The 452,497-nt window shown below is 64.6% G+C and carries 421 protein-coding genes, 2 tRNA genes and 2 pseudogenes (1 of these 425 cut by a window edge); 214 read left to right on the forward strand and 211 right to left on the reverse strand.

From position 1 onward, the window contains the following. The 6 genes from AC1DMA_RS11940 to AC1DMA_RS11965 all read right to left on the reverse strand — a co-directional run. On the reverse strand, nt 1-571 hold a 571-nt coding region (locus tag AC1DMA_RS11940), incomplete at its 3' end, for a UxaA family hydrolase (protein WP_478144315.1). 13 nt (nt 572-584) lie between these two features. After that, the gene (locus tag AC1DMA_RS11945) at nt 585-1,595 is read right to left on the reverse strand and encodes a lactonase family protein (RefSeq protein ID WP_478144316.1); all 1,011 of its coding nucleotides are present in this window, start codon (nt 1,593-1,595) and stop codon (nt 585-587) included. Nucleotides 1,596-1,619: 24 nt separating this feature from the next. Then, nucleotides 1,620-2,972: a TRAP transporter large permease gene (locus AC1DMA_RS11950; RefSeq protein WP_478123951.1), complete on the reverse strand. Its 1,353-nt coding sequence runs from the start codon at nt 2,970-2,972 to the stop codon at nt 1,620-1,622. After that, nucleotides 2,963-3,457, reverse strand: a complete 495-nt coding sequence (locus tag AC1DMA_RS11955; protein WP_478144317.1) for a TRAP transporter small permease — start codon at nt 3,455-3,457, stop codon at nt 2,963-2,965. Before AC1DMA_RS11955 ends, AC1DMA_RS11950 begins: the two co-directional genes overlap by 10 nt. Nucleotides 3,458-3,467: 10 nt before the next feature. Beyond that, nucleotides 3,468-4,454 carry a TRAP transporter substrate-binding protein gene (locus AC1DMA_RS11960; protein WP_478144318.1) on the reverse strand — a complete coding sequence of 329 codons (987 nt, stop codon included), beginning with the start codon at nt 4,452-4,454 and terminating at the stop codon, nt 3,468-3,470. Nucleotides 4,455-4,505: 51 nt separating this feature from the next. Further along, a complete protein-coding gene (locus AC1DMA_RS11965; protein ID WP_478144319.1) occupies nt 4,506-5,339 on the reverse strand; it encodes an NAD-dependent epimerase/dehydratase family protein in 834 nt (277 codons plus the stop codon). 164 nt (nt 5,340-5,503) lie between these two features. Here AC1DMA_RS11965 and AC1DMA_RS11970 point away from each other — a divergent pair, with 164 nt between their 5' ends. After that, entirely contained in the window at nt 5,504-6,355 is an 852-nt protein-coding gene (locus AC1DMA_RS11970; protein WP_478144320.1) for a FadR/GntR family transcriptional regulator, read from the forward strand. A gap of 102 nt (nt 6,356-6,457) precedes the next feature. Here the strand turns inward: AC1DMA_RS11970 and AC1DMA_RS11975 are convergent, their stop codons facing one another. Further along, nucleotides 6,458-8,695 carry a glycoside hydrolase family 28 protein gene (locus AC1DMA_RS11975; protein WP_478144321.1) on the reverse strand — a complete coding sequence of 746 codons (2,238 nt, stop codon included), beginning with the start codon at nt 8,693-8,695 and terminating at the stop codon, nt 6,458-6,460. A gap of 104 nt (nt 8,696-8,799) precedes the next feature. Next, the gene (locus AC1DMA_RS11980) at nt 8,800-10,860 is read right to left on the reverse strand and encodes a glycoside hydrolase family 28 protein (RefSeq protein WP_478144322.1); all 2,061 of its coding nucleotides are present in this window, start codon (nt 10,858-10,860) and stop codon (nt 8,800-8,802) included. A 454-nt stretch (nt 10,861-11,314) separates the two neighbouring features. On the opposite strand from AC1DMA_RS11980, the gene AC1DMA_RS11985 reads away from it, so the two are divergent. Genes AC1DMA_RS11985 through AC1DMA_RS11995 form a run of 3 tightly spaced genes read left to right on the forward strand, consistent with a single transcriptional unit; the run spans nt 11,315 to nt 14,716 of the window. Further along, entirely contained in the window at nt 11,315-12,286 is a 972-nt protein-coding gene (locus AC1DMA_RS11985; protein ID WP_478123944.1) for a Bug family tripartite tricarboxylate transporter substrate binding protein, read from the forward strand. A gap of 33 nt (nt 12,287-12,319) precedes the next feature. Continuing rightward, a complete protein-coding gene (gene kdgD, locus AC1DMA_RS11990) occupies nt 12,320-13,231 on the forward strand; it encodes a 5-dehydro-4-deoxyglucarate dehydratase (RefSeq protein ID WP_478144323.1) in 912 nt (303 codons plus the stop codon). Between the two features lie 48 nt (nt 13,232-13,279). After that, nucleotides 13,280-14,716: an aldehyde dehydrogenase family protein gene (locus AC1DMA_RS11995; protein ID WP_478144324.1), complete on the forward strand. Its 1,437-nt coding sequence runs from the start codon at nt 13,280-13,282 to the stop codon at nt 14,714-14,716. On the opposite strand, the gene mog is transcribed toward AC1DMA_RS11995, so the two are convergent. Together mog and yjgA are read right to left on the reverse strand one after the other, a co-directional pair. Beyond that, nucleotides 14,701-15,324, reverse strand: a complete 624-nt coding sequence (mog, locus tag AC1DMA_RS12000) for a molybdopterin adenylyltransferase (RefSeq protein WP_478144325.1) — start codon at nt 15,322-15,324, stop codon at nt 14,701-14,703. The genes AC1DMA_RS11995 and mog overlap by 16 nt on opposite strands. Next, nucleotides 15,321-15,977: a ribosome biogenesis factor YjgA gene (yjgA, locus tag AC1DMA_RS12005; protein ID WP_478144326.1), complete on the reverse strand. Its 657-nt coding sequence runs from the start codon at nt 15,975-15,977 to the stop codon at nt 15,321-15,323. Before yjgA ends, mog begins: the two co-directional genes overlap by 4 nt. A gap of 58 nt (nt 15,978-16,035) precedes the next feature. Here yjgA and pmbA point away from each other — a divergent pair, with 58 nt between their 5' ends. From pmbA to AC1DMA_RS12025, 4 genes are read left to right on the forward strand one after another with little or no spacing between them, the layout of a single operon-like run. Beyond that, nucleotides 16,036-17,406, forward strand: coding sequence for a metalloprotease PmbA (gene pmbA, locus AC1DMA_RS12010; protein WP_478144327.1), 1,371 nt, complete (start codon nt 16,036-16,038; stop codon nt 17,404-17,406). Between the two features lie 26 nt (nt 17,407-17,432). Then, on the forward strand, nt 17,433-18,158 hold the full coding sequence (locus tag AC1DMA_RS12015) for an energy-coupling factor ABC transporter ATP-binding protein (RefSeq protein ID WP_478144642.1): 726 nt from the start codon (nt 17,433-17,435) through the stop codon (nt 18,156-18,158). Further along, on the forward strand, nt 18,151-18,744 hold the full coding sequence (locus AC1DMA_RS12020) for an energy-coupling factor transporter transmembrane component T family protein (RefSeq protein WP_478144328.1): 594 nt from the start codon (nt 18,151-18,153) through the stop codon (nt 18,742-18,744). The genes AC1DMA_RS12015 and AC1DMA_RS12020 overlap by 8 nt, the downstream gene beginning before the upstream one ends. A gap of 25 nt (nt 18,745-18,769) precedes the next feature. Beyond that, entirely contained in the window at nt 18,770-19,363 is a 594-nt protein-coding gene (locus AC1DMA_RS12025) for a biotin transporter BioY (protein WP_478123937.1), read from the forward strand. Between the two features lie 11 nt (nt 19,364-19,374). Here the strand turns inward: AC1DMA_RS12025 and AC1DMA_RS12030 are convergent, their stop codons facing one another. From AC1DMA_RS12030 to nirB, 10 genes are all read right to left on the reverse strand, one after another. After that, nucleotides 19,375-19,824, reverse strand: a complete 450-nt coding sequence (locus AC1DMA_RS12030) for a DUF6314 family protein (protein WP_478144329.1) — start codon at nt 19,822-19,824, stop codon at nt 19,375-19,377. Beyond that, nucleotides 19,821-20,285, reverse strand: a complete 465-nt coding sequence (locus AC1DMA_RS12035) for an NUDIX domain-containing protein (protein WP_478144330.1) — start codon at nt 20,283-20,285, stop codon at nt 19,821-19,823. Before AC1DMA_RS12035 ends, AC1DMA_RS12030 begins: the two co-directional genes overlap by 4 nt. Nucleotides 20,286-20,287: 2 nt before the next feature. After that, a complete protein-coding gene (locus tag AC1DMA_RS12040) occupies nt 20,288-20,737 on the reverse strand; it encodes a GatB/YqeY domain-containing protein (RefSeq protein WP_478123934.1) in 450 nt (149 codons plus the stop codon). Between the two features lie 109 nt (nt 20,738-20,846). Next, on the reverse strand, nt 20,847-21,059 hold the full coding sequence (gene rpsU / locus AC1DMA_RS12045) for a 30S ribosomal protein S21 (protein ID WP_007833691.1): 213 nt from the start codon (nt 21,057-21,059) through the stop codon (nt 20,847-20,849). 100 nt (nt 21,060-21,159) lie between these two features. Continuing rightward, nucleotides 21,160-22,398, reverse strand: a complete 1,239-nt coding sequence (locus tag AC1DMA_RS12050; protein WP_478144331.1) for a BaiN/RdsA family NAD(P)/FAD-dependent oxidoreductase — start codon at nt 22,396-22,398, stop codon at nt 21,160-21,162. A gap of 37 nt (nt 22,399-22,435) precedes the next feature. Continuing rightward, nucleotides 22,436-23,224 carry a uroporphyrinogen-III C-methyltransferase gene (gene cobA, locus AC1DMA_RS12055; protein WP_478144332.1) on the reverse strand — a complete coding sequence of 263 codons (789 nt, stop codon included), beginning with the start codon at nt 23,222-23,224 and terminating at the stop codon, nt 22,436-22,438. Beyond that, nucleotides 23,221-24,174 carry a DNA-binding protein YbiB gene (gene ybiB, locus AC1DMA_RS12060; RefSeq protein WP_478144333.1) on the reverse strand — a complete coding sequence of 318 codons (954 nt, stop codon included), beginning with the start codon at nt 24,172-24,174 and terminating at the stop codon, nt 23,221-23,223. The genes cobA and ybiB overlap by 4 nt, the downstream gene beginning before the upstream one ends. Nucleotides 24,175-24,269: 95 nt before the next feature. Continuing rightward, on the reverse strand, nt 24,270-27,068 hold the full coding sequence (locus tag AC1DMA_RS12065; RefSeq protein ID WP_478144334.1) for a nitrate reductase: 2,799 nt from the start codon (nt 27,066-27,068) through the stop codon (nt 24,270-24,272). A 23-nt stretch (nt 27,069-27,091) separates the two neighbouring features. Then, entirely contained in the window at nt 27,092-27,472 is a 381-nt protein-coding gene (gene nirD, locus AC1DMA_RS12070; RefSeq protein ID WP_478144335.1) for a nitrite reductase small subunit NirD, read from the reverse strand. Nucleotides 27,473-27,485: 13 nt separating this feature from the next. Beyond that, the gene (gene nirB, locus AC1DMA_RS12075; RefSeq protein ID WP_478144336.1) at nt 27,486-29,951 is read right to left on the reverse strand and encodes a nitrite reductase large subunit NirB; all 2,466 of its coding nucleotides are present in this window, start codon (nt 29,949-29,951) and stop codon (nt 27,486-27,488) included. A 64-nt stretch (nt 29,952-30,015) separates the two neighbouring features. Between nirB and AC1DMA_RS12080 the strand changes: the two genes are divergently transcribed. Further along, on the forward strand, nt 30,016-31,728 hold the full coding sequence (locus AC1DMA_RS12080) for a bifunctional protein-serine/threonine kinase/phosphatase (RefSeq protein ID WP_478144643.1): 1,713 nt from the start codon (nt 30,016-30,018) through the stop codon (nt 31,726-31,728). A 122-nt stretch (nt 31,729-31,850) separates the two neighbouring features. Here the strand turns inward: AC1DMA_RS12080 and AC1DMA_RS12085 are convergent, their stop codons facing one another. Beyond that, nucleotides 31,851-33,128, reverse strand: coding sequence for an MFS transporter (locus tag AC1DMA_RS12085; RefSeq protein ID WP_478123927.1), 1,278 nt, complete (start codon nt 33,126-33,128; stop codon nt 31,851-31,853). Between the two features lie 254 nt (nt 33,129-33,382). Between AC1DMA_RS12085 and AC1DMA_RS12090 the strand changes: the two genes are divergently transcribed. Continuing rightward, nucleotides 33,383-34,636: an ANTAR domain-containing response regulator gene (locus tag AC1DMA_RS12090; protein ID WP_478144337.1), complete on the forward strand. Its 1,254-nt coding sequence runs from the start codon at nt 33,383-33,385 to the stop codon at nt 34,634-34,636. Between the two features lie 32 nt (nt 34,637-34,668). Here AC1DMA_RS12090 and AC1DMA_RS12095 read toward each other — a convergent pair whose 3' ends face one another. The 4 genes from AC1DMA_RS12095 to AC1DMA_RS12110 all read right to left on the reverse strand — a co-directional run bounded on the left by AC1DMA_RS12095 (nt 34,669) and on the right by AC1DMA_RS12110 (nt 39,254). Further along, nucleotides 34,669-35,478: an ABC transporter ATP-binding protein gene (locus tag AC1DMA_RS12095; RefSeq protein ID WP_478144338.1), complete on the reverse strand. Its 810-nt coding sequence runs from the start codon at nt 35,476-35,478 to the stop codon at nt 34,669-34,671. Continuing rightward, nucleotides 35,475-36,386: a nitrate ABC transporter permease gene (gene ntrB, locus AC1DMA_RS12100; protein WP_478144339.1), complete on the reverse strand. Its 912-nt coding sequence runs from the start codon at nt 36,384-36,386 to the stop codon at nt 35,475-35,477. The genes AC1DMA_RS12095 and ntrB overlap by 4 nt, the downstream gene beginning before the upstream one ends. Nucleotides 36,387-36,396: 10 nt before the next feature. Beyond that, entirely contained in the window at nt 36,397-37,641 is a 1,245-nt protein-coding gene (locus AC1DMA_RS12105; protein WP_478144340.1) for a CmpA/NrtA family ABC transporter substrate-binding protein, read from the reverse strand. Between the two features lie 344 nt (nt 37,642-37,985). Beyond that, the gene (locus tag AC1DMA_RS12110) at nt 37,986-39,254 is read right to left on the reverse strand and encodes a nitrate- and nitrite sensing domain-containing protein (protein ID WP_478144341.1); all 1,269 of its coding nucleotides are present in this window, start codon (nt 39,252-39,254) and stop codon (nt 37,986-37,988) included. 66 nt (nt 39,255-39,320) lie between these two features. Here AC1DMA_RS12110 and tsaD point away from each other — a divergent pair, with 66 nt between their 5' ends. Continuing rightward, on the forward strand, nt 39,321-40,370 hold the full coding sequence (gene tsaD, locus AC1DMA_RS12115) for a tRNA (adenosine(37)-N6)-threonylcarbamoyltransferase complex transferase subunit TsaD (RefSeq protein WP_478144342.1): 1,050 nt from the start codon (nt 39,321-39,323) through the stop codon (nt 40,368-40,370). On the opposite strand, the gene AC1DMA_RS12120 is transcribed toward tsaD, so the two are convergent. Next, nucleotides 40,318-41,055 carry an alpha/beta hydrolase gene (locus tag AC1DMA_RS12120; protein WP_478144343.1) on the reverse strand — a complete coding sequence of 246 codons (738 nt, stop codon included), beginning with the start codon at nt 41,053-41,055 and terminating at the stop codon, nt 40,318-40,320. The two genes, tsaD and AC1DMA_RS12120, sit on opposite strands and share 53 nt — an antisense overlap. Nucleotides 41,056-41,320: 265 nt before the next feature. Then, nucleotides 41,321-41,692, reverse strand: coding sequence for an Hsp20/alpha crystallin family protein (locus AC1DMA_RS12125; protein ID WP_478123919.1), 372 nt, complete (start codon nt 41,690-41,692; stop codon nt 41,321-41,323). Nucleotides 41,693-41,815: 123 nt separating this feature from the next. Here AC1DMA_RS12125 and AC1DMA_RS12130 point away from each other — a divergent pair, with 123 nt between their 5' ends. The 25 genes from AC1DMA_RS12130 (at nt 41,816) to AC1DMA_RS12250 (ending at nt 65,640) form a co-directional block, all read left to right on the forward strand. Beyond that, on the forward strand, nt 41,816-43,096 hold the full coding sequence (locus AC1DMA_RS12130; RefSeq protein ID WP_478144344.1) for a branched-chain amino acid ABC transporter substrate-binding protein: 1,281 nt from the start codon (nt 41,816-41,818) through the stop codon (nt 43,094-43,096). After that, on the forward strand, nt 43,093-44,280 hold the full coding sequence (locus AC1DMA_RS12135) for a pyridoxal phosphate-dependent aminotransferase (RefSeq protein ID WP_478144644.1): 1,188 nt from the start codon (nt 43,093-43,095) through the stop codon (nt 44,278-44,280). Before AC1DMA_RS12130 ends, AC1DMA_RS12135 begins: the two co-directional genes overlap by 4 nt. Nucleotides 44,281-44,463: 183 nt before the next feature. After that, nucleotides 44,464-44,730 (forward strand): 30S ribosomal protein S15, encoded by a 267-nt coding sequence (rpsO, locus tag AC1DMA_RS12140; RefSeq protein ID WP_056579564.1) that lies wholly within the window; start codon nt 44,464-44,466, stop codon nt 44,728-44,730. A 219-nt stretch (nt 44,731-44,949) separates the two neighbouring features. After that, complete coding sequence (gene pnp / locus AC1DMA_RS12145; protein ID WP_478123917.1) at nt 44,950-47,259, forward strand: polyribonucleotide nucleotidyltransferase; 2,310 nt, start codon at nt 44,950-44,952, stop codon at nt 47,257-47,259. A gap of 83 nt (nt 47,260-47,342) precedes the next feature. Then, complete coding sequence (locus AC1DMA_RS12150) at nt 47,343-48,341, forward strand: NAD(P)H-quinone oxidoreductase (RefSeq protein ID WP_478144345.1); 999 nt, start codon at nt 47,343-47,345, stop codon at nt 48,339-48,341. Between the two features lie 11 nt (nt 48,342-48,352). Beyond that, the gene (gene tpiA, locus AC1DMA_RS12155; RefSeq protein ID WP_478123915.1) at nt 48,353-49,099 is read left to right on the forward strand and encodes a triose-phosphate isomerase; all 747 of its coding nucleotides are present in this window, start codon (nt 48,353-48,355) and stop codon (nt 49,097-49,099) included. A 35-nt stretch (nt 49,100-49,134) separates the two neighbouring features. Beyond that, nucleotides 49,135-49,560: a preprotein translocase subunit SecG gene (gene secG / locus AC1DMA_RS12160; RefSeq protein WP_478123914.1), complete on the forward strand. Its 426-nt coding sequence runs from the start codon at nt 49,135-49,137 to the stop codon at nt 49,558-49,560. 117 nt (nt 49,561-49,677) lie between these two features. Further along, nucleotides 49,678-49,762 (forward strand) — tRNA-Leu (locus AC1DMA_RS12165). A 58-nt stretch (nt 49,763-49,820) separates the two neighbouring features. Beyond that, entirely contained in the window at nt 49,821-50,180 is a 360-nt protein-coding gene (locus tag AC1DMA_RS12170) for an NADH-quinone oxidoreductase subunit A (protein ID WP_478103536.1), read from the forward strand. 15 nt (nt 50,181-50,195) lie between these two features. Continuing rightward, on the forward strand, nt 50,196-50,675 hold the full coding sequence (locus tag AC1DMA_RS12175; protein ID WP_012748606.1) for a NuoB/complex I 20 kDa subunit family protein: 480 nt from the start codon (nt 50,196-50,198) through the stop codon (nt 50,673-50,675). 11 nt (nt 50,676-50,686) lie between these two features. After that, nucleotides 50,687-51,295 (forward strand): NADH-quinone oxidoreductase subunit C, encoded by a 609-nt coding sequence (locus AC1DMA_RS12180; RefSeq protein WP_478123998.1) that lies wholly within the window; start codon nt 50,687-50,689, stop codon nt 51,293-51,295. Continuing rightward, the gene (locus AC1DMA_RS12185) at nt 51,295-52,548 is read left to right on the forward strand and encodes an NADH-quinone oxidoreductase subunit D (RefSeq protein ID WP_478123912.1); all 1,254 of its coding nucleotides are present in this window, start codon (nt 51,295-51,297) and stop codon (nt 52,546-52,548) included. The genes AC1DMA_RS12180 and AC1DMA_RS12185 overlap by 1 nt, the downstream gene beginning before the upstream one ends. Before the next feature lie 8 nt (nt 52,549-52,556). Then, the gene (locus tag AC1DMA_RS12190; protein WP_478123911.1) at nt 52,557-53,087 is read left to right on the forward strand and encodes an NADH-quinone oxidoreductase subunit NuoE family protein; all 531 of its coding nucleotides are present in this window, start codon (nt 52,557-52,559) and stop codon (nt 53,085-53,087) included. Beyond that, entirely contained in the window at nt 53,087-54,427 is a 1,341-nt protein-coding gene (gene nuoF / locus AC1DMA_RS12195) for an NADH-quinone oxidoreductase subunit NuoF (RefSeq protein ID WP_478123910.1), read from the forward strand. Before AC1DMA_RS12190 ends, nuoF begins: the two co-directional genes overlap by 1 nt. Before the next feature lie 22 nt (nt 54,428-54,449). Continuing rightward, nucleotides 54,450-56,603, forward strand: a complete 2,154-nt coding sequence (nuoG, locus tag AC1DMA_RS12200) for an NADH-quinone oxidoreductase subunit NuoG (RefSeq protein WP_478144346.1) — start codon at nt 54,450-54,452, stop codon at nt 56,601-56,603. Further along, nucleotides 56,600-57,676 carry an NADH-quinone oxidoreductase subunit NuoH gene (nuoH, locus tag AC1DMA_RS12205; RefSeq protein WP_478123908.1) on the forward strand — a complete coding sequence of 359 codons (1,077 nt, stop codon included), beginning with the start codon at nt 56,600-56,602 and terminating at the stop codon, nt 57,674-57,676. The genes nuoG and nuoH overlap by 4 nt, the downstream gene beginning before the upstream one ends. 5 nt (nt 57,677-57,681) lie before the next feature. Continuing rightward, entirely contained in the window at nt 57,682-58,224 is a 543-nt protein-coding gene (gene nuoI / locus AC1DMA_RS12210) for an NADH-quinone oxidoreductase subunit NuoI (RefSeq protein WP_478123907.1), read from the forward strand. 35 nt (nt 58,225-58,259) lie between these two features. Further along, nucleotides 58,260-58,907, forward strand: coding sequence for an NADH-quinone oxidoreductase subunit J (locus AC1DMA_RS12215; protein ID WP_478123906.1), 648 nt, complete (start codon nt 58,260-58,262; stop codon nt 58,905-58,907). After that, nucleotides 58,904-59,212: an NADH-quinone oxidoreductase subunit NuoK gene (nuoK, locus tag AC1DMA_RS12220; RefSeq protein ID WP_028248920.1), complete on the forward strand. Its 309-nt coding sequence runs from the start codon at nt 58,904-58,906 to the stop codon at nt 59,210-59,212. The genes AC1DMA_RS12215 and nuoK overlap by 4 nt, the downstream gene beginning before the upstream one ends. 10 nt (nt 59,213-59,222) lie before the next feature. Next, a complete protein-coding gene (gene nuoL, locus AC1DMA_RS12225; RefSeq protein ID WP_478144347.1) occupies nt 59,223-61,241 on the forward strand; it encodes an NADH-quinone oxidoreductase subunit L in 2,019 nt (672 codons plus the stop codon). 26 nt (nt 61,242-61,267) lie between these two features. Then, nucleotides 61,268-62,743 (forward strand): NADH-quinone oxidoreductase subunit M, encoded by a 1,476-nt coding sequence (locus tag AC1DMA_RS12230; RefSeq protein ID WP_478123904.1) that lies wholly within the window; start codon nt 61,268-61,270, stop codon nt 62,741-62,743. A gap of 24 nt (nt 62,744-62,767) precedes the next feature. Next, nucleotides 62,768-64,255: an NADH-quinone oxidoreductase subunit NuoN gene (gene nuoN, locus AC1DMA_RS12235; RefSeq protein WP_478144348.1), complete on the forward strand. Its 1,488-nt coding sequence runs from the start codon at nt 62,768-62,770 to the stop codon at nt 64,253-64,255. Between the two features lie 9 nt (nt 64,256-64,264). Continuing rightward, complete coding sequence (locus AC1DMA_RS12240; protein ID WP_478123902.1) at nt 64,265-64,567, forward strand: DUF2818 family protein; 303 nt, start codon at nt 64,265-64,267, stop codon at nt 64,565-64,567. Nucleotides 64,568-64,577: 10 nt separating this feature from the next. Further along, nucleotides 64,578-65,192, forward strand: a complete 615-nt coding sequence (locus tag AC1DMA_RS12245) for an NUDIX domain-containing protein (RefSeq protein WP_478144349.1) — start codon at nt 64,578-64,580, stop codon at nt 65,190-65,192. Between the two features lie 7 nt (nt 65,193-65,199). After that, a complete protein-coding gene (locus tag AC1DMA_RS12250) occupies nt 65,200-65,640 on the forward strand; it encodes a DUF1178 family protein (RefSeq protein WP_478123900.1) in 441 nt (146 codons plus the stop codon). Between the two features lie 20 nt (nt 65,641-65,660). Here the strand turns inward: AC1DMA_RS12250 and AC1DMA_RS12255 are convergent, their stop codons facing one another. After that, nucleotides 65,661-67,448 (reverse strand): ABC transporter transmembrane domain-containing protein, encoded by a 1,788-nt coding sequence (locus tag AC1DMA_RS12255; RefSeq protein ID WP_478144350.1) that lies wholly within the window; start codon nt 67,446-67,448, stop codon nt 65,661-65,663. A gap of 74 nt (nt 67,449-67,522) precedes the next feature. Here AC1DMA_RS12255 and AC1DMA_RS12260 point away from each other — a divergent pair, with 74 nt between their 5' ends. The 10 genes from AC1DMA_RS12260 to AC1DMA_RS12305 all read left to right on the forward strand — a co-directional run bounded on the left by AC1DMA_RS12260 (nt 67,523) and on the right by AC1DMA_RS12305 (nt 78,876). Then, on the forward strand, nt 67,523-68,077 hold the full coding sequence (locus AC1DMA_RS12260; RefSeq protein WP_478123898.1) for a MarR family winged helix-turn-helix transcriptional regulator: 555 nt from the start codon (nt 67,523-67,525) through the stop codon (nt 68,075-68,077). Next, nucleotides 68,058-69,557 carry an efflux transporter outer membrane subunit gene (locus AC1DMA_RS12265; RefSeq protein WP_478144351.1) on the forward strand — a complete coding sequence of 500 codons (1,500 nt, stop codon included), beginning with the start codon at nt 68,058-68,060 and terminating at the stop codon, nt 69,555-69,557. Before AC1DMA_RS12260 ends, AC1DMA_RS12265 begins: the two co-directional genes overlap by 20 nt. 28 nt (nt 69,558-69,585) lie before the next feature. Next, on the forward strand, nt 69,586-70,899 hold the full coding sequence (locus tag AC1DMA_RS12270) for an EmrA/EmrK family multidrug efflux transporter periplasmic adaptor subunit (RefSeq protein WP_478144352.1): 1,314 nt from the start codon (nt 69,586-69,588) through the stop codon (nt 70,897-70,899). After that, nucleotides 70,899-72,476, forward strand: coding sequence for a DHA2 family efflux MFS transporter permease subunit (locus AC1DMA_RS12275; protein ID WP_478144645.1), 1,578 nt, complete (start codon nt 70,899-70,901; stop codon nt 72,474-72,476). The genes AC1DMA_RS12270 and AC1DMA_RS12275 overlap by 1 nt, the downstream gene beginning before the upstream one ends. A gap of 397 nt (nt 72,477-72,873) precedes the next feature. Then, complete coding sequence (locus AC1DMA_RS12280; protein WP_478123895.1) at nt 72,874-73,644, forward strand: ABC transporter ATP-binding protein; 771 nt, start codon at nt 72,874-72,876, stop codon at nt 73,642-73,644. Then, nucleotides 73,644-74,354 (forward strand): ABC transporter ATP-binding protein, encoded by a 711-nt coding sequence (locus tag AC1DMA_RS12285; RefSeq protein ID WP_478123894.1) that lies wholly within the window; start codon nt 73,644-73,646, stop codon nt 74,352-74,354. Before AC1DMA_RS12280 ends, AC1DMA_RS12285 begins: the two co-directional genes overlap by 1 nt. Nucleotides 74,355-74,389: 35 nt before the next feature. Beyond that, complete coding sequence (locus AC1DMA_RS12290) at nt 74,390-75,586, forward strand: ABC transporter substrate-binding protein (RefSeq protein WP_478123893.1); 1,197 nt, start codon at nt 74,390-74,392, stop codon at nt 75,584-75,586. A 176-nt stretch (nt 75,587-75,762) separates the two neighbouring features. After that, nucleotides 75,763-76,956, forward strand: a complete 1,194-nt coding sequence (locus AC1DMA_RS12295) for an ABC transporter substrate-binding protein (RefSeq protein WP_478144353.1) — start codon at nt 75,763-75,765, stop codon at nt 76,954-76,956. Nucleotides 76,957-76,998: 42 nt separating this feature from the next. After that, entirely contained in the window at nt 76,999-77,874 is an 876-nt protein-coding gene (locus tag AC1DMA_RS12300; RefSeq protein WP_478123891.1) for a branched-chain amino acid ABC transporter permease, read from the forward strand. Between the two features lie 12 nt (nt 77,875-77,886). Continuing rightward, a complete protein-coding gene (locus AC1DMA_RS12305; RefSeq protein WP_478123890.1) occupies nt 77,887-78,876 on the forward strand; it encodes a branched-chain amino acid ABC transporter permease in 990 nt (329 codons plus the stop codon). A 16-nt stretch (nt 78,877-78,892) separates the two neighbouring features. On the opposite strand, the gene AC1DMA_RS12310 is transcribed toward AC1DMA_RS12305, so the two are convergent. The 5 genes from AC1DMA_RS12310 to AC1DMA_RS12330 are packed head-to-tail and all read right to left on the reverse strand — an operon-like array spanning nt 78,893 to nt 85,209. Continuing rightward, complete coding sequence (locus AC1DMA_RS12310) at nt 78,893-79,954, reverse strand: lipocalin-like domain-containing protein (RefSeq protein ID WP_478144354.1); 1,062 nt, start codon at nt 79,952-79,954, stop codon at nt 78,893-78,895. A 2-nt stretch (nt 79,955-79,956) separates the two neighbouring features. Then, nucleotides 79,957-81,024, reverse strand: a complete 1,068-nt coding sequence (locus AC1DMA_RS12315) for a PLP-dependent cysteine synthase family protein (protein ID WP_478144355.1) — start codon at nt 81,022-81,024, stop codon at nt 79,957-79,959. A gap of 25 nt (nt 81,025-81,049) precedes the next feature. Beyond that, nucleotides 81,050-83,602 carry an FtsX-like permease family protein gene (locus AC1DMA_RS12320; RefSeq protein ID WP_478144356.1) on the reverse strand — a complete coding sequence of 851 codons (2,553 nt, stop codon included), beginning with the start codon at nt 83,600-83,602 and terminating at the stop codon, nt 81,050-81,052. Between the two features lie 9 nt (nt 83,603-83,611). After that, complete coding sequence (locus AC1DMA_RS12325; RefSeq protein WP_478144357.1) at nt 83,612-84,853, reverse strand: RNA polymerase sigma factor; 1,242 nt, start codon at nt 84,851-84,853, stop codon at nt 83,612-83,614. Next, entirely contained in the window at nt 84,850-85,209 is a 360-nt protein-coding gene (locus AC1DMA_RS12330) for a YciI family protein (protein ID WP_478144358.1), read from the reverse strand. The genes AC1DMA_RS12325 and AC1DMA_RS12330 overlap by 4 nt, the downstream gene beginning before the upstream one ends. Before the next feature lie 437 nt (nt 85,210-85,646). On the opposite strand from AC1DMA_RS12330, the gene AC1DMA_RS12335 reads away from it, so the two are divergent. Further along, nucleotides 85,647-86,426 (forward strand): hypothetical protein, encoded by a 780-nt coding sequence (locus tag AC1DMA_RS12335; RefSeq protein ID WP_478144359.1) that lies wholly within the window; start codon nt 85,647-85,649, stop codon nt 86,424-86,426. Nucleotides 86,427-86,451: 25 nt separating this feature from the next. Then, complete coding sequence (locus tag AC1DMA_RS12340; protein ID WP_478144360.1) at nt 86,452-87,435, forward strand: threo-3-hydroxy-L-aspartate ammonia-lyase; 984 nt, start codon at nt 86,452-86,454, stop codon at nt 87,433-87,435. On the opposite strand, the gene AC1DMA_RS12345 is transcribed toward AC1DMA_RS12340, so the two are convergent. Both AC1DMA_RS12345 and miaA read right to left on the reverse strand, forming a co-directional pair. Next, complete coding sequence (locus AC1DMA_RS12345) at nt 87,432-88,085, reverse strand: ABC transporter ATP-binding protein (RefSeq protein WP_478123882.1); 654 nt, start codon at nt 88,083-88,085, stop codon at nt 87,432-87,434. The genes AC1DMA_RS12340 and AC1DMA_RS12345 overlap by 4 nt on opposite strands. Continuing rightward, nucleotides 88,082-89,044 (reverse strand): tRNA (adenosine(37)-N6)-dimethylallyltransferase MiaA, encoded by a 963-nt coding sequence (gene miaA, locus AC1DMA_RS12350; RefSeq protein WP_478144361.1) that lies wholly within the window; start codon nt 89,042-89,044, stop codon nt 88,082-88,084. Before miaA ends, AC1DMA_RS12345 begins: the two co-directional genes overlap by 4 nt. A gap of 172 nt (nt 89,045-89,216) precedes the next feature. On the opposite strand from miaA, the gene AC1DMA_RS12355 reads away from it, so the two are divergent. Beyond that, nucleotides 89,217-90,623 (forward strand): alkaline phosphatase family protein, encoded by a 1,407-nt coding sequence (locus AC1DMA_RS12355; RefSeq protein WP_478144362.1) that lies wholly within the window; start codon nt 89,217-89,219, stop codon nt 90,621-90,623. A gap of 2 nt (nt 90,624-90,625) precedes the next feature. Next, nucleotides 90,626-91,864: a cytochrome-c peroxidase gene (locus AC1DMA_RS12360; protein WP_478144363.1), complete on the forward strand. Its 1,239-nt coding sequence runs from the start codon at nt 90,626-90,628 to the stop codon at nt 91,862-91,864. A gap of 12 nt (nt 91,865-91,876) precedes the next feature. Here the strand turns inward: AC1DMA_RS12360 and AC1DMA_RS12365 are convergent, their stop codons facing one another. Together AC1DMA_RS12365 and mutL are read right to left on the reverse strand one after the other, a co-directional pair. Then, entirely contained in the window at nt 91,877-92,854 is a 978-nt protein-coding gene (locus AC1DMA_RS12365) for an alpha/beta hydrolase (RefSeq protein WP_478144364.1), read from the reverse strand. A 95-nt stretch (nt 92,855-92,949) separates the two neighbouring features. Then, nucleotides 92,950-94,821, reverse strand: coding sequence for a DNA mismatch repair endonuclease MutL (mutL, locus tag AC1DMA_RS12370; protein ID WP_478144365.1), 1,872 nt, complete (start codon nt 94,819-94,821; stop codon nt 92,950-92,952). A 47-nt stretch (nt 94,822-94,868) separates the two neighbouring features. Between mutL and AC1DMA_RS12375 the strand changes: the two genes are divergently transcribed. Then, nucleotides 94,869-95,516: a DedA family protein gene (locus tag AC1DMA_RS12375; protein WP_478123876.1), complete on the forward strand. Its 648-nt coding sequence runs from the start codon at nt 94,869-94,871 to the stop codon at nt 95,514-95,516. A gap of 12 nt (nt 95,517-95,528) precedes the next feature. Here the strand turns inward: AC1DMA_RS12375 and AC1DMA_RS12380 are convergent, their stop codons facing one another. Beyond that, nucleotides 95,529-96,716, reverse strand: coding sequence for an alpha/beta hydrolase (locus tag AC1DMA_RS12380; RefSeq protein WP_478144366.1), 1,188 nt, complete (start codon nt 96,714-96,716; stop codon nt 95,529-95,531). Nucleotides 96,717-96,837: 121 nt separating this feature from the next. Between AC1DMA_RS12380 and AC1DMA_RS12385 the strand changes: the two genes are divergently transcribed. Continuing rightward, the gene (locus AC1DMA_RS12385) at nt 96,838-97,002 is read left to right on the forward strand and encodes a hypothetical protein (RefSeq protein WP_478123874.1); all 165 of its coding nucleotides are present in this window, start codon (nt 96,838-96,840) and stop codon (nt 97,000-97,002) included. On the opposite strand, the gene AC1DMA_RS12390 is transcribed toward AC1DMA_RS12385, so the two are convergent. Together AC1DMA_RS12390 and AC1DMA_RS12395 are read right to left on the reverse strand one after the other, a co-directional pair. Continuing rightward, complete coding sequence (locus tag AC1DMA_RS12390) at nt 96,999-97,286, reverse strand: glycine zipper 2TM domain-containing protein (RefSeq protein ID WP_478123873.1); 288 nt, start codon at nt 97,284-97,286, stop codon at nt 96,999-97,001. The genes AC1DMA_RS12385 and AC1DMA_RS12390 overlap by 4 nt on opposite strands. Nucleotides 97,287-97,426: 140 nt before the next feature. Next, nucleotides 97,427-98,476 carry an ornithine cyclodeaminase gene (locus AC1DMA_RS12395; protein WP_478123872.1) on the reverse strand — a complete coding sequence of 350 codons (1,050 nt, stop codon included), beginning with the start codon at nt 98,474-98,476 and terminating at the stop codon, nt 97,427-97,429. A gap of 154 nt (nt 98,477-98,630) precedes the next feature. On the opposite strand from AC1DMA_RS12395, the gene AC1DMA_RS12400 reads away from it, so the two are divergent. After that, nucleotides 98,631-99,053: an Lrp/AsnC family transcriptional regulator gene (locus AC1DMA_RS12400; RefSeq protein ID WP_478123871.1), complete on the forward strand. Its 423-nt coding sequence runs from the start codon at nt 98,631-98,633 to the stop codon at nt 99,051-99,053. Here AC1DMA_RS12400 and AC1DMA_RS12405 read toward each other — a convergent pair. The 8 genes from AC1DMA_RS12405 to AC1DMA_RS12440 form a co-directional block, all read right to left on the reverse strand. Beyond that, entirely contained in the window at nt 99,041-99,829 is a 789-nt protein-coding gene (locus AC1DMA_RS12405; protein WP_478144367.1) for a metal ABC transporter permease, read from the reverse strand. The two genes, AC1DMA_RS12400 and AC1DMA_RS12405, sit on opposite strands and share 13 nt — an antisense overlap. Continuing rightward, complete coding sequence (locus tag AC1DMA_RS12410) at nt 99,826-100,761, reverse strand: metal ABC transporter substrate-binding protein (protein ID WP_478144368.1); 936 nt, start codon at nt 100,759-100,761, stop codon at nt 99,826-99,828. The genes AC1DMA_RS12405 and AC1DMA_RS12410 overlap by 4 nt, the downstream gene beginning before the upstream one ends. A 148-nt stretch (nt 100,762-100,909) precedes the next feature. Then, entirely contained in the window at nt 100,910-102,319 is a 1,410-nt protein-coding gene (locus tag AC1DMA_RS12415) for a hypothetical protein (RefSeq protein ID WP_478144369.1), read from the reverse strand. A 70-nt stretch (nt 102,320-102,389) separates the two neighbouring features. After that, nucleotides 102,390-102,782 (reverse strand): DUF2946 family protein, encoded by a 393-nt coding sequence (locus AC1DMA_RS12420; RefSeq protein WP_478144370.1) that lies wholly within the window; start codon nt 102,780-102,782, stop codon nt 102,390-102,392. A 46-nt stretch (nt 102,783-102,828) separates the two neighbouring features. After that, entirely contained in the window at nt 102,829-104,613 is a 1,785-nt protein-coding gene (locus tag AC1DMA_RS12425) for a chloride channel protein (RefSeq protein ID WP_478144371.1), read from the reverse strand. Continuing rightward, on the reverse strand, nt 104,610-105,035 hold the full coding sequence (locus AC1DMA_RS12430) for a MarR family winged helix-turn-helix transcriptional regulator (RefSeq protein ID WP_478123865.1): 426 nt from the start codon (nt 105,033-105,035) through the stop codon (nt 104,610-104,612). Before AC1DMA_RS12430 ends, AC1DMA_RS12425 begins: the two co-directional genes overlap by 4 nt. A gap of 67 nt (nt 105,036-105,102) precedes the next feature. Beyond that, a complete protein-coding gene (locus AC1DMA_RS12435) occupies nt 105,103-105,672 on the reverse strand; it encodes a ferritin-like domain-containing protein (protein ID WP_478123996.1) in 570 nt (189 codons plus the stop codon). Between the two features lie 54 nt (nt 105,673-105,726). Then, nucleotides 105,727-106,428 carry an RNA polymerase sigma factor gene (locus tag AC1DMA_RS12440; RefSeq protein WP_478123864.1) on the reverse strand — a complete coding sequence of 234 codons (702 nt, stop codon included), beginning with the start codon at nt 106,426-106,428 and terminating at the stop codon, nt 105,727-105,729. Nucleotides 106,429-106,576: 148 nt separating this feature from the next. Here AC1DMA_RS12440 and AC1DMA_RS12445 point away from each other — a divergent pair, with 148 nt between their 5' ends. Then, complete coding sequence (locus AC1DMA_RS12445) at nt 106,577-107,044, forward strand: hypothetical protein (protein ID WP_478144372.1); 468 nt, start codon at nt 106,577-106,579, stop codon at nt 107,042-107,044. A gap of 50 nt (nt 107,045-107,094) precedes the next feature. On the opposite strand, the gene AC1DMA_RS12450 is transcribed toward AC1DMA_RS12445, so the two are convergent. Beyond that, nucleotides 107,095-108,528 (reverse strand): N-acetylmuramoyl-L-alanine amidase, encoded by a 1,434-nt coding sequence (locus tag AC1DMA_RS12450; RefSeq protein WP_478144373.1) that lies wholly within the window; start codon nt 108,526-108,528, stop codon nt 107,095-107,097. Then, on the reverse strand, nt 108,525-109,022 hold the full coding sequence (gene tsaE, locus AC1DMA_RS12455) for a tRNA (adenosine(37)-N6)-threonylcarbamoyltransferase complex ATPase subunit type 1 TsaE (RefSeq protein ID WP_478144374.1): 498 nt from the start codon (nt 109,020-109,022) through the stop codon (nt 108,525-108,527). The genes AC1DMA_RS12450 and tsaE overlap by 4 nt, the downstream gene beginning before the upstream one ends. Here tsaE and queG point away from each other — a divergent pair. Next, a complete protein-coding gene (gene queG, locus AC1DMA_RS12460) occupies nt 109,008-110,078 on the forward strand; it encodes a tRNA epoxyqueuosine(34) reductase QueG (protein ID WP_478144375.1) in 1,071 nt (356 codons plus the stop codon). The two genes, tsaE and queG, sit on opposite strands and share 15 nt — an antisense overlap. Here the strand turns inward: queG and AC1DMA_RS12465 are convergent. Both AC1DMA_RS12465 and AC1DMA_RS12470 read right to left on the reverse strand, forming a co-directional pair. Continuing rightward, the gene (locus AC1DMA_RS12465; RefSeq protein ID WP_478144376.1) at nt 110,065-110,493 is read right to left on the reverse strand and encodes a hypothetical protein; all 429 of its coding nucleotides are present in this window, start codon (nt 110,491-110,493) and stop codon (nt 110,065-110,067) included. The genes queG and AC1DMA_RS12465 overlap by 14 nt on opposite strands. A 37-nt stretch (nt 110,494-110,530) precedes the next feature. After that, on the reverse strand, nt 110,531-111,439 hold the full coding sequence (locus AC1DMA_RS12470) for an AEC family transporter (protein WP_478123858.1): 909 nt from the start codon (nt 111,437-111,439) through the stop codon (nt 110,531-110,533). 106 nt (nt 111,440-111,545) lie between these two features. Here AC1DMA_RS12470 and AC1DMA_RS12475 point away from each other — a divergent pair, with 106 nt between their 5' ends. The 6 genes from AC1DMA_RS12475 to AC1DMA_RS12500 all read left to right on the forward strand — a co-directional run bounded on the left by AC1DMA_RS12475 (nt 111,546) and on the right by AC1DMA_RS12500 (nt 116,260). Continuing rightward, complete coding sequence (locus AC1DMA_RS12475; protein ID WP_478123857.1) at nt 111,546-112,520, forward strand: tripartite tricarboxylate transporter substrate binding protein BugE; 975 nt, start codon at nt 111,546-111,548, stop codon at nt 112,518-112,520. A 146-nt stretch (nt 112,521-112,666) separates the two neighbouring features. After that, nucleotides 112,667-112,990 (forward strand): hypothetical protein, encoded by a 324-nt coding sequence (locus AC1DMA_RS12480; protein WP_478123856.1) that lies wholly within the window; start codon nt 112,667-112,669, stop codon nt 112,988-112,990. A 196-nt stretch (nt 112,991-113,186) separates the two neighbouring features. Then, nucleotides 113,187-113,591: an RNA recognition motif domain-containing protein gene (locus tag AC1DMA_RS12485; protein WP_478144377.1), complete on the forward strand. Its 405-nt coding sequence runs from the start codon at nt 113,187-113,189 to the stop codon at nt 113,589-113,591. 102 nt (nt 113,592-113,693) lie between these two features. Then, nucleotides 113,694-114,596 carry a site-specific tyrosine recombinase XerD gene (gene xerD / locus AC1DMA_RS12490; RefSeq protein WP_478144378.1) on the forward strand — a complete coding sequence of 301 codons (903 nt, stop codon included), beginning with the start codon at nt 113,694-113,696 and terminating at the stop codon, nt 114,594-114,596. 48 nt (nt 114,597-114,644) lie between these two features. Next, nucleotides 114,645-115,619, forward strand: a complete 975-nt coding sequence (locus AC1DMA_RS12495) for a Bug family tripartite tricarboxylate transporter substrate binding protein (protein ID WP_478144379.1) — start codon at nt 114,645-114,647, stop codon at nt 115,617-115,619. A 173-nt stretch (nt 115,620-115,792) separates the two neighbouring features. Then, a complete protein-coding gene (locus AC1DMA_RS12500; protein ID WP_478144380.1) occupies nt 115,793-116,260 on the forward strand; it encodes a MaoC family dehydratase in 468 nt (155 codons plus the stop codon). A gap of 27 nt (nt 116,261-116,287) precedes the next feature. Here AC1DMA_RS12500 and AC1DMA_RS12505 read toward each other — a convergent pair whose 3' ends face one another. The 15 genes and pseudogenes from AC1DMA_RS12505 to AC1DMA_RS12575 all read right to left on the reverse strand — a co-directional run bounded on the left by AC1DMA_RS12505 (nt 116,288) and on the right by AC1DMA_RS12575 (nt 131,926). Next, complete coding sequence (locus tag AC1DMA_RS12505) at nt 116,288-116,653, reverse strand: VOC family protein (protein ID WP_478123851.1); 366 nt, start codon at nt 116,651-116,653, stop codon at nt 116,288-116,290. Nucleotides 116,654-116,695: 42 nt separating this feature from the next. After that, on the reverse strand, nt 116,696-118,171 hold the full coding sequence (locus AC1DMA_RS12510; RefSeq protein ID WP_478123850.1) for an SRPBCC family protein: 1,476 nt from the start codon (nt 118,169-118,171) through the stop codon (nt 116,696-116,698). Between the two features lies 1 nt (nt 118,172). Then, a complete protein-coding gene (locus AC1DMA_RS12515; RefSeq protein ID WP_478123849.1) occupies nt 118,173-118,616 on the reverse strand; it encodes an SRPBCC family protein in 444 nt (147 codons plus the stop codon). Between the two features lie 3 nt (nt 118,617-118,619). Next, a complete protein-coding gene (locus AC1DMA_RS12520) occupies nt 118,620-120,314 on the reverse strand; it encodes a flotillin family protein (RefSeq protein WP_478123848.1) in 1,695 nt (564 codons plus the stop codon). A gap of 15 nt (nt 120,315-120,329) precedes the next feature. Next, the gene (locus AC1DMA_RS12525; RefSeq protein ID WP_478144381.1) at nt 120,330-121,169 is read right to left on the reverse strand and encodes a phosphoenolpyruvate hydrolase family protein; all 840 of its coding nucleotides are present in this window, start codon (nt 121,167-121,169) and stop codon (nt 120,330-120,332) included. Between the two features lie 21 nt (nt 121,170-121,190). Beyond that, complete coding sequence (locus tag AC1DMA_RS12530; RefSeq protein WP_478144646.1) at nt 121,191-122,408, reverse strand: Tm-1-like ATP-binding domain-containing protein; 1,218 nt, start codon at nt 122,406-122,408, stop codon at nt 121,191-121,193. A 501-nt stretch (nt 122,409-122,909) separates the two neighbouring features. Continuing rightward, a pseudogene (locus tag AC1DMA_RS12535) lies at nt 122,910-123,419 on the reverse strand (ABC transporter ATP-binding protein); the annotation flags it as partial. Next, nucleotides 123,419-124,237 (reverse strand): ABC transporter ATP-binding protein, encoded by an 819-nt coding sequence (locus AC1DMA_RS12540; RefSeq protein ID WP_478144382.1) that lies wholly within the window; start codon nt 124,235-124,237, stop codon nt 123,419-123,421. The gene AC1DMA_RS12540 and the pseudogene AC1DMA_RS12535, both read right to left, overlap by 1 nt. 6 nt (nt 124,238-124,243) lie before the next feature. Beyond that, nucleotides 124,244-125,497 (reverse strand): ABC transporter substrate-binding protein, encoded by a 1,254-nt coding sequence (locus AC1DMA_RS12545; RefSeq protein WP_478123845.1) that lies wholly within the window; start codon nt 125,495-125,497, stop codon nt 124,244-124,246. Between the two features lie 16 nt (nt 125,498-125,513). Then, nucleotides 125,514-126,638, reverse strand: coding sequence for a branched-chain amino acid ABC transporter permease (locus AC1DMA_RS12550; protein WP_478144383.1), 1,125 nt, complete (start codon nt 126,636-126,638; stop codon nt 125,514-125,516). 88 nt (nt 126,639-126,726) lie between these two features. Beyond that, the gene (locus AC1DMA_RS12555; RefSeq protein ID WP_478144384.1) at nt 126,727-127,668 is read right to left on the reverse strand and encodes a branched-chain amino acid ABC transporter permease; all 942 of its coding nucleotides are present in this window, start codon (nt 127,666-127,668) and stop codon (nt 126,727-126,729) included. Beyond that, the gene (locus AC1DMA_RS12560; RefSeq protein WP_478144385.1) at nt 127,665-128,948 is read right to left on the reverse strand and encodes a metal-dependent hydrolase family protein; all 1,284 of its coding nucleotides are present in this window, start codon (nt 128,946-128,948) and stop codon (nt 127,665-127,667) included. The genes AC1DMA_RS12555 and AC1DMA_RS12560 overlap by 4 nt, the downstream gene beginning before the upstream one ends. Nucleotides 128,949-128,963: 15 nt before the next feature. Continuing rightward, nucleotides 128,964-130,256: a metal-dependent hydrolase family protein gene (locus AC1DMA_RS12565; RefSeq protein WP_478123841.1), complete on the reverse strand. Its 1,293-nt coding sequence runs from the start codon at nt 130,254-130,256 to the stop codon at nt 128,964-128,966. Between the two features lie 2 nt (nt 130,257-130,258). Continuing rightward, on the reverse strand, nt 130,259-131,056 hold the full coding sequence (locus AC1DMA_RS12570; protein WP_478123840.1) for an alpha/beta fold hydrolase: 798 nt from the start codon (nt 131,054-131,056) through the stop codon (nt 130,259-130,261). A gap of 3 nt (nt 131,057-131,059) precedes the next feature. After that, nucleotides 131,060-131,926 carry a fumarylacetoacetate hydrolase family protein gene (locus AC1DMA_RS12575; RefSeq protein WP_478144647.1) on the reverse strand — a complete coding sequence of 289 codons (867 nt, stop codon included), beginning with the start codon at nt 131,924-131,926 and terminating at the stop codon, nt 131,060-131,062. A gap of 171 nt (nt 131,927-132,097) precedes the next feature. Between AC1DMA_RS12575 and AC1DMA_RS12580 the strand changes: the two genes are divergently transcribed. Continuing rightward, nucleotides 132,098-132,892 (forward strand): TetR/AcrR family transcriptional regulator, encoded by a 795-nt coding sequence (locus AC1DMA_RS12580; RefSeq protein ID WP_478144386.1) that lies wholly within the window; start codon nt 132,098-132,100, stop codon nt 132,890-132,892. 3 nt (nt 132,893-132,895) lie between these two features. Here AC1DMA_RS12580 and AC1DMA_RS12585 read toward each other — a convergent pair whose 3' ends face one another. Beyond that, on the reverse strand, nt 132,896-133,705 hold the full coding sequence (locus tag AC1DMA_RS12585) for a ferritin-like domain-containing protein (protein WP_478144387.1): 810 nt from the start codon (nt 133,703-133,705) through the stop codon (nt 132,896-132,898). A gap of 37 nt (nt 133,706-133,742) precedes the next feature. Between AC1DMA_RS12585 and AC1DMA_RS12590 the strand changes: the two genes are divergently transcribed. Together AC1DMA_RS12590 and hslO are read left to right on the forward strand one after the other, a co-directional pair. Next, a complete protein-coding gene (locus tag AC1DMA_RS12590; RefSeq protein ID WP_478144388.1) occupies nt 133,743-134,267 on the forward strand; it encodes a gamma carbonic anhydrase family protein in 525 nt (174 codons plus the stop codon). Nucleotides 134,268-134,290: 23 nt separating this feature from the next. Continuing rightward, a complete protein-coding gene (gene hslO / locus AC1DMA_RS12595) occupies nt 134,291-135,289 on the forward strand; it encodes an Hsp33 family molecular chaperone HslO (RefSeq protein ID WP_478144389.1) in 999 nt (332 codons plus the stop codon). 1 nt (nt 135,290) lies between these two features. Here hslO and AC1DMA_RS12600 read toward each other — a convergent pair whose 3' ends face one another. From AC1DMA_RS12600 to AC1DMA_RS12630, 7 genes are all read right to left on the reverse strand, one after another. Then, nucleotides 135,291-136,283 (reverse strand): hypothetical protein, encoded by a 993-nt coding sequence (locus AC1DMA_RS12600; RefSeq protein ID WP_478144390.1) that lies wholly within the window; start codon nt 136,281-136,283, stop codon nt 135,291-135,293. Nucleotides 136,284-136,332: 49 nt separating this feature from the next. Further along, entirely contained in the window at nt 136,333-137,016 is a 684-nt protein-coding gene (locus AC1DMA_RS12605; RefSeq protein WP_478144391.1) for an AAA family ATPase, read from the reverse strand. 23 nt (nt 137,017-137,039) lie between these two features. After that, nucleotides 137,040-137,315 carry a cell division protein FtsB gene (gene ftsB, locus AC1DMA_RS12610; RefSeq protein WP_478123833.1) on the reverse strand — a complete coding sequence of 92 codons (276 nt, stop codon included), beginning with the start codon at nt 137,313-137,315 and terminating at the stop codon, nt 137,040-137,042. Between the two features lie 75 nt (nt 137,316-137,390). Next, the gene (gene eno / locus AC1DMA_RS12615) at nt 137,391-138,674 is read right to left on the reverse strand and encodes a phosphopyruvate hydratase (protein ID WP_478123832.1); all 1,284 of its coding nucleotides are present in this window, start codon (nt 138,672-138,674) and stop codon (nt 137,391-137,393) included. A gap of 178 nt (nt 138,675-138,852) precedes the next feature. Further along, nucleotides 138,853-139,140, reverse strand: coding sequence for a DUF1330 domain-containing protein (locus tag AC1DMA_RS12620; RefSeq protein ID WP_478144392.1), 288 nt, complete (start codon nt 139,138-139,140; stop codon nt 138,853-138,855). Beyond that, nucleotides 139,137-139,994 carry a 3-deoxy-8-phosphooctulonate synthase gene (gene kdsA / locus AC1DMA_RS12625; RefSeq protein ID WP_478144393.1) on the reverse strand — a complete coding sequence of 286 codons (858 nt, stop codon included), beginning with the start codon at nt 139,992-139,994 and terminating at the stop codon, nt 139,137-139,139. Before kdsA ends, AC1DMA_RS12620 begins: the two co-directional genes overlap by 4 nt. Further along, entirely contained in the window at nt 139,991-141,661 is a 1,671-nt protein-coding gene (locus AC1DMA_RS12630) for a CTP synthase (protein WP_478123829.1), read from the reverse strand. Before AC1DMA_RS12630 ends, kdsA begins: the two co-directional genes overlap by 4 nt. A 190-nt stretch (nt 141,662-141,851) precedes the next feature. Between AC1DMA_RS12630 and coaBC the strand changes: the two genes are divergently transcribed. The 3 genes from coaBC to AC1DMA_RS12645 all read left to right on the forward strand — a co-directional run bounded on the left by coaBC (nt 141,852) and on the right by AC1DMA_RS12645 (nt 144,261). Further along, nucleotides 141,852-143,093, forward strand: coding sequence for a bifunctional phosphopantothenoylcysteine decarboxylase/phosphopantothenate--cysteine ligase CoaBC (gene coaBC / locus AC1DMA_RS12635; RefSeq protein WP_478144394.1), 1,242 nt, complete (start codon nt 141,852-141,854; stop codon nt 143,091-143,093). A gap of 45 nt (nt 143,094-143,138) precedes the next feature. Continuing rightward, the gene (gene dut / locus AC1DMA_RS12640) at nt 143,139-143,585 is read left to right on the forward strand and encodes a dUTP diphosphatase (protein ID WP_478144395.1); all 447 of its coding nucleotides are present in this window, start codon (nt 143,139-143,141) and stop codon (nt 143,583-143,585) included. Nucleotides 143,586-143,769: 184 nt separating this feature from the next. Then, the gene (locus AC1DMA_RS12645; protein WP_478123826.1) at nt 143,770-144,261 is read left to right on the forward strand and encodes an outer membrane lipoprotein; all 492 of its coding nucleotides are present in this window, start codon (nt 143,770-143,772) and stop codon (nt 144,259-144,261) included. Nucleotides 144,262-144,362: 101 nt separating this feature from the next. Here the strand turns inward: AC1DMA_RS12645 and AC1DMA_RS12650 are convergent, their stop codons facing one another. After that, nucleotides 144,363-144,887, reverse strand: coding sequence for an FKBP-type peptidyl-prolyl cis-trans isomerase (locus AC1DMA_RS12650; protein ID WP_478123825.1), 525 nt, complete (start codon nt 144,885-144,887; stop codon nt 144,363-144,365). Nucleotides 144,888-144,901: 14 nt separating this feature from the next. Between AC1DMA_RS12650 and AC1DMA_RS12655 the strand changes: the two genes are divergently transcribed. The 3 genes from AC1DMA_RS12655 (at nt 144,902) to AC1DMA_RS12665 (ending at nt 146,901) form a co-directional block, all read left to right on the forward strand. Beyond that, nucleotides 144,902-146,041, forward strand: coding sequence for a JmjC domain-containing protein (locus AC1DMA_RS12655; protein WP_478144396.1), 1,140 nt, complete (start codon nt 144,902-144,904; stop codon nt 146,039-146,041). Next, nucleotides 146,031-146,543: a hypothetical protein gene (locus tag AC1DMA_RS12660; RefSeq protein WP_478144397.1), complete on the forward strand. Its 513-nt coding sequence runs from the start codon at nt 146,031-146,033 to the stop codon at nt 146,541-146,543. The genes AC1DMA_RS12655 and AC1DMA_RS12660 overlap by 11 nt, the downstream gene beginning before the upstream one ends. 88 nt (nt 146,544-146,631) lie before the next feature. Beyond that, nucleotides 146,632-146,901 carry a hypothetical protein gene (locus tag AC1DMA_RS12665; protein WP_478123822.1) on the forward strand — a complete coding sequence of 90 codons (270 nt, stop codon included), beginning with the start codon at nt 146,632-146,634 and terminating at the stop codon, nt 146,899-146,901. A gap of 87 nt (nt 146,902-146,988) precedes the next feature. On the opposite strand, the gene AC1DMA_RS12670 is transcribed toward AC1DMA_RS12665, so the two are convergent. From AC1DMA_RS12670 to AC1DMA_RS12695, 6 genes are all read right to left on the reverse strand, one after another. After that, the gene (locus AC1DMA_RS12670; protein WP_478144398.1) at nt 146,989-147,765 is read right to left on the reverse strand and encodes an MBL fold metallo-hydrolase; all 777 of its coding nucleotides are present in this window, start codon (nt 147,763-147,765) and stop codon (nt 146,989-146,991) included. 12 nt (nt 147,766-147,777) lie between these two features. Beyond that, nucleotides 147,778-148,860: an outer membrane protein assembly factor BamC gene (gene bamC / locus AC1DMA_RS12675; protein WP_478144399.1), complete on the reverse strand. Its 1,083-nt coding sequence runs from the start codon at nt 148,858-148,860 to the stop codon at nt 147,778-147,780. Between the two features lie 115 nt (nt 148,861-148,975). Next, the gene (dapA, locus tag AC1DMA_RS12680; protein ID WP_478123819.1) at nt 148,976-149,902 is read right to left on the reverse strand and encodes a 4-hydroxy-tetrahydrodipicolinate synthase; all 927 of its coding nucleotides are present in this window, start codon (nt 149,900-149,902) and stop codon (nt 148,976-148,978) included. 60 nt (nt 149,903-149,962) lie between these two features. Then, complete coding sequence (locus AC1DMA_RS12685; protein WP_478144400.1) at nt 149,963-150,523, reverse strand: class I SAM-dependent methyltransferase; 561 nt, start codon at nt 150,521-150,523, stop codon at nt 149,963-149,965. Further along, complete coding sequence (locus AC1DMA_RS12690; protein WP_478123817.1) at nt 150,523-150,663, reverse strand: hypothetical protein; 141 nt, start codon at nt 150,661-150,663, stop codon at nt 150,523-150,525. Before AC1DMA_RS12690 ends, AC1DMA_RS12685 begins: the two co-directional genes overlap by 1 nt. 7 nt (nt 150,664-150,670) lie before the next feature. Next, nucleotides 150,671-151,888, reverse strand: coding sequence for an MFS transporter (locus AC1DMA_RS12695; RefSeq protein WP_478144401.1), 1,218 nt, complete (start codon nt 151,886-151,888; stop codon nt 150,671-150,673). A gap of 123 nt (nt 151,889-152,011) precedes the next feature. Between AC1DMA_RS12695 and AC1DMA_RS12700 the strand changes: the two genes are divergently transcribed. From AC1DMA_RS12700 to AC1DMA_RS12715, 4 genes are all read left to right on the forward strand, one after another. Continuing rightward, entirely contained in the window at nt 152,012-154,009 is a 1,998-nt protein-coding gene (locus AC1DMA_RS12700; protein ID WP_478144402.1) for a DNA topoisomerase IV subunit B, read from the forward strand. Between the two features lie 76 nt (nt 154,010-154,085). After that, nucleotides 154,086-154,940, forward strand: coding sequence for a lytic transglycosylase domain-containing protein (locus tag AC1DMA_RS12705; RefSeq protein ID WP_478123814.1), 855 nt, complete (start codon nt 154,086-154,088; stop codon nt 154,938-154,940). Between the two features lie 93 nt (nt 154,941-155,033). Next, entirely contained in the window at nt 155,034-157,418 is a 2,385-nt protein-coding gene (gene parC / locus AC1DMA_RS12710; protein WP_478144403.1) for a DNA topoisomerase IV subunit A, read from the forward strand. Nucleotides 157,419-157,439: 21 nt separating this feature from the next. Beyond that, entirely contained in the window at nt 157,440-157,616 is a 177-nt protein-coding gene (locus AC1DMA_RS12715; protein ID WP_478123812.1) for a hypothetical protein, read from the forward strand. Between the two features lie 16 nt (nt 157,617-157,632). Here the strand turns inward: AC1DMA_RS12715 and AC1DMA_RS12720 are convergent, their stop codons facing one another. Beyond that, on the reverse strand, nt 157,633-158,742 hold the full coding sequence (locus AC1DMA_RS12720; protein ID WP_478144404.1) for an MBL fold metallo-hydrolase: 1,110 nt from the start codon (nt 158,740-158,742) through the stop codon (nt 157,633-157,635). 118 nt (nt 158,743-158,860) lie between these two features. Between AC1DMA_RS12720 and AC1DMA_RS12725 the strand changes: the two genes are divergently transcribed. Beyond that, complete coding sequence (locus AC1DMA_RS12725; RefSeq protein ID WP_478144405.1) at nt 158,861-162,409, forward strand: patatin-like phospholipase family protein; 3,549 nt, start codon at nt 158,861-158,863, stop codon at nt 162,407-162,409. 9 nt (nt 162,410-162,418) lie between these two features. On the opposite strand, the gene AC1DMA_RS12730 is transcribed toward AC1DMA_RS12725, so the two are convergent. Then, nucleotides 162,419-164,125 carry a hypothetical protein gene (locus AC1DMA_RS12730; RefSeq protein WP_478144406.1) on the reverse strand — a complete coding sequence of 569 codons (1,707 nt, stop codon included), beginning with the start codon at nt 164,123-164,125 and terminating at the stop codon, nt 162,419-162,421. A 146-nt stretch (nt 164,126-164,271) separates the two neighbouring features. Between AC1DMA_RS12730 and AC1DMA_RS12735 the strand changes: the two genes are divergently transcribed. From AC1DMA_RS12735 to AC1DMA_RS12770, 8 genes and pseudogenes are all read left to right on the forward strand, one after another. After that, complete coding sequence (locus AC1DMA_RS12735) at nt 164,272-164,943, forward strand: amino acid ABC transporter permease (RefSeq protein ID WP_478123808.1); 672 nt, start codon at nt 164,272-164,274, stop codon at nt 164,941-164,943. 5 nt (nt 164,944-164,948) lie between these two features. After that, entirely contained in the window at nt 164,949-165,602 is a 654-nt protein-coding gene (locus AC1DMA_RS12740) for an amino acid ABC transporter permease (protein WP_478144407.1), read from the forward strand. A 141-nt stretch (nt 165,603-165,743) separates the two neighbouring features. Further along, nucleotides 165,744-166,541, forward strand: coding sequence for a transporter substrate-binding domain-containing protein (locus AC1DMA_RS12745; RefSeq protein WP_478144408.1), 798 nt, complete (start codon nt 165,744-165,746; stop codon nt 166,539-166,541). 26 nt (nt 166,542-166,567) lie between these two features. After that, the gene (locus tag AC1DMA_RS12750; protein ID WP_478144409.1) at nt 166,568-167,347 is read left to right on the forward strand and encodes an amino acid ABC transporter ATP-binding protein; all 780 of its coding nucleotides are present in this window, start codon (nt 166,568-166,570) and stop codon (nt 167,345-167,347) included. Between the two features lie 19 nt (nt 167,348-167,366). After that, a complete protein-coding gene (locus AC1DMA_RS12755) occupies nt 167,367-168,113 on the forward strand; it encodes a sugar phosphate isomerase/epimerase family protein (protein WP_478144410.1) in 747 nt (248 codons plus the stop codon). A 4-nt stretch (nt 168,114-168,117) separates the two neighbouring features. Further along, nucleotides 168,118-169,065: pseudogene (locus AC1DMA_RS12760) on the forward strand (sugar kinase); the annotation flags it as partial. 27 nt (nt 169,066-169,092) lie between these two features. Then, nucleotides 169,093-170,100, forward strand: coding sequence for a 2-hydroxyacid dehydrogenase (locus AC1DMA_RS12765; protein WP_478123993.1), 1,008 nt, complete (start codon nt 169,093-169,095; stop codon nt 170,098-170,100). 14 nt (nt 170,101-170,114) lie between these two features. Then, entirely contained in the window at nt 170,115-171,140 is a 1,026-nt protein-coding gene (locus AC1DMA_RS12770) for a LacI family DNA-binding transcriptional regulator (protein ID WP_478144648.1), read from the forward strand. Here the strand turns inward: AC1DMA_RS12770 and AC1DMA_RS12775 are convergent. The 5 genes from AC1DMA_RS12775 to AC1DMA_RS12795 form a co-directional block, all read right to left on the reverse strand. Beyond that, nucleotides 171,137-171,916, reverse strand: coding sequence for a cyclase family protein (locus AC1DMA_RS12775; protein ID WP_478144411.1), 780 nt, complete (start codon nt 171,914-171,916; stop codon nt 171,137-171,139). The genes AC1DMA_RS12770 and AC1DMA_RS12775 overlap by 4 nt on opposite strands. A gap of 26 nt (nt 171,917-171,942) precedes the next feature. Beyond that, nucleotides 171,943-172,326: a RidA family protein gene (locus tag AC1DMA_RS12780; protein ID WP_478144412.1), complete on the reverse strand. Its 384-nt coding sequence runs from the start codon at nt 172,324-172,326 to the stop codon at nt 171,943-171,945. Nucleotides 172,327-172,340: 14 nt separating this feature from the next. Beyond that, nucleotides 172,341-173,324, reverse strand: coding sequence for a Bug family tripartite tricarboxylate transporter substrate binding protein (locus tag AC1DMA_RS12785; RefSeq protein ID WP_478144413.1), 984 nt, complete (start codon nt 173,322-173,324; stop codon nt 172,341-172,343). Nucleotides 173,325-173,371: 47 nt separating this feature from the next. Continuing rightward, the gene (locus AC1DMA_RS12790; RefSeq protein WP_478144414.1) at nt 173,372-173,752 is read right to left on the reverse strand and encodes a hypothetical protein; all 381 of its coding nucleotides are present in this window, start codon (nt 173,750-173,752) and stop codon (nt 173,372-173,374) included. 65 nt (nt 173,753-173,817) lie between these two features. Then, on the reverse strand, nt 173,818-174,954 hold the full coding sequence (locus tag AC1DMA_RS12795; protein WP_478144415.1) for an aminotransferase class V-fold PLP-dependent enzyme: 1,137 nt from the start codon (nt 174,952-174,954) through the stop codon (nt 173,818-173,820). A gap of 35 nt (nt 174,955-174,989) precedes the next feature. Here AC1DMA_RS12795 and AC1DMA_RS12800 point away from each other — a divergent pair, with 35 nt between their 5' ends. From AC1DMA_RS12800 to amaB, 3 genes are all read left to right on the forward strand, one after another. Continuing rightward, nucleotides 174,990-175,682, forward strand: coding sequence for a Crp/Fnr family transcriptional regulator (locus AC1DMA_RS12800; RefSeq protein WP_478144416.1), 693 nt, complete (start codon nt 174,990-174,992; stop codon nt 175,680-175,682). A gap of 227 nt (nt 175,683-175,909) precedes the next feature. Next, nucleotides 175,910-177,112 (forward strand): saccharopine dehydrogenase family protein, encoded by a 1,203-nt coding sequence (locus AC1DMA_RS12805; protein WP_478144417.1) that lies wholly within the window; start codon nt 175,910-175,912, stop codon nt 177,110-177,112. Then, a complete protein-coding gene (gene amaB, locus AC1DMA_RS12810) occupies nt 177,109-178,614 on the forward strand; it encodes an L-piperidine-6-carboxylate dehydrogenase (protein WP_478123796.1) in 1,506 nt (501 codons plus the stop codon). Before AC1DMA_RS12805 ends, amaB begins: the two co-directional genes overlap by 4 nt. A gap of 9 nt (nt 178,615-178,623) precedes the next feature. On the opposite strand, the gene AC1DMA_RS12815 is transcribed toward amaB, so the two are convergent. The 5 genes from AC1DMA_RS12815 to AC1DMA_RS12835 all read right to left on the reverse strand — a co-directional run bounded on the left by AC1DMA_RS12815 (nt 178,624) and on the right by AC1DMA_RS12835 (nt 186,861). Next, complete coding sequence (locus tag AC1DMA_RS12815) at nt 178,624-179,073, reverse strand: Lrp/AsnC family transcriptional regulator (protein WP_478123795.1); 450 nt, start codon at nt 179,071-179,073, stop codon at nt 178,624-178,626. Nucleotides 179,074-179,096: 23 nt separating this feature from the next. Further along, on the reverse strand, nt 179,097-179,555 hold the full coding sequence (locus AC1DMA_RS12820) for a RidA family protein (protein ID WP_478123794.1): 459 nt from the start codon (nt 179,553-179,555) through the stop codon (nt 179,097-179,099). Next, nucleotides 179,555-180,550: a transglutaminase family protein gene (locus AC1DMA_RS12825; RefSeq protein ID WP_478123793.1), complete on the reverse strand. Its 996-nt coding sequence runs from the start codon at nt 180,548-180,550 to the stop codon at nt 179,555-179,557. Before AC1DMA_RS12825 ends, AC1DMA_RS12820 begins: the two co-directional genes overlap by 1 nt. A 2-nt stretch (nt 180,551-180,552) precedes the next feature. After that, nucleotides 180,553-183,258, reverse strand: a complete 2,706-nt coding sequence (locus tag AC1DMA_RS12830) for a circularly permuted type 2 ATP-grasp protein (protein ID WP_478123792.1) — start codon at nt 183,256-183,258, stop codon at nt 180,553-180,555. Nucleotides 183,259-183,369: 111 nt separating this feature from the next. Next, nucleotides 183,370-186,861, reverse strand: a complete 3,492-nt coding sequence (locus AC1DMA_RS12835) for a transglutaminase family protein (RefSeq protein ID WP_478144418.1) — start codon at nt 186,859-186,861, stop codon at nt 183,370-183,372. 163 nt (nt 186,862-187,024) lie between these two features. Here AC1DMA_RS12835 and AC1DMA_RS12840 point away from each other — a divergent pair, with 163 nt between their 5' ends. From AC1DMA_RS12840 to AC1DMA_RS12850, 3 genes are read left to right on the forward strand one after another with little or no spacing between them, the layout of a single operon-like run. Then, nucleotides 187,025-189,412, forward strand: coding sequence for a DNA internalization-related competence protein ComEC/Rec2 (locus AC1DMA_RS12840; RefSeq protein ID WP_478144649.1), 2,388 nt, complete (start codon nt 187,025-187,027; stop codon nt 189,410-189,412). Between the two features lie 35 nt (nt 189,413-189,447). Then, complete coding sequence (locus AC1DMA_RS12845; protein ID WP_478123790.1) at nt 189,448-190,965, forward strand: circularly permuted type 2 ATP-grasp protein; 1,518 nt, start codon at nt 189,448-189,450, stop codon at nt 190,963-190,965. A gap of 20 nt (nt 190,966-190,985) precedes the next feature. Beyond that, nucleotides 190,986-191,942, forward strand: coding sequence for an alpha-E domain-containing protein (locus tag AC1DMA_RS12850; RefSeq protein WP_478144419.1), 957 nt, complete (start codon nt 190,986-190,988; stop codon nt 191,940-191,942). 3 nt (nt 191,943-191,945) lie between these two features. Here AC1DMA_RS12850 and treY read toward each other — a convergent pair whose 3' ends face one another. The 7 genes from treY to glgB are packed head-to-tail and all read right to left on the reverse strand — an operon-like array spanning nt 191,946 to nt 209,119. Next, nucleotides 191,946-197,045 (reverse strand): malto-oligosyltrehalose synthase, encoded by a 5,100-nt coding sequence (gene treY / locus AC1DMA_RS12855; RefSeq protein ID WP_478144420.1) that lies wholly within the window; start codon nt 197,043-197,045, stop codon nt 191,946-191,948. Beyond that, the gene (gene treZ / locus AC1DMA_RS12860; protein WP_478144421.1) at nt 197,038-198,897 is read right to left on the reverse strand and encodes a malto-oligosyltrehalose trehalohydrolase; all 1,860 of its coding nucleotides are present in this window, start codon (nt 198,895-198,897) and stop codon (nt 197,038-197,040) included. Before treZ ends, treY begins: the two co-directional genes overlap by 8 nt. Then, nucleotides 198,894-201,026, reverse strand: coding sequence for a glycogen debranching protein GlgX (gene glgX, locus AC1DMA_RS12865; protein ID WP_478144422.1), 2,133 nt, complete (start codon nt 201,024-201,026; stop codon nt 198,894-198,896). Before glgX ends, treZ begins: the two co-directional genes overlap by 4 nt. Continuing rightward, nucleotides 201,023-201,799, reverse strand: coding sequence for a mechanosensitive ion channel family protein (locus AC1DMA_RS12870; protein WP_478123785.1), 777 nt, complete (start codon nt 201,797-201,799; stop codon nt 201,023-201,025). Before AC1DMA_RS12870 ends, glgX begins: the two co-directional genes overlap by 4 nt. 32 nt (nt 201,800-201,831) lie before the next feature. Then, nucleotides 201,832-205,158, reverse strand: a complete 3,327-nt coding sequence (gene treS / locus AC1DMA_RS12875) for a maltose alpha-D-glucosyltransferase (RefSeq protein WP_478144423.1) — start codon at nt 205,156-205,158, stop codon at nt 201,832-201,834. A 6-nt stretch (nt 205,159-205,164) separates the two neighbouring features. After that, nucleotides 205,165-207,210 (reverse strand): alpha-1,4-glucan--maltose-1-phosphate maltosyltransferase, encoded by a 2,046-nt coding sequence (locus AC1DMA_RS12880; RefSeq protein WP_478144424.1) that lies wholly within the window; start codon nt 207,208-207,210, stop codon nt 205,165-205,167. Further along, nucleotides 207,203-209,119 carry a 1,4-alpha-glucan branching protein GlgB gene (gene glgB, locus AC1DMA_RS12885; protein WP_478144425.1) on the reverse strand — a complete coding sequence of 639 codons (1,917 nt, stop codon included), beginning with the start codon at nt 209,117-209,119 and terminating at the stop codon, nt 207,203-207,205. Before glgB ends, AC1DMA_RS12880 begins: the two co-directional genes overlap by 8 nt. A gap of 219 nt (nt 209,120-209,338) precedes the next feature. Here glgB and AC1DMA_RS12890 point away from each other — a divergent pair, with 219 nt between their 5' ends. Continuing rightward, nucleotides 209,339-209,689: a PRC-barrel domain-containing protein gene (locus AC1DMA_RS12890; protein ID WP_478123781.1), complete on the forward strand. Its 351-nt coding sequence runs from the start codon at nt 209,339-209,341 to the stop codon at nt 209,687-209,689. A 57-nt stretch (nt 209,690-209,746) separates the two neighbouring features. Here the strand turns inward: AC1DMA_RS12890 and dhaK are convergent, their stop codons facing one another. Genes dhaK through AC1DMA_RS12935 form a run of 9 tightly spaced genes read right to left on the reverse strand, consistent with a single transcriptional unit; the run spans nt 209,747 to nt 218,174 of the window. Next, the gene (dhaK, locus tag AC1DMA_RS12895) at nt 209,747-210,736 is read right to left on the reverse strand and encodes a dihydroxyacetone kinase subunit DhaK (protein WP_478123780.1); all 990 of its coding nucleotides are present in this window, start codon (nt 210,734-210,736) and stop codon (nt 209,747-209,749) included. Beyond that, nucleotides 210,733-211,377 carry a dihydroxyacetone kinase subunit DhaL gene (gene dhaL / locus AC1DMA_RS12900; RefSeq protein ID WP_478144426.1) on the reverse strand — a complete coding sequence of 215 codons (645 nt, stop codon included), beginning with the start codon at nt 211,375-211,377 and terminating at the stop codon, nt 210,733-210,735. The genes dhaK and dhaL overlap by 4 nt, the downstream gene beginning before the upstream one ends. A 26-nt stretch (nt 211,378-211,403) precedes the next feature. After that, on the reverse strand, nt 211,404-212,441 hold the full coding sequence (locus tag AC1DMA_RS12905; RefSeq protein WP_478144427.1) for an ABC transporter ATP-binding protein: 1,038 nt from the start codon (nt 212,439-212,441) through the stop codon (nt 211,404-211,406). Next, the gene (locus AC1DMA_RS12910) at nt 212,434-213,555 is read right to left on the reverse strand and encodes an ABC transporter ATP-binding protein (protein ID WP_478123777.1); all 1,122 of its coding nucleotides are present in this window, start codon (nt 213,553-213,555) and stop codon (nt 212,434-212,436) included. Before AC1DMA_RS12910 ends, AC1DMA_RS12905 begins: the two co-directional genes overlap by 8 nt. A gap of 3 nt (nt 213,556-213,558) precedes the next feature. Continuing rightward, on the reverse strand, nt 213,559-213,786 hold the full coding sequence (locus tag AC1DMA_RS12915; RefSeq protein ID WP_478123776.1) for a hypothetical protein: 228 nt from the start codon (nt 213,784-213,786) through the stop codon (nt 213,559-213,561). Nucleotides 213,787-213,796: 10 nt separating this feature from the next. Next, nucleotides 213,797-214,765 (reverse strand): carbohydrate ABC transporter permease, encoded by a 969-nt coding sequence (locus AC1DMA_RS12920; RefSeq protein ID WP_478123775.1) that lies wholly within the window; start codon nt 214,763-214,765, stop codon nt 213,797-213,799. Nucleotides 214,766-214,774: 9 nt separating this feature from the next. Beyond that, nucleotides 214,775-215,728, reverse strand: a complete 954-nt coding sequence (locus AC1DMA_RS12925; protein WP_478123774.1) for a carbohydrate ABC transporter permease — start codon at nt 215,726-215,728, stop codon at nt 214,775-214,777. Nucleotides 215,729-215,753: 25 nt separating this feature from the next. Next, nucleotides 215,754-217,085, reverse strand: a complete 1,332-nt coding sequence (locus AC1DMA_RS12930) for an ABC transporter substrate-binding protein (protein WP_478123990.1) — start codon at nt 217,083-217,085, stop codon at nt 215,754-215,756. 57 nt (nt 217,086-217,142) lie between these two features. Next, the gene (locus tag AC1DMA_RS12935) at nt 217,143-218,174 is read right to left on the reverse strand and encodes a LacI family DNA-binding transcriptional regulator (protein ID WP_478123773.1); all 1,032 of its coding nucleotides are present in this window, start codon (nt 218,172-218,174) and stop codon (nt 217,143-217,145) included. Between the two features lie 226 nt (nt 218,175-218,400). Here AC1DMA_RS12935 and AC1DMA_RS12940 point away from each other — a divergent pair, with 226 nt between their 5' ends. The 7 genes from AC1DMA_RS12940 (at nt 218,401) to AC1DMA_RS12970 (ending at nt 229,055) form a co-directional block, all read left to right on the forward strand. After that, nucleotides 218,401-219,279 carry a GDSL-type esterase/lipase family protein gene (locus tag AC1DMA_RS12940; RefSeq protein ID WP_478144428.1) on the forward strand — a complete coding sequence of 293 codons (879 nt, stop codon included), beginning with the start codon at nt 218,401-218,403 and terminating at the stop codon, nt 219,277-219,279. 68 nt (nt 219,280-219,347) lie between these two features. Then, entirely contained in the window at nt 219,348-221,246 is a 1,899-nt protein-coding gene (locus AC1DMA_RS12945) for a propionate--CoA ligase (protein ID WP_478144429.1), read from the forward strand. A 253-nt stretch (nt 221,247-221,499) separates the two neighbouring features. After that, a complete protein-coding gene (locus AC1DMA_RS12950) occupies nt 221,500-224,382 on the forward strand; it encodes a 2-oxoglutarate dehydrogenase E1 component (protein WP_478144430.1) in 2,883 nt (960 codons plus the stop codon). Nucleotides 224,383-224,431: 49 nt separating this feature from the next. Then, nucleotides 224,432-225,694, forward strand: coding sequence for a 2-oxoglutarate dehydrogenase complex dihydrolipoyllysine-residue succinyltransferase (gene odhB / locus AC1DMA_RS12955; protein WP_478144431.1), 1,263 nt, complete (start codon nt 224,432-224,434; stop codon nt 225,692-225,694). A gap of 143 nt (nt 225,695-225,837) precedes the next feature. Beyond that, nucleotides 225,838-227,265: a dihydrolipoyl dehydrogenase gene (lpdA, locus tag AC1DMA_RS12960; RefSeq protein WP_478123768.1), complete on the forward strand. Its 1,428-nt coding sequence runs from the start codon at nt 225,838-225,840 to the stop codon at nt 227,263-227,265. A gap of 3 nt (nt 227,266-227,268) precedes the next feature. After that, nucleotides 227,269-228,369: a cell division protein ZapE gene (gene zapE / locus AC1DMA_RS12965; RefSeq protein ID WP_478123767.1), complete on the forward strand. Its 1,101-nt coding sequence runs from the start codon at nt 227,269-227,271 to the stop codon at nt 228,367-228,369. After that, nucleotides 228,366-229,055 carry a hypothetical protein gene (locus tag AC1DMA_RS12970; RefSeq protein WP_478144432.1) on the forward strand — a complete coding sequence of 230 codons (690 nt, stop codon included), beginning with the start codon at nt 228,366-228,368 and terminating at the stop codon, nt 229,053-229,055. Before zapE ends, AC1DMA_RS12970 begins: the two co-directional genes overlap by 4 nt. Before the next feature lie 34 nt (nt 229,056-229,089). On the opposite strand, the gene AC1DMA_RS12975 is transcribed toward AC1DMA_RS12970, so the two are convergent. Continuing rightward, a complete protein-coding gene (locus AC1DMA_RS12975; RefSeq protein WP_478123765.1) occupies nt 229,090-229,860 on the reverse strand; it encodes a PP2C family protein-serine/threonine phosphatase in 771 nt (256 codons plus the stop codon). A gap of 125 nt (nt 229,861-229,985) precedes the next feature. Here AC1DMA_RS12975 and AC1DMA_RS12980 point away from each other — a divergent pair, with 125 nt between their 5' ends. Both AC1DMA_RS12980 and AC1DMA_RS12985 read left to right on the forward strand, forming a co-directional pair. Further along, entirely contained in the window at nt 229,986-230,189 is a 204-nt protein-coding gene (locus AC1DMA_RS12980) for a DUF465 domain-containing protein (protein ID WP_478123764.1), read from the forward strand. Beyond that, nucleotides 230,189-232,201 (forward strand): ATP-dependent DNA helicase, encoded by a 2,013-nt coding sequence (locus tag AC1DMA_RS12985; RefSeq protein WP_478144433.1) that lies wholly within the window; start codon nt 230,189-230,191, stop codon nt 232,199-232,201. Before AC1DMA_RS12980 ends, AC1DMA_RS12985 begins: the two co-directional genes overlap by 1 nt. Before the next feature lie 196 nt (nt 232,202-232,397). Here the strand turns inward: AC1DMA_RS12985 and AC1DMA_RS12990 are convergent, their stop codons facing one another. Next, complete coding sequence (locus AC1DMA_RS12990) at nt 232,398-233,207, reverse strand: outer membrane protein assembly factor BamD (RefSeq protein WP_478123762.1); 810 nt, start codon at nt 233,205-233,207, stop codon at nt 232,398-232,400. Nucleotides 233,208-233,221: 14 nt separating this feature from the next. On the opposite strand from AC1DMA_RS12990, the gene AC1DMA_RS12995 reads away from it, so the two are divergent. The 20 genes from AC1DMA_RS12995 to AC1DMA_RS13090 all read left to right on the forward strand — a co-directional run bounded on the left by AC1DMA_RS12995 (nt 233,222) and on the right by AC1DMA_RS13090 (nt 253,528). Then, nucleotides 233,222-234,247 (forward strand): RluA family pseudouridine synthase, encoded by a 1,026-nt coding sequence (locus AC1DMA_RS12995; protein ID WP_478123761.1) that lies wholly within the window; start codon nt 233,222-233,224, stop codon nt 234,245-234,247. A 127-nt stretch (nt 234,248-234,374) separates the two neighbouring features. After that, nucleotides 234,375-235,217, forward strand: a complete 843-nt coding sequence (gene scpB, locus AC1DMA_RS13000) for an SMC-Scp complex subunit ScpB (RefSeq protein WP_478123760.1) — start codon at nt 234,375-234,377, stop codon at nt 235,215-235,217. Further along, entirely contained in the window at nt 235,214-236,956 is a 1,743-nt protein-coding gene (locus tag AC1DMA_RS13005; RefSeq protein WP_478144434.1) for a pseudouridine synthase, read from the forward strand. Before scpB ends, AC1DMA_RS13005 begins: the two co-directional genes overlap by 4 nt. 149 nt (nt 236,957-237,105) lie before the next feature. Beyond that, on the forward strand, nt 237,106-237,531 hold the full coding sequence (gene ndk, locus AC1DMA_RS13010; RefSeq protein WP_286568383.1) for a nucleoside-diphosphate kinase: 426 nt from the start codon (nt 237,106-237,108) through the stop codon (nt 237,529-237,531). 23 nt (nt 237,532-237,554) lie between these two features. Continuing rightward, on the forward strand, nt 237,555-238,703 hold the full coding sequence (rlmN, locus tag AC1DMA_RS13015; RefSeq protein ID WP_478144435.1) for a dual-specificity RNA methyltransferase RlmN: 1,149 nt from the start codon (nt 237,555-237,557) through the stop codon (nt 238,701-238,703). Nucleotides 238,704-238,707: 4 nt separating this feature from the next. Next, a complete protein-coding gene (gene pilW, locus AC1DMA_RS13020) occupies nt 238,708-239,544 on the forward strand; it encodes a type IV pilus biogenesis/stability protein PilW (protein ID WP_478123757.1) in 837 nt (278 codons plus the stop codon). Further along, the gene (locus AC1DMA_RS13025; RefSeq protein ID WP_478123756.1) at nt 239,537-240,439 is read left to right on the forward strand and encodes a helix-turn-helix domain-containing protein; all 903 of its coding nucleotides are present in this window, start codon (nt 239,537-239,539) and stop codon (nt 240,437-240,439) included. The genes pilW and AC1DMA_RS13025 overlap by 8 nt, the downstream gene beginning before the upstream one ends. Nucleotides 240,440-240,449: 10 nt before the next feature. Then, on the forward strand, nt 240,450-241,742 hold the full coding sequence (gene ispG / locus AC1DMA_RS13030) for a flavodoxin-dependent (E)-4-hydroxy-3-methylbut-2-enyl-diphosphate synthase (RefSeq protein WP_478144436.1): 1,293 nt from the start codon (nt 240,450-240,452) through the stop codon (nt 241,740-241,742). A gap of 8 nt (nt 241,743-241,750) precedes the next feature. Continuing rightward, complete coding sequence (hisS, locus tag AC1DMA_RS13035; RefSeq protein ID WP_478123754.1) at nt 241,751-243,061, forward strand: histidine--tRNA ligase; 1,311 nt, start codon at nt 241,751-241,753, stop codon at nt 243,059-243,061. A gap of 6 nt (nt 243,062-243,067) precedes the next feature. After that, entirely contained in the window at nt 243,068-243,760 is a 693-nt protein-coding gene (locus tag AC1DMA_RS13040) for a YfgM family protein (RefSeq protein WP_478123753.1), read from the forward strand. Further along, the gene (gene bamB, locus AC1DMA_RS13045; RefSeq protein WP_478144437.1) at nt 243,757-244,902 is read left to right on the forward strand and encodes an outer membrane protein assembly factor BamB; all 1,146 of its coding nucleotides are present in this window, start codon (nt 243,757-243,759) and stop codon (nt 244,900-244,902) included. The genes AC1DMA_RS13040 and bamB overlap by 4 nt, the downstream gene beginning before the upstream one ends. A 21-nt stretch (nt 244,903-244,923) precedes the next feature. Continuing rightward, entirely contained in the window at nt 244,924-246,264 is a 1,341-nt protein-coding gene (gene der, locus AC1DMA_RS13050; protein ID WP_478123751.1) for a ribosome biogenesis GTPase Der, read from the forward strand. A gap of 123 nt (nt 246,265-246,387) precedes the next feature. Further along, nucleotides 246,388-246,633: an RNA chaperone Hfq gene (gene hfq, locus AC1DMA_RS13055; RefSeq protein WP_055796495.1), complete on the forward strand. Its 246-nt coding sequence runs from the start codon at nt 246,388-246,390 to the stop codon at nt 246,631-246,633. 53 nt (nt 246,634-246,686) lie between these two features. Continuing rightward, nucleotides 246,687-247,856 (forward strand): GTPase HflX, encoded by a 1,170-nt coding sequence (gene hflX / locus AC1DMA_RS13060; protein WP_478144438.1) that lies wholly within the window; start codon nt 246,687-246,689, stop codon nt 247,854-247,856. 77 nt (nt 247,857-247,933) lie between these two features. Next, complete coding sequence (gene hflK, locus AC1DMA_RS13065) at nt 247,934-249,271, forward strand: FtsH protease activity modulator HflK (protein ID WP_478123749.1); 1,338 nt, start codon at nt 247,934-247,936, stop codon at nt 249,269-249,271. Nucleotides 249,272-249,282: 11 nt separating this feature from the next. Further along, a complete protein-coding gene (gene hflC, locus AC1DMA_RS13070) occupies nt 249,283-250,182 on the forward strand; it encodes a protease modulator HflC (RefSeq protein ID WP_478123748.1) in 900 nt (299 codons plus the stop codon). A 40-nt stretch (nt 250,183-250,222) separates the two neighbouring features. Further along, a complete protein-coding gene (locus tag AC1DMA_RS13075; protein ID WP_478123747.1) occupies nt 250,223-250,411 on the forward strand; it encodes a DUF2065 domain-containing protein in 189 nt (62 codons plus the stop codon). A gap of 44 nt (nt 250,412-250,455) precedes the next feature. Then, nucleotides 250,456-251,628, forward strand: a complete 1,173-nt coding sequence (locus AC1DMA_RS13080) for an ATP phosphoribosyltransferase regulatory subunit (RefSeq protein WP_478123746.1) — start codon at nt 250,456-250,458, stop codon at nt 251,626-251,628. A gap of 20 nt (nt 251,629-251,648) precedes the next feature. Continuing rightward, complete coding sequence (locus tag AC1DMA_RS13085; RefSeq protein ID WP_478123745.1) at nt 251,649-252,980, forward strand: adenylosuccinate synthase; 1,332 nt, start codon at nt 251,649-251,651, stop codon at nt 252,978-252,980. A 23-nt stretch (nt 252,981-253,003) separates the two neighbouring features. Continuing rightward, on the forward strand, nt 253,004-253,528 hold the full coding sequence (locus AC1DMA_RS13090; RefSeq protein WP_478123744.1) for a phosphoribosyltransferase: 525 nt from the start codon (nt 253,004-253,006) through the stop codon (nt 253,526-253,528). Between the two features lie 21 nt (nt 253,529-253,549). Here the strand turns inward: AC1DMA_RS13090 and AC1DMA_RS13095 are convergent, their stop codons facing one another. Beyond that, on the reverse strand, nt 253,550-255,283 hold the full coding sequence (locus tag AC1DMA_RS13095; protein ID WP_478144439.1) for a ClcB-like voltage-gated chloride channel protein: 1,734 nt from the start codon (nt 255,281-255,283) through the stop codon (nt 253,550-253,552). A gap of 92 nt (nt 255,284-255,375) precedes the next feature. On the opposite strand from AC1DMA_RS13095, the gene AC1DMA_RS13100 reads away from it, so the two are divergent. Further along, nucleotides 255,376-256,569 carry a PLP-dependent transferase gene (locus tag AC1DMA_RS13100; RefSeq protein WP_478144440.1) on the forward strand — a complete coding sequence of 398 codons (1,194 nt, stop codon included), beginning with the start codon at nt 255,376-255,378 and terminating at the stop codon, nt 256,567-256,569. 70 nt (nt 256,570-256,639) lie between these two features. Beyond that, complete coding sequence (locus tag AC1DMA_RS13105; RefSeq protein WP_478123742.1) at nt 256,640-256,843, forward strand: hypothetical protein; 204 nt, start codon at nt 256,640-256,642, stop codon at nt 256,841-256,843. Between the two features lie 69 nt (nt 256,844-256,912). Here the strand turns inward: AC1DMA_RS13105 and AC1DMA_RS13110 are convergent, their stop codons facing one another. Continuing rightward, on the reverse strand, nt 256,913-257,563 hold the full coding sequence (locus tag AC1DMA_RS13110; RefSeq protein ID WP_478123741.1) for an arylesterase: 651 nt from the start codon (nt 257,561-257,563) through the stop codon (nt 256,913-256,915). 17 nt (nt 257,564-257,580) lie between these two features. Between AC1DMA_RS13110 and AC1DMA_RS13115 the strand changes: the two genes are divergently transcribed. Genes AC1DMA_RS13115 through AC1DMA_RS13125 form a run of 3 tightly spaced genes read left to right on the forward strand, consistent with a single transcriptional unit; the run spans nt 257,581 to nt 259,962 of the window. After that, nucleotides 257,581-258,315 carry an ABC transporter ATP-binding protein gene (locus AC1DMA_RS13115; RefSeq protein ID WP_478144441.1) on the forward strand — a complete coding sequence of 245 codons (735 nt, stop codon included), beginning with the start codon at nt 257,581-257,583 and terminating at the stop codon, nt 258,313-258,315. Nucleotides 258,316-258,322: 7 nt separating this feature from the next. Next, the gene (rlmB, locus tag AC1DMA_RS13120; protein WP_478144442.1) at nt 258,323-259,069 is read left to right on the forward strand and encodes a 23S rRNA (guanosine(2251)-2'-O)-methyltransferase RlmB; all 747 of its coding nucleotides are present in this window, start codon (nt 258,323-258,325) and stop codon (nt 259,067-259,069) included. A gap of 20 nt (nt 259,070-259,089) precedes the next feature. Next, complete coding sequence (locus AC1DMA_RS13125) at nt 259,090-259,962, forward strand: amidohydrolase family protein (RefSeq protein ID WP_478123738.1); 873 nt, start codon at nt 259,090-259,092, stop codon at nt 259,960-259,962. 14 nt (nt 259,963-259,976) lie between these two features. Here AC1DMA_RS13125 and AC1DMA_RS13130 read toward each other — a convergent pair whose 3' ends face one another. Together AC1DMA_RS13130 and AC1DMA_RS13135 are read right to left on the reverse strand one after the other, a co-directional pair. Beyond that, nucleotides 259,977-260,771: an OBAP family protein gene (locus tag AC1DMA_RS13130; RefSeq protein ID WP_478144443.1), complete on the reverse strand. Its 795-nt coding sequence runs from the start codon at nt 260,769-260,771 to the stop codon at nt 259,977-259,979. A gap of 9 nt (nt 260,772-260,780) precedes the next feature. Further along, nucleotides 260,781-261,098: a hypothetical protein gene (locus AC1DMA_RS13135; RefSeq protein ID WP_478123736.1), complete on the reverse strand. Its 318-nt coding sequence runs from the start codon at nt 261,096-261,098 to the stop codon at nt 260,781-260,783. 177 nt (nt 261,099-261,275) lie between these two features. On the opposite strand from AC1DMA_RS13135, the gene AC1DMA_RS13140 reads away from it, so the two are divergent. Then, nucleotides 261,276-262,595, forward strand: coding sequence for a patatin-like phospholipase family protein (locus tag AC1DMA_RS13140; protein WP_478123735.1), 1,320 nt, complete (start codon nt 261,276-261,278; stop codon nt 262,593-262,595). A gap of 66 nt (nt 262,596-262,661) precedes the next feature. Here AC1DMA_RS13140 and AC1DMA_RS13145 read toward each other — a convergent pair whose 3' ends face one another. The 6 genes from AC1DMA_RS13145 to AC1DMA_RS13170 all read right to left on the reverse strand — a co-directional run bounded on the left by AC1DMA_RS13145 (nt 262,662) and on the right by AC1DMA_RS13170 (nt 266,293). After that, nucleotides 262,662-263,024, reverse strand: coding sequence for an Hsp20/alpha crystallin family protein (locus AC1DMA_RS13145; protein ID WP_478123988.1), 363 nt, complete (start codon nt 263,022-263,024; stop codon nt 262,662-262,664). 59 nt (nt 263,025-263,083) lie between these two features. Further along, a complete protein-coding gene (locus tag AC1DMA_RS13150) occupies nt 263,084-263,518 on the reverse strand; it encodes an Hsp20/alpha crystallin family protein (protein WP_478123734.1) in 435 nt (144 codons plus the stop codon). 127 nt (nt 263,519-263,645) lie between these two features. Continuing rightward, nucleotides 263,646-264,122 carry a DUF3237 domain-containing protein gene (locus AC1DMA_RS13155; RefSeq protein WP_478144444.1) on the reverse strand — a complete coding sequence of 159 codons (477 nt, stop codon included), beginning with the start codon at nt 264,120-264,122 and terminating at the stop codon, nt 263,646-263,648. A gap of 2 nt (nt 264,123-264,124) precedes the next feature. Beyond that, complete coding sequence (locus tag AC1DMA_RS13160; RefSeq protein WP_478144445.1) at nt 264,125-265,081, reverse strand: aldo/keto reductase; 957 nt, start codon at nt 265,079-265,081, stop codon at nt 264,125-264,127. Nucleotides 265,082-265,106: 25 nt separating this feature from the next. Next, on the reverse strand, nt 265,107-265,706 hold the full coding sequence (locus AC1DMA_RS13165; protein WP_478123731.1) for a chromate transporter: 600 nt from the start codon (nt 265,704-265,706) through the stop codon (nt 265,107-265,109). Beyond that, on the reverse strand, nt 265,703-266,293 hold the full coding sequence (locus tag AC1DMA_RS13170; protein WP_478144446.1) for a chromate transporter: 591 nt from the start codon (nt 266,291-266,293) through the stop codon (nt 265,703-265,705). The genes AC1DMA_RS13165 and AC1DMA_RS13170 overlap by 4 nt, the downstream gene beginning before the upstream one ends. Nucleotides 266,294-266,379: 86 nt before the next feature. On the opposite strand from AC1DMA_RS13170, the gene AC1DMA_RS13175 reads away from it, so the two are divergent. Next, the gene (locus tag AC1DMA_RS13175) at nt 266,380-267,303 is read left to right on the forward strand and encodes a YihY/virulence factor BrkB family protein (protein WP_478123729.1); all 924 of its coding nucleotides are present in this window, start codon (nt 266,380-266,382) and stop codon (nt 267,301-267,303) included. Here the strand turns inward: AC1DMA_RS13175 and AC1DMA_RS13180 are convergent. Further along, nucleotides 267,293-267,838: a DUF924 family protein gene (locus AC1DMA_RS13180; RefSeq protein ID WP_478144447.1), complete on the reverse strand. Its 546-nt coding sequence runs from the start codon at nt 267,836-267,838 to the stop codon at nt 267,293-267,295. The two genes, AC1DMA_RS13175 and AC1DMA_RS13180, sit on opposite strands and share 11 nt — an antisense overlap. 104 nt (nt 267,839-267,942) lie before the next feature. Between AC1DMA_RS13180 and AC1DMA_RS13185 the strand changes: the two genes are divergently transcribed. From AC1DMA_RS13185 to AC1DMA_RS13195, 3 genes are all read left to right on the forward strand, one after another. After that, on the forward strand, nt 267,943-268,392 hold the full coding sequence (locus AC1DMA_RS13185) for a CHRD domain-containing protein (protein ID WP_478123727.1): 450 nt from the start codon (nt 267,943-267,945) through the stop codon (nt 268,390-268,392). Nucleotides 268,393-268,428: 36 nt separating this feature from the next. Next, nucleotides 268,429-269,637: a patatin-like phospholipase family protein gene (locus tag AC1DMA_RS13190; protein ID WP_478123726.1), complete on the forward strand. Its 1,209-nt coding sequence runs from the start codon at nt 268,429-268,431 to the stop codon at nt 269,635-269,637. A gap of 85 nt (nt 269,638-269,722) precedes the next feature. Further along, nucleotides 269,723-270,505: a 3-hydroxybutyrate dehydrogenase gene (locus tag AC1DMA_RS13195; RefSeq protein ID WP_478123725.1), complete on the forward strand. Its 783-nt coding sequence runs from the start codon at nt 269,723-269,725 to the stop codon at nt 270,503-270,505. On the opposite strand, the gene AC1DMA_RS13200 is transcribed toward AC1DMA_RS13195, so the two are convergent. Continuing rightward, nucleotides 270,495-271,481, reverse strand: a complete 987-nt coding sequence (locus AC1DMA_RS13200; RefSeq protein WP_478144448.1) for a bifunctional helix-turn-helix transcriptional regulator/GNAT family N-acetyltransferase — start codon at nt 271,479-271,481, stop codon at nt 270,495-270,497. The two genes, AC1DMA_RS13195 and AC1DMA_RS13200, sit on opposite strands and share 11 nt — an antisense overlap. Before the next feature lie 186 nt (nt 271,482-271,667). Between AC1DMA_RS13200 and AC1DMA_RS13205 the strand changes: the two genes are divergently transcribed. Both AC1DMA_RS13205 and AC1DMA_RS13210 read left to right on the forward strand, forming a co-directional pair. Next, the gene (locus AC1DMA_RS13205) at nt 271,668-274,028 is read left to right on the forward strand and encodes a YgiQ family radical SAM protein (RefSeq protein WP_478144449.1); all 2,361 of its coding nucleotides are present in this window, start codon (nt 271,668-271,670) and stop codon (nt 274,026-274,028) included. Nucleotides 274,029-274,077: 49 nt separating this feature from the next. Next, nucleotides 274,078-274,980 (forward strand): hypothetical protein, encoded by a 903-nt coding sequence (locus tag AC1DMA_RS13210; RefSeq protein WP_478144450.1) that lies wholly within the window; start codon nt 274,078-274,080, stop codon nt 274,978-274,980. Here the strand turns inward: AC1DMA_RS13210 and AC1DMA_RS13215 are convergent. Further along, entirely contained in the window at nt 274,977-275,426 is a 450-nt protein-coding gene (locus AC1DMA_RS13215) for a universal stress protein (protein WP_478144451.1), read from the reverse strand. The genes AC1DMA_RS13210 and AC1DMA_RS13215 overlap by 4 nt on opposite strands. 293 nt (nt 275,427-275,719) lie before the next feature. Between AC1DMA_RS13215 and AC1DMA_RS13220 the strand changes: the two genes are divergently transcribed. The 3 genes from AC1DMA_RS13220 to AC1DMA_RS13230 all read left to right on the forward strand — a co-directional run bounded on the left by AC1DMA_RS13220 (nt 275,720) and on the right by AC1DMA_RS13230 (nt 279,062). Next, on the forward strand, nt 275,720-276,739 hold the full coding sequence (locus AC1DMA_RS13220; protein WP_478144452.1) for an aromatic ring-hydroxylating dioxygenase subunit alpha: 1,020 nt from the start codon (nt 275,720-275,722) through the stop codon (nt 276,737-276,739). A 65-nt stretch (nt 276,740-276,804) separates the two neighbouring features. Next, nucleotides 276,805-278,010, forward strand: coding sequence for an ABC transporter substrate-binding protein (locus AC1DMA_RS13225; protein WP_478144453.1), 1,206 nt, complete (start codon nt 276,805-276,807; stop codon nt 278,008-278,010). After that, complete coding sequence (locus AC1DMA_RS13230) at nt 278,007-279,062, forward strand: sugar phosphate isomerase/epimerase family protein (RefSeq protein ID WP_478144454.1); 1,056 nt, start codon at nt 278,007-278,009, stop codon at nt 279,060-279,062. The genes AC1DMA_RS13225 and AC1DMA_RS13230 overlap by 4 nt, the downstream gene beginning before the upstream one ends. On the opposite strand, the gene AC1DMA_RS13235 is transcribed toward AC1DMA_RS13230, so the two are convergent. Then, on the reverse strand, nt 279,063-279,872 hold the full coding sequence (locus tag AC1DMA_RS13235) for a TetR/AcrR family transcriptional regulator (RefSeq protein ID WP_478144455.1): 810 nt from the start codon (nt 279,870-279,872) through the stop codon (nt 279,063-279,065). 220 nt (nt 279,873-280,092) lie between these two features. Between AC1DMA_RS13235 and AC1DMA_RS13240 the strand changes: the two genes are divergently transcribed. Then, nucleotides 280,093-280,806: a hemerythrin domain-containing protein gene (locus tag AC1DMA_RS13240; protein ID WP_478123716.1), complete on the forward strand. Its 714-nt coding sequence runs from the start codon at nt 280,093-280,095 to the stop codon at nt 280,804-280,806. A 3-nt stretch (nt 280,807-280,809) separates the two neighbouring features. On the opposite strand, the gene AC1DMA_RS13245 is transcribed toward AC1DMA_RS13240, so the two are convergent. After that, nucleotides 280,810-282,171: a GAF domain-containing protein gene (locus AC1DMA_RS13245; protein ID WP_478144456.1), complete on the reverse strand. Its 1,362-nt coding sequence runs from the start codon at nt 282,169-282,171 to the stop codon at nt 280,810-280,812. Next, nucleotides 282,168-282,674, reverse strand: coding sequence for a hypothetical protein (locus AC1DMA_RS13250; RefSeq protein ID WP_478123714.1), 507 nt, complete (start codon nt 282,672-282,674; stop codon nt 282,168-282,170). Before AC1DMA_RS13250 ends, AC1DMA_RS13245 begins: the two co-directional genes overlap by 4 nt. 103 nt (nt 282,675-282,777) lie before the next feature. Between AC1DMA_RS13250 and AC1DMA_RS13255 the strand changes: the two genes are divergently transcribed. From AC1DMA_RS13255 to AC1DMA_RS13270, 4 genes are all read left to right on the forward strand, one after another. Beyond that, a complete protein-coding gene (locus AC1DMA_RS13255; protein ID WP_478144457.1) occupies nt 282,778-283,521 on the forward strand; it encodes an NADPH-dependent F420 reductase in 744 nt (247 codons plus the stop codon). Further along, nucleotides 283,518-284,810, forward strand: coding sequence for an NTP/NDP exchange transporter (locus AC1DMA_RS13260; protein ID WP_478144458.1), 1,293 nt, complete (start codon nt 283,518-283,520; stop codon nt 284,808-284,810). The genes AC1DMA_RS13255 and AC1DMA_RS13260 overlap by 4 nt, the downstream gene beginning before the upstream one ends. Next, nucleotides 284,807-285,706, forward strand: a complete 900-nt coding sequence (locus AC1DMA_RS13265) for an aldo/keto reductase (RefSeq protein ID WP_478144459.1) — start codon at nt 284,807-284,809, stop codon at nt 285,704-285,706. Before AC1DMA_RS13260 ends, AC1DMA_RS13265 begins: the two co-directional genes overlap by 4 nt. Before the next feature lie 65 nt (nt 285,707-285,771). Next, a complete protein-coding gene (locus tag AC1DMA_RS13270; RefSeq protein WP_478144460.1) occupies nt 285,772-286,251 on the forward strand; it encodes a hypothetical protein in 480 nt (159 codons plus the stop codon). On the opposite strand, the gene AC1DMA_RS13275 is transcribed toward AC1DMA_RS13270, so the two are convergent. From AC1DMA_RS13275 to AC1DMA_RS13295, 5 genes are all read right to left on the reverse strand, one after another. Continuing rightward, nucleotides 286,252-286,845 carry a DUF2894 domain-containing protein gene (locus AC1DMA_RS13275; RefSeq protein WP_478144650.1) on the reverse strand — a complete coding sequence of 198 codons (594 nt, stop codon included), beginning with the start codon at nt 286,843-286,845 and terminating at the stop codon, nt 286,252-286,254. 14 nt (nt 286,846-286,859) lie between these two features. Then, nucleotides 286,860-287,510 carry an OmpA family protein gene (locus tag AC1DMA_RS13280; RefSeq protein ID WP_478123986.1) on the reverse strand — a complete coding sequence of 217 codons (651 nt, stop codon included), beginning with the start codon at nt 287,508-287,510 and terminating at the stop codon, nt 286,860-286,862. Further along, nucleotides 287,510-289,600, reverse strand: a complete 2,091-nt coding sequence (locus tag AC1DMA_RS13285) for a DUF802 domain-containing protein (RefSeq protein ID WP_478144461.1) — start codon at nt 289,598-289,600, stop codon at nt 287,510-287,512. Before AC1DMA_RS13285 ends, AC1DMA_RS13280 begins: the two co-directional genes overlap by 1 nt. Nucleotides 289,601-289,610: 10 nt before the next feature. Further along, nucleotides 289,611-290,291 (reverse strand): DUF3348 domain-containing protein, encoded by a 681-nt coding sequence (locus AC1DMA_RS13290; RefSeq protein ID WP_478144462.1) that lies wholly within the window; start codon nt 290,289-290,291, stop codon nt 289,611-289,613. Between the two features lie 103 nt (nt 290,292-290,394). After that, entirely contained in the window at nt 290,395-291,294 is a 900-nt protein-coding gene (locus tag AC1DMA_RS13295; RefSeq protein ID WP_478144463.1) for a CoA transferase, read from the reverse strand. Nucleotides 291,295-291,420: 126 nt separating this feature from the next. Here AC1DMA_RS13295 and AC1DMA_RS13300 point away from each other — a divergent pair, with 126 nt between their 5' ends. After that, on the forward strand, nt 291,421-292,323 hold the full coding sequence (locus tag AC1DMA_RS13300) for an SDR family oxidoreductase (protein ID WP_478144464.1): 903 nt from the start codon (nt 291,421-291,423) through the stop codon (nt 292,321-292,323). A 21-nt stretch (nt 292,324-292,344) separates the two neighbouring features. Here the strand turns inward: AC1DMA_RS13300 and AC1DMA_RS13305 are convergent, their stop codons facing one another. The 4 genes from AC1DMA_RS13305 to AC1DMA_RS13320 are packed head-to-tail and all read right to left on the reverse strand — an operon-like array spanning nt 292,345 to nt 296,546. Further along, nucleotides 292,345-293,274, reverse strand: a complete 930-nt coding sequence (locus AC1DMA_RS13305; protein WP_478144465.1) for an EamA family transporter — start codon at nt 293,272-293,274, stop codon at nt 292,345-292,347. After that, nucleotides 293,271-294,275 carry an SDR family oxidoreductase gene (locus AC1DMA_RS13310; protein ID WP_478144466.1) on the reverse strand — a complete coding sequence of 335 codons (1,005 nt, stop codon included), beginning with the start codon at nt 294,273-294,275 and terminating at the stop codon, nt 293,271-293,273. The genes AC1DMA_RS13305 and AC1DMA_RS13310 overlap by 4 nt, the downstream gene beginning before the upstream one ends. A 14-nt stretch (nt 294,276-294,289) precedes the next feature. After that, entirely contained in the window at nt 294,290-295,210 is a 921-nt protein-coding gene (locus AC1DMA_RS13315) for a bile acid:sodium symporter family protein (protein WP_478144467.1), read from the reverse strand. Nucleotides 295,211-295,226: 16 nt separating this feature from the next. Next, nucleotides 295,227-296,546 carry a flavin-containing monooxygenase gene (locus AC1DMA_RS13320; protein WP_478144468.1) on the reverse strand — a complete coding sequence of 440 codons (1,320 nt, stop codon included), beginning with the start codon at nt 296,544-296,546 and terminating at the stop codon, nt 295,227-295,229. A 171-nt stretch (nt 296,547-296,717) separates the two neighbouring features. Between AC1DMA_RS13320 and AC1DMA_RS13325 the strand changes: the two genes are divergently transcribed. Next, nucleotides 296,718-297,506, forward strand: coding sequence for an IclR family transcriptional regulator (locus AC1DMA_RS13325; protein WP_478144469.1), 789 nt, complete (start codon nt 296,718-296,720; stop codon nt 297,504-297,506). Between the two features lie 23 nt (nt 297,507-297,529). Here the strand turns inward: AC1DMA_RS13325 and AC1DMA_RS13330 are convergent, their stop codons facing one another. Both AC1DMA_RS13330 and AC1DMA_RS13335 read right to left on the reverse strand, forming a co-directional pair. Further along, complete coding sequence (locus AC1DMA_RS13330) at nt 297,530-297,928, reverse strand: DUF488 domain-containing protein (protein ID WP_478144470.1); 399 nt, start codon at nt 297,926-297,928, stop codon at nt 297,530-297,532. Nucleotides 297,929-297,938: 10 nt separating this feature from the next. Beyond that, a complete protein-coding gene (locus AC1DMA_RS13335; protein WP_478144471.1) occupies nt 297,939-299,783 on the reverse strand; it encodes a PhoX family protein in 1,845 nt (614 codons plus the stop codon). An 89-nt stretch (nt 299,784-299,872) separates the two neighbouring features. Here AC1DMA_RS13335 and AC1DMA_RS13340 point away from each other — a divergent pair, with 89 nt between their 5' ends. The 18 genes from AC1DMA_RS13340 (at nt 299,873) to AC1DMA_RS13425 (ending at nt 318,219) form a co-directional block, all read left to right on the forward strand. After that, on the forward strand, nt 299,873-300,703 hold the full coding sequence (locus AC1DMA_RS13340; protein WP_478144472.1) for a crotonase/enoyl-CoA hydratase family protein: 831 nt from the start codon (nt 299,873-299,875) through the stop codon (nt 300,701-300,703). A gap of 40 nt (nt 300,704-300,743) precedes the next feature. Continuing rightward, complete coding sequence (locus tag AC1DMA_RS13345) at nt 300,744-300,968, forward strand: hypothetical protein (RefSeq protein WP_478123697.1); 225 nt, start codon at nt 300,744-300,746, stop codon at nt 300,966-300,968. 112 nt (nt 300,969-301,080) lie between these two features. Beyond that, on the forward strand, nt 301,081-301,869 hold the full coding sequence (locus tag AC1DMA_RS13350) for a GntR family transcriptional regulator (RefSeq protein ID WP_478144651.1): 789 nt from the start codon (nt 301,081-301,083) through the stop codon (nt 301,867-301,869). Between the two features lie 16 nt (nt 301,870-301,885). Further along, complete coding sequence (locus tag AC1DMA_RS13355) at nt 301,886-303,091, forward strand: ABC transporter substrate-binding protein (RefSeq protein ID WP_478144473.1); 1,206 nt, start codon at nt 301,886-301,888, stop codon at nt 303,089-303,091. A gap of 15 nt (nt 303,092-303,106) precedes the next feature. After that, nucleotides 303,107-303,979, forward strand: coding sequence for a branched-chain amino acid ABC transporter permease (locus tag AC1DMA_RS13360; protein WP_478144474.1), 873 nt, complete (start codon nt 303,107-303,109; stop codon nt 303,977-303,979). Further along, on the forward strand, nt 303,976-304,974 hold the full coding sequence (locus AC1DMA_RS13365) for a branched-chain amino acid ABC transporter permease (RefSeq protein ID WP_478144475.1): 999 nt from the start codon (nt 303,976-303,978) through the stop codon (nt 304,972-304,974). The genes AC1DMA_RS13360 and AC1DMA_RS13365 overlap by 4 nt, the downstream gene beginning before the upstream one ends. Next, complete coding sequence (locus tag AC1DMA_RS13370) at nt 304,967-305,743, forward strand: ABC transporter ATP-binding protein (protein WP_478144476.1); 777 nt, start codon at nt 304,967-304,969, stop codon at nt 305,741-305,743. Before AC1DMA_RS13365 ends, AC1DMA_RS13370 begins: the two co-directional genes overlap by 8 nt. Then, the gene (locus AC1DMA_RS13375; RefSeq protein ID WP_478123692.1) at nt 305,740-306,450 is read left to right on the forward strand and encodes an ABC transporter ATP-binding protein; all 711 of its coding nucleotides are present in this window, start codon (nt 305,740-305,742) and stop codon (nt 306,448-306,450) included. Before AC1DMA_RS13370 ends, AC1DMA_RS13375 begins: the two co-directional genes overlap by 4 nt. Before the next feature lie 47 nt (nt 306,451-306,497). Beyond that, a complete protein-coding gene (locus AC1DMA_RS13380) occupies nt 306,498-307,454 on the forward strand; it encodes a tripartite tricarboxylate transporter substrate binding protein (RefSeq protein WP_478144477.1) in 957 nt (318 codons plus the stop codon). Nucleotides 307,455-307,459: 5 nt separating this feature from the next. Then, nucleotides 307,460-308,737, forward strand: coding sequence for a 3-isopropylmalate dehydratase large subunit (locus AC1DMA_RS13385; protein ID WP_478144478.1), 1,278 nt, complete (start codon nt 307,460-307,462; stop codon nt 308,735-308,737). Further along, nucleotides 308,734-309,246, forward strand: a complete 513-nt coding sequence (locus AC1DMA_RS13390) for a LeuD/DmdB family oxidoreductase small subunit (protein WP_478144479.1) — start codon at nt 308,734-308,736, stop codon at nt 309,244-309,246. The genes AC1DMA_RS13385 and AC1DMA_RS13390 overlap by 4 nt, the downstream gene beginning before the upstream one ends. Then, nucleotides 309,236-310,570, forward strand: coding sequence for an MmgE/PrpD family protein (locus AC1DMA_RS13395; protein WP_478144480.1), 1,335 nt, complete (start codon nt 309,236-309,238; stop codon nt 310,568-310,570). The genes AC1DMA_RS13390 and AC1DMA_RS13395 overlap by 11 nt, the downstream gene beginning before the upstream one ends. A gap of 27 nt (nt 310,571-310,597) precedes the next feature. Further along, complete coding sequence (locus AC1DMA_RS13400; protein WP_478144481.1) at nt 310,598-311,566, forward strand: Bug family tripartite tricarboxylate transporter substrate binding protein; 969 nt, start codon at nt 310,598-310,600, stop codon at nt 311,564-311,566. A 3-nt stretch (nt 311,567-311,569) separates the two neighbouring features. Further along, entirely contained in the window at nt 311,570-313,273 is a 1,704-nt protein-coding gene (locus AC1DMA_RS13405) for a hydantoinase B/oxoprolinase family protein (protein ID WP_478144482.1), read from the forward strand. Beyond that, complete coding sequence (locus tag AC1DMA_RS13410) at nt 313,270-315,333, forward strand: hydantoinase/oxoprolinase family protein (RefSeq protein ID WP_478144483.1); 2,064 nt, start codon at nt 313,270-313,272, stop codon at nt 315,331-315,333. The genes AC1DMA_RS13405 and AC1DMA_RS13410 overlap by 4 nt, the downstream gene beginning before the upstream one ends. After that, on the forward strand, nt 315,330-315,944 hold the full coding sequence (locus AC1DMA_RS13415) for a cysteine hydrolase family protein (RefSeq protein ID WP_478144485.1): 615 nt from the start codon (nt 315,330-315,332) through the stop codon (nt 315,942-315,944). The genes AC1DMA_RS13410 and AC1DMA_RS13415 overlap by 4 nt, the downstream gene beginning before the upstream one ends. 2 nt (nt 315,945-315,946) lie before the next feature. Further along, complete coding sequence (locus tag AC1DMA_RS13420) at nt 315,947-317,359, forward strand: FAD-dependent oxidoreductase (RefSeq protein WP_478144486.1); 1,413 nt, start codon at nt 315,947-315,949, stop codon at nt 317,357-317,359. Continuing rightward, on the forward strand, nt 317,356-318,219 hold the full coding sequence (locus AC1DMA_RS13425) for an isocitrate lyase/PEP mutase family protein (RefSeq protein WP_478144487.1): 864 nt from the start codon (nt 317,356-317,358) through the stop codon (nt 318,217-318,219). Before AC1DMA_RS13420 ends, AC1DMA_RS13425 begins: the two co-directional genes overlap by 4 nt. Nucleotides 318,220-318,241: 22 nt before the next feature. Here AC1DMA_RS13425 and AC1DMA_RS13430 read toward each other — a convergent pair whose 3' ends face one another. Together AC1DMA_RS13430 and AC1DMA_RS13435 are read right to left on the reverse strand one after the other, a co-directional pair. Continuing rightward, the gene (locus AC1DMA_RS13430; RefSeq protein WP_478123681.1) at nt 318,242-318,598 is read right to left on the reverse strand and encodes a hypothetical protein; all 357 of its coding nucleotides are present in this window, start codon (nt 318,596-318,598) and stop codon (nt 318,242-318,244) included. 82 nt (nt 318,599-318,680) lie between these two features. After that, nucleotides 318,681-319,445, reverse strand: coding sequence for a sulfite exporter TauE/SafE family protein (locus AC1DMA_RS13435; RefSeq protein WP_478144488.1), 765 nt, complete (start codon nt 319,443-319,445; stop codon nt 318,681-318,683). 115 nt (nt 319,446-319,560) lie between these two features. On the opposite strand from AC1DMA_RS13435, the gene AC1DMA_RS13440 reads away from it, so the two are divergent. Beyond that, nucleotides 319,561-320,463 (forward strand): LysR substrate-binding domain-containing protein, encoded by a 903-nt coding sequence (locus AC1DMA_RS13440; protein WP_478144652.1) that lies wholly within the window; start codon nt 319,561-319,563, stop codon nt 320,461-320,463. On the opposite strand, the gene AC1DMA_RS13445 is transcribed toward AC1DMA_RS13440, so the two are convergent. The 4 genes from AC1DMA_RS13445 to AC1DMA_RS13460 form a co-directional block, all read right to left on the reverse strand. After that, the gene (locus AC1DMA_RS13445) at nt 320,448-320,870 is read right to left on the reverse strand and encodes a GFA family protein (RefSeq protein ID WP_478144489.1); all 423 of its coding nucleotides are present in this window, start codon (nt 320,868-320,870) and stop codon (nt 320,448-320,450) included. The genes AC1DMA_RS13440 and AC1DMA_RS13445 overlap by 16 nt on opposite strands. 17 nt (nt 320,871-320,887) lie before the next feature. Further along, complete coding sequence (locus AC1DMA_RS13450; protein WP_478144490.1) at nt 320,888-321,520, reverse strand: glutathione S-transferase family protein; 633 nt, start codon at nt 321,518-321,520, stop codon at nt 320,888-320,890. Beyond that, the gene (gene yghU, locus AC1DMA_RS13455) at nt 321,517-322,416 is read right to left on the reverse strand and encodes a glutathione-dependent disulfide-bond oxidoreductase (RefSeq protein WP_478123678.1); all 900 of its coding nucleotides are present in this window, start codon (nt 322,414-322,416) and stop codon (nt 321,517-321,519) included. Before yghU ends, AC1DMA_RS13450 begins: the two co-directional genes overlap by 4 nt. Before the next feature lie 107 nt (nt 322,417-322,523). Beyond that, complete coding sequence (locus AC1DMA_RS13460) at nt 322,524-324,272, reverse strand: hypothetical protein (protein ID WP_478144491.1); 1,749 nt, start codon at nt 324,270-324,272, stop codon at nt 322,524-322,526. 110 nt (nt 324,273-324,382) lie between these two features. Between AC1DMA_RS13460 and AC1DMA_RS13465 the strand changes: the two genes are divergently transcribed. Together AC1DMA_RS13465 and AC1DMA_RS13470 are read left to right on the forward strand one after the other, a co-directional pair. After that, the gene (locus AC1DMA_RS13465; protein ID WP_478144492.1) at nt 324,383-324,712 is read left to right on the forward strand and encodes a hypothetical protein; all 330 of its coding nucleotides are present in this window, start codon (nt 324,383-324,385) and stop codon (nt 324,710-324,712) included. Nucleotides 324,713-325,100: 388 nt separating this feature from the next. Next, the gene (locus AC1DMA_RS13470) at nt 325,101-325,637 is read left to right on the forward strand and encodes a BON domain-containing protein (RefSeq protein ID WP_478144493.1); all 537 of its coding nucleotides are present in this window, start codon (nt 325,101-325,103) and stop codon (nt 325,635-325,637) included. On the opposite strand, the gene yccS is transcribed toward AC1DMA_RS13470, so the two are convergent. Both yccS and AC1DMA_RS13480 read right to left on the reverse strand, forming a co-directional pair. Continuing rightward, the gene (yccS, locus tag AC1DMA_RS13475; protein WP_478144494.1) at nt 325,624-327,864 is read right to left on the reverse strand and encodes a YccS family putative transporter; all 2,241 of its coding nucleotides are present in this window, start codon (nt 327,862-327,864) and stop codon (nt 325,624-325,626) included. The two genes, AC1DMA_RS13470 and yccS, sit on opposite strands and share 14 nt — an antisense overlap. 94 nt (nt 327,865-327,958) lie before the next feature. Next, nucleotides 327,959-328,156 (reverse strand): hypothetical protein, encoded by a 198-nt coding sequence (locus AC1DMA_RS13480; RefSeq protein ID WP_478144495.1) that lies wholly within the window; start codon nt 328,154-328,156, stop codon nt 327,959-327,961. Between the two features lie 121 nt (nt 328,157-328,277). On the opposite strand from AC1DMA_RS13480, the gene AC1DMA_RS13485 reads away from it, so the two are divergent. Both AC1DMA_RS13485 and AC1DMA_RS13490 read left to right on the forward strand, forming a co-directional pair. After that, the gene (locus tag AC1DMA_RS13485; RefSeq protein WP_478144496.1) at nt 328,278-329,579 is read left to right on the forward strand and encodes an NUDIX hydrolase; all 1,302 of its coding nucleotides are present in this window, start codon (nt 328,278-328,280) and stop codon (nt 329,577-329,579) included. 320 nt (nt 329,580-329,899) lie between these two features. After that, nucleotides 329,900-330,847, forward strand: a complete 948-nt coding sequence (locus tag AC1DMA_RS13490) for a DUF5996 family protein (RefSeq protein WP_478123671.1) — start codon at nt 329,900-329,902, stop codon at nt 330,845-330,847. On the opposite strand, the gene AC1DMA_RS13495 is transcribed toward AC1DMA_RS13490, so the two are convergent. After that, the gene (locus AC1DMA_RS13495) at nt 330,840-331,799 is read right to left on the reverse strand and encodes a chitosanase (RefSeq protein WP_478144497.1); all 960 of its coding nucleotides are present in this window, start codon (nt 331,797-331,799) and stop codon (nt 330,840-330,842) included. The two genes, AC1DMA_RS13490 and AC1DMA_RS13495, sit on opposite strands and share 8 nt — an antisense overlap. Nucleotides 331,800-331,944: 145 nt before the next feature. Here AC1DMA_RS13495 and AC1DMA_RS13500 point away from each other — a divergent pair, with 145 nt between their 5' ends. Beyond that, nucleotides 331,945-333,114, forward strand: a complete 1,170-nt coding sequence (locus AC1DMA_RS13500; protein ID WP_478144498.1) for a hypothetical protein — start codon at nt 331,945-331,947, stop codon at nt 333,112-333,114. A gap of 94 nt (nt 333,115-333,208) precedes the next feature. After that, nucleotides 333,209-336,355, forward strand: a complete 3,147-nt coding sequence (locus AC1DMA_RS13505) for an AAA family ATPase (protein WP_478144499.1) — start codon at nt 333,209-333,211, stop codon at nt 336,353-336,355. On the opposite strand, the gene qhpG is transcribed toward AC1DMA_RS13505, so the two are convergent. From qhpG to AC1DMA_RS13530, 5 genes are read right to left on the reverse strand one after another with little or no spacing between them, the layout of a single operon-like run. Further along, nucleotides 336,329-337,768 (reverse strand): flavin-dependent monooxygenase QhpG, encoded by a 1,440-nt coding sequence (gene qhpG / locus AC1DMA_RS13510; RefSeq protein ID WP_478144500.1) that lies wholly within the window; start codon nt 337,766-337,768, stop codon nt 336,329-336,331. The two genes, AC1DMA_RS13505 and qhpG, sit on opposite strands and share 27 nt — an antisense overlap. Beyond that, nucleotides 337,728-339,098: a radical SAM protein gene (locus tag AC1DMA_RS13515; protein ID WP_478144501.1), complete on the reverse strand. Its 1,371-nt coding sequence runs from the start codon at nt 339,096-339,098 to the stop codon at nt 337,728-337,730. The genes qhpG and AC1DMA_RS13515 overlap by 41 nt, the downstream gene beginning before the upstream one ends. Next, a complete protein-coding gene (locus AC1DMA_RS13520; protein ID WP_478144502.1) occupies nt 339,095-340,837 on the reverse strand; it encodes a ferritin-like domain-containing protein in 1,743 nt (580 codons plus the stop codon). Before AC1DMA_RS13520 ends, AC1DMA_RS13515 begins: the two co-directional genes overlap by 4 nt. Continuing rightward, nucleotides 340,834-342,474, reverse strand: coding sequence for a hypothetical protein (locus tag AC1DMA_RS13525; RefSeq protein ID WP_478144503.1), 1,641 nt, complete (start codon nt 342,472-342,474; stop codon nt 340,834-340,836). The genes AC1DMA_RS13520 and AC1DMA_RS13525 overlap by 4 nt, the downstream gene beginning before the upstream one ends. 18 nt (nt 342,475-342,492) lie before the next feature. Continuing rightward, a complete protein-coding gene (locus AC1DMA_RS13530) occupies nt 342,493-344,028 on the reverse strand; it encodes an FAD-binding oxidoreductase (RefSeq protein ID WP_478144504.1) in 1,536 nt (511 codons plus the stop codon). Nucleotides 344,029-344,214: 186 nt separating this feature from the next. Between AC1DMA_RS13530 and AC1DMA_RS13535 the strand changes: the two genes are divergently transcribed. Further along, nucleotides 344,215-344,847, forward strand: a complete 633-nt coding sequence (locus AC1DMA_RS13535; RefSeq protein WP_478123662.1) for a Crp/Fnr family transcriptional regulator — start codon at nt 344,215-344,217, stop codon at nt 344,845-344,847. 6 nt (nt 344,848-344,853) lie between these two features. Then, nucleotides 344,854-345,429: an NnrU family protein gene (locus AC1DMA_RS13540; protein WP_478123661.1), complete on the forward strand. Its 576-nt coding sequence runs from the start codon at nt 344,854-344,856 to the stop codon at nt 345,427-345,429. Between the two features lie 21 nt (nt 345,430-345,450). On the opposite strand, the gene AC1DMA_RS13545 is transcribed toward AC1DMA_RS13540, so the two are convergent. Next, nucleotides 345,451-346,749, reverse strand: coding sequence for an MFS transporter (locus AC1DMA_RS13545; RefSeq protein WP_478144505.1), 1,299 nt, complete (start codon nt 346,747-346,749; stop codon nt 345,451-345,453). A 375-nt stretch (nt 346,750-347,124) separates the two neighbouring features. On the opposite strand from AC1DMA_RS13545, the gene AC1DMA_RS13550 reads away from it, so the two are divergent. The 3 genes from AC1DMA_RS13550 to AC1DMA_RS13560 all read left to right on the forward strand — a co-directional run bounded on the left by AC1DMA_RS13550 (nt 347,125) and on the right by AC1DMA_RS13560 (nt 348,909). After that, complete coding sequence (locus AC1DMA_RS13550; RefSeq protein WP_478144506.1) at nt 347,125-347,892, forward strand: hypothetical protein; 768 nt, start codon at nt 347,125-347,127, stop codon at nt 347,890-347,892. Nucleotides 347,893-347,936: 44 nt separating this feature from the next. Further along, nucleotides 347,937-348,305, forward strand: a complete 369-nt coding sequence (locus tag AC1DMA_RS13555) for a hypothetical protein (RefSeq protein ID WP_478123657.1) — start codon at nt 347,937-347,939, stop codon at nt 348,303-348,305. Nucleotides 348,306-348,681: 376 nt separating this feature from the next. After that, complete coding sequence (locus tag AC1DMA_RS13560; RefSeq protein ID WP_478123656.1) at nt 348,682-348,909, forward strand: hypothetical protein; 228 nt, start codon at nt 348,682-348,684, stop codon at nt 348,907-348,909. Nucleotides 348,910-349,006: 97 nt separating this feature from the next. On the opposite strand, the gene AC1DMA_RS13565 is transcribed toward AC1DMA_RS13560, so the two are convergent. Genes AC1DMA_RS13565 through AC1DMA_RS13575 form a run of 3 tightly spaced genes read right to left on the reverse strand, consistent with a single transcriptional unit; the run spans nt 349,007 to nt 351,808 of the window. Further along, nucleotides 349,007-349,294: a hypothetical protein gene (locus AC1DMA_RS13565; protein WP_478144507.1), complete on the reverse strand. Its 288-nt coding sequence runs from the start codon at nt 349,292-349,294 to the stop codon at nt 349,007-349,009. Between the two features lie 16 nt (nt 349,295-349,310). Next, entirely contained in the window at nt 349,311-350,063 is a 753-nt protein-coding gene (locus AC1DMA_RS13570) for an extensin-like domain-containing protein (RefSeq protein WP_478144508.1), read from the reverse strand. Beyond that, nucleotides 350,060-351,808, reverse strand: coding sequence for a RecQ family ATP-dependent DNA helicase (locus AC1DMA_RS13575; RefSeq protein ID WP_478144509.1), 1,749 nt, complete (start codon nt 351,806-351,808; stop codon nt 350,060-350,062). Before AC1DMA_RS13575 ends, AC1DMA_RS13570 begins: the two co-directional genes overlap by 4 nt. A 200-nt stretch (nt 351,809-352,008) precedes the next feature. Here AC1DMA_RS13575 and AC1DMA_RS13580 point away from each other — a divergent pair, with 200 nt between their 5' ends. Next, nucleotides 352,009-352,920: a ZIP family metal transporter gene (locus AC1DMA_RS13580; protein WP_478144510.1), complete on the forward strand. Its 912-nt coding sequence runs from the start codon at nt 352,009-352,011 to the stop codon at nt 352,918-352,920. 317 nt (nt 352,921-353,237) lie between these two features. After that, nucleotides 353,238-353,618, forward strand: coding sequence for a response regulator (locus AC1DMA_RS13585; RefSeq protein ID WP_478123653.1), 381 nt, complete (start codon nt 353,238-353,240; stop codon nt 353,616-353,618). Nucleotide 353,619: 1 nt separating this feature from the next. Here the strand turns inward: AC1DMA_RS13585 and AC1DMA_RS13590 are convergent, their stop codons facing one another. Continuing rightward, nucleotides 353,620-354,762: a PAS domain-containing sensor histidine kinase gene (locus AC1DMA_RS13590; RefSeq protein WP_478123652.1), complete on the reverse strand. Its 1,143-nt coding sequence runs from the start codon at nt 354,760-354,762 to the stop codon at nt 353,620-353,622. Between the two features lie 297 nt (nt 354,763-355,059). On the opposite strand from AC1DMA_RS13590, the gene AC1DMA_RS13595 reads away from it, so the two are divergent. Continuing rightward, a complete protein-coding gene (locus AC1DMA_RS13595; protein WP_478144511.1) occupies nt 355,060-355,782 on the forward strand; it encodes a hypothetical protein in 723 nt (240 codons plus the stop codon). Between the two features lie 20 nt (nt 355,783-355,802). Here AC1DMA_RS13595 and AC1DMA_RS13600 read toward each other — a convergent pair whose 3' ends face one another. Beyond that, nucleotides 355,803-356,306 carry an Lrp/AsnC family transcriptional regulator gene (locus tag AC1DMA_RS13600; RefSeq protein WP_478123650.1) on the reverse strand — a complete coding sequence of 168 codons (504 nt, stop codon included), beginning with the start codon at nt 356,304-356,306 and terminating at the stop codon, nt 355,803-355,805. Between the two features lie 91 nt (nt 356,307-356,397). On the opposite strand from AC1DMA_RS13600, the gene AC1DMA_RS13605 reads away from it, so the two are divergent. Next, on the forward strand, nt 356,398-360,000 hold the full coding sequence (locus AC1DMA_RS13605; RefSeq protein ID WP_478144512.1) for an indolepyruvate ferredoxin oxidoreductase family protein: 3,603 nt from the start codon (nt 356,398-356,400) through the stop codon (nt 359,998-360,000). A 32-nt stretch (nt 360,001-360,032) separates the two neighbouring features. Here AC1DMA_RS13605 and AC1DMA_RS13610 read toward each other — a convergent pair whose 3' ends face one another. Both AC1DMA_RS13610 and AC1DMA_RS13615 read right to left on the reverse strand, forming a co-directional pair. Beyond that, entirely contained in the window at nt 360,033-360,470 is a 438-nt protein-coding gene (locus AC1DMA_RS13610; protein WP_478144513.1) for an NUDIX domain-containing protein, read from the reverse strand. Further along, the gene (locus AC1DMA_RS13615; RefSeq protein ID WP_478144514.1) at nt 360,467-362,083 is read right to left on the reverse strand and encodes an alpha-amylase family glycosyl hydrolase; all 1,617 of its coding nucleotides are present in this window, start codon (nt 362,081-362,083) and stop codon (nt 360,467-360,469) included. The genes AC1DMA_RS13610 and AC1DMA_RS13615 overlap by 4 nt, the downstream gene beginning before the upstream one ends. 56 nt (nt 362,084-362,139) lie before the next feature. Between AC1DMA_RS13615 and AC1DMA_RS13620 the strand changes: the two genes are divergently transcribed. After that, complete coding sequence (locus AC1DMA_RS13620) at nt 362,140-363,804, forward strand: alpha-amylase family protein (RefSeq protein WP_478123646.1); 1,665 nt, start codon at nt 362,140-362,142, stop codon at nt 363,802-363,804. Nucleotides 363,805-363,847: 43 nt separating this feature from the next. On the opposite strand, the gene map is transcribed toward AC1DMA_RS13620, so the two are convergent. Beyond that, on the reverse strand, nt 363,848-364,639 hold the full coding sequence (map, locus tag AC1DMA_RS13625) for a type I methionyl aminopeptidase (protein ID WP_478144515.1): 792 nt from the start codon (nt 364,637-364,639) through the stop codon (nt 363,848-363,850). Then, nucleotides 364,639-364,893 (reverse strand): ParD-like family protein, encoded by a 255-nt coding sequence (locus tag AC1DMA_RS13630; protein WP_478123644.1) that lies wholly within the window; start codon nt 364,891-364,893, stop codon nt 364,639-364,641. Before AC1DMA_RS13630 ends, map begins: the two co-directional genes overlap by 1 nt. A 431-nt stretch (nt 364,894-365,324) precedes the next feature. On the opposite strand from AC1DMA_RS13630, the gene AC1DMA_RS13635 reads away from it, so the two are divergent. After that, nucleotides 365,325-366,182, forward strand: a complete 858-nt coding sequence (locus AC1DMA_RS13635) for a helix-turn-helix transcriptional regulator (protein ID WP_478144516.1) — start codon at nt 365,325-365,327, stop codon at nt 366,180-366,182. A gap of 132 nt (nt 366,183-366,314) precedes the next feature. Next, nucleotides 366,315-367,349: an MBL fold metallo-hydrolase gene (locus AC1DMA_RS13640; RefSeq protein ID WP_478144517.1), complete on the forward strand. Its 1,035-nt coding sequence runs from the start codon at nt 366,315-366,317 to the stop codon at nt 367,347-367,349. A gap of 66 nt (nt 367,350-367,415) precedes the next feature. Here AC1DMA_RS13640 and AC1DMA_RS13645 read toward each other — a convergent pair whose 3' ends face one another. The 8 genes from AC1DMA_RS13645 to AC1DMA_RS13680 all read right to left on the reverse strand — a co-directional run bounded on the left by AC1DMA_RS13645 (nt 367,416) and on the right by AC1DMA_RS13680 (nt 376,082). After that, a complete protein-coding gene (locus tag AC1DMA_RS13645; RefSeq protein WP_478144518.1) occupies nt 367,416-368,387 on the reverse strand; it encodes a Bug family tripartite tricarboxylate transporter substrate binding protein in 972 nt (323 codons plus the stop codon). A 37-nt stretch (nt 368,388-368,424) separates the two neighbouring features. Beyond that, nucleotides 368,425-369,852, reverse strand: coding sequence for an MmgE/PrpD family protein (locus AC1DMA_RS13650; RefSeq protein WP_478144519.1), 1,428 nt, complete (start codon nt 369,850-369,852; stop codon nt 368,425-368,427). 27 nt (nt 369,853-369,879) lie between these two features. Continuing rightward, nucleotides 369,880-370,827: a Bug family tripartite tricarboxylate transporter substrate binding protein gene (locus AC1DMA_RS13655; RefSeq protein ID WP_478123638.1), complete on the reverse strand. Its 948-nt coding sequence runs from the start codon at nt 370,825-370,827 to the stop codon at nt 369,880-369,882. Between the two features lie 74 nt (nt 370,828-370,901). Further along, a complete protein-coding gene (locus AC1DMA_RS13660) occupies nt 370,902-372,098 on the reverse strand; it encodes a PrpF domain-containing protein (RefSeq protein ID WP_478144520.1) in 1,197 nt (398 codons plus the stop codon). A gap of 13 nt (nt 372,099-372,111) precedes the next feature. Next, a complete protein-coding gene (locus AC1DMA_RS13665) occupies nt 372,112-373,107 on the reverse strand; it encodes a Bug family tripartite tricarboxylate transporter substrate binding protein (RefSeq protein ID WP_478123636.1) in 996 nt (331 codons plus the stop codon). Between the two features lie 64 nt (nt 373,108-373,171). After that, entirely contained in the window at nt 373,172-373,795 is a 624-nt protein-coding gene (leuD, locus tag AC1DMA_RS13670; RefSeq protein WP_478123982.1) for a 3-isopropylmalate dehydratase small subunit, read from the reverse strand. Nucleotides 373,796-373,797: 2 nt separating this feature from the next. Then, complete coding sequence (leuC, locus tag AC1DMA_RS13675; RefSeq protein WP_478144521.1) at nt 373,798-375,207, reverse strand: 3-isopropylmalate dehydratase large subunit; 1,410 nt, start codon at nt 375,205-375,207, stop codon at nt 373,798-373,800. Further along, entirely contained in the window at nt 375,204-376,082 is an 879-nt protein-coding gene (locus AC1DMA_RS13680; RefSeq protein ID WP_478144522.1) for an isocitrate lyase/PEP mutase family protein, read from the reverse strand. Before AC1DMA_RS13680 ends, leuC begins: the two co-directional genes overlap by 4 nt. Before the next feature lie 77 nt (nt 376,083-376,159). Between AC1DMA_RS13680 and AC1DMA_RS13685 the strand changes: the two genes are divergently transcribed. After that, nucleotides 376,160-376,975 (forward strand): GntR family transcriptional regulator, encoded by an 816-nt coding sequence (locus AC1DMA_RS13685; RefSeq protein WP_478144523.1) that lies wholly within the window; start codon nt 376,160-376,162, stop codon nt 376,973-376,975. A 182-nt stretch (nt 376,976-377,157) separates the two neighbouring features. After that, on the forward strand, nt 377,158-377,895 hold the full coding sequence (locus AC1DMA_RS13690; RefSeq protein ID WP_478144524.1) for a TIR domain-containing protein: 738 nt from the start codon (nt 377,158-377,160) through the stop codon (nt 377,893-377,895). 23 nt (nt 377,896-377,918) lie between these two features. Here the strand turns inward: AC1DMA_RS13690 and AC1DMA_RS13695 are convergent. From AC1DMA_RS13695 to AC1DMA_RS13725, 7 genes are all read right to left on the reverse strand, one after another. Continuing rightward, nucleotides 377,919-377,992, reverse strand: a tRNA-Gly gene (locus tag AC1DMA_RS13695). A 64-nt stretch (nt 377,993-378,056) separates the two neighbouring features. Continuing rightward, nucleotides 378,057-378,569, reverse strand: coding sequence for a 2'-5' RNA ligase family protein (locus tag AC1DMA_RS13700; RefSeq protein WP_478144525.1), 513 nt, complete (start codon nt 378,567-378,569; stop codon nt 378,057-378,059). Then, complete coding sequence (locus AC1DMA_RS13705; protein WP_478144526.1) at nt 378,566-379,501, reverse strand: SMP-30/gluconolactonase/LRE family protein; 936 nt, start codon at nt 379,499-379,501, stop codon at nt 378,566-378,568. Before AC1DMA_RS13705 ends, AC1DMA_RS13700 begins: the two co-directional genes overlap by 4 nt. Nucleotides 379,502-379,532: 31 nt before the next feature. Next, a complete protein-coding gene (locus AC1DMA_RS13710; RefSeq protein WP_478144527.1) occupies nt 379,533-380,501 on the reverse strand; it encodes an ABC transporter permease in 969 nt (322 codons plus the stop codon). 109 nt (nt 380,502-380,610) lie between these two features. Continuing rightward, nucleotides 380,611-381,597, reverse strand: a complete 987-nt coding sequence (locus AC1DMA_RS13715) for an ABC transporter permease (protein ID WP_478144528.1) — start codon at nt 381,595-381,597, stop codon at nt 380,611-380,613. Next, entirely contained in the window at nt 381,594-383,114 is a 1,521-nt protein-coding gene (locus tag AC1DMA_RS13720) for a sugar ABC transporter ATP-binding protein (RefSeq protein ID WP_478144529.1), read from the reverse strand. Before AC1DMA_RS13720 ends, AC1DMA_RS13715 begins: the two co-directional genes overlap by 4 nt. A 7-nt stretch (nt 383,115-383,121) precedes the next feature. Next, nucleotides 383,122-384,243, reverse strand: a complete 1,122-nt coding sequence (locus tag AC1DMA_RS13725; protein ID WP_478144530.1) for a sugar ABC transporter substrate-binding protein — start codon at nt 384,241-384,243, stop codon at nt 383,122-383,124. A 200-nt stretch (nt 384,244-384,443) separates the two neighbouring features. Here AC1DMA_RS13725 and AC1DMA_RS13730 point away from each other — a divergent pair, with 200 nt between their 5' ends. From AC1DMA_RS13730 to AC1DMA_RS13745, 4 genes are read left to right on the forward strand one after another with little or no spacing between them, the layout of a single operon-like run. Beyond that, entirely contained in the window at nt 384,444-385,415 is a 972-nt protein-coding gene (locus AC1DMA_RS13730) for a diguanylate cyclase domain-containing protein (protein WP_478144531.1), read from the forward strand. An 8-nt stretch (nt 385,416-385,423) separates the two neighbouring features. After that, nucleotides 385,424-389,596 carry a CHASE domain-containing hybrid sensor histidine kinase/response regulator gene (locus tag AC1DMA_RS13735; protein WP_478144532.1) on the forward strand — a complete coding sequence of 1,391 codons (4,173 nt, stop codon included), beginning with the start codon at nt 385,424-385,426 and terminating at the stop codon, nt 389,594-389,596. A gap of 59 nt (nt 389,597-389,655) precedes the next feature. Beyond that, entirely contained in the window at nt 389,656-392,292 is a 2,637-nt protein-coding gene (alaS, locus tag AC1DMA_RS13740) for an alanine--tRNA ligase (protein ID WP_478144533.1), read from the forward strand. Further along, nucleotides 392,289-393,308 carry a 2-dehydropantoate 2-reductase gene (locus AC1DMA_RS13745; RefSeq protein ID WP_478144534.1) on the forward strand — a complete coding sequence of 340 codons (1,020 nt, stop codon included), beginning with the start codon at nt 392,289-392,291 and terminating at the stop codon, nt 393,306-393,308. The genes alaS and AC1DMA_RS13745 overlap by 4 nt, the downstream gene beginning before the upstream one ends. Nucleotides 393,309-393,325: 17 nt before the next feature. Here the strand turns inward: AC1DMA_RS13745 and AC1DMA_RS13750 are convergent, their stop codons facing one another. After that, nucleotides 393,326-394,075, reverse strand: a complete 750-nt coding sequence (locus AC1DMA_RS13750) for a transporter substrate-binding domain-containing protein (RefSeq protein WP_478144535.1) — start codon at nt 394,073-394,075, stop codon at nt 393,326-393,328. Between the two features lie 116 nt (nt 394,076-394,191). Here AC1DMA_RS13750 and AC1DMA_RS13755 point away from each other — a divergent pair, with 116 nt between their 5' ends. The 3 genes from AC1DMA_RS13755 to AC1DMA_RS13765 all read left to right on the forward strand — a co-directional run bounded on the left by AC1DMA_RS13755 (nt 394,192) and on the right by AC1DMA_RS13765 (nt 396,242). Beyond that, the gene (locus tag AC1DMA_RS13755; RefSeq protein WP_478123620.1) at nt 394,192-394,386 is read left to right on the forward strand and encodes a hypothetical protein; all 195 of its coding nucleotides are present in this window, start codon (nt 394,192-394,194) and stop codon (nt 394,384-394,386) included. Between the two features lie 88 nt (nt 394,387-394,474). Further along, entirely contained in the window at nt 394,475-395,239 is a 765-nt protein-coding gene (locus AC1DMA_RS13760) for an SDR family NAD(P)-dependent oxidoreductase (RefSeq protein ID WP_478123619.1), read from the forward strand. 49 nt (nt 395,240-395,288) lie between these two features. Continuing rightward, nucleotides 395,289-396,242, forward strand: a complete 954-nt coding sequence (locus tag AC1DMA_RS13765) for a dihydrodipicolinate synthase family protein (RefSeq protein ID WP_478144536.1) — start codon at nt 395,289-395,291, stop codon at nt 396,240-396,242. A 6-nt stretch (nt 396,243-396,248) separates the two neighbouring features. On the opposite strand, the gene tcuC is transcribed toward AC1DMA_RS13765, so the two are convergent. Further along, entirely contained in the window at nt 396,249-397,556 is a 1,308-nt protein-coding gene (tcuC, locus tag AC1DMA_RS13770; RefSeq protein ID WP_478144537.1) for a tricarballylate/proton symporter TcuC, read from the reverse strand. A 345-nt stretch (nt 397,557-397,901) separates the two neighbouring features. On the opposite strand from tcuC, the gene AC1DMA_RS13775 reads away from it, so the two are divergent. The 19 genes from AC1DMA_RS13775 (at nt 397,902) to AC1DMA_RS13865 (ending at nt 416,023) form a co-directional block, all read left to right on the forward strand. Beyond that, complete coding sequence (locus AC1DMA_RS13775; protein ID WP_478144653.1) at nt 397,902-398,882, forward strand: Bug family tripartite tricarboxylate transporter substrate binding protein; 981 nt, start codon at nt 397,902-397,904, stop codon at nt 398,880-398,882. A gap of 16 nt (nt 398,883-398,898) precedes the next feature. After that, on the forward strand, nt 398,899-399,714 hold the full coding sequence (locus tag AC1DMA_RS13780; protein ID WP_478144538.1) for an SDR family oxidoreductase: 816 nt from the start codon (nt 398,899-398,901) through the stop codon (nt 399,712-399,714). A 35-nt stretch (nt 399,715-399,749) separates the two neighbouring features. Continuing rightward, nucleotides 399,750-400,292, forward strand: a complete 543-nt coding sequence (locus tag AC1DMA_RS13785; RefSeq protein WP_478123614.1) for a cupin domain-containing protein — start codon at nt 399,750-399,752, stop codon at nt 400,290-400,292. 113 nt (nt 400,293-400,405) lie between these two features. Beyond that, complete coding sequence (locus tag AC1DMA_RS13790; RefSeq protein ID WP_478144539.1) at nt 400,406-401,275, forward strand: alpha/beta fold hydrolase; 870 nt, start codon at nt 400,406-400,408, stop codon at nt 401,273-401,275. Between the two features lie 64 nt (nt 401,276-401,339). Then, on the forward strand, nt 401,340-402,179 hold the full coding sequence (locus tag AC1DMA_RS13795; protein ID WP_478123612.1) for an IclR family transcriptional regulator: 840 nt from the start codon (nt 401,340-401,342) through the stop codon (nt 402,177-402,179). A 19-nt stretch (nt 402,180-402,198) separates the two neighbouring features. Then, the gene (locus tag AC1DMA_RS13800; RefSeq protein ID WP_478144654.1) at nt 402,199-403,038 is read left to right on the forward strand and encodes an SDR family oxidoreductase; all 840 of its coding nucleotides are present in this window, start codon (nt 402,199-402,201) and stop codon (nt 403,036-403,038) included. Then, the gene (locus tag AC1DMA_RS13805; protein ID WP_478144540.1) at nt 403,031-404,731 is read left to right on the forward strand and encodes a thiamine pyrophosphate-binding protein; all 1,701 of its coding nucleotides are present in this window, start codon (nt 403,031-403,033) and stop codon (nt 404,729-404,731) included. The genes AC1DMA_RS13800 and AC1DMA_RS13805 overlap by 8 nt, the downstream gene beginning before the upstream one ends. 14 nt (nt 404,732-404,745) lie before the next feature. After that, a complete protein-coding gene (locus AC1DMA_RS13810) occupies nt 404,746-405,552 on the forward strand; it encodes an aspartate dehydrogenase (protein ID WP_478144655.1) in 807 nt (268 codons plus the stop codon). A 12-nt stretch (nt 405,553-405,564) separates the two neighbouring features. Further along, nucleotides 405,565-407,043 (forward strand): aldehyde dehydrogenase, encoded by a 1,479-nt coding sequence (locus tag AC1DMA_RS13815; protein WP_478144541.1) that lies wholly within the window; start codon nt 405,565-405,567, stop codon nt 407,041-407,043. Nucleotides 407,044-407,248: 205 nt separating this feature from the next. Then, entirely contained in the window at nt 407,249-408,220 is a 972-nt protein-coding gene (locus AC1DMA_RS13820; protein ID WP_478144656.1) for a VOC family protein, read from the forward strand. Further along, nucleotides 408,217-409,227, forward strand: coding sequence for a Bug family tripartite tricarboxylate transporter substrate binding protein (locus AC1DMA_RS13825; protein ID WP_478144542.1), 1,011 nt, complete (start codon nt 408,217-408,219; stop codon nt 409,225-409,227). The genes AC1DMA_RS13820 and AC1DMA_RS13825 overlap by 4 nt, the downstream gene beginning before the upstream one ends. Nucleotides 409,228-409,251: 24 nt before the next feature. After that, complete coding sequence (locus AC1DMA_RS13830; protein ID WP_478144543.1) at nt 409,252-410,433, forward strand: FAD-dependent monooxygenase; 1,182 nt, start codon at nt 409,252-409,254, stop codon at nt 410,431-410,433. Then, complete coding sequence (locus AC1DMA_RS13835) at nt 410,430-410,765, forward strand: hypothetical protein (protein WP_478144544.1); 336 nt, start codon at nt 410,430-410,432, stop codon at nt 410,763-410,765. The genes AC1DMA_RS13830 and AC1DMA_RS13835 overlap by 4 nt, the downstream gene beginning before the upstream one ends. 60 nt (nt 410,766-410,825) lie before the next feature. Then, complete coding sequence (locus AC1DMA_RS13840; RefSeq protein WP_478123604.1) at nt 410,826-411,044, forward strand: recombinase-like helix-turn-helix domain-containing protein; 219 nt, start codon at nt 410,826-410,828, stop codon at nt 411,042-411,044. A 41-nt stretch (nt 411,045-411,085) separates the two neighbouring features. Then, nucleotides 411,086-412,114, forward strand: a complete 1,029-nt coding sequence (locus AC1DMA_RS13845; RefSeq protein ID WP_478144545.1) for a Rieske 2Fe-2S domain-containing protein — start codon at nt 411,086-411,088, stop codon at nt 412,112-412,114. Beyond that, a complete protein-coding gene (locus tag AC1DMA_RS13850) occupies nt 412,111-412,560 on the forward strand; it encodes a RidA family protein (protein ID WP_478144546.1) in 450 nt (149 codons plus the stop codon). The genes AC1DMA_RS13845 and AC1DMA_RS13850 overlap by 4 nt, the downstream gene beginning before the upstream one ends. A gap of 29 nt (nt 412,561-412,589) precedes the next feature. Beyond that, the gene (locus tag AC1DMA_RS13855) at nt 412,590-413,558 is read left to right on the forward strand and encodes a PDR/VanB family oxidoreductase (RefSeq protein ID WP_478144547.1); all 969 of its coding nucleotides are present in this window, start codon (nt 412,590-412,592) and stop codon (nt 413,556-413,558) included. Between the two features lie 38 nt (nt 413,559-413,596). Then, nucleotides 413,597-414,703: a porin gene (locus AC1DMA_RS13860; RefSeq protein ID WP_478144548.1), complete on the forward strand. Its 1,107-nt coding sequence runs from the start codon at nt 413,597-413,599 to the stop codon at nt 414,701-414,703. 24 nt (nt 414,704-414,727) lie between these two features. After that, a complete protein-coding gene (locus AC1DMA_RS13865) occupies nt 414,728-416,023 on the forward strand; it encodes an MFS transporter (protein WP_478123599.1) in 1,296 nt (431 codons plus the stop codon). A gap of 4 nt (nt 416,024-416,027) precedes the next feature. On the opposite strand, the gene AC1DMA_RS13870 is transcribed toward AC1DMA_RS13865, so the two are convergent. The 9 genes from AC1DMA_RS13870 to AC1DMA_RS13910 all read right to left on the reverse strand — a co-directional run bounded on the left by AC1DMA_RS13870 (nt 416,028) and on the right by AC1DMA_RS13910 (nt 425,171). Next, the gene (locus AC1DMA_RS13870) at nt 416,028-416,759 is read right to left on the reverse strand and encodes an ABC transporter ATP-binding protein (RefSeq protein ID WP_478144549.1); all 732 of its coding nucleotides are present in this window, start codon (nt 416,757-416,759) and stop codon (nt 416,028-416,030) included. After that, on the reverse strand, nt 416,746-417,483 hold the full coding sequence (locus tag AC1DMA_RS13875) for an ABC transporter ATP-binding protein (RefSeq protein WP_478144550.1): 738 nt from the start codon (nt 417,481-417,483) through the stop codon (nt 416,746-416,748). Before AC1DMA_RS13875 ends, AC1DMA_RS13870 begins: the two co-directional genes overlap by 14 nt. After that, nucleotides 417,480-418,523 (reverse strand): branched-chain amino acid ABC transporter permease, encoded by a 1,044-nt coding sequence (locus tag AC1DMA_RS13880; RefSeq protein WP_478144551.1) that lies wholly within the window; start codon nt 418,521-418,523, stop codon nt 417,480-417,482. The genes AC1DMA_RS13875 and AC1DMA_RS13880 overlap by 4 nt, the downstream gene beginning before the upstream one ends. Further along, a complete protein-coding gene (locus tag AC1DMA_RS13885; protein ID WP_478144552.1) occupies nt 418,520-419,389 on the reverse strand; it encodes a branched-chain amino acid ABC transporter permease in 870 nt (289 codons plus the stop codon). Before AC1DMA_RS13885 ends, AC1DMA_RS13880 begins: the two co-directional genes overlap by 4 nt. Before the next feature lie 16 nt (nt 419,390-419,405). Beyond that, on the reverse strand, nt 419,406-420,629 hold the full coding sequence (locus AC1DMA_RS13890; RefSeq protein WP_478144553.1) for an ABC transporter substrate-binding protein: 1,224 nt from the start codon (nt 420,627-420,629) through the stop codon (nt 419,406-419,408). A 77-nt stretch (nt 420,630-420,706) separates the two neighbouring features. Beyond that, on the reverse strand, nt 420,707-421,474 hold the full coding sequence (locus AC1DMA_RS13895; RefSeq protein WP_478144554.1) for a CoxG family protein: 768 nt from the start codon (nt 421,472-421,474) through the stop codon (nt 420,707-420,709). Further along, on the reverse strand, nt 421,464-421,967 hold the full coding sequence (locus AC1DMA_RS13900) for a (2Fe-2S)-binding protein (RefSeq protein ID WP_478144555.1): 504 nt from the start codon (nt 421,965-421,967) through the stop codon (nt 421,464-421,466). Before AC1DMA_RS13900 ends, AC1DMA_RS13895 begins: the two co-directional genes overlap by 11 nt. Beyond that, nucleotides 421,964-422,857, reverse strand: coding sequence for an FAD binding domain-containing protein (locus AC1DMA_RS13905; RefSeq protein WP_478144556.1), 894 nt, complete (start codon nt 422,855-422,857; stop codon nt 421,964-421,966). The genes AC1DMA_RS13900 and AC1DMA_RS13905 overlap by 4 nt, the downstream gene beginning before the upstream one ends. Continuing rightward, nucleotides 422,850-425,171 (reverse strand): xanthine dehydrogenase family protein molybdopterin-binding subunit, encoded by a 2,322-nt coding sequence (locus AC1DMA_RS13910; RefSeq protein ID WP_478144557.1) that lies wholly within the window; start codon nt 425,169-425,171, stop codon nt 422,850-422,852. Before AC1DMA_RS13910 ends, AC1DMA_RS13905 begins: the two co-directional genes overlap by 8 nt. Before the next feature lie 217 nt (nt 425,172-425,388). On the opposite strand from AC1DMA_RS13910, the gene AC1DMA_RS13915 reads away from it, so the two are divergent. Further along, complete coding sequence (locus AC1DMA_RS13915) at nt 425,389-425,982, forward strand: MarR family winged helix-turn-helix transcriptional regulator (protein ID WP_478144558.1); 594 nt, start codon at nt 425,389-425,391, stop codon at nt 425,980-425,982. 121 nt (nt 425,983-426,103) lie between these two features. On the opposite strand, the gene AC1DMA_RS13920 is transcribed toward AC1DMA_RS13915, so the two are convergent. Continuing rightward, nucleotides 426,104-426,871, reverse strand: a complete 768-nt coding sequence (locus AC1DMA_RS13920) for a class II aldolase/adducin family protein (RefSeq protein WP_478144559.1) — start codon at nt 426,869-426,871, stop codon at nt 426,104-426,106. A gap of 62 nt (nt 426,872-426,933) precedes the next feature. Continuing rightward, on the reverse strand, nt 426,934-427,527 hold the full coding sequence (locus AC1DMA_RS13925; protein ID WP_478144560.1) for an HD domain-containing protein: 594 nt from the start codon (nt 427,525-427,527) through the stop codon (nt 426,934-426,936). Between the two features lie 144 nt (nt 427,528-427,671). Between AC1DMA_RS13925 and AC1DMA_RS13930 the strand changes: the two genes are divergently transcribed. Further along, nucleotides 427,672-428,394, forward strand: a complete 723-nt coding sequence (locus tag AC1DMA_RS13930; RefSeq protein WP_478144561.1) for a Crp/Fnr family transcriptional regulator — start codon at nt 427,672-427,674, stop codon at nt 428,392-428,394. Between the two features lie 21 nt (nt 428,395-428,415). Here AC1DMA_RS13930 and AC1DMA_RS13935 read toward each other — a convergent pair whose 3' ends face one another. Continuing rightward, a complete protein-coding gene (locus AC1DMA_RS13935) occupies nt 428,416-429,597 on the reverse strand; it encodes an ABC transporter substrate-binding protein (RefSeq protein ID WP_478123585.1) in 1,182 nt (393 codons plus the stop codon). Nucleotides 429,598-429,835: 238 nt separating this feature from the next. Between AC1DMA_RS13935 and AC1DMA_RS13940 the strand changes: the two genes are divergently transcribed. Further along, nucleotides 429,836-430,261 (forward strand): hypothetical protein, encoded by a 426-nt coding sequence (locus tag AC1DMA_RS13940; protein WP_478144562.1) that lies wholly within the window; start codon nt 429,836-429,838, stop codon nt 430,259-430,261. 10 nt (nt 430,262-430,271) lie between these two features. Here the strand turns inward: AC1DMA_RS13940 and trmB are convergent, their stop codons facing one another. The 4 genes from trmB to AC1DMA_RS13960 all read right to left on the reverse strand — a co-directional run bounded on the left by trmB (nt 430,272) and on the right by AC1DMA_RS13960 (nt 434,036). Then, the gene (gene trmB / locus AC1DMA_RS13945; RefSeq protein WP_478144563.1) at nt 430,272-431,018 is read right to left on the reverse strand and encodes a tRNA (guanosine(46)-N7)-methyltransferase TrmB; all 747 of its coding nucleotides are present in this window, start codon (nt 431,016-431,018) and stop codon (nt 430,272-430,274) included. Next, nucleotides 431,015-431,929 carry a tRNA glutamyl-Q(34) synthetase GluQRS gene (gene gluQRS, locus AC1DMA_RS13950; RefSeq protein ID WP_478144564.1) on the reverse strand — a complete coding sequence of 305 codons (915 nt, stop codon included), beginning with the start codon at nt 431,927-431,929 and terminating at the stop codon, nt 431,015-431,017. Before gluQRS ends, trmB begins: the two co-directional genes overlap by 4 nt. A gap of 16 nt (nt 431,930-431,945) precedes the next feature. Continuing rightward, on the reverse strand, nt 431,946-433,013 hold the full coding sequence (locus tag AC1DMA_RS13955; RefSeq protein ID WP_478144565.1) for an NAD(P)/FAD-dependent oxidoreductase: 1,068 nt from the start codon (nt 433,011-433,013) through the stop codon (nt 431,946-431,948). A gap of 69 nt (nt 433,014-433,082) precedes the next feature. Beyond that, nucleotides 433,083-434,036, reverse strand: coding sequence for a LysR family transcriptional regulator (locus AC1DMA_RS13960; RefSeq protein ID WP_478123580.1), 954 nt, complete (start codon nt 434,034-434,036; stop codon nt 433,083-433,085). Between the two features lie 143 nt (nt 434,037-434,179). Here AC1DMA_RS13960 and AC1DMA_RS13965 point away from each other — a divergent pair, with 143 nt between their 5' ends. Genes AC1DMA_RS13965 through AC1DMA_RS13980 form a run of 4 tightly spaced genes read left to right on the forward strand, consistent with a single transcriptional unit; the run spans nt 434,180 to nt 436,890 of the window. Beyond that, nucleotides 434,180-434,881 carry a pirin family protein gene (locus AC1DMA_RS13965; protein ID WP_478144566.1) on the forward strand — a complete coding sequence of 234 codons (702 nt, stop codon included), beginning with the start codon at nt 434,180-434,182 and terminating at the stop codon, nt 434,879-434,881. A gap of 59 nt (nt 434,882-434,940) precedes the next feature. Then, entirely contained in the window at nt 434,941-435,381 is a 441-nt protein-coding gene (locus AC1DMA_RS13970) for a DoxX family protein (protein ID WP_478123578.1), read from the forward strand. Between the two features lie 14 nt (nt 435,382-435,395). Then, nucleotides 435,396-435,947 (forward strand): flavodoxin family protein, encoded by a 552-nt coding sequence (locus tag AC1DMA_RS13975; RefSeq protein ID WP_478123577.1) that lies wholly within the window; start codon nt 435,396-435,398, stop codon nt 435,945-435,947. A 28-nt stretch (nt 435,948-435,975) separates the two neighbouring features. Then, nucleotides 435,976-436,890 (forward strand): pirin family protein, encoded by a 915-nt coding sequence (locus tag AC1DMA_RS13980; protein WP_478144567.1) that lies wholly within the window; start codon nt 435,976-435,978, stop codon nt 436,888-436,890. A gap of 6 nt (nt 436,891-436,896) precedes the next feature. Here the strand turns inward: AC1DMA_RS13980 and AC1DMA_RS13985 are convergent, their stop codons facing one another. Continuing rightward, nucleotides 436,897-437,682: a sulfurtransferase gene (locus tag AC1DMA_RS13985; protein WP_478144568.1), complete on the reverse strand. Its 786-nt coding sequence runs from the start codon at nt 437,680-437,682 to the stop codon at nt 436,897-436,899. 42 nt (nt 437,683-437,724) lie between these two features. Between AC1DMA_RS13985 and dnaE the strand changes: the two genes are divergently transcribed. Further along, nucleotides 437,725-441,225 carry a DNA polymerase III subunit alpha gene (gene dnaE / locus AC1DMA_RS13990; protein WP_478144569.1) on the forward strand — a complete coding sequence of 1,167 codons (3,501 nt, stop codon included), beginning with the start codon at nt 437,725-437,727 and terminating at the stop codon, nt 441,223-441,225. A 15-nt stretch (nt 441,226-441,240) separates the two neighbouring features. Here the strand turns inward: dnaE and AC1DMA_RS13995 are convergent, their stop codons facing one another. From AC1DMA_RS13995 to ribD, 14 genes are all read right to left on the reverse strand, one after another. Further along, nucleotides 441,241-442,662, reverse strand: a complete 1,422-nt coding sequence (locus tag AC1DMA_RS13995; RefSeq protein WP_478144570.1) for a multicopper oxidase family protein — start codon at nt 442,660-442,662, stop codon at nt 441,241-441,243. Between the two features lie 11 nt (nt 442,663-442,673). After that, nucleotides 442,674-444,041 carry a TolC family protein gene (locus AC1DMA_RS14000; protein ID WP_478144571.1) on the reverse strand — a complete coding sequence of 456 codons (1,368 nt, stop codon included), beginning with the start codon at nt 444,039-444,041 and terminating at the stop codon, nt 442,674-442,676. Nucleotides 444,042-444,146: 105 nt separating this feature from the next. Then, nucleotides 444,147-444,467, reverse strand: coding sequence for a hypothetical protein (locus tag AC1DMA_RS14005; RefSeq protein ID WP_478144657.1), 321 nt, complete (start codon nt 444,465-444,467; stop codon nt 444,147-444,149). Between the two features lie 132 nt (nt 444,468-444,599). Continuing rightward, nucleotides 444,600-445,586: a CDF family Co(II)/Ni(II) efflux transporter DmeF gene (gene dmeF / locus AC1DMA_RS14010; protein ID WP_478144572.1), complete on the reverse strand. Its 987-nt coding sequence runs from the start codon at nt 445,584-445,586 to the stop codon at nt 444,600-444,602. 10 nt (nt 445,587-445,596) lie between these two features. Continuing rightward, entirely contained in the window at nt 445,597-446,565 is a 969-nt protein-coding gene (tolA, locus tag AC1DMA_RS14015; protein ID WP_478144573.1) for a cell envelope integrity protein TolA, read from the reverse strand. A gap of 3 nt (nt 446,566-446,568) precedes the next feature. Further along, on the reverse strand, nt 446,569-447,006 hold the full coding sequence (locus AC1DMA_RS14020) for an ExbD/TolR family protein (protein ID WP_478123569.1): 438 nt from the start codon (nt 447,004-447,006) through the stop codon (nt 446,569-446,571). A gap of 16 nt (nt 447,007-447,022) precedes the next feature. Continuing rightward, nucleotides 447,023-447,736 carry a protein TolQ gene (tolQ, locus tag AC1DMA_RS14025; RefSeq protein WP_478123568.1) on the reverse strand — a complete coding sequence of 238 codons (714 nt, stop codon included), beginning with the start codon at nt 447,734-447,736 and terminating at the stop codon, nt 447,023-447,025. Next, nucleotides 447,733-448,197, reverse strand: a complete 465-nt coding sequence (locus tag AC1DMA_RS14030) for a tol-pal system-associated acyl-CoA thioesterase (protein ID WP_478144574.1) — start codon at nt 448,195-448,197, stop codon at nt 447,733-447,735. Before AC1DMA_RS14030 ends, tolQ begins: the two co-directional genes overlap by 4 nt. Then, nucleotides 448,194-449,393 (reverse strand): pyridoxal phosphate-dependent aminotransferase, encoded by a 1,200-nt coding sequence (locus AC1DMA_RS14035; protein ID WP_478144575.1) that lies wholly within the window; start codon nt 449,391-449,393, stop codon nt 448,194-448,196. Before AC1DMA_RS14035 ends, AC1DMA_RS14030 begins: the two co-directional genes overlap by 4 nt. Continuing rightward, nucleotides 449,390-449,923, reverse strand: coding sequence for a transcription antitermination factor NusB (gene nusB, locus AC1DMA_RS14040; RefSeq protein ID WP_478123565.1), 534 nt, complete (start codon nt 449,921-449,923; stop codon nt 449,390-449,392). Before nusB ends, AC1DMA_RS14035 begins: the two co-directional genes overlap by 4 nt. Then, complete coding sequence (gene ribH, locus AC1DMA_RS14045) at nt 449,920-450,384, reverse strand: 6,7-dimethyl-8-ribityllumazine synthase (protein ID WP_478144576.1); 465 nt, start codon at nt 450,382-450,384, stop codon at nt 449,920-449,922. Before ribH ends, nusB begins: the two co-directional genes overlap by 4 nt. A gap of 28 nt (nt 450,385-450,412) precedes the next feature. Continuing rightward, entirely contained in the window at nt 450,413-451,576 is a 1,164-nt protein-coding gene (ribBA, locus tag AC1DMA_RS14050) for a bifunctional 3,4-dihydroxy-2-butanone-4-phosphate synthase/GTP cyclohydrolase II (RefSeq protein ID WP_478144577.1), read from the reverse strand. Further along, nucleotides 451,573-452,226 carry a riboflavin synthase gene (locus AC1DMA_RS14055; protein ID WP_478144578.1) on the reverse strand — a complete coding sequence of 218 codons (654 nt, stop codon included), beginning with the start codon at nt 452,224-452,226 and terminating at the stop codon, nt 451,573-451,575. Before AC1DMA_RS14055 ends, ribBA begins: the two co-directional genes overlap by 4 nt. 44 nt (nt 452,227-452,270) lie before the next feature. Further along, on the reverse strand, nt 452,271-452,497 hold the 3' portion of the coding sequence (gene ribD / locus AC1DMA_RS14060) for a bifunctional diaminohydroxyphosphoribosylaminopyrimidine deaminase/5-amino-6-(5-phosphoribosylamino)uracil reductase RibD (protein WP_478144658.1). Its footprint extends 916 nt past the window's final position; only the last 227 of its 1,143 coding nucleotides appear in the window; its start codon lies beyond the right edge, outside the window; it ends in the stop codon at nt 452,271-452,273.

The raw sequence follows: 452,497 nt of genomic DNA on the forward strand, positions 1-452,497 counted from the left end.
GCGTGCGGATCGGCACGATGGCGTCCGGCGCATCGATGGCCACACCGCAGCCGTAGGTGTGCTCCAGCGCCACCACGTCATCGACGTTGGGGTATTTCGGCAGCAGCTCAGCCTTGATGCGCTGCACCGCGAAGTCCGTCACCCCCGCCACGCACTGCACGGTCTGCGTGATCGCCAGGATGTTGCGGGTGCCGACGGAGCCGTCCGGATTGCGATAGCCCTCGAAGGTGTAGCCCTCCAGCGGAGGCATCTCGGGGGGCTTGACCGTCGCGATGGGCAGGCCCGTGAGTTCTCGCGCGGCTGGCATCCTGAGCAGCCGCTCGTGCACCCAGCTGCCTGCGGGGATGTCCTTGAGCGCATAGCCGATGGTGACGTTGTAGCGGCGCACTTCGCCGCCTTCGGGGATGTCCACCAGGGCGACCTTGTGCGCCTGCGGGACCTTGTCCACCAGCGTCAGGCCCGAGGGAAACACGGTGCCGGCGGGCAGGCCGCCATCGTTGGCCACGATCGCGACGTTGTCACGATCGTGCATGGTGATGTAGAGCGGTGAACGGTCGAGCGTGGATGACATGGAGGTACTTCGATCAACTGTCGAGCATGATGCTCTCGATCCAGTTGGGACCTTGGCCGGCGGGGCATTCGGCGAGGGCTTTCAACGAGCCGGTCTGCGCGTCGATTTCGTACAGGCGCAGCCGATGCGAACGCTGCCCGGCCGCGATCAGGAAGCGGCCATCGGGCGTGATGTTGAAGCCGCGCGGCTGCGATTCGGTGGGCACATGGCCGATGAGCGCGAGCGCACCGCTCGCCGCGTCGACACGGAAGCCGGCAATCGTGTCCGAACGCCGTTCGCTGCTGTAGAGAAAGCGACCGTCCGGCGTGAGGTGCAGGTCGGAAGCCCATGGCTCACCGCTAAACACGGGCGGCAACGTGCTGATGGTCTGCAGCGGGCGCAGCGTGCCGGCAGCTGGATCGAACGCCAGCACGTCGATGGCCGCATCGAGCTCGTTGAGCAGGTAGACGAAGCGCGAATCCTTGCTGAAGACGAAGTGCCGGGGGCTCGCGGACGCATGCGGTTGCAGCGTCGGCGGTGTGTTGGGCGTCAGCTCTCCCGTCTCCGCATTGAAGCGGAACTGAACCACGACACCGGCGCCCAGCGTGCTGGCGAACACAAACCGGTTCGACGGATCGGCCTGGATCGCGTGCGCATTCGGGCCGGTCGGCAGCACCTGCTGCGTCGCCTGCACCACGCCGTTCGCGTCGATGGCATTGACTGCAATCTGGTTGCCGCCGTATGAGGCGCTGAAAAGATAGCCGCCGCCGCGATCGGTCGCTATGTACGCCATGCTGTGCGGCAACGCCGCGGCGCCGAGCGCGGCGAGTTCGCCCGTCTTGGGATCGATCGCGAAGCTCAGTGTCTCTCGCGGCTCCGAGCGCCGCGCCGCATACAGGCGCCGGCGATCGGGGCTCAATGCGAGCGGCATCACTTCGCCGCCGACCGGTACGGTCTGCACCGGAACCAGCGCCGGTTGGCCCGGATCCAGGTGCAGCACGCTGATGTCGCCGCTTTCGGCATTGGAAACGTAGACGCAGAACATCGTCAGGACACCATCCAAGCGAGGTCAGAAGACCGGATGGCCGTTGATGATCGACGGCAGCCAGGTCGAGAACGAGGGCACATACGTGACCAGCGTGATCGCAATGAAGATCGCCAGGTAGTAGGGCCACGCAGTCTTGGTGGCCTCTCCGATGGAGATCTTGCCGATCGCGCAGCCAATGAACTGCACGGTGCCCACCGGCGGATGCACGAGCCCCAGCGCGCAGTTGAGCAGCAGCATCATCCCGAACTGCACCGGACCGACACCCATCTGGATGGCCAGCGGCAGGAACAACGGCGTCGTGATCAGGATGTGCGCCGCCATGTCCAGAAAGACGCCCAGGAAGATCTGGATGATGTTGATGTACAGCAGCATCAGCCACGGCGTCGTGGTCGCGGCCAGCAGGGCGGTTTCGATCGTGTCGGGAATTTCCAGGTACGCCATCTGATAGCGCAGCATGTTCGACACGCCGATGAGAAGCAGGATCACGCCGGTCGTCTTCGACGCCTTGGCCAGCGACTTGAGCAGCTTCTGCCTGGTCATCGTCCGATAGACGATGACGGTCAGGATCAGCGAGTAGGTCACCGCGATAGCCGCCGCTTCGGTCGCCGTCGTGATGCCCTCCATCACGCAGAACAAGATGATCGCGATCACCATCAGTCCGGGAATGGCGGCGATGAAGGTGCGCAACACCGTGCCCCAGCCGGGAAAGCGCTCGACCATCGTGGTGCCGTCCGCGCGCCTTGGGTAGCCGTACTTGGCGGCTTGCCAATAGGCTGCGACCAGCATGCAGACCATGATCCAGAAGACCGGGATCAGGCCGGCGAACATCAGGTCGCCGATCGACACGCCCTTGATGACGTGACCGGCGATCTCGCCCACCGCCGCTTGCGCTGCGAAGGCATAGATGATCATGTTGTGCGAAGTCGGCATCAACGCGCCCGAGAGCGATGCGTGCGTGGTGACGTTGACCGCGTAAGCGGCGCTATAGCCTTCCTTTTTCATGATCGGGATCAGCACCCCGCCCATGGCCGAAGTGTCGGCCACCGGCGAGCCCGAGACGCCGCCGAACATGGTGGAGGCCACCACGTTGGCAAGGCCGAGACCGCCCTTCCAATGCCCGACCAGGCTGCGCGCGAAGGCGACGATCTTGTCCGCGATGCCCCCGTGCAGCATCAGTTCGCCCGAGAAGATGAAAAAGGGAATGGCAAGGAACGAGAACACGTTCATGCCCGAGACCATCATCTGGATTGCTGTCTCGAAGGGCAGCCCTTCATAGGCGAAGGTCAGGAGACAGCTCAGCCCGATCGCGAAAGCGACCGGCATTCCGAGAACCAGGAAGACCAGGAAACTGATGGACAGCAGTGTCAATGCCATGATGGAACGACCTCGTGGCCGGAAAATTGGGAAACGAGGTGCTCGATGGAAAACAGCGTGATCAGCACGCCTGCGGCGAGAACCGGCAGATAGCGAATGGCTTCGGAAAGTCCGAGCGTCGGGATGGTGGTGTCACGCGTGGACACCGCCATTTCCACGCCGCCGAAGAACAGGGCCACCGAAAAGGCGATGGTGAGCAGGTACACGATGAACTTGCACCAGAACTTCCCCTTGGGCGGCAGCGCCTTCACCAGTGAATCCAGGCCGATGTGTCCGGCGTCCCGTACTCCGGCGGAAGCGCCGAACATGGCGACCGAAACCACCAGCAAGAGCGCGACCTGTTCTACATAGGCGGGTGCGTCGTTGAAGGCGTAGCGAAGCACCACGCCATAGACGACCACGCTCAGCAGGCCCACCAGGCAGATGCACGCGAAGTACATCGCCCAGCGCGACAGCTTCGCGTTGAGTTGGGTTAGCAAGGTCATCGCGCCGATGTCATTGGGTGTCGACGATTTCCTGCACCAGCGCCTTCAGCTCGGGCGTGGTCGCGAACTTGTTCCACACCGGCTTCTCGATTTCGACAAAAGCCTTGCGGTCGATATCGGCTGCGGGAACGATCTTGGCGCCGCCCTTGATGACAGCTGCCTTCGCGTCCTTTTCACGCGGCTCCCAGAGCTTCACGTAGTAGGGGATGGAGTCCTTGGCGGCCTTGCGGATCTGCGCTTGTTCTTCCTTGGGCAGCGTGTCCCAGATTTTCTTGGAGAACACCAGCACTTCGGGCGTCATGACGTGCATGGTTTCCGAATACACGGGAGCGGCTTCGTAGTGCTTGGCTTCTTCGTACGACGGGTAGTTGTTCTCGGCGGCATCCACCAGCCCGGTCTTGAGGCCGGTGTAGACCTCGGCGATCGGCATCGGTGTCGGCGACGCGCCGGCGGCACTCACCAGGCTCACCATCAGGTCGGAAGGCTGCACGCGGATCTTCAGGCCCTTCATGTCGGCCACGTTCTTGATCGGCTTCTTGGCATAGACCGAGCGCGCACCGCTTTCGTAGAAGGCCAGGCCGACGAACCCGGCCTTGTCGAAGGCCGCGAGGATCTTGTCGCCGGTCGGGCCGTACATCACCTTGCGGAAATGGTCGATGTCGCGGAAGAGGAAGGGCAGCGACGGAATGACCGACTCCGGCACGATACCGTGGAACGAGGCGCTGCTGACGCGCACCATGTCGAGCGCGCCGATCTTCACCTGTTCGACCGTGTCCTTCTCGGAGCCCAGCGAGCTGTCGGCAAAGATCTTGATCTTGTCCTTGCCGCCGGTTGCGGCCGACAACTGCTCGCTCATGTAGTTGACCGCCTTGTTGGTCGGGAAATCCTTCGCGTGGACTTCCGCGGAACGGAAGTCGCGTGCCTGCGCATGCATGGCGGCGAGCGAAAGAACGGCGGTGGCCATGACGCTGAGAAGCTTGCGGTTTGGAGTCTTCATGTCTCTTCCTCTGTTGTCGAAATTAAGGTCTTGAAAAAGGCGAACGGGAAATCAAAAGGGGCCTTGGGCGGTGAATGCGCCGCCCTGGTAGATGGCGTTCGGATCGGTGGGCGCGACGGGAGGCTGAGCCTCGACCTTGGCGCGGAACACCTCGGAGCTGTCCTTCGGCACAAAGCCCAGCTTTGCCGCTGCAACGCTGTTGTCCCACCACACATCGCGGTTGGCCGACACGCCATAGACGACGAGATGCCCCACGTCCGGCGTGAACAGCGACCGCTCGATGAGGTCGGTGAGGTCGGCATAGCTGAGCCAGGTGCTCATCATTCGGCGATTGGCCGGCTCCGGGAAGGACGATCCGATGCGGATGCTCACGGTCTCGATGTCCCAGCGATCGAAGTAGAACTGCGCTACGTCTTCTCCGAAGGATTTCGAGAGGCCGTAGTAGCCGTCGGGCCGGCGCATTGCGTGTGTATCGAGGTGCTCGGTCTGTTTGTAGAAGCCGATGACGTGATTCGAACTGGCGAAGATGACGCGCTTCACGCCGTGCTTCCGTGCCGCTTCGTAGATGTGAAAGACGCCCTTGATGTTGGCTTCGAGGACTTCCTCGAACGGGCGCTCGACCGAAACGCCACCCAGATGGACGATGGCATCGCAGCCGGCCACCAGTGCATCGACCGCGGACTTGTCGGCGAGGTTGCAAGGCACCGTCTCCTCGAAGCTTCCTTGCGCCGGCGCGAGCGTGGCGACGTCGGACAGGCGCAGGACGTCGGCGTACGGACGAAGGCGCTCGCGCAGTACTTTGCCCAGGCCGCCCGCAGCGCCGGTCAGCAGCAGGCGACCGAGTTTGTTGGAAGGCCTGGATTCAGGTCCGGTATTCGTTTGCATGGAAATCGTCCTCAGCGGCTTTGCGTGGATTGAAAACGGGAACCTGCGCGAGGTGAACGCTGCCGATGCGAGTGGCGCAGGCAGTCGAATTGCGCAATCATCATGGGTTTGAGGAGATGTAACTTATATGTTGTCGTACAACGCTGTCGGATTATGATCGTGCCATGCAACCGTTGACTCCGGGTAATCCCTTGGTTCAGGCTTCGCCTGTCACATCGGTCGGCGGCGCGGCCAGCGCCTTGCCCGGCGATGCCTTCGTAGGTCGGCCACGACAGAGAGCACGTGGTCTGGCGCATACGCTCGTGGAAGACCTCACCGTGAAGATTCGCGACGGCGCGCTGCGTCCGGGCGACAAGCTTCCGACCGAGTCCGAAATCATGCAGGCCTTCGGCGTCAGCCGCACCGTGGTTCGCGAGGCGCTGTCGAAGTTGCAGGCTGCCGGGCTGGTGGAGACCCACCACGGTGTCGGTACCTTCGTGTTGCAGCCGCGGGCGGGCGGGGTGTTTCGTCTCGAGCCTGGCGACGTTGCCACATCGGTCGATGTGCTCGCGGTGCTCGAATTCCGCATCAGCCTCGAGACGGAATCCGCAGGCTTGGCAGCGACGCGGCGCACCGACGAGCAACTGCTCGCCATGCGCGAGGCGCTCGACGAGTTTCAGACCAACATGGCGCAGGCGGGCAATACCGTCCCGGCAGACTTCCGCTTCCATCTGCAGATTGCGCAGGCCACGGGCAATCCGTACTTCGCGGACATCATGGCCCACCTGGGCACCGCGATCATTCCGCGCACGCGCATCAATGCGATCCGCAAGCACGAGCAGGGTGGCGAATACCTGAGCCGCGTGAATCGGGAGCATGAAGAGATCTACGCGGCCATTGCACGGCAGGACCCCGACTCCGCGCGCGCCGCCATGCGCATTCACCTGACCAACAGCCGCGAACGACTGCGCATCGCTCAAGAGGCAGCCAAGAGCGGTTCCGAAAGCGCGCAGGCGCAGAGTCCGGCGCCGCGCTGAGCTCCGGCGCGGGGGCAATTCCCGCAAGTTGTATGACAACACGATGCAAATGGCCGACCGGCGCGCCGGTCGGCCATTGTCATGAGCCGTTCACCTTCGCCTTCAAGGAGCCCAGTGCGTTCCGAACGGGTTCGATGCGCCGATGGCGGGGAAGTCCACGAAAGCCTGGCTGCAGTCGAGGATCTGATCCGGCTTGACCTTTTCAGTGGCTTCGCCGTTGAGCACGATGCGGTTGGCCGTCGACGCAAAGATCGGCAGGTTGACGCCGTCGAGCGTCAGGTTGGCGTCCGAAGCAATCACCGAGATTTGAGTCGGGTTGTCGGCGACCACATCCTTCAGCGACATGACCAGCGGATAGCCGGGCAGGTAGCCCGTCGGGTAAGCAGCCGTCGGAGTGAAGTAGCCGCCCGTGTTTGCCGCAAAACCTTGCAGCTTGACGTTGCCTTCGCCGAGGATGCGCACATTGCTCAACTGGATGTCGTGGAAGTTCGGCACCTTGGGGCCACCGCTCGGAAGAGCCTTGGTGCTGTAGTAGGGCGTGAACAGCAAGGCGTTCTGCGCATTCTGGATGCAGATGTTCTTGTACGAGATGTTGCTCACCTCGCCGCCGCGTGCGTAGTCCGACTTGATGCGCAGCCCTTCTTCCGAATTCACGAAAGAGTTGTCGTAGACCTGCACGTTGGTGACGCCCGCGTTGGTTTCGCTGCCGATCGAGATGCCATGGCCCCAGTAGATGTGGTTGTGCGCGATCACGATGCCGTAGGCGCGATCGCCGCGCTTGCCGCGGTTGCCGTCGATGCCGAAGCCCACTGCGTTGGGGTTGTTGCTGCCCTTCAATGCGATGTCGTCGTCGCCGGTGCTGACGTAGTTGTAGGCAAAGACGAAGTTCTTCAGATAGCCGTCGAAGGACATCTTGCTGGCGGACGTGGTCTTGCTGCCGGTCGTCATGGCGCTCGACTTGGCGCTCGACGACGAGCCCGGATCGAAAGCATCGGTGTTCTTCACGTTGTCCGCGTTGAAGGTCTGGCCCGTGTACAGCGGGTTGCCGTTGCCCGCCGGGTTGGCAAAGGCTGCCAGCGTCGGCGTCTGCACCTTCACTCCCCAGATCGTCAGGCCGTCGACCCCGCTCGGCACTACGTGGAAGTTGGCGCTGTTGTTCAGGCTCACCTTGTAAAGCGTCAGGTTCTTCGCGTAGTTGAACACCATCATCCGGAAGTTCGATTGCGAGCCGGAGCCCGTGGTGCCGTTCTGAACCATGTTGCCGAGATAGGCCAGGTCCCACCAGGTCATGTTGCGGGTCGACGACTTCGAGTCGACAAAGGTGCCGCCGTTGTCGCAAGGCGTGCCGTCGGGCGCCTGGGTGCCTGCAGCAAAGGCAACGTAGGTGTTGGAGCAACTCAGGTCCACCTTGGTCAATGGGTAGCGCGCATTGGTGGTGACGATCTCCGCATAAGCGCGGCTGTCGATGCTGCCTTCGCCGACGACGGCCGAATTGACGGTGTAGTCGCCGCCGATCAGCGGCAGGCAATTGCCGGAACTGCCTGCCTTGGTGGCGCTGACTGCCGTATTCGCGCAATAGGTGGTGGGCAAGCCGGTCGTCGCGTTCTTCGGCATGTAGGCCATGACGTCACGCGTGGCGTACAGGGTCGCGCCCTTGTCGATCCACAACGTCACTCCCGACGGCAATGTCAGCGGACCTGAGATGAAGCCGTTGCCCGGGCCGCTCTTGTTGGCCACCAGGCGCACTGCGAACTGCGGCGCCTTGTACTGTGGCTTCGCCAGCTCTTCGCCGGATGCGCCTGCGATATTGATGTTGGGCAACGCCGCCTCCTTCTGGCTGGCCGTCGCCGCCGCGTCTGCGCTTGCAATGGCGGCGCCAACCGCGCTGTCGACAGCGGCGCCGCAAGCGTCCAGAGCGGCCTGGATGCGCACCTGATCCGGATTGGCCGTGGCGGCGCTCACCGCCACACCCACGCCAGGAAGGGACGGATCAGCTTCGGGGGGCAGGGCACCGTCAGGACGACGAACGAGCGTGTTGCTCGCCTCGAGGGTCGCGCAGACCTGAGCATCGGTCGGAAGGGTGGGTTCGGCGGGGAGGTCGGGGTCGAAGGTCGTGGTGCCGACCTGGAAGACGTTGGCCTTGGCCGAATTTGCCGACGCTGTATCCGCCGGTTGCACGGCCGTGGCTGTTGCCGCGGCCGTCGGGCTGCTTGCCGTTGCCGAGAACGCGCCGCCGCTGCTGCCTCCGCCGCAAGCTGCGAGCATGGCTGCCGCCGCAAGCGGCAACATCCAACGCGCGATCGACTGGACGCCGATCGTCTCTGATTTCTGCAATGTCATTGGGGCTACCTTTTTGAAGAAGGCTGGCTTGAGCGCGTTCGATGCCGCGTCGCTTGCGACACGGCACTTCCCGGCACGACCAGCGGGGACTGAACGCTTTGTTCTCAGCGCGGGTCGCTGACGGTCGTGTTGTAGGTCTTGCCTGCGATTGACGTGTTGACGAGCGTGATGTCGTGCACGTTGTAGGCGTAGATCGGACCGGCAACCGTGGCGCTTGCGGGTCCGGTCGCCGTGGGGCTGCCGAAATCGCAGTTGACGATGTTCACGCCCTCGATGGCTGGCACGGCAGGCGCCGGTGCGGGGCCGTTGTAGTCGAAGGCGACCGGTCCCTGCGCCACGATGGCCTGGAAGCACGAACCCGTGCTGCCGCCGAGCGTCACGTTCTTTGCGACGACATTGGATATGTTGATGTTCTTCAGCAATGCCGGACGCGTGCGGATGGCATCCTTCGACGGCTGGTAGTCGCAGTCGAAAGTGATGATCCCGCCTTGCGAGGCCGAAGGATTGCTGCTGGCCGCCGTGCTCACGCCAATGGGGACGTTGCCGTTGATGGGGCTGCCCGGCAGCAGGCTGCTGCCATAGCCCGCGCCCGTCAGGCTGACGCCGTTGGGCAGCGTCACGCCATCCACGTAGAAGTCCTTCACGAAGCCGCCGCGGTTCATGTTGGTCTTGATCCGGATCGCGATGTTCAGCGAGTTCGTGTCCCAGAACTTGTTGAGCATGGCGAGGTTGCGGCAATAGATCTTCTCGACGCCACCACCCATTTCGCTGCCCAGCGTGATGCCGCCGTGGCCGCTGTTCATGGTGCAGTTCTGGATCACGTGGTTGTTGGCCGAGCCGTACTCGTTGTCGAGGTTCTTGCCGGACTTGATCGCGATGCAGTCGTCGCCGGTGTTGAACACCACGTCCTCGCAGAGCACGTTGTTGCAGGCGTCCGGGTCGAAGCCGTCGTTGTTCGGGCCGATGCTGTTGACGGTGACGTTGCGGATCACCACGTTCGAGCAGTCGGTGGGGTGGTGTTGCCAGAAAGGCGTGTTCTGGGTCTGGTAGCCCTCCATCAGCACGTTGGTGCAGCCCAGGAATTCGACCATGCAGGGCCGCAGGTAGTGGCCCTTGCCGAAGATCCGTTTGTCGATCGGCACGCCCGCCTCTGACAGTGCCGGCAGATAGTTCTGGTCTTGCTGCCAAGGCGTGATCGGGTTGGTCAGCAGCGCATAGAGCGCATCGGAGATGCCCGGCGCGGCGGTGCGGAGGTCGACGTTGAGCGCGTTGTTGCTCGCCTGCGATGGCGTTGCGCTGGCGCTCACGAATCCATAGGCGCCGCTGTTGCCCTTGAAGGTCCACCAACACGTGCTGGTGTTGCCGGTTCCCGCGAATGGCGTCATGGCCTGACCGTTGAAGACCGACGTATCGCCTTCACCGGTGACGGCGATGTTTTTCTCGTTGCGGGCGTAGATGGGTGCGCCGAAGTTCAGGCAATCATTCGCTTGCCAGCGGCCATAGAACAACTGTCCGTTGGCGCCGCAATCGACCGGGCCGTCCTTGGCATAGTCATTCGGATTCGGACTGAAGTAGATGGTGCAGTTCTGGCTCAGGTGGAAATTGACATTGCTCTTCAGCACGATCGGTCCGGCGCAATACCACGTACCCGATGGAACCACGACACGGCCACCGCCGGCGCTGTTGCACGCGGCAATCGCAGCGAGGAATGCCGGGCGCGAATCGAAGGAGTTCGGCGCATTCGTCGTGTCGGCGCCGACGCTGAGCGGCGACTTCGCCGGGTCGATGTACGGGTTGGTGGCAGGCACGGTGCTGCACACCTGCGCGCCGAAGTCCGTGACCACGAAGTCGCGGCTCGGGAACATCGAGCGATCGATGCTCTTCAGCGAATCGATGATCTTCGTGCCCAAGCCCGCTGGGCCCCAGATTGGATCGGCCGGTGGTTCGACCGGCGCGACGGTCGTCGGAGGGGTGCCTGTCGCGGGAGGCGATGCCGGCGAGATGAACGCCCCGCCGTTACCGCCGCCGCCGCACGCGCTCAGCAACGTGGCGCCTGCCGATGCGCTGGCCAAGGCGATGAACGATCGCCGTCCCGGTGATTGCACGCCGTGTGGGGCCGCCGCCAGGAAGGTTGGTTCCGTCGACTCTGTGCGAGGTTTTTTCATGGTGCTGTCTTTTCGATGTGGAGCGAAAGGGAGGAGGGGAGAGGGAGGGGAGAGAGGGGGAACGGAGACGTGCGGCCGGCCAGTCTTGCGACGGGGTGGCGAGAGGAAGCAACAGCCCGAGGACTGGGCGGTGCGAACTTGCGAGATGGATTCGTCCCATCGATGTCTCCGACCGTAGTTATTAGTTATCGGTTGTCCTACAAGACGCGACGATTATTTGCAGCGCGCAAGAGCCTGTCAACGGAATTGACGACGAGCGGTCTGAGGGCAAACCCGGGGATTCTTCGGGGGACGAAGGGAGTATTCAGCGCCGGTGAGGCGAATTCATGGGCTCGCCGAGGGCTGGACATCCTTGCTGACAAGTTATACGATAACCGATGACGCGCCCGATGAGGCGCATTTGGCGCGGAGCGCGGTGTGGCTCTGCTCGCTCATCCCAACTGGAGACATACAAGTGGCCTTGACTCGACGTGATCTGATACTCGGTGCCCTCGGCAGCGGCTTGGCGGCCGCAGGTGCGCAAGCTGCCGACGCCTGGCCCGCAAAGCCCATTCGAATCGTTGTTCCGTATCCGCCCGGAGGCTCGTCGGACATCATCGCGCGCCTGCTCAGCCAACCATTGGCCGAGGCGCTCAAGCAAACCGTCATCGTCGAGAACAGAGCCGGGGCCAACGGCAATCTCGGCGCCGACCTGGTGGCGAAAGCCCCTGGCGATGGCTACACGCTGTTGTTGTGCGACGTCGGCGCGCTGGCGATCAGCCCTTCTGTCTACACGAAGCTGTCCTTCGATCCGTCGAAGGACTTGCGCGGCGTGACCATGCTGGCCTATTCGCCGCACCTGCTCGTCGTGCATCCGTCGGTGCCGGCCAACAACTTCAAGGAACTGGTCGCCCTCTCGAAGAAGACCGACCTGAATTTCGCCGTGACCGCAACCGGCAGTGCGCCGCACCTCGCCGGTGTCGCGCTCGAACGCGCAAGCGGCGCCCGCTGGCAGTACGTTCCCTACAAGGGTGGCGTGCAGGCTGTGCAGGACACGGTTGGCGGACAGACGCAGGTGCTCATGAACGGCATGCTCGCGACACTGCCTCATGTGCAAAGCGGCAAGCTGAAGGTGCTGGGCGTCTCGAAGGCAACGCGCATGCCGCTGATCGGCGATGTGCCGACCATCGCCGAGCAAGGCGTTCCCGGCTTCGAGTCAGGTACCTGGCAGGGCGTGCTCGCCCCGCGCGGCACGCCCGACGCGATCGTGCAGCGCCTCAACAAGGAACTGATCGCGATCATCCGGTCAGCCGACACCCGTTCACGCCTGGCCGGCCAGGGCGCCGAGGTTGTAACGATGACACCTGCCGAGCAGGAGCAGTTCTTCGACAAAGAGCGCTCGCGCTGGGCCAAGGTCGTTTCTGCAGCCCAGATCAAGCTCGATTGATCCGGCTATTTTTTTCCCTCCACTTTCACTCACATGAACCCGCAAGAACTCAAATCCATCATGGGCTCCGGCCTGCTGTCGTTTCCGCTGACCGATTTCGACGCGAACGGCGACTTCGACAAGAAGGGCTACATCAAGCGGCTCGAATGGCTGGCGCCCTACGGTGCCAGTGCCTTGTTCGCCGCCGGCGGCACGGGCGAGTTCTTCTCGCTGACGGGTGACGAGTTCCCGGAAATCATCAAGACCGCCGTGGACACCTGCCGCGGCAAGGTGCCGATCATCGCCGGCGCCGGCGGCCCGACGCGCTTTGCCATCCAGTGCGCGCAGGCGGCCGAGAAGGCTGGTGCCCATGGCGTGCTGCTGCTGCCGCACTACCTGACCGAAGCGGGCCAGGAAGGCTTGGCAGCGCACGTCGAAGCCGTCTGCAAGAGCGTGAAGTTCGGCGTGATCGTCTACAACCGCGGCCAGAGCAGGCTGTACCCGGACACCCTCGAAAAGCTGGCCGAGCGCTGCCCCAATCTGGTCGGCTTCAAGGACGGCATCGGCGACATCGAACTCATGAGCTCGATCCACTTGCGCATGGGCGATCGCTTTGCCTATCTCGGTGGACTGCCGACCGCAGAGGTCTATGCGGCTGCCTACAAGGCGCTGGGCACCCCGGTGTATTCGTCGGCCGTCTTCAACTTCATCCCGAAGACGGCGATGCAGTTCTATGAGGCAGTTGCAAAGGACGACATGGCGACGCAACATCGCCTGCTCAAGGAGTTCTTCATGCCTTATCTGGATATCCGCAACAAGGGGCAGGGCTACGCAGTGAGCATCGTCAAGGCCGGCGCGAAGATCGCCGGTCATGACGCCGGCCCGGTGCGCCTGCCGCTGACGGACCTGAAGGCTGACGAATACCATGCGCTTGCCGCGTTGATCGACAAGCTCGGCCCACAGTAAGCGTCCAAGCATCCCGACATCCAGCACCAAGCATCGAGGTACCACCGCATGCAGAATTTCGACAATCTCATCAACGGCGAATGGCTGGCAGGCGCCAGCTACAGCGCCAACACCAACCCGAGCAATCTGGCCGACGTGCTGGGCCAGTACGCACAGGGCGACGCGACCCATGTCGATGCTGCGGTGGCGGCCGCTACCGCCGCTTTCCCCGCCTGGTCCACAGGGGGAGTGCAGGCGCGCTCCGAGGCGCTTGACAAGATCGGCAACGAAATCATCGCGCGCAAGGAAGAGCTTGGCACGCTGCTCGCCCGTGAGGAAGGCAAGACCAAGGCAGAAGGCATCGGCGAAGCAACACGTGCCGGCCAGATCTTCAAGTTCTTCGCCGGCGAGTGCCTGCGCCTGTCGGGCGAGATCATTCCGTCGGTGCGTCCCGGCATCGGCATCGAAATCACGCGCGAGCCTGTGGGCGTGGTCGGGCTCATCACGCCCTGGAACTTCCCCATCGCGATCCCCGCGTGGAAGATCGCGCCCGCCTTGGCCTTCGGAAATTGCGTCGTGCTCAAGCCGGCCGACCTCGTGCCCGGCTGCGCCTGGGCGCTGGCTGAAATCATCAGCCGCTCGGGTATTCCAGCCGGCGTGTTCAACCTCGTGATGGGCCGCGGCAGCGTCATCGGCAACGCCTTGGTCGACCATCCGGGCATCCATGCGATCAGCTTTACCGGCTCGGTCGGCGTCGGCCGCGGCATCGCCGTGCAATGCGCGACGAAGCATAAGAAGGTTCAGCTCGAAATGGGCGGCAAGAATCCGCAAGTCGTGCTGGACGACGCCGATCTGAACCAGGCGGTAGAGCTCAGCGTGCAGAGCGCCTTCTATTCGACGGGCCAGCGCTGCACGGCGTCCAGCCGGCTGATCGTCACCGAAGGCATCTATCCCAAGTTCATCGAGGCGATGAAGGCCCGCATGGCGAAGATCAAGGTGGGCGACGCGCTGGCGCAAGGCACCGACGTCGGTCCGGTCTCGAGCGAAAGCCAGCTCCGCCAGGATCTGGACTACATCGAAATCGGTCAATCCGAAGGCGCCACCCTTGCCGCAGGCGGTCAGCGGCTGAAACTCGACACTGACGGCTTCTACATGAGTCCGGCGTTGTTCAGCGAATCGATTGCATCGATGCGCATCAACAAGGAAGAGATCTTCGGGCCGGTGGCGAGTGTGATCCGCGTGAAGAACTACGAAGAGGCTCTGGCGACGGCGAACGATACGGAGTTCGGGCTGTCGGCAGGCATTGCGACCACCAGCCTGAAATACGCGACACACTTCAAGCGCCATAGTCAGGCCGGCATGGTGATGGTGAACCTGCCGACGGCGGGCGTGGACTATCACGTGCCGTTTGGCGGCCGCAAGGGCTCGAGCTACGGCCCGCGCGAGCAGGGCCGCTACGCTCAGGAGTTCTTCACGACCGTGAAGACCTCCTACACACTGCCCTGAGAGGGCGGACGCGAGAACGGACGGATCGCGGTCTTGGGGCGGAACGCCTTGCAGACCGCGTCGTTCGTTTCAAGATAGGGGCCGCCGATCAGGTCGATGCAATAGGGCACGGCCGCGAAGATTCCCGGCACGGCCTGCGATCCGTCGGCGTTCTTCAGGCCTTCGAGCGTCTCGGCAATCGACTTCGGCTGGCCGGGCAGGTTGATGATCAGGCTCTGGTCGCGAACCACGGCGACCTGGCGCGAAAGAATCGCCGTGGGCACGAAGCGAAGGCTGATCTGCCGCATCTGCTCGCCAAAACCCGGCATTTCCTTGTGCGCCACCGCGAGCGTCGCTTCCGGCGTGACGTCGCGCAAGGCCGGACCCGTGCCGCCGGTCGTCAGGACCAGCGAACAGCCCGCATCGACCAGTTCGATCAGCGCTGCGCTGATGCCGGCCTGATCGTCGGGAATCAAGCGTGACTCGAACGTGATCGGGTTGCGCAGCGCACGCTCGAGCCAATCCTTCAGCGCAGGAAGCCCCTTGTCTTCGTAGGCGCCGCTCGATGCGCGATCGCTGACCGAGACGATCCCGATACGCACTTGGTCGAGGGCGGTGAGCTCGGTCATGCGTCCTCTTCGCGCGCTTGCTCGGCGGCTTCGGCGGCGTGGTCGGCGGTGCCGTGCACGCGCAATTGGTCGCGAACGATCTGGAAGATTTCTCGGTACGCCTTGCCTTGGCGGGGCGCTTCGCCAAGCGGACCTGCCTTGATGTCCTTGCGTGCCTGACGCACGAGCGCGCGCAACTGCTGCGCATCGGTGCCCGGATGGGTTTCAATCCAGCCGCCCAGCGCGTCGTCATCGGCGATGAGGCGATCTCGCCAGCGTTCGGCCTCGTGCAGTGCGGCGGTTTCCTGGGCGGGCGCGCGGTTCTGTTCGTCGAGCGCTGCGCGGATCGCGTCGATCGCGGTCGGATCCAGCCCGCGCATCAGCTTGCCGATGAACTGCATCTGGCGACGCTTGCCTTCGAAATTCGTGATGCGCTTGGCATCCTCGACCGCGTCCTTGAGCTTGTCGCTCAGGTCCAGCTTGTCGAACAGGCCGGCGCGCAGCGACAGCAGTTCTTCGCCCAGCGCCTGGAGTTCGGAGCTCTCGCGTTTGAGTTCGGTCTTGCTCGCCGCGTCGGTGCCTTTGAGCTCGCGCTTGAGCTCGAGGTCGAGTTCGCTGCCTTCGGCCACGAACTGGCCGCGGACGAAGTAGCCTTTTTTGGGTTTGCGGGACATAGAAGCAATCGTTGGCCGCTCCATGGAGAACGGAGGGCGCAAGTATCATAGCCAACACATGACCACACCAATCTCGCGCGCCGATTCCGGCTTCGCCTACAGCCGTTCATTCTTCGAAAACCTGGTCGACTCGGCCTTGGCGCACGCCAAGAAGCTCGGGGCCACCGACGCTGGCGCGGAGGCGTCCGAGGGCTGCGGCCTGAGCGTTTCGGTGCGCAAGGGCGAGCTCGAAAACGTGGAGCGCAACCGCGACAAATCGCTGGGCGTCACTGTCTACGTCGGCCATCGCCGCGGAAACGCCAGCACGTCTGATTTTTCCGACGCCGCCGTCGCGCAGACCGTGCAGGCGGCCTACGACATTGCCCGCTTCACGGCGGAAGACCCTGTCAGCGGACTGCCTGATGAAGCCGACATCGCCAAGGAATACCCTGATCTTGACCTGTTCCACCCCTGGGATGTCACCAGCGAGCAGGCGGCGGCGCTTGCGCTCGAATGCGAAGCCGCCGCAATGACGACGGACAAGCGCATCACCAACAGCGAAGGGGCGGGCGTCTCGGCGCAGCAGAGCCACTTCTTCAGTGCCCATACGCGGGGCTTTCGCGGCGGCTATGCCAGTTCGCGCCATTCGATCTCGGTGGCACCGATCGCCGGCAAGGGCGACGAGATGCAGCGCGACGCTTGGTACAGCTCGATGCGTTCGGCCGACGAACTCGCGAGCCCGCAGGCCGTTGGCCGCTATGCCGCCGAGCGCGCATTGAGCCGACTCAAGTCGCGCAAGATCAAGACGACCCAATGCCCGGTGTTGTTCGAGTCGCCACTCGCCGCCGGATTGCTGGGTGGCCTCGTGCAGGCGACCAGCGGCGGCGCGCTGTACCGCAAAAGCACGTTCCTGCTCGACTCGTTGGGCAAGACCGTGTTGCCGTCGCACATCGACGTGCTTGAAGATCCTTACGTCCTCCGCGGCAAGGGAAGCTCGCCGTTCGACGACGAAGGCGTGGTCACGCACAAGCGCAAGCTGGTGGACGCCGGCCGCCTGGAGGGCTATTTCCTGAGCACCTACTCGGCTCGGAAGCTCGGCATGAAGACCACCGGCAATGCGGGTGGCTCACACAACCTGACATTGACCTCGCGCCTCACGAAAGAGGGCGACGATCTCGATGCGATGCTTGCCAAACTCGGCACGGGGCTGTTCGTGATCGAGCTCATGGGCCAGGGCGTGAACTACGTGACGGGCGACTACTCGCGTGGAGCGAGCGGCTTCTGGGTCGAGAAGGGCAAGATCGCATTCCCGGTGCAGGAAATCACCATCGCGGGCAACCTGAAGGACATGTTGCTGGGCATCGAGGCGGTCGGCGCGGATGCCTACAACTATGGCGCCAAGACAACCGGATCGCTGCTCGTCAACCGCATGAAGGTGGCGGGGAGCTGAGCTTGGCGGCTGGCGATGGTTGCCCGGTGGGGCAGCCGATCCGGTCTGAGGGGCGCGCGAGCGTCGGCATCCGCATCGAGGATGTCACGCTGGTGCGCGGCCATCAGCGGGTGTTCGAAGGGCTGACGCTCCATCTTCAGGAGTCAAGGATTGGGCTGATCGGTGACAACGGCGCGGGGAAGAGCAGTCTTTTTCGCCTCATCTGCGGGCTGGACCAGCCACAGCGAGGCCGCGTCTTCGTCCCCGAGCGCACGTCGCCTGGGTGTGTCGGGCTCATGTTTCAGAACCCTGACGATCAGATCATCTTTCCAACGGTGGCCGAGGAGTTGGCCTTCAGTCTGACCGCGCTTGGCGAAACGCGACAGGTGGCCCGGCGGCGGGTGCTGGACTTCCTGGCCAGCCGAGGGTTGTCCGCCTGGGCGGGACGGGCCGTGGGCGAACTGAGCCAGGGGCAGCGTCAGCAGGTATGCCTTCTGGCGCTGCAGATCAGCGAGCCCGCGACGCTGCTCCTGGACGAGCCTTTCGCCAGCCTCGATCTGCCGAGCCAGGCGAGGCTGGCCGCGCAGCTGGAAGCCTCTCCCCAGCAGATCATCGTGTCGACCCATCTCCTGGAGCACGTGCACGGGTTCGAGCGCGTGCTGTGGCTGGAGGAGGGACGCGTGCGCGCCGATGGGCCGGGGCGCGAGATCTGCCAGGCGTATGCCAGCTACGTGCGCGAGCGCGCCGGGACAGGCGAGGGCGGCCATGCGTAGCCTTTACTCGGCTCAGCTCACATGGATGCATGCGGTGCCTGCGTGGATCAAGCTTGCGGTGCTGTCGGTCTGCGGCACGGCGCTCGTGTGGGTCGGCCGGCCTTCGTTTCTGCTGGCGGGCTGCGCATTGACGCTGCTCGTCTTTGCCTCCTTGGGCGCGCCTGCATGGCGCCGAGTGCGCATGCTGGGGGGCATTGCCGTTGCCTGCGCACTGATCGTCATCTTTCACTGGGCGCTGGGCACGACCGGCCAAGGGCTGGCGAGCGCCTTGCGGCTCGCGAGTGCGGCAACGCTCGCGCTGATGCTGACGCTGACCACGCGCTTCGAAGACTTGCTGGCGGTGCTGGAGGCAGTCATCCGCCCTTTGCGGCATGTCGGCGTTCCGACTGAGCGCGTCGCCCTCGCGCTGGGCCTGATGCTTCGGTTTGCCGAGAACTTCTATGTCCAGTGGCGTCGGCTCGACGACGCGCACCGCGCCCGCACGGGCCGCGGCGGCGGTCTGCGACTGCTGGCGCCGTTGACGATCCGCACGCTCCAAACCGCGGACCGCGTCGCTGATGCCTTGGCTGCACGGCAGGGCAAATGACCTTTCATCCATCCTTCCTAATTTCATGACCTCAAACGCTCCTGCCAACTCGTCCTCTCGTTCAATTGCCTACATCGCCCTGTTCGCGGCACTAATGGCCGTGCTGGGCATGATCCCGAAGATCGATCTGCCTTTCGGGGTGCCCATCACGCTGCAGTCACTTGGCGTCATGCTGGCGGGCTGCCTCCTTGGGCCACGGCGCGCATTTCTGGCCATTGCCCTGTTCCTGCTCGCCGTTGCGTTGGGCCTGCCTCTGCTGCCAGGCGGGCGAGGCGGATTCAGCGTGTTCGTCGGAGCGACCTCTGGCTTCTTGTTCGGCTGGATGTTCGGCGCTTTCGCCTGTGGTCTGCTGATGCGCCTGCTGGTGCCTCGACTGGGCACTACCACGGGCAAGGGTGTGCTCGCCGCCAGCTTCGCTTCTTCTGTGGTCGGCGGCATTGCCGTGGTCTACGCGTTCGGGATCCTCGGGCTGTCGCTGGTCGCCCATATGTCGCTGACGCAGGCGGCCCTGGCCATGCTGATCTTCATTCCCGGTGACCTGGTCAAGGCCGGAATCTGCGCCGTGGTCGTGCAGACGGTGATGCGCGGCATGCCAAGCTGGCAACTCGGCGGCGACTGACGCGAGCCGGCTTATGGCGTGGTGGGGCGTCGGAAGACGGTGACTGAAACGTAGTTCTTGCGCGGCCCGCGCACCGAGTGGCGGATGACGAAGGTCCCGTCGGCCATGAAGCGGTAGTCACTGTCGTAGACGTCCGGAGCGCACAGGTGGGTGGCCGAGCCTGCGAGCACGTCGCCTTCGCGCGCGAGTTGGATCTGGTGGAAGAGTCGGGGCGGCACTTCGGCAAAGAACACCAGAAAGCCAAGTCGCGAGCGCTCGAAACGGTATTCGCGATGCGCGTCGAACGCTTGCCCGCCTGCCAAAGTGACCCTGCCTTCTTCGCGGTAGCCGAGGGCATCGTGGCCCAGTTGGCTGAACCAGGCGATGCCGGTCATCGCTGCCTGGTTCTCGATGGTCCGGGCGAGGTCCCAGGTGCCTTCCAGCCGATCGAAGACGCCATCCGCGTCGGCCCAGCAGGTCATGCCGGCAATGTTCCGGCGAGGCGCTGCCGGACCTTGGTGATGACCCGCACGTAGGGCTCTGCGAAAGCGCCGAGAGGCGCGTCGTGCGTCAGCCAGCTGAAGCTGAAGACGAGGCCGTCTTCCTCGGGGCTCCCCGAGGCCACGTGATCGAAGGTCTCCGGCAGCAGCTCCTTTGAACACATCAGGAACACGTGCCAGAGCTGCGGATGCCGGCGCGTGTTGCCTTCGACACCGGCCTCGCAATGCCGGTCGATGGTGCCCAGCGAAAGCAGATCGCCCGTGTAGTGGATCCCGGACTCTTCCAGCAATTCGCGGCGGACGGCCGCTTCGGGCGCCTCGCCAGGCTCGATGGTGCCCTTGGGCAACTGCATGCTCCGGTCCTCGGGATGGTGAAAGACCAGCAGACGGCCCCGATCGTCCACCAGACAGGCACAGGCCTTGAGAACGGGATGCGCCGTCACGTTCAGGCGCCTGAGAGAGCGGCCTTCACCGCTGCGCTGACTTGTCCCATATCGGCCTTGCCCGCGAGACGGGTCTTGACTGCGCCCATGACCTTCCCCATGTCGCCCGGCCCCTTGGCGCCGAGTTCGGCAACGATGGCTTTCACTTCGACGGCCACCTCTTCGGCGCTCATGCGCTGGGGTAGATAGACCTCCAGCACCTTGATCTCGGCGGCTTCCTTGTCGGCCAGATCGGGGCGGTTGCCTTGCGTGAACGCCGCGACCGAATCCTTGCGCTGCTTCACCAGCTTGTCGACGATGGCCACCACTGCGGCATCGTCCAGTTCGATGCGTTCGTCGACCTCTTTCTGCTTCATCGCTGCGAGCAGCAGGCGAATGGTGCCCAGGCGTTCCGAGTCCTTGGCGCGCATCGCGGTCTTCATGTCTTCGGTGATCTGTTCCTTGAGGCTCATGGCTGGCTTTCTATGACGGTCGAAAAACAAAAAAGCCGCGGCAGGTAGTCCTGGCGCGGCTTGGAAGCGGCTGAACCGGGCGTTGGCGTCGCGCCAGCGCCTCGGGTGATCAGTACAGCTTCTTGGGGAGTTGCATGCTCCGCACGCGCTTGTAGTGGCGCTTGACGGCGGCTGCCTTCTTGCGCTTGCGCTCGGCGGTCGGCTTTTCGTAGAACTCGCGGGCACGCAGATCGGTCAGCAGGCCGAGCTTTTCGATAGTGCGCTTGAAGCGGCGCAGCGCGACGTCGAACGGCTCGTTTTCTTTTACGCGGATGGTGGTCATTTAAAAAATTGGGTCTGTTGAATTTGGCCTGGGGAAGATCGGGCCCCGGGCCGGGGTTCCTCAACTGAAAAGGGATTAGGCCGTTGAGGGAAGGCCAAAGTTAGCCGGGCATTATAGCGTCAGCTTTGCCGTCCAACGCCAGTGCCCGCGCGCATGCATGGGCGCTGGCCCAGGCCCATTGAAAGTTGTAACCGCCGAGCCAGCCGGTCACGTCGACCACCTCGCCGATGAAGTACAGCCCGGGCTGTTTCGACTCCAAGGTTTGCGACGAGAGATCGCGCGTGTCGACGCCGCCTGCCGTGACTTCCGCTTTTTTGTAACCCTCCGTGCCGCTGGGCGTGATCTGCCAGCGCGCGATCCGGTCGGCCAGCGCCGAAATCGCCCGATCGCCCGCTTCATTGATCGGGCGCTGCAAGGATGAGTCCTGGTCGACCCATGCGTCGGCGAGGCGCGAGGGCACCAGGGCGGCCAGTTCGTTGTTGATGCGTTTGCGCGAGCGCTGCTTGGCTTCGGCGAGCGCGGTGGCGACATCGATGCCGGGTGCAAAGTCGATCGTGAGCGGCGCGCCTGGTCGCCAATAGCTTGAAATCTGCAGTACCGCGGGGCCCGACAGCCCGCGATGTGTGAACAGCAAGTCTTCGAGGAAGCTCATGCGTTCCTTCTTGCTACCGGTTTCGATTCGAACAGGCAGCGCGAGGCCCGCCAGTGTCGAATAGGGCTCCCATCCCTCGCCGCCGAAAGTGAGCGGAACCAGAGCCGGCCGCGGCGGGACAACGCGCAAGCCGAACTGCGTTGCAAGCCGATAGCCGAAGTCGCTGGCGCCGATCTGCGGGATGGAAAGACCGCCCGTGGCAACCACGAGGCGCGGTGCGCGCACCGCGCCGCGGCTTGTTTCGACCTGATAGCCGCCGCCGTTCGTGTGGGCTATGGCGCCCACCCTGCAGGGTTGCCAATGCGAGACGCCGCCGGCGCTGCACTCGGCGAGCAGCATGTCGATGATCTGCTGCGAAGGACCGTCGCAAAAGAGTTGGCCCTTGTGCTTTTCGTGGAACGCGATTCCGTGCTTCTGGACGAGCTCAATGAATTGCTGCGGCGCATAGCGCGACAGAGCAGAGCGACAGAAATTGGGGTTTTCGCCGATGAAATGCCGTTGCGGCGCGCGCACGTCCAGGTCGCGGTTGGTGAAGTTGGCGCGCCCGCCGCCTGAAATGCGGATCTTCTCGGCAATGCGTTCGCTATGGTCGAGAAGGAGCACGCGCAGCCCCTGCTGGCCGGCCAAGGCGGCGCAGTGCAACCCGGCAGCGCCCGCGCCGATGACGATGGTGTCGTAGGAACTCAACGCTCGCCGCCCGCAGCCTTGAAGGGTTCGCCGCTCATCAGGTGCCGAATCGAGAGGCGGCCGTTCCGACTGCGGCCATTCCGCGCAAGACGTCGCCGACGACGATGATCGAGGGGCYGGCGAGGCCCGCGTCAGCCAAGTCCGCGCGAAGCTTGGCAAGCGTGGTTGCGATATGCCTTTGCTGCGGCAGGCTCGCGTGCTGGATCACCGCCACCGGCGTGTCGGCCGAAAGACCATGAAGCAGTTCGTTCTGGATGTGCGCCACGCCGGTGACGCCCATGTAGATCACCAGCGTCAGGCGTGCATCGCGTGCAGTGGCGGCGAGCTGGCGCCAATCCATCGGGTGCTCATCGGCAGCGTGCCCCGTCTTGGCATGTCCTGTGACGAACACCACTCCTTGGGCGTGATCGCGATGGGTGAGCGGCACGCCGAGCGCGGTGACTGCGGCCAGCCCTGCCGTGATGCCGTTGACGACCTGCGCCTCGATGCCGGCTTCGCGCAGGTGTTCGACTTCCTCGCCGCCACGGCCGAAGATGAAAGGATCGCCACCCTTGAGGCGCACGACGGTCTCTCCTTCATGGGCGGCGGTGATCATGAGCCGCTCGATGAACGCTTGGGGCGTGCTTCGGCAGCCGCCTCGCTTCCCGACATGAACGATGCGCGCACCGGGTCTCGCATAAGCCAGGATTTCTTCGCTGACGAGGTCGTCGACCAAGAGCACCGTCGCGGCCTGGATGGCCTTGACGGCTTTGATTGTGAGCAGTTCGGGGTCGCCGGGGCCGGCGCCGACCAGCGTGCAACTGCCGTGGTGGGATGACTTGCTCATGGAGTTTCCGTGGTCTCTTTCGCTTTCCGCACCGCTGGGGTTACCTGCGCCAGCTTCGCCAATTGGACGATGTGCCCCACCTGTTGCGCGATGGCGTTTGGCACCGACGCTTCGCCCGCCAAGACGCGACGGGTGTAGGCCGCTGTCGTCGCGATGTCGATTTCGGTGGGCAGGCCAGGCACTTCACTTTGCGTGCCCGGCTGCTGCGCCTGCAATGCAACGTGGCGCCCGTGAACGAACCCGTCGATTTGCGCGGTGCGGCGCGGGTCGGCGGCGCTTTCGCCTTCCAGGCCGCGCGAGAGCAGGGCGGTCATCCCCATCAATTCGAAAGTCGCCGCCATCGACTGCGCATATTCGGGGTGCGTATAGCTGCCGACGACCAGGCATTCACCTTCGCTCGGCTGCATCAGCTTGACCACGCTGTGTCCAGGATTGCGCAGGCCCACGACACGTCGCACATCGAGCAGGCGCTTCAGGCCCGGGGACAGCAGTTCGGTGGGCGCGAAGACGATCTCGCCATCGGCAATGGGACGAATGCTTTGCAGCGTCGGCACGTCCAGCGCCGAGAGCACGCTGGATGCCAGGACGCGCGTCGATTCCGTGGCGGCACCATGCACCAGCACAGGCAGGCCTTCGCGCGCCAGCAGCAGGGCGAGCAGCGGTGTCAGAACCGGAAGGCGTCGCGCGCCGTTGTAGCTCGGCAGCACCACGAGTGGGCGTTCCGTCGCTGGAAAGCGATGGAGCCGGACATGCGTCGCATCGAGGAAGCCTGCCAGTTCTTCTGGCGTCTCGCCCTTGATGCGCATCGCGAGGCAGAAAGCGCCGATTTCCAGATCTGTCACCGTGCCGTCGAGCACCTGGCCGAAGAGATCGCGCGCTTGCTCGCGGTCCAGCGGCTTTGCACCGCGCGCGCCGCGACCGATTTCCTTGATGTATTGGCTGATTCCCATGGGTGCCCGGATTGTCCCGCATGACTTATGCCGCAAATGGGGCGCGCTTATGCCCCGTCGCCCAGGCGGGTTTATCGCGGTCGCCCCGTCAAGGCTCATGGCGACTCCGCCAGAACCGGCCCGGAGGACAAGCGCACCATCCGTTTCAGCTCGGTGATGCAAGACCCGCAATTGGTGCCGCATTTCAGCGCGCCCTGCAATGCGGCGAGTCGCTCCACGTCCGAGCCCGCGGAGGACGCGAGATGCTCGCCGATGGCGGTTTGCGTGACACCGAAGCAACTGCAGACGATTTTGCGTGCCGCGACACCGATGGGCGCCACCGAGGCGGGCCGCAGCAGTTGCCGGCCAAAGGCCTGCGCCGGCAGCCGGTCTTGCAGCAACGCCTTGATCCAGACTTCCGAGCGAGTGTCTCCGCCCAGCAGGAAGCCTTCGAGGTACGCGTTCGCGCCATTGCGTGTCAAACGGACCGCGCGACGCTGCCCGCGTTTTGCATCCGCGTAGCGCAGTGTGTCGGTGCCTGCGAGCGCAAGCAAGCCTTCTATCTGCGAGAGGACGGCGTCGGGTGGTGCCTCATGCGCGGCAGCCCGGAACAGCACGCCGGTGCGATCGGGACTCGCATCTTCGAGTGCAGCGCCTGCGGCAAAGGGCACGCAGCTGGCGAACGGAAACGCCGACATCAGGTTTCGCAACTCGCCGGCGACAGTCAGCGCGGCCTCCTGCGGGAGCCATGCGGCGGCGAGGAGTGTCCAGGGCATCTCGGCCTTGAGGACTTTCACTGCTGCGTGCTTGAGCTCGGGTTGCTTCGAATCGGGGCAGAAGCTGGAGGTCGTGAGGGCATTCACGCCCGCAAGCCGCGTGCCGGTGCTGGACGAGCCGCTCAGGTATTCGCCACCCCAATGCATTGCAATGAAGACTTGGCTCAAGCCGACATCGGCGCTGCCCGCGACGGGCACCACGATCGAGCCTCGGCGCGAGGTGACGTGCACGAGATCGCCCTCGGCCAATTGGCGCCTGGCCATGTCCTGCGGATGCATCTGAGCCACAGGCTCGGCGGCGTGGCCGAAGAGCCTGCCCAGTGTGCCGGTGCGGCTCATGCCGTGCCACTGGTCGCGCAGCCGGCCAGTGTTGAGAGAGAAGGGATAGCGCGCGTCACGGGGCTCGGTTACCGGCTTGTAGGGCGTATCGACGAACTGCGCGCGGCCATCGGGCGTTGGGAAGATGCCGTCCTCATAGAGCCGAGCGCGGCCTTCTGTCTCGCCTTCACGCAGTGGCCATTGCTGCGGCGCCGATTCGAGCATCGCGTAGCTCATTCCAGTGATGTCGAGATCGCGCCCGCGCGTGGATTCGCGGTGTTCATTCCAGACCGACTCGGCATCCACGTAGGGAAAGAGCGTGGCTGTGCGGCCCAGGCGCTCCTCGAGCCGCCGCGCGAAACCCACGCCGATAGACCAGTCATTGCGAGCCTCGCCAGGCGGCGGCACAGCTCGCCGCACTCGAGAGATGCGGCGTTCGCTGTTGGTGACGGTGCCTTCCTTCTCGCCCCATGTGGTGGCTGGCAGCAGCAGGTCGGCGAACTCGCAGGTTGCCGTTTTCGCGAATGCCTCCTGCACCACGACGAACTCGCAGCGCTCGAGCGCGCGGCGCACCGTCGCCTGGTCGGGCATCGATTGCGCTGGGTTGGTGCAGGCGATCCAGAGCGCGCGGATTTCGCCGTCCGCCGCGGCCTGGAACATTTCGACCGCAGTCTTGCCCGGTCGAGCCGGCACATCGTCGATGCCCCACAGCGCCGCCACTTCGGCGCGATGCCGCGGATTGGCGAGATCGCGATGAGCGGAAAGAAGATTGGCCAACCCACCCACTTCGCGGCCGCCCATGGCGTTGGGCTGACCGGTGAGCGAGAAGGGCCCCGCGCCGGGTTTGCCGATCTGCGCCGTCGCCAGATGGAGGTTGATCAGGGCCGCGTTCTTCGCCGTTCCGGAAGAGGATTGGTTCAGGCCTTGGCAATACAGGCTCAGCGTCGCTGCAGAAGTCGCAAAGAGGCGCGCCGCCTCCAGGAGGTCGTCCTTGGAGATGCCGCAGACCTGTGCGACGCGGTCGGGTGTGCAGTCGCGCACCGTCGCTTTCAAGGCGTCGAAGCCGTTGGTGTGCTCGGCGATGTAGCGCGAATCCGCCCAGCCTTCCCACAGCATCAGGTGCAGCATGCCGTTGAAGAGCATCACGTCGGTACCCGGCTGGATCGGCAAGAACAGGTCAGCAATCTCGGCGGTGTCCGTGCGGCGAGGATCCGCCACGACGATCTTCATGGTTGGATTGGCCGCCTTCGCATCCTCGATGCGCCGGAACAAAATGGGATGCGCCCACGCAGTGTTGCTGCCGACGATGAAAAGGCACTGTGCGTGCTTCAGGTCGTCGTAGCAGGCTGGTGGTGCATCGGCGCCCAGCGTCTTCTTGTAGCCGGCCACCGCGCTGCTCATGCAAAGGCGCGAATTGGTGTCGATGTTGTTGGTGCCGACGAGCCCTTTGGCCAGCTTGTTGAAGACGTAATAGTCCTCTGTCAGCAGTTGTCCGGATACGTAGAAGCCGACGGCATCGGGGCCGCTTTCCTCGATGACCTGCGCGAATCGTTCCGCCGCGACCCCCAGTGCGCCGTCCCATGTGATGGGCTCGGGGACGGAGCCACGAGTGGCACGCTGCAATGGCTGCAAAAGACGAGTCTGCATGGTGACGGCAGCGCTGGCGGTCAGGTGCAGCGTAGACCCTTTCGTGCACAGCCGACCGAAGTTGGCGGGGTGCGCCGGGTCCCCGCGCACGCCGGTGATCTGCGCGCCGTCGGACTCGATGATGACGCCACAGCCCACGCCGCAGTAGGGGCAGGTGGAGCGTGTTTCGTTCATGGTGCTGGCTCGGGTGAAGATAGTCAGTCTGCGACGACTGGCTGAGGCCCCGCCACAGGCCGCGAGAGATCGGTGGCGTGCAATTGGAGCTCGCCCGCATCGAGGTGCACCACACCGTTGGCGACTTTCACTGCAAAGCGCGGTGTGCAGCCTTCGTCGGGCGATTTCGCGCAACCATCGTCGAGTCCGATCGCCCAGTTGTGCAGCGGACAGGCCACGCTGGTGCCGAAGACGATGCCCTGGCTCAACGGTCCGCCCTTGTGCGGGCAGCGGTCGAGCAATGCAAAAACCTCGTCCTCTGAATTGCGGAACACCGCAACATCGATGCCCTGGGYGCGCGCCACTCGACGGGCACCAAGCACGGGAATGTCTTCGACCCGGCAGATCACTTTCCATTCGCTCATGATTCGCTCTCCTTCAGACCGTCTGCGCATCAGCAGGGATGCTCTCGACTACGGCAATCGGCTTGAACTGCCGCACGTCGACAGAAGCCTGGCTGGACTCGAACCACGGATCGGGTTCGCCATCGAGTGCGAACTGGAGCCGCTCCCACAGCGTCTTGCGGCCTTCCGCGTCCTCGAGGACCTTCTTCTTCACGTAGTCGAGGCCGACACGTCCGATGTAGTGCACGGTGCGCTCCAGATACCAGCCTTCCTCACGGTAGAGCTGAAGAAACGCGCCCGCGTACTCCATCACTTCATCGGATGTCTTCACCTTGACCAGGAACTGTGCGACTTCGGTCTTGATGCCGCCGTTGCCGCCCACGTAGATTTCCCAGCCCGAATCGACGCCGATCACGCCCACGTCCTTGATGCCCGACTCGGCGCAGTTTCGCGGGCAGCCCGAGACTGCGAGCTTGACCTTGTGCGGCGAATACATCGCCCAAAGCGCGCGCTCCAGGTCCTTGCCCATCTGCGTCGAGTCCTGGGTGCCGAAGCGGCACCATTCGCTGCCTACGCACGTCTTCACCGTGCGCAGCGACTTGGCGTAGGCAAAGCCCGAGGGCATGCCGATGTCCTTCCAGACGTTCTCCAGGTCTTCCTTCTTCACGCCGAGCAGGTCGATGCGCTGGCCGCCCGTGACCTTGACGGTCGGGATCTTGTATTTGTCCGCCGCGTCGGCGATGCGGCGCAATTCGTCGGGCGTCGTGTGGCCGCCCCACATGCGCGGTATCACCGAATAGGTGCCGTCCCGCTGGATGTTGGCGTGGCTGCGCTCGTTGACGAAGCGACTCTGCGGATCGTCCTTTGCCTCTTTCGGCCAGGTCGAGATCAGGTAGTAGTTGATTGCAGGCCGGCAGGTCGCGCATCCGTTTGGCGTCCGCCAGCCGAGATTGCGATACACCTCGTCGTGTGTGAGGTAGTGCCCTTTTCGGATCGCCTCACGCACGTCCTGGTGGCTGACATCGGTGCAGGCGCACACAGCCTTCTTCTTCGGCGTGGCGGAGTAGTCGCCGCCGGCCGTGAACATCAGGATCTGCTCGACCAGCCCGGTGCACGAGCCACACGATGCACTGGCCTTGGTGTGCTTCTTGACCTCTTCGAGAGTGAAGAGTCCCTTGTCCTTGATCGCCTTGCAGATGGTGCCCTTGTTGACGCCATTGCAGCCGCAGACCTCGGCGTCGTCCGGCATCGAAGCAGCCTTGCTGTGGCCTTCGTGGCCGGTGTCGCCGATGTTGGATTCGCCGAACATCAGCTTGTCGCGAATGTCGTGCACGCTGCGTCCGTCACGCAGCAGCTTGAAGTACCAGCTGCCATCCACCGTGTCGCCGTAGAGGCAGGCGCCGACGAGCTTGTCGTCCTTGATCACCAGCTTCTTGTAGACGCCGCCGAAGGGGTCGCTCATCACGATTTCCTCCGTGCCTTCGCCGCCCATGAATTCGCCGGCGGAGAAGAGGTCGATGCCTGTGACCTTGAGCTTCGTCGACGTCAGCGAGCCCATGTAGCGGCCGATGCCGAATTGCGCCAGGTGATTCGCCGCGACCTTGGCCTGCTCGAACAGCGGTGCGACCAGGCCGTAGGCGATGCCCCGATGCGCAGCGCATTCGCCGACCGAGTAGATGCGCGCATCGGTCACGGTCTGCATGGTGTCGGTGACGACGATGCCGCGGTTGATGTGCAGCCGCATCTTCTCTGCCAGCTCCGTGTTAGGACGAATGCCGACGGCCATGACCACCAGGTCGGCGGCGACTTCGGTGCCGTCCTTGAAGCGGATGGCCGAGACCCTTCCTTGTTCGTTGCCCACGAGTTCCTGGGTTTGCGCACCAATGAGGAACTTCAGGCCGCGGTCTTCGAGCGACTTCTGCAGCAGCTTGCCGGCCACGTCGTCCAGTTGCCGCTCCATCAGCCACGGCATGACGTGCACCACGGTGACGTTCATGCCGCGGAGCATCAGGCCATTGGCCGCTTCGAGGCCCAGCAGTCCACCGCCGATGACGACCGCGTTCTTGTGCGTGCGTGCGGTCTCGATCATGTAGTCGGTGTCGGCGATGTCGCGATAGGCGATCACGCCCTTCAGGTCTTTGCCGGGAACAGGCAGCATGAAGGGGTTGGAGCCGGTGCACATCAGCAGCCGGTCATAGACCGCCTCGGTGCCGTCTTCGGCGCGAACGATGYGGTTGACGCGGTCGACTTCCGCGACCTTCTTGCCGGCGTGCAGTGTGATGTTGTTCTCGGCGTACCACTCCCAGCTGTTGAGGACGATCTCGTCGACCGTCTGCTCGCCCGCCAGCACCGGCGACAACAGGATGCGGTTGTAGTTTGGATGCGGCTCGGCACCGAACACGGTGATGTCGTAGAGATCGGGCTCGATCTTGAGCAGCTCCTCGATCGTGCGCACGCCGGCCATGCCGTTGCCGACCATCACGAGTTTCATTTTCTTCATGGCGTTGGACCTTTCCTGGATTCAATCAAGCGAGGTGCCCGGGGCGCGCGTGGAGAATCGCGCCATGAGCTTTGAAGTGGACATCGGCTACAGCAGCCTGCGCGGGCCCCGCGAGGTCAACGAGGATTTCGCCGGCGCGGTGCATGCGCCGCAGGGCGAGGAAGCGCGCGGACTGATTGCGGCCATCGCCGACGGCGTGTCCGCCGGGGGACGCGGTCTGGAGGCCGCGCAGACCACCGTGATGGGCCTGCTTGGCGATTACTTCGCCACGCCCGACACCTGGGAGCCGACGGCGGCGCTGGACCGGCTGATCGGCGCGCAGAACGCATGGCTTGCCGATCACAACCGCCGCCGCCAGGGTGGCGGCACCGCGCTCACCACGTTGACGGCGCTGGTGCTGCATGGACAGAGCTACACGCTCGCGCACGTCGGCGACACGCGCGCGTGGCGAGTGCGCCAGGGTGGCGAGCCTGCCATGCAGCTGACCCATGACCATGCCTTCGAGCACCCCGATCTGCGAAGCCGGCTGACGCGCGCAATCGGTCTCGACGATCAGGTGCGGGTCGACTATGTGCAGGGCGACGTGCGGGTCGGCGACTGCTTCGTGCTCAGCTCCGACGGCGTTCACGGTGTGCTCAAGGCACAGCATTTGGCGGCCCTTGCGCTGCAGGGCAACGCGGGCGAGGCCAGCGATGCACTGGTGCAGGCCGCGCTGGCGGCAGGATCCCGCGACAACGCCACCGCGCTGGTGATCCGCGTCATGGGACTGGATGCCCGCCAACTGGACGATGAGATGGGCGACGTGCGCCGGCTGGCTCCGCCGCCGCAGCTGAAGGTCGGCGATGTGCTCGACGGCTACGTCATCACCGCGCGGGTGGCCGACACCGGCGTGCATGTGCTCTACCAGGCACGTCGACCCGAGACGCGAGCACTGGTGACCCTCAAGACCTTGCATCCGTCCCGGGCCGGCGATCCGCAGGAGCGCGCGATGCTCGCTCACGAAGCCTGGCTGGGCCTGCGCGTCAGCGCTCGCGCCGACAGCGGCTTCGTGCGCGTTCACGAACGCGCGGAGGATGCCAGCGCGCTCTACACCGTGTTCGATTGGCACGGCGGACGAACGCTCGAGCAGATGCAGAAGGACGGTCGGCGTGGTGCGGTGGCGGAGGTCGTGGCCGCGGCCATCGAAGTGACCCGCGCGCTGGGAAGGCTGCACCGCCACGGCGTGGTGCATCGCGACATCAAGCCGGGCAACCTGCACCTTGGCGACGATGGGCGCTGGCGCATCCTCGACCTGGGTGTCGCGCTGTCCGGGCGCGAGGGCGCGGCGCAGCGCGAGCTGCACGCCGGCACGCCCAGCTACATCAACCCCGAACAGTGGGAAGGCGAGGGCGCCGACGCAGGCAGCGATCTGTTCGCGCTGGGGGTCACGCTCTACCAGTGGCTCGCCGGGCGCCTGCCCTATGGCGAGATCGAGCCCTACCAGGCAGCGCGCTACCGGCGCGATCCGGCCGCGTTGTCGCGCATCCGGCCCGATGTGCCCGTATGGCTCGACCACCTGGTGCGCAAGGCCGTGGCGCGCGATCCCCGGCAACGTTTCGAGACGGCCGAGGAACTTCTGCTCGCGCTGGAGCGCGGTGCGTCCCGTCCCGTCGGCGCGCCGAGCGCCACGCCGCTGGCCCGCCGCGATCCGGCGGCGCTCTACAAGATCGCGCTCGCTGTGTCGCTGCTGTTCAATGTGCTGCTGGTGGTGTGGCTGCTCTTCCTGCCCCGGACTTGAGAGGCGTGCTGCTCGCCCCCAGGTTGGCTCACTTCGCGTAGCCGCCCACCCCCATCCGGGGGCAATACCGGCGACCCGGTGAAGCCGGTTCCGCGGTATTTTTGGAATGAGGGTGTGCGGGGTCATGCGTTGCGCGCCTTGGGGGCCTTGGAGCTCTTGGGGCGGTGGGTCGTGACTGGTGGCTGTGCGGCTTCGCGGGCGCGGCCGCCTTTTTCGGCCCAGGTGCGGGTCCAGCGGATTTGCATCACGCGCATGACGGCCAGCATGACGAGCGACAGTGCGGCGAAGAAGACGAAGCCCCAGGCGTAGCTGCCGAGGTATTGCTTGGACAAGCCCATCGCGTTGGGCACCAGGCCTCCGCCGAGCGCACCGATCTCGCCGATCATGGAGCCGGCCACCGCTGTGCTTGCGGGCCAGCGCAGCGGCACGAGCTGGAAGAGTGCGCCGTTGCCCGCACCCAGTGCGGCGAAACAGGCGATCAGCAGCAGCGTGGTGAGCGTCAACGATGCCGACGATGCGCCGACAAGGACCAGGCTGATCGCCACCACGAGCAGGACCAATGTCAGCGTGTTGACGCCGCCCCAGCGGTCGGAGATCCAGCCGCCGATCACGCGCACGGCCGCACCCATGAAGGCGGCCAACATAGTCAGCTGGCCGGCCTGCACCTTGCTGACGCCGAATTGGTCGTAGTAGTAGGAGGGCAGGAAGGTCGTGAGGCCGATGAAGCCGCCGAAGGTCACGCCGTAGATGAGGCTGAACACCCATCCGTCCTTCTCGAACAGGCAGGCGATGTGCTCGCGGAAGCTGGCGTGGCTGTCGATGTCGGGTGGCTCCTTGGCGAGCATGATCATCACGATCATCGGCACCAGGATCGCGACAGCCGCCACGCCGTACACACTTTGCCAGCCCAGCCATTGGGCGAGCGGCGGAGCCACCAGCACCGACACCGCGGTACCGACGTTGCCCGCACCCACCAACCCCATGGCGAGGCCCTTGTGCTGCGGCGGGAACCAGCCCGAACCCAGCGAAAGCGCGACCCCGAAGCTTGCGCCCGCGATGCCCAGGAGCACGCCCATCGCGAGCAGATCGTTGAAGCTGTGCACCATGAAGAAGCCGAACAGCATCGCCACGGCAATCAGGCCCATCTCGACCAGCGTCGCACTCTTGCGGCCGATGTATTGCGACAGGATGCCCAGCGGAAAACGCATCAGCGCACCGGCGATGATCGGCACCGACAGCATCAGGCCTTTCTGCGCCGGCGAGAGGTTGAAGGTCTCGCCGATGAACGGTGCCATTGCACCGTTGAGCACCCAGATGCAGCACGAGAAGGCGAAGTACAGGAAGGCCGCGAACAACGTCGGGCCGTGGCCTGAGCGAAGGAAGGACTTGAAGCTGGACATGGCTTTCAATGCGAAATGCCGCGGCGCGGCCGTTGGCGGGCCGTGTCGTCGGACGGGGTTGGGGCGGTGTGCCGGCAGCGGACGCTGACGGCGTGAGGGGTGTGCCCGATGGTTGCGCTACCGGGCGGCATGCAGGTGTCTGCCGCTTCACCAAAGCGGTGCTTCGTTACACCGCGAGCCATATCACGCAAAACATGTGCCAACGCATCGCGGCGCATCTGCCCTATGCTTTCGGTCACAGCTTGAAACGCGCCGTGAACCCTCTTTTTGTTGTCTTTCCCTCCGAAGCCACCGACCTTGTCCAGGGTCTCGACGCTTCGGCGTTCGTGCGTGCGACTTGCCGCACGATGGTGTCGCAGGCCCAGTCGCTTGCGCCCCGAGAAATCCTGATCTGCATGCCCACGCTGACGCAGGATCTTCTCGATGCATTGCAAGCCTGGTCGGGCACGCCGCCATGTGCAGTGAGCCTCGCCTGTGCCCCGCTGGATCGTGAGTCGCACGAGAAGTTGGCGGCGCTCGGCGTGCACGCGTGGGAATCGATCGAGGCGCTGAACGCGCAATCCCTCGAGGCCTTGCTGGGCCGCGCGCAGGCGCGCTGGCAGCGGGAGAACGGGCTGCGCACCGAACTCGTCGCGCTGCGCACCCGCCTGGACGAGCGCAAGTGGATCGATCGCGCCAAGGGCCTGCTGATGTCCGCACGCGGCATCGAGGAGGACGAGGCCTTTGGCCTGCTGCGCGGCGCGGCCATGCATGCCAACCTGCGCCTCGGCGAAGTCTCGCGGTCCGTGGTCGAGGCTTCGCGATGGGCCGATGCGATCAATCGCGCGGGGCAGTTGCGCATGCTGTCCCAGCGGCTGGTCCGCGTAGCGGCGCAGGCGCTGGCCGGTGTCGATGCGCGACGCGCGCGCGTCCTGCGAACGCAGTCGGCTGAGCGCGTGCAGGACAACCTCGATCATCTGGCTGCCCTCGAACTGAATGAGGCCGGTGGGCGGGCCCTATCGGATGTGCGCGTGGCCTGGCAAGGGCTGGAGGCGGCACTTGACGCGCGCCTCGCACCGGGAGCGTTGATAGATATCGATGCGCGTGCCGATGCGCTGCTGTCTGCCGCCGAGACTCTGACGGGTGCACTGGAGGCACACGGCGCGCGACGGGCGCTGCGTATCGTCAACATCTGCGGGCGCGAGCGCATGCGCGCACAGCGGCTTGCAAAGGACGCGCTGCTGGCGTCGATCTTGTCGCAAGATGCCATGCGCGACCGCTTGGCGCCGACCATGGAGGCGTTCGAGTCCGCGCTGCTCGAGCTCGAGCGCGCACCCTTGAGCTCACCCGAAATCCGGACCGCGCTGGCGGCCGCGCGCGACGAGTGGCTGCAACTGGTGCACGGCGTGCGCGACGTCGCGAGCGCAGAAGGGCGCGCTGCGCTGGTGCGTTCCAGCGATGCGCTGGTCGACACCTTCGACCAACTCACCGCCTCGTACGAGCACAGCTTGCAGGTCATCATGTCCTGACTCCCGCGTGAGTGGTCCGCCGCCGTGGCGACTCAGGCGGCGACCTTCTCCACGTGCGCCTGGCGCGTGTAGAGAAAGTCGATGACGGCCTTGCGCGCATGTACGTAGACCGGGTCTTCCGCCAGCTCGACGCGATTGCGCGGACGTGGGATGTCGACTGCCAGCACTTCGCCGATGGTCGCCGCGGGCCCGTTGGTCAACATCACGATGCGGTCGGACAGCAGCACAGCCTCGTCCACGTCGTGCGTGACCATGACGACCGTGCTGTGCGTCTTCTGCACGATGGCGAGCAACTCGTCCTGCAGCTTGGCGCGCGTGAGCGCGTCGAGTGCACCGAAGGGCTCGTCCATGAGCAGTACCTTGGGTTCCATCGAGAGCGCGCGGGCGATGCCCACGCGTTGCTTCATGCCGCCGGAGATCTCACCGGGGCGCTTCTGCGCCGCCGCGCTCAGACCGACCAGCGCGAGCGCCGCTTCGGTGCGCGCCTTGAGTTGCGCCTTCGCTTCGGTCGACGCGAACACGCGCTCGACACCGAGGTACACGTTCTCGTAGCAGGTCAGCCAGGGCAGCAGCGAGTGGTTCTGGAACACCACCGCGCGCTCTGGCCCCGGGCCCTTGATCTCGCGATTGGCGCAGAGCAGCACGCCTTGCGTGGGCGTGGTGAGACCGGCGATGAGGTTCAGCAGCGTCGACTTGCCGCAGCCCGAGTGCCCGATCAGTGTGATGAACTCACCCTTGGCCACGCACAGGTTGATGTCGCGCAATGCGAGGAAGCTGCCCTTGGCCGTCTTGAACCGCTGCTCGACGCCCTGGATCTCGATGTACTTCTTGTCATCATTCATGACTTCACCTCTTCGAACGTGAATGCCGTGGCGATCTTGATGAGCGCGAACTCGAGCACGAGGCCGACGATGCCGATGACGAAGATCGCGATGATGATGTTGGCGACGTTGAGGTTGTTCCACTCGTCCCACACCCAGAAGCCGATGCCGACACCGCCAGTGAGCATCTCTGCCGCGACGATCACGAGCCACGCGGTCCCGACGGCGAGCCGCACGCCGGTCAACATGTAGGGCAGCACCGCTGGAAAGAGGATCTTGGTGAAGATCTTCCATTCGCTGAGGTTCAGCACTTTCGCGACGTTCATGTAGTCGCTCGGCACGCGCTGCACGCCCACCGCGGTGTTGATGATCATCGGCCAGATCGAGCAGATGAAGATCGTCCAGATCGCCGCCGGATTGGCGCCCTTGAATACCAGCAGCCCGATCGGCAACCAGGCCAGCGGAGAGACCGGGCGCAGCAGGCTGATCAGGGGATTGAACATGCGCGAGAGGAAATCGAAGCGGCCGATCGCGAAGCCCGCAGGGATACCCACCGCGGCCGCGAGACCGAAGCCAAGCGCGACGCGCTGCAGCGACGAGAGCACGTTCCAGCCCACGCCTTGGTCGTTGGGGCCCTTGCTGTAGAACGGATCGCTGAACACCGTCAGGGCCTGCTGCCAGGTCGCGAGCGGCGAGGGAAAGCCGGTGGTGCTCTTCATCGCGACCAGTTCCCAGATCAGGATCAGCAGCGCGACGCCGAGCACCGGCGGCAGCACGCGCAGCCACAGCGCGCTGAAGTCGCGCGGCGTTCGCGGCTCGGGTTCGGGCCGGCGGGCCAGGGCCACGGGCTTGGTCGCGACAAAGCTCTTTGCAGCGGCCGGCAGAGCGGGACGGGTATCGAGAGGGGAATGAAAGACAGCGCTCACCATGACGGGCTCCTCAGGCATGGACCTTGAACGAATCGGCGTACTGCTTGGGGTTCTTGCCGTCCCAAACGACGCCGTCGAACAGCTTGCTGGTGCGCATCGTTTCCTTGGGAAGCGGCGTGTTCGTAGCTGCCGCGGCCTGCTTGTAGACGTCGATGCGGTTGATCTGCGTGGCGACCTGCAGATAGTCGGGATGCTCCTTGAGGAGGCCCCAGCGCTTGTGCTGCGTGAGGAACCACATGCCGTCCGACAGGTACGGGAAGTTCACCGATCCGTCGTTGAAGAACTTCATGTAGTTCGGGTCGTCCCAACTCTTGCCGAGCCCGTTGGAGTAGCGGCCCAGGATCCGCTGGTTGATGGCGTCGACGTTGGTGTTGACGTAGCTCTTGTCGGCAATGGTTTCGGCCATCTTGTTCTTGTTCTGCAGACCGGTGTCGATCCACTTGCTGGCCTCCAGGATGGCCGCGGTCACTGCGCGCGCGGTATTGGGGTACTTCTTGACGAAGTCACCCGTCGTGCCGAGCACCTTTTCGGGGTGGTCCTTCCAGATGTCCTGCGTGGTCACAGCCGTGATGCCGATGCCGTCCATGATGGCGCGCTGACCCCACGGCTCGCCGACGCAATAGCCGTCCATGTTGCCCACGCGCATGTTCGCAACCATCTGCGGCGGAGGCACGGTGATGACCTTGGCGTCCTTCAGCGGATCGATGCCGTTGGCGGCCATCCAGTAATAGAGCCACATCGCGTGGGTGCCCGTGGGAAAGGTCTGCGCAAAGGTGTAGTCGACCTTGTTGGCCGCCATCACCTTGGCCAGCGAGGCGCCATCGACGGCACCCTTGTCGGCGAGCTTTTTCGACAGCGTGATCGCCTGGCCGTTGTTGTTGAGCGTCATCAGAACGGCCATGTCTTTCTTCGGCCCACCAATGCCTACGTGCACGCCATAAACCAGCCCATAGAGCACATGGGCAAAGTCCAATTCGCCGTTGACCAACTTGTCGCGCACGCCGGCCCAACTGGCTTCCTTGCTGGGCACGATCTTCACGCCGTACTTCTTGTCGATGCCCAGCACCGAGGCCATCACCACGCTGGCGCAGTCGGTCAGCGGAATGAAGCCGATCCTGACTTCTTCCTTCTCCGGCTTGTCGGATCCTTGGGCCCACACGGCCGCTCGCAACGCGGGGTCCAGCCCGACGACACCGGCAGCGGCGGCCTGCAGCACGCGTCTGCGACTCAGTTTGGAGGCAAGCGAATCGGTCATGGGGCGAACTCCGAAGGAAAGGGAAAAGGCAAAAACACAAAAAGCAAAAGCAAAAAAGGCGTCCTCACCGCGCAGGGGCTGCTCGAAAACGAGCCCTTGCGGGTGGGGACGCCTTTGTCCAGTTCGGTAGACCGTATCCGCCGTTGGATGCTGTCTATCTGTAGACCTTCATCGATCTGTGTTCTACGTATTGCAAACCCCGTGCCAATCTTTGCGGATGTGGTGCTGCTATCAAGAACATAGCAAACAATCCAATGATGGCGCAGTCCACCGACTGCTTTGGCGCGGACCTGCCCGGCGGCACGATCGTTGTGCGTCGCACCATTTCAGATCAGCTGCCGCTTTCAGGAAGCCACATCCCGGGGCAGAAATTCCGCCAGCGAGAGCACGGATTCGGCCACTTCGATCAGGCGCCGGCTTTGGTTCATCGCGGTGTGGCGCAGCATCTTGTGCGCTTCCTGTTCGCTGATGCCGCGGCGGGCCATCAGGAGGCCCTTGGCGCGTTCGACAAGCTTTCGTTCGTTGAGGGCAGCGCGCACGGTTTCCAACTCGTCGCTCATGGCCTGCAGACGGTGTGATTGCTCCTGGACCATGTCCAGAATGGAGCGCTCGAGTTGCCTGCCGTAGAGCGGTGCGCTGCCGGGCGACTGTGACCATACGGGCTCCTCGAAAAACGCCGCGGCCATCGGGTCAGCCGATTCGGTCACTCTTGGCAGCAGCGCTTCATGGGCCCGCAGTTCCGAATGTGCCTTCGCTGTTTTGTCCTTGCAGATTCGCTGCAGATCGGCGGCGAGCCGCTCTTCGACCCAGTGCATCGCGTCGATGCGTCGTGTGCAGCAGTCGAACCACGTCCGGCTCAGGTCCGGGTCGAGCATCACGCCCGGGGGTGCGGCGCAGGCGATTCGGCGCAGGCGTTCCTGTTCGGCGATTTGCTCCGGCGATTGGGTCGTGCGCCAGAGGTCGGCCACCGTCTCCGCAGAGAACTCGATGAAGAGCTGAAAACAACGCTCCTGCGAGTCGATCAGGTGCAGCCATTGCTGCTGCCGGCTGCTGTCGTTGCGCCCTGAAGCGAATGCAGCCGCGCCGCAGGCACGTTCCTGCCCGGCAAATTCCTTGCCCTGCATGAAATTGAAGAGCGCAACCAAGACGCGCGAGACCTCGGGGTCGGTGGCGCCGTCCGCTGCCTCGAATACCACCGCGAGCAGTCCGGACAGCAGCTTGGTATACGCAGTTGTCGATGCCGCCGCATCCAGTTCCAGGCATCCGATACGGCGGCGCAGTTCAGGAAGCCCGTCCAAGCCGGGCAGGACCCATGCGATGCGACTGAAGAGCCGCGCGCCGTTGCCGATGCGGGCGCTGTCGGTCTGCAGCAGGTCGAAGCTTTCGCGCGCTGCCGTCTCCATGTTCATGCTCTCGGCAATCTGCTCACTGCGCTGCGCAGCGAAGCGCTGTCCGCCAGAGGCCAGCCATACGTTGGAAATGCCGCGTTCGCGCTGCAATGCATGCACCAGTCTTCCGATGCTTCCGACCAGTTGGCCGGTGCGAGTCAGTTGCTCCAACCCTTCGATTTCGCAACGGAGGGCGGCGATCAGGAAACTCAGGCCGGATTTCATCAAAGGACTTGCAGCAACATCCGTGCCCCGCGATCGGGCGGCACCTACACTCGCCGCATGTCTGGCATGTTTGTATTGGGAATCGAGTCGTCCTGCGACGAAACCGGGGTGGCCTTGGTCGAGAGCGGCGCGAGCGGGCTGCCCCGCCTCGCAGCGCATGCGCTGCACAGCCAGATCGCGATGCACCAGGCCTATGGCGGTGTCGTGCCCGAACTCGCGAGCCGCGATCACATCCGGCGGGTGCTTCCTTTGGCCGAAACCGTCTTCGAGGATGCCGGCCGGCAACTGGCAAATGTCGACGTGGTGGCCTATACGCGAGGGCCTGGCTTGGCCGGCGCGCTCCTCGTGGGCGCTGGAGTGGCGTGCGCCCTCGGCGCGGCACTGGGCAAACCCGTCCTGGGCGTCCATCACCTCGAAGGGCATCTGCTTTCGCCTTTCCTCAGTGCCGATCCGCCGGAATTTCCCTTCGTCGCGCTTCTTGTGTCGGGCGGTCACACGCAGCTGATGCGGGTCGACGGGGTGGGCCGCTACGGACTACTGGGCGAGACGATCGATGACGCGGCGGGGGAGGCATTTGACAAGAGCGCCAAGCTGATGGGCTTGCCCTATCCGGGTGGTCCATGGCTTGCCAAGCTGGCGGAGCAGGGCCAAGCCACTGCTTTCAAGCTTCCGCGCCCATTGCTGCACAGCGGGGACCTGGACTTCTCGTTTGCGGGGCTGAAGACCGCGGTGCTCACCCAAGCCAAAAAGCTCGGCGACGAGCTTGAATCACGAAAGGCCGACCTCGCAGCGTCCACGCAAGCGGCCATCGTCGAAGTTCTCCTGAAAAAGTCGATCGCCGCTATCGAGCAAACGGGGCTCGATCGCTTGGTGGTGGCAGGCGGAGTTGGCGCGAACCGGGTGCTGCGCGAGCAACTGAATGCCGCATGCGCCAAGCGCGGGGTGCGGGTTCACTACCCCGAGTTGCACTTGTGCACCGACAACGGCGCAATGATCGCAATGGCCGCCGCGATGCGCCTCCAGGCCGGCATCCAGAGGCCGACCGAACGGTATGCCTTCGATGTCAAGCCGCGATGGCCGCTGGCGTCGCTGGATGCAGGGACGGAACCAGCCTAGGCGCTTTCCTGGACTGCTGCGGCAGGGGCAGCACGTCGAGCATCTTTCGCCACAGTTGAGACCACTGTGGCCAGTCATGGCCGCCTTCGGTGGTGAAGACGTGGTCGGTGGGGAGTGCATCAGCCAGCAGCCGATGATTGGCCGCAAACCGGTCGCTGAGGCCGAATCCGAGATAGAGCGGCGGGAGCTTCGCCGGCTGAGCGGGCGAAGCGTACTGCTGGAGCCACGGCCAGAGCTTGCGGTCCACCTCTTCGTCCGGCGCCGGGCCTTCGGGGGCCTTCCACGCGCGCAGGCCTCCTGCCTTTTGGATCTCCGCACCGACCGGTCGGCGACCGAGATAAGGGGCCAAGGTCACGATGCCATCGACGGTGCCCGGCTTTGCCAATTCATGAATCAGGGCACCAAAGCCGCCGATGGAGATTCCGACCAGCCAGATCTTCCGGTAGCCCGCCGCGCGTTGCGGCTCTATCACGTCCTGCTGCAGCCGCTCGATGAAAGTCTGGTCGTAGTAGTACGACACGTCGGCGTCCACCAGCAAGGAATCGGCARCGAGATCACGTTCCTGGATGGCGCTCACGAAGCCCTCGCGCTCGAACTCTTCGGGCTTCAGGAATGCGCCCGGAAGAAAGACCAGGAGGGTGTCCGATCGAGCATCGATTTCTGCAAGCTTCAGGTGCGTTTTCATGGTGCTTCTGTGAGCGACTTGCGCGGGATCTAGGGCAAACCCCACGTCTTAAGGGCGCGAATTAATACAAAGGCCTTGAAAAATACGTCACAGAACGTGACGTACTGCGCACGGATTGTGGTTCATAAATGCGTCAGGCCGGCAACCAAAAGTTACCGGCCCGTGCATTCAGGCTTTGTGAGCTTGCCCGCCCCGAGCCCGGGGCCACTTGGTGGTTCCAGAGCGCGGGCTGTGAAGCGACGCCGAAGGGGCGCGCTCGAGGGGCTCAGTTGATCGCCAATTGGGCGACGTTGCTGACCGGAATCAGCTTGCCCAGCTTGAGGCTCAGGACGCCATTTTCGAGCTTCGCTTCGCTCGCAGCAACGTCGATGTCCTGCGGCAGCTCGTAGGCGGCCTTGATCTGGCGCTTGGCTTCGGGCTTGCTTTCGATGCGAACCACAGCGCCTTCGATTCCGATCGTGAGGTCGTCGCGCGACAGGCCGGGGACATCGAGTGTCAAGGTCCAGGTCTTCTCGTCTTGCTCGACATTGAGCGAGCGTTGAGCGCCAGAGAAGGCGTCGTTGACGAACCGCTCCAGACTGCGGTCGTACGAACGCGGCACAAAGCGGGCGGTGCGGATAGCGGGTGCGAAAAACATGAGGAAGACTCCTGAGCAAAACGACAAGGACAAGAATGTGTGTCCCTTACACTGCGCGGCGTTTCAACAAGACAAGTGCCGCATGCCACCTCATCTAGGCATCGTGATGAGGCTTTCAAGACAATGAACTCAAGCTTTATTTGGCGTCGCAGGGCCTTGAAATTCGTCGCGGCGGCGCTAGGCGCGAGCGCGCTTTCGTCGCTCCATGCAAAGACGCAGGAGCCCATCCGGCTGGCGTTGATCGAGAGCATGAGCGGGCCTTTCGCCAACACAGGCGAGGCTGTGTTTCGCAATTTGCTGTGGGCTGTCGAGCGCGTCAATGCGCGTGGTGGCGTCAAGCTTCCCGGTGGCGCACGGCTCCTGCAGCTGGATCGCTATGACAGCAAAGGACAAAACGAAGAAGCGCTGTCCGCGTTGCGCGCTGCGATGGACGACGGCGCCCGCATCGTGCTGCAGGGCAACTCGTCCGCGACCGCCGCTGCGCTCATCGATGCCATCGACAAGAACAACGAGCGCAACCCTTCGAAGCGCGTGCTCTTCCTCAACTACTCGGCAGTCGATCCGATCCTCACCAACGAGCGCTGCAGCTTCTGGCATTTCCGATTCGACGCACACGCGGACATGCGTGTCACCGCGTTGATGCAGGTGCTCAGGGAGGACAAAGGGCTGCAGCGTGTGTACCTGATCGGGCAGGACTACAGCTTCGGCCAGTCGGTGCTCCGCGAATCGCGGCGCCAGCTTGCTCAGCTGCGGCCGGATGTGCAGATCGTCGGCGACGAATTGCATCCGATGGGGCGCGTGAAGGACTTCGCGCCCTATGCGGCCAAGATCCTTGCCAGCGGCGCGCAAGCCGTCATCACTGGCAATTGGGGAAACGACCTCACATTGCTGGTGAAAGCCGCGCGGGAGGCGGGTTTCAACGGCACCTTCTATACCTTCTATGGCAACGCGCTTGGCGCTCCCGCGGCAATAGGCGACGCGGGCGTCGGCCGTGTCGTTGCGGTCGCGGATTGGCTGCCGAACGTGCAGACACCTCAGTCGGAAGCCTTCTATAAGTCCTTCCGTGAGCGCTTTCCCAGCCCCTCCGACGACTACGTGCACATGCGCATGCAGCTGATGATCGAAGCTTTGGCGCAGGCGATGGAGCGTGCCGGAACCACGGACACCGTGGCAGTCGCCCGTGCACTCGAAAAGACCCACGTCACTTTCGCGGGCCAGAGCGGGCACATGCGCGCCGAGGACCACCAGTTCCAGCAGACACTGGTCGTCGGCATGATGGACAGGCAGGGCGCGCCCGGCGTCAAGTTCGACGTGGAAGGGTCTGGTTATGGTTTCCGCGTCGTCAAGACAATTTCGGCCAGCAACGCCGAGATGCCCACCAGCTGCAAGATGCAACGCCCCTGAATTCAAGGAAAAAGCCAGTGCGCCAAGCCATCCACAACCTCGAAGCCTCCAAGATCCGCGAAGTCGCGAATGCGGGCCTGGGCCGCAGCGACGTGCTCGCATTCTGGTTCGGCGAAAGCGACGAAGTCACTCCCGATGTGATTCGTCAGGCAGCCATCGAATCGCTGCAGCGCGGCGAGACTTTCTATGCTCACAACCTCGGCCTGCCTGAGCTGCGCGAGGCGGTAGCTCACTACATGAGCGGTCTGCATCCCAGGATCGAGTCGTCGCGAATCGCCATCACCTCGGGCGGGGTCAATGCACTGATGCTTGCGGTGCAGGCGCTCATCGATGCGGGCGACGAGGTGGTGGCCATCACCCCCGTCTGGCCGAATCTCACGGCGCAGCCCGCGATCCTCGGGGCGCGCGTCCGATGCGTTTCGTTGGTGCCCAAGGGAGGGCAATGGACCCTCGACTTGGACGCGCTACGCGCCGCGATCACGCCGGCCACCAAGCTTCTCATCGTCAACGCGCCGAACAATCCGACCGGATGGACTCTCAGCCGCCCGGAACAGGAGGCAATCCTCAAGCATTGCCGCTCGACGGGGACGTGGATCCTCTCGGATGAGGTCTACGAGCGCCTCTACTACGAAGAGGCCCCAAATCGGTGCGCGCCCAGCTTTCTCGACGTCGCCGCGCCCGACGACCGCCTGATCGTCGCCCACAGCTTCTCCAAGAGCTTCCTGATGACCGGCTGGAGGCTYGGCTGGTTGGTCTTGCCGCCCGTGCTCATGGAGGGGATGGGCAAGTTAATCGAATTCAACACCTCGTGCGCCAGCGTCTTCACGCAGCGTGCAGCGATCGCGGCGTTGGCCCACACCGACGAAATCACTCCACGAGTTGTCGCGCACCTGAAATCCTGCCGAGACACCCTGGTGCCATTGCTGGCCGCATTGCCGGGCGTCGAGGTCGCCCCCGCGCGCGGCGGCATGTACGCGTTCTTCAAGCTGGAAGGCTTCGACGACTCCCTGGCAGTCGCCAAGCGCCTTGTCGCCGAGGCCGGCCTTGGCCWTGCCCCCGGCAACGCCTTCGCCCCCGAAGCCCAAGGCTGGCTCCGCTGGTGCTTCGCCTCCAAGGACAAGCACCGCCTGGTCGAGGGCGTAGACCGCCTGAAAAGTTGGCTGGCTAACCAACGAAAGTCGTGAAATAACGCGGAACCGGCTTGGCCGGGCCGCTGGTATTGCCCCCGGGTAGGGGGTGGAGAGCGACACGAAGTGCGCGAGCCTGGGGGCGAGCTATAATCCCCCCGCTTTGCATACCGCAAGGCGCACGGTATGGGCAGTTCCAGCGCGTACCGCAAGTCAAACATCCCGGAACAGGAAAATCAAATGATCGCAGCCTCCATCAAGGCCGAAGTTGTCAAGGACAATGCCCGCGCCGCCAACGACACCGGTAGCCCGGAAGTGCAAGTCGCACTGCTGACCGCCCGTATCAACGAACTCACCCCACACTTCAAGACGCACGCCAAGGACCACCATGGTCGTCGCGGCCTTCTGCGCATGGTGAGCCGCCGTCGCAAGTTGTTGGACTATCTGAAGTCCAAGGACGCCGAACGTTACACCGCGCTGATCGCCAAGCTGGGTCTGCGCAAGTAAAACCGAATCGCATGAAAGAACGCCTGGGTTAGTCCGCTAGCTCAGGCGTTTTTTACTTCGCGAATCGTTTCTGGAGTGCCGAACAGAGCGAAGCTGTGTCATTCCAACGAAGTTCCGCCGAGCTTCTCTGGAATGGCATCGTGTTCTGAAAAGCGCTCCGTCCCTGCGGCGACCCGTGACCATCACCCGTCGATCCGCCGATAAAAACAGGAGCTAAACATGAGCCTCTTCAACAAAGTCACCAAGTCCTTCCAGTGGGGCGGCAAGACCGTCGTCATGGAAACTGGCGAGATCGCTCGCCAGGCTACCGGCGCCGTCACTGTAGACATCGAAGGCACCGTCGTTCTCGCAACTGTGGTTGCATCGAAATCGGCCAAGCCTGGCCAGGACTTCTTCCCCCTGACCGTCGATTACATCGAGAAAACCTACGCAGCCGGCAAGATCCCCGGCAGCTTCTTCAAGCGGGAAGCCAAGCCCAGCGAGCACGAAACGCTCACTTCGCGCCTGATCGATCGCCCCATTCGTCCGCTGTTTCCCGAAGGGTTCCTGAACGAAGTGCACGTGGTGATCCACACGCTCTCGCTCAACCCCGAAGTCGACGCCGACATCGCTGCCATGGTCGCTGTGAGCGCCGCTCTGTCGGTCTCCGGTATCCCTTTCAGCGGCCCCATCGGCGCCGCACGTGTGGGCTATATCAATGGCCAGTACGTGCTCAACCCCGGCCAGACCGCGCGCAAGGATTCGCAGATGGATCTGGTCGTCGCCGGAACTGAAGCGGCCGTGCTCATGGTCGAATCCGAAGCCCTGCAACTGAGCGAAGAAGTGATGCTCGGCGGTGTGGTGTTCGGCCACGAACAAGCCAACATCGCGATCAACGCGATCCATGAGCTCGTGCGCGACGCCGGTAAGCCCGTGTGGGACTGGCAGCCGCCTGCTGAAGACGAAGGCTTCGTCGCCAAGGTCAAGGGCCTGGCTGAAGAAAAACTCCGCGCCGTCTACCAGATCCGCAGCAAGCAAGCCCGCACGCAAGCACTGCGCGAGGCCAACGCCAGTGTCATGGACGCACTCAAGCAAAGCGGTGAGCCTTTCGATGCCGGCAAGGTCAACGACCTGCTGTTCAGCATCGAATCGAAGATCGTGCGCGGCCAGATCCTCGCTGGCGAACCCCGCATCGACGGTCGCGATACGCGAACCGTGCGCCCGATCGAGATCCGCAACAGCGTGCTGCCGCGCACGCACGGTTCTGCGCTGTTCACCCGTGGCGAGACCCAGGCGCTGGTCGTGACCACTCTTGGAACCGAGCGTGACGCGCAGCGCATCGACGCCCTGGCTGGCGAATACGAAGACCGCTTCCTGTTCCACTACAACATGCCTCCCTTCGCAACTGGCGAAGTTGGTCGCATGGGCTCGACAAAGCGCCGCGAAATCGGCCATGGCCGACTTGCGAAGCGCGCACTGGTTGCGTGCCTCCCCAGCAAGGAAGAGTTCCCCTACACGGTTCGGGTCGTTTCGGAGATTACCGAGTCCAACGGTTCTTCATCGATGGCTTCAGTCTGCGGCGGCTGCCTCTCGATGATGGATGCAGGCGTGCCCATGAAGGCGCACGTGGCCGGCATTGCCATGGGCCTGATCAAGGAAGACAACCGATTTGCCGTGCTGACCGATATCCTGGGCGATGAAGATCACCTGGGTGACATGGACTTCAAGGTTGCCGGCACGACCAACGGCATCACCGCACTTCAGATGGACATCAAGATCCAGGGCATCACCAAGGAAATCATGCAGGTCGCTTTGGCGCAAGCCAAGGAAGCCCGCATGCACATCCTCGGCAAGATGCAGGAAGCGATGGGCGAGGCCAAGGCGGAGGTGTCCAGCTTTGCGCCGCGCCTCTTCACGATGAAGATTAATCCCGAAAAGATCCGCGACGTGATCGGCAAGGGCGGCTCCGTGATCCGCGCGCTGACCGAAGAGACCGGCACCCAAATCAATATCGACGAAGACGGCACGATCACCATCGCGTCGACGGATCCGGCGAAGGCCGAAGAGGCCAAGAAGCGCATCGAGCAGATCACTGCCGAGGTCGAAATCGGCAAGGTCTACGAAGGACCGGTCACGAAGATCCTGGACTTCGGCGCGTTGATCAACCTCCTGCCCGGCAAGGACGGCCTGCTGCACATCAGCCAGATCGCGCACGAGCGCGTGGAGAAGGTGACCGACTATTTGAGCGAAGGCCAGATCGTGAAGGTCAAGGTTCTCGAGACCGACGAAAAGGGCCGGGTCAAGCTGTCAATGAAGGCGCTGGCCGAGCGTCCGGCCGGCATGGAGTTCAGCGAGCGTCCCCCGCGTGAAGACCGTGGTGATCGCGGCGACCGCGGTGACCGCCGCGAGCGTTCGGATCGTGGCGATCGTCCGCCACGTGCAGATCGCGCGCCGCGCTTCGAGAACAACGAGCGTGCTGGCGAACAGGCTGAGCCAGTGGCCGAACAGGCCCCCGTGCAAGAGGCGAATCGCGGCGACAACCAAGCCTGATGAGGTGCGATGGCGGCACGAGCCGCTGTCGTGCTTCCTGATCATGCGCAGCCGGACGTTGGCTCGCACTCGTCGGAAAGACCATGAAAGCCATTGAGATCACATCGTTCGGAACCCCAGAGGTGCTTCGCATGGTGGAGCGTCCGGCGCCCGTAGCGGGCGAGGGCGAACTACTCATTCGCGTGGCCGCAAGCGGCGTGAATCGTCCGGACGTGCTGCAGCGAATGGGCCACTATCCGGTGCCTCCAGGTGCATCGGATCTGCCCGGGCTTGAAGTCGCCGGCGAAATCGTGGCCGGCGACCCAAGCGCTCTCGCAGACGCAGGCTTGAAGGTCGGCGATCACGTTTGCGCGCTGATCRCTGGCGGTGGCTATGCCGAGCTGTGCGTCGCTCCCGTGGCGCAATGCCTGCCCGTTCCCCGGGGCTGGACCGACATCGAAGCCGCCACCCTGCCGGAGACATTCTTCACCGTCTGGAGCAATGTGTTCGAGCGCGGCCGTCTGCAGAAGGGCGAAACCTTGCTGATTCAAGGCGGCTCGAGCGGCATTGGCGTCACGGCGATTCAACTTGGCAAGGCGCTGGGCGCCACGGTGATCGTGACGGCAGGCAGCGATGAGAAGTGCGATGCTTGCAGAAAGCTCGGCGCTGATCACGCGATCAACTACAAGACTGCAGACTTCGTCGAAGAGGCTAAGCGTCTCACGGGCGGCAAGGGCGTCGACGTGGTTCTCGATATGGTTGCCGGCAACTATGTGACGCGAGAAATCGAATGCCTGGCCGAAGACGGTCGCTTGGTCATCATTGCGGTGCAGGGGGGTGTAAATAGCGAGTTCAACGCCGGCCTGGTTTTGCGCAAGCGCCTCACCATCACTGGCTCGACTCTTCGTCCCCGGCCAATCGCATTCAAGGGAGCGATTGCCAAAGCGCTGCGAGAGAAGGTGTGGCCTCTGCTTGAGGATGGCGCGGTCAAGCCGGTGATCCACAGTAGCTTCGCCGCCGATGGCGAGCCAAGCGGTGCCGCACAGGCGCACACTCTGATGGAATCCAACCAGCACATCGGCAAGATCGTGCTGACCTGGTGAGCAAGAGAGAAATGAAAAAGAGAAAGCTGATCGCGGGCAACTGGAAGATGAACGGCAGCCTTGCGGCCAACGAGGCGCTCGTGAAGGCATTGGTGCAGGGTCTCCATGCACCTGCATGCGATGTTGCAGTATGTGTGCCGGCGCCGTATCTGGCACAGGTTCAGTCGCTCGTTACCGGTTCGCCCTTGGCGTTGGGTGCGCAGGATGTGTCGGCGCAACCGCAGGGAGCCTTCACCGGCGAACAGTCGGTTGCGATGTTGAAGGAATTCGGCGTCCGCTACGTCATCGTTGGACACTCGGAACGTCGTCAATATCACAGCGAGACGGATGAGTTGGTTGCTGCAAAAACGGCCATCGCGCTGGCGAATGGAGTCACTCCCGTCGTCTGCGTCGGTGAAACGCTTGCACAGCGCGAAGCAGGAGAGACCGAAGAAGTCGTCAAGCGTCAATTGGCCGCGGTGATTCATGTGAATGGCCATTGCATCAGCGAAATCGTGGTGGCTTACGAGCCCGTCTGGGCCATTGGCACAGGCAAGACAGCCACGCCGGAGCAGGCGCAGGCAGTGCATGCGCTGCTGCGCGCGCAACTCCACCATGCGGCGAGCGAACACGCGAGCGATATCCGGATCCTCTACGGAGGAAGCATGAACGCGGGCAACGCAGCCGAGTTGCTCGCGCAGCCCGACATCGACGGCGGCTTGATCGGCGGCGCGTCGCTCAAAGCCCCCGATTTTCTGCAGATCATCGCCGCCGCGTGATCGACGTGCGCCCAAACAATTAGGAGTTAAAACGAATGAATGTGGTCCTTAATATCTTGGTAGGCGTGCAGATGCTTACGGCCTTGGCGATGATTGGCCTGATCCTGGTCCAGCACGGCAAGGGCGCGGACATGGGCGCCGCGTTTGGCAGCGGAAGCGCTGGCAGCTTGTTCGGTGCGAGCGGCAGCGCGAACTTCCTGTCTCGGACGACCGCGGTGCTGGCGGTCGTATTCTTTGCATGCACGTTGCTGCTCGCGTATTTCGGTCATGCGCGCCCGGCGGGCGGCGGCAGCCTGCTCGAGCGCGCTGCGGTCGCACCCGCGCCAGCACCGGCTCCGGCTGCTCCCGCGTCGCCTGCGGAGATCCCGTCGGGCAGCGCGCCTGCTGCACCAGCGACCGGCGCCCCCCCAACGGCGCCAGCTGCACCTGCTTCAGGCGCCGCTCAGATCCCGAGCAAATAAAGCTGTTGTGATCTCTGTGCCGTTGGCTGAAAACGGTACTTTTTCAGGGTAAACTCTAAAGCTGTTCCGGAAAGCCAAAGCCTTTGGGTTCCTCATGCCATTCGGACAGACAAAACCGCGGTCGTGGTGAAATTGGTAGACACGCTATCTTGAGGGGGTAGTGGCGAAAGCTGTGCGAGTTCGAGTCTCGCCGACCGCACCAAATCTCACTGGCAAGGATCCTGCTCCTTGCCAGTGGCAAGCGGTGATAGAGCCCCCTGATGAACCTCGATTCCTACCTCCCCGTCCTGTTGTTCATTCTGGTCGGTGTCGGTGTCGGCGTCGCACCTCAGGTTCTGGGCTACATCCTCGGCCCGAACCGGCCTGATGCTCAAAAAAATTCCCCCTACGAATGCGGCTTTGAAGCTTTCGAAGACGCCCGGATGAAGTTCGACGTACGGTACTACCTCGTCGCCATTCTCTTCATCCTTTTTGATCTCGAAATTGCATTTCTCTTTCCATGGGCTATTGCGCTCAAGGAGATTGGTGCGGTCGGCTTCTGGGCGATGATGATATTTCTCGCCATCCTCGTCGTAGGGTTCGCCTACGAGTGGAAAAAGGGTGCGCTCGACTGGGAATGACAAGGAATCCCGAAAATGGCCATTGAAGGCGTCATGAAGGAAGGCTTCGTCACCACGACATACGATTCCGTGGTGAACTGGGCCAAGACTGGATCTCTATGGCCCATGACCTTTGGTCTGGCCTGCTGTGCTGTTGAGATGATGCATGCGGGAGCTGCCCGCTATGACATCGACCGCTTTGGCATGTTGTTTCGCCCCAGCCCGCGCCAGTCCGACCTGATGATCGTGGCTGGTACGCTGTGCAACAAGATGGCGCCTGCGTTGCGGAAGGTCTACGACCAGATGCCGGAGCCGCGTTGGGTTCTCTCGATGGGTTCGTGCGCCAATGGCGGCGGCTACTACCACTACAGCTATTCGGTTGTGCGTGGATGTGACCGCATCGTGCCGGTAGATGTCTATGTTCCTGGTTGCCCGCCGACTGCCGAGGCTCTCTTGTACGGGGTGATTCAACTCCAGCAAAAGATTCGTCGTACCAACACCATTGCGCGCGCCTGAAGCGAAAGACGATGACTGATTTCGCCATCTCTCCCGAAGCGCTTCGCACCCAGATTTCCGAAACCCTTGGCTCCAAAGCAAAGAGCGTCACGCTCGCGCTTGGCGAGGTGACGGCCGTTGTGGATGCTGCTGATTACCTGGCTGTTGCGACTCTGCTTCGCGATGCACCCGGCTGTCGGTTCGAGCAACTCATGGATCTTTGCGGCATGGACTATTCCGGCTATCGCGATGGCGAATGGCAGGGCGAGCGTTTCTGCGTGGTATCCCATTTGCTTTCGGTCAGTCTCAATCAACGCGTCCGCCTCAAAGTGTTCGTGCCGAATGAAGACTTGCCTGTGGTCGATTCCCTGACGAGCGTCTGGAATGCTGCGGGTTGGTTCGAGCGCGAAGCCTTTGATCTTTACGGAATCGTCTTTGAAGGTCACGACGACCTGCGTCGACTTCTGACTGACTACGGTTTCATCGGGCATCCTTTCCGCAAGGATTTCCCTGTCTCCGGTCACGTCGAGATGCGCTACGACCCCGAGCAGAAGCGCGTGATCTATCAGCCGGTTTCGATCGAGCCGCGCGAAATCACGCCCAGGGTTATTCGCGAAGACAACTACGGCGGATTGCACTGATGGCCGAAATCAAAAACTACACGCTCAACTTCGGGCCCCAGCACCCCGCAGCGCACGGGGTATTGCGACTCGTGCTGGAGTTGGATGGCGAAGTCATTCAGCGCGCAGATCCGCATATCGGGCTTCTTCATCGCGCCACCGAAAAGCTCGCGGAGTCGCGCACGTTCATCCAGTCGTTGCCCTATATGGATCGTCTCGACTACGTGTCGATGATGAGCAACGAGCATGCGTACTGCCTTGCCATCGAGCGCCTGATGGGCCTCGAGGTGCCCATCCGCGCGCAATACATCCGCGTCATGTTCGCCGAGATCACGCGCCTGCTGAATCACTTGCTGTGGTTGGGCGCGCACGGGCTCGACTGCGGCGCGATGAACATGCTCATCTACTGCTTTCGCGAGCGGGAAGATTTGTTCGATTTGTACGAAGCTGTGTCGGGTGCACGCATGCATGCGGCTTACTTTCGTCCAGGCGGCGTCTATCGCGATTTGCCAGACTCGATGCCGCAGTACAAGGCGAGCAAGATCAAAAACGCGAAGGCCATCGAGCGGCTCAACGAAAACCGCCGCGGTTCGATGCTGGACTTCGTTGACGACTTCTGCAAGCGTTTTCCGAAGATGGTCGACGAGTACGAGACGCTGCTCACCGACAACCGGATCTGGAAGCAGCGCACCGTCGGTATCGGCGTGGTGTCGCCTGAGCGGGCTCTGAACCTCGGCTTTACGGGCCCGATGCTGCGCGGCTCCGGCATCGAATGGGACCTGCGCAAAAAGCAGCCCTACGACGTCTATGACCGAATGGAATTCGACGTGCCGGTCGGCAAGACCGGTGACTGCTACGACCGCTATCTTGTGCGGGTCGAAGAGATGCGCCAAGCCAACCGCATCATTCAGCAATGCTCGGCATGGCTGCGTGCGAACCCGGGCCCGGTGATCACCGACAACCACAAGGTTGCCGCGCCAGCGCGCGAATCGATGAAGGCGAACATGGAGGAGTTGATCCACCATTTCAAACTCTTCACCGAAGGCTTCCACGTTCCCGAAGGTGAGGCGTATGCCGCCGTCGAGCACCCGAAGGGCGAGTTCGGGATCTATCTCGTCAGTGACGGCGCGAACAAGCCGTATCGCCTCAAGATCCGTGCGCCGGGCTTCCCCCACCTCGCGGCTCTGGACGAAATGTCTCGTGGACACATGATTGCCGACGCGGTCGCCGTGATAGGCACGATGGACATCGTGTTCGGCGAAATCGACAGGTGAGTGCATTCATGACTTCCGACACCACTCAGATTCACCAGGCCCCGCTGTCCGCCGCGACGCTGGATCGCTTTGCGCGCGAGGTTGCCAAATACCCGCCCGCAGGCAAGCAGTCTGCCGTGATGGCCTGTCTTGCGATCGTGCAAGAGGATGAGGGCTACATCAGCGAAGCGCGCGAACGTGAGATCGCTGCCTATCTCGGCATGGCGCCCATCGCCGTGCACGAAGTGACGACGTTCTACAACATGTACAACCACCGGCCGGTGGGCAAGTTCAAGCTCAACGTCTGCACCAATCTCCCGTGCCAGTTGCGTGACGGCGCCGTCGCGCTTGCGCATCTCGAGAAGAAGCTCGGCATCCAGATGGGCGAGACAACCGCCGATGGCATGTTCACCCTGCAGCAAAGCGAATGCCTGGGGGCATGCGCAGATTCGCCGGTCATGCTCGTCAACGATCGCACCATGTGCAGCTTCATGAGCAACGAAAAGCTGGATCAACTGATCGACGGCCTGCGCAGCTCCACCACAAAGGGAACGCAATGATGTCGCCCGAACAAGTGCTGTCGCAGTTTCAGGCGACAGGCGTTCAGACCTGCTTTCATGATCGTCACATCGAGCCGCAGATCTACGCGGGCCTGAACGGCACCAACTGGCGGCTGGCGGACTACGAGGCGCGAGGCGGCTACAAGGCGCTGCGCAAAATCCTGAGCGAAGGCATGACGCCCGATCAGGTGATTGCCGAGGTGAAGGCGTCAGGTTTGCGCGGCCGCGGTGGTGCCGGTTTTCCGACGGGACTCAAGTGGAGCTTCATGCCCCGGCAGTTCCCGGGGCAGAAATATTTGGTCTGCAATTCCGATGAGGGTGAGCCAGGTACGTGCAAGGACCGCGACATCCTTCAGTACAACCCGCACATCGTCATCGAAGGCATGGCCATTGCCGCCTACGCGATGGGCATCAGCGTGGGTTACAACTACATCCACGGCGAGATCTTCCAGACCTATGAACGGTTCGAGGAGGCCCTCGAAGAAGCGCGTGCCGCCGGCTATCTCGGCGATGGCATCATGGGCAGCAGCTACAACTTCCAGCTCCATGCCGCTCACGGTTTTGGCGCCTATATCTGTGGTGAGGAAACCGCGCTCCTCGAGTCACTCGAAGGCAAGAAGGGGCAGCCGCGCTTCAAGCCGCCGTTCCCGGCGAGCTTCGGACTCTATGGCAAGCCGACGACGATCAACAACACCGAAACCTTCGCGGCGGTGCCCTGGATCATCAACAACGGCGGCCCCGCGTATCTGGAATGCGGCAAGCCCAACAATGGTGGCACCAAGATCTATTCAGTCAGCGGCGACGTCGAACTGCCCGGTAACTACGAAGTGCCGATGGGTACGCCGTTCGCAAAGTTGCTCGAATTGGCCGGCGGTGTGCGCAAGGGGCGTCAGCTCAAGGCGGTGATTCCTGGCGGTTCGTCGGCACCGGTGCTGCCTGCTTCGATCATGATGGAGTGCACGATGGACTACGACTCCATCGCGAAGGCAGGGTCGATGCTGGGCTCCGGTGCGGTCATCGTGATGGACGACAGCCGTTCGATGGTGGAATCCCTCAAGCGCCTGTCTTACTTCTATATGCATGAGTCCTGTGGGCAGTGCACGCCGTGTCGCGAGGGCACTGGCTGGCTCTGGCGCGTGGTCGACCGGATTCACAACGGCCACGGCAAGGCTTCGGACATGGACCTGCTGAATTCTGTCGCCGACAACATCCAGGGCCGCACAATTTGCGCGCTGGGCGATGCCGCCGCAATGCCCGTGCGGGCCATGATCAAGCACTTTCGCCATGAGTTCGAGGCCCTGATCCCGGGGTATGTCCCGAAGGCGCCTGTCAAGGCCTGAGCGCAAGAAGAACGCAACATATATGGTTGAAATCGAACTGGACGGCAAGAAGGTCGAAGTGACCGAAGGCAGCATGGTGATGCATGCGGCCGACAAGGCGGGCACATACATCCCGCACTTCTGCTATCACAAGAAGCTCAGCATTGCGGCCAACTGCCGGATGTGCCTAGTCGACGTCGAAAAGGCGCCGAAGCCGATGCCGGCCTGCGCCACGCCCGTGACGCAGGGGATGATCGTCCGCACAAAGAGCGACAAGGCCATCAAGGCTCAGCAGTCGGTGATGGAGTTCCTCCTCATCAACCACCCGCTGGATTGCCCGATCTGCGACCAGGGCGGCGAGTGTCAGCTCCAGGATCTGGCGGTGGGCTATGGTGGTTCTTCCTCGCGCTACGAGGAAGAAAAGCGCGTCGTGTTCCACAAGGATGTTGGTCCGCTCATCAGCATGGAAGAGATGACCCGCTGCATCCATTGCACGCGCTGCGTCCGCTTCGGCCAGGAAGTCGCCGGCGTGATGGAACTCGGCATGTCGAACCGCGGCGAACACGCGGAGATCGAGACCTTCCTTGGTGACTCGGTGGATTCTGAACTCTCGGGCAACATGATCGACATCTGCCCGGTTGGCGCGCTCACGAGCAAGCCCTTCCGGTACAGCGCACGTACATGGGAGCTCTCGCGCCGCAAATCCGTGAGCCCGCACGATTCCACCGGCGCCAACCTGATCGTTCAGGTCAAGAACAACCGGGTGATGCGCGTTGTCCCGCTCGAAAACGAGGACGTGAACGAATGCTGGATCGCCGACCGCGATCGGTTCTCGTATGAAGCGCTGAACGGCTCCGAGCGGCTCACGCAGCCCATGCTCAAGCAAGGCGGCCAATGGCAACAGGTTGACTGGCAGACTGCGCTGGAATACGTGGCCAATGGGTTGAAGCAGATCAAGGCCGATCATGGTGCGCAGAGCATCGGAACCCTGGTCAGCCCGCACAGCACACTCGAAGAGTTGCACCTGGCCAAGTTGCTGACGCAGGGGCTGGGCAGCGATAACATCGACTATCGCCTGCGCAATGCCGACTTCACGGCATTTGAAGGCGTACGCTGGCTCGGAACCTCGATCGCCTCGTTGTCGCTGCTGCAAAGCGTACTGGTGGTCGGCTCCAACCTGCGCAAGGACCACCCTCTGTTTGCACAGCGCATTCGACAGGCCGTGCGCAAAGGCGGTGCACTGAGTGCGGTCACGTCGTCGGACCTGTTCGCAGACGCCGACGCGTGGGCCATGCCCGTCGCCAACGTCATTCGCGTTGCCGCCAGCGGTTGGGTAGATGCGCTGACAGGAATTGCTGCCGCGATCGCCGAAAGCACGGGCGCAGCCGCGCCGGCCGGTACGAGCGGCGCCGCCAGCGATGCCGCCAAGTCCATTGCCGCCTCGTTGCTCAGTGGCGAGCGCAAGGCCATTCTTCTTGGCAATGCAGTGGCACACCACGCGCAGGCAAGCACGTTGCTCGCGTTGGCGAACTGGATCGGCTCTCAGACTGGCGCAAGCGTCGGTTTCCTGACGGAGGCAGCCAACACAGTGGGCGCGCAACTGATTGGCGCCATGCCCAAGGCGGGAGGCCTGAATGCAGGCCAGATGCTGGCCGGTGGACTCAAGGCTGCGTTGTTGCTGAACACCGAGCCGGTATTCGACTCGGCCGCAGGTGCTGCAGCCGACGAGGGGCTTGCGCGCGCACAAATGGTTGTGACGCTGAGCCCCTTCAAGGCCAACCTCGAATTCAGCGACGTCCTTCTGCCGATCGCGCCGTTTACAGAAACGCCTGGTACTTTCGTGAATGCCGAGGGCCGGATTCAGAGCTTCCACGCAGTCGTGAAGCCATTGGGCGAAGCACGGCCGGCCTGGAAGGTGTTGCGCGTGCTGGCCAACCTTCTGGGCCTTCCGGGTTTCGCATTCGAATCCACAAACGAGGTGATGGCCGACATCGGTTTGTCGGGCCAGGTGCCCGCGGACAAGCTGAGCAACGCGACCTCCGCGCCAACGACGACGCCGGGCGAAGCGGCTGAGGCAGCCCCTGTCGTTGCAAGCATCTACCAGCTCGACTCCATTGTTCGCCGCGCGCCATCGCTGCAACTCACCGCCGATGCGCGCCTTGCGAAAGCGTCGACCGCTGAGGAGGCGCTCGCATGATCGACACGCTTCACGGTTTTGGCCTTGGGCTCGTGTCCGCAGGATGGTGGACGGGCCTTGCCTGGCCCGTGGTCTGGACTCTGATCAAGATCATCGTCGTCGTGGTGCCGCTCATGGGGGCGGTTGCCTATCTGACGCTGTGGGAGCGAAAGGCCATCGGCTTTACGCAAATCCGCATCGGCCCGAACCGTACGGGTCCGCTGGGCCTGCTGCAGCCGATTGCCGATGCGCTCAAGCTGCTCACGAAGGAAATCATTCTCCCGACGGTGGCAAACAAGGGCCTGTTCCTGCTCGGCCCGATCATGACGATCATGCCGGCGCTGGCGGCCTGGGCGGTCATTCCCTTCGGCCCCGAGGTTGCTCTTGCCAACATCAATGCCGGACTTCTGTTCGTCATGGCGATCACCTCGCTGGAAGTCTACGGCGTAATCATTGCGGGTTGGGCCTCGAATTCGAAGTACGCCTTTTTGGGTGCGCTCCGCGCGTCGGCGCAAATGGTTAGCTACGAAATCGCGATGGGCTTCTGCTTCGTGGTCGTGCTCATGGTGTCTGCGAGCCTCAACATGACCGACATCGTGACGGGGCAGGGCAGGGGGCATTTTGCTTCCATGGGCATCGGGTTCTTGTCGTGGAACTGGCTGTCCTTGCTCCCGATTTTTGTTGTGTACTTCATTTCGGGTTTGGCAGAGACCAATCGCCATCCTTTCGACGTCGTTGAAGGCGAATCCGAAATCGTTGCCGGTCACATGATCGAGTACTCGGGCATGAGCTTTGCCATGTTCTTCCTGGCCGAATACGCCAACATGTGGCTCGTCTCGATCCTGTGCGCGGTCCTGTTCCTGGGCGGCTGGCTGCCTCCGTTCGACTTCCTGTCGTTTATTCCAGGCTGGATCTGGCTGGGCATCAAGACCTTCTGCGTGGTCACCATGTTCCTGTGGGTTCGTTCGACGTTCCCGCGCTTCCGCTATGACCAGATCATGCGGCTCGGTTGGAAAATTTTCATTCCTGTCACCCTGGTGTGGCTGGTGGTGGTCGGCGCGTGGATGCAGACCCCATTCAACATCTGGAAGTAATCGCCATGTCTGCGCAAAATACCAGCGCGCTTGCGCGCTCATCATCGAATGCGGCCCAGCCGTTCTCGCTCAAGGACTTCTTGCGCAGCTTCATGCTGTTCGAGTTGTTCAAGGGCCTTGCGATCACTGGCAAGTACGCTTTCAGCCGCAAGATCACGGTGCAGTTCCCGGAAGAAAAGACGCCCCTGTCTCCGCGTTTCCGTGGGCTGCATGCGCTTCGTCGCTATGAAAACGGCGAAGAACGCTGCATTGCCTGCAAGCTTTGCGAAGCGGTTTGCCCCGCATTGGCGATCACCATCGAATCCGACGTACGCGACGATGGCTCCCGCCGCACGACGCGTTACGACATCGACCTGACGAAGTGCATCTTCTGTGGCTTCTGCGAAGAAAGCTGCCCTGTCGACTCGATCGTCGAGACCCACATCCTCGAATACCACGGCGAAAAGCGCGGCGACCTGTACTTCACCAAGGACATGTTGTTGGCTGTGGGCGACCGCTACGAAAAAGAAATTGCTGCCAACAAGGCAGCCGACGCCAAATACCGCTAAGCGGTCTGGCCCGAACCTCGCAACGAATTCGATCCATGGACGTCAAGACCGGTCTGTTCTATCTATTTGCCGCGGTGCTGCTGTTTGCATCGTTCCGCGTCATCACCGCACGCAATCCCGTGTATGCCGCGCTGTACCTGGTGCTGGCCTTTTTCCAGGCATCGGCGATCTGGCTCCTGCTGCGAGCCGAGTTCCTTGCGATCACGCTCGTGCTTGTCTATGTGGGGGCGGTGATGGTGCTGTTCCTGTTCGTGGTCATGATGCTGGACATCAACGTCGACGGTCTTCGCGAGGGATTCTGGAAGCATTTCCCGCTTGCTGCGGGCGCGGGGGCGCTCATTGCGCTGGAGATGGCGGCGGTGCTGATGGGCGGTTTCCGCCTGAGTGCCCCAAAAAGCCCGATGGCCACGGGGCCCGACACTTCCAACACGCTCGAGCTTGGCAAACTTCTGTATAGCAGCTACCTCTATCCGCTGGAGATCGCTGCCGTGATCCTGCTTGTCGCCATCGTTGCGGCCATCGCGCTCACGCTGCGAGCCCGCAAGGACAGCAAGTATGTGAACCCCGCCGACCAGGTCCGAGTGAAGGCACGTGATCGGGTTCGCATCGTCCAGATGCCGGTCACTCGCGCGGCGCAACCTGTTGCCGAAGAACCTGCGGCCGCAGCGGAGACCAAGGCATGACCCTCACGCTCGGACATTTCCTCTCGCTGGGCGCAATGCTATTTGCGCTTTCCGTGATCGGCATCTTCCTGAATCGGAAGAACCTGATCGTTCTCTTGATGTGCATCGAGCTCATGCTGCTTGCCGTCAACATGAACTTCGTCGCCTTCTCGTATTTCCTCGGCGACATGCACGGTCAGATCTTCGTGTTCTTCATCCTGACGGTTGCCGCGGCGGAATCGGCAATCGGGCTGGCGCTGCTGGTTTTGTTGTTCCGCAACAAGTCGAACATCAACGTCGACGAGCTCAACGCGCTCAAGGGTTAAGGGTCTTCTCATGAGCGCAACACTTTCTGCATCCACTCTCCTTGTCGTTCCGCTGGCGCCTCTGGTGGGCGCCCTCGTGGCCGGCCTGTTCGGTACCCAATTCGGTGGCAATCACATCGGTCGCCGCGTCACGCACTCCTTGACGATTCTCGGCGTGCTGGTCTCCTTCATCATTTCGGCCATGACGCTCAACAGCGTGGTGTCCGACGGCGCGCATTTCAACGCGACGATCTATGAATGGATGACGGTCGGCGGCCTGAAGATGGAGATTGGCTTCCTCGTGGACGGCCTCACCGCCATGATGATGTGCGTCGTGACGTTCGTGTCGCTGATGGTGCACGTCTACACGATCGGCTACATGCAGGATGACGACGGCTACAACCGTTTCTTCTCCTACATCTCGCTTTTCACGTTTTCGATGCTGATGCTCGTGATGAGCAACAACATGCTGCAGCTGTTCTTCGGCTGGGAGGCCGTGGGCTTGGTGTCCTACCTGCTGATCGGCTTCTGGTTCAACAGACCGACGGCGATCTTCGCGAACATGAAGGCCTTCCTCGTCAATCGGGTCGGCGACTTCGGCTTTATTCTCGGGATCGGCCTTATCGCTGCGTATACCGGCTCCTTGAACTACGGAGACGCGTTTGCGCAAGCGGACCAGCTGGCCAAGATTACCTTCCCCGGCACCGAGTGGATGCTGATCACGGTGATCTGCATCTGCCTGTTCATTGGTGCCATGGGCAAGAGCGCGCAGTTTCCGTTGCACGTCTGGTTGCCCGATTCGATGGAAGGTCCGACACCCATCTCGGCGCTGATCCACGCCGCAACCATGGTGACGGCCGGTATCTTCATGGTGGCGCGGATGTCGCCCCTGTTCGAGCTGAGCGACACGGCCCTGAGCTTCGTGCTCGTGATCGGGGGAATCACCGCGCTTTTCATGGGCTTCCTCGGCGTCATCCAGAACGACATCAAACGGGTCGTGGCTTATTCGACGCTGTCGCAGCTCGGCTACATGACCGTCGCGCTCGGTGCGTCCGCCTATTCTGCGGCCGTGTTCCACCTGATGACGCACGCGTTCTTCAAGGCGCTGTTGTTCCTCGGCGCGGGCTCCGTGATCATCGGCATGCACCATAACCAGGACATCCGCTGGATGGGTGGTGTGCGCAAGTACATGCCCATCACCTGGATTACCTCACTGGTGGGTTCTCTCGCTTTGATCGGAACGCCGTTCTTTGCGGGCTTCTATTCGAAGGACACGATCATCGAAGCGGTCCACGAAAGCCATCTCTGGGGCTCGGGCTTCGCGTACTTCTCGGTGCTGGCCGGCGTGTTCATCACGGCGTTCTATTCATTCCGCATGTACTTCCTCGTCTTCCACGGCAAGGAACGTTTCGACCAGAACCCTGACGCGCATCACGACGATGGACATGGTCACCATGACGATCACCACGAGCCACACGAGTCGCCATGGGTCGTCTGGGTTCCGCTGGTGCTGCTGGCGATCCCTTCCGTCGTGATTGGATTCATGACGATTCAGCCGATGCTTTTCGGCGACTTCTTCAAGGGCGCGATCTTCATTGACGAAGGCAAGCACCAGGCCATGAAGGAACTGGCCGAGGCGTTCCATGGCCCCACGGAGATGGGCCTGCACGGGTTCACCGCCTTGCCGTTCTGGCTCGCGCTCTCAGCCGTGGTGCTGACCTGGTACATGTACCTGATCAATCCGGCCGTGCCTGCTGCGATCAAACGTTCGTTCGGACCCATTTACCGGTTGCTCGAGAACAAGTACTACATGGACTGGTTCAACGAGAACGTCATCGCCCGCGGGACGCGCGCATTGGGCGTCGGCCTCTGGAAGGGCGGCGACCAGGGGATCATCGATGGGGCCATCGTGAACGGTTCCTGGAAGCTGGTGGGTCGCGTCGCAGGCGCAGTGCGCTGGATCCAGTCGGGCTACATCTATCACTATGCATTCGGAATGCTGCTGGGCATCTTTGTCCTCATGTCGTATTTCGTCTGGTTCAAACGGTAACCGGCTCACGCTGGAGAAAAACAAAAATGGGTCTGTTGAGCCTTGCCATCTGGATGCCGATTGCCTTCGGCGTAGTGTTGCTGGCTTTCGGTCGGGACAGTCAGGCGACTGTCGTGCGCTGGATTGCGCTGGTCGGTTCGGTTGCGAGTTTCCTTGTCACTCTGCCGCTCTATTCCAATTTCAAGACCGGAACTGCGGAGATGCAGTTCGTGGAGAAGGCAAGTTGGATCGAGCGCTTCAACGTCAACTATCACGTCGGCCTCGACGGCATTTCGTTCTGGCTCGTGCTGTTGACGGCGTTCATCACGGTCATCGTGGTGATTTCAGCCTGGGAAGTGATCACTGAACGCGTGAACCAGTACATGGGTGCGTTCCTGATCCTGTCCGGTCTCATGATCGGCACCTTTTCCGCGCTCGACGGCATCCTGTTCTACGTCTTCTTCGAAGCTACGCTGATCCCGATGTATCTGATCATCGGCATCTGGGGAGGTCCGAACAAGATCTATGCGGCTTTCAAGTTCTTCATCTACACGCTGCTCGGCTCGCTGTTGATGCTGGTCGCGTTGATCTATCTGTACAACACGTCGGGCGGGAGCTTCGACATCCTGACCTGGCACAAGCTGCCACTCGGCGCGAGCGCCCAGACATTCCTGTTCTTTGCGTTCTTTGCTGCGTTCGCGGTCAAGGTTCCAATGTGGCCAGTCCATACGTGGTTGCCTGACGTACACGTCGAAGCGCCTACCGGCGGCTCCGCGGTGCTGGCTGCGATCATGCTGAAACTGGGTGCCTACGGCTTCCTTCGTTTTTCGATGCCCATCGCACCGGACGCTTCGCACGAATGGGCCTGGTTGATGATCGCGCTGTCCTTGATTGCCGTGATCTATGTGGGCCTGGTTGCGCTGGTCCAGCAGGACATGAAGAAGCTGGTCGCGTACTCGTCGGTGGCTCATATGGGTTTCGTGACATTGGGCTTCTTCATCTTCAACGAGATCGGCGTGGCCGGCGGCATCGTGCAGATGATCTCGCACGGGTTTGTTTCGGGTGCGATGTTCCTTTGCATCGGCGTGCTCTATGACCGCGTTCATTCGCGCCAGATTGCCGACTACGGCGGCGTGGTGAACACGATGCCCAAGTTCGCCGCCTTTGCACTTCTTTTTGCGATGGCCAACTGCGGGCTTCCGGGTACGGCTGGATTCGTTGGCGAATGGATGGTGATCCTCGGCGCCGTCAAGGCGAACTTCTGGCTCGGCCTGGGCGCGGCAACGGCCCTGATCTTTGGCGCGGCCTACACGCTCTGGATGTACAAGCGCGTTTACCTGGGCGTCCCTGGCAACGACCACGTCAAGGAACTCAGCGATATTGGCGCGCGAGAATTTCTCATGCTGGCGCTGCTCGCTATCGCAGTGCTGTGGATGGGTATCTATCCGAAGCCTTTCACCGATGTCATGGACTCGTCAGTGACCGAATTGCTCCGGCACGTGGCCATTTCAAAGCTGCCCTAATTCCACGCTGAACAAGAGAACGAGATGATTGACAAACTCAGCTGGATGACGATCTACCCCGAGGTGGTGCTGCTGATCATGGCGTGCGTCATCGCGCTGCTGGATCTGTCAACCACCAGCCCGCGGCGTACCGCGACTYATATCTTGACGCTGCTCACGCTGGCAGTGGTCGCCGTGCTCACTGGCTTCAACGCGGCCGAAGGCAAGACGATCTATGGCTTTGCCGGCATGGTTGTCAGTGATCCGATGGGTAACTGGCTCAAGTGTTTCTCGACCTTGGCATTGATGGTCACACTCGTATACGGCCGGCCTTATTCAGCCGACCGCGGCATGCTCCGCGGCGGCGAGTTGTTCACCATCAGCATGTTCGCGTTGCTGGGCATGTTCGTGATGATTTCCGGCAGCAATTTTCTGTTGCTCTATCTCGGCCTCGAACTGTTGACGCTATCGAGCTACGCCCTGGTGGCCTTGCGCCGCGACAACGCGATCGCAAGCGAAGCGGCCATGAAATATTTCGTGCTTGGCGCGATGGCAAGTGGCTTCTTGCTCTACGGCCTGTCGATGATGTACGGYGCGACCGGTTCGCTCGACATCAACGAAGTGTTCAAGGCCATCGCGAGCCGGAAGGTGAACCATCAGGTGCTGGTCTTCGGCTTGGTCTTCATCGTCGCCGGGCTTGCCTTCAAGATCGGTGCGGCCCCTTTCCACATGTGGGTGCCCGACGTCTACCAGGGCGCTCCGACTTCCGTCACTCTGTTGATCGGCGCCGCTCCGGAGCTTGCCGCTTTTGCGATCATCATGCGTTTGCTGGTGGAAGGACTGCTTCCGCTCGCGATCGATTGGCAGCAGATGCTCGCATTGCTCTCGATTGCGTCACTGTTGGTCGGCAACCTCGCTGCGATCGCGCAGACGAATCTCAAGCGAATGCTTGCCTATTCGACCATCGGACAGATGGGCTTCATGCTGCTCGGCCTGGTCGCGGGTGTTGTCAACGGAAATACGTACAACGCGCAATTCGCATACAGCGCGTCGATGTTCTACATGATCACCTACGTGCTCACGACGCTCGCGAGCTTCGGCATCATCCTGCTGCTGGCGCGTGAGGGGTTCGAGAGCGAAGAGATCACGGACTTGGCGGGCTTGAACCAGCGCAGCCCCCTGTACGCAGGCGTGATGGCGGTCGCGATGTTCTCCCTGGCGGGGGTGCCTCCGCTGGTTGGCTTCTATGCCAAGCTTGCTGTATTGCAGGCGCTGATCGCTTCGGGTCAGGCGATGTACATCGCGCTCGCTGTGTTCGCCGTGGTGATGTCCTTGATTGGAGCCTTCTACTATCTGCGCGTGGTCAAGGTGATGTACTTCGACGCACCTTTGACGGCGACCACGGTTTCCGCACCCTTCGACGTACGTACGGTGCTAACGCTCAACGGCGCCTTGATCCTGCTGCTCGGCATCTTGCCCGGTGGGCTCATGACGCTGTGCGCACGCGCGATCGTGGCCACGCTGGCGACCTGATCGAGCGCTGTGTCGCAAAGCGCGTCGGTCTGGCTGGTCTTGCTGGTGGCGTTGTCGGCGGCCAACCTCCCGTTCCTCACTGAGCGCGTGCTCGGGTTGGTGCCACTGACCCGCCGCGTGAAGTCGCTGGCCATCAGGCTCGGCGAGCTGGTGGTACTCTATTTCGTCGCAGGCGGGGTCGGACTCCTGTTCGAGCGTCGCGTGGGCCAGATTGCGCCGCAAGGCTGGGAGTTCTATGCCGTTACCGGCGCACTCTTCATCGTGCTGGCATTTCCAGGCTTCACGTGGCGCTATCTCATGAAGCACCGCTGAAGGATCTCGCATGACCAAGACGACCTCGACGCAAGCCGACGCACATCTTCGGGAAGAATGCACGGCAAGCGAGCTGCTCTTTCAAGGCAACTTCCTGCGCGCCAAGCGCGACACGGTTCGGCTTCCGGACGGTCACACGGCAACACGCGAATATGTGGTGCATCCTGGCGCGGTCGTGGTGGTTCCGCTTTTGGACGACGGGCGATTGGTCCTCGAGCGGCAATACCGCTATCCCGTGGCTCACGTGATGACCGAGTTTCCTGCCGGCAAGCTCGATGCAGGGGAGGATCCGCTTGTTTGCGGGCAGCGTGAGCTGCTGGAGGAAACCGGTTATACCGCGCGTGAATGGGCCCGAGCCGGGGTCATGCACCTTGCGGTCGCCTACTCCACCGAGATCATCCATATCTACTTTGCCCGCGGGCTGTCGCTCGGAAAGAGACAACTCGACCACGGCGAATTTCTCGACGTGATCACCGCCACCCCAGAAGAGGTGCTGAAATGGTGCCGCGATGGCACCGTGACGGACGCCAAATCGCAGACCTGTGCGCTTTGGATGGAAAACGTCCTCTCCGGCGCATGGTCGCTCGACTGGCAAAGCTTTGCTCCCGCGGACGCCGGCGGATAATCTGCCGATGAAGGTCCTTAACCTCCAATGCACGCACGGACATGGCTTCGAAGGGTGGTTCGCCTCGCAGGAAGCCTTTGACGCGCAGCTCGCGGCTGGTCTCGTCGAATGCCCCGTTTGCGGCAGCACGGCAATCACCAAGCTGCTGACTGCGCCTCGGCTGAACCTGGGTAGCTCCAAGCCGCCTGCCGAGGTGCAAGCTGCGCAGCCCGCGACCGGAGAATCTCCGGAAGGGCGATTGTTGCGGGCAATGCGTGAGGTCATCGCGCAGACCGAGGACGTCGGCGATCGGTTTGCGGAGGAGGCTCGCAAGATGCACTACGGCGAGGTCGAAGAGCGCGGCATTCGCGGCCAGACCACGCGCGAGCAGGCCCAAACTCTCGTTGAAGAGGGGATTCCCGTCTTTTCATTGCCGCTGCCGCCGGCACTCAAGGAAACACTGCAGTAACGCTGCGTGCCGGCGCGGGATTACGCTGCGAACTGAAGTGCCGCCAAGCGCGCATAGACGCCGTTCTGCGCAACGAGCGCCGAATGCGTTCCCTGTTCGATGATGCCGCCGTGGTCCAGCACGACGATTCGATCTGCCTTTTGCACCGTTGCCAGCCGATGCGCGATCACGATCGTGGTGCGGCCCGTCATTGCGGATTCAAGTGCGGCCTGGACCATGCGTTCGCTCTCGGCGTCAAGCGCACTCGTCGCCTCATCGAGCAGGAGCAACGGCGGGTTCTTGAGCATGGCGCGCGCGATGGCGATGCGCTGGCGCTGGCCGCCCGACAGGCGCACGCCGCGTTCGCCCAGGAAGGTGTCATACCCCTCTGGCAGTGCACGAAGAAAGCCGTCGGCGAATGCAGCCTTTGCTGCAGCGTGGACCTCTTCGACGCTTGCTTCGGGCCGGCCGTAGCGGATGTTTTCGAGTGCGCTGGTCGAGAAGATCACCGCGTCCTGTGGTACCAGGCCGATGCGATTGCGTAGCTCGCCAAGCGAAAGGGCCGAAAGCGATGCACCGTCCAACACGATGCGCCCCGCCTGCGGATCGTAATAACGCAGCAGGAGCTGGAAGACTGTGCTCTTGCCCGCGCCGCTCGAGCCGACGAGCGCCACAGTTTCGCCGGGGGCCACACTCAGGCTGAAGTCGCGCAAGGCAGGGGCGTCGGGCCGGGAGGGGTAGTGAAAGCTCACGCTCTCGAAGCTGACGGCGCTGCCGGCGACCGGAACGATTGCCTGAGCGGGATGGGCAGGCGAGAGGATCACCGGCTTCGCGTGGAGCAGTTCCATGAGGCGTTCCGTCGCGCCGGCTGCACGCAGCAAGTCACCGTAGACCTCCCCGAGCACGGCAGCGGCACTCGCGAGGATGATCACGTACACCACAGTCTGCCCGAGGTGGCCTGCCGTGATCTCCCCGTGAAGGACCGCTTGCGTGCCCTCGTACAGACCCCACAGCAAAGCGGCCGAGGTGGCGATGATGATGAAAGCCACGAGGACGGAGCGCGCCTTGGTACGGCGCACCGCGGTGTGGAAGGCGCTGTCGGTCGATGCGTCGAAACGAGCGGCTTCGCGCGCTTCCGCCGTGTAGCTCTGGACGACAGGAATGGCATTGAGCACTTCGGCGGCGATCGCGCTCGAGTCCGCGACGCGATCCTGGCTAGCGCGCGACAGCTTGCGAACGCGCCGCCCGAACCACATGCTGGGCAGCACCACCAGCACCAGGATGCCTAGCACCTGCACCATGACGTAAGGATTGGTCCAGACCAAGATGGCGAGAGCGCCGATCCCCATCACCGCATTGCGCAGTCCCATGCTCAGCGAAGAGCCCACCACGGTCTGCACGAGGGTGGTGTCGGCGGTCAGCCGCGAAAGCACTTCGCCGGTCTGGGTGGTTTCGAAAAAGGCCGGGCTTTGCCGGAGCACGTGCGAATAGACCGCATTGCGCAGGTCCGCGGTCACGCGTTCGCCGAGCCAACTGACGGTATAGAAACGCGCTGCGGAAAAGAGGCCGAGGGCAACGGCGACGGCGAAAAGCGCAACGAAGTGGTTGCGCAGGGCCATCGTCTGGGCACCCTTGTCGCTGGAAACCAGGCCGCCATCGATGAGGCTTCGCAAGGCCAGGGGAAAGACCAGGGTGGTCGCCGCCGCGAGGACGAGAAAAACGCCGGCGAAGCCGATCTGGACGCGATACGGGCGGAGGAACGGAGCCAGCCCGGACAGCGATTTGGGAGAGCCTTTGGCTGCTGGCGCGGGGGAAGCGGATGAGGCCATCTCGCGATTCTATCTAACGCTGCCCCTGCAAAGGTCGCCTTGACAGTAATTGTCGCGGCAACTAATATTCAGACATGTCCGATTCCAAGAGTCACGAAACCAAGTCCCAGGTTTCCCCGGCTGGCAAACCGCTACCGGTCAAAGCCTTTTATAAGGCCGAGAACTACCGGTCGGAAGAGAGCATTGGCTACCTCATGCGCCGCATCATGACGGCGGTCGGCCAAGCTGTCGAAGTCCGCATGTGTGAGCCCGGCAGCCCGACCTATCCGCAGTGGGTGCCGTTGCACAAGCTGCATATGGGGCACGCAACGACGGTGGCTGAGTTGGCGCGCGAGTGCGAGCTCGACACGGGCGCCATGACCCGGCTGCTCGACCGCCTCGAAGCAAAGGGTCTTTGCCGACGCGTACGCTCGATCGCCGACCGGCGTGTGGTCAACATCGAACTCACTGATGAAGGCCGTGCCGCCGCCGAACAAGTACCTCATTTGCTGAGCCGCGTGCAGAACGAGCACCTTGCCGGCTTCACGAATGAGGAATGGGAACAGCTCAAGAGCTATTTGCGCCGCATCCTTGATAACGCACAGGCCCTGTCGGCCCGTGGAGAAAAAAATGATTCATCTTCTTCCTGAGGGCGCTCTGCGTCGTACGACCGCGGTGGCGGCAGCCGTGACCGCAGTCGCCGCAGTCGCGCTTGCAGGCTGTGCCGACATGGGCAGCATGTCGCCGCCCGCCAAGATGCGCGATGCGGATTCCCTCGGCCTGACGGCGCCGGCTTCGACGCAGACGGCCGCCGCAGTCGCTTCGCCCAAGATCGACAGTCAGTGGTGGCTCGCCTTCGGTGACCCGCAACTGAACGCGCTGGTCGACCAGGCACTCGAGGGCAATCCCAACCTGCAAGTGGCTCGTTCGCGTCTCGCGCGCGCACAGGCCGCAGTCTCGGTCGCCGAATCGACGGACAAGCCGCACGTAGACGGCGCGCTGGACCTCACCCGGCAGAAGTTCTCGGGCAACTACATCTATCCGGCGCCGCTGGGCGGCTCAGTGCAGCCCTCCGGCAACTTGCAGCTCAACGCAGGCTGGGAAATTGACTTCTTCGGCAAGAACCGTACGGCGCTCGAAAGCGCGATCGGCTCTGCCAACGCCGCCGCTGCAGACGCGGATGCCGCGCGCGTGCTGCTTGCCAGCAACGTTGCGCGTGGCTACATCCAATGGGCCCGCCTGCATGATCGCCTGGCGGTAGCCGAGCGTACGCTTGCCCAGCGCGAAGAGCTCTTCAAGCTGGTTCGCGACCGAGTATCGGCCGGGCTCGATACGCGGCTCCAGTTGAAGCAGAGTGAAGCCAGCATCCCCGAGGCACGCCAGGAGATTGAGGCGCTGAACGAGCAGATTGCGATTTCCCAGCATGCGCTGGACGCGCTCGTCGCCAAGCCGAGCGCGACACAGGCGCTCGCTGCGCCCAGCCTCGAAGGTTTGAAGCCAATTGCGCTGCAGTCGGCCATCCCCGCCGATCTGCTCGGCCTGCGCGCCGACATTGCCGCCGCACGCTTCCGCGTGGAATCGGCGAGCAGCGACGTGAAGAATGCCAAGACCCAGTTCTATCCCAACGTCAACCTCGTGGCGTTCGCGGGTTTCCAGAGCATCGGCTTCGGCAATCTGCTCAAGGCGGACAGCCAACAGTGGGGCGTCGGGCCCGCGATTCGCCTGCCGATCTTCGAAGGTGGCCGGTTGCGCGCGAACCTGCGAGGGAAGGCGGCCGACCTGGACAGCGCGATCGACACCTACAACTCGGCCGTCCTTGACGCCGTCCGCGACGTCGCCGACCAGATCACCAGCGTGCAATCCGTCGCGCGCCAGCGGGTGCAGCAGCGCGAAGGCCAGGATGCTGCGGAAGCGGCCTACGACATCGCCGTGCAGCGCTACAGCGCGGGCCTCGGCAACTATCTCGATGTGCTGTCCGCCGAAGTCACCGTGCTGGGGCAGCGCCGCGAAAACGTTGACCTCGCCGCTCGCGCATATGACACCCAGGTCGGACTGATCCGCGCACTCGGCGGCGGTTGGCAGCCGGACGCCCGGACTGCCGTCGCCGACTCCAAAACCGCACACCCCTGAACACGTTCTGAACCCGAAAGACATCGCCATGGAAAACAACAATGCCGCCAATCCCGCAGCACCGGCCGAGTCCGCTGCTGACGCGCCGGCTCCGAACAACAAGCGCCGCCGCGCATTGACCGCGCTCGCAACCGTCGTCGTGCTTGCAGGCGCTGGATGGGGTGTGTACGAGTGGTTGGTCGCCAGCCACTACGAGTCCACCGACAACGCTTATGTGCAGGGCAACGTGATCCAGATCACACCGCAGATCGCCGGCACGGTGATGGCGATCAATGCCGACGACACCGACTTCGTCAAGGCCGGGCAGCCGTTGGTTCAGCTCGATCCGTCCGACGCAAAGGTGGCGCTTGACCAGGCGGAAGCCGCGCTTGCCCAAGCGGTGCGGCAGGCGCGCACGCTGTATGTCAACAACGCATCGCTGGCCGCGCAAGTCTCGCTTCGCCAGGCCGATATCGTCAGGGCGCAGAGCGATATCGCACGCGCGCAGGACGACCTGAAGCGTCGCCAGGCGCTGGCCGGCAACGGCGCAGTGTCGAAAGAAGAGCTGAACCACTCCGAAACCGCGCTCGCCAATGCGAAGAGCGCGCTGGCGGCTGCACAAGCCAATCTGCTCGCGGCGCGCGAACAGCTGGCGAGCAACCAGTCGCTGACCGAAGGTACGAAGGTCGAGCAGCATCCCAGCGTGCAGGCCGCCGCTGCCAAGGTGCGCGAAGCCTATCTCGCGACCCAGCGCGTCGGCATGCCGGCGCCGGTGGATGGCTACGTCGCCAAGCGGACGGTGCAACTCGGCCAGCGCGTGACGGCCGGCACGCCCATGATGTCGATCGTCCCGCTCAACCAGCTCTGGGTCGATGCCAACTTCAAGGAAGTGCAGTTGCGCAACATCCGTATCGGCCAGCCCGTCAAGCTGACGGCTGACCTCTACGGAAAGAAGGTCGAGTACGACGGGCACGTGGCCGGTCTCGGCGTCGGCACCGGTGCGGCCTTTGCGCTGCTGCCGGCGCAGAATGCCACGGGCAACTGGATCAAGGTCGTGCAGCGCGTGCCCGTTCGCATTGGGCTCGATGCCGAGCAGCTCAAGGCCAACCCCCTGCGCGTGGGGCTTTCGATGGACGCCGAAATCGACGTGAGGGACAAGAACGGCAAGATGCTGGCCGATGCACCTCGCGAAGCCGCGGCGAGCCAGACGGAGGTCTACAGCAAGCTCGAACACGGCGCTGACGCCGAAGTGCAGCGCATCATCGCCGCGAACCTCGGCCGCGAGTTGCCCAGCAAGACGCCGACGCAGAGCGGCGGCGCCAACTCCAGCATCCCGGCGGGCGCGCAGGGACAGCCCGGCTGATCGATCGGGCTCGCGCGATGTCCAACGCCCCCGCTTCCCAGCCCTTGCCCCCACTCGAGGGCTCTGCCCGCCTGTGGGGCACCATCGCGCTGTCTGCCGCGACCTTCATGAACGTGCTGGACACGTCGATCGCGAACGTTTCGCTGCCCGCGATCGCTGGCGACCTGGGTGTCAGTTCGACGCAAGGTACCTGGGTCATCACGAGCTTCGCGGTGGCCAACGCCATCGCGGTTCCGCTCACCGGCTGGCTGACGCAGCGCTTTGGCCAAGTGCGCCTGTTCATGGCGAGCGTGCTGCTTTTCATCATCAGCTCATGGCTGTGCGGCCTCGCGCCCAACATGACCATGCTGATCGCGTTCCGCGCCATTCAAGGCTTTGTCGCGGGGCCGATGATTCCCCTGTCGCAGACCTTGCTCCTGTCGAGCTATCCACGCGCCAAGGCCGGCCTCGCGATGGCAATGTGGTCAATGACCACGCTGGTCGCGCCCGTCATGGGTCCCCTGCTCGGCGGATGGATCACTGACAACATCTCGTGGCCATGGATCTTCTACATCAACATCCCCGTGGGCCTGCTGGCTGCGGGCATCACGTGGACCATCTATCGCAAGCGCGAAAGTGGCACGCGCAAGGTGCCCATCGACAGCATTGGGCTTGCACTGCTGGTTCTATGGGTCGGGTCGCTCCAGCTCATGCTGGACAAGGGCAAGGAACTGGACTGGTTCCATTCGGGCCAGATCGTGGCGCTCGCCATCGTGGCGACGGTCGGCTTCGCGTTCTTCCTCGTGTGGGAACTCACCGACAAACATCCCGTGGTCGACCTGTCACTGTTCAAGCGGCGCAACTTCTGGTCAGGGGCGTTCGCGACGGCCGTGGCGTACGGATTGTTCTTCGGCAACGTGGTGCTCCTGCCGCTGTGGCTGCAGCAGTTCATGGGTTATACGGCTACGCAGGCCGGGATGATCATGGCGCCTGTGGGGATGCTGGCGATCTTCTTCTCGCCAATCGTCGGCCTCACCGTCGCGAAGGTCGATCCGCGCCGCTACGCGACCTTCTCGTTCCTCGTGTTCGCGCTGGTGTTGTGGATGCGTTCGAACTTCAACACCCAGGCCGACTTCTGGACGATCATGATCCCGACGATCATCCAGGGCGTTGCGATGGCGTTCTTCTTCATTCCGCTGGTCACGATCACCTTGTCAGGCCTGACACCCGACCGAATCCCCGCAGCCTCGGGCCTGTCGAACTTCCTCCGGATCACCGCCGGCGCCATTGGCACTTCGACCGCGACCACGCTGTGGGAGAACCGCGCGGCCTTGCATCACGCGCAACTGGTTGAATCCGTCACTCAAGGCAACTCGGCCGCAAGCAGCGCAATCGCGGGTCTCGGCAGCAGCGGCTTCAGCCCCGAACAGGTCCTCGGCCAAATCAACCGCCTCGTCGACCAGCAAGCCTTCATGCTCGCGTCCTCCGACGTCTTCTACGGCTCAGCCATCCTCTTCCTCCTGCTGATCCCGCTGGTCTGGCTAGCCAAGCCCGCCCGAGGCCCCGGCGCCTCCGACGCCGCCGCTGGAGCGCACTAGCCTGTTGCTCGCCCCCAGGCTACGCGCACTTTGTGTCGCTTCGCCTACCCCCTACCGGGGGCAACACCAGCGGCCTGGCAAAGCCAGTTCCGCGGTGTTCACCAACAACGGGCCACGCTCCGCTGGCCGCGGTTCACCAGATGGCGTGGTTGTGGTTCAGGCGCGACGCTATTCCAGAGCCGCCGCGGAACCGGCTTCGCCGGGCCGCTGGCGGCGCCCCCGGTAGGGGGTAGGCGAAGCGACACAAAGTGCGCGAAGCCTGGGGGGAGCCGGGGTTACCCCGGTAGGCAAGTTTCGTTACGGCTGCAAACAATGCGGTCGGCGCGGCTCATGGTGAGAACGCGCGGACTGATCGCATGAACGAAACTTTTTTTGAGTACGAGGGTGAACGCGCGAGATGACGGACATCATTCTCGAAACGCGCCAGCTCACCAAGGAATTCAAGGGCTTTACCGCGGTCAGCAAGGTTGACCTGTCGGTGGTGCGCGGTTCCATCCACGCGCTAATTGGGCCCAATGGCGCAGGCAAGACGACCTGCTTCAATCTGCTGACGAAGTTCCTGGAGCCGACTTCCGGAACGATCCTGTTCAACGGACAGGACATCACCAGCGAACGCCCCGCCGAAATTGCGCGGCGCGGCATCATTCGCTCGTTTCAGATCTCTGCGGTGTTTCCGCACCTGACCTTGCTCGAGAACGTGCGCCTGGGGCTGCAACGGGCGCTGGGCACTTCGTACCACTTCTGGAAGAGCGAAAAATCCCTGACGCCGCTCAACGCGCGGGCGCGGCAGCTCCTGGCCGAAGTGGGTCTCGAGGACCTGGCCGACGAACTGACGGTGAACCTTCCCTACGGCCGCAAACGCGCGCTCGAAATCGCGACCACGCTCGCCATGGAGCCGGAACTGATGCTGCTGGACGAGCCGACCCAGGGCATGGGCCACGAAGATGTGCATCGCGTGGCCGAACTCATCAAGCGCGTCTCCGCCGGCCGCACGATCCTGATGGTGGAGCACAACATGAGCGTGGTGTCGACCATCGCCGACACGATCACGGTCCTGCAGCGCGGCGCTGTGCTGGCCGAAGGGCCGTACGCCGAGGTTTCGCGCAACCCACAGGTGATGGAAGCCTACATGGGCACCACCGACGGTCAACTGCAGGGAGCCCACTGATGGCAGCCCCCGCACTCGAAATCAGTGGTCTGCAGGCTTGGTATGGCGAATCGCACGTGCTGCATGGCGTCGACATGACCGTGCAGCAGGGAGAAGTGGTCACGCTGCTCGGACGCAATGGGGCAGGGCGCACCACGACGATGCGCGCCATCCTGGGGCTCACCGGTGCGCGCAAGGGCAGCATCAAGGTGAACGGCACCGAGACCATCGACATGGCGACGCACAAGATCGCGCACTATGGCATCGGCTACTGCCCGGAGGAACGCGGCATCTTCGCGAGCCTCTCGTGCGAGGAAAACCTGCTGCTGCCTCCGGTGCTGAAAGGTGCCGGACCAGGCATGTCGGTGGACGAGATCTACGCCATGTTCCCCAATCTTGCCGAGCGCCGAAACAGCCAGGGCACGCGGCTTTCGGGTGGTGAACAGCAGATGCTGGCAGTCGGGCGCATTTTGCGCACGGGCGCCAAGCTGCTGCTGCTCGACGAAATCTCCGAGGGGCTCGCCCCGGTCATCGTGCAGGCGCTCGCCCGCATGATCCATACCTTGCGCGGCAAGGGCTACACGGTGGTCATGGTCGAGCAGAACTTCCGCTTTGCAGCGCCGCTTGCGGACCGGTTCTACGTCATGGAACACGGTCGCATCGTGGAGAAATTCGGCGCGTCCGAACTCGAAGCAAAGATGCCGGTGCTCAACGAGCTGCTCGGCGTCTGATCCCTATCAACCTTTCAATTCGATTGGAGTCCTGTATGAAGAACGCACTCTCTGCTCTCTCGCTGGCCGTTGCTGCGCTGGCAATGGCTTCCGGTCCCGCGCACGCGCAGGAGAAGGTGAAGATCGGCTTCGTCACCGACATGTCGAGCCTGTATGCGGACATCGAAGGAAAGAACGGTGCGCTGGCGATCCAGATGGCGATCGATGACTTCGGCGGCAAGGCGCTCGGGCAGCCAATCGAGCTGCTCACGGCGGACCACCAGAACAAGGCCGACATCGCAGCCTCGAAGGCGCGCGAATGGATCGACACCGACGGCGTGACCATGGTCTTCGGCGGCACCAACTCTGGCACGGCGCTCGCGACGGCCAAGGTGGCGGAGGAAAAGAAGCGCGTGTACTTCAACAACGGCGCCGCTGCCTCCGCACTCACGAACGAGCAGTGCAGCCCCTACACGGTGCACTACGCGTATGACACGGCGGCGCTCGCCAAGGGCACCGGCGGCGCAGTGGTCGATCGCGGCGGCAAGACCTGGTTCTTCCTGACCGCCGACTACGCTTTCGGCCACGCACTTGAAGCCGACACGACCGCCGTCATCAAGGCCAAAGGCGGCTCGGTGCTGGGTTCGGTGCGGCATCCGCTCAATGCCTCGGACTTCTCTTCCTTCCTGCTGCAGGCGCAGAACTCCAAGGCGCAGATCCTGGGTCTTGCCAATGCGGGCGGCGACACCATCAACTCGATCAAGGCAGCCAAGGAATTCGGCATCACGAAGTCGATGAAGCTCGCGGGCTTGCTGATCTTTTTGAGTGACATCCACAGCTTGGGTCTGAAGAACACCGAAGGCCTGCTGAATACCACCAGTTGGTATTGGGACCTCAACGACGACACGCGCAAGTTTGCGAAGCGCTTCTTCGACAAGACCAAGCGCATGCCGACGGACGTGCAGGCTGCGGACTACTCCGCCACGATGACCTACCTCAAGGCCGTTGAGGCCGCGAAGACGACCAATTCGGACAAGGTCATGGCGCAGCTCAAGAGCATGAAGATCGATGATTTCTACGGCAAGGGCCAGATCCGCGCCGATGGCCGCTATGTACACGACATGTACCTGGTCGAAGTCAAATCGCCCGCCGAATCGAAGCAACCCTGGGACTACCTCAAGGTTGTTGCCAAGCTGCCGGGTGATCAGGTCTTCACGACCAAGGCGGATTCCAAATGCGCGTTGTGGAAATAGAGCTCGCCCCCAGGCTGCGCGCACTGCGTGTCGCTTCGCCTACCCCCTGCCGGGGGCAACACCAGCGGCCTGGCGAAGCCAGTTCCGCGGTGTTTCTGGTGTTCGGGCGGTAGGCTTCGGGCGGCCAGGCGCGGCGGCCCTCACGACATTCCGTTTTCTCTCAATCATCTGCAACCATGAATAAAACCATTGCGCTTTCTACTGTTTCCATTGCCGTCGCTCTCGCAGCTGGCGCAGCCCACGCCGAGGACAAGGTCAAGATCGGGTTCATTACCGACATGTCCAGTCTCTATGCAGACGTCGAAGGCAAGGGCGGTGCGACGGCGATCCAGATGGCGATCGACGATTTCGGTGGCAAGGTCAACGGCTTGCCGATCGAACTGGTGACGGCCGACCACCAGAACAAGGCGGACATTGCAGCGTCGAAGGCGCGCGAGTGGATCGACACCGACAACCTCACGATGCTGTTCGGTGGAACGAATTCAGGCACCGGGCTCGCGATGGCGAAGGTGGCTCAGGAGAAGAAGCGCGTCTTCGTGGTCAACGGCGCCGGCGCATCGCAGCTCACCAATGAGCAATGCAGCCCCTACACCGTGCATTACGCTTATGACACCGTGGCGCTCGCCAAGGGCACCGGCGGTGCGGTGGTGGCGAACGGCGGCAAGAGCTGGTTCTTCCTGACCGCCGACTACGCGTTCGGTGCGGCGCTCGAAGCGGACACCGCCAAGGTCGTCAAGGAGAAGGGCGGCACGGTGGTCGGCAGCGTCAGGCATCCGCTCAACGCGTCGGACTTCTCGTCGTTCCTGCTGCAGGCGCAAAACTCAAAGGCGCAGATTCTTGGCCTGGCGAACGCGGGCGGCGACACCATCAACGCGATCAAGGCCGCCAAGGAATTCGGCGTCACCAAGACCATGAAGATGGCGGGCCTGCTGGTGTTCATCAACGACATTCACAGCCTGGGCCTGAAGAACACCGAAGGGCTGCTGCTCACCACGAGCTGGGACTGGAACCTGAACGAGCAGACCCGCGCCTTCGGCAAGCGGTTCTTCGACAAGACCAAGCGCATGCCGAACGATATCCAGGCCGCCGACTACTCGGCCACCATGACTTACCTGAAGGCCGTGCAGAACGCCAAGAGCACCGATGCCGACAAGGTCATGGCCGAACTCAAGAAGATGCCGATCAACGACTTCTACGCCAAGGGCCAGATCCGCGCCGACGGCCGCTTCGTGCACGACATGTACCTGATGCAGGTGAAGGCGCCGGCTGAATCCACGCAGCCGTGGGACTACTACAAGGTGGTCGCCAAGCTCCCGGGCGAAGAGGTCTTTACGACCAAGGCCGAGAGCAAGTGCAATCTCTGGAAGTAACCAGCCCCTGGCATTGACCCCTGTGCGACTGTTGAACCGTTCATGACCATTTCGCTTCCCGGCTTGCTGAGCCAACTCCTCCTGGGGCTGGTCAACGGGTCGTTCTATGCCATCCTGAGCCTCGGGCTCGCGGTGATCTTCGGCCTGCTCAACGTGATCAACTTCGCCCATGGCGCGCTGTTCATGATGGGCGCAGTGTCGACGTGGATGGCGATGAACTACTTCAACGTCAACTACTGGGTCATGCTGGTGCTGGCGCCGTTGATCGTCGGCGTCTTCGGCGTGCTCATCGAGCGGCTTCTGCTGCGCTGGATCTACAAGCTCGACCATCTGTACGGCCTGCTGCTTACGCTTGGGTTGACGCTGCTGATCGAAGGCGTGTTCCGCTCGATCTACGGTGTTTCTGGGCTTGCCTACGACACGCCCGATGCCCTGGCGAGCGCGACCGATCTCGGCTTCATGATCCTGCCCAACTACCGCGCATGGGTGGTGCTGGCGTCGCTGGTCGTGTGTTTCTCGACCTGGTTTGTGATCGAGAAGACTCGCCTCGGTGCGTACCTGCGCGCCGGCACCGAGAATCCCCGCCTGGTCGAAGCGTTCGGCGTCAATGTGCCGCTGATGATCACGCTGACCTACGCATTCGGCGCTGCGCTGGCTGCGTTTGCGGGTGTGCTCGCCGCGCCGGTGATTCAGGTCACGCCGCTGATGGGGCAAAACCTGATCATCGTGGTGTTCGCGGTGGTCGTGATCGGCGGCATGGGCTCCATCATGGGCGCCATCCTGACCGGGCTGGGCCTCGGCGTCATCGAAGGTCTGACCAAGGTCTTCTATCCCGAGGCTTCGTCCACAGTCGTCTTCGTCATCATGGTCATCGTGCTGTTGATTCGCCCCGCCGGCCTGTTCGGCAAAGAAAAATAAGACGGCAGCCGAATGAAGAAACTCTCAACTGTCATCTATCTGCTGCTGCTCGTCGCGCTGATCGTGGCGCCCTTCGTCGGGGCGTATCCCGTGTTCGTGATGAAGCTCATGTGCTTCGCGCTGTTCGCTTCGGCGTTCAATCTGCTGCTTGGCTATACGGGCTTGCTGTCCTTCGGCCATGCAGCTTTTCTGGGCGGCTCGGCGTATGTCGCGGGCCATGCCATGAAGGTCTGGGGACTGACGCCGGAACTCGGCCTCATCGCGGGCACGGCTACCGGCGCACTGCTGGGTTGGCTCTTCGGGGTGCTGGCGATTCGCAGGCAGGGCATCTATTTCGCGATGATCACCCTGGCGCTCGCGCAGATGGTGTTCTTCGTCGCGCTGCAGGCCAGGTTCACCGGAGGCGAAGACGGCCTCCAGGGCGTTCCACGTGGCAAGCTCTTCGGCGTGCTCGACCTGCAGAGCGATCTCACCATGTACTACGTGACGCTGGTGATCGTCGTCGCTGCTTTCCTGCTGATCGTTCGCACCATCCATTCGCCCTTCGGCCAGGTGCTCAAGGGCATCAAGGAAAACGAGCCTCGCGCACTGTCGCTGGGCTATGACGTGAGCCGCTTCAAGCTGCTGGCTTTCGTGATCTCGGCTGCGTTGTCGGGACTTGCGGGTTCGCTCAAGACACTGGTGCTGGGTTTTGCGACGCTGTCGGACGTGCACTGGAGCGCTTCAGGGCAGGTCATTTTGATGACGCTGGTCGGCGGCCTGGGCACGCTGTCTGGCCCGCTGGTCGGTTCGGCCGTGGTGGTGCTGCTCGAAAACAAGATCGGCGAATTCGGGCATCTGCTCGCGCGCATCACTTCTGTGGATTGGTTCAACACGCTCGGTGAATCCGTCACCATCGTGACCGGCTTGATCTTCGTGATTTGCGTGCTGGCATTCAGGCGCGGGATCATGGGCGAGATCATTGCGCTCATCGACCGCCGGCGCGGAGTCCGAAAGGCTTGAGGCGAGTCCGGGGGCCTCAGAACTTCAGCGCTTGCGCGTAGCCTGTCAGTTCGAGGTAGCCGCGGCCGACTGCGCGGCCTTGCGAGTCTCGCAGTTCGCTCAGGCCTTCCCAGTACACGGCGCCGGTCGAACCACGGCTGTCGAGTTCCTGGTCTTCGAGCAGCGGATGCACGCTGAAGGTGCCTGCAGGCGTCTGGATACGCCAGCCGATCGGATAGTCCGCGCGCGTCCTCGGGCTGACCCAACGGCTCGTCGCCTCGAAGTGCAAATCATCGGGTCCGAACACGCGCATGCGGCCGTCAGGGCTGCGCATCGAGCCTCCGGCCCATAGCGCGGAGCCGTCGCGGCGCCGAATGCGAAATGCCATCAACGCGCTGCCATCGAAGAGATTCATGCCGATCCAGTCCCAGCCTGCGGCATCCGGATGCAGATAGGCGTTGCTCCATTCGTGGTCGAGCCACGCGGTGCCCTGCACGTCGAAGCTTCGACCCTGAAGCGTGAGGCGCCCCTGCGCGGCGAGTTGCGGTTCGCTGTAGTAGTAGCTTGCTTGTTCGACGTCCGGGCCTTTGCGCGAGAGTCCGGCATCGCCTTGCAGCATCACCGGCTGGGTAGGCGCGAAGCGAAGGTCGAGTACGAATCCCTCGGCTGGCAACCGTGCGACATAGGCTTTGCCGTCGCGCTGGAGTGTCCAGTTGCGCAGCCGCACATCCGTGTCCTCTTCCGAAGCCGATGCGATGCCGAAGCCCGCCCGGGCGATGCGCTGGTCGTGCCACAGCTTGCGGCCTTGAAGATCGGTCACAGCCGCGTGCGCAAAGATCACCTGCCGTGCTGCGAAATCGGACCGCATCGACTGCGTCTCGGCAATTCTTGACCGAAAAAAAGTCACCTGAAATCCGAACTCGCGAGAGCCCTCATGGGCCTTGGCTTGGCCGGTGATGTACCACCACTCGGTGTTCAGATCGGGATGGCTGCCGAAGTCGCGCGGGAACAGCATCGGCCGTGGCGGCAGCGCCCATGCGGCCGGGACTGCGACCATGCCCAGCAGCAACATGCGTCGGGACAAGCCTCGCGCGGACATGCTCAAGCCATGGCTACGGCATCGATGCGCCGCTGCGCTTCGCTGAGGTCGCCGAACGACTCTCGCACCCATTGCGCGTCGTGGTAGCTCGGCAGATAACGCTCGCCTGCATCGCACAACAGCGAGAGGACGGAACCCTGCTGCCCGGCAGTGCGCATCTCTTGCGCCACTGCCAGCATGCCGATGAAGTTGGTGCCAGTCGACGGACCGACCTTGCGGCCTAGCAGCGCCGAGAGCGCGCGCATGGCGGCGATCGAATCGACGTTCGGCACCTCAATGATCCGATCGACGAGCGTGCGAACGAAACTGGCCTCCACGCGCGGCCGGCCGATGCCTTCGATGCGCGAACCTGGGGCCGTCAATGTGGCATCACCTGTCGCGTGATAGGCCGTGAATACCGAACCTTCCGGGTCGGCCACGCAGAGCAGGGTGTCGTGCCCTCGATAGCGCACGTAGCGGCCAATGGTCGCGCTTGTGCCGCCGGTTCCGGCGCCGACCACGATCCAGGCCGGTATCGGATGCCTTTCGCGCTTCATCTGCTCAAAGATGCTTTCCGCGATGTTGTTGTTGCCGCGCCAGTCGGTCGCGCGCTCGGCATACGTGAATTGGTCCATGTAGTGCCCGCCTGTTCGCCCCGCCAGCGTGCGCGCCTCGTCATAGACCTGGCCCGCATGCTCGACGAAGTGGCAACTGCCGCCGTAGAAGGCGATCTGCGCGATCTTTTCCGGAGACGTGCTGCGCGGCATCACCGCAATGAAGGGCAGCCCGAGCAGCCGCGCGAAGTAGGCTTCGCTCACGGCGGTCGATCCGCTGGAAGCTTCGACAATCGTCGTGCCTTCCGCGATCCAGCCGTTGCACAGCGCATACAGAAAAAGCGATCTTGCAAGCCGATGCTTGAGGCTGCCGGTCGGGTGCGTCGACTCGTCCTTCAGGTAGAGGTCGATGCCCGCCGACGCGAAAGCGGGAAGCGGCAGGGGAATGAGGTGCGTATCGGCGCTGCGCTGGTAGTCGGCCTCGATGCGGAGGATCGCGGTGCCGAGCCAGCTGTGGCCGGAAGAGGGAGCGTTCATTCGCGCATTCTGAGCCATCGGCCGGTCACCAGTCTTCCTTCACCGCCATCACGGCATCGTGCCCCGCCGCCGCACGGCCAGCGAGCCATGCGGTGATCGTCCCGGCCGCCAGCACGGCCGCGCACAGTGCGATGAGCCGGCCCCACGGCACCAGGAGGTCCATGGTCCAGTGGAAGCTCTGCGGGTTGACCACGTGCACCAGCACCACCGACACGGCCAAGCCGAGCAGAAGGCCGGCGACCGCGCCGATCGCTGTCCATGCGGCACCTTCGCCCGCGACCACCGCGAGCACCTGTGGGCGTGTGAATCCCAGGTGCGCCAGCAATCCGAACTCCTTGCGGCGCGCGAGCACCTGTGCGCTGAAGCTCGCCGCGATCCCGAACAGGCCAATGCCGATCGCGACGGCCTGCAGCCAATAGGTCACGGCAAAGCTGCGGTCGAAGATGCGCAGCGAAGTCGCGCGAATCTGGCTCACCGAAGCGATCTCGATTGGCTCACTGGCACCGAGTTCACGTGCTGCCAAGTCGCGCACCGACTGCTCGACGCTGCTCGACACTGCGCCGGGCGCAAGCCAGAGCGCGACATCGCTGACGCTCCGGTCGCCCGTCAGCCGTTCGAAGTCGCGCGCATCCATGGTGATCGCACCGAACTGGCGCACGTAGTCGCGCCATACGCCCGCGACGAAGAACACCGGCGGGCGAAGTCCCTCGGCCATGGGAGGCCACGCACGGGCGAGCGGCTCGAACACTGCGCCAGGCTTGGCGCCGTAGAGCTCGACCATCGCCTCGCTCACGTAGATGCCGATCTGGCCGGGCGGCACATCGAGGGCAGGGCCCTGCAGCGGGAGGCTCCGGGAGGCGTCGTCTTCCAGGCTCCGCGAGATCAGCGTGACTGGCGGCCGCGCCGCATCGAGCAGCAACGCCCGCGTCCGCAGCGTGCCGCTGCGCGCCACGCCAGGCAGTTGCGCCATCGCTTGCACCAATGCGGGCGAAAACGAAGCCTGCTCGCTGGTCGAACTTCCGCCGCTGGCGCTCCGCACGTAAAGATCGGCGGGCAGAACGACGTCCAACCAGCGGGTGACCGAATCGCGAAAGCTCGCGACCATCACGGTCAGCGCCACGGCCAGACTCAGGCTCGCCACCACGCCGCTCACGGCCACTGCTGCCGTGCCTCGCATGCGTCGCGCGCGCTCGATCGCGAGCAGCGGCAGCAGTCGCTGCGCGAAGAATGGAGCAATGCGGTCATAGAGCAGCGCGATCAGCCAAGGCAATGCGGTGATGCCGCCGACGAGCAGAAAGCCGACTGACAGATAGGCAGCGATGGGGATGCCGAAAATCGCCGGTGCCATCGCCAGAGCGGCGCCGGCCACGATCAACAACAGTGCGACAAGATGCGCGCCATTCCGCGCTGGCGCGGCGCCGAGGCCCTTCAATGTCTGCGCCTCGGGAAGCGCCTGCGCTGCACGCGCGGGCCACCAGCCGCCCACCAGGGCAGCCAGCACGCCCAAGCCGCCATAGAGCAGTGCCGAAGCCCAACTCCAGCGCAGGGTTGGCGCGACACCCTCGAAATAGCCGCCGCCCAGATCGCCGCCCAAGACCTGCAATGCGAACTCGGCCAACGACGTGCCGAGCGCGATACCGGCCACACTGCCGATCAGCCCGAGAACGAGCGATTCGGCCAGCACCAGTCGAAGCCGCTCGCGGGGCGTGAGGCCGAGCACGCCGAGCAACGCAAACTGCTGCGCCCGTTTGGCGACGCTGAGCGCGAGGACGGAGAACACGAGGAACGCGCCCGTAAACAGTGCCACCAGCGCAAGCACCGTGAGATTGACGCGGTAGGCCCGCGACAGGTTGCTCACCCGCTCCGCCGCATCGCCCGGCTCTGCAGGCTCGATGCTCGACGGCCATCCAGGCAACGCTCGCAGCGATCGGATGAACGCCGCGTGGTCAGTGCCGGGCGCGAGCCGCAGGTCGATGCGGCTGAGTTGTCCGCCGCGAGCGAACTGGTCCTGCGCCGCGCCAATATCCATGACCGCGATCGCGGCACCGCTGGCAGCGACTTGTCCGGCAATGCGGAGCGTGTGCGTGTGCGCGCCCACGCGCAATTGAAGCGTTGTGGCGCTATCGCCCACCGCCTTGCGGGCGGCTGCATTGAGGAAGACGTTGCCCGGCGTGAGCACCGCCATGCGGTCGGCGCCCTCGTTCGGCCGAGGCATCAGCCCCGGCGCGATCGTGGGCAGCACGAGCGCATCGATGCCGATCACGCGCATCGCCACCCGCTGATCGCCGGCGATCGCAATGCCTTGAAGCTCCAGCACCGGGCTTGCGAGTGTCACCTGCGGCTGCTGCGCCACCTGCGCGAAGACCGCTTCATCGAAGCTGCCCTGCATGGCGCGCAGTTCGAGGTCGGGCTGGCCGTTGACGGACCGGACCGCACTCGAGAACTCGTCGAGTGCCGAAGCGTTGATCAACTGCACCGAGAACGCCAGCGCCACCCCGAGCATCACCGCCACGATGGCTGCCGCGTTGCGCCAGGGATGATGGCGAAGTTCCTGCCATGAGAAGGTGCGGAGAAGCATGGGTGACGATCAGAGGCGCGCGGCTGCGCTCGCCAGATAGGCACGAACGGCGCCACTGGTGCTGAGGCCGGCTGCGCGCGCGTAGGCCTGTCTTGCTTCGGCCGCGTTGCCGGTCTGCCCGAGAAGATAGGCTCGGGCCGCCCAATAGGGCTGGTAGTTGGCGACATCACCTTGCGCGAAAGCATCGAGTGCGCGCAGGCCGTCCGCAGGCCCCGCCGCATTGGCGACCGCGCAGGCGTGGCTGACATGCGCGCCGATGCTCGGACGCAATGCGAGGAGGCCTTCGTACAGCGCCACGAGCGCCTCAGGGGGCACCTGCGCACCCAGGCGGCGTGCGCAGTGCGCGGACTGGATGGCGGCCTCCATCTGGAATGCACCCGGCGCGTTCATGGATGCCGCAGCGCGGAGCGCTTGCTCCGCCTGTTTGCGCAGCGCGTGATTCCAGCGTGTCGTATCTTGCTCATCCAGCGGCACGTAGTCGCCTGCAATGCTGCGACGTGCCGCGGCACGGCTTTCGCAGAAAAGCATCAGCGCGAGCAAGCCCAGAGGCTCGGGCTCACGCGGCATCAAGCCGCACAGGATGCGGCAGAGATCGATGGCCTCCGCCGTGAGGCCACGCTGCGTGGCTTCTGCGCCATCGATATCGTCCCAGCCGGTGCCGTAGGTGGCGTAAATGCCGTCGAGCACATCCTGCAGGCGCTGCGGCAAGTCGTCCGCACGCGGATATTCGAAGGGAATGCCGGCTGCCCTGATCCGCGCCTTGGCACGCACCAGCCGCTGGCCGAGCGTGGCAGGCGCCGTCAGAAAGGCGCCGGCAATGCGCGCCGCTTCGAGCCCGAGCACCGTCTGCAGCATCAAGGGCGCGCGTGCCGCTGCGTCGATGGCCGGATGCGCGCACACGAARAGCAGACGCAGCCGCTCGTCCGGCACGGCGTCGCTGCCCGGTGTGTCGAGCCCGACTTCATCGGCCAGCAGCGCCAGTGTCTGGGAAGCGTCGTCATGCACGCGAGTGTGCCGCCAGGCGTCCAAGGTGCGGTTGCGCGCGACCGTCAACAGCCACGCTTCGGGCTGCGCGGGTACGCCGTCGACAGGCCAGCGTTCGAGCGCGCGCGCGAAGGCGTCGGCCAATGCGTCTTCGGAGGCGGCGATGTCCCGCGTGCGCGCCGAGAGAATCGCCACCAGTCGCCCATACGACTGGCGCGCGGCCTTTTCTGCGGCCGCGCGCGCTTCGTGGACGGCGAGCTCCGTCACGCCGCGTTCGGCTGACTGAACACGGGCCTCACCTCGACACCGGCGGTAGCGGCGCAGGGTGCGCGCGCCGCCCATTCGAGCGCCGTATCGAGGTCGGCGACGTCGATGATGAAGTAGCCGCCCAGTTGCTCCTTGGTGTCGGCAAAGGGGCCGTCCTGCACCTGGCGCTTGTCGCCGCGGATACGCAGCGTGGTGCCGGTCATCGGCGGGTGCAGGCCATGGCCGTGCAGCGCCACGCCGGACTCGCGGATGGCGCCCACATAGTCCATCCAGCCTGCGCGATAAGCCTGGGCCGCCTCTTCGCTGCGCTGGTCGAAATCGGACTCGGGTTGATAGAACATCAGCATGTATTGCATGGAAACCTCGCGTGAAGACTACATCGAGCAGGATCGCTCGTGTAATGACGGCGCGCAAGGTGCCATTTCGACACGGCGCGGTCAAGCCGTGCGCTTTGTTCGGGTCTTATCTTCTGCTGCCAGGCGTGGAATAGTCGTATCGCGGCCCTGGACCCACTGCGATGGGCGGCCCCGGATCACCGCTTGGCACCGACGAGGGGGCGCTCGCTTCCGAGCGCACCTCATAGCCGTATCGCGGACCCGGACCGATGGCCACGGGCGGCCCCGGATCGTCGGCGACCCGCTGCGAAGGCCGCACCCAGCTGTACTGCGGGCCAGGTCCTGGGGCGATAGGCGGACCGGGATCGGGATAAGTCCTCGGCTGCGGCGAGGGCAGCTGATAGGCAAGAGAGTCGTCCGGCTCCTCGTCCCGCTGGGCCCGCCTGGAGCGCTGGGACGTGCGCTTCTCCGGGCTTGCGCTCTTGCTCGACGGATTGATCACGGACGCGGTCTGGGTCTTCGGCGGCAATCCCGATCCCAATCCCAGACCCAAGGCTGTCGCCGGGGATGCCAGTGCTGCGGTGCTCGAGGCGGCAGATGGCGCAGCCACTGTCGCGGTCGAGGATGCGGGTGCGGGTGCGGGTGTAGGTACAGGTGCAGCAGGCGCAACAGGAGCCACTGTCGAGGCAGGTGCAACCGTCTTCGCGATGGGCTCCGCCTGCCTTGCCGCCGGCGTGGAAGCAAACATGCGCTCGATCTGGGCCCATGGCGCCGTGCCGTGGTGCAGCACGTACACGCACCACGCAACGAAGGCGATGATCATCGTCAGGCTCACCAGCCCCAGGTTCAGCCAGAACGACGTGATGGCGCCCTCCGCAGACGGCGCCTCCGATGGCACGCCCCGTCGCGTTTCGGGTGCCCGCGTGCCCGCCGCAAAGCTGGGCTCCAGGACGGGGGGCAGAACGGCTTGCGAAGCAGTCCGACCCGGCCGATTCACTTCCTGCTGCAGCGCGGCGGCTCCGGATGGCGCGAAGCCGGGCAGGCGGCCCGCGCAGCCGATGCAGAACTTTGCATTGGACCGGTTCTCGCTTCCGCAATTTCCGCAGACGATCGGCATGGGCTTTCAGCCTCCCCTGAATGGACACATCCTGGTACTTTGCCAGTGTGCGAGCGGCTGTCTGTCAGTGTGGTCCGACAGCGTTGTCTCTGACGATCCACAGGCGCCCGCCAATCTTTGATTTGGGGTCGGATTAAGCTCCGGGTATGCACACACTTCCCGATTACGACGATGTCGTCGCTGCCGCCGCGCGGCTCGAAGGCCATGCCCACCGCACGCCGGTGATGCGCTCTCGCACCGCGGACGCGCGTTGGGGCGCTCAGTTCTTCTTCAAATGCGAGAACTTCCAGCGCATGGGAGCCTTCAAGTTTCGCGGCGCATTCAATGCGCTGTCGAAGTTCGACGCTGTGCAGCGCAAGGCCGGCGTGATCGCCTTTTCATCGGGAAATCATGCGCAGGCCATCGCGCTCGCTGCACGGATTCTCGGCATGCCTTCGGTGATCGTCATGCCGACGGACGCGCCCGCAGCCAAGCTCGTGGCCACCCGAGGCTACGGCGCCGAAGTGGTGCTTTACGACCGCTTCGCGGAAGACCGCGAGGCGCTCACACGGCGGCTTGCTGAAGAACGCGGCATGACGTTGATTCCGCCCTATGACCATCCTGACGTGATCGCGGGGCAGGGCACGGCTGTCAAGGAACTGATCGAGGATGCGGGTCCGCTCGACATTCTTTACGTGTGCCTCGGCGGCGGCGGATTGACCAGCGGATCGGCGCTCTCCGCGCGCGCGCTCGCGCCGGCCTGCAAGATCTACGGCGTCGAGCCTGAAGCAGGCAACGATGGCCAGCAATCGCTGCGCGCCGGGCGCATCGTGCACATCGACACGCCCAAGACCATCGCCGATGGTGCACAAACGCAGCACCTGGGCGAATACACCTTCGGCATCATCCGTCGCGACGTGGACGACATCGTCACAGTGAGCGATGCGCAACTGGTCGAAGGCATGCGGTTCTTCGCCGAGCGCATGAAGATGGTGGTCGAGCCGACCGGCTGCCTTGCATTCGCGGGCGCGTGTGCCGCGGGGGAAGCGATCCGTGGTGCGCGGGTCGGCGTCGTCATCAGCGGCGGCAACGTCGATCTTGGGCGCTTTGCGGCCCTGCTGGCGGACCAAGGCGAGCACGCCTGCGGCTAGCGGATTCCGGTCGCGCTCAGGTGCAGCACCCGATCGGCGCGCGCAGCCGCCGCTTCAGAATGCGTGACCAGCACCAATGATGCGCCGTGCTCCCGCGTCTGCGCCAGCAGCACGTCCATTACGCGCGCCGCGGTTGCGGGGTCGAGGTTGCCTGTCGGCTCATCGGCCAGCAGCAGGGCAGGGCGATGCACCAGCGCCCGCGCGATGGCCACGCGCTGCAACTGCCCACCGCTGAGCTGCTGCGGAAGGCGCTCGCCGAGTCCGGCCAACCCGACGGCTTCCAGAATTTTCGAGACGCGCACGTTCATGCCTGCGCCGCGCTCGCCGAGCAGCATCAGCGGCAGCGCGACGTTTTGCGCCACGTCCAGATGCGGCAAGACGTGGAAAGCCTGGAACACGAAGCCCACGTGACTGCGCCGCCAGAGCGCGCGCCCCTGCGCATCGAGCGCTCCGATGTCGATGCCGTCATGCACGATGGTCCCGGCATCCCAGGTGTCGAGCCCGGCCATGCAGTTGAGCAGCGTCGATTTGCCAACGCCCGATTCGCCGACGATCGCCACGAACTCGCCGGCAGGGATATCGAGCGACACGTTCTCGAAGACGGGCACTTCGCCGTAGTGCTTGCCGAGATCCGTGATGCGCAGCGTCATGCGATGTCCGCGACCTGCCGGACCACTTGGGCGATGGCGTCGGACGCCTCGGCAGCAATCACGCGGCGTTGCGGCATGCTGCGCAGCCAGGTGATCTGACGCTTGGCGAGCTGTCGCGTGGCCGCGATGCCGCGTTCGCGCAATTCAACGATTGGCCAGGCGCCATCCAGCGCCTCCCACGCCTGCCGATAGCCTACGCAGCGCATCGAGGGCAGGTCGGCATCCAGATCACCGCGCGCGCGCAGTGCCTGCACTTCGGCGATGAATCCCGCCGCCAGCATCGCATCGAAACGCGCCGCAATGCGCTCGTGCAGCCAAGCGCGCTCCGTGGGCTCCAGCGAGAACATCGCAGCGGCAGCCCATCCACCGCCGGCCGCGCCTGCATTGCCGCCGCCATGAAAACTCGACAGAGGCTGCCCGCTGGTATGCCAGACCTCCAGGGCGCGCTGAATGCGCTGGCTGTCGTTGGGCGCGAGGCGCCCAGCCGTGACGGCATCGACCTGCGCGAGTCGCGCATGCATGGCGGGCCAGCCGATCGCGGCGGCATCGGCTTCGAGCCGCTTGCGAATCTCCGGGTCGGCCGCGGGCATTGCATCGATGCCCTCGGCCAGCGCCTTGAAATAAAGCATCGTGCCGCCCACCAGAAGCGGGAGCTTGTCCCGCGCCGATATCTCCGCGATGAGCCGACGCGCGTCTTGCACGAAAGCGGCTGCGCTGTAGGGGTCGCGCGGATCGCGGATGTCGATCAGGTGATGCGGCACCTCGGCGCGTTCGGCAAGCGTCGGCTTGGCGGTGCCGATGTCCATGCCGCGATAGACCAACGCTGAATCGACGCTGACGATCTCGACGGGTCGAACGCGCGCAATCGCCAAGGCCGCCGCGGTCTTGCCCGATGCAGTGGGGCCCGCCAAGGCCACATAGCGGGGCGCAGTGCGCGATGAATCCAGCTCCGAAGGCATGCGCCCAAGGGTAACAAAGCTGACCGGGAGGCGAGACCGCCGCTTGGAATGTCATGGGACGGACACATCGGCTGCCTATGCTTCAAAACGAAACCAAAACCGGGCCTCGGGCCCAACTACTACAGAGGTCCGAGCCAGCAGGCGACGACCGTTTCAAAGGGAAAGCTCCTTCATGTTCGAGATCTTCTCCAGCCATGGCTGGACGGCGCGTCGGGTTGCGTGCACGCTTGCCTCCATCGCCGCCGTCGCGGCGGTCGTCACCATCAGCGCATGCGGCGGCGGCGGCAGCAACAACGACGCTTTGGCCGCTCTTGCTCTCCAGCAGGCAGCAGCCGGAAACCAGCAGCAGCCCACGGCGCCTGCGACCCAACAGCCGACGGTGCCGCCGGTGACCCAGCAGTCCATCAAGCACGTGTTCGTGCTCACCATGGAAAACAAGAACTTCACCGATACCTTCGGCGCGAGCACGCAGGACCCATACCTCAAGGATCTCGCGACCAAGGGCGCATTGCTGAACCAGTATTTCGGCACGGGACACGTCAGCCTGGACAACTACATCGCGATGATGAGCGGTCAGCCGTCGACCAAGGAAACCGAGAGCGATTGCTTTCAGGGCTTCAACGACGCGGTCGCCGACGGTTGGGATTTCGCAAACCCCAAGGTGCTCAAGACCAAGGACGGCAAGGGCTGCGTCTATCCCAAGGAAGTGAAGACGCTCCCGAACCAGCTCGACACGATCGGCGTGAGCTGGAGAGGCTACATGGGCGACATGGGCAACGACCCGACGCGTGAATCCGCCACCTGCGGGCATCCGAAGATCGGCGCGATCGACAACACGCAATCGGCGCAGGCACCTACTGCCGATGTGCCGACGGGCGACCAGTACGCCGCTCGCCACAACCCCTTCGTCTACTTCCATTCCATCATCGACGACCAAGCCTATTGCGACAAGCACGTGGTCAACCTCGAAAACAATCTGGAAAGCGACCTCAAGTCGATCGACACCACGCCCAACTTCGTGTTCATCACGCCCAACTTGTGCGACGACGGCCATGACGGCGACGGCACCGGCACTGCGGGCAAGGGTTGCGTGAACGGCGCCGCGGGTGGATTGACCTCGATCGATGCGTTCCTGAAGAAGTGGGTGCCAATCATCCAGGCTTCGCCTGCCTACCAGAAGGACGGGCTCATCGTCATCAACTTCGACGAGTCGGCCGATACGCAACTGGCCGGACAAACCGTCGCGAACGGCGTGACGACGTACATCGCAAATCTGCCGGGTGCCGCGTGCTGCGGCCAGCAGACGGGGCCGAACGTGACGCGTCCGGATGACCAGTTCATTCCGCTATCAGCGACCACGCGCTATCAGCTGCACTACATCGGCGTCGGCGGCGATCRCACGGGTGCGGTGGTCCTGTCGAAGTGGATCAAGCCGGGCACTGTGAGCGACGTGCAGTACAACCACTACTCGCTGCTCAAGAGCCTGGAGGACATCTTCCAGACCAAGGAATACCTGGGCTACGCAGACGACAAGAACCTCGTGCCTTTCGGCAGCGACATCTTCACGAATCTGCAGTGAGGATGCCTGGGAGCAAGGCGACGCTGGCCGCCGTTCTCGTGGCGATCATGCTTGGCGTTGTCGCCTGCAGCCGCGGCCCCGAACCAGGGGCCGTTGCAATTGCGCCATCCAGCAAGGACATGGCCGAGATCGGCAAGGTTGCCTTTTTCGATCCTTCGCTGTCGGCCTCGGGGCGCATGTCGTGCGCGACCTGCCACAGCCCCGACCACGCCTACGCACCGCCCAATTCGCTCGCGGTGCAATTGGGCGGCGTCGACATGAAGGATGCGGGCACACGGGCGGTTCCGTCGCTGCGCTATCTGCGACGAACACCGATGTGGAGCCATAGCTACATCGGCAACCCGCGCGAACGCATGACCGAGACCGACCACGTGCCGGTCGGCGGATTCACCTGGGACGGACGCTTCGACACGATGGCTGCGCAAGCTGCCTTTCCGCTGCTGGCCTCCAATGAAATGGCCAATGCAGACGCCGCCGCGGTTGCCGAACGCATCGCCAGGAGCAGCTTTGCAAAGCGCTTTCGCCAGGTGTTCGGCGACGACATTTTTTCGCGCCCAGATACAGCGCTTGCGGCGCTCGGCCAAGCCCTGCAGCGCTTTCAGCTCGACGACGCGAGCTTTCAGCCTTACGACAGCAAATTCGATCTGTATCTGGATGGCAAGGTCGATCTGAGCGAACAGGAAACGCGAGGGCTGAAGCTGTTCAAGGACCGCGAGGGCGGCAACTGCGTGGCCTGCCACCTGATCGAGCCCGGCGCCAATGGGGCACATCCGCTGCTCACCGACTTCAGCTTCGAGGCGCTCGGTGTGCCGCGCAATCCGGAAATCCCGGCGAACGCCAACGTCGAGTATTACGACCTCGGCCTGTGCGGACCGGTGCGCACCAACCAGGGCGCGGAAAAGAAGTACTGCGGGTTGTTCAAGACGCCCACGCTGCGCAATGTGGCCACTCGCGGCGCGTTCTTTCATAACGGGCGTTTTCATAGCCTGGAAGAGGCCGTGCGCTTCTATGTCGAGCGCGACGCCGAACCGCAGAAGTGGTATCCCCACCCCGGTGGCAATCAGCAATTCGACGACATGCCCCTCGCGCTGCAGGACAACGTGGATCACATCGACCCGCCACTCACGCAGAAGAAGGGTGACAAGCCGGTCTGGTCGGACGACGACATTCAGGACGTCGTCGTGTTCCTGAAGACGCTGAACGACGGCTACGTGTTGCCGTCGGATCCAAAAACGCCCTGACCAAGCGGCCGATCAGATCGATGGCGCGGCGGCCAGGTTGTGATGGTGAACCACCGTCCGCGGCGGCGACACGGGCGTCGGCGTCGGCGTCGGCGCCAGCACGGTCGGGGCAGTGTCTTCGTCCGAAGCCAGATCCGACGGCGGCTCTTTCATGCGAAACAACTGCGTAAGGGCCGACCGGTATTGCGCCTGTCCGATCGAATTCGCGTTGTGATGCGATCCGCCTTCGACCAGCACAAACATCTTGGAGCCGGTCGCCGCGTCATAAAGTTTGCGGCCGAGCGTGGGGTTGATGAGGCTGTCGGCCGCGCCGTGCACGACCAGCAGCGGCGCACCAATGTTCTTGACTTTGCTGATGGCCTCGAAGCGCTGCGTGATGAAAGGTCCGAACGGCAACCATCCCCACTTGAAGCTGCTCACGACGTCGGCGATGGATGTAAAGGTGCTTTCGACGATCACGCCTTTTTCATCTTTCACGCGGGAGGCGAGGTCGATGCCGATGGCGCCGCCGAGTGAGTGGCCGAAGATGTAGCGTGGTTGCTTGGCATGATGCGCCGCGAGCCATTGCCATGCTTCCAGCGCGTCTTCGCGGGCGGAGTCTTCCGAAGGCAACGCCTTCGAGCTCTTGCCGAAGCCGCGATAGTCGATGGCGAGCACCGAGAAACCCAAATCGTGCATCCGGCGCATCCGTGGTGCGGAGCCCGCCACGTTGTAGCGCGCGCCGTGCAGGTAAAGCATGACGGGTTTGTCGGGCGATTCAGGCGGATTGCCCAGCCAGAGCCCATGCAGACGCACAGGTTCGCCGGTGAGTGTGGACTTGAAATCGATCCAGACGTCGTCCATGCCCTGGCTCATGGCTTCCGAGTCACCCCAACTGCGGTCGCTCGGCTGGAAAATCCATTCGCGCTGATGTTCGTCAAGGGACGAACAGCCCGCCGCCAGCAGGGCGACCACGGTGGTGGCGGATGCAAACAGGGACCAGGATTTCATGAATGCTGAAAGACAGGCAGTCGACCAGAAAGTTCAACGAAAGACCTCATGCAACGCGCGTGCCCGGTCGTCGGCTGACACTGGTAAACCCTAGCTCAGCGCCCGCGCATGAAGAGAGCGTCCAGTTCCCGCACCGACAACTGCCGCCACGTCGGCCGGCCGTGATTGCACTGGTCCGAACGCTCGGTCGCTTCCATTTGCCGGAGCAGTCCGTTCATTTCGTCAATCGTCAGCTTGCGATTGGCGCGCACAGCGCCATGGCAGGCCATGGTGGACAACAGCTCGTTCTGGGCACGCTGCACGACTGTGCTTGCGTCGTGATTGGACAGTTCGGCCAATACGCTGCGGGCCAGTTCGACCGGATCGCCATCGGCCAGCGTGCTCGGCACGGCGCGCACGGCGAGCGTGCGGGGCGAAAAAGGTGTGATTTCGAGGCCTAGCGAGGGCAGCACTTCGGCGCAGGCCTCGGCAGTGGCCACTTCCTGCGGTGTGGCGGCGAAGCTGGCCGGAATCAGCAGCGGCTGACTGGCGATGGCGGCGCCGTCGAGCTGCGTCTTCAGGCGCTCATAGACGATGCGTTCGTGCGCTGCATGCATGTCCACGATCACGAGGCCCTGGCTGTTTTCGGCAAGGATGTAAATGCCCTGCAATTGGGCCAATGCTCGGCCGAGTGGCCAGGTTTGCACTTCGGCCGGTTTTTCAAGGCCGGTGGGTGACCCGAAGTCGCGCACTTGCGGGGGCGCAACGTCCATCAGCGATGGCGACTGCGACTGCGACTGCGGTTGCGGTTGCGGTTGCGGTTGTTGTCGTTGCATCGGCCACATCGCGGCGGCATCGCCCAGTCCCCGCTCTGAGGCGAACGGGATTCCGGGTTGCACCCACGACGCGGAGGCCGGCACTGCGCGCGGCTTGAAGAAAGGCTCTGCAGAAGCAACTGTGGCGTCGCCCGCCCGCGGTGCGGCGAGGGCATCTTCGATCGCGTGGCGCACCGCCTGGTGTACCTCGCGCCCATCGCGAAAGCGCACTTCGATCTTCGTCGGATGCACATTGACGTCGACCCGCGCCGGGTCGATCTCAAGATAAAGCGCATACACCGGCTGACGCTGGCCGTGCAGCACGTCTTCATACGCACTGCGCACGGCATGGCCGAGCACCTTGTCGCGCACGAAGCGGCCGTTGACATAGAAGAACTGCTGATCCGCGCGCGAGCGAGCGGCATCGGGGATGCCAGCGCGGCCGGTGACCCGCACGGCGCCCGCAATGCGGTCCACTGCGACGCTCTGCGCGACGAAATCATCGCTGAGCGTGTCCGCCAGCCGCTGGTCGCGCGAAGCGGCCGCGCGCCATTGCTCGACCAGCCGGCCTTCATGCCAGATGGAGAAGCCGACGTCGGGCCGCGCGAGCGCATGGCGTCTCACCGCCTCGATGCAATGCGCCAGTTCGGTAGCGTCCGTCTTCAGGAACTTGCGGCGCGCGGGTGTCGCGAAAAAGAGCTCGCGCACTTCGACAGTCGTGCCGTCCGCGCGTGCGACAGGGCGCAGCTCGCCAGTGCGCCCATCGAGCGCGAAGGCGCCATCTGCACCGGCGAAGCGGGAAAGGATGGTGAGCTCGGCAATCGCGTTGATGGCGGCCAGCGCTTCGCCACGAAAGCCCATGGTGCCGACGGTTTCGAGATCGCCGAGGCTCGCGATCTTGCTGGTGGCATGGCGGCGCAAAGCCAGCGGCAATTCATCGCGCGGCAAGCCCAGACCGTCGTCCTCGATCGAAATGAGCCGAACGCCGCCGGCCGAGAGTCGCACCGTGATCTGGCGCGCACCCGCGTCGAGCGCGTTGTCGAGCAGCTCGCGCACCACGGAGGCGGGACGCTCGACCACTTCGCCAGCCGCAATCTGGCTGATGAGCTCGTCGGGAAGCTCTCGGATCGGTCGGCGCGCGGGCGCGGCGGTGGACGTGGGGAGTGCACTCACGGGGACATTCTAGAAGGGCGTCGCGCGGGCTCGTGATAATGCGGGCCATGGAAATCATCACCTTTCTCGTCGATTTCATCCTGCATATCGACAGACACCTCCAGGACTTCGTCATCGCCTACGGCCCTTGGGTGTATGGGCTTTTGTTCCTCATCGTTTTCGTCGAGACAGGCCTCGTGGTGATGCCATTTCTTCCGGGCGATTCGCTGCTTTTCATCGTGGGCGCGCTCGCCGGTGCCGGGCTCATGAGCTATGGCGTGGCGGTGCCAATTCTGCTGGCCGCGGCCATCCTGGGCGATCAGTGCAACTTCAGCATCGGACGCTATTTCGGGCCGAAGGTATTCAAGTGGGAGAGTTCGCGCTTCTTCAACCGAAGAGCCTTCGATCAGGCCCATGCCTTCTACGAGCGCTATGGCGGCGTGACCATCATCCTCGCGCGCTTCATGCCTTTCATTCGCACCTTCGCGCCTTTCGTGGCGGGCGTGGCCGACATGACGCGCGGCAAATTCACGCTCTTCAACATCATCGGTGCGCTGCTGTGGGTGCTTGGCATCTGCACTGCGGGTTACTTCTTCGGAAACATTCCGGTGGTGAAGGAAAACCTCGAGAAGATCATCTGGGCGCTGATCTTGATCCCAGGCCTCGTCGCAATCTTTGGCGCCTGGCGAGCGCGAGGCGCGTCCGCGGCGCGCTGAAGCTCAAGCGTTCTATGGCCGTTCGCGCGGCGGCACGCGAGCGGACAAAGGCTTTGGCGCATACGCCGGATCGAAATGGCAGCCTTGGCCGAATCGCGCTTCATAGTCCTTGCAGCGCATCGCGATTTCAGCGGGCGTGGGCTTGTGCCCGTTGTCGATCCAGTCGAGCAGCGCCGCGAGCAGCGTCGGGTATTCGGCATCGCTCAGGTAGCTGTGCTCCGATTCGCGGCTGAATGTCTGGACCAGCAAATCCGCAGTGCCGGCGCGCTCGCGGATTTGGCGATAGCTCGATTCCAGCTCGACAAAGGCTGTCGGATCATTGATGGCGTGCAGGCCGAGCGTGGGCACATTGACCTGCCCTGTCGGATCGCTGTCGGCAGCGAGCTTTGCCACAGCCGCTGGATCGGCGCGATAGCGCATCACGCCAGCGCTGAGTGCAGCGTCGTCCGACGAACCTGCATAGACGACGCCGATGTTGCCGAACGGGTTCTTTCCGTCGAGCCGTTCTTGCACGAGATCGCGGAAGAGGAAGGTCGCCCAGTTCATGTTGCCGACCAGCGATCGCTCGGGGATGTGAATCACGTTCAAGATGTTTGCGAGGTTTTGGCGCTGCTGCGGTGTCCGTTCCGCAGCCGGCTTGCGAATGCCGGTGCAGTCATCGACGCGCCGCGCCAGTTGGGCTGCGGTGAGCTTCGATTCGCGCGGAAGGCCTTGCCAGAGCGGATAGGGCGTTTCACTCGGCGGCGGATGGTTGCGGCAAAAATACTGGTAGACCACGCGAAGGTCCAGGCGATAGTCGTAAGCCTGCGTGCCGCCGCCGAGCACACCGCTGGTCAGGAGAACGCCGTCGTACGGTCCCTTTCGACCATCGTCTGTCGCGTACAGCTCTGCGGTTTTTGCTGCCACGCCCGCGCCGTAGCTCTGTCCGTGCAGGATGGTGCGCCGCGGCAAGCCGAAGTTCTGCACGAACCAGGCGCGCAGGCGTTCGGTGTCCTCGGCGGCCATCGTCACGCCGTAGCCGCCGCGCCGGTAGGTCGAGCCGGCCCATGCATATCCCGCTTTTACGGTGACTTTCCATCGCCCTAGGTCCTCGGTGGCGCGCGCCAAAGACGGTGCTCCGATTTCGGGGCCGCCGTGCGCGTGCATCACGAGTACATGGTTCCAGTCGGCCGGAATGGCGACCCAGAAAAAGGCGCCCATGCTGTCTTGCCCGGTGTAGCAACGCGTGCCGGCGGGAAGGTCTTTCGGGCACTGAGAGGTGAGGGGCGTTGTTGCTGTCGCTGTTGCTGTTGCTGTAGGGGTTTTGCTTGAAGGTGTCGAAGTGCAGGCGCCCAACAGCAATAGCCCTGCGGCGGCAATCATCGTCGTGATCGTGATCAGCAAGCGTTGTCTCATGGCGTCTTTATACGTGCAGCCGCAGATCAAAAAGCCAAAAAAAAGCGCGCTCAATCCGGCGCGCCTTCGATCGAATGCCCTGCCTGCTTAGTAGCGAGGCCCGTTGTTAGGGTAGTAGGTGTTGCCAGGGTAGTAGGGTTGCTGGTTGTTGTAGTTGCGCTGGTCGGAACTTCGTCCAACCTGGTTGCCGATCAGCCCTCCAACGGCCGCGCCGCCAACAGTTGCTGCGGTGTTGTGACCAATGGCCTGGCCGACCAATGCGCCGCCGACCGCACCGCCCGCCGTCCCCAATTGCTCATTGGGTCCCGCGGCACATCCGGCCAGTGCCATGATCGACGTCGCAGCCGCAGCGGTGATCCAGAGTCTTGTGTTCATGATGTCCACCTTTCATTTTTTGGTGAAATCATTCTGAAGATGCCTGCAACCAGATGTGTAGGAGACGGCCCCGGCGTGTTGACCGAATGCACTATCTTGGCGCGCGCGCCGTTGGCTCGCAATCAAGTCCCCTCTCCGGTTCACGCCACGCGCCGCATCACGGCGCGTGGATTCCCCTTGCGTGTGTAGCGAAACAGGTCCTTCGGATCGTCGGCCCACGGCACGAGTTCGACCTCGGTGCCGAGATTGCGCTTCGTCGCCTGTTCGAGCACGTAGCGCAATGTCGAATAGTCTTCGAGCGCAAAGCCGACGGAATCGAAAACCGTAACCTGCGAGGCGCTTTGTCTGCCCTGCTCGATGCCTGCAAGAACACGCCAAAGGTCGACCACCGGAAAGTCCTTCGGCAACTGCTGGATGTCGCCCTCGATGCGCGTCTGCGGTTCGTATTCGACGAACACGCGAGCGACGCGCAAGACGTCGGCATGCAGTTCGGTCTTGCCGGGGCAATCGCCGCCGATGGCGTTGATGTGCATGCCGGGCTCGATCATGTCGGGCGTGAGGATGGTGGCGTAGGCCTTGTCCGCAGTGACCGTGGTCACGATGTCTGCACCGCGCACGGCTTCGGCGGTTGAAGCGGCGCGAACGATCTTCAGCGCCGGGAAGATCGAGAGGTTGCGAATCAGCTTCTCAGTGGCGCGCGGGTCCACGTCGTAGACCGCGATTTCCTCGATGCCGAGATGCGCATGAAACGCCACAGCCTGGAACTCACTTTGCGCGCCATTGCCGATGAGCGCCATGCGGCGAGCGTCGGGCCGCGCCAGCGCGCGTGCCGCCATCAGCGACGTTGCGCACGTGCGCAGTGCGGTCGCCACCGTGAGCTCCGACAGCAGCACCGGATAGCCGGTGTCGACTTCCGCCAGCACGCCGAACGCCATGACCGTGTAGAGGCCCTTTGCCGTATTGCGCGGATGACCATTGACGTACTTGAAGGCATAGGTCTTGGCGCTCGATACTGGCATCAGTTCGATGACGCCGATGTCCGAATGGCTTGCCAGGCGCGCTGTCTTCTCGAAGTCCGCCCAGCTCACGAAATCCTGCTCGACGAATTCCGCCAACCGGCCGACGAGCGGAATCACGCCGACATCCTGAATGAGGCGGGACATGGCCGGAACATCGATGAAACGCGTCATGGGTATCTCCGCTGCGGAGGGAGCCGCAGTGATCTCTCATGCGTCCATTGTTCCTCTCAAGGGTGCCAGATTGAACCCTTCAACTTGTCAAATCCGGCTTGGAAGCTTGCATGTTGCTCATCTCACATAGCACAATGCCAGCAACACGCCAGGTATGGACGACATCGACCGCCAACTCATCGCCCTCATGCGGGACAACGCCCGGATGTCCGTGGTGGCGCTCGCGCAGAAGCTGCGCGTCGCGCGCGCCACGGTGCAGAACCGCATCAGCAAGCTGGAAGACGACGGAACCATCGTGGGCTACACCGTGCGGCTGCGGCCTGATGCGGAATCGCATCGAATCAGGGCCATGATGAGCATCGAGGTCGTCGGCTCCCAGGGCGACGCCGTGCGGCGTTCGCTCAGGGGTCATCCCAACGTCATGGCCCTGCATTCGACCAACGGGCGATGGGACCTCCTGGCCGAACTGCGCGCCGACACGCTGGAGGCTTTCGATAAGGTGCTCACCGACATCCGCTCGATCCCGGGGATCTCGAACAGCGAGACGAGCATCCTGCTGTCGACCTACAAGTTGTAGTCGGCCCGAGGCTGCGCAGCATCGGGGCGCAACGCCAGAGCGCCAGCCAACGCGCACGCGGCCAGCGTCCACACGATGACTGCGCCCGAGGGAAGGTCGAACACCGCCGAAAGCGCGAGCCCCAGCGCATAGCCCGCCACACCCATCGCATAGGCCACCTTGAGGCGCCGCGCTCCGCGCAAGCCGCGCGTGCCGAGCGCCGGGATGATCAGGCTCGAGAACACCAGGTACACGCCAACGAGCTGCACCGACGCAGTCACCGCAAGCGCGAACGCGGCGTAGAAGCCGAACCGGCCCAGCCGCCCGATCCACCCCATCGACAGTGCAAGCAGCAGCGCGGCCGAGATGCCGCCCAGCCACAGCAATTGCGTCGTGTTGACCCACAGGATCTGGCCGACAAGCAGGTCCTTCAGGTGCTCGCCGCCGTGCGGATTGCTCGACAGCAGCAGGATGCCGGCGCATGCGGCGAGGATGAACATCACCCCGATCAATGCCTCCTGCTGTTGGGGGGCGCGGCGTTCGGTCCACGTGAGCAGCCATGCGCCGAGCAATGCGGCGGACACGGCGGCGAACTGCACGGCCACGCCGCCTTCAGGCATGCCGAGCGCATCGGCTGCAATCACACCAAGACCTGCGATCTGCGCGATGGCCAGGTCGATGAACACGATTCCGCGGTCGAGCACCTGCATGCCCAGCGGCACGTGCGTCGCGAGCACCAGCAGGCCGGCGATCAGCGCTGGGCCGAGGATGCCCCAGTCGAGCGCGCTCCAGTTCACGACTTGCCTCCCGCACTGAGCAGTCGCGTCAGTGTGTCGTCGAAGAGCCCGAAGAGATCCTTCGCGCCGTCGGTGCCGCCCACGGTGAACGGGAGCTTCACTGCAGGCGTGCCCGCGTTCTTGCTGAGCCAATCCGAAGGCCGCGAATCTTGATACGCCGCATAGATCACCATCTTTGCCGGCGACCCTTTGAGCGTGGCCTGCACCTCCTGCAGATGCGAGGCGGTCGGCTCGACGCCCGGCTTGGGCTCGAGCACGGCGACCTCCTTCATCCCAAGCCAGTCATAGAGATAGACGAAGGCGTTGTGCTGCGACACCACGGGCGCGCCCTTGAGCGGCGCTGCCTGCGCTGACCAGCGCGTCATCGCCTGTTGCCAGCGCTGCGTGAAGTCGGCCTGGCGCTTGGCGTATTCGGCTGCGTTCGACGGGTCGACTTCCTGCAGGCGCTTGCCGAGCGCCGCGGCGACGAGCGCGATGTTGCGCGGGTCGGTCTGGATGTGCGGATTGCCGGCCGCATGCACATCGCCTTGCGAGCGATCGACCTGCGTCGGCACTTCGAGCTTGCGCACGAAATCAGCCGCCGCGAAATTGCCGGGCTGACCTTGCTGAACCTTCGCATTGCCCGATTGCTGCAGCAGCACGGGCAGCCATCCGATCTCCAGCTCGGCACCGGTGCAGACAACGAGGTCGGCACTGCGCGCGCGGGAGATCAGGCTCGGCTTGGCCTGGATCTGGTGCGGATCCTGCAGCGCATTGGTCGCCACGGAGACATCGACCAGACTACCGCCGAGCTCCTGTGTCAGCGCGCCCCATTCGGGCTCGCAGGCGAAGACGCGTAGCGCCGCGTGAGAGGGCAGCGCCAGCAGCATCAGTGGCACGGCGAGCAGCGCGAAAAGAGAAGAGTGAGAAGCGCGAGAAGAGTGGATCTTCATGATGTGTTCCTTTGATGCCTTTACATGGAAAGCGGCACGGCCGAGGCCAGAAACCCCGCGGAACCGGCTTTGCCGGGCCGCAGGGGTTGCCCCCGGAGAGGGGGGTGGTGGCCACACGAAGTGGGCAAGCCTGGGGGAGAGCCTCATTTCAGTAGCTGTGCGCACCATGCGCGCCGAGGCTCATCTGGTATTGCAGGAAGATCTGGTTGTCGGTGCGACCCTGCGCCGCGCGGTCTTGCGCAAATTGCAATCGGATGCGCGAGAACTCGCTCGGGTTGAAGTCCAGCATTACCGAGTTCTTGCGCGGCTTGTAGCTGCTGAAGAGCAACGGCGACGCGAACCCGAAGTCCGGCGTGCCGGGGTCCAATGCCTCCGTGCGAACGCCGATGCGCCAGCGCGGCATGAACTGGTACACGCCCTGCACATACCAGCCTGATTGCGCAACCCGGTAGTTGCCGAAGGCGTCGAGGTTGCCCACGTCGTAAAGCAGGTTGCCGCTGCGCGTGCTGTGCAGGTATTCGCCTTGCAGCTTGAAGTTGGTGCGCGTGGCGTTTCCGTTGGGCGCCCACTTCCAGACGCCGTCGAGCACCCAGACGCGCGTATTGCCGTTGAAGATGTCGTTCACCGAGGCGCCGGCTGCGTCGGTTGCGACGAGCGCCTGGTCGCTCGCCTTCGCGTTCAACACTGACGCGCCCGCGCGCCAACTGCTGCTGTTGCCGATGTCGCCGCCCGTGTGCAGACTCAGTGCCGTCATGCCCGCGCCGTTGATGCTCGAATTGCTGCCCGGATAGGTGAGGCCGCGCCCGACTTCGGCGTTGATTTCCAGGTACTGGTCGATGGGCGCGATCCAGCTCAGCTGCATGCCGTCGTCGCCGTACTGGTTCCCCAGCATGGCCTGGTAGGCCAGCGGGCTGTCGACGAAGTCCCAGGTGTGCGAATGCTGCGGATTGAGATAGCCGATGCTGGAGAAGAAGCGGCCGCCCTTGAGCGACAACCCATTGCCGAGCGAAGTCGTCTGCACGTAGGCTTCTTCGATGGACACCGAGTTGTCCGCCTCCAGCGCGATGTTCGCGGCGCCGCGCAGCCAAGGGTCGATGCTTGCCGAGAACCCCAGTTCTGTTTCGGCCAGGCTGAAGCCGCGCGTACCAGGTCCGATTTCGGCGTTGGGCGGCAGCGGAAAGCCGCTGATCGTGTATTTCGCGGGGTCTTGCGATGTGTTGGTGTAGCCGCCCGAAAGGATCAGCGACATCGCAGGGTTGAAGGCATTCGCACCGCCGCCGCCGGTGGACGCCACTGCCGACGCCGCCGGCGGGGCAGCAGGCGGTGCACCAGCAACGGTCGCCGGCGGCGCGCTCGTCGCCGCGGCCGTCGCACTCGCAGCGGTCGCTTCAGCCGCCTTGACGCGCTGTTCGAGTGCCTCCATGCGCGTCTCGTAATCCGCGCGCATGGATTTGATCTCCTGTCGAAGTGCTTCGACGTCAGAGGAAGATGAGTCGGCCATCGCGCCGAATGGCGTGGCCAGGGCCAGCGCAAGGCTGACCCGGGAAAGGGTATGCATGAAAAGAAAACTCCTCGCAAGGACGTTGGATGGCACCCGCCCGCTCTGTGAGCGGACCGGGGGCCGGCGATCAACGGTCGAAGCGAGGTGTCGGGGGTGCGCGGCTTTCGTAGATGCGCGGGGGCAATCCTGGCCATACGCTTGCGACGGCTACAGCCGGCGCTTCGTGCGGCGCGGAATACGGTGCAAAGACAACCGGCGTGCTGGGCAGCGCGCCCCCGTGAATGGCCGCGGCGGCCAGGCAGAGGTCGCAATGTGCGGCGTCCGGTGTCTGCTTGCCCTTGAGGTCGCCACTCTCGGAATTGCCCTCGGAAACGGCCTCGGAACTGGCTTGGGCCGTGTGCGAGACCGTATGCCACGTCGTGGCCGCCTGCGCGATCGGAAGCAGCAGCACGAGCCACAGCAGCCATGCGAGATGGCGCGGGGGGCGGGTGCGGAAGCGAAGGGCGCGAAGGGCGGACATGGCGAAGACCCGCATCTTAGCGACTGCGGGAGCCTCGCCCGCCGGACTACGGCTGTGATCGCCAGGGCATGCTGCGCATCCGTTCGCGGTTTTCTTCTTCGTCGAAATGCACGATCGATGGCTTGATCAGATCGCTGCGCGCCACGATGCCGACGAGCGCCATCGAGACTGGATCGGCGACGACGGGAAGGCGTTCTATCCGATGCCTCGCCATCCGCGTGGCGACCGTGCGGCAGCTCTCGCTCGGCAGCGCGTAGTGTGGCACCGAGCCTTCGCAGGCGCTGCCCACCGTGGCGCCGGGCGTGCGAAGTGCATGCGCCAGCATCCCGCGATCCACGATGCCGCGCAGTGCACCGCCGCTGAGCACCGGGAACGCCCGGTGCGCCTGCCCTTGGCCGAAGTGGGTCGCCATTGCATGGTCGATGGTCGATGCGGCATCGATCGCCACGACGTCGCGCGTCATTACTTCCTCGACGAAATGACGCTCCAACGGATCGATGCCGTATTCGCGGTAGATGTGATAGCCGCGCCGCGCGATCTTTTCGGTGAGGATCGAGCGCCGCATCGTCAGCACGGTGAACCCATACGCAACGGCTGAAGTCGTGAGCAGTGGCAGCAGCGCATTGCTGTCGTGCGTGAGGCCAAAGGCGAAGATGGTTGCCGTGAGAGGCGCACGCATCACGCCACCCAGCGTCGCGGCCATGCACACCAGCGGCCACAGCATCGGGTCGTTGCCAGGCAGCACCTGGGCCAGGCCAACACCGAGGCCCGCTCCCATCATCAGCAGCGGCGCCAGCACGCCGCCCGATGTCCCGGAGCCAAGCGCGATCACCCAGATCACCGCCTTGACCGCAAGCAGCGCCAGGACGACGCCAATCGCAAGATGGTTGTGCAGAAGATCGCCGATGACGTCGTAGCCCACGCCGAGTGCGCGGGGCTGGAGATAGCCCCCGATGCCGACCGCCAGCCCGCCAATGGCCGGCCACCACATCCAATGGACAGGCAGCTTGCCGAAAAGATCTTCGACCTTGTAGAGCGAGGCGGACAGCGCCGCCGCCAGCAAGCCGCACATCAGCCCGGCAATGATGCAGGACATCATCGCCACCGGACCGGGCACGGCCGTCTGCAGCGGAAAGAGCGGCCCGGGATCCATGAGCAGCGGGCGGGTGAAGCCGGCTACCGCACAAGCGACAGCGACTGGCAGCAGGCTGCGCGGGCGCAACTCGAACAGCAATAACTCCACTGCGAGCAGCACCGCCGCGACCGGCGTGCCGAAGACAGCCGTCATGCCGGCGGTGGCGCCCGCCACGAGCAGCGCCTTGCGTTCGGCAGAGGAGAGGTGAAAGTACTGAGCGATCAGGGAGCCGATGGCGCCGCCCGTCATGATGATCGGCCCTTCGGCCCCGAACGGGCCGCCGCTGCCGATCACGATGCCCGACGAAAGCGGCTTGAGCACTGCGACCTTTGCCGACATCTTGCTTTTGCCGAACAGGATGGCTTCGATCGCCTCGGGGATGCCGTGGCCGCGGATCTTGTCCGAGCCATAGCGTGCCATCAAGCCGACGATGAGGCCGCCGATCACCGGCACCGCGATGACCCACGCGCCCAGTGTGTTCGTGGCCGGCGATCGCTCGGCGATGGACAGCGTCTGAAAGAAAAAGAGATTGGTAAAGAAGCGGATGAGGTCCAGCAGCACGAAGGCCGCGACCGTACCGAGCGCGCCGATGACGGCGGCCATGGCCGTGATCTGCAAAAGCCGCGCATTGAGCGCGAAATCGCCGCGATGGCCGTGATGGCTGTTGTGGCCGCTATCGCTATGGGATTTGCTCATGGTGCGTCCGGGTGATCGATATGGGGAACCTGGAACACGCCCTTCAGGGACTTGAGCTCCGCCCGGTGAACGGCTGCGAGGCGCTGCAGCAGTTGTTCGCCGCGCTCCAGAAGGTGTACCTCGACCTGGCGGCGATCCGTCTCGCTCGGCCTGCGCTCGACGAGATGCAATGCCTCGCAGCGGGTGACCAGGGCCACCGCGCCATGCGCCTGCGATTGAAGCCGTTGGGCGATTTCGCCCACTGTCGCCCAGGTACGAGCCGGAAAGCCCTTGATGTGCAGCAGCATCAAATACTGCTGCGGCGTGATGCCTTCGGCTTGCGCCGCGCGCTCGGAGAAGCGCTCGAAACGGCGCATCTGGTAGCGAAATTCGGAAAGGGCTTCGAAGTCTTTCTTGATGAGTGCGCGTGCGGGAGGCGACATCGGGTGGCGGCGTGGAAAGCCGCATTTATATCACGACGTGATATATCTGAGCCGCCTCCAGGGCTCTTCAGGTCATGAACGCCGCAGGCACCGGCGCTTCGCCGACGGCTTGGCGCAGAACCGCCCAGTGCATGGCTTCGTCGCCGAGGATGCTGGCCGCCGCCTTCGCCAGATCGCGCTCGCTGAACAGTGGCACTGCGCCCAGATAAGCACTGACGGCGCCTTGTTCGAGCTTGGCTGCGAACTTCAGTACGTCGGCCTGTGATTTCAGCTGATCGGCCGGGAAGTCGTACTTCGCCTTGGCCGAGACGGGTTGGCCGCCGAGCTTCGCGACGGTGGCGGCAAGCAACGCCGCGTGCGCCTTGTGATGGCCTTGGAAGGTCACGGCGAGGTCGAGCACCGGCTTCTCCAGCAGTTTGCTGTCGGCGCCGAGCTGGTAGGCCGCAATGGCTTCGAGTTCAGCACCGAGCGCGGTGTTGAGGATCTGCACGTCGTTGCCCTCGGAACCGCCCGTTTTCGCTGCGAGCGCATCGTTTCCGGCCAGCAGCGCGACTGCGGCGCCCGACAACATCAACCCCGACTTGCCCAGGAACAGGCGCCGTGCGGCGACGGGTGTGGGCATTTGAAGAAAAGACAGGGACAGCATGATGATCTTCCTTTCGAGTGGTGAGTGGGGGGTGGTGGGTGGTGATCAGCGGTTCGGGAGCCTGGTGAGCACGCCGGCGACGATGCGATCGCATCGCACGCCATCGAACGAGAAGGCGTCATCGACCGCAATATCGATGTCGCGCGAAAGCGATTCGCGCAACATGCTGCGGGCCCGCAGAAAGCGCGTTCGCACCGTTGCTTCGGTGAGCTCGAGCACCATGGCTGTTTCGGCCACGCTCATTTCTTCGACCGCGCGCAGCACGAATACCGTGCGATATGCATCGGGCAGGCGGTCGATGCGCCGTTCCATGAGTCGACGAATTTCCTCACGCATGGCGACGCGCTCCGGCTGGTGGTCCGGGTCGTCGGGCGCCTGCGATTCCACCGTTTCTCCGGAGGCGGACACCGCCGGATCCAGGGGAATGACCAATGCGCTGCGGCGGCGCAGGCGACCCAATGACTCGTTGATGACGATGCGCGCGAGCCAGGTCGAAAGCCGGGCGTCTTCCCGAAAGCTCCCGATCGCCCGCCAGGCGCGAAGGTAGGCCTCCTGCAAGGCGTCTTCCGTTTCTTCGTCGCTCTTGAGGATGCTTCGCGCCGTGCGGAACAGCAGCTGGTTGTGGCGCCGCATGATGCATTCGAATGCGAGGGGATCGCCGCGCGAGGCGCGTGTCGCGAGTTCGCCATCGGACGCCTCCCCAGGCGGGGGCGGTGCGGCGTCGAGGTTGGGGTGGGTGGAGGGCATGGCTTGTTTGCTTCCTTCGCCCATTAGATGGCTTGGCGGCGCGGCACGTTTCAAGTTTCTGGCTGGAGCGCCTCCTGCGGGCTTCGCGGGGCAGAAACTGCGGCAATATCGCTGCTTCGCCCGGAGAATCGGTGCAACAGGAGAAGTTATGGATCGGGTTCAGCGCATGGCGCGCGCGATCATGGTTCTGGTGCTTGCGTCGGCATTCGGCGGGCAAGGCAGCGCCGCGACGAAAGAAGACATGGAGCGAGAGATCCAGCGCTTCAGCGTCGCCTGCGCCAAGAACGAGATCTACCCCGAGCTATACGACTGCCAGTGCCTGACCGAGGGGTACCGGAAGGGCGTGCAGGCGGCGGATTCGACGCATCAACGCAAGGCGATCGTGCGCGACCTGAAACTGCTGGAGTCATGCCCCGCTCCGAAGCCGAAGATCTTCGGATGGTTCAAGCGAGACTGCCTCACGAGCTTTCGCAAGCAGGCTGATCGTGTCGAGCGCTGCGACTGCGGCGCGGAGCGTTTCACGACGGCTTTTCATGGCAGCCCGCCGACTTCGCGCCGTGAGATGGATGCGATGAAGAAAAGCTCGCTGCAGGCCTGCGGGCTGCCGGGTAAATAGCTGCGCAAACAGCTGCGCAAACAGCGGCAGTGGCCGCCTGTACGCCGCCGCTACAACTGCCGGCTGCGCGCCAGGGGCGGGTTCTGCGCAAAGTAGCGCTGGATGCCGCGCATGAGCGCGTCCGCAAGGTCTTCCTGGTAGGCGGTGCTGCGCAGCTTGGCTTCCTCTTCGGGATTGCTGATGAAAGCTGTTTCGACCAGCACGCTCGGAATGTCCGGTGCCTTGAGAACGGCAAAGCCGGCTTGCTCGACCTGGCCCTTGTGAAGACGGGCGCCGATGCTGCGGATCTCCCCTAGCATCGCGCCGCCGAGCTTGATGCTGTCGTTGATCTGCGCGGTGGTGCTCATGTCGAGCAAGGCGCGTTGGACCTGCACTTCATGGCTCCCGACGTTCACGCCGCCGACGCTGTCGGCCTGGTTTTCCTTGTTGGCGAGCCAGCGTGCGGCGCTGCTCGACGCGCCGCTCTGGCTGAGAGCGAACACGCTCGCCCCGCGTGCATCGGGCGTGGTGAACGCGTCGGCGTGGATGCTCACGAAGAGGTCGGCCTGTACGCGACGCGCCTTCTGCACGCGCACGCCGAGCGGCACGAAGAAGTCGGAGTCGCGCGTGAGAAAGGCGCGCATCGGATTGCCGTTGACGCTGCTGGCGTTGATGCGTTGACGCAGCCGGTGCGCGATCTGCAGCACGATGTCTTTTTCACGCGTGCCGTTGGACCCAGTCGCGCCGGGGTCTTCACCGCCATGGCCGGGGTCGAGCGCGACGATGATGATCCGATCGGTCTGGCTGGCGGTCGCGCCTCCGCGTGCAACGGCTGGCGGCGCTGCGGGTGGCGGCGCGCTCCCGGCGGGAGGCACTTGCAGCGGCAGGCCGGTGCCCGCGGGCGCCCGATTGCCAGGCCCCAATGAGGAAGGCTGCGGCGGGCGTGCCGATTGCTGGGCCATCAACTCACCCAGAGGATCGGCCGCCTCCGGGCTGGGACGGGCCGCTTGACTTGCAGCCTGCGGGGCCTTCTGGGCATCACGCATGCGCTCCGTGATGAGTGCTTCGAGCGGGTCAATGGCTTGCTGCGGATAGAGATCGAGCACAAGCCGATCGCGGTAGGCCGCCACCGGCGCGAGCGAAAAGACCTGCGGCGCGACCGCCTGCTTCAGATCGAAGACGATGCGCACGACGCTGGGCGCGAACTGCCCGACGCGCAATCCGTTGATGTAGGGGTCGTCGGGCTTGATCTTGCCGACGAGCTCGCGCAGGGCCGGATTGAGGTCGATGCCTTCGACGTCCACTGCCAGGCGGGGTGGGTTGCCGACCACCAGTTGCTGCGACTTGAGCCGGCCATCCGATTCGATGGTGACGCGTGTGTAGTCTTCAGCGGGCCAGACGCGGACTGCCACGATGGTGGCGCCACGGGCGATTTCCTGCACCCCGAGCAACAGGGCCAGGCTACCGCCTTGCAGCAGCGCGCGTCGCTTCAGTCCGGCGCTCATGCAGCGTCGGCCAGCAACCGGGTGCCGCGCGGCGTATTGGCACGAAGGGTCACGGTGCGAGTGTCGTCGGTCATTGCTTCGATTTTAATAGCGAGGTCCGCAAGTGGAATGCGCCCCGCGGCGTTTTCTGGCCACTCAGCCAACTTGAGGCCGGGGCCGGCGAAGATGTCGCGGAAGCCTGCGTCTTCCCATTCGCGCGGATCGCTGAATCGGTAGAAGTCGAAATGGAAAATGGCGAGCCCGTCCGGCGCCTCGTGCGGTTCGACCACCGCATAGGTTGGGCTCTTGATGCGACCGGTGATGCCCAAGGCGCGCAGAAGGTGACGAACAAAGGTCGTCTTCCCGGCGCCGAGGTCGCCTTGCAGCGCGATGAAGGCGTCGCGCAGGGCGGGCGATCGAGCCAGCGCGAGTGCCAGTGCATCCGTGTCGTCCTCGGTGCGCCACACGTGCGGGGCGCTGTGCGTTTCTACAATCGGCAGGTGATCGGCAGCCATCAACTCGTCATTCGGATTCAGGCCTTGGCCCGGGAGCTCGGATTCTCCCAAATCGGGGTCGCAGGTGTCGACCTGTCGAGTGCGGAAGAGGGCCTGATGCAGTGGCTCGCCGAGGGATTTCATGGCGACATGCACTACATGGCCGCGCATGGGACCCGGCGCGCAAGGCCGGCAGAGCTGGTCCCGGGCACGGTTTCGGTGATCACCGCGCGCATGGACTACTTGCCGCGGGACACGCCTGACGGGTGGCAAGCCATCGAGTTCGCGCGGTTGCAGCGGCCCAGCGAGGCCATCGTGTCGATGTATGCGCGAGGCCGCGACTATCACAAGGTGCTGCGGTCCCGCCTGTCGAAGCTGGCCGAGCGCATCGCAGAAGAAGTCGGCCCCTTCGGCCATCGTGCGTTCACCGATTCAGCCCCCGTGCTCGAAGCCGAACTGGCGTCGCGCAGCGGCCAGGGCTGGCGCGGCAAGCACACGCTGGTGCTCGACCGCGAGGCGGGCTCGATGTTTTTCCTCGGCGAAATCTACGTGGACATGGCGCTGCCGCCCAGTGAGCCTGTCACGCCGCACTGCGGGAGCTGCAGCGCCTGCATCGACGTGTGTCCGACGCGCGCCATCATCGCGCCTCATCGGCTCGACGCGCGTCGCTGCATCTCCTACCTGACGATCGAACATGCAGGTTCCATTCCGCTCGAACTGCGGCCGCTGATGGCCAACCGCATCTACGGCTGCGACGACTGCCAACTGATCTGTCCGTGGAACAAGTTTGCAAAGAAGAGTGCGCTTGCCGATTTCGATGCGAGAGAGGGCCTCACGGGCCGGCAGCTCGGCGAACTCTTTGCATGGACCGAGGAAGAGTTTCTCCGCTACACCGAAGGCAGCCCGATCCGCCGCATCGGCCATGAACGCTGGCTGCGCAACGTGGCCGTGGCGCTCGGCAATGCGCTGCGGGCCGGCGACGAAAGCGCTCGTGCCGCATTGGCCGCGCGCCTCGCGCACCCCAGCGCGCTCGTTCGCGAGCATGTCGAATGGGCGTTGGATGTCAGTGTCGGATGATGGCCGAAATCTGCGCCGTGCCTGCGTCCATCGAGCGAATCGAACTCAATCGGAGCGATGCGTACTTCAACGTCGGGTTGTTGAGCAGCTTGCCGTTGTAGTGACCGTTGAAGCGCGTGTCCCTGCAGCCGCTCACATCGAGGTCGATCGATGCATTGATGGGCGAGACATAGTCGGTGCTGGACCCTTTCATCATGCAGGCCGCATCCGGCACGCTGCCACCGACTGCGCCGTCGGCCTCGATCTGGAGCGTGCCGGGATAGACCTCCGGCGGACCCAGCGCGCCGGTGTCCTGCTGCGCCACATAGAACAAGAAGGAACCATTCCAGGCGCCCTGATAGTGCGCGTAGTCCTGTGCCTGTGCCGCGCCTGCAAAAGACGCTGCGGCGACAACGACCAGAAGGGAAGGGCGCATCGCCGAATGGTAGCCGTGGACAACGGTCAACGGGGCGCTACTTGCTGATCAGTGCCAACCCGAAAGGCAGGCTCGCCACGCCCAGCACGGTCGAGAGCGTCACCAGTCCCGCGACGTAGGGGCCGTTGTAGCCCATGCGAGCGGCCAATACATAGGCGCTCGAGGCGGTCGGCACGGCCGAGAAGGTCATCAGCACTGCGGCCTGCGCAGGATCGAGCTTCAACACCACGGCGAGGCTCCATCCGATCAGCGGCAGCGCCAGGTGCCGGATGGCGAGCACCGAAAAGGCAAGCACCTTGCCACGCGCGAGCGTCGCGAACTGCATGCCGGCGCCCGCAGCCATCAATCCCAATGCGAGCGATGCGGCACCGATGCGCGACAACGTCGGCGTCAACCAAGTCGGCACGCCCAGACCGAGCAAATTCGCGATGAGCCCTGTAACGGTGGCGATGATCAGCGGATTGCGCGCCAATTGCCGCAGGAACCCGCTTTGCGCGTGTCTCGCCATCGGCCACACCGCCGCGATATTGAAGAGCGGCACGCAGACGCCGATCAGCACCGCGATCATGAGCAGTCCTTCAGGGCCCGCCAAGCGTTCAGACAATGCCAGACAGATGAAAGAGTTGAAGCGAAAGGACACCTGCGCACTCGCCGCGTGATCGCGTCGGTCGATGTGCGGCCCGATCACCGGCAGAAATGGCAATGCATAGGCCAGGGCGATGCCGGAAAGCCCGACTCCGACACCCGCCGTAATCAGGTTCGACGTGGCACCGAAATCGAGCGGGCTGCGGATGATCGAATGAAACAGCAGCACCGGAAAAAGAAAGTAGTACACCAGGCTTTCAACGTGGTCCCAGACACGGCGATCGAGCGCCGTGTAGCGACACAGCAACCAGCCGCATGCGATGAGTGAGAAGTCGGGGAAGAGCAGTTGCGCATAGTTCACCCGGTCGAGGATAAACGGCGGCTGCCTGTGGGTTATCCACGAAGCGGCGGGAGGACCGAGCCGGTAGCATGGCGGCTTTCGTTTACTGGCTCAAGGAGGCCAATCAATGAACCGTCGTCAATGGAATGCGATCGCCGGCGCCGCCGCGCTTGCCGCGTTCGCAACATCCAGCTGGGCGCAAAGCTATCCGAACAAGCCGATCGAACTGCAGGTCCCGTTTGCACCCGGAGGCACGACCGACATCGTGGCGCGCGTGATTTCGGAACCGCTGAGCAAGGCGCTTGGCCAGAGCGTGGTCGTCATCAACCGCGCGGGCGGCGGCGGCATCGTAGGCGCGGCCGAAACCGCGCGGTCCGCGCCTGATGGGTACAAGCTCGGCGTGGCAACGGTGTCGAGCACGGCGGCCAATCCGGCCATCAATCCGAAGACGCCCTACGACCCGATCAACGACTTCACGCCGATCGTCAACATCGCGGCCACGCCGAACATCATCGCGGTGAACCCGAGCTTCCCTGCGAAGAACTACGCAGAGTTTGTCGCCGAACTGAAGAAGAACCCGGGCAAGTATTCGTACGCCTCGTCAGGCACCGGCGGCATCGGGCATCTGCTGATGGAGCTCTACAAGAGCCTCACCAACACCTACGTCACGCACATTCCCTATCGCGGCGCGGGGCCGGCGCTGAACGATGTCGTGGCCGGACAGGTGGCGATCATGTTCGACAACATCCCGTCGACGCTGCCCTTCATCAAGGCCGGCAGGCTGGTGCCGATCGTGGTGTCGGCACCGCAGCGGCTGAAGGAACTCCCGAATGTGCCCACCTTCAAGGAAGTGGGCCTGGAGCCCGTGAACCGCATGGCCTATTACGGCATCCTCGGTCCGAAGGGCCTGCCAAAGGACGTGGTCGACAAGGTCAACGCGGGCGTCAAGAAGTCGGTCGAAGATCCGGCTGTTCGCAAGCGCATCGAAGACACCGGCTCGCTCGTCGTGGCCAACACGCCCGAGCAGTTCGCCGAGCAGATCAAGGCGGAGTTCGCCGTCTACAAGGACGTGGTCGTCAAGCAGAAGCTGCAGCTCGACTGAGGAGGAGCCGCGGAGGCAGGGCGGCGACACGACGCCCTGACGACGCGGCGACCTACAGCCGACCGCTTGAGATTCACCAGAGAATGACAAGGGCCCTCTCAAGAATCATCGAAGGATGAAGCGCCGCCAGCCAAAGGAGATGGATCGTGCATGAGTTGACCTTTCGCACTCTCGTGTATCGCTACTTCTTCTTCGAGTGGCTTTTCGTCGACGTTACGCTGGGCAATGTCTTCGAACGATCCGCAGCCATGCGGCACAACCGGTCGCAGGCGCACTGGCTTCTCATCTATATGCGGCGGTGGCTGTGGTGCGCCGTGTTGTTTTTCGGCTTGGGTGGAATCGTCGAGATCCTGTTGGGCGCCCCCGCGATATCGGCACTGTTTTATGTGCCCAGCGCCTTGAGTGTGTCGGTCAATGCGGTCATCGCGGCTGCCTGGCTGGGACTCAAAACCCTTGCCGAGCCGGCTTGATGTTCAAACTGTTGCAATTAAACAAGACATTTCCCCCAAAAGGTCCGGAGTCGACGACAATAGCCGCGCGTCGCGAGCTTTACAGCCCGCACGTGAACCGGTGATCGGTCAGTTTCGCGCCACAGCGCCTGTTTAGTTTGTTGTGATATAGGGACTCCATCGCTTTGTGTTTTTGGTTTGATTTAGGAGTCCCTCCATGGGCAAGAAACTTTACGTAGGCAATCTCGCTTACTCCATCCGTGACAACGACCTCGAGCAGGCTTTCAGCCAATACGGCACTGTCGCCAGCGCCAAGGTCATGATGGAGCGCGACACCGGCCGTTCCAAGGGCTTCGGCTTCGTCGAAATGGGTTCGGACGCCGAGGCGCTCGCAGCCATCGAAGGCCTCCACGAGCAAGCGCTCGGCGGTCGCAACCTCACCGTCAATGAAGCCCGTCCGATGGAGCCACGCTCGCCCGGCGGCTTCGGCGGCGGCGGTCGCAGCGGTGGCGGCGGCGGCTACGGTGGCGGCGGCGGCGGTGGTTACGGCGGTGGTGGTGGTGGTGGCAACCGCAGCGGCGGTGGCGGCGGCTACGGCGGCGGTGGTCGCGGCGGCTACTAAGCACACACTGCTGCAGCACCCTGCAGCACACCGGCAACGGTAAAAAGGCTCCTTCGGAGCCTTTTTTGTTTTGGGCGCCCGTCTTTTGTTATCTTGCACCGCATGACCACGGCCACCGAAACGCCTGAAATCGACGACTTCATCGACGCCTTGTGGCTCGAAGACGGACTCTCCAAGAACACGCTCGCGGCTTATCGCCTCGATCTCGAACTCTTTGCGAACTGGTTGGAGGTCGAGCGCGGCAAGCCACTGGGTGCCGCACTGGAGAACGACCTACAGGCCTACATGGGCGCGCGCCTTTCGGACAACGGCAAGGCGACCTCGGCCAACCGGCGCCTCACGGTGTTCAAGCGCTATTACCGGTGGGCGCTGCGCGAGCAACGCATCGCGGCGGATCCCACCTTGCGCCTCGCACCGGCCCGGCAGATGCCGCGCGCCATCAAGACCTTGTCTGAAAAGCAAGTCGACGACCTGCTGGCCACGCCGGACGTCGACACACCCCTTGGTCTGCGCGACCGCGCCATGCTGGAACTGATGTACGCAAGCGGGCTACGCGTGAGCGAACTCGTAGCGCTCAAGGTGTTTGAGATGAGCCTGAACGACGGCGTGCTGCGCGTGCTGGGCAAGGGCAGCAAGGAGCGCCTGGTGCCTTTCGGCGGCGAGGCCAGGCGCTGGATCGAGCGTTATTTGCAGGAGTCGCGTCCCGTCATCCTCGATGGCCAGCAGACTTCCGATCTTTTCGTGACCCACCGAGGGGCTGGCATGACGCGGATGATGTTCTGGGTCATCGTGAAGAAGACAGCCTTGGCGGCGGACATCCACGTGCCGTTGTCTCCGCATACCCTGCGCCATGCCTTTGCGACGCACTTGCTCAACCATGGTGCGGATCTGCGTGCGGTGCAGATGCTGCTCGGCCACGCCGACATCTCCACCACCACGATCTATACGCACGTCGCGCGGGAACGCTTGAAGCAACTGCATGCCAAACACCATCCGCGCGGCTGAATCGCTTCGCCGATTGCCGGAAAATCGCATGACCGAGGAGTTGAATCGATGCTTTTGAGTTCTTGCCGGCGCGCCGTTGTGGCCGCGCTGGGTCTTTCGTTGATTGCCGTGGCGGCGCAGGCCCAGGTCGTGCCGAAGACGGTGCGGATGGTGGTCGCTTATCCGGCGGGCGGGGTCAGCGATGTCGTCGCGCGCGCCTTGGCCGACAAGCTTGCAGCGCAGCTTGGCGTGACCTTCGTCGTCGAGAACAAGGCCGGCGCGAGTGGCACGATCGGCATGGATGCGGTTGCGAAAGCGCCACCCGACGGCRCAACGTTGGGCTTTTCGGCAATCAGTCCGTTGGTGCTCAACCCGCACCTGGGCAAGTCGCCTTTCGACCCGATGAAGGACATCGCCCCCGTCGCGAGCGTGATGTATTCACCCGTGCTGCTCCTCGCGACGACGGCCACCGGCACGCGCGACTTTCGCACCTTGCTGGATGACGCGCGTGCCCGGCCGGGCGCGATTCGATGGGCCACATCGGGGCAAGCTTCGCTGGGGCACGTCGTGCTTGAACAACTTCGTTCGGCGGCCAGGATCGACGTCACGCACATTCCGTACAAAGGCGGCGGGCAACAGCTCAACGATGCGATCGGCGGGCAGTTCGAGATCCTGTCGACCAATGCGGGCGCAACCGTTTCCGCGCAGATCCAGGCGGGCAGGCTGCGTCCGCTGGCCGTCGCTGCGCCAGCGCGCCTGGACAAACTACCCAAGGTGCCGACGCTGGCCGAGCTGGGCTATCCCGCTGCCAACATGTCGTCGCTCTTTGGCGTGTTTGCGCCGGGCGGCACGCCCTCGATCCTCATTGAAAAATACAACGTCGAGATCAACAAGGCGCTGAACAACCCCGATCTGCGCGCGAAGCTGCTTGCGACAGACAACGTGCCGACCGGCGGCCGGGTGGAAGATTTCGAGAACGAGATCGCGAGCGAGTACGAGAGCAATGGGCGCATCGTGCGGTCGGCTGGGATCAAATCAGATTAGCCTGTTGCTCGCCCCCAGGATGCGCGCACTTCGTGTCGCTTCTCCTTCCCCCTGACCGGGGGCAACACCGGTGGCCCGGCGAAGCCGGTTCCACGGTGTTCCACTGAGGGGGCTGGCTGCGCAGGCCGGGGGACGAGTGGACAATGCGCGGGTCCACGATGGAGGAACACACCATGGCTCAATTGACGCCTGCTACGCGGAATCTTTATCTCGAAGACTTGAAGGTGGGGGATCGCTTTGTCAGCGACGAGCATGCGCTGGATGAGGCGCAGATCATTGAATTTGCTGCGCGGTTTGATCCGCAGCCTTTTCATCTGGATGCTGAGGCTGCCAAGAACACTTTTTTTCAGGGACTGGCGGCGAGTGGGTGGCACACGGCGGCGATCACGATGCGGTTGCTGGTCACGAGCGGGATTCCGCTGGCCGATGGCGTGATCGGGTCGGGGGGCGAGCTTCAGTGGCCGAAGCCGACGCGGCCCGGTGACGTGCTGCGGGTCGAGAGCGAAGTGATGGAAGTGATTCCGTCGCGCTCGCGGCCCGAGCGGGGGATGGTGCTGATGCGCTGCGAAACGAAGAACCAGCACGGCGACGTGCTGCAGCGCTTCTCGCCGAAGATGGTTGTCTCGCGGCGGCCGACCTGACGGCTTAGGGCCCAAGGGCTTGAGGCGCTAGAGCGACTCGGACGGCGCGAAATCCAGCTCGACCTTTGCGCCGTTGGGATCGTGGCAGAACAACTGCCAGGTGCCCGCGCCGGGTATTTGGCGCAGTTCGTACTTGGTGCCGCTCTGGTCGAAGCGGGCTTTGACTTCCTTGAGGCCGCGCGCGGTGAAGGCCATGTGGTCGATCACGCCTGCGCGCTGTTCCGGCGGCTTGCGATCGAAGTACAGGTGCAGCACCGCTTGGGGCGCTTCGCCGTACAGCCATGCGCCGTCAAAGCCGAGATCGGGCCGTTGGCCAACCTTGAGGCCCAGCAGGCCGGTGTAGAAATCCAAGGTGGCTTTGGGGTCTTCCGCGATGACGGTGAAGTGGTTCATTCCGACGATCATTGCTTTCTCCTGGCAGAGTGGATTCGAGTTTCAAGGCAGCAGCACGAGGGCACCGATGGTGCCGCGCGATTCAAGGCGCGCATGGGCATCGGCCGCAGCATCGAGGCCGAAGCGTTGGATGGGCGGCAGTTTGATCGTGCCGTCTGCCAGCGCGCTCCAGACGCGCTGCGCGCGCACCGCAAGTTGGTCGTTGGTGGCCACGTAGTCGAACACCACCGGACGTGAAAAGCTCAGCGATTTGGCGACGAGCGCGTCGGGCGGCAGGGGAGACAGCGGTCCGCTCGCCTGGCCGAGGCTGATCCAGTGGCCGCGCCTTGCGAGGGCGGCGAGATTTTCTTCGCGCGCGGCATCGCCCAGACCGTCGATCACGACGTCGGCGCCACCGCAGGCGCGTTGCACGGCATCGGCGAAGCGGTAGTAGCGCGTCACGATGACGTGTTCGCAGCCGTACTCGCGTGCGATGCGGGCTTTTTCTTCGGTGGACACGGTGCCCAATACAGTGGCGCCAAGACGGCGCGCCCATGCGCACACGAGCAATCCGACGCCGCCGGCAGCCGCATGTACCAGCAGACGTGTGCCGCGTTGCACGTGGCCGAGGTCGTGAAGCAGGTAGTCTGCCGTGATGCCTTTCAGAAGCAAGGCGGCGGCGGTCTCGTCTTCCACGGCTGCGGGCAACCGCACCACCCAATCGGCAGGCACGCAGCGCACGCCGCAATACGCGCCGGGCATCGGGCCGAGGTAGGCGACGCGATCGCCAGGGAGAAAGCCTGTCACCTGAGGACCGACGTCGAGCACACTGCCCGCGGCCTCCATACCCGGCACGCCGGGCGCTTGCGGCGAAACCGGCATCAGTCCCGGCACCCAGCCCCGACGCAGATACACATCGAGATAGTTCACGCCGACAGCGCGCTGCTGAATGCGAATCTCGCCCGCGCGAGGCGCTTCCACTTCGCTGGTTTGCGTGTGCATCACTTCGGGTCCGCCATAGCGCTCGACGGCGACGCGGCGCGTGGGGAGGGGCAGGGCGGTCGGCATCGCCGCGCTGCCGCCAGGTCGCAAATCGCCGCCGCGCCGCAGATGCCGACGCAGGTTCTCGAAGCCTGCTTCGTACACGTCCTGCGCAACCATGTCGCGCAATTCGCGCTCTCTGCCCGGTGGCGTCGAGAAGGTCGACGTCCAGTGCCAGAAGGTGCGGTTGCCGTCCGTCACGCGCTTGAGGGTGAGTGTGGAAACGTAGCGCTGCAGCGGCACGGTTGCTTCGACGATGCAGTAGGTGCTCCTGTGCTCGGTGTCCGACAGCGTCAGCAATTGTTCGCGGATTCGATGGCCGTCGCGCAACGTGAAGCTGCGCACACAGCCGACCTGATCGCCGCGCTCCTGCGCTTCGATGCGGCTCGCTTCGACGACGTCGTGCCATTGCGCATGGCTGTTGAAGTCGCGCAGCACGGCCCACACGCGCTCGATGGGCGCATCGATGACGGTCGATCGAACCACGCGCTGGAGCATGTCAGCGGCTCGATCCGAAGTGGCGCTTGAGCGCGTCGAAGCCACCCTGGAACACGCCGCCGCCGATGGTCTCGGTCAGGTCGCGCTCGCGGCCTTCGTCGCAATCGAATTCGACGCTCCATTCGGCAAAGCAGCGCGCACCGTCAGTCACCGGCGTGAGCTTGAGCGTCGAGATGTAGTTCGACACGCCCATCGGGCTTTCGAGGATTTCGTAGGTGCAGCTGTACTCGTAATCGGACAGCGCCAGCAATCGCTCGCGGATCGCACCGCCATCGCGGGTGTGAATGTGGCGGATGCAGCCGACTCGATCGGCCGGCTGGCTGTTCTCGATGCGGCTGTCGGCAATGCCGGGGTGCCAGAGCGGCAGGCCGTTGAAATCGCGGATGCGGGACCACACATTGTCCGCGCTGGCGTCGATGACGCTCGAGACGTAGACCTGCACCATGCGCTATTCCCTTTCCTGGGGAGCCCCCGATGGCAGCGCCGTCTGTGCGCCGCTGACCTCGCCGACGAGACGCTGGATGTCGCCGCCTTGAATGCCGATTTCGCGCAGCAACTGATCGACCAGTGGCGCCTGTGCCCGGAATCGCAATGCCGAATTGACCAGCCCGTCCGCGAAGCCGCCGCCGTCGCCGTTGCGCTCGCCGCCGCCCGACGAGCCGCCGAGGCCGTCCACGTGCAGGATCTTGATGCCCTCGATGCGCTCCATCGGCTTCACCGACTCGCGAATGATGGCCTCGGCCTTCTCCACCAGCTTCATGCGCAGTGCCGACATGCGTGCTTCGGGCGACAGCATGTTGTGGGCTTCGTTCATCATGCGCATCGCCTCCGCTTCGATCTCTGCGCGGACACGCATCGCCATCGACTTGATTTTCTCGGCGTCGGCATCGGCTTCGGCTTGCGCGCGCACTGCCGCACCCCGATCGGCGCTTGCATCCTTCTCGGCCTGCGCGGCAGTGGTGAGGCGCAGGGCGTCGCGCTGGGCAACCTGTGCGGCGCCGATCAGGTCGATCGCCTTCTTGCGTTCGGCCATCTCGACCTCGCGTGCGGTAAACACCTTTTCTTCGGCAGAGACGGCCTGGGCGCGCGCAGTTTCGGCCTCGGCCTGGGCCTCGCTCTGCGCCTTGCTCTCGCGGGCGATGGCGATCGCACGCTGTTGCTCGGCGAGTTCAAGCGACAAGCGACGCTCGATCTCGGCACTCTGGATCGCGCGCTCCTTGCCGATGCGTTCCTGCTCGATGGTCTGTTCGGAGCGGATGCGCGCCGTATCAATGCTCTGCTTGGCGGTGATCTGTGCGCTTTCCGCATCCTGCTCGCGATGGGCGCGCTCGGCGGTCAACTCCGCACGCTGCCGTGCGCGGGCGATTTCCACTTCTCGCTGCTGGGCCAGGCGGGCATGCTCGCCTTCGCGATCGATCTCCAGCGAGAGCTTCTCGGCTTCGAGGTTCTTGTTGCGGATCGCGATGAGCGTGTCCTGCTCAACGTCGTTGCGTTGCTTCTTGCGGTGCTCGATCTGTTCTGTCAGCCGTGTCAAACCTTCGGCGTCGAAGGCATTGCTTGGGTTGAAGAATTCCATGCCGGTCTGATCGAGTTGCGTGAGCGATGCGGCTTCGAGTTCGAGTCCGTTCTTGGTCAGGTCCTCGGCCACCGATTCGCGCACCCGCTTCACATAAGCGCCGCGCTTTTCGTGCAGTTCTTCCATCGTCATCTCTGCCGCCGCAGTGCGCAGCGCATCGACGAACTTGCCTTCCACCAGTTCCTTGAGCTGATCCGGCTCCATGGTACGCAGGCCGAGCGTCTGCGCAGCGGCGGCGACGGCTTCAGCCTTCGCTGCCACGCGCACGTAGAACTCGGCGATCACGTCGACGCGCATGCGGTCCTTGGTGATGAGCGCCTTGTCGCGCCCCCGGCTGACTTCGAGCCGCAGCGTGTTCATGTTGACGGGGATCACGTCATGCACGATGGGCAGCACGAAGGCGCCGCCGTCGAGCACCACCTTCTGGCCGCCAAGGCCCGTGCGCACGAAGGCCCGTTCCTTCGAACTGCGCAGGTAGAGCCAGTGCAGCAGCCAGACCGCGAGCGCGACGATGATCGCGACCACGATGAGACCAAGGATGAAGTTGCCGAATTGAGCACCTGACATGGACGTCGTCTCCTCTTATTGCGTGTCGCGTGTGATCTGGACGAAGCGGCGCGTCGTCTCGGTGAGCGCCGTTTCCGCAGGCAGCCGCTCCATCGAGCTGGCGCCGTAGAAGCCGTGGCATTCGGGACAGCGCGAGAGCACATAGCGCGCGTCGTTCGGGGTGGCGATCGGGCCGCCGTGACACAGCACGATGGCATCGGGCTTGATCTTCTTCGCCGCAGCCGCCCATTGGTTGATGTGCTCCACGCAGCCGTCGAGCGTCAGCGCCGTCTCGGCGCCGATCGCGCCGCCGGTGGTCAGTCCCATGTGGCAGACCACGATGTCGGCGCCGGCCCGTGCCATGGCGCGCGCATCGTTCTCGCTGAAGACATAGGGCGTCGTCAAGAGATCGAGCTTGCGGGCGCGTTCGACCAGTTCGACTTCCAATCCGTAGCCCATGCCGGTCTCTTCGAGATTCGCGCGAAAGGTGCCGTCGATGAGGCCCACCGTTGGAAAGTTCTGGATGCCGGAGAACCCGAGCGCGATCAACCGCCGCAGGAACTCGTCGGGAATCATGAACGGATCGGTGCCGTTGACACCCGCAAGCACCGGCGTGTGCTTCACGACGGGGAGCACTTCGCGCGCCATCTCGCAGACGATCTCGTTGGCATTGCCATAAGCGAGCAGGCCAGCGAGCGAGCCGCGCCCCGCCATGCGGTAGCGACCCGAGTTGTAGATCACGATCAGGTCGATGCCGCCGGCTTCCTCGCACTTGGCCGAAAGGCCCGTGCCGGCGCCGCCGCCGATGATGGGCCGGCCGGCCGCCATCTTGGCGCGCAGGCGTTGCAGGAGCGTGGAGCGATCGATGCGTGGCATAGGGCTGGGCTGCTCCAGGGTTCAGGCGCGAAGGGCGCTGGTGGTCGGGCGCGATACCTCGTGCCACGCGGCAGCCAGCGCATCCGCAAAGGCTTCGTCGTTGATGTGCAGCGGCAGCCGCATGAGCTTGCGGTTCCCGCCTGGCCGGAACCCCTGCTCGATGGCAGCGAACAGCGCGCGGTCTGCTTCGGGATCATGAAACGGCTGGCCGGGCCGGTCGATGGCGGACACGCCGCCCTCCGGAATGAGAAAGCGCACCGGCCCGCGCATCGCGTTGAGCTTGGCGGCGATGAATTCGCCCATGGCGCGGCATTCGTCGGGTGTGGTGCGCATCAGGGTCACCGTGGTGTTGTGCCGATAGAGCTTGCGGGCGCGAAAGCGCTCGGGCACGCTGTCCCAGGCGCCGAAGTTCACCATATCGAGCGCGCCGCACGAGCCCACGTAGGGGAGGGCATGGCGCGCGAACACGTCCATGCGCATGGGGCCGGCGGAGAGCACGCCTCCCGCAATCTCGTCGGCGATCTCGGTGGTGGTGACATCGATGACGCCGGCCAGCAAACCGGAGTCGGCGAGCTTCTCCATCGACTGGCCTCCCACCCCTGTCGCATGGAAGACGAGGCAGTCGTGGCTGTCTTCCAGCCGCTTCGTCAGCATCTGAACGCAAGGCGTGGTGACGCCGAACATGGTGAGTCCGACCGCCGGCTTTCCGTCATTGGAGACAACGGGCGGGTGGGCGATCATGCCGGCCAGCGCGTTCGCGGCGTTGGCAAGAACGCGTTCGCTGATCCGGTTGATTCCCTGTACATCGGTGACCGAATACATCATGCAGATGTCGCTCGGGCCGACATAGGGGCGCGTGTCGCCGCTCGCCATGGTCGAGACCATCATCTTCGGCACGCCGATGGGCAGCGCGCGCATGCCTTGCGTTGCCATCGAAGTGCCGCCGGAGCCGCCTGCTGAGATGATTCCACCCAGATCGCGCCGCCCTTGCAAGAAGGCTTCGAAGGCGAGCGCCATTGCAGCGGTCGCGTTGCCGCGGTCGCCGCTGAAGACGGCCGATTCGCCATTGGGATGGTGGCGCGCCACTTCGCGCGGATGCACGTTGGCAGGCGAGGTCTTGCCCGAGGTCGACAGATCGACGGTGACGACCCGCAGGCCGAGCCGCTCCAGGCATTGCCGCAGGAAGAGCAGCTCTCGACCCTTGGTGTCGAAGGTTCCGGCGACGTACGCGGCGCGCACGCTGCTGGCAGCGACGGGAAAGTCGAAGATCTGCGGTGCGGCGGTTTTCGGTGGCGCGGCCGGCTGGCGCTCGATATCGGCCACCGGCGCTGCAGTGCCGCCCGCGTTCCAGCGATTGAAGCCTCTTACCGTGCGCGGCGCGAGGTCGTCGAGGGTGGGCGCGCCATCGCCATGCGTGCGGCGCACCGTGAAGACCTGCGTCGGCTCCGGGGCGTCCTGAGTCGCCAAGCCGGCACTTTCGGCAGCTTCCTCGTCGTGCCCGTTGGAACGCACGCCGAGCAGCCGCTCCTGCAAGTCGAGATCGGCCGCCAGTTCGGCTGCGGGCATCTGCTGCGCGATGCGGCCATTGACCATCACGCCGATGCGATCGGCCACCGAGATGGCGACCCCCAGGTTCTGCTCGATCAGCAGCACGGCGATGCGGCCCTCGGCAGCGAGGTCGCGCAGCGATTGCGCCACCTGCTCGACGATGATCGGCGCGAGGCCTTCGGTGGGCTCGTCCATCACCAGCAGCTTGGGATTGAGCAGCAGCGCGCGCCCGATGGCGAGCATCTGCTGTTCGCCACCCGAAAGTTGCGCGCCGCCGTGCCCGCGCCGTTCAGCAAGGCGGGGGAACATCGCGTAGATGCGGTCGACCTCCCGGCGCCGGCTCGCGACCAGCCGCAATGTTTCGTCGACTGACAACGACGGCCATACGCGGCGACCCTGCGGCACGTAGGCGATGCCGCGCCGCGTGATTTCGTTGGGGGCGAGGCCAAGGATCTCTTCGCCCGCCAGACGGATGCTGCCCCTGGCCGGGACCATGCCCGTGATCGCGTTGCACAGCGTGGTCTTGCCCATGCCGTTTCGGCCGACGATACCCAGCACGCCGCGCTCGACCGTGAGGCTCACGCCTTGCAATGCATGGGCGTGGCCGTAGTACACGTCGAGGCTGTCGATGGCGAGCACGGGCGTGTTGCCGGCGCCGACGTTGTCGCCGCCGCTCTCGCGCTTGTTGCCGAACCAGGCCATCAGTGACGGCTCCCCATGTAGATCGCCTGCACCTGGGCATCGCCCTCGATTTCTTCAGGGCTGCCAGTGCGCAGCGTGCGGCCGTTGTGCATCACGGTCACCCGGTCGACCACGCGCAGGGCGATCTCCAGGTCGTGCTCGATCAGCACGAAGCTCATGTGTGACGGCAGCGAGCGCAGCAGCGCGACGAGTTCGCGGCGCTCTGCCGGCGACAAGCCTGCCGCCGGTTCGTCCAGCAGGATCAGCCGGGGCGCGCCGGCCAGCGCCATGCCGATTTCGAGTTGGCGTTGCTGCCCATGCGCGAGGTTGGCGACCCTCTCTTCCGCGATGTGGGTCAGCCGCGTGCGTTCGAGCAGGTCCTGCGTGGCCCGGGTCGACGCATGCCCTTCGCGTGCCCGCAGAAAGCTGAAGCGCCCATTGGCGACGCCGCGCACGGCGAGGAAAAGGTTGTCGCGCACCGTCAGCTCCCGGAACAGAAGCGACGATTGATAAGTACGGCGCAACCCTTTGCGGATGCGCTCATACGGCGGCAAGTCCGTGATGTCCTCGCCAAAAAAATGGATGCGACCCGCCGTCGGCGGAAAGTCGCCGGTGATCGCGTTGAACAGCGTCGTCTTGCCGGCGCCGTTGGAGCCGAGGATGGCGTACTTCTCGCCGGCTGCGACGGTGAGCGAAACATCGTCCACCGCACGCAGCGCCCCGAAGGCACGCGTCACCCCCGTGAGCCGCAAGGCATCGCCCGTCAGCAGCTGCGTGCTGCCGCCGGCATTCACGGCACCGCGTGACGCGGCCGATCGCAGGGGGGTGATCGTGGCCATTCGGGCTCAGGTCCTGCAGTCGGGTACGTCGCGCGTGCCGAGGCCCATCTTCTTGAATTCGGCTTCAGGCAGTCCCAAGGTCTGCGAGATGTCGGGCACTGTCTTCACGACTTTGTTGTAGAAGGAGCCGTCCGGTGCCTTCGTCACTTCGGTGATGTAGGTCGTCCCGACGCCGTTGCGGTTGCCGTCGATCTTCACCACGCCCGCCGGCCCCTGGAAGTTGGTCTTCTGAAGCGCTTCGCGATAGGCCTTCTGGCCATTCGAGAGATCGCCCTTGACTGCATCCAGCGCATCGAGCGTCGCCTTGGTGTTGATGTAGTAGAGGTAGGCAAAGAGCGAGGGGCTCGGGAAGCCGTCCTTGAAGTTCGCCTTGTAGTCGGCCACGAACTTCTTCCACTCCGGCGTGTCGATCGAATCGGCCATCGGGCCTGCCGATGCGGTGCCCAGCAGCGATTCGCGGCGCTTGCCCTTGAAGTTGAGGACCGTCTGGTCGACCGTGATGGAGCCGCCGATCATCGGCTTGTCGCCGCCGGCTTGCTCATACTGCGTGAGGAAGTTCACCGCGTCGGAGCCGCCCAGCACCACCAGCAGCGCATCCGCCTCTTTGGGAATTTTCGCGATCACCGATGCGTAGTCCTTGGTGCCCAGCGGCACCCACGCCTTGTCGATCACCTTGCCGCCCTTGGCGCAGTAGCTGGCCATGAAGCCCTGCACCTGCGAATACGGAAAGCCGTAGTCCTCCGCAATCAGGAAGGTCTTCTTGTAGCCCTTGGAGAGCGCATGCTCGCCCAGGCCCACCATCCATTGAGCGCCTTCGGTGTTGAAGCGATAGAAGTTAGGAGCAGGGTCTGCAAGCGTCGCGCCCTGCGCACCTGAGGAGCCGTTGATGAAGGTGATGTTGGGCTGCGTCTTCGCGTAGTTCTTGACCGCGATGCCTTCGTCGCCCGACAGCGGGCCGATCATGATCTGCACCTTGTCCTGCTCCACGGCCTTGCGGGTGGAGTTCACGGCCTTGTCCGGCGTGGCGTCGGATGAGACCTTGACGAACTCGATCTTCTTGCCGCCCGCCATGCCGTTCTTCTGCTTGAGCGCGAGGTCCGCGCCACGCATGCCGTCCTGCCCGGGCGCTGCGAACGGGCCCTCCAGCGATGCGAGGAGCCCGATTTTCACGGTCTCCTGCGCGTATGAAATTCCGGTCACTGCAATCAGCGCCGCCGCGGCGACGATGCTGCGCCCGAACATTCTTCTGCCTTTGCTCATGTCTCGCTCCTGGTTGTCATTGATGAATGCGGCTCCGGCCGCGCTGGGTGAAAAGGCGGGCCAGGCGTGTGCGGCTCTGCCACAAGCCCAGAAGCCCGTCGGGGGAAAACAGGACGATCGCGAGGAAGACGCCGCCGATCACGAGATTGAAGCGTTCGCGATCGACGAGGTCGATGGCGAAGTTCTGCAGCAGCACGAAGACAATCGCACCGACGAAGGCACCGATCGGGTGCTTCATGCCGCCGAGCACGGCAATGATGAGGATGTTGATCATCGCGCCGGTACCGATGGTGCCGGGCGAGATGCGGCCGTTGTACCAGACCATCAGCACCCCGCCGACCGCAGCCAGGAGCCCCGCGACGGCATACGCGGCGACTCGGTGCGCGGTGACGTTGTAGCCCAGCGCCGCCATGCGGCGCGGGTTGTCTCGAATACCTTGCAGCGCAATGCCGAAGGGCGCGCGAATCAGATACTTGACCCAGAAGTAGCCCGCGAGCGTGCAGGCCAGCACCAGGAAGTAGAAGGGGACCGGCTCGTGCAGGTCCAGCCCGAACACGGTCGGCGGCCCGAGCTTGCTGAAGCCCTGGAAGCCGTTGAACATCGTGTAGTTCTGCTGCGCGAGATAGAAGAAGGCGACGCCGACCGCGAGCGTGATCATGATCGTGTAGATGCCTTCGGTGCGCACCGAAAGCCACCCGATACCGGCGGCGAAGATCGTGGCCAGTGCAACGGCAATCATGAGTGCCAGCCACCATGGCCAGCCGAGGCTGATCGCGATGTTGCTGCTGCTGCCGAAGATCGCAAGCATGTAGGCCGCGAAGCCCGCGATCGTCATCTGCGCGAGCGAAACCATTCCGCCATAGCCGCCCAGGAAGGTGAGCGACAGTGCGATGAGCCCGAGTGCGAGCGATTGCGCGCCGATCTGGAAGGTGAAGAAAGGCGAAGCAACGAAGGGATAGACGAGCACAAAGGCCAGCACCACCACGTGATACCAGTGCACCGCCCGCCACGCGGAACGCCAGCGCTGAGATGGCGCGCTTGTGGCCAGGCCCGTGGCGGTCGGCGCCGTTGCAACCGGATGAAGCCTGCCCGTCTCACCACCGCGCCGCGCGACGCCAGCCGCCGCAGCCGATGAGTTCATGGCCCGTCGCCATTGCGCTGCGCTCATTACGTAACCTCCGTGCTGCGCACTGCGGTGCGAGCTTGCTTGGGACCGCCCGGCGCGGCGCTCATGCGTTTCTCCCCATCAGCCCGCGCGGCTTGAAGGCCAGGGCGACGACCATGATCACGAAGGTGAACACCACGCTGTACGTCGGCGCGTACGCCAGCCCGAATTGCTCTGCCAAGCCAATGAGCAGTGCGCCAATCGCCGCACCGACCACGCTGCCCATGCCGCCGACGATCACCACCACCAGGGATGCGAGCAGGTAACGCGTGTCCTCTCCTGGCGAGATTGAAAGCGCGGTGCCGCCGACCACGCCGGCGAGCCCGGCCAGCCCCGCACCGATGGCAAAGGTCAGCGCAAACACGCGTTGGACGTTCACGCCCGATGCCGCGAGCATCCCGCGGTCATCCACACCGGCGCGGATCATCATGCCGATGCGCGTGCGTGCGAGCAGCAGCCACAGGCCGACGCCGATCACGATGGAAGCCAGCAGCACCATCAGACGATAGGTCGGGAACTTGTTCACCAGCGGCAGCGTGGTCGAACCGTAGATCCACGCCGGAGGATCGAAGGTGTAGATCTCCGCGCCCCAGATCCAGAGCGCGACGTCGGCCATCACGATCGAAAGGCCGATGGTCACCAGCGTCTGCCGCAAGTCCTGGCCCTGCATGTGCCGGAAGATCAGCACCTGCATCAGCAGCCCCAGCACCGCTGCCGAGAGAAAGCCGGCAACGACCGCGAGCACCCAGGAGCCCGTGTGTTCGCCGACGACCCATCCGACGTAGGCACCGATCAGATAGAGCGAGCCATGCGCCAGATTGACGTTGCGCATCAGCCCGAACACGAGCGTGAAGCCGCTCGCGACCAGAAAGTAGAGTGAAGCCAGCGTGAGCCCGTTGAGCAATGTCTTGAAGAAGAGCGATGCGTTGTCCGTGACCGCCCAGATTGCGAACACGGCGACCGGGATGCCGAACACGAGCAACGGCACCCACTGGCTGCGTTTCATGCGGCGCGCTCCCACAGGCGCTGCGCGCTGAACTCCGGCGCCTTGGCGAACTCCCCGTCCTTCATCACGGCCAGGATGCGCTTTGGGTCACGCAGGATCGAGAGATTGGCGAGCGGATCGCCATCCACCAGCAGCATGTCGGCGAGGTAGCCGTCCTGGATTGTGCCGAGTTCGTTGGCGCGCATCATGATCTGCCCGCCGTAGAGTGTGGCCGAGCGGATTGCCTCCATCGGCGTGAAGCCGAGATACTTGACGAAGAACTCCATGTCGCGCGCGTTCTGGCAATGGGGCGTGAAGGCAAATCCGTAGTCGCCGCCCGGGAGGATGCGCACGCCGCGCCGGTGCATGGCCTTGAGCGACTCGATGGCGGCATCCCATTCGATCTGGTAGCCCATTGCGCAGGCCTTCTCGTAGGTGATGCCGTAGGCCTCGGCTTCGTGCAGCATCGCGTAGATGATGGCAATGCCAGGTGCGACGAAGACGCGGTCCTTCGCGGCTTCGAGCATGTCGAGCGTTTCCTCGTCCGTGAAGCTTGCGTGATAGATCACGTCGATGCCGTGCCGCAGCGCCTGCTTGACCGATGCGGCTGAGCGCGCGTGCGCCGTGCCGCGCTTTCCGCGCACGCGCACTTCGGTCATGGCCGCATCGACCTCGGCGTCGCTCATCCAGGTGGTCTCGGCCGGCGAATCCGGCGTGAAGTTGTCGCCCGAGAGATTGAGCTTGATCGAGTCGACACCGTACTTGAGGAACATCCGCACCACCTTGCGCATCTCGTCCGCGGAGTTGACGTTGACACCGAAACTGAACTCAGGAAAGGGCAGATGCGGCAAGGTCTCGTCGCCGAGTCCGCCGGGCACCGTGATCTCCTGGCTGGCCGCAAGATAGCGCGGCCCCGGAATCTGGCCGGCAGCGATGGCGTTGCGGATCACCACATCCAAGCGAGGCTTGGCGCAGGCGGCGCCGACGCAGGACGTGAAACCCGCCTGCAGATACCGGCTTGCCACCTTGGCGCACCAGAGCACGTGCTCTTCGAGCGGCATGCGCTGGATGGCGGAGAGGGTGGCCGCGTCATTCCACGAAAAGTGCGTGTGCGCCTCGCACATGCCCGGCATCAGCGTGGCGCCCGCGGCGTCGACGACCATCGCACCACTGGGTGCGATCGGTGCCGTGCTGCGCCCCACCTGGCGGATGCGATTTCCACGCACCAGCACGCTGCCGTTGAAGGGGGTCTGCCCCGTGCCGTCGATGATTCGAACGTTAGTGAAGACGACGTCAGCCATGATCTTCTCCTGTGTTCAAGCAGTTGCCCAGCGCGTGGTGTGCGAGCGTCGCACGGGCGGAGCGCGATGAAACTCACCATCTTTCATCACGGCCAGGATGCGCGCCTTGTCCTGCAGCACCGTGATGTCCGCAAGCGGGTCGCCGTCGATGAGGAGGATGTCCGCGAGATAGCCTTCGCGGATGTAGCCGAGCACTTTGCCCATGCGCATCATCGGACCGCCCCATGCGGTGGCTGACAGCAGCGCTTCCATGGTGCTCATGCCCACATACTTGACGAAGTACTCCAGGTCCTTCGCGTTGGTGCCGTGCGGTGTCCACGCAAAGCCATAGTCGCCGCCCGGCAGGATGCGGATGCCGCGCTTGCGCATCGCGCGCATGCTTTCGACCGCTGCTTCGAGTTCCCGGTGATAGCCCATCTTGCGGGTGACTTCGGGCGTGAGGCCCCATTCGCTCGCGTGATGGCAGGTGTTGATGAGCCATGCCAATCCTGGCGCGATGAAGTGCTCGAACTTGTGCGCTTCAAGCATGTCGAGCGCTTCCTCGTCGGTGAAGCTCGCGTGGTAGATGACTTCAATGCCCTGCTTGACGCACTGCTTGATCGACCATGTGGAGCGCGCATGCGCCGCGACGCGCCGACCCCATGCCTTGGCCTCCTGCACGCAGACGGCGATCTCCTCTTCGGTGAACTGGCTCATCTCGCTGGGCATGCCGGTGATCGATTCGCCCGACAAATTGATCTTGAGCGAATCGACGCCGTACTTGACGAACATGCGCACGCAGCGCCGCATCTCCTCGACCCCACTGACCACTGCGCCGAATGCGAATTCGGGCTGCGGCAGGTGCGGCTGCGTGGTGTCGCCCAAGCCACCAGGGACGGTGATCTCCTGGCTCGCGGCCAGGTAGCGCGGGCCGATGATGGTGCCGTCGGCAATTGCGTTGCGGATCACGACATCCAGGCGCGGCTTGGCGGTCGCTGCGCCGACGCAACTGGTCCAGCCCATGTCGAGATAGCGCTTGGCGACTTCGGCGCACCACAGGATGTGTTCCTCAGGCGGCATGCGCTGGATTGCATCCAGGCTAGGCTGGTCGTTCCATGAGAAATGCGTGTGGGCCTCGACCATGCCGGGCATCAGGAAGGCGCCCGCGCCATCGATCACGCGCGCTCCGGTGACCGGCGCGGATTGCATGCCATAGCCGGTCCGCACGACACGTGCGATACGGTTGCCCTGCACCAGCACATCCCCGGTGAAGGGCGCTTCGCCGCCCCCATCGAAGATGCGCACATTGGTGAACATCACATCGGCCATGTTCAGGTCCTCGCTTGTGCCGCCAGGAAGTCGCGCAACTCGCGTTGGCATTCCTCATGGCGTTCGATGGGTGTCCAGTGGCCGCAGCGCGGCAGCACTACCACGCGCTTGCTGGCTGCACGGTGCAGCTTGTCGGCCATGGCCCTGACGGATTGCGGCGGTGCGACGCCGTCTTCGTCCCCGGTCACCAGCAGCACGGGCGCTTCGATGCGCTCGACCGCCGCCGCCTGCGCGCCTGCCAGAGCCTCGCAACTGCGCGCGTAGGCTTCGCCGTCCTGGCGCATCAGGCTTTCGCGCACGAAGGCGACGGCGACGGGAAGGCGCTCGCGCGTGTCGGCGGAGATCGCGCCCTGCAGCAATGCCTGGGTGATCTCCTGCATGCCGGCCGCGCCTTCGCGTGCCTTCAAGGCGCGAGCCTTCATTGCGGTGCGTGCGGCATCGGGTGGTGCGATCAGCGGACCGAAGAGCGCGATGCTCGCCACCTTCCCGGGATGATCGGCTGCGATGTGCTGGCAGACGATGGTGCCCATCGAATGTCCGATCCAGTGGGCACGGGAGACACCGAGCCGCTCGCAAAGGCGCAACAGCGTTTCGACATAGCGCTCGATCGTCAGCTCGCCCTCGGCACGCTGCGAGCGCCCGCTGCCGGGCAGGTCCACGCGAATCACACGGTGCCGGGCCATCGCGGGCATCAGCGGCGTGAAGGTGTTGCCGCTGCCGCCCAGGCCGTGTACGCAGACGATGGCGGGGCCTTCACCTTCTTCCTCGACTGCGATTCGATCGATCAGTTGAAATGCCATGGCTTACTCGAATCTGTTTTCAATGACGCCAATGCCGTCGATTTCGATGCGCACCACGTCGCCCGATTTCAACCAACGTGGTGGATCGAGGCCCATGCCGACGCCGGCAGGGGTGCCCGTGGCGATCACGTCGCCGGGATAGAGCGTGATCCCGCGCGAGCAGGTTTCGATGAGCGTGGGGATGTCGAAGATCATGTCCTTCGTCAATCCGTCCTGCCGCAGTTCGCCGTTGACCCAGCCTCGCACCCGGGTCGCGCGGCCGTCGACTTGATCCGCGGTCACGATCCATGGGCCCATCGGACAGAAGTCGTCGAAGCTCTTGCCCAGGTCCCATTGCTGGTGACGCATCTGCACGTCGCGTGCCGTCACGTCATTGACGACGGTGTAGCCGAACACGTGATCCATGGCGCGGGATCGTGCGATGTCGCGCCCACCGCGGCCGATCACGACGGCGAGCTCGGATTCGTAGTCGACCTGCACGGTGGTGGAAGGCGAGGGCAGCCGCACTGCATCGCGAGGCCCGATCACGCATTCACCGAGCTTGCCGAAGACGATCGGCCAGGGATCGCTCGCGGGCATCGATTCGCGGAAGACTGTGCCGGCAAGCTCCTTCGCATGCGCCCGGTAGTTGCGTCCGACGCAGAACAGGCTGCGCAAGGGGCGTGGCAGTGGGGCGCGCAGCGTGATGACCTCGATCGGCAGACGCGTGCCCGACGGCTGCGGGAGCGGTTCGCCGCGGTCCAGCGCCTGGATGAGCGGCAAGACGCCCGCGGAAGCATCGCGCACCGCAAGCGGCGCGGCTTCGCGACCGTCGGCCGAGATCGTGCCGACGTGCTCGCGTCCACCCCAACTCCAGCTGGCCAAGCGCATGCCGTTGTCTCCGGGTTGTCTCGCGTTGCTCAAGCCTTGCGCTCTTTGCCGCGAAGATCAGGGAACCTGCGTTTTTGAGACTTGCGTCTCAAAACGGGATCGGTGCATCATACGATCCGTCCTCGGACACACACAAGCCAAGTCAGGCCCCCTAGAACCCGTATAAACCCCATGGCTCGCCTGAAACACAAGCTGAGTGAACCCCCCGTCCCGCCGGAACGCGGCGTCAAGGCCGCTACCTTCAAGTTGCTGCTCGGCGCAGCGATGGACATCATCCAGCAGAGCGGACACATTCCTTCGGTCGCGGAAGCGGCAGCGCGCTCGAAAGTGTCGCGCGCCACGGCCTACCGTTACTTCCCGAGCCGCAGCGCGCTGGTCACCGCCGTGATCGACAGTTCGCTCGGGCCGGTCAGAAAGCTGGCTTCGGACATCCCGACCGGGCGCGAGCGCGTCCACGAACTCTTCCTGCAGACTTTTCCACGCTTCAAGGAATTCGAGGCGCAGTTGCGTGCTGCCGCGCAGCTCTCGCTGGAGCAGTGGGGGTTGGAGCGCGCCGGCCTTCTCGAAGAAGAACCCTACCGGCGAGGCCATCGCGTGCGCATCCTCGAACATGCGATTGCGCCGCTTGCACCGCAGTTGCGCCCGGTCGTGAGAGACAGGCTGCATCGCGCGCTGTCAGTGGTCTATGGCATCGAGCCTTATGTGATCCTGAAGGACATCTGGGGGCTGCGCGACCGCGAGGTCGAGCGCACTGCGCTGTGGATGGCCGACGCGCTGATCGACGCCGCGTTGCGCGAGTCCGCGCAGAAGGCGCCGCCGCGAGTCGTGCGTTCCAATGGCGCGGCCGGTGCGGCCCGCTCGGCTGTGGCAGCAAAGCGGAACGGCGTTTCTGACCGAAGTCCCGCCGTAAAAAAGCCGAAGTCGCCACGCGGGTCGTCACGCGGCCAAGCGAGGATCGCCGAATGACCGTCAGGCCTGTGCAAGCGCCTGCAACTCTTCTTCGGTAAAGCCGGCGCGGGCGCGCGCATCCATGTTGAACGGCGCCTTCAGACGCGGCGCCTCGTGCCGGCGATAGAGCAGGCGATAGTGCAAGACCGGATCGAGCGCATCGCGTGTGCACAGCCAGCGGTACCAGCGATTGCCGATTGCCACATGCCCTACCTCGTCGCGCAGGATGATGTCGAGGATGGCGCACGCCTCCAACGCATCGGGCGTGTTGACGCGGCGCAGCTTGGCCTGGATCAACGGCGTCGCGTCGAGGCCGCGGGCTTCGAGCGTACGCGGTACCAGGGCCATGCGCGCGACCACATCGTCCTTGGTCTTCTCGCACATGTTCCAGAGGCCGTCATGGCCGCTGAAGTCGCCGTAGCTGTAGCCCATGCCACGCAGGTGATCGTGCAGCAGTGTGAAATGCTGTGCTTCCTCGTCGGCCACCCGCAGCCAGTCGCTGTAGTAGGCCTCGGGCATGCCGTCGTAGCGCCACGCGGCATCGAGCGCGAGATTGATCGCGTTGAACTCGATGTGGCAGATCGAGTGGATCAGCGCGGCGCGGCCTTCGGGCGTGAAGGGCGAGCGCTTTTCGACGGCGGTGGCGGACACGCGCAGCGGTCGCTCCGGACGGCCGGGGACGCCGGCTTCGTCACCGGGCTGTCGCACGGGCGTGGCGAGGGCGTGAGCGCCTGGCGCACCGAGTTGCGCGAAGACCGCGCGCGCAGCCACCACCTTCTGTTCGGGATCGGTCAGGCGAAGCGCTGCCAGAGCGCGAAGGCGGGGGTGCATCCCTACAATTCTAGTTTTTGACCTTGGAGACTCCGCGATGGCCTTGTATGAACTCGACGGCGTGGCGCCGCAGCTTGGCGAAGGCGCCTGGGTCGCCGACAGCGCGCAGGTGATCGGCAATGTCGTGCTCGCGGAAAACGCGAGCGTCTGGTTCGGCGCGGTGCTGCGCGGGGACACCGAATCGCTCGGCATCGGTCGCAACAGCAATGTGCAGGACCTGTCGGTGCTCCATGCCGACCACGGCTGCCCGCTGACCATCGGCGAAAACGTCACAGTCGGCCATCAGGTCATGCTGCACGGCTGCACCATCGGCGACAACTCGCTGGTCGGGATTCAGGCGGTGATCTTGAATAACGCCAGGATCGGCCGCAATTCGATCGTTGGCGCCGGCAGTGTCGTGACCGAGGGCAAGGAATTCCCGGACAACTCGCTCATCATCGGCTCGCCCGCCAAGGTGGTTCGCACGCTCGACGATGCGGCTGCCGCCAAGCTGCGGCAGAGCGCCGAGCACTATGTGGAAAACGGCCGTCGCTTTGCGAAGGGCCTCAAGAAAATCGCCTGAAGCGGCGGGAGAGCGAGTTCCAATTGAGCGAGTTGCACAAGTTCCTGTTCGACGGCCTGCCGGTGCGCGGGATGATCGTGCGCCTGACGGATGCCTGGCAGGAAATCCTGGCGCGCCGCGCGTCCAATACGGCGACAGGCGCGTATCCGGCGCCCGTGGCTGAGCTCCTCGGCGAGATGACGGCCGCGGCCACGCTGATGCAGTCCAACATCAAGTTCAACGGCGCGTTGATCCTGCAGATCTTCGGTGACGGCCCGGTCAAGATCGCCGTCGCGGAGGTCAAGCCGGATCTCAGCCTGCGCGCCACCGCCAAGGTGACTGGCGAGCTGTCCGCCGACGCACGGCTCCCTGACATGGTCAACGTGCACAGCAAGGGGCGATGCGCGATCACGCTCGACCCCAAGGACAAGCTCCCGGGCCAGCAGGCGTACCAGGGTGTGGTGCCGCTCGTCGGTGACGAGGGTCAGAAGCTCGATCGCCTGAGCGACGTGCTGCAGCACTACATGTTGCAGAGCGAACAGCTCGACACCACGCTCGTGCTGGCGGCCGACGACAAGGTGGCGGCGGGCTTGCTGATCCAGCGCCTGCCCGTCAAGGGCGAGGCCAATCTCGAAGGCACCGCGAAGGGCAATCAGGACCAGGCCCAGCAGGACCAGATCGGTTTCAACGAGGACTACAACCGGATTTCGATCCTTGCTTCGAGCCTCACGCGCGACGAACTGCTGACGCTGGACGTCGACACCATTCTTCGCCGCCTGTTCTGGGAAGAAAAGGTCCTGCGCTTTGAGCCGCAATCCGGAATGCTGGGGCCGCATTTTGCGTGCACCTGCGGACGCGCTCGCGTGGAGGGAATGATCCGTGGGCTCGGTCAAGACGAGGCCGAGAGCATCCTCGCCGAGCGCGGCGACATCGAGGTCGGTTGCGACTTCTGCGGCAAGCAATACCGTTTCGATGCGGTCGATGCCGCGCAGATCTTCACGGCGCCGGGCGACCAGATGCCCGGCACGGCCATCGTGCAGTAGATCAGTCGCGCGGCGATGTCTCGAATCCGCTGAACCGGATGTCGGGTGCGCTGGTGTTGTGACGCGATGGAATCGTTCGTCCGAAGCGGACTTGTGCGGCCTGCAGCGTCGTGACCTGCTGCAGTGGCGTCTTCTGCGGGTCGGCTGACCGGCTCGCTTGCCACTCGATGTCGCTCATGTCGGCGTTGTCGGCCGCCACATACATCGATCGCAGCACCGCGAATGGCCGCGTCGCCTGGGTCGGCGGTTGAAGCGTCACGTCGAGCGCGGTGCGCTTCTGGCTGATCTCGGCAACCTTGACCACCGCGCTGCCGCCATCCGCGAAACGAAGGTGAATCGACAAGGGATGCGGCTGGATCGTGATGGAGGCGATGTTCACCACGGGGCGGCCGTCGTGCTCGACCGGCCCCATCAGGAAAGACGATCCGTAAACGCCATCGCCAAATCCGGGCAGCGGCAGCGGCTTGAGGCGCCAGTAGCCGTCGGCGGGATAGAGCACCAGCGCCTCCATCGGTTTGCTACCGTGACCTTTTGCTTTGTCTTTGGCGAAGATCTGGATCAGGTGGAAATCGTCGCCCGAGTGCGCACCCACCTTGACCGGCACCCGGTTGGGGCGCCAGAAGGTCGGCAGGGTCATTCCGACGATCGTCCATTGCTTGCCGTCATGAAGCACGACGCGACGCTGCTTGAATGCGAAGCTTGGATCCGTCGGATGCGCGCCGCCGTCGAAGTTGCAGCCGGAGAAATCCGGTGCGGTGACGTCACCCTTGATCGAATTGACATACGCCGGCTGCAGCGCTTCGACCCGGAATCGCCGGATGCCTTCGCCCCGAAGCGTCAGGGAGACGTTGTCTTCCTCGGCGCAGGCCGTGGGGCGCGTCTGGTTTTCGACGATGACGCTGGCTGGCGCCGCCCAGGCTGCCCCGAAGGAACAAGCCAGAGTGATGAGAAAGCCGGCGGCGGCAAAGGCTCTGGAGTGCAACGAACTTGCCATCTGGTCTTTGATCGTGAATGAGGTGGGGACCCGGGGTGCGCCGTGAACTCTAAGAGCGCTTGGCCAGGAGATCGCGAAACAGCCGGTGTTCGCAAGCAGGATCGGAGCATTTGTCGCAAGGCCAGAACCAGGGCCTCTCGCCGTTGGCCGATCGGCCTGAGGTGGACGATACGCCCGCCGATTCGGCACGGGAATTGATCGCGTTCCATGCGCTGGCAAGACGCTCCGGGCCATGGCCATGGATGACGGCGAAAGGTGAGTCAGCGCGCGTGAGGGTGGCTCGCAACAGGGCATCGGTCCTTTGCGCCCGATCATCCGTCGCAGGGTCTTCCGGGCGTGGCAAGTCGAGCGCCATCAGCAGCGTGACGGCATAGCCGCGGTGTGCGGCCAGTGCCAGTTGATACAGGGAGTTCTCGTTCGAGGGGCCCGACCGCTCCGATCGCACTTCGCCTTCGACCGCCGTGGTCAGGGCGGTGGTGTCTGCGACGACCACGCCCTGTTCAGCCGCCGATGCGATGCGAAACGCTTGTTCAGCGGCCATTTCGGCCCGCTCGACATCGTCCGGTTCACGCGCGAGGCGCGTCCGCCATTCGAGCGAAACGTCGGGCACGAGTTCGGCGGCGATGCCGCGCTGCACGAGGCGCGCGGTGAGAGCACTTGCGAGCTGGGTCTTGCCGGTGCCTTGCGCACCCAGAACCGCGATGACACAGCCAATGGGGAGAGCGGGCGTCACGTTGCCGCCGAGCTTGAAGCCATTCAGTGCGTGATCTGCACGAACACTTCGTTGGGCTTGACCATGCCCAACTCCTGGCGGGCGCGCTCTTCGACCATTTCCAGCCCCTCCTTGAGATCGTTGACTTCGTTCGCCAGCCGCTCATTGGCGAGCGCGGCGCGGGCGTTGGCCTCTTTTTGCTGGGTCAGCTTCTCTTGAAGTTGCGCCACGTCGCGGACGCTGCCGCGCCCGGTCCAAAGCTGCCATTGAACAATCAGCAGCAACAGGACAAGGATGATCGGGACGATGCGTGAGCGCATGGGAATGGCCGGTACGCCTTCAGGCGGACTTCACCGACCCCAGGGCCGCTGGATCAGTGACTCTGGGGGCGAGCTTCATTTCAGGTTGTAGAAGGCCGCACGGCCGGGGTAGCTCGCGACGTCGCCGAGGTCTTCCTCGATGCGCAGCAACTGGTTGTACTTGGCGATGCGGTCCGAGCGCGACAGCGAACCCGTCTTGATCTGACCGGCGTTGGTGCCGACCGCGATGTCCGCGATGGTGCTGTCTTCGGTTTCGCCCGAGCGGTGGCTGATGACCGCGGTGTAGCCCGCGCGCTTGGCCATTTCGATGGCGGCGAAAGTTTCGGTCAGCGTGCCGATCTGGTTGATCTTGATCAGGATCGAATTGGCGATGCCCTTGTCGATGCCTTCCTGCAGGATCTTCGTGTTGGTCACGAAGAGATCGTCGCCGACCAGCTGCACGCGCTTGCCGAGGCGCTCGGTCAGGTGCTTCCAGCCGTCCCAATCGCCTTCGTGCATGCCGTCTTCGATGCTGATGATCGGGTACTTGTCGACCCAGGTCGCCAGCATGTCGGTCCAGCTTTCGGCGGAGAGGCTGAGGTTTTCGCCGGAGAGGACGTACTTGCCGTCCTTGTAGAACTCGCTGGCGGCGCAGTCCAGGCCCAGGGCAATCTGTTCCCCGGCGGTGTAGCCGGCCTTGTCGATGGCTTCGAGGATCAACTGGATCGCGGCTTCATGGCTTTCGACGCTCGGCGCGAATCCGCCTTCGTCGCCCACCGCCGTGCTGATCCCGCGGTCGCCGAGGATCTTCTTGAGCGCGTGGAACACTTCGGCGCCATAGCGCACGGCCTCGCGGAAGCTCGTCGCGCCCACGGGGATGATCATGAACTCCTGCAGATCGAGACTGTTGTTGGCATGCGCGCCGCCGTTGATGACGTTCATCATCGGCACCGGCAACTGCATGCCGCCCATGCCGCCGAAGTAGCGATAGAGCGGCAGGCCCGACTCTTCGGCGGCCGCACGGGCCACGGCCATCGACACGGCCAGCGTGGCGTTCGCGCCCAGGCGGGCCTTGTTGTCCGTACCGTCCAGGTCGTTCAGCGTGCGGTCCAGGAAAGCCTGTTCGCTGGCGTCCAGGCCGAGCACCGATTCCGAAATCTCGGTGTTGATGTTCTCGACCGCCTTGAGCACGCCCTTGCCGAGATAGCGGCTCTTGTCGCCGTCACGCAGTTCGATCGCTTCGCGCGACCCGGTCGAAGCGCCCGAAGGCACGGCCGCGCGGCCCATGGTGCCCGATTCGAGCAACACGTCGCATTCGACGGTGGGGTTGCCGCGGCTGTCGAGGATTTCGCGCCCGACGATGTCTACGATTGCACTCATTGTTCTCTTGCTCCGAAAAAAACCTTGTAATCACTCAGCGATCAAAACATGCAGCGATCAAAACATGCACAGTCTCATCCCAGGGATACCGCAGAACCGGCTTCGCCGGGCTGCTGGTATCGCCCCCTGAAAGGGGGTGGGCGGCTACACGAAGTGAGCCAACCTGGGGGTCAGCTTATTAAATACCTTCGACGACGATCATTCGCATGACCGCGGCACCCTGGCGCGAAGCACGCGCCTTGCTGTATTCGGGCGAATCATTGAATTTCTTCGCGGCCTCCACGTTGGGAAACTTGAGGATCACGATGCGCTCGGGATGCCAGTCGCCTTCGAGCACTTCGACCTTGCCGCCGCGCACGCAGACTTCGGCGCCGTGCGCCTTCATGGCTTCCGAGGACCACTTCTTGTAATCCTCGTACTGCGTCGGATTGGTGACCTGGACGTTGGCGATGATGTAGGCGCTCATGCTTGAAAAGTATCCTCGAGGAATGGGTTCTTCTTGGTAACGGTGTCGAGCGCGACCAGCGTTTCGAGCAGCGCCTTCATGTGCTTGAGAGGCACGGCGTTGGGGCCGTCGCTCAGTGCCTTGGCAGGGTCTGGATGGGTTTCCATGAACAGGCCGGCCACACCCACCGCCACTGCGGCACGCGACAACACGGGCACCATCTCGCGTTGTCCGCCGGAAGTGGTTCCCTGGCCGCCGGGCAACTGCACGGAGTGCGTGGCATCAAAGACAACCGGCGCGCCGGTCTCGCGCATGATCGCGAGCGAGCGCATATCGGAAACGAGGTTGTTGTAGCCGAAGCTCGCACCCCGCTCGCAAGCCATGAAGATGTCTTCGGGCAAGCCCTTTTCCTTGGCCGCCGCACGCGCCTTGTCGATCACGTTCTTCATGTCGTGCGGCGCGAGGAACTGGCCCTTCTTGATGTTCACCGGCTTGCCCGATTGCGCCGCGGCGCGGATGAAGTCGGTCTGGCGGCACAGGAAGGCGGGGGTCTGTAGCACATCGACCACTGCAGCGGCGGCGGTGATGTCGTCTTCGGTGTGCACGTCCGTCAGCACCGGCAGGCCCAGTTCGCGCTTGACCTTCGCGAGGATCTCCAGGCCGCGCTCCCGGCCCGGACCGCGAAAGCTCGTGCCCGACGAGCGATTGGCCTTGTCGAAGCTGCTCTTGAAGATGAAGGGAATGCCCAGCGACGAGGTGATTTCCTTCAGCGTGCCGGCGGTGTCCATCTGGAGCTGCTCGGACTCGACCACGCACGGGCCCGCGATCAGGAAAAACCTTCTATCCAGCCCGATGTCGAACCCGCAAAGCTTCATGCCACCACCTTCAAAGCCTTCTTGTCCGCATTCTGGTGTTCCAGCGCGGCCTTGATGAACGCGTTGAACAACGGATGGCCGCTCCATGGCGTGGACTTGAATTCGGGGTGGAATTGCACACCCATGAACCACGGATGCACGCCTTGCGGCAGTTCGACGATTTCAGTCAGGTGCTCGCGCTGGGTGAGGGCCGAGATCACCAGGCCGGCACGGCGCAGTTCGTCGAGGTAGTTGACGTTGGCTTCGTAGCGATGGCGGTGGCGCTCGGTCACGACGTCGCCGTAGATGCTGTGCGCCAAGGTGCCGGGCGCCACGTCGGAGCTCTGCGCGCCGAGGCGCATCGTGCCGCCGAGATCGGACTTCTCGTTGCGGACCTTGACGGTGCCGTCCGCGTCCTTCCATTCGGTGATCAGCGCGATCACGGGGCAGGGCGTGTCGGGCTCGAATTCGGTGCTGTTGGCGTTCTTGAGGCCGGCCACGTTGCGGGCATATTCGATCGTCGCCACCTGCATGCCGAGGCAGATGCCCAGGTACGGAACCTTGGTTTCGCGTGCGAAACGCGCGGCGGCAATCTTGCCTTCGACGCCGCGCTGGCCGAATCCGCCGGGCACCAGGATCGCGTCGTACTTGGCGAGCCGCGCAACGTCCTGCGGCGTGATGGTTTCGGAGTCGACGTAGTCGATCTTCACGCGCGCATGGTTCTTCATGCCCGCATGGCGCAGCGCTTCATTCAGCGACTTGTAGCTGTCGGAGAGGTCCACGTATTTGCCGACCATTGCAATGGTGACTTCCTTCTGCGGATGCTCGACCTCATACACGAGGTCGTCCCAGCGCTTGAGCTTGGCCGGCGGCGTGTTGATGCGCAGCTTGTCGCAGATGAGGCCGTCCAGACCCTGCTCGTGAAGCATGCGCGGCACCTTGTAGATGGTGTCCACGTCCCACATCGAGATCACGCCCCATTCGGGCACGTTCGAGAAGAGCGAGATCTTGGCGCGCTCGTCGTCGGGAATGGGCCGGTCGGCGCGGCACAGCAGGGCGTCGGCCTGGATGCCGATTTCGCGCAGCTTCTGCGCGGTGTGCTGGGTTGGCTTGGTCTTGAGTTCGCCGGCGGCGGCGATCCAGGGCACGTAGCTCAGGTGCACGAAAGCCGAATTGTTCGGTCCCATGCGCAGGCTCATCTGGCGCACGGCTTCGAGGAAGGGCAGGGATTCGATGTCGCCGACCGTGCCGCCGATCTCGACGATCGCGACGTCGACTTCATGGGCGGTACCGATGCCGGCGCCGCGCTTGACGTATTCCTGGATTTCGTTGGTGATGTGCGGAATGACCTGCACCGTCTTGCCGAGATAGTCTCCGCGACGCTCTTTTTCGAGCACGGTCTTGTAGATCTGGCCGGTGGTGAAGTTGTTGGCGCGCCGCATGCGGGTCGTGATGAAGCGCTCGTAGTGGCCGAGGTCGAGGTCGGTTTCCGCCCCGTCGTCCGTGACGAACACTTCGCCATGCTGGAACGGCGACATCGTGCCCGGATCGACGTTGATGTACGGATCGAGCTTGATGAGGGTGACTTGGAGGCCGCGCGATTCAAGAAGGGCGGCGAGCGAGGCGGAAGCGATTCCCTTGCCCAGGGAAGACACCACGCCACCGGTGACGAAGACAAATTTGGTCATGCCAGCTCCGGATGCAGATCCGGGAAGTGGGAAATGGGGATTGTAGGGCAGGCTCGCCCCCAGGCTTCGCGCACTTCGTGTTGCTTCGCCTACCCCCTGCCGGGGGCGGCCGGCCGCTTCGGGCGGCCGGGCGCGGCGGCCCTCGCGAATCGGGTGCAGCGGCATCCGGGGCAGCCATTAAACTGCCTTGATGCAACACGAACTTGCGGGCAAACACATCGTTTTGGGACTGACGGGGGGGATCGCCTGCTACAAGTCGGCCGAGCTGTGCCGGCTGCTGGTGAAGGCGGGCGCGACGGTGCAGGTGGTGATGACGGAAGCGGCGACGCAGTTCATCACGCCGGTCACTATGCAGGCGCTGTCGGGGCGGCCTGTATATACCTCGCAGTGGGATGCGCGCGAGCTCAACAACATGCCGCACATCAACTTGAGCCGCGAGGCGGATGCCATCGTGCTGGCGCCCGCGAGCGCGGATTTCATCGCGCGGCTAGTGCAGGGGCGCTCGGATGAACTGTTGAGCCTGATGTGCCTCGCGCGGCCGATGGATCGCGTGCCGCTCTTGATCGCGCCGGCGATGAACCGCGAGATGTGGGGCCATCCGGCGACGCAGCGCAATCTCCGCCAGGTGGACGCCGATGGTGCGCGTGTGCTGGGGGTCGGAAACGGCTGGCAGGCGTGCGGCGAAACGGGCGATGGACGCATGCTGGAGGCCGAGCAGCTCTTCGAAGAAATCGTCGCGCAGTTCCAGCCCAAGGTGCTCTCGGGCCAGCGCGTGGTCGTCACCGCCGGGCCGACTTTCGAGGCACTCGATCCGATCCGCGGCATCACCAATCATTCGTCCGGAAAAATGGGCTTCGCCATCGCACGGGCAGCACGCGATGCCGGCGCCCAAGTCACCTTGGTGGCCGGACCGGTCCATCTGCCGACGCCGCGCGGCGTGCAGCGTGTCGACGTCAAATCCGCGCAGGAAATGCTCGAAGCGACTCTCCGCTCCGTGGCGACGGCATCGGTCTTTGTTGCGACCGCGGYGGTGGCCGATTGGCGTCCGGCTTCTCACAGCGCGCAGAAGATCAAGAAGGACGGCAGCGGCAAGCCGCCCGTCCTGCATTTCGTCGAGAACGAAGACATCCTGTTGACGGTCGCGCAGGACAAACGGGCCAAGCGTGGCGAACTCTTCTGCGTCGGCTTTGCGGCGGAAAGCGAAAACCTCCTCGAGCATGCAAAGGCCAAGCGAGAGCGCAAGGGCATTCCGCTGCTGGTCGGCAACATCGGTCCGCTGACCTTCGGGCAGGACGACAACAGCCTCCTGCTGGTCGACGCGAACGGTGTTCGCGAACTGCCGAGGGCGCCCAAACTGTCGCTGGCGCGCGAACTGGTGGTGGAGATCGCCGCGCGGCTCCCTGGCTACGCTGCAGCCGGCAAGAATCCGTAAATCAACCCATCCCAACCCACCCGAAATCTTCCAAAGGCATCTTCAGTGAAAGTCGACGTTCGCATCCTTGATCCCCGCATGCAGGACCAACTGCCGGCCTACGCAACTCCGGGCAGTGCCGGGCTGGACCTCCGGGCTTGCCTGGATGCGCCCATCACCCTCGAGCCGAACGGCTGGCAGCTGGTGGGAACCGGCATCGCGATCCATCTCGCCGATCCGGGCTTTGCCGCAATGATCCTGCCGCGCTCCGGGCTCGGTCACAAGCACGGCATCGTGTTGGGCAACCTCGTGGGGTTGATCGACAGTGACTATCAGGGCGAACTCAAGATCAGCGCCTGGAACCGCAGCGACACGCCCTTCGTGCTGCAGCCGATGGAGCGGCTGGCGCAACTCGTGATCGTGCCGGTGGTGCAGGCGGAATTCAACGTGGTCGGGGAGTTTCCGCCCAGCGAACGCGGCGAGGGCGGCTACGGCTCGACCGGCAAACACTGATCGCCTTTATAGGCAGCCACTCGCACTGCCTTGAAGACATTTCCCACGCGTAAAGACAGGAACCCGATACGCGCCGCAGCATCGAAAGTTTCAACATGTGTCCAGGTCATCGCGACTGCTGCCTGGACGTTAAATCATGCATGAGGCGCGCCGATGGCGCCGTATTTTGAGGAAGCAATACATCATGAAGAATCCAACCCGTCTCCTGGCTGTCACCGCTTCGGTGCTCGCCATTTCTGCTCTTACCGCTTGCGTGGCGCCGCAACCGGTTTACGAAACAGGGCGCTATCCGTACCAGCCGCCGCAACCTGTCGCGCAAGGGCCCTACGTCGAATACGGTCGCGTGGCCAACATCGAGGTCATCCGCAGCCAGTCGTCCGGCGCGCCCACCTCGGGTGGCGGTGCAGTTGCCGGCGGCTTGGTTGGTGGTGTGCTGGGCAACCAGATCGGCAGCGGAAACGGCCGCGCAGCGGCAACCGCGCTGGGCGTGGTCGGCGGTGCCTTGCTGGGCAACAGCGTCGAAGCCAACAACAACCGGCCTCGCGTGTATGAAAGCTACCGCGTGTCGGTCCAGACGGACAACGGCGGCTATCGCGCTTTCGACGTTCCTTCGCCCGGCGACCTTCGCATCGGCGACCGTGTGCGAATCGACAACGGCCAGATTTCGCGCTACTGAGCAGCGCGTCGTAGCGGTCCGGTCCAACGGAAAAAGCCGGGCAATGCCCGGCTTTTTTATGCCCGTTTGCGGATGGTTCGCGGATGGTCTGCGGGGGATGCTCAGTGCAGGAGATCATTCCCCGGCGCCGTCGTCGGGATCTTGAAAAAGCCGGTGCCGGCTGTGCCGCGTCCGATTTCTTCTTCCGTCGCTTCGCGCACCGATCTCACCGTCATGTCCAGCCGGATCGCGATACCGGCCAGAGGATGGTTGCCGTCGAGCACCAGGTGATCCGGATAGATCTCGCTCACTGTGTAGAGGACATCTTTCGGCATGTCCGGGTTCACGCCTGCCGGCAGTGCCGCTCCGTCGAACGTCATGCCTTCTTCAGTCCCTTCGGGGAAAAGATTGCGAGGTTCAAGAAACAGCAATTGGTCGTTGAAGTCGCCGAAAGCCTGCTCGGGCTCCAACTGCAGTTGCACCCGGGCGCCCGGCTCATGGCCAAGCAGCGCAGCTTCGATCGCGTCGAAGAGATCCTCGCCACCGACAAGGAATTCGACGGGCTCGTCCAGCACGTCCAGCACTTCGCCCAGCGTGTCTTTCAGCGTCCAAGTCAAGCCGACCACGCATTGTTCAGAGATTTCCATTGCAGAATTCTCCCATGGAGATTGATCAACCCTTGCCCCTTCTTGGCGGCTTAAGTGCTCAGCAGTTCATGCGCCGTCACTGGCAGAAGAAGCCGCTGCTGATTCGACAGGCAGTGCCCGACATGGTGCCACCAATCGAGCGGGCACAACTGTTCGATTTGGCTGCGCAGGAGGGCGTCGAATCTCGCCTGATACGCCATGCGAAGACCGGTTGGTCACTGCGACACGGGCCATTCGCACGGCGGTCGCTCCCGTCATTGAAGGAAGCTGCGTGGACGCTTCTGGTCCAGGGCGTCGATCTGCACCATGAGGGTGTGCATGAGTTGTTGCAGCGGTTTCGATTCGTGCCCGACGCGCGGCTGGACGATTTGATGATCAGCTACGCGAGCGACGGCGGTGGCGTCGGGCCGCATTTCGACAGCTACGACGTGTTTCTGCTCCAGGCGCAGGGTCGCCGCCGCTGGTCGATCGGTCGTCAGCGCGATCTGCGGCTTCAACCGGATGTCCCGCTCAAGATCCTCGCGCAGTTCGAGCCTGAACAGACTTTCATCCTCGAGCCTGGCGACATGCTGTATCTGCCGCCGCGCTATGCGCACGATGGCGTCGCGGTTGGCGGCGATTGCGTGACCTACTCGATCGGTCTTCGTTCGCCTGCCGCTGCGCCGCTCGGCGCCGACCTGCTGGCGCGCATCGCCGAAGCGCAGGCCGACGCCGTGCAGGACGCAGTCGGCCAAGCCGCGGTGCACTACCGCGACCCCGCTCAGCCTGCGCTCGCCAATCCCGCGGAAATGCCGGCTGGGCTGCAAGCTTTTGCGCGCCAAGCCGTCCTTGCCGTCATGCGCGATGAAGACGTGATCGATCGCGCACTGGGCGAATCCATGACCGAACCCAAGCCGACCGTCTGGTTCGACCAGGGCGAGCTGCCTGCCGATCTGAACGCCATTGCACTGGATCGGCGTACGCGCATGCTGTATGACGCCCGCCATCTCTACATCAACGGCGAGAGCTTTCGTGCCTCGGGGCGCGATGCCAAGCTCATGCGCCGGCTGGCGGACCAGCGCACCCTCGGCCCGCGCGACTTGGCCGCCGCGAGCGACGATGCGCTAGCGCTATTGAGCGACTGGTGCGAAGCAGGATGGGCCCATGCCGAGTGAAAGCGAGGGCGCCGCCGCCATTCAACTGCCCGAAGGCGCATTCGACGGTCGCGATGCGTTCGACCTTCATCTGCGCAGCGCCTTGGCGGCCGCATCGCAGCAGAATTGGCGCGAAGTCGTATGGAGCGATCCGGACTTCAACGACTGGCCCCTCGGCGAACGCTCGGTCATCGAAGCGCTTCAGGCATGGGCGTCTTCGGGTCGCAGTCTCGTTCTGCTCGCCAGGACCTTCGATGTGTTTCAGCGCCACCACGCGCGATTCGTTCACTGGCGCCGTATGTGGGGCCACATCATCGATTGCCGCGTTGGCGACGGACCGGGTCTTCCGCAGGTGCCGAGCGCCATCTGGACGCCATCATGGTTTTTGCATCGCATCGACGTTGAGCATGTGCGGGGTGTCTGCGGGCACAGTCCGGAGGGGCGGCGTGCCATTCGCGAGCGTATCGAAGAGTGTCTTCGCCATGCGAAATCCGGCTTTCCGACCTCGACTCTGGGCTTGTAAGCCAATGCCGCGAATCGGGGCCTGAGACTTATCCGCGTGCAGATGCGGGTCTAGAATTTTCGAAACCTTCATCCAAAGGAGCCACGTAATGAAGAAGTCTCTCTTGCTCGCATCATTGATCGCCGCCGCCGCGTTGACGGCCTGCGGAAAAAAGGATGAGTCTGCGGTCCCACCGGCAGCACCAGCAGCATCAACAACGCCCGCTCCGGCGACAACCGCTCCGGCGCCTGCACCTGCTGCGCCTGCTGCATCGTCGACAGCGACGCCCGGCGCTTCGTCTTCAGCGCTCGACGCGGCCAACTCGGCGACGGATCAGGCCAAGAAGCAGCAGGACGGAACGGCTCCTTCCAAGCCCTGATGTGTCCTTCCGTGAATGCGAAGGCCGCCCGAGGGCGGCCTTTTTCATGGACTGGGTTCTGATCTTCAGAGCGAGTCCATCAGATCGTCAGAGATCCAGCCAGGGCGAGCCTTCGGCGGCGGTGGCGGTGAGCATCTCGTGTTCGCTCGCACCCAGAGCTTCGGCCATGGCACGCCGCACGACGTCCGGCCTGTTGTTCTGCTCGCTCAAATGAGCGCCAACCACATGCCGAAGCCCCGGATGACACACCGCGCGCGCAATGGCCGCCGCGGCGATATTCGACAGATGGCCGTAGTTGCCCCCGACGCGCATCTTGAGAAAGGGTGGGTATGCAGAGCCCGCCAGCATTTCGCTGTCATGGTTGAACTCGAGCAACAAGGCGTCCAGCTGCATCAGCCGGGCCAGCACGTGCGGCGTTGCATGGCCTAAATCGGTCAGGATGCCGAGGCTGCGCGCGCCATCGGTGCAACGAAGCTGTAGCGGTTCGCGCGCATCATGCGGCACGGTGAAGGGCTGCACGAGCAGATCGCCCACCACGATTTCGAGGCCGTCCCTTGCGAGGTTCAGGCGGCCCTGGAAATCGCGGCCACCGGTGGCGAGCCATGTTCCTTCGCTCATCCAGACCGGAATGCGTTCGCGCCTTGAGAGCGCGTGCGCGCAGCCGATGTGGTCGCCGTGTTCATGCGTGATGAAAACGGCGTCGATGTCACAGGCAGCGACGCCGGCGTGCGCGAGGCGGGCGTCCAGGTGACGCAGCGCAAAGCCGCAGTCGACCAGGAGCCGTGACGTTCGGCCGCCGCTGGTCGCTTCGACGAGCGTGGCGTTGCCGGTGCTGCCGCTGCCCAGGCTGCGGAAGCGGAGCATGCGAGCCTGGCTTTACTTCAGGTCGTCAGCRATGACCTGGACGATGCGCTGCGCGTTGGCGGTGCTGTCCGGTGCGCCGGTGCCGTCGAGCACAGACACGGTGCTCGTATCGCCCTGGCTCTTGACGAGGATGCGGAACTTGAGCGGTGCCTCGGACTTGCTTGAGCCGAAGGTGAACAGCTTGCCGAAGAAGCCCGCCTCGTTCTTGTCTGCCTTCGGCGGCACGTACCGGACGAAGTAGGTGCCGGCGCTGCGGTCGCGGTCTTCGACGGTGAAGCCGGTACGGTCGAGCGCCAGGCCCACGCGGCGCCATGCGCGTTCGAAGCCTTCGCTGATTTGCACGACTGGTTGGCCGCTGACGTTTGCGACGCGGGCGGTTTGCGCAGGGGCGGCAGCCGCGGCGAGCACCTTCGATTGCTCTTGCGACACGCCGAGCTTCACCATCAGGCGGCGGAGGAATTCGGCTTCGAGCTCAGGATCGCTCGGGCGCGGCTGCCACACCGTCTGGTCCTTGGTGTTGGTGCTGTAGACCTCTTGCATGCCGCGGTGGCTGATGAAGATCTCGGTGCCCGTCGGCGTGCGTTCCATGCGCGTGCGGAAGCGGTCGAGTTCGCCGGTCGAATAGACCGAATCCATGAACCTGCCGACCGTGCTGCGGATGATGTCCTGCGGCAGCTTGGCTCGGTTTTCGGCCCAGTCGGTTTCCATGATGCCGAGGTTGCGCTGCTCGGTGGTGAGCAGAAAGCCGCTCTCTTGCCAGAAGTCCTTGACGGGCTCCCAGAGCTGGTCCGCCGGTCGGTTGATGACCAGCCAGCGCTGCGTGCCCGCGCGTTCCATGCGCACGTCGCCCACGGAACTCACGGCCGTCGGAAGGCTCGGCGCATTGGCAAGGCCTGCCTGGTAGCTGTTGGCGGTGACGGCACCGCCGGGCACCACGTAGCGGTTGTCGCGCGACAACTGCGTCAGGTCGGGCGGCACTTCGAGTGTGGGTGCCTTGCCGGCGCTCTTGTAGTCGATCTTGTCGCTTTCGAGGACCGAGCAAGCGGCAAGACTGGTGACCAGCGCCAGCAGTGCGAATCGCGAAATGGTGTTCAACGTCGTCTTCCTTCTAGGAATGTTTAGCTCAATCGATGGGCTGCAGCGCCCGCAGTTTCAGAGCGCAGTCCGGGCAAAAGGTTGCCGGGTTCGCAAACAGCGCAGTAAAGATGGGTCAATCCTTGAGGAGGCCGCTGGCGCGCAGGGCTGCCTCCACGACCGGCCGGCCGGCTTCGGCAAGCTCGGTCAGGGGCAGGCGCAACGCGCCGCCGCACAGGCCCAGCCGTGCCATGGCCCACTTGACCGGAATGGGGTTGGGTTCAACAAAGAGATGGCGATGCAGCGGCATCAGCTCGAACTGGATCTGCATCGCGCGCTTCACGTCGCCGGCGATTGCCGCCACGCAAAGCTCGTGCATCTTGCGTGGCGCCACGTTGGCGGTGACGCTGATGTTGCCTTGACCGCCGCATAGCATCAGTGCGACGGCGGTGGGGTCGTCCCCCGAATACACCGCGAAATTCTTGGGCACTTCGCGGATCAGCCATTGGGCGCGCTCGATGTTGCCCGTCGCTTCCTTGATGCCGATGATGCCGGGCACTTGCGCGAGGCGCAGCACGGTGTCGTGCGCCATATCGGCGACGGTGCGGCCTGGCACGTTGTAGAGCACGATCGGGAGGTCGCCCACAGCTTCGGCGATGGCCTTGAAGTGCTGGAACTGGCCTTCCTGTGTCGGCTTGTTGTAGTAGGGGACGACCTGGAGCTGGCAATCGGCGCCGACGCCCTTGGCGAACCTGGCGAGCTCGATGGCTTCCTTGGTGGAATTGGCACCGCAGCCGGCCATGACCGGCACGCGGCCCCGGGCCTGTTCGACCGAGACGCGGATGATTTCGCAGTGCTCTTCGACGTCGACGGTGGGGGACTCGCCGGTGGTTCCGACCACGCCGAGACAATCCGTTCCTTCGTCGATGTGCCAGTCGATCAGTCGGCGCAGTGCGGGATAGTCGACGCTGCCGTCGTCAAGCATCGGCGTGACCAGTGCGACGATGCTGCCTGTCAGTTGCTCCAAGGGGATCTCTTTGTCGGTTGGACGAAAAGAGAGCATTCTACTGATCCGCCGCGGCGCCCGGCTCAGGGCCTGCCCATGGTGAGCAGGGCCCGGGGCCTAGGGGTCCTGGAGCGGATGCCGCGATGGCGCGCCCGGCGCCGTCGGCTCCGGACGGACGGCCGCGATGCGCTGGACGAAGCGGTCGGGCGCGGCAAGGAAGCCGTTTTCGTACGCGATCACCTGCAGGTCGGCACAAGCGTCCAGCAGCTCACCGGGCTTCAGCAGGAAGTCGGGCCGGGACGGTTTGCCGACCGTTTCGTTGCCTTGCGCAAAGGTTTCATAAAGCAAAACCCCGCCCGGCGCGACGGCTGCCACGATGTCTGGCAGCCGCGGACGCCAAAGATAGCGGGTGACGACGACTCCGCCGAACACCTGTCCGGCGAAAGGCCACGGGCCTTCCTCGATGTCTGCCTGAAGCACCCGGCCGTAGGGCGCCGCCGCGGCGACCGCTTCCGGCGACCGGTCCACACCCGTGACCGAATGGCCGCGCCCGGCGAGCCAGCGCATATGGCGGCCCGAACCGCAGGCGACGTCCAGCACCGTGGCACCCGGCGCCAGCAAGGACGACCAGCGCACGATCCAGGGCAATGGGGCTAGCGAGTCGTGATTCGGGCGCATCAGAAGCAAGCCCAGAGCTGGTCGATCAGGGTCACGAGGAACGCGGGGCGCGTATAGAGGGCGAACACGCCCGCCAGCGCGGCCATTGCTGCCGCGAGCCAGCCGGCGTGGATCAGGCGTTCGCGGTTCGGGCTTCGCATGGCGCTCTCAGGCCGGTTGCGCCGCCGGGCGCACGATGGCGCCTTCCTTCACCGGCAGGTTGATCAGCGCCGCGAACACGCCGAGCGCGATGGCCATGTACCAGACGACGTCGTAGCTGCCGGTGCGATCGTAGAGATAGCCGCCAAGCCACACCCCCAGGAACGAACCCACCTGGTGGCTGAAAAAGACGACGCCGCCCAGCATGGAGAGATGCGCCACGCCAAAGATCTGCGCCACGATGCCGCTCGTCAGCGGCACGGTCGACAGCCACAGGAACCCCATCACGCTCGCAAAGACATACACCGTCAGGGGCGAGATCGGAACGACCACGAACAAGGCGATCGCCAGCGCGCGGGCGATGTAGATCGCTGCGAGCAGCTTGCGCTTTGCCAGCCGCGCGCCGAGCGCTCCGGCGGTGTACGTGCCGAAGACGTTGAAGAGGCCGACCAGCGCGAGCGCGTAGCTCGCGACTTCGGGCGGCAGGCCCTTGTCGCGCAGGTAGCTCGGCATGTGCACGCCAATGAACGCCAGCTGGAAGCCGCAAACCAGATAGCCGGCGGTCAGCAGCATGAAGCTCCGATATTTGAGGGCTTCCCGGATGGCTTCGCCAATGGTCTGGCTGCGGCGCACGGAACTCGCCGCCACGCGCGGCTCGCGAAGGCCGAAGGCCAGTGGCACGATGATCAGCACCATCATTGCGAGCACCACCAGTGCGGTCTGCCAGCCGAGATGGGCAATCAGCAGCCCTTCGACCGGCACCATGAGGAACTGCCCGAACGAGCCCGCGGCCGCGGCCACGCCCATGGCCCAGGAGCGCCGCTCGGGCGCGATTTGCCGGCCGATCACGCCGTAGATGACTGCGTAGGTCGTGCCGGCCTGCGCGGCACCGATCAGCACACCGGCCGTCAGCGCGAAGAGGAAGGTCGAAGTCGAAAAGGCCATGCCGACCAGGCCCAGCGCGTAGAGCACGGCGCCGGCCAGCAGGACGCGGAAGGCCCCCAGCTTGTCGGCCAGCATCCCGGCGAACACGCCGATCACGCCCCAGGAAAGATTCTGGATGGCGATGGCCAGCGAGAAGGCCTGCCGCGACCATCCGTTTTCCTGCGTGATCGGCTGCAGCCAAAGCCCGAACCCATGCCGGATGCCCATGGACATCGTGACGATCATGGCGCCGCAGATGAGAACCTGCTTGACGCTGAGGGGCTGGGTGGGGGAGGAAGTCATTCCGGGCAATGTACCGAAAAGGCGCGTCGCGCGTGTGCGGCGAACGCGATGCGATTGTTGATATTTGCTCATCGGACTGATGCGCCGCCGCGCTGTCGGGCGCGAGCCCTAGAATCCCGCGCCATGGCAAGCAAGGAACCAGGCAGTTACGGCGAGGCGTCTATACGCGTCCTCAAGGGGCTCGAGCCCGTCAAGCAGCGGCCGGGTATGTACACCCGCACCGACAATCCGCTGCACATCATTCAGGAAGTACTGGACAACGCCGCCGATGAGGCGCTCGCGGGGTACGGCAAGAAAATCAAGGTCACGCTGCACGCCGACGGCTCGACCAGCGTCGAAGACGACGGTCGTGGCATTCCGTTCGGGTTGCATCCGGAAGAAAAGGCGCCCGTGGTCGAGCTGGTGTTCACGCGCCTGCACGCCGGCGGCAAGTTCGACAAGGGCTCCGGCGGCGCCTACAGCTTCTCCGGCGGGCTGCACGGGGTGGGCGTGTCTGTGACCAACGCGCTTTCGAAGCGGCTGGAAGTGACGTCGTACCGCGAAGGATCGGTTGCCCAGATCGCCTTTGCAGCCGGCGATGTCGTCGACAAACTGAAAGTGCGGCCGCAGGAAGTCGCGGCCGCCTCCAACGGCGACGGCCCGCGTGATCGCAAGCAAGGCACCACGGTGCGGGCGTGGCCCGACGCGAAGTACTTCGAATCGCCGGCGCTCCCGATCAACGAGCTCACGCATCTCCTGCGAAGCAAAGCAGTGTTGATGCCTGGCGTGACCGTCACGCTGGTGGTCGAAAAGACCAAGGAAACGCAGACGTGGCTCTACAAAGGAGGTCTGCGCGACTACCTGATGCAGACGCTCAACGGCGACCCTGTCATTCCCCTTTTCGAAGGTGCGGGACATGCGGACAAGAACGCCGACAACTTTGCCGAAGGCGAAGGCGCGGACTGGTGCGTTGCCTTCACCGAAGACGGCCAGCCCGTGCGCGAGAGTTACGTCAACCTGATCCCGACCAGCGCCGGCGGCACGCACGAGAGCGGCCTGCGCGATGGTCTCTTCAATGCGGTCAAAAGCTTCATCGAACTGCATTCGCTGCTGCCCAAGGGCGTGAAGCTGCTGCCCGAGGATGTCTTTGCGCGCGCTTCGTACGTGCTCTCGGCCAAGGTGCTCGATCCGCAGTTCCAGGGCCAGATCAAGGAACGGCTCAATTCGCGCGATGCGGTGCGGCTGGTGTCCAGCTTTGTCCGGCCGGCGCTGGAGTTGTGGCTCAACCAGCATGTCGACTACGGCAGAAAGCTCGCTGAACTGGCGATCAAGGCCGCGCAGACGCGCCAGAGGGCCGGCCAGAAGGTCGAGAAACGCAAGGGTTCCGGCGTGGCCGTGCTGCCGGGCAAGCTGACCGATTGCGAAAGCAAGGACATCGCGCACAACGAAGTCTTTCTCGTTGAAGGGGATTCGGCCGGCGGCAGCGCCAAGATGGGCCGCGACAAGGAAAGCCAGGCGATCCTGCCGCTGCGGGGGAAGGTGCTCAACACCTGGGAGGTCGAGCGCGACCGGCTGTTTGCCAACACCGAAATCCACGACATCTCGGTGGCGGTCGGCGTCGATCCGCATGGGCCGGACGACACACCCGACATGACCGGCCTGCGCTACGGGAAGATCTGCATCCTGAGCGATGCGGACGTCGACGGTTCGCACATCCAGGTGCTGTTGCTGACGCTGTTCTTCAGGCACTTTCCGAAGCTCATCGAAACGGGGCACGTGTATGTGGCCAAGCCGCCGCTCTTTCGCGTCGACGCGCCGGCGCGCGGCAAGAAGCCGGCATCCAAGGTATATGCGCTGGACGAAGGTGAATTGACCGCGATTCTCGACAAGCTGCGCAAGGACGGCGTGCGCGAAGGCGCATGGAGCATCAGCCGCTTCAAGGGCCTCGGCGAAATGAGCGCCGAGCAGTTGTGGGAAACGACGCTCAATCCCGATACCCGCAGGCTGCTGCAAGTCCGCCTCGGGCGTTTCGACGTGCTGGGCACGCAGGGCGAGATCACCAAGCTCATGGGTAAGGGCGAAGCTGCCGCGCGCCGGGAACTGATGGAACTGCGCGCGGACGATGTCGAGATCGATGTGTGACCCCCTCGAACAATTTGTGACGTTGCGGACGGTCTGGCGGGGTCGCTCGACCTCATAGTGGCGGATGGTCGTTCCCATGCGGATGTCTTTGCTGTCGATGTTGCTGGCCTGCGGGCTGGCGGTGCTGGCGCCACCGGCGCTGGCGGCTGACATCTACGGCTACGTCGACGACAAGGGCGTGGGGCATTTCGCATCCGAGAAGCTCGACGGTCGCTACCAGCTGTTCTTTCGTGGTGGACAGAGTTTCGATACCGCCAATGGCATTGGCGTGTGGGGTCGCGCCGGCAAGCGCCCGATCGATGGCAAGGTCCCCCGCGCATCCCAGGCGTTGCTGGCGATGTTCGAATCGTCCCCCGGCTACAAGACGGCGCAGGGCGCGATGCGCGATGCGGCGCGCCAGCTTTCGATCGACTACGAACTGCTCCAGGCGCTCATTGCCACCGAGTCAGGCTTCGACGCGCAGGCCGTGTCGCCCAAGGGTGCGCTCGGTTTGATGCAAGTGATGCCGGCGACTGCCGAGCGCTACGGTGTCGCGGCCGACAAGCGATCGTCGATCGAGAAGAAGCTCTTCGATCCGCGCATCAATATCGCCACCGGCTCGCGCTACCTGCGCGACCTGCTCGGCATGTTCCCCGGACAGCTCGAGCTGGCGCTGGCCGCCTACAACGCGGGCGAGGGCGCCGTCCAGCGTGCGGGCAACAGGGTGCCCAACTATCCCGAGACGCAGAACTACGTGACCACCGTGTTGCAGCTTTACGCCTATCTCAAGCCATCGGCTGCCGTCGGCCGCGGCAAAGCGCCGTCGCGCATTCGCATGGAAATGGGTGTGCCGGCGGGTGGAGCGCTCGGCCGTGGCAATATGCCGCCCGACGCACGTGACAGGCCGGTGATGCCGGCCTTGCCCGAGCCGGCGGGTTCTCCGTTGCAATGAGTTCGCAAGTTTCCACGTCGGGGTGAGCGCGCCGAGGCCGCTCACCCTGCTATCAATTTTTTTCCTGTTTTTTCTGTTTTTCCTGATCTCTCCATGGACTCCCAACCGACGCTCGATTTTCAGAGCCCCGAAGACGACAGCGCGCTGACGCTGGCCGACTATGCGCAGACCGCGTACCTCGAATACGCGCTGAGCGTCGTCAAAGGCCGTGCATTGCCCGACGTCAGCGACGGACAGAAGCCCGTGCAGCGGCGCATTCTTTATTCGATGTCCCGCATGGGCCTGGGCTTCGGGGGCACCAACGGCACCGTGGGCGCCAAGCCTGTCAAGAGTGCTCGCGTGGTCGGTGACGTGCTCGGCCGGTTCCATCCGCACAGCGACCAGGCCGCCTACGACGCGCTGGTACGCATGGCGCAGGATTTCTCGCAGCGCTATCCGCTGGTCGACGGGCAAGGCAATTTCGGCAGCCGCGACGGCGATGGCGCCGCGGCCATGCGCTACACGGAAGCCCGTCTTGCGCGCATCACCAGTTTGCTGCTCGACGAGATCGATGAAGGCACGGTCGACTTCATCCCCAACTACGACGGCTCGACCGAGGAACCGCGCCTGCTGCCGGCACGGCTGCCCTTTGCGCTGCTGAATGGCGCGAGCGGCATTGCCGTTGGCTTGGCCACTGAAATCCCGAGCCACAACCTGCGCGAGATTGCCGACGCCTGCGTGGCGCTGATCAAGTCCAACGGCAAGCTCGGCGATGAAGAACTGCTGGGCTTCGTGCCGGGGCCGGACTATCCGGGCGGCGCGCAGATCATCAGCAGTGCGGCGGACATCGCCGAGGCCTATCGCACCGGCCGGGGCTCGCTCAAGGTGCGCGCGCGCTGGAAGATCGAAGACCTCGCGCGCGGCCAGTGGCAACTCGTGGTCAACGAACTCCCGCCCGGCGTCAGCACGCAGAAGGTACTCGAAGAGATCGAGGAAATCACCAATCCGAAGGTGCGTGCCGGCAAGAAGGCCTTGAGCGCCGAGCAGACGCAGTTGAAGGCTGCCGTGCTGGCCGTGCTCGATGTCGTGCGCGATGAGTCGAGCAAGGACGCGCCCGTCCGCCTGGTGTTCGAGCCCAAGACCTCGCGCATCAGCCAGGAGGAATTCATCGGCACGCTGCTGTCGCAGACTTCGCTGGAAAGCTCGTCGCCCATCAACCTCACCATGGTGGGCATCGACGGCAAGCCGACGCAGAAGTCGCTGCGCCAGATGCTCAACGAGTGGATCGCCTTCCGCGAAATCACTGTCGAGAAGCGCTCGCGCCATCGGCTCAACAAGGTGCTGGACCGCATCCACATCCTCGAAGGGCGGCAGCTGGTGCTGCTCAACATCGACGAGGTGATCGCCATCATCCGAGCGGCCGAGGACCCGAAGGCTGCATTGATCGCGCGCTTCAACCTGAGCGATCGGCAGGCCGAAGACATCCTTGAAATCCGCCTGCGCCAACTCGCACGGCTCGAGGCCATCAAGATCGAGCAGGAGCTCAAAGGGCTGCGCGAAGACCAGAAGAAGCTCGAAGAAATCCTCGGGAGCCCGGCCGCGCTGCGCCGACTGCTGGTGAAGGAGATCGAAGCCGACGCAAAGAACTTCGAAGACCCACGGCGCACGTTGATCCAGGCAGAGAAGCGCGCAGTCGCCGAGGTGCGCGTGATCGACGAGCCGGTCACCGTGATCGTCTCGCAGAAGGGCTGGGTCCGCACGCAGAAGGGTTGGGCGAGCGAACGTGCGGCCGGCGCCGCCGCACCCGAATACAGCTTCAAGTCGGGTGACGCGCTGTATGGCGCCTTCGAATGCCGCACGGTCGACACGCTGCTCGTCTTCGGCACGGCCAAGGACAAGAGCGTGCGCGTCTACAGCGTGCCGGTGGCCTCGCTGCCGGGGGGACGCGGCGACGGCCAACCGGTCACCACGCTGATCGATCTGGAAAGCGGCACGCACGTGGCGCACTACTTCGCGGGGCCGCTCGGCGCCAATCTGCTGCTGTCGAGCACGGGAGGCTTCGGCTTCATTGCCGCCGTGGAGAACATGATTTCGCGCCAGCGCGGCGGCAAGGCCTTCATCGACGTGGGCGAGGGCGAGCAGTTGTGCAGACCTTCGCTGGTGGGCGGCGCGGGTGGCGCCGAGCCGATGCCTGCGGCGACGCACGTCGCCTGCGCGTCGACGGGCGGACGCATCCTCACCTTCGAAATCGCCGAACTCAAGGCACTGCCGAAGGGCGGCCGCGGTCTCACGCTGATCGACCTGGAAGCCAAGGACACGCTCGCGGGCGCGGCGGCCTACACGCGCAGCGTGAAGATCGAAGGCGTCGGTCGCGGCGCGAAGGAACGTGAAGAGACGCTGGAGATCCGCACGCTGAACAACGCGCGCGGCACGCGTGCTCGCAAGGGCAAGGCAGCGGATCTGGGCTTCAAGCCCACGAGCATCGCGCGCGTGCTGTAACCCCAGTCACGAAAGAAAAAGATGGAAGCCGGCGTCATCGGACTTTTCATAGCGGTCGTGAGCGGCTTCGGGAGCTTCATGTTCGGCCGCTGGCTTTCGCGCAAGCGGCGCGAGAAAAAGGCGGCACAGGCGCGCGCGGCTGAACACGCATCGCAGAGCCGGCAGGTGCGGCGCGCCCGCGAGCGCCAGCGCCGCTGAAGGTGATGAAGGACCGCTAACGCAAGCCCTGCCACCAGCGGACGTTGGTCCGCGGCTGGCCGATCGTGAGCACTTCGCCGAGTGTCGGCGTCGCCAGGACGATGTGCTTGCCTTCTGCCGTGGCCGCGATGCGGTCAAGCGGGTCGTGCCAAGTGTGGAACGCGAGATCGAAGGTGCTGTTGTGCACCGGCAAGAGCACCTTGCCGTTCAGGTCTTCAAAAGCCTGCGCGCCCTGTTCGGGTGTCATGTGAATCGAGGGCCAGTAGGCATCGTAGGCACCGTTCTCAATCATCACCAGATCGAAGCCGCCAAAGCGCTCGCCAATCTGCGCGAAGTGCTTCGAGTAGCCGGAGTCGCCGCTGTAGTAAATGCGCTGATTGCCGCTCTGGACCACCCATGAAGCCCAGAGCGTCTTGTCGCGGTCATTGATGGTTCGCCCCGAGAAGTGCTGCGAGGGCGTGGCCGTCACTTGCACGCCGCCTTGGCTGCGGGTCTGCCACCAGTCCAGTTCGGTGATGCGATCCGGGGGGACACCGAATTCGACAAGGCGTGCCTTCACGCCAAGCGGAACGAAATAGCGCTGCACGCGCAGCGCGAGGTACTCGATGGTTCCGGCGTCGAGATGGTCATAGTGGTCGTGCGAGATGATCACCCCTTCGATGGGGGGAAGTTGCTCCAGTGTGATGGGCGGCTTCTCGAAACGGTGCGGCCCGATCCACTGGAAGGGCGAAGCGCGTTCGCTGAACATCGGATCCGTCAGCCAGTATTTGCCATGCAGCTTGAGAAGGTTCGACGAATGCCCGATGCGCATCACATGATTGGCTTTGGGGTCCAGTGCTTCGAGCTGTTCGATGGTGACGGGTCGAACCGGAATGGGATCGACCGGCACTGCACCAGTCTTGGTTTCGAAGAGAAAGCGCGACCAGATCTTCCATTGGCTTTGGGTAGGTAGCGCGTCCGGGTTGGGCGGATTTCGAAAGCCACAGCCGTCGAACTGCGGCGACGCTGCGTAAGGGCTTTCGCAGGCGCCGTGCGTTGCGCAACTGGCGAGCAGCCCGCAGAAGGCCATCAGCAGGCTCGCAAACGCGCGGCGAGGCCATTCTTGCGGCAAGAGGAGTGGTTGCATTGGGTGCGGAGCTTAACCAACCTGGCGAGCACCACCCTGCGCTCCGGCATAGGCCGTTAGAGCCATTGATGCACGGCGTCAACCATGAAATATTGCAATCCACACGACGAGGAGCGGCATGGACGAGACCATCCAGAAGCTGGTTGCCGAGCGTCGCCGCGCACTCTATGGCGACGATGACGGACGACGGCCCTGGGGTTTGGCGCTCTCCGGCGGAGGCATTCGCAGCGCCACTTTTTGCCTTGGGCTTCTCAAGGCGCTGGCCAGCCATCGGCAACTGCTGAAGTTCGACCTGATCTCGACGGTGTCGGGCGGGGGCTACATCGGCGGGACGCTGGGGCGCTTGTGTACCAATGCCAATAGTCCCGACGAAGTGCGCGAGATCGAGCGCGCGCTCGGCGATGTCGATCGCTCCAGATTCGGATGGTGGCTGCGCGCCAATGGCCGCTACCTGATCCCTGGCGGCCTGCGCGACTCGCTCTTTGCGGGCGCGCTCTATCTTCGCAATCTGCTGGGCACGCACATCGAACTCGCGATCGCGGCGAGCCTGATCGGCATGGTGCTGGCTGCGACCAACCTGCTGCTGTGGGACGCGGTGTTCCGCGCGGTCGATCTCAACAGCGTGCCGCCCGACGTGGTGAGTAGCGTGGCCCAACTCGATTCGTTCCAGTACCTGCGATTGCTGGTGGAGTGGGCCACGCTATGGCCGACGCTGTGGTTCACGCTCGTGGGGCCTTTCCTTGCGTCTGTCGTGCTGGCATGCGCGTATTGGTCGGTGCGCGACAAGCCGTCTGCTTCTTCGATGCTTCTGCAGATCGCGATGTGGCTCGCACTCGGCGCGGGCGCGTGCTGGATCGGCGGGCCGCTGGTGGAGCGCTTCAGCGGACCCTTGTGGATTGCGCCCGCTTTCGTGGGCTTTGCGCTGTGCTGGGTGATTGCATTGCTCTGGGTGCTGTACTACAGCCGAAAAAAGAACGCTGCGGCCTTGCGCAATGAACTCACGGACCGCTTGGCGTCGGTGATCAACACGGCATTGCTGATCGTGATGCTGGGCCTTCTCGACCGCACGGCCTGGTGGTTGGCCGCCGAAGACCAGCAGCAGCGCGTCTCATACGGTGCGGCGTTGTTCGTGGTTGCCGCGGCGCTGCGGGGGGTGCTGCCAATGCTGCTGTCGCACCGGCAGGAAATCCCCGGGGTCGGCAAGACGCTCGTGTTGACGCTGGCAAGCCTGCTGGGGCTTGTCCTGGCCTTCTGCCTTGCGGCTTGGTGGGTGTCGGTGGTTTACGTGGCGGTGCTGCTCCCCGTGTTTACGCCCGCGGGACTTCAGTTCACGCGAGGCTGGGCCTGGCTCGGAACAATCGCGGTGATCATCGGCAGCTACGCGCTCGTGACAGGGCGCAACTTTGCCTTTCTCAACGTGTCGTCGTTGCACATGTTCTACAAGGCACGCATCGTCCGGGGCTATCTGGGCGCCGCCAATGCGAAGCGTCTCGGCGCCAGTCCGACCGATCAGGTGTCGGGGCTGGAGCCACCGGAAGTGCCGGTGGGCGAGGTCGATCCGCATGACGATATCTCGCAGCACGCATATGCACCGCAGACCCACGGCGGGCCCGTGCATCTCGCGAACGTCTGCATCAACCAGACGCACGACACCAAGGACCGGCTCTTCAACCGCGACCGCAAGAGCCAGCCGCTGACCATCGGTCCGCAGGGTTGGATGCAGGCCGGTGGCGCGAAGTGGATGCAGGCGCATGGCGATGGCGCGCTCACGCTCGGCGCGTGGATGGCGATCTCAGGCGCGGCCTTTGCACCGGCGATGGGCCGCCTGACCAAGCGCGGGCTTGCCGCGTTGTCGGTGTTCGCGGGCCTCCGGCTCGGCTACTGGTGGAACAGCGCCGAAGCCGGCATCGCACAGCGTGGGGCGGTCGTGCATGCGAGTCCGCTGCTGATGAAGACGCGGTTCCTGCTCCTGGAGTGCTTTGGCGCATTTCCAGGCAGCAGTTCGACCAACTGGTACCTGAGCGACGGCGGCCACTTCGAGAACACCGGCGCCTATACGTTGCTACGCCAGGAAGCCGCGTTGATCGTGATCGCGGATTGCGGCGCCGATCCCGAATATCGCTTCTGCGACCTCGAGGTCCTCATCCGGCGTGCGCGCATCGACCTCAATGCAGACATCACTTTCATGAAGCCGCGTCCCGGCGCGGAATGGACGCACCTGGAAGCCTTTGGCTCGCTCAATGATCTGTCGTCGCCGAGCAGCCAGGCCTGCCTCGCATTGGCTCAAGTGCGCTATGCGAGCGGGGCGACGGGGCAGATCGTGCTGGTCAAGCCCAACGTGTCGGCTTCGCTGCCGGTGGATCTGGTGAACTTCAAGGCGGCCAATCCGCTGTTTCCTCAACAGCCGACGACGGACCAGTTCTTCGACGAGGCGCAATGGGAGAGCTACTTCCGCCTGGGCGCGGAGATCGGCTACAGGCTCGAAGACGAGATGCTTGYGCACGTGGCCATGGGCGCGCCTGGCTTGTTCGTGCCCGACGACGGTCAGCCGAACGCCGCGGCGCATCCGGCCAAGGGCGACGACAAGGACAGCACTGCGGCGGCCGCTGTCGGATCGATGAGCCGCCTGCAGGCGCGAGTGCTCAGGGCGGGCGCCGTGACCGCCTCGATCGGCATCGGCACGGCTGCAACCTTCGGCGTAGCGGCCTGGCAAGGGATCGACAGCTGGCGCGTACAGCGCGCGGACCAGGAGAAGGCCGAGAACGCAGCCTTCAAGGACCTCACCGAGCGTTGGGCGCATCTGCATTCGGGCAACGCCACGGGCGACGCGCCTGCGTTGCTGGCGGCCGAATTGCTTCGCACGGGCGATCTGCTGTGCAGGGAAGGCAGCGACAACTTCATGGCCAAGTTCCGGTTGTCCGTGCGGATGGTGGACGACGCGAAGCAAGCCTGCTTCAACGAGGCGTTGCCGCAGCGCTCGCCCGCATGCGCTCGATTGCTCGATCCGGGCAATGGCATCGACTGCCTCCAGCCGGCGCAAGCGCCTCCGTGCGCACCGCTGTACTGGGCACGCGACTACAGCGGCCAGACGGGTTCGAAGCAGAACTGCAGCGGAATCCTGCCCGAGCCGTGGCCGATCGCGGCATGGGTGCGCGATGTGGTGACGGAATTGCGCGACAAAGTACAGGTGGCCGCGGCCCCGCCATCCCCGCCACCCCCGCAGCCTGCGCCTTCGGCCACGCCGCCGCTGGATTCGGCGAACGGCGTCCCATCGTACGGCTCGTCGTCGCCCGCCACGCCTGAGCCAGCACCTCCGGACGTCTGTGCCGGCGCGGTGATCTACATCCAGACCTACGGCACTGCACTGCGTGACAAGGCGCGCACGTGGCGAGGTCCCTGGCGCGCGTTGGGCGCTTCTGTACCGCCGATCGAAGATGTGCTGAGCACTTCGCGGCGTGCGGGCCGCTCGCCGCCGGTGGGGCATCCCGACCCGACGGTGGTCATTCGCGAGGAGTCGTCACGGGCTTGTGCGCAGGCACTGATCCGGACCGCGGCGTCGCCCACGGGCCAACCCTGGGTCATCAAGCTGCTGCCGAGGGCGATCACGGCCGATCCCGGTTCGATCGAAGTGTGGCTGCCCCGGATCAAGGATCCGGCAGCGAGTTGAAGTCGAACATCAGTCGGAGCCTTGTCGCCAGACCTTCGCCAGCACGCCCAGCTTGCTGCGGAAGGTGTGGCGTTCGTCGGAAAGCACGTCGATGAAGTCGGACAGCCGCCGCGATTTCACCATCGTGTAGACCGTGAGCCAGGTCGTGAACGCGAAAGTCACGCCGAACCAAAGCAGCTTGCGCCACATCGGCGAATCCGCTTCGGCCAGGAGGTTCATGCCGAGGAACCCGGTCGTGATGGTGCCGATCAGACCGAACAAGGTCACCACCGTGAGCCGCACGACCGTGTTGGCCTGCCGGCGAAGGCTGTCGGCTTCGAGGTAGGTGTTCATGTCCGCGATGCGCTCTTTGAGCTCGTCATAGAGCGGATCGAGGCCGAGGTGCGTGGTGCACAAATGCGATAGCGCACGCACTTGTGCCTGCTCGGAGATTTCGTGGAACCAGTAGCGATGCGTGAAGCGCAGGAAGCCTTCGAAGCTCCCGCGGATCGCACGCTTGAATCGCTTGACGCTGGCAATGTCGTGGATGTCCAGGTTGCGCAATGCTTCGACGAGCTTGTCCGAATACATCAGCAGCGCCGCCTTCTGGAAATGCGCGATGAGGAACAGCAGGAAGTGCTGGTGACGAAACTGCGCCAGAACGCCTCGGTCGCGGCAGCAGAAAAACTCCGAATCGGCTTGGCCCACCACGATGAGCGCGCGGCCATTGCACAGGTAGCGCGTGTTCGGTGCCGCTCCGGCGTTGACCCAAAAGCGGTCGTAGCAATAGCGCTGCTCGAAATCCACCATGAGATCGTCCGGCAAGGGCAGGGGGCCTGTGCCCGACACCGCGGGCTCCGCCGCGCCCGAAACGAGGGCGAGCCGGATGAAATCGGAACGCGACAGCCGTCTCGGATCATCGAGCGCCAGATACGCCATCACGGGCATGCGGTAGTACTCGATCTGCCGATAGCGCAACTCGCCGTGCTCATCGGAATGATCGATCACCAGCGGCCGCATCAGCCACGCCCAATGCGCGGCAATGCGGGGCGCACGGTGCTCCGCGACGTGAGACAGGAAGGGCTCGCGCTGCTGCGCGTCGGAGGCTGACAACACCGTGCCATCCGCGGCCAGCCACTCGACGCTGTGCATGCAATGCAGCGCAGCGCCTTTCGCGTCCCACCCGCCGGGGTATGCGCGGCCAAAGCGATAGAGGATCTCCTGCGCTTGCGGCAGGCTGAGGTTGTCGGCCCCGACTTCCATGTTGAGGATCACCACGTCGACGTCGAAGAAGAAGTAGAGATCGACGTGCACCATCTTCAGTGTGATGGGCGCGTCGCCCGATCGCGCCACCACGCGCACGGCTGCCACATCGCTGCGGCGAAATACGCGCATCGGCGAATCGCTGCCGGAGCCTGTGCCGCCGGCCTGTTGCCCCTTGCGCCCGTCGCCGTAAAGAAAGCGCTGCACGTAGGGCAGGAAGCTCACGAACTCGTTGTAGTGCCGCTCGTGAAAGCGATCGCTGCCGCCGGTGTACTCATCGATCTCTTCGCGCCATGGCGATGCATCGCCGAGATCGCGCAAGACCTGCCACGGGCCGCGATGCGCGTGGCGCGGCTGTGCCGTCGGCATCAGGCGCAAAGGCCAGAGCAGCGTCTGGCGAAGGTGATGCACCGCGGGCGCGTTTTCGCCGGCGGCGTGCTGCGTTTGCGCTTCCGAGGTTTCGGTGATCAGCATCGCGCCAGTGTAGGCACGGCGGGGTCTTAGGGGAATCCCTAGGATGGTGCTGAAACCGGTTTCACATATACTGACTCGCACCGCGGCGACGTTCGCTCGACGCGCCAACGCACCATTCCGAACCCGCATTCAGTCGCCGCTCTTCCGTGCACTATCAATTCCAGTTCGACGCTGTTTTTGCGGCATGGCCGCTGCTGCTGAAGGGCACGTGGATCACCATCCAGCTTTCGCTGGTCGCCACGCTGCTGGGCCTGGTGGTCGCCATCTTCTGCGCCTGGGGCAAGACTTCAGGCCCTGGCTGGCTGCGCTTCATCGTCAACGCCTATATCGAGATCATCCGCAACACGCCATTCCTGGTGCAGTTGTTCTTCTTTTTCTTTGCGCTGCCGGCGATTGGCTTGCGCTGGTCGCCTTACACGGCGGCGCTCACGGCCATGGTGGTGAATCTCGGCGCCTACGCGGCCGAGATCGTCCGCGCCGGCATCGAATCCATTCCCAAGGGTCAGATCGAAGCGGGCAGGGCGCTCAACCTCAAGCCTTGGGAAATCTTCCGCTTCGTGATCATCAAGCCGGCCCTCAAGGCGATCTACCCGGCGCTCACGAGCCAGTTCATTCTGCTAATGCTGAGTTCGGCGGTGGTGTCGGTGATTTCGGCCGATGACCTCACATCGGTCGCCGCCAACCTGCAATCGCAAACGTTCCGCAGCTTCGAGATCTACATCGTCGTGGCGTGTATCTACCTGGCGCTGGCGCTGTCGTTCTCGGCGCTTTTCAAGCTGATCTACAGGCGCACCCTCAACTATCCGGATCGGCGCTGAGCACCATGCGTACCTTCGGTTTTCCAGAATTTTTGTTCATCCTCCAGGCCGCTCAATGGACGCTGGCGCTGTCGCTGATCGCGTTCATCGGCGGTGCGATCCTGGGGCTTGTGATCGCGCTCGCGCGCACGTCCGAGAACAAGATCGCGCGTGTGCTCTCGACGGGCTTCATCCAGATCTTCCAGGGCACGCCGCTGCTGCTGCAACTGTTCCTGATCTTCTTCGGCGCGCCGGTGCTGGGCCTGGACATCAATCCATGGATCGCCGCGGGCGTGGCGCTCATCCTGAACAGCGCGGCCTTCCTCGGCGAAATCTGGCGCGGGTGCATCGAAGCGATTCCGCGCGGCCAGTGGGAAGCCGCGCAGGCGCTCAATCTCAACTACACGTCACGCATGCGCGACGTGGTGCTGCCGCAGGCTTTCAAGATCGCGCTGCCGCCCACGGTGGGCTATGTGGTGCAGATCATCAAGGGCACCTCGCTCGCGGCCATCATCGGCTTCACCGAAATCACGCGGGCCGGGCAGATCATCAATAACGCGACCTTCCAGCCGCTGCAGGTCTTCACGACAGTCGCCGCGATCTATTTCGTCATCTGTTGGCCGCTGTCCTTGGTCGCCGCGCGCATGGAGCGCAAGCGAGCGCGGACCCTCGGTAGATGAAGTACTCCCCCATGCTTCGCGCACTTCGTGTCGCTGCGCAGACCCCCTCGCCGGGGGCAACACCAGCGGCCCGGCAAAGCCGGTTCCGCGGTGTTTCGCGAATTCCACTCTTCTCGTCCGATTAATGAAGGAGCTTTTGACATGATCCGTTCTACTAACCGTCGCGCTGCCATCGCAGCGCTGGGCCTGGGGGCCGCGCTGACCGTATTCGCGCCCTTCGCATCCGCGCAGTCGGTGGCCGACATCAAGAAGAAGGGCGAAATCACGATCGGGATGCTGGTCGACTTTCCGCCTTACGGCACGACCAACGCGCAGAACCAGCCTGATGGCTATGACGCCGACGTCGCCAAGCTGCTCGCGAAGGACTGGGGCGTGAAGGCCAACATCGTGCCGGTCACCGGCCCCAACCGCATTCCCTTCCTCTTGACCAACAAGGTTGACTTGCTGGTTGCTTCCCTGGCGATCACGCCCGAGCGCGCCAAGCAGGTCCAGTTCTCGCAGCCTTATGCGGCGGCGACCATCGTGCTCTACGGCAAGACCAGCACGCCCATCAAGAGCGCCGCCGACCTCAAGGGCGTGCGCGTGGGTGTCGCCCGTGCCAGCACGCAAGACGTTGCCGTGACCAAGGCCGCGCCCGAAGGCACTGAAATTCGCCGCTTCGACGACGACGCGTCTGCCATGCAAGCGCTGATGTCGGGGCAGGTCGATGCGATCGGTGCGTCCACCACGGTTGCCGCGCAGATCGCCAAGCGCGTGCCCGCCAACACCTACGAGAACAAGTTCACGCTGGTGCAGCAGAACATGGGCATCGCGATGCGCCCGGGCCAGGAAGACCTGCTCAGGAACGTGAATGAGTTCGTGCAGAAGAACACCGCCAATGGCGAGCTGAACAAGCTCTACCAGAAGTGGCTGCAGACCGACCTGCCCAAGCTGCAGTAAGCGCCAGGCCTTTCCAGGGAACATCCATGACCGACGCAGTCACGACCCACGCCGGCACCGATCCGATCATTCGGATGGAGGCGGTGAACAAGTGGTACGGCACTTTCCAGGTGCTGACCGGCATCGACCTTTCGGTGCGCACCGGCGAACGCATCGTGATCTGCGGGCCTTCGGGCTCGGGAAAGTCGACGCTGATCCGCTGCATCAACCGGCTTGAGACAGTGCAGCAGGGGCGCATCGTCGTCGACGGCATCGATCTCACTGCCGGCGGCAAGAACGTCGATGCGGTCCGGGCCGAAGTGGGCATGGTGTTCCAGCAGTTCAACCTGTTTCCGCACCTCACCATCCTGCAGAACTGCACGCTCGCGCCTATGCGTTCGCGCGGCATGTCGAAGGCGCAGGCTGAAGAGGTCGCGATGAAGTACCTCACGCGCGTGCGCATTCCCGAGCAGGCGAACAAGTACCCGAGCCAACTCTCAGGTGGCCAGCAGCAGCGTGTCGCGATCGCGCGTGCGCTTTGCATGTCTCCCAAGATCATGCTGTTCGACGAGCCCACTTCGGCGCTCGACCCCGAGATGGTCAAGGAAGTGCTCGACACCATGATCGGCCTGGCCGAAGACGGCATGACCATGCTGTGCGTGACGCATGAGATGGGTTTTGCGCGCAGCGTGGCCGACCGCGTGATCTTCATGGCGGAAGGCAAGATCATCGAGCAGGCGCCACCGGCCGAGTTCTTCGGCAACCCCCAGAACGAAAAAACGCGCCAGTTCCTCGGCCAGATCCTCAGCTCGCACCAGGCGCATTGATGCGTCGATCACCCACGGTATGACGCAGGTACTGATTTCTCTCTCATCATTCGGCGCTGCCGAAATCGGCCGCCATGGCCAGCTCTGGTGCGCGCAGCTTGCAAAGGCGGCCGGCGCCGACAGTGTCGAAGTGCGCGGCGAGATGCTGCGCGACCCCGCGACCGAGCTCCCTGCGCTGGTGGGCCTGGCGTCGGTGTATTCGAGCCCTGAGGGCCTCTGGGCAGAAGGCGGATGGCTCGACAGCGCAGCGCTGGCGCGCGGCATTGCGGCCGCGACAACCATCGGCGCCAAGCGGCTGAAGATGTCGATCGGCGCTTTCGGCCCGTCGTCGCATGGCTCGCTGTGGGGCCTCAAGGTTCAACTGGCCGAGACGCGCATCGAACTCGTCATCGAGAACGATCAAACCGTTTCTGCCGGGACGCTGCCCGCATTGCAAGCGTTCTTCGATGCCGCCGATCATGCCGGGCTCGATCTGGGCATGACCTTCGACATGGGCAATTGGCACTGGGTCGGCGAATGCCCGCTGCAGGCCGCTCAGGCTCTAGGCCGCCGTGTGCGCTACGTGCATTGCAAGGGTGCGCAGCGCCTTCCGGCCAAATGGGTCGCCGTCCCTCTGGCCGAATCCGCGGCGCCTTGGCGCGCCGTGCTGCGGGCGCTGCCTGCCGACGTTCCGCACGCCATCGAATATCCGCTGATCGGCGACGATCTCCTGGCCGTCACGCGCGACCAGATCGCGCAGATCCGCGCCGCACGCGCCACGCCGTGAAGTCATGACCAATACCGAGTTCGATGTTGCGCTGTTCGGCGAAGCCATGTTGCTGCTGGTGGCCGATCAGCCCGGCCCGATCGAGAACGCCACCGCGTTCCACAAACGCACGGCCGGTGCGGAAACCAACGTCGCCATCGGCTTGTCTCGCCTCGGGCTCAAGGTCGGCTGGGCCAGCCGGCTCGGCACCGATTCGATGGGCCGCGCGCTGCTCGCCGCCATGAAGGGCGAAGGCATCGATTGCTCGCACGTCATCTCCGACGCGACGCAGCGCACGGGCTTCCAGTTCAAAGGGCGTGTACTTGACGGCAGCGATCCGCCGGTCGAATACCACCGCAAGGGCTCCGCCGCGAGCCACATGGGCCCCGGCGACGTCGATGAGGACTGGTTGCGCTCCGCGCGCCACCTGCACGCGACAGGCGTGTTTGCAGCGATCTCAGACACCAGCCTGCCGGCTGCCATCAAGTCGATGGACGTGATGCGCAGCGCCGGTCGCACTATTTCGTTCGACCCCAACCTGCGGCCGACGCTGTGGTCGTCGACGGAGACGATGCGGCACTGGATCAACGAACTCGCTTCGCGCGCCGACTGGGTGCTGCCTGGCATCGAGGAGGGTCTGATCCTCACCGGCGAAACGACGCCCGAAGGCATTGCGAAGTTCTATCGAAGGCTGGGCGCGAAGCTGGTGGTGGTCAAGCTGGGTGCGGGGGGTGCCTATTACGACAGCGACGTCGCGGGCATCGGACTTGTCGAAGGTTTTCCGGTCGCGGAAGTGGTCGATACCGTCGGGGCCGGAGACGGCTTTGCTGCGGGTGTCATCAGCGCGCTGCTCGAAGGCAAGTCAGTGCCTGATGCGGTTCGGCGCGGCGCCTGGATCGGCGCACGTGCGGTGCAAGTGCTCGGCGACACCGAAGGACTGCCGACGCGCGCACAACTCGAAGAGGCTGGCATCGAAGGCTCCCAGGGGGCGGCAGCCGCCTTGGGGCGGCCCGGCGGCGGTTGGACTCGCAAGAAGGTTCTCGTCTTTCGCGAAATCCCGGACGATCAACTGGCTCGCCTGCAAGCCAGGCACGACGTTACCGTTGCCAATCCGCGCGTGCCCGCGCAGCTTGGGGCCTTCGATGCTGCGCTTGCGGAAGCGCAGGGGTTGATCGGCTCCAGCTATCCGATCGACGATGCGCTGCTCGCGCGCGCACCCAAGCTCGAAGTCGTGTCCAGTGTGTCGGTCGGTGTCGACAACTACGCGCTGCGGTCGATGCACGCCCGCGGGATCATGCTGTGCCATACGCCCGGCGTGCTCGATCAGACGGTGGCTGATACGGTGTTTGCACTGCTCATGGCGACCAGCCGTCGCGTTGTGGAGCTTTCAAATCTTGTTCGCGAGGGCGCCTGGACCAAGAACATCGGCGAAGACCTGTTCGGCTTCGACGTGCATGGCAAGACTCTGGGGCTACTGGGCTTTGGCCGCATCGGCCAGGCGATCGCGTGGCGCGGGGCCTTGGGCTTTGGCATGCCGGTGCTCTATCACTCGCGCCGGCCGGTCGACCTCGCCGCGCACGCGCCCGAGCTGCAGGGGCGGGCAACTCACACGCCGCTCGATGCACTGCTTGCCCAGTCCGATTTCGTGGTCGCCATGCTGCCGCTGTCGGACAGCACGCGCGACATGATCGATGCCAAGGTGTTCGGCGCGATGAAGCCGGGCGCCATCTTCATCAACGGCGGTCGCGGTGCGACGGTTCGCGAAGATGCGCTGCTCGCGGCACTCGACCAAGGCACGCTGCGCGCCGCGGGCCTCGACGTGTTCGCGGCGGAACCACTGCCCATGGGTTCGCCGCTGCGTACCCATCCGCGCGTGACGCCATTGCCACACATTGGCTCGGCAACGCACGAGACGCGCCACGCCATGGCCGAACTTGCCACCACCAATCTGCTTCGCGCACTGGCGGGCGAACGGCCGCTTGCCGTCTACGACACGGCTTCGGCTTGACCGCGCCAATCCCGATGCAGCGAACGGGGCGCGCGACCATTGCCGACGTGGCCAAGGCGGCCGGCGTTTCGAAGGCCACCGTCTCGCGATTCCTGAACCATCGGGAGCGATTGCTGAGCCCCGACATCGCGGCGCGGGTCGAAGCCGCCGTTGCGCAGCTCGATTACACGCCGAGCCCGATGGCGCAGGCGCTGAGCCGGGGCCGCTCGCGACTCATCGGGTTGATCGTCGCGGACATCACCAATCCTTATTCGGTGGCCGTGTTGCGCGGCGCCGAGAAGGCCTGCCAGGATGCCGGCTACCTCGTGATGCTGTTCAACCTCGGCAACGATGTCGATCGCGAGCGCGAGGCGATCGATGCGCTGACGGGCTATCAGGTCGATGGCTTCATCCTCAACACACTCGGCCGCGGTGCCGGCCTCGTCGACGCCGATGCGCTGCACGGAAAGCCGGCGGTGCTCGTGGACCGTCGTCATGCCGGCATGCACACCGATTTCGTCTCGCTGGACAACGTGGACGCGATGAAGTCCGCGTGCGGCCATCTCGTCGACGGCGGCTTCCGCGAATTGCTGTACATCACTGAGCCGTTGAAAGGCGTGAGTTCGCGGCGCGAGCGCTCTGCGGCCTTCGGCGCCTGCATGAAGGCGCATGAGCCGCGTGTCTCTGGCGAGGTCTTCGAATGTGCCGGCGAAGACAGCGAGGGCCTCGACGCCGCGTTGCGTGCGCTGCACAAACGTGCTCGCCGCGGCCGCCGCGCTGCCGTGCTGGCTGGCAACGCGGTCGTGACACTGCGCGTTGCCACGGCGATGGCGCGGCTTGGATTGCGCTTCGGCGCCGACGTAGGCTTCGTCGGTTTCGACGACCCGGAATGGGCTCCGCTGATCGGGCCTGGGCTGACGGCCGTCGCGCAGCCGACCGATGCGATCGGCCGCACTGCCGCTGCTTGCCTGATCGAGCGGCTGCAAGGCTTGGAGGGCCCGCCGCGGCAGCTGTTGCTACCTGGCGAACTGGTGATTCGAGGCTCGTCGAGCCGGGTTTAAGACTCCACCAGCGCAAGCACGCGCAGCGGACTGCCCGAGCCTTCCTGGATCTTCAGCGGCGCTGACACGATCAGCGCCCCGGTCGGGGGAAGCTGATCGAGGTTCTTCAGGCATTGCAGCCCGTACCGGTTGGCCCCATGCATCAGCGTGTGGCATGGGTAGGGCACCGGCCAGCCGTAAGACTGACCGGCGTCGGTGTTGATGGTCTCCACACCGAAGCCGTGCACGTTCCGCTCGCGGATCAGCCATTCGACAGCCGCCTGCGTCGGCCCCGGCGTGTGGGCGCCGTCTTCGCGCATGTTGACGAACGAAGCCGGGTCGCTGAGCCGCTTGGACCAGTCGGTGCGAAAGAGCACCCAGGCGCCTTCCGGAATGCGACCGTGGGCGGCTTCCCAGGCCTGGAGGAATTCGACGGTGAGCAGCCAGTCGGGGTTGCCCGCCACTTCGGCGCTCGCGTCGACGACCACTGCGGGTGCGATGAAGTTGTCAGGCGCAATGGTGTCGACCGTGTTGCTCTCATGGTCCTTGCCCGTGACCCAGTGCGCGGGCGCATCGAAGTGCGTTCCGGTGTGCTCGCCGCAAGAGAAGTTGTTCCAGTACCAGCCGGGGCCGGCCTCGTCGTAGCGCGAGATGCGCTCCATCTTGAACGCGGCGACCTGGCCGAACTGCGGCGGCAATTGCAAGGGAGGAAAGTCTTCGCTCAAGGTGTGCGTGAGGTCGATCGTGCGAATCGTCTGGTTGCGCATGGCCTGCGCGAGTTCAGTCAGGATGGTCATCGGGTCCTCTGAAGAAAAAAGAGAAATCAAACGCTGCGCCGCGCGGTCACTTCGAGTTCGACCTTGGCGCCTTCGACGGCCAAGGCGCTGCAGAGTGTGGTGTTGGCCGGTCGGTTGCCGCCGAAGCGTCGCCGCAGCACATGGCTGACTGCGATGACGTCGCCTCGATCCGGAATATAGACGCGTATGCGGACGACGTCAGCAAGGCTGGATCGCGCCTGGGCGAGTGCGTTTTCGATGGTGTCGAGAGCGACCTCGCACTGTTGCTCTGCGGTGGCGGGAAACTCGCCGGTTGCGAAGTCCTGACCCAGCGTGCCGGAGACGAAGACCCACTCGCCGTCGATCACCGCGCGCGAGTAGCCGGCCAGTTCTTCCCAGCGCGAGCCGCTCTGGATGAATTCGCGTGCCATGCCAGAGGCTCCGGTCATTGCGGCTTGAAGCCCGACTCGCGGATCACTTTGCTCCAGGTGCGGTTGGCGTCGACCACCCATTGCGCGACCTCGCGGCCCGGCGCCGGATCGACCTCGTTGCCCATCTTGGCGAGCCGTTCCTGCAGTTCGGGTTCCGCCAGCACGGTCTTCACGGCCTTGTCGAAAGACTCGACGAATTCCGGCGACATGCCCTTGGGCCCGAAGAAGGCCAGCCACGGGTTCTTGTCGATGCCGCTGAAGCCGAGTTCGCGGAAGGTCGGAATGTCCGGCGCCGTCTTGCTGCGTTCCTGGCCCGAACTGGCGAGGATGCGCACCTTGCCGTTGCGGTGGTACTCGATCAGCTCCGTCATCGATGCGATGCCGATGGGGATCTGTCCCGCCAGCAGGTCCTGCACCATGGGCGCGCCGCCTTTGTACGGCACCGAGTTCATGGTGACGCCGAAGGACTTGCCGATGATGTGGCCGATGAACTGCGGCACGCTGCCGGCCGCGGGCACGCCGTAGTTGGCCTCGTTGGGGTGCGCCTTCACCCAGGTGCCGAGTTCGGCCATGCTCTTCACGCCGGTGGCGGCGCTGACGGCAAGCACGTTGTAGTAGCCCGCCACGCCAGCCAGTGCGGTGAAGTCGTTCACCGGGTCGTAGCCTGCGGCTGCGACCGTCAGGGGAATGATCACCTGCGTATGGTCGATCGACAGCATGATCGTCGAGCCATCGGGCGGTGCCGCCTTGAGCAACTGCGCGGCAATCTGCCCGCCGGCGCCGGGCTTGTTGTCGATGACGAAGACCTGGCCGTTCATGGCTTTGCCCAGCTTGTCGACGATGGCGCGCGCGACCACGTCAGTGGCGCCGCCGGGAGGAAAGCCGACCAGCACGCGGATTGGGCCGGTGTAGGGCTTCGTCGCGGCAAACAACGGCGACGAGAGCGTGGGCGTAAGCAGGGCGGCGGTGATCGCCTGGCCGAAGTGACGTCGTTTCATGGCTTCTTCCTCGTGGTTTCAATGAACTGGCGGTGCGATGCGCGGTGCTATGCGCGGTGCTTCAGCAGATCGAACCGCGCCTGGATCAGCAGCACCTCGACCTCGTGGCATCGCACGAGGCGCAGCCAGCGGTCGTCGTCCATGCCGGGCGTGCGCGACGCATGCAGGCTGATTCGGCAGCATTCGTTGTCTTGGCCGAAGGCGGTGCCGGGTTCGACCACTGCGCTGATGCGCGGGCTCAAGGCATCAGGCGAACTTCCGACGTGATAGATCACCGTGAGGCGCGCAGCGTCTGCGACGGGGCGAACCCAGCTCGGTTGATCGTCGAACAGCGAGTGGCCCTGAACCACGCCGTCGCCCACAGAGCGCGTCTGCCAGCAGCCCATCGCCCATTGGCCAAGTTGCAAGCCGTCGGCAAGAAATGCCAATGCGGCATCCGCGGGCACCCGGCAGACGGCCGAAACGCAATGGGTTGAGGACGGAAGTATGGCCATCAGCGAGTCAGGCGCGCCAGTTCGCGCAGGGCGCCAACGACGTCGTCCGCGGTGTTGTAGAAGTGCGGGGCGATACGGATCACGTCATTGCGGGCAGAGACGACGTAGCCCGCTTGCAGCATCTGTGCCTCGACCTGAGCGGCATTGGGGATGCGGATTGCCGTATTCGCGCCCTTGGCCGAAGGCATCGGCGGGCTCGCCACCGACAGTTCAAGGCGCGCAGCCTCTTCGAGCGCCACCTCGGACAGTTGCGCCAGATACGCCTCGATGGCCGGCACGCCGATTTCGTTGAGCAGGCCGATGCTGGCGCGCGCCACGCTCGCGCACATCATGGGCGGTGTACCGGTGTTGAAGCGTTGTGCACCGGCCGCGAAGTCCAGCTTTCCGGGATCGAATTCGAACGGGTTCACGCGGCCGAACCAGCCAGTCACTGTCGGTGTGAGCTGCTGCGCCAGTTCGGGTCGAACATAGAGAAAGGCGATGCCAGGAATCCCGAGCAGGTATTTCTGCGCACCCGCGGCGAGCACGTCGACCTCCTGCGCGCGGACGTCGATGGCGATCGATCCGGCGGATTGGTAGGCGTCGATGAACTGAACGGCACCGCACTTGCGCGCCTCGCGCCCAGTGGCAGCGATGTCGACGATCTGGCCGTCGTAGAAGCAGGCGTGCGAGACCGATACCAGCGCCGTCTGCGTGTCGATGGCGGCGGCAATGCGGCGCGTCGAATCTGTGCTGCCGGCATGGCCCTGCACGAAGCGCACTTGCGCGCCGCGCGGCTGCTGCGCCAGCCAGACGTGGCAGAGCGATGGGAAATCGAGCGTGGTGGTGACGATGTCGCGGCGATCGCCCTCGAAGCGGATCGCCGAAGCGATCGTCGATGCCGCGTCGGACACGCTGCCCAGCACTGCAACGTCGTCCGCATCGGCATGGATCATGCGAGCGAACTCGGCGCGTGCCAATGCCACCTGGTCCATCCAGTAGCCCCAATCGGCGCCGCGTCGCACCCAGACGTCAAGGTATTCGTCGATCGCCTGCTTGACCGGCAGGCTGAGTGCGCTTTGTGAGCAACTGGACAGCTGGATCACGTTGTCCAGGATAGGGAAGAGCTTTCGGTACGAAGAGAATGGATGTTTCATGAACTTGCCTTGTGCGACGACAAGGCCTTGAGGCGATGAACAAGATTGCCGAGACGGCAGCTTCCCCTTCGGCATGGATCGAGGTGCCGCACTTCGGCTGGAACATGCTGGTCGCGGACGGCGCGCCCACGGTGTCGTTTCGCAAGGGGGAAACCCTGTATTCGCAGGGCGAGCCCGTCACGCACGTGTATGTGGTGGAAGAGGGCCGGGTGCGGCTGGTGCTGCTGTCGGAGACCGGCCATGAGAAGCACATGGCGATCGTCGGCACACACGGCATGGTCGGGGAGTGCAGCGCGTTTCTCGATGGCCGCCACTCCGTCAGCGCCGTCGCATCGTCCGACGTCATCGCGCGCCAAGTCGAGCGCGCGACGCTTTTGCAGCACATGGAACGCGATCCGGAATGCCTGCGGCAGGTGCTCTGGCTGATGAGCGTCAAGCTGCGCGTGCTGGCAAACCAGAACTTGCTGCTGAGCCAGGCGACAGCGGCCCAGCGGGTGATCCATCATCTCGTGCAGCTGGCCGACACGTATGGGGAGGTGCAGGCGGCGGGTGTTGCCATCCGCATCTCCTTCACCCACCAGGAGATGGCCAACATCACGGGCCTCAGCCGTGTCATGACGTCGAACGTGCTGATCCAGCTTCAGGACGGGGGGCTGATCGAGATGGCCAGGTCGCATTGCGTGATTCGCGATATGCAGGGGTTGAGGCGACGTGCGCCGGGTTTGTGAAGCAGTGAAGGCTTGCAGGCCAGTTTAGGAACGCGCCTGTGAGCCGTATGTCAACGGCTTTACATCGGCCTAAGTTTTTTTGGGGGCCGGGCTTTCGGCCCTTTCGACTGTCCTTGTCGTCGTTTCGTCCGAACAGCGCATGTCTTCGCCGCAATGTCAGCTTCCTTCTGCCAGCAGGCAGCTTTAGAGTTTCCTCAGCGCTCAAGAAAGTCGCGCGAGGAGGTCTCATGAACGCTTTCAATCCTCTGATCAACAAGGTGCTGGTGTTGGGGGCCGGCAAGGTCGGCACCACGGTGGCAGACATGCTCGCCGAGTACCACCACCTGCCGGTCACGCTGGCCGACCGTGTCCATCCGCCGCACGACCTGAGTGATGGGTTCGTGTCACGCGCGATCATCGACGTCGAGAACGAGCCGGCGCTCTCAGCGGCTGTCGCAGCTCACGACGTGGTGATCAGCGCGCTGCCCTTCTATCTGGCTGCGCCTGTTGCCGCCGCAGCCCGCGCCAACGACGTTTACTATTTCGACCTGACGGAGGACGTGGCTGCCACGGGCGCGATCCGTGCCATGGCTGTCGGCGCGAAGTCGATCTTCATGCCGCAAAGCGGGCTCGCACCCGGCGTGATCGGAATGCTCGGGAGTCACCTGGCTGGGCGCTTCGACGAACTCTACGACCTGCGTTTGCGCGTGGGCGCGCTCGCCCGCCATGCAACCAACGGCCTGCGCTACAACTTCACCTGGAGCATCGACGGGGTCATCAACGAATACTGCCAGCCGTGCGCGGCCATCGTGCAGGGAAGGCCAGTCTCGGTGCAGCCGCTGGAGGGCAACGAGACGCTGGTGCTCGATGGCGACACCTACGAAGCCTTCAACACCTCGGGCGGGTTGGGAACGCTCTGCGAGAGCCTCGCCGGCAAGGTGCGCAATCTCGACTACAAGACGATCCGCTATCCCGGCCACCGCGATGCCATGGCCTTTCTGCTGCACGACTTGCGGCTGATCGAGCGCCGCGACCTGCTGCGACAGGTGCTCGACCAGGCCGTGCCGCACAGCCGCGAGGACGTGGTGATCGTGTTCGCATCGGCATCCGGCTTGCGAGGCGGACGCTTTGAGCAGGAAACCCGCATGGCACGCATCCACGGTGGGCGGCTGCGCGGCGTGGAGCGCACTGCCATCGAGCTGGCGACCGCGGCAGGCGTGGTCGGTGTGTTCGAGTTGCTTCGCAAGGGGCGTTTGCCGGCGAGCGGATTTGTCGGGCAGGAACAGGTGGAACTCGAAGAGTTCCTCGCGACGCGTGTCGGCGGTTGCTATGCCGCGCTGAGCTCGTTGCAAAACGGCGCGGCACCAGCGAGCACCCATCGCAGCCCGAGCTTCGCTCATACTTGGCCGCCACAGGCGCGGCGTCGCGCGAGGAAGGAGCCCAGCGCATGAATGATCTCCACGACATCTTCAAGCGAAGCGGAATCGCCGCGCACGAGCTTTCCGGCGGCACGCTGGCCGTGCGCTCGGCGGTCGACGGCGCCGGACTTGCCCGCTTGCACGAAACACCGATGGCGTCCATGCCGGACGTGATCGCGCGTTCGGCCGCCGCCTTTCGCAAGTGGCGCGAGGTGCCGGCGCCTGCACGCGGCGAGCTGGTCCGGCTGTGGGGCGAAGAGCTGCGTAGCGCAAAGGCCGACATCGGTCACATCGTGTCGGTCGAGGTCGGCAAGATCGCCCAGGAAGGCCTCGGTGAAGTGCAGGAGGGCGTCGACATCTGCGAATTCGCGCTCGGCTTGTCGCGGCAGCTTTACGGCAAGACCATCGTCTCGGAGCGGCCCGGGCACCGCATCATGGAGCAATACCACCCGCTGGGGCCGGTGGCGGTCATCACGGCTTTCAACTTTCCCAGCGCAGTTTTCGCGTGGAACGCGGCCATTGCGCTGGTGTGCGGCGATCCGGTGATCTTCAAGCCTTCTGAGAAAGCGCCCTTGTCAGGGCTCGCGACGTTCAGGGCCTTGGAGCGCGCCATCGTGCGATTCGGCGATCGCGCGCCGGAAGGACTCGCGCAGATCGTCGTCGGCCGTGCGGCACAGGCGCAGGCACTCGTGGATAGCGTAGACGTCGCGCTCGTGTCCGCGACGGGATCGACCCGAATGGGCCGCGAAGTCGGGCCACGCGTCGCCGCGCGCTTCGGCCGCCGCATTCTCGAACTCGGTGGCAACAACGCGATGATCGTGACGCCTGCCGCCAATCTCGATATGGCGTTGCGGGCGATCCTGTTCAGTGCGGTGGGCACAGCGGGGCAGCGCTGCACGTCGCTGCGCCGGCTCATCGTCCATCGCACAGTCAAGGACGCTCTGCTTGCGAAGCTGCTTTCGGCCTATGAAAGTCTGCGGATCGGGCATCCGCTGGAAGAGGGCACGCTGGTCGGCCCGTTGATCGACGAGGCGGCCTACGACGCGTTGCGGCGAGCTATCGACGATGTCGAGGTGCAAGGCGGTCGCATCCTCACGGGCGGTGATCGCGTGCTGGCCGACCGCTTTCCGAAAGCCTTCTACGTGCGTCCGGCCATCGCCGAGATGCCGATGCAAACCGAACTGGTCCGCCGTGAAACTTTCGGGCCGTTGCTCTATGTGCTCGGCTACGACGATCTCGATTCGGCCATCGCCATGCACAACGATGTTCCGCAGGGGCTGTCGTCGTGCATCTTCTCGAATGACTTGCGCGAGGTGGAGCGCTTCATCTCGGCGTCGGGGTCGGACTGCGGCATGGCGAACGTCAACATCGGCCCGAGTGGTGCGGAAATCGGCGGTGCGTTCGGCGGCGAGAAGGAAACCGGCGGTGATCGCGAGAGCGGCTCGGATGCATGGAAGCAATACATGCGGCGCACGACCAACACCATCAACTTTTCGGCCGAGCTGCCGCTGGCACAGGGCATCCGGTTCGGGTGATCGTCCCAATCAACCTGGTGGCGGCACCGCGCTGCGGCGGTCGATCTTTCGGCTGAGGACCACCGAGGTGTGGGTGTGCTGAATTCCTTCGATCTGACCGATGCGGTCCAGCAGCGCATCGAGCTGTTCGTTCGTCTCGCACCGCAGGAAGACCATGTAGTCATACGGACCGCTGACTGCCGAAAGCTCCTCGACTTCGGGAAGGAGTTCAAGCGCTCGAACGACGGCAGCGCCAGTCTTCGGAGCCACCACGAGACCGCAATAGGCGCGCACCGCCGCGCGTTCGAGCCGCTGGCCGAGCCGCACGCCATAGCCGGCGATCACGCCTTCGCGCTCCAGCCGCGCGATGCGCGCAACGACAGTGGTTCGCGCCAGCTTGAGCTTGCGCGCCAGCGTTGCCGCCGGCTCACGTGCATTGGCCTGGAGCAGGCTCAGCAGATGGCGATCGGTGTCGTCCAAGACGGTCCAGAAAGGATGCGGCTTCAGTCCAGTTCAGCGATCAGATCGATTTCGACGCACGCGCCCATCGGGACCTGAGCGACGCCAAAAGCGCTGCGGGCATGGGCGCCTTTTTCGCTGCCGAAGACTTCGGCCAGCAATTCGCTCGCGCCGTTGGTCACGAGGTGCTGCTCGGTGAAGGTGCCGACGGAGTTGACCAGGCTCATGACCTTGACGATGCGCTTGACCTTGTTGAGGTCGCCGATGGCCGCGTGCAGTGTGCCGAGGAGATCGATCGCGATGGCACGCGCCGCCTGCTTGCCCTCCTCTGTGGTGAGCGTGGCGCCAAGTTGCCCCACCCATGGCTTGCCGTCCTTCTTGGCGATGTGGCCCGAGAGAAAGACCAGCTTGCCGGTCCGCACGAAAGGAACGTACGCTGCGGCAGGCGCCGACACGGGCGGCAGGGTGATTCCGAGGCTGGAGAGTTTGTCGTAGATGCTCATCAAGGCTCCTGGTTCTGGGATAGGGATTGGGCTTGTGTCTGGGATTGCGATTGTGTTTGCGTTTGCGTTTGCGTTTGCGCGACCTGCGCGGCTTCCTCCCGGCGCTCCTCCAGCGGCAGCACCGTGACGCCGACGTGCAGCGTATGCCGGGCGCCGCCGTGCAGCACGCCCCGCATCGGCGACACGTCGGAGTAGTCGCGGCCGATGGCCAGCGTCACGTAGTCTTCACCCGGCTGGCGGCCGTTTGTAGGGTCGAAATCGGCCCAATCGCCTGGGCCGTCTTCGCCCGGGAGATACACCGAAACCCACGCGTGCGAAGCATCGGCGCCGACCAGGCGCGGCTCGCCGGGCGGCGGTTGAGTAAGCAGATAGCCGCTGACGTAGCGCGCCGGCAAGCCCAGCGTGCGCAGGCAGGCAATCATGATGTGCGCGAAGTCCTGGCACACGCCCTTGCGCTGCGCCAGCGCCTCGATGGCGGGCGTGCTGATCTCGGTGCTCTCCGCGTCGTAGATGAAATCGTCGTACATGCGCATCGTCAGGTCCATCGCGGCATCGAAGGCCGGTCGGCCGGCCGGAAAACTGGCGCGCGCATAGGCTGCGAAGTCGTCATGGCGCGGCACGTAGCGAGAAGGGAAGACGAATTCCGATGCCGCGTCGTAGCTCGAATCCTTGACGTAGCGGAAGCGCTCCCGCACTTCTTCCCATGGCAGGTCGCGCGCCACGGCGGACGAAAGCGCCGGCTCCGAGGTCTCGACCACGCTCTCTGCCGTGACGATGAGTTCCTCGTGCGTCGACTCGAGCGCAAAGAATGCGCGCGTGTTGCCGTAGACGTCGGGCGATTCGCTGCTTTGCGCGGGCGTCGGACTGATGGTCAGGGCGTGGCTCACCAGCCGCTGCGACGCCGTGCTCATGGGTTTGAGGTGCGCGAGGTGCTGCGCCGTCTCCACCGGCGGCGTGTAGTCGTAGCGCGTCGAATGCGTAACGTGTAGCAGCATGGTCAGACTCCCACGGACCGCACGGATTCTGAAGTGAGCGTGAAGTAGCGCGTGCCGATCGCGTCGGACACGTGATAAGCGGCCGTCTCGCAAGCGGTAAACAGTTGGACCAGCGCAGGATACTGCCCTTCAGCCCCGGCTTCGCACAGCCGCTCCAGCTTCCATTCGTCCGGGTCGGGCAACTCGTAGGACAGCGCGGTAAGCCTGTCCGGCGCGCTGCCCGCCAATTTGGCGATGCGCTTGCGCAGTGTTTGCGCGACCCACGCCAGGGAGCGTGGGTTGTCGCCATCGAGCACCAGAAGGTCGACCAGTGTGGCGACATCGCGTCGCTGCTGATAGCGTGCGTGGAAGGTGATCGTGCTGTCGAAAAGCGCCACCATCGCCTCGAAGCCGCTCACTTCGTGGACCGAGCCTTGCTCGAATCCCGCCGTCAGCGCGCTCGCCAGGAACGCCAGCCGTTCGATGTGCCGCCCAATGGACAGCAGGCGCCAGGCGTCGTCGCGGGTCATGCGGTCGGTCTGGGCGCCGGTCATGGCCGAAAGCGCGCTGCTGGCCGATTCGAGCAGGCGCAGCGCGGCGCTGGCCTCGTAGCCGGCCTCGCCTTTTTCGCCGGCTTGCTCCGCGCTGCGGCGAAGGAAATCGCTCTCCGCGCGAACGATCTGGTTCCAGTGGTCCTGCGACAAGCGCTCGCGCACCGCAGCGGCGGCCTGCCGGATGCAGCGCAGGCTGTAGCCGACGCTGCCGCCCTGGTCGACATCACCCAGTTCGGCAATGAGCGCGCGTTCGAACACGCGGCGCGACTTGGGAAGGCTCGGCACACCGCGCGGCACCAGCGCATTGCGCAGCGCCAATTGGTGCAGCCAGAGCAGCAGGGCGTGGGACGACGCGTCTTCGCCGCCGAGCAGATCGAGCGTCACGCGCGCGAGCCTCACCGCGTTTTCCGCGCGTTCGGTGTAGCGGCCGAGCCAATACATGTTTTCCGCCGCTCGGCTGGTGACGGGCGCGCGGTGCCGCGCCAGCGATGCCGGCGTGGCGTGCGGCTGCAGCCGCGTGGTCCGGTCGACTTCACCCAGCGTTTGTACCCAGACGTCGGCACTGCTTCCGCCGCGCTGCATCGAAGCGATCTGCGCATCGCGCCCCGCCAGCCGGGCGAGCCCGCCAGGCAGCACGCGCCACGAACGCGGCCCATCGCTGACAGCGAAGACGCGCAGCAACACCGATCGCGGGGCGATGTGGCCGCGGCCGAGATCCTGCGTCCACGTCGGCATTTGCGAGAGCGGCAGGTAGCTTTGCACCGTGTGCTCGTCCCCTTGGCGCATGATGCGGCCCGCCCATTCGTCCAGCTCGCGGCGGGCCATGCGGCTGCCGAGCACGGCGTCGAAACTGGTGTGCGAATCATCGCCGGGATAGGTGGACTTGATCGCGCAGTCGGCCAGTTCCGGCAGTACCGCTTCCATGGCGGCGCGTTCGCCGCACCACCAGGTCGGCAGCGCGGGCAGTTGCAGCTTTTCGCCGATGAGGCGGCGCGACAACGCGGGCAGGAAGCCGAGCAGCGCCGGCGATTCGAGAAAAGCCGAACCAGGCATATTGGCCACCAGCACGTTGCCTGCGCGAATGGCCTGTAGCAGGCCCGGCACACCCAATGTCGAATCCGGCCTCAATTCCAGCGGATCGAGAAACTGGTCGTCGAGCCGCTTGATGAGCCCATGCACCGGCCGCAGCCCCTGCAGCGTCTTCAGGTAGAGCCGCTGGTCGCGCACCGTCAGGTCATTGCCTTCGACGAGCGTCACGCCCAGGTAGCGCGACAGGTAAGCGTGCTCGAAGTAGGTTTCGTTGTAAGGCCCCGGCGTCAGCAAAGCGATGTGCGGCGGCTGGCCGGCCGGGCACATCTGCTGAAGGCCCTCCATCATCGCGTTGTAGGTCGCGGCAAGGCGCTGTACCTGCAGGTTCTCGAAAGCCTGCGGAAACTGGCGTGCGATCGCGAGCCGGTTTTCAAGCAGGTAGCCGAGGCCGGAAGGCGCTTGCGTGCGCTGCGAAACCACCCACCAGTTGCCGTCAGGTCCACGGGCAAGGTCGAAGCCGGTGATGTGCAGCCAGGTGTCGCCCGGCGGCGTGACGCCATGCATGGACCGCAAATAGCCCGGATGCCCCTGGACCAGTGCGGGCGGCAGCAGGCCTTCGGCCAGCAACTGCTGCGGCCCGTAGACGTCGGCCATCACCCGGTCGAGCACGCGCACGCGTTGCTGGATGCCGGCCTCGATCTGGGCCCAACTCTCCGGCGAGACGATCAGCGGAAAGAGGTCGAGCGACCAGGGCCGCTGTGGGCCGTTGGCATCGGCATAGACGTTGTAGGTCACGCCGTTGTCGCGAATCTGCCGTTCGAGGCTGACGGCCCGCCGCGGCAGATCGTCGAAGCCGTCGGGGCCGAGATGCTCGAAGAAGTCGGTCCAGGCGGGGGCGAGGGAGGCTTGCTGGCGGGGAGCGTTGTCGTCCTCCTCGGCGGCGGAAGCGCCGGCGGGAATGGATGCGGCATCGTGAAGCGGCGCAGGCGCCGATGGCGCACCGGTGCGATGCGTGCTTTCGGGTGTGGCTGCCCCTCGCAGTTCGTCGAAGTGGCCCGGCGAAGCCGGGGGAGCTAGCGCGGAAGCCAATTCGGCTGGCGCGTCGAGCGCTTGCGCGTCGAAGAGGGATTCGTTCTGTGGGTCCACGGCGTGATTGTCACTCGCCCCCAGGTTGCCCGCACTTCGTGTCGGGCGCCCACCCCCTGCCGGGGGCAATACCAGCGGCCCGGCGAAGCCGGTTCCGCGGTATTCCTGGCCTTAGCGGCGTAGGTCCAGCGTGAAGGGGAACTCGCGGCTGCCGGCGATTTCGATGGTGGCCGGCGGCGTGCTGAGCAAGCCCGGCGTGTGCCCCATGCGCGAGAAGCGCGAATGCCGCCGGCTTTCGGCCTCGTAGGCGTTGACGGGAAAGGTGTCGTAGTTGCGCCCCCCCGGATGCGCCACGAAGTACTGGCAGCCGCCCAGCGACCGCTTCATCCACGTGTCGACCAGATCGAAGGTCAACGGAGCGTGCGCGCCGATGCTCGGATGCAGCGCCGAAGGCGGGTTCCACGCCTTGTATCGCACCCCCGCCACGAACTCGCCCGTGACGCCGGTCGGTTGCAGTGGCAGCACCTTTCCATTGACGGTGACGACATGCCGGCTCTCGTTGAGCCCCGTGACGCGCACCTCGATGCGTTCGAGCGATGAGTCGACGTAGCGCACCGTACCGCCTGCAGAGCCTTCTTCGCCCATCACGTGCCACGGTTCCAGTGCATTGCGCAGCGACAGCTCGATGCCCATCGCCTGCACCTGGCCGACCAGCGGGAAGCGGAATTCGAAGTGCGGCGCGAACCAGTTGGCGTCGAAGGCGAAGCCCGCCTGACGCATCTCGCTGATGACGTCGTCGAAGTCCATCTTCACGAAGGTCGGGAGCAGGAAGCGGTCGTGCAGCTCGGTGCCCCAGCGGGTGGCCGGCGCCGCGTAGGGTGCATCCCAGAAGCGGGCGATGAAAGCGCGCAGGAGCAGTTGCTGCGCAATGCTCATGCGCGCATGCGGCGGCATTTCGAAGGCGCGCAATTCAAGCAGGCCCAGCCGGCCGGTGCTGGAGTCCGGCGAATAGAGCTTGTCGATGCAGAACTCGCTTCGGTGCGTGTTGCCGGTGACGTCGACGAGGATGTTGCGCAGTGTGCGGTCGACGAGCCAGGCCGGCATGTTCTGCCCGTAGATCTCGCGGTTACGCGCGATTTCCTTCAGTGCGATTTCGAGCTCGTAGACCTGGTCGTTGCGGGCTTCGTCCACGCGCGGCGCCTGGCTGGTCGGGCCGATGAACATGCCCGAGAACAAATAGCTCAGCGATGGGTGGTTGTGCCAGTAAAGCAGCAGGCTTGCGAGCAGTTCGGGCCGGCGCAGGAAGGGGCTGTCCGTCGGCACGGCGCCGCCCAGCACGAAGTGGTTGCCGCCGCCGGTGCCGGTGTGACGGCCGTCGGTCATGAACTTCTCAGCCGACAGGCGCGTCTCGAAAGCCGCGTTGTACAGAAACTCCGTGTGCTCGACGAGTTCATTCCAGCTGTGAGCCGGATGGATGTTGACTTCGATCACGCCGGGGTCGGGCGTGACCTGGAGCATCTTCAGGCGGGGATCGCGCGGCGGCGGATAACCTTCCATCACGATCTTCACGCCGAGTTGTTCTGCAGTCGCTTCAACGGCCGCGACGAGGTCGAGGTAGTCCTCCAGGCGCGCGAGCGGAGGCATGAAGACGTAGAGCACGCCCGAGCTGTCGCCGACCTTTTCGGCGGCGGGTCCGTTGGCGCGACGCGGATCGCGCACCTCGACGCACAGCGCAGTCCGCGTGACCCAGTGGGCCGATTCGCCGCGACGAGGATGCCGTGCGCCGGGGTCTTGCGTCGCGCCTCGCTGATCGGCGCCTTCGCCAACCGGGCTCGGCATGCGCAGTGTCGCCGGGCCGGCATCGGGATGGCCGAAGGCGTAGGGCACGGCGCCGCGGTCGGCGTCCGGTGCCGCGGGCGCGGTGGCATACCGCGCCCTGAAGTCGGCACCTGTAGGCAGGCTGCCGCGCGGCGCAGTCGGATCGCGCTCGACGAGATACGGGTAGTCGCCCTTGCTGGCCCACGGCTGCGAATCGAGCGGAAGGCGATAGCCCATCGGCGAATCGCCCGGGATCAGGTACATGCGGTCATCGCGCAGGAACCAGGGTCCGGTCTTCCAGCCGGGGCCTGCGAGCGCGGGCGCATCGGCGTCTGCGTTCGATGCCTCGATGGGCAGCATGTAGCCGATGACGGCATCGAGCTTCTGCGTGAACACGCGGCGCAGGCGCACGCGTTCCATCTCGTCTTCGAGCTTGGAATCGAAAGGATCGACGTTGACCGGCAGCCGGCGCTCGCGCCAGAGGTAGTAGTAGACGTCTTCGTAGCCGGGCTGGATGTAGCGTTCGGTCACGCCGAGGCGATGGGCCAGCATGGTCGTGAAGCGGCGCGCATCTTCGCTCGTGTAGTGCGTGGGCGTGCGCTCGTCGGCAAACAGATCGGGGTTGTGCCACAGCGTTTCGCCGTCGGCGCGCCAGAAGATCGACAGCGCCCAGCGCGGCAACTGCTCGCCCGGATACCACTTGCCCTGCCCAAAGTGCAGGAAGCCGCCCTTGCCGTATTCGGCGCGCAGCTTGTGCACGAGCTCGGTCGCGTAGAAGCGCTTCGTTGGGCCGAGCGCGTCGGTGTTCCATTCCGGCGCATCGCGGTCGCTGGTGGCGACGTAGGTCGGCTCGCCGCCCATGGTGAGTCGCACGTCGCCGGCTTTCAGGCGCTTGTCGACGGCTTCGCCGAGAGCGATCACCTCGGCCCATTGCTCCTCGGTGTAGGGCTTGGTCACGCGCGGCGATTCGTGGATGCGCGTGACGTGCATTTCGTGGCCGAACTCGACCTCTGCGTCGTCCACCACGCCTTCGATGGGCGCCGCGCTGGAAGGCGTGGGCGTGCAGGCGAGGGGGATGTGCCCTTCGCCCGCCAGCAAGCCGGATGTAGCGTCGAGCCCGATCCACCCGGCGCCGGGCAGGTAGACCTCGCACCATGCATGCAGATCGGTGAAGTCGACCGTGGTGCCGCTCGGGCCGTCGAGGGCTTTGACGTCAGGTGTGAGCTGGATGAGATAGCCCGACACGAAGCGCGCAGCCAGTCCGCAATGGCGCAGCAGTTGCACCAGCAGCCAGCCGGAATCGCGGCACGAGCCGGAAGCGCTGGCGAGCGTCTCTTCCGGCGTCTGCACGCCGGGCTCCATGCGGATCAGGTAGTTGACGTCCTGCTGCACCTGCTGGTTGATGCCGACCAGGAAATCGATGGTGCGCTGTTCCTTGCGCTCGATCTTTTCCAGATACGCCTGCACCAGCGGCGTGGCTTCGTCGGCGACGAGGTAGGGCGCAAGCTCCTGTGCCTGTGCCTCGGTGTACTTGAAAGGGAAGTTTTCGGCCTGCGGCTCGAGGAAGAAGTCGAAAGGGTTGTAGACCGCCATTTCGACCACGAGATCGACGGTGACCTTGAATTCCCGCGTTTTCTCGGGAAACACCAGCCGCGCCAGGTAGTTCGCGAAAGGGTCCTGCTGCCAGTTGACGAAGTGCTGCTCGGGCTCGACGCGCAGCGAATACGAGATGACGTTGCTCCGGCAGTGCGGCGCAGGGCGCAGGCGGATGACCTGAGGCCCTAGTTGCACCGGACGGTCGTACTTGTAGTGGGTGACGTGGTGGAGGGCGGCGTGAATTGACATTCTTTTTCCGTGCGTCGAGCGTGCCTCGGGTGAGACGCATACTAGCCGACACAGAAAGCAATTAGCGCGCCATTGAAGCGCGCAGGGAGTGGATTGCTATGCAAGCAGGGGTTGTCTCGTGACGCCGGGCGGGGATGCGCGCGGCTGGGTTGTTTTTGCCGCGATGGCGGGTTCGGTCGTGGGCGCGGTGTTGCAGTTGCAGCAGGCGGCGTTGTGGTCATGGACCGCGTACGCGGGGATGGTCGCATCTGCGCTCATCGGCGCATCGATGTGGAGATGGCTTCGGCGCATCCGTTTGGGTGCTCTGGCGTTGGCGATGTTGATGGGTGCCCTGGCTGGCGCGGGCCTCGCGGGCTGGCGTGCGGCTGCCTATGTGAACGATGCAATGCATCCGGCGATGGAAGGTCGGGATGTGTGGGTTACCGGCGTGATCGCGCAGATGCCCCAGCACAGCGAAAGCGGTCTGCGCTTTGCATTCGAGCTCGAATCGGCGCGCTGGGCGGATGCCTCGCTGGAGGGCGCGCCGCCTCGGGTGCCGTCGCGCCTTGCGCTGGGCTGGTACGCGGATGCGGTTGCCGCTGTCGCGCGCCCCTCTGTGCATGCCGGTGAACGCTGGCGATTCGTTATCCGCCTGAAAGCGCCGCACGGGCAACTCAATCCGCATGGCTATGACCACGAGCTTCGCCTGTGGGAGCTAGGGGTGCAGGCGACAGGCTATGTGCGCACCGGCCCACGCGATTCGCGCCCGGAGCGCCTCGGCGAGACGTGGCGCTATCCGATGGAACGTGCGCGCGAGTCCGTGCGCGATGCGATCTTCGAGCGCGTGGCCGACCGGCAGTCGGCCGGGGTGATCGCGGCGCTTGTCACCGGAGACCAGAACGCCATCGATCGGGCCGACTGGGACGTCTTCCGGGCAACTGGTGTTGCGCACCTGATGGCCATCTCCGGACTTCACGTCACGATGTTCGCCTGGCTCGCGGCGCGTGTGGTCGGCCTGCTTTGGCGCCGCAGCGGACGTTGGATGCTGACGTGGCCGGCCCAGCACGCTGGGCTGCTCGGCGGCGTTGCGCTCGCAACGCTGTACGCGCTGTTCAGCGGATGGGGCTTGCCTTCGCAGCGCACGGTGTGGATGCTCGCCGCCGTTGCCTTGCTGCGCTTGTCCGGCAGGCGCTGGCCATGGCCCTGCGTCTGGTTGCTGGCTTGCACGGTCGTGGTGCTGCTCGATCCGTGGGCGCTGATGCAGGCCGGGTTCTGGCTGAGCTTCGTGGCAGTGGGCGTGCTGTTCGCCTCTGGGGCGGACGGCTTGGAGGGTGTGAACGGCGCGAATGGCGCTACTCGGAGCCGGCTGGGACGACTGCTTCGAGAGCAATGGGTGGTCACGCTCGGGCTTACGCCACTGACTCTGTTGTTCTTCCAGCAGATTTCAGTCGTCAGCCTGCCTGCCAACGCGGTGGCGATCCCCTGGGTCACGCTCGTCGTCACGCCGCTGGCGATGCTCGGCATGGTCATGCCGCCAATATGGGACGCGGCCGCCTGGGCCGTGCAGGCCTTGTCAGTGTTGCTGCATTGGCTAGCGCGTTGGCCGTTCGCGACCGTGTCGATGGCCGCCCCGCCGCTCTGGATGGCCATCGGCGGAATCGCGGGCGGGCTCCTGCTTGTCATGCGTTTGCCGTGGTCGATGCGCGTCTTGGGCTTGCCCTTGCTGCTGCCCGTGCTGCTATGGCAGGCGCCGCGCCCTGCTGCGGGCGAGTTCGAGCTCCTCGCAGCCGACATCGGGCAGGGCAACGCAGTGCTGGTGCGCACGGCCGCCCACAGCCTGCTGTATGACGCGGGGCCGCGCTACAGTCTCGAAACCGATGCCGGTAGCCGCGTGCTCGTGCCCCTGCTGAAGGCCTTGGGCGAGCGCCTGGACACCGTGGTCCTGAGCCATCGCGACAGCGACCACACCGGCGGCGCGCCGACAGTGCTGGCGTCGCAACCGCAGGCTGAACTGCTCAGCTCGATCGAGGCCGACCATCCGCTGCAGCAGCTGCGGCCCGCACGGCGGTGCCTCTCGGGCCAGCGCTGGTCCTGGGACGGCGTGGATTTCGAAATCCTCCATCCGGGGGAAAACGAGTACGCCTTTTTCACCCGGCCGAATGCGGTCTCGTGCGTGCTTCGCATCACCAACGGCCGCGCGACTGCGTTGTTGGCGGGAGATATCGAGCGGCTGCAGGAAACCGCCCTCGTCGTGCGCAACGCCGATCTGCAGGCGGACGTGCTGCTGGTTCCGCACCATGGCAGCAAGACCTCGTCGAGCCCGCTGCTGCTGGACGCGGTGAATCCGCGCATCGCGCTGGTCCAGGCCGGCTGGCGGAATCGATTCCGACATCCGGCGCCGGAAGTGGTGCAGCGCTATGCCGAGCGCGGCATCGCCCTGGTGGACACGCCGCACTGTGGGGCCGCGTCGTGGTCCAGCCTCGTGCCGGGCGAGGTGAGCTGTCGCCGCCAGGCTGCACGACGCTATTGGCACCACGACGTTTCGTCATCTTCTGCCGTTGTTTGGCCTTGAACTTGCTAAGCTACGGGCAAGGAGATTGGTCGTCCATGCACAAATTCGACGAGATGTATGAGCAGCTGCCCTACAACGGCGCTGCCGTCAGGAGCCACTACAAGCGATACGACCAATGGCTCGCGAAGCAGCCCGCAGAGGTGATGCGATCGCGGCGCGAGGAGGCGGAAATGATCTTCCGCCGGGTCGGGATCACCTTTGCCGTCTATGGCGCGAAGGACGAGGACGGCTCTGGCACCGAGCGGTTGATCCCATTCGACCTGCTCCCGCGCATCATCCCCGCCCACGAGTGGGCCTCGATGGAAAAGGGCCTGGTGCAGCGCGTGACAGCGCTCAACCGCTTCATCCATGACGTCTACCACGGCCAGGAAATCATCAAGGCCGGCGTCATTCCGGCCGAGCAGATCCTGAACAACGCGCAATACCGCCCCGAAATGGCCGGCGTGAAGGTGCCGAACGACATCTACTCCCACATCTCCGGCATCGACATCGTGCGAGCGCCCGACTCGGCGGGCAACGGCGAGTACTACGTGCTCGAAGACAACCTCCGCGTACCCAGCGGCGTGAGCTACATGCTGGAAAACCGCAAGATGATGATGCGGCTTTTTCCGGAGTTGTTCAGCCAGAACCGCATCGCGCCGGTGGCGCATTACCCTGACCTTCTGCTCGAAACGCTGCGCGCCTCCGCGCCGCCCGCAACGGCCGAGCCGACGGTCGTGGTGCTCACCCCGGGCATGTACAACAGCGCCTATTTCGAACACGCCTTCCTCGCGCAGCAGATGGGCATCGAGCTGGTCGAGGGGCAGGACCTCTTCGTCAAGGACGACTTCGTCTACATGCGCACCACGCGCGGCCCCAAGCGCGTCGACGTCATCTACCGCCGGGTGGACGACGATTTCCTCGATCCCGAAGTCTTCAGGTCCACGTCCACGCTCGGCTGCCCCGGCCTGATGCGCGCCTACCGCGAAGGCAACGTCGTCATCTGCAACGCGGTGGGCACCGGCGTGGCGGACGACAAGTCGATCTACCCCTACGTCCCGAAGATGGTCGAGTTCTACCTCGGCGAAAAGCCGATCCTGAAGAACGTGCCCACCTACATGTGCCGCAACAAGGACGACCTCGACTACACGCTCGCCAACATGAAGGACCTCGTGGTCAAGGAAGTTCATGGCGCGGGTGGCTACGGGATGCTCATCGGGCCCGCTGCGACGCAGGCCGAGATCGAAGACTTCAAGAAGGCGGTGCTCGCAAAGCCCGACGGCTACATTGCCCAGCCGACGCTGAGCCTTTCGAGCTCGCCGACTTTCGTTGAATCGGGCATCGCGCCGCGCCACATCGACCTGCGGCCCTTCGTGCTGTCGGCCAAGGAAGTGCAGATGGTGCCGGGCGGCCTCACGCGGGTGGCTCTCAAGGAGGGCTCGCTGGTCGTCAACTCGTCGCAGGGCGGCGGCACCAAGGACACCTGGATTCTCGAAGCGGACCGCAACGGCGCCGCCCGGGCCGGAGCGGCGCAAACGCAAACCAAAACGCAAACCCAGACGCAGTCGTCCTGATCAACGGAGCCCTTCAGATCATGTTGTCACGCACCGCCGATCACCTCTACTGGATGTCCCGCTACACCGAGCGCGCCGAGAACACCGCGCGCATGCTGGACGTCAACTACCAGACATCGCTGCTGCCGCAATCTGCCGAAGTCGCCAAGTACGGTTGGCAGGGCCTTCTGTCGATCAGCGAACTGCTGCCGCTCTACAACGAGAAGCACGAGGGCTTCAAACCCGACGAGGTCATGGAGTTCATGGTCAAGGACGAGTCGAATCCATCGTCCATCCTCTCGTGCCTGCGCGGGGCGCGCGAGAACGCCCGTGCGGTGCGCGGCGCGCTCACCACCGAAGCCTGGGAAACGCAGAACACCACCTGGCTCGAAGTCAATCGCATGCTGCGCAACAGGGAGTTCGAGCGCGATCCGGCGCAGTTCTTCGAATGGGTCAAGTTCCGCTCGCATCTTTCACGCGGCGTGACGCTGGGCACCATGCTGCAGGACGAGGCCTTCTACTTCTCGCGCCTGGGCACCTTCATCGAACGCGCCGACAACACCGCAAGGCTGGTCGACGTGAAGTTTCACGCGCTCAACAGCGAGTTCTTCGGCACCGCCACCGAGGAAGACCAGGAATACGACTTCTATCACTGGAGCGCGATCCTGCGCAGCGTCTCGGCTTTCGAGGTCTATCGCAAGGTTTACCGCGACGTGATCAAGCCCGAACGCGTGGCCGAACTGCTGATCCTGCGTGCGGACATGCCGCGTTCACTGCATGCGAGCCTGCATGAGGTGGTGAGCAACCTGGACAAGGTGAAGAACGAGCAGAGCTCCGAGACCCAGCGCCGCGCGGGCAAGCTGCTGGCGGACCTGCAGTACGCAACGGTCGATGAGATTCTTGCGACTGGTCTGCACGCGTACTTGACGCAGTTCCTCGACCGGGTGAATGAACTCGGCTGGCGGATCAGCCAGGACTTCCTGGTTCCTGCGCACTGAGAGCTATCCGCCGACGAGCAGCGCGCCTGGAAAAGCCCGGAGCAATGCCGAGGCCGCGTGCTCACCAGCGCCCAAGGTGTGCCGGGCGCCTGTGATGCAGTCTTCGAACAAAAGCGTGTCGATCTCCGGAGGCAGGACGACCCGCGTATCGCCCCATGCTTCGGCTGGCGGCACCGCGGTCGGGCCCGGAAAGCGCGGACGGCCCCACTCGTTCAACGAAGCAAAGAGGCGCACCGTGAGCGAGATGGCAACGCGGCCTTCGTGGCAGCGCAGGAAGCCGATCAGGTGGTGTGACTGCGTGCCGCGGATTTCGAGCGGCACATAACTGCCTTCGCTGAGCAGGTCGGGTTCACGCGCGCGCAAGCCGAGAAGTCGCCAAGTCAGCCAGTGCTTGGCGCGCCCATCGGCTGCCGATTCTGCGAGGCCCCGCACCGCCGTCTCCAGATCGCCGCCCTGGGCGAGCGCTTCGAGTTCTTGCAGCCGGCGCTGGCGGTCCTCGTAGTCGACCGGACGCCGGTTGTCCGGATCCACGAGGCTGCGGTCGATGAGCTCGCAGCCCTGGTAAATGTCGGGCACCCCCGGCGAGCTGAACTTCAGCAGCGTCAGGCTGATGTCGTTGAGCGCACCGTACCGGTCCAGTGCGGCCACTCCGTGTTGCAGATCGGCGAGGAAGTCCTTGCGCGCGTCTTGCGCAAGGATTCCACGAACGAAGCTTTCCAGCGCTTCTTCATAGGCAGTGTCCGGACGGGTCCAACTCGTCGCGGCCTTGCCTTCGCGTGCCGCCTTCACCATGTAGCGGACGATGCGCGCCATGTAGGCTTCGTGGTCGGCTGCGTTGGCCTTCGCCGCCGGCAGGGTCCCAAGCAGCGTCTGGTAGAGCAGGTACTCGTGCACCGGCGTCACGCTGCCGCGCAGCGGGGCGTTCAACGCCCGCCACCTTCGCAGCGCGAGCCGCCAGAGACCGGGGCATTCCGACAGCACGTCGATGCGCAGCCGAACGTCTTCGGAGCGCTTGTTGTCGTGCGTGGAGGTTGCCAGCATCGTGTGCGGCCAACGCTTTCGCCGGTCGTCGCTGGCCACATGAAACTCCGCGACCGGCACGCCGATCTGGTTCGGCTCTCCGCCCACTTCATTGACTGCGCTCAGCGGAAAGTAGCGGTAGAAGGCCGTGTCTTCCACGCCCTTGGCCGCGACGGGTGCGGTGAACTGCTGAAACCGTCTCGCAAACCGCACTGCCGCGGTGCGCAGTGGTGATTCCCGTCCGTCGGGCGGCAGACCGAGCAGCGCATCGCGCAGGAACCCGAACACCGATGGGTCCGGCAATTGCAATCGCTCGCGGGCGGCATCGATGGCCTGGTCGATGTAGCGCAGGTCCTGTGCGCTCGCTTCCTCGGCGTTGTAGGTGCGATAGACGGTCATGCAGGCGGCCACGGTGGCAATGGCCTCCCGCAAGGTGTTGAGCGTGTGGTCGCGAGTCCGGTGGTGGCTCTTGCCGATGTCGAGCAATGCATTGGCCAAGACTTCGAGATCGGAGGCGAGTGTGCCGTGGGCGACTTCACGCTTGGCGAAATACACCACGTCTTCGTAGCGTTCGTGCATGCCCGTGAAGCCGCGCCAGATCCGCGTCAGGCGATTCGCCGCCCGATGATCGACGAGCACGGCGTTCGCCAGGTTCGCAAAGCGATAGCCTGTCGTGCCGTGGATGGCCCAGGACACCGGCACGTCTTCGTGCGGCGCGGCGATCTTCTCGGCGACCACGTAGAGTGGGCACTCGGGCCGGCCGTTGGCGTCCCGGCCGCGGGACTTCTTCCCGACGCGCGCCACGAAACCATCCTGCAGCCGATCGAAATAGCAGGCGGGGTCTTGCAGGCCATCGGGATGGTCGATGCGCAATCCGTCGACCCAGCCGCGCGCCGCAAGGTTCAGGGCGAGCGCGTGCGTCGCTTCGAACACTTCCACGCGCTCCGTGCGAAGCGCCGCGAGTTCGTTCACGTCGAAGAAGCGGCGGTAGTTGATCTCGTCCGCCGCTGTGCGCCAATGAGCGAGCCGATACGACTGTACCTCCAGCAACTCGTGCATGGCCTGGCGCTGGTCGTGGCCGTTGAGCGCATGCACTGCTGCATCCACGGCCCGCGCGGCGGCGGGGGTTTCGGACTCCAGTGCGGCGAGTCGGTCCGCGAGGACCTTCTTGTCCCTTGCGCGCCGGGCGACAGCATCGGCGTCCTCGCCAGACACCGAGGGCATTTCGCGCGATGACTCCGCGATGGCACCCAGCAGTGCCGCGGCCTTCGGGTCGTGGACGCGCGTCGCGGCGCGGTCGAGGATGAGCGAGAAGGTCTGCGGCGCCAGCGGAAAGAAGTGATCGAAGTAGCAAACGCCGAACGCCCCTTTGGCCGGCTCCCAGCGCAACTGGAGTTCACCACGCTCCAGCACCGCGCCATAGTGATCGCCCAGTACCGGCAGCAGCACCTTGCCGGTCAGCCCCGGCGCCAGCGCCTCCCATTGAATGTCGAAGTGCGATGCGTATGGCGAGGCCGTTCCGTTTTCGAGCACGTCCATCCACCAGCGGTTGTCCGTGCCGAGCACGCCCATGTGATTGGGGACGAGGTCGATGAGCTGCCCCATCCCGTGGTCCTTGAGCACACGCGTGAAGCGTTCGAATGCAGGCATGCCGCCGAGTTCGGGATTGATCTCATCGTGCGCGACCACGTCATAGCCATGCATGCTGCCGGGCCGCGCCCGGTGAATCGGCGAGCAATAGACGTGGCTCACGCCCAGCTTCGAGAGATACGGAACGATGCGCGCCGCGTCGTCGAAGGTGAACCCGCTGTGCAACTGCAGCCGGTAGGTGGCGCGCGGCACGCGCAGCGGCAGGTTCGAAGTCTCCGCAGGGCGTTCGCGGGCGAGCGGGCGGGCTTGCGAGAGTGCGGCGCAGATCTTTTGGACGCCGGCCTCCCGCCAGAGCGCCTCGACAGTGGGGCCGTACTTGCGGCGCCAGTTTGGATGCTCGTCGACGGTGCCCGGCAGATTCGCCTGCTCCACGCTGCCCAGCGCATCTTCGAGCTGAAGCGCCATGAGCTTCGATGGGGCGCCGGCAAGAAAGGCGTGCACGGCGGTGATACCGCCGGAATCCAGCGGTCCATTGCCCGACGCCGTGCTCAGGCTGGCAGCGAGTTCGGGTGCGTGGCGTTGCATCGCCTCTTTGAGGCGCGCGCGCGAATGGGCGCGCTCCAGCGTCTGGTGCGCCAGGGTCTCCCGGTCGGCGATCAGGCCGAGTTCGAAGCGCGTCTGGAGATCGTGCGCCGACCACCAGCCTGCCAGCGTCGCGAGATCGTGCGTGCTGACGGCCGCGATCGCGTCGCGCGGATAGTCCGCCGGTGTGCGAAATGCGCCGTCGCTTTCCTGCTCGAAGTAGAGCACCCGATACGACAGCACGCCGAAGCGGCGCAGCGTCTCGCGCATGGCCTCGGGCACCGTGCCGAGGTCTTCGCCGATCACCAGGCAGCGGTGGCGCTGGCTCTCCAGTGCAAGCACCGCGAAGAGCTCTTCGACCGGATAGCTCACGTAGGCGCCATCGCGCGCGGCGCCGTCGGCGGGGATCCAGAAAAGGCGCATCAGGATCATCACGTGGTCGATGCGAATGGCGCCGGCCTCGTGCATGTTGGCGCGCAGCGCTTCGATGAAGGGCTTGTAGCCTCCCTCGCGCAAGCGGTCGGGCCGCAGCGGCGGCAAGCCCCAGTTCTGGCCTTCGAGGTTGAAGGCATCGGGCGGCGCGCCGACGCGAACGTCGCGTGCAAAGCTTTGCTGATGGCGCCAGGCGTCCGACCCGCTTCGATCGGCCGATACAGCGAGGTCGAGATAGAGGCCGATGGCCTTGCCCGATACGGCACACTGCGCTCCGACCGCCTGAAGCTGCCGCGCAGCCTGCCACTGGAGGTATTCGAAGTAGCCGACTTCAGCGCCGTGCTCTCTTGCGAAGTCCGCCACGGCCGGCGAGGCCGGATCGCGGTAGGGCTCAGGCCACACGGGCCAGCCCCAGACGTTCGCATCCGCAGCGTGGAAGTGCGCCTGCAGGGCTTCGAACAGCGCGTGCTGGCGCAATGCCTCTCCGCCCTGTTCACAAAATCGCGCGAAGGCCTGCGCCTCCGGGTCGCCGTCATCGCGTTCGCCGAAGCGGCTGTGGAGCATCGCCAGCACTTCGTGCTTCAGCGCCGCAACGCCGGCGTAATCGACGAGCGATGCGTCGCGCAGTTCCGCGAGGCGCGACTGGAACGCAGGCGACCGGACCCTTTGCCGGGCGCCGGCACAGTCGGCGAAATCCGGCACCGCTTCCACGTCGATGTAGAGCACGTTGAGCTGCGACCGCGACGAAGGGCTGTAGGGGCTCGTGCGAGCCGGGTCGTGCGGAAAGAGCGCATGAAGCGGATTGAGTCCCACGAACTCGGCGCCTGCGTGTGCGGCCCGCGCGACGAAGTCCTTCAGGTCACTGAAATCGCCGATCCCCCAGTTGCGCGCGGAACGGAGCCCGTAGAGCTGGAGGGTGAATCCCCAGGCACGACCCTCTTCGAGAATCTGCGGACGATGACACTGCGCAGGCGCGCAGATCACCAGGCATTCGCTCTGCAGGCCACCGAGGCTCAGGCGGTGATAGCCGTCGGGCAGCGCCAGCGGAATCGAAAGCTCGTAGCGTGCATAGGCGATGCCGGCTATGTCGGCATGCTGCGCCGCGTGCAGATCCCTCGTCTCTGCCGCGCCTTCATGCACGGCACCTTGCTCGTCGACCAGCCGCCATTCGATGCGCCCTGTCGAGGTCGGCAGCCTCACGTCGGAGACGAACAATGACTGCGAGCCCGAAGCAACAATCAACGTCGGCGGCAACGCACGCTGCCATGTGGCGCGTTCAGCGGCCGCGTCGGCTGCGCTGAAATCGGCCCGCGGCTCGCGCTCGACGAAGCCTGCGTCGAGCAACAGCGCCGCCAACCCTTCGTTCGACACTGAATGGCGGTTGCCGAATGCGTCTTCGAATTCAGGCGCGATGCGGTAGCGCTCGCACAAGCGCCGGATGCTCGAGACCTCGTCGTCCGTGAAGCCGGGTTCAGCCATCCGGCAACTCCTCGATCGATGCGCAGACACCGCCAGGCACGAGCGGAAGCTGGGCCTCGCTTGCGGCCTCCTGGGTTGCGGGCAGCCTATAGATGACGCGGCCGGGCGGCCATGCCACCTGAGCGTCCGTGGTCCCGAAGTTCGCAACGAGGTGCAGAAGCGATGGCTGGGCGTTTCCGTTGAGGCCTTTGCCCAGTGACCACACCAGCCGAAGCGCATCGCCTTCGACCGACCATTGCACCAGTTGAGTTCCATGGCCGAAGCGCGGCGCAAGCTCGGCATGGCGCACGGCAAGCACCGCGCGCGTGTGTTGGAGTTCCTTGGCGTGCTCAGGCTGCGCGCGTTCGGCGTCATCGAGTTTGGATGCGGTAAACGCCTCCATGCCATTGGGATCAGGAATCCTCAGGCGCGCCTTCTCGTCCGCAAAAGCTGCGAAGCGCCCGAATTCCTCGCGCCGCCCGGCCGATACCGCGGCAGCAAGCTCCGGGCCGAAATCGCAAAAATAAAGGAAGGGCGTGTGCGCGCCGTATTCCTCTCCCATGAACAACATCGGCGTGTGCGGCGAAAGCAGCACGCAGGTTCGGGCGGCGCGAAGCAGGTCCGGCGCGGCAAGGACGTCGATGCGCTCACCCAGCGCGCGATTGCCGATCTGGTCGTGGGTCTGCAAAAACGATACGAATGCGCCAGGCGGCAGATGGTCGCAAGGCTCTCCGCGAGGCTCGCCTCCGCGAAACGCGGACGGCTGGCCTGCGTAGACAAAGCCCTGCGCAAGCGCCAGCCCGAACTTCTCGAGCGGATGCTGCGCATAGTCCGCGTAATAGCCATCGGTCTCGCCCGTCAGCAGGACATGCGCGGCGTGGTGCAGGTCGTCGTTCCACTGTGCGGTGGCGGCAATCGGCTTGCCCTGGTCATCGCGCGTGAGCCGATGGGCCTGGTTCAGGTCGTTTTCGAGCACCACGTGCACTTGCCGTTGCCGCCCCGGGCCTTGCTGCAGCGCGGCGCAGACCTCTTCGACGATGGGCGGCGTCGAGTCGTCGCGAATGGCATGGACCGCATCCATGCGCAGGCCGTCGAATCGATATTCCTCGACCCAGTACAGTGCGTTGTGCACGAAGAAGTCGCGCACGGTGCGCGAATCGGGTCCGTCGAAGTTGATCGCCGGACCCCACGGCGTCTGGTGGGCCGCATTGAAGAACTGGGGGCAGTAGGCATGCAGGTAGTTGCCCTCCGGCCCGAAATGGTTGTAGACCACGTCGATCAGCACCATCAAGCCGAGTTCATGGGCAGTGTCCACGAAGGCCTTGAGCTGCTCGGGCGTGCCATAGCTGGTGTCGGGCGCGTAGGGGAGCACGCCGTCGTAGCCCCAGTTGCGGCGGCCGGGGAAATCAGCAATCGGCATCAATTCAATGGCAGTGATGCCGAGTTCGGCCAGCGCCGGAAGCCTCTGTCTTGCCGCTTCGAAAGTGCCCTCCTGGGTGAACGCGCCGAGGTGCATTTCATAGATGACCGCTTCCTGCCACGGGCGGCCTGTCCAGGCGTCGTCGCGCCACGTGTAGGCCTCCGGGTCGATCACCTCGCTCGGGCCGTGGACGTCGTCGGGGTTGCGGCGTGAAGCGGGGTCGGGAACGCGCAGGCCGTCGGGCAGGCGGTAGCGGTAGCGATCGCCGGCAGCGGCCTCCGCCGCCGTGTGTTCGTGCCAGCCGTCGGCATCGCGCTGCATTGGAGCTTCACGCCAGTCTCCGCCTTTGGACCATTCGAGGACGACCTTTGGAACATCGGGCGCCCAGAGCTTGAAGCGGACGCCGTCCCGGCACACCTCCGCGCCGAAAGGCATCGAATGCTGGTGTTTCATATCGCGGTCCTCGTATGCCGCAGTAGCGCGAGCGACCGGTCCTGCAATGGATAGGCCGGCTCGTCGAGCGTCATCGAGAGGGCGCTCTCGCGCGCCGTATCGATCACGCGTGTCCAGGTTGCTCCCGGACGCGGCGGCAGCGTAAAGGGCAGGGGCTCGTGGTAGGCGTTGAGCAGCAGCAGGAAATCGTCGTCGCGCTGGGATTCGCCGCGCGGCCCCACGTCGATGATGCCCGCGCCCGAGAACATCATGCCCAGGCAGCGCACGTGCTCGCCCCAGTCGGCCGGCGCCATTTCATCGCCATCGGGCTTGACCCAGACGACGTCCTTCTGCTGGCCATCGCCAACGGGCTGTCCCCGAAAGAAGCTGCGTCGGCGAAACGATGGATGCATGCGGCGCGTGCGAATCAGCAGCGCGACGAAATCGCGCAGGGAATCGGCTTCCGGAGAAGGGGTCCAATCGAGCCACGACAACTCGTTGTCCTGGCAATAGGCGTTGTTGTTGCCGTGTTGCGTGTTGCCGCGCTCGTCGCCCGCAAGCAGCATCGGCACGCCTTGCGACAGCAGCAGCGTCGCGAGGATGTTGCGCTTCTGGCGTTCGCGCAGCGCGAGGACTTCAGGGTCGTCCGTCGGGCCCTCGGCGCCGCAGTTCCACGACAGATTGTTGTTGTTGCCGTCGCGGTTGTCTTCACCGTTGGCCTCGTTGTGCTTGTCGTTGTAGGAGACGAGGTCGTGCAGCGTGAAGCCGTCGTGCGCCGTGACGAAGTTGATGCTCGCGTGCGGCCCCTTGCCGGACCAGCCGTAGAGATCCTGCGAGCCCGAGAGCCGGTGTGCGGCTTCGCCGGCCACGCCCGCATCGCCTTTCCACCAGCCGCGGATGCCGTCGCGGTAGCGGTCATTCCATTCGGCCCAGCCCGGCGGAAAGTTGCCGACCTGGTAGCCGCCATGCCCCAGGTCCCAGGGCTCGGCGATCAGCTTGACCTGGTTGAGCGTCGGGTCCTGGCGGATCGCATCGAAGAACCCGCCCAGGTTCTCGACCTTGCCTGCCTCGCGGGCGAGTGCCGACGCAAGGTCGAAGCGAAAGCCGTCCACGTGCATTTCCTCGGCCCAATAGCGCAGTGAGTCCATGACGAGCTGCAGCGCGCGCGGCTGCTCCAGATTGACGGTGTTGCCGCAGCCGGTGAAGTCGTCGTAGTAGCGCGGCTGCGCGCCATTGGCGATGTAGTAGGACATGTTGTCCACGCCGCGCATCGAGAGCGTCGGCCCCAGGTGGTTGCCTTCGCACGTGTGGTTGTAGACCACGTCGAGGATCACCTCGATGCCTGCCGAGTGCAGGGTCTTGACCATGGTCTTGAATTCTTTCACCTTGCCCGAGGCGCTGTAGCGCACTTCCGGCGCGAAGTAGCCGAGCGTGTTGTAGCCCCAGTAGTTCTGAAGGCCCTTGTCGGCAAGATGGCGATCGTTGATGAACGCGTGCACCGGCAGCAGCTCGATGGTGGTCACGCCCAGGCGCTGCAGGTAGTCGATGACCGGCGAACACCCCAGTGCCGCATACGTGCCGCGCAGGTGCTCCGGAATGGCGGGATGCTGCATCGTGAAGCCGCGCACGTGCATTTCGTAGATGACCATGTCCTGCCAAGGAACCTCGGGCCGGCGGTCTTCGCCCCAGGTGAATGCGGTTTCGAGCACGCGGCTCTTGGGCATGAAGGCCGCGCTGTCGCGGCGGTCGAACGACAGATCCTGGCGCTTGCTGCCGACCGAGTAGCCGTAGAGGGCGTCGCTCCAGCGCAGTTCGCCGATCAGGTCCTTCGCATACGGGTCGAGCAGCAGCTTGTTGGGATTGAAGCGATGGCCTTCTTCGGGCTTGTAGCGCCCGTGGATGCGATAGCCATAGGCCATGCCCGGCCGAGCCTCTGGGAGATAGCAATGCCAAACGTCGTTGGTGCGCTCGCGCAGCACGATGCGCTGGCGCTCATGCCGCCCCTTGTCGTCGAAGATGCACAACTCCGCCTTTTCCGCGTGCTTGGAGAAGATCGCGAAGTTCACGCCCTGGCCATCCCAGGTTGCGCCAAGCGGGTAGGGACGCCCTGGCCAGACCGCGGTCAGGGCTACGTGATTGCGTTTGGTCACGGGTGGGGCCGATCACGGTCTGTTCGGGGCGGCCACGCGGCGGTCGGGCGGTTCGCTCCGGGAAAATCACGGGTGGTCGTTTCGCGCACGACGGGCCGCGGCGGAGGCCGATCGCGCGGCCACCACTCCTCGATGCGGCGTGCGGCCCAATCCTTGCCCGCGAGCCCGAACGCCAGTGCCAGTGCGAACACCACGCCGGCGAGGATGATCAGGAAACTCTGCCGGACGATATCGCCACCGACCTTGATCTGGTCGAGCGCGATGAGCACCACGAAAAGCAGGATCGCGTATTGCGCCAGCTTGCCGAGCAGTTGCGCATCCTGCATGCCGGCGTTGCGGCTGTAGGCACTGATTCCGTCCCCCACGTACTTCGCGAAGAAGGCGCCGAAGACCAGGATCAGCAGCGCGACGAACACATTGGGCACGAACCACATCACGCGCCCGAGCATGTCGGCCGCATAAGTGAGCCCGAGCCCGTTGAAGGCAACGACCAGCGAAATCAGTATGACCAGCCAGTAGGCCAGCGCACCGAAGACGACGGTCGAGTCCTGCACCATGCCGCCCTTGCGGAGAAAGTCGTCGATGCCGGAGCGCTCGGTGAGCACGTGGAAGTTCAACGCATGCAGGCCGCGCACCACGGTGAAGCGCGCCGCCTTGGCCAGCAGCCAGCCGACGGCGACCGCCAGCACCGCAAAGAGCAGCCGGGGGAAGTACGCGCCGATCTGGAACAGGAAGGCGCGCAACGGCTCGAGATGAATGGAGAGGCTTTCCATGGACGTGCTCCGGGTGATGTGTGTGTCCGCGCTCAGCGAACGGCCGTTCGTTCAAGCAATGCGAGGATTCCCTGCAACGGAACGGGCACCCAGTCGATCCGGTTGTTCAGTTCGTAGCGCAGTTCGTAGAACGCCTTCTCCAGCTCGAAGAGTTCGAGAAGCTGCCTGTCGACCGGACCCGACTCCGGGGCCAGGACCTCCTGGTAGCCGGAAAGAAATGCGGCTCGCGTCTCGCCCTCCCAGGCGCGCGCCGCGGCGTCCAGGCGCACCAGCTCCTCGGCATTCTGGGCAGCGCGGCGCAATGCGCTCCAGCGCGCGTAGTTGAAGGAGCGCAGCATGCCGGCGACATCGCGCAGCGGCGATTGCTTGGTGCGGCGCTCTTCGATGGGTCGTGCGGGTTCGCCTTCGAAATCGATGATTACGAAATCGTTTCGCGTCAGCAGCACCTGTCCGAGGTGATAGTCGCCATGGAATCGCGTTCGCCACGCTGTCTTGCCTGCAAGATACACGCCATCCACGAAGGTATCGACCGCCTTGCCCATGCCGAGCAGTCTCGTCGCGTCGTCCTGCGCGCTGGCGGGCAGCGTGGTGCGCACGAATTCGCCGAGCTGCCTGAGTGTGCCCGCGGCCTCGGAGCGCACGGTTTCGCGGATCTTTTGAAGGTCGGCATCCGCCATCGGCACCGGTTCGAAGGCGGCGTTGCCAGTGCGCTTGGCGAGCGCATTGTGCAGTTCGGCCGTGCGGGCGCCGAGGATGCGGATCAGCGCGAGAAATGCGCCGTGCAGCTCCGGCGTGGTTGCGCCGTCGGTATCACGCAGTTCGCCCAACACACGTTCGAGGTACGCCAGCGTGTATTCCCATCCGTCGCCCTGGTTCGGCACGTAGGCCTGCAGCAGCGCGAGCGTCATGACCGTGCCGTCCTCGCCCAGGTATTCGAGCGCGCCGGCAATCGGAACCCCATGCACGAAACCGGCTTCTTCCGTGAGGAAGCGGCCCATTTCCAATTCAGGATTGACGCCCGCGCGCAGTTGACGGTAGCCCTTCAGGAACAGCGTCTCGCCGAGCGTGACCACCGTGTTGCTGCTGACCGGGCTGGGCGGACTCACGGGCAGCGTATCGATGACTTCAGCGGGAAACTCCCGCCCCAGCGATGTGGGCCGGAAGTGAAGCTCGCCGTGGTCGGTGCGAAGCCGCGTTTCATGCACGATGGCGCGAACGACTTGGCGGCAGAACGCCTCGTCGAAGAAGGCATCGCCCATGACGCCGACGTTCGCCTGCTGCCGCACCTTTGCGATGGCGGCCTGCTGCAGCGATTTCATGCGCTCTTCGTCGCGGTCTTCCCACGCGAGAGCCAGCGGCATGAAGTAGGTGGCACCGCCGGGCGGTCCTTGCAGAGCCAGCAGCGGCAGCATCCAGCTGTAGCCGTCGATGTTCCAGACTGCCTGGTCGCGAAACGCGGCGCGCTCGATGTGCGAACCCTTGGTGGCATACCAGCGCTGGGCTTCGATGTGCGGCGGCAGCGTGTCAGTCTCGATCTGCCGGCTCAGCCGGTCGGCAAAGCCGATGCGCCAGGGCACCACGCGGTCCCTGAAGATGCTGGTCCAGCCGTCGAAGAGCACCAGCACGGGGCGGTCGAGAAGGGCGACACCTTCCTGGTGCCAGCTTGGCATGGGGGCCTCCTCGGCGAGCCTGAACCAATAGAAGCCATGCGACGTCAACGTGAGCAGATAGGGCAGTTCGCCGATCGGCGGAAACGATGTGCGGCCCAGCATCTCGACAGGCACCCGGCCCTTGAACGCCGAGAGATCCAGTTCGACCGGCTGCGCCGCGCGCGACAGGTTGAACACCGACAGGATCACGTCGTCGTCATGTTCGCTGATGTAGGCGAGGATCTTTCGATTGCCCGGCTTGAGGAACGTGCGGCGCCCGCGCCCGAAGGCCCGGCTCGTCTTGCGCACCGCGAGCATCCGGCGCGTCCAGTGCAGCAGTGAGCTTTTGTCGCGCAACTGCGCTTCGACGTTGACGGCCTCGTAGCCGTACATCGCATCCATGATTGGCGGCAGGTACAGGCGCTGCGGATCCGCGCGCGAGAAGCCTGCATTGCGGTCCGGGCTCCATTGCATGGGCGTCCGAACGCCGTTGCGATCGCCGACGAAGACGTTGTCGCCCATGCCGATCTCGTCGCCGTAGTAGATGATGGGCGACCCCGGCATCGACAGCAGCATGCTGTTCATCAGCTTGATGCGGTCCTTGTCGTTGTCCATCAACGGTGCGAGCCGTCGGCGAATGCCGAGGTTGATGCGCGCCTGCATGTCCGCGGCGTAAGTCGTGTACATGTAGTCGCGCTCGCGGTTGGTCACCATCTCCAGCGTCAGCTCGTCATGGTTGCGCAGGAAGATGGCCCATTGGCAGTTCTCGGGAATATCGGGCGTCTGCTGCAGGATCTCGACGATGGGGTCGCGGTCTTCCTGCGCGATGGCCATGTACATGCGCGGCATCAACGGGAAGTGATACGCCATGTGGCATTCGTCGCCTTCGCCGAAGTAGCCCCGCACGTCCTCCGGCCACATGTTGGCTTCGGCCAGCAGGAAGCGGTTCTTGTAGTTGGCATCGATGGCTGCGCGCAGCTTCTTGATGACTTCGTGCGTCTCGGGCAGGTTCTCGTTGGTCGTGCCGTCGCGCTCGATGAGATAGGGGATGGCATCCAGCCGGAAGCCGTCCACCCCCATGTCCAGCCAGAAGCGCATGGTTCGAAACACCGCTTCGAGCACCTGGGGGTTGTCGAAGTTGAGGTCGGGCTGATGGCTGAAGAACCGATGCCAGTAATACGCCTTGGCGACTGGATCCCACGTCCAGTTGGACTTCTCGGTGTCGGTGAAGATGATGCGGGTGCCCGCATAGAGCGTGTCGGTGTCGCTCCAGACGTAGAAGTTGCGCTCTCGCGATCCGGGCGGCGCCGTGCGCGCGGCCTTGAACCACGGGTGTTCGCTCGACGTGTGGTTGATGACCAGTTCGATGATCACGCGCAACTCGCGCTTGTGCGCCTCTTCCAGCATGTCGCGGAAGTCCTGCAGCGAGCCGTATTGCGGATGCACGTCTTCGTATTCGGCAATGTCGTAGCCGTCATCGCGCAGCGGCGAAGGATAGAAGGGCATCAGCCAGATGGTGTTGACGCCCAGGTCCTTCACGTAGTCGAGCTTGCTGGCCACGCCCTTGAAGTCGCCGACGCCGTCGGCATTGGAGTCCAGAAAGGCTTTGACGTTGAGCTGATAGATGACCGCATCGCGGTACCAGGTCGGATCGCCGGAGGTGTCGATCTCGGTGGTTTCGAGGACGAGTGTCGGCAGCGGGGCGTTCATGGGCGCCTATTGGAAGTAATCGAAATCGCGCTCGTCGCGCACCCGCCGCCGCACCGCGAGGATGTGTGCGGGCAACCGGTTCGGATCGAGCAGGATGTAGTGCCATGCGCCGCGCCACGTGAATCGCTGGTCACTCAGGAGGTCGTGCATCTGGAAAGGCTTGTCGCCCTCCACGCCGACGAGCGCGGGATCGAGATTGACCCAGCCGGCCTGCACGTTGTGCGGATCGAGGTTCACCACCGTCACTACGACGTGCGAGCCGTCCGGCGTGGCCTTCATGTAGGCGATCAACTGGTCGTTGTCGATGTCCAGAAACCGCAGGCTCTCGTCGGCCTGCAAGGGTGCGTTGGTATGGCGGATCTGATTGACGCGCGCAATGAAAGGGCGCAGGCCGCGGTCGGGGCTCCAGTCCCAGTCGCGCAACTGGTATTTCTCGGAGTCGAGGTATTCCTCGCTCGAAGGCTCGCGCGGCTTGTATTCCATCAAATCGAAAGCCGGGCCATAGATGCCGTAGTTTGCCGACAGCGTGGCAGCGAGCACCAGCCGCGACTTGAAAACGGCTTCCTCGCCCGTCTGGAGTGCGGCGTGAAGGATGTCGGGCGTGTTGGGCCACACGTTCGGCCTGAAGTAGTCCTTGCCGGGGCCGCGTGTGAGCTCGGTGAAATACTCGGTCAGCTCTTGCTTCGTATTGCGCCAAGTGAAGTAGGTGTACGACTGCGTGAACCCTAGCTTGGCGAGCCGATGCATCACCTTCGGCCGCGTGAAGGCCTCGGCCAGGAAGATCACCTCCGGGTGCTCGCGCTTGACCTCCGTGATCGCCCATTCCCAGAACCCGAAGGCCTTGGTGTGCGGGTTGTCGACGCGAAACACGGTGACGCCCTGCGCGATCCAGTGGTCCAGCACCGACTTGAGCTCACTCCAGAGCCCCCGCCAATCCGGGCTCTCGAAGTGAAAGGGATAGATGTCCTGGTACTTCTTCGGCGGGTTCTCCGCATACTGCACAGTGTTGTCGGGCCGCCATCGAAACCATGTCGGATGCGCCTTCACGTAGGGATGGTCCGGCGCGCACTGAAAGGCGATGTCCATGGCCACGTCGATGCCCATCTCCGCCGCCTTGGCCACGAGGCGCCGGAAATCTTCCGCCGTGCCGAGCGCGGGCAGGATGTCCTTGTGCCCGCCTTCAGCGGCACCAATGGCCCATGGACTGCCGACGTCGCCGGGCTCGGTCGCCAGCGCATTGTTGCGGCCCTTGCGTTGCAAGCGGCCAATTGGATGGATCGGCGGGAAGTACAGCACGTCGAAGCCCATCGACGCGACCAGCGGAAGGCGCTTCTCGACGTCACGAAAGGTGCCGTGCGCGCCCGGCGTGTCCGAGGCCGAGCGGGGAAAGAGCTCGTACCAGGTGCTGAAGCGGGCGCGCTCGCGATCCGCCACGAGCGGCAGTTCCGCCGCGAAGCGGGCCTCCAGGCTGCGATCGGGATTGCGCGTGGCAATGGCGGCCAGTTCGTCATCGAGCGCGAGCGCCTTGAGCTCGTTCGCATTCACGCCCGGGTTGTTGGCGCGTTCGTCAAGTGCGCGCGCCCATTTCGCAAGCGCCTGACGGTCATCGCCGTTCGCTCGGCCTGCCGCTCCGGAAATCTCGAGCGCTCCGGTGCGCGCGGCAATGCGGATGTCTTCCGGATCCACACGGCGAACGAGCTCGTGCCGCCACGATTCGAACGCGTCGACCCAAGCGGCCACCGTGTAGAAGTAGCGCCCGGGCATGGGCGGCGTGAAGTCGGCATGCCACTCGTCGTTGTAGCGCAGCTTCATCGGCAGCTCGTGGCGCGAGGCGTCGCCGTCCTTCCACCACTGGAGCATCACGCGGGGCACATCGTGCCCGTCGGTAAAGACATGCGCCGTGACGCGAAAGCTCTCGCCCGCGACGCGTTTGACCGCAAAACGGCCGCCGTCGACGACGGGCAGCACGGCATCGACCACAGCGCGGCGCCGGCCGTCCGCCGCATCGACGGGTTCGGGCATGTGCGGCGGCGACAGCAGGGCGCTAGGCATCGGACTGCACCTTGAAAAAGAGCGTGGAAAGCGGCGGCAGCGTCAGGCACACGGAGTACTTCTGTCCGTGCGAATGCATCGGTGCGGCTTGCACAGCGCCAAGATTCCCCCAGCCCGAGCCCCCGAACGTACTGGCATCGCTGTTGAGGATCTCCCGCCATGTGCCGTCCCGAGGCACGCCGACACAGTAGTTCTGACGCGGCACCGGTGTCAAGTTGCACACCACGAGAACCGAGTCGCCCGCGCGTGAGCGCCGCAGGAAGGCGACCACGCTCTGCTTGTTGTCGTTGGGTTCGAGCCACTGAAAGCCGTCCGCGGAGAAATCCAGCTCGTGCAGCGCCGGCTCCGCCCGGTAGACACGATTGAGTTCGCCCACCAGATGCTGAACGCCCCGGTGCTCGCTCGAATCGAGCGAGGCCCAGTCGAGCTGCCCTTCATGCGTCCACTCGCGCCGCTGACCGAACTCGCCGCCCATGAACAGCAGCTTCTTGCCCGGATGCGCCCACATGTAGGCAAAGAGCGAGCGCAGGTTGGCAAACTGCCGCCACGGATCGCCTGGCATCTTGCCGATGAGCGACCCCTTGCCATAGACGACTTCATCGTGCGACAACGGCAGCACGAAGTTCTCGCTGAAGGCATAGACCATCGAGAAAGTCAGCTGATGGTGATGGAAACGGCGATGCACCGGATCCTCGTGCATATAGGCGAGGGTGTCGTGCATCCAGCCCATGTTCCACTTCATTCCGAAACCGAGGCCGCCCATGTCGGTAGGCCGCGAGACCTTGGGCCATGCGGTCGACTCCTCCGCGATCGTGAAAGTGTCCGGCTGCTCGCGGTACACCGCGCGATTGAGTTCCTGAAGGAAGCCAATTGCTTCGAGGTTTTCGCGCCCGCCGTGCTGATTGGGAATCCACTGCCCGCCCTGGCGCGCGTAGTCCAGGTAGAGCATGGACGCCACCGCATCCACCCGCAGGCCGTCGATGTGATAGCTGGCCAGCCAGAAGAGCGCCGATGAAATGAGGAAGCTGCGAACCTCGTCGCGCCCATAGTTGAAGATTGCCGAGTTCCACTCGGGATGAAAGCCCTGGCGCGGATCCGCGTGCTCGTAGAGATGCGTGCCGTCAAAGCTGGCGAGCCCGTGCGCGTCCGTCGGGAAGTGGGAGGGCACCCAGTCGAGGATGACGCCGATCCCGCGCTGGTGCAGGTGGTCGACGAAGTACATGAAGTCCTGGGGTGTGCCGTAGCGCGATGTCGGCGCGAAGTACCCCGTCGTCTGGTAGCCCCAGGAGCCGTAGAACGGGTGCTCCGTGATCGGCATCAGTTCGACGTGCGTGAAGCCGACCGAGACGACGTAGTCGGCCAGTGCATGCGCGAGCGCGCGGTAATCCATCGGACGGCCGTCTTCGCGACGCCAGGAGCCTGCATGCACTTCGTAGATCGAAATCGGCGCGTCGAGGCTGTTGCGGGCCGCGCGCGTGCGCATCCATTCGTCGTCGGCCCAGGTGTAGTCGAGCGACCAGAGCCTGGATGCGGTTGCCGGCGGTGTTTCGGCGAAGTACGCGAGCGGGTCCGCTTTCTCGATCACCCTTCCGGACTTGCACAGGATGCGGTACTTGTAGGCTTGACCGTGCCGCGCGGCTGCCACCTGTCCGTGCCAGACGCCCGTGGAGTCCGGGCGCGGAGACAGCGGGTCGGCATGGCCGTCCCAGTGGTTCCAGTCGCCGATGACGGCGACCGAGCTTGCGTTCGGCGCCCACACGGCAAAGAAGGCGCCGTCTTCTTCCTTGTCGGCCAGTCGGCCGCCCAGCCGTTCGTAGAGCCGCGAGTGCGTTCCCTCGCGAAAAAGATAGGCGTCGGTGTCGCCGAAGGTCACGGGGGAGTTCAAGGGAGTGGTCCGGTCAGCGGTCAAAGGAGCTTTGTAGTCCTGTGCGCCTGTGCTGCCACGAGCGAAAGCACGCGACCGCGTGTCGGACGGCACCTGACGAGCGTTCCGCCCGGAAGGACGACAAGCGCCTATGCAGATCGGGCCAGTGGATGCCTACAGTTGTGCGGCATGTACCCCGATGTCGTTCGGCACGCCTGCGCGAGATACCCGAACTCACCCTTTCATCCAACCAAGGAGACTTTCATGACCCCTGAATCGACCAGCGACGTCATCTCTTCCGAGCGCGTCGAGGGCACAAACGTCTACAACAAGGCGGGCGAGAAGCTCGGGTCCATCGACGACATCATGATCGACAAGCGCTCAGGCCAGGTCCGCTATGCCGTTCTCGAGTTCGGTGGCTTTCTCGGCATGGGCACGGACCGCTATCCATTGCCTTGGAACATGCTGACGTACGACACGTCGATGGACGGTTATGTCGTGCCGCTAGACAAGGCCAAGCTTGAAGGCGCACCGCGCTACGCCGAGACGCAGGCGCCGGAATACACGCCTGACTACAGCCGCAGCGTCAACGACTACTACGGGGTGAGCTGGTAAGCAGCCAGGCAAGTTGCCGACGCGAGCGACCGTTCGCGTCGGCACGCCAGAGCCGCCTCACATGCCCCAGCGGAGCGCTGCCGTGTGCACTGGCGCATCCCAGAGCGCCAGCGTCGCCTCGTCCATGGCGCTCACGGTGACCGAGCACCCGGCCATCTCGAGCGACGTCACATACGACCCGGTGAGGTAGCGCGCGACCTTGAGCTGCTGGCCGTCGAGCACCTTGCGCACCGCATTCACCATCAAATACAGCTCCATCAGCGGTGTGCCCCCGAAGCCATTGACCAGCAGCAGCACTTGCTGTCCAGGCTTGAGTGAAAGGTCCTTGAGGATTGCGCCGCTGAGTTCGGCCGCAATGTCGTCCGCCGACGAGAGCCTGACCCTTCGCCGGCCGGGCTCGCCGTGGATGCCGACGCCCATCTCCATTTCGTCCGCCCCTATCTGAAAGGTCGGCTTGCCGGCCGCAGGCACCGTGCAGGACGTGAGCGCCACACCCATCGAGGCGGTGGCCTTGTTGACGGAATCGCCAAGCGCCTTCAGGGCCGCGAGGCTGTCGCCCCGCTCGGCCGCGGCGCCGAGGATCTTCTCGACGATCAATGTGCCTGCGACGCCGCGCCGCCCGGTGGTGTAGGTGGAGTTTTCGACCGCAACGTCGTCGTTGACGATGACGGTTGCGTTGTCGCAATCGACCATCTCCGCGGCCATCTGGAAATTCATCATGTCGCCCGAATAGTTCTTGACGATGAACAGCACGCCCGCGCCTGTGTCCACCGCCTGCGCGGCCGCCAGCATCTGGTCGGGGGTTGGCGAGGTGAACACCTGCCCGGGACAGGCTGCATCGAGCATGCCGTGTCCGACGAAGCCCGTATGCAGCGGCTCGTGGCCCGATCCACCGCCCGAGATCAGCGCAACCTTCCCGGGCTTCGGCGTGCGACGGCGCACGAAAGGCCCGGTCTCGCCGAGCGCCACGATGTCCGCATGCGCGGCTGCAAAGCCGTCCAGGGATTCGGTCAGCAGGGAATCGACGTCGTTGATGAGCTTCTTCATGTTGCGCTTTCAGGCGAAAGGTCAGGCGGAATGGAAGAGGTTTGCGCCGGCGAATCCAGGCTGTCACAGATCGCGGCGATGATCAATGCCACCGAACGCGAGCCCGGGTCGACATGGCCCAGCGCACGATCTCCGAGAAAGGATGCCCGCCCCTTGATCGCATCCATCGCGGCGGTCGAATCGGCGCTCGCGAAGGCGCAGGCGCGAACCCGGTCGAGCAGGTCGCCGCCGCCTTGCGCGAGCAGCTTCTGCACGGGATCGAGCACATCGAGCAATGTCTTCTGGCCCACTTCGGCCTTGCCAAGGCGGGTCAGGGCCTTGATGCCGGCATCGAGTGCGGCGGCCATGGCGCTGGCCGTCGGCGGGTCGGGCAATTCCTTGCCGAGCGTGATCATCAGCGTGCCGAACACCGGCCCGGACGAGCCGCCGATGGTCGACATGCAGGTCATGCCCATGGTGCGCAATGCCTCGTTGAGCGACTGACCCGCAAGCTCGCCGAGCTTGCCCTGAATGGCGAGCGCGCCCCGCCGCATGTTGAGCCCGTGGTCGCCGTCGCCGATCGCCTGGTCCAGGGCGGTCAGTTCATCGACGTGGTCGATCAGCGTCTGCGTCGCGTTGCGGATCATGTCGATGTCGGCCATGTGTGCTCCAGGTATGGTTGCTTGATTCATGCGCTGATGCGCCGGCCCTCGGCGTCGAACCACAGCGGGCGCGTCAGCTCGACCTGCACCGCGTCGTCGGGCTCGAAGCTCTCGTTCGCGGCTGCGGAGACGATGAGTTCCTGGTCACTGTCGTCGAGTCCGACGTGCACTAGGTGCAGGTCGCTCAGTCGTTCGATGCGCCTGACGCGCGCGGCGCGGTGCGGCCGGCTGGCCGCGCCCGCAGCTTGCCCATGCAATCTCAGATGCTCGGCGCGCACGCCCACGGTGACGGCCCGCCGGGGCGCGTCGAGCTCCGGCAGCAGTGCCCGCGCAAAGAGATTGATGCGCGGCGAACCCAGCCTGGAGGCCACGTGGACGCTGCTCGGGTTTTCGTAGATCTGCTGCGGCGTACCGACCTGCACCAGCACGCCGGCATCGAGAACGCCGATGCGCGTGGCCATGGTCATTGCTTCGATCTGGTCGTGCGTCACATAGAGCATCGTGGCGCCCAGGTCCTGCTGGATTCGCTTGAGCTCCAGCCGGAGGTCGTTGCGCAGCTTGGCATCGAGTGACGACAGCGGCTCGTCCATGAGGTAGATCGACGGATTGCGTACCAGGGCGCGCCCGATTGCCACGCGCTGCATCTGGCCGCCCGAGAGGCGGGTCGCCGGGTTCTTCAGTTTGTCGTGGATCCGCAGCATTCGAGCCACTTCCTCCACCTTGCGGCGCACTTCGTTCTCCGGAAGGGGACGCAACGGAGAGCGGAGCGGAAAGGCAAGGTTGTCATAGACGTTCAGGTGCGGATAAAGCGAATACTGCTGGAAGACAAACGCCACGTCGCGCAGCGCTGGCGCGATAGCCGTGGCGTCGCGCCCGCCGATCGAGATGCGGCCCGCATCCGGCGTTTCGAGGCCGGACACCAGCCGCAGCGTGGTGGTCTTGCCCGCGCCGCTGGGGCCGAGCAGCACGAAGAACTCGCCGCTTGGCATGTCGAGCGTCAGCCCTTCGATGGCCCGCACGGCGCCGAAGCGCTTTTCGACGTTGGCGAGGCGAAGCTCAGCCATGGCGTGCTCCCTGCCGGCCGCGCTGCGGCGTCTCGTCGCGGGCGGTGCGCAAGGCTCGGCCCGATGCGGCGTCGAAGAGCGATATCACCGATGCGTCGAAGGCGAGCCCGACATGATCGCCGCGCGCGACCGGCAGCGTGACATCCACTTTGGCGCGCACCGTGGCGCCTTGTGCGGTGGCGAGCGTGACGACGGTGCGGGTGCCGAGGTATTCGGTCCCGAGCACCTCCGCGCGCAAGGTCGAAGCATCTTCGAGACGCAGATGCTCCGGCCGTATGCCGCAGAGCAGCGGGCGCGGTGCGACGTCTTCACGCAGTGTGGGCACTTCGATCTGCGTGGGTCCGATGCGGATCGCCTGTTCGCCGCTCGCGAGCCCCGCCTCGAAGGGCAGGAAGTTCATCGAAGGCGCGCCGATGAAGTCCGCGACGAAGACACTCGCGGGCCGCTCATACACCTCCAGAGGCGCACCGAGCTGCTCGATCACGCCTTCGTTCATGACGGCGATCACGTCGGCCATCGCCATCGCTTCCATCTGGTCATGCGTGACATACACGGTGGTGGCGTGCAGCCTGTCGTGCAGTGCGCGCAGCTCCTGGCACATCACTTCGCGGAATTCGGCATCGAGCGCGCCGAGCGGTTCGTCCATGAGAAAGGCCTTTGGCTGGCGCACGATCGCACGGCCGAGTGCCACGCGTTGCCGATCGCCGCTCGACAACTGCGACACCGGCTTGTCCAGAAGATGCGTGATGCGCAGCGTGCGTGCCGCCTTCTCGACCTCGCGGCGGACCTCCGCGCGCGCCATGCCTTGCGACACCAGCGGAAAACCGATGTTGCGACGCACGTTCATGTGCGGATAGAGGGCGAACATCTGGAACACGAAAGCAATGTCGCGTGCCGATGCCCGCTTGAAGCTGACGTCTTCGTCGCCGAGGAAGATTCGGCCCGAGGTCGGCAGCTCGAGGCCCGCGATCATCCGCAGCGTGGTGGTTTTGCCGCAGCCCGATGGGCCGAGGAGGCAGAAGAAATCGCCGTCCCGCACGGTGAAGCTGGAGTTCTTCACCGCCGTGAAGTCGGCGAAGGCTTTATGCAGCTGATGAACGCGTATCTCTGCCATGGCTCACTCGGGAAACTTGGAGACGACCATGAACAGCGCGGTGCCGAACAGCGTCGTGGTGAACGACCACGTGAACAGCGCCATTGCCAGCGGTTGCAACATCATCACGAGCCCGGCGGTGATCACGAGGCAGGCGACGATTTCCATCGGTCCGCGGCGCAGCCAGCGCGGCCAGCGGCGCCGATCGGGTGAGGCGGGGGAGAGCGAAGAGGCGGTCGGCATGTCTGGCATTCGTGCACTCCTACTTGCGCACCGCGCCGAAGGTGATGCCGCGCAACAGGTGCTTGCGCAGAAGGATCGTGAAGACCAGGATCGGCACCAGGAACAGCGTGGTGCCGGCGGCAACGGCCGGCCAGTCCTGCCCACCTTCGCCAATGATGATTGGGATGAAAGGCGGCGCCGTCTGTGCGGTGCCCGAAGTCAGCAGCACCGCGAAGGCGTATTCGTTCCACGCGAAGATCAAGCAGAAGATCGACGTCGCAACAATGCCGGTGGTGGCTTGCGGCAACACCACCTTCCGAAAGGCCTGCAGGCGCGTGTAGCCGTCGACCATTGCCGCTTCTTCGTATTCGCGCGGGATCTCGTCGATGAAGCCTTTCAGCAGCCAGACCGCGAGCGACACGTTCACGGCGCTGTAGAGCAGGATCATCCCCAGCCGCGTGTCCGACAGCCCGAGTTCGCGGTACATCAGGAAGATGGGGATCGCCACCGCGATGGGCGGCATCATCCGCGTCGACAGGATGAAGAACAGGAGATCGTCCTTCAGCGGCACGTTGAAGCGCGAGAACGCATAGGCCGCCATCACGCCGATGCCGACCGACAGCACTGTCGAGCCGAAGGCGATGATCAGCGAGTTGACGAATCTCGGGATGTAGTTGGACCTGCCGGCGACCACCATGTTGTCGCCCCGCGCGACTTTGTCGCACACATCGCTCGGCGGTGGCAGCGCGGCGATGTATTCGGGCGTCTGGCGCGAGCGCGTCGTGAAGAGGTTGCAATAGCCCTGCGGCGAAGGCGTGAACAGGATCTTCGGCGGATAGCTGATCGAATCCGTCGGCGTCTTGAAGCCGGTCAGGATGATCCACACCAGCGGGATCATCGTGACGAGCGCGTACAGGACGACGACGGCGCCCGCGACCCGCCGTGTGCGCGAACTCGGCTCAACGACCGAGTGCGCTGTGCTGATGCCCATGCTGGTGCTGGTGCTCATGTGCGTCCTTCAGCGGTTCTTCACGTGGTTGAGGGCCTTGACGTAGATGTTGGCAAGGCCGAACACCGCAACGAAAAGGATGATGGCGAAGGCCGACGAATACCCGGTGCGCCATTTCTCGAAAGCCTCGCGCTTGAGCGTGATCGAGGCAAGCTCGGTCGCCGAGCCGGGCCCGCCCGAGGTCAGCAGGTTGACCATGTCGAACATCTTGAAGTTCTCGATGCCGCGGAAGAGCACCGCCAACATGATGAAGGGCAGCACCATCGGCAGCGTGATCGACCAGAACTGACGCCACTTGGAGGCGCGGTCGACCTCTGCGGCCTCGTAGATGTAGTCCGGAATGGAGCGCAGACCCGCAAGGCAGATCAGCATCACGTAGGGCGTCCACATCCAGGTGTCGACGATGACGATGGCCCAGGGCGCAAGCTTGACGGAGCCGATCATCTCGAAAGACGACGCCGGCACGCCCGACAGGTACGAGACGGCGTAGTTGAACAAGCCGGTCTGCGGTTGGTAAAGGAAGGCCCAGAAGTTGCCAACCACTGCGGGCGACAGCATCATCGGGATCAGGATCATCGTGGTCCAGAAGCCATGGCCGCGAAACTTGCGATCGATCAGGTAAGCCAGTGAGAAGCCAATGAGCACCTGCAGGAAGATGGTCCAGAAGAGAAAGTGCGCCGTTGCCTGCATCGCCAGCCAGATGTCGGGATCGGTCAGCACCGACACATAGTTGTCGATGCCGACGTCGACCACGGCTGCGTTGGGCCGGTTGGCCCGGTAGTTGGTGAACGACAGCTTGATCGTCCAGATCAGCGGAAAGATGTTGATCGCCAGCAGCAGCAGCATCGTCGGGCCGACGAACAGCCATGCGATGGCGCGGTCGGAGAGCCCGCGCATCCGCACCGCCACGCTGGGCGGTGTGGCTTGCGCGGCGCGCACGACGATGAAGGGCGGGTTTTGCATGCCGGTTCCGCGTGTGCTTCCCGTACTACTTGGCCTTGCCGTCGTCCTTGAAGACCTTCTTCCAATCGACCACCAGTGCATCGAGCGCCTCCTTGGCAGTACCCTTGTCGGCGACCACATAGTCGTGCACGCGCTTTTGCATCGACAGCAGCAGTTGCGCATACGAAGGCTCGGCCCAGAAGTCGACGACCATGTTCATCGAGTCGAGGAACGGCTGCGCGAACGGCGAGCTCTTCGGGTATGCCGGGTCGTTCAGCACGGCCTTGGCAGCCGAAGAGCCGCCGATGGCCTGCCACTTCTTCTGCACGTCAGGGTTCGCGAACCACTTGATGTATTGCAGTGCCTCATTGCGATTGGGCGAGTATGAAACCACCGAGATCCCCTGGCCGCCGAGCTGCACGCCCTTGGTCTTGTCGGACGGATTGACGAAGAAGCCGATCTTTTCGCCGCCGACGTTCGGGTCCTTGTAGAGGCCCGGGAAGAAGGCGAACCAGTTCATCATCATCGCAACCTGGCCCGATTTGAAGGCGTCGAGCCCTTCGGTCATGTAGGCATTGGTCAGCCCGGGCGGCGTGCTTCCCTTGTAGAGCGCCTTGTAGAACTCCAGGCCGCGCACCGCGTCGGGCGAGTTGACGAAGCCGTCCATGGCATACGGCTTCTTCGGGTCTTCGTACTTGAAGCCCATCGGGTAGAGAACGTTGGTCACGCCCATCGTGATGCCCTCCGAACCGCGCTCGGTGAACAGGTAGGCGCCATAGACCTTCTTGCCGTCGATCATCCGGCCCTGGAAGAACTCCGCCACTTCCTTGAACTCGCCCCAGGTTTTCGGCGGCGCGAGGTCGCGGTTGTACTTCTTCTTGAACTCGGCCTGCAACTCGGGCTTGGCGAACCAGTCCTTGCGATAGGTCCAGCCCACCGCATCTGCCATGGCGGGCAGGGCCCAGTAGTTGGGCGTGTTCTTCGGCCACTCCGCATAGCCCACCACGGTGGCGGGCGCGAAGTCGGTCATCTTGATGCCTTCCTTGTCGAAGAACTCGTTGAGCTTGACGTACTGGCCCTGCTCGGCCGCGCCGCCAATCCACTGGCTGTCGCCGATGATGAGATCGCACAGCTTGCCCTTGGAGTTGAGCTCGTTGAGCATGCGGTCGGCAAAGCTCGTCCACGGCACGAACTCGAACTTCATCTTGATGCCGGTCTTGGTAGTGAAGTCCTTCGAGAGTTCGACCAGCGCATTGGCCGGGTCCCACGCGGCCCAGCAAAGGGTGATGGTCTTGTCCTGGGCACGGACGTCCACGGGGGTCAGGCTGAGCACGGTGGCAGCGGCGAGGGCGATCACCCCCGGGAGCATCTTCGACATCGATTTCATGAGCTGTCTCCAAAGATTTGGGTTCAGGGGCACATACCGGGCGTCCGCTCAATGAAGGTTCTCGGCCGTCAGGATCTCGATGCGCGGCTGCACCACGTTGAGTGCACCGCGAACGTTCTCGCACAGCGCGCGCAGCACGCGCGCCGCCGTCAACACGCAGTAATGGATGTCCTGGTGCAGGACGTAGGAAAGGGCGTCCGCGCTCAGCAAAGAGGCGTGCGCGTCCGTGAAGTCATGGGCGACCACGCCAACCTGCGGCGCGAGGCCGCTTTGCGCCATGGCCCGCGCAACCCCGGCGGTGCCGGAGCCGACGTTGTAGATGCCCGCCACCCGTGCCGGATCGATGTCGTCCTTCAGTGCTTGCAGCAGTGCGTCGCAAGCGCCATCGTCGTCGGCCGGCAGATCGGGCGTGCGCATCAGGCGCAGCCTGGGAAAGCGCTCTTCGAGGACATGCGCGAATCCGATGCGCCGTTCGATTTCCGCCGAAAGGCGCGTTGCCTGCGAAGACAGCAGCAGCGTGTCGCGGCGGCTGTCGTTCGACATCCGTCCGAGCAGCAAGCCCGCGGTGCGGCCGGCGGCGCGGTTGTCGGCTCCGATGCAGGTTTCGCGCATCGAGCCGGCGACGTCCGAGAAGAGGGTCACGACATGGACGCCGGCGCGCACCAGTTCGTTGATCGCGCGCTTGATCGGCGGCAAGTCCGGCGCCAGCACGGCAACCCCTTCGCAATTGCCGACTTGCGCCAACTCGTCGGCAAAGCGCGCGGGATCGGTAGCGTCGATGCGATGCGTGACCTCAGTGATATGGGCATGCCGGAAATCGCCTGCCGCCTGGGCAATCTGCCTCTCGACCAAGTCCAGGAACGGTGAGGCATCGGCCGGCAGCACATAGGCGAAGCGCGAATTCGCGGCGCGTCGCGGCCGTCCCGGTTGCTGCGGCGCGCCAAGTTCTTCGACCACCTGCATCACGCGCTGAACGGTTTCGGCATTGACGCCCGGGCGCCGGTTGAGCACGCGATCGACAGTGGCCGTCCCCACACCAGCGGTGCGTGCGATGTCTGCGATGGTGGGCGCGGAGGACATGGGCGATGTCTTTATGACGAAGTTGATCGTATTTACATCTCTAATTAAATCAATCAGGGTTTTGGAGCATCCAAGACAGCCCCGAGCCGACGCCTCGGATGCCGCCGAGGGCCTCTGGCAGAGCGTCCGTGCTGTCCTGCAACAAAATGACATGATTTCCGGCAGCCATTCAGCTGGCACCTTCTCGATAAAGAACACAGTTGAAGAGAAGAAGAAGGAGATCCCGATGCACTTGCCGGTCAACAGAATGCCGACCGTGATCGGTGCGTCCGCCGCGATGGCTGCGATTGCGCTCGCTTCGGTCACCGCGGCGCAGTGGCTGCGGGTGCGGCACTCACTTCGCACGGCCCGCACCACGTGGGCGGTCGATCACCCCTACCAGTGCAAGCCCGAGCAGCCGTCGGCGCGAGTCCTGGTGCTGGGCGACAGCACCGGTGTGGGGCTCGGCGCCAATCTGCCGGACGAATCGATCCCGGGAATGCTCAGCGCGGACCATCCGCAGGTCGAGATCACGAACCTCGCCGTCAGCGGCGCGCGATTGGAGGACGTTCGCAATCAACTCGACGCTCTGCCGGCCGGCGCTGCGGAGCCTGCCTACGACCTGATCCTCTTGATGGTGGGCGGCAACGACGTGCTGCGCCTGACGCCCACGGCACGCCTTGCCCTGGATGCCGATATCCTGCTGCCCGAACTGACCCGGCGCGGCACGAAGGTGCTCTGGCTGTGCAGCGCCAACCTGGGACTTGCACCGGTCTTCATGGCGCCGTGGTCATGGTGGGCGAGTTCGCGGACCTATCGGGTGTGCATGCTCTTCGAGCGAATGGCCGCGCGGCACGGCGTGCGCTTCATCAGCGTCTTCGGTGAGCGGCGAAAGGAACCGTTCTCGAGCGAGCCTTCGATCTATTTCTCGCCCGATGGCGTGCATCCCAGCAGTGCCGGATATCGCGCCTGCTATGAGCACCTGCGGGAGGCGGCCTGCCTGAATGAACTGATTCAGGATGCGCAAAGGCGCAACGCCGCCACATCCATGCTCGATGTGACTGCGCCTGTCGCCGCCACGCATGCAGCGTCTTTGCGCGTGGCGTGCGACGGGGCCGCCGTGTGAGTCAGCTTGCCGAAAGGCAACGGCTCATACTTGCAGCACGGCCTGCAGAGCCGACAGGAGACAAGCCCATGAGCCGCTATGCGGAGTTCTATCGCCGTTCCATCGATGCGCCCGAAGCGTTCTGGGCCGAGCAGGCCGAGTTGATCGACTGGAAGACGCCGCCGAAACAGATCCTCGATGCGAGTTACCCGCCTTTCGCGCGATGGTTCGCAGGCGGCACGACGAACCTTTGCCACAACGCGGTCGACCGGCATCTTCCTGAGCGCGGCGATCAACGGGCGTTGATCTTCGTGTCGACCGAAACCGGCGTCGAAAAAAGCTACACCTTTCGCGAACTGCACTCTGAAGTGCAGAGGATGGCCGCAAGCCTGATCGAACTCGGTGTCGGCAAAGGCGATCGCGTGCTGATCTACATGCCGATGATTCCGCAAGCAGCCTTCGCGATGCTGGCGTGCGCACGCATCGGGGCCATCCATTGCGTCGTCTTCGGCGGCTTTGCGAGCGGGTCGCTGGCATCGCGCATCGATGACGCCGCGCCAAAGGTCATCGTCAGTGCCGACGGAGGATCGCGCGGCAACAAAGTGCTGGCTTACAAGCCGCTGCTGGATGAGGCGATCCGCCTGTCGGCGCACAAGCCGTCCGCCGTGTTGCTGGTCGACCGCGGCCTCGCGCCGATGGCACTCACCGAAGGGCGCGACCATCTTGCGGCGCCGCTCCTCGAAAAACTCCGTGACACGGCTGTGCCATGCACCTGGCTGGACGCGACTGACATCAGCTACACCATCTATACCAGCGGCACCACCGGCAAGCCCAAGGGCGTGCAGCGCGACACCGGGGGCTATGCGGTGGCGCTTGCCGCGAGCATGAAGCACATCTTCGACGGCCGCGCCGGCGAGACGTATTTCTCGACCAGCGACATCGGCTGGGTCGTCGGCCACAGCTACATCGTCTATGGCCCGCTGATCGCCGGCATGGCAACCATCATGTACGAAGGCCTGCCGACGCAAGGCATCGACCGGCAACCTGATGGCGGAATCTGGTGGCGGCTGGTCGAGAAATACAAAGTCACGGTGATGTTCAGCGCGCCGACCGCGGTTCSCGTGCTCAAGAAGCAAGACCCCGCATTGCTGAAAAAATACGATTTGTCGAGCCTCCGGGCGCTTTTCCTGGCCGGCGAGCCACTGGACGAACCCACCGGCCGCTGGATCGGCGAGGGCCTCGGCGTGCCGATCATCGACAACTATTGGCAAACCGAGTCCGGTTGGCCGATCCTCACCGTGGCGAATGGCGTCGAGCCCACACCCAGTAAGCCGGGCAGCCCCGGCATCCCCATGTACGGGTTCAAGGTCAAGATCGTCCACGAAACCACCGGGGAAGAGCTTGTCGGCGCAGGCGAAAAGGGCGTCGTCGTCATCGAGGGCCCCACGCCCCCCGGTTTCATGCAGACCATCTGGAAAGACGATGCCCGCTTCATCGATACCTACTGGAAAAGCATTCCCGGAAAGATGGTCTATTCGACCTTCGACTGGGGCATCAAAGACGAGGACGGCTATTTCTACATCCTCGGCCGCACCGACGATGTCATCAACGTCGCCGGCCATCGCCTGGGCACCCGCGAAATCGAAGAAAGCATCTCCGGCCACCCCAACGTCGCCGAAGTCGCCGTGGTCGGCGTCGCCGACCTCCTCAAAGGCCAAGTCGCCATGGCCTTCGTCGTCCCAAGGAACGCGGCCGCCGATGCCGATTCCGCATTGCGTCTCGAAGGAGAAATCATGAAACGCGTCTCCGACGACCTCGGCGCACTCGCCCGTCCCGCCAGAGTCCGTTTCGTCACCGCCTTGCCAAAGACCCGTAGCGGCAAACTCCTCCGCCGAGCCATCCAGGCCGTCTGCGAACACCGCGACCCCGGCGACCTCACCACCATCGACGACCCCTCAGCCCTCCACCAAATCACCAACTCCCTTTAACCGCCCGCCGCCCCAATTCGCGAAATACCGCGGAACCGGCTTAGCCGGGCCGCCGGTATTGCCCCCGGTGGGGGGTGGAGAGCGACACGAAGTGCGCGAGCGTGGGGGCGAGCAACAGTGAACAGTGGCACAATGCGGCGGTACTCAGGCCCTTCCCCAGCCACAGTCGCATCCGCCAACCGGTTCAGCCGTGTCGCGGAAGGTTTCTTAAACCAGCTAGTGCTTCCTTCAGGGAAGCGAAGGTCAGCGGAATATGAGCGATTCCTCGTCGACGTCTTCGTCCGTCTACAGCGCCTATCAAGGCAACACCTACCTCTTCGGCGGCAACGCGCCCTATGTCGAAGAGATGTACGAAAACTACCTCACCAATCCCGGCAGCGTGCCCGACAACTGGCGCTCGTACTTCGACGCGCTGCAAAACGTCCCCGCCACCGACGGAACCAATGCCAAGGACGTGCCGCATCTGCCGGTCGTCAACGCTTTCGCGGAACGCGCCAAGCAGGGCACGTCGAAGGTCGTCGTCGCCACTGGCGCTGATTCCGAACTCGGCCGCCAGCGCACCGCCGTCCAGCAACTGATTGCCGCCTACCGCAACGTCGGCGCCCGCTGGGCAGACCTCGATCCCCTCAAGCGCACCGAGCGCCCAGCCATCCCTGAACTCGAACCATCGTTCTACGGTTTCTCCGACGGTGACCTCGAGACGGTGTTCAACACGAGCAACACCTTCTTCGGCAAGGACACAATGTCCCTGCGCGACCTGCTCAACGCCCTGCGCGAAACCTACTGCGGCACCATCGGCGCCGAGTACATGTACATGACCGACCAGGCGCAAAAGCGCTGGTGGCAGCAGAAGCTCGAAAGCGCCCGCACCAATCCGAAGCTCACCCCGGACGAGAAGAAGCGCGTGCTGGAGCGCCTCACCGCGGCCGAAGGCCTCGAACGCTTCCTGCACACCAAGTACGTCGGCCAGAAGCGCTTTTCGCTCGAAGGCGGCGAAAGCTTCATCGTCTCGATGGACGAACTCATCGACCAGGCCGGACGGCGTGGCGTGCAGGAAATCGTCATCGGCATGGCGCACCGCGGCCGCTTGAACGTGCTGGTCAATTCGCTGGGCAAGCTGCCCGCGGACCTCTTCGCCGAGTTCGACCACACGGCCCCCGAGGACCTGCCAAGCGGCGACGTCAAGTACCACCAGGGCTTCAGCTCCGACGTGTCGACGTCGGGTGGCCCGGTTCATTTGAGCCTGGCCTTCAATCCTTCGCACCTCGAAATCGTCAATCCCGTCGTCGAAGGCTCGGTGCGCGCGCGCATGGACCGCCGCGCCGATCCGCTCGGCAAACAGGTTTTGCCCGTCATCGTGCACGGCGATGCGGCCTTTGCAGGGCAGGGCGTCGTCATGGAAACGCTGGCGCTGGCGGAGACGCGTGGCTACTCCACGGGCGGCACGGTTCACATCGTGATCAACAACCAGATCGGCTTCACGACCAGCGATCCGCGCGACAGCCGCTCGACGCTGTATTGCACCGACATCGTCAAGATGATCGAAGCCCCCGTGCTGCACGTGAACGGTGACGATCCCGAAGCGGTGGTGCTCGCCACGCAACTCGCGCTCGATTTCCGCATGGAATTCCAGAAGGACGTGGTCGTCGACATCATCTGCTTCCGCAAGCTCGGCCACAACGAGCAGGACACGCCGGCGCTCACGCAGCCGCTGATGTACAAGAAGATCGCGCAGCACCCCGGCACGCGCAAGCTGTACGCCGACAAGCTCGCGGCACAAGGCCTGGGGGAGACGCTCGGCGACGACATGGTCAAGGCGCAGCGCGCCGCATTCGACGCCGGCAAGAACACGTCGGACCCGGTGCTCACGAACTTCAAGAGCAAGTACGCGGTCGACTGGAGCCCCTTCCTCAACAAGAAGTGGACCGACGCCGGCGATACGGCGATCCCCACCGCGGAGTGGAAGCGCCTCGCGGAACGCATCACCAAGGCGCCGGACAACTTCACCGTGCACCCGCTCGTCAAGAAGGTGCTCGACGACCGCGCCGCGATGGGTCGCGGCGACGTCAACGTCGACTGGGGCATGGGCGAACACATGGCTTTCGCCTCGCTGGTCGCCAGCGGCTATCCGGTCCGCCTGTCCGGCGAAGACAGCGGACGCGGCACCTTCACGCACCGTCACGCGGTGCTGCATGACCAGAACCGCGAGAAGTTCGACGAGGGCACCTATGTGCCGCTCCAGAACGTGGCCGAGAACCAGGCGCCGTTCGTCGTCATCGACTCCATCCTGTCGGAAGAGGCGGTGCTTGCGTTCGAATACGGCTACGCCTCGAATGATCCGAACACCCTCGTGATCTGGGAAGCGCAGTTCGGCGACTTCGTCAACGGCGCGCAAGTCGTGCTCGACCAGTTCATCGCATCGGGCGAAGTCAAGTGGGGCCGCGTCAACGGCATCACGCTGATGCTGCCGCATGGGTACGAAGGCCAGGGCCCGGAACACAGCTCGGCCCGCCTCGAGCGCTTCATGCAGCTGTCCGCCGACACCAACATGCAGGTCGTGCAGCCCACCACGGCCAGCCAGATCTTCCACGTGCTGCGCCGCCAGATGGTGCGCAGCCTGCGCAAGCCGCTGATCATCATGACGCCGAAGTCGCTGCTTCGTAACAAGGATGCGACTTCGCCGCTGTCCGAGTTCACAAAGGGCGGTTTCCAGACGGTCATTCCGGACACCAAGGACCTGAAGGCCGACAAGGTCAAGCGCGTGATCGCGTGCTCGGGCAAGGTCTACTACGACCTGGCGAAGAAGCGCGAGGAGAAGGGCACCGACGACGTGGCGATCATTCGCGTCGAGCAGCTCTACCCGTTCCCGCACAAGGCTTTCGCCGCCGAACTGAAGAAGTACCCGAACCTCGTGGACGTCGTGTGGTGCCAGGACGAACCGCAGAACCAGGGCGCCTGGTTCTTCGTGCAGCACTACATCCACGAGAACATGCTGGAAGGCCAGAAGCTCGGCTATGCCGGCCGCGCCGCCTCGGCGTCGCCTGCGGTGGGCTATTCGCACCTGCACCAGGAACAGCAGAAGGCGCTCGTCGACGCCGCCTTCGCAAAACTCAAGGGCTTCGTGCTGACCAAGTAAGAAGAACTCGATTCATTCACAAGAAACACGAAGCTGGAACTACATAAAAATGTCCATCGTTGAAGTCAAAGTCCCCCAACTGTCCGAGTCCGTGGCCGAGGCCACCATGTTGCAGTGGAAGAAGAAGGCCGGTGAGGCCGTCGCCGTCGATGAAATCCTGATCGAGATCGAAACCGACAAGGTCGTGCTGGAAGTGCCCGCGCCTTCGGCGGGCGTGCTGGCCGAAATCGTCGTGGGAGACGGCGCCACCGTCGTGGCCGATCAGTTGATCGCCAAGATCGACACCGAAGGCAAGGCTGGTGCTGCTGCGCCTGCGCCGGCTGCCGCTCCCGCGGCGGCTGCAGCCCCGGCCGCTGCTGCGGCAGCGACCGGCACCTCGAAGTCAGACGTCGCCATGCCCGCTGCAGCCAAGCTCCTGGCGGACAACAAGCTGAGCACCGGCGACGTGACCGGCACCGGCAAGGACGGGCGCGTGACCAAGGGCGACGTGCTCGGCGCAGTCGCTGGCGGCGCGACCGCCAAGGTGGCGGCGCCCGTGCCTGTCTCCACTGGCGCACCGAAGACGGCGTTGCCGCAAGTCGCAATGCCGGCCGGCCTGTCGAATCTTGGCGACCGCCCTGAACAGCGCGTGCCGATGAGCCGCCTGCGTGCACGCATTGCCGAACGCCTGCTGCAGTCGCAATCGACCAACGCCATCCTGACCACCTTCAACGAAGTGAACATGGCGCCCGTGATGGAAATGCGCAAGCGCTTCCAGGAAAAGTTCGAAAAGGAGCACGGCGTCAAGATCGGCTTCATGAGCTTCTTCGTGAAGGCCGCGGTGCACGCGCTCAAGAAGTACCCGGTGATCAACGCATCAGTGGACGGCACCGACATCGTCTACCACGGCTACTTCGACATCGGTATTGCCGTGGGCTCGCCCCGCGGACTGGTGGTGCCGATCTTGCGCAATGCCGATCAGATGAGTTTTGCCGACATCGAGAAGAAGATCGCCGAATACGGCGCCAAGGCGCGCGACGGCAAGCTGGGCATCGAAGAGATGACCGGCGGGACCTTCTCCATCTCCAACGGCGGCGTGTTCGGTTCGATGCTGTCGACCCCCATCATCAACCCGCCGCAATCTGCGATTCTGGGCGTGCACGCCACCAAGGACCGCGCGGTCGTGGAAAACGGTCAGATCGTTGTTCGCCCGATGAACTACCTCGCGATGAGCTACGACCACCGCATCATCGACGGCCGCGAAGCGGTGCTTGGCCTGGTAGCCATGAAGGAAGCGCTGGAAGACCCGGCGCGCCTCCTGTTTGATATCTAGCTCGCCCCCAGGCTGCGCGCACTTCGTGTCGCTTCGCCTTCCCCCTGCCGGGGGCAACACCGGCGGCCCGGCAAAGCCGGTTCCGCGGTGTTCGCGGATGAGATGCGAAGGCCGCGCGCTTCAAAAATGAAACGGAATAATCAATGAGCAAACAATTTGACGTCATCGTCATCGGTGGCGGCCCCGGCGGCTACATTGCCGCCATCCGAGCGGCGCAGCTTGGCTTCAACGTGGCCTGCATCGACGAATGGAAAAACGCCAAGGGCGGTCCGGCATTGGGCGGCACCTGCACCAATATCGGCTGCATTCCCTCGAAGGCGCTGCTGCAATCGTCCGAGCACTACGAGCATGCCGGGCACAGCTTTGCCGACCACGGCATCAAGGTCGAAGGCCTCGGTCTCGACCTGGCGAAGATGCTGTCGCGCAAGGACACGGTCGTGAAGCAGAACAACGACGGCATCGTGTATCTGTTCAAGAAGAACAAGGTCGCGTTCTTCCACGGCCGCGGCTCGTTCTCCAAGGCTGCGGACGGCGGCTACGAGATCAAGGTCGCGGGCGCTGCCGAAGAGAGCATCGTCGGCAAGCACATCATCGTGGCGACCGGCTCGAATGCCCGTCCGTTGCCGGGCGCGCCTTTCGACGAGGAACTGGTCCTTTCGAACGACGGCGCATTGCGTATCGGCGGCGTGCCCAAGAAGCTCGCGCTGATCGGCTCCGGCGTGATCGGCCTTGAAATGGGGTCGGTGTGGCGCCGCCTCGGTGCCGAAGTCACTGTGCTTGAAGCATTGCCGACCTTCCTCGGCGCCGTCGACGAGCAGATAGCCAAGGAAGCCAAGAAGGCTTTCGACAAGCAGGGCTTGAAGATCCAGCTCGGCGTCAATGTCGGCGAAGTCAAGCCAGGCAAGAACGGCGTCAGCATTGCCTACACCGACGCCAAGGGCGAAGCGCAGACGCTCGAAGTGGACAAGCTGATCGTCTCGATCGGGCGCGTGCCGAACACCAACGGCCTGAACGCCGAAGCCGTGGGCCTGAATCTCGACGAGCGCGGCGCGATCGTGGTGGACGACGACTGCAAGACCAGTCTTCCCAATGTCTGGGCCATCGGCGACGTGGTGCGCGGCCCGATGCTCGCGCACAAGGCCGAGGAAGAGGGCGTTGCCGTGGCCGAGCGCATCGCCGGCCAGCATGGGCACGTCAACTTCAACACGATCCCGTGGGTGATCTACACCTCGCCCGAAATCGCCTGGGTCGGCGAGACCGAACAACAGCTCAAGGCGAGCGGCCGTGCCTACAAGGCCGGCACCTTCCCCTTCCTGGCGAACGGGCGCGCCCGTGCGCTGGGCGATACGACCGGAATGGTCAAATTCCTGGCGGACGCGGCGACGGACGAGATCCTCGGCGTCCACATGGTGGGCCCGATGGTGAGCGAATTGATCTCCGAAGCCGTGGTTGCCATGGAATTCAAGGCCAGCGCCGAAGACATCGCCCGCATCTGCCATGCGCACCCGTCGCTGTCGGAGGCGACCAAGGAAGCGGCTCTGGCCGTCGACAAGCGCACGCTGAACTTCTGACCAGTGGGAGTCGTCAGGCAGGCCTATGACGCGGAGTTGGCCTCCCGGGGTTTCGCGAGCGACCCCGCGCAGCTCCGCGCCATCGATGCGCTCGATCGCTGCGCGAGCGAATGGGCGGACTTCAAGGCCCAGCGCTCGAACGCGTTCAAGAAGCTGATCAATCGGCCAGAAATCCCGCGCGGGGTCTACATGTATGGCGGCGTCGGACGCGGCAAGAGCTTCCTGATGGATTGCTTCTTCAACGCCGTGCCGCTGCGCCGAAAGACACGCCTGCACTTTCACGAGTTCATGCGCGAGGTGCATCGCGAGTTGGCCGAACTGCAGGGCACGGTCAATCCGCTGGATGAACTCGGACTGCGCATCTCCAAGCGATATCGGTTGATCTGCTTCGACGAGTTTCACGTCGCGGACATCACCGACGCCATGATCCTGCACCGGCTCCTGGTGGCGCTGTTCGAAAACGGCGTGGGCTTCGTCACGACGTCGAACTTCAAGCCCGACGACCTGTATCCCGGCGGTTTGCACCGAGATCGCATCCTGCCGGCCATTGCCTTGCTGAACGAGCGGCTCGAAGTCATCAGCGTCGACAACGGCACGGACTACCGGCGCCGCACGCTGGAGCAGGTCCGCCTGTATCTCACGCCCAACGGCGCCGCCGCCGACAAGGAGATGCGCAAGGCTTTCGAGCGCTTGGCCGAAAGCGCCGACGAGAATCCGGTGCTGCACATCGAGTCGCGAGAAATCCATGCGCTTCGCAAAGCCGGCGGAGTCGTCTGGTTCGATTTCAAGACGCTGTGCGGCGGACCGAGATCGCAGAACGACTACCTCGAGATTGCCAGCCAGTTCCACACGGTGCTGCTGTCCGACGTGCCCTACATGCCGGTGCGCATGGCCTCGGAAGCACGCCGTTTCACCTGGTTGGTCGACGTGTTCTACGATCGGCGCGTGAAGCTGATCATGTCCGCCGAAGTCCCCCCCGAGGCGTTGTATACCGAAGGCCCGCTGGCCCATGAATTTCCGCGCACGGTCTCCCGGCTCAACGAAATGCAATCGGCGGAATTCCTGGCGCTCGATCGCCGCGTCGTTGACACCCGCCTGACATGAAGAACACCGTCGCCGCCCTGTTGCTCGGATTGGCTGTCTTGCCGCTCTGGGCGCAGACATCCGCCACAAACGCCAACGCCGATCTCGACGCCGAACGCGCACGCCTCAGTGACGAGCGAAAGGCCGTGGAGACCCGATTCGCGGCGGAACAGGCCGCTTGCTACAAGAAGTTCGCGGTCGAAGGTTGCCTTCAGGACAGTCGCCGCCGTCGCCGTGCCGATACGGAAGACATCAAGCGGCAGGAAATGGCGATCAACGACTTCGAGCGCAAGCGCCGCGGCGCGGCCGAACTCGACAAGCTCGAGCAGCAAAAGTCGCCTCAGCAAGCGAAGGACGCGGACGCGAAGCGCGAGCAATCGCTGGAGTCGCAAAAGGGACGCGAGCAACGTGCCGCAGAGCATTCCGAGAGCCGCGCCCAGACGGCCGCTGGCGAAGCGGAGCAGAAGCGGCAGTTCGAGAACAAGCAGCGCGCCCATGCCGAGGAGCAGGCCAAGGCGGCAAATCGGAGGACTCAGGCTCCGGCCGAGCGGGCCGATTACGAGGCCAAGTTGAAGAAGGCCGAAGAGCATCGCGCCGACCTGGAGCGGCAGAACGCAGCAAAGACCAAGCCGAGATCGGCGCCGTTGCCGGCACCCGGCGCGGCGGCACCAGCGCCTGCGGCCCCTGGCACTCCGACCATGCCTTGAGCCGAGGCGCCGCGGACCCCTGGCGCTTCAATGCTCAGGCTTCGACGGGTAGCGGCTCGAGTTTCAGCACGACGATGGAGATGTTGTCCCCCGTTCCTCGTGCACGGCGGCGCGCTTCGGCCACCAGCAATTCGACAGCGGCCCGCGGGGGCTGATCGGACAGCAGCGCACCCATCTCTTCGGGCGTGAAGTAGTGCCACAGGCCGTCGCTGCACGCCATCAGCACGTCGCCGGTCACCATGCGCGGGATGAAGTGGATATCGACCGGCGGCGGCGTCGACTTCATGCCAAGGCACCCTAGGAGGATGTTGCTCTGCGGGTGCAGATTCGCTTCTTCATCGTTGATCTCGCCGCGGTCGACCAGCACCTGCACATACGAATGGTCCTTGGTGCGCTTGACCAGCCGACCTTTGTGAAAGTGATAGATGCGCGAATCGCCGGCATGGACCCACGCGCAGTCGCCTTCGGGATTCATGAGGAAAGCCGCCAGCGTGCTGTGCGGTTCCTGTTCGCTCGACACTGCGGTGAGCTTGATCACCGTGTGGGCGTCGTCGAGTATTTGCCGCAACACGGCGACAGGTTCGTCCCGGCCCGGCTTGTAGCGTCCAAAGAGCTGGCGCGCCGTCATCAGGACCTGGTCGGAGGCCTTGCGCCCACCGCTGCGGCCGCCCATGCCGTCCGCGACGACGCCCAGCACGCAGCCGGACACCCGCGGATGGGTCATGATGAGGACTTGGTCTTGCTGGTAGGGGCGATCGCCTTGGTGGAGGCCGGTAGCGGCGGCGAGTCGAAAGCTTCGGGTCATGTGGGCGCTGAGGCGCCGACGGCGCGATCTCTCATGTTTTCGTGCGAGCTGGACGAAGACGTATTATCGAGTGAACGCAAGCAGCGGAAGAGCCGCGAAAATGCGCCGTTTGTGAATTGCGCACGTTGGACTCCAATCTTCACTCTATTTCGCGACAGTTGATCGAGCTTCGGATCGAACACGCCGACCTCGACGCCTCCATCGACAGGCTTGGGGATGCAGTTCCGCGCGACGAACTGCTGTTGCGACGCCTCAAAAAGCGGCGACTGGGGCTGCGTGACGAGATCGCGCGCCTGGAACGCGCTCTAGATCCCCAAGAGCCAGCCTGATGTCCCTCGAGCAAGAAGTGCGCGAGGCCTTCGCGCAGGATGGCGTGCTCTCGCAGGCGGCCGAACAATTCCGCGAGCGCGAAGGGCAGACGCAAATGGCGCTCGCGGTTTCGCGGACCATCGAAGAAGGCGGCGTGCTCGTGGTCGAGGCGGGGACCGGCGTGGGCAAGACATTTTCATATCTCGTGCCTGCGCTGCTGAGCGGAGAGAGGGTGCTCTTGTCGACCGCCACCAAGACGCTCCAGGACCAATTGTTCGGCCGTGATCTGCCCCGGCTTGTTGCGTCGCTCGGGTTGCCGGTGCGCACCGCGTTGCTCAAGGGACGCGCAAGCTATTTATGTCTGCACCGGCTCGACCTCGCGCGCCATGACGCATCCATGCCTGAACGCGCCACCTTGCGCACCCTTGCGAAGATCGAACAGTGGTCCAAGTCGACTCGCACGGGTGACCTGGCTGAACTTCCGGGCCTGGATGAGCGCTCGCCATTGATTCCCCTGGTGACTTCCACGCGTGAAAACTGCTTGGGCGCGCAATGTCCCCAGTTCAAGCCGTGTCACGTGAATCTCGCGCGACGCGAGGCCATGGCGGCTGACGTCGTGGTCATCAATCACCACTTGTTTTTTGCCGATCTGGCCGTGCGCGAGTCGGGCATGGCGGAGTTGTTGCCAACCGTTCGGGTCGTGGTTTTCGATGAAGCCCATCAGTTGAACGAGACGGGCGTCCAGTTCCTGGGTGTGCAACTCGGTAGCGGACAGGCGCTCGATTTCGCCCGCGATTTACTGGCCGCAGGACTCCAGCATGCGCGCGGGCTGGTCGACTGGCAGCAAGTGGTGGCCGCGGTCGAGCATGGCTCGCGCGAGTTGAGGTTGTCCGTCGGCAAGCAATACCCGGGCACCAAGCTGCGCTGGTCCGCCGAATCGCCTGAAGGCGTCGGTGTGGACGCCTGGCAGGGCGCGCTCGATGCTTTGCAGCAAGCTTTCGAGGCGGCTGCGCGTGCGCTTGATACCGTGAGCGAGCTTTCCCCCGACTTCGTGCGTCTGCATGACCGCGCGCAGCAACTTTCCGAGCGCGCAAAACGCTTTGCCAAGGTTTGTCCCACAGGCTCCGTGCGATGGGTTGACGTCGGCTCGCAGTTGCGGCTGGTCGAATCGCCGCTGGACATTGCCGAGGCGGTGCGCACGCGCGTGCTCAAGACCGACGCGGCCAGCCCGGAGGACGATGGGCGTGCGTGGATATTCACATCCGCCACGCTCGGCGACGATCCCAGGCTGAAATGGTTCACCGAGCCTTGTGGCCTTGACGATGCCGAAGTCCTGCGTGTTCAAAGCCCGTTCGACTACGCACGCCAGGCGGCTCTGTATGTGCCGCGCGCTTTTCCCAAGCCCAACGACCCCGCTCATGGCCAACGCGTCGCCGGTCTTGCCGCTCGGGGTGCCATTCAACTGGGTGGCCGCACCTTGGTCCTGACGACGACCCTGCGCGCATTGCGCACCATCGGCGACGTGATCCGCCAGGAATTCGAGACCGTGGAGCCGGCGCTGCGACCTGAAGTGCTGGTGCAAGGCGAGCTGCCAAAGCGCACGTTGATGGATCGATTCCGAGAGGGCGCCACCGAGGGCCGAAGTGGTTGCGTGCTGGTCGCATCGGCGTCGTTCTGGGAAGGATTCGATGCCCCTGGCGATGCCCTGCAGCTCGTCGTCATCGACAAATTGCCCTTCCCGCCGCCCAACGATCCATTGGTAGAGGCCCGTTCCCAACGCCTTGAATCTCAGGGACGAAGCGCCTTCGGCGACTATTCGCTACCCGAAGCAGCCGTCGCCCTCAAGCAGGGCGCCGGCCGCCTGATCCGTCGGGAGACAGACATGGGCGTCCTCGCCATCTGCGACACACGACTCATCGCCATGGGCTACGGCCGTCGTCTGCTGGCTGCGCTCCCGCCCATGCGAAGAATCGAAACCGAAGAAGATTTCGACACCGCCGTAGCCAACCTGGCAAGCAGCCGACAAGTTTGATCCACCACCGCCGTCCCGCCGCGAGGCGCCGTACCTTCACCTCGGGGGGTGGAGTTACATGAAGCGAAGCGAAGTGAAAAGCCGGGGGGCCAATCCACCGGCCGCCGCCGGGCCGCCCCAAGGCGGCCGGGCCTCCCCCTTGGGGGGTGGAGTTACACGAAGCGATAGCGGAGTGAAAAGCCGGGGGGCTTACGAGCTACCAAAGCTTCCACCAAGGATCATCCTTGGAGCGGAAGCCGCGCGCCATGTATGTGCTCTGAGGGTAATTCTTGGTCAGCACGCGCTTCGCGTCGTCACGAAGATCGGTGAGCCCGAGCTTGTCGTAGGACATGACCATGATGTAGAGGGCTTCTTCGAGTGCGGGAGCGTCCCGGTAATCCGCCACCGCCGCTTGAGCGCGGTTGATGGCCGCGAGATAGGCGCCTCGTTCGTAGTAGTACCTCGCGACGTGCACTTCATACTGCGCGAGCGAATTCACGATGTAATTCATGCGCGCACGCGAATCCGGCGCATAGCGCGACTCAGGGAAGCGGGTCACCAGATCCTTGAAGGACGCGAACGATTCCTTGGCTGCCTTCTGGTCGCGTTCGGACAAGTCCTGGCGCGTCATGAAAGAGAAGAGGCCAAGGTCGTCGTTGAAGTTGATCACACCCTTGAGATACAGCGCGTAGTCGAACGCCGGACTCGCGGGGTGGAGCTTCATGAAGCGGTCGAGCGTTGCAACCGCCTGCACCTTGTCGCCAGCCTTGTACTGGGCATAGGCCTTGTCGACCTGGGCTTGCTGCGCCAGCGGCGTCCCGGCGGCGCGGCCTTCGAGCTTTTCGTAGAGCGGCACGGCCTTGTCGTACGCGCCGGAGTCGGCCTCATCCTTGGCTTCGGAGTAAATCTTGTTGGGACTCCAGTTCGCCGTCTTATCTTCCTTGGTGGATGAGCAGCCGGCCACCAGCCATACCGCTGCACACAAGGCCAGCCAACCAGGGACAACCGATAATTTGGCGCGAAACATCAAAGAAGGCTTTCGTGAAACAGTTGCCGTCAATTATATCGGCCGGCCCCTCGGGCAACCCCTCGGAGGCGGCCGAGCACGAGGAGGCCGGTGACCTGTCCGAAGCCAGCGAGATTCGCAATTTCCTGATCGGCGAAGCCCAGCACGGGCAGCGACTCGACCGTGCGCTCGCGGCGCTGGTGCCCGAGTTTTCACGCAGCTACCTGCAGCAATTGATCGAGGCCGGTGTCGTCGAACTCCAGGGACGGGTGATCACCAAGCCGTCCGCTTCCGTTCATGCCGGCGAATCGGGGCGCGTCGAACTGCGGCCAACGCCGCAAAGCCAGGCGTTTCGGCCTGAGGCCATCGATATCGAAGTCCTTTTCGAGGACGAGCACCTCCGGATCATCGACAAGCCGGCAGGATTGGTCGTTCATCCGGCTCCGGGAAATTGGAGCGGCACTTTGCTCAACGGGCTTCTGGCTCTCGATCCGAAAGCCGCATTGCTTCCGCGTGCCGGCATCGTCCACCGGCTCGACCGGGACACGAGCGGCTTGATGGTGGTCGCGCGCAGTAGGGCAGCCATGGACGCCCTGGTGGCGTTGATTGCCGCGCGCGAAGTGAAGCGCCAGTACCTTGCGCTCGCGCACCGGAGCTGGCAGGGCACCCGGGCACGGCACGTGGACAGCGCAATCGGCCGCGATCCGCGCAACCGCCTTCGAATGGCGGTCGTCGACCTGGAGCGGCATTCGGGCAAACCGGCGCGCACGCTGATCGAGTTGCTCGACACGAACGATATCGGCTGTGCAGTGCGGTGTACCCTGGAGACGGGGCGCACACACCAAATTCGCGTGCACATGGCGTCCATAGGGCATCCCCTCGTCGGCGACGGGCTTTACGGCGGGGCCGATGCGGCCGGGTTGACGCGGCAGGCGCTTCATGCGTTCAGGCTCGGATTCGTGCACCCGATGACCGGGGAAGCGATGGAGTTTCTGTCGCCGCCGCCACCGGATCTCGTGCACGGTCTGTCGGACTGGGGGCTGGATTACAATCGCGCCTGACGGTCCCGAGGGCCGCGCCGGCGACCTGATGCCGGCCTCGCGCTGCGAATGCCGCGTGCCTGCAGCGCCTTCTTCCATCCATCTGAACAAGCGTCCTCGAGGCGCCTTTTCCCGGATAACGCGAACCATGAATACGGCGGATGCCAAGCGCATTCTCGAAACCGCCTTGATCTGTTCGACCCAGCCGTTGCCGGTGCGCGAACTGCGCGTGCTGTTCGACGACGAACTGGGCGCCGACACGATCAAGTCGCTGTTGATCGAATTGCAGGAAGACTGGTCGCAGCGCGGCCTTGAACTCGTGAGTGTCGGCAGCGGCTGGCGCTTCCAGAGTCGCCCCGAAATGCGCGACCACCTTGACCGCATGCATCCCGAGAAGCCGCCGCGCTATACGCGAGCCGCCCTCGAGACGCTGGCGATCATTGCCTATCGCCAGCCCGTGACGCGCGGAGACATGGAAGACATCCGAGGCGTCACCATCAACTCCCAGATCCTGAAGCAACTCGAAGATCGCAACTGGATCGAAGTCATCGGCCACCGCGAGACTGTCGGGCGGCCGGGGCTCTACGCGACCACCCGGCAGTTTCTCGACGATCTCGGCCTCGCCTCTCTCGATCAGTTGCCGGTGATCGAATCTCCAGCACAGCAAGGCACGCTCATCGATGCCCTGCAGCAGGCGGCTCGCGGCGACGGCGACCAGCCGGCCTTGCCGATCGAAGAGCCCTTGGCCGATCCCGAGCCGGCCCCAACGGCGGAAGCCGAAGTTGCCGTTGTTGCCGATCCTGCAGAGCAGCCGCAGCCCGAGACCGTAGCCCGCGAAATCCGCGAGCTCGACGACACGTTCGTCAGCTTCGGCGAGGCCGCGCAGACAAGTGCCGAGCCCGAAACGTCCCCATCCTCCTCTCCCGTCGACGCAGAAGCAGCGCCCGATGAGGCCGACACCACCGCCGTCCCTTCCGGAACCCGACCATGAGCCCCAAGAATCCCGAAGACGCAGCCACTCTGCCGACCGAACCCGCTATCGAGGAGCGAGGGGATGTCGCGCCAAGCCAACCTGCGGAAGGAGCGGCCATCCCCACGACCGACGAAGCCGCCGAGGCCCCGCGCAAGCGGCGACCACGCCGGCGGAAACCGGTTGGCGAAACGCCCGTTGAAGCCGTATCCGACGAGGCTGTGACGTCCGGCGAGTTGCCGGTGCAGGTTGCCGAGGAGCGTCCGGCAGAGCAGGCCGAGGAAGCGAAGCCAGCAAAGCAAGCAGAGAGGGAACTCCCTGCAGCAGCGGATGAATCCTCGTCTCATGACGAAGTGGAAGAGGATGAAGATTACGAGCCGGACGAGGAAGAGGACGATCTCGACCGCGCCCGCCGTGCTGCCGAGCGTGAGCAGCGGAATGCGCCACCCCCCGAACCCATCCGCTTTGCGGACGTGATTTCGGGCCAGTTCGACGCTGATGAGGAAAGCCCCGAGGTTCCGCCGCTCAAGCGAGTGCTCTTGCCGGAAGCCGATTCGCCGAAGCTGCACAAGGTGTTGGCGCAGGCCGGACTGGGTTCGCGTCTGGAAATGGAGCAACTCATTCTCCAGGGTCGCATTTCGGTCAATAACGAGCCGGCCCACATCGGTCAGCGTATTCAATATGGCGATCAGGTCAAGCTCAACGGCAAGCCGATTCGCTACCGCATCGCGCCACCCCCGGCGCGCGTGATCGCCTATCACAAGCCCGTGGGCGAAGTCGTCACCCACGACGATCCGCAAAACCGTCCGACAGTATTTCGCAAGCTGCCGCGCCTGCAGCAGGGCAAGTGGCAGTCCGTCGGCCGGTTGGATCTCAACACGGAAGGTTTGCTGCTTTTCACGAGCTCAGGCGAGTTGGCCAACCAGCTCATGCATCCCCGCTTCGGCCTCGAACGCGAATATGCCGTTCGGGTGCTCGGCGCGCTGAGCAGCGAAGAGAAGCAGCGCCTGCTCGACGGAGTTCGGCTCGACGACGGCATGGCGCAGTTCGGCACCATCGAAGAAGGTGGCGGCGAAGGCTCCAACTGCTGGTATCGGGTGACGATTTCCGAGGGGCGCAATCGTGAAGTGCGACGGCTTTTCGAGTCCGTCGGACATGCGGTCAGCCGCCTGATTCGTATCCGCTACGGCGCCATGGTGTTGCCGCGCGGTCTCAAGCGGGGCGCCTGGATGGAGCTCGACGAACGCGACATCCGAGCCTTGTTCCAGGCCGCCGGCGGCGCTGCGGAGCGGCCCGGACGCGCCAACGGAAACGGGAGCGGCAAGGGCCCCAGCCAGGACGGCGGCGGGCGCAACGGCCGCAATCGCAAGCGGCGCGGCAACCGCAACGGCGGCAGTCCACAGGGAAATGACCGCGACACGCCGATCCCGAATCCGCTGGCACATGGTCCTGGCGCGAGATCCGAGCGGGCTGACCGGGGAATGGGCGGAGGCAAGGGGCCACCGCAAGGACGTCGCAATCGCGGCGACCAGCAAGGGCAGGGGCAAGGCCAGCAGGGCCGGAATCGCCCAGGTGAGGATCGCCATCCCAGCGGTGCCAATCAGCCCGACCCGATGAAGACATCACTCGGCTATATCGGCGCCGACAGCTTTTCGCGCCAGCGCAAGGAGCAACGCCAGGGGCCGCGCCGTGGCGGTCCATCGGGCGGCGGCTTCGGCGGGCAGGGCGGCGGTGGCGGCGGTCGCCGTCGCGGTCGCTGATATTCGATTCGGCGGCAGTCTTTCGCTCGCTACTCGCGGGTTGATGCTGTCTCGCCGGCTAAAATCATGGGCTTTGTCAAGCGCCGCAATGTCAGCATTTCGGCACTGATGAATTCCATTCAAATTCAAGCACTCAGGAAAGCACTTCAATGGCCATCGAACGCACCCTCTCCATCATCAAGCCCGACGCCGTTGCAAAGAACGTCATCGGCAAGATCGTTTCCCGCTTCGAGGCCGCCGGCCTCAAGATCGTGGCCGCCAAGCTCGTGCACCTGTCGCGCAGCGAAGCTGAGCAGTTCTACGCTGTCCACAAGGAGCGCCCCTTCTTCAAGGACCTCGTCGAATTCATGATCTCGGGCCCGGTATTCGTTCAAGTGCTCGAAGGCGAAGACGCCATCGCCAAGAACCGCGACCTGATGGGTGCCACGGACCCCAAGAAGGCAGCCGCCGGCACCATTCGCGCCGACTTCGCCGACAGCATCGACGCCAACGCCGTGCATGGCTCGGACGCTCCTGAAACAGCCAAGAACGAAGTCGCCTTCTTCTTCGCCGGCCTCAACGTCTACGCGCGCTGAAGGTCGCCCCACGCCCCGACGCAATGACTACGGCCAATCTGCTCGACTTCGATCTGGAGCGGTTGGCCGCGTTTTGCGAACGGCTGGGTGAAAAGCGCTTCCGCGCGACGCAGCTGTTCCGTTGGATCCACCAACGGGGCGCCAGCGACTTCGCGCAAATGACCGACCTCGCCAAGACGCTGCGCGAAAAACTCGCGACCACCGCACGCGTCGAGGCGCTCCCGGTGATCACGCAGCATGAATCAACCGACGGGACCATCAAGTGGCTCTTCGATGTCGGCGACGGCAATGCGGTCGAGGCCGTGTTCATTCCCGAGGACGATCGGGGAACGCTGTGCGTTTCGTCGCAGGCTGGCTGCGCCGTAGGCTGTCGCTTTTGTTCGACGGGCCATCAGGGCTTCAGCCGCAACCTCACGACCGGCGAGATCGTTGCCCAATTGTGGTTTGCTGAGCATTTCCTGCGAAAGCATCTCGTGCGCGGCGAGCGAGTCATCTCGAATGTCGTGATGATGGGTATGGGCGAACCCCTGCAGAACTACTCTGCGCTGGTGCCGTCCTTGCGCACCATGCTCGACGACAACGGCTATGGCCTCTCGCGCCGGCGTGTCACGGTTTCGACTTCGGGCGTGGTGCCGATGATCGACCGCCTGGGGGCGGATTGTCCCGTTGCCCTCGCCGTATCGCTGCACGCGCCGAATGATCCGTTGCGCAATGACTTGGTGCCGCTCAACCGAAAGTACCCCATCGCCGAACTGCTGGACGCCTGCAAGCGCTATCTGGCGCATGCGCCGCGAGATTTCATTACCTTCGAATACTGCATGCTCGATGGCGTGAACGACCAGCCTGAGCATGCCCGTCAACTGATTGAGGTTGTGCGGTCGCAGGGCGTTTCATGCAAGTTCAACCTGATTCCTTTCAATCCTTTTCCCGCGTCCGGGTTGCTGCGTTCGCCGCAGCCCCGTGTGCTGACTTTCGCGAAGATCCTCAGCGAAGCCGGCATCGTGACCACGGTGCGGAAGACCCGTGGTGATGACATCGACGCCGCCTGCGGCCAACTGGCCGGCGACGTGAAGGACCGCACCCATGCCGCGGAGCGCATGGCGCAGCGGCGCACGGTCATCTTGCATCCGGCCCGGGCCGGAGCATCCAAATCCAAAGCCGAGGAGCAATGACCCGATGAGCAAGGCCTTTCCGACACTGCACGGACGAGCAATGCGAGCGCTCCTGGGCCTCGCCGCCGTCTTCGTGCTGGCATCCTGCGTAAGCACCAAGAACGCGAGCTTGCCATCGAATTCCACGGCCAATGCTGCAGCCATCGTGACGGAGTCCGACGAAACCAACGCCCGCAAGCGCGCCAAATTGCGCGTCGAACTCGCGATCGGGTATTACCAGCAAGGGCAGACGACGGTCGCTCTGGACGAAATCAAACAGGCGGTCGCGGCGGACCCCACCTTTGCCGACGCCTACAACCTCCGCGGCCTGATTTACATGCGGCTCGATGATCCGGCCGGCGCGGAGGACAGCTTCCGCCGTGCCATTGCCTTGGATCCGCGAGATCCGAACGTGCTTCACAACTACGGGTGGCTGCTTTGCCAGCAGAACCGCTATGCCGACGCCCAGCAGCAGTTCACGGCGGCCTTGTCCGTCCCGTCCTATACCGAACGCCCCAAGACGCTCATGACCCAGGGCCTGTGCCAGCTCAGGGCCGGCCAGAAGGCCGAAGCAGAGCGCAGCCTGACGCAGGCTTACGAACTCGAAGCCGGCAACCCTGTGGTTGCCTACAACCTGGCAGCACTTCTGGCGGGGCGCGGCGAATGGTCGAGGGCGCAGTTCTACATCCGACGCGTCAACAACAGTCCAGCGGCCAGCGCCGAGACGCTGTGGCTGGGCATCAAGATCGAACGCCAACTGAACAACCGCGAGGCGAGCACTCAGTTGGGCGGGCAATTGCAGCGTCGTTTCCCTGACTCCAAGGAAGCGTCGGCATACGACCGCGGGAATTTCAATGATTGAGCGTGCGAGCGAGTTCGGGGCATCCGCGGCGGTGCCCCTGGTGGGTGGCGACAGTACGCACATGACTGCCGGGGACATGCTGCGCGAAGCAAGGGAAGCGCACGGCCTGCATATCGACATGGTCGCCGCTGCCCTGAAGGTGTCGCCGCAAAAGCTGGTCGCGCTCGAAGCCGACGACATCGAGTCGTTGCCCGATCCGGTGTTCGCCCGTGCTCTTGCGGCCAGCGTCTGCCGGGCGTTGCGCATCGATCCCGCCCCGGTGCTGGCAAAGCTTCCAGGCGCACAACGCCCCGGGCTGGCCGACGCGGACCGCGTCATCAGCAAAAGCCTGCGTTCTTCGTCACCGCGTTCGGGTGGCGGTGCCGGGGGACTGCCGTCTCGCGCCTTGTTGACGGTGGTTGTATTGCTGTTGATTGGTGCCGCGGTTCTGTTCTGGCTTCCGCAGTCGCTTTTCGACGAACTCGGCGCATCGATTTCCCGCTGGACGACACGCGACACGGCGACCGAACAGGCCGCCGTGGCGCCCAAGGCGGAGCCCGCCGCGCCAGGCGCGGTGAACGAAGCCGCCCCCCCGCCGACGGCGATGGTCGTCCAACCTCCCGCCGAACCCGCGGTGGTGGAGGAGCCCGCTCCCGCGGCTGCCGTCCCGAGCAATGACCTGATCGTCTTCGTCGCGCGCGACGACACCTGGGTCAGCGTGACCGAAGCTGGCGGCAAGCAATTGCTACATCGCACGGTCAAGGCCGGCGAAACGGTCGGATTGAACGGCAAGTTGCCACTGACCGTGGTGGTGGGGCGCGCAGCCGGCCTGCAGGTTCAAGTGCGCGGCAAACCTTTCGACCTTGCGCCGCTCACGCGTTCCGGAGGTGTGGCACGCTTCGACGTCAAACCTTGAGCGACACATCATGACTGAAGCCCTCAGCACCATCGGCTGCCTGCCGATCGAACCCGCCGCGCCCAAGGCAAGGCGCTCCCGTCAAGCCAGCGTGACCTGGGGGGCTCGCACGGTCACCGTTGGCGGTGATGCGCCGGTGCGTGTCCAGTCGATGACGAACACCGACACGGTCGACGCGATCGGCACCGCCATCCAGGTCAAGGAACTGGCGCTCGCCGGCTCCGAGATGGTCCGGATCACCGTCAATACGCCCGAGGCCGCCGCGCAGGTGCCGTACATCCGTGAGCAGCTCGATCGCATGGGCGTCGATGTTCCGCTCATCGGCGACTTCCATTACAACGGCCACCGCTTGTTGACTGATTACCCGGCCTGCGCCGAAGCGCTCAGCAAGTACCGCATCAATCCCGGCAACGTCGGCAAGGGCGACAAGCACGACCGTCAGTTCGGCCAGATGATCGATGCGGCGATGCGGTGGAACAAGCCGGTTCGCATCGGCGTCAACTGGGGCAGTCTCGACCAGGAACTGCTCGCCAGCCTCATGGACATCAACAGCCAGCGCGCCGAGCCATGGGACGCGAAGCTGGTCATGTACGAAGCGCTCGTGACGTCTGCCATCGAATCCGCGCGGCTCGCCGAATCGATGGGGATGGACGGGCGCCAGATCATCCTCAGCTGCAAGGTCAGCGGCGTGCAGGACCTGATCTCGGTCTACCGCGAACTCGCGAAGCGATGCGACTATGCCTTGCACCTGGGCTTGACCGAAGCCGGCATGGGAACGAAAGGCACCGTCGCTTCGGCCACCGCGCTTTCAATCCTGCTGCAGGAAGGCATCGGCGACACCATCCGCGTTTCTCTCACGCCCCAGCCCGGTGAATCGCGTACCCAGGAAGTGGTCATCGCCAACGAGATCCTGCAGGCACTGGGGCTGCGGGTTTTCGTCCCGAGCGTCACAGCGTGCCCAGGCTGCGGCCGAACCACCAGCACCACGTTCCAGGAACTCGCCAAGCAAATCGACGACTATCTGCGCATGCAGATGCCGGTGTGGCGCACGAAGTATCCCGGCGTCGAGACCATGAAGGTCGCGGTGATGGGATGCATCGTCAATGGCCCAGGCGAAAGCAAGCATGCCGACATCGGCATCAGTCTGCCCGGCACCGGCGAAGCCCCTGCTGCCCCCGTCTTCATCGACGGCGAAAAGGCGCTCACGCTGCGCGGCGACAACATCGCCAACGAGTTCCATCAACTGGTCGAAAAATACATTGAAAAGCGTTTTGGCAGCGCCGATGCTGCGCAACTCGCCTGATCTCATCCATGGCTGAAAAACTCAATGCCGTCAAAGGCATGAACGACATATTGCCGCCCGAATCGGCGCGCTGGGAGTGGCTCGAATCCACGGTCCGCGAACTGATGGGGCGCTATGCCTATCGCAACATCCGCACGCCGGTCCTCGAACACACGGCGCTGTTCGTGCGGGGCATTGGTGAGGTGACCGATATTGTCGAGAAGGAGATGTACTCCTTTCACGACCGCTCGGACAAGTATGGCGACAACGATCACCTGACGCTCCGGCCCGAGAACACGGCCGGCGTGGTGCGCGCCGTGATCGAGCACAACATGCTGTATGACGGCGGCAAGCGCCTCTGGTACATCGGCCCGATGTTTCGTCGCGAGAAGCCGCAGCGCGGCCGTTTTCGGCAGTTTCACCAGATCGGCGCAGAGGCGCTCGGATTTGCCGGCCCCGATGTTGATGCCGAACTCATCCTCCTCGCGAATGCGCTATGGAAAGTCATCGGCCTGACGGACGTCCGCCTTGAACTCAACAGCTTGGGGCAGCCCTCCGAGCGCGCGCTGCACAGGGCCGAGTTGATCGCGCACTTCGAAAAGCACGCCGACCAATTGGACGAAGACGCCAAGCGCCGTCTGCACAGCAATCCGCTGCGCATCCTCGATACCAAGAACCCCACCATGAAAGCCGTCGTCGAATCGGCTCCGAAGCTGATTGACTTTCTTGGCGCCGAATCGCTCGCGCACTTCGATGGACTCAGGGCCATCCTCGATGCCAACGGCGTCGCCTACACCATCAATCCCCGCCTGGTGCGCGGGCTCGACTACTACAACCTGAGCGTGTTCGAGTTCGTGACCGATCGGCTGGGCTCTCAGGGCACCGTGTGTGCCGGCGGCCGCTATGACGACCTGATCGTGCAGATCGGCGGCAAGCCTGCGCCCGCTGTCGGTTGGGCCATTGGCGTGGAGCGAGTGCTCGACCTCATGAAGGAGCAGGGCACGCCTATCCCGGCTTCCGTGCCCGACGTCTATGCCGTGGTTTCCGATGCCGCGGCAATGCCGATCGCCCTGCGCACGCTGCAACAGTTGCGTGACGCAGGCGTGCGTGCCCAGATGCATGCGGCCACCGCAGATGGGCTGGGGAGCTTCAAGTCCCAGTTCAAGAAGGCCGATGCCAGCGGTGCCACGTTCGCCCTGATCTTCGGAGCCGACGAACTCGCCCGTGGCGAGGTCACCGTGAAGGCGCTGCGCGACGGGACCGGTGCCCAGTCGACCCGCTCTTTGACCGATCCGGCCGCTTGGGCCGCCACCCTACAATCCTCCGCTCCCAACAACTGACAGCGCATGGCCACCCATCTCGATCTCGAAGAACAGGAACAGCTCGACCAGCTCAAGCATTTCTGGAACACCTATGGCACCTTGATCACCTGGGTCGTGCTTCTCGCGGCCGGTGCCTTCGTGGCATGGAACGGCTGGCAGTACTTCCAGCGCAACAAGGCCGCCCAGGCGTCCGCGCTCTATGACGAGGTCGAACGCAGCGCGCAGGCGGGCGACACTGCCCGCATCGAACGCACCTTGGCCGACATGAAGGACAAGTTTTCCGGCACCGCGTACGCCCAACAGGCTGGCTTGCTGGCTGCGAGGGCGCTCTACGAAAAGGGCAACGCCGATGCATCGCGCTCCGCGCTGGGCTGGGTGGCCGAACATGCAGTCGACCCCGGTTACCAGGCGGTCGCCAGACTGCGGCTTGCTGCCGAGTTGCTTGACGCAAAGTCCTATGACGAAGCCCTCAAGCAGCTCTCCGGCGATTTCCCGAAGCAGTTCGAAGCGCTGGTCGCGGACCGCAAGGGCGATATCTATCTCGCTCAAGGCAAACGCGATGAAGCCAAGGCCGAGTACCAGAAAGCCTGGACGGCTTTTGATCCGCGCACCGAGTACCGCCGCCTCGTCGAGATCAAGCTCAACGCTGTCGGCGTCGACCCGAAGAGCCTGGCTTCCACCGCCAGCGCTGCATCCCCTGCGAAGACCACACCATGAATTTCAAGCGTTTCCTGCCTTCAGCGCCCACCCTGCGCACCGGGGCTGCCGTGGTTCTGATTGCCGCATTGGCGGCGTGCTCCGGCACATCGAGGCCGAAGCCCGCCGAACTGGGCGCCAATCCTGGGCTGATGAGTGTTCGCCAGGCGTGGAACGTCAAGATCCCGGCCGTCGAGTTCCCGTTGTCGGTGGCTGTGAGCGGCGATCTTGTCGCTGTCGCTGCGAGTGACGGCACGGTCGCCATGATCGATGCACGAGCTGGGCGCGAGGTCTGGCGCGCGAGCGTCGGCGAGCCTCTGCTGGCTGGCGTCGGCACTGATGGTTCCGTGGCCGCCGTGGTGACGGCCAACAGCGAACTCGTCGCGCTTCAGAGCGGCAAGGTCCTGTGGAAGCAGCGCCTGACGGCGCAGTCCTTCACGGCGCCGCTGGTCGCTGGCCGCCGGGTGTTCGTGCAGACAGCCGACCGCACCACCAGTGCCTGGGACGGCCAAAGCGGCCGTCGCCTCTGGTCCCAGCAGCGCACTGCCGAAAACCTCGTGCTGAAGCGCTCCGGCGTCATGCTGGCCGTGGGTGACACGCTGGTCGTCGGCGTCGGCGGGCGGCTCGTCGGCATGAATCCCGCCAATGGAACGTCGCGCTGGGAGGCGCCGATCGCAGCCCCGCGCGGCACCAATGATGTGGAACGCCTCGTCGATTTGACCGGCAGCGTGAGCAGGGTGGGCGACAGTGTCTGCGCCCGTGCGTATTCGGCCACCGTTGGCTGTGTCGATACGACCCGCGGTTCGCTGGTCTGGAGCAAGCCCGCGGCTGGCAATGATGGCGTAGGCGGAGACGATCGCTTCGTCTATGGCACCGAAGAAAACGGCGCCGTGATCGCTTGGCGCCGCTCCGATGGCGAGCGCGCCTGGCAGCAAGCCGACCTGTTCAAGTACCGCACCCTGACGGCACCGCTCGCCGTGGGCCGGTCGCTGATCATCGGCGACACCGCAGGACTGCTGCACTTCCTGTCGCGCGACGACGGCTCCGCACTGAACCGCGTCACGCCCGATGGATCCGCCATCGTCGCAACGCCGGTCCTGGCCGGCAACACGGTCGTGGTCGTCACCCGCAATGGCGGCGTGTTCGGCTACCGGCCGGAATAACGTGATGGAAGGACGCCTTCGATGAAGCCGGTCATTGCGCTGGTCGGGCGTCCCAACGTGGGCAAGTCGACCTTGTTCAATCGGTTGACGCAGACGCGCGACGCCATCGTCGCCGACTTCGCCGGGCTCACGCGCGATCGCCATTACGGCAACGGCCGCCAAGGCAAGCATGAGTTCATCGTGATTGACACCGGTGGTTTCGAACCCGACGCGGGCAGCGGCATCTTCAAGGAAATGGCCAAGCAGACCCGGCAGGCCGTTGCCGAGGCCGATGTGGTCATTTTCGTCGTCGACGCGCGCGAAGGTTTGTCGGCCCAGGATCACGACATCGCCAACGAATTGCGGCGCCTCGGGAAGCCTTGTGTGCTGGTCGCCAACAAGGCCGAAGGCATGCACGACGGCACGAAGCTGGTCGACTTCTACGAACTCGGGTTCGGCGAGGTATACGGCATCTCCGCGGCCCACGGACAGGGAATTCGTGGCCTCGTCGAGTTGGCACTCGAACCGCTCCAACTGCCGGAGCCGGAGGACGACGGGGAAGACGACGTCAACAAGCCGATCAAGCTCGCAGTCGCAGGCCGTCCCAACGTCGGCAAATCGACACTGATCAACACCTGGCTCGGCGAGGAGCGGCTGGTCGCCTTCGACCTGCCCGGAACTACGCGTGATGCCATCGTGGTTCCCTTCGAGCGCAACGGCCAGCGCTTCGAGCTCATCGATACGGCCGGGCTGCGCCGCAAGGGCAAGGTGTTCGAAGCCATCGAGAAATTCTCGGTCGTCAAGACGCTGCAGGCCATCGAATCGGCCAACGTGGTGCTGCTGTTGCTGGACGCGACGCAGGGCATCACCGACCAGGACGCCCACATCGCAGGCTACATCCTCGAGAGCGGCCGTGCGGTGGTGATCGGGGTCAACAAGTGGGACGCGGTGGACAGCTACCAGCGGGAGCAATTGCAGCGGCAGATCGAAACGCGCCTGCCCTTCCTGAAGTTCGCTTCATTGCATTTCATCTCAGCCGCCAAGCGCCAGGGGCTTGGGCCGCTGTGGCAATCGATCGTGCAGGCTCACAAGTCGGCAACACGGAAGATGTCGACGCCTGTCCTTACGCGCCTGCTGCTCGAAGCCGTGCAATTCCAGGCGCCCAAGCGATCCGGGATGTATCGACCCAAGATGCGCTACGCCCACCAGGGTGGGATGAATCCGCCGGTGATCGTGATCCACGGCAATTCGCTGGAGCACGTCACCGATGCGTACAAGCGCTTTCTCGAAGGACGATTTCGCAAGGAGTTCGATTTGGTCGGCACGCCCTTGCGTATCGAGCTCAAGACCTCGCACAATCCATACGTGGACAAGGACAATTGATCACGCCGTTCCGGTCTTTGAGAATCGTTATTTTTCCAAGGCCATTGGCGTTTTTTGCTGCAGCGCAGAATCGCTGTGTTAAGGTGACCGGCTCAACAACAACTCTTGAACACGGAGAATATCGTGAGCAATAAAGGGCAACTTTTACAAGACCCATTTCTGAACACCTTGCGTCGTGAGCACGTGCCGGTTTCGATCTATCTGGTCAACGGCATCAAGCTGCAAGGTCAGATCGAGTCGTTCGACCAGTACGTCGTGTTGCTTCGCAATACGGTGACCCAGATGGTCTACAAGCATGCCATCTCCACCATCGTGCCTGGGCGGGCCGTCAACTTCTCGGCTGCCGAGAACGAAGACGCAGCCGCCTGAACGGCACGGAGCGCGGTGGTTCGTCCACCGCGCTTTTCCCAATGTGATACCGATTGTCTGAACCCATTCCCCGCAAGGAAGGCGCCGTCGTTCTTGTCGGCGTGGATTTTGGCCTGCCCCATTTCGACGGCGAACTCGAGGAACTCGGCCTCCTTGCACAAACCGCCGGACTCGAACCCGTCGCGCGTCTCGTGTGCAAACGCAAGGCGCCTGATGCCGCCCTTTTTGTGGGAAGCGGCAAGGCCGACGAAATCCGAGAACTCGCCGAACTGCATCGCGCCAGCGAAGTCATCTTCGACCAGGCGTTGAGCCCGGCGCAGCAGCGCAACCTCGAGCGTCAACTCGGTGTAGCGGTCTATGACCGCACCTTTCTCATACTGGAAATCTTCGCCCAGCGCGCCCGATCGCATGAAGGCAAGCTGCAGGTCGAGCTTGCCAGGCTGCAGTACCTGAGCACTCGGCTGGTGCGCCGCTGGTCGCACCTTGAGCGTCAGCGCGGCGGCATCGGAACGCGCGGCGGCCCAGGCGAAACGCAGATCGAGTTGGACCGCCGAATGATCGGCGAGGCGATCAAGCGCACGCGCGAGCGGCTCGGCAAGGTGCAGCGCCAGCGCGGCACCCAGCGGCGCCAGCGCGAGCGCCGCGACACATTCAACATTTCTCTGGTCGGCTACACGAATGCCGGCAAGTCCTCATTGTTCAATGCACTGGTCAAGGCGCGAGCCTATGCGGCCGACCAGTTGTTCGCGACGCTCGACACGACCACTCGCCAGCTTTACCTGGGCGATGCGAGGCGCAAGGTCTCGCTGTCCGACACCGTCGGCTTCATCCGCGAACTCCCGCACGGCCTGGTCGATGCCTTCAAGGCCACGCTGCAGGAGGCCGTCGACGCCGATCTGCTGCTCCACGTCGTCGACGTCTCCAATCCCAACCACCCTGAGCAGATGGCCGAAGTGCAGACCGTGCTCAAGGAGATCGGCGCCGACACGGTGCCTCAGCTTTTGGTCTTCAACAAGCTGGATGCTCTTGAAACCGGCCAACGACCCCTGCAGATGTGCGATGAGATGAACGTCGACGGGGTCCAAGTGCCCCGCATTTTCGTGAGCGCCCACACGGGGGAGGGCATCCCTGCATTGCGAGCCGAGCTGGCACGCAGATCCGGTCCGCCCGATGAGGGCATGACCCCAGACACCGCCGCCGAATTGCACAATGCCGCGAATTGAATTGGGCACAATCACCTTCACTGACTAAAGAACAGAACCGAATGAATGCAAAGCCAGTGTGGAGACGGTTTTCCGGCATGTTCAACCTGAACGACGGCCGATGGGGCCGGGGCGACGATTCCTCGTCAAACGGTGATCGACCCTCCGGTAACCGGCCGGACGGCGAGCCTCCCTCGCCACCCCCGGGAAACAACAACAACCGTCCGCGCGGCCAAGGTCCCAACCAAGGACCACCGGACCTCGACGAACTCTGGCGTGACTTCAATCGCAAGCTGGGCGGTCTGTTCGGCGGCGGGCGCGGTGGCGACAACCGCCCTGGCGGCGGCAACGGCGGTGGCCTCAAGCCCGACATGAAGAACGCGGGCTTCGGCATCGGCCTCGTAGCCGCGGTCGCTGTCCTGATCTGGCTGGGCACTGGCTTCTTCATCGTCAATGAAGGCCAGCAGGCAGTGATCACGCAATTCGGTCGATACAAGACGACCGTCGGGGCGGGCTTCAACTGGCGCCTGCCTTATCCGATCCAGCGCCACGAGCTGGTGGTGGTCACGCAGATCCGCTCCGTGGATGTGGGCCGAGACACCATCGTGCGTTCCACGGGCCTTCGCGAGTCGGCCATGCTGACCGAAGACGAAAACATTGTCGAGATCAAGTTTGCCGTGCAGTACCGCCTGAGCGATGCGCGGGCGTTCCTGTATGAAAGCAAGTCGCCCAGCGACACTGTGGTGCAGGTCGCCGAAACCGCGGTCCGCGAAGTGGTCGGCAAGATGCGCATGGATGCGGCACTCGCCGACGAACGCGACCAGATCGCACCGCGCGTGCGTACCCTGATGCAAACCATTCTCGACCGCTACAAGGTCGGGGTCGAGATCGTGGGCATCAATCTTCAGCAGGGCGGCGTTCGACCCCCTGAGCAAGTGCAGGCCGCTTTCGACGACGTCCTCAAGGCTGGACAGGAACGCGAGCGCACCAAGAACGAAGCGCAGGCTTACGCGAACGACGTGGTGCCGCGCGCCACCGGTACGGGCTCGCGCTTGAAGGAAGAATCCGAAGCCTACAAGGCCCGGATCATTGCGCAGGCGCAGGGCGATGCGCAGCGCTTCAGCTCGGTGCTGACCGAATACCAGAAGGCGCCGCAAGTTACGCGCGACCGCATGTATACCGATGCGATGCAGCAGATCTACAGCAGCACGACCAAGGTGCTGATCGACTCCAAGCAAAACTCCAATCTGCTCTATCTTCCGCTGGACAAGCTGGTACAGCAAAGCGCCCAGAACAACGCAGCCACTCCGTCTGATGCCGCGAGCCCCAACGTCGCAGGCACGGCACCGCCGCAGTCGTCGGTCATTCCCGTTGCGCCCAACATAGGCGATGCCCGTGCACGCGATGGCCGCTCACGTGACCGCGACGTGCGCTGAGGACAGAACCCATGAACAGAATCGGATTCATCGTCTCTACGATCCTCGTGGTGCTTGCACTGGCGAGCTCGACACTCTTTGTCGTTGACCAGCGCCAATTCGGTGTGGTCTACGCCCTCGGGCAGATCAAGGAAGTCATTACCGAGCCGGGCTTGAATTTCAAGCTGCCGCCGCCTTTCCAGAACGTGTCGTACATCGACAAGCGCCTGCTGACCTTGTCGAGCATCGATCCCGAGCCCATGCTGACGGCCGAGAAGCAGCGCGTCGTCATCGATTGGTACGTACGCTGGCGCATCACCAACCCTTCGGAATACATCCGCAACGTCGGCCTCGACGAGAACGCCGGCGCGGTGCAGCTCAACCGGGTCGTGCGCAATGCGTTCCAGGAAAACATCAACAAGCGCACGGTGCGCGACCTGATTTCCGTGCGTCGCGAAGCCCTGATGGCTGACGTCCAGCGCGAGGTCCTGGCGGTGGTGAAGGGTGCCAAGCCATGGGGCGTCGACGTCGTCGACGTCCGGATCACGCGCGTGGACTATGTCGAGGCGATCACCGAGTCGGTCTATCGCCGCATGGAAGCCGAGCGCAAGCGTGTCGCCAACGAGCTGCGCTCCACGGGCGTTGCCGAGGGCGAGAAGATCCGCGCAGATGCCGATCGTCAGCGCGAAGTGATCGTGGCAAACGCCTATCGCGACGCACAGAAAATCAAGGGCGAGGGCGATGCCCGTGCCGCAAGCCTGTATGCCGAGGCCTTCGGGCGCGATCCGCAATTTGCGTTGTTCTACCGAAGCCTCGATGCCTACAAGCAAAGCTTCAACAAGAAGAGCGACGTGATGGTGCTGGATCCGTCCTCCGATTTCTTCCGATCGATGCAGAGTTCGGGATCGACCTCGAGCGCACCGCGTCGGTAGCTGAGACGCGCGCCCCGCTTGACCGAAATCTGGGTTCCACGTGGACACTGACACGTTCTGGAGTGCGCTGGCGCTCGTCCTGGTGATCGAAGGGTTGCTGCCCTTTCTTTCGCCAGGCGGCTGGCGGCGTGGCTTCAGCCAGTTGATGCAGTTGCGAGACGGGCAACTGCGCTTCTTCGGGCTCTGCAGCATTCTCCTTGGCCTGTTTCTGCTCTGGGTTTTGGGCTGACGCGCTGCCGGTAGAATCCCGGTTTAACCACGCCCCCGATCCCCATGTCCGCCTGGGTCCTTCCGGATCACATTGCCGATGTGCTGCCTTCCGAGGCCCGCCACATCGAAGAACTTCGACGCGAACTGCTCGATACCGCCCGTGGCTACGGGTACGAGTTGGTCATGCCGCCGTTGCTCGAACACCTCGAATCGCTGCTTTCCGGTACCGGGGAGGCGCTCGATCTTCAAACCTTCAAGCTGGTCGACCAGCTCTCGGGCCGCAGCATGGGTTTGCGCGCGGACACCACGCCCCAGGTGGCGCGCATCGATGCACACCTTCTCAATCGGGCCGGGGTGACACGCCTTTGCTATTGCGGCCCCGTCCTCCACACGCGCCCTGATCGCCCGCACGCCACTCGGGAGCCGCTTCAGTTCGGCGCCGAAATCTACGGCCACGCAAGGCTCGAGGCCGATACGGAAATCCTTCACCTGGCGCTGGACTGCCTGTGCGCCGCCGGGTTGGCGGGCCATGCGCAGGCGCCTGTCATCGTCGACATGGCGGACGCGCGCATCGTTCGTTCATTGTTTGCTGGTGTGTCGGTCGACGCTGCCGCCATCGCCCGCGTGCATGCGGCGCTGGCCGCCAAGGATTCGAGCACCCTGCGCAGTCTCACGGCCGCATTTCCAGCGTCCGCGCGCGAAGGCCTCCTGGCGCTCGTCCAGTTGTATGGCGATGCCGCAGTTCTCGACGAAGCCGCCAAGGTTTTGCCCGACAGCGCAGGCGTGCGCGCGGCCTTGTCCGACCTGAAGCAACTCGCCGCTCACATTGAAGGGCCTGAAGGGGCGCGCGTGACCTTCGACCTCGCGGATCTGCGCGGCTACGCTTACTACAGCGGCATGCGCTTTGGCATCTACACCGAAGGTGCCAGCGACGCCCTGGTGCGCGGTGGCCGTTACGACGAAGTCGGCGCCGTTTTCGGGCGCAACCGTCCGGCTGTTGGCTTCAGCCTCGATGTGCGTGAACTGGTCGGGGTGCTGCCGGCGAGGCCCTTGCGTGCCGCAATTCGCGCGCCTTGGAGCGATGCCGAGGTGCTCAACAAAACCATTGCCGAATTGCGCAGCAAAGGCGAAACCGTGGTGTGCGTATTGCCTGGCCATGACAGCGAGATCGACGAATTCCATTGCGACCGCGAGCTCGTCGAGCACGGCGGGCAATGGCGCGTGCAACCCATCTGAATCCTCTGAAGCGAAACATCATGAGCGTAACCACCGGAAGAAACGTGGTCGTCGTCGGCACCCAGTGGGGCGACGAAGGCAAAGGCAAGTTGGTCGACTGGCTGACCGAGAGCGCGCAGGGAGTCGTCCGATTCCAGGGCGGGCACAACGCGGGCCACACACTGGTGATCAATGGCGTGAAGACAGCCTTGCACCTGATCCCGAGCGGCATCATGCGGCCAGGCGTCAAGTGCTACATCGGCAACGGCGTGGTGCTTTCGGCTGCCAAGCTCTTCGAAGAGATCGAAGGACTTGAAAAGGCAGGCGTCGAGGTGCGTTCGCGCCTTCGTATCAGCGAAGCGTGTCCGCTCATCCTGCCCTTCCACGCGGCCCTCGACATCGCTCGCGAGGCCTATCGCGAGAAGGGCGGCATCGAGAAGATCGGCACGACCGGCCGGGGCATCGGCCCCGCCTATGAAGACAAGATCGCCCGTCGCGCCTTGCGTGTGCAGGACCTGAAGCATCCTGATCGTTTCGCCACCAAGCTGCGCGTTCTGCTTGACCTGCACAACCATGTGCTGACCCAGGTGCTCGGTGCTTCCGCCATCGACTTCGACGTGGTCTATGACGAAGCCATGCGCCATGCCGAACTCCTCAAGCCGATGATGGCGGACGTGTCGCGCGAACTCAACGACGCGAACAAGGCGGGGGCCAATCTGCTGTTCGAAGGCGCGCAAGGCACGCTGCTCGACGTCGACCACGGCACCTATCCCTACGTCACCTCGAGCAACTGCGTGGCGGGCAACGCGGCCGCAGGTTCGGGCGTCGGGCCGGGCATGCTGCACTACGTGCTCGGCATCACCAAGGCCTATTGCACGCGCGTTGGCGGTGGGCCGTTCCCCACCGAACTCGACTGGGAAAAGCCCGGCACGGTGGGCTACCACCTGAGCACGGTCGGGGCCGAAAGAGGTGTGACCACCGGACGCAGCCGTCGCTGCGGCTGGTTCGACGCGGCGCTGCTGAAGCGCTCGGCGCAGGTCAACGGCCTGAGCGGACTCTGCATCACCAAGCTCGATGTGCTGGACGGGCTGGAAGAATTGCAGCTGTGCACCGGCTATGAGCTGGACGGCGAATACACGGACATCCTGCCGATGGGCGCCGACGAGATCGAACGCTGCACACCGGTCTATGAAAAGCTCGAAGGCTGGAGCGAAAGCACGGTGGGCGTGACGCAATACGACAAGCTGCCGATCAACGCGCGGCTGTACTTGCAGCGCATCGAGCAGGTCACGGGCGTGCCAATCCACATGGTGTCGACGAGTCCCGATCGCGATCACACGATCATGATGCGCCATCCCTATCTGGCTGATTGACCCACCCGCAGGAGACGATTTTCATGTTGACCGAAGACGGCAAACACCTTTACGTGAGCTATGACGAGTATCACAACCTGATCGAGAAGCTCGCGATCAAGGTGTACCAGTCGGGCTGGCAGTTCGACACCATCCTGTGCCTGGCCCGCGGCGGCATGCGCCCTGGTGATGTGCTGTCGCGCATCTTCGACAAGCCGCTGGCGATCATGTCGACCAGTTCCTATCGCGCGGACGCCGGCACCATCCAGGGCCATCTCGACATTGCTCGCTACATCACGACGCCCAAGGGCGAGATCGCCGGCAAGGTGCTGCTGGTCGACGACCTTGCGGATTCGGGCCACACGCTGCATGCCGTGGTTGAAATGCTCAAGAGCAGCTACAAGCCCATCACCGAACTGCGAAGCGCCGTGCTCTGGACCAAGGCGCTGTCGACCTTCACGCCCGACTATTCGGTCGAATTCCTGCACACGAATCCCTGGATTCACCAGCCCTTCGAAGGCTACGACTCCATGGGCGCCGAGAAGCTGATGGAGAAGTGGTCGGTCTGACCGGCCAAGGTCTCCTGGCGGCTAGCCGCTCAGTCGCACGTAGGTCGACAGCAGCGCGCTCTTCGTCACCACGCCGAGCAGCACGGGTCGTTCCTCGCTCTCGATCACCGGCAGCCGCTCGCCGCGGTGCTGCAGAAAGCGTTCGAGAGAAGCGCTCAGGCCCATGTCCGCAGTGATCGCCTGGATCGACTCCGACAGCAAGTCTGCCGCGCGTGGCTGTCGGTTCGCCTGGCTCTCGGGCAACGCTCCCAGCGCCGACAAGGGGACGACCCCGAGATAGCGCTGCTCCACGTCGACGACATAGAGATACTTGACCGGGTATTGCAGAAACAGACGACTCATCGTTTCCCTGTCCGCATCCGGGCTGACGACGGTATCAGCAGGCTCGATCAGATCGCGTGCGCACAGGGCGCGCAGCCGAAGCTGTTCGTCGTGCTGCTCGCGGCGATGCACGGTGATCTCGTACATGGAGCCGGCTTCGGCCGAGCGGGCCACGAAGTACGCAATGACGCTGGCGGCCATCAACGGCAACATCACCTGGTAGCTCAGCGTCATCTCGAAGATCATCAGGATCGCCATCAGGGGAGCCTGGCTGGCCGCCGCCAGGAACGCGCCCATGCCGACGATCGCGTAGGCAAAAGGTGCCGAAGTGGCAAGCGGCCAAAGCGCGTGGGCGGCTTGGCCGAAAAGCGCGCCGATCATGCAGCCGACAAACAGTGACGGTGTGAACACGCCGCCGACCGCGCCGGAGCCTGCCGTCGCCAAGGTTGCGATCGTCTTGCCCGCCAGCACCAGCGCGATCGTGACCCAGGGCCAAGGCGAGTGCAGCACCGCGTTGACCACGCTGTAGCCATTGCCCCAAGCCTCCGGCAATGGCACCGAAATCAGCCCCACGACAAGGCCGCCCAGCGCCATCCGCCAGGGCAGCGCCATGGGCAGGCGCGCAAAGAGCGCACGCGATGCGCCGAGCGAACGCAGGAAGCCGACGGAGGCAAAGCCGAGAAGCACGCCCAGCAGCGCGAAGAGCAACACCTCCGCGCCATGGACGACGGGGAAGGGCGGCATTTCGTACGGAGCTTGATAGCCCGGCAGCGCCCGCATCGTGATGTTGGCAACCACCGATGCAATGATGATCGGGCCAACGCTTTCCATGGCAATCGAGCCCAGGACGATCTCGGCCACGAAGAAAGCGCCGGCGATCGGCGCGCTGTAGGCGGCCGTGAGCCCCGCCGCAGCGCCGCAGGCGACCAGCAGCCGCAACCGCTCCACCGGGAGCCGCAAGGCGCTGCCCAGGAGAGACGCGCTCAGGGCGGCAAGCTGGACCATCGATCCTTCACGGCCAATCGATCCGCCGCTGGCGATGCTGACCAGCGATGACGCGCTGCGCGTCAAGGTTTGTCTTGCCGGGATGCGCCCATCTCCCAGGACGATGGCCTCCATGTAATCGGAGGTCGACTTCTGCACCGCCGCTCGACGCGCCCAGACCAGCAGCAGCCCAGCGACGAGGCCGCCGGCGGTGGGCGTGAGGATGCGCGCCCACCAGGGCAGGCTGTGCGCGATCTTCACCAGCCCGCCGCTCTGCCCGAGCAGCAGAAGATCCAGACCGTAGAAGGCCGCGCGGAAGAGTTCGGTGGCGAGCGCGCCCAGTAGTCCGGCCACGATGGACCACAGGAGCATGGACTGCCAGGCGGTGACGCCGAAGGCGCGTTGCAGGGCCGCGCGGGCGCTCAAGAGGACAGTCGCGACACGGGTCATGCGGATGCTGGCTTCAGTGGACAAAGGGACGATGTTAGCCACGCGCAGTTGGGTCGTGCGCAGCCTGACCCAGGGTCGACTAGCATGGCGGGATGCGAAAGCCCATCACCGACCTGATCCACCATCCGTACATCCCGCCCGCAAATTTCGCGGCGCCGCAAGCGGGTGTCTACAAGGCGTCGACCGTGTTCTTTGCCGATGTCGCCGCCATGCGCGCGCGCGACTGGAAGACCAAGGCCGGCTACACCTACGGTCTGCACGGCACGCCGACCACCTTCACTCTCGAAGAGCGTCTTGCCGCTCTCGAAGGCGGCACCGAATGCCTGCTGGTCCCGAGCGGGCTCGCGGCGATCTCGCTGGTGTGCTTTGCGCTTCTGAAGACCGGCGACGAGGTGCTCATCCCGGACAACGCCTACGGCCCGAACAAGGCGCTCGCGAATGGCGAACTCGCCAATTTCGGCATCACCCACAAGCTCTACGACGCGATGAATCCGGCGGACCTCGCGGCCAAGTTGTCCAACCGCACCAAGCTCGTATGGGTGGAGGCGGCCGGCTCGGTCACGATGGAATTCCCCGATTTGCCGGCCCTGGTCGGCGTCTGCCGTGCGCGCGGGATCGATGTCGCGCTCGACAACACCTGGGGCGCCGGACTCGCCTTCGCGCCCTTCGCCTTCAACGGCAGCGGACAGGGCGTCGACATTTCCGTGCATGCGCTCACCAAGTATCCGAGCGGTGGCGGCGACGTGCTGATGGGCAGCGTGATCACCCGCGACGAGCGCCTGCACAGGGCGCTCAAGCTGACCCACATGCGGATGGGCATCGGCATCGGCGTCGGCGACGTCGAGACGCTGCTGCGATCGCTCCCGAGCATTGCATTGCGCTATGCAGCTCACGACCGCAGCGCGAGAGAGTTGGCCCGCTGGTTCCAAGACCGTGCGGAGATCGCGCAGGTGCTGCATCCTGCCCTCGAAGGCTCGCCAGGGCACGAGCATTGGCTGCGCCTCTGCGGTGCATCCGACCTCGCGGCCGGCCTGTTTTCGGTGGTTTTCGATGCACGCTACGGCACGGAACAGATCGATCGCTTTTGCGACAGCCTGGCACTTTTCCGGCTCGGCTACTCGTGGGGAGGCCCCATCAGCCTGGTGGTGCCGTACGACATCGGCCTGATGCGCGACCCCGCGATTGCGCCGTGGCCGCACAAGGGAACACTGGTGCGCTTCTCCATCGGCCTGGAGGACGTCGAAGACCTGCGCGCCGACCTGGAACAGGCTCTCGGGGCACTCTGAACCGGCGCGGATATCGCGTACAGTCCGATCAAGCGCAGTCAACCTGACTGCCTCGCCCGAAGGAGAAGCAGTGGCAACACCCAACTATGGCTATGAAAAGCGCCAGAAGGAACTGGCAAAGAAAAAGAAGAAGGAAGAAAAGGCAAGGGAAAAAGCCAGCCGCAAGCTTTCGCCCAGCAGCGATGGGTTGGCCCCGGGCGATCCGGAAACCGACGTGGCCTCGCTTGAACGCGACCCACCGACCATTCCCGAACTACCCACCAAGAACGGCTGAGTCGATTGCCACCACCCAACAGAAAGCCGCCGCAGGCAAGCGCCCGCGGCGGCTTTCTTGCTTTTTCGTTTACTTCGGCAGCATCTTCCGCAAGGGCGTCCACACGTTGTCGAGCATGCGGGGCTGCGCAACCGCTGTCGGATGAATGCGGTCCGCCTGGAACAGCATGGCCGCGTCGGGACTGTCCGCCACCCCTTTCAGCAGGAAGGGCACGATGGGTGCCTTCGTTGCGCTGGCGATCTTCGTGAAGATCGCCTCGAAGCGCCGCGTGTAGTCGCTGCCATAGTTGGGCGGCACCTGGATGCCCACGATCAGCACCTGCGCGCCGGTGGCCTGCGCGGCCTTGGTCATCTGCAGCAGGTTGTCTTCAGTGCTTGCGAGCGGCAGCCCCCGCAGCGCATCGTTGGCGCCCAGTTCCAGCACCACGAGCGTGGGTTGGTGCTGAGCGAGCAGCCCCGGCAACCTGGCGCGGCCGCCCGAGGTCGTGTCGCCGCTGATGCTGGCGTTGATCACCGTGGCGGGAATCTTCTGCTCGGCCAGGCGCTTCTCCATCAGCGGCACCCAGCCATCGCCACGCTTGAGTCCGTATTCCGCAGAAAGCGAGTCGCCGACCACCAGGATCACGGGTTGTTTGCCCGTCGCGGCCAGCGCTTCGAGCGACAGGGATGCCCCCGCAGTGCCGGCCAGCGTGCCGCTCAAGATAAAGTGACGTCGATTCACTTCGCGAAATCCTTTCAATGTCCTCAATCCGAACCGATGGTCCACCCGAAGCAATTGTTGCGGTCGAACATGTCTACAAGTCAGTCACCGATTCAACCGGAACGCTGGACATTCTGCAGGACATCGATTTCACGCTGGGCGCGAAGGAGACTGCCGCCATCGTCGGCGCGTCGGGTTCGGGCAAGAGCACGCTGCTGTCGATCGTCGCGGGCCTGGACACGCCCACCCGTGGCACCGTGAAGCTGGCCGGGGAGGATCTTTTCGCCATCGACGAAGACGATCGTGCGGCCCTGCGCGCCCAGAAGGTCGGGTTCGTGTTCCAGAGTTTCCAGCTGCTCGGCAACCTGAGCGCGCTCGAGAACGTGATGCTGCCACTCGAACTCGCCGACCGCAAGGACGCCCGCAGGGCCGCGACCGAAATGCTCGGCAGGGTCGGTCTCGGCCAGCGGCTGGGCCACTACCCCAAGGTGCTGTCCGGCGGCGAACAGCAGCGCGTGGCGCTCGCCCGTGCGTTTGTCGTGCAGCCGGCATTGCTGCTGGCCGACGAGCCCACGGGGAGCCTCGACTTTGCGACGGGCGAGCAAGTCATGAAGCTGATGTTCGATCTCAATCGCGAACTCGGCACGACGCTGGTGCTCGTCACGCATGACCGCAGCATCGCCGATCGTTGCGAACGGCGAATCACCATCGAGGCAGGCCGCGTGGCGCTCGACGGACACGCGCCCGAGCGCACGTCGTTGGCGGCTCGATAATCGCCCGATGTCTTCTCCCAAAGTGATCTTCGGCTTTCATGCCGTGGGCGTGCGCATCAAGACCGCACCCAAGTCGGTGATCGAGGTGCTCTTCGATGCAAGCCGGCGCGACGCGCGAATGCGGCAGTTCATCGCGCGCGCGCAGGAAGCCGGCGTGCGGCTGATCGAGGCTGACGGTCTGCGCCTTTCAAAGCTGGCCGGCAGCCACGGCCACCAGGGCGTGGCCGCGCGCGTGGAGCCGGTCGCCCAGACGCATTCGCTGGACGAACTGCTCGAAGGCCTCGAAGCCGCCGGCACCATGCCGCTGCTGCTGGTGCTCGACGGCGTGACCGACCCCCATAACCTGGGTGCCTGCCTGCGCGTTGCAGACGGCGCGGGCGCCCACGCGGTGATTGCTCCGAAGGACCATGCAGCCGGCATCAACGCCACCGTCGCCAAGGTTGCGAGCGGTGCGGCCGAGACGGTGCCGTACTTCATGGTGACCAATCTTGCGCGAACCCTGGGCGAACTCAAGGAACGCAACATCTGGTGCGTAGGCACGAGCGACGATGCCCCCGGCACGCTCTACCAGTGCGACTTGAAGCGTCCGCTCGCGATGGTGCTGGGCGCCGAAGGCGAGGGCATGCGACAGCTCACGCGCAAGACCTGCGACGAGCTGGTCAGCATTCCGATGGCGGGCGCGGTCGAGAGCCTCAATGTGTCGGTCGCAAGCGGCGTGTGTCTCTACGAGGCCATGCGCCAGCGGCTCGTCTGACGCTTTTCTCCCAGCAATCCGTGCAGCCGACGCTCACGTACAACCCCGAGCCTTCCACGCCGAAGCTGCGCCTGCCGCCTGGCGCTTGTGACGCGCATGTGCACGTGTTCGGCCCGGCAGCGCGCTTCCCGTTTGCGGCGCGCCGCAGCTTCACGCCGGCCGATGCGCCCAAGGAGACGCTGTTCGCATTGCATCGCCGCCTCGGCGTCGATCGCTGCGTCATCGTGCAGTCGCTGTGCCACGGCCATGACAACCGCGTGGTCGAAGACGCGATCGCGGCGGGCGGCGGACGCTACCTGGGCGTGGCCCTGCTGCCGCTCGATGTGGACGATGAAGAGCTTTCGCGGCTTGCCGATGCGGGCTTCAGGGGCGTGCGCTTCAATTTCACCAAGGATTCGCAGGACGATTTCGATGCCCGGCGTGTCGTTGATTTCACTCATCGGCTGGCGCCTCTGGGTATGCACCTGCAGGTGCATTTCGATCGCGGGCTAATTCATGCGTTGGAGGCGCCGCTTGCGGAAAGTGCAGTTCCCGTCGTGGTTGACCACATGGCGCGCGTCGATGCCTCTGCGGGAACGGCGCACGCCGACTTCGTTGCGCTCCACACGCTGATGAAGAACCCGCTGTTCCGCGTCAAGGTCAGCGGCATCGACCGCATTTCGCGCATTTCGCGCGAACTCGGCTACACCGACGGCATCGCCATCGCCCGCGCGCTCGTGCATGACTTTCCGGATCGCTGCTTCTGGGGCACCGACTGGCCGCATCCGCTGCACGATCATGTGCCGGACGACGGCGTGCTGGTCGACGCGCTGTCGCAGATCGCGCCTGAAAAGGCATTGCGAGAGCGCCTGTTGGTCCACAACCCACAAGCCTTCTACCGCTTCGATGCCTGATCCGGCAACGCCAGCTATTTGGCGGGCCGGCTGACGGTCGCACCCGGATTGTTCTGCGCACCTTCAGGACTGGCGTGCTCCTGGCCCGTCGGATCGGCAATTTGCATGACCTTGCCCTGCTGCCAGGCGTCGGCGCCTTCGGCAATCTCGGGCGCACCGATCGATTCACGGTCTTTCTTCTTCTCCGCGCTGTCGATGCCGAAACGCTTGTCACGCCCCGCGACCATGTCAGCGTTCGTCTGCCCGTCGGCAGTGAATCCCATCATGAGCTGCGGCACACCAAGCGGCAGTTCCTTGTGGCGGTCCGTGTGCCAGGTATGCCAGGTCTTGCCGTAGGTGCTGATGATCTTCTTCATCAGTTCGTGCTCCGCAGCCTGCGGAATCCCGGGAGCGATGAGCTGGCCTGACTTCACGTCATGGACGTGGCTGTGCCAAAGGGACTTTTCCTCAGCCGGGAGGGTCTTGAAAAGCCGCTCGCTGATGATGTATTCGACCCCCATGATCTTTGCGTCCTTGACGTTGCCGTCATAGATTACGCACTGGATCAACTCATCATTGAGGATCGTGCAGTAGTGATGGGCCTCCATCTGGCCCTGCGGATTTCCGTTGTAGAAGTGAAATCCGTCTAGGTAGGTGTTGATCGCTTCGATCGGCGGCCTGTCCTGCATGGCGGCGGCGCCTGCCTCCAGCGCCTTGGTCTTGGCGGCCTCTTTGGCGCCTGGCGAATCAACGTCTGACGCGGTGTTGCTTCCACCGCATCCTGCGGCAATGGTCGTCGCGGCAAGGACAGCGAGAAAAGCGGTGCGCATGGGACTCTCTCATGGCCCGACGCGCTGGTAGGTGCCCTTCGGCAGGCATTTGCTGGCTCCGGTCACTTCGAGCTTCGTGAACTGGAAGTCGGATTCGATGGTGTAGTCCTTGCCCTTGTCCTTGCCCTTTTTCGAGTGACTGGCGTGAGTACGGGGCCTGAATTTCTTGTCCGGACAGAGGCTCGACACGAATTCGTTCCCCAGGCGCCCGCCCGCACGCCATTCGATGCTGACGGGTCCGCTCGCGTAGGTGCCTTCGAAGTCATCGAACGCCAAGGCGCCGAAAGATGTGGCACAGAGCAGGATCGCAAGAACTGGTCTCTTCATGTGGCTCCTTGAGCAAGAAGGAAACTCGGCCAAAATATTTTGCCCTTTTTTCGGGATGGCAAGCCTGCCACTTTTCTTTGAGAATCGCGGGCTCTACCACTGCGGTCAGCGAGCACGATGATGGTCCCATTGCAAGGTTGCTTTCGGCGAGCATTGCTGCCGTCCCTTGAGATGGGCATGGCAATGGTCATGCTGCTGGCCCTCGGCGCCTGTACGACCTATGGTGTGGTCCAGAACGTGCCGCTCAATCCGGCCGACCCGAGCCCCGTCTATGCCTTGAGTGGATTCGCCAAGAATCCGCGCCTTCACTCCTCCGAATTGATGCTGGCCGTTGCCTTCTCGGGCGGCGGCACGCGCGCCGCGGCGTTGTCCTATGGCGTCTTGCAGGAACTGCGCGACACGCGAGTGCGGATGAACGGCAAGGACCAGAGCCTGCTGGACGCCATCACCGTCATCAGTTCGGTTTCGGGCGGCAGCTTTACGTCGGCCTACTACGGCCTCTATGGCAATCGCATCTTCGCGGACTATGAAGATCGGTTTCTGCGCAGCGACGTCGAGGGCGCACTGGTGCGCGGGTTCATGGATCCCGCCCGCTGGTTCAGCAATCAAGGCCGCACCGAAATGGCGGTGACCTACTACCAACAGACGCTTTTCGGCAACGCAACCTTCGGCGACCTGATCAAGGGTGACGGCCCGATGATCCTCATCAACAGTTCCGACCTGAGTTCGGGTGGCCGCTTTTCCTTTGTCCAGGAATATTTCGACCTGATGTGTTCGGACCTGACGAAGTTTCCGCTGGCGCGCGCGGTTGCTGCGTCCAGTGCCGTGCCTGTGCTGTTCGGGCCCGTGGTGCTGGAGAACTACAGCGGCTGTGCCCCGGGAATCCCCCCGTGGTTGGCGGCCGCGCAGGCACGGGATCGGGATAGCGACTACCTGACCATGGTCGTACACGACGACCTCTCCTACCGGAATAAGGTGGCCCACAAATACGCGCAACTGGTGGACGGCGGCATCACCGACAACCTGGGTCTGCGCGCGTTGCTGGCGGCGGTGGACCTGGCAGGCGGTGCGGAGAAGTACATCCAGTCGCAAGGCATGGCAACGCCGCGACGCCTCGCCATCATTTCCGTCAATGCTGCGGCCGATGCCGTCGGTGGCATCGGAGAGACCAGCCGGGCGCCGACCTTCGAGCAGACGATGAACGCCGTGACCAACGTGCAATTGCATCGCTACAACGTGGCGACCCTCGAGCAGACGCGGCAAAGCCTGATTGAATGGACGCGCGATCTCTCGACGCCCCAGCGACCGGTGAGTTCGTATTTCATCCCGCTGAGCTTCGAAGACGTGCCGAACGTGCAACTGCGCCGTTTCCTGAATGAGATCCCGACCAGCTTCGTGCTGGACAAGGAACAGGTGGCGCGCTTGATCCAGACCGGACGTGAATTGCTGCGCAGCAATGCCGACTATCAGCGCCTGCTCGCCGGACTGCGTGAGTAGAAGAAAAAAAGCGCGCAGGACTCTCGACCCGCGCGCTTTTCCAACGTCTACAGGCGTTCAGGCGGCTCAGGCGACTTTCACGTCGATGCGTCGCGGTTGTGCATGCTCCGCCTTCGGAATGCGCAGCGTCAGCACGCCTTGCGCCAGTTCCGCGGTGACCTTCTGCGTGTCCAGCTCCTTGCTCAGCGTGAAGCGGCGGTGAAAGCGGCCGAGGCCGACTTCCGTGTGGTGCGACTGCAAGCCCTCGGGCACGGTCAGCGCCGATTCGGCATCGATGGTGAGCGTGTCGGCCTCCACTTGCAGGTGCAGCTTGTCTCTCGAAACGCCCGGCAAGTCGGCGTAGAGCGTGATGCCGCTCGCATCCTCGATCACGTCCACGGGCGGCGTGAGCGCCGCGTCGGCATAGTTCGCTTCGTCCTTGCGGGCCATGGCCTTGCCGGAATCGGACTTCACGGTGTCGATGTCGTTCATGGTCGTAGCTCCTTCTGTCACTGGATGGCGATGCGTCGCGGCTGCGCGGAGGCGCGGCGCTTGATGGAGATGTGCAGCATGCCGTCGGTGTACTTCGCGTCCACGGCGTCGGGATCGGCATCGTCCGTCAGGGTCAGCACGCGGCGGAAGCTGCCTGCGAAGCGCTCGTTGATGTGCACGCTCGATTGCTCGTTGTCGGGCAGTCGGCTCTCGCGCTTGCCGGCGATGGTCAACAGGCCGCGGTCGAGATTGACTTCAAGCGTGGACGGATCGATGCCGGGTGCAAAGGCATAGATTTCGACCGATTGGGGCGTGCCGCCCACGTTGAGGGCCGGAAAGCCGCTGCGGCCGATGCCGCGGATGGTGGGAGACAGATCGAAAGCCTGCTGCATTTCGCGTTGCAGGCGATCCATCTCGGCGAAGATGTCGCGCGGGAACAAGGATCGATACATGGCGAATACCTCCATTCGGTTGAATAGAGCGCCGGAGACGCCTCCGGCGCTTCCGAGACGAAATTAGGAGCGCCGAAAGCGAATTCAAGAGTGGCGACGAGCACCCGAACGGGTGTCGGCCCACGCCCTACACGAGCGTGAAGAAGCGCATCACCACCTGGGCCGGGTGCCGCACGCCGACGCCGACGAACATGCGTTCGCCGATCCATTTCAGCGCGGGCGAGGCGGTCTCCATGCGCGGGCTGCAGCGGAAGTAGATCTGCGCCGGATCGACCGGCTCGCCGCGCAGGAGCTTGGCCATGACCTTGGCCGGCGCGGCGCGCACGGCGTGGTTCTGCACGTAGATCAAGTCACCGGCGTCTGTCTCGAGGCCGTAGCGCGCATCGAGTTCGGACAACGTGTCGCTCACGATCAGCTGGAAATCCGTGCCGCCCGGCAACACCCGCGCCGTCCAGCCATTGCCCTTAGCCGTGCCCCCCGTGATCGGCACCAGCCGCCGCATGCCGCGCGGCCCGGTGCTCAGCACTTGCGGCACGCCGACTTCGACTTGCAGGTCAGCGAAGTATTCGAGAGAGGGCGGGGCGAGCGGATCGGTCGAACTCATCCTCAAGCTTCCGCGCTGGCTGCGTCGAGCGCGGCGATGATTTCCGGCGGCAGCTGGAGGTTGGCAGCGGCGGTCAGTTCGTCCAGCTGCTTGACCGAAGTGGCACTCGCGATGGGTGCGGTGATCGAGGGTCGGGCAATTTGCCATGCGATCGCCACCTGCCCCTGGGTTGCGCCGGTGGCCTTGGCTGCCTTGTCGAGCGCATCCAGAATGCGCAGGCCGCGCGGATTCAGGTACTTTTTGGTCGTGTTGCCACCGCGTGCGCTCTTCGCCGCATCGGCCTCACTGCGGTATTTGCCCGTGAGAAAGCCGGCCGCAAGCGCGTAGAAGTTGATCACGCCGACGCCGCGCTCGACGCACAGCGGCTCCAGATCTTTCTCGAAGACGGCGCGGTCATACAGGTTATAGAGCGGCTGAAGGCTCTCATAGCGCGGCAGCCCCTGCTTTTCGGCCACGTCCAGCGCCTCGGCCAGCCGGGGGGCGGTGAAGTTCGATGCGCCAATCGCTCGCACCTTTCCTGCCTTGATGAGTGCGGCAAAAGCCTCGGCCGTGTCGGACAGCGGTGTTTCAGGATCATCGTCATGCGACTGGTACAGGTCGATGTGATCGGTCTTCAGGCGCTTGAGCGAAGCGTCGACGGCTTCCTTGATGTAAGCGGGAGCCAACCCCTTCTTGCCTTCGCCCATCGGCTTGCCGACCTTGGTCGCCAGCACCACCCGGTTGCGCTTGCCGGTCTGCCGCAGCCACTTGCCGATGATGGTTTCGGATTCGCCGCCGCTGTGGCCGGGCACCCAGCTTGAATAGACGTCGGCGGTGTCGATGAAGTTGAAGCCGGCGTCCAGCCATGCATCGAGCAGGCGGAACGACAGGGTTTCATCGACGGTCCAGCCGAAGACGTTGCCGCCGAAGGCCAGGGGCGAGACTTGCAGGCCGGAACGGCCGAGGGGTCGAAGTTGCATGGATGTTTTCCGTAAGGTCGGAGGGTCAGACGAAGCCGACGGCGCCGAGGATGGCACCGGCACCGAGCAGCCACAGCAAATGGAAGCGCGTGCGCCATACGATAAAGGCCGCTGCGGCCGTGAGCAGCCACAGATGCCATGCAGGCGCGCTGCCGGTGTGGTTACCTGTTGCCAGCACCCAGCCGGTGGCGATCAGCAGGCCCACCACCACCGGCGCCATGCCTTGCTTGAAAGCACGCACTTCGCGCCTTTGGCGATTGCGATGGCCCCAGCGCGTGGCGAAGTAGGTGAGCGTGGTGCTGGGCAGCATGATGCCGATCATCGTCACCGCCAATCCGAGCAAGCCGAGCAGCCAGGCCTGCGGTCCCGCGCCGATGCCGCCGCCCGCATTGAGGCCCACGTTCCAGCCCATGAGCGCCACGAACAGCACGTTGGGTCCCGGCGCCGCCTGGGCGATGGCGATCGACGAAGTGAACTGTGCATCGGTCAGGAGGCCGTGCTGGCCGACGAGATAACGGTGCATGTCGGGCACGGTGGTGATGGCACCGCTGATCGACAGCAGCGAAAGCAGGAGGTATTGACCGAAGAGCGACAGCCAGTCGTGCCAGTTCATCACGACCGTCATGGCGCGATCCTTCGCCACGTGCAGACGCAGGCGGTGCCGCCCACGACCAGCAACACCCATCCGAGCGGAACCCGGCCCAGCGCGATGGCGGAGAACACCAGCGCGACGATGACGAGGCATGCGGTGAAGCCCAGCGGGTGCCTGCGAAGCGGCGGGATCAGCTTGATGCCCGTTGCCGCGATCAGCCCGCCGGCCACTGCCCCCATGCCGCGCAGCGCGCCGGCCACCAGTGGGTTGCCGGCGTATTGGGCATAGAGCACCGCGAGCACGAGGATCACGCAAAGCGGCACGGCCAGCATGCCGGCCAGCGCCGCCATCGCGCCACGCAGTCCGAAGGCGCGGTCGCCGATCATGAGCGCGAGATTGATGACGTTCGGGCCCGGCAGGACCTGCGCGACCGCCCAGTCTTCGAGGAACTCGTCAGGCGTCAGCCATTGCTTCTTTTCGACGACCTCTCGCTGGACCACGGCCAGCACACCGCCGAATCCCTGGAGCGCCAGCCAGGTGAATGAAAGGAACAGATCTCGGGGAGACTTGGGACGCGGTCGGTCGGTGTCCGACGCCGCGCTGTGAAGGGGCGGATGCATTGCGGCCGATTATCGTAGGCCGCTGCATGGCGCGCACAGCACGCCGTCCGACTTGCGAAGCCGCGGCATGCTGCGAAACTCCGCGCATGAATGCCGTCCGCGCGCTATTGGATCTCTGCAAGCAAACCTTCGCCTCGTGGCGCGCCGACTACGCTCCGAGCATGGGTGCGGCGTTGGCCTACTACACGGTGTTCTCCGTGGCGCCGCTGATCCTGATCGTGATCTCTGTCGTTGGCCTGGTGTTCGGGCGCGACGAGGCACGCGGCGAAATCTTCGAGCAGATCTCCGGCCTCATGGGCGCAGACGGCGCGCGCGCCGTGCAGGGAATGCTTGAAGCCCTCAACAAGCCAAGACAGGGCATCGTCGCGACCGTGGTCGGCCTGGCGCTGCTGGTCGTGGGCGCGACGACGGTGTTCGGCGAGCTTCAGGATGCCTTCGACCGCATCTGGCGAGCGCCCGCGCGACTGACCAACAACGGCATCATCGATTTGTTGCGCGCGAGGCTGCTCTCATTCAGCATGATCATGGGCATCGGCTTCCTGCTGATGGTGTCCTTGATCGTCAATGCGGCGCTGGCGGCGCTCGGCGAATGGTGGGCCCCCTTCTTTGGAGGCTGGGCCGTGATCGCTCAGGAGGTCAATTCGGTACTGGGCTTCGTGATCGTGACCGTCGGGTTCGCGATGATCTTCAAGATCATGCCGCGCGTGAGGGTGCAATGGCGCGACGTGTGGATCGGCGCCGCGGTGACGGCGGTGCTGTTCACGGTCGGCAAATACTTGATCGGCCTTTACATCGGCAAGACCGGCATCGCCTCGGGCTACGGCGCGGCCGGGTCGCTGGTGGTGGTGCTGGTGTGGGTCTACTACTCGGCGCAAATCTTCTTGTTGGGTGTCGAGTTCACCTGGGTGTATGCCCATGAATACGGATCGTTGAAGCACTCGCCTCGCCCGGGTGCACAGGCTTCACCAACGCGTCCCGATCAGCCGGCCGCGTTCAAGCCTAACCCTTGAAGCCCCCGGCATCGAGGAACTTGCGTTCCTCAGGCGTGGAGTCTCGCTTCAAGACCGCATTGCGATGCGGAAAGCGCCCGAAGCGCGCGATGATCTCGCGATGATGCGCCGCAAAACGCCGTGTATCGGCGTCGAGTTCGGCGTTGAGGGCGACCGATCGCTCCTGCTGGGCCAGTGATTCGGCGTGCATGAACGGCAGATAGAAGAAGCGCCGGAGCGCCGGGTCAACCTGGCGGTCCAGTCCGGCGTCGACGGCGGCCGATGCGACCGCCAGCGCCTTGGCGTCGGTCGCATACATGCGTGCGCTGTCGCGCCAGGCGTTTCGCGGGAACTGGTCGAGCAGCACCAGCAACGCCAGTGCGCCCTCGGCGTGGGCGGCCCACGCGTCTAGCGCGCCGGTCGCCGCGGCATCGTGCGCCGCTTCGAAGCGCGATTTGAATTGGGCATCGAAGGCCTCGTCCTTGGCGAACCAGCGTTCAGGGCCCGCTTGCGTCCAGAAATCGACGACTTCTCGTGAGGAGGGCAGGGTGTTCATGTGTGGAAATGATGCCACTGCCATCCGCAAAACGGGTTGGTGGCCGACAGCGTCCGACCCCGAGGCTGCCTATGCTGGGGAATTCACGAACTGCTGGAGATTCCATGAACCGATATGGCACCAACTTGCGCATGGCCCTCGTGGCCGGCGTGGCGACCGCGGCCCTTGCAGGCTGCGGAATGATGTCCAAGTCCAACACCGCCAGCTTCAGCGGCGCGATGAATGCGGCCAGCGAAGTGCCGCCGAACATGACGCGCGGCAGCGGCTTGGCTGAAGCGTCGCTGAACAAGGAGACGAACGTCCTCAAGTACAAGATCACGTACGACGGCTTGAGCGGTCCGGCCACCGCGGCGCACTTCCATGGACCGGCTGCGTCGGGCACCAATGCGCCCGTGGTGCTGCCTTTCTCGTCGACGGCCAGCCCCATCGAGGGACAAGCGACCCTGACACCGGCGCAGGCAGCCGATCTCATGGCGGGGAGGTGGTATGCCAACGTGCACACCGCGGCAAACCCGGGCGGGGAGATCCGCGGACAGATGCTGCCGAAGATGTAGCCGGCGGCCGTCACTCGCATGGTGTCCAATGGCGCGATGCGAGACCCCCGGAAAACGACGCTTTCAACCGCCCACACCACCGTTCCCCGAGTCGACATCGCCAGCGTCAAGAAGGCGCTGGTGCTGCAGGGAGGCGGTGCGCTGGGCGCCTATCAAGCCGGCGTGTATGCCGGCGTCTTCGAACGACATCGGGCGCTCGACTGGGTCGCCGGCGTATCGATCGGCGCCGTCAATGCCGCCCTGATCGCCGGCAACGCCCCGGAGATGCGGGTGCAGCGCCTGCGCGAGTTCTGGAACCTGGTCTCTTCGGGCCCTGCGCAGCGCGTGCCTGCATGGTGTTTCGACCGGTCCGCGTTCAACCAGTGGAGCGCGGCCACCACGGCACTGTGCGGAGTGCCCGGCTTCTTCGAGCCGCGCCGCACGCCCGCGCTGCTTCTGGGGCTGGCCGCACCGGTGCCGAGCTACTACGACACCGCACCGCTGAAGGCCACCCTGGAGCGGCTGGTGGATTTCGACCGCATCAATCATCCCTCCGTGCGCTTCAGTGTCGGCGCGGTGAATGTGCGCACCGGCAATTCAATCTACTTCGACAACACAGTGCAGCGGATCGGGCCGGAGCACATCATGGCCAGCGGCGCGCTGCCTCCGGGCTTTGCGCCGGTGCACATCGACGGCGAAGACTACTGGGACGGCGGCATCGTCTCCAACACGCCCCTGCAATACGTGCTGGACACCCATCCGCGCAGCGAGCCGCTGCTGGTGCTGCAAGTGGACTTGTTCTGCTCGCGTGGCGCCATGCCGGGCACCATCGCCGAAACGCTGGAGCGACAGAAGGACATCACCTATTCGAGCCGCACCCGCATGAACACCGACGCGCTGGCGTCGAACTTGAACCTGCAGCAGGCCATCGCGGACCTGATCAAGAAGCTGCCGCCGGCGCTGCGCAATGACCCGAGCGTGGCTTCGGTCAGCGCCCAGCTCTCGCACAAGCCCATCGAGATCGTGCACCTGATCTACCGCGACAAGCCCTATGAACTCGAATCGAAGGACTACGAGTTTTCGCGCGCGTCAGTCGACGAGCACTGGGAGGCGGGTCTTCGCGACATCCGCAACACGCTCGATCACCCCGAATGGCTGCAGAGCGCGTCTCAGACCAATGGCGTCACCACCTTCGACCTGACCGACCCCAATGCTCGGCGTGTCCGCCGCCCGATGAAGCTGCCGACGATTCCGGCTGGCCAATAGCCGCGCCATCAGGTTTGCCTTAAGTCGCGGCACGCAGATTGCACTCTCCTCTCACTCATCCCTCCCTTCAAGCAAAGGAAACTTCATGCAGCTCAAGGACAAGGTCGCTTTCATCACTGGTTCTGCCAGCGGTATCGGCAAGGAAATCGCCATCGTGTTCGCCCAGGAAGGCGCAAAGATCGTCATTGCCGACCTCAACAAGGAAGCCGCCGATGCGACCGCCGCCGAACTCAAGGCGACCGGCGCGCAAGCCATTGGCGTTGGCGTCGACGTCACCAATGAAGACCAGGTCAACGCGTCCGTCGAAGAGGCCGCGAAGGCTTTCGGCGGCATCGACATCCTGATCAGCAACGCGGGCATCCAGATCGTCCACCCGGTGGAGGAATTCACTTTCGCGGACTGGAAGAAGATGCTGGCGATCCATCTCGACGGCGCCTTTCTCACCACCAAGGCTTGCCTCAAGCACATGTACGCGCAGGGCCGTGGCGGCAGCGTGATCTACATGGGTTCGGTGCATTCGAAGGAGGCGTCGCTGCTCAAGGCGCCCTATGTCACGGCCAAGCACGGCCTCATCGGGCTGGCGAAGACCGTGGCCAAGGAAGGCGCCAAGCACGGCGTGCGCGCCAATGTGATCTGCCCGGGCTTCGTGCGCACGCCGCTGGTCGAAAAGCAGATCCCCGAGCAGGCAAAGACGCTGGGCATCACCGAAGAGCAAGTCGTGAAGAACGTGATGCTCAAGGACACGGTGGACGGCGAGTTCACCACCACCGACGACGTCGCCCGCGTCGCGCTGATGTTTGCGGCTTTTCCAACCAACGCGCTCACTGGCCAGTCGCTGGTCGTGAGCCACGGCTGGTTCATGCAGTAGTCAGCTTGAGCTCCCAGGTTTCGCCCACAAGCTTCTGGCCGAAACCTTCGTAAGGCTCCGACTTGACGAGCTTGAAGCCGCGCGCTGCGTAGATGCGGCGCGCGGCGGTCAGGCAACTGTTGGTCCAGAGAACCATCTTCTTGTAGCCCTTGTTGCGCGCGAAGGCGATGCATTCGTCCGTCAGGCGGGCTCCAAGGCCCATGCCCCGCGCCTTGGGGCTCAGGATCAGCATGCGAAGCTGCGCGGTCGCGGCCGATTTGCGAACGAGAAAGACGGCGCCCACCCGCTCGCCATCCAGTTCGGCGATCCAGCAGCGTTCCCAGCCTGGCTGGAACTTGCGCAGGAACTGGCCGGCAATCTCGGCGACGAGGGCTTCGAAATCGCTGTTCCATCCGTATTCGCGCGCGTAGATTTCCCCGTGCTGCTGGACGACCCAGCCGATGTCGCCAGGACCGGGGTCGCGCAGCACGACCGTGCGTTGCGGACGAGGCTCGGCGCCGGGATCGAGCAGCGCCTGGACCGTGCTCATCGCGTCGATCAGCTTGTGCCGCTCCGATGCGGCCAGCGGTGCGAGCAGGGCGGCAGCTTCGTCGCGGGACTTCTGCTGCAGCGGCGCGAACGCCTGGTAGCCCGCCTCGGTCAGCCGCAGAAGGCTTTGCCGAGCATCCCGCGCGTGGGGCTCGCGCGTGAGCCAGCCCTGTGCCTCGAAGCGGCGCAGGATGCGGCTGAGATAGCCGCCATCCAGATGCAGGTCTTTTCCGATTTCGCTGGCCACAGGTGTTTGGCGATGCGCCAACTCGTAGAGAACGCGCACGTCGGTCAACGAAAGATCGCTGTCCAGATACGGGTCGAGCACGCCGATGCGACGCGTGTAGAAGCGATTGAATTGGCGGATTGCCTTCACCGCCGCTGCCTCGTGACCGAGGGAGGAAGTCGAAGCGGGAGCCGATGCGGGAGAGATTGTTTCGGTCGACATGCTTGCCATTGTCATCAAAGTACTTGATCAAAGCAATCAAATGCCTCGCTCGAACCAGACAGTTCGCATTGCCTTTGAGGCGACAAACCTACTCGGAAACCCTAAAATCGCGGGTTGCCCACAACGGGCCCACCCGGCCCGTAGGCCTCCAAGGCGGCATTGCCACCCATCGCCGCCCATACCCTGATGAATGCCCCCGTCGACGTCTCCTTTTTCACGCGCGCCGCCAAGCCGCTGACCAGCTACCGCAAATATTGGGCGGCACGATTCGGCACGGCCAAGTTTCTGCCGACTTCGCGCGCCGAAATGGACGCCCTCGGCTGGGACAGCTGCGACATCATCGTGGTCACCGGCGACGCCTATGTCGACCATCCCAGCTTCGGCATGGCCGTGATCGGCCGCATGCTGGAGGCTCAGGGCTTCCGTGTGGGCATCATTGCGCAGCCCGACTGGCAAAGCGCGGACCCCTTCAAGGTGCTCGGCAAGCCGAACCTGTTCTTCGGCGTCACGGCCGGCAACATGGATTCGATGATCAATCGCTACACGGCCGATCGCAAAATCCGCAGCGACGACGCCTACACGCCTGGCGACGTGGGCGGCAAGCGGCCCGACCGCGCGGCCATCGTCTATTCGCAGCGCTGCAAGGAAGCCTGGAGCGACGTGCCGATCGTTCTCGGCGGCATCGAAGGGTCGCTGCGCCGCATCGCGCATTACGACTACTGGCAGGACAAGGTTCGCCGCTCGATCGTGGTGGACGCCAAGTGCGACCTGCTGCTCTACGGCAATGCCGAGCGCGCCATCGTCGAGATCGCCCATCGCCTGGCCGCGCGCGAGCCGGTGCACCAGATCACCGACGTGCGCGGCACCGCCTACGTCCGCCGCGAAACGCCCGAAGGCTGGTTCGAGATCGACTCGACCAGCGTCGACGAGCCGGGCCGCGTCGAGGCGCACGTCAATCCCTACTTGATGGTGTCCGAACAGGCCAAAGCCAACGGCGCGACCTGTGCCAGGGAAGACGAGGCCGAAGCCGTGGCAGCGGCTGCCGAAGCGGCGGTTTCGGTCAACACGGCCGTCAATCCGGCCATCAAGCCGCTGACTTTCGTCCCCAATCCCGCGTTGCAGAGCCGCTCGCGTGTCAAGGTTCCGCCGCGCGACCGATCGGTGATCAGGTTGCCCTCGTACGAGCAGGTACGCGCCGATCCGGTGCTCTACGCCCATGCCAACCGCGTGCTGCACCTTGAAACCAACCCCGGCAACGCACGCGCGCTGGTGCAGGCTCACGGTGAAGGCACCACCGCACGCGACGTGTGGATCAACCCGCCGCCGATCCCGCTGACGACGGCCGAGATGGACCATGTATTCGATCTGCCCTACGCGCGCAGTCCGCATCCGCGCTATGCCGACGAGCATGGAAGCCACGACGGCGCGACCAAGATCCCTGCCTGGGAAATGATCCGCTTCAGCGTCAACATCATGCGTGGCTGCTTTGGCGGCTGCACCTTCTGCTCGATCACCGAGCACGAAGGCCGCATCATCCAGAGCCGCTCGGAAGATTCGATCATCAAGGAAGTCGAGGCGATCCGCGACAGCGTGAAGGGCTTCACGGGCACCATTTCCGACCTCGGCGGCCCGACGGCCAACATGTACCGCATCGGCTGCAAGTCGCCCGAGATCGAGGCGGCCTGTCGCAAGCCGAGCTGCGTATACCCAGGCATCTGCCAGAACCTGAACACCAACCACGATCCGCTGATCAAGATCTATCGCCGCGCGCGTGCGCTCAGGGGCATCAAGAAGATCCTGATCGGCTCCGGCCTGCGCTATGACCTGGCCGTGCAGTCGCCCGAATACGTCAAGGAACTGGTGCAACATCACGTCGGCGGCTATCTCAAGATCGCGCCCGAGCACACCGAACAAGGTCCGCTCACGAAGATGATGAAGCCCGGCATCGGCAGCTATGACAAGTTCAAGCAGATGTTCGAGAAGTTCAGCGCCGAAGCGGGCAAGAAGCAGTACCTGATCCCGTACTTCATCGCCGCGCACCCGGGCACAAGCGACGAGGACATGATGAACCTCGCGGTCTGGCTCAAGAAGAACGGCTTCCGTGCCGACCAGGTGCAGACCTTCTATCCGTCGCCCATGGCGACCGCGACGGCCATGTATCACACCAACAGGAATCCGCTGCGCAAGATCACTCGCGAGAGCGAGACGGTCGACATCGTGCGCGGCGACAAGCGCCGCCGCCTGCACAAGGCGTTCTTGCGCTATCACGATGCCAACAACTGGCCGCTGCTGCGCGAAGCCTTGAAAGCCATGGGCCGCGCCGACCTGATCGGCAACGGCAAGCATCACCTGATCCCGACATGGCAGCCACTGACCGACGGCACCTACCAGAGCGCGCGCCGCAAGAACTCGACGCCGGTCGCATTAACGCCAGTGAAGCCTGCCAAGGGCCGCATCCTCACGCAGCACACAGGGCTGCCGCCGCGCGATACCGGGGCAGGGCGCCCGAAGCCTTCCGCCGGCAAGCCGATTCGCAAGGGGCGATAGAAGCGCGATCGAGGGGCGAAGGCGCGGCGGTTGTTGTAGGGTGTTGCCCATGAACAAACCGCCGGCAGCGATTCTTCTCCGCATCGGACTTTGGCTCTTTCTCAGTGTCATCTCGATGGGCGCGCACGCTGCGCTCGATGCGGGGTCGGCAGAGGCCATGCGCGAACTTCATCGCAGGCTCGGCGACCAGCTGGCCAACAGCCCCTTGAAACGCCCGATCGTCCTCGATTCGAAGGAAACCGACGGCGGCCTTCAAGGCGACGTCTACGGCGTCATCGATGACTCCATCGACGATGTTCGTCGCGCGCTGGAGCGGTCTTCACAGTGGTGCGACATGCTGGTGCTGCACATCAACAATCGTCGCTGCCGAGCGGCTCGCACGCCGAGCGGCGAGACAGTCACGCTGAGCGTTGTGCCGAGCTACGACAAGCCCATCGACCAGGCCTTCGAACTGTCATTCATGCATCGGGTCGTGCATGACTCGCGCGACTATCTTTTGGTCGACCTTTCTGCCGAATCAGGGCCCATGGGCACGAGCCACTACCGTGTGCTGCTCGAAGCCATTCCCCTCGGCGAGCACCAGACCTTCCTGCACTTTGCGTATGCCTACGACCACAACATGATGGCGAAGCTCGCCACACAGGCCTATCTCGCCACCTTCGGCAGCAACAAGGTCGGATTCACGGTCGTCGGCAAGACAGCGGATGGCACGCCCGAGTACATCCGGGGGCTGCGCGGGCTGGTGGAGCGGAACGCGATGCGCTATTTCTTCACCCTTGATGCCTACCTCGACGGCCTTTCGGTGCCCGGGCCGGAGCGCGAGCAAAAGCGCCTGAACAGCTGGTTCCAATCGGTCGAGCAGTACCCGGCCCAACTTCACGAAATCGACCTCGCCACTTATCTTTCGATCAAGCGCGAAGATCGCCAGCGCGACGCGCAGACCCCACGCTAGGGCCGCAGGATCAGCACCGGCGTGTGCGAATGCGTCAACACATGCAGCGTTTCGCTGCCCATCAGCACCCGCGTGATTCCACGCCGGCCGTGCGAGGCCATCACGATCAGATTGCAGTCGTGAACGCGGGCGCACTCGATGATGGCTTCGGACACCAGCTCCGACTGCATCACGACGGCTCGCGCGCTCTTGACGCCCCGCGCCTCGGCCTTGAGCTTGACCGCGTCGACCACGCGCTGCGCCTCGGCATCGGCCTCGTCTCGCAGCCGGGAGACTTCTGGCTGACTCAGAAGGAGGGAGCCTTCGAAATAGCTGGCGGGGTAGTGGTGAACCACCTTGACGACGGTGAGTTGCGCGCCCGTGAGGACGGCCAGCTCGATGGCGCCGTGGACTGCCAATTCCGACAGCTCGGAGCCGTCGGTGGCAACGAGGATGCGTTCATACATGGCGAACTTCCTTGGGCGGGAGACGCCCGCCCCGCAATGATCAGATTAGTTCGCCGCGAGCCGGCCGGCAAGGTGCGCAGATACGTCTAGACGCAATTGCCTAGCGGCTTGGCGGCAACTCCGACGGTGCACGGCCCCGGTCTGGTGCGAACCCGGTGCAAACCCGGTATCTCGATGCACCGAAATTAAGTAGTCTCTCCATGAAAATGGAGAAGTGACTTACTTATCGCTGGCATGGTTTCTGCACATCACTGCCGTCCAGCGACCTGCCGAAGAAATTTCGAGGACAGTACATGACCGCCTACGCCTACAACGCCTGGTACCCCCTTGCATGGTCTCGCGACGTCGGACGCGACATCGTCGCGCGTCGGGTTCTCGAGGAGGATCTCGCCGTCTATCGCACCGAGGACGGCATCGTCGCCGCGCTGGAGGACGCGTGCCCGCACCGGCTCGCGCCGCTGTCGATAGGTCGGCTGCGCGGCAATGCCATCGAATGCGCCTACCACGGGCTCACTTTCGACTGCGCCGGTCAGTGCGTCGCCGCGCCGGGGATGGCACGCATACCGCCCAGCTTTCACGTGCGCAGCTATCCGACTGCGGAGAGCATGGGCATGGTCTGGGTGTGGATGGGAGACCCGGAGCGCGCCGACCGCAGCCAGGTCTTTCATCTGCCGGAGTACGACGACCCCCACTACAGCGTGGTTGAAGGCGATGCGCTGCTGGTACAGGCCAACTACCTGAGCCTGGCCGATAACCTGTGCGACCCGACGCACGTCGTCTATGTGCATCAGACCACTTTGGCGAGCGCCGGCCGCGAGGAAACGCGGGTACAGCACGAGCGCCAGGGCAACAAGGTCGTGACCTGGCGCTGGGTGATCGATGGTCCGCTGATCCCACTGTTCGAAGGCCTGAAGGATTTCGGCGGGAACGTCGACCGCTGGCACTACTACCACTATCACGCGCCGAGCATCGCCGTCATCGACTTCGGCTCCGCGAAGACCGGCACCGGTGCACCCGAGGGCAAACGCGAGGACTGCATCCAGATGTTCGCGTGCCACTTCATCACGCCCGTCGATCAACGCACTTGTGTGCAGCATTGGCTCTGCTTGAAGAACTCACCCTCGGACCCCGTCATCGACGAGCGCCTGCGCAGCAACCTGCGGCTCGCCTTCAATGAAGACAAGCACGTGCTGGAAGCAATCCAGCGCAACGAAGACAAGCCGCGCCAGTGGCACCGCATCCAACTCGGCCTGGACGGATCGTCCATCAAGATGCGGCGCATCGTCGAGGAAATGGCTGCCGGAGACCGTTGAGCCGCGCAGCGTTCTGCTTTACGTCCTGCTTCATGTCCTGAATTCCCCCCCGAAAGGATCCCGCGATGAAATCCGTCATTTCCGCCGCAGCACGCGTCGTGGCTGCCAGTATCTGCATCGTCGGTGCGCAGGCCGGCGCCCAAGGGACGATCAAGATCGGCGAGATCAACAGCTACAAGGCGCTGCCGCAGAATCTGGTGCCCTACAAGCAGGGCTGGCAGCTGGCGCAGGACGAGATCAACGCGGCCGGCGGCGTGCTCGGCAAGAAGCTTGAGACAGTGTTCCGGGACGACAACGCCAACCCGGGCGATGCGGTTCGCGTAGCCGAAGAACTCCTCGCGCGGGAGAACGTGGACATCCTCGCCGGCGTGACCTTGTCCCACGTCGGGCTCGCGTTGACCGACTTCGCCAAGCAGAAGAAGGTCTTCTTCCTGGCGTCAGGGCCGCTGAGCGACAAGGTCGTCTGGGACAACGGCAACCGCTACACGTATCGCCTGCGCTCCGGCACCTACGCGCTCGCTACCTCGGTGATCGGCGAGGCAGTGAAGCTGCACAAGAAGCGCTGGGCGCTGGTCTACCCCAACTATGAGTACGGCCAGGCGGCAGTGGCGGCTTTCAAGGAGAACATGAAGAAGGCGCAGCCTGACATCGAGTTCGTCGCGGAGCAGGCGCCGCCGCTCGGCAAGGTGGACGCCGGCGCGGTTGTGCAGGCTCTCGCGGATTCAAAGCCAGACGCGATCTTCAACGTGCTGTTCGGCAGTGATCTCACGAAGCTGGCCAGAGAAGGCAAGACGCGGGGCCTCTTCGACGGGGTCGAAGTGGTGAGCCTCCTCACGGGCGAGCCCGAGTACCTCGATCCACTCAAGGGCGACGCGCCGGACAACTGGATCGTGACGGGCTACCCCTACGCCAACATCGATACACCCGAGCACAAAGCCTTTCTTGCGGCCTACCAGAAGAAGTACAACGACTATCCGCGTCTGAATTCGATCGTCGGCTATGCGACAGTGAAGGCCATCGCAGCCGGCGTTCAGAAGGCGGGCTCGACGGATACCGAGAAGCTCGTCGCGGCTTTCAAGGGACTGCAGTTCACATCGCCTTTCGGGCCCGTCGTGTTCCGGCCGCAGGACAACCAGTCGACATTGGGCATCTACGTGGGGCGCACGGCGGTCAAGGACGGCAAGGGCGTGATGCCTTCGGGCACTTACTTCGATGGCGCGAAGCTGCAGCCGTCCGACGAACAGATCCGCAAGCTGCGCAATCCCTCATGAGCGCGGTGCTTCCACCGATCGGCTGCAATGGTCGGGGCGCGCAGGCGTCATCGATGGACGCGCCTGTTTCGCTCATGGAGGCATCGGTCGAAGAGCAGTTCAGGCTCGTGCGGGAGGCTGGCGCTTTCGACTTTTTCGATCGGCTCCCAATGCCAGGGCAGATCGACGAGTATCTGCGCTGCGCCGAGCGCTATCGCCTGCCGGTTCATACCGCCAGTTGGTTCTATGCGTTGGAGCGCGACGAGCCGCTGCTGGCCGAAAAGCTTCGGCTTGCGGCGGCGGTGGGCGCAAGCACGCACAACATCATGCTGTATTGGCACGATGCGAACGGCCGTCCGATCGACAACGCTCGGGTGGTCGACTTCTATCTGCGAGCCTACGACGAAGGCATGAGGCTGGGAATCGAACCGGCTTTCGAGTTTCACGTCAACATGTGGAGCGAAGACCCGCGGCGGGTCGCGCCGGTTGCACGTGCGGTGAAGGACCGCGGCATTCCGTTCAACTTCACGCTCGACTACAGCCACGCCATTTTCAAGATGGGAAATGCTGAGGAATTGGCGATCTGCGGATTGACCGACGATGTCGCTGCCGGACATGCAGTGCTCGACCCATTTCAACCCGGCAACTTCGTCGACCAGTGGCTCGAGATGGGCATCGTGCGTTGGCTCCAGGTGCGCAGCGTGGCGCCGAACGGGCCGCGCAACCGATGGTCGATCAGTGATTCTGCCGACATGGTGGCGGCGGTGCCCGATCACTCGATCTTTCCTTATCGAAGTGGCGAGCCCGGGCGCGGCATTCTCTATCCTTTCACCGCGCCGGCCGAAGGCGAATGGCATTCGCCATGGGACGAGAGACAACTCGACTGCACCAAGGAGGTCGTGCGCAAGGTATTGGCCTACCACCGCAGCCATGAAGAATCGCCGCTGCGCTGGATCACGACCGAGATGATCAACCTGCCCGACTACGCACACAACGCGCGCTTCTCGTTGATCGGCCAGAACGCCGCGATCGCGCGTTTTGTTCGCGAAGCCTGGGCGCAGTCGGACGCCTGATTACTTTGCGTTCGACGCCGGCTTCTTCTTCGGCTTCGCGGTCTTCTTGGGCTCTGGTGAGGCGCCGTCGGCAGGCGCCAACGTCGCGAGTGCGGGCTGAGATGCCAGCATGGTCAGCACCACGTCGCAGATGTGCGTTCGCCAAGCGGTGCGGCGCGGGCGGCTCATCAAGTCCGCGCCGAGCCACGCCGAACAGGTGTACTGGTTCGACAGATAGAAAAAGCCGAGCGACATGATCGTCATCAGCACGTGTTCGGATGACACGTCGCGGCGAAACACGCCCTTGGCTTGTCCACTCTCGAGCAGGGTCTGAACCGTTTCGACGAGAGGGAGGGTGACGCGTTCGACCTGAAGCCACTGGCGGATGTGCTTGCCGCGCAGCAGGTTTTCGTTCATCAGCAGACGCACCAGGTTCGGGTGCGACAGGTAGTGGTCCCACGAGTGAAGAACCAGTTGGCGAATCCCTTCCACAGGGTCTTCGGGAGAGACGAACTCGCGTTGCGCGCCAATCATGCCTTCGTAGATCTTGGCGAGCACCGCCTGGTAGAGCCGCTCCTTGTTGCCGTAGTAGTAGTACAGCATGCGGTCGACCGTGCCTGCGGCGGCGCTGACACGCTCGATGCGCGCCCCCGCGAAGCCATGCTCGGCGAATTCCTCGATGGCCGCATCGAGGATGCGCGTCTCCAGGAGATCGGTGCGCTCGCGGCGCAGGCGCCGGCGGGTGGGTCCGCCTTCCGCGGCGGGAGGCACATCGTCCGCCCGCACTGCGCGGCGGCCGCTGCGAGCGGCTGAAGGTGATCGATCTGACACGCTGGGTTGCTCCCGTCGTCAAGGCACATGCACATGCACGGCGCTCATTCTCTCGCATGCATGCGACCGTACCCCACCTTCGGCATACATCGCAATTTAAGGTTTGCTGAAGGATTGCTTAAGCATTTCTTAGCGGCGCGCCAAGGCTTGGATTCCTAGACTTCTTTCCCAGCAGGAGGGCGCATGGGGCGCCTCCGCTGAACCGGAATGAAGGACTCTCATGAACATCGATCCGCGCGAAATGCGCCAGGTCGCGGCGGTCTCGGAACCCCGCGTCGATCTCTACGTCGGCATCCACAAGGCATTGCGTGCGCTGATGGCCGACAACCTCCTTGCACTCGGCCGCATGGACTGCGACGATGATCTGGAGCTTGCGCAAACCACACAGCGCCTCCTGCAACTGCTGGAGATCTGCCGTTCGCATCTGCAGCACGAGAACGATTTCGTGCATGCCGCTCTCGAAGCCCGCGCGGCCGGCTCCAGCGCTCAGATCGCGCACGAGCACGAAGAACACGTTCAAGCCATCCACGCACTGGCTCGGCAGACCACCGCACTGCTGCAATGCGACCCGGCCCGCCGCGCCGAAGGCACGCTGGCGCTGTATCGCGCGCTGTCGGTTTTCATCGCGCACAACTTCGAGCACATGCACGTGGAGGAAACAGCGCACAACGCCGTGCTCTGGGCGCGCTACACGGACGCCGAACTCGAGCAGATCCACGGCGCGCTCGTCGCCTCCATTCCGCCCGAAGAGATGATGTTCATCGTGCGCTGGATGGTCCCGTACATGAACCCTCGCGAGCGCGTCGTGATGCTGAGCGACATGCGCGCGCACGCGCCGGCACCCGCCTTTGCCGCAGTGCTCGACGTGGTGCGCCCGCACCTGACCGAGCGCGAGTGGGCGAAGCTCGGCGCCGGCCTCGGCTTGCCGGCCTGAATGTCAGCCGGCGATCTCCGTGAGCGCAACCGGCCGCTCGATCCGCAGGCTGAAGCGGCCGCGGCCGGTTTTCTCGATCCGCAGGTGAGGGCTGTTTTCCGCAAGCCGGCGTTGAAGCAGGACCAACCGCGCTTCGAGGTTGTCGGAAAGATCAGGCAGCTTGATGGCGGGATCGAGGCGGAGCTCGCGATTGGTGAAGTCGGTGCGGCCCTGCTGCGCATATTCGCGAAGCAGCTTGCCGAGGATGGCGCCCGCCACGCCCTTGATGAGATAGCTGTCGCCGATGAAGACGCTGTTGTTGGCCAGGTAGTGGCGCACGGGCGTGGGCGCGCCGCTGGCGGAAGGCGAAGGGGCGGGCACGGGCTCTTCCGAGGCAGCGGCCGGCTCGTCCGCGGCGCGCAAGAGTTCCAGTGCCGCGCCGAGATGGCAGGCGATGGCGACCAGCGCGTCTTCGTCGTCGAAGCCGAAGCGCATGTCCAGCGGGCTTTCGACGAACAACGCTCCCAGCAGCCGCCCGCCCGAGACGATCGGAACAGCAAGCTGGCTGTGCGGCTCGGCCAGGCCCGGAAACGGAATCTCCGTGTCAAGCACGATGCCCGGCTCGATTTCGCGCATGCTGCTGCGCACAGCATGGCTGTAGCTGGCCGCATGGGTCACGTGGCTGATGCGAACCGGCGTGCGCTCGCGCGCGGCCACCCCGATCACACCATGACCGACCTCGATTTCCGAGCCGACGCCGGAAGTCGCGTAGCCGCAACTCGCCACGGTGTAGAGGCGCTGGGTTGCAGCGTCCAGCATGAGCACCATGGCGTGGCGCACGTCCAGGTGATCGTTCAGCGCCGCCAGCGCGGTCTGCAGCAAGTCATCGGTGGCGCTGCAGGCGGCGAGCCGCTCGGCCGCCCGGCGAACTCCGGCCAGAAGTCCGGGCCTCGGCGGCGAGGCCGCCACACGTTCGCCTTCAAGGCTTTCGATGGCTTCGACTTCGTACACGTCGGACCCGCGCAACTGGAAGACGCCCGCCATGCCCGAATGCGACGCGATGCCCGCGAGTTGTGCCTTCATGCGCTCGAACAGCGGACCGCTGGTTTCGGTTCGCAGGTAATGCAGGTGCAGCCGGTGGTATCTGGCAGTGGCAGGGTCGATCAGCAGTACGCTCGCGTACGGGTTCGCGAGGATGTTCTGCCTCGTCTTGTTGAAGAATTGAAAAGACAGCGCGACATGTCGCTCGTCCACGTAATAGACCTGCGAGATGTACGCAACATTGGGTGTGCCGTCCTCCGCGCACGTCGACATGATGGCCGGGATCGCCCCTTCGAAGCACGATCGGATCGCATGCAGCGACGGTGAAGGATTCACCGCGTTCATGGCGTGGCGGTCCCGGGCAGTGCGGTACCAGCCTTCGGGCCAGGCGTCTGGTCGAAGGCCGCATCGGGGCTGAACTGCACCGCCACCAGCTCGTCGAGCTTGAACGCCAGAAGCGTATGCACGAAGGGCAGGTCGCAGCCGACCAGGCTCAGCTCGTGTTCCATGGATTGCCCATAGCGCCGAAGCACCGGCAAATCGCGTTCCTCTGCGGCGCGGAGTTCAGCCTTGCTTGCCTTCACCTGCACGGTCCGGTGACTCACCGGCTCGCTGAAGACAACGGCGACTTCGCCGGTTGCCGCGATGTCCTGCAGAAGCTGCCGCGCATGACTGCGCGACACGAACACGGTAATTTCGGTCCCGTCCTGGGAAATGCTGGCGCCGACCGCGCGCATCACGCTGGGGCGAAGTGCGGCGTTGCGCGACGCGACGTTGGCTGATATGCCCTTGTCGATCAGCGCGATGTGCTCGGGGCTCAGCAGCGGACGGGAAAGTATGTCGGCCATGGGAGAGGATCGGCGGAGACCGGCATTTTGATGCAAAAGTTTGCGTTCCGGCGGAAGATGATGGGTCGCGAGCCAGCCCGGTTCGTCAACGCAGGAGGCTTCGATGGTCAGGCATCACTCCCTCGATCGCACCCGCCGCGCGCTGCTGGGCGCCGGCGGCGCATGGGTCGCTCTCGCGGCGTTGAAACCGCATGCCGCGTCGGCGCAGGCCGCGGCCGGCCTGCGTATCGGTGTCATCGGCTCGGGGCACATCGGCGGAACGATCGGCGGGCTCTGGGTCAAGGCAGGCCATCCGGTGATGTTCTCCTCGCGCCATCCGGAGGAACTCAAGGGCCTCGTCGGGGAGCTCGGTTCGCGCGCCAGCGCGGGCACGGTCGAGCAGGCGATCGCCTTCGGGGACGTGCTCTTCATCGCGGTGCCCTATGGTGCGCTGCCGCAAATCGGCAAGGACTATGGAGCTGCGCTCAAGGGCAAGGTCATGCTCGACGCCTGCAACGCCGTGTCGTCGCGCGACGGCACCGTGGCTGACGAGGTGGAGCAGGAAGGCATTGGTGTGGTGTCGCAAAAATACCTGTCGGGCGCTCGCCTGGTGCGTGCGTTCAACACCATGTCCTACATGATCTTCGCGCGCGAAGCCCATCGCCCTGATCCGAAGCTGGCGGTCCCGATTGCGGGCGACGATCCCGAGGCAGTGAAGATTGCTGCCGGACTGGTGCGCGATGCGGGCTTCGATCCGGTCGTGGTCGGCAAGCTGGCCGACGCCCGGAAGTTCCAGCGCGGCGGCCCCGGCTACGGCCAGTCGGTCACGGCGGCCGAACTCAAGCAGAAGCTGTCGCTGGCGCCATGACGCCGCTCCAGCGCTGGCTGCGGCGGGCGGTTCCTGCGACCCCGCAGGAACTGGCGGCGGCGCTCTGGTCCTTCGGCTATTTCTTCGCACTGCTGGCCGGCTATTACGTGTTGCGGCCGTTGCGCGACCAGATGGGCATCGCCGGTGGCACGCGCGCGCTGCCATGGCTCTTCACGGCGACCTTCGTGACACTGCTGGCCGCGCAGCCGCTCTACGGCGCCTTGGTGGCCCGGCTGCCGCGGGCGCGCTTCATCCCGATCGTCTATCACTTCTTCGTACTCAACCTGGCGGTTTTCTGGCTGCTGCTGGAGCTTGGCATCGCACCGGTGATCGTGGCGCGCGTGTTCTTCGTGTGGGTCAGCGTCTTCAATCTTTTCGCGGTGGCGGTGTTCTGGTCGTTCATGGCGGACCTGTTCACCAGCGAGCAGGGCAAGCGGCTCTTCGGCTTCATCGGCGCTGGGGGCACTGCCGGGGGGTTGCTGGGGCCGGTGATCACCATCCTGCTGTCGGTACCGCTCGGCCCGCACAACCTGTTGATCGCGGCCATCGTCTTCATCGAGGTCGCCGTGTTCTGTGCCTACCGGCTGGAACGCAGCGCGGGTTCGCCGCAAGGGGCCCGGCGTGAAGACCATCGCGTGGGCGGAAGCGCCTTCGCTGCGCTCTCGGGGCTGGTGCGGTCACCGTACCTGCTGGGCGTTGGAGCGTGGGTCAGCCTGCTGTCTTTCGGCGCGACCATCCTGTATTTCGTGCAGGCCAACGTGGTCTCGGCGGCCGTACACGGGGCGGGCGCGCAAACACGGATCTTTGCCAGCATCGATCTCATCGTCGGCCTCCTGACCCTGGCGACGCAGGTCTTTGCCACGGGCCGGTTCATGCAACGATTCGGCACCGGGATCGCGGCGGCCGCATTGCCGGCGGTGTATGTCGTCGGCTTTCTCGTGCTGGCCTGGATGCCGGGCCTGATGGTTGTGATCGTCTTCCAGGTCGCCCAGCGGTGGATGAATTTCGCCATTGCCAACCCGGCGCGCCAGGTGTTTTTCACGGTGGTCGGCCGGGAGGAAAAATACAAGGCGAAGAACATGATCGACGTGGTGATCTATCGAGGCTCCGACGCGCTCTACGGCTGGGTCTTCGACAGCTTGCAGGCGATCGGACTCAAGATCGGCGCCATCGCGTTGTGCGCGGTACCGGTGGTGCTCGCGTGGCTGCTCCTGTCGACGGCGCTGGGGCGCACGCAGGAGCGGCGCGCATCCTTGCAGGGCATCCGCGCGCAAGGGGATCTGCAATGACGACAGGACTGACACGGCGAGGTTTTTCGGCGCTTGCAGCGGCGGGTCTGCTGCCTGAGGCCACATTTGCGCAGGACAAGCAGGGTCCAATCATCGAGAGGGCCATTCCGAGCACGGGTGAACGGCTCCCGGCGGTGGGCCTCGGCACCGCAAATGTGTTCGACAGCGACGACGCCCGCACGCGCGACGCCGCAACGCAGGTCGTTCGGACTTTGCTCGACGCTGGCGGAAGGCTCGTCGATACGTCTTCTGTCTACGGAGATGCCGAGCAGGTGCTGGGGCAAGTCATGTCGTCCGGCAGCTGGCGCGACAAGATATTCGTCGCGACCAAGCTCGAAGAACCGGACGCGGCGGAGCTCGAGCGCTCGCAAAAGCGCCTCGCGACGCGAAAGATCGATCTGCTTCAGCTGCACAACGTGCGCGATCCGCGCCAGTCGCTCGCCCGGTTCAAGGCGTGGAAGGCGCAGGGCGTTTGCCGCTACATCGGCATCACATCGACTTCACACCGCGACTTTGCGGCCATCGAAGCGGTGCTGCGGCGCGAAAAGCCCGACTTCGTGCAGATCGGCTATTCGCTCGACGACCGCGAAGCCGAAGCGCGCATCCTGCCGTTGGCGGCGGAGGTGCAAGCTGGCGTGCTGACCGCGCTGCCATTCGGCCGCGCGCGGCTGTTCCGGGCAGTTCGCGGCAAGCCGGTCCCCGACTGGGCGGCAGAGTTCGCGGGCAGTTGGGCGCAGTTCTTTCTCAAATACCTGCTTGGCGACGAGCGCGTCACGGCAGTGATTCCGGGCACTTCCGATCCGGCGCACATGGCTGACAACCTGGGAGCCATGCGCGGGCGGCTCCCCACTGCGGAGCAGCGTCAACGAATGGTTGCTTTTGTCCAGAACCTCTGACGTGAAATCCTGAAACTCGCAGGCGTCAGCCGAAGTCGAACATGGACTTTCGGCGGAGGTTCGCCATGAAGCGTCTCGCACAGGCCTTGATGATCGTCGCCATGGCTGGCGTCACGACGACGAGTCTTGCCTTCAACGGCATGCAAGCAGGCGGTGGATTTCACGGCGGCGGCCGGGGCTGGGCGCCGGCTCGTGCTGCGCCGGGGGGCTTCGCCGGTGGCAACTTTGGCGGACAACGCGCTGTCGTCGTGCGCCCCGGCTTTTCGGGTCACCCTGGTTTCGCTCATCCGGGTTTTGCGCGCCCAGGCTTTGCCCGCCCGGGCTTCGTTCGTCCTGGTTTTGCTCATCCCGGGTTCGTTCATCAAGGCTTCGTTCACCGCGGCTATCCGTTCCGGGGCGCAGTGATCGTCGGCGGTCCGGTGTTCTTCGGCCCGCCACCCGTGGTTTTCGTGAGCGGTGTCCCCGCTCTCTGGTATTGCCAGAACCCCCCCGGCTATTACCCGACCCTTCAGGACTGCCCGGTGGGCTGGATCCGGGTGCAGTAGTCAGCCCGATCGCGACCGAGCACTTTTCTTCGGCGGGGCTTCCGCGCCCATCGCATTCGCTTGGTCGAGCCATGACAAGGTGTCGACGTACGCCATGAAGCGGTTCAGGTACTCCGGCGACAGATCGCGCATCAGGGTGAGCGATCGATGCACCAGGTGATGCGAGTTGAGGGGTCCGGCGTTTTCCGGCACCTTTGCCAGTGATTGCGTGAGTCGCCGATCGGCGCTCAGCTTCGACCAGGTGCTCCTGAAGTAGCTGAGGGTCTTCAGTTCGGAGGAAGCAGGAATACCGTGCAGCGTTTGGGCGTCACCTTCGCCTTGCGATGCCGCATGCCGTGCGATGTGCTCGACTAGGGCCGCAAGAGGGCCGCGGGCGGGGTGGTGCTTGTCCGCCGGTGGCGCAATGTCCTCTGCAGGAGCTCGCGCCTTTTCGACGTCGTCGCCGTACGCTGCCAGCAGTTTCGCAATCTTGTCGTCAAGGATTTGCCGAGCATCACCTTCGTGCGCCGCCGAGCGCTTGACCATCGCTTCGATGAGCCGGAAGCGCACGGGGTCGAAGCGATCGTCGCCTCGCTGCCGCCATGCATCGATCATCGCAATGGGGTCGCTCACGGTGCCTTGGCGCTCAGGCTTGCGTTGGTCCGCTTGGGTGTCGGCGCCATTTCCACGCGACGATTTTTCGAGCGCCCCTCGGGGTCGGAATTCGAGGCCACTGCCTGCTCGGAACCAAACGCCGCGGCAAAGACGGAGGACGATGGAATGCCTTCCTCGATCAATGCGCGCGTCACGGTGAGCGCCCGTTGCGCCGAGAGCTCCCAGTTGTCCGCGAACTGGCGGTTGCCGCCCCGTACCTGACGATCGTCCGTGAAGCCGCTCACCATCAGGATTTCTTCGCGAGACTGCAGATAGGCGGCGAGCGGCCCCGTGAGGGTCTTCAACAGTTGCCGTCCCTCCGGCTGCAATTCGGCGGAGTTGACCGCAAACAGCACGCTGCCGCTGATGCCGATGCGCCCGTTGTTCAGCGTGACCCGGCCTGCCGCCAAGGGGCCGGCCAGGGCCTTTTCGAGCGCCTGCAGCCGTTGCGCTTCCACCTGCTTCTGCTTGAGTTCGGCTTGCAGCCTGGACGTGAATTCAAGCTGCATGCCGATCGCGCAGACGAGGATCAACACGAAGGCGCCCAGCAACCCCGACATCAGGTCGCCGAAGACGGCCCACACGGGCACCGTCGGCTCCGCGCCGGCGTCGAGATCGTCCACCATCACGCTTCGCTGCCCACGGCCGAGCGGCTGCTCGCGATCTGCTGCAGGTCCTCGACGATCTGCTTCTGCGACATGATGCTCAGGTCGATGACTTCGCGCGCTTGCGCCACGTAGTAGTCGAGCTGTTCGTCACTGCGCGCAATCGACTTGCCGAGCGCGCCTTCGATCCGCTGCAGATGCGCCACCAGCTTGTCGTTGGACTGGCTGAACAGTTGCACCGCGAGCCCGAACGCCTCGCCCAGGCTCGCGACTTCGACGGCGCTGCCAGTGATCTGCGCGGCCACGCCCGTCATCTTCTCGGTCTCGACTTCGATCTTGTCGGTGAAGCGGGTGCCGACGCGTTCCAGCAGATCGGCTGATGCGCCGACCAGCGCGTCGATGGCCGCGCGCTGTTCGGTCGAAGCGTGGTTCACGGCGCCGAGCAGGGTCTCCAGCGTTTCGAGGATGCGGCTGCGTTCGTCCAGCATCGCGTTGTCACGGGCCATGCTGTCCGACAGCTTCTGGCGCAGTTCGGCGATCACCTCCGCTGCGGCGCGAGGCGCTTCCGAAGCGGCCTGCATGAGCTGGGCGATTTCGGCGATGGTGTTTTTCGCGTGGGCTTCGGTCTGAGCGGAGATGCCGATGGCGGTGTCGGCCAGCGTCTTGCAGATATCTTGTTGCTGGCGTTCGGTGCGCGCGCCCGCTTGCTGCCACTCTTCCTTCAGCGACACGGCAATGGCTTCGAGTGCATCGCTCCAGGCGGACAGCCGTTGCTGGTCGCGCGACGCCACTTCCGTCTGCAAGGCCGTGTGCGCCTGCGCGACGGTTTGCAGGAGCGAAGCCGAGTGCTGCTCGAAGGTGGCTGCCGCCGTAGTCAGCGCGCGATGCGTCTCGCTCGACACATCCTGGCTGACGCGCTCGTGTTGTTCGAGAGCGCTTCGCCAGTTGCTGGAGACGCCGTCGACCGCGGCTTCGAGACGGGCGCAGACACCATCGACCAGCGACGCCGAGCGCTGCTCGAAAGTCTCGGCGAACTGATCGAGCGAGATGCGCAGATCCTTCGATTGGGCCTCGCTCGCTCGCTGATGCTCGACGAGCGCTGATTTCCAGATGTCGGCGACAGTGGTCGTGCTGGTTTCGAAGCGGCTCGACAGCCCGTCGAGCTGACGCTGGACGCTTTGCTCGATGGTCGCGTGCAACGAAGCCGCTTCACGCGCGATGCCCGCCATGGCCGCTTCGACGACAGGTTGAAACGTCGCTCCGGCCACGCGAGCGCTTTCGGTCAGGCTCTGCTCCAGGGAGCGGCCCACGGACGACGCCAGGCCTGCATACGCAAGCTCTGCCTTGCCATGGAAATCGTCCTGCCCTGAGATGAGGCGCTCGTTCAGGGCCTGGCTTTGCCTTTCCATCGTCGCCATCATCAGTTGCAGCCGATCGACGAGTGCCGGCATCGCATGGCTCTGCTGCTGCAAGAGCTTGAACGACTCTTCGCGTTGATGCGCCAGCGAGAACGCACGCAGCGTGGTCCCGATACGCGTGTCGAGAATTTGCGCGGCTTGCAGGCGATCGCGTCGGCAGAGCGCAGACAGAAGGCCCAGCATCGCGGATGCGGCCACGCCGGCGACTGAAGTGCCGAACGCCAGCCCCAGGCCCTTGACGGGCGCCGCGAGCGAAGAGCGGATGGCTTCGAGGTCCGTCGCGCTTTCCAGGGCCGAGCCGGTGCCGTTGAGCGTCACCACCATCCCGAGAAAGGTACCCAGCATGCCCAGCAGGACGAGCAGGCCTGCGAGGTAGGGGGTCAGCGCAGGGCCGGGCAAGCCGACGCGCTCGCCTTCGATGCGCAGCCGTACCGCATTGCGCAGGGAGGGGTGCAGCGTGCCGAGCCACTCGCTGAGGTCGGTCGGCGCTTGCGGCATGTCGGTCACGGCATGCGTCAGCGTGGCTGTTGCTTGATGAAAGCGGCGCAATTCGAGCGCGCCCATGAGGTAGAACGCGCCGACCAGCAAGGTGATCGCCAGGGCCAAGGGATTGGTTCCGATGTACCCGGCACCCACCCAGCACACGGCGGCCAGGCCCACGAGAAAGACGGCGTAAGGAAGATATCTGTTCATGTCGGCTTGGTTAGCTCGATCGAAGGGCTTCCAGCAGCCCTTCGATCGGTTGAAATCGAATTTCCAGTTCGGCGAGCAGCACGGCCTGCATGTTCTTGCGGAAGGCGTCCTGCCATGCGTCTGGCTGCGCTTCGTCCTCGGAAACCGGCGCCTGTGCCTGTGACTGTGCAAACTGTCGCAAGCGCTTGAAGTGCTTTTCGAGCAGTCCCGGCACCGTTGCCAGCAAGCGGTGCTCGTGTGGATCCAGGGCTTGCTCCATGACGGCGTCCACGGCGGCGAGCCGGGAGAGTGCCGGTGACCTGGCTGCCAGCTTGGCGCGCAGACGGCCGCGCAAAGGGCCGATCGCGACTTCCATGGCCTGCTGCCTTGAGAGATACCGCTGCTTGTACGGTGGGAAGTCGGCCCCGCTTGCGCCGCCTTCAGTGATCGCACTGACCAACGACGCGCGAATGCGGGCGCATTCGGCTTCTTCGGCGCTGGACGATCTGGAGGCTGCCGCAGGCCCTGCCGCGGGAGCACCATTGAGCACTGCGGAGAGCGAGATGGCGTYGGTCCAGCTGACCCAATGACTCAATCGATCCGCGAAGGCTTGTCGGGATTCAGGAACGTCGATGTCGGTCAGTCGAGCGAGCAAGCGAGTGAGCGCCGAGCCGGTGAAACCTGTGCGCCGGGACACTTGCACTTGCACCATGCTGCCAATTGGAAAAACCGAGCAGTCTACACTGCCGCGTCACCCGGGAAGGGCCGCCCAGAGTGCCAGCACGGCGAATTTCTGTATCAATTCTGTTGCGGTATCAATCGGCCAGGGTGAGCAGCGGAACATCGCGTTCGCGCGCCATGGTTTCGAGGTCGGCGCGCGTGCGGGAGCCGATCCAGCGGGTAATGGCTTGGAGCGTTTCGGCGGCGGCCATGTCGGACGAAGCGGGCAGCCCGGCGGCTTCGCTCAAGCGTGCCGCGAAGTGCGGTTCGAGCGCGGCGACGGCTACGCGTCCGTCGGCGCAGCGATAGACGCGATAGCCAGCGTGAGCGCCGCCGACCGCGCCAGTCGGCTTCGTCAGCCCCCAGGTGTGCGGCAGCGCCAGCCAATCGGCAGCGGCGTTGAGGGCCACTTCCAGGCAGATTCCCGGCGCGTGCGGGCCGCCGGCGCGCAATGCGGATTTCAGCACGGCCTCGCTCGCCAGGAGCGCGCCGCCCATGTCGGCGTACAGCGTCGGCGGCAACTCGGTGCCGGTGACCAGGCCGCTTTCAGCGAGGTAGGTGAGGTCGTGACCGGGCTCTTCGGCGCGATCTCCCGGGGCGCCGACGATCGCGACCTGCGACAGCCGCGGATGGCGTGCGTGAAGCGTGGTCCAGGCCAATCCGAGCTTGGCGAGCGCGGAGGGCCTGAACGATGTGAGCAGGACGTCGGTGTTCTCGAGCGCCGCGTGCAGGTGTTGCTGCCCGGCTTCGGTCTTGAGGTCGGCGACTTCGACCGAGACGCCTTCATGCATCGCCGCATAGGCCGTGGGGTTGTAGTGGCCCATCGGATCGCCCGATGGAGGCTCGAGCTTGGTGCAGGTGGCGCCCATCGCGCGGCACCGCATCAGCGCGGCCGGCCCGGGGAGGTTGAGCGCAAGGCTCAGCACGCGAACGCCGGCCAGCGGCGCGAAGGCTTCGGGGGATTCGGGGGATTCGGGGGACGAGTTGTTGGACATGGATTGATCCTTGATGGGTCCTCGGCAAGCCTTGGTGATGTCGCATTGGAGCTTACCGGCTTGTCGCGTCCGCTCTACGATGCGCGTGGCACAGCCCGTTTCGATTCAATCCCTAAGGAGACACGCATGTACCAGTCCGATCTCATGGCCGGCCAGCGCATTCTGGTGACCGGCGGCGGCACGGGCCTTGGCCGCGCCATGGCCGAGCGCTTTCTGGGTCTCGGCGCCGACGTGGCGATCTGCGGCCGACGGCAGAGCGTCTGCGAAGAAACCGCCGCCGAATGGCGCACGCAGTTTCCGGGGCGGCGCATCGACACCTTCGGCGTCGACATCCGCAATGCGCAGGCGGTGGACGAGATGGTCGAGAGCCTCTGGCAGTCCGGCGGGCTGACGGGGCTCATCAACAACGCGGCGGGCAACTTCGTCTCGCCGACCGAGGCTCTTTCGCCGCGCGCCTTCGATGCGGTCGCGAACATCGTTTTTCATGGCAGTTTCTATGTCACCCAAGCCGTGGGCAAGCGCTGGGTTGCCGAAGCGAAGGAAGGCAAGTGGAAGGCCGGCGATCCGTACCGCAGCGTGATGAGCATCATCGTGACCTGGGTCGACAACGGCAGCCCCTATGTCGTGCCGTCGGCAATGAGCAAGGCGGGAATCGAGGTGATGACGAAATCACTGGCCGTCGAGTGGGCGCGCTACGGCATTCGGCTCAACGCCGTCGGCCCTGGCGAGATCCCGACCGAAGGCATGAGCAAGCGCCTGAACCCCGGTGAAGAGCCCGGCGCACGCAGCAAGGCGCACAGCCCGATGGCGCGCACTGGCCGAATGAGTGAACTGCAGAACCTCGCTGCGTTCCTGATGGCGCGCGGCCAGTGCGATTGGCTGACCGGCCAGAGCATCATGATGGACGGCGGCAACGCGCTCGCGACCGGTGGCAACTTCTACGAGTTGAGGCAGTGGAGCGATGCCGACTGGCAATCGGCGCGGGAACGCATCGAGGCGCAGAACCAGAAGGACAAGGCGCAGCGCTAGCGTTCGCCTTGCGAGGCATCTTCAGGCAGGGCGGGGGCCTCGCAACCGGCCGAACAGGCGCGTCGCCAATCCCTGGTTGATCACCAGTCCCAGCAGCACGCCTGCCGTGCCGATCCACTGCGCCGGGCTCGGATGCTCGCCGAAGCTGATGGCAGCAGCGGCCAGCCCGACGACCGGCACCAGCAGCGAGAACGGCACGACACGGCCTGCCGGGTGGCGCTGCAGGAGGCGCGTCCACATCGTGTAGGCCAGCAGGGTTGCAAACCATGCGAGGAACAGCACCGAGAGCACTGCGGGCACATCGAGGCCGGCGAGTTGGTGCACCACGGTCGACGGACTGCTCATTGCCGCTGCAAGCAGCAAGAAAGGAATGATCGGCACCAGGCTGCTCCACACGATGAAGCCGAAGGGATCGTAGCCCGGTGCCGCGCGCACCGCGAAACGCACCACGATGTTTGATGTCGCCCACATCAATGCAGCCGACAGCGTGAGCACGAAGCCGATCAAGGTCATCTGGCCCGGACCTTCTCCGTGCGCGGCAGCGATCAGCAGAAGTCCCGCAAGCGCGACGCCGAGGCCGAGCCATTGGCTGGCCCTTGCCTTTTCGCCCAGCAGAGGCGCCGCCAGCAGCAGCGTGAAGAAGGCTTGCGTCTGCATCACGACGGAGGCCATGCCCGCAGTCATGCCCAACTGCAATCCCAGGAACAGAAGTCCGAACTGACCCAGCCCTTGCGCGAGTCCGTAGGCGATGAAGTAGCGCCACGGCAGGGGCGGGCGGCGCACGAACATGAAGAGCGGCAACGACGCCGCGCCGAAGCGCAGTGCGCCCAGCAGCATAGGGTTCAAGTCCCGCAGCCCGATCTTCATGGCGACGAAGTTCACGCCCCAGATCAGCACCACGCCCAGGGCGCGTCCGAAGTCGCCGCGGCTGAGTCCGGCAGCGGCGGTCATGCGCTGACCTGCCGCTGTGCCTGCTCGTGCGCCGTGCGTGCGGCCTTGAAGGCAAGGAAGGCTTCCAGGCTCGTCTTGCGAGGCACATAGCCGAATTCGGATTTCAGCCGTGCATTGCACAAGACGGGCCTGTAGCGCAGGAAGTCCAGTTGCTCGGGTCCATAGCGCGTGATGCCCAGTCGCGATCCGATCGAAAGTGCGAGCCGCAGCAACGGCGCCGGCAGCACCAGCATCGGCTTGTGCAGGATCGAAGCGATCTGCGGCAGGGTGAGCGCACCATCGCCGGCCACGTTGAAGCAGCCTGCGCGGCCGGTGGTGATCGCGTGGACCACGCAGCCGGTGACGTCCTCGTCCCAGATGAAGACGAAGGGGCTGTCGCTGCCGCGGATCGCGAGGATGCGCGGCTTTTCGAACAGCGCGGTGATCTGGTTGCGCACGCTCGCGCCCAGGATCGTGCCGATGCGAAGCACCGTCTGGCACAGCGCCGGATGCGAAGTGCGATAGGCGGCGAGCATCTCTTCGACCAGCCGCTTGTGGTGCGCATAGGCGAAGGCGTGATTGCCGCGCAGCGCCGTGTCTTCGTCGATCCATGCGGGGTTGTCCGCGTGGTAGCCGTAGGCGGCGCCGCTGGAGGACACGACGATGTGCCCGACGCCATTGGCAATGCAGGCTTCGAGCACGTTGCGGGTGCCCAGCACGTCCACCGAATACTCGAACTGCCGTGTGCTGTCGGGCCCCGGCGTCACGATCGAGGCGAGATGGACGACCGTGTCGATCGCGTGTTCGCCGAGCATGGTGCTGATCTGCGGCGCGCGCACGTCCTGCACGGCATAGACCACGCCAGGCACCTGGCGCGGCTTTGGCACTTCGCGGACATCCAGCGCGACCACGTGCTGGATGTCGGGCAGTTTTGCAAGCGCGGCAATCACCGTGCGGCCGAGAAAACCGTCGGCGCCGGTGACGAGCACGCGCCGTACCGCGATGGGCTGGGAGACTTCCATGGATCGATTCAGATTCAGGCCGAGCGCGCGGCCACAGTAGACAGGGGGCGACGCGCCCACCAGGCGGCGAGCGCAAGGCCCGCGACGATATCCCAGATGCCCCAGACCCCAGCGACGACCGCCATGCCGCCGAGTCCGCCGAAGAAGCTGAAGATCAGCACCAGGCCCAGGCCCGAGTTGCGGATGCCGACCTCGAAGGTGATGGCGCGGCGGTCGTGTTCCGAAACACCTGCAGCCGTCGCACAGGCATAGCCCGTGCCGAACGCCAGGGTATCGTGCAGCACGACGGCGAGCAGCACCAGGCCCACATAGTCGAGGAAATAGCGCCAGTTGCCGGCCACCGCCGCGGCGATGAATCCGATGAGGCACACGAAGCTGATGATCCGCACCGATTTCTTGATGCGCTCGGTAAGCCGTGGCAGCCAGTGTCCGAATGCGAGTCCTATCAAGAAGGGTGCGCCGATGATCGACACGATGTGCAGGACCATGTCCAGGGGATCGAGCGCGATGGTCTTCAGCAGCGGCGCCGCCGTCTCATGCATCCCGCCCCAGAAGGCGAAGTTCAGAGGCATCACGATGATCGCGATCAGGTTCGAGATGGCCGTCATCGAAACGGAAAGGGCCACATTGCCGCCTGCCCGATGCGTGAGGATGTTCGACACATTCCCCGGCGGACAGCAGGCGACCAGGATCATGCCGAGCGCAATGCTCGGCGACGGCTTGAGAAGCAGCGTCAAACCGTAGGTCACTGCGGGCAGCACGATGAATTGCGCCGCGATGCCGCTCGCCATGGCCACGGGCATGCGCAGCACGCGCTTGAAATCGGCGACCCGCGTGTCGAGCGCGATGCCGAACATCAGGAAGCCGAGCACCGCATTCAGCAGCATCAGCGACGCAGGATTGAAGTTGAGGCGCACCTCGTCGACGGGGAGCATCGGCGGTTCGTCCGGATTACGCCAGTGCCGCCGAGGCTTCGCGCACCGCGCGGCGGTAGCTGTCCTTGTGGACGTAGTACGCCATGCGCTCGAGCTTCAGGTATTTGTAGCCACCGGAGAGATCCGGGCTCGGCCCTGCCTTGGCCTGCTTGAGCGCAATCGCTTTGGGGCTCCCCTGCGATTGCGCCTTGAAATAACGGGCCACGAGTTCGGCCTGCTCATAGCGGCCCTGCCAGCCGATGCCGCTCGCCTCGATCATTCCGAGCACTGCCAGGTTGTCGAATCCCGGCGCGAAGATGTTCAGGTACAGGCGCGGCGCCATGCCTTGCCAGTTGAGCCATGCGCGATCGATGAAGGGGTAGTGCAGCTTGTAGCCGGTCGCGCAAAGGACGATGTCATAGTCGCGAGCGCTGCCATCCTTGAAGCGCACCGTGTCGCCGTCGAGCCGCGCGATGTCGGCCCTGACGCCGATGTCGCCGTGGCCGATGTGATGCAGCACCAGCGAGTTGACCACCGGGTGCGATTCATACATGCGGTAGTCCGGTTTCGGAAACCCGAACCGCACCGGGTCGCCGGTGAACCACTGCAGCACCTTGGCGTCCATTCGTTGCTTGATCCACGCCGGCAACGGGCGCTTGCCCCCGAGCGTGTCCGCCGGCTTGCCGAAGATGTACTTGGGCACGAAGTAGTAGCCGCGCCGCACCGAGATGTCGACGCTCCTGGCGTAGTGCACGGCGTCGACCGCGATGTCGCAGCCGCTGTTACCGGCGCCGACCACCAGCACGCGTTGGTCCTTGAAGAGGCTCGCATGCTTGTAGGCCGACGTGTGGAGGAGTTGGCCGTTGAAGCGCCCCTCGAAGCGCGGCATGCTCGGCTCGGACAGCGTGCCGTTGGCGATGATCACGCCCTTGTAATCGGCAGTGTCGATGCGGCCATCGCCCGCGTCGACACTCACGCGCCACAGTGTCGAGGCAGTTTCGGTCACGGGCTCGACACGGATCACCTTGGTGCCGAAGCGAAAGTGCTGCCGCAGGTCGAAGTGATCGGCAAAGTCGCTGAAATAGCGTCGCAGTTCGGCATGGCTCGGATAGTCGGCCACGGTGTCCGCCATCGGAAATTCAGCGAACTCAGTGGTTCGCTTCGACGAGATCAAGTGCGCCGATTGGTAGACCGTGCTGCGTGGGTTGTCGATGTTCCATAGGCCGCCCACGTCTTCGTAAGACTCGAAACCCTGAAACGGGATGCCCAGCTTTTGCAGGTTGCGTGCGCCGGCGAGTCCCGAAGGGCCGGCGCCGATCAAGGCGATTTGCTGATGAGTAGGCACGGGTGCAGACACAGGGATGGCTCGCGGGAAAGGAAAGACGAACAACGAAAGACCAAAAAAAGCGGGGAAGCGAAAAATGCGTGTGCCCGTTCGTTTAGGGCTTGCAGCTTAGCGAGGTTCAGTCAAAATCTCGAATTAATTCGAACATTCGTCTCGTATTTTGAGATTTGTCAGGGATTTTTCATGGATCATTCCGCCCCCGCGCCCGGGGAAGAAGCCGAGTCGGCCGCCACGCCGGGCCTGCGCCTGCTCCAGTTGCTCGAACTCGTGGCCGGCGAGGGCGAGCCCCAGGCGCTCAGCGATGTCGTTCGCATCAGCGGCCAGCCCAAGCCTTCCGTGCACCGCATGCTCCAGCAACTCGAACAAGGCGGTTTGCTCGCGCGGGGCAGCGACGGGCGCCGCTACGCCATCACGCCACGGCTGATGCGCTTTGCTGAAACCGTGCTTCGCGGAAGCACCGCCACGGGCGTGCGCCATGCAGTCCTGCGGCAACTCGTCGCAGACGTGGGCGAGACCTGCAATCTCACGGCCTTGTCGGGTGCGGAAGTGATCTATCTCGATCGGGTGGAGACGGCGTTTCCCCTGCGGCTCGATCTTCGGCCCGGATCGCGCGTGCCGCTGCATTGCTCTGCCAGCGGCAAGCTGTTTCTGGCGAACCTGCCCCGTGTGCAGCGGGATCGGCTCCTCGATGGGCTTCATTACCAGCGCCATACGCCTCACACGCTTTGCACACGCGAGGCACTGGAAGGCGAACTCGACCGCATCCGCCGCGAAGGCCACTCGGTCGACGCCGAGGAATTCATCGAAGGGCTGGTGTGCGTCGCGGTGCCGGTGCGCGATGAGCCGCGCGGACATGTGCGATGCGCCGTCGCGCTGCAGGCTCCGGCGGTCCGCATGTCGCTCCCGGAGGCCTTGCAGCAGTTGGACAAGCTGCGCTCGGCCGCGCAGGGCATCGCCAGGGCAACGCGCTGAAGGCGAATGCGCAGCCTGGGCGGCTAGCCCGCGATGTCCGCGCCGCGCTCCGCCAGCAGCGCGCGCAGGAACGACCGATGGCAATGCGCCTCGTCCTCGCAATAGCAGCCGACGGACAGGTTGGTCTGATGCGACAGCGCTGCGAGCAGGTCCAGACTGCGGCTCGCGTCCGGCTCGGCCATTTCACTCTTGAACTTGCGGCCGAACGCGGCCCACTGCGCCGGCACCCCTGAAGCCTGGGCAGCTTGCGCCATCTTCATCGTCTCCACCGAAGGCGCGAGATTGGGGTACCAGACGTCATACCAGTTGTGGGAGGCAAATTCAGTCTTCGGCACGCCGCGCGGCGGGCGGCGCACGGTGCCGATTCGAAGACCCTCGCCGGGTGCGCGCTCAGTACCGAGCCTGACGATTCGGATGGCCATTTTTTTCTCCTCAGGTGCCGACGATACCGCCGTCCCGCCGCCGCACCACCACCGTGGCCGACCTGGGACGCGCGCTGCCGGGCGCGGCGCCATCGGGCCAGGCGCTGTTGGGCACGTTGCTGCCGGCCAGGCGTGTCTCGCCCGGATGCTGGACGTTGACGAAGAGGCTGCGGCGGTCAGGTGTCACGACGCAGCCTGTGATTTCGCAGCCGCCCGGGCCGATGAGGAAGCGCTTGATGCGCCCGCTCGCAGGATCGGCGCAGAGCATCTGGTTGTTGCCGAACGCGGCCATCGGTCCCTTGCCGATGGTGCGGCCACCCATGTCGGTCTGTATCCACAGCAGGCCGCCGGCGTCAAAGTGCAGTCCGTCAGGGCAGCCGAAGATATCCGCGTCATCGTTGGGGTAGCGTGCGCCGGCACCGGGCACTTCGGGATCGCCCGCCAGCGCGAAATGGTCCCAGGCGAAGGTCGTACTGGCGGCATCGTGGCCGTCTTCGCGCCAGCGCAGGATGCCGCCGAAGATGTTGTTCGCGCGCGGGTTGGCGGCGTCGGGCGCTGGCTGGCCAGGGCGGCCTCGTTGGGTGTTGTGGGTGAGGGTGACGTACACCTCGCCGCTGGCCGGATGCACAGCGATCCATTCGGGGCGGTCCATCTTCGTCGCGCCGACGATGTCGCCTGCAAGCCGCGCGTGGACCAGAACCTCGGCCTGATCGGCGAAACCGCTCTCCCGGTCGATGCCGTTGGCGCCGTGCCGCAGTTCAAGCCAACGACCGCGCCCTTCGGGGTCGAAACGCGCGACGTAGAGGCTGCCTTCATCGAGCAAGCGGCTGTTTGCCGCGCTGCCGCCAGGGCGCACCTTATCGCGGCTCACGAACTTGTAGATGTATTCGAAGGCCGAGTCGTCGCCCATGTACACGGCGACCCGGCCGTCCTTCGTCACCGTGCAGGTTGCGCTTTCCTGGTGCTTGCGGCCCAGGGCGGTGCGCTTGACAGGCGTGGAGGTCGGATCGAACGGGTCGATTTCCACCACCCAGCCGAAGCGGTTGGCCTCGTTGGGATGGCGCGTGAGATCGAAGCGCTCTTCGAAACGCCAATACTCGGTCCATGAGTTTCCGCTCATGGTTCCGTAGCGTCGCTGCGCTGGCGTGGCCCGATTTGCCGACGCCTTCGGCCCGCCGAAGTAGGCCTGGAAGTTTTCCTCGCAAGTCAGGTAGGTGCCCCAGGGCGTGACGCCCATTGCGCAGTTGGCGAAGGTGCCGGACACGCGATCGCCCCCGGCGTTGTAGTCGGTGCGCATCAGCGGAGCACCCGCCGCCGGCCCGGCGATGCGCATGGACGTCGCGCCGTGCACGCGCCTGGCATAGCGCGACGGCAGCACCTGGCGCCAGCCTGCGGGCGTGAGCTCGACCTCGATCACCGACACGCCCATCGCATGCAGCGACTTGCGCACTTTCTCGGCCGTCCATGGCTGCGCGCCCTCGGTGTGGAGCAACTGGTCGTCGGTGTACTCGTGGTTCATCACGAGCAGCCCGCGATCGGTGCGGCCTTCGAGCGCGAAGAAGTGCATTCCGTCGTGATGCATGCCCGCCTGCACTGCCTGATCGGCGGCGCTGTTGGAGGCGTCGGGCGCAAACGCCGGCATGGAGCCGGCGATGCCGGTCGGCGCGCCCCAGGGATAAAGCACCTGCGCCTCGTATTCAGGCGGCACGGTCACGGCATCGCGCAACGTGGCCTCCACCGCGGTGAAACCCAGCCGGCCATCGCCCGATGGCGCCGAGGCGCGTGCTTCGCCAAGCAGCGAAACAACGGCGGCTGCAGCGCCCGACTGGAGGAACCGGCGACGATCGAAAGGCATGGCAGAACTGTTGGCTGAGCGACACCGCGATCATCGCCGAGCGCCCATACTTCAGGCAAAACCTCAGGCAAAACCCAGGAGACTTCCCCATGAACGATCGCATCGAATCCATCTGCCACGCCGACGGCGTCGTCGAACTGCACATGGCCCGCGCCGACAAGATGAACGCGCTCGACCCGGCAATGTTCGACGCGCTCATCGACGCTGGCAGCCGCCTGCGGGACGACACCAGCGTGCGCGCCGTGGTCATCGCCGGCCGGGGCAAGGCGTTCTGCGCAGGGCTCGACATGGAATCCTTTGCAAAGATGCAAGGGCAAGGCGGCGGCATCGTGGGTGAATCCTCCGCCGGCAAGGACCTGATCGAGCGAACGCACGGCATCTCCAACGCCGCGCAGTACGTCGCCATGGTCTGGCGCGACGTGCCGGTCCCGGTGATTGCGGCGGTGCACGGCGTCGCCTTCGGGGGCGGCTTGCAAGTGGCGCTGGGCGCCGACCTGAGGCTGGTCGCGGCGGACACCCGCATGTCCGTGATGGAAATCAAGTGGGGCCTGGTGCCGGACATGGGCGGCATGGTGCTGATGCGCGAGCTGGCCCGCAACGACGTCCTGCGCGAACTCACCTTCACCGGCCGTATCTTCTCCGGCGAAGAAGCGGTGCGGCTCGGCCTTGCCACACGCGTGGCGGCCGACCCGCTGGCAGAGGCGCTCGAAATGGCACACGAGATCGCCCGGAAGAGCCCCGATGCGATTCGTGCAGGCAAGCGCCTGCTCAACGCGGCCATGAGCCACAGCGCCGCGGACCTTCTGCTCGCCGAGTCCGTGGAGCAGAAGGCGCTGATCGGCAGCCCGAACCAGGGCGAAGCCGTGCGCGCCAACATGGAGCGCCGCGCACCGGTTTTCACGAACGCGCAAGCGCTCTGAAGAAGCCGGAAAGCGCACGGCGCGCAGGCATACTCCGTCCGTGCCCATGCATCTTCTTCATCGCCTGGCAGCGCAGGAGCTGCCCGTAGCCGTCACGTCCGGCGCGCAGGTCGACGCCGTTCGCGTGCTGAGCCTTGCCGGCCACGTAAGGGCGAGCATTCCCAAACCGATTCGCACGCTGGAGGGCTACCAGCAGCCGCCGGCCGTCGTCAACGAGATCACGTCGCTCGGCCGAAGCATGCTCAGGCGCTTCCCGCTCCGCTAAGGGTTTGCCCGAACGGGGCGCGAGGCCGCGGCTGCGCTGGCAGACAGTTCGGCTGCAAATGTCCTATTGACGGAACAAAGGAACGCCGTGACGATTGGGGCCCATGTCCCAGATGCCACTGCCGAAGTACCACCAGATCTATCTGCTGTTGTGCGAGCAGCTCGCTGAGGGGCGCTTCGCCGACGGCTTGCCGGGCGAGTTCGCGCTGATGGAGGAATTCGGTGTCGCGCGCGTCACCGTGCGGCGGGCCCTCGAGAAGATGGCTGCCGATGGCCTGATTTCGCGCGAGCCTGGGCGCGGCACGCGACCGATCCGCACGGCGACGCCGTCAATGGGCGAGGGCGGCCAGGGCATCAGCGTGCAACGGGCCAACTTGGGCGGCCTGCTCGAAAACCTCGTCAGCATGGGGCTGCGAACTTCGGTCAAGGTGATCGATGTGCAGACCGTCACGGCTTCGGCGAGCGTCGCTGCCGCACTGCAGCTGAATCTGGGCGATGCCGTGCAGAAGGCGGTGCGCGTGCGATCGACACGCGAAGGCCCGCTTTCGCACATCACCACGTACGTGCCCGCCGAAGTCGCGCGCCAGTTCGGCCGCCGCGAGCTGGCGCGCAAGCCGATCCTGGTGCTGCTCGAAGAGGCCGGCGTGCAGGTCGGGCGTGCGCACCAGACCATCAGCGCCAAGCTGGCCGACGCCACGCTGGCCCAGCACCTGGACGTATCCGTCGGCTCCGCGCTGCTGGCCGTCCGGCGGCTCGTCTACGACGCCAACGAGCGGCCCGTGCAGTGGCTGCACGGGCTCTACCGGCCCGATCGCTACACCTACGAGATGCAGTTGTCCCGCGTCGGCGGCATCGATGCCAAGGTGTGGGTCAGCAAAGAGCTTTCCGCGCAATTCATTTAACCAACGAGGAGTCCCCATGGAAAACCGCCGCCGCTTTCTGTCGCAGACCGCCGCCCTCGGCACGTCGCTTGCGTTTCCGCTCGTGGGGGGCGCGCAGCCCAAGCCCGTGCGCGTCGGCGTGTTGCACCCGGTCACGGGCGCGCTCGCCTATTCGGGCCAGCAATGCCGGCTCGGCGCGCTGATGGCGATCGAGGACATCAACCAGGCCGGCGGCATCAAGTCGCTGGGTGGCGCCAAGCTCGAAGCGATGCTCGGCGACGCGCAATCGCAGCCGCAGGCCGGCGCGGCCGAAGTCGAGAAGATGAACGAAGCCGGCGTTTCGGCCATCGTCGGCGCCTTCGCGTCCGCCATCTGCCTGGCGACCACGCAAGCGGCTGCCAAATACAACCTTCCGCACGTGGTGGACGTCGGCGTGGCCGACCAGATCGTCGAGCGCGGCCTGAAGAACACCTTCCGCTTCGGCCCGGGCTACAAGAAGTCGACCGAAGTGGCGATGGCGAATCTGCTGGTGCTCAACAAGGCTGCGGGCAATCCGGCCAAGACGGTGATGATCATTCACGAAGACTCGCTCTTCGGCACCGGCACGGCCCAGTTGCTCTCGCGCGAACTGCCGGGCTACGGGTTCGAGGTGAAGGAAGTCGTGAAGCACGCGAACCCGACACGGGACTTCAACAACATCGTGCTGCGCATGAAGTCCATCAATCCGGACATCGTCATACCGGCCAACTATTACAACGAATACGCGTTGCTGGTGCGCACGATGCAGCAGCAGAAAGTGCAGCCCAAGGCGATCTTCTCGGTGCTGGGCGGTGCCGCATCGAGCTACAAGTTCGTCAAGGAATTTCCGGAAGCGGCCAACGGCATCATCGATTGCAACCACTGGTTCAACCCGAAGGACAAGCGCTCGCAGGAATTGCGCAAGCGCGTCGAGGCCAAGGGCCAGTTCTTCAGCTACGAGGTCTTCATGACCTACACCGCGATGGGGCTGCTGGCCGATGCGCTCGAGCGTGCCAAGTCGAGCGACCGCGCCGCGATCATCGACGCGCTGGAGAAGAGCACCTTCTCCAATCACATCATGCCGTACGGCCCGACCCAATTCGTCAATGGCCAGAACGGAGGGGCACAACCGCTCATGACGCAGGTCGTGAAGAACGACATCAAGGTCATCATCCCGCGCGAGTTCCGCGAAGTGGAGCCCTTGTTCCCGCTGCGCTCGGCCTGAAGAAGACGAGGCAAGATGCTCGACTTCGGCATTCTTTTTCCGTCGGTGCTCAACGGCCTGACGACCGGCGCGGTCTACGCCTTGATCGCGCTGGGGCTCACGCTGATCTACGGCGTCTTGCACATCATCAACTTCGCGCACGGCGCCTGCCTGATGCTGGCGCTCTACGCGGTTTACTTCCTCAAGGAAAACTGGGGCATCGACCCTTACCTGGCGTTGCCGATTGTGGTGCCGGGCATGTTCGCGCTCGGCTATGCGCTGCAGCGCATCGTCATCAACCGCGCCGGACACGGCAAGGACGAGAACATCCTGCTCGCGACGCTCGGCATCGCGATCGTGATGGAGAACCTTGCGCTGATCTTCTTCAAGTCGGACACGCGCAATATCGACACCGCGTATTCGCTGAGTACGGTGGCGATCGGCCCCGCGATGATCGCCGTGCCCAAGCTGGTGGCCTTCGCAGGGGCGCTGGTGGTGTCGGCGGTGCTGTTCTGGATCATGGGCCGCACCGATCTCGGGCGGGCCATCCGTGCGGTCGCGAAGGAGAAAGAGGGCGCCAAGCTCATGGGCATCGATGTCGACCATGTCTATGCGGTGAGCTTCGGCATCGGCTTGGCCTGCCTCGGTGCCGCGGCGTGCTTTCTGCTGCCGGCCTACTACGTGAATCCGCAAGTCGGCAGCGGCTTCGTGCTTGTGGCCTTCACCATCGTGGTGCTGGGCGGCATGGGCAGTTTTGTCGGTGCGCTCATCGGTGGGTTTCTTGTCGGGATCGTCGAATCGTTGGGCGGTCTTTACCTCGGTGAATCGCTGGGGCAGATCGGCATCTTCGCGATCTTCATCGGTGTGGTGCTGTTCCGCCCTGAAGGCATGTTCGGAGCCAAGGCATGAGCGGCACCAACGTATCCGCTGCGGGTTTTCGCCAGTTGGGCGGCATCGCGCTTTTCACCGTGGTCGTCGCGTGCATCCCGCTGGTGACTTCGTCGGGCGTGGCACTCAACTTCGTGATGATGGCGCTCTATGCGACCCTGATCGCGCAGGCCTGGAACATCCTCGGCGGCTTCGGCGGGCAGTTCTCGTTCGGGCATGCGCTCTTCTTCGGAACGGGTGCGTATATCCAGGCGATTGCGCAACTGCAGGGCGGCGTCAATGCCTGGGCCGCACTGCCGATGGCGGTACTGGGCAGTGCGCTGGTGGGGCTCTTCGTGGGCGCGCTCACTTTCCGATACGGGCTCAAGGGCTCCTACTTTGCGCTCGTCACGTTGGCGTTCGCCGAAGTGTTTCGCATCCTGGCGTCGTCGGTTCCTTTCACCGGGGGCGGCGTCGGCCTGATGGTCCCGTTGCGGGAATCGGCGGCCAACCTTCAGTTCGCATCGCGCAGTGGCTACCTCTGGGTCGTGCTCGCCTTCGTGACGGCCGCGTTGCTGGTGACCTGGTGGCTGCGCAACGGCCGCTTCGGCGCCTACCTGCAGGCGGTTCGCGACAACGAGGATGCGGCGCGCGCGGTCGGTGTCGATCCGTTCCGCGTCAAGCTGGCGGCCATCGGCATCTCCGGTGCGTTCATGGGCGCTGCGGGTGCGTTCTACGTGCAGGTGTTCCAGTACATCGATCCGGGCATTGCCTACGGTTCAGGCACGTCGGTCGAAGCGCTGGTGGCGGCGATCGTCGGCGGCATGGGCACGCTCTGGGGGCCGGTGCTCGGCGCGGCGGTGCTGCATGTGCTGTCGGACTTCACGCGCAATCTCTTCGGCGAATTGCCGGGGATCAACATGGTCATTTACGGCACGGTGCTGGTGTTGATCGTGATCTTCCTGCCGCGCGGAATCGCCGGCATGGGGCTGTCGGTGCGTCAATTGTGGGCAGGGAAGGGGAGCCGTCATGACTGAGCCTTTGCTGGCCCTGAGTGGCATTTCGCGATCCTTCGGTGGTTTGAAGGCGGTGCAGGACGTGAGCCTCGCAGTCCGTGAGGGAAGCCTCAGTGCCCTGATCGGCCCGAACGGCGCAGGCAAAACCACGTTGTTCGCACTCATGTCGGGCTTCCTCAAGCCCGACTCCGGCACCGTTCTTTTCGCGGGGCAGGACATCACTGGCCGCGATCCGCATCGGAACGCGCTGCTCGGCATGACGCGCACATTCCAGATCGTCAAGCCTTTCGCGGCACAGACGGTGCGCGAGAACATCGCCGTTGGCGCTCACCTGCACGTGCGCAACCGGACCGAAGCGTTGCGGCGCGCGGAAGAGGTCGCGCACCGGGTGGGCCTGGGCGCCCAACTCGACAAGCCGGCGTCCGATCTCACGGTCGCGGGTCGCAAGCGTCTCGAACTGGCGCGCGCCCTGGCGACGCAGCCGCGACTGCTGCTGCTCGACGAGGTACTCGCGGGCCTCAACCCCCAAGAGATCGCGGAGATGATGCCGGTGGTGCGCGGCATTGCCGAGGGCGGAGTGACCGTGCTGATGATCGAGCACGTGATGCAGGCCGTGATGAATCTCGCCTCGCATGTCTGGGTGCTCGCGCAAGGGCAACTCATCGCAGAAGGCAGCCCCGCACAGGTGACTTCGAACGACAAGGTGGTCGAGGCTTATCTGGGCCACGGCACCGCGGCGCGGCTGCGCAAGGCCGCGGCAGCCAATGCCGTGCATGGAGTCACCGCATGACGTCGCTGCTCGATATTCGCGCGCTGCGCGGCGGCTATGGCCGCGTCGAAGTGCTGCGCGGCGTGGATCTGCAGGTCAACGCCGGAGAGATGGTCGCGCTGCTCGGCAGCAATGGGGCCGGCAAGTCGACGCTGAACAAGATGGTTTGCGGCCTTTGCCCCGCCTGGAGCGGCACCGTGCGCTTCGACGGCCACGACCTGAGTGGCGCGCACTATCGCGAAGTGGTCAAGGCCGGGCTCATCCAGGTGCCTGAGGGACGGAAGGTTTTCCCGAACCTCAGCGTGCTGGAGAACCTCGAGCTCGGCTCGTTCACCCGCGCCCGCGAGCGCCGCGCTGCCAATCTCGACAAGGTCTTCGACATCTTTCCGCGGCTGAAGGAGCGCATCAAGCAGCACGCCGGCACCATGAGCGGCGGCGAGCAGCAGATGCTCGCCATCGGCCGGGGCCTGATGGCGGAGCCGGTGCTGTTGATCCTCGACGAGCCTTCATTGGGCTTGTCGCCCTTGCTGGTCGAAGAGATGTTCTCGCTGATCCGCCAGCTTCGCGACGGCGGGCTCGCCGTGCTGCTGGTCGAGCAGAACGTCGGCCAGTCGCTGGAGATCGCGGACCGCGCCTACGTGCTCGAAAACGGCAGCGTGCGGTTCTCCGGCCTTCCGCAGGATTTGCTGGGCAGCGACGAGCTGCGCCGCGCCTATCTCGGCCTTTGAGCCGCAAGACATCGTTCATCGTTCACGCACAAGGAGGCACGAAGATCGTGAAACGCAGAGACATCCTGATTTCGTCCGTCGCCGCCGCACTCGGAAGCGGCGCGCTCGCGCAGGTGGGCAAGGTGCCGGTTCGAATCCTCGTCGGCGCACCTGCCGGCGGATCGACCGACACACTGGCCCGCACACTCGCCGCCAGCATGGGGCCGGCGCTCGACAGGACAGTGATCGTCGAGAACCGCGCCGGTGCCGGCGGCAACATCGCCGCCGAGGCGGTCGCCAAGGCCGCGCCCGATGGCAACACACTGTTGATGAGCTTCACCAGCCATGCGATCAACGCGACGCTCTATCCGAAGCTGCCGTTTGATCCGGTCAAGGACTTCACCGCGCTGACCTGCGTTGCGACGTCGCCGTCGATCCTGGTCGCTCATCCGTCGGTGCAGGCGAACAACGTGAAGGAGCTGATCGCGCTCGCCAAGGCCAAGCCGGGCGAACTCAACTTCGCGATCGGCTCCGTGGGTTCATCGCTGCACATGGCAGGCGAAGCCTTCAAGATGCAGTCGGGCGTGGACATCGTGAACATTCCTTACCGCGGTACTGCGCCTGCCGTGCAAGATCTGCTGGCCGGCCAGGTGCAGTTGATGTTCGCGGCGGTCGGCAATGTGCAGCAGCATATCCAGGCCGGAAAGCTGAAGGCGCTGGGCGTCACTTCGGCCAAGCGGCTGCCCGCGTTTCCCGATGTCCAGGCCATCGCGGAAGTGTTGCCCGGGTACGAATCGAGCGCGTGGTTCGGCCTCTTCGGCCCGGCGCACATGGCGCCGGACGTCGTGAAGAAGATCAGCGAGGCGGCCCGGCATGCCATCAAGCAGCCTGACATGCAGCGTCGGCTGGAAGCCGAAGGCGCGATCCCCGTCGGCAATTCGCCCGAAGAGTTCGGCGCTTTCGTGCAGAGCGAGATCAAGCGCTGGGCAAAAGTCGTGAAGTTTTCGGGCGCCAAGCCGGAGTGATCGCCATGGCATCCGAACGAATTCCAGCCCGGACATTGGCGCAGAAGCTCATCGCACGTGCGAGCGGACGCGAGCAAGTGGCCGTGGGCGAGATCGTGACCTGCGCGGTCGACATGGCGATGTTTCACGATTCCTCGGGCCCGCGCAGGCTCCAGCCGATGCTCGAGGAACTCGGCGCCCAGATATGGGACCGCTCGCGCGTCGTGCTCGTGATGGACCACTACGTGCCCGAGCGCGACGAGGATTCGCGCCGCATCGTGCGCATTGCACGCGATTGGGCCCGCGACCAGCAATTGCCTCACGTCTACGACAGCCAGGGCATCTGCCACGTGGTGGTGCCGCAGCACGGCCACATCCGGCCGGGCATGCTGTGCGTCGGCGGCGATTCGCACTCGCCCACGGGCGGTGCCTTCGGGGCCTACATGTTCGGCGTGGGCAGTACCGAGATGCTCGGCGTGGTGGTCACCGGCAGCATCTGGCTGCGCGTGCCCGAGACCATCCAGATGTGGTGGGATGGCGCATTGACTCCTGGCGTCACGGCCAAGGACATGATGCTGCACATGATCGGCCGCTTCGGCATGAACGGCGGGCGCTACCAGGCGGTCGAGTTCGCCGGGCCGGGCGTGAAGGCGCTGTCGATGCAGGAGCGGATGACGCTGTCGAACATGAGCGCCGAACTCGGCGCCCAGGCCGGGCTGATCGCGCCCGATGCAACCACCGCCGCCTTTCTCGCGGAAGCCGGCGCGCCCGAAGTGGACATGGCGCCCTGGTTCACGGACGACGGTGCCGAGTTGACGCGTCATCGTTTCGACGCGGCCACGCTGGAGCCGCATGTTGCCGCGCCACACAGCCCGGCCAATTCGCAAGGCGTGAGCCACTACGCCGATACGCCCATCGATGTGGCCTACATCGGCGCATGTACCGGCGCGAAGCTCGAAGACTTGCGTGCCGCTGCGCAGGTGCTGCGCGGGCACAAGGTTGCTTCGGGCGTTCGCTTGATCGTCGCGCCCGCCAGTATTCGTGACCAGGAGCAGGCGCGCGAGGAGGGTGTCTTGCAGGTGCTGATGGATGCCGGGGCCGAACTGTTTCCGACCGCGTGCGGCGCCTGTTCGGGCTACGGCGATCCGATGGGGGACGACATTACTGTCATCTCCACCACTGCCCGCAACTTCAAGGGACGCATGGGGTCGCCGACGGCGCAGGTCTATCTGGCCTCGCCCTACACCGTGGCTGCAGCGGCTTTGCGTGGCCGAGTGACCGATCCTCGCGAGGTGCTGCAATGACCGCCGGAACCAAGCACCGCGTCTGGCGCCTTGGTGCCGACATCGACACCGACGTGCTCGCGCCCGGCCACGCGATGAAACACGGCATCGACCGCATCGCGCAGTACTGCCTCGAATCGGTCCGGCCCGAATTCGCCCGCGAGGTGCGGCCGGGCGACGTGATCGTGGCGGGCCCTAACTTCGGCATCGGCTCTTCGCGGGAGCAGGCCGCTGCCGTGCTGGTTCAGCTCGGCGTGGCTGCGGTGATCGCCCCGTCCTACAGCGGGCTGTATTTCCGCAACGCGTTCAATGTCGGGCTGCTGCTGCTGACCTGCGCCGAAGCCGAATCGCTGCAGGACGGCGATCGCATCGAACTCGACACCCGCACGCCTGCCGTGCGCACCGCGGATGCGCGCACGCTCGCCTGTGAACCGGTTCCAGGATTCCTGATGGACATGGTCGATGCGGGTGGCTTGCTGCGGCTGCTGCGCCAACAGTTGGCGGCCGGAAGGAAAGTCGATGCGCACTGAGGACGACGATCCGCAACGCGCAGTCCTGCAGGCCACCGTGGCGTTGCATGCGGCGCAGCCGGCCGCGGCCGAGGCCGCGTTGCAGGCTCGGCGCCTGCTCGTCGATACGGTCGGCTGCGCGCTCGCTGGCCGGCATGCGGATGAAGTTCGGCGCCTCGAAGCTGCGCTGGCCGCCTGCGAGCCGGGCGATTTTGCGTTTCCCGGCGGCCGGTTGCTGAGCGTGCAGTCCGCCGCGCAGGTCGTGGCCATGGCCGCGACCTGGGACGAAGCCTGCGAAGGCCACGCGCTCGCGCACGGCCGGCCCGGAGTGCCGCTGGTGGCGGCGCTGCTGCCGCTCGCGCTGCGGCGCGGAGCCAGTCTTGGCGAGTTCATCGACGCCTTCGTGCTCGGCTACGAAATCGGTGCGCGCTGCGGCGCGTGGCTGCGCATCCTGCCCGGCATGCATGTCGACGCGAACTGGCCCGCGCTCGGCGTGGCTGCCGGTGTCGCGCGGCTGCTGGGCCTGCGCCCGGCAGACATCATGCAGGCTGTCGACATCGCGGCCTGCCAACTGGCGACCAGCCTCTACCTGCCGGTGCGGGAGGGCCGCACTGCACGCAATACCTACCTCGGCCACAGCGCATCGCTGGGGCTGCAAGCGGCCTTCGCGAGCCTGGCCGGGATCGACGCACCGGCCGGTGCGCTGACGCACTACGCGCTCGAGCATTCGGCCGCGGCTGCGCAGCCGTTGCCGGACGCGGCGATGCTGCTGCTGCGCGACGCCTACCTCAAGCCTTTCGCGGCCGTGCGTCACGTGCACTATGGCGCGACTGCCGCGCGCCGCATTCGCGAACAACTGGTCCACGGCACCGCCGGCATCCGTCGCATCGTGCTGAAGGTGTACGAGGAAGCCATCGTCTATTGCGGCAACCGCGCACCGCGCACGCCGATCCAGGCGCAGTTCAGCCTGTCGTTCGGGATCGCAGGGATGCTGTGCTTCGGTGATGTCGATCCGTCGCTCTACGCCGCGCCGCGTTTTGAAGACCCCGAGCTCCGCCGCCTCGAAGCGCTGGTGGTGCTGGAGCCCGATGCCGAACTCACCGCGCGCAAGCAGCGCGGCGCCACGCTCACGGTGACGCACGACGGCGGCACGTTCGAAGAAGCCGTCGGCGTCATCGCGGGCGACGCCGCCAGCCCGCTCGACCGCGCGGCGCTCGCCGCCAAGTTCACTCACTACGCCGCGCACAGCGTGGCCGGCCCGCTGGCCGCTCGCTTCTGCGACGGCGTGCTCGACGCTTCCGCCGACACCCCTCTCGGCGCACTGTGGCGGCAGCTCGCCGCCTGACCCGATCCACTCTCCCTGCCCACCACCATGAAACTTCTGCGCCACCTTGCCAGCACGCTGCTCATCTGTCTGCCGCTCCTCGCGGCGGCGCAGGCGGGCGACTTCCCGAACAAGCCGATCCGGCTGGTCGTGCCCTTCCCACCGGGCGGGGCCACCGACGCGGCGGCACGCCTCGTCGCGGTGAAGATGAGCGAGCACTGGGGACAGCCGGTGGTGGTCGACAACCGAGCGGGCGCGGGCGGCAACGTGGGCTCCGACCTCGTCGCCAAGTCGGCGCCGGACGGCTACACGCTGGTGATGGGCGTGACCGGCTCGCACGCCATCAACACCTCGCTCTACAGCAAGATGCCCTACGACCCTGTGACCGACTTCGTCGCCATCAGCCAGGTTGCGGTGGTGCCCAACGTGCTGGTGGTGCATCCGTCGGTGCCGGCCCACAACCTCGCCGAACTCGTGGCGCTTGCGAAGAAGGAGCCCGGCAAGCTCAACTACGCGTCGCTCGGCAACGGCACGGCAGCGCACCTCGGCATGGAGATGCTCAAGGCCGAGGCCGGCGTCGACATCACGCACGTGCCCTACAAAGGCAGCGCGCCGGCCGTGGCCGACCTGCTCGCGGGCCAGGTGCAGATGATGGTCGACGGCTTGCCGTCGGCGCTACCGCATGTCAAGGCCGGCAAGCTGCGCGCCATTGCGCTCACCAGCCTGCACCGTGCGCCCGCCTTGCCGGACCTGCCGACCATCGCGGAAACCTACCCGGGCTTCTATGCCGATGCGTGGTCGGGCTTGTTCGCGCCCAAGGGCACGCCGCAGCCGGTGGTCGACAAGCTCTCCGCGGAAGTGCAGCGCATCCTGAAGCTGCCCGACGTGCGCGAGAAACTCGCCGGGCTGGGCGCCGAGCCCGTTGGCTCCACGCAGGCGGAATTCAGCGCGCACGTCAAGCGCGAGATCGACAAATGGGCCAAGGTCGTGAAGACCAGCGGCGCCAAGGTGGACTGAACCATGAACGACACACTCGACCCCGTCACGCTCGCCGTCCTGCGCGGCCGCCTCGAACAGGTGGCCGACGAGATGGACGCCACGCTCTATCGCAGCGCGTTCAATCCGATCATCGCCGAAGCGCACGACGCCTGCCATGGGCTCTATGACGCCACCACGGGCGACACGCTCGTGCAGGGCAAGTCGGGGCTGCCGGTGTTCGTCGGTGCGATGGCTTTCGCGGTGCGCGCGACCATGGCGGCGGCCGAGCCGCGCGGCGGCATGCGAGACGGCGACATATGGATCAGCAACGACGCCTACGACGGCGGCACGCACGCCAACGACTTCAAGCTGGTGCGGCCCTTCTTTCGCAATGGCAAGCTGTATTGCCACATGGCCTCGGCCGCGCATTGGCACGATGTCGGCGGCGCGGTGCCCGGCAACTACAACCCCGCCGCGACCGAATGCTGGCAGGAGGCGGTGCAGATTCCGCCGGTGCGCATCGTGCGCGGCGGCGAGCTCGATCGTGACGTGCTCGCCATCCTGCAGGCCAACACGCGCCTGCCGGACAGCCTCTGGGGCGACCTCAACGGCCAACTCGCCGCGCTGGAACTGGGCGCGCGGCGGCTCAACGGTCTGCTCGACGAGTACGGCGATGACCTCGTGCTGGAGGCCCTGAGTGAGTTGCGCAGCCGTGCATTGCGTCTGATGCGCTCGCACATTGCGTCGTTGCCCGACGGCCGCTACAGCTTCGAGGACGTGCTCGACAACGACGGCATCACCAACGACCCGCTGACGATTGCGCTGGACATGACCGTCGCAGGCGACCGGCTGCTGCTCGACTTCTCCCGCACTTCGCCGCAGTGCGCAGGGCCGGTGAACATCTCGCGCGCGACCGCCATTGCGGCTTGCTACGTTGCGCTCAAGCATCTCTTCCCCGATGTGCCGGCGAATGCGGGCGTGCTCGATGCGGTGGACTTTGTCATCCCCGACCGGCTGGTGATCAGCGCCGAGAGGCCGCGGCCAGTCGGCGGCTACACCGAAACCATCCTGCGCATGATCGACGTGATCTTCAGCGCCGCGGCCAAGGCCGATCCGACGCGCGCCGTGGCGCAAGCCTACGGCACCATCAACGCGCTTTCGATCGCGGGACATCGCAGCGACAAGGGGCGCGAGGGCCAGCGCTGGGTGATGTTCAGCTTCTTCGGCGGCGGCCACGGTGGGCACTCGGGCGGCGACGGGCTTTCGCACGGCAACGCGCCGATTTCCACCGCGACGATTCCGCCGCTGGAAATTCTCGAAGCCGCATATCCGGTGCGCTTCACGGAATGGTCGCTGCGCGCCGACTCCGGCGGCGACGGTCAGTACCGGGGCGGGCTCGGCGCGGTCTATGAAATCGAACTGCTCGAAAAGGATGCCGAAGTGTTCGTCTTCGGCGAACGCGGCACCTCGCCACCGAAGGGCATCGCGGGCGGCGGGCCGGGCGCGGTCAATGTCTTTCGCTATGAAAACGAAGGTGCCTGGCATGTGCCGCCCATGGTTTCGAAGATGCGAGGAATCCAACTCGCGCGCGGCGAACGCGTGCGGCTCGAAACCCCCGGCGGAGGCGGTTGGGGCCGTGCGGCCGAGCGCCATCCTGAGCAGCGTGAACAGGACCGAGCGATGGGCTACGTGACCCACGACACAGCGACCAACCCCATCTCTCCGCAGAAGAAAGCTTCCGAATGACACCCGCAGGCAAATCCAGCGAGTCCCTTGTCGTGGGCGTCGACGTCGGCGGCACGTTCACTGATCTTTTCGTGCTCGACGAAGCGAGCGGCACGGCGCGTATCGTCAAGGTGCCGTCCACGCGCGGCGAAGAGGCACGCGGCTTCATGAACGGTGTGGCGCGCGTGGCCGACTCGGCTGCGGCCATTGCCACCATCGTGCATGGCACCACGGTCGGCACCAACGCGCTGCTGGAACGAAAGGTCGCGCGCACCGGCATCATCACCACGCGCGGCTTTCGCGATGTGCTCGAAATGCGCCGCCGCGACCGCCCTCAGACCTGGGGCCTGCGCGGCAGCTTCCTGCCGGTCGTGCCACGCGACCTGCGGCGCGAGGTCGACGAGCGCGTCCTTGCCGATGGCACCCTGCATACCCCTGTCGATCTCGATCAGGTTCGGGCAGAGGCGCGAGCGTTGTTGTCCGAAGGCTGCGAGGCGGTGTGCGTGTTCTTCATCAATACCTACGCGAATCCGGAGAACGAAAAGCTCGCAGTGGCTGCCGTGCGCGAGATCTGGCCCAACGCGCATGTGACGTCCGCCAGCGAAGTGCTGCCGGAGATTCGCGAGTTCGAGCGATGCTCGACTGCAACGCTCAACGCCGCACTGCAGCCTGTGGTGGGCAGCTATCTCTCCCGGCTTGAATCGGATCTGCGCGATCAGGGCTTCGCGGGCGAATTGCTGGTGGTGCAGAGCAACGGCGGCGTGATGTCCCGCCAGACGGCGAGCGACTTGCCCGTGCGCACGGCGCTATCGGGCCCCGCGGCGGGCGTGATTGCATGCGCGGCGATTGCGCGCGCGGCGGGCTTTCCGAATGCGATCACGGGCGACATGGGCGGGACATCGTTCGACGTCTCGCTGGTCGCCAATGGCGAGGCCGCGCTGGCCGCGCAGACGGCCATCGAATTCGGCATGGTGATTCGCTCGCCGATGATCCAGATCGAGACGATCGGCGCAGGCGGTGGTTCCATCGCATCCGTCGATGCGAGCGGCATGCTTCAGGTCGGCCCCGAGTCAGCGGGCAGCGTGCCTGGGCCGGCCTGCTATGGGCGGGGCAACATGCGCCCGACCGTGACGGATGCCAATGTGCTGCTCGGCCGGATCGCAGCCGATCGGCCGCTGGGTGGCGGCCTGCTTGCAGCGCTCGATGCCGAGAAGTCACGCCAAGCCATCGATGAGCATGTGGCGCAACCGCTGGGTCTGGACGTGTACGCGGCAGCAGAGGCGATCCTGACGGTTGCGAATGCGCGCATGGCCGGTGCGATACGGCTGGTGTCGATCGAGCGCGGCCATGATCCACGGCGTTTTGCCTACATGCCCTTCGGTGGCGGCGGCGCCCTGCATGTGTGCGCCATGATGCGCGAGGTCGGCGTCGGCACAGGCATCGTGCCGCGCTACCCGGGAGTGACGTCCGCGCTGGGTTGCGTGATTGCGGACATGCGCCACGACGCCGTGCAGACCATCAATCGACCGCTTGCCGAACTCGACGTGGGCGAACTGCAACGCCGCATCGACGAACTGGCGGCCAACTGCCAGCGACGGCTGGATTCGTCGGGCGTGCGCTTCGACGAAGTCCGCGAGATCGTCGCGCTGGACATGCTCTATGGGGGCCAGACGCACACACTGCCGGTGGAACTGCCCGATGCGCGCAGCAAGCCGCTGACGACCGTTTCGATCCGTGCGGCGTTCGAGGCGGCTTATGCGTCCGCCTTCGGCCGTGTGCTCGACGGCATTCCGATCCGCGTGATGAACCTGCGCTATGCCCGCATCGGCGTTCGGCCCAAGTTCGATCTTGCGGTGCTGGCGCCCGAAGGTGCTGGCAGCATCGAGCCGCTCGGCACGCAGCGCGTGTTCCACCACAAACAATGGCACGGCGCGCTGCGCTATGCACGACTCGACTTGCCGGTCGGGACGCGCATCGACGGACCCGCGATCCTCGAACAAGCGGACACGACCGTGTGGCTGGAGCCCGGCTTCCATGGAGAGGTCGATGCGCACGGCAACCTGCTGGTGAGGCCTTCATGAGCAGCGGCGAACCGACCGCAGGGGCGAAGACGGCGCTGGTCATCATCGATCTGCAGAACGACTTCCTGGATCCGAACGGGGCCTATGCGCGCGGCGGTGACACCAATCCGCCTGCGCTGCTCTTGCCCGCGCGCGTCGCCGAAGTCGCAAGCGCGCTGAAGGCGGTGGGCGGCATGGTGGTGGCGAGCCAGTTCACGCTCTGGCCCGACGCCAAAGGCGAGCCGATGGTGTCGCCGCACCTCAAGGCCCTGCGGCCGTATCTCCGCAAAGGCGATTTCGCGCCCGGCAGTTGGGGGCAGGCAAATGTCGATGCCCTCAAGGGGCTGATCGACGTGACGGTCAGCAAGGTGGCCTATTCGGCTTTCTTCAACACTCAGCTCGACTGGGTGCTCCGCCGCGCCGGCATCGACACCGTGGCGGTCTGCGGCATCGTGACGAACGGCGGCGTCGCCAGCACGGTGCGCGATGCGCACATGCGCGACTACCGCACGCTGGTGCTCTCCGACGGCTGCGCGGCCTTCGGCGAAGAGCGGCACCAGACTTCGCTGGCCGACATGCGCAACGTGGCCGAGGTCACGGATTGCGCAGCTTTCGTGCGTGCACTGCGATGACCATGGATGAGTCTTCGCGGCGAATTCGGCGAGCGACCGCGATCGATGCGGATGTGCACGTCAGCGTGGCCATCGTCGGCGGCGGCGCGTGCGGACTCACTGCGGCGCTGATGCTGAGCGACGCCGGCGTCGACTGCGTGGTGCTTGAACGCGACGCTGCGCCAACCGGATCGACGGCCTTGTCCTCAGGCTTCATTCCCGCGCCCGCGACACGCGTGCAGCGCGCGCATGGCGTGCCGGACGACAGCCCTGCGCGTTTTGCCGCGGACATCCAGGCCAAGGCGCATGGGCGAGCGGCGCCGGTGTTGGTCGAAGCGTACGCAAACGCCGTCGGGCCGGCCATCGACGCACTGCAGGAGCGGCACGGACTGAACTGGATCCTGCTCGATGGATTCCTGTACCCGGGCCACGGCGTGCATCGGATGCATGCGCTGCCGCAGAAGACGGGTGCCGCACTGATGGCGAGCTTGCAGGCCGCAGTGCAAGCGGCAGGCATCCCGGTCTTGACGCAGGCAGTCGTCGACACACTGGTGCTCGACGAGGCCGAGCGCGTGATCGGCGTCGACTACCAGAGGCCCGACGGGCATCGCGAATCGCTGGGTTGTGACGCACTGCTGCTCGCCTGCAATGGGTTCGGTGGCAATTCGGCAATGGTGCGATCGCTGCTGCCGGAGATGGCGGAGGCCAGCTTTGGCGGCCACGTCGGCAACGACGGCAGTGCGATCCAGTGGGGCGTAGGGCTGGGGGCTCGCTTGCGCGACCTTGGCGGCTATCAGGGGCACGGTTCGTGGGTGACGCCGCAGGGCGCGCTGATGTCATGGGCCGTGATGATGGAAGGCGGCGTGCAGATCAACCGCGAAGGCCGGCGCTTTCACGATGAGACCCAGGGCTATTCAGAGGCGGCCGTGCACGTGCTCGCGCAGCCGGGCGGCATTGCGTGGAACGTGTTCGATACGCCGCTGCTGGCACTTGCGCGCGGCTTTCCTGATTTCTGCGAAGCGGAGGCAGCGGGAGCGCTTCGGCATTGCGAGACCGTGGCCGATCTCGCGGCATGCATCGGCTGCGAGGCTTCGGTAGTCGAACACACGCTGGCCAGTTTGCAAGACAAGTCGCCCCAGCCCGACGGGCGCGTCTTCAGCCGGCCGCTCACGGCGCCATTCTTCGCCGTCAAGGTGACGGGCGCGTTGTTCCATACCCAGGGCGGCCTGGACGTGGGCCGCGACATGCGCGTGCTTCGGCAGGACGGTACTCCGTTCAGCAATCTGTTGGCGGCAGGCGGTGCCGCGGGCGGCGTCTCGGGCGACGAGGTCTGGGGCTATCTCTCCGGCAATGGGCTCCTGAGCGCCGTGGCCGGCGGGTACATCGCGGCGCATACGGCTGCTGCGCTCGTTCATTCAAGGGATCCATCCACATGACAAACAAGACATTGAAGGCACGCCTTGGCGCCAAGGACATCGTGCTGGCGCCGGGCGTCTATGACGCACTGAGCGCGTTGATTGCCGAGCAGGCCGGGTTCGAGGCCTTGTACCTCTCTGGCGCCTCGATTGCGTACACGCGCCTGGGTCGGTCTGATATAGGGCTCACCACCTTCACCGAAGTCGCCGACACGCTGGCGCGCATCACCGAGCGCGTGTGCCTGCCTGTGATCGTCGACGCTGACACCGGCTTCGGCAATGCGCTCAATACGCAGCGCACCGTGCGCGGCTTCGAACGTGCGGGCGCGGCGATGGTGCAGATCGAGGACCAGACCTTTCCGAAGCGCTGCGGTCATCTGGACGGCAAGGCGGTCGTGCCCGAACGCGAGATGGTCGGCAAGCTGAAGGCGGCGCTCGATGCGCGCACTTCGAGCGACACCTTGATCCTCGCGCGCACGGACGCGGTCGCGGTCGAGGGGCTCGATGCTGCGCTCGATCGGGCCGAGGCCTACCTGGCATGCGGCGTGGACGCGCTCTTCATCGAAGCACTGCGCTCCCCCGAGCAGATGGATGCGGCCTGCGGACGCTTCGCGCAGCGGGTGCCATTGCTCGCCAACATGGTCGAAGGCGGCAAGACGCCCATTCAGGACGCGGACGCGCTGCAGGCGCACGGCTTCCGCATCGCGATCTTTCCCGGCGGCACCGCGCGGGCCGTCGCTCATACCCTGCAGGGCTACTACGCCAGCCTCCATGCGCACCGGACCACACAGCCCTGGCGCTCGCAGATGCTCGACTTCGATGCGCTGAACGAAGTCATCGGCACGCCGGAACTCATGCTGTCCGGCAAGAAGTACGAATAGCGCTCGGCGCTCGGCGCCGGCCTCAGGCGCAGCGCTCGTATACCAGCGCGAGATAGTCCGCGTGCCTGCGCAGCGCTTCGAGCTGCTGAAGCGTGGTTCCGGTGACTCGATCGTTCGGGTCGAACTTCACGGTCCCATCCGGCAGGAGGACGAAGTGGGTCTTGCCATGGGGCGCGCCGGGGATGCTGGCGGCATTGACGTAGCCGCAACCGGCGCCTGTGGCCCGGTTGAACTTCACCCCGGAAAAGCTCGCGAAGCCGTCTGGAAGCTGCTTTCGGACGTTCGTCTCGACGTTCCAGACCGGCATGTAGAACCACCACACAGCGATCGAGCTGACGAAAAGCGCGACGCTGACCAGGATCGATACAAGGGCTCGCATGGGCAACTCTCCTTCCCACCCGGATGCAAAAGCTGTAGCGTATTAGTACTTTGGTTTCTTTTCAATACCTTTGGTCCGGTTGCTATCCGCGCGCAACCATGTAGGCGCCCAGCAGCGCAAGCCCGATGAAGAAGCAGCGCCTGAAGATCTGCATCGAAAGCCGCGAACGCACCCGTTGGCCCACCGCCATGCCGCACAAGGCAGGCACCAGCATGGCCAGGGACGCGCCTGCAAGCGGCGCCGAATAGCCGTGCTGGCCAGCCAGGGCGACCGCAAGCGCGACGGTGGACGTCGTGAATGACAGGCCCATCGCCTGGATCAATTCATCGCGCGACAGGTCCAAGGCTTGCAGGTAGATCACCGCCGGGAGCACGAAGACGCCGGTGAGCGCTGTCACGGCACCGGTCAGCGCCCCCGTCACCGGGCCGAGCCAGCGTTGGCTTTGCTTCGACATAGGGACACTGCGACCCAGCAGCCCCCATGCCGCATAGGCTGCGAGGGCCACTCCGAGCGCAATGGTTGCTCCCGCTCCCGCCGGTGCTCCGAACCACCACCCGCCTGCCAGCGTGCCAGCGACGATGCCCAGTTGCATTCCGCACAGGCGCCGCGCGACCGGCACCACGGACCGCCAGGGTCGCAGTTGCCATACGTTGGTCACCAGAGAAGGCACGATCAGCAACGCCGCGGCTTCGGCGGGCGGCATCCAGAGCGCGAGCAGCGCCATCGAGAGCGTCGGCAGCCCGAGGCCGATCACGCCCTTGACCACCCCCGCGAAGACGAAGACCGCAGCGACGAGCGCCCACACGGAAAGACTGTGAGAGGAGAACACGGACAACATGGAATGCATGGAGAGCATCGATAACATGGTTGCGAGTCTCGCGAAAACGGCCGCTGCCGAAAATGCGGAATTCGCGGACGCATCCTCAGCCGTGGACTGAGGATGCTGTGCTAACTTGCTGCGCATGCGATTCGACCTCACCGACCTGCAGCTCTTCGTCAACATCATCGAGAGCGGCACCATCACCGGCGGCGCCGCGCAGACGCACATGACGCTGGCGTCGGCCAGCCAGCGCGTGATCGGCATGGAAGATTCGCTCGGCACGCCGTTGCTGCTCCGCGCCAAGCAAGGCGTGAAGCCGACCGAAGCCGGCCGCACGCTGGTGCACCATGCGCGGCTCGTGTTGCTGCAGACAGAGCGCATGCGCGGCGAGCTGAGCGAATACGGCGCCGGCCTGCAAGGGCACGTGCGCTTGCTGTGCAACACCTCGGCGATCACCGAGCACCTGCCCGAGGCGCTCAGCGATTTTCTGGCGCGCAACCCTCGTGTCTCGGTCGACCTCGAAGAGCAGCCCAGCATCGACATCGTCGACGCGGTGCGAGCGGGGCTGTGCGACATCGGCATCGTCTCCGATGCCGCCGACGTCGAAGGCTTGCAGCACTTCGTATTCCGGCGCGACGACCTCGTTGTGGTGGTTCCACGCGGACACAAGCTGGCACGACGCCGCCGCGTGACCTTGGCCGAACTGGTCGACTGCGAATTCGTCGGACTGGCGGAAGGCAGCCCGCTCGAGTCGCACATCGCGCTGCATGCCAAGCGACTCGGCAAGCGCCTTTTCTATCGCGTGCGCGTGCGCAGTTTCGAGGGGGTGTGCCGCATGGTCGAACAGGGCGTCGGCGTCGGCATCGTGCCGAAGCTTGCTGCCGAACGCTGCGCTGCGCCGACGAAGACAAGCCGAATCGCCATCACCGACGCGTGGGCGGCGCGGCATCTGCTGGCATGCGTGCGCCGTGAGGAAGAACTACCGCTGAACGCCCGAAGGATGTTGGCCCATCTGCTGGTGGATGCGCCTCAGGAAAGAAAGTGAACGTCGGCGATCCAGTTTCGCTTTCGGCGTTGGAGCCGCAACTCGACGCTCTCTCCGTCGAACGAGACAGGCGTGTGTCGAAGGAGGGACGGGGCCACGTTGTCGAACGCGTTCACGTTCACCACGGCATAAGTGTGTTCATCGATCGTGCTGGTCACCAAGGGCACGACGCCGCAGCGGGAACAGACATGGAAATCGGCCGTCCGCGTTCCGAAAGAATAGCTGGAGACCAGTGACCGATCGGCAATCGAAACCCGGAGCGCGCCGCCCGGGTTCGACGTCCAGATGCCGCCGTGCCGGACGCAGAAGGAGCAGCCGCATGCACGCGCCGGAATTTCAGCGGGGTCGGGCTCCCACGTGAGCTCGAAGGAAATGTTGCCGCAGTGGCACCCACCTTTGACGATCATCGCCTTGCCCTCCTGCCCTAGAGTGACATCGACGCGCGCTGTGCCAGTGCCGAACGCCAGCGCAGCAGGTGGGGGTGCTCTTCTCCGGGCTTGACCTTGATGATGCGCGCGAAGTCCACCGCGACCACGGCCGTGATGTCGGCGATGCTGAGCCGGTCCGTGGCGATGAAGTTTCGTTCTGCCAGTCGCTCGTTCAGGTTGATCAGGAACTGCTGCGCCTTGGCAAACCCACGCTGCGCCAGTTCAGGGATCTGCTGGTAGTCCACAGGCCCGGGCAGCGCCCGATTGGCCATGGCGGGCGCGCTGTTGCGCAACCCCTCTGCGATCGACAGAAGCCCCTCGAATTCGACGCGCCAGTTCCAGCTTGCAATCTCGGCCTTTTCCTCGGGCGTGCGTCCCAGCAGAGGTGGTTCGGGGTAGCGAGCTTCGATGTAGGCCGTGATGGCGGCGTTGTCGGTCAGTCGCAATCCATCCTCCGTGAGCAGCACCGGCACCGTGCATTGCGGGTTGACGCGCCGGAAGGCGTCGCCGAACTGCTCGCCGCTTCTCAGGTCGACCTGGATCGTTTCGCAGGTGACGCCTTTCTCGGCCAGCAGGATCCGAGCCCTGCGCGGGCTCGGCGCAGTGGCGCAGTCGTAGAGGGTGATCATGTTTGTTTGTCCTGCGTGCGGGTGTCGAAGTCTGCGGCGTCGTGGCGCTCATGCAGTTGGCTCGTGGGTTGGCCCCAGGTGCGGTTGACCATTCGGCCTCGCTGCACGGCGGGCCGCCGGGCGATCTGGTCGGTCCAGCGCAGCACGTTCTTGTATTCGTGCACCTGAAGAAACTCGCCGGCCTCGTACAACTGGCCTTTGGCGAGCGTGCCGTACCAGGGCCAGATGGCCATGTCGGCGATCGAATAGTCGTCGCCGCCGAGGTATGCGCTCTCGGACAGCCGCCGGTCCAGCACGTCGAGCTGGCGCTTGACTTCCATGGCGTAGCGGTCGATGGCGTATTCGATCTTGGTCGGCGCGTAGGCATAGAAGTGGCCGAAGCCGCCTCCGAGAAAGGGCGCGCTTCCCATCTGCCAGAACAACCATGAAAGGCATTCGGCGCGCTTGGCTGTGTCGGTCGGGAGGAAGGCGCCGAACTTTTCGGCCAGGTGCATCAGGATGGCGCCGGATTCGAAGACGCGAACGGGCGTCGGCCCGCTGTGATCGATCAGTGCCGGAATCTTGGAATTCGGGTTGGCCGCCACGAAGCCGCTGCCGAACTGTTCGCCTTCATTGATGCGGATCAGCCAGGCGTCGTATTCGGCGCCCTTGTGGCCGAGTTCCAGCAATTCCTCCAGCATCACCGTCACCTTGACGCCGTTCGGAGTGGCGAGCGAGTAGAGCTGCAATGGATGGCGGCCGACCGGCAGATCCTTGTCATGGGTCGGGCCCGCGATCGGTCGGTTGATGTTGGCGAAGCGTCCGCCGCTTTCCTTGTTCCAGGTCCAGACGGTCGGCGGCGTGTAGGGCTTGTCGGGCGTGTTTGTTGTGTCGGGCGTATCGGTCGATTCATTCATGCGGTGATCTCCGGGAAAGCCTGAGGACTGTAGCGGCTAGTCCAAAAAAAAGCCCGCACGAGGCGGGCTTTCGGGTTGGGCCAAAGAGGCCGGTCAGATGGCAAGCATCAAGGCACGTTCGAGGTCGTGATCTGGAACGGCTTGCCGGGGACCGTCATGCCGCCGCCGTATTCCGCGGCTCCGCTGGTCGGGCATCCGCTGGGCTGCGGGCAAGCGCCGCCGTCAGAGAAGATCACCGGACCGTAGCGGTAGTTGCGAACCGCCTTGCCGCCGTAGTCGGTCACGCTCACCACGTTGTTCGCGTTGGCGAAGTTGTCGGCATCTTCCACGGCGATCAGGTCCGTCAGCTGGTTGTGCTGGATGGTCCGCACAATGCTGCCGCTGTTGCCGCCGGAGGCAAACCGTACCCAGGAGATCTTGTTGTCGCCGCGCGATCCTACGATCACCTGCTGATTCAGGAAATCTCCACCCCAGCCGCCCGGTTCACCCTTGGAGGTGGCCAGCGAGGTCGGATTCCGGCCGATGCCGCCGACCGTGCCCACTTCAGCGATCGCGCTTGCCGACCCGGTGGAAACCGAGGCGCCGGGTGCATAACCATCCAGGCTGTAGATGTGCAGCGTCCCGTCCTGCGTGGCAATCCAGGCGCGAGGCGAGCCGCCGAACAGCGTGGTCTTCACGGCCGTCGGGCGGTTGCCCAGCGACACGGTCTTAATCACGGTCGGCATCTGCGACGACACCTTGTCGAAGGTGTACGGCCACTGGTCGGCGCCTTGGCCGTAGTTGCTCGTGGCCCCCACGTTGGAGCTGAAGTACATGCTGTTGATGTAGCTGAAGAGTGGCTTCAGGTCGATGAAGGCCGCCTTCTGCTCCGACTTGGAAACCACCACCGCAACGCCGCCCTTGGCATAGCGGCCGTAATTGCCGCCGCCGCTCGCGAAGCTCTGCCAGTTGCTCGCCAGAGGCGAGTTGGGGGCGCCCATGAAGATGCCGCCGGGCAGGACGCTGCTGAACGGGTCCAGGCCGGTAGTGACCGCGATTTCGGTCGGTGCCGTCATTCCGGGAATGTCGACGTAGCCCAGCACCTTCATGAAGGCGGTGTTGCCCATGTTGGGCAGGCCCGGATAGACGCCGATCCAGTCGTTCCACCAGTTGTGCCAGGCCGAGTACGAGACGCCGTTGGACGTGTGGGCCGACGAATTCGATGCATCGCAGCCGTCGCACAATCCGGCCAGCGCCACGACGGCGACCTGGCCCTTGAGGGCGACCGTGTCCCACACCGTGACGAGTGCGAACTCGTTGCCGTTGGTCACTGCGACGCCCGTAGGCACCTTGTTGGCCGCCAGCTTGGTCGTGGCGTTGTTGCTGGCCGTGTTGCTGCCGACGGTGCCGAGCGTGCCGTTCTGGAACGCCACCACGCCTTCGGCACAGAAGCCGGCGCGACCCGAGCAGCGGCCGATGGCTACTGGATCACCAGTTGCGATGCCCGCCGCCTTGTAGTTCATGACGTTGGGCGAGTCGATGCCTTGGCCTGCCTGGTAGATCTGCCAGGGAAGCTGCGGCATCTGCGCGAACACGTTGTACATGTACCCGGAGACCTGCAGCAGGCTCACGCCGACGCGCTTGCTCGTGTCGTCGGCCGCGAACAGCATGTTGGCCTGGTTCGTGGAGAAAAGCCCCGCGTTGCCCGACACAGGTCCGCCCACCGACCAGAAGAAGGGAACGTTCTGTGCCGGAGCATTGAGCTGGGTATCCGGCCGCTTGGTCAGGGAAGGACCGGAGTTGGCGGTGCCGTAGCTCGGCGCATCGGGACCGTAGCGATAGGCAATACCTGCATCCTTGCTGAGCTGGGCCGCCATCTGCACGTAGGAAGACGGATTGACCGCAAGGTTGGAATCGACGATGTCGCCGCTGGCGGCAGGAGCCGGTGCTGGGGCCGGAGCAGGCGCGGGGGCCGGAGCCGGCGCCGGTGCCGGTGCCGGTGCTGGAGCGGGCGCCGGGGCAGGTGCCGGTGCTGGAGCAGGCGCCGGTGCTGGTGCTGGTGCTGGTGCTGGTGCAGGCGCAGGCGCCGGAGCAGGTGCCGTCGAATTCCGGCGACGCCATTTCTCCAAATCGGTGTCTTTTGCATCCGGTGCGGTGCCATCTGCAGCGATCGTCGAACCGGCGTCTGCGACGACGGTTCCGCTTGCGTCTGTCGGCGCTGCAGCCACTGTGCCGGTGGTGCCGGTTCCGGCGAACGCGCCCATACCGCCACCACTCCCTCCACCCCCGCATCCCGCGAGTGTTCCTGCTGCAATAAGCAGCAGAAGCGAACTTTTATCTAAAGTTTTCAAGAAAAAGACCTAAAGATTGAGAAGAGCCCGGTTTGTACGTGGGACGCTTCCTACCCGGCAAGCTTTCTTGCAATTCCTTTCCTGATGTGTTTTGTGGACTGGGGAGCTTGTTACAACGGTATTGCTCAGTGACGACTTTGGTGGGAACCTCCTCATTAGATGCAGGTATTGCATGTAACAGCAGGCAAGTAGCTTCCATCATGCGAGATCGAAAATGGCAGCTTTGCGACCGCTGTTTTGCGCGCTCGGCCTACAGCGCGTTGAGGTCGCTTCGGCGCGTCGCGCGGCATGGCGGCGCCTAGATTGGGGGTCGCGGGGCGCGTCCTCGTCGTGCAATCAACAGGAGTGATCCCAATGAGAAACAAGAGCTGGAGCAGGAAGCCAAGTCCGCTGGTGGCGCTGTTTGCGATTTTTTCGGCGACGTGGGTGCTGACGCTCGCCGCCTGCACCGATCGGTCGGCCAACGATCCCGCCAGCGGATCAGCCAATCAGCAACTCGATTCCGCCGTCGCCGAAACCAAGAAAGCCGCCGCCGCAGGTGCCGAAAAGGCTGCGGAGTTGGCGGACACCGCCCGCGACAAGACCAGGGCCTATTTCGAATCCCCCGAGGTGAAGCAAGATGCCAAAGCGGTGAAGAACGCGCTGGAGAACCTGGGAAGTTCCGCCGCATCGGCGACCGACGATGCGGCCATCACGACCTCGGTTTCATCGGCGCTTTCAAAGGACCCCGAACTGAACGCCGCCCGCATCGACGTGCAGACCAAAGGCGGCACGGTTCGCCTGGCTGGCGCCGCGCCCACCGCTTCCGCGAAAGCGCGCGCGGGGGAAATCGCCAAGGGTGTGAAGGGCGTCGGAACCGTCGACAACGAAATTGAAGTCAAGTCGATGTAATCGCCAGCACGGGCGCTGCCTCCTTGAGCTGCAGCCACTGCCGCGCCTGTTCGCGCAAAGCTTCAATCTGCAGTGCGACGAGCCCGAGTTCGGTTCGCACCAGATGCACGGTCGCTTCCGCCGCTTCGCCCGGTTCGCCCGGTTCAGCGGCTTCGGCAGCCGGGAGCGGCGCCAGCGTCGTGTGCGCGGAGAGCTTGGCCGCCGCTTCATCGGGATCGGACGCTGCGCGTTCCACCCCGGCGGCCAGCATCTCGAGCACGCTTGCCGTTTCGTCGGCGGCGACCTTCATGGCGGCGGCCTGCGCCGGGTCCTTCAGCGCCACGCGATGCGCTCCAAGGGCCGACAAATAGCTCAGAAGGGTGTGCGAGTGGATCAGGAACCGCAGCGCAAGCCCCGCTCGCGGCCGCACGAAGCCCGGTTCCCTAAACATCTCCGACACCGCAATCGCCAGCGTGGCGTCGGCGTTATGGGCATTCCGCCTCGCCAGCCGGTAAGGCAGGTCGTCGTGCGGACCTGCACGGTATTGGGAGGCGATCTCGCGCAGGTAACCCGCATGGTTGCGCAGGGCCGTGGCGGCGAGTTCGTTGAAGCGCCGCGCCTGCCAGTGCGGCAAGACCAGCAGCATCGCCAGGCCCGCAATCAGGCTGCCGATCGCGGTATCGATCAGCCTCGGAACGATCAGCATCCCGCCGTCGCCCACCTGGTTGAAGCACATCAGGACCAGCACCGTCATGCATGCGGTCGCGATGAGATAGCGCGTTCCGCGCGTGGCAAAGAAGAGCACGCCCGCCGCAACGGCAAGCAACGACTGAAGCCAATGCTGCGGAAACAGCCCCAACAGCGCCCATCCGGCGACCACGCCGACGGCAGTGCCTGCCATCCGCTGGCCCATCCGCGAAACGGTGTCGCCCCAGGTCTGCTGGCACACGAAGAGGGTGGTCAGCAAGATCCAATACCCGTGCATCGGGTGAATCAGGCGCATGACGCACCAACCAGCGAAAAGCGCGATGGCGAGCCGCGTCGCATGGCGGAACAGCGGCGACTGCGGCGTGAGTTGCCTCCGCACCCGCTCCACGACGTCGTGGGTGGAGCGCGGCGTTCGGTCGAGCAGGCCCATGTCGTTTCGTCCGGCGCTTGCCGACGGCTGCGTCGCGCCTGCGAGCTGCCCATCGAGTCGAGCAAGATTGCGCGCCAGCGCTTCGACCGACGCCAGCAGTGAAGTGCGACCCGGTTCCTGTGCGTGAATGCGCTCATGCTCGATGGCCGCGCGCAGTTCGGCCAGTGCCTGAACGGTCGCGGCGTCAGTGGTGAAGGGCTCGCGCCGCGCGATCGACTGCGCGAGCCGCAAGCACGACTGGCCCTGCAAATCGAGCACGCGCTGGCAGCGGTAGAGCAGGTCGCTGTGGAAGAAGGCGTCCGCCAGAGCGTTGTGGTCGCCGTGCGACGAACTCGCACGTTCGTGGATGTCCTGCGCGATCAGATAGAGACCGCGATAGCGCGCGATGCGGCCGGTCGGCGCACGCTTGCCGAGGCGGCGAAAGATGGCTTCCTTCGCAGCGTTGAGTTCACTTACCACCTCGGCATTGAGCTGCGACAGCGAAAGCCGCTTGCGCTCGAAGTCGATGCCACGCAGCGGCTCGAACAGCGAAGCCTTGAAGCGCACGTAGTTTCCGAGCACCGAGAACAGCCGCACCAAACGAGCCTGGACCGGTTGCGCCGGGAAAGCAGCACTCCACGCGACGGAGAAAACGCCATACCAGGCGGCGCCGGCCAGCAGCAGAACGATCTCCTGCTGCCTCCGGGTGGCGCCGGCGCCTTGATTTTCGATCCCCAGCGTGGTGTACATCGCGAGGATGAGCGTGGCGTAGCCGACGGCCTTGTAGCGCGCATCGACAGCGCCCAGCATCGTCAGCACGAACGCCGCGACGGCGAGGCCGATGATGAAAAGCAGGGGTGTGCGGATCGATGCCTCCACCGCCGCCGCGGCGGCGGCGAAGCAGGCGAGCGTCACGATCTGCGCGCGAAGGCGCCCGCGCCCGCTGTCGTCAGTTTCAGCCAGCGCGCTGGCGATAGCGCCCAGGAAAAGCGGCGTGACCGCGTCCGGATGCCCGAGCAGCGCACAAGTCGCCATCAGGCTTCCGAGGGTGAGAAATACGCGCAAGGCTTGTGCGCGGCTGAGAACCTGGCGCAGCGCTTGGCGCAGTTTTTCGACGGTGGAGGAGACCATCGACAGGGTTGTGCACGATGCGTGCCACGGCAGTGTCAGGAAAAGTGGGCAACGCGCCTGGGCCGGTTCCCACGCCCGCGACCCGATCCTGGGTTCAGCGACCCTGGTTCAGGCGCTGGAGACCCTGTTCGGTCAGGAATTTGCAGCCTTGCGGGTCCGACGACACGAGCCCGTTGGACCGCAGTCGCTCGGAAACCTTGATGGTGTGGGTCGGCTGCCGCTGCGTGTTCGCCTCCAGCAGCGTTTGCAGGGTCTTCCACTGTTCGTCATTGAGCTGGATCTTCTTGACCACCGGGGTCTCCGCCTTGTCATCAAGGGCGAAGTTTGAAACAAGCTTCTTGTGGGCGCCTCATCAAAACGATTCTTGCCTTTCGGTTGATTTCGGGTTATGAAAGCAGGTTTTGCCTTGGTCCATGACGACTTCCACGAATCTTTCAACCACCGCGCCTTCAGCGATGGCCACGGCATCAGCGGCCGTGCGCCCTGTGCGTTTCGCCGCCACGCTGATCGTGCTGCGTGACGGCCCCTCGGGGATGGAGGTGCTGATGCTGCGCCGCGCCGAAAAAGAAGCGGATCAGAACAGCGGCGCGGCGGTCTTTCCCGGCGGAACGCTCGATATGGGCGACCGTGCACTGCGGACGCTGTGCGCTGGCGTCGACGACTTTGCCGCCAGCCAGTGTCTCTCCGTGTCGGCGAACGGGCTCGACTACTACGCCGCCGCCATTCGCGAGTGCTTCGAAGAAGCTGGATTGCTGTTCGCGAACGACGCGCACGATTCGGACGACCGGCTCGTGCCGCTGGTCGACATGCCGGCGCAGGAAGTTGCAGCAATGCGGCTCGCGGTGGAAGAGGGCGGCGACGCATTCCTGCGCCTCTGCGAGAGCCGGGGATGGCGGCTTGCTGTCGATCGCCTCGCCTATTTCAGCCACTGGCTCACGCCGCCGGGCATGCCGCGCCGCTTCGATACGCGTTTTTTCGTGGCCTTGGCGCCACCCGCGCAAAGTGCGCGACCCGATGGGCGCGAAACCGTCGAGCATCTGTGGCTTCGCCCGGCCGAGGCGCTGGAAGCCGCCCGGGGACTGCGTCTGATGAACGTGCAGCGGCGCATCCTGGAGCAGCTCGCGGCCTTCGGCAGCGCCGCCGAGTGCGTCGACCACGCGCGCGGGTTGCGCAAAGTCCCCATGGTCATGCCGCGCCTCGCGGACGGCCCGGCCGGTCGCAAGCCCGTGAATCCGGGCGAGGCGGCCTACGATGAGCTCTCGCGCATCGACCCGGACGGACAGGGCCACGGCCGCTATCAACTCACGCACGGCGTTGCCATGCGGCTTTCGCCCCGCGTGCTGCGGGTGACCGGGCACAGCGGCGGCGTGCTGGTCAACAGCTATTTCATTGGGGGCGAGCGGGACGAATGGGCGCTGATCGATGCGTCTCCCGACGACGAGGCTCATGCGGCAATGCTGCTCGCGTCGGCGCCGGGTCCGATCCGCCGGACGCTCGCATTGCATTCGCCCGATTCGGCACACGGCGAGCAAGTCGAAATCGGCGGGTGCGTCCTCCGCATGGTGCGCACGTCGCAGGCGCCCGATGCGTACCCGTGCTGGCTGCTGGAGGAGGAGAAGCTGCTCTTCGTCCGCGATGCGGATCAGCTTTCGGGATTGGCCGTGGATGACGTCGAATGGCTGGCGCCGGGCAGCGGCTTTCTCAGGCGCGTCTGAGCCGCGGCTTCATCTTGGGCGAGTTCGACGCGTTCTTCCAGATCGCGCGCCAGCACGCGGCAATCCAGCGAAGAGGCGTCATGGTCGCCTTGCCGGATTCGGACGTCCAGCAGGCATCGGCGAAGCAGGGCCATCGGTAGTGAGTCGGAACGAGCCGTCAGACAAAGCGGGCGATTTTCGGGCGCAGGGCGGGGCGAAACCTCCGCGCTGCACGGAAGGGCTGTTCACGCCGCTGAAACAATGAACTGCTAGGCATCCGGTGCGGCGATTATGGTCGAGCGTGGCTAACATGACGCCCATCGACTTGACGGAGACCCGGCATGGACTCATTGGCAAGGCAGGCAGCAGCGACGCAGGCGTGGCCCGCGCTGCCGCTCGAAGGGTGGCGCGACACTTATGCCACCCTGCACATGTGGACGCAGATCGTCGGCAAGACGCGTCTGGCGCTGTCGCCGGTGGAGAACCATTGGTGGCAGGTCGCTTTCTACGTCACTGCGCGCGGACTGACGACATCGGCCATGCCTTATGGTGAGCGGACCATCGAGGTCGAATTCGATTTCATCTCGCATGCGATCGCCATGCGCAACAGCGATGGTGCGACGCACGGATTTGCACTCGCGCCCTGCTGCGTTGCCGACTGGTTCGCGCAGTATCAGTCCGGGTTGCGGGCGCTTGGGGTCGAGCACGAGATCTGGGCTGCGCCGGTGGAAGTCGACCCGGCCGTTCCGTTTGCGCAAGATCGCGAACACGCGGCCTACGATGCTGATGCCGTGAACCGCTGGTGGCGCATTCTTGCAAGCACCGATCGGGTGCTGAAGCGCTTTCGGGGTGGTTTCAACGGCAAACAGAGCCCGGTGCATTTCTTCTGGGGCGCTTTCGACTTGGCGGCGACGCGGTTTTCCGGACGCACGGCGCCGGTACATCCGGGCGGTGTGCCCAATTGCCCGGACCGCGTGATGGTGGAGGCGTATTCGCATGAATGCGCCAGTTGCGGGTTCTGGCCTGGCGGCGGTGTAGTCGCGGAGCCTTCGTTCTATGCCTATTCATATCCGGAACCACCCGGCTATGCCGCACATGCAGTGTTGCCCGCAGCGGCGCGTTACGACCCGCAGTTGCGGGAGTTCGTGCTGCCGTATGAGGCTGTGCGCAACGATCCCGATCCGGAGGGGGTCTTGCTGGCGTTCTTTCAATCCGCTTTCGAGGCTGCCTCGGAGAACGGGCAGTGGAGCAAGGCCCCGCTCGAACGCAGCGCTCGCGATCTCAATTGACGATCTCGGCGATCAGCGGCACGTCGGCAATGCCCGTCGCCGGCAACGCGTGCGCGGCCTGGTATTGCCTGACGCACTTGAAAGAGGCTTGCCCGAAGACGCCATCGGCCTTGATGTCTGCTCCAAGGTCCGACAAACCAAGCTGCAGCAGGCGCACGTCGAGCCCGCGGGCGAGCGGCGACTGAACTGCGAGGACGCGAGAACCTGGGAGGGGACCGTCGTAGCAGCCCGGCGGCGTTGCCGAGAGCGTCGCCATCGAGATCTCCTGGCCGCGCACGACGAGCGGCAACGCCAGACCCCAGAAGCCCTGGTCGATCAGCCGCTGGAATGCGTCCATGCGGTAGACGGTCGCGCGGAGATCGGGGCGTTTGTTGGTCGCCATCCAGTTGCGGCGTGCCGAAACATAGGCCTGGATCCACGCCTTCTCGCCTGCCGATTGAACGGTGCCCACCGCGGCGACGGCCTTGTCGCGAATGGGTGCCCATGAGCCATGCACGCTGCTGTCGTACACCACCGCCACACCGAGAGGCGAGACGATGCCGAGCTTGCCGGCCGTGGCGTAGGCAGGTCGCCAGTACGCATCTTCGAAGAAGGCGTCCTGGGTATCGCGCATCACGGGATCGTCGGCACATGCGCGCAGCACGTTCTGCAGCCTGGCATCCGCATCGAGCGTGAGGTCGCGCTTCGCAAATCGGGGCAGCGATTCGACCAGCCGCGGGCCGAACCGCGCGCCGTGGTTGGCGCAGTAACGCTGCAGCAGCGTCGCCAGGTTGCCGGAGCCGAGCGTCGTCTGAGACCGGCCATAAGTGAGGTGCCCGGTATCGCCTTCGATCAAGGTCACCTGGCCGTAGTCGCCCCGCACCGTGCCCGTCTCGAATAGGTTGACGATCGCCTGTGCGCTCTTGATCTGGGTCGAGGTGAGCAGTGGGCCCACCGCCTGGACATCGGTCATGGCGATCCCTCCTCTGGCGAGTTCTTGTCGCTGGCGATTGCAGCAGAAAGCATGCGGGCGGGCTATCTCTCTTTCAGTGGATGGCGTTCGATGGAGGGGGCGCGCAACATCGGCCTCCAGCCGACGCTTCCGGAGGGAGGACATCATGCTCGGGTCCGCGACGCTCGATCTCGCAGTAGGAATGGTCTTTATCTTCCTCATGCTGAGCCTGGTGGTGTCCGCGGCGCGCGAGGCGATTGAAGCTCGCCTGAAGGCGCGCGCCAAACACCTCGCGCACGGACTGCTGGAGCTGCTCGGAGACGCGCGACTCGTCGAGGCGGTGTATCGGCATCCGCTTGTGTCGGCGCTCTATAACGGCGAGTACGACCCGAAGACGGTGCACTACCGCGGGCTCAAGTTCTTCAGCTGGATCCCTGCCATCGTGGGCAGCTACTTTCGCGCGCCGACCAACATGCCTTCGTACATCCCTTCGCGCACCTTCGCGCTGGCACTGGTCGATCTGGCGCGCACCGGCAAGCTCGATGTTGCGCCGCCCGACGCGGCGCCAGGTGCCACCGCCGTACCGGCTCCGGCGCTTGGCGCTGACAATCCGAATGCAGACGCGCACGCGAATGCGATGTCGATCCATGAACTTCGCGCAGCGCTGGCAAGGTCGAGGGGCACGCTGCCGGCGGGTGTCCTCGCCGCGCTTGCGCCTGTGGGCGACGACGTCGAGCAAGGGTTGGACGCAGTCCAGAAGTGGTACGACGCCGCGATGGATCGCGTCTCCGGCTGGTTCAAGCGCGACACGCAGCACATCCTGTTCTGGCTCGGCGTCATCATCGCGATGGCCCTGCACGTTGACACCATCTATCTTGCGAAATTTTTGGCGGCGAATCCAAATGCGAGGCAACAGCTCGCGGACAGTGCGGCGAAGGCATCTGCGGACAGTGGCATGACGCGTGCGGTGGATGCATTGCGCGCTCCACACAAGGCGCCCCAGGCCGCTCCGGCAGGCGCATTGGAGCCGACCCCCGCCGAAATCGAAGCTGCGCTGCGCGAGGCGGACGTGAAAGTCGCCGATGCAATCCACGCCGTGACCGATCTCAATCTGCCGATCGGCTGGACCCACATGCGCTGGAACGATTTCCGCGTTTTCGACATGCGCAGCGTGCTGACGGTGTTCGGTTGGCTGATCACCGCTTTCGGCGTTTCGTTCGGCGCGCCGTTCTGGTTCGATCTGCTGAACAAGATGATGGTCATCCGCTCGACCGTGAAGCCGCACGAGAAGAGCCCGGAGGAAGGCTCCGAGGATCGCGGCAAGCTTTCGAAATGAGAGTGGCCGCGCCTGCGATGTGGAGAAGCGATCGGGCGGGCCACGCATATACTCGACGAGTTTTTTGCCCTCCAACAAACTCGGCAGCCGCAGCATGAGTTTCGAGTCCGTCCTGGATGCCGTCGCCGAGTTTCTCAAGACCCGAAAGAGGGTCACCTACGGCCTGTTGCAACGCGAATTCCACCTCGATCGCGAGGCACTGGCCGACCTCAAGAACGAACTGATCCTGGGCCGACGCGTGGCTGTCGACGAAGACGGTCTCGTGCTTGTCTGGCGCCCGCCGGTGGAAGAAGCGCCGGCCGAGCGCCGCCAGCTCACCGTGATGTTTTGCGACCTCGTCGGCTCGACGATGCTGTCGTCCCGCCTCGATCCCGAAGACCTGCGCGACATCGTGCGCAGCTATCACGACGAATGCGCCGCGGTCCTGCGTCCGCTCGGGGGCCATGTGGCGCAGTTCCTGGGCGACGGCATCCTGACCTATTTCGGCTACCCAGTGACCAACGAGGACGACGCCGAGCGTGCTGTGCAAGCGGGCTTGTCGATCGTGCAAACGGTGCTTCGTCTCAGCAACCGGCTCGGACCGCGCGTGGCGGGCGGTCTGGCGGTGCGGGTCGGTATTCATACCGGGCTCGTGGTGGTCGGCGGGCTCGGCGATGCGCGCAATCCAAGCAGATTGGCTTTGGGCGAGGCGCCGAACCTTGCCGCTCACATCCAGGGCGTGGCCGAACCGAACACAGTGCTGGTGAGCCAGGCCACGCTCGATCTGTTGCCGTTGCGCTTTGTCATCGACGATCTCGGCCCTGTGGTTCTCAAGGACCCGGCGAATCCCGTGCGACTGGCCCGGGTCGTTGGCCAGCTCGACGCGAACAATCGACGCTTCGCTCGTCCGCAACTCGAAGATCCGGCCGGGCACCTGAGCACCTTGCAGGATGCGTGGAAGACCGTGTGCGGCGGCCAAGGGTATTCGATCAGCTTGATCGGAGAGGCCGGCCTTGGAAAGACGCGTCTGGCGGATGAACTCTGCGCCCATGTGGAGGCGAACGGAGGCAGCGTGCAAGTGTTGCGCTGCTCGGCCTTCCATCGTCAAAGCGCGCTGCATCCGGTGGCTCGTCAACTGCTGCTGCGCGCGGGGCTGAACCCCGACGCGCCCGGCGACGACGTGCTGCCTCGGCTCGATGCCCTGCTCAAGGCGGACGGCATCAACCGCCCCGACGCCATGAGACTGCTGGCCGCTTTGACAGGGCCGGGATTCTCCACCGCGGCGAATGCTCCGGAAACGGCGCCTCCGGTGCTCATGCGATCGCTGCAGACGCTGCTGCTCGATGCGTTGCGTGCCGCCGCTCGGGAACGCGCAGCCCTGATGGTCTGGGAAGACGTCCACTGGGCCGATCCCTCGACCCTCGCGGTATTGAAGCTGTTGCTGGAAGGGCCGCCGCAACCCGGCTTGCTGATCCTCCTGACGGCCCGGCCGGACTTCGTGCCGGCGTGGAGCGATTCGACCACCTCGGCCACTGTGACCCTCGATCGCATGGATGGTCCTCATATCCGCCATCTGATCGAGCAGGTGGCCGAAAACCATGCGTTGCCGCCTGCGCTGGTCGAACGCATTGCCGGTATCGCGGAGGGTGTTCCGCTGTACGCGGAGCAAATCACGCGTTCGGTGATCGATTCGGTCATCAGCACGATGAGCATCGAGGTTCCGGCGAGCCTGCATGCGTCGCTGATGGCTCGCCTGGATCGCATGGGCCCGGCGAAGTCGGTGGCACAGACTGCTGCGCTGCTCGGGCGCGAATTCTCGACCGACCTGCTGGGCGCCGTCTGCGGCATCAGCCCTGCGGACATGACGCGGGTGCTCGCGCATCTGACGGCAGGTGACATCCTGCAGGCCATACCGGACTCGGTGCCCCAGCGCTACACGTTCCGCCATGCGCTCTTGCAGGCGGAGGCTGGCGATTCGCTGCTGCGAAGTGCCCGGCAGGAGGTACATCGACGCATTGCCGAGGTGCTGCAGGAGCGTTTTGCGAACACCGTCGAGGTCGAGCCCGAGACCCTTGCCCGCCATCTCACGGGCGCCGGCCAGATCCGCCCGGCGATCGCGCAATGGCAGCTTGCAGGCGAACATTCGCTCGCGTGCTCGGCGGTGCGTGAAGGGTTGTCGCATCTGCAGGAAGGCATGAATCTGTTGTCGGCGCTGGAGCCTGGGCTGGAACGCGACAAGCTCGAATTGAAGCTGCAGATTCCGCTGGCCAGTGCCTTGCGTGCGCTGCAAGGCGTCGGCGCACCGGCGACGGGCGCGGCCTACGAGAGGGCGAGTGCGCTGGCGCGCCAGCTCGGCGACCAGCGCCGGCTGATTCCTGCGCTCAACGGTTTGTATTCATACCACCTGGTGAGCGCGCAGTACGTGGCCGCGCTCGATTCCGCACGGTCGCTCCTCGACGTGGCGCGCGCGAACGGCGATGGCATGTTCGAGATGATTGGTCTGCGTGCAGTGGGTGCGGTGGCCTTGCACGTCGGTGATCCGGCGACGGCTGCGACCCATCTTGAACGATCGCTGGCGCTGTACGAGCCTGAAAGGCATGCGTCGATCGCGATGCAACTCGGCATCGATCACAAGGTCATGACGTCGAACTTCCTGGCGCTCACGCGACTGGTGCAGGGGCACTCCGATGCCGCGCTTCAGGTGCAGCGCGAAGGGCTCGAGTGGGCCGACCACATCGATCATGCCCACAGCATCGCGCAAGCCCTTGTTTTCTATTGCCTGTTGCTGTCGGTGCACGAGGACTGGACCCATGTTCCGGCGCTTGCGGAGCGCACGATCGAGGTGGGCGTCAAGCGCGGCTTTCCGGTGATGGAAAGCGGCGGGCGTTTCTTCCTCGGTGCGGCGCGTGCCTTTGACGGCGATCTCGAAGCAGGGTTGAAAACCATGCGCGAAAGTTCGGTGCAATGGTGGGCCAGCGGTATTCGCAACTACCGGCCTTTCTCCGAACTGCTGCTTGCGCGAGCGCACGCCAAGTGCGGCGAGACGGATGCGGCGCGAACGTTCCTGGATGCTGCGCGCAGCGGTATCGAATCGACAGGCGAGCGCTGGATCGAAGCTGAAATGTGGCGCGTGCGGGGTGAACTGCTTCCCGACGCGCCCGAGTCGGATTTGAAACGCGCGCTCGCCGTGGCGCGAGCGCAGAAAGCGACGGCTTTCGAGCAGCGCGCGCTGCGCTCACTGGCCGCCTGCGGATTCGCTTGATCGCTCGCCCGCGGGCACGATCAGGCCCTGCCGCCAGAGCATCGGCCAGACCGTCGTCGTGCTGTTCTCTCCAAAGCGCCGATGCCATGTGTCGAGCAGATCGCGCAGCAGCGGCTTCGATGCCAGCGGTGAGAGCCAGTCTGTGACGGGTTGCCCGGCCAGGAAGGCGATGGGCGAATCGAGCGTTGGATGCTGCAAGGCGTCGGCCGGGCTGATCCAGCCGTCCACCAGCGCGGGCTCGCGGGCGCAGCGGGCGTTCGCATCGAGTGCGAGGCGTTCGTCGAGCCCTGGCCAGGGGCGTTTCGCTTCATGCGTGGCGCGGGCTGGTTCGGCGCGGCTCGTCCAGAAGGCGTCCTGTTGCCGCTCGGCTGCTTCGGCGTAGTAGCCTCCTGCGAGCCGCGCATGCCAGCGCATCGCCCGCTGTGCCTGCACGCGATGAAAGGCCCACGCGATGGCCGCATCGTCGGGTCGCCGTAGCGCGGTCCGCACGCACGCGGCCGCTTGCACGGCAGAGCGCATTGCTGCAGCGACGCCTTGCGAAGACAGAGGATCGATCGTGAATGCGGCTTCGCCGATGCGCAGCAGTCCGGGCTCCGGTGCCGCATCGGCCGTCGCGCCGGGCGTCGCATCGCAGGCCGTCACCGCTGCGTGTTCGCGGCCGGCGAGCAGGTCCGCCAGGAGGGGCGAAGCGGCAATCAAGCGTCGATAAAGCTGCATGCGTTCTGCGGGGTGGAGTCCGGCGCATCGCCGCGCGTCGACGAACGCTGCGGCGGTGATGCTGCCGTCGGACAAGGGAAGAGCCCAGCACCATGACGATGCGGTCGCTTGCACGCGAGTGCGTGGATCCGCTGGCAGGGCGCCGGCCCAGTTGGCGCACAGGGCCACTGTGCGCGGGCTTCCGATCGAATGACGATGAGCCCGGCGCCCGCGCGCGTCAATCGCCACGGCGCATCGGACAACGCCACCTCCGCGCAACGGCACGTGCCAGTGTGAATCAACGCGAATGGGCGCCTCGGCAGTGGCAGGGATGACCTGCACACCGACCGCTCGGGCGCCGTCGAGCAGCAGCGCATCGAAGCGCTCGCGGTCTGCCTGGAGGCCGGGCTCTGCGGCTTGGCTCTGCGCCATTGGCGGTGCACTGTCGTGCCAATGAACGAGAGCGCCGCGCGTGCGGAGAAAGCCGGCATTTTCGATCCGGGTGTGCAACCCGAGCGAGGCGAGCAACGGCAGCACCGACGGCGGCAAGGATTCGCCGCGCCGCATCGGCAACCGGCTTTGCACTGGTCGATTCACGAGCACCACACGATGCCCCAACTGGGCCAGGCGCAGCGCAGCGGCCGACCCCGCAGGACCGCCGCCGATCACGCAGACCTCAGCGGAAAAAGCCGGGTCGTTGCTCTGAGATACGTACATACGCTCGCAGGCAGTGGTCGAGCCAGCCGCGAATGAAATCGCAGGCCACTCGTCCGCGATGCAGCACTTCATGATGGCAGCCGCCGCCGCACAGATAGCGCGCCCAGCAACTGCGACAGGGTTCCTGCCGATCGACGTGGCGCGTGGCCAGCCAGTCACTGCGCGCCTCGTCGTCGACAACGCCGTGGACGCTGCCCATCGCCGCGCGCGGATCATCGACGAAGCGGTGGCACGCGCTTAGTTCGCCATCGGCGGCGACGCCGAGATAGCCCGCGCCGGCACCGCAGGGCAATGGTCGGTGCGTTCCGCGGTGGATTTCTTGCATGGCCGACAGCATGTTGGAGAACGGGTAGTGGTCGCCCGCCAGTGAGCGCCGCTCGAACTCGTCGGCACAGTCGATCATCTGCGCGAGCAGTGCATCGAGGTCGCCGGCACTCAGTTGCAATGAAGGGTCGCGTGCGCTCAGGCTGGGCGAGACACCGACGGTGTGGAACCCGAGGGCCATCAGATGCTCGATCGTCTCGCGCAAGGCGTGATGCCGCGGTGTGACCGTCACGCGCGCCGTCACCTGCATGGGCGAACGACCGTGCAACGGCTTTTCACCCTGTCGTGCAAGCAGCGCCGGCAGGCGCGCCACGATGCGGTCGTAGCTGCCGGTGCCGCCCAGCGTGGGGCGCAAGGCATCGTGCAGATCCTTTTCGCCGTCGATGCTGACGGTCACCGCGAAGCCGTGGGCTGCCAGGAAAGCGGCATCTTCGGCATTCAGCACTGTCGCATTGGTCGTGAGCGCGAGGCGCAGCGTTTGACCTTTTGCGGCAGTGCGCTCCGTCGCGTACTCCGTGGCTTGGCGTAGCACCGCGCGATTGAGCAGCGGCTCGCCGCCGAGAAAGGCGATCTTGGCGGTCGCGCCTGGCGCCACGCCTTCGAGGAGTTGATCGATGGCGGCGCGCGCCGTCTCCCAGGGCATGTGCTTGGCTTCGCCGCCGAAGCTGCCGCCGTCGGCATAGCAGTAGCCGCAACCGAGGTTGCAGTGCTCCGAAACGGCGAGCGCGATCGCATTGACCGGTGGCGTGTCGATGGTGTCGGTGATGGCTTGGGGTTGTTCCAGTCCGTAAGCCGCGAGGAACCGGTGTTCGGCTGGCGCACCACCTTGCCGTGCCGCATCCATAAGCTTTGCGGCGAAATCCGCCGGCACATCGTAGACACGCGATGCGTCCACCACAAGGGCATGTGTGCCGTGCTCGGTCTCGAAGCAGTGCGCCTCGGCCGGCCCCGTCTGCGCGCGAGCGCGTCGGCCGATTGCGGACACGGGCACGGTGATGGTGGTCATGGCACGTCGAAGAAGGGAATGCCGATGCCGCGCGCCGCCAGTGCCAAGGCTTCGGTGCGCAGGTTGTCCATGGCCAGGCGTGATCGGTTGATTGCGCCTTGCGCTTCGTCGAATCGCCTGTCCGCCTCGGCGATGTAGGCGGTGCGCAGCTCGCTCAGCAAGGCAGCGAGCAAGTCCAGCGCCACGCGGGCTTCGTCACGTGTGCCTGTCCTGACGTCCAGCAGGTAGGGCGACGGGCCGRATGCATTGCGATAGGTCTGCAGCGTCGAGCGCACGTCGCGGAAGCGTGCGTAGTGCTGTGTGCCGTCGGTATCGATTCGGACGGCGAGTTCGTACAGCTCGCGCGGGTAGATGTCCCGTTCGAGGGTCGCGACGCAGCGTGCGTAGGCGGTGTCCAGCGGCCCGCCCGGTCGTTCGATGCGGACGAAGTCGTCCAGTGCCTGCATGTCGAGCGGGCGCAGCGCCGGCAGCTCGATGCCGAGAATCCGGGTCGGCGACGCGAACGGTTCGAGCACGGGCTCGTAGTGCTCGCCTTGCGGGTAGAAGCCGGCTCGGTCGAGTTCCCAGAGCAACTGGTTGGCCCAGCGCAGATGGGTCATTTCGCTCACCGCGACGAGCGTGACGAACTGGCGTGCAGTGTTCAGGTCTGCAGCCAGCGTGGGCCAGGGTGCCTGCGGTGTGCCCGGCTTTGGCGCCGCAGGCGGATCCTTCAGCGAGAACAGGGCGTAGAGGTATTGATAGGCGAGCGTCAGTTCGAGCGGCGCGAGCCGCGTGCGCAGGTCGGCGACCATCTCGTGCGGGGTGGCATAGGGCTTTGCGGCCGGGGCGATGGGCGGGTGGTATGAATCTCCCACTTCGCGGCCACCGATGACGTACGCGAGGTCTTGCCATCGATGGTTGATTTCGAAGTGATCGAGTTGCGCCGGCCGCGCCGCAGCGCGGGATGCCGGCGCGCCGACCGCCCCCGCCGGACTGCGATCGCGCCGCAGCCAGTCGAGCCAAAGCACTGAATCGGTCGCGCCCGTTGGCGAGCCGTCCGGCAGGCTTTGGCCGTCGCCTTCGCCGAGCACCACGTCCGGATGATTGGAGGCCCAGTAGTAGCAGGCGCAATCGCGGAAGTCGTGCTGCCAGGGATTGCACATTGCGCCGGTCAACTCGCCAGGCGGGTATGCGGCATCGATCACGCCGTTTTGCGTGGTGTAGCGGCGGCGATATCCCTCGAGTTCGACGGGTGCCTGGCCGGCCGGGCCGTCCCGCTGCACCAGCGCAATCTTCAATGGCTCGTCGGGTGCAAGGCAGCGGATAAAGCGCCAGATCAGTTCGCCGTCGTAGGCGTTGCCTTGTGCGTCGTGGCATGCGATGCGTGTGCCGCCCTGCTCGATCCAGTGCAGATACCAGCGTCCCGCGCTCAATGCGATGCCGGTGTCGCCCTGGTATGTGTCGAGCAGCTTTTGCACCCAGGGCTCGTCGCTGCGCTCCGGCAGCATCGGGTCGGCTTCGTAGTCCAGGTACTTCAGGTGGATGCCGGCCTGGTTGGGAATGGCGCCCGCCACGGGAGCGACGGGCGCCGCGACCACCCAGAAGAGCAGGCCGGGGAAGAAGCGTCCTTCAAGTGCGCGCACGTCCAGTTCGAGCCCTGGAAAGCAGTTGGCGACCGCCGAATCGATGCGAGAGGTCGCCGGGTTGCCAATCACGGCTGCACGGGCGGTGCGATTGCGGGGCTGGATGGAATCGCTCATGGGGTCGTCTCCTCAGCCGCAAGCAGATCGAGGAAGTCGATCATCATGTGGTACTGCCGCCGCGAGAGCGACAAGGGCACGTAGTAGGCGTCGCGCATGTACGGAGGCATGCGCATGTCATGCAGCACGTCGCGAAGCACGCGCGGGTCTCGGAACTCGGGATGGGGCTGGGGGCCGGGCGCTTCGTCCCATTGGGACAGAAGCCCGAAGGGCGGCCGCAGCAGTTTGCGAACATGGTCGTGGCGGCGGCGCAGGAAGTCGAGCAGCACGACCTCGTCCATCAACTGCCCATGCACGAACGGAACGACCTCGGTGTAGGTCAGCCGATCGCCCCGAACGCTGGTGGTGAACACCGAGACCGCCTGTCCGGGCGTCAGGTCCGGCACGCGATCGACGTAGGGCTTGTCTTCGCGCGTCATGCTTTCCTTGCCGACGGCGGGCAGTCCTTGCTTGGGGACATCCGTTGATCCGATCCTGGCCTGGTTGTCCTGCAAGGCCTCTGTGCGCGCGGCATCGAGGTTGAGCGAACTTGCCGTCTCGAAAACGCGCCGGAACAACTCGACGACTTCGGCCTTCACCGCATCGAAGTTCTCGCGAGTGACCTTCATCAAGGGGAGGTCACGGTCGGCGAGGTCTGACGCGACGTCGTAGAACGGCCGACGGTCAGGTGCGTATTGGGGTGGTCCGACGAACACGCGCGCCGCCGCTCCGTAGCGGGTGCCGCGCCATGCGACCGAGGCTGTGATCAGCGCATCGCAGGTGTCGTCCACCACGCCCCAGGCCACGCTGTCGCCTTCGTCCGCACCGTCGTAGCCGTCCTGCGGCTGAGGATCTTCGAACAGCCCATTGGTCATCTGATAGCGCGAGAAGACGGTGGCTCCGCTCAGGATGCGGTTCTTCGCCTTGACGATCATGTGAACCCGGCCGTCTTCCTTTTTGGAGAACTCTTCCACGTCGAGCGGCCCGGTCACAGTCTGGCGGTCGGGCCCGTAGGCTGCCTGTGGCGGTCCGTAGACCTCGCCGGTCGCGGGTGTGAAGCGCAGCCGCAAGGTCGACAGGTCGACCCCGTCGATCGCTTGTTCGATGGGCCGTATCCATTGCACCTTGCCGACGGGAATCGGCTTGTCGTGAAGCACCAGCGGTTGCTGGCCAGACGTATGGCGGCTGAAGGCGAGCAGCGCGCGTTCGCTGTGATCGCGTCCGGCGATCTCGACGCGGGCGGTGAATCCGCAGGCATCGTCGCCGGTGCGCCGGGCAGCCTTGAGGTTTGAGGCCGTCACTTCGAGCGCGAGGTGGTCCAAACCGATGCCGAGTTCTTTCAGCAAGCACAGGGTCAACGGGTGCTCTTCGAGTTCTCCATCCTCGGGCCGCATCAGCGTCGCCCACAACTCGAAGAAGGGAGCGACCGGACGAATAGAGCCATCCACCTCCCTGAAGCGAATTTCGCTGGGCATGTATGGGCGCAGGCTTCCGTCAGGGGCGATGTCGAAGCTCAGCGCGGGCTCAATGACCGTCTGCGTGCCGCCGTGCGCAGTCTTCGCCGTGGCCCATTCGAAGGCGGCCATCGGCGTCGGGCTGGCGCCAACGCGGGCGACTGCCATGGGTGGGTTGAAGAAGATCTTGACCAGGGTGCGCATCGCATGCTCCTTCGAGTCTCAAGTCGACGATGGCGGAATCGGCGGAGGCCCCCATGGCACCGGCACGATCGGACCGCCCGCCGGGACAGGCCAGCGGCTGCCCGGCTCGGGGCTGACACTCTGCGCGTATCGGAACGTGTTGTCAGGATCGTACTTTCGCTTGATCGAAAGCAGACGCGGAAACTGCTCTGCCCAATAGCGTTGGCGGTAGTCGGTCTGGCTCAGGCGCGGATAGTTCTGGTAGGACTCTCCGTTGCCCATTGGGTCGAGCAGCGCCATGAAGTCGTCCAGATAAGGCTGCACCTTCAGACGCTGCGGCTCGTCCATCCAGAAAACGTCGACGAAGAGGTTCATGTCCGCCTGGCGATGCACGAAAGCCGTGGCGTCGCGGGCGACCCGGTTGATGGCACCGCCATAAGGCTCGATGGCGACTGCGGTCCACGGATTCGGGCTCTCGGTGAAGCGCTTGCAGATCCTGCGCCATTCCGCAATCGTGAGACGTCGCGCAATGTTGGTGGATTGCTTGTCCTCGCGCGCCAGATCGGGGCAGGGTGGGACGTTCTCGAACAGCCAGTCGTTGAGTTCGAAATAGCTGCCGACCTTCTGAAGCTTGAGCGTGGCACCCGTGTTGTCCAGCAGGGGCTTGAGCGCCTTCTTGCCCTGAGCCGCCGAGCCCCAGTAGGTGCCTCGCATCACCAGCACGGGGTCGAGTTTGGCGCCCAGGCGAACCAACGCGCCCATGTAGCCGAGCTCGGGCGGGGCGCCGCTTTGCATGTAGCCGTCCTGCAGTGCGGCCAGGGCGGCAGGCGCCTTGTCGATCGGCCATTCCAGGCCAAACCCCCATAGCGGCGGCAGGTCGCGCAATTGATAGGTCACCTGAAGCAGGATGCCGAAGTTGTTGCCCGTCCCGCCGCGCATGGCCCAGAACAGATCGGGATTGCTATCGTCTGCCGCGCGCACGATGCGCCCGTCGGCCAGCATGACGAGCATCTCCAGCACGTTGTCGCAGTTCATTCCGAAGAGCCGCGAAGTCAACCCGAAGCCGCCGCCCTGCATGAAGCCCGCCACGCAGACATCGCCACAGATGCCGGTCGGCACGTGAAGCTTGTAGTCCGCCAACGTGGCGTTGAGATGCCCCCAGTTGGTGCCCGGCCCGACCACCGCAATCTTTCGATCGGGGTCGACGTAGATCCCGTTCAAGTGGCTGGTGTCGATGACCATGCCGTCGTTCATGCTGAAGCCAGCGGTGCTGTGGCCGCCTGAACGCGTGGTGGTCCACAAGCCGTATTTACGCGCGAATTGCAGGCATTCCCAGACATCCTGGAACACCTCGCAATACGCGATCAGTTGTGGAAAGCTCTGGAATGCCAGGTTCGAAAGTTGCCTGGACGCTGCATAGGGTGAGTCGGACGGCAGCACGATCTGCCCCTGCAGCCTTGCCTGCAGTTCCTTCGCGGCGCTGCTGTCGAACGGGGCCGGATAGGCGGACATCGCCTCGGCCCAGCCATGAATTCGCTCTCGCCGAGCGACTTGCTTGCGACTCATTCGCCACATGGAATTCTCCTCGTCGGCCGGCGGGCGGCGCGATTGTGTTTATGTTCTTGCGCGTTTGTTGCGAAAAGGCTTGTAGCAGCGAAGCGGAGGGCAGGCAAGCTCCGCTTTGGGGTTGTCGTGGCGGCCACGTCCGAGCAATGGCAGAGCGCAGTAGTATTCCGCGCAGAGGAGTTTCGTGACCCACCGATGAGTTCCGCCAATGAACGCTTGCCGCAAGGCCTGCTCGACGCCATTTCCCCGCACGGATTGATCCGGGCCTTTCCGCCGCAGGCGATCCTGATCAACGAAGGGGACACCACCGATTCGCTCTATATCGTGCTGAGCGGTCGCGTGAAGGTCTACGCGAGTTCGGAGGACGGGCGCGAGGTCGTCCTGACGGAGTACGGGCCGGGTGAATACTTCGGCGAACTCGCGATCGACGGTGAGAAGCGTTCGGCGTCGATCAAGGCGCTGGAAGCCTGCACGTGTCGCGTGGTGCAAGGGACCGAGTTGCGACAGTTTCTGGCAGAGCACCCGGATTTCGCGCTGCACCTCACCCGCAAGCTCATCCGCATGGTGCGTCGCCTGACCGAACAGGTGCGCAGCATGGCGCTGCAGGATGTCTATGGACGGATGGTTCGCGTATTGACAGATCTTTCGGACGAACTCGGAGAAGAACGCGTGATGCGCCGCAAGCTGACCCAGCAGGACATCGCCGATCGCGTGGGTTCGTCGCGCGAGATGGTGAACCGTGTCATGAAGGAACTCACCGCCGGGGGCTACGTGGGGCAGCGCGACGGCCGGATCGTGATCTTGCGCAAGCTGCCGGCGGCCTGGTAGATGAGCATGTCGATTCTTGTTGCCGGCCTTGTTCTCTTTCTTGGCGTGCATTCGGTGTCCATCTTTGCGCCTGGCTGGCGCCAGGCGCGGATCGCACAGTTCGGCGAGCGCGCCTGGAAAGGTCTGTACGCGCTGGTCTCTCTCGCGGGTTTGCTGGTGCTCATCTACGGTTACGGTTTGGCCCGTCACTCGCCCGTGGTCTTGTACGCGCCACCTTTGGCACTGCGGCATGTGGCGCTCGTGCTGATGATTCCGGTGTTTCCGCTCTTCCTGGCGGCGTACCTGCCGGGCCGAATCCAGCGCACGGCCAAGCACCCCATGCTGCTTGCCGTAAAGCTCTGGGCCACGGCGCATCTGCTGGCCAATGGCACGCTCGCGGACGTGCTTCTATTCGGCGGCTTTCTGGTGTGGGCGGTGGCAGACCGGATTTCCGTCAAGCGACGCCCAATGCCGCATGCCGTGCCAACAGCTCCTTCGGGACCACTCAACGACGTCATCGCCGTCGTTGGTGGTCTTGCCGTCTATGTCGCTTTCCTGTTCTGGCTCCACGCCTGGATCACCGGCGTCTCACCGCTCGGCTAGCAAATCGCTGCAGGCCCGTCACTAGGCTCGCACGGCCTGCGCGCCATGTTCAGCCCGCTTGTCGTGACCGACAAGCAGCACCAGCGCGAATGCCACCACCGACAAGAGCGCGAGGAAAAGCACCGCGTAGAAGTCGTTGCCCATCCGGTCCTTCAGGATGCCGAAGATCGTCGGGCCGATGTAGCCGCCGAGATTGCCGATCGAATTGATCCACGCGATACCCGCCGCTGCGGCAACACCGCTCAGCAATGCCGTCGGGACGGTCCAGAACACCGGCAGCGCCGTGAAGATGCCGAACGCGGCCACCGTGACGGCGGCCATTTTCGGAATTGGTGCGCTGAACTGCGCCGCAGCGACGAGGCCGAAGAAGATGCATGCAAGCGGGATCAGCAGAAACAGTTTTCGCTCACGCCGCGCATCGGACCAACGCGTCCAGAACACCATCGCGATCGCACCGACCAAGTAGGGGAACGCGTTGATGAATCCGATCTCCACATTGCTCAGGCCGCCGAAGCCCTTGATGATCTGCGGCAGGAAAAATCCCAACCCGTACAGCGGCACGGTGATGCCCATGTACACAATGCCCAGCGAAATGACCTTCCAGTTGAGCAGTGCCTGCTTCCACGAGATGTTGTGAATCGACTCGCGATGGCGTTGTTCGGCATTGAGCGTGGTCTGCAGCCAGTCGCGTTCTTCAGGCGTCAGCCACTTTGCGTCCTTGGGGCGGTCGGGCAGGTAGAACAGCACGAAGAAGGTCAACACAACTGCGGGCACCGCTTCGATGATGAAGAGCCATTGCCAGCCGTGCATGCCCCAAAAGCCGTCCATGTTGAGGATGTAGCCTGAGATGGGGGAGCCGATCACCGTCGAGATCGGAACGGCAAACATGAACCAGCCCACGATGCGGGCGCGGTAGGCGGCGGGAAACCAAAGGGTGAGATAGAAGATGAYGCCGGGGAAGAAACCGGCCTCGGCCATCCCGAGCAGAAAGCGGACGACGTTGAAGCTCGTCGCACCGCCCACCCATGCCTGCGCCATGGAAAGCACGCCCCAACTCAGCATGATGCGAGCGATCCATCGACGAGCGCCGAAGCGTTCGAGCGCCAGATTGCTCGGCACTTCGAACAGGAAGTAGGCGATGAAGAAGATGCCCGCCGCGTTGCCGAAGACGGTGCTCGTGAACCCCAGGTCCTTGGACATCGAGGCCCCGGCAAAGCCCAGGTTCACCCGGTCGAGATAGGCAACGAAGTAACTGACCATCAGAAGCGGCAACAGCCGCCAGCTGATTTTCGAAATGGTTCTCTGCTCCAGGGATTCCACGTTGTCTCCAGATGTTGTTGTGATGGGGCGCATCGGTGCGCGCCCGATGTTTATACATCGTCGCGGATGCACGCACTGTCTCCGCAAAGCAATCGAAGTCTTTGCCGCAGCTTTGCGATGTTTCTCATGTACTGGGATTGACGCCGTCCCTAGGATTTCGGTCGAGCGCTTGCTGAGGGAGGGAATCCGCTAACGCTCGATTGGCGCCATCAAAACATCGTGCGATTCACATCGCACCGGAGGATTCATCATGACGGCCTTCAATGCCGTAGCCCTCTCCTTGGGCTGTTTGCTTTCGCGCGCTGACAAGCGTTTTCTGCTCACGCTGCGCGTTTCCCCTCAGATGCCGCAACTCGACCTTGGTCGCACAAAACCATGAATCGTTCAGTTCGGATGAGACGAATCGGTGTGCTTGCGTACTCATCGGGGGAACGTGAATATGCCCGCCGCGTACTGCGCTCACTCGGCTACGCGCCGCTTGTTTTCACCAACCTCGATGAACTGGCGGAGATGGGTGTCGGCGCGACTACTCTCGATATGCTTTATCTCGGCAACATGCCTGTGACGGATAGCAAAGGCCGGGAAGTTCTAGAAGGCGTTCGTGCCTCCATCGGCCCTGATGTCCCCGTACTTCACGCGGGGTTGCACCAGGACATTCGCCCCAAGAGCCGAGGAGTCTCCGCGAGTCCGCCGCGCTCCTTCAGTGACTACTACCGGCTCATCCTTTCGTTTCTGAATGCTTGCAGGTTCGAAGGCGCCCGGTCTCATCTGTCCTGGGGGAGCTATGCGTTCGATCCCTTGGGGAGAACAGTAGCTTTTGCCGGTCGAACGGTGCGGCTGGAGCCCGCTGCCTTCGACGTCGCCCTCGAGTTCTTCTTCTATGCCGGCAGGACGTTGACGACCAAGCGGTTGAAGCAGGTGATGCACTTTGAAAAAGCTGCGCTCAGGCTGAAGGACGACTATCTCGCAGGCACCATCGCTATCCTGACTACCGAGCTGTGGCTGTCTGGAGCCCATGGATGGGCTTTGGAGACGGTTGAATCGGTCGGCTATCGGCTGATCCCAGTGGATCCCGCCTCGAGCACCCCGGCCACTGAAGCAAGCTCTCGTCCACTCGCCGGCGCTGAGCTTGAAAGCCAATAGTGATATTCGGCAGAGGCCAAGTCTGAAGAATCAGGGAGAACGACTTGAACGGAAAAGAGCCATATGCCGGTCTGAAGGCGCTGTGCGGTGGAAAGCCGGAACACATCGCGGAACTGATGGACGTATTCATCCTCTCGACTTCGGACGATTTGAAGGAGATGCACCTGGCGGTCCAAATGCGACGCTACGTCGAACTGCAGCGGTTGGCGCACCGCGTGAGTTCGGCGTGTCTTCAGCTTGGCGAAATGACTGGAGTAGCCGCTCTGCGGGCAATCGAATACCTGCCCGAGGTCGAGGGGGACGGCCCTGAAAAGGTTGTTCAGCTTTTGTTTGCTTTTGCAGAATCTGAGTTGTCGGCCGTGCTTGTCCGTGCATCGGAGTTCCATTCTTCTCTACGCCCCCTGCAGGACTGATTGGATGCTGCGAACGACGGTATCAATTTGCGAAACTGAAGCGGTGTAAGCTGCCGGCGTGAAACCCCTCCAGAAACTGATCCTCTCCGGTGCTGTTGCGGTTGCCGGCCTTTGCGCCTTCGCGCCTGCAATCGCGGCGGGAGATGCGCCAACCAAGGCCAGATCCTGCCATTGGGATCGGCAAACGGGTCGCATGATTTGTCAGCGCGCCCGTTCGCCCCGCACCAACGCGCCCGCACCGGCAACAAAGCCGAAAGAAGTTGGCGCTCCAGATTCTGTTTCTCCCACATAGACAAGCACAATGCACTAGCAGGCCGATAGGTTCTCGGCGGCGGTAGAGTTTCGCCTTGAACTGGATCACGGCCAGGAGGAAAAGATGGAACCGGAAGAAGTCAATGCTCGGCTGCGTGCCCTGGAACTGAGGGCAGTCGCCCAAACAGCGGCGATCGCGGTTCTGCTCCAGGAGCAGCCCAACGCCTCCGCGAAGCTGCACTTGGTTGCGGAGCACCTCGTCGACGCGCCACCGCTGCCCTTGTCTGACGAGGATCTCGTCAAGGTGGCAGCGTACATCCAGGCCATGCTGGGCGGCCCCTGGATCGACTGACCGCGGCGGATCTTGACGGCTACCACCGCGACACACGACACGACGCGACAGTTGGCAAGGTTTGCAGCAAATGTTGCGGATGGATGCGACCATCCCTTCACCCATCGCTCTGCGCACGCGGGGAAGCTTTTTTTTCACAGTACTCTCTGCATGCTTCCACGAAGCGGCGCGCTGCTTGTGCGTCCGGGTCCTCGTCCGTCCAACGCACCGTCACGGTGGCGTCAGCATCGCATGACGAGAGGGCGACGCCCAGCGATCGACGGAGCGGTTCAGGTACCTGTGGCTCATCAATGAGCAGGAACGCGGCAATGCGCGCGGCCTTTGGACTCAAGGCGACGGCCTGTTCATAAAGCGAACCCATCTTCATACCGATCCGTTGCAACATGCGTGCCGGACCGCCCTCAGTCGCACATGCGCCAACCACCCATCTCCAGATGGAAATGGTTCTGATGGGCGGTGTTGTAGTCCGGCCCGAGCACGCCCTCGAAGTACGTGCATGCGCTCGAATGGACGTCGCTCAAGAACGCCGTTGGGCCGGTGCGGGATTTGGAAATTCCCGACTCCCAATCCCGTCCGACAAGAATCCGACGCCCGTGGATGGTGACGAAGCCGGATACGTCCAGCGCATCGGCTGTCGCATGGCGGCTGCGCCGTCCGCTCGCGCCGTCCTTTTCGCCGGTGTTGATGTCGCGACATGCGTAGCTTCCAAGATGCTCCAAGGACGCGATGGTGGACTGAAGATCCTTGCGCGCCGCCGGCTGGACGCCGTGGCGCTCCCACATCGCAAAGGAGAGGGCGGCGCGGCAACTCAGGATCAGTGGCGAACTCAACTTGATCTCTCGACCTTGCCGCAGACGTAGGGCGTTGTGAAAGCCGCATTCGGGACCGGTCACTTGGTCGGGCACGCGCTCATAGCGCATGCCACTTCGGCCGAGCGCTGCGAAGCAGGCTGGGGCCGAGGCACCCGCCCGGCGCAATTTGAGCCCGGTCAGGAAATTCGGCGGCGCGTCGACGTCCAGTTCAGCCCAGGGGTTGAATCGGTCTGGCACTGACACAAGACCGCGATAGAGCGCGAAGCCCGCCGCAACCAGCGCAGCGACGGCGACCACAGCAATCCAGCGCGCACCGCGTGGCCTTCCTTGCTTGCCGTTCATGGTTCAGCCGGGCGAGCGCGCAGCGGCCTCACGTAGTCAGGCTGAAAACATCGCTGACTGCCATCTGCGAATTCGATCGTGACCGAGATCGCATCCGCGCTGACCACCATTCCCTTGCCGTACCGCGCCACGCGCACCGGCGTGCGCGGCGAAAAGTTCGAGTGGTGCGACTGAGCCGACGACGACGCCGGCGCCGTGGAGTCGCTGGCGGAGAGGGTGCGCTCATGGGCGGCGATCCGCAGGCAGTTGTCGCAGGTGCCGCATCGCTCGGCCAGTTCATCGCTTGCCAGTTCACGAAGCAGCACTTGCCAGCGGCACAGTCCGGTCGTTGCATAGAAGACCATTTTTTCAAGGTCGATGCGCTCCTGCTCGCGCTTGTCGCGGTAGCCGCTGAGCAGTGCGTTCACGCCGGCCTCATCGAGCAGCGGCCTCTCGCCCCAGCGCAACGAACCGTCTTCGGAACTCGCCACGAGTTCGCTGGATTTCAGCAAGCCGAGCAGCACCCGCAGTTTGCCGCCCGAAAGGTGCGCCTCTTGCTGGAGTGCCGTCGGCGACCAACCCGGCGCCTCCGCAGGCGGCGCTGCAAGAACCCGCTGAAGCATGCGCAGTTCCCCAGCTTCCGGCCATGCGCCAGCCAGGAAGAATTGCTGCACGGCTTTGTCGCGCCGCAGGTACAGCAAGGTGCAGTTTGCGGGTTGCCCGTCACGGCCTGCGCGTCCCGACTCCTGGTAATACGCGTCGAGGCTCGAAGGCATCTGGAAGTGCAACACGAAGCGGATATCCGGCTTGTCGATGCCCATGCCGAATGCGTTCGTCGCGACCATGACGCGCACTTCGCCCGACATGAAGGCATCCTGTGCGGCGCGCCGCTCCGGGGCGCGGCGCCTGCCGTGATACAGACCCACCGACTCGCCGGCCTCCGAGAGCGCGACGAACAGTGCTTCCGCCGCCTTGACAGTCGCCGTGTAGACGATCCCGCTTCCGCTCAGCCGTGCGACGAGTTCCAGCGCGCGCTCCAGTTTTTCCGGCTCGCTCGTCGATGCGTGGACCGCATAGCGCAGGTTGGCTCGGTATGCGCCGGTGTCGACGAGTCCTGCGCGCGGAATATCGAGCTTTTCCATGATCTCGGAAGCCACCTCGGGCTTCGCGGTAGCCGTCAAAGCCAGCACGACCGGTTGACCGAGGGCCCGCGCCGCCGCACCGATCTCCAGATAAGCAGGCCGAAAATCATGCCCCCATTGCGAAATGCAGTGAGCTTCGTCGACAACGAGCAGCGATGTCGGGCGCTTCTGCAGCAGAGCCACGAACGATGCATCGGCCAGGCGCTCGGGCGTGCTGAAAATCACGCGCGCATCCCCGGATTCGATTGCCAACTCCGCTGCCTCGATCTCCGCCGCGCTGCATTGGCTATTCAGTTGCACGGCATGTACCCCGTGATCTCCGAGCTTTTCGCACTGATCCTTCATCAGCGCGATCAATGGCGAGATCACGACTGTCTGGCCGGGAAGAAGCAGCGCCGGCAGTTGGTAGCAAAGGGACTTGCCCGCTCCGGTCGGCATGACGGCAAGCGTTGAAAGTCCCGCCATGACGCGGTCGATCACGAGGCGTTGCCCGAGGCGCAATCTCCGATGCCCGAATGTCTCGCGCAACGCTCGTTCAAGTCGATCGTCCGTGGTGCTTCGGCGAGGCCTGGACGCTGCAGGCTTGGGTCGCGTCTTGGCTTGCGTCTTGGCTCGGGTCGACATGGCGGTCAGTGTGCGCGGCGGCGCATCGAAACTTGTGAGAGCGCGTCGATGGGCCCTGTCGGTCGGCGGCCTCCTCAAGACTTGCGGCAATGGCGACCGACCTGAAGACTTCCTCGGGTCTCCGAACGCGGAAGTCTCCTACGCGGGCAGCACGGACGGCGGGCGAATTTGGCGCGCTCACCAGACGGGATCACGACCGAATGAACTGGCTTGCCGCCGTTGAAGGACTTGCGCGACCACGCCGCCATGGGTCCTTGCGGCGCTGGAGTGGCTTTGCCATCGTGATCGGTGGCTTGTCGATATTCGCCTGGCAGGCGTTCGAAGCCGGGATGGGGCACGATCCGCGACTGCGGGGTGCGTTGCTCGGCGGGTTGGTCGCCGCCTTGGCAACTGCTCTCGGGACGGTCCCCGTGCTGCTGTCACAGCAGTTTTCCCAACGGGTCTACGACACGATGCTCGGGTTCGGCGCCGGCGTGATGCTGGCGGCCAGCTCGTTTTCATTGGTCATTCCGGCGCTGGCGGCGGCCAAGTCCCAGGGAGCGAGCGGTTGGGGCGCGGGCAGCATCGTGGCTGCCGGGATATTGCTCGGTGCCCTGATGCTGCTTGGCATCGATCGGGCGGTGCCTCACGAACACTTCGTGAAGGGCGTCGAAGGCCCGGAAGCGCGCAGTCTCAAGCGCGTCTGGCTCTTCGTCCTGGCCATCGTTCTTCACAACCTTCCCGAGGGCTTGGCGATCGGGGTTGCGTTTGCCGGCACGGACACCGTCGGCGCGGTAGCGCTGACCACCGGCATTTCAATTCAGGACGTACCAGAGGGCTTGGTCGTGGCGCTCGCGCTGCGGGGCGTCGGCTATGGGCGACTCCTCTCGGTAGTCCTCGGGGTGCTTTCCGGGTTGGTGGAGCCCGTCACGGCCGTCCTGGGTGCCGCCGTCATCGGCGGATCGGCAAGCATGCTGCCCTGGGGCCTTGCCATGGCAGCGGGTGCCATGCTCTACGTGATCAGCCACGAGATCATTCCAGAGTCCCATCGCAAGGGGCATGAGGCCTTTGCGACGGGTGGTCTCATGCTGGGCTTTGTCGTCATGATGCTGCTGGACACGGCCCTGAGTTGAAAGAGACTATTCGTGCGACTCTCCGCCTGAGTCCACCCCGAAAGCGCGGCGAATCTCGTCCAGGGCATGTTGCGCGATGCGGACTGCCTCGTCGAGCTGTGGTACATCCTCTGCAGGCATGTCGGGCCTCGGATGCAGCGCAAACGCCAGCCTCTCGCAGGCTGCCTCCCATCGCAACTTCGCTTGCAGTTTCGCCGGCTCTCTGTCCATCGTCTTCATCTAGTTGATAGAGAAACCATCCTACTGCGCCGTGTGCTCGCTGCCCACTGATATGACGGCGCGTCCGTCTACGCTTGGGCACAGCCAGTGGATGGGACATGCCTCTTACAGTTTTCTTGGTGGAAGACAACCCTGCAATCAGGGACGTCCTCATTCCCGCGCTGCGGGATCTCGGGCAATCCGATGTTCTCGCCTCTGCGGAGTCGCAAGGCGAGGCCATCGATTGGCTCGCGAGCCACAAGGGCTGCTGGAACCTGGCGATCGTCGATTTCTATCTCAAGGAAGGCTCGGGCCTCGGCGTCGTGCAATGGTGCAAGGAGCGTGATCGCGGTCAGCATGTGGTTGTGCTGACCAACTCCGCAACACCCGCCCGGCGCTCGGCTTGTGAACAAGCGGGTGCCGACGCAGTCTTCGACAAGGCGAACGAACTGGAAGAGTTCTTCGACTATTGCCTGGAACTGGCGGAACAATCGCAATGACCTATTCGTCCTCGCGGAGCGGAAGGCGCACGGCAAATGCGGCGCCTTTGCCCTTGCCGTCGCACTGCACCTCGATGAAGCCGTGGTGCGCATCGACGAGGTCCTTGACCAGCGACAGGCCCACCCCAAAGCCGCCCTCCGATTGATTCGGGTTCTCTTGCGTGAAGAGGTCAAAGATGACCGGCAGCAGCTCCGGGGCGATGCCCACACCCGTGTCCTCGATCTTGACGACCGCATAGTCGACTTCGACGGTGCAGTGCGCCCAGACCTGTCCTCCCTCTGGCGTGTACTTGATGGCGTTGTGGAGAAGATTGAAGATGATCTGATGCACCCGCTGCCGGTCCGCCCAGATCATGACGGGGGTTGAAGGAACCATGACGTCCAGTTCCTGCCGTTTCGCCTTGGCCTGGCTGCGGATGCTTTCGGTAATTTCGATCAGGTCCGCGCCGAGATCGAACTGCTCCTTGATGAGTTGAAGCTTGCCGGCGCCGAGCTTGGCGACGTCGGTCAGGTCGCGCATCATCCGTTCCATCTGGGCGACCTGCCTCCTGATGACGGCAAGGGGAAGCCGGGCATGTTCGTCCTTGCCCGAATGCTCCAGCAAGCTTGCGACATTGAGGATGGGCGCGAGTGCGTTGCGGACTTCGTGACTCAGCCTTGCAAAGAACACGTCCCGGGCCTGCAGGTCGCGCTTGGCGGCGTCGAGCCGGTTTTGCATGGTCTCGATCTGCGCTCGCTTGTTCGTCCTTTCGCTGATCACCTTGGCAAAGCCGGCGATCTCGCCGTCGCTCTGAAGGGCCACGAGAGAGCCGAACACCCAGATCTGCGCACCATCCTTTCGCACGTGCCAGCGGTTGTCCTCCGAGCGGCCGGCCGAAACTGCTACGTCGCGCTCGTGTTGCGGCATGCCGCGCGCGCGGTCCTGCTCTGTGAAAAGGAAGTCCAGGGATCGTCCCAGCACCTCCTCTTCGGCATAGCCCAACATCGCCTGCGATGCGCCACGCCAACTGATGATCTTGCTCGCCCTGTCCAACATGATGAAGGCGTGGTCCGGTGCCTGGTCCCACAGGAGATGCAAAAGACGCTCCGGGCGTTCCGGCTCCCTGTCCTCGGGTGCGTTGGCAGTGGCATTGCTTTGGTTCATGAGGTCATCGAACGAAGGATCGAACCGGAGGGTCCATGGCAGGCATGCAGGTGGCGCGGGTGTCGCGGGTGTGTTGACCATCGACCCGAGCTTGGGCGAGATCGCGTAGGAAGAAGCCCGGCGAGGCGGGGGGCGTTCACTGACAAGCGCCCCCAACAGGGCTCCGCCGTGGCTTGCGTCGGCCAATGCTCTCAAGGGAAGGTTGTGCCGACCGGCCCGGACGCCAAGGTGATCGCGGTAGCTTTGCTCTCGTGTGCGAGGCGGTGGCGCCGCGCACAAACCTGCAAGGAGAGCTGCATGCCGAAGCCGAAACTGGAATGGGAGGTCCTCCCGCACGGGCCGCTCAGGGAAATCGATCGCGACATCCAGGTCGTCGAGGGCGAGATCCCGATGCCGCTGTTGGACCTTCCGCGACGAATGACGATCATTCGGCTGGCCAATCGCGACTTGCTGATCTGGAGCGCCATTTGCCTGGAGGAAGCAGAGATGGAAGAGATCGAAGGCTACGGTCGGCCCGCGTTCCTGGTGGTGCCCAGCGATCATCATCGCCTCGACGCCGGAGCCTGGAAGCACCGCTTTCCGGACCTGAAGGTGGTCACGCCGCCCGGCTCGCGCGACAGGACCGAAAAGGTGGTGGAGGTCGATTCCACCGCGCCCGACTTCGGCGACCCGGACGTCCGCCTGATCGCCGTGCCCGGCACGCGCGAGGAAGAAGCGGCCTTGATGGTGCGGCGCGCGAGCGGCATCACGCTGGTTCTGAACGATCTGATCGGGAACATCCGCCATTCGTCAGGCTTCAGCGGCTGGGTGCTTAGGACGATGGGGCTTGCCGGCGACAAGGCTCAAGTGCCCAAGTCGGTCGAGCTCATGATCATCGAGAGCAAGAAGGCTTTGAGCGCCCAGCTCAGCGAATGGGCCGCGCTTCCGGACCTGAAGCGCATCATCGTTTCCCACGGCGACATCATCGATGAGTCGCCGCAAGCCGTATTGAGGGAACTCGCCTCGTCGCTGCTCGAGTGAAGCATCGCGCAGGCGTCGGCTCAGCCGCGTGATCGCCGCGCCGGCCCGAAATCGACCGGCAGGCTTCCTTCCGACTTCACTTCGCGCAGCACGATGGCCGATCGCACGTGGGTGACGCCGGCTTGGTCGAACAAGGTCGTGTGCAGGAATTTGTCGTAGTGCTTGATGTCCGGGACGAGCACCGTGAGGATGTAATCGGCTGGGCCGGTGGCCGACACGCAGCGCACGATCTCCGGGCTCGCCTCAACGGCCTTTTCGAAATCGCGCACCTTCGATTCATTGTGGCGGTCCAGATTCACCTCCGTCACGGCCGCGAGGTTGAGCCCGACCTTCTCTCGGTCAATGACGACCGTGTAGCCGCGGATCACGCCGGCCGCTTCCATTTCCTTGATGCGGCGCCAGCAGGGCGTCGACGACAGGCCGACCTTGTCGGCAATTTGCTGCACGGTCTGACGCGCATCGCGCTGCAATTCCAGCAGGATTTGGAGCGAGTAGTTGTCTAGAGGAATGGAATCGTCGTTCATGGCGCTTTGTGAGGAGGAAATTCTCGAAATCAGGGTCGGTGAGGGTGCATTGAAGAGGATATTCCTCTTGATTGCGAAGAACAATCCTCGGATGAACTCGCCAGCAGTCTCCTCTTCCGTCGCGCCCATCCAGCGGCCTGCCTATCAGCTTTCCGACAGCCTCTGGGCGCGATCCGGCGCCATCTTTCTCACGGGAACGCAAGCGTTGGTGCGCATCATGCTGATGCAGCGCGAACGCGATGCCGCTCGGGGCTTCAATACGCAGGGCTTCGTCAGTGGCTACCGCGGCTCGCCGCTCGGCATGGTCGACCAGGCGATCTGGAAAGCCGGACCTGCTTTCAAGGATGCGGGCATCCGCTTCGTGCCAGCGATCAACGAGGAGCTTGCCGCCACGCAGGTGCTCGGCACGCAAAGGGTGGAGTCGGACCCCGAACGCACGGTCGAAGGCGTCTTCGCTATGTGGTACGGCAAGGGCCCGGGCGTAGACCGTGCCGGCGATGCGCTCAAGCATGGCAACGCATACGGCTCATCGCCACACGGCGGTGTGCTGGTGGTGGCGGGCGACGACCACGGCTGCGTCTCGTCATCGATGCCGCACCAGAGCGACCACGCATTCGTCGCCTGGAGCATGCCCGTCATGCAGCCGGCCAGCGTGGCGGAGTACCTGGAATTCGGCTTGTATGCCTACGAACTCTCGCGCTTCTCGGGTGCGTGGGTCGGCATGGCGGCACTGTCGGAGGTGGTCGAAAGCGCGGGCACGGTGGATCTCGACCTGATCGACGCGCGCATCGCCAAGTGGGCCGATGCCGACGCCGTGCGTGCAGCCACGGGCCACCGAGCGCCGGCGGACGGATTGCACTACCGCTGGCCCGATCTGCCTTCGTTGCGCATCGAATCGCGCCTGGCCGACAAGCTCGAAGCCGTGGCCGCGTTCGCGCGCGTCAACAGCATCGACCGCCACGTCATAGAGAGCCCGCATGCCAAGGTGGGCATCGTGACCTGCGGCAAGGCGCACTACGACTTGATGGAAGTGCTCCGCCGTCTTGAAGTAACGCCAGAAAGCCTCGCCCGGGTCGGCGTCAGGCTCTACAAGGTCGGCCTGAGCTTTCCCGTCGAGCAGACGCGCATCAAGGCCTTTGCTGAAGGGCTGCAAGAGATCCTGATCGTGGAGGAGAAGGGCGGAGTGGTCGAGAGTCAATTGCGCGACATCTTCTACAACGCGCCGGCCGGTGCACGGCCCGCACTCGTGGGCAAGCACGATCGAGACGGCCGCCCGCTGGTATCCGCGCTTGGCGAGCTGCGGCCGTCGCGCCTGATTGAACTGGTGGCCCATTGGCTGTCCGTGCACTTTCCCGACAACGCCGGTCTTGGTGATCACTTCCAGCACGTGCGCGACTTCACGCTGCCGGAGCTGTTGAGCAACGATGGCGACTCCGTCAAGCGACTGCCGTATTTCTGCGCCGGGTGCCCGCACAACACCAGCACGAAGGTGCCGGAAGGCTCGACCGCCCGAGCCGGCATCGGCTGCCATTTCATGGCCAACTGGATGGACCGGAGCACGGCCGGCCTGATCCAGATGGGTGGTGAGGGCGTCGACTGGGTTTCGCATTCGATGTTCACGCGGACGCCGCATGTTTTCCAGAACCTCGGCGACGGCACTTACTACCACTCGGGCTATCTGGCGATTCGCCAGGCTGTCGCGGCCAAGGCGACGCTGACCTACAAGATCCTCTTCAACGACGCCGTGGCGATGACCGGCGGGCAGCCGGTCGACGGCATCATCAGCGTCGATGCGATTGCGCGTCAGGTCGAATCAGAGGGCGTGAAGCAGGTGGTGGTCGTCAGCGACGCGATCGACAAATACGCGCAAATCAAGAACAAGTTTCCGGCCGGCACTGAGTTCCACGACCGAAGCGAACTCGATGCGGTGCAGCGCCGCTTGCGCGAAGTCCCCGGCGTGACGGTGCTGATCTACGAACAGACCTGCGCGGCCGAAAAGCGCCGGCGCCGCAAGAAGGGCGAGATGGTCGATCCACCCAAGCGCCTGTTCATCAACGAGGCAGTGTGCGAAGGCTGCGGCGATTGCAGCGTTCAGAGCAACTGCGTGGCGGTGCTGCCGCACGAAACCGACCTGGGCCGCAAGCGCAAGATCGACCAGACGAGCTGCAACAAGGACTATTCGTGCGCCAAGGGCTTCTGCCCCAGCTTCGTCGGCGTGACCGGCGGCGCGCTGCGCAAGAAGAGCGGCGCACTTGCCGCAGGGCGCGATGCCTTCCTTCAGCATGTGGGGGCGTTGCCGCTCCCGGCGCCACGCACGTGGGACGCGCCCTATGACCTGCTCGTTACCGGCGTTGGCGGCACGGGCGTGGTGACCGTCGGCGCGATCATCGCAATGGCTGCTCACCTCGAAGGCAAGTCGGCGAGCGTGCTGGACTTCATGGGTTTTGCGCAGAAGGGCGGGGCGGTGCTGAGCTTCGTGCGGCTGGCCGACACGCCCGAGCGCTTGAACCAGGTGCGCATCGACACCCAGCAGGCCGACGCAATCCTGGCCTGCGACATCGTGGTGGGCGCTTCACCCGACGCTTTGCAGACGGTGCGACATGGACGCACCCGCATCCTCGCGAACATGCACGAGATACCCGTCGCAGAGTCGCTGCGCAATCCCGATGCGGACCTGAAAGTCGAACTGCTGCTGGAGAAGATGCGCTTCGTCGCTGGCAGGAATCAGGTCGAAACTTTCGACGCGCAGACGATGGCGGAGGAATTCCTCGGCGATACGCTGGCGTCGAACATCCTCGCGACTGGCTACGCATGGCAGCGCGGGTTGATCCCGCTGAGCCTCGAGGCGCTGACGCGCGCGATTGAACTCAATGGGGTCGCGGTTGCTGCGAACCTGATGGCCTTCTCGCTCGGCCGGCTCGCTGCAGGCGCACCGCAAGCCATCGAGGGTCTGCGCGATTCAACGGCGACGCCTGTGCAGGACGACTCGCTCGATGCCTTGATCGCGCGCGGACGCAAGCATCTTTCCGCCTACCAGAACGCGGCCTGGGCGCAGCGTTTCGAGGCTCGCGTACGCGCGGTGCAGCAGCGCGAAGAGAAACTCGTCGGCGGCGATGCGAGCTTGCCGGTCACGCGCAATGCGGCCAGCAGCCTGCTCAAGCTCATGAGCTACAAGGATGAGTACGAAGTCGCGCGTCTCTACAGCGACGGCACCTTCCGCGAAAGGCTCGCCGAGCAGTTCGAAGGAGACATCAAGCTTGAGTTTCATATGGCCCCGCCCATGCTGTCGCGTCCGAAGAACGGGCAGCCGCCCGCCAAGGTTCGGCTCGGCGCCTGGATGCTGCCGGCCATGAAGTGGCTGGCGCACGGCAAACGCGTGCGCGGCACCGTTTTCGACGTGTTCGGCCACACCGCGGAGCGCCGGCTGGAGCGCTCGCTCATCGAGCAGTTCGACGCGCGGCTGCAGGAGCTGACGGCCGAACTGACGCCCGACAACCAGAAGCTCGCTGCGCAGATCGCCGCAGTGCCGCTCACGATCCGCGGCTATGGGCATGTGAAGCTCGCCAACCTCGCGTTGGCGCGTGGCCGCGAAGCCGAATTGCTGCACCGCTTTTCGCCCAGCCGCTACCCACGGCCGGCCGCGGAACCGAAGGCCGGGCAGATTCGCGGCATTGCGGTCGTTGCGACGCACTGAGGCGGTCGGCGGTTGAAGGAAAGGGCGTTGCGCTACGGCGACATCGCCTCGAAGCCGGGTAGCGACCGAAGCAGCGCCGTCATCGACTTGGCCGCATGTGCGGGTATGTCCACGACATCCACCCACTTGAATCGGTCGACTTCGGGCGTCATCGCGCCTGAGGCATGGTGAGGAAAGAAGCTCGTGCATTTGCAACTCGCGATGTCGCAGTCGCGCGTGTGCAGGGTGACTCGAAAAAGGTGGAGATCCTTGGCAGGCAGATACCGCATGCGACCGACTTCCGCCAGTGAATCCGGCGCCAATTCGATGCCCGTCTCCTCACGCACTTCTCGCACTGCGGCATCGCGCGCCGACTCGCCTTCTTCAGCACCACCCTTGGGAATGTCCCAGTGCTTGCGGCCCGTCGCGTGCGCCATCAGCAGTTGACCCTGCTCGTTGGTGATCAGCACGCCGTAGGACGTCGTCTTCATGCCTCGGCACCGATCACGACACCTTCATAGGGGCCCAGCACCAATGGGCCTTGGATGGATTTGGCGCGTGCGGGATCGGTCGAAGCCAGGACGATAGGTCGGCTGGGCATCAAGGCCGCTGCCGGCGTTGCCGTGGTGCCGCTGAAATTCAAAAGAATCAGCAGCCGCTGGTCGTCGGCGTTGCGCGCATAGGCAAGCACGTGGTCTTGGCATCCAAGCGCTTCATAGTCGCCCTGGTTCAGCGCCGGGTGCGCACCGCGCAGCGCGATGAGGCTCCGATAGAGTGCCAGCATCGAGCCTGGGTCGCGCGACTGCGTTTCCACGTTGTGCTTTTGCCAGTCGGCTGCGAGGCGCAGCCATGGGGCGCCCGTCGTGAAGCCAGCGTGCGCCGCGGCGCTCCATTGCATGGGCGTTCGCTGCGGGTCTCGCCCCAGGCCCTTGCCGGGCTCGTTCTTCTCGAACGGGTCTTGCACTTCATCGGCGGGAATGGGCACGTCGGTCATGCCGATCTCGTCACCGTAGTAGAGCGTCGGCGTGCCGCGCAGCGTGAGCAGAAGCATGCCCGCAAGCCGTGCCATCTGCGGTCCGATGCGGCTCGCGATGCGCGGCTTGTCGTGATTGCCGAGCACCCAGTTCGGCGCAGCGCCAGGGGGCAGCGCGGCTTCGTAGTCGCGCACCAGGCCGTCGATGCGCTCGGCGTTCCACTCGGCCGCGATCAACTGGAAGTTGAAAGGCAACTGCACGCCTTCGAGCACCCCTTCGGCGTTGAGCCCGTAGTAGGCAACCAGGCGCGAGAGCGGCAGGTAGAGTTCGCCAATCAGCACGCGGGAAGACCGGGCATCGCTGAATGCATCGACCACGCGGCGCATCTCGGCGACGATCTGCTGCATCTCGGGACGATCGGTCGTGTAGAGGGGCAACCAGCGGTGGGCCGGATCCTGGCCTTCGACGAAGGCCGGGTTCGGCGGGTTGTCCCGAAACTCCGCATCCTTGATGAGGTGATAAAGCACGTCGATGCGAAAACCATCGACGCCGCGCCGGAGCCAGAAGCGCAGCACGTCGTACATCGCGGCGCGCACTTCCGGGTTGCGCCAGTTGAGATCGGGTTGCTCCTTCAGGAATGAATGGCAGTAGTACTGGCCCGTGGTCTCATCGAAGGTCCATGCCGGCCCTCCGAAGTTGCTGAGCCAGTTGTTGGGCGGGCCGCCGCCAGGCGCCGGGTCGTGCCATAGATACCAGTCGCGGCGAGGGTTGTCGCGACCGTTGCGGCTCTGCACAAACCACGGATGCTGGTCGGACGTATGGTTCGGCACGAAGTCCAGGATGACCTTGAGCCCCCGCGCATGGGCGTCATGCACCAAGGCATCGAAACCGGCCAGCGTGCCGAAGCGCGGATCGATGTCACAAAAATCGGAAATGTCGTACCCGAAATCCGCCATTGGCGACGGATAAATCGGCGAGATCCAGATGGCGTCGATGCCGAGCGAGACAAGGTAGTCCAGCCGGCTGCGAATTCCGTCGAGGTCGCCGATTCCATCGCCATTGCTGTCCTGGAACGAACGCGGATAGATCTGATAAACGATTCCGTTCTTCCACCAAAAGTCGGCTGACATGCCGTTCCTTTCAACGTTGAGCGCGTCCAACATTTTGTACAAGAAAGCGCCCCAGCATGATCAAAGACCTTTGGTACAAGAACGCCGTCGTTTACTGCCTTGCAGTGGAAACTTTCATGGATTCCAACGGCGACGGCTGCGGTGATTTCGAAGGGCTGACACGAAGGCTCGATTACCTGCACGGGCTCGGCATCACCACCTTGTGGCTGATGCCGTTTCAGACCTCGCCCGGCCGTGATGATGGCTACGACGTCTCGGACTACTACAGCATCGATCCGCGATACGGCACGCTCGGCGACTTCGTCGAGTTCACGCACGCGGCCGAGGAGCGTGGCATGCGGGTGCTGATCGATCTGGTCGTCAATCACACGTCCGATCAACATCCGTGGTTCAAGGCGGCGAGGTCCGACCCCGACTCACCTTATCGCGACTGGTACGTCTGGGCCGACAAGAAGCCGGCCAACGCGGACGAGGGCATGGTCTTTCCGGGCGTGCAGAAGTCCACCTGGAGCTTCGACAAGGTGGCCAGGCGCTGGTACTTTCATCGCTTCTACGACTTTCAGCCGGACCTGAACACCAGCCACCCGCAGGTGCAAGCCGAGATACTGAAGATCATGGGCTTCTGGACGCAGCTCGGCGTCTCGGGATTCCGCATGGACGCCGTGCCATTCGTGATCTCCACCAAGGGGGCCGACGTCGCCAGGCCGAGGCTGCAATACGACATGCTGCGCGAGTTTCGGGAGCTCCTGCAATGGCGCCAGGGCCAGGCCATCATCCTCGGCGAAGCCAATGTGATGCCTCGCACGAACATGCATTACTTCGGCCATGCGGGCGAGCGCATTCACATGATGTTCAACTTTCATTTGAACCAGCATCTGTTCTATGCGCTCGCAAGTGGGGACAGTCGCACATTGGCCAAGGCGCTGGAAGACACCCGCTCGCGGCCTTCGACGTCGCAATGGGGCGTGTTCCTGCGAAACCACGATGAGCTCGACCTGGGCCGGCTGACACCAGCACAACGAGCCGAGGTCTTCGCCGAGTTCGCTCCGGACAAGGACATGCAACTCTATAACCGGGGCATCCGCCGCCGGCTTGCTCCGATGCTCGCGAGCGACCGGCGGCGCCTCGAACTTGCCTACAGCTTGCTGCTGACCTTGCCTGGGACGCCGGTGCTGCGTTACGGCGATGAAATCGGCATGGGCGACGATCTTTCGCTGCCAGAGCGCAACTGCACTCGCACACCGATGCAATGGTCAACCGAGCCGCACGCCGGTTTCACCGTCGCCAAAAAGCCCGTGCGGCCCGTCATTTCCGGCGGGGCCTATGGGTTCGAGCATGTCAACGTCGCCGCGCAGCGCAGGGATCCGGATTCGCTGCTCAACTGGACGGAACGCACGCTGCGCATGCGCCAGGAGATTCCCGAAGTCGGCTGGGGCGATTTCAAGGTGCTGCCGCAAGCGCAGCCGTGCGTGTTCGTGGTGCGCTATGAATGGCGCAACAACACGGTGGTGTTCGTGCACAACCTGGTGGCGGATCCTCAGGAACTCGAACTCGTTGCCAGCGCGATGGGTGAAGGCGGCGAGCAGTTGACGAACGTGCTGTCGGAAGACCACAGCGTGGCCGGTGCCGACGGGCGGCATTGCTTCTTGCTGGAGCCGTATGGGTATCGGTGGTTCCGGGTGGGGGGGCTTGACTATTTGCTGAAGCGCAGTCGCGCTTGAGAGATTGCCGGGCGTGCACGTCGTGTGCAGTACGGAGTTGACGTCAAACCGGCGCGTAGGCCCCTGTGCCTCCTGGCCAACGCGTAAGCACTTCATACCCTTCGGGGGTCACAGCCACCATGTGTTCCCACTGGGCGGACAGAGACCTGTCCTTTGTCACGACTGTCCACCCGTCGGCCAGTTGCCTGGTTTCGCGCTTGCCTGCATTGAGCATCGGCTCGATGGTGAAAACCATTCCCGGTTCCAGCTTGAGTCCTTCCCCGCGCTGTCCGTAGTGCAGCACGTCTGGTTTCTCGTGGTAGACCTGCCCGATGCCGTGCCCACAGTATTCGCGCACCACGCTGAAGTGTTCCCGGTGAGCGACTGACTGGATGGCGTGGCCAATATCGCCGAGAGTCGCTCCAGGCTTGACCTGCCGGATTCCCGCCAACATGGCTTCGTAGGTCGTCTCCACCAAGCGCCGAGCCAGCACACTGGGGGCTCCGACGAAGTACATGCGACTGGTGTCGCCGAACCAGCCATCCTTGATGACGGCGACATCGATGTTGACGATGTCGCCCTTCTTCAGAATTTTGTCGGGGGAGGGGATGCCGTGACAAACAACCTGGTTGACGGACGTGAGGATGGTCTTCGGATACCCGAGATACCCCACATTGGCCGGAATGGCACCTTGGACATTCACGATATGGTGGTGGCACATTCGGTCGAGCGCCTCCGTGCTCACCCCGGGCACCACATAGGGCTCGATCATGCTGAGAACCTCTGCGGCAAGCCCGCCGGCCCGCCGCGCCATCGCTATGTCCTCGGCGGATTTGATTGAAGGGCCGCGCGCCACTAGCGTTTTCCGGTGGAGGAAGCGCGAGGCTTGCCAAGTTGCGCTGTGACAGCCCCGGCGATGTCCAGCCCGCCCGCAAGTTCAGCGCGGATCAGGAGCTGGCAGATTTCTCGGTGATCCAACTCCGGATGCATCTCGGTCAGCATGCCGACTCGCATCCAGTGCTCTGCCTGTGCATTGATGGACCTGCTCAGGGCGTTTCCTGCCACTCGCAGGTTCTCATGCATCAGGTCCGAAATCTTGACGATACCCATCAGTGTCTCTCTTATACGAAATGTGCGCGAAGTATATATGTTCCGTATCACCCTGTGCCGTGTAGATCCCGCGTCTGCAAGAACACTACTGCCGGTGCCAAAGGAGGGTTTCGCTTGAAGTCCGCCCCCACCACCGGCGAGCATCGAATGCATCGCTGGTATGCCAGTCGCAAGCGCTGACGAACAGAGGGCCGCGACCCTCTCTTTCAAGCCTCACTCGTTGTGGCGTTGAATTCGTCCGGCATCTATCTGGGCATGTCGATCGGTACGATGATCGGCAGTCAAGCCATCGGGCAAGGTGCGGCCGTGCTCTTGTGGCACGGCGCCGGCCTTGCCGGCCTCTCGCTTCTCTATCTCCTGATGACAGTCTCGCGAGCCCAGGTGGTAGTCAAATACTGGAAGGAGCGTAGCCAACGATGGAAGAGAGCCTCATGAACGACATTGACGACATTGCCTTGGCTCCCGCGCCTGTGCCCGCGCCAATCCTGGAGCGGCTGATGGCGCTCACCATGGACGAAGTGCTGTCCAAGGAATATGCCTGCATCTGCGCGACGCGCGAGCACGGCGTGCGTTCGGCCGACATCGACCAGCCGACTTTCGGTGTGGTGCTGCGCGGGCGCAAACGCCTTCGAGGCGAGGGGAGCGAGGTCTCGCTCGTCGCGGGGGACATGTTCGTGATCACGCGACCCTGCCAGCTCGATGCCTTCAACTGGCCCGACGAAGCCGGCCTGTACCTCACCATCACCATGCCGATCTGTGACGAGGTGATAGCCGCGGCGCGCATGCTGTGGGCCCAGCCGGTGGCGAAGGGCGGCCCACCTGTAGTGGGGCTGCCAGCGCAGCGCATGGGCACGCAACTGGCCGCCTGGGGCGATTCGTTGCGTTCAGGCGCTTATGGGCCCGCACGTGCAGCCTTGGCCGACATGGCCGTGCAACTGTGCGAGATGGGGCACACAGCGATGTTGGCTCCGCCACCGCCCACCCTGGCTGCACAGATCCGCTCGCTGGTGGCCGCGCACCCGGAACGTGCCTGGCGCTCGCGCGACTTCGAGGATGAGCGGGGCCTGAGCGGTGCCACGCTGCGCCGCCGGCTGGCTCTCGAGGGGCGCTCGCTGCTGGACGTGATCACCGATGCGCGACTGGCCTGCGCGATGCAACTTCTCTACACCACGCGCTGGCCGGTGAAGACGGTGGCGGCACGGGTCGGCTACCAGTCTGCACCCACCTTCGCGCGGCGCTTTGCCCAGCGCTACGGCCTCGAACCGGCGCAGATCGGCAACGGTAGCTGAGAACTCCGATGCAGCGAGCGGATCGCGCAGTGAATTGAGCGATTCGCGCAGGCACATGGGAAGAAGATGAAAGGGCACTGCGGCCACTCAAGGCCGCAGGGGCAACAAGTTCATCAACCAGAAGAAGTCTCCATGCCTGCAATCACCTTGATCCATTCCCGTCCCGGCGTCGTCCTTCGCCGCCTCGCGCTGCTCGCAACTGCGCTTGTCATCGGTACCGGTCACGCAATGGCACAACAACCGCAACCAACGAAATCACCTGCCTTGCAGCAGGTGCCGGGCTACTACCACCAGGCCATCGGCTCTCTGCGCGTCACGGCTCTCTTCGATGGGGTGGTGCAGCTGCCGCGCGCGCAGATCGCCGGCCTCACACTTGCTCATGTCGACGCGCTGCTGAGCCGGCGTTACGTGCCCGAGAACAAGGCAGGCCTGCAGACGGCCATCAACGCCTACCTGGTGCAGCTTCAGGGCCGCCTCGTGATGATCGACGCCGGCACGGCCGACTGCTTCGGGGCCGGCTTGGGGCACGTGGCGGAGAACCTCAGGGCCGCCGGCTTCCAACCTGAACGAGTCGACGACGTGCTGCTGACGCACGCCCATCCCGATCATCTGTGCGGCGTGCTCACCACCGACGGCAAGCAGGCCTTCCCCAACGCCACAGTGTGGGTGGATCGCACTGAGGCTGAGTACTGGCAGAGCCCCGAGGCCGAGTCCCGCACGCCCAAGGACTTGCGCTTCGTCGTCGGCCAGGCGCGCCGCGCGCTCGATGCCTACGCATCAACGGGTCGCCTCAAGACCTTCACGCCGGGCGACGGCAGCCTGCCCGCGGGCATCGACGCCGTGGCAACGCGTGGCCATACGCCAGGTCACACTTCGTACCTCGTCTCCGGCGGCGTCAACCCGCAGGACAAGCTGCTCGTGTGGGGCGATCTGGTGCACTACCACGTCGTGCAGTTCGCGCGGCCCACGGCCAGCTATGAAGTCGACGTGGATCGTGCCGAGGCCATCCAGGCACGCCGCGCCATGCTGCAGCGCTCGGCGGCGGGCGGGTGGTGGGTGGCCGGTGCGCACCTTCCTTTCCCGGGGCTGGGCCATGTGAGGCCCGAGGGCAAGGTTTATACGTGGGTGCCAGCAGAGTATTCGCCGCTGCCGGCATCCGCGCCTTGATGGAGGCGAATTCAAGGAGCAGGAAGACCCGCGGGCAGGCTGCTTCGTCGCACCTGGCGCTTTCGATCATTCCGCGACCATGTCGAGGTCCTTCGCCATCTTGCCCAAGCGAGCGGTCTCGCCGTCTACGAAGGCGGTGAACTGAGCGCGGTTGCCGAGCATCGGCTCCGAGTTGCGGGCGGCCATGTTGGCGCGCTCGGAGGGCGAATTGATGAACGATTGCGCCGCGGCATTGATTTTGTCGAGCACCGCGGGCGGCGTGCCCTTGGGCGCGAACAACCCCAGCCAATGGATCATGCGGATCGAGGGAAAGCCGGCCTCGGCCGTGGTCGGGACATCTGGCAGTTGTGGCATTCGCTTGTCCGAGGCGACGGCCAGCATGCGCACCTTGCCGGCCTTGCCGAGGTTCGCGAGCGTCACACTGGGCACATCGGAAATCAGCTGCACCTGGTGCGAGCTGAGCGCCAGGCTGGTTTCGCCGCTGCCCTTGTACTGGACGAAGGTGAACGGCACGCCGAGCGCCGCCTTGATCATTTCGCCCGAGAAGTGTCCCGTGCTGCCGATGCCCGTGGTGCCGAAGAAGATGCCGTTGCGATCCGCCTTGGCGCGGGCCTGCAACTCCGCCAGAGTGCTCACGTTGATGGCGGGATCGGCCACGATCAGCGAGGGCGAGAAGGACACGCCGGTCACTGGCGCGAGGTCACGGGCTGCATAGGGCAGCTTGCGGTGGATCAGTGGGTTGATCAACGTGCCGTTGGCACCTGCCAGCAGTGTGTAGCCGTCCGCGGGCGACTTGGCGACGATGTCGGCGCCGATCACGCCCCCGGCGCCTGGCTTGTTGTCCACCACCACAGGCTGGCCCAGGGCTTTCGAGAGGCCATCGGCGATAGCGCGTGCGCTTTCGTCCCCTGCGCCGCCTGCCGCATAGGGCGCCACGATGCGGATCGGCTTGGTCGGCCAATCGCCCTGCGCCAGGGCAGGGGTACCCAGCGCCAGACCGGCGAGGGCCGCGATGCTCCATTGTTGGAAGGCTTGCATGTCTCGTCTCCTGATTTCGCTTTTGAATGAAGGGCGCTCAGTCGAACGCGGGGCGAACCACCGGCGCAAGCAGCGCCATCAACTCGCGCACGTCGGGCAAGTCTTCCACGCCAAGCGCCATCTCCTCGATGGCGCGCTGGCGAGGCGCATCGATCAGCCCGTCTGTGAGGCTGCGGAACTTGGCGGCCACGCCGGCGGTGTCCTGCGGCTTCTCGATCACGCGCGAGCTGGCACGCTCGGCCACGATGCGCTGCCCGTCGGTGAAGGTCACGGCGACGCGGGTCTGGCCGCGCTTGAGCATCCCGCCGGCATCGAAAGCTGGGTCGTGCCTCACCTCGACCCTGGGCAGCAGGGCCCAGACGTCATCAGCGTCGATGCGTGCGGGCGAGAACTGCCGCACCATCGCGGCGCCGTCGATGGCCGCCACCGCAAGGGCATAGCCGATGTTCATCTGCGCGCCGATGGGCGTGAGCGGCCGCTCGGGGACCCACCAGCCATGGTGGTACACGGCGTGCGACACATCGCATTCGATCCTGGCGATTTCATCGGGCCTGAGCGGGCGCTGCGCCGACACGTCGAAGAGCGCGTCCAGCGGCGAATGGATGCCGCCCATGGCCGCGTAGGGCTTGATGACAATGCGCTCCACCTCCCAGCGCTGGCCAAGGCCGCTGGTGATCTGCGAAGCGTCGGGCTCATGCCCTTCACCGAACGTGGAAAGAAAGCCGCCGTAGGGCCGCTCGAACACGCGCTTGATGCCTGTGTAGCCGCCCTCGGCCAGTACCGCGGCGTACAGACCGTTGCGGGCCGCGAAGCCGTGGTGCATGCGTTTGGACATGGCCTCGTACTGCGCCGCCATCAGGCCGGCCGACTGCGTGCCGGCCAGGCCCAGCGCATCTTCGAAGCGGGCACGGTCCAGGCCCATGAGCTTGCCCACTGCCGCGGCCGCCGCATGCGTGCCGAACACCGACCCCGAGTGCCAGCCGCGCGACAGCATCTGCGCACCATGCAGCGCCATGCCCACGCGCGGGCCCACCTCATAGCCTGCCAGCGCGGCTTCGATGAACTGCCGCCCGTTCACCTTCCTGCCTTCGCCCTCGGCCGCCGCCCACAAGGCGGGCAGCACGATGGACGCACTGTGCAGCGGACCCAGCGGGTGATAGTCGTCCAGCTCAAAGCCCTGGATGAAGGTGCCGTTGAGCAGCGCAGCGGCGGGCGCGCTGGTGGTCATGCCCCATCCGACGATGCTGCGCTCGCCCGCGCCCTCGAAGCGCCGCACGATCTCCACCGCGGTGCGGGACCAGGGCAGTTGCGCGCCGACGATGGCGCAGCCGATGCCATCCAGGGTCAGCGCCCTGGCACGCTCGCGGGCCGATGCCGGCGCCTGATCGAGGGAGAAGCCGGCGAGCCAGTCGCACAGCTGGCCGGTAGGACCGCCGGGGTCCGTGGGCAGCGCTGGGTGTGTCATTTGCAGTGAACCTTTCTCGTCGCTTTCTCAGTCGATCTGAACGCCGGCGTCGTTGACCGCCTGACCCCACTTGCGGATCTCGCTTTGCAGGAAGCGCCCGAATTCCGCCGGCGTGGTGACGGCGAGCTCACTGCCGGTGGCGCGAATGGATTCCTGGATTTCGGGGCTGGCTGAGGCCCGCTGGATGGCGTCGTGCAGCGCGTTCACCGTGGCTGGCGGCGTGCCGGCCGGCGCCAGGAAGCCGACCCAGGAACTGATGTCGAAGCCCTTCAGACCCTGCTCGTCGACGGTGGCCACCTCCGGCAGCTGCGGGTTGCGCTTCGGACTGGAGATGGCGAGCGGCTTGAGCCTGCCGGCCTTGACCTGCGGCAGGGTTGCAGCGAGAGCGTCGAACATGATCGGTACCTGGCCGCCGATCACGTCATTGATAGCAGCCGGCGAGCCCTTGTATGGGATGTGATTGAGCTGCAGGCCGGCCTGGCGTTCCAGCACCACCATCGCCAGATGGGCCGTGATGCCGTTGCCGCCGGAAGCGAAGTCCACTTTGCCTGGACGTGCCTTGGCGTAGTCGATCAGCTCCTTCAGGTTGTTGGGGCCGAAGGACGGCGAGGCCACCAGCAGCAGCGCGCCGGTGCTGACCTGGGCGATCGGCGCGAAGTCCTTCAGCGTGTCGTAGGGCAGCTTCTTGTAAAGCGTGGGGTTGATGGTCATCTGGCCCAGGGTGCCCAGGAGAATCGTGGTGCCGTCGGGCGCGCTCTTCTTCACTTCCTGTGCGCCCAGGCTGCCGTTGGCCCCCGGCCGGTTGTCGACGATGACCGGCTGGCCGATCTCTCTGCTGAGAGCCGCGGCGAAGTTGCGCGCGACGATGTCGACCGTCTGGCCGGCGGGATAGCCGACGACGATGCGCATCGGCTTGGCGGGCAAGGCGTTCTGCGCGAAGGCAAAGGTGGGGGCGGCCAGCGCCAGGCCGGCCAAGGCTGCGCAGGCGCGGCGGCGCGTAGAGGTTGCGGGCATGTCTGTCTCCGTCGTTCTTGAAATCGTCTGAGCGTTCAGGCCGAGTCGCGCGGCACGTACACGGTGCCATCCATCAGGCGGCGTGCGGTGCGCTGCAGGCCCAGTGCATCGAAGCGTGTGGAAGCGGCTGTGTCGCCGGAGCGCGCAACCACCTTCACCGTCATGACGCCCAGGGGATGACCGATGCGCAGCGTGTCAGTGCCGGCACGCGCGCCCACGGCAATGTTCACCAGCGTGCCGGGCACGCGCGAGGCCGCGGCGGTGCACATCGATCCGGTGCCGGCCATGCTGTCGTGGCACTTGCCGAGGAAGACGAGCCGCGCGCGCAGGTCGCAGTCGCCGGCCTTCACGCTTTGGTGGTTCGTATCGATGTAGTCGGCTGGCGGCGCCACCATCACGGCCAACGGCAGCCCGGGCAGGTGCACGTCCTTCCAGTGCTTGTAGAGGCCAATGCGCTCACCTGCCTTGGACTGGATCTCGCCGATGGTCTCGATCAAGGCGCGGTCGGCGCTGATGGCTGGCGGCAGCTCGCTGCCGGTCAAGCCCAAGGCGCCGGCGGCAATGAACACGCAAGGCGTGGCGGCATCGACGATCGAGACCTCGATGCGACGCCCGTCTTCGAGCTCGATCTTGTCCACCGGTTGGCCGGTTGGGAGCAGCCTTCCGGTCTTGGCGCCCAGCGTGTCGGTGTAGTCCATCAGGATTTCGGCACCGGTGCCCGGAACGCCGGCGATGGCGCAGTCGCCTTTGATCCGCGCCTTCCCGTTCTTCACCTGCACCTTCGACACCAGCAGAGTGCCGGTGTTGGTGTTGTGGATGCGCACGGTGGTCACCGGCTCGACCGCCGTGACCAGGCCCTCGTCGATGGCAAAGGGCGCGACCGCCGAGGAGATGTTGCCGCAGTTGGCGTCATACCCGATGCGGTCACGCTCCACATCGGCTTGCGCGAAGGTGTAGTCCACATCCGCATCGCCGCGTTCGGACTTCTTGATGAGCGCGATCTTCGAAGTGACGAGGCGCGAGCCGCCCATGCCATCGATCTGCAGCACGTCGGGCGTGCCCATCGCGCGCTTGAGCACGCGGTCGCGCGCCGGACCGGGCGGAGGTACATCGGCTTCGTGGAAGAAGAGGGCCTTGCTGGTGCCGCCGCGCATCAGCACGCAGCGGATGCCGACCTGTTCGCTTTCGTCGTCGCCCTGCTGCTGGTAGGCGGCGGTGGGTGCCAGTGTCATCGTTCGCCTCCCTTCATTCGAGTGGGTAGAGCTTCACAAGCGCATCCATGCGCTCGCTGTCTTCGCGGATCTGCGCGGCGAACTCGGCAGGCGTGTTCACCAGCGGTTCGGCGCCTGCGGCGGCAATGGTCTTCTGGACCTCGGGGTCCTTCACCGCTTCGCGCATCGCACTGACAATGCCTTGCGTCACATGGGCCGGCGTGCCCTGGGGCGCAAACAGGCCATACCAGGTGACCGACTGGAATTGGGGGTAGCCGGCCTCCGCGGTGGTGGGCACATCGGGCAGTGCGGCTGCGCGCTTCTTGCCTTGCGTGGCGAAGATCCTGAGCGTGCCGGCTTTGTAGTGCGGCAGCGCGGCGGTGATGCCCGTGAAGGCCATGTTCACGTTGTTGGCGATCATGTCCGTCACGATCGCGCCTGTGCCCTTGTAGTTGACGACGATGAGATTCGGAATGCCAGTCTCTGCCGCCAACTGCTTGGCTGACACACGCGCCAGGTTTTCGCCGCTGGCCAGCGAGCAGGGCGTGCTCGCGGTCTTGCAGTAGCTGATGAATTCGCCGAGCGTCTTCGCCGGCAGCTTGGCGCTGGCCACGATGGCAGCGGGCGAGATCGAAACAGCCGTGACCGGTGTCAGGCGCGCGAGCGGATCCACGCCCTTCAGGCCGGGCACATGCTTGGTGACCACGATGGAAGGCACCTGCAGCAGAAGCGTGTAGCCGTCCGGCCTGGCCTCCATCACCCTGCGCGTGCCGATCAGGCCGTCGGCGCCGGCCATGTTCTCCACCACCACCGGCTGACCCCACAGTTCGCCCAGGCGGCGCGCCACGGCCCGCGCAGTGGCGTCGGTGCCGCCGCCAGGCGTATAGGGCACCACGAGTGAAACCGCATGCTCGGGCTTCCATGCGGCCTGCGCGTGGGCCAAGGGGCTGGCAAGCATCGCCGCTACGGCGAGTGCCGCTATTGCGATGGACGTCGGTGGATGTGTTCGTGCCTTGCTTCCTGCTTTCATTCGTGTGTCTCCATGTCTTGTGTTTTCTTTGTTCCCGAGGCCTTGGCTCAAGGTGCTACCGGTGCTATCGGCCCGGCGCTGATAGCGGCCAAGCCCAGGGCCTGCGCTGCCGGTCGGCTGACTGCCAGGCGCGGATCAAAGCGTCGTCCTTGAGCGTGAGACCGATGTCGTCCAGGCCAAGCAGCAGGGCTTCGCGCCGCAGCGGATCGACGGTGAAGGTCTGCGTCCCGACGGCCTCGTGCCTGAGCGTGCAGCCCTGCAGGTCCACGGTGAGCGACGAGCCGTCCGCGCACGCTGCGGCGAGCGCGTCGATCTCCGAGGCCGGCAGGCGAAGCGCGAGCACCCCGTTCTGATAGCAGTTGTTGAAGAAGATGTCGCCGAAGCTGGGCGCGATCACGCAGCGGATGCCCATCCCCATCAGCGCCCACACCGCGCCTTCGCGCGACGAACCGCAGCCGAAGTTCTCTCCGGCCAGCAGGATGGGCGCGCCGCGGAAGGGGGAGCGGTTGAGCACGAAGCCGGGGTCTTCGCTGCCGTCCTCCAGGTAGCGCAGCGCCTCCAGTGCATAGGGACCGAGCTGGTCGCGCGTGAGCGTGGTCAGACGCTCGATGCGGACGATCACGTCGGTATCGACATTGGCGCGCGGCAGGTGCGCAGCGGCGCCGTTGATGCGGACAAAGGGTTGCATGCTCATGCAGCCTCCAACGATCCGACGTCGCAGATGGCGCCCGCGATCGCGGCTGCGGCGGCCATCGCCGGGCTGGCGAGGTGGGTACGCGCACCGGGCCCCTGGCGGCCGACGAAGTTGCGATTGGAGGTGGAGACCGAGCGCTGCTGAGGCGGCACCTGCTCGCCATTGGCCGCGACGCACATGCTGCAGCCGGGTTCGCGCCAGGAGAAGCCGGCGGCCTCGAACACTTCGCGCAGGCCTTCGGCCTCCGCTTCACGCTTCACGTTCTCGGAGCCGGGCACGATCCACGCATTCACACCCGGTGCAATCCTGCGTCCACGCACCACCTCGGCGGCAGCGCGCAGGTCCGACAGACGCGCGTTGGCGCAGGAGCCGATGAAGACCCAGTCCACGGGCGTGCCGGCGATCTTCTGTCCCGGCGCAAGTCCCATGTAGTCCAGCGCGGCGCGGATGTTGTCGCGCTGCGCATCGCTGCCGGCGGTCTGCGGGTCGGGCACGCATCCGTCGACGGCGATGGCGTGTTCAGGACTCGTGCCCCATGTGATGGTGGGACGTACCGCGTCCGCGTCGATCACTACCTCGCGGTCGAAGCGTGCGTCCTGGTCGCTGTGCAGCTCGCGCCACTGCGCGACGGCCGCGTCGAAATCGGCGCCTTGCGGTGCGAATGGGCGGCCGCGCAGATAGTCGAAGGTGCGCTCGTCAGGCGCCACCAGCCCGAAGCGCGCACCGAGTTCCACCGACAGGTTGCACAGGGTCAGCCGCGCCTCCACTTCCATCGCCTCGATCGCCGGACCGGCGAACTCGATGGCGTGGGCCACGCCCGCAGCTGCGCCGAGCCTGCCGATGATGTGCAGCCCGAGATCCTTGGCACTGACGAGTGCGCGCAATCGACCTTCGACGTGCACGCGCATCTGCCGAGGCTTCTGCTGGCGCAGCGTCTGGGTTGCCAGCGCGTGCGTGCTTTCGGAAGAACCCACGCCGAAGGCCATCGCGCCCAGGCCGCCATTGGTGCATGTATGGCTGTCGCCGCAGATCACGGTGAGGCCGGGCAGCACGATGCCCAGTTCCGGTCCCATGACATGCACGATCCCTTGGCCGCGCTCGCCCAGATCGAACATGCGCACCTGCATCTTGTGGCTGAGCTGCTTGAGCGCGCCATACAGCCGCCCGCCCAGCGGAAATGTGGTCGCAACCCGGCCGGGCTGGCTGGAGACGGCATGGTCCGGCGTGGCAAAGATCAACTCGGGGTTGTGCAGGGCCAGCCCGCGCGCAGCGACCTCGCCCAACGCGGGCGGTCCGGACAGGTCATGCAGCAGATGGCGGTCGATGTGCAGCAGGGTCCAGCCGTCGCCCAGGTCGCGCACCACATGCGCGTCCCAGAGTTTGTCGAACAGGGTGCGCGCGGTCATTTCTGCTGCTCCATGGTGGCGCCGGCGTTGAAGCGGGTTCGCAGCGCGTCCCACTCGTCGGCGCCGAACCGGCGGAAGGTCTGGGCCACGCTCTGCGTTACAGCAGGCGCCTGATGGGTACGCTTGAGTTCGGCCAGCGCTGCGTCACCGGCCTCGATGGCCGCCTTGAGCATTAGTCCCGGAAGGATCGCGAGCTTGTAGCCCATCTCTTGCGCTTGCCGCAGGTCGAAGATGGGCGTGCGGCCGCCGGGCACCACGTTGAGCAGGCAAGGGCCTTTCACCTGCCTCGGCACCGCGGCGACTTCCTCGATCGTCTGCGTGGCTTCGACGAAGGCCATGTCGGCGCCTGCGTCGAGCGCCGCATTGGCGCGCCACACCGCTTCGTCCAGCGACAACACGGCCCGTGCATCGGTGCGGGCAATGACGACGAAATCCTTGGTGTGTCGTGCCTCCACCGCGGCGCGGATCTTGGAGATGAAGTCTGCGCGCGAGACCACCTCCTTGCCGGCGAGATGGCCACAACGCTTGGGCGAGACTTGGTCCTCGATGTGGATGCCAGCTACACCCCGCGACTCGTATTCGCGCACCGTGCGCGTGACGTTCAGCTCGTTGCCATAGCCAGTGTCGGCATCGGCGATGAGCGGCACCGCGATGGAGCGCGCGATGGTGGCGGCATTGCCGACCATCTCGCTCATGTCCAGCAGGCCGAAGTCGGGAAAGCCGCGCGCTGCGGAAGTGCCGGCTCCGGTCATGTAGACAGCCTGGAACCCTGCCTGCTCGATCAGGCGCGCCCCGATGCCGTCGTAGGCACCAGGGGCAATCACCATGCCGGGGGCGGCCAGCAGTCGTCGAAGAAGCGAGGCGGGATGGCTCATGGGTTGTCTCGTGTCGTCCTAGTTGTATTGAGAATATCACAACATAACGACAAGTCAACAAGCTATGCTCACGCCTCATGAACACCGAGACCGCGGCAAATCCCATGAACAGCGCACGCGGCACGGCGCTGCACCGGCAAATCTTCCTGGTGCTGCGCGATGAGATTTCGCGAGGTCTGTTCGCCGGTGGCGCACTGCCGGGCGAGGAGCAGTTGTGCGAGCGTTTCGGTGTCTCCCGCATCACAGTGCGGCGTGCGCTGAGTGACTTGGCCGCGCTCGGGCTGGTGGAGCGACGCCACGGCCGCGGCACCTTCGTGCGGGGAGGCGCTGGCGCGTCGTGGCGGCCGGCGCCGAGCCTGGGCGTGATCGACAGCCTGCGCAAGACTGCGATCGAGACGGTGGTGCGCGTGTTGGACGTGGTGCAGACCGTGCCGCCAGCCGACGTGGCGCGCCTCTTGGAACTGGCACCCGCCGAGAAGGCCGTGCATGCGCTGCGCGTGCGGTCCAACCGCGACGGCAGGCCTGCGATGCTGACCGATGCCTGGGTGCCCGTGGCCATCGGCCGCCGCGCGACCGAGGCCGCCCTGAAGAAACGTGCGCTCTACGAGATCCTGATGGCCCAGGGCGTGAAGTTCGGCCGAGTGGTGCAGGAGATCAGTGCCACCGTGGCCGACCCTCAGCGTGCCGCTCTGCTACAGACCGAGGTGGGCGGCCCCTTGCTCAAGCTGGTGCGGCTGATGCACGACCTGGAGGAGCGCCCGGTGCTGCATCTCACGGCGCACATGGTGGCCGAGCGGGCGACCATCCTCATGGAGATACCGGCCGCCACTGTCAACACGCTCACGGCCGGGCGCATCGTGCTGGATGCGCCAGGCTCGGGCACTGCGGATTGAGGCAGCCACAGCGGTGGCTGCGGGTTCCTACACATCCGCCAAGCCAGCGTCCGACTCGGAGCGGCTGGCGGAATGCGTTTCCAAATTCAGAGAGGCATCCTTTTTGACTATCAAAACCGCCATTTACAGTTTGGTTGTCGCCAGCCGTGTGTAGGATCTCTGAGCTTGTTTAAAAAGCTCTCATGAAGCCAAAAATATTCATTGGATCCTCCAGGGAGGGTCTTGCAATTGCCAACGCGATTCACTCGAATCTCACCTCCGAGACTGAATGCACCGTTTGGAAAGACGGAGTGTTTCAGCCATCGTCCTCCACGCTCATTGACTTGATGCGGATATTGCGAACGTCCGATTTCGCGATCTTCGTGTTTAGTCCGGACGATGTCTCGATGATGCGAGACAACACAGACAAGGTCGTCAGGGACAACGTCCTTTTTGAGCTTGGCTTGTTCATCGGTCGACTCGGCCCGGAGCGTTGCTTTTTCCTCGTGCCCGACCTGGAGAAGATGCGGCTGCCCACCGATCTTTTCGGTGTGAATCCGACAAAGTATGAGTCTGGCCGGAGCGATTCGAATTGGGAGGCAGCGGTAGATCCGGCCTGTATGCAGATTCTTCGGCTAATCAATCAGCTGAAATCATTTCAGGACAGCGTCGAAGAAGTCGAACCGGAGCACGTGCCGATTGCAAAAGCTTCTGCAGTTGCACGCAGCCGCAAAGCGCCGAAGCCTTCGCAAACGGCGGATGCCGCCAAGTTGACCCTTGAGCCGTATAAAAGATCGTTTCTGCTGAAGGGCAACTCAGATCCGCACCGCGCTCGCCTGCTGGGCTTGGGCTATCTGTCTTTCAACGGGACTTTGCAAGCCTGGGTCATTCCCTGGTCGAGGGAAGAAGAAGCTCGGGCTGATCTTGCCGATCTCTTGTGATCGGAAGCGGAGGCTGTGAGATGTGGAGCGGGCGAAGGGAATCGAACCCTCGTATGAAGCTTGGGAAGCTGCCGTTCTGCCATTGAACTACGCCCGCAGCGGCGTGGATTCTACAGTCGGTCTGGGTCGAAATATGCTGCTTCGGGTTGTTCGCGCCAAGCTTAAGGAGTCAGCGCATAACGCCCCAGCACCTCGTGCTGCACAGGGTAGGGCGGCAACCACGATCGCACGAACAGGAACTCCCGCACGTGCCAGCGCACAGGGGCCATCGGCGGGGCCTCCGCGCCCTGAGCGCGCCGGGCGATCGTGATGTGCGGCTTCCATGCAGCGGGCCGCGCCCAAGGCGAGATGGCCTGGCCGACGGCAGCATGCAGCTGCATCAATCCCGCATGCTCGGCAGGACAAACCACGACGATGCCGCGCGACCACACGGCCGGCCTGTCGAGCGTGAGTTCAAGGCTGCTCTCCTGCAGGCCAGCCAGTGCTTTGCCGATGTCCTCGATCTCGTCGGCGGTGCGTGTGCCGAGCAAGGACAACGTGAGGTGCATGCGATGCGACTTGGGCAGGCGACTTCCCTGAGGCCACGTCCATCGATGCCGATAGGCGTCGAGCGCAGCCTGCACCACGGCGTCTGGCGCGAGCCAGACGTACAGCTCGGGCTCCTGGCGGATCACACGATGGTCGGGCGCGCCGCCGAGCGGGCGTTCAGGTAGACGGCGTAAAGCGACGTCGTGGCGCAAATGAACAAGCGGTTGAGCTTGCGCCCGCCAAAGCAAACGTTGGCGACGGCTTCGGGCAGGTGGATCTTTCCGATCAGTTCGCCGTCGGGTGTGTAGCAGTGCACGCCGGCACCCGCGCTGGTCCACAGGTTGCCGTTCGTGTCCACTCTGAAGCCGTCGAAAAGGCCGTCCTCGCATTGCGCGAACAGCTCGCCGCCCGTCACCGTGCGGCCGTCGTCCCCGACGCGAAAACGCCGGATGTGACGCGGTCCGTCCGGCACGTGCGTGGCGCCTGTGTCGGCGACATACAGCCATTGTTCGTCCGGCGAGAAAGCCAATCCGTTGGGCTGCACGAAGCCATTGGCGACGCGTGTGATGACGCTGAGGTCGGCTTCGATGCGATAGATGCAGCGGTCGCCGATCTCGCTTGGCGCGGCATCGCCTTCGTAGTCGCTGTCGATGCCGTAGCTCGGGTCGGAAAACCAGATGCTGCCGTCCGATTTGACGACCACGTCGTTGGGCGAGTTGAAGCGCTTGCCTTCGAAATGCGAAGCGAGCACGGTGCGCGTGCCGTCGTGCTCGGTGCGCGATACGCAGCGTCCGCGGTGCTCGCACGAGACGAGGCGTCCCTGCTGATCGACGGTGTGGCCGTTGGTGTTCATCGCGGGTTGGCGGAAGACCGACACGGAGCCGTCCGTTTCGTCCCAGCGCATCATGCGGTCGTTGGGAATGTCTGACCACACGAGGTAGCGGCCCGCCGCGAACCATGCCGGCCCTTCGGACCATCGGCAGCCGGTGTAGAGCTTTTCGATCTGTGCGTTGGGAAAAACGAGCTTGCGGAATCGAGGGTCGATCATCTCGACGCCGGGTGCGATTTCGATGGTCATGTGGCGCTCCTCTGTTTGATTGCGGGTCTGGTCAGTTCGATTGGCGGCGGCCGCGTCCGTACACCAGCAGCATCGCGATGATCACCACGCCATAGGTGACCTGGCGGCCCATCTCAGGAATCTGCATCACCGACAGAATGGATTGCAGCAGGGTGATGAGTATGACGCCGACGACGGTTCCGAGATAGGAGCCTTGCCCGCCCAGGATGTTGGTGCCGCCGAGAACGACCGCGGCGATGGCGGGCAGCTGATAGGCATCGCCCATGGCCTGATAAGCCTTGGTCGAATAGCCGGTCAGCAGCACGCCGCACGCGGCCGAGCAGGCGCCGGCAATGACGAAGCACAGCAGGGTCACGCGGCGCGTGTCGATGCCCGACAGGTACGCGGCACGCTCGCGATTGCCGACGGCATAGATCGCCCGGCCCAGCGTCGTGCGATGCAGCATGAACATCGTGGCTGCACCAACGGCGATCCACACCAGCAGTGCGTTCGGAATGCCGAGCAGCGATCGGCCCGTGGCGATCAGGTGCATGGCAGGCGTCGCGCGGTCCTGCGGCGCGAAGCCGCCGGTCTGCACCACGATCAGGCCTTGCGCGACCGCGTTGATGCCGAGCGTGAAGATCATCGACGGCACGCGCAGGTAGGCCACGCCGATGCCGTTGAGCAAGCCGAGCGCGGCACCGCACAGAATGCCGAAAGGGATCGCAAGCAGCTCACCCGTGCCGCCCCACCAGCCCGCCGCGGCCGCCGACATCATTCCGCCAACGGTGACCAGCCATGGCACCGAAAGATCGATGCCGCCCAAGAGGATGACCAGCATGGCGCCCGTCGCGATCACGCCGAGGAACGACGCGATCTGCAACTGCAGCAGCAGGTAGTCGACCGAAAGGAAGTTCTTCGAATAGAGACTGCCGATCAGCAGCAGCGCGACCGTACACAAGGCACCCGCCAGCACCGGAAGATGCCCTGAACGCCTGAGTCGAACCGCCAGCGTCGTCATGGCCTCGTCGGGAAATACCGCGGAACCGGCTTTGCCGGGCCGCTGGTATTGCCCCCTGCAAGGGGGTGTGCGGCCACACGAAGTGGGCAAGCCTGGGGGTGTTTCATGGCTATTTGAAGAGATCGAGCCGGTTGTTGATCTTGAGCAGGCGAATCGATCCGAAGCTCACGGCCGTCAGCAGGATGACACCCTGGAAGAGCGGCTGCCAGAGTGGCTCGAGGTCGAAGACGAACAGAAGATCGCCGATGGTGCGGAGCACGAAGGCGCCGAAGATCGAGCCGATGGCGCTGCCCGCGCCACCTGAAAGCACAGTGCCGCCAATGACGACGGCCGCGATCGAGTTCAGCGTATAGACGCCGCCGATGGCCGAAGACGCTTCTCCCGAATAGGTCACGAAGGTCAGCAGCAGCCCACCGATGGCCGCCAGAAGGCTCGCGAGCGTGTAGGTGATGATCTTCGTGCGGCCGATCGCCACGCCCGACATGTAGCTTGCGTTCTCCGACGATCCGATCGCCATGGCTGCGCGGCCAGTGGCCGAGTGCCGATAAGGCACCCATATCAACAACACGACACCCACGAGCACGACCAGCATGGTGGGGATACCGCCCGGCAATGCGCCGGTCAGTGCATCGGCGAGGTCGGCCTGCACATCGCCGCCGGGCACGGGGCGCAGGCCAAGCGCGAGCCCGAAGTACACGATGCCGGTGGCCAGCGTCGTGATGATCGGCTGCAAGCGCCCGTACACGATGATGACGCCGTTGATGAAGCCGCACAGCGCGCCGCTCGCCAGCACCGCCACGATGCCCATCCCCGCCTGCAGCGGCGTCCCGATCACGAGATGCGACGCCAGGCAGTTGGCAAGAACGAACACCATTCCGACCGAGAGATCGATGCCCGCGGTGAGCACCGGCAGTGTCTGCGCCATCGCGACGATGGCGAGCAGCACGCCCTTGTTTGCCGCCGTGGTCAGGACCGCCGCATTCCAGCCGACCGGATGCTTGGTGATGTACAGCGCAAAGATCACGACGAACATCGCCATCGTCGCGAAGGTGGCGCGGTGTTCGCGCAGATGAAAGTGCCAGTCAGGACGCATCATGCCGCCGCCGTTTCGAGGTTGAGGGCGCTCGACACCAGCGCCCGTTCGGTCAGCTCGGCACCTGCCAGCCAACGCACGATGCGGCCGTCGAAGAACACGGCGACCCGATCGCAGCAGCCGATCAGCTCGGCGTAGTCGGTCGAATAGAGCACCACCGCCGCGCCCTCATCGGCGAGATTGCGAATCAGCGCGTACATCTCCTGCTTCGTGCCGACGTCGATGCCACGGGTCGGATCGCTCAGCAGCAGGATGCGCGGGGAGTTGATCAGCCATTTGCCGATCACCACCTTCTGCTGGTTGCCGCCGGACAGATTGCCGACGGCGTCACCCGTCTCGGCCACCTTGATCGACAGGCGCCGCACCATGCCCGAAACGGCCTTGTCTTCTTCCGCCGGCAGCAGCACGCCGCCGCGGCTGAGCCGATCGAGCGCAGCAAGGCTCAGGTTGTCATTGACCGACATGGGCAGCATGAGCCCATCGGTCTTGCGGTCTTCCGGCACCAGCGCCATGCCCAGTTCCGGCCTTTTGGCTTGGCGCGGGTCACGCACCCGAACCGGCTTGCCGTCGAGCAGGACTTCACCGCTCACTCCGCGAAGCACGCCGAAGAGCGCGAGAAAGAGTTCGCGCTGGCCTTGGCCGTCCAGCCCACCGAGCCCGACGATCTCGCCAGGCCAGACCTCGAGGTCGATGTCGTGCAGCTTCGAACTCCACGAAAGGCCGCGTGTTTCCAGCGCCGGGGCACCGGTGGCGGTCACGGCGCGCGGCGGCGGTTTGGGCGGGAACGCATGCTCGATGTCCCGGCCGATCATCATCTCGATCGTCTCGGCATTGCTGCGCGTGCCGGCCTCGAAGGTCGCGACGTGGCTGCCGTTGCGAAACACCGAGCAATCGTCCGCCAGCTCGGTGATCTCGTTCATGCGGTGCGAGATATAGACGATCGCCAGTCCCTCGCTGCGCAGCCGCTTGAGCAGCGCGAACACGCGCCGGACGTCGGCCGCGGTCAGTGCTGAAGTCGCTTCGTCGAGGATCAGGATCTTCGGGTCGCGAGCCAGCGCCTTCGAGATCTCCACCATCTGCCGCCGCGACAAGGTCAGGCTCTCGACCGGCGCGAGCGGATGAATGTCCTCGGCCCCGGCACGCGCCAGCGCCGCTTCGGCAATCCGCCGTTGCGCGGCGCGGTCGATGAGGCCGAGCCGCCGCGGTGGGTTGGTGATGCAGATGTTGTCGGCCACGCTCAGGTCGGGCATCAACGACAGCTCCTGGAAGATGCACGCGATGCCGGCCGAGACCGCTTCTTGCGGATGCGCGAAACGGCGCTCCACGCCTTCGAGCACGATGCGGCCTTCGTCGGGCTGCACCACGCCCGCCATCATCTTGATCAGCGTCGACTTGCCCGCGCCGTTTTCGCCGAGCACCGCATGAATGCGCCCCGGCGCGCAGGAAAAACTCGCGTGCTCCAGCGCTCGCACGCCGCCGTAGCGCTTCGAGACGTCGATCAGGCGAAGGATCGGTTCCAAGGCGGAATCAGTTGTTCTTCTCGTCCTTGGACATGATGTCGGTCGCCTTCAGGTTCACATCGCAAGGCGGGAAGTCGTTGGTGGTGAAGAAGTTGTCCGTCAGGTCGGGGAAGTAGTTCTGGCCGGCCTTGAAATCGGGATGCGTCGCCACCGGGATCGGCACCGAGATCATCTGCGGCATCACCTTGCCTTGCAGCGCTGCCACAGCCGCCTTCATCGAAATAGCGACCAGGCCCGGGGACTGCCCGAGCGAGGCGCAGAGCAGGCCTTCCTTGGCGTGCTCCACGCACAGCTTGCGGAAGCCGTTCTCGGCCTCGCCAGCGACCGGAATCATCTTGTGCTTCGCGTCGATCAGCGCGCGCACCGCGCCGGTCGATCCGCCCTGCACGAACATCCCGTCGAAGTTCTTGTGGACTGCCACGGCATCCGCCACAGCCTTCTGGGCGGTGCCGTCGTCCCAGTTGCCGACCACCTCGACGACCTCGAACTTGTTGCCGGGCGCCTCCACCACCTTGCGGAACCCGAGGTGGCGGTCACGGTCCACCGAATTGCCCGGCACGCCGCGCACTTCAAGCAGCTTGCCGCTCTTGCTCGGGATGTTCTTTACCAGCCATTCGCCGGATTGCTGGCCGATCGCGAGCTGGTCTTCGTTGACCATCATGACCTGATCGCTGTCGAGCACGTTGTCGAAAGGCACGACCACAACGCCCGCCGCGTTGGCGCGCTTGATGACTGGCGCGAAAGCCGTTGGATTGACCGCGATCGTCACGATGGCGTCGTAGCCCGAGTTGATGAAGTTGTCGATCGCAGCGATCTGTGCGGCCACGTCCGTGCCGGTCGAGACGATCTTGAATTCCTTGATCTGCGATTTCATCTCCGGCGTCGCCGCGTAGGCCTTTGCCATCTTGATCATCTGGATGCGCCAGGTGTTGCCGACGAAGCCGTTCGCAAGGGCGATCCGATACGGCCCTTTCTTGGCGGGCCACTGGAAGTACTTCGTGTTCGCGTCCCATGGTTTGAAGCACGCCGGGTTCTCGCCAGGCCCGCTGACGACCGAAGGGCCGGCCGCGAGCGCGGAAGTTGCAACCAATGCCGCAGCCGCGGCCACCATGCCAAAGCGTAAAGTCATTGCCGTCTCCTGTTGTATCGGATCTGGGCCTGGTTGCGCGGTACCGGCCACGGGCATCACAACGCCGCGCATACCCGCACACCGGGCGGTGCGCGAGTTGCCCGATCATCATATGAATTCGTTGCCTTTTGACCGGCTTGGGACATACCCTTGCACGCACCGAAGTAACCTCTGCTTGCAGGTTGCGGCAGAATTCAGCGATGAAGAAACTTCCTGTCGAAGCGAGCTTGCTTCTCGTCGATGACGATCCTTCCGTCATCCAGGTTTTGAGTCGGATACTTTCGGATTACACGACCGTCCGGTTCGCGACCAGCGGTACCGATGCGCTGTTGCTCAGCAAGCAGGCACGGCCCGATCTGATCCTGCTGGACGCGCAGATGGGCGACATGAGCGGCCTTCAAGTCTGCGAGGCCCTGAAGGCCGATCCTTCGCTCGCCGATGTGCCCGTGATCTTCGTGAGCAGCCACCAGGAATCGGCGCTCGAAGTCGCCGTCCTGGAAATGGGCGCCGTCGATTTCATCCGCAAGCCTTTCAACGCCCAGCAGGTGCTCGCGCGCGTAAACACGCAGCTCAAGCTGAAGCGGCTTTCAGACGACTTGCGCCGTCTTTCGCGCGTCGATGCGCTCACGGGATTGCCCAACGAGCGTGCCTTTGCGGAGACCATGGCACGCGAGATCGCCCGCGCGGAAGAGGCCGGGAAGGACATCGCGCTGGTGCTGTTCGAAGCCGATTTCTTCCAGTCCTTCGAGGCCCTGTACGACCGCAAGGCGGCGGACGCTTGTCTCGCCGCGATCGGCGACGCATTGCGACGCAGCGTGCGCCGTCCCGGCGACTTCGCGATGAAGCTGGATCGCGAACGATTCGCGCTGGTTCTTCCCGATACATCGGCCAAGGATGCGCTGCACGTCGCCAACCGCGTCCTGCGCGCGGTGGAAGTGCTGGACATCAGCCACCAGGGCTCCGCGGTGTCGCGGCATGTGACCTGCAGTGCAGGCGCGGCATGCCTCGACGCTGCTGCCCGAGGCGCGCTCTCCGCGGCAGGTGCGGCCCCCGGCGAAGCGCTGGCGGCCGCAGCCGGCGCTGCGCTCGCAGCGGCGGCAAGCGCAGGGCGCGCACAAGCCGCTTTGCAGGCGCCGGCGGCCGCGCCAGAGCCAGGCGCCGAGGCGGACTGAGCCTCGCTGTGGGCCTTCGCCACTCCGCTCGATCGCTGATCTGGCTTGTCGTCGGCCTTTGCGGGGCAGGGGGCGCTGCGCTGTGGCAGGCCAACTACAACGAAACACTGTCGCAGGAGCGCTTCGATGCGCTCTCGCGCCGTGCCGTCGAGCAGGTGAGTTCGCGCATGCATGCCTATGAGACCGGCCTGCTGGGTGTGCGCGGTGCCGTCATTGCGGCGGGCGGCGAGACCGGCATTGCCCGGCTGCGCTTTGCGCAGTCCATAGCCTCGCGCGACCTGGGGCGGGAATTTCCCGGTTCGGGCGGCTTCGGATTCATCCGCCGTGTGCCCGTCGCCCAGGAAGCTGCATTCGTCGCCGCCGCGCGCCTCGACGGCAAGCCCGATTTCCAGATCCGGCAGTTGGGCACGAACGATGGCGAGCGCTTCGTCATCCAGTATCTCGAACCTCTCGATGCATCGAGTCCCGCAATCGGACTCGACATCGCGTCCGAGCCGCACCGGCGCGCGGCAGCGGAGGCCGCCATGCGGACCGGCGAGATGACGCTGACCGCGCCGATCACATTGGTGCAGGCGCCGAATGCGCCTCGCGTGGCGCGCTCGGTCGCACTGCTGCTGCCGGTCTATCGCGCCGATGCGCAACTTGGGAGGCTCCAGCAGCGCCAGCGCCGTTCCGCCGCGGCGCGCGGAGGACCGGATGACGTGATCGGCTGGGTCTACTCGCCGCTGCTGATCAATGAAGTGTTGAAGGGGTTCGACTACCAGGACGGCGAATTCGCGATGACCTTGGTCGACGCGACGCCCGGCGCCACGCCCGAGCGCTTCTTCATGTCGCCGGGGCGGATCGGTGCGCAGCCCGAAGCGCTCAAGCGCGCGCTCCCGCTGCAGCTTTATGGCAGAACGTGGATGGTGGAGGTGAGCGCGCAACCGCCGTTCGTCACGGCACTGAACCTGCGCAGTCCCTTGGCTGTCTTCCTGATCGGCGCGATGCTGGCGCTGCTTCTGGCGCTCGTGTCTTTCATCGAGCAGTTGAACCGGCGCCGCAGCGCGCTCGCCGGCGTGCAGCAGTCACGGCTCGCGGCCATCGTGACTAGTTCGAACGACGCTGTCATCGGGCTGCGCCTCGACGGCACGATCACCGACTGGAACGCCGCCGCCAGCAAGATCTTCGGCTACAGCATCGAGGAAGCCCTGGGCAAACCCATACAGGCGCTGCTGCTGCCGCCCGATCATGTCGGAGAAGAAGAGACGCTGCTGCGCCATATGGCGGAAGGCAAGTCGGTTGCCGCGTTCGAGACCTTCCGGCGCCACCGTGACGGCTCCCCCGTGGCGGTCTCTGTCGCGGCGGCGCCGATCCGCTCGGCGCGAGGCCACGTCGTGGGCGCGGCCGAAACGGTGCGCGACATCACGCACGAGAAGGCGAGCAAGGCGCACATCCTCGAACTCAATGCGACGCTCGAACAGCAGGTGCTCGAACGCACCGCGCAGCTGGTGGCGCTGTCGACGCGCGAGCGCGCGATCCTCGAAGGCGCGGCCAGCGCGATCATCGCAACCGACGTCAAGGGCATGGTGACGCTGTTCAACCCCGCCGCGGAGGCACTGCTGGGCTATTCGGCTGCCGAGGTGGTCGATCGCATGGAGATGAACAGCTTCCATGACGCGATCGAAATCCATGGACGCTCCGTTGCGCTCACCACCGAACTGGGCCGTCCGCTGGAAGTGTGCGAGGTGTTCGCGCCGGCAGCGGGCACGGGCCGCGCACAGCCGAGGGAGTGGACCTATGTGCGCAAGGACCGCACCCGCGTCCTTGTGCATCTGAACGTGAGCCCGCTGCGGGATGCCGCCGGCACGGTGATCGGCTTCATCGCCATCGCGACCGATCTCTCCCAGCGCAAGGCCGCCGAAGAAAGAGTGCGCAACAACGAGCGCTTCATGCGCATCGTGACCGACAACATCCCTGGTGTCGTCGCCTACTGGACGCGCGACCTGCGCTGTACCTTCGCCAACAGTGCGCATCTGCGATGGATGGGGCACACGGCGAGGCAGATGATCGGCATGACGTGGACCGAATTGCTCGGGCCGGAAATCTCCCGCATCAACGAGCCCTATGTGCGCTCGGCACTTGCCGGAAAGGACCAGCGCGTGATGCGCACGCGCACGGTGGCTGATGGCTCGCTCCTGCACTACTGGCTGCATTTCGTGCCGGACCGTGACGATCAAGGCGTCGTGCAGGGCTTCATTACCGTCGCCGTGGATGTCACTGACATGCGCGAGGCGCAGGAGCAATTGGAGCGACTGAATCTGGCGCTGAACGAGCGCAGCGCGCAGGCGGAGTCGGCGAGCAAGGCGAAGAGCGAGTTCCTGGCGAATATGAGCCATGAAATCCGCTCGCCGCTCAACACCGTCATCGGATTGGCGTACCTGCTGCGGCAGACTGAACTGGACGATCGGCAGCGCGATTTCCTGCAGAAGATCGACACCGCGGGCAATGCGCTGCTGGGCGTCATCAACGACATCCTGGACATCTCGAAGATCGAAGCCGGCGAGATGGTGCTGGACCAGTCCGACTTCGGCTTGCGCGGACTGCTCGAAGACGTGATCGCCATGACGACGATGGGCGCCGCCAGCAAGGGGATCGCGCTGCAGCTGAATGGGGAACCCGATCTGCCGGCATGCCTGCATGGCGACGTCACGCGCATCCGGCAGATTCTCGTCAACCTGCTGAGCAACGCCGTCAAGTTCACCGCCAAGGGGACGGTGCGGCTTTCCGCGAGCGTGCAAGAAGGATTGCAGGACGGAGTGCCGGACCGAGTGCGCCTGCGGCTTGCCGTCACGGACACAGGCATCGGTATCGAGCCCGAGGTTCTCGACCGGCTCTTCATGCCTTTCACGCAGGCCGACACATCGACGACACGGCGCTTCGGCGGCACGGGGCTCGGCTTGTCGATCGTCAAGCAACTCACCGAACTGATGGGCGGCGAGTTCGGCGTGGAGAGCATGCCGGGAAGTGGAAGCACGTTCTGGGTGGTCCTGCCGCTGGACGTCGTGAGTGAAGACGCCATGGCGCCAGCTGCATCGGGCGGCGGCCTGCAAGAGCGGCGGCTTTCGGGAATGCGCATCCTCGTCGTGGACGACAGTCCTGTCAACCTGGAGGTATGCCAGCACATCCTCGAACGCGAAGGCGCTCGCATCGGCGTTGCATCGGACGGTCGCGAGGCGGTCGAGCGGCTGCGCATGGAGCCGCACGGATTCGATGCGGTGCTGATGGACGTCCACATGCCGATCCTCGATGGCAACGAGGCCACGCGGCTGATTCGCGGCGAACTCGGCCTGCATGCGCTGCCGGTGATTGCGCTGACGGCGAGTGCGCTCATCGCGGAGAGAGAGCGTGTGCTGGAAGCCGGCATGAATGACTTTGTGACCAAACCCTTCGATGTCGACGCCTTGGTGCGCACGGTGCGTCGTTGCGCAGGGTGGGGCAATGCCGCTTCTGCACCGGCGACGCGAGCAACGGCGGTCGCGGCCCCACTGCCCTCGGATTGGCCCGCGATCGAAGGCGTCGATGCGGCGGATGCTTTTCGCCGCCTGGGCGGTGACCGGGCGCTTTTTCTCAGCGTCTTGCGCGGCCTGCTGGGCGAGTTCCGGGACTTGGCGGGCGAGACGATCGCGCTGCCGGCCGGCCAGGCGGAGGCGTTGGCCGCGCGGCTGCACAAGCTGCAGGGCAGCGCCGGGCTGATCGGCATCGACCGCGTGCGCCAATCGGCCAGTGCGGGCGAGGCGGCGTTGAAGTCCGGTGACGCCGATCGGGCCGAGCAGGCGCTTCGCGACTTGGGCGCTGCGCTGCGGAGGGTCGATGCATCCGCGCGGCCCTATCTCGAGTCGGCAGAAGCGGACGAAGTCGACGGACCCGACGAAGCCGATGTCACGGACGCACCGCCAGTCGACCCGGAAGGACTCGCGCGGCTGACCGACACCCTGGAAAGTCAGGACTTCGCGGCCATGACCTGCTTCGAGGAGGTGGGCCCGTCGCTGCGTGCCGCGCTAGGGGCGGAACGCTTCGCGGAACTGGACGGCGCGGTCAAGACGCTCCAGTTCAAGAGAGCGGTCGAGATCCTGCGCGCACACGCTGGCGATTTCATGCCCAAACCTATAATCGAATGTTCAAGCAGATCAAGCAGTTAGGTGGGTTCGATGCAGGGGCTGCCCGCAACCGGCCGCCTTAGCAAAAAGCCAAATTCAAGATGAGCCAGCCCACCTTCAGCGTCGCCGACATCCGCAAGTCGTTCCTCGATTTCTTCGCGACCAAGGGCCACACCGTGGTGCCTTCCAGTTCGCTGGTGCCGGGCAACGATCCGACCCTGATGTTCACCAACTCCGGCATGGTGCAGTTCAAGGACGTGTTCCTCGGCAGCGACAAGCGCCCCTATGTGCGCGCCGCATCCGTCCAGGCCTGCCTCCGAGCCGGCGGCAAGCACAACGACCTCGAGAACGTCGGCTACACCGCCCGGCATCACACCTTCTTCGAGATGCTGGGCAACTGGAGCTTCGGCGACTACTTCAAGCGCGAGTCGCTCAAATGGGCATTCGAGCTGCTCACCCAGGTCTACAAGCTGCCGGCCGAGAAGCTCTGGGCCACCGTCTATATCGAAGACGACGAGGCCTACGACATCTGGACCAAGGACATCGGCCTGCCGCCCGAGCGCGTCGTGCGCATCGGCGACAACAAGGGCGGCCGCTATATGTCCGACAACTTCTGGATGATGGCGGACACCGGCCCCTGCGGCCCGTGCAGCGAGATCTTCTACGACCACGGCCCCGGAATCGCAGGCGGCCCGCCCGGCAGCCCCGATGAAGACGGCGACCGCTACATCGAGATCTGGAACAACGTGTTCATGCAGTTCGACATGCAGCCGGACGGCAGCGTCATCCCGCTGCCCGCGCCCTGCGTCGACACCGGCATGGGGCTCGAACGGCTCGCCGCGATCCTGCAGCACGTTCATAGCAACTACGAAATCGATCTGTTCGATGCGCTCATCAAGGCCGCATCGCGCGAGACCGGCGAAAAAGACCTCGGCAACAAGAGCTTGCGCGTGATTGCCGACCATATTCGCGCCACTGCTTTCCTGGTGGCGGACGGCGTGATTCCGTCGAACGAAGGGCGGGGCTACGTGCAGCGCCGCATCGTTCGCCGTGCCATTCGCCACGGCTACAAGCTCGGCCAGAAGAAGCCTTTCTTCCACAAGCTGGTGCCGGATCTGGTCGCGCTGATGGGCGATGCCTATCCCAAGCTGCGCGCGGACGAAACGCGCATCACAGACACCCTGAAGGCCGAGGAAGAGCGCTTCTTCGAGACGCTCGCCAACGGCATGGAAATCCTCGACGCGGCCTTGGCGGACAACGCCAAGGTTCTGCCGGGCGAAGTAGCGTTCAAGCTGCACGACACCTACGGCTTTCCGCTCGATCTTTCGGCCGACGTGTGCCGCGAACGCGGCGTGGCGGTCGATGAGGCGGGCTTCAATGCCGCCATGGATAAGCAGAAGGCGGCCGGCCGCGCGGCGGGCAAGTTCAAGATGGAGCGCGCCGTCGACTACAGCGGCGCGGCCAATGCCTTCACCGGCTACGAGCATCTCGAAGAAAAGGCGACCGTCGTCGCCTTGTACTTCGAAGGCGCACCGGTCCAGCAACTGAACGAAGGCCAGCCGGGCATCGTCGTGCTCGACACCACGCCTTTCTATTCCGAGAGCGGCGGCCAGGTGGGCGACCAGGGCGTGATCGTCGCCGAGGGCGTGCAGTTCGGGGTCGACGACACCCAGAAGATCAAGGCGGACGTCTACGGCCACCACGGCGCGCAGACGCAGGGCACGCTCAAGATCGGCGACAAGGTCACGGCGCGCGTCGACACCGAGCGCCGTGCTGCCACCATGCGCAATCACAGCGTCACCCACTTGATGCACAAGGCACTGCGTGAAGTGCTCGGCGGCCATGTGCAGCAGAAGGGCTCGCTGGTCGATGCCGACAAGACGCGCTTCGACTTTGCGCACAACGCGCCCGTGACGGCCGAGCAGATCGTCGAGATCGAACGGCGCGTGAACGCTGAAATCCTCGCCAACGAGGCCACGCAGGCGCGCGTGATGGACATGGAGTCGGCCCAGAAGACCGGCGCCGTGATGCTCTTCGGCGAGAAGTACGGCGAAACCGTTCGCGTGCTCGACATCGGCAGCAGCCGCGAGCTTTGCGGCGGCACGCACGTTTCGCGCACGGGTGACATCGGTGTCTTCAAGATCGTGAGCGAAGGCGGCGTGGCTGCCGGCGTTCGGCGCATCGAAGCGGTGACCGGTACCAATGCGCTGGCCTACCTGCAGCAGCTCGAATCCACGGTTCACAGTGCGGCGGCGACGCTGAAAGCGCCCGCCTCGGAGCTGCAGGCGCGTCTGGCACAGGTGCTCGAACAGGTGCGCGCGCTGGAGCGCGAAGTGGGCTCGCTCAAAGGCAAGCTGGCTTCGTCGAAGGGCGACGAGCTCCTGGCGCAGGCTGTCGACGTCAATGGCGTCAAGGTGCTTGCGGCAAAGCTCGACGGCGCCGACGCCAAGACGCTGCGCGACACCATGGACAAGCTCAAGGACAAGCTCAAGTCGGCGGCCATCGTGCTCGCAGCGGTCGACGGTTCCAAGGTGCAGATCGCTGCCGGCGTCACGGCCGACACCATGGCCAAGGTCAAGGCCGGCGAGCTGGTCAACTTTGTCGCCCAACAGGTTGGCGGCAAAGGCGGCGGCAAACCCGACATGGCGATGGCCGGCGGCACCGATGCGGCCGGCGTGCCCGCGGCGCTCAAATCGGTGCAAGCCTGGGTCGCCGAACGCCTGCAAGCGAAGGGATGAAGGGCGACGAACTGCCCGTCGATGTCCTCGTGATGGGGGCCGGCACCATCGGGTGTTTCATCGGGGGCAGTTTGGCGGCAGCCGGCGTGCGCGTCGCATTGGTTGGGCGCCCCCGGGTGCTGGGCGCGCTGGCGTCACGCGGCATCACGCTGACGGATCTGGATGGCGCCAGCCGCCACGTCTCGCCGGACATGATCCAGCTTGCCGAGGCGGTACCGCCCGGCATTCGTCCGGGGCTGGTGCTGCTGACAGTGAAAAGCGGCGCGACCGCAGACGCCGCGGCCGAACTTGCCACGCGGCTTCCGGTGAACACCACAGTGCTTTCCCTGCAGAACGGCATCTCGAACGCGGCCGTGGCATTGGAGGCTGCGCCTTCACTCAACATCCTGCCGGCGATGGTGCCCTACAACGTCGCGCAAATCGGACCGGGCGAATTCCATCGCGGAACCGTGGGCCGGCTCGCTGCCAAGGACGACCTGGCGCTTCGACGCTGGGTTGCGGTGTTCGAGCAAGCCGGCGTTCCGATCGATCTGCACGCCAATCTCCTGCCGATCCAGTGGGGCAAGCTGCTGCTCAACCTGAACAATCCGATCAACGCCTTGTCCGGGCTCCCTCTGCGCGAAGAGTTGCTTCAGCGGGGTTATCGCCGCTGCCTCGCCGCGCTGATGGATGAAGCGCTCGCCGAACTCGCGAGGGCCGGCATTCAACCGGCGCAGTTGGCCGCTGTCCCTGCGGCCAAGCTGCCGGGCATCCTGCGGCTGCCGACACCGCTTTTTCGCATCGTCGCGGCCCGCATGTTGCGCATCGATGCGAAGGCGCGTTCGAGCATGGCGGACGATCTGGCGCTGGGCCGCCGCACGGAAATCGATGCGCTGTGCGGCGAGGTGGTGCGGCTCGCCGCTTCGAACAAGTCGAACGCGCCTCGCAACGCAAAGATGGTCGAACTGCTCGAAGCATGGCCGGAGCGCAAGGAGCGCTGGCCGGCTTCACGGCTGATGGCAGAGCTCGGGTTGTAGCCGGGCCAAACCTGTTTCTAGGCGCCTCGGCCGGCTGGCGCGACGCTCGCGCCCTGGATGCGATGCCGCGCGAGCGCCTCGGCCACGAATCCGCTGGCCTTCATCTCTTCAACAAACGCCGCGAGCGCCGCGCCGGCCTCGGCGCCGCGCGAAGCGGGCGTCCCCATCGCCTGCTGGATCACCATGAACCGACCGGGCAGCAGGCGAAGACCTCCGACACGTGCCGCTTCCGTTTCGAGCACTTGCCGGATGCCCGCGGCAACATCGGCCTGGCCTGCATGAAGACTTTCCGTGACTCCCTTGGCGCCTTGCACGCGCACGATCTGCGCCTGCTTGATCTCGCGCGTCAGAAAGAGGTCGTACGCGCTGCCTGTGCCGACGGCGATGCGGTGTGTGTCGCGGTCCACCTCCTCGTTGCGCGTGACGGGCGACGCCTCCGCGACCAGGTAGCTGCCTTCGATCAGCACATACGGCGCGGTGAACTGCATCCCTTCGCTGCGCAATGGGTCGATCGCGAAGAAGCCGATGTCCGCCTGTTCGTTGCGCACCGCGTCAACCGAGGCGGCGGCCTTTTCGAAGACGACGAGTTCCGCGGAAACGCCGAGCCGCCGTGCGAATTCATGGGCCAGATCAATCGACACGCCGACCGGCTCTCCGGTAGCGGCATCCCGGTTCGCGAGGATGGGATTGCCGAGGTTGATCGAGGCGCGCAGCGCGCCGGTGGGTGCGAAGGCCGAAACCACGGCCGCGGGGAGGGTGGTGCTCATTCCGCGATTCTGCCGCGGGATGGCTTTTCAGCCGCATCCGGCAGGGTCGCCGTCTGACATCGGCAATCCCGGTCACGCCCTAGCGTTGGATGACATCTTCCGAGCGGAGTCATCCAATGGCCACACAGAATGACACGACACCAAAGCGCCCCTTCCGACTGATGGCAGTGCTGCTGGCCATATTTATAGTCGGCGGCATTGTTCTGGTGCTGATCTGGAAAGAAAAGCCGGTCGAGCCCGCTTCGTCGTCACCGGCTGCCCAGCAGCCGATGCACAACTCGAACGCGTCTCCCACCGCTGGCAAACCTTGATCCGGCGCGCATGCGGTGACGACATAATTCGCGTCTCATCCACTTGAGAGCTGCCGAACGGCGCCCGCTGCCGTCACTTGCTCCCGCCATGACTGCCTTTGCTCAATATCCCAGCCTGGTCGATCGCACCGTCCTCATCACCGGCGGTGCCACGGGCATCGGTGCCTGCCTCGTCGAACGCTTCGTCGCGCAAGGCGCGAAGGTCGGCTTCATCGACATCGATGCTTCCGCCGGAGCCACGCTGGCGCAAACGCTCGCCGGCGCGCGCCATCCGCCGTTGTTCGTCGCGGCGGACCTGACCGACATCGCGGCGCTCGAGGCCGCCATTGCGTCGGTACGCCAGCGCTTCGGCCCCATCACCGGGCTGCTGAACAATGCCGCCAACGATCGCCGCCACCGCATCGAGGACACCACGCCGGAGTCGTGGGACGCCGGCGTCGGCGTGAACCTCAAGCACCAGTTCTTTGCGGCACGCAATGTGATGGACGACATGCGCGCGGCAGGCGGCGGATCGATCGTGAATTTCGGCTCGATCAGCTGGAAGCTCAAGCAGGGCGGAATGCCGGTCTACACCACCTCCAAGGCAGCGGTGCAAGGGCTGACGCGCAGCCTGGCGCGGGATCTCGGCGCATTCAACATCCGCGTCAACACACTGGTGCCGGGTTGGGTCATGACCGACAAGCAACTGCGCATGTGGGTGGACGACCAGGCACGCGTCGACATCGCGCGCGGCCAGTGCATCGACAAGCCGCTCATGGCCGATCACATCGCCAGCATGGCGCTTTTTCTCGTCGCGGACGAGAGCGCAATGTGTACCGCGCAGGATTTCATCGTCGACGGAGGCTGGACATGAGGGCAGGGCGCTCACGATTCCTCACGACCCATTCATCTGAAAGCACGACATGACCGCAACCTCCACGACCTCTAGAACCTCGGCCACGACAGCTCGCTACCAGGGCCTTTTTCCGGTGGTGCCGACCACCTTCGACGAGCAAGGCAATCTCGACATCGCCAGCCAGAAGCGCTGCATCGATTTCATGATCGACGCCGGCTCCGAAGGGCTGTGCATCCTGGCTAATTTTTCAGAGCAGTTCTTGCTGTCCGACGATGAACGCGAGGTGCTCACGCGCACGATCCTCGAACACGTCGCCGGCCGCGTTCCGGTGATCGTCACCACCACCCATTTCAGCACCAAGGTCTGCGCCGAACGCAGCCGCCGTGCGCAGGACATGGGGGCCGCGATGCTGATGGTGATGCCGCCCTATCACGGCGCCACCTTTCGCGTCTCCGAGCCGCAGGTCCACGAGTTCTATGCGCAACTGTCGGACGCGGTGGGCATCCCGATCATGATCCAGGACGCTCCTGCCGCCGGCACGCCGTTGTCGGCCGCTTTCCTCGCGCGCATGGCCAGGGAGATCGAACATGTGGCGTACTTCAAGATCGAAACGGCAGGCGCCGCGGCCAAGCTGCGCGAACTGATCCGCCTCGGTGGCGATGCGATCGAAGGACCGTGGGACGGCGAAGAAGCCATCACGCTGCTGCCCGACCTGGAAGCGGGTGCGACCGGTTCGATGACCGGCGGCGGCTTTCCCGACGGCATTCGCCCGATCCTCGATGCCTATCGCGCGGGTCGGCGTGACGAAGCCATTGCCGCATACGAGCGGTGGCTGCCGCTCATCAACCTCGAAAACCGGCAGTGCGGCCTTCTCGCGGCCAAGTCGCTGATGAAGGAAGGCGGCGTGATCGCCTGCGAGGCGCCGCGCCATCCGTTCCCTGCGATCCATCCTGCGAGCCGGTCGCTCTTGATCGAGACTGCGCGCCGCCTCGACGCGCTGGTCCTGCGCTGGGGGCGCTGACGCCGGCTATGCCACTGCGGGCTGGCGGCCCTTGCGATAGAGCGCCAGGGTGGCGCCCAGTCCGCAGACCGCTGCCACGCTCAGCCAGTAGGCTGGCGCGGCCTTGTCGCCGGTAGTCTCGATCAGCCAAGTCGAGATCGCCGGCGTGAAGCCGCCGAACACTGCGGTCGCAAGACTGTAGGCCAGCGAGAAGCCGACGACGCGCACTTCGACCGGCATCACTTCGGTCAGCGCCACGACCATGGCGCCGTTGTACATGCCGAACAGGAACGAGAACCACAGCAGCACGTCGAGCATGCGGCCGAAGCTCGGCGCCGCCGCGAGCCAGTGCATGGCCGGATATGCGGTCACGATGGCGAGGATCGTCACGGCCAACAGCATGGGCTTGCGGCCGATGCGGTCCGAGATCGCACCGCCTATCGGAAGCCAGATGAAGTTGGTCATGGCCACCAGCAGCGTGACGATCAGGCTGTCTCGCGCGCTCAGGTGCAGCACGGTCTTGCCAAAAGTCGGCGTGTAGACGGTGATCAGGTAGAAGGTCGTGGTGGTCATCGCGACCAGCAGCATGCCGGCAAGCACGATGCGCCAGTTGCGCGCCATCGACTGGAACACCTCGCGCGTGGTCGGATGGTGCTTGCGCGCCTGGAAGGCTTCGGTCTCCTGCAGCGAGCGACGCAGAACGAAGATGCACGGAATGATCATGCAGCCGACGAAGAACGGAATGCGCCATCCCCAGGCTGCGAGCGCGGCCGGGTCGAGCATCTCGTTGAGTGCGAAGCCGAGCGCAGCGGCGAGCACGATCGCGACTTGCTGGCTCGCCGATTGCCAAGAGGTGTAGAAGCCCTTGTGCCCGGGCGTCGCCATCTCCGACAGATAGACCGACACGCCACCCAGCTCGGCGCCCGCCGAGAAGCCCTGCAGCAGACGGCCCAGCAGCACGAGCAACGGTGCAATGACGCCGATGCTTGCGTAGCCCGGCACGAAAGCGATCAGTACGGTGCCGCTCGCCATGATTCCGAGCGTCACGATCAGGCCCTTGCGCCGACCCACTTCATCGATATAGGCACCGAGCACGATCGCGCCCAGCGGACGCATCAGGAAGCCTGCGCCGAACACCGCGAAGGTCAGCATCAACGAGGCGAAATCGCTGCTCGCGGGAAAGAAGGCCTTCGAGATGTAGGTCGCGTAGAAGCCGAAGAGAAAGAAGTCGAACTGCTCGAGGAAATTACCGCTCGTCACGCGCAGCACGGCGCCGAGCTTGGAGGTGCTTCGCGGCGGCGCCGTTTGGCCGGGGGCAAGGGTGGCAGTGGTCATGGTGCGTCTCCAGGTGATGGCCAGGGCCGCGAGTGCGGGTGTCCTCATCGTAGGGAGCGAAGCTGTCGAACGGCCGTCCGCGGCGTCGGGGTATGTCCCGGGCGTTGGAGTCAGGCGCTGTTCAGCGTGGTGGGTGTTGAGCGCCCCGGTGCCGCTCACTGAAGGAGTACTGAAGTCGTACGGAGCGTGCTTACAAAAGACTAGGGTTTGTACCTATCTTTCATGACAAGTTTGCGAATATTCTTCGTAGATCGTTCCATTAATAAACCAGTGTTTAATTAGTGAAACGAACCAGCCAAAACGCCGAACCTCGATTCCACCCTTGCACGGATCGCAACCACCATGATGAAGCAGACTCGCCGCCAAGCCCTCGCTCTTGCCCTGTCTCTCGCTAGCGCCGTTTGCGCAGGCCCCGCATGGGCGCAAGCCTTTCCGAGCAAGCCTGTGACGATCGTCGTGGCCTATCCGGCCGGCGGCGATACCGACGCGCTGGCCCGCCTCTTCGCTGAAAAGCTCTCCACACGCATCGGCCAGCCGGTGGTGGTCGACAACCGCCCGGGCGCGAGTGGCGTCATCGGCAGCAACTACGTCTCCAAGGCGCCTGCCGACGGCTACACCTTGCTGCTGGCGCCGAGCACCTTCTCAATCGCCCAACTGGTGCTCAAGACCAACGGTTCGGCCGGTTATGACGTGCTGAACGGCTTCACGCCAATCATCGAGACCGGCACCTTGCCGCTCGCACTCGTCGCGAGTTCCGCCTCGGGCATCAAGAACTTCAAGGACGTTGCGGTCGCCGCCAAGGCGCAGCCGTTGACCTTCGCGAGCCCGGGCAGCGGATCGCCCATGCACATCCTGGGCGAGATGGTCAACAAGGCGACCGGCACGGACATTCGCCACGTGCCGTATCGCGGCGTCGCGCCGGCCGTCAACGACGTGCTTGGCGGCCACGTGCCGCTGACCTACATCACGCTCGGCCCGGTCGAGCCCTACCTGCCGAACGGCAAGATGGTGGTGCTTGCGGTCGCAGACCAGAAGCGCTCGCCGCTCGCGCCCAACGTGCCGACTTTCCAGGAACTGGGTGTCAAGGGCGTTGAAGTGACGGCGTGGCACGGCCTCTTCGGACCCAAGGGCATGCAGCCGGAGACCGTGAAGATGCTCAATGCCCACTTCAACGAAATCCTGAAGATGCCGGACGTCGCATCGCGCATGGCGACGCTGGGCGCGGTCCCGCTGGGCGGTTCGCCGGACGTGCTCGCCAAGACCAATGCTGCGGACTTCGAGCGCTTCGGCCGGATCATCAAGGAACTGGGCATTCAGGCCGACTGACACCGGAAACGATGCCATGACTTCAGTGAACACCACCGCCGACCCCGCCAGCCTGCAGGCGCTGCTTGCCGAACTGCCCGCCAATCTGCTCGCCGGCCGCCGCGTGCTCGTGACCGGCGCCGCCCGCGGACTGGGACTGGCCTTTGCGAAGTGCATCGCGAAATCCGGCGCGAGCGTCGTGCTGGCCGACATCCTGTCGGACCTCGCCGAGACCGAGGCGCACGCCATGCGCGAGGCCGGCTTCACGGCGCACGCGCTCGCGATCGACCTGTCCTACCCGGCTTCGATCGAAAAGGGCGGCGCCGAAGCCGCCCGGCTGCTCGGCGGGCTCGATGGACTGGTCAACAACGCCGCCATTACCAACTCGGGCGGCCGCGACGCGCATGCCCTCGAAATCGACATGTGGGACCGCGTGATGAACGTCAACGTGCGCGGCACCTGGCTCATGAGCCGCGCCTGCCAGCCTGCGCTCGCCAAGAGCGGCCGTGGCGCGATCGTCAATCTCGCGTCTGACACCGCGCTGTGGGGCGCGCCCAACCTGCTGGCCTATGCGTCCAGCAAGGGCGCCGTCATTTCGATGACGCGTTCGCTGTCGCGCGAGTGGGGCGGCGACGGCATCACGGTCAATGCCGTGGCGCCCGGCCTCACGCTCGTCGAAGCGACCGAATACGTGCCCATGGCGCGCCACCAGAAATACCTCGAAGGCCGCGCCATTCCGCGCGAACAGCAGGCGGTCGACGTCTGCGGGGCGGTCCTGTTTGCGCTCTCGGGCCTGTCGCGCTTCGTGACCGGCCAGTTGCTCGCCGTCAACGGCGGCTTCGTGATGCATTGATTTTTTCGAACCCATTTTTCGACCAAGGAGAACCCATGAGCGATCTGTCCGAACAAAAGAACATCGATGAAGCGCCAAGCTGGGCGCAGCCCGAAGGCGCGAGTCTCGAAGCGTGGATGAACACCCGCATCGCGCGCTATTCGACCCGCAAGTACGACTGGGATGCTCTCAAGTTCCAGGCCGACCTGGACCCCAAGTTCCGCCGCGCGCAGATGCGCTACGTGGGCACCGGCGGTACCGGCGTCGCCGCTGACATGAACACCGTGCCGGCCGAGAACTTCACCTTCTCGACCATGGTGATCCCGGCCGGCCATGAAGGCCCGCCGCATTTGCACACCGATGTGGAAGAGGTGTTCTTCCTCATCCGCGGCAAGCTCAAGGTGGTCATCGAGAAGGATGGCGAGCGCTTCGAAACCATCATGACCGACCGTGACCTGATCTCGGTTCCGCCTGGCGTTTATCGCGAGGAGATCAACATCGGCGACGAGGATGCGCTGATGTGCGTGATGCTTGGTGCGAAGAAGCCTGTCACGCCGACATACCCAGCCGACCACCCCCTCGCAAAAATCAAAAGATAGGTTGAGCACTCCCCCAGGCTTGCCCACTTCGTGTGGCCGCCTACCCCCTCGCCGGGGGCAATACCGGCGGCCCGGCAGAGCCGGTTCCGCGGTATTTCTGGAACAACACCCTTATGAACATCGAATCCGCCACTGTGATGCAGAGCTTGCCATTGACCGAAGTTGCGCGGCTGGATGCGCGGTTTCCGGCGCGGAATGTGGTGGTGAGCGGCGGCGTTGTTTCTGTGCGCGAGAGCGGTCGGGGGCCGGTCGTCGTTTGTCTGCATGGCATTGGGTCGGGTGCGGCATCCTGGCTCGATACGGCGATGCTGTTGGAGCCGCGTGCGCGCCTGATTGCGTGGGACGCACCGGGGTACGGGGAATCGACGCCGGTGGATGCTCTCGTGCCGACGGCGGCGGACTATGCACGGCGCCTGCATGCATTGCTGGATGCGCTGGAGATCGATTCCTGCGTGCTGGTGGGGCATTCGCTGGGTGCGCTGACGGCTGCTTCGGCAGCGCGTGCGGATTCGCCGATGGCCTCTCGCATCGATCGGCTCGTTCTCATCAGCCCGGCTGCCGGATATGGAGCGCCGGCGCGCGCCGATGCCCGTCAGCGCGTTCACACGGAGCGACTCGACACGCTCGCAAAGCTCGGCATCGCCGGCATGGCGGCGCAGCGTTCGGGGCGCCTCGTTTCTGAAAACGCCAGCGAACTCGCGCGGCAGTGGGTCCGCTGGAACATGGCGCGTCTCAATGACCACGGCTACCGGCAAGCGGTCGAGCTGCTGTGCGGCGGCGACTTGCTGGCCGATCTGCCACCCGCGATGCCGGTGCGCGTGGCTTGCGGCGCGCTCGACGTCGTCACCACGCCCGCTGCATGCGAAGACGTTGCGCGCCAGTGCGGGGTTGCGCTCGAACTGATCGCAGGTGCCGGACACGCAAGCTATGTCGAACAGCCCGCGACCGTCGCCGCAATGCTGCGCGACGTGCTGTCGGTCTGAATCGACGTCGATCCACAAGCAATCAACAACAAGCAACAAGCAACAAACAACGGGAAGCAGAGACATGACCACCCCTGGCAATGAAGTGATCGAAGAGGGCGCGGACCGCTACAACGTTCCGGCACTGGAGCGTGGGCTGCGCGTGCTGTGCGAATTCAGCCGCGAGAACCGCACGCTGTCAGCGCCCGAACTGGCGCGCCGCTTCGAGCTGCCGCGCTCGACGGTGTTTCGTCTGCTGACGACCCTGGAGAGCATGGGATTCCTGGAGCGCACCGAAGGCGGCCGCGACTACCGCCTGGGCCTTGCCGTGCTGCGCCTGGGCTTCGAATATCTGGCTTCACTGGAGCTGACGCAACTCGGCACGCCGCTGTTGCAGCGCCTGTGCGAAGAGCTGCGCACGCCTTGCAACCTGGTGGTGCGCGACGGCCGCTCCATCGTCTATGTCGCGAAGGTCGCGCCGCCCACGCCTTTTGCCAGCTCGGTCACCGTCGGCACACGCCTGCCAGCGCATGCGACGGTGCTCGGCCGCATCCTGCTCGAAGACCTGAGCCTCGTGCAGTTGCGCGCGCTGTACCCGGAAGGCAAGCTCGAAACCTTCTCGCCGAGCACGCCCAAGACCGTCGACGAGTTGTTCGAGATGGTCCAGAGCGACCGCGAGCGCGGCTACGTGCTGAGCGAAGGCTTCTTCGAATCGAACATCTCCACCATCGCAGCGCCGGTGCGCGACCACAGCGGCCATATCGTGGCTGCGCTGGGTGCCACCATCACCTCGGGCCACATCGAGGAAGTCCGCATGGAAGAGATGGTGCGGCGGGTGCGCGAGACGGCGGACGGCATCTCCAGCTTGCTGAACTACTCGCCCGCCTCCAAGGTGGTTCCGCTGCACGGCGGCAAGCGTGCCTGAAGCGCAGGGGATGACAGTCATGACGACGCCCGCGATTTCCACCTCGTTCTTCTCGTCCGACGCACTGGCGGGCCGCGTGGCCGTGGTCACGGGCGGCTCCTCGGGCATTGGCCTCGCGACGGTGGAGCAGCTGCTGGATTGCGGCGCAGCCGTGGCGCTGTGCGGCCGCAATGCCGAACGGCTCGATGCCGCCGTGGCAGGCTTGCAAGCCAGGCGTCCGCATGCCAAGCTCTTCGCGCGCGTCTGCGACGTGCTCGACCCAGCAGCCGTGAAGAGCTTCGCCGCCGAGAGCGAAGCTGCGCTCGGGCCGGCCTCGATGCTCATCAACAACGCCGGCCAAGGTCGCGTGTCGACCTTTGCCGACACCGAAGACAAGGCCTGGACCGAAGAGCTGAACTTGAAGTTCTTCTCGGTCATCCATCCCACGCGCGCCTTCCTGCCGCAGCTTGCGGCGCAGCGCGTGGTGCTCGGAGACGCGGCCATCGTCTGTGCCAATTCGCTGCTCGCGCGCCAACCCGAGCCGCACATGGTGGCGACGTCGGCCGCACGTGCCGGCCTGCTCAACCTCGTGCGCTCCATGGCCACGGAGTTCGCACCGCAAGGTGTGCGCGTCAACGGCATCCTCATCGGGCTGGTCGAGTCCGGCCAATGGCGCCGCCGCTTCGAGGCGCGCGAAGACAAATCGCTCGACTGGTCCGCCTGGAGCAGCCAGCTCGCGCAGAGCAAACACATTCCCCTCGGCCGTCTCGGACTTCCCGTCGAAGCCGCGCGCGCCATTCTCTTCCTCGCTTCGCCACTCGCTTCGTACACGACGGGTGCCCACATCGACATCTCCGGAGGCCATTCCCGCCATGCATAACCCCACCAACACCGTGACCGTCGGCGCTGTCGTCGCGGCCTTTCTCGAACAGTGCGGCGTGAAGGCTGCATTCGGTGTGATCTCGATCCACAACATGCCGATCCTGGACGCGTTCGCGCAGCGCGGTGCCATCCGCTTCATTTCGGCGCGCGGCGAGGCGGGTGCGGGCAACATGGCCGATGCCTATGCACGCTCCACCGCCAGCCTGGGGGTGTGTGTGACCAGCACCGGGCCGGCAGCGGGCAATATCGCGGGCAGCATGGTCGAGGCGCTGACGGCGGGTGCGCCGCTGTTGCACATCACGGGCCAGATCGAGACGCCCTATATCGACAAGGGCATGTCGTACATCCACGAGGCGCCCGATCAGCTCACGATGCTGAAAGCCATCTCCAAGGCCGCCTTTCGCGTGCGCAGCGTCGAGACCGTGCTCGGCACGCTCAAGCGCGCGGTGCAGGTCGCGATGACCGCGCCGACAGGTCCGGTGAGCATCGAGATCCCGATCGACATCCAGTCGGCGCTCATCACGATGCCTGCGGATCTGTCGCCGCTGCCCATCGATGCCGCCGTGCCTTCGAAGGCAGGTCTCGATGCGCTGGCCGCCAGCCTTGCCAAGGCCAAGCGCCCGATGCTGTGGGTCGGCGGCGGCGCACGCAATGCCGGTGCGGCGATCAAGCGCCTGCAGAAGCTCGGCTTCGGCGTCGTCACCACCACGCAAGGCCGCGGCATCGTGCCCGAGGACGATGCCGGCTCGCTCGGCGCCTACAACATCCAGAAGCCGGTCGAGGAGCTCTACCAGACCTGCGACGCGATGCTTGTGGTGGGCTCGCGCCTGCGCGGCAACGAGACGCTCAAGTACGAACTGAAGCTGCCGCGCCCGCTTTACCGCATCGACGCCGACGCCGCAGCCGAAGGCCGCTGCTACGCCACCGACGCGTTCGTTTGCGGCGACTCGGCGTTGGCCCTCGATGGGTTGGCCGACCGCCTCGAAGCGATCAAGTACAAGGCCGATCCGAAGCTGCTGAGCGATCTGCGCGCCGCCCATGACCTGGCAGTGGCCACTCTGCGTGACGGCCTCGGCCCTTACGCCGAACTCGTGCGCCAGCTGCAAGCCGTGGCCGGCCGCAAGTTCAACTGGGTGCGCGACGTGACTGTGTCCAACAGCACCTGGGGCAATCGCGAGCTGCGCGTGTTCGAACCCAGCGCCGGCGTGCACGCCACGGGCGGCGGCATCGGGCAGGGCATGCCGATGGCGATCGGTGCGGCCATCGGCGCTGCGGTGACAGGCTCGGGCCGCAAGACCTTCTGCCTGGCCGGCGACGGGGGTTTCATCCTCAACCTGGGCGAACTCGCCTGCATGGTGCAGGAGAAGGCTCCGATGGTGATCGTGCTCATGAACGACAAGAGCTACGGCGTCATCAAGAACATTCAGGACGTGCAGTACGGCGGGCGCCGCTGCTACGCCGAACTGCACACGCCTGACTACGACCTGCTGTGCAAGTCGCTCGCGCTGCCGCATGCCCGCGTGCAGAGCCTGAACGACCTCGCGGCGCGACTGGACGAAGCGCTGTCGACCGACGGACCCTTCCTGCTGGAGATCGACATGCTGTCCATTGGCGGCTTCAAGAGTGCGTTCGCGGGCCCGCCGACCAACAAGATCACTCAGATCCCCGCGCTCGGCGTGCTGGGCAAGTGAGAGAGGCCATGAGCATGTCCGTGCTTCGTATCGCACTCATCGGCTGTGGCGCCATCGGCACTGCCGCGCTCGAATTACTGCGCGAAGATGGCGACATCTCGGTGGCTGCGATCGTCGTTCCGGCGGATGGATTGGAGGCAACGCGTGCCATTGCAGAGCGCCTGGCGCCCGGCGCGCAGGTCGTGTCTTCGGTGCCTGTGGTTGGCGTCGACCTCGTGATCGAAGCTGCAGGCCACGCGGCGATTGAAGCGCATGTTCTCCCGGCACTGCAACGCGGCACGCCATGCATCGTGGCCTCGGTGGGCGCCTTGTCGGCGCCGGGGTTGGCGGAGCAACTCGAAGCCGCGGCAACCGCCGGCAAGACGCAGGTGCAGCTGATCGCAGGCGCGATTGGTGCCATCGACGCGCTTGCAGCGGCTCGCATCGGCGGACTCGACAACGTGCACTACACCGGCCGCAAGCCGCCCCATGCGTGGAAGGGAACGCCCGCAGAGCAGGGCCGCGACCTCGCCGCGCTGAAGGGCGAAGCGGTGATCTTTGAAGGCAGCGCCCGCGAGGCTGCGACGCTTTATCCGAAGAACGCCAATGTGGCCGCGACGCTGTCACTGGCGGGCCTCGGTCTTGACCGCACGCACGTGCGCCTCATCGCCGATCCATCGATCGTCGAAAACGTGCACACGGTCGAGGCGACCGGCGCGTTCGGCAGCTTCGAGCTGACGATGCGCAATAAGGCGCTGGCGGCCAACCCCAAGACATCCGCATTGACGGTGTACAGCGCGGTGCGCGCGCTACGCAACCGCGTCGCCTCCCTCTCGATCTGAAACGAGACCCCCATGATTCCTTCTGAACTGCTCCCCCTCAACATCGCTGGCGAATGGCGCCTGGGCGGCGGCGAGACCTATGAGAGCCTCTATCCGGCGACCGGCGAGCCGATCGCACGCCTGCGGGCCGCAAGCCTCGCCGATGTCGAGGAAGCGATCCAGCGCGCCGACCATGCCTTCCGCACCAGCGGGTGGGCGCAGAAGCTGCCGCACGAACGCGCCACAGTGCTGCATCGCGTCGCCCATCTGATCCGGGAACAGGCCGAGAGCCTGGCGCAGAAGCAGCGCCTGGACAACGGCAAGCCCATCAGCGAGACGCGCGCGCTGGTGGCGAGCGCCGCGGGTACCTTCCAGTTTTTCGCCGCCGCGCTGGAGACGCTCGAAGAAGTCATCACGCCTTCGCGCGGCGCCTTCGTGACGATGAGCGTGCATGAGCCGATGGGCGTCGTTGCAGCCATCACGCCGTGGAATTCACCCATCGCGAGCGAAGCGCAGAAGCTCGCGCCTGCTCTGGCGGCAGGCAATGCAGTGGTCGTCAAGCCCGCGGAAGTCACGCCGCTCATGGCGCTCGAACTCGCACGCATCTGCGAAGAAGCCGGCGTGCCGAAGGGCATCGTCAGCGTGCTGCCGGGCAAAGGTTCGGTCATCGGCGATGCGATCACCAAGCATCCGCTGGTCAAGCGCGTGTCGTTCACGGGCGGCACGTCGACCGGCAAGCACATCGCGCACATTGCCGCGGACAAGATGATGCCGGTGTCGCTCGAACTCGGCGGCAAGTCGCCGACGATGGTGCTGGAAGATGCAGACCTCGACCATGCGGTCAACGGCGTGCTCTACGGCATCTTCAGTTCGTCGGGCGAATCGTGCATCGCGGGCTCGCGTCTGTTTGTTGCGCGCTCGATCTACGACGAGTTCTTGACGCGGTTGGCAGAAGGCGCAAACGCATTGCGTGTCGGCGATCCGGCTTCGGAGCGCACACAGATGGGCCCGCTGATCACGGCGCGTCATCGCGAAGGCATCGAACGCTACGTGGAGCTGGGCGTGCACGAAGGCGGCCGCATTCGGACCGGCGGCGTGCGTCCGCATGGCAACGGCCTGGACAAGGGCTACTTCTACACGCCGACCATCCTCGAAGGGCTCACCAACAGCGCGCGAATCAGCCAGGAAGAAATCTTCGGGCCGGTGCTCGTCGCGATGCCCTTCGACAACGAAGAAGAGCTGATCGCGCAGGCCAACGACAGCATCTATGCGCTGGCCGCAGGGGTGTGGAGCCGCGACTTCAAGCGCGCATGGCGCCTGGGGCGCGCGGTGCAGGCCGGGACGGTATGGGTCAACACGTACAAGCAGTTCTCGGTGTCGACGCCATTCGGCGGCTGGCGCGACAGCGGCCTGGGCCGCGAGAAGGGCCGCGAAGGCATCTTCCAGTACATGGAGCAGAAGAGCATGTACTGGGGCACGAACGAACAACCCCTGCCATGGAGTGACCTATGAACACCCCCAGGCTTGCCCACTTCGTGTGGCCGCCCACCCCCTCAAGGGGGCAATACCAGCGGCCCGGCGAAGCCGGTTCCGCGGGGTCTATGAACACCCCCAGGCTTGCCCACTTCGTGTGGCCGCCCACCCCCTCAAGGGGGCAATACCAGCGGCCCGGCAGAGCCGGTTCCGCGGTATTTCTGGAATTCGAATGGAGACTGAGATGAGTGTTTTGGGTATTGATCAGATTACTTATGGGGCGGATGACCTCGCTACGTGCCGCACGTTTTTTCTGGACTGGGGGCTGAGTCTCAAGTCGGAGGCGATGGATGAACTTGTCTTTGAATGCCTTAATGGGTGCCGCGTTATCGTTGCGGCGTTGGACAAGGCTGGGCTGCCACCTGCGATTGAAGAGGGGCCGACGGTGCGTGAAGTGGTCTGGGGTGTCGAGAGCGACGCCGATCTCGACCGCTACGCTGCAGCGATCGCCAAAGATGAAGGCTTCGTCGACGGCATGGTCGAAGGCGCGCGGCGCATTGGCTGCACCGATCCGAACGGGCTCGCGGTGCGCCTGCAGGTCAGCCGCAAGCACGCGGTCGATATCGACTGCGGCGCGATGAACACCTGGAATGCGAAGCCACGTGTGAATCAGGCTGCGCCGGTGTATGAGCGCGGCATGCCGATTGAAGTTGGACACGTGGTGTTCTTCGTCAGCGACGTGCAGGCGACGAGCGCGTTCTATGGCGATCGCTTCGGCTTCGTCGCTTCCGACAGCTATCCCAATCGTGGGTCGTTCATGCGCTGCGCACCGAGCGGCGGTCATCACGATCTCTTCCTGCTGCAGTTGCCGTCGGGCAAGCGCGGGATCAATCACGTGGCTTTCACCGTGCGCGACATCCACGAAGTGTTCGGCGGTGGTCTGCACTTCTCGCGCAAAGGGTGGGAAACGCAGTTGGGCCCGGGGCGGCATCCGGTTTCCTCCGCGTACTTCTGGTACTTCAAGAACCCGGCTGGGGGCTTGATCGAGTACTACGCCGATGAAGACCAGCTCACCGCCGAGTGGCAGCCGCGCGAATTCGAACCGGGCCCGACCGTGTTCGCCGAATGGGCCGTCGATGGCGGACTCGATGGCAACACGCGTCGCCAAAAGAACGTCGAAGGCCCGCAGGGCAAGTTCCTCACTGAAAAGAAATGAACACACTGAATATGAATCGCCGCGTTTCGCTCGTCCGTGTTTTCGGCACGGCGCTCCTTTCCATCGCCGCCGTGATGTCGGCCCATGCACAGACCGATGCGCAGAAGCAGCTTGGAAGCAATCGCTTCACCATCATTTCGCCGTTCCCGCCCGGCGGGCCGGTCGACACGCTGGCGCGGATGCTTTCCGAAGGGCTCGGCAAGCGCTACGGGCAGGCAGCGGTGGTGGAGAACGATGCGGGCGCTGCCGGCAACATCGGCATGGACAAGGTCAAGCGCGCCAAGGCCGATGGGCACACGCTGCTGGTGGTGCCCGCGGGCAATCTCACGATCAACCCGACGCTGATGCCGAACTTCCCGTTCAACATCGAAAAGGACTTTGCGCCCATCACGATGCTCGCGAAGGCGCCGAACGTGCTGGTGGCTTCGCCGGCCTCGGGCATCAAGAGCGCGAAGGATCTCGTTGCGATGGCGAAAGCCAAGCCGAACACGCTGTCGTACGCATCGCCTGGCGTGGGCAGCGGCCTGCATCTCGCGGGCGAGCTGTTCAAGCAGCAAGCCGGTGTTGACCTGCTGCACGTGCCATACAAGGGCACGGGGCCTGCGCTCAATGACGTGCTCGGCGGCGTGGTGCCGCTGATGTTCAGCAACCTGCCCGCGACGCTGCCCTTCATCAAGAGCGGAAAGCTGATCGCGCTCGGCGTGACCGAAGCCAAGCGCACGCCTGTCGCGCCGGAGATCCCGACGCTGGCGGAGCAGGGAATCCAGGGCGTGAACGTGACTTCGTGGTACGGCTTGCTGGCGCCTGCCGGCACGCCGCAGGCGGTCATCGACCAACTGGCGAAGGACGCGGCCGAAATCCTGGCGGAGCCGCAAGCGCGCGAACGCCTGCAGACGCAGGGCATGACCACCGCAGCGATGAAGCCGGCCGAGTTTGCCGCCGCGATGCGTGATGAGACGGCCGTGTGGGCCAAGATCATCAAGGCTCGCAACATCGTCGCCGAATAACGAGAACAAGAAGAGGAGACGCACATGTCAACGAAGCAATCCACCAGCAGCACCGTCGACACCATCGGCATCGTCGGCGCCGGCATCGGCGGCCTGGTCGCTGCCATCGCACTGCGCCGTGCAGGGCACGACGTCATCGTGTTCGAGCAGGCGAAGGAATTCGCCCGCGTCGGCGCCGACATCAACCTGACGCCCAACGCTGTGCGGGCCCTCGACGGCCTCGGCGTGGGCGAAGCTGCCCGCGTGACGGCGGCGCGCCCTTCGCACCGCATCAGCCGGACCTACGACACGGGCGAGGAAACGTCGCGCCTCGAGATGGCCGACTCGGCCGAGCAACGCTATGGCGCGCCACAGCTCACCATCCACCGCGCCGACTTGCTGGCGGCTCTGGCAGAGATGGTGCCTGCCGAATGCGTTGCGCTCGGCAAGCGCGCCAAGTCGATCGCGCCCGATGAGAACGGTGTGAGCCTGAGCTTCGAAGACGGCACCATCGCGCGCGTCGGTGTGCTGATCGGCGCCGACGGAATCCACTCGGCGGTGCGCACTGCGATGTTCGGTGCCGAGAGTCCGCGCTTCACCGGCATCGTTGCCTACCGGGCCATCGTGCCCGCCGAACGCGTGGCCGCCGTGCCGAACCTGGGCGCCTTCACGAAGTGGTGGGGCCCGAATCCGCAGAGCCAGATCGTGACCTTCCCGCTGAACCGCGGCAAGGACATCTTCATCTTCGCGACCACGCCCCAAGACACCTGGCACCTCGAATCGTGGACCGCACCGGGCAGCGTCGATGAGCTGCGCGAGCAATACGTGGCCTATCACCCCGAAGCGCGCGCCTTGCTTGATGCTTGCGACACGGTGCTCAAGACCGCCTTGTATGAACGCGATCCGATGCAAGCCTGGGCCTCCGGCCGCATGGTGCTGCTCGGCGACGCAGCGCATCCCATGCTGCCCTTCATGGCGCAGGGCGCCGGCATGGCGATCGAAGATGCGGTGGTGCTGGCGCGCCATCTCGAAGGCGTGCTCGCCAGCGAGGCTCCCGAAGCGCTCAAGCGCTATGAGCAGGCCCGAATCGAGCGCGCCAGCAAGATCCAGCTCGGCTCGCGCGGCAACAACTGGTTGCGCGAAGGCGGCAACGCCGACTGGCTGTATGCCTACGACGCCTGGGCCATTCCTGTGGCTGTCGATGCCACGAGCGCGAGCGTGCAATGAACACCACGCCCGTCGCTTCGCCGAGCATGCTTCTCACCATCGTGATGAAGCACCACCCCGGCCTCACGCTGGACGACGTGCAGTCGCGCATGAAGGAGAGCGACTGGTGGGAATCCTTCCCGCCCGAGGGCACGCGGGTCGTTTCGTGGACGGTGGCGATGGGCCTGGGCCAGATCCTCACCCTGGAGCTACCGCCCGAGAAGCTGCCGCTGGTGAACCTTGATCTCGAACGTCGTGCATGGGGCGTGTTCAGCACCGAGTGCTATGCGACCTACGACTTCGTTCCGGTGCGCGAACGCATCCGCGAGCGCGTACGCAACGGCGGCCAGTGAGGCCGCGACAACCGACCTCTGTTTTTTCCGCACGTCCAACCTACCTCGATGGAGCGAACCATGACTGACCGAAACCTCGACCCGCACCAGGCGCGCACGCGTACCCCCACCACTTATGAAGACCTGCTCGGCGACGCGATCGAGCGCGCCTTCGCGGCAGGCATCCATGACCTTCCGGGCCTCGTGGAGGCGCTGAACGGCAGCGGCCTGAGCAGCCCCAGCGGCAAGCTCTGGACCGAGGCCATCTACCGCGAAGAGATCGCCGCCCTGGGCGCCTGATTTCGCCCCGACCCCATTTCTTCCCTTCAAGAGGAACCATCATGACAACCACCCACGGTGACCCGGTCGATCAAGTGCTCGAAGCCGGTCTCAAGGATCTCTGGTATCCGATCTGCCCGTCGAGCTACATCAAGGAATCGCCTGTTTCGCTTCGCCGCCTCGGCCGCAAGTTCGCCTTCTGGCGCGATCACGCCGGCAAGCTGCATGCGCTCGAAGACCGCTGCCCGCACCGCGGCGCTCCGCTGTCGCAGGGCGTGATCCTCGGCGATCGCCTGTCGTGTCCCTATCACGGCGTCGAAGTACGCTGCGACGGCGTCGTGACCAAGGTGCCCGGCAGCCCCGGCTGCAAGCTCGAAGGCTCGCAGGCCACGCGCTTCTTCCATGTGGAAGAGAAGGCCGGCGCAGTCTGGCTCTACAACGGCAAGGAATCGGTCGATACGCCGCCGCCGCTGGTGCTGCCCGAGCAGCTGACCAATGACGATGAATACTCTTCCTTCCTCTGCTATGCGGAGTGGAAGGGCGACTACCGCTACGTGCTCGACAACGTGATGGACCCGATGCACGGCACCTTCCTGCACAAGCAGTCGCACTCGATGGCCGAAGGCGATTCGACCGCCAAGTTCGGCATCCGCCAGACCGACACCGGCTTCGTCTTCGAAAAGGAAGGCCAGCGCAACGTCAACTTCGACTGGACCGAATGGGCGGACACCGGCGTGCACTGGATGCGCCTGGAAATTCCCTATCCGAAGACTGGCGGCCCCGGCGGCAACTTCATCATCATCGGCAGCTACACGCCGGTTTCGCCGACGCTGTYGTGCGCCTTCCATTGGCGCGTGCGCAAGCTGCCGAAGGGCTGGGAGCGCGACACCTGGCGCTTCCTCTACAAGAACCGCCTCGAAGCGCGCCACTGGCACGTGCTCGAACAGGACCGCGTGCTGATCGAGAACATGGAGCCCGATGCCAACCAGCACGAGCAGCTCTATCAGCACGACCTGGGCATCGTCCGCCTGCGCCGCCACATGCGCGGCCTGGCGACGCAGCAGCTCGAAGACAGCGCGCAAGCCGCATGACCTCGCAAGCCGCCATGCCGGTCCGTCGCGTCGCCTGCGAAGCGGTGCCTGATCTGCCGCACGCCACCTGGTCCAACGCGCTGGTCGTCGGGCAAGAGGTGGTGCTGTCCGGCCAGACCGCGCATCCCGCAACGCGCGATGCAGCGCAGGCTGGCGCGCCGCTCGGCGCCTATGAGCAGACGGTCGTGGTGCTTCGGAAGATCCAGCAGTTGCTGCAAGCGGCAGGCGGGGGCGTGCACAACATCGTCAAGCTCGTCGTGTACGTGACCGACATCGCGGACAAGGACGAAGTCGGGCGCGCGCGGCGCGAGTTCTTCGCGCAGGCGCCCGGATCGCCTTACCCGGCCTCCACGCTGCTGGCGGTGCAGGCACTGGTGTTTCCTGAGCTCCGCGTCGAGATCGACGCATTCGCGCGGCTCGACGCCGACCTGCGCGCGGCCCAATGAATTGAATCGTTTCCCCCGAGGTTCCCGCCATGTCATCCCCAACGCTGAACGCCCTGGTGCACACGATGCGCTACGAAGCCGACGGCATCGTCAGCGTCGAATTCCGCCCGGCTTCACCGGAAGTGGATTTCCCCGCCTTCGAGGCCGGCTCGCACATCGATCTTCATCTGCCCAACGGGCTGGTTCGCAGCTATTCGCTGTGCAACCCGTCGACCGACCGGCAGCGCTATGTCGTCGGCGTGCTCAACGACCGCAAGAGCCGTGGCGGTTCGCGCTACGTGCACCAGCAGTTGCGCGTCGGCATGACGCTGCCGATCTCGGCGCCGCGCAACAACTTCAAGCTGGAAGAGGGCGCAGAGCGTTCCGTGCTGGTGGCTGGCGGCATCGGCGTGACGCCCATCTGGTGCATGCTGCAGCGCCTCGTGGCGATCGGCAAGCCGGTCGAAATGCTCTATTGCGCGCGCAATCGCAAGGAAGCCGCCTTCTGCGAAGCGATCGGCGCCTTGGCCGCCGAGAAGGGCGTGCCGCTGGCCTGGCATTTCGATGAAGAGAAGGGCGGCCCGCCAGACCTGGCGGCGCTGCTGGCGGACAAGGGCGCCGACAGCCACTACTACTGCTGCGGCCCCACACCGATGCTCGACGGCTTCGAGAAGACTTGCGAGAAGCTCGGCTATCCGCACGCGCACATCGAGCGCTTTGCGGCTGTGCACGTCGAAGCGCCGAGCGCAACCCAGACCTACATGGTCGAGTGCGTAAAGAGCGGCAAGACCGTCGAAGTGCCGCCGGGCAAGTCCATCCTCGACAGCCTGATCGATGCCGGCCTGAACCCCGACCACAGCTGCAAGGAAGGCGTTTGCGGCGCCTGTGAAACAAGGGTCATCTCGGGAGAGATCGACCACCACGACGGCATCCTCAGCAAGCAGGAACGCGCGTCGAACAAGACCATGATGATTTGTGTCTCGGCATGCAAGCGCGGTCCGCTTGTGCTGGACATCTGAGTCCACTCGCCAGCTTTCCTCAACTCCCTGCAAACTCCATGAAGAAGAAAATTGTGGCCGTGGCCGCATGCACGGTCGCGTCCCTGGCCTGCGCGCAATCGAGCGTGACCCTCTTCGGCGTCGTCGACGCCGCGGTGACCTACACGACGGGTTCGGGACCGGTTTCGACCAGCAAATGGCAGCTGACCAACAGCGCCAACACCTTCAGCCGGCTGGGCTTTCGCGGCACGGAAGACCTGGGCGGCGGATATGCCGCGGGCTTCTGGCTCGAAGCCGGCCTGCAGAACGACACCGGCAGCGGCTTTTCGACCAACACCAACAACCAGGCGAGCGGCAACACGCAGCCCGGAGGCCTGACTTTCAACCGCCGCTCGACGGTCAGCTTTCTGGGCCCCTTCGGCGAGGTGCGACTGGGCCGTGACTACACGCCCACCTTCTGGAACACCGCACTGTTCGATCCCTTCGGCACGGGCGGCGGCATCGGCGCCAACCAGATCTACTTCTCGGCCCTGGGCGGCCTCGTTTCGCCGACCGGCACGCGCGCATCGAACAGCGTCGGCTATTTCCTGCCGCCCGTGCTCGGCGGCTTCTATGGGCAGCTGATGTACGCGATGGGCGAGAACGACTCGAATGCGGTGCTGCCGGGCCCCGTGCCGCTTTCGACGAAGAACGACGGCGACTACGCCGGCGCGCGCGTGGGCTACCTCAACGGCCCGTTCAACATCGCACTGTCGACGGGCAAGACCCGCTACGCAATTGGCGACCTGCGTGTGACGAACCTCGGTGCCTACTACGTCTTCGAGCCGCTGATGAGCCTGAAGCTAATGGCCGAGTACTACGAGGAGTCGCAAGGCTCCGTGGACGGCAAGGGGGCGCTCGTGGGCTTCATCCTGCCGATCGGTGCGAGCGAGATCAAGGTCTCGTACGCACGCTACAAGCGCGAGCCCGCGGGCAATCTGCCGGAGCCCACTTCTTCGAAGATCGCGCTCGGCTACATCTACAACCTGTCGAAGCGAAGCGCGGTCTACGCGACCGTCGCACGACTGACGAACAGCAACGGCGCGTCGCAGGCGCTCGGCGGAGTGATGACTTCGCCGAACCACGCGTCGACCGGGACCGAATTCGGAATCCGCCACGCGTTCTAGCGCGGCTACCCAAGGAGCAATGCAATGCAAGCGAAACAGTTTCGTTGGTACGGCGTCATCACGTTGTTCGTGATCGTCGCGATCTCCTACATCGATCGGATCAACATCGCCGTGCTGATCACCGACGCCGGTTTCCTCGATCACGTCGGGATCGCCAGGAGCGATCGCGTCAGCCAGGGACTCCTCGCGACGGCGTTTATGGTCGGCTACGGTGTTTCGGCATTCGTGCTGACGCCGTTCTGCGCGGCGCTCTTCGGGGTACGCAAAAGCCTGATCTTCGGCTTGCTGCTTTGGGGGGTGGTCACCTTCATCACGCCCTGGTTCAGCGGCTACGGCATGTTGTTGGCGTCGCGCGTGCTGCTGGGTGTGTCAGAGGGGCCGTTGTTCTCGCTGGCTTCGTCCTACATCAAGGCGCACTTTGAGTCGCACGAGAACGGCAAGCCCAACTCCTTCGTCAACATGGGCACGGGGCTCGGCCTGGCGCTCGGCTATCCGATGATCGGCCTGTTGCTCGCCAGCTTCCATTGGGAAATGTCGTTCTATGCGCTGGGCTTGCTCAACATCGCCCTCGGCATTCCACTGGTGATCGCCTTCGTTCGCATGCCCGCTTCATACGCCGACATGCGCAAGCCGGCTTCTTTCGGCGAGGCCATGTCGAAGGTGGGCGACATCGTGAAAGGTGCGCTGCACACGCGTTACCTGGTGCTGATCACCGTGCTGACTTCGGCCACGCTCGCCTATCTCTGGGGCAGCAGCAACTGGCTGCCGACCTACCTGAAGGAGGCGCGCGGTTTCTCGCTGCGCGAGATGGGCTGGCTCGCCTCGTTGCCGCAGTACGCCACGGTGGTTGCGGTGATGGTGGGCGGCATGCTCATCGACAAAATCGAGCGGCGGCGCGTGCCATTCATCTTCATGGGGGCGAGCCTCGGCGTTGCATTGGCGGTGCTGTGGGCGATCAATGCGCAGGACCGCTACACGGCCGCCTACGCACTCATTGCGGCCAACTTTTGCTGGGGTCTTGCGAGCCCGGCGATTCCGAGCACGGTGCAGTATTGCTCGCGGCCCGAACACGTGGCCAGCGCATTCGGCGTGGTCAACGGAACCGGCAGCCTGGTTGCCGGCTTCATGCCGGCGGTGATGGGCGGCGTGATCAGCGCGGTCACTGCGGGACAGGGCACTTCCGGCGGAGCGGCTTCGGGCTTCTTCGCCGGGTTCTCGTTGCTGATCGGCACGCAGGCGATCGTGTTCATTTGCGGCTTCATCCTTTGGCTCAGAGAGCGCCACGTGCCGATGTCCAGGGTGAGCGCCACGCCCGCCTGAGAGCCTAGACACCGAGATAGGCACGGCGCACTCGATCGTCTTCGAGCAGTTCCGCGCCCGTCCCTTCGAGCGTCATCGATCCGTTTTCGAGGACGTACGCCCGCTGGCAGAGTTCGAGCGATTCGACGACGTTCTGCTCGACCAGCACCACGCTCAGGCCGCTTTGGTGCAGCGATGCGACGACATCGAACATCTGCCCCGTGAGCGCCGGTGACAGTCCGAGCGAGGGCTCGTCGAACATGATCAGCGAGGGGTTTGCCATCAATGCGCGGCCGATCGCGAGCATCTGCTGCTCGCCGCCGGACAGCGTCCCCGCACTCTGAGTGCGACGTTCGGCGAGCTTCGGAAAGCTGGCGTAGACACGCTCGAAATTGCGGGCCTTGTCCGCGCGCGCACGATTCAGCACGGCGCCGAGCCGGAGGTTCTCTTCGACCGAGAGGCTGGGGAAGATCTGCCGTCCTTCAGGCACCTGCGCAATGCCCAGCTCGCAAACCGCCGGGCTCGACGAGCCGGCGATCTCCCGTCCATTGAATCGGATGCTGCCCGAGCGCACCGGCGTCATGCCGGCAATGGCGCGGATCAACGTCGTCTTGCCCGCGCCGTTGGCGCCGACGATGGAGACGATCTCGCCCGGCAGGATATGGAAGCTGACGCCGCTGAGCGCCTGGGCCTCGCCATAGAAGGCTTGCAGGTCGGTGACTTCGAGCAGGGGTGCGGGACTGCTAGTGGTGCTCACGCTGAGCCTTTCGTCCGAGATAGCTTTCGATGACACGCGGGTCCTGCGTGACTTCGTCGGGTTTGCCTTGCGTGACCAGCTCGCCGTGATGCAGCACCACGACATGGCTCGCCACCGACATGAGGATGCGCATGACGTGTTCGACCAGCATGATCGTGAGCCCGCCTGCGTTGAGTTCGCGCAGCACGTCGATGATGGCGTTGGCTTCGCTGGGGCGCAGCCCCGCCATCACTTCGTCGAGCAGCAGCAGCTTGGGCTGGGTCGCCAGCGCCTTGGCGAGTTCGAGCATCTTGCGATCAGGCAGCGTGAGGTGAACCGCCAGCACGTCGAGCTTGTGGCCGAGCCCGACGCGCCGCAGTGTCTGTGCGGCGACTTCGCGCGCTTCGTGCAAGGTCGGCGCGTGCAGCAGCGCGCCCACGGTGGCGTTCTCCAGCACGGTCATCTCCAGCAGCGGGCGCACGACCTGAAAGGTGCGCGCCACGCCGCGTTTGCAGACCTGCTCCGGCACGAGGCCGGTGAGGGCCTGGCCTTCGAACAGGACCGAACCCGCAGTGGGAGCCTGTGCGCCCGCAATCATGCTGAAGCAGGTCGTCTTGCCGGCACCGTTCGGGCCGATGAGGCCGACGATGGAGCCGGCCTGGACATCGAAGCTGACGTCGTTGACTGCAGTCAGCCCCGTGAAGCGCTTGGTGAGGCCGCGCACGCTCAGGAGGGCGTCGCTCATTGAGTGGCCTCCGCGGCTGCGGCAGGCGCCGCCGGCGCTGCCGAAATCTTGGCGCTCTGTGCATCGCGCCCGCTCAGGCGCCGCACCAGCGATGCGATGGCCGGCGACATGCCGTTGGGAAGAAGCCCGATGACCACCAGCACCAGCACGCCGTAGATCAGCGTGTTGAAGCCGAAGATGTTCATGGTCTGCGCCAACTGGTTCGAGAACTCGGTGACCGGGATCACGAACATCGCTCCAAGGATCGGACCCAGCAAAGTGCCGAGGCCGCCGAGGATCGGCGCGACGATCATCTCGATCGAGAAGTGCATGCCCATGATCGTTTCCGGGAACAGGCTGCCGTTGAAGAGGGCATAGAAGGAACCCCCGACGCTGGTCATTGCCGCGCTGATCATCACCGCGACGATCTTCAGGCGAAGCGCCGGCACGCCGATGGCACGCGCGGCATCCTCGTCTTCGCGGATAGCACGCCAGAGGTAACCCAGTCGCGAGCGCGTCAGGGCGGTACACAGCGCCAGCGCGAGAGCGCACAGTGCCAGGAACGCGAAGTAGTAGAAGGTCGTGCCGCCGCGCAGCGTCAGCAGCGGATGGCCATCGCCCACGGTCTTCAAAAAGTACCCGCCGTTGCCGCCGACGAAGCTCCAGTTCTCGAACACCATCCGGCCCATTTCCGCAAAGGCGATCGTCAGCAGCGTGAAGTAGATGCCACGCACCGCGAACCTGAAGCCGAGCCAGGCGACGATGGCGCCGGCTGCCGCGCTCAGCACGATGCCCACTGCAATGCCCAGCCACGGCGATACGCCGAAGGTGCCGATGGCGACGGCTGCCGAATATGCGCCAATGCCCGCGTAGAGCGCATGGCCGAGTGATAGCTGGCCGACGAAGCCCATCATGAGATTCCATGCCTGTCCGAAGAATGCGCACATCAGCACGAGGGTCAGGAGCGACAGGTGCGAGTCGCCCACCACCAGCGGCAGCAGCGCGAGCGCGACAAAGCACAGCGCCACGGGCAGCAATGCGCGAAGGTGCCAGCGATTCATCGACGCCTCCCGCCGAAAAGGCCTTCAGGACGGACGAGCAGCATGACGATCAGCAGTCCATAGGAGATCATGGATTTCATGGCCGGGTTGATGAGCAATGCGGCCAGGCTTTCCGACACGCCGATGAGAATGCCGCCGACCAGCGCCCCGACCAGGCTACCGAGGCCGCCGATGATCACGGTGATGAAGGCCACCATCGTGAAGCCCTGTGCCAACGTGGGTTGCACGTCGAAGATGGGCGCCACGAGCGCGCCGGCTGCACCGGCGCAGGCGAGCCCGATGCCCGCGGTGACCGCATAGACATGCTTGACCCGAAGACCGATCGCCTGCGCGCCGACCTGGTTGTCGGCGGCAGCGCGGATCGATGCGCCCGTGAGCGAGAAGCGCAGGTAGGCCAGCAGCAGCGCGATCAGCAACAGCGCCGCGGCGCCGCCCTGCAGCCGCACCATGTCCAGCCGCAGCGCACCCAGCTTGACCACCTCGAAGTTGGCCGGCGAGCTGATGCTGCGTGTATCCGGTCCGAAGACCATCAGGTGAATGCCCGTGATGACGAACGCCAGCCCGATGAAAAGGATGAACTGCACATGGTGCGGCCTGCGGATGAAGCGGTTCACGAACGTCGCCTGGAGCAGGTAGCCCAGCCCGAACATTGCCACTGCCGCGATGGGCATCGCGACCCACGGCGGCAGCGCGAAGGCAGTCCAGAGCGCATACCCGACGTACATGCCGATGACCACCATCTCGCCGTGCGCGAAATTCACGATCTTCATCACGCCGAACATGATGGTCAGCCCCAGCGCGACGAGCGCGTAGATGAGGCCGATGAGCACGCCGCCGGCCACGACGTTTGCATAGAGGTCGAACATGGGGCTTGCCGCAGGATCAGCGCTGGTCGAAAGGCCGCATCGGGAAGTTCGGCGCTGCGACGGCGATCTCCTTCGGGCCGACGACGATCGGCGCGCCATCGCGGTTCTGCAGCATCACGACGCCGATGTTCGGGTTCTGCCCCTTTTCGTTGAAAACGATCGGGCCGCCGAACATCACGTGATCGGTGATGTTCGTCGTCTTGAGTGCCGCATGCAGGGCGGCCGGCTCCGAGGACTTCGCGCGCTTGACTGCATCGGCGACGATCTCGACCGCCTCGAAGGAGAAGCCCACGTTGAGTTCGAAGCGCTGGCCCTTCTCGGTGCGCTCGTAGCGCTCGACCAGCGCCTTGGCGCGCGGGTTCTTCGGGTTGTACCAGGGGACGCAGATCATGTAGTCGTCGCCGTACTTGCCCACTGCATCCGTGAAGGCGCGCTCATAGGGGCCGGCGCTGCCCGGGCCGATGATCGCCATCGGATTGAAGCTCTGCTTGACGGCTTCGCGCACGATCATGATGGCGTCGTTCACGCGAGTGAGCGGCAGCAGCAGGTCCGCGCCGGTTGCCTTCGCCTTGGCGACTTCGACGGACAGGTCCTTGGCTTTGACGTCGTAGCCGATCTTGGCGACGATCTGGATCGGCACGTTCTGCTTTTCCCACAGCGCGGAGACGCCGGCCAGCGCGGCCTGGCCGTAGGTGTCGTTCACATAGAGCAGCACGGCTGTCTTCGGCGGCTTGGCCGAGGAAGCAGCGAGTTCCTTGATGCGCACCACCGCGTTTTCGATCAGCGAAGTCACCGGCGTGAAGTTGCGAAAGACCTGCGTGAAACCCTGCTCGGTGATCTGCGGCGCTGATCCGATGTTGATCACCAGCGGCACCTTTGCGGCTTCGGCGGCCTGAGCGGCGGAGATCGTCGCGCCGGTGTCCCATGCGCCGATGAGCACCGAGCAGCCGGCACGGATCAGCTTTTCAGCCGCGACCCGGCCGTTCTCCGGCTTGGATTCGGTGTCGGCGAACATTAGTTCGAGCTCCGGTCCGCCTTGCTCCTTGTTGATGAGCGCGCCGAACTCGATCCCCTTGCGCGCAGCCTGGCCTGAGGACGCATAGACACCGCTGGTCGGGAGCAGTACGCCGACCTTCGTGGGGGTCGCGGCGCGTGCCGAAAGAATGGGCAGCGCGCCCGCGGCGGCCGTGGCGGCCGTCAACTGGACGAGTTTTCTGCGGGTGAAGAGGGGAGCAGTCATTGGGGCTTTCCTGGGGCTGGGGGGCGGAGGTTGAGGGGGAGAGGGAAGGGGCGTTGCGGCAGTGACTTGTCGTCGTGTCACTTGAGGAGGTCGCGCAGCCAGGCCTGGCACTGGTCTGCACCTTCGAGGGGCCAGTCGACGCTGATCGTCCTGTCGGGCTGGCGCACCTCGATGCGGATGAAGCGGCCGGGGCCCGCGAGGGGGGCCGAACGATTTGGTTTGTTGCCAGTCAGGCGTGACCACCATGTCGATTCGTTGCGGGGCTGTGATTCGGCTGCTGCTACTGGCTCGCTGGCGAAACCGGGAGCCGGCTTTGCGGCCGGCGTGACGGCTGCCGGTGCTGGTGTTGCAACCGATGCTGCTGTGGGTGCCTTTGCCACTACAGGCGCCGGCGAAACCCCGCCGTCGATTCGCGCGGCGAGATTGGCGCCGAACTCTTCCCACATGCGGTCGGCCTTGGTCTTCATCACGCTCAGGCCGAACGTGCCCAGACGGCCGAGCACGTCGACCTGCACCTTGATGCGCAACTCCGTGCCGCCCTCGGCCGTCGGTGTCAGGAATATCTCGCTCTGCTGCTTCAGCGAACTCGCGACCGATGCGTCTTCGCCAGTGCCCTCGGCGCGCAGATAGGTCGGCGCGCGCTGTTCGACGATGGTGGTGCGCAGCTTGAACTTGGCGTTGATGAACGCGATCTTCACGTGCATCAGCGCCACGTATTCGACGTCGCTCACCACATCGATGGACTTCATGCCCGGCACGCAGCCGCCCATGACTTGCGGATCGAGCAGCAGCGCCCATACGTGCTGCGGCGATGCCGCGACGGTCAGTGTCTTTTCAATTTCCACGCATCTTCTCCGCGGCGGTCAGGATGGATTCGACGATCTGCGTGTAGCCCGTGCAGCGACAGAGATTGCCGTTGAGGCCATGCCGCACTTCGTCGGCAGTTGGGTCGGGGTTGTTCTTCAGCATGGCGCACGAGGTCATGAGAAAGCCCGGTGTGCAGTAGCCGCACTGCAGGCCGCCGCATTGCATGAAGCTCTCCTGCAGCGGGTGCAATGGCGCGTCCTTGCCGTTCCCTCCGATGCCTCCGGTGCCTCCGAGGCCTTCGACCGTGCTGATCTCACGCCCCCGGACCTGCACCGCCAGCATCAGGCAGGACTTGACGACTTCGCCATCGACCAGAACGGAGCAGGCACCGCAGATACCGGTCTCGCAACCGCGCTTGGTGCCGGTCAGGTGCAGATCGTCGCGCAGAAAGTCAGAGAGCAGCCGGCGTGCGGGAACGTCGACGCTGCAGGCCTCGCCATTGACGGTGCATTCGATGCGGTGCTGGCTCATTGCATGGCCCCTTCATGAAGATCGATGCCGAAGAGCTCGGCGACGGTGCGGCGCGCGACGACCCGCACCATGTCGCGGCGGAATTCCGCCGAGCCGCGCGCGTCGGACACGGGTTCGATGTCGCTGGCCACGATGTCCGCGACTTCGGCCGCGACTTCGGCCGCGATGTCGGACGTGACCGTGCGGCCTTCCAGGAAAGCCTCCGCGCGACGCAACCGCGTCGGGATGGGCGTCGATGCACCCACGGCGATTCGCGCTTCGCGGCACAGAGCACCATCGCGCTGCGCTACGAAGGCGACGCTGGCAAGCGGCCGATGCTCGGCTGCCGTGCGAAGGAAGCGCGAGTACACGCCGGAGCTGTCCGCCACGAGCGGCGGCACACGAATTTCGACGACCATTTCGTCGGGCTCCAGTGCGGTCACGTAATAGTCGACAAGGAATTCCTCGATGCTGAGAACGCGCTCGCCGCGCGCGCTGCCCAGCACCACCTTGGCGTCGAGCGCCATCAGGCAGCCGGGCGGATCGGTCGAAGGATCGGCATAGCAGAGGTTGCCGCCGATGGTTCCCTGGTTGCGCACCTGCGGATTCGCGACGCGCGACGCCATGCTCGCGAGCATCGGAAAGTGCGCGCGCACGAGGGCCGAGTTGGCGACATCCGTGTGCCGCGAGAGGGCGCCGATGCGCAGGCCGTTCCGCTCATCGAAGGCGATGCCGCGGAGCTGCTCGATGCCGGCGAGCGAGACCAGGTGCGTAGGCGTCAGCATGCGCTGGCGCATGCCGAGCATCAGCGCGGTGCCGCCCGCAATCGCGCGGCAGTCGTCGCCGAGGTCGGCGAGCATGCGGCTGGCCTCATCGACGGAGGCCGGTTCGAGGTAATCGAAATCACGCATGGCTGATTTCCTCCCTTGGGGTTTGTGCGCGCAGTGCGGCCAGGATCTTCTGGGGGGTGATGGGCAGATCGGTGATACGCACGCCGACAGCGTCGAAGACAGCGTTCGCAATGGCCGGTGCGCCGGGGAGGATGGCGGTCTCGCTCGCACCCTTGGCGCCGTAGGGCCCGTTCGGGTCGTTCGATTCGACGAAGCCGCCTCGCAGCAGCGGCACCGCGTCGGCCGTCGCCATCGTGTAGTCGGCGAAGTTGCCGTTCATCAAGCGGCCGCCATCGAGCTGCATCTGTTCGTACAGCGTCCAGCCGATGGCCTGCGCCGTCGCTCCGTTGGTCTGGCCGTGGACGGCGATCGGGTTGAGCGCCTTGCCGCAGTCGTCGGCGACATAGCTGTCGACCACGGTGACCTGACCCGTCTCGGTGTCGACTTCGACTTCGACGGCTTGGGCAGCGAACGAATAGGCGGGGGCGATGTTGCCGTACACCTTGTCGTCGTGCATGACGGTCTTGGCGTCCCACGTGCCGCTGACCTGGATGCCTTCGCCGCCATGCGTCCAGACGTGGAGCTTGGCAAGTTCGGCAATGGTCGCGCGGCGCTCGGGTGCGTCCGCGACGAACACTGCGCCACCGGCGATCTTCAGTTGTTCAACGCGCACGACCCACTTCTTCGCCGCCAGCGCGAAGAGCTTGTCGCGCGCCATGCGAGCAGCGAGGATGGCCGCATTGCCCGCCGCAATGGTCACGCGCGAGGCGAGCGATCCGATGGCGATGGGCGATGTGTCGGTGTCCGGCGGCACCACGTACATATGGGCCAGCGGCAAATCCAGTTCGTGCGCGACCACCTGGCTCAACATGGTCATCGCGCCTTGGCCCATGTCGCACTCGCCGCTCATGATGAAGACGCGACCGTCCTCGTTGATCTTGACGATGACGGTCGAGCCGTCCCAGTTGCCGATGGTGCGGTTGCCGCTGACGTGCATCGCCGCCGCCATGCCGACGCCTCGGCGTCTCGGTCCGTTCGGTTTCGGTGCCGCACGCTTGGCTTCCCAACCAATCGCCTGCGTTGCCTGGTCGATGCACTCCACGAGCCCCGTGCTGCCGATGTGCCATCCATGCACGGACACTTCGCCCGCGCCGATGGCATTGCGCTTGTGAATGACCACCGGGTCGAGACCCAGCATGCCGGCCATGGTGTGGATGTGGCTGTTGAGCGCGAACTGCATCTGCGTGCCGCCGAACCCGCGGAAGGCTCCGTGCGGCGGGTTGTTGGTGTAGACCAGCCTGGCGTGCGAGCGCACGTTGGGGTTGCGATGCATGTTGTCGCTGCGCATGGCGCTCACGTGCATCACCTCGCCGGAGAGCCCGCTGTAAGCGCCGCATTCGGCGACGATGCGCACGTCCTTGGCCACGATCAGGCCGTCGCGGTCCATGCCGAGCTTGAGCGTGATGCGCTCCGGCACGCTCGAACAGGCCGCGAGGAAGTCTTCGAGCCGGTTGTTGACCACCCGCACCGGCTTGCCGGTCTTCACTGCCAGCAGCCCGGCGATGAGGTTGTTGGCGTCTTCCACCATCTTTCCGCCGAAGCCGCCGCCGGTGGTCGCCTGGATCACGCGGATGCTGGAGATCGGGCGCTCCAGCGCGGCGGCCAATCGAAGACGCGCCTGCGTGATCGATTGCGTGGAAGTCCACACCACGAGCCGTCCGTCAGGATCGATGCTGGCGACGGTGCCCATCGGCTCCAGGTAGCCGGGGTACTGCGCGTGCGTGTCGTAGGTGGCTTCGTGGGTCACATGCGCTGCCGCGAAGCCGGCTTCGATGTCGCCGCGCTCGAAGCGGATCTCGTGGGCGATGTTGTCGCGGCCCGGATGCACGCCGGGGGCTTCTTCGTCCATCGCCTCTTCGGGCGTGAGGATCGCGGGCATCTCTTCATATTCGACGCGGATCAAGTCCAGCGCATCGCGGGCGATCTCCTCGCTCGTTGCCGCGACTGCCGCCACTTCCTCTCCCGCAAAGCGCACGATGCCTTCGGCCAGGATGCGTCGCTCCTTGTGATGGACGCCCCACATCGCGCGTGGCGCGTCGGCGCCGGTCAGCACAGCCTTCACGCCCGGCAACGCAAGCGCTGGGGAGGCGTCGACCGAGACGATGCGCGCATGGGGGTAGGGACTTCGAAGCACCGCACCGTGCAGCATGCCGGCCAGCTTGATGTCGCCCGCGTACATCGCCCGGCCCAGCACCTTGGAGCGCGCCGTCACCTGCGGAATATCGGTTCCGAGTGTCGATGCGCCGGAAGCGGAAAGATCAGGAGGATTGCGCATGGTGAAGGTCCTCGGACGTGGCGGGCCTGCGCCTCGAACAGCGCAGATGGATTCATTAGTGAAACAGTGATTCGCTAATGAATGGAGATTGTCCGGGAACGAGTTGATGCATCAACTTGCGGCAAACGCCGATTGACGCAAGAAAATAAAATGGTAGGCAACTGAGATGCGATGGACCGCCGCCCGCCCGCCGCACTTGGACCACAATGCGCGCCACATGACAGACGAAAGCAAGACCATTTCCGCTCCCCCTGCCAATGGCCCGGCCGTTCCCGACGCGCAGCCCACCCCCTGGACCCACGTCGACGAAGCCGGCACCTCCCTCACGGTGGACGCCTTCATCACAACCATGATGAGTCAGGTGGGCAATGCCCTGAGGCGCACGATCACGCTGCCGTATGCCGATCAGTTCGGCTTGTCGGTATCCGAATGGCGCGTGCTGGCGCTCGTGGCGCACGCCGGCACGGTGGCCTTCAGCGACCTCGTCGTGCAGTCGACTTCGGACAAGGCGCTCGTCAGCCGCACCCTCAAGCTCCTGGAGGGCCGGGCCTTGGTTCAGCTGAGTTCAGAGGGAAACACGCCGCGCAAGAAAGTCTTCTGCGCGATCACCCCCGAGGGCAAGAAACTGCACGCAGAGGCCATCCCCCTCGCGCGCAAACGCCAAGCCGCCGCCCTCCGCGTGCTGACGCCGTCGGAGCGCGACGCCATGTACCGTGCCCTCATCAAGCTGCGCGATTACTGCCGCCAGGAAGAACAGGGAAAAGAACCCCCCGACCGCCGCAAAGACGACACCCCCGACACCGATATTTAGAGGAACAGGCCGCCGGCCAAAGTCGTGAGCCGCCACGGAACCGGCTCAGCCGGGCCGGCAGCGGCGCCCCCCTTAGAGGGGGGTAGGCGAAGCGACACGAAGTGCGCGCAGCCTGGGGGGGTTAGCTCCTGTATGTGTTATCAGTCCGATCCAGCTTCCGAATCAGCGAAGGCCAGACGAAGGCACCGCCCATTCCCCCTGTCTGCACCTTCATCGCGTGACCGACGCCTTCGACGATGCGCGGATCGACCTGCGTCAACTCACCGCCGCCGGACTGCGCGGCGATCTGGATCTGGCATGTGTTCTCGAAGGTGTACATGCTCAGGAATGCATCGGCGATGGTCTTGCCCACAGTCAGCAGACCGTGGTTGCGCAGCATGAGGAAGTTGGCGTCGCCCATGTCCGCCTGCAGGCGCGGCTTCTCGTCATCGCGGAAGGCCACGCCTTCGTAGTCGTGATAGGCCAGCGATGCCAGCACGAAGGTGGACTGCTGGCTGATCGGCAGCACGCCGTTCTTTTGCGCGCTCACGGCAATGCCGGCGCGTGTGTGGGTATGCAGCACGCACTGGATATCTTCACGCGCCGCATGCACGGCGCTGTGAATCACGAAGCCCGCCGGATTGACGGGGTAGGGCGAGTCGATCACCTTGTTGCAGCTCTGGTCGACCTTGACCAGGCTCGACGCAGTGATCTCGTCGAACATCAGCCCATACGGATTGATGAGGAAGTGGTGTTCCGGGCCCGGCACACGCGCGCTGATGTGCGTGAAGACGAGATCGCTCCAGCCGTACAGCGCAACCAGCCGATAGCAGGCGGCGAGGTCGACGCGCAGCTGCCATTCTTCGGCGCTGACGAGCTTCTGGACTTCGGAGGGGGAGGTGGCGTTCATGGTGAGTCTCCTGGCGGGATCGGTGAAGTTGTGGAAATGGGGTGCGGTGCCGGGCGATGCGCTCAGGCGGCGGTGGGCTCGGACTTCACTGCCGACTTGTAGATGCTCTGGCGCGGCTGCGCCATCACACGCCGCAGCATCGGCTCGAATTCGCTGATCGGCAAGGTCTCGGCCTTCGGGTCGAAAGCCGGGTTGTCATAGAGCTCGCAGAATTCGGCAGTGCGATCGAAATTCGGATGGCCGCGAAAGCTCTCGCGCATGTCGCGGTCCAGCCCGATGTGATGGAAAAAGTAGTGGCCCTGGAAGATCCCGTGGTGCTGCACCATCCAGTGGTTTTCATCGCTCACGAAAGGCTTGAGGATGGCGGCGGCAATGTCGGGATGATTCATCGTCCCGAGCGTGTCGCCGATGTCGTGCAACAGCGCGCACACCACGTATTCATCGTCGCGGCCGTCGCGCAGGGCGCGCGTGGCGGTTTGCAGCGAATGCGAATAGCGGTCGATCGGAAAGCCGCCGTAGTCGCCTTCGAGGATCTGCAGATGCTTGATCACGCGCCCAGGCAACCCGCCCGCGAACTCCATGAATTCGCCGCCGATCAATTGCCAGTCTTCCCGCGTGCTGTCTTGCATGCGGGTGAAATTCGCTCTTGCGTTCATCGTGTCGTCTCCAGTGGTGTGCAGCGTGTGTGAGGCACTGTAGACCTCGGCTTGCCGCCAAACTGTCGTAAATTTGACAGTCGAAGCCCCTGGTAAACCCCGTACGCCCGAACTCCTGACGTCCTGACGTCCTGAACTCTCCCCATGCCTTCGAAAGCCCGCCCGCGCGCCGCAGCCGGAAATCGCTCCGCCATCGAAGCCAACCCATGGTTCGCATCGATGCCTCGCGCGCAGCGAGACGCGCTGCTCGGCGCGGCCGAACTGATCCACCTCCGGCGCGGCGCGATGGTGATACGCCAGGGCGACCCGGTGCATGTCGCGGGCGCGGGCTTCTATGGGCTGGTGTCCGGCACGATCAAGATTTCGACACTGCGGCAAGACGGCCGCGAAGCCATTCTTGCGGTGCTCGAACCGGGCAACTGGTTCGGCGAAATCAGCTTGATCGACGGCTCCCCGCGCACCCACGATGCGACGGCGCTTTCTGCCATCGATCTGCTCGTGGTGCCTTATGAGACTTTCGCGCGGCTGATGCAGGGCGCCGTCTTTGCAGGCGCGATCGCCGCATTGCTCGCAAGCCGCGTGCGGGGGCTTTACGCGCTGATGGAAGACGCCACGTTACGCGGCCTGCGTGCGCGTGTGGCGCGGCGGTCGGTGGCGTTCGCGCACGGCGACGCCACGCAGTCGCCCATCGCGCGGCGGCATTTGACGCTGCCTCAGGAGGCTTTCGCGATGATGCTGGGCGTCACGCGGCAGACGCTGTCGAAAGAACTCAACGCCCTGGCGCGCGACGGCGTGATCGCGCTGGGCTACGGCCGCATCGAACTGCTCTCGCTCGACGAACTGCAAAGGCTCGCCGGCAGCGTCTGAGCGCCTGAGCGTTCCTCGGCATCAACGCAGGATGCGGCCTTCTTTCGTGATGCTCACGAGATCGATGTTGCGCGCCGTGTCGTGCAATGCCGGGCGCAGGTTGATGCGGAAGCCGCCGACGTCGTAGTCGGTCATGCCGGCCATCACGCGCTGCAAGGTCGCGGGCGTGAAGCCCTTGCCGGCGCGGCGAACTGCCTCGCCCGCGGCCTTCGCGGCGATGAACCCTTCAAGCCCTTCGTAGGACGGCGACTGGTCCGAGTTGTCGACCGCGTCCAGGTACTCCTTGACAATCGGGATGGCCGAGGGGCGCGGCGACGGCACGACCTGGGAAATCACGATGCCGCTCACGTCCTTGCCGAGCGCTGTGTAGAGCGGGTCGATGCCGACGATCGAGAAGGCCATGAAGGTGCCGAAGTAGGAGCTCTTTCGCAGCTTGCGAACCACGTTCGCGGTGGTGCCCGAAAGCGACACGAGAACGATGGCTTGCGGCGTCTGCTTCTGCACCGCCTGGAGTCCCGCGTCGAGGTTATCGCCGTTCGGGTGTACCAGCGCGCTCGCGACCAGCGGAGGAAGCTTGAGATCGGCCAAAGCCTGCTGCACGGCGGCCAACCCGGCACGGCCCATCGCGTCGTCATCGCCGATCAGCGCAATGCGCGACTGTCCGACCGCGCCGCATTGGCGCACGATCTTCACGGCCTCGTCGGCCATGCTCGGTCGAACGTGAAAGACGTTGGGGAAGCTCGATCCGCGCAGGTTGTCGGCGGCGGCAAAGGGCGCGAAAAGCACCGCGCCTTGCTGGGTCGCGACGGCGGCTGCGGCGTCGCTGCTGGCCGTCCCGACGAAGCCGAAGAGCATGTCGGCCTTTTCGGTGGAGAGCAGCGTTTTGGCATTCGCGGCGGCGCGCGTGGCGTCGTAGCCGTCGTCCAGCTGGAGCAACTTGATCTGCAATCCGCTTGCCGCGTTGTTGTCGTTGAACTGATTCGCGTAGAGCTTGGACCCCGCAGCGAATGCCAGTCCGATCTCGTTGGCGGCGCCCGTCAGCGGAACCGATTGCCCAAGGATCACGGTGCGTGGCGCCGTGGCAGGAGCGGGAGGGCGCTGGCCCGCCTGCTGCGCGTGGCTTGCGCCCGCGGCCCAGACGCCGGAACCGAGCCAAAGCGTGGCGCCGGCCTTGCCTATCCAACTCCTGCGCGTGAGTGCCATGTGAAACCCTTTGTTGTAAGCCCTCGAAAAATGTAGCAATGTGTCTGTCGCATCCAAAGGGATTACTTCACGGGAACTGCCTCCGTTCAGACACAGGACGCCCCTGCGCGCCGAAATGTCCATGAGAACCGTCCGATGCTGTTAACTTTTGTATCGCTCCTGTGGCTTTTTGCACAGGGGTAAACAAGGTCCCGCTGTCAAGATTCGCAGTGGACCGGAATGCATCCGGCAAGACGAAATGAAGCCAAAGCCAACTGCGAATTCAGCAAACCCAACGGATGTCGCCCTGCTCGAAAGCGCGCTTCTTGCCATCGAGAAAGTCCTTGCGCATGCCGACAGCAACTCGCAAGAAGCCCCGTACGAAGCTGACGGCTCGCAAGCCGCGGCCAACGTCTGCCTGAGCGCCGCCGCAGCGCTCGTCGATGTGAGCCGCACGCTGATCAACACGCGCCGCCGAAGCGTGTCGCAAGACAGCCAGCGCGAGTGGGAAGCGATGATCACCTACACCAAGATCGCCAGCCGATCAGCGCACCGCGCCGCGCTGATGATGGCGGCGCAGCAAAGCGCCCAGGCGGCGCACTATGCGGCATCTGCTGAACCTGGGGAACATGCCGAATCGGCAGACGGCGGGGAGCACTCGGCGTTCGCCGCATTGAGCGGCTGAAAGACTTCGCTCAGACGCGCTCGAACACCACGTCCCAAACGCCGTGGCCCAGCTTGAGGCCGCGGTTCTCGAACTTGGTCAGCGGGCGATAAACCGGCTTCGGCGCATAGGCCTGAGCCGTGTTGCGCAGGAGCGGCTCTTGGGAGAGCACTTCGAGCATCTGCTCGGCATAGGGTTGCCAATCGGTGGCGCAATGCAGATAGCCGCCGGGCGCCAGCCGATCCGCCAGCTTGCGGACAAACGGCGGTTGAATCAGCCGTCGCTTGTTGTGCCGCGTCTTGTGCCATGGGTCCGGAAAGAACACATGCACACCGGCAAGCGTCGCTGGAGGCAGCATGTGGTCGATCACGTCGACAGCATCGTGCGCGCAGATGCGAATGTTTTGCAGGCCGTGCTCGCCGATGCGCTTGAGCAGCGCGCCGACCCCGGGCTCGTGCACTTCGCAGCACAGGAAGTTCTTCTCGGGCATCAGGCCGGCGATGTGCGCGGTGGCCTCGCCCATGCCGAAGCCGATCTCGAGGATGGTCGGTGCCTTGCGGCCGAAAGCGGCTTCGAAATCCAGCGGCTCTGCCTTGTACGGCAGCAGGAACTGCGGGCCGAACTGCTCGTACGCGCGCGCCTGGCCTTCCGTCGTGCGGCCGCCCCGCTTGACGAAGCTTTTGAGGCGGCGGTGCAGCGGGTGCGCTTCGCCAGTGGGTTTGTCGCCAGCGTTGTCGTCGGGCGAGTCGGGGGGGAGGTCGATGGAGGGGCTGATCACGGCCGCGCATTGTAGAGATCGCGCCACTGCGGGATCCAGAGCGCGAGCGCGACGGCCGGGGACGAGGCTGCCGTCGCGCGCAGGCCGAGCACGCGTGCTGCCGCATCCAGAGCTGCCAACGCATCTGCGGGCGTGTCGGTCCGCAGAGGCGCCGCACCGTTCTGCTTGGAGAGCTTGTCGCCATCGGCACCGCGCACCAGCGGCGTGTGCAGATAGGTGGGCGTCGGCACGCCGAGTGCCCGCTGCAGCAGGATCTGGCGCGCCGTGTTGTCCGCAAGATCTTCGCCGCGCACGACGTCCGTCACGCCTTGGTCGGCATCGTCGACGACGACCGCGAGTTGATAGGCCCAGGGTCCGTCCGCTCGCTTGAGGACGAAGTCGCCTACTTCGCGCGTCACGTCCTGCTGCTGTATGCCGATGCGACGATCGCGCCAGCGCATGGGTTCGTGCGCGGGCGATCCCTCGAACTTGGCGGTCGCGAAGCGCCATGCGCGCGCCGGCTTTCCATGCAGGCCGCCGCGGCACGTGCCAGGGTAGACGCGCTCTGCATGGCGCGCATGCACGACGCCACGCCGCGCCAGCGCATCGTCGATGTCCTTGCGGGAGCAGCCGCACGGGTACACCAGGCCCGCTGCCTGCAACTGCTCGAACGCCCGTTGGTAAAGCGCCGTTCGCCGTGTCTGCCACACCGGAGGCTCGTCCGGCAGCAGGGCGCAGGCAGCCAGTTGCGACAGGATGACTTCGCCCACGCCCGGGAGACACCGCTCGGTGTCGGCGTCCTCGATGCGCACCAGCCAGCGCGCCTGCGGCCCGCGCGCTCGCACGTCGAGCCAGCTCGCGAGCGCGGCCACCAGTGAGCCGGCGTGCAAGGGTCCGGTGGGAGATGGGGCGAACCGGCCGATCCGGGTCATGACCTCGGCACGAGGATCAGGCCAGCTTCAGCGCCAGGGTGAGCCCCGACAGGAACGCATCTTCGACGCGATGGCCCGTGCACCAGTCGCCGGCCACGCCGATGCCGGCCTTGGCATCCCACAGGTGCGGCTTGCCCACTGGGACCTGGGTCTGTGCCTCGGGCCAGCAACGGGCTTGCGCATGCGAAGGCTCGGCGCGGATGCCAGTGATTTCGGCAAAGGCGCGAAGCAGCTTGGCTTCGACGCGCGAGGGTTCGTCTCGTAAATGCTCTTGCGACCACGCCGCGCTCGCCTGGACGGTCCAGCGCTCGATGCGGTCGCGGCCGGGCTTGGACGATTCGCGTGCCAGCCAGGCCACGCGATGGTGGTTGCTGCGCGCAGCATTCCACTGGGGGCCGAGGTGCGACAGCGTGGGCTGGTTGGCCTGCGGGAAAGCGATCATCAGCGTCCAGCACGGCGCGATGCGAACCGGGTCGATCTTCTGGCTCAGCTCGGAGGAGAGCCGGCCGTCGCTCAGCAACTCGCGAGCGCGGGCCGGCGGCACCGCCAGCAGCACCCCATCGAATCCGGAGTAAACGTGCTGCGAATCTTCGCTGCCCGAGGTCCGGAGCTGCCACCGCTTCGCGTCCAGCGCATCACGTTCGATGCGCGTGACCTGCGTCTGCGAGATGAGCGAGTCTCCCAGCGGCGCGGCCCAAGCGCTGGCGAGGGCGTCCATGCCGGGCTGCGCGACCCAGTGCTTTTCCATGCCGGGGAGGGCGGCTTCGGCGACGCGGCCGTGCGGATCGAGCACGCGCACGAGGTTGGCGCTCCAGGGCTTGCAGATCTTGGGCGCGGTCTCCAGAGCAAGCGCGAAGCGGGGGTCGCGCACGGTGAAGTACTGCGCGCCGCTGTCGAAGCGGCCGAAGGGCGTCGACACGCTCGCCATGCGGCCCCCAGCCCCTGCTTCTCGTTCGAAGACGGTGACGCGGTGGCCCGCCTGCAGCAGCGTGCGGGCGCACGCCACGCCGGCAATGCCCGCGCCGACGATGGCGAAGTGGCGCGGTGTGGGTCGGTGGCGGTCGGCAATGGGTCGGATGGTCATGACAGTCTCATTGATGTGTGGCAGGCAAGGCACTCTAACCGGGTTGGCGGCCTCATCAGCGGGGGCCCTTCATTTGCTGCGATGGCGCTCGAGGAGCGCGACCCGGCTGCCTTCGTGTTCGAACTGTTCGAGCCACCATTGCAGCGCACGCCCGGGCTTGCCGGCAGTGCGGACGCGCCAGGCGCAATGCATGGTGGCAAGCGGCGGGACGCGCTCGGTCTTTCGTTCGACCAGATGCCCGGCTTCGATGTAAGGCCGGGCCATCGGCTCGGGCAGAAAGCCTCCGCCCAACCCATGCAACTGGGCTGCCAGTTTGGCTTGCATGGTCGGCACGGTCAGCACGTCCTGCCCTCCGACCAGGTTGACTGTCATGCTCGGCCCGGCGCGCGACGAATCCGCAGCGGCCACGGCGCGGTGCTGGCGCAGCACCTCATCGCTCAAGGGCACTTCGATGCGCGCCAACGGATGGTGCGGAGCCACCGCATAGACGAAAGGCAGCTCGCCCAACGGCCGACTGCGAATGCCCGTCGCCGTGAACGCGAGGCTCGCCGCATCGAGCACGGCCCCCACGGCGAGATCCGCTTCCCCGCTCGTCAGCGCTTCGATCGTGCCCAACAGCGTTTCGTCCCGCAGCTTCAGCCGCGTGGGCGGCTCGAGTGCATAGAAGGCGCCGACGAGATCGAGCAGCGGATCACGCGCGATGACGCTGTCGACCGCAATCGTGAGCATCGGCTCCCAGCCTGTCGCGACCCGCTTGACGCGGTTGGCGACGGCATCGATCTCGCCGAGCAGGCGGGTGCCTTCGCGCAGCAACTCGACGCCGGCTTCAGTCACGCGGGCCTGGCGGGCGCTGCGGTCGAAAAGCAGCACATCGAGCGCGTCTTCGATCAGGCGCACCCGGTAGCTCAACGCGCTCGGAACCAGGTTGAGGGACCGCGCCGCTGCGGCGAAGCTCCCGGTGCTCGCCACCGTCTGCAGCATGGACAGCGCGTCGGGGGTCAGGACGTCACGGGCGGTAGGCATTGATGGCCGATCGATCAAAAAAATTGAATGATGCCATCAAACGCCATTGCTTTTGACGGCCATCGCGAGCCCTAAAGTTCTTCACATCCGCTGCGCACAGGGCGCGGCATGAAGAAGGCCCTTCAAGGGCAGGAGTCAAGCAAATGTTGCAAGTCCGTAAATCCCAGGAACGCGGTTATGCCGACCATGGCTGGCTGCGCTCCTTTCACAGTTTTTCGTTCGCCGGCTATTACGATCCCGAGCACATGGGCTTCGGCAACCTGCGCGTGATCAACGAAGACCGCGTGGCGGCCGGCGCCGGGTTCGGCACCCATGGTCACAAGGACATGGAAATCATCAGCTACGTGCTTTCAGGCGAGCTCGCACACAAGGACAGCATGGGGAACGTCGAGTCCATCCCGCCGGGCGATGTCCAGCGCATGAGCGCCGGACGCGGTGTGATGCACAGCGAGTTCAACCACAAGGCCGACGAGACGACGCACTTCCTGCAGATCTGGATCGAGCCGAACGTGCGCGGCATTGAACCGGGCTATGAGCAGAAGACCTTCACGGAAGCGGAAAAGCGCGGCAAGCTGCGCCTGGTCGCTTCGCCGGATGGCGCGGAAGGTTCGGTGCTCGTGCATGCCGATGCGCGGCTGTTCGCAGGCTTGCTCGATGGCGAAGAAAAAGCAGGCCTGGTGCTCGACCCGAAGCGCAAGAGCTACGTGCACCTGGTGCGCGGCGAACTCGAAGCCAACGGCACGAAACTGACCACCGGCGATGCCGCTCTCATCCAGGGCGAATCGCAACTCACGCTCAGCGCTGGCAAGGACGCCGAAGTGCTGGTGTTCGATCTCGCAGCCTGAGCCGGCGAGTTTTCAGTCTCTCGATTTATCTTTCAGTTTTTCAACAGAGGAGTCTTCCGATGAATACCACCACCGCATCCACCTACGCCGCTCCGGCCTCCACGGCCGCCGCGCAAGACACGCTGGCGCTGATCGGCCGCGTGCTGATGGCGCTGCTTTTCATTCCGGCCGGCTTCGGCAAGCTCACTGGCTTTGCAGGCGCCGCCGGCTACATCGCTTCGGCCGGATTGCCGTTGCCGCAACTGGGCGCGGCAATTGCGATCGTGGTTGAACTTGGCTTGGGCATCATGCTGCTGGTCGGCTTCAAGTCTCGGCTTGCGGCGATCGTGATTGCTGTGTTCACCGTCGCGGCCGCGATCTTCTTTCACAACTACTGGGCCATGCCTGCCGAGAAGGCTTACGTGAACCAGCTGATGTTCTTCAAGAACCTCTCGATTGCCGGTGGCCTGCTGCTCATCGCCGCCTTCGGCCCGGGCCGTTTCAGCATCGACAAGCGCTGATCGGAGCTGCCCTGATGCCCGATATCGTCGTTGTCTTCCATTCGGGCTACGGCCACACGCAGCGCGTCGCGCAAGCGGTGGCCGACGGCGCTGGCGCGCACCTGCTCGCCATCGATGCCGACGGCAATCTCCCGGCCCAGGGCTGGGAAATGCTGGCCGCGGCGGACGCGATCATCATGGGATCGCCGACCTACATGGGCGGCGTCAGCTGGCAGTTCAAGAAGTTCGCGGATGCGTCGTCCAAGGTCTGGTACGTCCAGGGCTGGAAGGACAAGCTCTTCGCGGGCTTTACCAACAGCGGCACCATGAACGGCGACAAGGACGCCACGCTGACCTACCTGTGGCACCTTGCCATGCAACATGGCGGCTTGTGGGTCAGCCTCGGCATCATGCCCAGCAGCGACAAAGCCGCCAAGCGCGATTCGATCAACTATGTCGGCGGTTACAACGGCTTGCTGACGACTTCGCCCACCGACGCAAGCCCGGCTGAAATGGCGCGCGGCGATCTCGAAACCGCGATCAAGTTTGGCGAACGCGTGGCGGAAGTGGCAACATCACGCCGCTGAACAACCGCCCGAACCTGGAGAACTTTCGATGACCGCCACGCTGCTGCTGCAACCCCATGACAAGGATTTGGGCGGGGGCTTCAAGGTCCGGCGCCTGTTGCCGGCGGCAAAGCAACGGTCGGTCGGGCCTTTTGTGTTCTTCGATCATTTCGGTCCCGCGACCGAAGTGCCGGGTTCCGAGCACGATGTGCGGCCGCATCCGCATATCGGGCTGTCGACCGTCACCTATCTCTTCGAGGGCGCGATGATGCATCGCGACAGCCTCGGCAGCGTCCAGGAGATTCGCCCCGGCGCGATCAACTGGATGACGGCGGGGCGGGGCATCGTCCACTCCGAACGCAAGCCCGAGCGACTGCTCGGATCGACCTACGAAAACCACGGCCTGCAACTGTGGGCCGCGTTGCCGCAGGCCCACGAAGAAGTCGAGCCAAGCTTTGCGCACACGGCGGCGGAAGACATTCCTTCGCTCCATGTGCAAGGGGTGAAGGTCCGTGTGCTGGTGGGTGAGGCGTTCGGCGCACGTTCGCCCGTTGCGACTTTGTCGAAGACCATCTATCTCGATCTGGCATTGCCTGCTGGGGCGCGCTTCGAGTTGCCCGCTCTCGCGCCTGAACTTGCGATCTACCCGGTCGACGGCGACGTCTCCATCGATGGCGAAGTGGTCGAGCAACACACCATGGCCAAGTTGGCTGAAGGCGAAGGCGCCGTGCTGACGACGCAGGGTGCCGTCCGCGTGATGGTTATCGGCGGCGAGCCACTCGACGGGCCGCGCTTCATCACCTGGAACTTCGTGTCGAGCCGGCGCGAGCGCATTCTCGAAGCGGGCGCGGACTGGGCGGCTCAACGCATGGGCCACGTACCGGGCGAGACTGAATTCATTCCGCTGCCCGGCCATCCGTTCCAGGTGCAGGCGCCGCCGGATACCGGCACGACGCCGGTCTGATAGGCCTCAGCGCTTGTTTGCGATGTCCGGGTCTTCAGCGGCTCGGGCGCTGGCGCCGCTTGCGCGCGCCTTCAGATCCGGCGGCAACGATTCACGGCCATCGAAGACGAAGCACTCGCCCTGGTAGTGCGCGCCGCCCACCTGCTCGAAATACTTGAGGATGCCGCCTTCCAGCTGCAGCACATCGGCGACGCCGACTTCCCGCATCAGGATCGCCGCCTTCTCGCAGCGAATGCCGCCGGTGCAGAAGCTGACCACGGTCTTGCCCGCGAGCCCTTCGCGGTGCTTCTGCAAGGCCTTCGGAAATTCGGTGAACTTGTGAATGCGCCAGTCGATGGCGCCTTCGAAGCTGCCGTAGTCGACCTCGAAGGCATTGCGCGTATCGAGCAGCGCGACCGGCTTGCCCGCATCGTCGTGCCCCTGGTCGAGCCATCGCTTGAGCGTCGGCGCGTCCACCCCCGGCGCGCGACCGGCGGCGGGCTGGATGGCAGGGTGGTCCATGCGGATGATTTCGCGCTTGAGCTTGACCAGCATTCGGCGAAAAGGCTGGCTGGCGGACCAGCTTTCCTTGGCCTCCAGATCGGCAAAGCGCGAATCGGCTCGCATCGACGCCAAAAATTCGTGCACCGAATCCGGCGCGCCCGCGAGAAAAAGGTTGATCCCTTCGGGCGCGATCAGGATCGTGCCCTTGAGCCCGAGCGCGTGGGTGCTCGTCCGGAGTTCTTCACGCAGTTCTGCGGCGTCGTCAATCGGTACGAACTTGTAGGCCGCGATATTCAAAATCTCTTGCACGGGGCGGGATTGTAGGGAGGTAGCGCTTTCTACAATGCACGGATGTTCGTTCACCTGCGCCTGCACACCGAGTTTTCCGTCGTCGACGGCACCAACCGCATCGACGAAGTCGTCAAGGCCGCCGCCAAGGATGGCCAGCCTGCACTGGCGATCACCGACCTCAATAATCTGTTCGGCGGGGTCAAGTTCTACAAGGAAGCGCGCGGCAAGGGCATCAAGCCCGTGCTGGGCGCCGAGGTTTTCGTCGAAGGTTTCGGCGCCGATCCTGGCGCGCTCACACGCATCGTCCTGCTGGTGCAAAACAAGCAGGGCTACCTCAATCTCTCCGAACTGCTCGCGCGGGCCTGGACGCAGAACGTCGGTCGCGGGCAAGCGCAGGCCGCCTGCAAGCTGGCGTGGCTGGAGGAACTGCAGGGCGGTTTGATCGCGCTTTCAGGCGCGTTGGCCGGGCCGCTCGGTGCGCCGCTGCTGCAGGGCAAGGCCGAGCGCGCGGCCGAGGTCGCGCTGCAACTGGCCGGCTTGTTTCCGCATCGCTTCTACATCGAGCTTCAGCGCGCCGGTCGGCCCGAAGACGAGCCGCACGTGGTGGCCGCAGTGCAACTGGCCGCGCGGCTCAAGCTGCCGGTGGTCGCGACGCATCCGGTGCAGTTCGCGACGGCCGACGACTACGAGGCGCATGAGGCGCGCGTCTGCATTTCCGAAGGCGAGATCCTGGGAAATCCGCGCCGGGTGCGCAAGTTCACGCGCGAGCAGTATTTCAAGTCGTCGGCGGAGATGGAGAAGCTCTTCGCCGACGTGCCGAGCGCCATTGCCAATACGGTCGAGATCGCCAAGCGCTGCAACCTGACGCTCGTGCTCGGCAAGCCGCAACTGCCGAATTTCCCGACGCCGAACGGCATGCCGATCGAGGAATACTTTCGGGTCGCTTCGTTCGAAGGCCTGGAAGAGCGGCTCGCGCATTTGTACCCCGATGCCGGCAAGCGCGATGCCGAGCGGCCGCGCTATGTGGAGCGCCTCGAATTCGAGATCAACACCATCCTGAAGATGGGGTTCCCGGGCTACTTCCTGATCGTGGGCGACTTCATCAACTGGGCCAAGAACAACGGCTGCCCGGTCGGACCGGGCCGCGGTTCGGGTGCCGGCTCACTGGTCGCCTACGCGCTGAAGATCACCGACCTCGATCCGCTCGAATACAAGCTGCTGTTCGAACGTTTCCTGAATCCCGAGCGCGTCTCGATGCCTGACTTCGACATCGACTTCTGCCAGGGCAATCGCGACCGGGTCATCGACTACGTCAAGGACAAATACGGCCGCGACGCCGTGAGCCAGATCGCCACGTTCGGAACCATGGCCGCCCGCGCCGCGATTCGCGACGTGGGCCGCGTGCTCGACATGAGCTACATGTTCTGCGACGGCATCAGCAAGCTCATCCCGAACAAGCCGGGCATGTCGGTCACGCTGCAATACCCGCCGAGCCCGAAGGTGGAGGGCGACAAGAACAACTACGCCATCGAGATGGAGCCGCAACTCGCCGCTCGCATCGAGAAGGAAGAAGAAGTCCGCACGCTGGTCGAGTTGGCGCAGAAGCTCGAAGGCATGACCCGCAACATCGGCATGCACGCAGGCGGCGTGCTGATCGCGCCGGGCAAGCTCACCGACTTTTGCCCGCTGTACCAGCAGCCCGGCAGCGATTCGGCCGTGAGCCAATATGACAAGGACGACGTCGAGGCTGTCGGCCTCGTGAAGTTCGACTTTCTGGGGTTGGCGACGCTCACGATCCTGGAGATTGCGAAGGAATTCATCGTCAGGCGCCACAAGGGCCAGGAAAACTTCGCCTACGAGAACATCCGGCTGGACGATGCGCACACCTACAAGCTGTTCGCGGACGGTTTGACCGAGGCCGTGTTCCAGTTCGAATCGCGCGGCATGCAGGGCATGCTGAAGGATGCGCGACCGACGCGTCTTGAAGACCTGATCGCGCTGAACGCGCTGTACCGTCCGGGCCCGATGGACCTGATCCCGAGCTTCGTCGCGCGCAAGCACGGGCGCGAGCCGGTCGAATATCCGCATCCGCTGGTGGCGGACATGCTCTCCGAGACCTACGGGATCATGGTCTACCAGGAACAGGTGATGCAGACCGCGCAGATCCTCGGCGGCTACTCGCTTGGCGGCGCGGACTTGCTTCGCCGCGCCATGGGCAAGAAGAAGGCCGAGGAAATGGCCGAGCACCGCGAGATCTTCCGCAAGGGTGCCGCCAAGAATGGCATCGACCAGAAGAAGGCCGACGAAATCTTCGACTTGATGGAGAAGTTCGCGGGGTATGGCTTCAACAAGTCGCACGCGGCCGCCTACTCGCTGCTGGCCTATCACACGGGTTGGCTCAAGGTGCACTACACCGCCGAGTTCTTCTGCGCCAACATGACTGTCGAAATGGACAACACCGACAAGCTCAAGGTGTTGTTCGAGGACGCGCAGAAGAATTTCGGCATGACCTTCGAGCCGCCGGACGTGAACCGCGGCAACTACCGCTTCGAACCGGTCAACGACAAGGTGATCCGCTATGGGCTCGGTGCCGTCAAGGGCACGGGCCAACTGGCGGTCGAGTCGGTCGTCAGGGCGCGTGAAGAAGGCGGGCCGTTCAAGAGCCTCTTCGACTTCTGCGTTCGCGTGGACCGGCAACGCATCAACAAGCGCACGGTCGAGGCGCTGATCAAGGCCGGCGCCTTCGATTCATTGCAGCAGAACCGCGCTTCGCTGATTGCTTCGCTCGACCGCGCCTTCGAGTTTTCCGCTGCGACCGAGGCCAATTCGGCGCAGGTGGACATCTTCGGAGACAGCGAGCACGGCTCGGCAACGCAAGAGCCCGATCTGATCGACGCCACGCCGTGGGGCGTGAAGGAGCGGCTGACCTACGAGAAGACGGCAATCGGCTTCTACTTGTCGGGGCATCTTTTCGATGAGGTCGCGCATGAAGTGCGGCGCTTCTGCAAGCGGCAGATCGACGACCTCATCGACAGCCGCGAGCAGCAGGTGATCGCGGGCATCGTGAGCGACTTCCGCGTGATCAACGGCCAGCGCGGCCGGCTGGCGATCTTCAAGCTGGACGACAAGTCGGGCTCGATCGAAGCAACGGCCGACGAGGCACTCTGCAACAACAACCGCAACGTTCTCAAGGAAGACGAGCTGGTCATCGTGAGCGGGCGCCTTCAGCCCGGCCGCGGTGGCTTCGAGGCGCGCTTCCAGGTCATGCAGGTGTGGGACTTGGCGGCGGCGCGCTGCCGCTTCGGAAAATATCTGCGCGTGGCAGTCAATGGCAAGGCGCCGGACATCGCGCGGCTGGTACGGGAGTTTCCGCCGCGCACCGAGCAGAGCGAGCACGGGGAACTGCAGCAAGGGCTGGGGGTTCGGCTGTCGATGGCGCGCGGCGGCGCGCAGGTCGAACTGCAATTGGGCGAGCGCGCGAAGTTCTTTCCGACCGACGCGGCGCTTGCGAGCTGGATGGCGCAGGCCGAGGCCGGCAAGGCGGCCGTCGTGTACGAATAAGAGACCAGTTCGGGATCAGTGGCCTTCGTGGCCGCTGTGAGCTCCATGACCGCCGTGGCCCTCATTGCCTTGATGACCTTGGTGGGTGGTTGGCTTGCGTGCGTTGACCGCACGTGAGCCTGCCGTCGGGGCCCGACCCCGCACAGCATCCGGGAGCTCACCTGTGTATTCCCTCGCGACCGTGCCGGCGGGATGCTTGAACCATCCCGGATCGCGATAGTCGCCCGGCTTCTGGTTGTCGCGGACCTTGACCACGCTGAACATGCCGCCCATGCCGATGGCACCGAATGGACCGGTGCCGGTCATCATCGGCAACGTGTTGTCCGGCAGCGGCATTTGCATCTGCGTCATGTCATGCATGCCGCGGTCGCCCATGTGCATGTAGTCAGGGATGAGCCGGGTGATCTTCTCGGCGACGCCGCGGCCGTCGACGCCGAGCATGGTGGGCACGTCATGGCCCATCGCGTTCATGGTGTGATGCGACTTGTGGCAGTGAAACGCCCAATCCCCGGCGCTTGCATTGAACTCGAACGCTCTCATCTGCCCAACCGCTACGTCAGTCGTCACCTCGGGCCAGCGGGCAGACGGCGGCACCCAGCCGCCATCGGTGCCGGTGACCTCGAAATGGTGTCCGTGGAGGTGCATCGGATGGTTGGTCATCGTGAGATTCCCGACGCGGATGCGCACCCGGTCGCCCGTCCTGGCGACCAGCGGATCGATGCCCGGAAACACGCGGCTGTTCCAGGTCCAGAGGTTGAAATCGAGCATGGTGTTCACCCTCGGCGTCGCGGCGCCGGGATCGATGTCGTAGGCGGCGAGCAGGAAGACGAAATCGCGATCGACCTTGAACATGTCCGGCTCCTTGGGGTGCACGATGAACATGCCCATCATTCCCATCGCGATCTGCAGGGTTTCGTCGGCGTGAGGGTGGTACATGAAGGTGCCTGGCTTCTGCAGGACGAACTCATAGACGAAGGTCTTGCCGGGTGCGATCGCCGGTTGCGTCAGCCCGGTCACCCCGTCCATCCCCGACGGCAGCAGCATCCCGTGCCAATGGATGCTCGTCGGCTCCGGCAGCCGGTTGGTCAGGAAGATGCGAACACGATCGCCTTCGACGGCTTCGATGGTCGGGCCGACGCTCGTGCCGTTGTAGCCCCAGAGATTCGCGTTCATGCCCGGCGCCAGTTCACGCACCACGGGCTCGGCGACGAGGTGAAACTCCTTGACGCCGCCTTTCATTCGCCATGGCAGCGACCAGCCGTTGAGGGTGACAACGGGGTTGTAGGGGCGGCCTGTTTTCGGGACCAGCGGCGGCTGCGTGGCCGGCGACGGCTGGACGGGAGCTTCCGGCAGGGAGGCAGCACCGATGCGGCTCACGGCGCCCGTGCCCAGCGCCGTCGCGCCGGCGGTGCGGAGAAAGTTTCTGCGGTTGTTCATTGGGTGGTCTTTCAGTTCTGGCCCGGCGATCGGCCCGGCGATTGCCCCGTCAGTGCCGTCTGAAGGTTCGTTTCGGCAATCCAGTAATCACGCAGCGCATCGATGTACGCCGTGATGCTGGTGATCTGCTCTCGCGCATCGGCCAGAAGCTCGAAGACGCTGATGAGCATGCCGTTGTAGCGAAGCAGGTTCTCGTCGGAGATGCGCTTCTTCAGCGGCACCACCTCGTCGCGGTAATGCCTGGCGAGGTCGTAGGCCGTGCGATAGGCGGCGTACGTTTCCCGCACTTCCGATTGCGCATTGAGCGCCACTTCCGAGGCGCGCTGCATCGACTGCATGTAGATTGCTTCGGCGCGTGCGGTGCGCGTCGTTCCGAAATCGAAGAGCGGCAGTTCGAGTTCGATGTCATACCCGTTCTCTCGCGCTTCGCCCGTCTGGCTCTTGTTGGCATAGCCCAGTTGCAGGACGTTGACCCATCGCGTCGCCTGCGTCAGGCCGAGTGCCTTCGCGCTGGCTTCGGATCTTCGCTTGGCAAGCTGAACGTCAAGCCGCTTGTCCATCGCCGTCTGTTCCGCGTCCTTGGGTTGCATCGGTTCTTTGGGCAGGTCCGGCAGGCGCTCGGGAAGCCGGAAGGCGTTCGGACCGCCCGGCAAGCCGAGCAGCCGGACCAGGCGCTCCCGATCGGCGATCGCCTGATGCTGGGCGCGGGCCAGCTGCGAAATCGCGTCCGCATGGAAGGACTGCTCGCGCATCTGCGACAACTTGTTGAAGTTGCCGGCCTCGGCCATGCGCCGTGCCAGTTCATTGGAAGCGTCCGCGGCTTCCTTGACGCGCTCGTAGTACCTGACGAGGTCCTGCGAGGCCACTGCGCCGAAGAACGCCTTGCGCGTGTCGGCGGCAAGCGCCACGGTGCTGGAAGCCGCTTGGTACTGGGCTTGTTCGAAGCGGCGTTGCTCCACCTCCTGGGCGAGAGGCATCGTCAGCAGGCCCAGGATGTTGAACAGGATGGAGCGGTCGATTTCGGTGACACCGCCGCCGCTCAGCCGCCCGAAGCTGAATGATGGATTGGCGAGGCGCCCGGCCCGCACGAGGTCGGATTCGGCGATGCCGAGATCGGCATAGCTGGCCTGCAATCCGGGGTTGTTGAGAAGCGCGAGTTCAACCGCGCGGTCCGCCGTAAGCGGCTCACCCAGGATTTCGCTGGTGCGCCTCTGGACGGAGTCGGCGTCCGAAGGCGTGCGCTGCCATTTGGCAATTTGCCCGGTGCGCTCCTTCGTCAGTTCGGCGACCTTGTCAAAGCCGCCGTCTTTCGAGAAGGAGGCGCAGCCAGCAAGAACGAGCAGCGTCGCGCCCGCAAATGTCTTGACGTAGATTTTCATTTTGGAAGCATCTGAATCGTTGGCGCGGGCGCGGGCCCGGCCAACCATGGCCCGCGCGATGGACGCGCGAGCGCCTTGTGGCCTCGCGGAGGAGGCCCTGTCAGGTCAGATGCTTCGTGGAGGGCGTTCCTGGCGCTCCGGGAGATAGCCCGGAGAGGGAACGCTAAGGGCCGGAAAGACGACCGGCGCAAGGTCCTGCGGCGCTGGCACGCTGGGCCAACTGCTCGCGAGCGGGGTCAGGGAGCACAGGTCGCAGCAGAGGTTGCATTGCTGGGACGTCTCTAAGGAATTGCCGTGCTGATCGTGAGCATGTTTCGCATGTTTCGCATGTTCGGCGTGATCGCCATGGGCGTCATGGTCGCCATGATCGGCTGCAGCGGCCGATGCGTGCGCCTGCACAGGCGCGTGCATCTGCGGTTCGGCCATCGCACCCCGCAGCGGTAGCGACACGGCGAGCAGAAGCAGCAGGAAGATGCGAAGGAATTTCACTGGAACGATGGGAGCGCAGGGCCGCAAATCTAAAGCTTGCCACTGTGGCAAGGTCAAGGACTCGCTGGCCTACGTCCGATCAGGACAACGGTTGATTTCGATAGTGGCATGCACGACCTCCTCATGCACCGACAGCCAGCTGCGAACCGCATCGGGAGTCAGCTCTTCATCGTGAGTGACCACGCTCACGGCGCAGGCGTAGGTCGCCTTGCCGACGCGCCAGACGTGGAGGTCGGTCACGCGAGTCTCGGTCGCGTGACCCTGTTCTTCGATGACTTCGCGGATTTCGTCGACCACCGGATGATCCATTTCGCGGTCGAGCAGTACCTTGCTCGTATCGGCGATCAGCCGCTTGGCCCAGAGCGCCACGACGATCGCACCCACGATGCCCATGACAGGGTCGAGCCAGGACCAGCCGTAGAGCCAGCCGCCCACGAGGGCGACGATGGCGAGCACCGATGTTGCGGCATCGGCAACCACGTGGACGTACGCCGACTTGAGATTGAGGTCGTGATGGTGTTCATGACCGTGCTCGTGCCCGTGCCCGTGCCCGTGCGCAGGTGCGTGAGCGTGATGGTCATGATGCTCACCGCCGTGATGATGGGCAGCCCCCAGAATGAATGCCGACACGATGTTCACCAGCAGCCCGAGCGCACCAATGACGATGGCCTCGCGGTAGTGGATCGCGGCAGGGGAAATGAGCCGCTCGACCGAGCCGGCGACCATCAGCGCGGCAACCACCAGAAGAAAGATCGCACTGGCGAATCCGCCCAGCACTTCGATCTTCCAGGTACCGAAAGCGAAGCGTCGGTCCCTGGCGTGGCGCCGGGCGGCGGCGTAGGCGAAGGCGCTCAGCCCAATCGCGACCGCATGCGAACTCATGTGGAAGCCGTCGGCCAATAGCGCCATCGAGTTGTAGGCCCAGCCGGCAGTAATTTCGGCCACCATCATGATGGCCGTGATCCACATCACGAGCTTCGTGCCGCGTTCGCCGGCGGCGTTGCCTTGATCGAACTGGTGGTCGTGTTGCCACGGGCTCAGGTCGTGGGTGTGCATTTGATGGTCTTTACCGCTTGGGTCTGAGGGCCACCACGAGCCGTGGCGGCACGGTGCCGTCGACGTCGCGTGGAAGCTTTTCTGTTTTCTGCAGCGCGCGCAATGCGGCCTCGTCCCAGTTAGGCAAGCCGCTCGACTTCGTGAGGGTCGGCGTGCCGACGATGGTGCCGTCCGGCGCGAGCCGGATTTCGAACTCAGCGGCGGGATTGCCTGAGACGAGATCTGCGTCCGGGAACACGACGTTGGGCCGCACGGCCGCGGCGACCTTGCCGCCATAGCTTCCGGAAGGTCCCGAAGCCTTCGCCGCCGCACCTTCGCCACCCGTACCCGCCATTGCCTGCATGCGCTTGAGCGTCGCCGCGCGATCCGCAGCGGCTTGGGCCGCTTGCTTGGCTTCGGCTTCCTTCTTCTTCGCGGCTTCGGCCTGCTTGGCCTCGGCTTCTTGCTTGCGCTTCAGTTCGGCCTGCTTCTGTTGTTCTTCCTTCTTGCGCTCGGCTTCGTCTTCTGCGCGCTGCTTCGCTTCGGCCTCTTTCTTTTCCTGCGCTGCCTTCTTGGCGGCGTCGAGCTTCTTCTGCTGCTGTGCCTGCTGCTCCAGTTCGCGCTCCTTCTGCTCTTTTTGTTCCTTGAGTTTCTTCTCGCGTTCGAGGGCGATGTCAGGCGCGCGCGGCGTCGGCGTGGGCTCCGGCGGCTTCACCGCTTGCGGCGGCGGAGGCGGGGGCGGCGGCGGAGGAGGGGCGGGAGTCGGCGTCGGCACCGGTGGCGTAGGTGTTGGCGCGACAGCTCGCGGCGCAGCCTGCTGAACCGTCGATGACCACAGCTCGGCTTCCACCGCGTCGTTCTCGGCTTCCCGGCGCCAGTTGACGCCCCAGGTCAGGGCGGCGATGAGCAGCGCATGCGCGATCAGCGCCAGCACCACCGCGCGCAACGTGCCGCGCTGCGGCGGCGGCGCGAATTCGGGGCGATCTGAGGCGAGCGACATGCCTTACTTCGCGCCCGTGGTCTGCACCGACAGGCCGACGCGCTCGATACCGCTGCGCTTGAGCTGGTTCATCGCCTTGACGACGGTCTCGTACTTGACGGTCTTGTCGGCGCTGATGACCACCGGGCGTTCCGCGTCGCCGCCTTGCGCCGTCTTGGCCGCCGCGCCGATCTGTGTCATCGGGATCGAGCTGCCACCGCTGCCGGTGGACGGGTCTTTCTTGATCTGCACTTCGTCGTCGCTCTTGATGACGATCTCGATCGGCTTGTCGGGCTGCTTGTTGGCGCGATCGACCGTGGGCAGGTTGATCACGCTCGGCGTGATCAGTGGCGCGGTGACCATGAAGATGATCAGCAGCACCAGCATCACGTCGATGAACGGGACCATGTTGATCTCGTTGATCGTTCGGCGGCCGCGGCCGCGGGAGGACATGGCTGGCATGGCGAGGTGCTCCGCTTCAGCGGCCGGTGGCCGCGGTGACGGACGCCGGATGCACGTGCGCCGTCAGGTTGCGCTGAAGGATATTCGAGAACTCTTCGATGAAGGTCTCGAGTGCGATGGCGATCTTGTCGATTTCGCGCGCAAAGCGGTTGTAGGCGACCACCGCCGGAATGGCCGCGAAGAGCCCGATGGCAGTCGCGACCAGCGCTTCGGCGATGCCGGGTGCGACCGTCGAAAGCGTGACCTGCGCAAGCGCGGCGAGCCCTGTGAAGGCATGCATGATCCCCCACACGGTGCCGAAGAGGCCGACGTAAGGCGAGACAGAGCCGACGGTTGCGAGAAAGGAGAGGTTCTGTTCGACAGCGTCGAGTTCTCGCTGGAAGCTCGCGCGCATGGCGCGGCGTGCGCCGTCGAGCAGCGTGCCCGTGTCCGACACGTGGCGCTCGCGCAGCTTTTGGTATTCGCGCATGCCGGACGCGAAGATGCGTTCCATCGGGCCGGCGAACTTGGCGTTCTGCGCGGCCGAGGAGAACAGTTCGTTCAGGCTCGTGCCGGACCAGAAGTCGCGCTCGAAATCTTCGTTGAGCGAACGGGTTCTCTTCAGCGCAAAGTACTTGCGGAAGATCGCGGCCCAGCTCGCGACGGAAACCACGATGAGCAGCAGCACGACGAGCTGTACGGGGATGCTGGCATGCAGCAGCAGGGAGATGATCGAGAGGTCTTGATTCATGGCTTGAGAGGTTGAGACATGGAGCGGGCGTAGCGCTCGAGGGTTCCCGAAACTTGAGGGGGGATGCGCGCGGGCCGCAGTGTGTCGGCCAGGACCCAGCCGATGCGGATCGTGCCTTCGCACAGGAGCGTGGCGTGCGCCATCTCGCCCTCATCGGCGTCTTGCTCTGTTTTTGATAGCACGCGCTGGGCGATTATGAGTGACGCGGAGCCGATCTGGCGAAGCTCGGCTGTAACGAGCAGTTCATCGTCGAGCCGTGCCGGGCGGTGGTATTTGAGCTGCGTTTCGCTCACGACGAAGATGCCGCCGGTTTCCTCGCGCAAACGCCCTTGGGCAATGCCGAGCGAGCGCAGCCATTCGGTGCGCGCGCGTTCCATGAACTTGAGGTAGTTGGCATAGAACACGATGCCGCCCGCATCGGTGTCTTCCCAATAAATGCGGATGGGCAGCGCAAAGCTCATGCGGGAACGGCGGCGCCCGCCCAGGCTCGCAGCCGCGCAATCGATTCTTCGAGGTGCGCCATCGAGCTGGCCGTCGAAAAACGGATGAAGCGCGACGTATCGGCAGCGCCGAAGTCGCGGCCCGGAGTGACGGCGACGTGGGCCTGCTTCATGGCTTCGAAGGCGAAGTCCCAACTGCCGGAGATGCCGAGCTTCTCGGCAAAATCGCTGCAGTCGGCCCAGGCGTAGAAGGCGCCGTCGGGCACCACGGGCACCTTGAGGCCGAGCGCGTCGAGTTGCGGAATGAACCAGTCGCGCCGCGCTTTGAACTCGGCACGGCGGCGTTCGTATTCGGTGATGCTCTCGGGCTCGAAGCAGGCAAGCGCGGCGTATTGCGACACCGTGCTCGCGCAGATGAAAAGGTTCTGCGCCAGGCGTTCGATGGCAGGCACCAGCGAGTCCGGCACCACCATCCAGCCAAGACGCCAGCCGGTCATGTTGAAGTACTTGCTGAAGCTGTTGATGCTGATGACCTGGTCGTCGATGGCGAGCGCGGTCTGGCCGAAGGCATCGTCGTAAGAGAGGCCCAGATAGATTTCGTCGACCAGCGTGATGCCGCCGCGACGGCTGACGACCTCATGGATGCGGCGAAGTTCGTCGGGTGCGATCGATGTGCCCGTCGGATTCGAAGGCGACGCCAGCAGCACGCCGCGCGTGCGGTCGGTCCATGCGTCTTCGACCTTGGCGGCGCTGAGCTGAAAGCGCTCGGCAGCGGTGGTCGGCACCAGCACCGCGCGGCCATCGGCGGCGGTGACGAAATGGCGGTTGCAGGGATAGCTCGGATCAGGCAACAGCATCTCGTCGCCGGCTTCGATCAGGGCAAGGCAGGCCAACTGCAGCGCGGCCGAAGCGCCAGCCGTGATGACGATCCGGCGTGCCGGCACTTCGACGCCAAATCGTTGGGTGTACCAGTGGCTGATGCGCTCGCGCAGGTGGTCGAGGCCAGTGGCCTGCGTGTACTGCGTTGCCCCGGCGCGCACTGCGCGGGCGGCGTGTTCCTGCACCAGCGGAGGTGCCGTGAAATCCGGCTCGCCGATGTTGAGGAAGATCATCGGCCGGTCGGTGAGAGCCACTTCGCGAGCGAGCTTGGACGCCGCCTTGGCGACCTCCATCACATAGAAAGGTTCGATGCGCTCCGCGCGCTTCGAAATCCTCATGGCTTTGCCTTTCCGCTCGCGCGATCGGCCTCGACTTCGAGCGCGCGCAATTGCGGTGCAACGCCGTTGAGCACGGCATTCACATACTTGTGGCCGTCGGTACCGCCAAACTCCTTGGCGAGCTCGATGCATTCGTTCAGGACCACGCGCCAGGGCACGTCGGGGCAATTCTGAAACTCATAAACGCCGATCCACATCACGGCATGCTCGACCGGCGAAATCTCCTCGAGCTTGCGGTCGAGCAGCGGCACGATCAGTGCGTCGAGCTGTTGCGCAGTCTCGATCGATCCATGCAGAAGCGCGTCGTAGTGCGCAGCGTCCGCCTTGTGAAAGCCGGCCAGATCACGCGTGAATTCGTCGATCGCCGCCGGTTCGTTGTGGCCTACCAGATGCTGATAAAGCGCTTGCAATGCGAACTCGCGAGCGCGGCTGCGCGTGGATTTGGCCGAAGCCTTTCGCGCGCCGGTGCTGGTGAGGCCCGTGCGGGTTTGGCGTGGCTTGCCGCCCGGGCTTTTGGTGTCTTCGGTCATGAGAGGGTGGCGAGCAGTCGCGCCATTTCGACGGCGACGCGCGCAGCGTCGCGGCCTTTGTCGGTCTGGCGCGCGATCGCCTGTTCGAGGTTTTCGGTCGTGAGGATCGCGTTGGCGATCGGAAGGCGATAGTCGAGCGCCAGGCGGCTCACGCTGGCGCCCGATTCGTTCGCGACCAGTTCGAAGTGATAGGTCTCTCCGCGAATGATGCAGCCCAGCGCAACCAGCGCGTGATAGCGGTTACGCTCGGCCAGCGCCTGCAGCGCGACAGGGACTTCGAGCGCGCCGGGCACGCTCACGTGGTCGATGTCGGATTTGGCGACGCCCAGCGCGGCAAGCTCGCCCAGACAGGCCTCGGCAAGCGCATTGGTGATGTCTTCATTGAAGCGCGCCTGAACGATGCCGATGCGCAGCCCCTTGCCGTCCACTTCGAGGTCGGCGCCCTTATTGGCGTGCTGCATCAGGCGTTCCGCCTTGCGTGTGGGTGGTTCATTGTTCGTCGTCCTTGGAGAGGTAGCCGGCGATTTCGAGCCCATAGCCCGCCGCCATGCTGGGCATGCGACGCGGCGTGCCCAGAAGATTCATCTTGTGCACGCCGCATTCACGCAGGATTTGCGCGCCGATGCCGTAGCTGCGCAGGTCCATGCGACCGCGCTCGGGCGCCTGCGCCGGGCGCGCGGTGCCGTCGAACTGCGACAGCAACTCGGCGCCGGTTTCTCCGCAGTTCAGCAGCACGGCAACGCCTTTGCCTTCGGCCGCGAGATGCGCGAGGCTGGCATCGAGGCTCCAGGAGTGCAGGGCGCGATTGCGTTCGAGCGCGTCGAGCACCGAAAGCGGCTCGTGCACGCGCACGTCCACGGTGTCGCTGGCGTTCCATTTGCCGCGGACCAGCGCCAGGTGCACGCCGTTGCTCGGCTTGTCCTTGAACGCGTGAGCGGTGAAGGGGCCCCAGGCGGTCTCGATTTCGCGGCATCCCACTTTTTCGACCAGCGATTCCGTGCGGCTGCGGTGTTCGATCAGGGCAGCGATGGTGCCGATCTTGATGCCGTGCTCGGCCGCGAAGAACTGCAGGTCGGGCAGGCGGGCCATCGTGCCGTCTTCGTTCATCACCTCGCAGATCACCGCGGCTGGCGAGCACCCGGCCATGCTGGCGAGATCGCAGCCCGCTTCGGTATGGCCGGCCCGCATGAGCACGCCGCCGTCGACAGCCTGCAGCGGAAAGATGTGCCCCGGCTGGACGAGGTCGGCAGCGACGGCATTCGGCGCGACCGCCGCCTGCACCGTCCGAGAACGGTCCGCCGCCGAGATGCCGGTCGTCACGCCTTCAGCCGCCTCGATCGACACAGTGAACGCGGTGGAATGCTTGGCGCCATTGCGAGCCACCATGGGCGGCAGCTGGAGCCGCTCGCACATTTCGCGCGACAGCGTGAGGCAGATCAGCCCCCGGGCATGGCGCGCCATGAAGTTGATGGCCTCGGGCGTCACGTGGTCGGCCGCCAGGACGATGTCGCCTTCGTTCTCGCGGTCTTCCTCGTCGACGAGGATCACCATGCGGCCGGCGCGCAGCTCGGCGACGATGTCCTCGACCGGCGAGATGGATGCCGGGGCGCGGACGCCCCGCGGGGCTCCGATGGGCGTGACGGAGGCGTTCATGGCGCGTTGTCTTTCTTTGGGAGGGGAAGGGCGCCCGCCTGGAGCATGCGCTCCACGTAGCGCGCCACGGTATCGATTTCGAGGTTGACGCGGCTGCCTTTCGTGAGGCTGCCGAGGGCAGTGTTTTCGACCGTATGGGGGATCAGGTTGATGCTGACTTCGCTTCCGTCCGGGCCGTCGCTCACGCTGTTGACCGTGAGGCTGACGCCGTTCACGGTGATCGAGCCCTTGTAGGCGAGGAAGCGGGCAAGGGCGGGCGGAGCCAGTACGCGAAGCTCCCAGCTTTCGCCGACCGGCGCGAAATGGCTGACCGTGCCGATGCCATCGACGTGGCCGGACACGATATGGCCCCCCAGCCGGTCATTGGCGCGCAGAGCCTTCTCGAGATTGACCCGCGCGGCTTCTTCCGACAGCCCGGCCGTCTTGTCGAGCGATTCGGCCGAGATGTCGATGGTGAAGAGTTGCTGCGGGGGATCGAGCGTGGTGACGGTCATGCAGGCGCCGTTGAGCGCGATGCTGTCACCGAGGCCCACGTCGTCGAGATAGCCGTCAGGCACCGCGATGCTGAGCCGCTTGCCGTGGGATGAAGAACTGCCGAGGTCGTGGACTGCGGCGATGCGCCCCACGCCGGTGATGATTCCGGTGAACATCCCGGCATTTTCGCAGAGATGTGGGGCGCGGCGACGGGCACGCCTTAGAAAGCGTCCCGGCCTGCGATTCGGGCCAGGATCCGGATGTCGGCTCCGAAGCGATCGACGGAGCGGAAATCCAGCGCGAGGGCCCCCGACAGCGCGGTCAGTGGCCCTTCGGCAAAGGGGTGGCTTGCCATTTCCAGGCCGTCGCCGAGAAATTTGGGCGCCAGGTACAGCAGCATTTCATCGACCAGTCCTTCGCGGATCAACGAGCCGTTGAGCTTGTGAC

The organism is Variovorax sp. 05N34 (assembly GCF_056397405.1).

Excerpts from the sequence above, each read along its gene's own strand:
- AC1DMA_RS11945 (WP_478144316.1), bottom strand. The coding sequence starts at position 1,595 with ATGTTCTGCGTCTACGTTTCCAATGCCGAAAGCGGCGACATCAGCGTG.
- AC1DMA_RS11950 (WP_478123951.1), bottom strand. The coding sequence starts at position 2,972 with ATGGCATTGACACTGCTGTCCATCAGTTTCCTGGTCTTCCTGGTTCTC.
- AC1DMA_RS11955 (WP_478144317.1), bottom strand. The coding sequence starts at position 3,457 with ATGACCTTGCTAACCCAACTCAACGCGAAGCTGTCGCGCTGGGCGATG.
- AC1DMA_RS11960 (WP_478144318.1), bottom strand. The coding sequence starts at position 4,454 with ATGAAGACTCCAAACCGCAAGCTTCTCAGCGTCATGGCCACCGCCGTT.
- AC1DMA_RS11965 (WP_478144319.1), bottom strand. The coding sequence starts at position 5,339 with ATGCAAACGAATACCGGACCTGAATCCAGGCCTTCCAACAAACTCGGT.
- AC1DMA_RS11970 (WP_478144320.1), top strand. The coding sequence starts at position 5,504 with ATGCAACCGTTGACTCCGGGTAATCCCTTGGTTCAGGCTTCGCCTGTC.
- AC1DMA_RS11975 (WP_478144321.1), bottom strand. The coding sequence starts at position 8,695 with ATGACATTGCAGAAATCAGAGACGATCGGCGTCCAGTCGATCGCGCGT.
- AC1DMA_RS11980 (WP_478144322.1), bottom strand. The coding sequence starts at position 10,860 with ATGAAAAAACCTCGCACAGAGTCGACGGAACCAACCTTCCTGGCGGCG.
- kdgD (WP_478144323.1), top strand. The coding sequence starts at position 12,320 with ATGAACCCGCAAGAACTCAAATCCATCATGGGCTCCGGCCTGCTGTCG.
- AC1DMA_RS11995 (WP_478144324.1), top strand. The coding sequence starts at position 13,280 with ATGCAGAATTTCGACAATCTCATCAACGGCGAATGGCTGGCAGGCGCC.
- mog (WP_478144325.1), bottom strand. The coding sequence starts at position 15,324 with ATGACCGAGCTCACCGCCCTCGACCAAGTGCGTATCGGGATCGTCTCG.
- yjgA (WP_478144326.1), bottom strand. The coding sequence starts at position 15,977 with ATGTCCCGCAAACCCAAAAAAGGCTACTTCGTCCGCGGCCAGTTCGTG.
- pmbA (WP_478144327.1), top strand. The coding sequence starts at position 16,036 with ATGACCACACCAATCTCGCGCGCCGATTCCGGCTTCGCCTACAGCCGT.
- AC1DMA_RS12020 (WP_478144328.1), top strand. The coding sequence starts at position 18,151 with ATGCGTAGCCTTTACTCGGCTCAGCTCACATGGATGCATGCGGTGCCT.
- AC1DMA_RS12025 (WP_478123937.1), top strand. The coding sequence starts at position 18,770 with ATGACCTCAAACGCTCCTGCCAACTCGTCCTCTCGTTCAATTGCCTAC.
- AC1DMA_RS12030 (WP_478144329.1), bottom strand. The coding sequence starts at position 19,824 with ATGACCTGCTGGGCCGACGCGGATGGCGTCTTCGATCGGCTGGAAGGC.
- AC1DMA_RS12040 (WP_478123934.1), bottom strand. The coding sequence starts at position 20,737 with ATGAGCCTCAAGGAACAGATCACCGAAGACATGAAGACCGCGATGCGC.
- rpsU (WP_007833691.1), bottom strand. The coding sequence starts at position 21,059 with ATGACCACCATCCGCGTAAAAGAAAACGAGCCGTTCGACGTCGCGCTG.
- ybiB (WP_478144333.1), bottom strand. The coding sequence starts at position 24,174 with ATGGGAATCAGCCAATACATCAAGGAAATCGGTCGCGGCGCGCGCGGT.
- AC1DMA_RS12065 (WP_478144334.1), bottom strand. The coding sequence starts at position 27,068 with ATGAACGAAACACGCTCCACCTGCCCCTACTGCGGCGTGGGCTGTGGC.
- AC1DMA_RS12080 (WP_478144643.1), top strand. The coding sequence starts at position 30,016 with ATGAGCTTTGAAGTGGACATCGGCTACAGCAGCCTGCGCGGGCCCCGC.
- AC1DMA_RS12085 (WP_478123927.1), bottom strand. The coding sequence starts at position 33,128 with ATGTCCAGCTTCAAGTCCTTCCTTCGCTCAGGCCACGGCCCGACGTTG.
- AC1DMA_RS12095 (WP_478144338.1), bottom strand. The coding sequence starts at position 35,478 with ATGAATGATGACAAGAAGTACATCGAGATCCAGGGCGTCGAGCAGCGG.
- ntrB (WP_478144339.1), bottom strand. The coding sequence starts at position 36,386 with ATGGTGAGCGCTGTCTTTCATTCCCCTCTCGATACCCGTCCCGCTCTG.
- AC1DMA_RS12105 (WP_478144340.1), bottom strand. The coding sequence starts at position 37,641 with ATGACCGATTCGCTTGCCTCCAAACTGAGTCGCAGACGCGTGCTGCAG.
- AC1DMA_RS12110 (WP_478144341.1), bottom strand. The coding sequence starts at position 39,254 with ATGAAATCCGGCCTGAGTTTCCTGATCGCCGCCCTCCGTTGCGAAATC.
- tsaD (WP_478144342.1), top strand. The coding sequence starts at position 39,321 with ATGTTTGTATTGGGAATCGAGTCGTCCTGCGACGAAACCGGGGTGGCC.
- AC1DMA_RS12125 (WP_478123919.1), bottom strand. The coding sequence starts at position 41,692 with ATGTTTTTCGCACCCGCTATCCGCACCGCCCGCTTTGTGCCGCGTTCG.
- AC1DMA_RS12130 (WP_478144344.1), top strand. The coding sequence starts at position 41,816 with ATGAACTCAAGCTTTATTTGGCGTCGCAGGGCCTTGAAATTCGTCGCG.
- rpsO (WP_056579564.1), top strand. The coding sequence starts at position 44,464 with ATGATCGCAGCCTCCATCAAGGCCGAAGTTGTCAAGGACAATGCCCGC.
- pnp (WP_478123917.1), top strand. The coding sequence starts at position 44,950 with ATGAGCCTCTTCAACAAAGTCACCAAGTCCTTCCAGTGGGGCGGCAAG.
- tpiA (WP_478123915.1), top strand. The coding sequence starts at position 48,353 with ATGAAAAAGAGAAAGCTGATCGCGGGCAACTGGAAGATGAACGGCAGC.
- secG (WP_478123914.1), top strand. The coding sequence starts at position 49,135 with ATGAATGTGGTCCTTAATATCTTGGTAGGCGTGCAGATGCTTACGGCC.
- AC1DMA_RS12170 (WP_478103536.1), top strand. The coding sequence starts at position 49,821 with ATGAACCTCGATTCCTACCTCCCCGTCCTGTTGTTCATTCTGGTCGGT.
- AC1DMA_RS12175 (WP_012748606.1), top strand. The coding sequence starts at position 50,196 with ATGGCCATTGAAGGCGTCATGAAGGAAGGCTTCGTCACCACGACATAC.
- AC1DMA_RS12180 (WP_478123998.1), top strand. The coding sequence starts at position 50,687 with ATGACTGATTTCGCCATCTCTCCCGAAGCGCTTCGCACCCAGATTTCC.
- AC1DMA_RS12185 (WP_478123912.1), top strand. The coding sequence starts at position 51,295 with ATGGCCGAAATCAAAAACTACACGCTCAACTTCGGGCCCCAGCACCCC.
- AC1DMA_RS12190 (WP_478123911.1), top strand. The coding sequence starts at position 52,557 with ATGACTTCCGACACCACTCAGATTCACCAGGCCCCGCTGTCCGCCGCG.
- nuoF (WP_478123910.1), top strand. The coding sequence starts at position 53,087 with ATGTCGCCCGAACAAGTGCTGTCGCAGTTTCAGGCGACAGGCGTTCAG.
- nuoG (WP_478144346.1), top strand. The coding sequence starts at position 54,450 with ATGGTTGAAATCGAACTGGACGGCAAGAAGGTCGAAGTGACCGAAGGC.
- nuoH (WP_478123908.1), top strand. The coding sequence starts at position 56,600 with ATGATCGACACGCTTCACGGTTTTGGCCTTGGGCTCGTGTCCGCAGGA.
- nuoI (WP_478123907.1), top strand. The coding sequence starts at position 57,682 with ATGTCTGCGCAAAATACCAGCGCGCTTGCGCGCTCATCATCGAATGCG.
- AC1DMA_RS12215 (WP_478123906.1), top strand. The coding sequence starts at position 58,260 with ATGGACGTCAAGACCGGTCTGTTCTATCTATTTGCCGCGGTGCTGCTG.
- nuoK (WP_028248920.1), top strand. The coding sequence starts at position 58,904 with ATGACCCTCACGCTCGGACATTTCCTCTCGCTGGGCGCAATGCTATTT.
- nuoL (WP_478144347.1), top strand. The coding sequence starts at position 59,223 with ATGAGCGCAACACTTTCTGCATCCACTCTCCTTGTCGTTCCGCTGGCG.
- AC1DMA_RS12230 (WP_478123904.1), top strand. The coding sequence starts at position 61,268 with ATGGGTCTGTTGAGCCTTGCCATCTGGATGCCGATTGCCTTCGGCGTA.
- AC1DMA_RS12245 (WP_478144349.1), top strand. The coding sequence starts at position 64,578 with ATGACCAAGACGACCTCGACGCAAGCCGACGCACATCTTCGGGAAGAA.
- AC1DMA_RS12250 (WP_478123900.1), top strand. The coding sequence starts at position 65,200 with ATGAAGGTCCTTAACCTCCAATGCACGCACGGACATGGCTTCGAAGGG.
- AC1DMA_RS12255 (WP_478144350.1), bottom strand. The coding sequence starts at position 67,448 with ATGGCCTCATCCGCTTCCCCCGCGCCAGCAGCCAAAGGCTCTCCCAAA.
- AC1DMA_RS12260 (WP_478123898.1), top strand. The coding sequence starts at position 67,523 with ATGTCCGATTCCAAGAGTCACGAAACCAAGTCCCAGGTTTCCCCGGCT.
- AC1DMA_RS12265 (WP_478144351.1), top strand. The coding sequence starts at position 68,058 with ATGATTCATCTTCTTCCTGAGGGCGCTCTGCGTCGTACGACCGCGGTG.
- AC1DMA_RS12270 (WP_478144352.1), top strand. The coding sequence starts at position 69,586 with ATGGAAAACAACAATGCCGCCAATCCCGCAGCACCGGCCGAGTCCGCT.
- AC1DMA_RS12280 (WP_478123895.1), top strand. The coding sequence starts at position 72,874 with ATGACGGACATCATTCTCGAAACGCGCCAGCTCACCAAGGAATTCAAG.
- AC1DMA_RS12285 (WP_478123894.1), top strand. The coding sequence starts at position 73,644 with ATGGCAGCCCCCGCACTCGAAATCAGTGGTCTGCAGGCTTGGTATGGC.
- AC1DMA_RS12290 (WP_478123893.1), top strand. The coding sequence starts at position 74,390 with ATGAAGAACGCACTCTCTGCTCTCTCGCTGGCCGTTGCTGCGCTGGCA.
- AC1DMA_RS12295 (WP_478144353.1), top strand. The coding sequence starts at position 75,763 with ATGAATAAAACCATTGCGCTTTCTACTGTTTCCATTGCCGTCGCTCTC.
- AC1DMA_RS12300 (WP_478123891.1), top strand. The coding sequence starts at position 76,999 with ATGACCATTTCGCTTCCCGGCTTGCTGAGCCAACTCCTCCTGGGGCTG.
- AC1DMA_RS12305 (WP_478123890.1), top strand. The coding sequence starts at position 77,887 with ATGAAGAAACTCTCAACTGTCATCTATCTGCTGCTGCTCGTCGCGCTG.
- AC1DMA_RS12310 (WP_478144354.1), bottom strand. The coding sequence starts at position 79,954 with ATGTCCGCGCGAGGCTTGTCCCGACGCATGTTGCTGCTGGGCATGGTC.
- AC1DMA_RS12315 (WP_478144355.1), bottom strand. The coding sequence starts at position 81,024 with ATGAACGCTCCCTCTTCCGGCCACAGCTGGCTCGGCACCGCGATCCTC.
- AC1DMA_RS12320 (WP_478144356.1), bottom strand. The coding sequence starts at position 83,602 with ATGCTTCTCCGCACCTTCTCATGGCAGGAACTTCGCCATCATCCCTGG.
- AC1DMA_RS12330 (WP_478144358.1), bottom strand. The coding sequence starts at position 85,209 with ATGCAATACATGCTGATGTTCTATCAACCCGAGTCCGATTTCGACCAG.
- AC1DMA_RS12340 (WP_478144360.1), top strand. The coding sequence starts at position 86,452 with ATGCACACACTTCCCGATTACGACGATGTCGTCGCTGCCGCCGCGCGG.
- AC1DMA_RS12345 (WP_478123882.1), bottom strand. The coding sequence starts at position 88,085 with ATGACGCTGCGCATCACGGATCTCGGCAAGCACTACGGCGAAGTGCCC.
- miaA (WP_478144361.1), bottom strand. The coding sequence starts at position 89,044 with ATGCCTTCGGAGCTGGATTCATCGCGCACTGCGCCCCGCTATGTGGCC.
- AC1DMA_RS12360 (WP_478144363.1), top strand. The coding sequence starts at position 90,626 with ATGCCTGGGAGCAAGGCGACGCTGGCCGCCGTTCTCGTGGCGATCATG.
- AC1DMA_RS12365 (WP_478144364.1), bottom strand. The coding sequence starts at position 92,854 with ATGAAATCCTGGTCCCTGTTTGCATCCGCCACCACCGTGGTCGCCCTG.
- AC1DMA_RS12375 (WP_478123876.1), top strand. The coding sequence starts at position 94,869 with ATGGAAATCATCACCTTTCTCGTCGATTTCATCCTGCATATCGACAGA.
- AC1DMA_RS12380 (WP_478144366.1), bottom strand. The coding sequence starts at position 96,716 with ATGGGCGCCTTTTTCTGGGTCGCCATTCCGGCCGACTGGAACCATGTA.
- AC1DMA_RS12390 (WP_478123873.1), bottom strand. The coding sequence starts at position 97,286 with ATGAACACAAGACTCTGGATCACCGCTGCGGCTGCGACGTCGATCATG.
- AC1DMA_RS12395 (WP_478123872.1), bottom strand. The coding sequence starts at position 98,476 with ATGACGCGTTTCATCGATGTTCCGGCCATGTCCCGCCTCATTCAGGAT.
- AC1DMA_RS12400 (WP_478123871.1), top strand. The coding sequence starts at position 98,631 with ATGGACGACATCGACCGCCAACTCATCGCCCTCATGCGGGACAACGCC.
- AC1DMA_RS12410 (WP_478144368.1), bottom strand. The coding sequence starts at position 100,761 with ATGAAGATCCACTCTTCTCGCGCTTCTCACTCTTCTCTTTTCGCGCTG.
- AC1DMA_RS12415 (WP_478144369.1), bottom strand. The coding sequence starts at position 102,319 with ATGCATACCCTTTCCCGGGTCAGCCTTGCGCTGGCCCTGGCCACGCCA.
- AC1DMA_RS12420 (WP_478144370.1), bottom strand. The coding sequence starts at position 102,782 with ATGTCCGCCCTTCGCGCCCTTCGCTTCCGCACCCGCCCCCCGCGCCAT.
- AC1DMA_RS12425 (WP_478144371.1), bottom strand. The coding sequence starts at position 104,613 with ATGAGCAAATCCCATAGCGATAGCGGCCACAACAGCCATCACGGCCAT.
- AC1DMA_RS12430 (WP_478123865.1), bottom strand. The coding sequence starts at position 105,035 with ATGTCGCCTCCCGCACGCGCACTCATCAAGAAAGACTTCGAAGCCCTT.
- AC1DMA_RS12440 (WP_478123864.1), bottom strand. The coding sequence starts at position 106,428 with ATGCCCTCCACCCACCCCAACCTCGACGCCGCACCGCCCCCGCCTGGG.
- AC1DMA_RS12445 (WP_478144372.1), top strand. The coding sequence starts at position 106,577 with ATGGATCGGGTTCAGCGCATGGCGCGCGCGATCATGGTTCTGGTGCTT.
- AC1DMA_RS12450 (WP_478144373.1), bottom strand. The coding sequence starts at position 108,528 with ATGAGCGCCGGACTGAAGCGACGCGCGCTGCTGCAAGGCGGTAGCCTG.
- tsaE (WP_478144374.1), bottom strand. The coding sequence starts at position 109,022 with ATGGCTGCCGATCACCTGCCGATTGTAGAAACGCACAGCGCCCCGCAC.
- AC1DMA_RS12465 (WP_478144376.1), bottom strand. The coding sequence starts at position 110,493 with ATGCGCCCTTCCCTTCTGGTCGTTGTCGCCGCAGCGTCTTTTGCAGGC.
- AC1DMA_RS12475 (WP_478123857.1), top strand. The coding sequence starts at position 111,546 with ATGAACCGTCGTCAATGGAATGCGATCGCCGGCGCCGCCGCGCTTGCC.
- AC1DMA_RS12485 (WP_478144377.1), top strand. The coding sequence starts at position 113,187 with ATGGGCAAGAAACTTTACGTAGGCAATCTCGCTTACTCCATCCGTGAC.
- xerD (WP_478144378.1), top strand. The coding sequence starts at position 113,694 with ATGACCACGGCCACCGAAACGCCTGAAATCGACGACTTCATCGACGCC.
- AC1DMA_RS12500 (WP_478144380.1), top strand. The coding sequence starts at position 115,793 with ATGGCTCAATTGACGCCTGCTACGCGGAATCTTTATCTCGAAGACTTG.
- AC1DMA_RS12505 (WP_478123851.1), bottom strand. The coding sequence starts at position 116,653 with ATGAACCACTTCACCGTCATCGCGGAAGACCCCAAAGCCACCTTGGAT.
- AC1DMA_RS12510 (WP_478123850.1), bottom strand. The coding sequence starts at position 118,171 with ATGCTCCAGCGCGTGGTTCGATCGACCGTCATCGATGCGCCCATCGAG.
- AC1DMA_RS12515 (WP_478123849.1), bottom strand. The coding sequence starts at position 118,616 with ATGGTGCAGGTCTACGTCTCGAGCGTCATCGACGCCAGCGCGGACAAT.
- AC1DMA_RS12520 (WP_478123848.1), bottom strand. The coding sequence starts at position 120,314 with ATGTCAGGTGCTCAATTCGGCAACTTCATCCTTGGTCTCATCGTGGTC.
- AC1DMA_RS12525 (WP_478144381.1), bottom strand. The coding sequence starts at position 121,169 with ATGCCACGCATCGATCGCTCCACGCTCCTGCAACGCCTGCGCGCCAAG.
- AC1DMA_RS12540 (WP_478144382.1), bottom strand. The coding sequence starts at position 124,237 with ATGGCCACGATCACCCCCCTGCGATCGGCCGCGTCACGCGGTGCCGTG.
- AC1DMA_RS12545 (WP_478123845.1), bottom strand. The coding sequence starts at position 125,497 with ATGAGCAAAGGCAGAAGAATGTTCGGGCGCAGCATCGTCGCCGCGGCG.
- AC1DMA_RS12550 (WP_478144383.1), bottom strand. The coding sequence starts at position 126,638 with ATGAACTCATCGGCTGCGGCGGCTGGCGTCGCGCGGCGCGGTGGTGAG.
- AC1DMA_RS12555 (WP_478144384.1), bottom strand. The coding sequence starts at position 127,668 with ATGAAACGCAGCCAGTGGGTGCCGTTGCTCGTGTTCGGCATCCCGGTC.
- AC1DMA_RS12560 (WP_478144385.1), bottom strand. The coding sequence starts at position 128,948 with ATGGCTGACGTCGTCTTCACTAACGTTCGAATCATCGACGGCACGGGG.
- AC1DMA_RS12565 (WP_478123841.1), bottom strand. The coding sequence starts at position 130,256 with ATGGCCGATGTGATGTTCACCAATGTGCGCATCTTCGATGGGGGCGGC.
- AC1DMA_RS12570 (WP_478123840.1), bottom strand. The coding sequence starts at position 131,056 with ATGGCATTTCAACTGATCGATCGAATCGCAGTCGAGGAAGAAGGTGAA.
- AC1DMA_RS12575 (WP_478144647.1), bottom strand. The coding sequence starts at position 131,926 with ATGCGCTTGGCCAGCTGGAGTTGGGGTGGACGCGAGCACGTCGGCACG.
- AC1DMA_RS12580 (WP_478144386.1), top strand. The coding sequence starts at position 132,098 with ATGGCTCGCCTGAAACACAAGCTGAGTGAACCCCCCGTCCCGCCGGAA.
- AC1DMA_RS12585 (WP_478144387.1), bottom strand. The coding sequence starts at position 133,705 with ATGCACCCCCGCCTTCGCGCTCTGGCAGCGCTTCGCCTGACCGATCCC.
- AC1DMA_RS12590 (WP_478144388.1), top strand. The coding sequence starts at position 133,743 with ATGGCCTTGTATGAACTCGACGGCGTGGCGCCGCAGCTTGGCGAAGGC.
- AC1DMA_RS12600 (WP_478144390.1), bottom strand. The coding sequence starts at position 136,283 with ATGGCAAGTTCGTTGCACTCCAGAGCCTTTGCCGCCGCCGGCTTTCTC.
- ftsB (WP_478123833.1), bottom strand. The coding sequence starts at position 137,315 with ATGCGCTCACGCATCGTCCCGATCATCCTTGTCCTGTTGCTGCTGATT.
- eno (WP_478123832.1), bottom strand. The coding sequence starts at position 138,674 with ATGAGTGCAATCGTAGACATCGTCGGGCGCGAAATCCTCGACAGCCGC.
- AC1DMA_RS12620 (WP_478144392.1), bottom strand. The coding sequence starts at position 139,140 with ATGAGCGCCTACATCATCGCCAACGTCCAGGTCACCAATCCGACGCAG.
- kdsA (WP_478144393.1), bottom strand. The coding sequence starts at position 139,994 with ATGAAGCTTTGCGGGTTCGACATCGGGCTGGATAGAAGGTTTTTCCTG.
- AC1DMA_RS12630 (WP_478123829.1), bottom strand. The coding sequence starts at position 141,661 with ATGACCAAATTTGTCTTCGTCACCGGTGGCGTGGTGTCTTCCCTGGGC.
- AC1DMA_RS12645 (WP_478123826.1), top strand. The coding sequence starts at position 143,770 with ATGAAGAATCCAACCCGTCTCCTGGCTGTCACCGCTTCGGTGCTCGCC.
- AC1DMA_RS12650 (WP_478123825.1), bottom strand. The coding sequence starts at position 144,887 with ATGGAAATCTCTGAACAATGCGTGGTCGGCTTGACTTGGACGCTGAAA.
- AC1DMA_RS12655 (WP_478144396.1), top strand. The coding sequence starts at position 144,902 with ATGGAGATTGATCAACCCTTGCCCCTTCTTGGCGGCTTAAGTGCTCAG.
- AC1DMA_RS12660 (WP_478144397.1), top strand. The coding sequence starts at position 146,031 with ATGCCGAGTGAAAGCGAGGGCGCCGCCGCCATTCAACTGCCCGAAGGC.
- AC1DMA_RS12665 (WP_478123822.1), top strand. The coding sequence starts at position 146,632 with ATGAAGAAGTCTCTCTTGCTCGCATCATTGATCGCCGCCGCCGCGTTG.
- AC1DMA_RS12670 (WP_478144398.1), bottom strand. The coding sequence starts at position 147,765 with ATGCTCCGCTTCCGCAGCCTGGGCAGCGGCAGCACCGGCAACGCCACG.
- dapA (WP_478123819.1), bottom strand. The coding sequence starts at position 149,902 with ATGCTCTCTTTTCGTCCAACCGACAAAGAGATCCCCTTGGAGCAACTG.
- AC1DMA_RS12685 (WP_478144400.1), bottom strand. The coding sequence starts at position 150,523 with ATGCGCCCGAATCACGACTCGCTAGCCCCATTGCCCTGGATCGTGCGC.
- AC1DMA_RS12690 (WP_478123817.1), bottom strand. The coding sequence starts at position 150,663 with ATGCGAAGCCCGAACCGCGAACGCCTGATCCACGCCGGCTGGCTCGCG.
- AC1DMA_RS12695 (WP_478144401.1), bottom strand. The coding sequence starts at position 151,888 with ATGACTTCCTCCCCCACCCAGCCCCTCAGCGTCAAGCAGGTTCTCATC.
- AC1DMA_RS12700 (WP_478144402.1), top strand. The coding sequence starts at position 152,012 with ATGGCAAGCAAGGAACCAGGCAGTTACGGCGAGGCGTCTATACGCGTC.
- AC1DMA_RS12705 (WP_478123814.1), top strand. The coding sequence starts at position 154,086 with ATGCGGATGTCTTTGCTGTCGATGTTGCTGGCCTGCGGGCTGGCGGTG.
- parC (WP_478144403.1), top strand. The coding sequence starts at position 155,034 with ATGGACTCCCAACCGACGCTCGATTTTCAGAGCCCCGAAGACGACAGC.
- AC1DMA_RS12715 (WP_478123812.1), top strand. The coding sequence starts at position 157,440 with ATGGAAGCCGGCGTCATCGGACTTTTCATAGCGGTCGTGAGCGGCTTC.
- AC1DMA_RS12720 (WP_478144404.1), bottom strand. The coding sequence starts at position 158,742 with ATGCAACCACTCCTCTTGCCGCAAGAATGGCCTCGCCGCGCGTTTGCG.
- AC1DMA_RS12730 (WP_478144406.1), bottom strand. The coding sequence starts at position 164,125 with ATGCTGATCACCGAAACCTCGGAAGCGCAAACGCAGCACGCCGCCGGC.
- AC1DMA_RS12740 (WP_478144407.1), top strand. The coding sequence starts at position 164,949 with ATGCGTACCTTCGGTTTTCCAGAATTTTTGTTCATCCTCCAGGCCGCT.
- AC1DMA_RS12745 (WP_478144408.1), top strand. The coding sequence starts at position 165,744 with ATGATCCGTTCTACTAACCGTCGCGCTGCCATCGCAGCGCTGGGCCTG.
- AC1DMA_RS12750 (WP_478144409.1), top strand. The coding sequence starts at position 166,568 with ATGACCGACGCAGTCACGACCCACGCCGGCACCGATCCGATCATTCGG.
- AC1DMA_RS12755 (WP_478144410.1), top strand. The coding sequence starts at position 167,367 with ATGACGCAGGTACTGATTTCTCTCTCATCATTCGGCGCTGCCGAAATC.
- AC1DMA_RS12770 (WP_478144648.1), top strand. The coding sequence starts at position 170,115 with ATGCAGCGAACGGGGCGCGCGACCATTGCCGACGTGGCCAAGGCGGCC.
- AC1DMA_RS12775 (WP_478144411.1), bottom strand. The coding sequence starts at position 171,916 with ATGACCATCCTGACTGAACTCGCGCAGGCCATGCGCAACCAGACGATT.
- AC1DMA_RS12780 (WP_478144412.1), bottom strand. The coding sequence starts at position 172,326 with ATGGCACGCGAATTCATCCAGAGCGGCTCGCGCTGGGAAGAACTGGCC.
- AC1DMA_RS12785 (WP_478144413.1), bottom strand. The coding sequence starts at position 173,324 with ATGAAACGACGTCACTTCGGCCAGGCGATCACCGCCGCCCTGCTTACG.
- AC1DMA_RS12795 (WP_478144415.1), bottom strand. The coding sequence starts at position 174,954 with ATGAAACATCCATTCTCTTCGTACCGAAAGCTCTTCCCTATCCTGGAC.
- AC1DMA_RS12800 (WP_478144416.1), top strand. The coding sequence starts at position 174,990 with ATGAACAAGATTGCCGAGACGGCAGCTTCCCCTTCGGCATGGATCGAG.
- AC1DMA_RS12805 (WP_478144417.1), top strand. The coding sequence starts at position 175,910 with ATGAACGCTTTCAATCCTCTGATCAACAAGGTGCTGGTGTTGGGGGCC.
- amaB (WP_478123796.1), top strand. The coding sequence starts at position 177,109 with ATGAATGATCTCCACGACATCTTCAAGCGAAGCGGAATCGCCGCGCAC.
- AC1DMA_RS12820 (WP_478123794.1), bottom strand. The coding sequence starts at position 179,555 with ATGAGCATCTACGACAAACTCTCCAGCCTCGGAATCACCCTGCCGCCC.
- AC1DMA_RS12825 (WP_478123793.1), bottom strand. The coding sequence starts at position 180,550 with ATGCTGCTACACGTTACGCATTCGACGCGCTACGACTACACGCCGCCG.
- AC1DMA_RS12835 (WP_478144418.1), bottom strand. The coding sequence starts at position 186,861 with ATGTCAATTCACGCCGCCCTCCACCACGTCACCCACTACAAGTACGAC.
- AC1DMA_RS12840 (WP_478144649.1), top strand. The coding sequence starts at position 187,025 with ATGGCGGGTTCGGTCGTGGGCGCGGTGTTGCAGTTGCAGCAGGCGGCG.
- AC1DMA_RS12845 (WP_478123790.1), top strand. The coding sequence starts at position 189,448 with ATGCACAAATTCGACGAGATGTATGAGCAGCTGCCCTACAACGGCGCT.
- AC1DMA_RS12850 (WP_478144419.1), top strand. The coding sequence starts at position 190,986 with ATGTTGTCACGCACCGCCGATCACCTCTACTGGATGTCCCGCTACACC.
- treY (WP_478144420.1), bottom strand. The coding sequence starts at position 197,045 with ATGGCTGAACCCGGCTTCACGGACGACGAGGTCTCGAGCATCCGGCGC.
- treZ (WP_478144421.1), bottom strand. The coding sequence starts at position 198,897 with ATGAAACACCAGCATTCGATGCCTTTCGGCGCGGAGGTGTGCCGGGAC.
- AC1DMA_RS12870 (WP_478123785.1), bottom strand. The coding sequence starts at position 201,799 with ATGGAAAGCCTCTCCATTCATCTCGAGCCGTTGCGCGCCTTCCTGTTC.
- treS (WP_478144423.1), bottom strand. The coding sequence starts at position 205,158 with ATGAACGCCCCGCTGCCGACACTCGTCCTCGAAACCACCGAGATCGAC.
- AC1DMA_RS12880 (WP_478144424.1), bottom strand. The coding sequence starts at position 207,210 with ATGCCTAGCGCCCTGCTGTCGCCGCCGCACATGCCCGAACCCGTCGAT.
- AC1DMA_RS12890 (WP_478123781.1), top strand. The coding sequence starts at position 209,339 with ATGACCCCTGAATCGACCAGCGACGTCATCTCTTCCGAGCGCGTCGAG.
- dhaK (WP_478123780.1), bottom strand. The coding sequence starts at position 210,736 with ATGAAGAAGCTCATCAACGACGTCGATTCCCTGCTGACCGAATCCCTG.
- dhaL (WP_478144426.1), bottom strand. The coding sequence starts at position 211,377 with ATGGCCGACATCGACATGATCCGCAACGCGACGCAGACGCTGATCGAC.
- AC1DMA_RS12905 (WP_478144427.1), bottom strand. The coding sequence starts at position 212,441 with ATGGCTGAGCTTCGCCTCGCCAACGTCGAAAAGCGCTTCGGCGCCGTG.
- AC1DMA_RS12910 (WP_478123777.1), bottom strand. The coding sequence starts at position 213,555 with ATGGCAGAGATACGCGTTCATCAGCTGCATAAAGCCTTCGCCGACTTC.
- AC1DMA_RS12915 (WP_478123776.1), bottom strand. The coding sequence starts at position 213,786 with ATGCCAGACATGCCGACCGCCTCTTCGCTCTCCCCCGCCTCACCCGAT.
- AC1DMA_RS12920 (WP_478123775.1), bottom strand. The coding sequence starts at position 214,765 with ATGAGCACCAGCACCAGCATGGGCATCAGCACAGCGCACTCGGTCGTT.
- AC1DMA_RS12925 (WP_478123774.1), bottom strand. The coding sequence starts at position 215,728 with ATGCAAAACCCGCCCTTCATCGTCGTGCGCGCCGCGCAAGCCACACCG.
- AC1DMA_RS12930 (WP_478123990.1), bottom strand. The coding sequence starts at position 217,085 with ATGTCGAAGATGCTCCCGGGGGTGATCGCCCTCGCCGCTGCCACCGTG.
- AC1DMA_RS12935 (WP_478123773.1), bottom strand. The coding sequence starts at position 218,174 with ATGTCCTCCGCGCCCACCATCGCAGACATCGCACGCACCGCTGGTGTG.
- AC1DMA_RS12940 (WP_478144428.1), top strand. The coding sequence starts at position 218,401 with ATGCACTTGCCGGTCAACAGAATGCCGACCGTGATCGGTGCGTCCGCC.
- AC1DMA_RS12950 (WP_478144430.1), top strand. The coding sequence starts at position 221,500 with ATGAGCGATTCCTCGTCGACGTCTTCGTCCGTCTACAGCGCCTATCAA.
- odhB (WP_478144431.1), top strand. The coding sequence starts at position 224,432 with ATGTCCATCGTTGAAGTCAAAGTCCCCCAACTGTCCGAGTCCGTGGCC.
- lpdA (WP_478123768.1), top strand. The coding sequence starts at position 225,838 with ATGAGCAAACAATTTGACGTCATCGTCATCGGTGGCGGCCCCGGCGGC.
- AC1DMA_RS12970 (WP_478144432.1), top strand. The coding sequence starts at position 228,366 with ATGAAGAACACCGTCGCCGCCCTGTTGCTCGGATTGGCTGTCTTGCCG.
- AC1DMA_RS12975 (WP_478123765.1), bottom strand. The coding sequence starts at position 229,860 with ATGACCCGAAGCTTTCGACTCGCCGCCGCTACCGGCCTCCACCAAGGC.
- AC1DMA_RS12985 (WP_478144433.1), top strand. The coding sequence starts at position 230,189 with ATGTCCCTCGAGCAAGAAGTGCGCGAGGCCTTCGCGCAGGATGGCGTG.
- AC1DMA_RS12990 (WP_478123762.1), bottom strand. The coding sequence starts at position 233,207 with ATGTTTCGCGCCAAATTATCGGTTGTCCCTGGTTGGCTGGCCTTGTGT.
- scpB (WP_478123760.1), top strand. The coding sequence starts at position 234,375 with ATGAATACGGCGGATGCCAAGCGCATTCTCGAAACCGCCTTGATCTGT.
- AC1DMA_RS13005 (WP_478144434.1), top strand. The coding sequence starts at position 235,214 with ATGAGCCCCAAGAATCCCGAAGACGCAGCCACTCTGCCGACCGAACCC.
- ndk (WP_286568383.1), top strand. The coding sequence starts at position 237,106 with ATGGCCATCGAACGCACCCTCTCCATCATCAAGCCCGACGCCGTTGCA.
- rlmN (WP_478144435.1), top strand. The coding sequence starts at position 237,555 with ATGACTACGGCCAATCTGCTCGACTTCGATCTGGAGCGGTTGGCCGCG.
- pilW (WP_478123757.1), top strand. The coding sequence starts at position 238,708 with ATGAGCAAGGCCTTTCCGACACTGCACGGACGAGCAATGCGAGCGCTC.
- AC1DMA_RS13025 (WP_478123756.1), top strand. The coding sequence starts at position 239,537 with ATGATTGAGCGTGCGAGCGAGTTCGGGGCATCCGCGGCGGTGCCCCTG.
- ispG (WP_478144436.1), top strand. The coding sequence starts at position 240,450 with ATGACTGAAGCCCTCAGCACCATCGGCTGCCTGCCGATCGAACCCGCC.
- hisS (WP_478123754.1), top strand. The coding sequence starts at position 241,751 with ATGGCTGAAAAACTCAATGCCGTCAAAGGCATGAACGACATATTGCCG.
- AC1DMA_RS13040 (WP_478123753.1), top strand. The coding sequence starts at position 243,068 with ATGGCCACCCATCTCGATCTCGAAGAACAGGAACAGCTCGACCAGCTC.
- bamB (WP_478144437.1), top strand. The coding sequence starts at position 243,757 with ATGAATTTCAAGCGTTTCCTGCCTTCAGCGCCCACCCTGCGCACCGGG.
- der (WP_478123751.1), top strand. The coding sequence starts at position 244,924 with ATGAAGCCGGTCATTGCGCTGGTCGGGCGTCCCAACGTGGGCAAGTCG.
- hflK (WP_478123749.1), top strand. The coding sequence starts at position 247,934 with ATGTTCAACCTGAACGACGGCCGATGGGGCCGGGGCGACGATTCCTCG.
- hflC (WP_478123748.1), top strand. The coding sequence starts at position 249,283 with ATGAACAGAATCGGATTCATCGTCTCTACGATCCTCGTGGTGCTTGCA.
- AC1DMA_RS13080 (WP_478123746.1), top strand. The coding sequence starts at position 250,456 with ATGTCCGCCTGGGTCCTTCCGGATCACATTGCCGATGTGCTGCCTTCC.
- AC1DMA_RS13085 (WP_478123745.1), top strand. The coding sequence starts at position 251,649 with ATGAGCGTAACCACCGGAAGAAACGTGGTCGTCGTCGGCACCCAGTGG.
- AC1DMA_RS13090 (WP_478123744.1), top strand. The coding sequence starts at position 253,004 with ATGTTGACCGAAGACGGCAAACACCTTTACGTGAGCTATGACGAGTAT.
- AC1DMA_RS13095 (WP_478144439.1), bottom strand. The coding sequence starts at position 255,283 with ATGACCCGTGTCGCGACTGTCCTCTTGAGCGCCCGCGCGGCCCTGCAA.
- AC1DMA_RS13100 (WP_478144440.1), top strand. The coding sequence starts at position 255,376 with ATGCGAAAGCCCATCACCGACCTGATCCACCATCCGTACATCCCGCCC.
- AC1DMA_RS13115 (WP_478144441.1), top strand. The coding sequence starts at position 257,581 with ATGTCCTCAATCCGAACCGATGGTCCACCCGAAGCAATTGTTGCGGTC.
- rlmB (WP_478144442.1), top strand. The coding sequence starts at position 258,323 with ATGTCTTCTCCCAAAGTGATCTTCGGCTTTCATGCCGTGGGCGTGCGC.
- AC1DMA_RS13130 (WP_478144443.1), bottom strand. The coding sequence starts at position 260,771 with ATGCGCACCGCTTTTCTCGCTGTCCTTGCCGCGACGACCATTGCCGCA.
- AC1DMA_RS13135 (WP_478123736.1), bottom strand. The coding sequence starts at position 261,098 with ATGAAGAGACCAGTTCTTGCGATCCTGCTCTGTGCCACATCTTTCGGC.
- AC1DMA_RS13140 (WP_478123735.1), top strand. The coding sequence starts at position 261,276 with ATGGCAATGGTCATGCTGCTGGCCCTCGGCGCCTGTACGACCTATGGT.
- AC1DMA_RS13145 (WP_478123988.1), bottom strand. The coding sequence starts at position 263,024 with ATGGCCCGCAAGGACGAAGCGAACTATGCCGACGCGGCGCTCACGCCG.
- AC1DMA_RS13150 (WP_478123734.1), bottom strand. The coding sequence starts at position 263,518 with ATGTATCGATCCTTGTTCCCGCGCGACATCTTCGCCGAGATGGATCGC.
- AC1DMA_RS13155 (WP_478144444.1), bottom strand. The coding sequence starts at position 264,122 with ATGAGTTCGACCGATCCGCTCGCCCCGCCCTCTCTCGAATACTTCGCT.
- AC1DMA_RS13160 (WP_478144445.1), bottom strand. The coding sequence starts at position 265,081 with ATGCAACTTCGACCCCTCGGCCGTTCCGGCCTGCAAGTCTCGCCCCTG.
- AC1DMA_RS13165 (WP_478123731.1), bottom strand. The coding sequence starts at position 265,706 with ATGACGGTCGTGATGAACTGGCACGACTGGCTGTCGCTCTTCGGTCAA.
- AC1DMA_RS13170 (WP_478144446.1), bottom strand. The coding sequence starts at position 266,293 with ATGCATCCGCCCCTTCACAGCGCGGCGTCGGACACCGACCGACCGCGT.
- AC1DMA_RS13175 (WP_478123729.1), top strand. The coding sequence starts at position 266,380 with ATGAATGCCGTCCGCGCGCTATTGGATCTCTGCAAGCAAACCTTCGCC.
- AC1DMA_RS13180 (WP_478144447.1), bottom strand. The coding sequence starts at position 267,838 with ATGAACACCCTGCCCTCCTCACGAGAAGTCGTCGATTTCTGGACGCAA.
- AC1DMA_RS13185 (WP_478123727.1), top strand. The coding sequence starts at position 267,943 with ATGAACCGATATGGCACCAACTTGCGCATGGCCCTCGTGGCCGGCGTG.
- AC1DMA_RS13190 (WP_478123726.1), top strand. The coding sequence starts at position 268,429 with ATGCGAGACCCCCGGAAAACGACGCTTTCAACCGCCCACACCACCGTT.
- AC1DMA_RS13195 (WP_478123725.1), top strand. The coding sequence starts at position 269,723 with ATGCAGCTCAAGGACAAGGTCGCTTTCATCACTGGTTCTGCCAGCGGT.
- AC1DMA_RS13200 (WP_478144448.1), bottom strand. The coding sequence starts at position 271,481 with ATGTCGACCGAAACAATCTCTCCCGCATCGGCTCCCGCTTCGACTTCC.
- AC1DMA_RS13205 (WP_478144449.1), top strand. The coding sequence starts at position 271,668 with ATGAATGCCCCCGTCGACGTCTCCTTTTTCACGCGCGCCGCCAAGCCG.
- AC1DMA_RS13210 (WP_478144450.1), top strand. The coding sequence starts at position 274,078 with ATGAACAAACCGCCGGCAGCGATTCTTCTCCGCATCGGACTTTGGCTC.
- AC1DMA_RS13215 (WP_478144451.1), bottom strand. The coding sequence starts at position 275,426 with ATGTATGAACGCATCCTCGTTGCCACCGACGGCTCCGAGCTGTCGGAA.
- AC1DMA_RS13220 (WP_478144452.1), top strand. The coding sequence starts at position 275,720 with ATGACCGCCTACGCCTACAACGCCTGGTACCCCCTTGCATGGTCTCGC.
- AC1DMA_RS13225 (WP_478144453.1), top strand. The coding sequence starts at position 276,805 with ATGAAATCCGTCATTTCCGCCGCAGCACGCGTCGTGGCTGCCAGTATC.
- AC1DMA_RS13230 (WP_478144454.1), top strand. The coding sequence starts at position 278,007 with ATGAGCGCGGTGCTTCCACCGATCGGCTGCAATGGTCGGGGCGCGCAG.
- AC1DMA_RS13240 (WP_478123716.1), top strand. The coding sequence starts at position 280,093 with ATGAACATCGATCCGCGCGAAATGCGCCAGGTCGCGGCGGTCTCGGAA.
- AC1DMA_RS13245 (WP_478144456.1), bottom strand. The coding sequence starts at position 282,171 with ATGAACGCGGTGAATCCTTCACCGTCGCTGCATGCGATCCGATCGTGC.
- AC1DMA_RS13250 (WP_478123714.1), bottom strand. The coding sequence starts at position 282,674 with ATGGCCGACATACTTTCCCGTCCGCTGCTGAGCCCCGAGCACATCGCG.
- AC1DMA_RS13255 (WP_478144457.1), top strand. The coding sequence starts at position 282,778 with ATGGTCAGGCATCACTCCCTCGATCGCACCCGCCGCGCGCTGCTGGGC.
- AC1DMA_RS13260 (WP_478144458.1), top strand. The coding sequence starts at position 283,518 with ATGACGCCGCTCCAGCGCTGGCTGCGGCGGGCGGTTCCTGCGACCCCG.
- AC1DMA_RS13265 (WP_478144459.1), top strand. The coding sequence starts at position 284,807 with ATGACGACAGGACTGACACGGCGAGGTTTTTCGGCGCTTGCAGCGGCG.
- AC1DMA_RS13270 (WP_478144460.1), top strand. The coding sequence starts at position 285,772 with ATGAAGCGTCTCGCACAGGCCTTGATGATCGTCGCCATGGCTGGCGTC.
- AC1DMA_RS13275 (WP_478144650.1), bottom strand. The coding sequence starts at position 286,845 with ATGATCGATGCATGGCGGCAGCGAGGCGACGATCGCTTCGACCCCGTG.
- AC1DMA_RS13280 (WP_478123986.1), bottom strand. The coding sequence starts at position 287,510 with ATGGTGGACGATCTCGACGCCGGCGCGGAGCCGACGGTGCCCGTGTGG.
- AC1DMA_RS13285 (WP_478144461.1), bottom strand. The coding sequence starts at position 289,600 with ATGAACAGATATCTTCCTTACGCCGTCTTTCTCGTGGGCCTGGCCGCC.
- AC1DMA_RS13295 (WP_478144463.1), bottom strand. The coding sequence starts at position 291,294 with ATGTCCAACAACTCGTCCCCCGAATCCCCCGAATCCCCCGAAGCCTTC.
- AC1DMA_RS13300 (WP_478144464.1), top strand. The coding sequence starts at position 291,421 with ATGTACCAGTCCGATCTCATGGCCGGCCAGCGCATTCTGGTGACCGGC.
- AC1DMA_RS13305 (WP_478144465.1), bottom strand. The coding sequence starts at position 293,274 with ATGACCGCCGCTGCCGGACTCAGCCGCGGCGACTTCGGACGCGCCCTG.
- AC1DMA_RS13310 (WP_478144466.1), bottom strand. The coding sequence starts at position 294,275 with ATGGAAGTCTCCCAGCCCATCGCGGTACGGCGCGTGCTCGTCACCGGC.
- AC1DMA_RS13315 (WP_478144467.1), bottom strand. The coding sequence starts at position 295,210 with ATGCTCCCCGTCGACGAGGTGCGCCTCAACTTCAATCCTGCGTCGCTG.
- AC1DMA_RS13325 (WP_478144469.1), top strand. The coding sequence starts at position 296,718 with ATGGATCATTCCGCCCCCGCGCCCGGGGAAGAAGCCGAGTCGGCCGCC.
- AC1DMA_RS13330 (WP_478144470.1), bottom strand. The coding sequence starts at position 297,928 with ATGGCCATCCGAATCGTCAGGCTCGGTACTGAGCGCGCACCCGGCGAG.
- AC1DMA_RS13335 (WP_478144471.1), bottom strand. The coding sequence starts at position 299,783 with ATGCCTTTCGATCGTCGCCGGTTCCTCCAGTCGGGCGCTGCAGCCGCC.
- AC1DMA_RS13340 (WP_478144472.1), top strand. The coding sequence starts at position 299,873 with ATGAACGATCGCATCGAATCCATCTGCCACGCCGACGGCGTCGTCGAA.
- AC1DMA_RS13350 (WP_478144651.1), top strand. The coding sequence starts at position 301,081 with ATGCCACTGCCGAAGTACCACCAGATCTATCTGCTGTTGTGCGAGCAG.
- AC1DMA_RS13355 (WP_478144473.1), top strand. The coding sequence starts at position 301,886 with ATGGAAAACCGCCGCCGCTTTCTGTCGCAGACCGCCGCCCTCGGCACG.
- AC1DMA_RS13360 (WP_478144474.1), top strand. The coding sequence starts at position 303,107 with ATGCTCGACTTCGGCATTCTTTTTCCGTCGGTGCTCAACGGCCTGACG.
- AC1DMA_RS13365 (WP_478144475.1), top strand. The coding sequence starts at position 303,976 with ATGAGCGGCACCAACGTATCCGCTGCGGGTTTTCGCCAGTTGGGCGGC.
- AC1DMA_RS13370 (WP_478144476.1), top strand. The coding sequence starts at position 304,967 with ATGACTGAGCCTTTGCTGGCCCTGAGTGGCATTTCGCGATCCTTCGGT.
- AC1DMA_RS13375 (WP_478123692.1), top strand. The coding sequence starts at position 305,740 with ATGACGTCGCTGCTCGATATTCGCGCGCTGCGCGGCGGCTATGGCCGC.
- AC1DMA_RS13385 (WP_478144478.1), top strand. The coding sequence starts at position 307,460 with ATGGCATCCGAACGAATTCCAGCCCGGACATTGGCGCAGAAGCTCATC.
- AC1DMA_RS13390 (WP_478144479.1), top strand. The coding sequence starts at position 308,734 with ATGACCGCCGGAACCAAGCACCGCGTCTGGCGCCTTGGTGCCGACATC.
- AC1DMA_RS13395 (WP_478144480.1), top strand. The coding sequence starts at position 309,236 with ATGCGCACTGAGGACGACGATCCGCAACGCGCAGTCCTGCAGGCCACC.
- AC1DMA_RS13400 (WP_478144481.1), top strand. The coding sequence starts at position 310,598 with ATGAAACTTCTGCGCCACCTTGCCAGCACGCTGCTCATCTGTCTGCCG.
- AC1DMA_RS13405 (WP_478144482.1), top strand. The coding sequence starts at position 311,570 with ATGAACGACACACTCGACCCCGTCACGCTCGCCGTCCTGCGCGGCCGC.
- AC1DMA_RS13410 (WP_478144483.1), top strand. The coding sequence starts at position 313,270 with ATGACACCCGCAGGCAAATCCAGCGAGTCCCTTGTCGTGGGCGTCGAC.
- AC1DMA_RS13415 (WP_478144485.1), top strand. The coding sequence starts at position 315,330 with ATGAGCAGCGGCGAACCGACCGCAGGGGCGAAGACGGCGCTGGTCATC.
- AC1DMA_RS13420 (WP_478144486.1), top strand. The coding sequence starts at position 315,947 with ATGGATGAGTCTTCGCGGCGAATTCGGCGAGCGACCGCGATCGATGCG.
- AC1DMA_RS13425 (WP_478144487.1), top strand. The coding sequence starts at position 317,356 with ATGACAAACAAGACATTGAAGGCACGCCTTGGCGCCAAGGACATCGTG.
- AC1DMA_RS13430 (WP_478123681.1), bottom strand. The coding sequence starts at position 318,598 with ATGCGAGCCCTTGTATCGATCCTGGTCAGCGTCGCGCTTTTCGTCAGC.
- AC1DMA_RS13435 (WP_478144488.1), bottom strand. The coding sequence starts at position 319,445 with ATGCATTCCATGTTGTCCGTGTTCTCCTCTCACAGTCTTTCCGTGTGG.
- AC1DMA_RS13440 (WP_478144652.1), top strand. The coding sequence starts at position 319,561 with ATGCGATTCGACCTCACCGACCTGCAGCTCTTCGTCAACATCATCGAG.
- AC1DMA_RS13445 (WP_478144489.1), bottom strand. The coding sequence starts at position 320,870 with ATGATCGTCAAAGGTGGGTGCCACTGCGGCAACATTTCCTTCGAGCTC.
- AC1DMA_RS13450 (WP_478144490.1), bottom strand. The coding sequence starts at position 321,520 with ATGATCACCCTCTACGACTGCGCCACTGCGCCGAGCCCGCGCAGGGCT.
- yghU (WP_478123678.1), bottom strand. The coding sequence starts at position 322,416 with ATGAATGAATCGACCGATACGCCCGACACAACAAACACGCCCGACAAG.
- AC1DMA_RS13460 (WP_478144491.1), bottom strand. The coding sequence starts at position 324,272 with ATGGCGGCCCAGCTCAGCAAGGATGCAGGTATTGCCTATCGCTACGGT.
- AC1DMA_RS13470 (WP_478144493.1), top strand. The coding sequence starts at position 325,101 with ATGAGAAACAAGAGCTGGAGCAGGAAGCCAAGTCCGCTGGTGGCGCTG.
- yccS (WP_478144494.1), bottom strand. The coding sequence starts at position 327,864 with ATGGTCTCCTCCACCGTCGAAAAACTGCGCCAAGCGCTGCGCCAGGTT.
- AC1DMA_RS13485 (WP_478144496.1), top strand. The coding sequence starts at position 328,278 with ATGACGACTTCCACGAATCTTTCAACCACCGCGCCTTCAGCGATGGCC.
- AC1DMA_RS13490 (WP_478123671.1), top strand. The coding sequence starts at position 329,900 with ATGGACTCATTGGCAAGGCAGGCAGCAGCGACGCAGGCGTGGCCCGCG.
- AC1DMA_RS13495 (WP_478144497.1), bottom strand. The coding sequence starts at position 331,799 with ATGACCGATGTCCAGGCGGTGGGCCCACTGCTCACCTCGACCCAGATC.
- AC1DMA_RS13500 (WP_478144498.1), top strand. The coding sequence starts at position 331,945 with ATGCTCGGGTCCGCGACGCTCGATCTCGCAGTAGGAATGGTCTTTATC.
- AC1DMA_RS13505 (WP_478144499.1), top strand. The coding sequence starts at position 333,209 with ATGAGTTTCGAGTCCGTCCTGGATGCCGTCGCCGAGTTTCTCAAGACC.
- qhpG (WP_478144500.1), bottom strand. The coding sequence starts at position 337,768 with ATGTACGTATCTCAGAGCAACGACCCGGCTTTTTCCGCTGAGGTCTGC.
- AC1DMA_RS13515 (WP_478144501.1), bottom strand. The coding sequence starts at position 339,098 with ATGACCACCATCACCGTGCCCGTGTCCGCAATCGGCCGACGCGCTCGC.
- AC1DMA_RS13525 (WP_478144503.1), bottom strand. The coding sequence starts at position 342,474 with ATGCGCACCCTGGTCAAGATCTTCTTCAACCCACCCATGGCAGTCGCC.
- AC1DMA_RS13530 (WP_478144504.1), bottom strand. The coding sequence starts at position 344,028 with ATGTGGCGAATGAGTCGCAAGCAAGTCGCTCGGCGAGAGCGAATTCAT.
- AC1DMA_RS13535 (WP_478123662.1), top strand. The coding sequence starts at position 344,215 with ATGAGTTCCGCCAATGAACGCTTGCCGCAAGGCCTGCTCGACGCCATT.
- AC1DMA_RS13540 (WP_478123661.1), top strand. The coding sequence starts at position 344,854 with ATGTCGATTCTTGTTGCCGGCCTTGTTCTCTTTCTTGGCGTGCATTCG.
- AC1DMA_RS13550 (WP_478144506.1), top strand. The coding sequence starts at position 347,125 with ATGAATCGTTCAGTTCGGATGAGACGAATCGGTGTGCTTGCGTACTCA.
- AC1DMA_RS13560 (WP_478123656.1), top strand. The coding sequence starts at position 348,682 with ATGGAACCGGAAGAAGTCAATGCTCGGCTGCGTGCCCTGGAACTGAGG.
- AC1DMA_RS13565 (WP_478144507.1), bottom strand. The coding sequence starts at position 349,294 with ATGTTGCAACGGATCGGTATGAAGATGGGTTCGCTTTATGAACAGGCC.
- AC1DMA_RS13570 (WP_478144508.1), bottom strand. The coding sequence starts at position 350,063 with ATGAACGGCAAGCAAGGAAGGCCACGCGGTGCGCGCTGGATTGCTGTG.
- AC1DMA_RS13575 (WP_478144509.1), bottom strand. The coding sequence starts at position 351,808 with ATGTCGACCCGAGCCAAGACGCAAGCCAAGACGCGACCCAAGCCTGCA.
- AC1DMA_RS13580 (WP_478144510.1), top strand. The coding sequence starts at position 352,009 with ATGAACTGGCTTGCCGCCGTTGAAGGACTTGCGCGACCACGCCGCCAT.
- AC1DMA_RS13585 (WP_478123653.1), top strand. The coding sequence starts at position 353,238 with ATGCCTCTTACAGTTTTCTTGGTGGAAGACAACCCTGCAATCAGGGAC.
- AC1DMA_RS13590 (WP_478123652.1), bottom strand. The coding sequence starts at position 354,762 with ATGAACCAAAGCAATGCCACTGCCAACGCACCCGAGGACAGGGAGCCG.
- AC1DMA_RS13595 (WP_478144511.1), top strand. The coding sequence starts at position 355,060 with ATGCCGAAGCCGAAACTGGAATGGGAGGTCCTCCCGCACGGGCCGCTC.
- AC1DMA_RS13600 (WP_478123650.1), bottom strand. The coding sequence starts at position 356,306 with ATGAACGACGATTCCATTCCTCTAGACAACTACTCGCTCCAAATCCTG.
- AC1DMA_RS13605 (WP_478144512.1), top strand. The coding sequence starts at position 356,398 with ATGAACTCGCCAGCAGTCTCCTCTTCCGTCGCGCCCATCCAGCGGCCT.
- AC1DMA_RS13610 (WP_478144513.1), bottom strand. The coding sequence starts at position 360,470 with ATGAAGACGACGTCCTACGGCGTGCTGATCACCAACGAGCAGGGTCAA.
- AC1DMA_RS13615 (WP_478144514.1), bottom strand. The coding sequence starts at position 362,083 with ATGTCAGCCGACTTTTGGTGGAAGAACGGAATCGTTTATCAGATCTAT.
- AC1DMA_RS13620 (WP_478123646.1), top strand. The coding sequence starts at position 362,140 with ATGATCAAAGACCTTTGGTACAAGAACGCCGTCGTTTACTGCCTTGCA.
- AC1DMA_RS13630 (WP_478123644.1), bottom strand. The coding sequence starts at position 364,893 with ATGGGTATCGTCAAGATTTCGGACCTGATGCATGAGAACCTGCGAGTG.
- AC1DMA_RS13635 (WP_478144516.1), top strand. The coding sequence starts at position 365,325 with ATGAACGACATTGACGACATTGCCTTGGCTCCCGCGCCTGTGCCCGCG.
- AC1DMA_RS13640 (WP_478144517.1), top strand. The coding sequence starts at position 366,315 with ATGCCTGCAATCACCTTGATCCATTCCCGTCCCGGCGTCGTCCTTCGC.
- AC1DMA_RS13645 (WP_478144518.1), bottom strand. The coding sequence starts at position 368,387 with ATGCAAGCCTTCCAACAATGGAGCATCGCGGCCCTCGCCGGTCTGGCG.
- AC1DMA_RS13650 (WP_478144519.1), bottom strand. The coding sequence starts at position 369,852 with ATGACACACCCAGCGCTGCCCACGGACCCCGGCGGTCCTACCGGCCAG.
- AC1DMA_RS13660 (WP_478144520.1), bottom strand. The coding sequence starts at position 372,098 with ATGACACTGGCACCCACCGCCGCCTACCAGCAGCAGGGCGACGACGAA.
- AC1DMA_RS13665 (WP_478123636.1), bottom strand. The coding sequence starts at position 373,107 with ATGAAAGCAGGAAGCAAGGCACGAACACATCCACCGACGTCCATCGCA.
- leuD (WP_478123982.1), bottom strand. The coding sequence starts at position 373,795 with ATGCAACCCTTTGTCCGCATCAACGGCGCCGCTGCGCACCTGCCGCGC.
- leuC (WP_478144521.1), bottom strand. The coding sequence starts at position 375,207 with ATGACCGCGCGCACCCTGTTCGACAAACTCTGGGACGCGCATGTGGTG.
- AC1DMA_RS13680 (WP_478144522.1), bottom strand. The coding sequence starts at position 376,082 with ATGAGCCATCCCGCCTCGCTTCTTCGACGACTGCTGGCCGCCCCCGGC.
- AC1DMA_RS13685 (WP_478144523.1), top strand. The coding sequence starts at position 376,160 with ATGAACACCGAGACCGCGGCAAATCCCATGAACAGCGCACGCGGCACG.
- AC1DMA_RS13690 (WP_478144524.1), top strand. The coding sequence starts at position 377,158 with ATGAAGCCAAAAATATTCATTGGATCCTCCAGGGAGGGTCTTGCAATT.
- AC1DMA_RS13705 (WP_478144526.1), bottom strand. The coding sequence starts at position 379,501 with ATGACCATCGAAATCGCACCCGGCGTCGAGATGATCGACCCTCGATTC.
- AC1DMA_RS13710 (WP_478144527.1), bottom strand. The coding sequence starts at position 380,501 with ATGACGACGCTGGCGGTTCGACTCAGGCGTTCAGGGCATCTTCCGGTG.
- AC1DMA_RS13715 (WP_478144528.1), bottom strand. The coding sequence starts at position 381,597 with ATGATGCGTCCTGACTGGCACTTTCATCTGCGCGAACACCGCGCCACC.
- AC1DMA_RS13725 (WP_478144530.1), bottom strand. The coding sequence starts at position 384,243 with ATGACTTTACGCTTTGGCATGGTGGCCGCGGCTGCGGCATTGGTTGCA.
- AC1DMA_RS13730 (WP_478144531.1), top strand. The coding sequence starts at position 384,444 with ATGAAGAAACTTCCTGTCGAAGCGAGCTTGCTTCTCGTCGATGACGAT.
- alaS (WP_478144533.1), top strand. The coding sequence starts at position 389,656 with ATGAGCCAGCCCACCTTCAGCGTCGCCGACATCCGCAAGTCGTTCCTC.
- AC1DMA_RS13745 (WP_478144534.1), top strand. The coding sequence starts at position 392,289 with ATGAAGGGCGACGAACTGCCCGTCGATGTCCTCGTGATGGGGGCCGGC.
- AC1DMA_RS13750 (WP_478144535.1), bottom strand. The coding sequence starts at position 394,075 with ATGAGCACCACCCTCCCCGCGGCCGTGGTTTCGGCCTTCGCACCCACC.
- AC1DMA_RS13755 (WP_478123620.1), top strand. The coding sequence starts at position 394,192 with ATGGCCACACAGAATGACACGACACCAAAGCGCCCCTTCCGACTGATG.
- AC1DMA_RS13760 (WP_478123619.1), top strand. The coding sequence starts at position 394,475 with ATGACTGCCTTTGCTCAATATCCCAGCCTGGTCGATCGCACCGTCCTC.
- AC1DMA_RS13765 (WP_478144536.1), top strand. The coding sequence starts at position 395,289 with ATGACCGCAACCTCCACGACCTCTAGAACCTCGGCCACGACAGCTCGC.
- tcuC (WP_478144537.1), bottom strand. The coding sequence starts at position 397,556 with ATGACCACTGCCACCCTTGCCCCCGGCCAAACGGCGCCGCCGCGAAGC.
- AC1DMA_RS13775 (WP_478144653.1), top strand. The coding sequence starts at position 397,902 with ATGAAGCAGACTCGCCGCCAAGCCCTCGCTCTTGCCCTGTCTCTCGCT.
- AC1DMA_RS13780 (WP_478144538.1), top strand. The coding sequence starts at position 398,899 with ATGACTTCAGTGAACACCACCGCCGACCCCGCCAGCCTGCAGGCGCTG.
- AC1DMA_RS13785 (WP_478123614.1), top strand. The coding sequence starts at position 399,750 with ATGAGCGATCTGTCCGAACAAAAGAACATCGATGAAGCGCCAAGCTGG.
- AC1DMA_RS13790 (WP_478144539.1), top strand. The coding sequence starts at position 400,406 with ATGAACATCGAATCCGCCACTGTGATGCAGAGCTTGCCATTGACCGAA.
- AC1DMA_RS13795 (WP_478123612.1), top strand. The coding sequence starts at position 401,340 with ATGACCACCCCTGGCAATGAAGTGATCGAAGAGGGCGCGGACCGCTAC.
- AC1DMA_RS13800 (WP_478144654.1), top strand. The coding sequence starts at position 402,199 with ATGACGACGCCCGCGATTTCCACCTCGTTCTTCTCGTCCGACGCACTG.
- AC1DMA_RS13805 (WP_478144540.1), top strand. The coding sequence starts at position 403,031 with ATGCATAACCCCACCAACACCGTGACCGTCGGCGCTGTCGTCGCGGCC.
- AC1DMA_RS13810 (WP_478144655.1), top strand. The coding sequence starts at position 404,746 with ATGTCCGTGCTTCGTATCGCACTCATCGGCTGTGGCGCCATCGGCACT.
- AC1DMA_RS13815 (WP_478144541.1), top strand. The coding sequence starts at position 405,565 with ATGATTCCTTCTGAACTGCTCCCCCTCAACATCGCTGGCGAATGGCGC.
- AC1DMA_RS13820 (WP_478144656.1), top strand. The coding sequence starts at position 407,249 with ATGAGTGTTTTGGGTATTGATCAGATTACTTATGGGGCGGATGACCTC.
- AC1DMA_RS13825 (WP_478144542.1), top strand. The coding sequence starts at position 408,217 with ATGAACACACTGAATATGAATCGCCGCGTTTCGCTCGTCCGTGTTTTC.
- AC1DMA_RS13830 (WP_478144543.1), top strand. The coding sequence starts at position 409,252 with ATGTCAACGAAGCAATCCACCAGCAGCACCGTCGACACCATCGGCATC.
- AC1DMA_RS13835 (WP_478144544.1), top strand. The coding sequence starts at position 410,430 with ATGAACACCACGCCCGTCGCTTCGCCGAGCATGCTTCTCACCATCGTG.
- AC1DMA_RS13840 (WP_478123604.1), top strand. The coding sequence starts at position 410,826 with ATGACTGACCGAAACCTCGACCCGCACCAGGCGCGCACGCGTACCCCC.
- AC1DMA_RS13850 (WP_478144546.1), top strand. The coding sequence starts at position 412,111 with ATGACCTCGCAAGCCGCCATGCCGGTCCGTCGCGTCGCCTGCGAAGCG.
- AC1DMA_RS13855 (WP_478144547.1), top strand. The coding sequence starts at position 412,590 with ATGTCATCCCCAACGCTGAACGCCCTGGTGCACACGATGCGCTACGAA.
- AC1DMA_RS13860 (WP_478144548.1), top strand. The coding sequence starts at position 413,597 with ATGAAGAAGAAAATTGTGGCCGTGGCCGCATGCACGGTCGCGTCCCTG.
- AC1DMA_RS13865 (WP_478123599.1), top strand. The coding sequence starts at position 414,728 with ATGCAAGCGAAACAGTTTCGTTGGTACGGCGTCATCACGTTGTTCGTG.
- AC1DMA_RS13875 (WP_478144550.1), bottom strand. The coding sequence starts at position 417,483 with ATGAGCGACGCCCTCCTGAGCGTGCGCGGCCTCACCAAGCGCTTCACG.
- AC1DMA_RS13880 (WP_478144551.1), bottom strand. The coding sequence starts at position 418,523 with ATGAATCGCTGGCACCTTCGCGCATTGCTGCCCGTGGCGCTGTGCTTT.
- AC1DMA_RS13885 (WP_478144552.1), bottom strand. The coding sequence starts at position 419,389 with ATGTTCGACCTCTATGCAAACGTCGTGGCCGGCGGCGTGCTCATCGGC.
- AC1DMA_RS13890 (WP_478144553.1), bottom strand. The coding sequence starts at position 420,629 with ATGACTGCTCCCCTCTTCACCCGCAGAAAACTCGTCCAGTTGACGGCC.
- AC1DMA_RS13900 (WP_478144555.1), bottom strand. The coding sequence starts at position 421,967 with ATGAGCCAGCACCGCATCGAATGCACCGTCAATGGCGAGGCCTGCAGC.
- AC1DMA_RS13905 (WP_478144556.1), bottom strand. The coding sequence starts at position 422,857 with ATGCGTGATTTCGATTACCTCGAACCGGCCTCCGTCGATGAGGCCAGC.
- AC1DMA_RS13910 (WP_478144557.1), bottom strand. The coding sequence starts at position 425,171 with ATGCGCAATCCTCCTGATCTTTCCGCTTCCGGCGCATCGACACTCGGA.
- AC1DMA_RS13915 (WP_478144558.1), top strand. The coding sequence starts at position 425,389 with ATGACAGACGAAAGCAAGACCATTTCCGCTCCCCCTGCCAATGGCCCG.
- AC1DMA_RS13920 (WP_478144559.1), bottom strand. The coding sequence starts at position 426,871 with ATGAACGCCACCTCCCCCTCCGAAGTCCAGAAGCTCGTCAGCGCCGAA.
- AC1DMA_RS13925 (WP_478144560.1), bottom strand. The coding sequence starts at position 427,527 with ATGAACGCAAGAGCGAATTTCACCCGCATGCAAGACAGCACGCGGGAA.
- AC1DMA_RS13930 (WP_478144561.1), top strand. The coding sequence starts at position 427,672 with ATGCCTTCGAAAGCCCGCCCGCGCGCCGCAGCCGGAAATCGCTCCGCC.
- AC1DMA_RS13935 (WP_478123585.1), bottom strand. The coding sequence starts at position 429,597 with ATGGCACTCACGCGCAGGAGTTGGATAGGCAAGGCCGGCGCCACGCTT.
- AC1DMA_RS13940 (WP_478144562.1), top strand. The coding sequence starts at position 429,836 with ATGAAGCCAAAGCCAACTGCGAATTCAGCAAACCCAACGGATGTCGCC.
- gluQRS (WP_478144564.1), bottom strand. The coding sequence starts at position 431,929 with ATGACCCGGATCGGCCGGTTCGCCCCATCTCCCACCGGACCCTTGCAC.
- AC1DMA_RS13955 (WP_478144565.1), bottom strand. The coding sequence starts at position 433,013 with ATGACCATCCGACCCATTGCCGACCGCCACCGACCCACACCGCGCCAC.
- AC1DMA_RS13960 (WP_478123580.1), bottom strand. The coding sequence starts at position 434,036 with ATGCCTACCGCCCGTGACGTCCTGACCCCCGACGCGCTGTCCATGCTG.
- AC1DMA_RS13965 (WP_478144566.1), top strand. The coding sequence starts at position 434,180 with ATGTTGCAAGTCCGTAAATCCCAGGAACGCGGTTATGCCGACCATGGC.
- AC1DMA_RS13970 (WP_478123578.1), top strand. The coding sequence starts at position 434,941 with ATGAATACCACCACCGCATCCACCTACGCCGCTCCGGCCTCCACGGCC.
- AC1DMA_RS13975 (WP_478123577.1), top strand. The coding sequence starts at position 435,396 with ATGCCCGATATCGTCGTTGTCTTCCATTCGGGCTACGGCCACACGCAG.
- AC1DMA_RS13980 (WP_478144567.1), top strand. The coding sequence starts at position 435,976 with ATGACCGCCACGCTGCTGCTGCAACCCCATGACAAGGATTTGGGCGGG.
- dnaE (WP_478144569.1), top strand. The coding sequence starts at position 437,725 with ATGTTCGTTCACCTGCGCCTGCACACCGAGTTTTCCGTCGTCGACGGC.
- AC1DMA_RS13995 (WP_478144570.1), bottom strand. The coding sequence starts at position 442,662 with ATGAACAACCGCAGAAACTTTCTCCGCACCGCCGGCGCGACGGCGCTG.
- AC1DMA_RS14000 (WP_478144571.1), bottom strand. The coding sequence starts at position 444,041 with ATGAAAATCTACGTCAAGACATTTGCGGGCGCGACGCTGCTCGTTCTT.
- AC1DMA_RS14005 (WP_478144657.1), bottom strand. The coding sequence starts at position 444,467 with ATGGCCGAACCGCAGATGCACGCGCCTGTGCAGGCGCACGCATCGGCC.
- dmeF (WP_478144572.1), bottom strand. The coding sequence starts at position 445,586 with ATGCACACCCACGACCTGAGCCCGTGGCAACACGACCACCAGTTCGAT.
- tolA (WP_478144573.1), bottom strand. The coding sequence starts at position 446,565 with ATGTCGCTCGCCTCAGATCGCCCCGAATTCGCGCCGCCGCCGCAGCGC.
- AC1DMA_RS14020 (WP_478123569.1), bottom strand. The coding sequence starts at position 447,006 with ATGCCAGCCATGTCCTCCCGCGGCCGCGGCCGCCGAACGATCAACGAG.
- tolQ (WP_478123568.1), bottom strand. The coding sequence starts at position 447,736 with ATGAATCAAGACCTCTCGATCATCTCCCTGCTGCTGCATGCCAGCATC.
- AC1DMA_RS14030 (WP_478144574.1), bottom strand. The coding sequence starts at position 448,197 with ATGAGCTTTGCGCTGCCCATCCGCATTTATTGGGAAGACACCGATGCG.
- AC1DMA_RS14035 (WP_478144575.1), bottom strand. The coding sequence starts at position 449,393 with ATGAGGATTTCGAAGCGCGCGGAGCGCATCGAACCTTTCTATGTGATG.
- nusB (WP_478123565.1), bottom strand. The coding sequence starts at position 449,923 with ATGACCGAAGACACCAAAAGCCCGGGCGGCAAGCCACGCCAAACCCGC.
- ribH (WP_478144576.1), bottom strand. The coding sequence starts at position 450,384 with ATGCAGCACGCCAATAAGGGCGCCGACCTCGAAGTGGACGGCAAGGGG.
- ribBA (WP_478144577.1), bottom strand. The coding sequence starts at position 451,576 with ATGAACGCCTCCGTCACGCCCATCGGAGCCCCGCGGGGCGTCCGCGCC.
- AC1DMA_RS14055 (WP_478144578.1), bottom strand. The coding sequence starts at position 452,226 with ATGTTCACCGGAATCATCACCGGCGTGGGGCGCATCGCCGCAGTCCAC.